The following is a 460287-nucleotide window of genomic DNA, read 5'->3' as shown; positions in this document are numbered from 1 at the left end:
GCGGTGAGCCGCGAAACAGGAAGATGAACCAGGCGGCAGGTTTGTGAAACAACGGGTTGGTGCTGGCCTTGCCGACCCCCAAAAGTGTTGCCAGCACAAAGCCGAAGCTCAGCGCGAACACCCCGAAATAGACGTTCCAGATCATGCCCGACCCGATGAGCGTGAATTGTTCGCATAGGGTAAACCCCTCGCGCGGGAGCAGGCGTTCGCCATAACCCAAGGACCGCAGGCCATAGTCCTGAATGGTTTGAATACAGGCGTTCACGCTGCTTTCCTTTGGGCTTCGCCGCCGGTGGTGGCCTGTCCGCGTGTGAGCCTGTTCATCAAACGGCCCAGCACGATTTCCGACACGCGCGTGAAGGCAAGGTAAAACACCAAGAGGACAAGGAAGTAATAGACCCGCCAGTCACCATGCGGATAATCGGTAAAGCGCGGTGTCTTGGCGCTGCCCAGATCCCGCGCCCAGTAAACGATGTCTTCGACGCCCAGAAGGAACAGCAATGGCGTGGCTTTGATCAAAACCATCCAGAGGTTCGACAGACCGGGCAGGGCATAGACCCACATTTGCGGCACGGTGATGCGCCAGAAGGTCTGGCGGTGTGACATGCCGTAGGCTTCGGCGGTTTCGATTTGCGCACGCGGGACCGCCCGCATGGCACCGAATAGGACGTTGGCGGCAAAGGCCCCGAACACGATGGCAAATGTCACCACGGCAAGGGAAAAACCGTATACTTCATGCACCCATTGCGGGGCGTTGCCCAAGGGCATTTTGGCCGCCTGACACACGATGAAATCGCTGCCTTGGCGCAGCGGTTCGTCCCAGTCGGGGCATTTCACCTTATGGCGCAGGTATTCAAGACCCTGATCCAACGCGATGACGAAAAACAGAAAAAATGCGATATCGGGCACGCCGCGTACCACGGCGATATACCCCTTGCCGAACCACCGCAGCGGGGCGATGCGCGCCCGTGCTGCCATCGCGCCGCCAAATCCGAAAGCCAGCGCCGTCGGGGCAGTGACGGCCAGCAGCAAGAGCACCGTGCCGAACGCGGAATAGAACGCCAGATGTTTGCCGGTGGTGAGATAACAGCTCAGCCATTTCAGCCCCTCCAAGGCGGGGGGATCAATACAATACTCAAACATAACGCAGGCTTTGCCGCGCAGGGTGGGGGATATGGCTGGGGATCAGGAACATAGGAAAAAGGGGCAGGCACAGGGCCCGCCCCAAGTCTGTCTTATTCAAAAACCTTGGCGTCTTCACCGAACCACTTGACGATGGCCGCGTTGATTGTGCCGTCTTCTTTCATGGACGTGATCGCCGCGTTGAACTTTTCTTTCAGCTCTGTGTCGCTTTCGCGCAGACCCATGCCAACGCCGCCACCCAAAGGCACGTCGTCGCCTGCAAAGACCAACTCGCCTCCGGAGGCTTCAACAGTTGGGACCAGCGCGTCCTTGTCGGCGAAAACAGCATCCGCTTCGCCGGACATCACAGCCGCAACTGTGTCGTCATAGGTGGCAAATTCCAGCAAAGTTGCACCGGATTCGGCAACGTAACCGGCTTGAATGGTGCTTGTCTGTGCTGCAATCACGCCGCCGCTCAGATCCGCATCTGCTGATTTCGCCATATAGGCGGAGGAGGCTGGCGGGATGTAGTTCTGTGTGAAATCAATGACTTCTTCACGCTCGTCGGTGATCGACATGCCTGCGATGATGGTGTCATAGTTGCCCGAAGTCAGGTTCGGGATGATGCTATCCCACTCGTTTGTGACCCACTCGCAGGTCAGCTCGGCGCGTTTGCACATCTCGTCGCCCATTTCACGCTCATAGCCGTCCACTTCGCCCGCATCGTTGAGGAAGTTATAGGGAGGGTAAGCGCCTTCCGTACCCATGCGAATGGTTTTCGCGTGGCCGTCGGCCATGGCAACACCTGCCGTCATGGCAAGGGCAACTGTGGAAAGGATGATCTTTTTCATGTGGTATACTCCCGTTTATGGTTTTTTGTTTACGTCGCTAGGGTTGCCGATAGGAACCCGCGCAAGCGTTCGGATTTGGGTGCGCTGAACAGGATGTCCGGCGGCCCTTGTTCTTCGATCAGACCCTGATGCAAGAAAATCACGTGATCGGACACATCAGCGGCCAGTTTCATATCGTGGGTCACAATGATCATGGTGCGCCCTTCGGCGGCCAGATCCTTGATTACCTTGACAACTTCCTGTTCCAGCTCGGGATCAAGGGCAGATGTCGGTTCGTCAAACAACAGCGCTTCGGGCTCCATGCACAGCGCGCGCGCGATGGCCGCGCGTTGCTGTTGGCCCCCTGACAATTGCGCCGGATAGACGTCGCATTTATCGCCGATACCCACCTTTTCGAGATACCCGCGGGCGGCTAGTTCAACTTCTGCACGGTCGCGGCGCAGCACCGTCAAAGGGGCCTCCATCACGTTTTGCAGAATGGTCATATGGGCCCACAGATTGAACTGCTGAAACACCATCGACAGGTTCGTGCGGATGCGCAGCACTTGCGCGGGATCAGAGGGGCGGCGGTCATGGCCGGTGCCCTTCCATGTCAAAGGTTCGCCTTTGAACAGGATGTCCCCTTGCTGGCTGTCTTCCAGCAGATTGCAGCAACGCAGCAGCGTGGATTTGCCGGATCCTGACGAGCCGATCAACGATATCACATGCCCGCGCGGTGCCGACAGGCTGACGCCTTTGAGCACTTCCAAGGTGCCATAAGCCTTATGCAGGCCGTCGATCTGGATCACGGGGGGTGGTGTGCTCACTCGGAGGTACTCTTGCTGATTCCAACCTGAATAAGGGGGTAAAACGCGTGGAATTGCAACGGATTCGGTCCCGTTGCAACGAAAGTGACCAAGGGTTAGGCAGCTTTGGCGGCGTTTAGCTGTCGCGTGCAACGCGTTGGCGCGCCATGTGGCTGTCAGTGTCGGTCACACCCAGCAGGCTGGCCACAAGACGCAGCAGCGCGTTTTCCTCGTCAGAACGTTTGCCATCGGCCAATACCACCTGCCAAAGCGCTTCGATCACCCCGACGCGTTCCTCGTAAGCAACGGCGTCCTTGATCGCGCGGGTGAAGCGGACCGTATCGGGGGCCTCGCGCTCCAGCGCTTCGCCCTCGCTGCGCAAATCGCGGGCCTGCGTCGCATCCAGACCATAACGCGCGGCGGCGATGTCTTCGATCCGGCGTGCCTCGGCAGCGGCATAGTCATTGTCGGAACGCGCGACGCGCACGAGCAATGCGGTCAGGGCCAGACGCGCATCGGCGTCGGCCAGCGGGGCGGGGTCGGGCTGTGTCAGCCGTTTTAGGAAATCACCAAACATGGCCTGCATATAGGTGCAGAAAAGTGAAAGGCCAAGTCAGAGTGCGCGTGTTGCTTTGGCGCGCAAATCCTCGATGTCGCTGTCGGTCAGGCCGAGTGCGATTTCGATCGCCATAAGCTGGATTTCTTCTTTTTCATGGCGGTGCCCGTCTGCCAAAGCCACCGACCACATGGCTTCGCCCAAGGCCAGCCGATGCGCGTAATCAATTTCTTCGCGCAGGATGCGGGCAAACTCGGGCGTTTCGGGGGCGTCGCGTTCCAACGCCTCGGCGGTCGCGCGCAGCTTGGCCGCTTCGATTGGACCGATTTCAAAAGTCCGCGCCAGAATACGGTCGATCTGACCGATTTCGGTTGCGCGGTAATTTCGGTCCGCAAAGGCCACGCGCACCAGCAATGCCCCAAGCGCCAACTGCGCATTGGGTTGCGGCAAAGGTTTCGGTTCCGGGGCACGGCGGGGGAAAAGACGTTCAAACATAAGAACAATCCTTAACTCATATCGGGCGGTTTTCCAAAGCGTAAACTGTCGAGTGCCAGCCCTTGCGGGTCAGTATTTGTGAGAACAAAACCCGCAATGTCCGCGTGCCCGTCTGATCGCAGAAATGCGACCGCGAATTCACCGGTGGGCTGGACCGGAACAGGGCCGATAAAGCTGCCGTCGCGGCGGTAAAAATGCACCAGCGCTGCGCCGTCTTCACCGCCGCGCAAATCAAAGGCGAGGGCGGATTGGTCCTGATCAAACAGCACCGCAATCGCGCCTTCGCCCTGCGCGTCGCGTTTGGGAAAACCGGCGCTGCCATACCCGTTCAGAACTGTGTTGCCGGAAAAATGGACCAAAGACAGGTTCTGTCCCGCGCGCCCTGCCATCATGGTCAGAGGGGCAAAGGCATCGCCGGACACTTCGTCATGCGGGCCGCGGGCACCCACGCTTTGCCCTGCGAAGTGTTCGCCAAAGGTGGCCCCTTGCAACGGGAGGACATCGTCAATGTTATGACCGGGGCCGGCACCGGCGCGTTCGCCCTCGAATGTGATGATTTTGGTCAGGCTCAGGCTGTCAGGATCAACAAGACAAACGGGCTGGCCGCAGGCAAATGCGGTGGCCGGTGAGAGAGCCAGAAAAAGGGCCGCCAATCGGAACATGGCGGCACCTTAGCACAGATTGGTCCACCGGTGGTGGATTTTGTGGCGCTTTAGTTCTCGTAGCCTTCGACGATCACCATGTTGCAGTCGGCGACTGGCAAGCGGATGTCTTTGGCCGCCTTGTACGCTTCGCTTTCATAACAGGCGATGGCATCGGCGTAGCTGGCGAATTCAATGGCGACCGTGCGGCTGCGCCATGTCCCTTCGGTCTGTACCTGTGTCCCGCCGCGCACCACAAAACGCGCACCATAGTCGGCCAAAGGCTTGGCATTTGCGGCGCGGTAGCTGTCATAGACCTCGGCATCTTTCACGTCCATCGTTGCGATCCAGTATCCCTTTGGCATGGCGGCCTCCCTTTAAGCGTGTTGAATTTCTGGCTGAGTTTGCCGGCTTCGACGTCCAGCCCGTAGGGCGCATTTAGCACAAACATCCCTGATCCCACCATCCCGTGGCCGGGGCGGGCAGGCGGAAACCGGACTTCGTGGCGCATCGCTTGCGGATGGCTGGCTTTGAGTGCGTCCAGCATCGGCAGATGCGCTTTGTTGGTCAGGATCGGATACCACAGGGCAATGATACCGACATTCCATGCGCGGGTGATCTTGGCGATATGGCGCGGGATTGTCAGGTAGTCGTCTTTGATTTCATAGCTGGGATCAATCAACATCAATCCGCGGCGCGGGGTGGGCGGGGTCAGGCCGTGGGCCATGTCAAACCCGTCGCGTAAATGGATTTTCGCGGGATAGGGCGACATCGCCAAGGTCAGTGCTGCGTGTTCCTGTGGGTGCAGTTCGGCCAGATGAATGCTGTCTGTCGGGCGCAGCAATGATGCGGCGATCAGCGGGGAGCCGGGGTAACTGTCGGGCCCGTCACTTGCCGTCACCTGCTGCAAAACGCGTGTAAAAGGGTGTTTGGGGCCGAACCAGTGGCGTGTCTTTTCGATGCCTTGCGCGGCTTCACCGGTTTTGCGCGCCGCCGCGTCGGTCAGATCGTAAATCGCCCGCCCACCGTGGGTTTCGATATAGGTAAGCGGTTTGTCCTTGCGCGTAAGATAGTCGAGCATCCACGCCAGCAGCCCGTGTTTATGAACGTCTGCCAGATTGCCGGCGTGATAGATGTGTTGGTATGATAGCATCCGTCACCTTTTGTCGCGCGCGCCGAAACTCTTGCAAGAGTTTCGGCATGAAAATTGATTTTTCTTCGCTCACACCAGCCGCGACATGTCCTTCGCGGCGCGGACGAAATCCTTGAACAGGGGGTGGGGGTCAAAGGGTTTCGATTTCAGTTCGGGGTGGAACTGAACACCGATAAACCACGGGTGATCCGGCCATTCGACGATTTCGGGCAGTTTGCCATCGGGGGACATGCCCGAAAACGCCAGACCGGCCTTTTCCAACTGGTCCTTATAGGCGATGTCGACCTCGTAGCGGTGGCGGTGGCGTTCGTCGATAGTGGTGGTGCCATAGGCTTCGGCAACGCGCGAACCGGGGGTCAGGGTTGCATCATACGCACCCAGACGCATGGTGCCGCCTTTGTCGTCACCGACCTTGCGCTCCACCTTGTGGTTACCCTGCACCCATTCCTTAAGGTGGTAAACCACGGGTTCGAAACGTTTTTTGCCCGCCTCGTGATCGAACTCTTCCGAGCCTGCGGTTTTGACACCGGCGACATTGCGCGCCGCCTCGATCACCGCCATTTGCATGCCCAGACAGATGCCAAGGTAGGGCACCTTGTGTTCGCGGGCATATTGCGCGGCCTTGATCTTGCCCTCGGTGCCACGTTCGCCAAAGCCGCCGGGCACCAGAATTGCGTGGAATCCCTCAAGGTGGCTGGCGACGTCTTCGCTGCTGTCAAAGATTTCCGCATCCACCCATTCGACCTTGACCTTGACGCGGTTGGCCATGCCACCGTGGGTCAGGGCTTCTGCGATGGATTTATAGGCATCCTCAAGCTGGGTGTATTTGCCAACGATCGCCACGCGCACTTCGCCCTCGGGGTTGTGCACACGGTCATAAACGTCATGCCAGACGTTCAGGTCGGGTTTTGGCGCGGGGGAGATGTCAAAGGCATCCAGCACCGCCTGATCCAGCCCCTGCGCGTGATAGGCCAAGGGGGCTTCGTAGATGGATTTCAGGTCATAGGCCGCGACCACATGTTCCTTGCGCACGTTGCAGAACAGAGCGATCTTCTCGCGCTCTTTCTCGGGGATCGGCTGTTCGGAGCGGCACACCAGAATGTCCGGCGCGATGCCAATGCTTTGCAATTCCTTGACGGAGTGCTGTGTCGGCTTGGTCTTCAATTCGCCCGAGGCCGCAAGGTAGGGCAGGAGGGTCAGATGCATGAAAATGCACTGGCCGCGCGGTTTGTCATGGGAAAACTGGCGGATCGCTTCAAAGAAGGGCAGCCCTTCGATGTCGCCCACGGTGCCGCCGATTTCACAGAGCATGAAATCAACCTCGTCATCACCAATCTTCAGGAAATCCTTAATTTCATTCGTAACATGCGGGACCACCTGAATGGTTTTCCCCAGATAGTCGCCGCGGCGTTCTTTCTCCAGCACGGTGGAATAGATCCGGCCGGAGGATACGGAATCGGTCATCCGTGCGGGGACGCCGGTGAAACGTTCGTAATGGCCCAGATCCAGATCGGTTTCGGCACCATCATCGGTGACAAAAACCTCGCCATGTTCAAACGGGCTCATCGTGCCGGGGTCGACGTTCAGGTAAGGATCAAGTTTGCGCAGCCGGACGGAAAAGCCGCGGGCCTGTAACAGGGCACCCAACGCGGCAGAGGCGAGACCCTTGCCAAGGGATGAAACCACACCGCCGGTGATGAAAATATAGCGTGCCATGTGCCCGAAGACCCCCGTGAATTTCTTAGATGTATGCGGAATCTCCGCAGGTGGCGTGCCCTAAAAGCCGCACCATCACGGGATTTAAGAATAGCAGGATTCGCCGCAGCAAAGCAAGGCCAGCCCGCAACATCCTGTTGCGAAATTTGGACTGGCCTCAAGGTTTAGATGTTTGTGGTTAGTCGGAAAGCGGTACCAAAGGCGCATCGCTGTCCGATGGGGGCAGCAACAGATCGCCCGACGGGATCGATGTGTCGTCCTGTGTCGCCGCCGGTGGTGTCACGCCCAAACGGTCGATGACCGACGCCCCGGAAGATTTCTGCGCCACGATGATCGTCAGCGTTATCGACGTCACCAGAAAGGCCGCACCCAAAATCCATGTCAGCTTGCCCAGTGCCGTTGCCGCCGAACGGCCCGGAACCGCACCGCCGCCACCGCCGCCCATGCCAAGGCCGCCGCCTTCGGAGCGTTGCATCAACACAACGGCGATCAGGCCGAGGGCCAGCAAAAGGTGGATGATCAGAACGACATTTTCCATGGGTAGGCTGCTTTCGATTGGCGTTTGCGGCTATCTATGCATGTTTGGCCTGCGGGGCAAGGGAGGAACGCGGCGATCCGTGCAAAAGCAAATGGACAAGGGGCGAAAGCTGGGGCAGGGTCGCGCCATGCCTCATGATCATGCTTCACACGATGACCCGCACGCGCTTTTGCCTTCCGACCCTGCATTGCGGGTCAAGGCGTTGGAAACCCTGTTGACCAAGAAAGGGTTGATCGACCCTGCCGCGCTGGATGAAATCATCGACACTTACGAAAACAAGATCGGCCCGCGCAATGGGGCACGGGTGGTCGCGCGGGCGTGGTCCAATCCGGCGTTTCACGACGCCTTGATGAAAGATGCCACATCGGTGGTGGCCGATCTTGGGTTTTATGGCCGTCAGGGGGAACATATGGTTGCGGTGGAAAACACCGATACCGTGCACAACATGGTCGTCTGCACCCTGTGCAGTTGTTATCCGTGGCCCTTGTTGGGCATTCCGCCGGGGTGGTATAAATCCGACGCCTACCGCGCCCGTGTGGTGCGCGAACCGCGCCAGGTTCTGGCGGAATTCGGGGTGGTTTTGCCGGATGATACGGCTGTGCGGGTCTGGGACAGCACCGCAGAAATGCGGTATCTGGTGATCCCGCAGCGCCCCGCCGGCACAGAGGGCATGGACGAGGAAGCCCTGATGGCACTGGTCAGCCGCGACAGCATGATTGGAACCGGATTGGCGGGTCAGCCGTGAGCCGCCTTCATGACATGGGGGGCCGATTTGGCGATGGCGCGGTTGAACCCGAAGCCGAGGACATCAAGTTTCACGCCGACTGGCACCCGCGCGCAATGGCCTTGACCGTCGCCACGGGGGCGGTGGGGGCGTTTAATCTGGACATGTCGCGCCATGCCCGCGAATCCCTCTCGCCCAAGGATTACATGCGGTTTTCCTATTACGAAAAATGGTTGGGCGGGCTGGCGAATGTCCTGACCCAGACCGGTGTCATCACCCGTGAAGAGCTTGCGGGATCGGTCGATCCTGCGCCCAGTCCCCTGTCACCGCGCAAGTTGACTGCGGATCGTGTGGCTGGCGTTTTGGCCAAGGGCGGCCCGGTAGAGCGCCCGTCAAATGTGGCACCGGCCTTTGTCGCTGGCGATACGGTGATTGCCCGCAAGTTCGCGGAGAATGCGGACGTCAGCGGCGGGCACACACGTTTGCCGTCTTATGCCGCCGGGGCACGGGGGCGGATTTTGCGCCTGCACGGCAGCCACGTTTTCCCTGACAGCAACGCGCATGGTGGCGGTGAAGCGCCCGAGCCGCTTTATGCGGTGGTGTTTGCGGCTGCGGAATTATGGGCCCATCCCGAACATCCCAATGACGAGGTTGTTGTGGATATGTGGCAAAGCTACCTGACGGCGGCTCCATGAAACCCGAACCGGTCTTTGAAGCGCCTTGGCATGCGCAGGTTTTTGCCCTGACCGTGCATTTGAACGAAGCAGGGCATTTTGAATGGGGCGCTTGGGCCGAACGGTTCGGCGCAACGTTGAAGCAACACGGGGTCGCGCGGGAGCTGAATGGCGGCGAGGATTATTTCGCGGCATGGCTGGAAACCCTCGAAGGGTTTTTGGCCGAAATTGGCATGGCGGCCCCTGCGGAGGTTGGTGTTCTGCGCGATGCGTGGGAAGCGGCCTACCTGAGCACACCGCATGGTGCGCCGGTAAAACTGGCCGACGCCTGACGCCGCTTTTGGCCAAAGGCCAAATCGCCCCGCCCGCCGTCCCGTTTTATATGCCCCTGTTCAGGCGTCGACATCATCCATATCGGCCTGACCGGACAGCGACCGGCGCACGTGGCTCCAGCTGAGCCCGATGCCGAGGACAAAGCTGAGTGCCAACAGCCCGAGCCAAAGGTTCAGACTGGGGTTATCCAGCCGCAGCACGCCGAAGTCATAAAGCACCCAAAGGCAGGCACCGACCACCGCCACAACCAGCACCATGCCCACCAGGCCGATCGACCGCAAAGTGGCGCGTAGATAGATGATATAGCCAATGCCAAGGATCAGCCCGACAAGCACGGCAATGGATAGGTTGGCACTGCCATAGCTGCGGACCCAAGTGACATAGTTGTATTCGGTCGGGTTGAAGGTGGCGGCCAGCAGAAGAAAGGCGCAAAGCCAGCGCAGGATAAAGCCCATGGGAGTGTCCTTGTTGCGGTTTTAAACTGCCTAGCGCGGCGGAGTGGGAAAAGTCCACTGTTGGCGCGTGTGCAGAGTGCGGACAGTATATAAAGCCAAAAAGAGGGGTAGGGGTGCGTTTTGCGGTTTCACGGGACGGTCGCGGCCGCTATGACGGGCGCGGATATCTGCAAAGGAAAAAGCATTATGGCCAATGTCGTTGTTGTCGGAGCCCAGTGGGGTGACGAGGGAAAAGGCAAAATCGTTGACTGGCTGTCGGAACGCGCCGATGTCATTGCGCGTTTTCAGGGCGGGCATAATGCGGGTCATACGCTGGTGATTGACGGCGAAGTGTTCAAGCTGGCTGCGCTGCCCTCTGGGATCGTGCGGGGCGGCAAACTGTCGGTGATCGGCAATGGTGTGGTGTTGGATCCTTGGCATCTGATGGGCGAAATCGAACAGATTCGCGGGCAGGGTGTGGTTGTGTCGCCTGAAACGCTGATGATTGCAGAAAACACGCCGTTGATCCTGCCGATCCATGGTGAACTTGACCGTGCGCGCGAGGCGCAAAATTCCGTTGCGAAAATCGGGACAACGGGGCGGGGCATCGGGCCTGCCTACGAGGATAAAGTCGGGCGCCGGTCGGTTCGTGTGGCGGATCTGGCGGATGATGCGACGCTGGAATTGCGCGTAGATCGCGCCTTGGTGCACCACGATGCGCTGCGCCGCGGTCTGGGGCTTGATCCGGTGGATCGTGACGCGCTGCTGGCAAGCCTGCGCGAGATTGCGCCGGCGATTCTTGAATATGCGGCTCCGGTCTGGAAGGTGCTGAACGAAAAGCGCAAAGCGGGCAAACGCATTTTGTTCGAAGGGGCGCAGGGGTCTTTGCTGGACATTGATTTCGGAACCTATCCCTTCGTGACCTCGTCCAACGTGATTGCGGGACAGGCGGCGACCGGTACGGGTGTTGGTCCGGGGACGATTGATTTCGTGCTTGGCATCGTCAAAGCCTATACCACACGGGTTGGCGAAGGACCGTTTCCGGCCGAGCTTGATGACGAAGACGGCCAGCGGTTGGGCGAGCGGGGGCATGAGTTTGGTACCAACACCGGACGCAAGCGCCGCTGTGGGTGGTTTGACGCCGTACTGGTGCGCCAGACCTGTGCGACCTCTGGCGTGAACGGGATTGCATTCACCAAGCTGGACGTCCTTGACGGGTTCGAGACCTTGAAAATCTGTACCGGTTATGAGTTGGATGGGCAGCACCTTGAGTATCTGCCGACGGCGGCGGATCAACAGGCGCGTTGCACGCCGATTTACGAGGAGATGCCGGGGTGGTCCCAATCTACCGAAGGGGCGCGCAGCTGGGCGGATTTGCCTGCGGAAGCCATTAAATATGTGCGCCGGGTGGAAGAGTTGATTGATTGCCCTGTGGCGCTACTTTCTACCTCACCGGAGCGCGAGGACACCATTTTGGTGACTGACCCCTTCGCGGATTGATTGGAGGCCCTGTGGCACTGAGTTACAAAGCACGCAGACGCTGGTCACTGGTGGTATTGCTGGTCGCAATGCCACTTTACATTGTGGTTGCGGTCAATGTCGTCGCGTTGTTCGAGCGGCCGTCCCTTCTGGTCGAGCTACTTGTTTACGTGGTGCTTGGCGTGGTTTGGGTCTTGCCGCTTAAAGGGATCTTTAAAGGGGTCGGGCAAGCGGATCCCGACGCGGAGAACTGATCAAATCAGAGCGTGCTGCCGGTCATGGCGCACCCGTGACATAAGAAAAGGGGCCGCTTGGTTTAAGCGACCCCCGTTACTCGTTAAATATCGATGACCGGCGTTAGCTGGCAGCCCGTTCGTCAGGGCGATAGCCGATTTCGTCAGAGACCGTAAAGCGACCCCCTTTGATTTTCTCGATCTTTCCTGCGCGCAGAAGCTGGCCGAAAGAGCGCAGCCCTTCTTCGCGGCTGAACCCGTCGGGTCCGCCCGCCTGACGTACTTTTGTCATCAGCTGGGGCCGCGAGAACTGGTCGCGCCCCTCGACAAAGGACATATAGGCCGCCGCCGCTTCCAAAAGCTGGGGCAGGGTGGTGGCACCCATGTCAGCCGCGAAATCGGTGAAGTTTTCGCCATCGGGGCCTGGCAGGGCCTCCTCGGCGGCGGCAGAGATGCGACGGGGGCGAACAGGACCCGCATTCGCAACCGGCTTTTGCACGTCGATGCGTTGCTCGGCGACCAGTTTCAGGGGCGCGGGGCGTGCATCGCCGGGGCGCTCGGTGCGCGCGGCGGTGCTGGTCGGCCGGCGCGGACGCACCACCTCGGCCAGATCTTCGCGGTAGGCACCGTCGCCTTCTTCGTCCTGACCCGAACCGCCCATGGCGACATCAGCCTTTTTCGCAGCAACGGCCGCCCGCAGGTGGGCAAAGGCGTCGCGACGGGTCGCGCTTTCGGGCTCATCCATCTGGTGATCGGTTTCAGCCAGCAGACGGTTCACGTCAGTTTCGGTGCTTTCGTCAATCGCCGGCAGGGTATGGCGGGCAACATCTGCGCGGCGCGCAGCGCGTGTCGGGGTGTCCGGGTCCTGAGGTGCGTCGGCGTTGTCTTCTTCCAGCTCGGCCAGTTCGCGGGCCAGATCTGCTTCGTCCTCTGGCGAAAGCGCGGAGCGCTTTTTGCCGCGCGAAGGCGCAATATCGTCAAGCTTCGGTGTCGTGAGGGGCTGGGCTTCGTCAGCCATTTCCGCCACATCTTCGATGGCATCTGCATCATCTGATGTATCGGTATCGTCACCGTATTCTTCCAGCTCACCCTTATCAATTGCGGCTTCAAGATCGGCACGCTTGACCTTGATCACGCGGGCACGTGGTGCAGATTTCCCAGGCTCGGCCGAGGCGTCTTCGACGTCGTCGCTGTGATCTTCGGCAAGGATCACCCGTGGCGTTTTGCGCAGTGCAGGCTTGGCCGCTTCGGAAGAGTCCGCCGTTTCATCAGCTAGCCCTGCTTCGTCTTCGAACAGGTTGCTGATGCTGTCTTCGACACGCGCTTCCTCGCTTGCACTTTCCACTTGTGCGAGCGGCACGTCTTGCAACACCTTGGACGCGTCTTTCGAGACGGGCGTGGGGGCCGCTGTGTCATGGGCAAGCATTTCAAGGCGGCCCAGAATTGCGGTGACGTCGTCGTCTTCGGACAGCTCTGCGCTATCCTCCTCGAAAACATCTGTGTCATCCGCCTCAAGCGCGTCTTCGATGTCGGTGCGGGCGTCTGCGATTACCGCATCGGCTGTATCGGCTGTTTCATCGGCCATATCAGCCGCAGTTTGCGCGTCTTCAATGTCCTCTTCTTCGGCCGCAAGCGCGTCTTCGAGGTCAGCGGCGGCGTCTGCGATCACTGCATCGGCTGTGACAGATGCCTCCTCGGACGTATCTGCTTCGGCATGTTCATCTTCAAGATAGTCGTCTTCGTCGTCGGCTTCTTCTTCATGCTGGGCAACAACGGCGCGGATGCGCTGCAATTTTGCGGCGATGCTGTCAGGTGCGGGGGCGGCGGGTTTCGCAACTTCAACGGGCGCGGTCACGGCTTCAACGGCGTCTTGATCCATGTCCGACGTGTCACCCAACGCATGGGAGCTGTCTGCAAAGAAAGCTTCGACATCGGCGTCGGCTTGGCCAGGTACGATGTCGTTCTCGTCTTCGACAAAGTCCTGCGCGGCGGTCTCTGGCTTGGCTGGGGCAACGGGGGCTGCAACCGCTGCGTCTTCTGCGGTGGCTTCGTGGGCGACCGGCGCTACCGCGGCCACTTCAGTGTCGGACGCATCAGCCGCGTCTTCGATCTCTTCGATGATGATGTCTTGGGGGGTGTCCAAGGCGGCCACATCAACCGTGCTGGCGGTTGTCGCAATTTCGACGCTCGGCTCTTCTACGGCGGGCGCTTGAACGGCGGGCGCTTCTGCTACCGGATCGGGCGTTGCGGCCACTGCGGCCGCGGCCAAGGGTACAGGATTGGTTTGTTGCTGGGCGCTTTGGTCTTCTATCGCGCTCAAAACGATCTTGCCGTCCTGTTCGCGGGCCTGAACCCGTCGCGACACTTCCTTTTGCGCAATCCGCGCAAGCATATCTGCATCGGGTTGGGGCGGTTCAGCGCCGAAATACCGGTCATCGGAGGCCAGATCTCTGAAATACTCTGCAATAGCCTTCATAGTGCCGAAGGAATCGTCAAATCCCTCCAGCGTGCACGAAAATGTGCCATAGGAGACCGTAAGAATTTTGTTATTATTCATCATCGGATGCTCGTCCTCTGCGGTTTTGTAATTTACCGTTTACCACGATATCCAAGACCAAAGCGGCCCGAATCTGTGCCCTGTACCGTATCATTTCGTGGCGAGAATGTGATGAGTTTCCGAAAAGGCGGGTAATTGCCCATTTTTGACCCCATTGTTTACAGTCCTGATCCTATCACCCTGGTGGGTGGGGGCGATGCTACGCCGCAGGACCTAGCAGAAGCGTTAACGCTGGCCCCTATTTGTGTTGCTGCAGATGGCGGCGCAGCGCTTGCGGTGCGATGTGGCGTCGACCCGGTGGCCCTGATCGGTGACTTTGATTCGATTGCAGAGGAGGATCTGGCGCGTATTCCCGCAGATCGGCAGCACCGGATCACCGAGCAGGACAGCACCGATTTTGACAAGGCGCTTTGCCGGATTGCCGCACCTGTTGTGCTGGGGGTGGGGTTTCTTGGCGGGCGGATGGATCATCAGCTGGCGGCGTTGCACACGCTGGCGATGCGCTGTGAACGGCCCTGCCTTTTGATGGGGCAAGAAGAGGTTATTTGTCTTGCACCGCCAGAGATCCATTTGCCCACGCAGGCGGGCGATGTTGTGTCGTTGTTCCCGCTTGCGCCGGTTTTGGGGCATAGCGACGGGTTACACTGGCCCATTCAAGGGTTGGCGTTTGATCCGGTGACGCGGATCGGGACGTCGAACAGGGCGACGGGGCCTGTCACCTTGCGGATGGATGCGCCTGCAATGCTACTGGTCCTGCCGCGCCGTATTATGCCGGCGCTTGTATCAGCTCTTGCGCTGCCATATTGCGCGCGATGGCCCGCTCGCGCAGGATGACATAAAGACCCGCGATGATCGTGATTGCGATGCCGATGCAAGCGAGCAGGTTCGGGAATTCGCCAAAGATCAACAGACCAAGCAGCGTTGCAAACGGGATTTCGAGGTATTGCATCGGGGCGAGGGTGGCGGATGGTGCAAAGCGCAGCGACCACGTCATCAGGAGATGTGCCGCCGTGCCCAGCACGCCCAAAGCCACCAGCATGGCCCATTGCTGCGAATCAGGCATCGCAAGCTCTAGGGCGGGCATCCCCCATTGATGGCCGAGTGCGAGCAGCGGCGTCATGATGAAAATCGCCATGATTCCGCTGACCGCTTGCAGGCTGATCGGGTCGGTTTGCTTGGCGATCTGGCGGGTGATCAGCATGAACAGCGAAAAGTTGGCTGCGACCAGCACCGGCAGAAACGCGGGCCAGCCGATGGTGACAAAGCTGGGTTGCACAACCAGCAACGTGCCGAAAAAGCCGACCGAACAGGCGATCATGCGGCGCGCACCCACTTCTTCGTTAAGGACAAATTTACCAAGGATCAGCATGAAGAAGGGCATGACGAACGCAATGGCGACAGCGTCTGCGAGCGGCAGATAGGTTAGCGCAGTAAACATAGTCGCAATGCCGAGGATGTGTAAGACAGTCCGCAAAAGCACCAGCCAGAATACCCGCCCTTGCATGCGCCAGATCCGGCCTGACCACCAAACCAACGGGACCAAGATTAGCGCCTGCAATGCAAAACGGATCATCACGACCTGTCCGATTGGCACACCCGTGCCAAGCGCTTTGGCGATGGCATCGGAAAGCGGCGCAAGCAGGCAAAACCCGAGCATTAATGTGATGCCGATGATGGGGCGGTCTTGTGTCATGCCGCGAACCTAGATAATTCAAAGCAGCAGCGCAACCGATGGTTGATTTGACCTTGAGATGATTGACCGCGACGGAGGTCGCCGATGGTATCAAGGAGAACCGGTTGCCGCCGACCCCTCATTTTTGGACCAGCGATCAGAACCGGCGGGCCGTAGCGCGCAGGTGCCGCTGTTGGGTAAATCGTTTCCAACCGCGGCAGAAGAAGCCGGTTTTAGATGAAACAGGCGACGTATCCGCGAGGCTGCGCGTTTAGCCGCTGGAGTAAACGCAAGCAATTCCTGATGACCGGTGGCGCATCGTGCGATGGTCAGATTAAGCCATACCCCTGATGTTGATCCGCACGATGCGCAGGCCAGTGTCGCGGTTCACGCGGCGGGCCTGCCCAGCTTTACCTGATTTCGCCCGCGTCCTTTGGCGGCGTAGAGGGCACAATCGGCTTCATCCAGCAATGTCATACCGTTTTTCTGGCAGTCTTGTTCGGGTTGGGCGTCACCACCGCCGATGGCCATGCCGATACTGATGGTGACTGTGATAGGGTCCGAACTACCCGGAACCACAAAGGATGTCGCGGAGATATCGCCGCAAATCCGCAAGGCGGCCTTTTGTGCTTCGGCCAGATTGGTAGCGGGCATGATCACCAGAAACTCCTCGCCACCGATGCGCGCGACCATATCTGAGCTCCGCAGCGAACTGCGCAACCGGTTGCTGACTTCAACCAGAACCGCATCGCCGGAACTATGGCCGTAGATGTCATTGATTCGTTTGAAATGGTCCAGATCGGCAAGCAAGACCGCGAAACTCCGCTCCGTTTTGCTGGCGTGTTGCGATATGCGTTCAAGGTGGGGCATGGCGTAGCGCCGGTTATATAGTCCGGTCAGCGGGTCAAAAACCGCCGCTTGCAATCCGGTGCGCACGCTGGCCCGCAATTGTTCGCCCATCCGTTTGCGCCGCATTACTGCTTTGATGCGCAGCGCCAGTTCGGCGGCATCAAAACCATGGGTCATCAGATCATCCGCACCCAGATCAAGGGCATGGGCGCCCAGTCCCGCGTCAGGGCGGGTTTGCAAGACAATAACGCCGGTGTGCCTCGCGCTGGCATTGGCCCGCAGGGTGGAGATCAGGCGCAAATCCTCCATCGCGGCGGTTGCATTTTCCGGCAGCACTAGAACGAAAACATCCGGTAAAGCATCAATGGTGATTTCGCTCATCAGGGTTGCCGAGCTGGAGAGGGTCAGCTTGGCGCGCAGCACCGGGCGCAGATGCATCGCGAATGTCTGCAATTGCGGGGTGTCGGTGCTGACCAGAACACAACGGCACTGGTCCTCAAAGCCCGTTTCGGGCTCCGCCAGCCCCAAAGCACGGCATGTATCCTCGCGCATACGCCATTCGGAAGTGGTGTTATGTGCGCGGATCAGGCTGCGCACCCGCCCCAACAAGAGCGTTTCATTGACGGGTTGGGGCAAGACATCATGCACGCCCGCTTCCAGCGCGGCCATGCGTTGTGCGACATCTTCGTGATGGCCAATGGCGATGACCGGTATGTGATCTGTCGCCACGCTGGTGGCCAGCACGCGGCGCAGCTCTGCGGCGTTTCCATCAGGCAGGGCAAATGCCGAAATCACAAGGTCATGCAGGTCGGCGCGCACCGCTTTGACCGCATCATCCATGGTGGCCGCAAAACTGACATCATAATAAGCCTTCTTAAGCTTGACCTTAAGCACAATGCGGTTCGTCGCGATCGCATCGACAATGAGGATTTTACCCTGCATGCATATCGCCTTCCCACGGAGAAAGAGTTTCACATTCCATGGCGCAGTCTTTGCGGTTATTGGTTAATAAAGCGTTTCCATAGCCTCTAAAAACGGGAAGACACGATGCAAAAGACGCAAGAATCCGCCGAGACCCTCGGGTTGCAAGTGTTGGGCTGGCTGGTCGCTGACGAAGACCTGATGCCGGTCTTTCAAGGCAGCACCGGTGTGTCTGAGGCCGACATCCGCGCCCGTGCAGCGGATCCGCAATTTCTGGGGGCCGTGTTGGATTTTCTAATGATGGACGACGCTTGGGTTATCCGTTTTTGTGATGCACATTCAGTGCCTTACGAGCGCATCATGCAGGCGCGTGCGGCACTGCCGGGCGGCGAACAGGTAAACTGGACATGACTGAAATCACCGGTATCGTTTTCGATAAGGACGGCACATTGTTCGACTTTGCCGCGACCTGGGAGGCTTGGGCCAGCGCTTTCGTGATGCGCATTGCAGGAGGGGATCCTGCCAAGGCAACCGAGATCGGCAGCGTCATCGGCTTTGATATGCAGCAGCGGACTTTCGCGCCGGACAGTCTGGTGATTGCCAGCACGGCAGGTGAGGTGGGCGCGGCGTTACATCCGTTTTGCCCGCATCTGTCGATAGAGGAACTGATGGTCGAGTTGAACGACGAAGCCGAAACCGCCCCGCAAGCCCAAGCGGTGCCTCTTGACCCGTTGTTGCGCGGCTTTCGCACGCAAGGCCTGCGCCTTGGCGTGGCGACAAATGACGCGGAGAAACCGGCACGTGCGCATCTTGAACAGGCGGGCATCAGCGGGTTGTTCGATTTTATCGCCGGATATGATTCGGGGTTTGGCGGCAAGCCTGCTCCGGGACAATTGCTGGCCTTTGCGGCCCAAACCGGCCTTGAGCCTGCGCAGATCCTGATGGTGGGCGACAGCACCCATGACCTTAAAGCGGGACGTGCGGCGGGGATGGTCCCTGTTGGTGTATTGACCGGCCTTGCCTCCAAGGACGATCTGGCCCCGTTTGCCGAAGTGGTCCTGCCCGATATCGGCCATTTGCCGGCGTGGCTTGCGGCACAAGCCTGACCAAGCGTCGCATAAAAACGACAGATCCCGTCGCGAATGGAAAGGCCGCCGCTTTGGCCTTGGGGCCTTCTGAAGGAAGTTTCAGGAGGACGCGACATGACCGATGGACCCAGTAAACGCAGAACGCGCGGCGGCGGGCGGGCAGGGGCCAAGGGCCGGCGCGGCACTGCGGTCATCGAACAGATGCCATGGAACCCGCCCGTCAACATCGACCGCCCTGTCGAGCCGCTTGGCCCTGAAGGCATCGAGGCGATCCATGATGGAGCGATGCGCATCCTTGAAGAGATCGGTATCGAATTCCTGAACCCCGAAGCGCTGGAAATTCTGCGCAAAGCAGGGTGCACCATCAACGGCGAAAACGTCCGGATGGGCCGCGATTTTGTGATGGAATGGATCGGTAAAGCACCTTCCGAATTCACGCTGACGCCGCGCAATCTGGACCGTAAGATCACCGTGGGCGGCAATAACCTTTTGTTTGGCAATGTGTCCTCGCCGCCGAATTACTGGGATATGGCGATTGGCAAAAAGGTGCCCGGCACGCGCGAGATGTGCCGCGACCTGCTGAAGTTGACGCAGTATTTCAACTGCATCCATTTTGCGGGCGGCTATCCGGTCGAGCCTGTGGATGTGCACGCCTCTGTGCGCCATCTGGATGTGCTTTATGACAAGTTGACCCTGACCGACAAAGTGATGCACGCCTATTCGTTGGGGAAGGAACGCGTCGAAGACGTGATGGAAATGGTACGCATTGCGGGCGGGCTGACCCATGAAGAGTTCGACGCAACGCCGCATATGTATACCAACATCAACTCTACCTCTCCGTTGAAACACGACTTTCCGATGATGGATGGCTGGATGCGCTTGGCGCGGCGCGGGCAGGGCTTGGTCGTGACGCCGTTTACGCTGGCAGGGGCAATGGCGCCTGTCACCATGTCGGGGGCCGTGGCGCAATCCCTAGCCGAGGCACTATGTGCCGTGGTGCTGGCACAGATCATTCGCCCCGGGTGTCCGGTGGCGATCGGGACCTTTACATCGAATGTGGACATGAAATCGGGCGCGCCTGCCTTCGGCACACCTGAATACATGCGCGCGACCCAGATGACGGGCCAAATGGCGCGGTTTTATGACCTGCCACTGCGCTCGTCTGGCGTTTGTGCGGCCAATGTGCCGGACGGGCAGGCCATGTGGGAAACTTCCAATTCGCTTTGGGCTGCGGTGCAATCTGGTACCAATATGGTCTATCACGCGGCGGGCTGGCTGGAAGGCGGGCTGATCGCCAGCCCCGAAAAATTCATTATGGACTGCGAGGTATTGCAGCAAATCCAGCGGTACATGCAGCCGGAAATCTGCGCCACGGGACCGGATGAGATCGCGCTCGACGCAATCAAATCTGTTGGCAATCAGGGACACTTCTTTGGCATCCAGCATACGCAGGACCGCTATACAGACGCGTTTTACCAGCCTTTTCTATCTGACTGGCGCAATTACGAAGGGTGGGAAGTCGCAGGCGGGATCTGGACGCAGGAACGGGCGCATCACATGTTCAAGGAGATCATCACCAGTTTCGAGGAGCCGGAAATGGACATCGCCATCCGTGACGAACTGGCTGATTTTGTTGCGCGTCGCAAAGCCGAAGGCGGGGCACCGACCGACTTTTAGGGCAGGCGGCGAGACGGCGGTAAAGTCGCTAAAATCAGGTATATTGGCGAGTTGTTAACTCCCATCACGCTAGAACCCCCGCGGGGTACTAGGGAGTGATCGCCATGCACGGGCTCGTCAATCGCAGCATTCAACATTACGTCAGCCATACTTATGGCAGGCCGGTCTGGGAACAGATCACCAGCAACGCCGGATTGGAGTTTTCCGATTTCGAGGGCATGTTGCGCTACACGCGGTCATATACTTCCGAGCTGCTGCAATCCGCCGAAGAAGTGCTGGGCCGTCCGCGCGGCGACATCATGGAAGATATCGGCGCCTTTCTGGTGTGCCATCCGGGTTTCGAAGCCGTGCGCCGACTGTTGCGCTTTGGCGGAGTGGATTTTGTTGATTTCATGCATTCGCTGGATGATCTGGATGAACGGGTGCGCCTTGCCGTATCGGACCTGATTCTGCCCAAAGTCGAATTGCAGGTCTGTGCAGATGGCCATTTCAGCCTGATTTGTGACGCGTCGGTGCAAGGGTATGGTCATGTTATGATGGGCGTTTTGCGTGCCATGGCGGATGATTACGGTGCGCTGGCTTTGCTGGAACACGCTAAGGGGCCGGCAGCAGGAACCGAAATGGTGTCCATCACCCTTGTTGAAAATGATTTTGCGGAAGGACGCGCCTTTAGCCTTGCGGCGGGTGCCCCGTGAGGCCAATCGAAGATTTCTCGGCGCTGGATGTCCTATGCCCGATGCACCTGATCCTTGGTTCAACGGGGCATATTCTGCATGCTGGGCCGACCCTGCGCAAGATGCGCGCGGGGCTTGGATTGACCGGCCAGCGTTTTCTCGAGGTCTTCGAAGTCAAACGCCCGCGTGCGCTGACCTCCATGGCGGACCTCGTGTCGCACGAGCCGCAAAAGCTGCGTCTGAAACTGCGCGCCCCTCCGCATACCGCGCTTAAAGGGGTCTTGGTGCCTGCGGTTGACGGTGGCGGGACGATGATCGTCAATCTGAGTTTCGGAATTTCTATTCTGGACGGGGTGCGCGATTTTGCCCTGACCAACGCCGATTTCGCGGCGACCGATCTTGCGATTGAAATGCTCTATCTGGTTGAGGCAAAGACCGCGGCGATGGAAGCGTCTTACAACCTGAACTCAAAATTGCAGGGTGCCAAGATTGCTGCCGAAGAACAGGCCTTTACCGATACGTTAACCGGTCTCAAAAACCGCCGTGCCCTTGATACCGTATTGACGCGTCTTCTGGGGGCCAGCAATTCTTTTGCCGTCATGCAGATCGATCTTGATTACTTCAAAACCGTCAATGACACGCTGGGCCATGCCGCAGGGGATCACGTATTGCAGCATGTGGCGCGCATCATGGTGGATGAAACCCGCAGTCATGATCTTGTTGCGCGGGTGGGGGGGGACGAATTCACCGTCGTCTTGCCCGATGTGCGCGACGAAAGCATCCTGCGCCGTGTCGGTCGGCGGATCATCGAACGCCTTGAGGTGCCTATCCCGTTCGAGGGCACAGATTGCAAAATATCTGCCAGCATCGGCACGGTGTGGATCCAGCCGTGCGACAGCCCCACCATGGAGGACCTATTGTCGAACGCCGATGTCGCTCTTTATGCCTCCAAACATGCAGGGCGCGCGACACAGACGCTCTATACGCCAGACTTGCGTAACGCGGCGAATGCGGTTGCGGTCCCCGCTGCACGCCGGCCAAGACCCGCCTGAAGACGCGACAACGTAGATGCAAGCAGCAGCCGAGGTCCTAAGGAAAGGAGCTATGCCCTTGGAGCGCCCCGAAGCATGGGGCCGAAATGTCGATCCTTGCGGGAAACAGGACCACGCAAGCGCTGAACTGTAGACCAGGCCAGCCGGCTGTCCTATCAGAGCTCTATGAAAAGCCCCGCCCATATCTTGCGCCGCTTGTGGCAGCGTCTGTCCGAACGCCGCCGCGTTGCACGTTTCAAAAAAGCGCTGCGCCATCTGCATGGGCCGAAGACACCGGAAATACCGGTGGATGAGGTGCTGGCCATCGTGTTGGTGCGTAACGGCAGCTATTACATGGACGCGTTTTTCGATTATTACCGCGCGCTGGGCATCAAGCATTTCGCCTTTATCGACAACGGATCGACCGATGACACCATCGCGCGGTTGCGCGCTGAATCGGGCGTGATCCTTGATCAATGTGCATTACCGCTTGCGAAATACGAGGATCTGATCCGCGCCTATCCGGCCCAGACTTATGGGCAGAACCGGTGGTGCCTTTACATCGATATGGACGAGATGTTCGATTTCGAAGGGCGGGCGCAGATCGGGCTGGCGGGGCTTATACGCTATCTTGAAGGGCAGGGTTCAACGGCTTTGGTCGCGCAGATGCTCGAGATGTTCCCGAAGGCGCCGCTCAGGGGGGTGGCCGATTTCAGCTATGCCAACGCGCTGGATGAATTCGCCTATTTTGACATCAGCCATCTGGACAGGTTTGACTATCACAGTACGGATATTCCCTTTTCCGCTCTGCTGACCGACAACACCATCCCCGATCCATCGCTGCAATTCATCTTTGGCGGGGTGCGTGGCAAGGTGTTTGGTGAAAACTGCTGCCTGACCAAACATCCGTTGGTCTTTAACGGACCAGAGGTCGCGCCGGGGGTGCATCCGCATCTGTCCAAGGGCGTGCGCTGTGCGGACATCACGGGCGTGATCAAGCACTATAAATTTGCCGGTGACACGGCCGCGCGGGATGCGGCGTCGCTTTTGTCGGGGGATCTGGCGCATGGCGAAGACGCGGCACGGGCGGCGGTATTGGCGCAAACCCCTGATGTCACGCTGTTTTCGCTGGAGGCGCGGCGGTGGAACCGTGTCGAGTTGTTGATCCGTGCGGGATTTGTGCTTGGCTCGGATCGTTATACCGCGTTTATCGAACAGGCCGAAACCGGCACCTAGCGTTGCCGCAACGCCTGCACCATCAATCCGGGCAATATGGCAAAACACTTGGCATATCGCGGGATCATGCGCATGGGGCTTTGCAGTGCCCGCCACAACCATTCCAGCGCCAGTGCCCGCATGATTTTAGGGGCCCGTACCTGATGACCCGACAGAAAATCCAACCCCGCGCCGATCGATGCAAACCCGACGGTTGGTGCCCGTTCGCGTCCCCGCGCGGCAAAAACTTCCTGTTTCGGGGCACCGAGGGCAATGAAACACAAGCCGGCACCGCTGGCCGTCAGGGCGTCGAAAATCGCGTTCGCTTGTGTCCCTGCCGGATCAAACCCGTAAGGGGGGGCATGTGTGTAGCTGATGCTAAGTCCCGCTACCCGTTCTTTCAGCGCCGCTGCCGCGCCTTCAAGGGCTGCGTCCGAACTGCCAACCAAGGCGATGGGCACCGACATTTCAGCGCAGAGCGCACAGAGCGGCAGGATCATATCCGACCCCGGCATCAGTTCCAGTTTGTGTTTCGCCATTGCGGCCAGCCAGACGACAGGCCGCCCGTCTGCGACCACTAGATCATGCGCGCGGTAAGCGGCAAGAAAATCGGCATCCACCGGCAGTTTGGTCAGATGATCAAGGTTAAGGGTGGCCAGCGCAAAACCGTCCCGCGCGCGCAGGCGGTTGCGCACGGCCTGAAACAATGCCGGTCTCGTCGGGGTATTGACCTCGACCTGATGGGGAATGCTGCCAAATTTCAAAACGCCAGGGGCCGTGTTGTTGTTGCCGATCGGCCGCAGCCTAACGGTGAATTTCCTAAATAGTAATTATAGTTCAATGTGTTAGTGCCCTGTTCCTGATGCGCGGCCAATTCTGTTCCTGAACCTAGCGGGATGACAGCCCCTGCGCCAAGTGCTAATTTGCAAGGCGCACAAGGAGCAATAGACACAACCGATCATGGGAAACGGACTTGCACATCTGATGCTGGCTGTATGGCCGGTGGTTTGCCTTGTGCTGTTTCGCACCCAAAAGGTTGAACGCGCGCTGATCTGGTCGATCCTAGGCGGTTATCTGTTTCTGCCGCCCCTGACGGAATATGACCTGCCGTTGGTGCCCAGCATGGACAAGGTGTCGATCCCGAATTTGTCGGTCTTGCTGATCATGGTCTTTGCGATGAAACACAAGGTGCAGCTCTGGCCCGAGTCCCGCGTGGCCTTGGTGCTGGTTGTGGGGCTGATCCTCTGTGCGGTGCCCACGGTGTTGACCAATACTGACCCGATCATTTTTGAGGTGCTCCGGGGCGCGGACCCGATTGTGTTTCAGGTCGACGCCTTGCCAGGGCAGTCGGTGCGCGACATCGGGTCGGTGCTGATTGCGCAGATCCTGACGGTCGTACCGTTTCTGTTGGCGCGCCAATTTTTGTCCTCGGATGATGCGTTGCGCGAAATCATGCTGGCGCTGATGGTGGGGACGTTGATTTATTCCATCCCGTCGCTGATCGAGATCCGGCTGAGCCCGCAGATGAACGTCTGGACCTACGGGTTTTTCCAACACTCCTTTGCCCAGACCATGCGCGCGGGCGGTTTCAGGCCAATCGTGTTCCTGCCGCACAGTCTGTGGCTGGCGCTGTTTGTCTGTATGGGGCTGTTGGCCGCCGCAGCCTTTGCGCGCAATGCGGCCGACCAACAGAAGCGTAATCTGTTGCTGGTGGTGGGATATATCGCGGTGCTGCTGGTCCTATGCAAAAGCCTTGCTTCCTTTGCCTATGGTCTGGTGCTGACGCCCCTGGTGCTTTTTGTACCGGTACGCTGGCAAATCAGGATTGCTGCACTTTTTGCTTTTGTAGCCGTGGCTTACCCGATGCTGCGCAATCTCCAACTGATCCCGCTTGATGCGATCCTCGCGCAGGCCGAGGCGATCAGCGCGGACCGTGCCCAATCGCTTGGCTACCGCTTTTTCAACGAAGAGCAATTGCTGGCACGTGCCGCTGAAAAACCGGCATTTGGCTGGGGCGGTTGGGGGCGCAGTCTGATCCGCGATCCTGAAACCGGTGTCATCACCTCGATCCCCGATGGCCGCTGGATCATTGTTTTTGGCACCTTCGGCTGGCTTGGGTATCTGTGTGAATTCGGTCTGCTGGCGCTGCCGTTGATCCTGATGTGGCTCTACGTGCGCAAAGATACCGATGCGGCACTGTCACCGTTCATTGCGCCGCTTTGTCTGATCCTTGGCATTACCATGATGGACATGCTGTTGAATGCGACGCTGACGCCTCTCACGTGGCTGACCGCCGGTGCGATTCTGGGGTACGTTGAAAAACGCAATCCGCAAGGCGCGCGCAAGCCAAGGTTTGCGCTGCGCGGGGCGGTGATGCAGGGTGACGCACCGATCAAGGGCAAACGCACCGTCATTTGATGCCGCTTTTTGGGTGGGCGCTGTCGGGCTGTTCTTTATGGCCGAAACAGGCCGGTTGCGACGGTCAAACCGTTTCATTGTTTCGCGCTTGGCGAAAATCGTCCTGTGATGCGCGAATTGTTGTGATATTCCCCTGCATATCAGCCCCTGAAATTGCTTAGGATACAGGCCAGACGGACCTGCTCGTGAAAAATGGCATAAAAATGCCCGAATTGCGCGATAAAGGATGCGGGTATTTCTTAGGTAACCCATGGGGCCCATGCTCGGATTTTGTCGGGAGCGGGGTAAATTGCGAACGATGAACAAATCAGTCAAAAGCACTTTTTCAGACGAAGACATTGCTATTGTTGGGCTTTCTGTCAACGTGCCCGGTGCTGCCGGTGTGGATGCGTATTGGGCGAACCTGCGTGACGGTGTGGAATCGATCCGCCGCCTGTCCGAACAGGAATTGCTGGACGCGGGCGAAAGCGCCCAAGCCATTGCGCGCAAGAATTACGTGCCCGCCGCCGCCGTGCTCGACGGCTTTGATACGTTCGATGCGGATTTCTTTGGCTTCTCCCCGAAAGACGCCGCCATTCTTGACCCCCAGCACCGCAAGTTTCTTGAGGTCGCATGGGAGGCGATGGAGCAGGCGGGTCATCCGCCGGAAACAATGGGCGGCCCGATTGGCGTCTACGCGGGCTGCGGTATGGGCAGTTACTTCTACTTCAACATCTGCTCGAACCCCGATCTGGTCGACGATGTTGGCATGTTTCTGCTGCGCCACACGGGCAACGACAAGGACTTCCTGTCAACGCGGGTCAGCCATGTGTTCGACCTAAAGGGGCCGTCAATCAACCTGCAAACGGCATGCTCGACCTCATTGGTGGCGATCCACTACGCCTGTCAGGCGCTGCGTGCAGGTGAAATTGACATGGCGCTGGCGGGTGGGGTGACCATCGAATTGCCGCATGGGCGCGGCTATGAGTTCAAGGAAAACGAAATCCTGTCACCGGACGGGCATTGCCACGCCTTTGACCACCGCGCGCAAGGTACGGTTTTCGGATCAGGGGCGGGGGCTGTCGCCTTGCGCCGTCTGTCGGATGCCATTGCGGACGGGGATCACATCTGGGCTGTGATCAAAGGCTCTGCCGTCAACAATGATGGCGCGGCGAAAGCGGGCTACCTCGCGCCCTCGGTTGACGGGCAGACGCAGGCCATCGCGGCCGCATTGGATGCGGCGGGTGTCGCGGCGCAAAGCATCGGCATGGTCGAATGCCACGGCACCGGCACCTATCTGGGCGACCCGATTGAGGTTGCCGCCTTGACCGAAGCCTACCGCGCGCAAACCGATGCCGTTGATTTCTGTCGCATCGGATCGGTGAAAACCAACATCGGCCACCTTGATACTGCTGCAGGTGTCGCGGGCCTCGCCAAGGCGACGCTTGCCCTGCACAACAAACAGATCCCGCCATCTTTGGGCTTTGAAGCCCCCAATCCGGCGATCCCTTTCGACGGCTCGCCATTTCGTGTGAACGCAGTCCTCAGCGACTGGGCCGCTGGTGAAACCCCGCGCCGCGCTGCGATCAACGCGCTGGGCGTGGGCGGCACCAATGCCCATATGATCCTTGAGGAAGCCCCCGCGCGCGCACCATCCGAAGAAAGCGATTGGCCGTTTCATGCGCTGGTGATTTCCGGCGCATCGAAAGCGGCGCTCGATGCCAACAGCGCGGCCCTTGCGGCGCATCTGCGCGATCACCCCGAACAGCCGCTTGCGGATGTGGCCCATACCCTGAAAAACGGCCGCCGCGCCTTTGAAAAACGCCGCGTGGTGGTGGCCGAAACCCATGACGAAGCTGCCGGGCTGATGGAAGGTACAGACACCCGCCGCGTATTTACCCATGATGCCTTGGGCGAAAACCCCGAGGTGGTCTTCATGTTCCCAGGTGGCGGGGCGCAGTATGCCGGCATGGCGCGGGATCTATATGAAACCGAGCCGGAATTTGTAGAATGGATGGACCGCGGTTTAGACCATCTGTCGCCGCAGCTGGACTATGATATCCGTGCACTTTGGCTGCCCGAGGCGGATCAGACTGATGAGGCCTCAGAGAGGCTGAAGAGGCCCTCCGTGCAGCTCCCCCTCATCGCCATCGTCGAATATGCGCTGGCAAAACTCTGGATGTCGTGGGGGGTACAACCCGCTGCGATGGTGGGCCATTCCATGGGTGAAAACGTCGCCGCCTGTCTTGCCGGTGTGATGACATTCGAAAACCTGATCGACCTTGTTCTGCTGCGCGGCCGCTTGTTTGACGAAGTGCCCGCCGGTGGCATGTTGTCGATCTCAGCTCCCCTGACGGCGATTGAACCGCTGTTGGGCGATGACCTTGATATCGCGTCGATCAACGCGCCCGAACTGATCGCGGTGTCCGGCCCGCAAGCCGCACTTGATGCGATGCAGGTCCGTCTGGACAAGGCCGAGATCGAATATCAGCGCATCGCCATCGATATCGCGGCGCATAGCCGGATGTTGGAACCGATCCTTGCCCGCTACCGCGCGTTTCTGGCCAGCATTGACCTGCAAGCGCCGAACATGCCCTTTGTCTCGAACCGCAGCGGTGCGCAGATCACCGCCGAGCAGGCGACCAGCCCCGATTACTGGGTCGCCCAGTTGCGCAATACCGTCAATTTTGTGGATTGCATCACGACCCTGAGTTCCCCGCGCAAACGTATCTATCTGGAAGTGGGTCCGGGCAAAGCCCTGTCCGCCCTTGCGCAAATGCACCCTGATGTCGCGCCCGCGCAAGTCTTGTCTACGCTGCGCCACCCAGATCAGGACATTGCGGACGACAAGTATTTTATCTCGGTCATTGGCCGCCTTTGGGCCTGCGGGCTGGAGGCTGACTGGTCCCAGATCTGGGGCGAGGCCAAGCGCAATCGTGTTATACTGCCCACCTATCAATTCCAGCGCGCCAAGTATTTTATCGAAGCTGGACAGGCAGCAGTTGCGCCTGCGGTTGCGCCGTTAACACGCAGCGATGCCATCGAAGATTGGGGATCCGTCCCCGCATGGCGCCCGCGTTTTGCCGATACGGATATGGATGTGACGTCCGATTTGGGTGACGTGCCCCTTACGTGGTTGATATTCGCGGATGGTTCAGGGCCCGCCGCCCCCGCCATTCAACGTCTGAAGGATGCCGGTCATAGGGTTATCTCGGTGCGGGCAGGGGATGCCTTTGCCCAAAGCGATGAGGCGACATATACCCTAGCCCCCGAGCAGGGCCGCCAAGGGTATGACCAGCTGGTCACGGACCTAAGGGAGCGCGATTTGCTGCCGGACCGGATCGGGCATTTCTGGCTGGCTGATGATCATCTGCCGTCCCGTGCAGGGTCGTCCGAATTTGACCGCAATCTGGAACAGGGGTTCTGGAGCCTGACATGGCTTGCGCAGGCCCTGTCCGAAGCGGGTCTTGATAAACCATTGCACCTGAGCGTCTTTACCGCCGGTGCCGCACAGGTGCGCGACGAGCCTGTGCCCCACCCGGAGGAGGCGCTGATCGCCGGTCCCGTTGGTGTCTTTGCACGCGAAATGCCGGATGTGACCTGTGCGCAAATTGATCTGGAACCGGTGGCGGACCATGTATCCCCGTCTAAAGGATGGTTCTCCAAACCTGTTGAAACCACCGCTGATGACACATTGACGGACCGTCTGCTGGAAGAGCTGATGGCACAGCCCGCCAATACCATTGCAGCCCTGCGCGGTGAAAAACGGTTCGAGCAAAGCTACCGCGACATTAAATTGCCCGCGGCGCAGGCACCTGCCTTTCGCGATGATGCAACCTATCTGATCACCGGCGGATTTGGCGGCATCGGGCTGACCTTGGCGGCGGATATTCTGGGCCAGCACAAAGCGCATGTCGTACTCTTGTCGCGTGATGGCATGCCGGACCGGCAGGCTTGGGACGGATACCTCAAAACACACGCCACGACCGACCGCACCGCGCGGCGGATGCATGCGGTGATGCGTCTGGAAGAGCTGGCCAAACCGTTGGGCGGCTCCATTGAGGTGGCGCAGGGCGATGTGGCCAACCTTGCCCAGATGCGCCGTGTGACGCAGGATTTGACCACGCGCCACGGCGGATTAACGGGGGTGATCCACGCCGCTGGTACACTGGATGATGCGCCGCTGCTGGCCAAATCAGACGCTGGTATTGACGCCGTGCTCTCGCCCAAGGTGCAGGGTCTGCGGGTGCTTGATCAACTGCTGCCCGACGGCACACTGGAGCTGATGGTGCTGTTTTCATCCACCTCGACCGCCACGCGGTCTGCCGGACAGACAGATTACGTTGCCGCCAACGCATGGTTGAACGCCTTTGCTGCTGCACGGCGGGGCGGCAAGACCCGCGTTGTCGCGATCAACTGGGGCATCTGGTCGGATGTCGGCATGGCGGCTAAAGCGCTGAATGGCGCGGCCAGCGATGTTTTACCACCGCGTCCATTGGATGCGGCCTTTCTTAAAACCGCGGGTGCAGATGCGGCGGGGGATGCGGTGTTTACCGCGCCTTTCACCACGGATGATTGGCTGCTCGACCAGCACCGCACCGCAGAGGGGCAAGCGATCCTGCCCGGCACCGGCTATATCGAACTGCTGGCCGAAACGGCGACGGCGCAGGGCATGAGTGCTTTCGACATTAAGGATCTGTATTTCCTGCGGGCCATGCCAGTCGAGGACGGCACCAGCCGCGAAATGCAGGTGAGTTTGCGCGCTGACGGCGAAGGATTTGCCGCCGAGATGCGCAGCGATTGCCGGATGCAAGGCAGGGAAGGCTGGCAGTTGCACGCGCAGGCCAGCGTGACACCTTTGACCCGGACAGCACCGGAGGCGGTCGACCTTGCTGCGCTGACGGCGCGGTGTGGTGATATTGCACGGGGCACTGATGAGGCCCGATTGAAATCACCCCAAGAGGCACATCTGAAATTCGGTCCCAACTGGCATGTTCTGTCGCAGACACATATGGGCACGGGCGAAGGTCTGGCGAAACTGGCCTTGCCAAAGTCCCTGCGTGACGCGGAAAACGCGACGGTGCTGCATCCGGGATTGATGGACCTTGCCACCGGCTGGGCCATCGGGCTGGTGCCGGGATACGGCGCAACCCACCTTTGGGTGCCGGTATCCTATGGATCTATCCGCGTATACGCACCGCTGCCTGCAGATGTGCACTCATGGGTGCGTCTGCGCGAAGGGCAGGGTGATTTTGCCCGTTTCGATGTGACGCTTTGTGATGATACGGGCCGCGTTCTGGTCGAGGTCAGCGATTTTGCGATGAAGCGGTTGGAAGGCGGGCTGACGGCCATGCCACTGACCGCAGCCGAGGTGCGCTTCGCAGATGACGATGCGAATGATGACAGCCGCAGCCCCGCCGAGGAACAACTGGCCTATCTGGTCTCGCAAGGCATCCGCGCCAGTGAAGGGCCCGAAGCCTTGCGCCGTGCGCTTGCGCTCGGCAAGCCGCACGTCATGGTATCCTCTCTGCCCCTGCAAGGGTTGATCGAGCGTGCCAATGCGCCGGCGTTTGAACAGACCACGACAGGACAAAGTTTTGAACGGCCCGATCTGGACGGGTCTTTTGTGGCCCCGCGCAACGGGATCGAGGAACGTCTGGCCGAGATCTGGTCGAACCTGCTGGGCGTCAGCCCGGTCGGCGTCGAGGACAGCTTTTTCGATCTCGGGGGGCATTCGCTGATCGCTGTGCGCCTGTTTGCGTCGGTGAAACGCGAATTCAAGGTGGAATTCCCGATTTCGGTTCTGTTCGAAGCGCCAACAATCGCCAAATGCGCCGCCCTGATCGCGGCAGAAACCGGTGATCTTGAGGAGGCTTCTGGCGAGGATGTCTCATCCGCCGCGCCGGAGAAGTACGAATTCCTTGTACCGCTGAACCAAAGCGACCAGCGAGATGCGCCAGCTTTGTTTATCGTTGCGGGCATGTTCGGCAACGTGTTGAACCTGCGCCACCTCGCGCTGCCTTTCGCGCCGGAACGGCGGGTGTTTGGTGTGCAAGCACGCGGGTTGATCGGAGACACGGAACCGCACCGCGATGTCGAGGCTGCGGCACGTGATTATCTGAACGAAATGCGGCGGATGCAGCCCGAAGGGCCCTATCTGATTGCGGGATATTCCGGCGGCGGCATCATGGCCTATGAGATGGCAAGACAGCTGCGCAGCGCGGGGCAGGACGTGGGTGTGGTCGCGATGTTTGATACCCCATTGCCTGTGCGTCCCTCACTAAGTCGACCGGATAAGGCGTTGATTAAGCTGGCTGAACTGAAATCCAAAGGACCGGCCTATCTGGTTGAATGGGCGCAGAACCGTTGGGCGTGGGAGACCCGTGACCGCAGCGGCGCTGCGGACACGGATGCGCCTGCGGGGGCTGAATTCAACAACCTGAAAATCCAGGATGCCTTTCTTGAAGCCGTGGGGAAATACCAGACCCCTGACTGGAATGGCCCACTGACCTTGTTCCGTCCGGCGCTTGATCTGCATTGGCCGGTGACGGGCGGCAGGTTTGTCAGCAAGGAACGCGAATATGTGTTCGAGGACAACGACTGGCGTCGATATGCGCCGCAGCTTGAGGTGATCGAGGTGCCGGGCGATCACGACAGTATGATGCTGGCCCCGAATGTCACCACTCTGGCGCAGGAGCTGCGCGAGGTGATTGCACGGGCATTGGATGACGGAACGGGCGATTGGCAACAGGCAACGGCGGCGCAGTGATGGCAGATGTAACTCCGAAAGTGCTGGCACCCCCGAGTGTGCTGGTGGTCTTGCTGAATTACCGGACCGCTGAGATGACCCTGCGCGCAGCCGAGGCCGCGCTTGCCGATATGCCTGAGGGCGCCGAGCTGGTGATCATCGACAATGCCTCCGGCGACGGTTCGGCTGGCGTGCTGGCCAATGCCATTGCGCAGCGCGGCTGGGATGCGCAAAACCGCGTGCGGTTGATCCTGTCGGATGTGAACGGCGGATTTGGTGCGGGCAACAATCTGGGTTTCAAGGCTGGCATGTCGGACGGTCGCCGCCCTGATTACTTCTATGTGCTGAACTCGGACGCCTTTCCCGATCAGGGCTGCTTGCCCGCGCTGATCAAACATCTGGAAACCACGCCCAAGGCCGGAATGGCCGGCAGCCATGTGCGCGGTGAGGATGGTCTTCCTCATACAACGGCCTTTCGCTTTCCCTCCATCGCGGGCGAATTCGAAGGGGCGGCGCGCACCGGCCCGTTTACCCGATTGCTGAAATCTTCTGTCGTCGCGCCAGATCTGCCGCAGACGCCAACACCGGTGGATTGGGTCGCGGGGGCCAGTGTATTGATGCGCGCCGCGATGCTGGATGACATCGGCATATTCGACGAAACATTCTTTCTCTACTTTGAGGAAACCGACCTGTGCAAACGGGCTGCTGTGGCGGGCTGGGAATGCTGGTATCTGCCGCAAGTCGGTGTGGTGCACATCGGATCTGTCTCGACTGGGATGAAAGAATGGCGGCGCATTCCCGACTACTGGTTCGCCTCGCGCCGGCACTATTTTGTAAAAAACCACTCCCGCACCTATGCGGCCGCGGCGCTTCTGGCCAAGCTTGCCGGTGGTGCCATTCATCATCTGCGCTGCAAATTATCCGGTGCAACGCCGCAAGACCCGCCCGGTTTCAACCGTGACCTGCTGCGCTTTGGTCTTGGCATGTCCCTGCGCCGCGACACCCCTTTACTCCGACGTTCCGTATCGAAGGAAAACCCATGACTGTCCCCGTCAATCCCCAAGCTTTTGACGCCATTTTGATGGGTGATGAATCCCTGACCATTGCCTGTGGAGATATGATGTTGGCAGGCGGGCATCGCCTGTCAGCGGTGATCACGCGCGATGCGACGGTGCGCGGCTGGGCCGAAGCCAAGGGGCTGTCGGTGTTCGATGAGGCAAAGGGTATCCTCGGGGCTGGCCTTGCGGCGGATTGGCTGCTGTCCATTGCCAACCTGCGAATGATTCCTGCGGATGTACTGGCGGTTCCTGCGAAGGGTGCGATAAATTTCCATGACGGTCCCTTGCCACGTTATGCGGGTCTGAATACGCCGGCGTGGGCGGTGATCAACGGCGAGACGTCACACGGTGTCAGCTGGCACATGATCGAAGGTGGCGTGGACGAGGGCGACCTTCTGGCGCAAAAGACCGTCGAGATTGCGGCAGATGAAACGGCCTTCAGTCTGAACTCCAAATGTTACGCCGCTGGCATGGAAAGCTTTGCCGCTGTCCTGTCGCAGCTTGAAACCGGAACTCTGGAACGCACGCCGCAAGACCTAAGCCAGCGTAGCTATTTCGCCCGTAATCAGCGACCCGATAACATGGGTGTGCTGGATTTCACGGCACCGGCGGCGCAGTTGGACGCGCTGGTGCGGGGGCTGGACTTTGGCGAGTATTGGAACCCGCTTGGCACAGCCAAGATTGCTATTGGTGACGCGTTTTACAGCATTGGCGGGCTTGACCTTGTCGACGGGGCAAGCGGTGCTGCCGGTACGGTTCTGGAAGTGTCCGACAAGGCGGTGAGTGTTGCAACAGCCACCACAGCCGTAAGATTGCGCGGGCTACGTCAATTAGACGGGGGCAAGATCGCCCCAGGCAGCCTGACTACTGTTGGCGACGTTCTTGGCCAACCAAACCTGCCTGATTTCGACGCCAAAGACGAAGCGTTCTGGCGCATGGCCTTGACAAAATCCGCTCCGGCGCAGGTGCCATTTATCGCGGCCCGGTCGGGTGAACCTGAACTGGCAATACGGCCATTGACGCTGCCAGCCGGTCTTTCCGCGGCGCAAGGGGTCACCGCCGGCGCTGTGGCCGTGTTGAACGGAGAGGAGGCGGCGCAGGGCGTTTTTGCCTTGAAGGTGAAGCCCGAACATCCGTTGGTCGCAGGCTGGGTGCCGCTGCATATTTCTGCGGGGGGTGAAGCCGCGGTGCAATCGGTGTCGGACGATGTGACCCGCCATCTGGACCGCGCGCAAACCTCCGCTGGCATGGCACAGGATTTGTTGGCCCGCGATCCGGTGAGTGCGGTAAACGGTCAGCCGCTGATCGGGTTCTCGCTGGAGGCAATACCGGTCGAAAACGCTGCGCTGACCCTGTGCCTTGACGGGGCAGTGGCGCAACTGACTTATGATAAAACGCGCCTTTCCGACGTAGCTGTCGATCTGATCTGCGCCCGTATCGAAGCGGCTGCCGCATCGTTTGCCGACGCGCAGACCTGCAATGACCTGCGCCGGATGCCCGTAAGCGAAGTGGCGCTGCTAGACGGCTGGAACGATACCGCGCGCGCCTATACCCCCACGACGATCCACGCCGCATTCGAAGCGCAGGTGGCACGGACGCCGGACAGCGAAGCGGTTGTTTTTGAAGGGGAAATGCTGTCATACGCCGCTTTGGATGCCCGCGCCAACAAACTGGCCCATGTTCTGCGCGCACAAGGCGCGCGCCGCGGTACACCGGTCGGTTTGTTCACCACTCGCAGCCTTGATCTGTTGATCGGGGCGCTAGGGATCCTCAAGGCGGGCGGAGCCTATGTGCCGCTTGATCCGGCATATCCGGCCGATCGCATTGCGCATTACATCAGTGACAGCGCCGCCCCGCTGATCGTGACGCAAAGCGGCTTGGCCGCGCAGCTGCCCGCGCATAACGCAAAAGTCATCGTGCTGGACAGTGATCCGCAGATTTCAGGCGCACCCGACACCGCGCCAGAGCCAACGGCGACGCCGGACGATCTGGCTTATCTGATCTATACTTCCGGCTCTACCGGCACGCCCAAAGGGGTGATGGTCAGCCATGGCAATGTCGCGAATTTCTTTGCCGGTATGGATGACCGCATCGACCATGACGCAGGCGCGGTCTGGCTTGCCGTTACCTCGCTCAGCTTTGATATTTCGGTGCTGGAACTGTTCTGGACCCTCGCACGCGGCTTTAAACTGGTGCTGGCAGGGGATGAATCGCGCACGATGGTGTCGAACGGACCTATTGCCGCATCCGATCGCAAGATTGATTTCAACCTGATGTATTGGGGCAATGACGACGGCGTCGGCCCCAAGAAATACGAATTGCTGCTGGAAGGCGCGAAATTTGCGGATGCCAACGGGTTTAACGCTGTCTGGACGCCCGAACGCCATTTCCACGCCTTTGGCGGACCTTATCCGAACCCGTCGGTCACCGGCGCAGCCGTCGCGGCAGTGACGCAAAACCTCGCCGTGCGGGCAGGGTCCTGCGTAGCCCCCTTGCACCATCCGGCGCGGATTGCCGAAGAATGGGCGGTGATCGACAATCTGACCAACGGACGTGTCGGCCTTGCCATCGCCAGCGGCTGGCAGCCCGATGATTTCGTGTTGCGCCCCGAAAACACGCCGCCCGCCAACAAGCCTGCGATGTATGCGGCGATCAAACAACTGCGCCAGATGTGGCGCGGCGAACCGGTGGAGTTTCCCAAACAGGACGGCAGCATGCATGCGGTTGTGACCCAACCGCGCCCTGTGTCGAAAGAACTGCCGGTCTGGGTGACCACCGCGGGAAACCCGCAAACGTGGAAAGAAGCGGGCGAGATTGGCGCGAATGTGCTGACACACTTGTTGGGTCAATCGGTTGAAGAAGTCGGCGGTAAGATCAAGCTTTACCATCAGGCCCTGCGTGATGCGGGCCATGATCCGGCTGATTTCACCGTGACCTTGATGCTGCACAGCTATCTGGCGGACACCCGTGAGGCGGCCGAAGAAGTCGCGCGCGGCCCGATGAAGGACTACCTGCGCTCCGCCGCCGCGCTGATCAAACAATACGCTTGGGCGTTTCCAGCGTTCAAACGGCCCGAAGGGACGTCCAACGCCTTTGATCTGGACCTTGAAGGGGTCAGTGACGAAGAACTTGATGCGATCCTTGAATTCGCTTTCCAACGCTATTTCAACGACAGCGGCATGTTTGGCACTGTGGCCGATGGTGTGGCACGGGTTGAACAGCTGAAAGCGATTGGCGTGGACGAAGTCGCCTGTCTGATCGATTACGGCATTGATCCGGCTCTGGTTATGGAAGGGCTGAAACCGCTGGCCGAAGTTTTGCAGCTGTCCAACCAGGGCACGGTTCTGGAAGCGGATGATTTCTCGCTTGCGGCACAGATCATTCGCCACGATGTGACCCACCTGCAATGCACCCCGTCGATGGCGCAGATGCTGGTGACCAATGACGGCGCGCGCGCCGCTTTGGGGCGGGTGCAACATCTGATGGTGGGGGGCGAAGCTTTGCCCGGATCATTGGTCGGCGCGCTGCAATCTGCCACGCGGGCCAGCCTGCAAAACATGTACGGCCCCACGGAAACGACGATCTGGTCCACCACGCAAATGGTTACGGATGCGGCGGATGCAACGGTCCCGATTGGTACGCCGATTGCCAACACGCAAACCTTCATCCTTGATGATAAGATGCGTCCGCAACCGATTGGTGTTGAAGGGGAATTGTGGATTGGAGGTGATGGTGTCACGGAGGGCTACTGGCAACGTCCCGAACTGAGCGACGAACGTTTTGTGGCGAACCCATTTGGCGCGGGCAAGCTGTATCGCACCGGCGATCTGGCGACATGGGATGCGCAAGGTGTCTTGCATTTCGCAGGCCGCGCCGATGCGCAGGTGAAGGTCCGCGGCCATCGGATCGAGCTGGGCGAGATCGAGGCGCGGCTGGCCGAATTGCCCGGCGTGAGCCAAGCAGTTGTCACCACGGTCGAGGCCTTTGGCAGCGCGCATCTGGTGGGTTACGTCACCGCGCAAACGCCGCTGGATCCTGACAAGACGAAGACGGCGCTTTCCGCTGTTCTGCCTGCCATCATGGTGCCGACATACTACGTCACGCTGGATGCCATGCCGCTGACGCCGAACAAGAAAATCGACCGCAAGGCGCTGCCCCTGCCGGAACGCCGTTTGAAACCGCGCGACGAAACCCCGCGCGCACCGGCCAACGCAACGCAAGGGATAATCAGCGAGGTCTGGTCAAAGCTGCTGGGCGTGAGCGACATTCGCGGCGAAGATAACTTTTTCGGGCTTGGCGGGCATTCCCTGCTGGCTGTGCAGGCGCACCGTGACATCAAGGCCGCGCTGAACAACGACAGCCTGTCGATCACGGACATCTTCCGCTTCCCCACGCTTGCCGGCCTTGCCGGTCATATCGACAAAGGCACCGGTGGCGCGACACCCGCGCCGGCCGCCCCTACGCAACCTGCCGCCACCGAGGCGATTTCGAAAAGACGCGCGATGCGGGCAGGGCGCAGCAAAGCCGGCGCATGACAGCGGTGCAGGCGATGGACAGGATGACCCGGACGCAAGCGGTGATTGCGGCACTGTTTGACGGGCCTGTTGCGGTGGGTGTCACCGATCCGCGCGTGCCTCAACCGCCAGCGATGGGCGATGAGGCGGCGCATCTGGCCCAGGCGATACCCGCCCGACGGCGGGAATTCGCCGCAGGGCGTGCCGCTGCACGGATCGCGATGGCGCAACTTGGGATGCCGCCGGTGCCGGTCCCTGCGTCCCCTGATCGCGCGCCGGTGTGGCCCAAAGGTATCTCGGGTAGTATTTCCCATACAACGTCCCTATGCGCCGCGGTGCTTCGAACCGACGGGCCATGTCTGGGCCTTGATATCGAAGAGAATACGCCGCTTTCACAGGATCTGTTGTCGACCATCTGTTCGGACGCTGAACAGGCCGGTATCGCAGGGCCGGACCAGCTTTGGCTGGCCAAGCTGGTCTTTTGCGCCAAGGAAGCGACCTATAAGGCGCAGTATCCGTTGACTAAAATGCTGTTCGGCTTTGATCACATCGACATCGCGCTGGACAGATCTGCGGGGCGGTTCACCGCGACCTTTTTGAAACCGGCGGGTGATTTTGTTGCGGGCGATATGCTGCTGGGGCGGTTTGATCAGATCGACGGCCACCTTGTCACGGCGGCATGGGCTGATAAATCTCCGGTTAAAGGAGCCTGAGCCCATGCCGTCATTGACCCGCCGTGCCGTCCTTGGCTTTTTGACGCTGGCGCTTGGCGTCGGGGCATACAGCTATGCGCGTCGCCAGCGCGGGGCAAAACGGGCCAAGGCGCTTTATGCGCGCGCCTTGCCTGCACCGTCGGGGCCGTTGCAGGTCTATCATCTGGGGCATTCACTGGTCGGGCGCGACATGCCTGCGATGCTGGCGCAGCTGGCGGGCAGCGGCCATGGGTATGACAGCCAACTCGGCTGGGGCACCTCGCTGATGCAGCACTGGGAACCGGATCAGCCGGTGAACGGGTTTGACGTTGAAAACGACCATCCAAGGTTTCGGGGCGCGCAAGAGGCGCTTGCGTCAGGGGATTATGACGCGGTGGTGCTTACCGAAATGGTCGAGATCAAGGACGCAATCCGCTATCATGACAGTGCGACCTATCTGGCGCATTGGGCGGGGCTGGCACGGGAGGGCAACCCGCAGGCGCGCATTTACCTTTACGAGACATGGCACCATACCAATGATCCGGCAGGCTGGCTGGCGCGGATTGACGATGATTTTTCAGAGCGTTGGCTCGAACGTGTCCTCTATCCGGCTTTGGGCAAAACCGATGCACCGATCTACCTGATCCCTGCCGGTCAGGTCATGGCGGCATGCGTCCGCGCGATCACGGCACAGGGCGGACTGGACGGGGTGACAGGCGTGGATGATCTGATGGCGCGGAACGCGGATGGCACGCCCGACACCATCCATTTCAACGATCTGGGGGCCTATCTGGTGGCGTTAACACATTACGCGGTGCTGTATCAGAGTTCGCCGCTGGGGCTGGCGCATCAATTGAACCGTGCGGATGGCACGCCGGCCGATGCGCCGTCTGCGGCGTTGGCTGCGTTGATGCAGCGCACGGTCTGGGATGTGGTTGGGCGGCACGCGCAAACGGGAGTAGCGGCATGAGCGGTCTGGCCACGCTCTTTTCGGTTCTGATGGTCGGCCACAGCCTGTTCGGCCAGACGGGGCCAAGCATGCTGGAACAGGCGCTACTGGCAGGCACAGGGGATGCTCGCGTTCAGGCGCAGATCATCAACGGGGCCCCGCTGCGCTATAACTGGGACAAATCCGACAGCGCCGAAGGGGTCGATGCGCGCGCCGTATTGCCCCTTGGCGGGACCACCCATTTAATCCTGACCGAAGCAGTGCCGCTGGAAAACCACACGCAATTCTCGGAAACGGATGTCTATGCGCAGGCCTTTGCCGGTTTGGCGACGGCGGCCAATCCGGATGCGCATATCTATGTGCAAGAGACGTGGCACAGTCTGAAAAGCGGCACCGGCCAAGTGGTGGAACATGACGCGAAGGCCGATATCACGTGGCGCACCCGCTTGGATCAGGATCTACCGGTCTGGGAAAACATCGTCGCACAGATCGCAGCGGGGATGCGCGAGGATCGCGGCACTGTTTCACTGATCCCCGCAGGACAGGCGATGGCGCGGCTGCATGACGAAATTGCCGCGGGGCAGGTCGACGGTGTGACAGACATCACCAGCTTTTTTGACGACGACATCCATCTGAATGACGCGGGGCATTACTTTGTCGCGATGGTGCAATATGCCACGCTGACGGGGCATCCACCGCTGGGCCTGCCGGTGGATTTCAAGGACAGGTTCGGCAATGCCTTCGACACACCGGACGAGGATCTGGCGCGCATTCTGCAACGGATTGCCTGGGACGCGGTGCAGGCCTATGGCAGCGCGCCCGTGACGCCGGTGCCTTTGGTCACCGCAGCGCGCGCCAGCATGGCCCCGGCTGCGCCAACCGGACCGCCCCAAGACCTTTCCCTGCCGCCGGAAGGGGCCGTGCAGGGCAGCACAGATGTGGCGATTGGGCTGGCCTCGGTGACGGATTGGAGCACGCAGGTGCCTTTTCTTGACCTGATGAAAACCGCGCGGCCCTGGATCGGGCATAAAGCGGGGCAGTGGGGCGGTATGGAGCGGGCGCAGCTGCGTTCGGAGGGGTTTCTGGACGCTGCGGGCTGGCCGCTGAAAATGCCGCGCAGTCTGGGCAGTATCGGCACGTTGATCCTGACCGATATGCCCGAAGCAGCGACATCGCTAAAGGGGCGGTACCGGCTGAAATTTGACGGCAAAGGGGTGATCGAGGTGTCGGGTCGCGCTGAAAAGGTGCGCTATGGCAAGAATGAGGTGACCTTTGATTATGCCCCTGGTCCGGGCAGCGTCGACATTCGCATCCAACGGATCAACACGACCAACCCGCCGCGCAACATCAGTGTGGTGCACATGGATCACGCCCGCCGTTTTGACCGTGGCGCAGTTTTCAATCCCGCATGGACCGCCCGCATCGGCCAGTTCCGCGCGCTGCGCTTCATGGACTGGGCAGAAACCAACAACAGCCAGCTGTCGGATTGGTCCGAGCGTCCGCAAGTGGGCGATGTCACCTATGCCGACGGGGTGCCAGTCGAAGTGATGATTGATCTGGCCAATGAGTTGGAAAACGACGCTTGGTTCAACATCCCGCATCTGGCGGACGATGCCTTTGTGCGGGCCTATGCAGAGATGGTGCGCGACAGGCTGGACCCTGCCTTGACTGCCTATGTCGAGTTCTCGAACGAGGTCTGGAACTGGCAGTTTTCCCAAGCGGTTTGGGCGGATGAGGTCGCTTTGGCGCGCTGGGGGCAAAAGGACAAGTGGATGCAGCTTTACGGGCTGCGCGCCGCCGAAGTGGCGCGGATCTGGTCGGATGTTTTTGCCGGCGAGGCTGAGGAACGGCTGGTCAATGTTATTTCGTCGCAGACCGGTTGGTTGGGGCTGGAAACCGAAGCATTCACCGCCCCGCTGGCCGTGGCCGAAGGCATGGAACGGCCGGTTGATGCCTTTGATGCCTATGCGGTCACGGGATATTTCGGTGGTGTGCTGGGGCTGGAGGATCGGCAGGAAATGGTGAAAACTTGGCTGGCTGAAAGTGCGGCCAAGGCACGTGGGAAGGGTGAAGCGCAGGGGCTGAAGGGCAAGGCGCTGGAAACCTATATTGCCGCGCACCGGTTTGACCACGCCACCGCATTGGCCGAACGCGAATTGACGGACGGCAGCGTCAGCGGCAATGCTGCGGATACCTTGCAGGACCTGATCGGGCGGGTGTGGCCGCATCACGCGCAGGTGGCCCGCGCGCAGGGTCTTGATCTGGTGATGTACGAGGGGGGCACCCATATTGTCGGAATTGGCGGATTGGTCGAGGATACGGCCTTGACCGCGTTCATGCACCACCTGAATTACTCTGCCGAAATGGGGCGTTTGTACGCGGTGTTACTGAACGGATGGAAAGCCGTTGGCGGGCAATTGTTCAATGCCTATTCGGATGTTTACGCGCCGACGAAATGGGGATCATGGGGGGCGCTGCGCCATCTGGATGACAGCAACCCGCGTTGGGATGCATTGGTGGATTTTCAATGAAAACCTCGGTTCTGATCCCCGCCCATAACGAAGCGGATTACCTGCCGGCCTGTCTGAACGCGCTGCTGGCCTCCGATCCTGTTGCAGGTGGCGTGCAGGTTGTGGTGATCGCCAATGGCTGCACCGATAACACTGCCGAGATTGCGCTCGGTTTCGCGTCGCAAGCAGAGGCTAAAGGCTGGCACTGGACGGTGCTGGATCTTGCGCAGGGCGGCAAGTTGAACGCTTGGAACAAAGGTGAGGACTCGGCAACGGGCGATGTGTTGATCTACCTTGATGCCGATGTGATCGTAACCCCGCAGGTGGTTGGACAGATCAGCGATGCCTTGGATGTAAAAGCACCGCGTTATGCCAGCGGGCGGGCGAATGTGACGCTGAGTGGTGACGATGCGCTGACGCGGCATTACACGCGGTTCTGGCTGACCACGCCGTTCATGGTGCACGGTGTGCCCGGTTTCGGTGTGTTTGCGATGAACCGGGCGGGCCGTGCGCGGTGGGGCGCGTGGCCTGATATTATTTCGGACGATACCTTTGCGCGGTTGAACTTTGCCCCTTCCGAACGGCTGAGCGTGCCCGCGCAATATGACTGGCCGATGATCGAGGGGTTCACCCGTCTGGTTCAGGTACGCCGCCGGCAGGACATCGGCGTGGCAGAGATTGAAACCGGCTATCCCGAGCTGATGGTCAATGATGACCCCCATGATCGCACTGTCCCGTTGTGGAAACGCGCGGTGAAGGATCCGGTGGCTTTCGTCGCTTTTGCAGCGGTGCGCCTTGCCATCCGTTTGCCGATCCTGCGCAGCACCAACCGATGGGCGCGGGGACGTTAAGAGCCGCTGATATGGGCGGCCAGTTTGGCGGCTTCGGTGGTGATGTCGTGGCGTTCCAGCACCCGTTGGCGGGCCTTGTCGCCCATGGTGGATAGCTTCTTTAGCGGTGTTTTGGCAAAGGTTTCTATCGCATCCGCCAAAGCGTCAACATCACCGGCCGGCACCAGCCAACCGTGTGTGCCATCCTGCACCAGTTCCGGCGTACCCGCGATATAGGTGGCGATGACAGGGCGGGCGGTGGCCATGGCTTCCATCACGACCATCGGCAGCCCTTCGGCAAAGCTGGGCATGACCAGCGCATGGGCGGCCGCGAGTTCGCGGTTCACGCCGGCCTCGTCAAGCCAGCCGGTCAGGGTGACGCGATCCTGCAACTTGTGCTCTGCGATCGACGCCTCGATCATCGCGCGCATTTCGCCATCGCCGATCAGGGTCAGGTGCACATCGCTTTGGACTTGGGCCAGCGCTTTGATCACCGCGAGCTGGCCCTTTTGTTCCACCAGCCGTCCGATAGCGACAATGCGGCGCGGGCCATCTGTCATCGGGGCAGGGTCTGCAAATTTCTGCGGTTCGATCCCGCAGTGCACCACTTTGATCTTGTCCCAATCCTGCGGCGCTGCCCAGCGGCACAGTTGCGAGCGGCCGAACTGGGTGATGGCGACGGTAAAATCCGAATGCGCAATTTTGGTGCCCAAGGACAGGGCACGGGGCGCGTCGTATTCCTCGGGGCCGTGTACGGTGAAACTGTATTTCGGGCCGTCCAGCAGGGCGCTGAACATCGCAACGGCAGCGGAATTGGTGCCGAAATGCGCATGGGCATGGGTGACGCCCTCGGCGCGACAGCGTTCCGCGACAAAGGCGGCTTCGGCGAGATAAATCAGATGGCGTAGCACCCCGACTTCGGACACACGGCCAATCGTGACCGCGGTCTTTACGGCTTGCCAGAACTGCGCCAAATCACGTTTCGCTGCGCGCCAGCTTGCGCCCAGCAGGTGTTTCTTGTCCTCGGAAAGCACATATTCGGTGCGCTCTGCTTCGTAGCGGTCCTGAGGATCAACCAGCGGGGTGTCGCCGGGCCGCATGGCCATGCGAAACACGTCATGGCCCGTGGCCTCCAGCGCGCGGATTTCACGGCGGATAAAGCTTTGCGAGGGTTGCGGATAAGTATTTAGAATATATGCGATTTTCACAGGGGTTTGCCGCCTATCTGTTTGCGGGATGGCGCGCCTGTCGGGCTGCACGCCCTTGCAAACCGGCCTCGCTGCGGTCCTGCCACAGCTTGGCGATGCCTTTGCGCTCTTTGGGGGAGCGCGTTTCAGGGATCGACACAACCGGCAGCAATCCGGTTTCGCGTTGCATCTGGCGGGCGGTGCGGATCACGGGGCGGCGCAGTTCCAGTAGGAAGGCCAGCATCAATCCAAGACCCGTTGCAGCCACAACGCCCAGCAGCATCCGCTTTTTGCGGCTCATGGAGATGGGTTGTTCCGGCACCCGCGCTTCTTCAAGTGTGGTGAACCGTTCGCCGCGGGCGGCGTTTTCAAGGGTAAAGCCGACCTCGGCCTCGCTGCGGCGTGTTGCGATGACTTCCAGCCGGTCCTGAAGCTGCGTTGTGCGGCGTTCGAATTCCGCCAGCGTGCGTTCCACTTCGGGGCGGGTTTCGATGCTGGCACTCAACGCGGCGCGGCGGTCGAGCAAAAGCTGGCGCTGGGTGCTCAAACTGGCGAGCAGACGGTCCAGTTCTTCCTCTTCGCGCTTGATCGTGGCCGCACGGGTATTGCCGCTGCGGTCCAGATTTTCGCGGGCCAGTTCGGCGGTGATGATTTCACGGTCGAGTGTCAGCAGCGCATCATTCAGGCTGCCCAATTCCGAACGGCTGAAATCCAGCGACCCTTCGACCGAGATGTCGTTGGCGCTGCGAAACTCGGCCAAACTGGCCTCCAGCGTTGCGATCTCGGCCAACAGGTTCTTTTCCTGCTCTTCGAAAAAGGCGAGGGTTTCGGTTGTCTGCATCTGGCGTTGTGACGTGGCAAGGGCGCGGGTCTGGTCGGCAAACAAATGGGCGATGGCCTGTGCGTTTTCGGCGCTGTCCATTTCGGCAGAGATTGTCAGGATCGAAATTGCACCGTCATCGGCAAACCCTTCGCGCACGGCCGCCACACCGGTGATGGTGATGGCCTGACGCAGCAAGGCGACCTTTTCGGTAATACCCGTTTCGGTGTCGCCACCATACAGGTTGAACTGATTGATAACCTTAACAAGATTGTCATGCGCCATCAGTTGCTGTTCGATCAGCTGCAACCGGCGTGCGGCAGAACTTTCAACGGTAGAGCGGGCCAATTCGTCCGAGATTTGCGGCTGCTCGATCTGGATCACTTCGGCAGACTGATACATGTGCGGCGTGGTCATGGCCCAGATAAGCGAGCCGAAACAGCCAGCGATGATCACAGCCGAAATCACACCGACGCGTCTGCGCAGCATGTCCAGAAAGTCGGCCAGTGTAAAAATCGGTCCCATCGGTCCTAACGTTTCCCAGTTCTTGGTCGCCGCCAATGTCTTTTACGATTGGGCGGTACGCCTAATATTCAGAACATTCTGTCCATAATAGGGCAAAAACAATCAGAAGATGAGGGGTAAAAAAGGCAGCCTTCAAAAGACTGCCTTTGGGGTGATGTCGCCAGAAAAAAGGGTGTGGCGTTAGCTGTAGCGCTGGATTGAATCCGCACGGGCGCGGTTCAGCACGACACCGAGCAGGGGCACCTGATCGTTCAACATGCGTTCGCATTCCATCAACTCGCGGGCCATCGTCTGGGTCCCATCCGACACCAGCAGCACACCATCAAGTTGCGGCAGATAGGCGGATACGTCGTCATGGGTCAGCATAGCAGGCATATCGTATAGGACGATCTCGGGCTGCAATGCGGCGCGCATCCGTTCCATTGTATGCGCCGTTTCGGGGGACTGTAGCGTTTCCGCCGCTTCGGGGTCCGCGCAGTTGTTCAGTCCCAAGGCCAGCGTTTCACTGACTTTGATCATGTGATCGCCGATCGGTGCATGGCCCATCAGAAAGTCCCGCATAGACCCGCGCGGCGTAATGTCGAAAGCCTTGGCAATGCCGGGGCGGCGCAGGTTGAAATCCATCAGGACGGTCCGCGACCCTTTAACCCGCGACAGGCTCAGCGCAAGGTTCATTGCGGTGAAGGTATTCCCGCACCCCGACGTGGGGGTGGTGATGCCGATGTTGGTCCAGCCGTGTTCCTGCGTGATCTGTCGCAATCTTGTGCGCAGCTGGTCAAAGGCGCGCACCGATGCGCTGTCACGGGAGGCGTCCACAACCGGCAACGCTGTATCATCCTTGCGGCTTGTGCCCGGTTCAATGTGATCCAGCTCATGCCAGCGCGGCAGGTTGGTGTCGGGCGCATAGCTTTTGGGCAGCGCCGGTTGGCGGATGTCGGAGGGCTGCGGCTTGACCCGTGCTGGCAGGACCCGTGCGGTGTCCTGCTGAACGATATCCTGCGCGTCCATCGCCTCGATCAGCGCGCGGCGCGGACGGATGCTGTGGCGCATGCCGGCTTTCGGCAAAACGACAGGGGTTTTGATCATTTCAGCCTGGAGGTCTTCAGCGGCATGTAAATCACGCATCGTAATCTCCTTCGGGGGTTTGGCCATAAGACCTGTCTACACCTTTTTGTGCCATCGCGAAAATCTGTCCCATACTTAGTGCCCCGTCGGACGCAAAACCACGCCGATGGTTTTGAAAAGGATGGTCAGGTCCATTTTAAGCGTCAGGGACCGCACATAGGCGCTGTCTACTTCATTGCGGTAGGTAAACCGTTCATTGTTGCGCGCGGACACTTGCCACAGGCCGGTGATGCCGGGTTTGACCGCGTTGTAATGTGCCGCATTGCCGTACATTTCCAGCTGTTCGGGCATCATCGGACGCGGACCCACAAGGCTCATGTCCCCGAACAGCACGTTAAACAGCTGTGGCAATTCATCCATGGATGTTTTGCGCAGCAGGTGACCTAAGGGTGTGATGCGCGGGTCATTGCGCAGCTTCTGGATCTCGTCCCATTCCCGGCGCATTTCGGGGTCTTTTGCCAAATACTCTTCCAGAACCTGTTCGGCGTTGGGCACCATTGTGCGCAGCTTCAGGATCGAAAACCGCTTGCCCCCGGCGCCCAGACGGTCCTGTGTATAGAACGGGCTGCCACCGCTGAACCACAGGGCCAGCGCGGCAAAACCGATGATCGGCAGTGAAAAGGGCAGGGTAAGCAGCACAAACAAAATGTCCAAAATGCGTTTGCCAATGTGGCGGTACAAATAGACCGGCCCGCTTTTGGCAGCCAATGCGGCATCCCAGACGCGGCTGTTTTGCGCCAGCGCAGAGTTGCCAAAGGAAGTTCCGTTTGCAAAAGGGAACAAACCGAATTCGGCAGAATTTGTTGCGTTATCTTTCATTCTAACCCCCCAGGGTCAAATACGTACTCAAAAAAATCCAAGCACCTTTTCAAGCGCCCGAATATCGCGCCGTTGCACTGTCGGGAAGGGGAAAGGTTGGCCGCAAACGCCATATCCATTTTTCCTCCACCGACAATCCCGTCCTGTTTTGCACACATCCGCACCCTGTTTAGGGCGCGGTTTTGCCAACTTTCGGTCAGGAACAAGCAGACGCAATATTCTCACCGCAGCTATAACTCATTTTCGCCGCATTTGATGAAAACCTAGGGAAACAGTCTGTTTCGGGCAGGTTTGGGGAACATTGAGCTGGTCTCAGAAGGATTGTCCACGAAACGGGTTCGGTTTTTACCGCGCTCTCCCGTCATGCGGGAAAATACAAGATTACTTTATGGCGATAAAGAGGCACATTCGGCGGAGGGCACCTGTAGAATCACTTTGAACAGGTTTTTTGACATACCGAATTTTCCGCGCGACAATTTTGAAATCCTGTCGTAAAGTTTTCCTGAATCGCCCTTCATACGCCTTCAGGAATTTGTTTAGCCAATGGTACCTGTCAAAATCAGAAACATGGAAGAATTCGCCTCCATCAGCGGATTGTCGCGGCCCACTGTGTCGAAGTATTTCCATGATCCGGGTTCGGTACGTGCCACCACACGGGCTCGGATCGAGGCGGCTTTGGAAAAGTATGACTACCGGCCGAATATTTTCGCAATGAACCAGAACCGCAAGCTGACCAAGAACGTCGGCATTATGGTGCCCTATCTGGCCGACCCGTTCTTTGCCGAGATTGCGCGCAACATCGAACAGCGCTGTATTGATGCAGGATACAGCCCCACTTTGTTCAGCTCGCACGGCAACCCGGATCTGGAAGTCGAGATACTGGAGAACCTGCGCGCGCTCAAACCGGCAGGGGCCTTGATTGCGCCCTTGGGCCGGATTTCTGACAGCGCGGCAGTGTCGTCGTTCTGTGACGAAGTGCCGACCGTTTTGTTTGACAGCAACCTGCCCGATATGGGGCTCGCCTTTATCGGGTCGGACAATCCGCAATTTTCGATGTTGATGGTGGAATACCTGTGTCGCACCGGCGAACCGCCTTGTTTCTTTGAAATGAAAGACCCAGCCAATCCCAATGCCAACAAGCGGCGGCAGGGATATCTGGATGCCATGACGCAACTGGGCTTTGAGCCGTCGATTGTGAAGGTTGAAGGGCAGGGATGGTCATTCGAAGAAATCGGCCGCGCGGGTGGTATCCGGACGCTCGAGGCGGGGGGCTTTGCGACGAATACGATACTGTGCAGCAATGACCGCCTTGCCATCGGATTGCTGACGGCCTGCTATGAAAAGGGGCTGCGCGTCGGGCGCGATGCGGGCAGTGATCTGCGCATTGCCGGTCAGGATGACCACCCGTTTTCGCGGTTTACCTGTCCGCCGCTCACGACGATTGCACAGGATTATGACGCAGTGTCGCGCCGCGCGGTGCAGACGTTGTTTGATGTGGTCGAATCGGGTGATCAGTCGCGCGCCCGTGAAACCGTGCTTTACGAAGGCAAACTGATCATGCGCCAGTCGGCATAACGCAGCCCTGTCTGTTTGTCCGCATGCGGAGCTTTTGATTTTCCTCAAAACTTTCCGCGCGTAAATTTTTATTTGACGGCGCGTTTTGTTTTCGATTAACCTTAGGGCACATAACATCTAACTTTAGGGAGGATTCGGATGTCTGTGAGAAACGCACTTGGTGCGGCGACGGCGGTTACGCTGATCACTGCAAGCGGCGCATTTGCCGAAACACTTACAATCGCAACTGTAAACAACGGTGACATGATCCGCATGCAGGGTCTGACCGCTGATTTCACCGAGAAAACGGGCCACGAAGTCGAGTGGGTCACTCTGGAAGAAAACGTGCTGCGCCAGCGTGTGACAACAGACATCACCACCAAAGGTGGGTCTTTCGATATCATGACAATCGGCATGTACGAAACACCGATCTGGGGCAAAAACGGCTGGTTGATCCCGCTGGATGACTTGTCCGCAGAATACAACGCCGCAGACATTCTGCCCGCGATGGCCGGTGGCCTGTCCTATGACGGCACGCTTTACGCCTCACCGTTCTACGGCGAAAGCTCCATGGTCATGTACCGCACGGACCTGATGGAAAAAGCCGGTCTGGAAATGCCGAAAGCGCCAACATGGGAATTCATTGCCGAGGCTGCCGCCGCAATGACCGACCGTGAGAACGAAATCAACGGCATCTGCCTGCGCGGCAAGGCCGGTTGGGGCGAGGGTGGTGCATTCATCACCGCGATGTCCAACTCTTTCGGTGCACGCTGGTTCGACATGGACTGGAACGCACAGTTTGACACAGAAGCATGGGCCAACACGGTCAACTTCTTCAAAGACACCATGGATGCATCCGGTCCTGCCGGTTACGCGACCAACGGTTTCAACGAAAACCTGTCACTGTTCAATCAGGGCAAATGCGGCATGTGGATCGACGCCACGGTTGCGGCATCTTTTGTAACGGGCAAAGATTCTACCGTTGCGGATCACGTTGGTTTCGCACTGGCACCTGACAACGGTTTGGGCAAACGCTCCAACTGGCTCTGGGCTTGGGCGCTGGCCATCCCAGCCGGCACACAAAAAGAGGCCGCTGCCAAAGAGTTCATCGAATGGGCAACAGGCACCGGATACATCGAACTGGTTGCGGCCAACGAAGGCTGGGCAAATGTTCCTCCAGGTGCGCGTACATCCCTGTACGAGAACCCTGAGTACCAGAAGGTGCCTTTCGCGCAGATGACATTGGACTCCATCCTGTCAGCTGATCCGAACAACTCTACCGTTGAAGAAAGCCCCTATGTTGGTGTGCAGTTCGCCGCGATCCCCGAGTTCGCCGGTATCGCCTCCGAAGTCAGCCAGGAGTTCTCTGCCGCGTATGCCGGTCAGCAGACTGTTGAGGAAGCTTTGGCCAAAGCACAGGCGTTGACCAACGACGCGATGGAAGCCGCAGGCTACAAGTAAGCGGCACTCTCGTACCCTGTAACGAGTTTCTAAAAGTACCGAAGGGCGGCGGCCGCGCGCTGCCGCCCTTCACACCCCTACCATTTCATTCATAATCCGAAATCTCAGACGGCCGATGCCATAGTGGCTGGCCTGTCCCCGGGAAAGGTGACTCCAAATGGCGACCAAAGCATCCAGATCAGCCGCACGCGTGATGATGGCCCCCGCAGTGATCCTGCTCTTGGGCTGGATGCTGGTGCCGCTCACCATGACACTCTGGTTCTCGTTCCGTAAGTATCTGCCACTGCGCGGTGGCGATCTGGGATGGGCCGGTTTTGACAACTACACCCGTTTCGTCGGCTCAAGCGCCTTCTGGCCCTCGGTGATGACAACCTTGCTGATCGTGGGCTCTGTTCTGATCATCACGGTCTGTCTTGGGATCTTGCTGGCGATGCTGCTGGACCAGCCGATGTGGGGGCAGGGGGTTGTGCGTATCCTTGTGATCGCCCCGTTCTTTGTCATGCCCACTGTTTCCGCGCTGGTCTGGAAGAACATCTTTATGGATCCCAACAACGGGCTGTTTGCGCATCTGTGGAAGTTCTTTGGCGCTGATCCGGTGTCGTGGATGTCCGAAGCGTCCATGCCCTCGATCATCCTGATCGTCAGCTGGCAATGGCTGCCCTTTGCCACACTGATCCTGCTGACCGCGATCCAGTCACTGGACAGCGAGCAGCTGGAAGCTGCCGAGATGGACGGCGCGCCACACCTCAAACGCTTCTGGTTCATCGTGCTGCCCCACCTCAGCCGCGCCATTACCATTGTTGTGCTGATCCAGACGATCTTTCTGCTGTCGATCTTTGCGGAAATCTTTGTGACCACCGGCGGGGCCTTTGGCACCAAGACGCTGACCTATCTGATCTTCCAGCGGGTGCTGGAAAGCCAGAACGTCGGCCTTGGGTCTGCGGGCGGTGTCTATGCCATCATCCTTGCCAACATCGTCGCCATCTTCCTGATGCGCATTGTGGGGAAGAACCTTGATAACTGATCTGACACACCCCGCATCCGCGTACTGCGGCATTGATTTGCCGCCCTGTGAAACGCCAACCGAGAGGACCGCATAATGGCACGTTCCGTCACTCCACAACGTAAGGCGATCAATACCGCCTTTGCTTGGGCCATCGGTCTGCTGATCTTTTTCCCGATCCTCTGGACCATCATCACCAGCTTCAAAACCGAAGCACAGGCGATTTCCGATCCACCGGTGTTTCTGGCCTTTGACTGGACGCTGGAAAACTACAGCGCCGTGTTGGAGCGGTCCAACTATGCGCGGTTCCTGTGGAACTCGATCATCATCGCCGGTGGGTCGACCCTCTTGGGCGTGATCATTGCGGTGCCTGCGGCGTGGTCGATGGCCTTCGTGCCCTCGCACCGCACCAAAGATATCCTGCTCTGGATGCTCTCCACCAAGATGTTGCCGGCGGTTGGGGTGCTCTACCCGATGTATCTGATCTTTATCAAATTCGGCCTTCTCGACAGCCGTACCGGCCTTGTCATCGTGTTGATGCTGATCAACCTGCCGATCATCGTCTGGATGCTCTATACCTACTTTAAGGAAATTCCCGGCGAGATCCTTGAGGCGGCGCGGATGGACGGGGCGACCCTCAAATCCGAGATCATCCACATCCTGACACCGATGGCCATTCCCGGCATTGCCTCCACCATGCTTCTGAACTTTATCCTCGCATGGAACGAAGCCTTCTGGACGCTCAACCTCACAGCGGCCAAGGCGGCACCGCTGACGGCGTTCATCGCCAGCTACTCCAGCCCTGAGGGGTTGTTTTACGCAAAACTCAGCGCGGCCAGCACCATGGCCATCGCACCGATCCTCATCCTTGGCTGGTTCAGCCAGAAACAACTTGTACGCGGCCTGACCTTTGGCGCGGTGAAATAAGGACTATCGATATGGGACGCATTACACTCGACAAAGTCACCAAATCTTTTGGCGAAACCGAAGTTATTCCGCCGCTGGATCTGACCATTGAAGACGGCGAATTCACCGTTTTCGTCGGCCCCTCGGGCTGTGGTAAATCCACGCTGCTGCGGCTGATTGCGGGGCTTGAAGACACCACCAGCGGGCAGATCCGCATCGACGGCAATGACGCGACGCAGCTGCCGCCTGCCAAACGCGGCCTTGCGATGGTGTTCCAGTCTTATGCGCTTTATCCGCATATGTCGGTGCGCAAGAACATCGCCTTTCCCCTGAAGATGGCGAAGATGGAGCAAAGCGAAATCGACCGGCGCGTCGACAACGCCGCCTCTGTGCTGAACCTTGCCGATTACATTGATCGCAAGCCGGGGCAATTGTCGGGCGGTCAGCGCCAGCGGGTCGCCATTGGCCGTGCGATTGTGCGCGAGCCTTCGGCCTTCCTGTTTGACGAACCGCTCTCAAATCTTGATGCCGCCCTGCGTGTCGGCATGCGGATGGAAATTTCCGAGCTGCACAAGAAACTTGCGACCACCATGATCTATGTGACCCATGATCAGGTCGAGGCGATGACCATGGCCGATAAAATCGTGGTGCTGCGGGCAGGCAATATTGAACAGGTCGGCTCTCCGCTCGAATTGTATCGTGAGCCGCGCAACCTGTTTGTTGCCGGTTTCATCGGTTCGCCCAAGATGAACCTGATCGAGGGCGCAGAGGCACAAAAATACGGCTGTCACACAATTGGTGTGCGCCCCGAACACATCGCCATCTCGGCGAATGAAGGACCGTGGAGCGGCACCGTCGGGGTCTCCGAACACCTTGGGTCGGATACATTCTTTCACATCCACGACACGGGATTGGCCGAAACAATCACCGTACGGGCCGATGGCGAGGTCGGGTTCAAATATGGCGACCGCGTTCACCTGACGCCGCGTGATGACGTGATCCACCGCTTTGGCGCTGACGGGCTGCGCATCGCATGAAGCGGCTGGACGGCAAGACGGCTCTGATCACCGGTGCCGCGCGCGGAATCGGGCTGAGCTTTGCCAAGGCCTATGTGGCGGAAGGCGCGCGCGTGGCGATCGGCGATATCAACATCGACCTTGCCCGCACCGCCGCTGCCGCGATTGGCGAAAACGCCATTGCCGTTGAAATGGATGTGAGCGATCAAAACAGCATCAATGACGCCGTGAACGCAACTGTCGGGGCATTCGGGCAGATCGACATCCTGATCAACAACGCTGCTCTCTTTTCGGCGGCACCGATCATCGAGATTGACCGCGCCGACTTCAGCCGGCTGTTCAACATCAACGTCGCAGGCACGTTGTTCACGATGCAGGCCGTTGCAAAACACATGATCGAGTGCGGCGTCAAAGGCAAAATCATCAACATGGCCAGTCAGGCAGGCCGGCGGGGCGAACCCTTGGTTGCGGTCTATTGTGCGACCAAAGCGGCGGTGATCAGCCTGACGCAATCGGCGGGGCTGGACCTGATCAGACACGGCATCAATGTCAACGCCATCGCACCGGGTGTGGTGGACGGTGAACATTGGGACGGGGTGGATGCGTTTTTTGCCAAACACGAAGGCAAGGCACCGGGCCAGAAGAAAGCCGAAGTCGCGGCCGCGGTGCCCTTCGGGCGCATGGGGCAGCCCGAGGATTTGACCGGTATGGCGGTGTTTCTGGCGAGTGAGGAGGCGGCCTATGTCGTCGCCCAATGTTATAATGTGGACGGCGGTCAATGGATGAGCTGAGCAGGGATAAACAGATGGCAGACGGTGGACAAAATCTTGGCCTGACGGCGCTTGGCGCTGCGACATTGGCGGACTTGCCAGAGGGCATCGCGCGCCCGACTTATGATCGCAGCGCACTGACGGCTGGGATCGTGCACATCGGTCTTGGCAATTTTCACCGTGCGCATCAGGCGTGGTATCTGCACCGTTTGATGCAGCAGGGCAAAGCGCTGGACTGGGCCATCATCGGGGCCGGTGTGCGCGCGGCGGACAGTGCGCAGCGCGAACGCCTGTTGGCGCAGGATTGCCTGACCACGCTGATCGAACTGGACCCTTCCGGTAAATCGGCGGAAGTGTCCGGCGCAATGATCGATTTTCTGCCGGTGCAGGAAGGCAATGCTGCATTGATTGCGCAAATGGCTGATCCGGCTATCCGCATTGTGTCGCTGACGGTCACCGAAGGCGGGTATTACATTGATCCGGCCACAGGCGGGTTTGATGCGCGCCACGAAGACATCCGGCATGACGCAGCACATCCCGCGACACCGCGCACCGCTTTTGGTGCCATGATCGCCGCGCTGCGTTTGCGTCGTGATGCTGGAACTGGACCCTTCACCGGACAAAGCTGTGACAACCTGCAAGGCAATGGCGACATCCTGCGCCAGACGCTGGTGTCGCTGGCGCGCCTGTCCGACCCAGATCTGGCGGATTGGATTGCGGCCAACTGCACGTTTCCCAACGCGATGGTCGACTGCATCGTGCCGGCTACCGGACCCTCAGAGATTGCTCTTGCCCGCAGCTTCGGGATCGACGACGCGGCCCCCGTGACCCACGAGAACTTTCGCCAATGGGTGATCGAAGATGCGTTCTGTGCAGGGCGCCCGCCGTGGGAAGAGGCCGGCGCGACGATCTCGAACGCGGTGCATGACTTCGAGGCGATGAAACTGCGTGTGCTGAATGGTGGACACCAGATCATCGCGGACCCCGCCGAAATTCTGGGGGTGGAGACGATTTCGGGAGCCATGGCCCATCCGTTGATCAGCGCCTTGTTGCACAAGGTTGTGCGCGACGAAATCGCGCCGCATGTGGCGGATGTGCCCGGCATGACGGCTTTGGCCTATCTTGACCTGATCGCCGGCCGTTTCGCCAATGCGGAGATCAAGGACACCACGCGCCGCGTGGCCTTTGACGGGTCAAGCCGCCACCCCGGCTTCCTGCTGCCCTCTGTCCGCGATGGGTTGGCGGCAGGCGCGCCTGTGACGGGGCTGGCCTTGGTTTCAGCCTTGTGGGCACGCTATTGCACGGGCCAGCGCGAGGATGGCAGCACGGTCGCACCGAACGATCCTGCGTGGGATGACCTGCAGCAGGTTGCGATAAAGGCAAAAGCGACCCCGCTGGCCTGGCTGGAAATGCGCCATATCTACGGCGAACTGGCGGATGCGGAACCCTTTGCCGACGCGTTTTGCGGATGGCTGGAAATGCTGCACAGCGAAGGCGTAGAGGCGGCATTGACCCGCTATGTGCAAGACTAGGACCAGATAGATGATCATTTGCTGCGGCGAAGCCTTGATGGATATGATCCCCGTCGCACAGCCGGACGGTCGGAACGCATTTGTGCCCCACACGGGCGGTGCGATCTTTAACACGGCCGTTGCGCTGGGACGTCTGGGCGTGCCTGCGGGGATGATCAGTGGCATTTCGCGGGATGCGTTCGGGGGGCAGCTGGCCGAAACGCTCGCTGCCAACAAGGTCAGCACAGATCTGCTTGTGCGCTCCGACCTTTTGACGACGCTTGCGATTGTGCATCTGGTGGAGGGCCACGCAACTTATGCGTTTTACGACGAAGGGTCTGCGGGGCGGATGATCACCGTCGCTGACATGCCCGTGCTTCCGGCTGACACCAGCGCCCTATATTTCGGGGGAATCAGCCTTGTCAGCCTGCCGGCTGCCGATGCTTACGCCGATCTTTGTGCGACAGCTGCGGGCAATTATCCGGTGATGATCGACCCCAACATCCGCCCGTCTTTTATCACCGATGCGCCTGCGTATCGTGCGCGTCTGGACCGGATGCTGGGGCAGGCCGATATCATCAAGGTTTCGGACGAAGATCTGGCGTGGATCACGGGCGGGGCCGGCTCGCTTGAGGATCAGGCGGCCCTGTTACAGGCCAAAGGTGCGCGCTTTGTGATCGTTACACGGGGCTCGGAAGGGGCGATGGCCCTGTGTGACGGTGAGGTGGCCCATGTGGCGGCAGAGCGGGCTACTGTGGTGGATACGGTCGGGGCGGGTGATACCTTTAATGCGGGCGTTCTGGGGCATCTGCATCGGGAGGGGCGATTGAGCAAAGCGGCGTTGCGCGACATGTCGGCACAGGATTTTGCGGGGGCCTTGGCCTTGGGCGCGCGGGTTGCTGCGGTGACGGTGTCGCGGGCAGGGGCAAACCCGCCTTGGGCGCATGAAATTTGACAGTGACGTTTGAGAATCCCCGCTGAAATGCAGGGATACGCGGCAGTCACAACGCACCAAATACGCGCAACAACTACCGCACCCTCCACAGGCGAAACACATGTGCTCCTCCGTAGAACCGCAAGGGCCTGACAAAAAGGCAATTGCGAATGTCAGCGAACCAAGTTCGCCCCAAAGCCGCTGGTGATCCGCAAGACTGCGGCCATCGGCCCCGGAATTCCTGACCACATCCTAAGATGCGGCCTGTACGGTGGGGACAACGCGACAATACACGCCATATCCATCGCAATCGCCACAATCCGGACAAGCTGCGCCCGTTTTGCGGAACCCGCGACCACCTGACAAAAAGGCGGTCACGCAAGGCAACGCGCTAATTTCGCGCCCGAACACAATGCCTTCCCACACTATAGTGGGCAGACGACCCTGAAGTTGCGGGTCTGGTTTTCCAGAAGATCAGGTGACCGGTAACAGGTCGTTCTTCCAGAACCGGGCCGTGCCATGACCCGACGAGCATTCCTTTTTACCGGCGCGACAGCGGTGCAAAAGCAACCAGCCGCAGGCGGTTAAATTCTTTATGAGGCAGGTCAATTTCAACCGGAATGGTCACAATCGAGGGCACAAAGCCCGTTCGACAGCGCCCGCTATGAAAACTGCAAAAAAACTTCGCAATTCTCGTGCCCGCAGGACCCATCGTATCAATAAAGTGATGCGTGCTGTGTGGCACCGGCCAATCTTACCCTGTTCTCCCCGTTTCAATGGTGTGGTCCGTTTGGACCGTGAAACAGATGTGCCATGACATGATGCGCGGTTCTGCGAACACGTTCACACAAGGTTAAGTATTTACTCTGGAGTATCGTTTTTAATGTCTTCGAGCGCCGCAGGATTGGTCACTTCGATCCGCCCGCGTGACAGTTTCACAAAACCTTCGCGTCGCCATTCTGACAGGATCTTTGACACGACTTCGCGGGTGACGCCGACGTAATCGGCCATCTGCGCTTGCGACATCGCGATTTTGCCGTCCTCGCCAGCCAGATACAGGACCTTGGCGGCCAGTCGGGGGGCAGGGGGCAGGAACACCTGTTCTTCCATCTGCTTGCTCATCCAGCGCATGCGTTTACCGGCAAGGCTCAGCAGCTCCGCTGCCAGATGTGGTTCTCTGGCGATTTCAGCGATCAGCGCGGCCTGACGGATATAGCGCAGCTTGCAGTTTTCGACGGCTTCGATCCGCGCGGTGCGCGGGCCGGGGTCAAACATCGCGATCTCGCCAAAGACGCTTTCAGGGCGCAGCAGGTTCAGGGCATGTTTGCGCCCACCTGCAGAATAAACGCTGACCTCAAGCAGCCCTTCGTCCAGAACATAGAGACGATCGTCGTGTTCGTCCTGTTCAAACAGGGTTTCGCCCGCCTTAAGTTTACGGGAAACAAAGGCTTTGTCGAACAGCCGGCGCAATTCTTGAGAGGTTTCCAGAAAGAAACTGGCCTGATCCACGACTGGGTTTACCTCCTACAAACGCCGCATACCCATACCAGCGATTGTATGGACAGTCTTTACCGGATTGACCTGCGGGCGCAGAAATCTGGCCTCGTTCAAAGGGTCATCACCGGCTTGCTTGTCAGGGTGTCACCTTTTGCGCTGGAACGCCGCACGCTCCGCAGAATTTGTAAAAGGAATTTTCACGCTGGCCGCAGTTGTCGCATGAGTTGTAAAGGCAGAACCCGCAGTGAACGCAAAAGTCGACGTTCGAGGCGGGCGTGCTGTCAGCTTTCCGCGAATTCTGCGCGCCAAATTGGCGATCGCAACTGGGGCAAACACCGTCCGAGATTTTCTTGATCGCGGTTTCATATTCGATCAGCTTGCGCTTTTCGGTTTCGGGGCGCTGTTCTTCGCTCTGCTTCTTCTGCAAATATCGCGCCATGCCTCTGGTCGCAAAATGCGCGAGAATCAAGGCTAACAGGATGCCGACGATATATCTGACATAGCCCCCGTAGGATGGCAGGTAGGGCACCAGTTCGACGAAAAACGCAAACAGGGCAAAGATGATGAACCCGCGATACACCGGCCAATAGCTTGACTGACGTTTCTTCATGGCCAGCCAGCCCGCAATCAACAACAAGGGCAGGGTCAGGACCAGCCGGAACAAAAAGACCTTTAGAACCTCACGTTTCTGCGCCTTTTGATAGGGGGCGTTTGCCGCCGTTAGAATCGCACTGCGCTCACCGCGCAAATCCTGCAATTCGCGTTTGGCCGCGATGACTTCCTGTTGCAGGTCCTCGACCAACCGTCCGGCGTTGCGCTCTTCCTGCTTGAGCAGTTCGATTGCCCTAACCCGTTCAACAACTTCGCTGTTCTGGTCGTCAGCACCTGTTGCAGAGCGGGTTTTTACCCAATTTTCAAAGCTTGCACGTTGATTCTGATAGTCCAGCGTCCACGAGCGAAGAACAAATCTCGCGTCTTCAATTTCATGGGTTTTATCAGCAAGCAGCCTTTCGGTTTGCACAATCGCTGTGTCTATCGCCGCCAGCTCGGTGGTATTGAGGAAATCGTTCTGCGCAATCCGTTTACCGGCTGTCGGCACATCGGACATGATCAACGCGCCCAGCTGGATCAGCAAGGTAGAGATCACAACTGACAACACCCACATTGCAAGGCCGTACCAGAACATGGGGCGACGAACGGCTTTCATATTTGATCCAATGCGTTTGACCCAAGGGGGGAGAATTGTCTGGCGTGATGGTACTTGAATCGGGAAGGACGTCGCAACCGATTACCGGACCTATTTGCGCAGGGCGCAACCGATGAAAAACGTTCTGAGAGGGAGGGGGATTAACAAGATGGCAGCCCGTAGGGGAGTCGAACCCCTCTTTTCAGGTTGAAAACCTGACGTCCTAACCGATAGACGAACGGGCCACTATCTTGTGAGCGCTTCACTAAGGTCTGTAGCGGCGACGCGCAAGAGAAAATTCGCCTCTGTTTGCGAAAAAATGCCTTACGCGGCGGCAGCGTCCTCAAGGCGCAGCTGAACAGACCGGCGACCGCGCCAGTCGTTGATGTCCAGACGGCCCGCAAGATGGAAGCGCGCACCGCCATGAGCCTCAAGCGCGGGGCCAAGGGCCGTATCGTAGGCCCCAAAAGCAATCGCATCGAGCTTGCCGCCCAACCCGTCGCCAAAACTGATCTTGAGGTGGTTGTCGCCGACCCGTTTGGCAAACAGAATCTGCATATCGGCAAAGACATAGCGCGGGGCAGGGGCGGCCGCACCGAAGGGGCCCGCCTGCTCGACCATTTCGGCCAGTTCCACCGTTGCCGCCGCGGGCATCAGCAGGCCGGTTACGTTCAGATCCGCAGGTCCGCCCAGATGGGCACCCTGTTTCGCCATCAGTTCGGACAGTCGCGCCATTGCCGCTTCGATCTTGTCCTCGGCAACGGTCAGCCCAGCGGCCATCTTGTGCCCGCCGCCCTTGATCAGCAAACCTTCGGCCGCCAACCGCTGGATCGGCGCACCAAGGTCGATTCCCGACACTGACCGCCCTGATCCTTTGCCGATGCCATCCTCGACGCCGATAACGATAGACGGCCGGTTTGACGCTTCTTTCAGGCGGGATGCGACAATCCCCACCACACCGGGATGCCAACCGGGACCGGAGGCCCAGGCCAGTGGCGCATCAAACCCGCGCTCTTCGGCCTGCGCCATCGCGGCGGCGCGCACGCTGGCTTCGACATCGCGCCGTTCTGTGTTCAATGTGTCCAACCTTTCGGCCAAGGCCGTGGTTTCATGCGGATCGTTGGAGGCCAAGAGCCGCGCCCCCAGATCAGCCTGTCCGATGCGCCCACCGGCGTTGATGCGCGGGCCCAGCAGGAACCCGAGGTGATAGGCCGTGGGCGCAGTTTCCATCCGCGCCACATCGGCCAGTGCCGTCAGCCCGACGCGTTCGCGCCGTGCCATCACGCGCAAGCCCTGGCGCACGAAGGCACGGTTCACACCGATCAACGGGGCCACGTCGGCCACTGTCGCCAAGGCAACCAGATCCAGCAGGGCCATCAGGTCCGGCCCCTTGCGTTTATCCGCGCGCAGTTGGCGGCCCGCCTCGACCAGCATCAGGAACACCACACCGGCGGCACACAGATGCCCGCAGGCCCCGTCTTCGTCCTGCCGGTTGGGGTTTACCACCGCCATCGCATCCGGCAAAACCTCACCGCCCAGATGGTGATCCAACACGATCACATCCGCGGCCTTTGCCGCTGCGATCGGGCCATGCGACAATGTTCCGCAATCCACGCAGACAATCAGGTCGTGATCGGCGGCCAAGGCGGCCATCGCTTCGTCATTGGGGCCATAGCCCTCGTCAATGCGGTCGGGCACGTAAAGCGTCGCACCACAGCCCATCTCGCGCAACCAAACCAGCAACAACGCCGCCGAGCTGCCGCCATCCACGTCATAATCCGCAAAAACCGCGATTTTCTGGCGTTTTGCGACAGCTTCCAAAAATCGCGTCGCGGCTTTTTCCATATCTTTCAGGCTGCGTGGGTCTGGCATCAGATCGCGCAGCGACGGGGCAAGAAACCCTTCGGCGTCCTCGGGCGCAACCCCGCGCCGCGCCAAGACCTGACACACCGCTTGGGGCAGGGCGGTGCGCTGCACCAGCAATTCCGCCGCCCGCTCCACTTCTACACCGGGGCCAACCCATGTCCGCCCCGTCAGGGATGCCTCAACGCCCAGAAAACTCATGCGCGTTCCCCATCTCTATCTTGCCAGTTAAACTCAATCGCGAACCATCACCCGAGTGCGGATCTCACGTTGCGAAACGCATCGCCTCGAAACATCCCGCACCACATCGCAATCCTTAGTCGTTTTCGACCGGCGTGCGATAATTGATCCGCCGCACCGATCCTGTCTTGGAGCGCATGATCAACGTCTCGGTCGTCATCCACCCCATTTCCCGCTTCACACCTGGCAGCAACGCACCATCAGTGACACCGGTGGCGGCAAAAATCACATCTTCGGTGACCATTTCATCGCGGGTGTAAATACGGTCGAAATCGGTGATCCCTGCCTTGCTGGCACGGGCTTTTTCGTCGTCATTGCGGAACACCAGACGGGTGTACATCTGTCCGCCCATGCATTTCAACGCCGCGGCTGCCAGCACGCCTTCGGGCGCACCACCGGATCCCATATACATGTCGATGCCGGTTTCGGGATCGGCACAATGCATCACACCGGCCACATCGCCGTCGGTGATCAGCCGGATCGCGGCGCCCTTGGCACGGACCTCTGCGATCATCTCTTCATGGCGCGGGCGTTCGAGAATACAGACGGTGATATCAGACGCGGCGCACCCTTTGGCGGCGGCCAGTGCTGCAACACGTTCTCCGGGCGACATATCAAGCGTAACAACGTCCACAGGATACCCCGGTCCGATGGCCAGCTTGTCCATGTAAGTGTCGGGCGCATGCAGCATCGAACCGCGTGGCCCCATCGCAATCACCGTCAGCGCGTTCGGCATGTCCTTGGCGGTCAGGGTCGTGCCTTCCAGCGGGTCCAGCGCAATGTCCACACCGGGGCCGTCGCCGGTGCCGACCTCTTCGCCGATGAACAGCATCGGGGCCTCGTCGCGTTCGCCTTCGCCAATGACCACAACACCGGCGATATCAAGCAGGTTCAACTGCTCGCGCATCGCATTCACCGCGGCCTGATCCGCGGCCTTTTCGTCGCCTTTGCCCACCAGCTTGGCAGAGGCAAGCGCGGCGGCTTCGGAAACACGGGCAAGGCCCAAAGATAACATGCGGTCTTGGAAATCAGCTTTGGATGTCATCGGAAATCTGTCCTTGATGGTGTTTAGTTGCTTCTCGTCTAGCGATAGGGGCGGTTTACGGCAAGCCTGTCAAATCCACGCGAGCGTCAGTTGGGCCAAAAACAGATAGCGGAGGCCCTTGGCCAACGTGACCAGAAAAACAAACGACAGCAGCGGTTCGCGCATGATACCGGCAACAACGGTGATCGGATCGCCAATGACCGGCAACCAGCTGCCCAGCAATGACCAGCGCCCGTAGCGTTGATACCAGCCTTGCGCTTGCGCCAGTTGCCTGTCCGACGCGGGAAACCAGCGCTTGTGCTTGAACCGCAGCAAAAACCGCCCGAGTGCCCAGTTGATCACAGAGCCCAACACATTACCAACCGTTGCCACAATCAACAGCAGGGCAACGGGATGATCCCCCTGCACGATAAGCGCGACCAACACAGCTTCTGATTGCATCGGCAACAGGGTCGCGGCCACTAGTGCCGAGGCGAAGAGGCCCGCGTAGGCAATCATCGGGCGCGCCTAGGCCTGCGGCCTCAGACCTCTTCGATGCGCAATGCGACCGGTGGGCCGGCCATCACGCCCGTATCGTCCATCGCGGCAAGGGCCGTTTCGATATCGGATTGAGTGGTCTTGTGGGTGACAATCAGCACCGGTGCAGAGCTGTTGTCATGGCCATACTGGCGCATGCGATCAATGCTGACGCCTGCTTCGCCCAGAACGGTGGCGATTTTGGCCAAGGCACCGGGTTTGTCGACCAATGCCAGACGCAGGTAATAGGGGGCGGGCAGCTTTGTCAGCGCAGCGGTGGAGTTCACAAGACCGACGGCAGGCTGGCCGAACACCGGTCCGCGCAAACCGCGTGCGATATCGCAGATATCGGCCATCACGGCGCTGGCTGTGGGGCCTTCGCCCGCACCGGCACCGCGCAAGACGATCTGACCAACGGCGTCGCCTTCGAGAACGACCATATTGGTGCCGCCATCCAGCTGCGCCAACGGCGAGCTGTCCGGCACAAGGCAGGGCTGCATACGCTGTTCCAGCCCGCGACCGGTCTTTTGCGCCACGCCCAACAGTTTGATCTTGTACCCCATGTCGGCAGCAGCGCGGATGTCTTCGATCGAGACACGTTCGATGCCTTCCAGCTGGATACCGTCAAAATCGACGCGGGTGCCAAAGGCAATTGCCGACAGAATCGCGAGTTTATGCGCCGCGTCGATCCCGCCCACGTCAAGCTGTGGATCGGCTTCGAGATAACCCAGACCATCCGCTTCGGCGAAAATCTCCTGATAGGTCGCGCCGGAGTTCTCCATCCGTGTCAGGATGTAATTGCACGATCCATTCATCACCCCCATCACGCGGGTGATCTCGTTTCCTGCAAGACCTTCCATCAACGTCTTGACCACCGGAATACCGCCCGCAACTGCCGCTTCATAGCGCAGGGCAAGACCCTTGGCTTCGGCCTGTTCCGCAAGTGCCTGGCCGTGGATCGCTAGCATTGCCTTATTTGCGGTCACAACGTGTTTGCCCGCTTTCAACGCCGCTTCGGTGGCATCTTTGGCGGGGCCGTCTTCGCCGCCCATCAATTCGACAAAGACATCCACGTCATCGCGGGTGGCCAACGCCACCGGATCGTCCTCCCATGCGTAGCTGTCCAGTGCCACGCCGCGGTCACGGCCCTTGGTACGGGCAGATACCGCCGAAATCGTGATCTTGCGCCCTGTGCGTGCCTCTAGCAGGGCAGCCTGCTGGCGAATAATGCGCACCACACCGACACCAACAGTGCCCAGACCAGCAATACCAAGGCGAAGGGGATCAGACATGCGACGAGTCCTTTTCAAAAGGGGGAGGAGGGATCAAACCTGTGTTGCGTGGCGATGTAGCTGTTTCGCGCGGGCCATGCAACGCGACAAACCTTAAGCGTGCCGTCCTGTTGCGGTGGGCTTGTTGAAGATCGCCCTATCGGCGCCCGCTTTCCAGCCGGCGTTTTTCCGCATCCGATAAAACGGCCCCGCGCATGGCATTCGCGCGCGCGCGCAGCCCCGCCAGACGGCTGTTAAGATTGCCTTCGGTCTGCACAGGATCGGTGGTGGTAGCGGCGGCGCGGGCCAAAAGCGGTTCGATCGGGACAAGTGCCGGATAGTCGGCGGCCTCAAGCGTGGCGCTTTGGGTGCGATCCAGTTCGGGAAACTGGGTGCAGCCGGTCAACAGGGCAGCGGTCAGGCAAAGAGGCAGGGCGCGTTTCATTCCCTGTTCTTGCACCAGTGTCGTTGACCGCGCAAGCGGGCTTTGCTTTTGAACGGATGTTCATTAATTTAGCCGCATGGCACGTACCACAGGATCACACGCCGGAATCACCGGCCCCAAAATTCGCCAGGCGGCGCTGCGTCTGTTTGCGCAACGCGGCTATGCGGCGGTGTCGATGCGCAGCATTGCGGCAGAGGTCGGCGTGCAGGCCGGTGCGCTTTATAATTATACGCCGGACAAGCAATCCTTGCTGGTCGACCTGATGCGTACCCATCTGGAAGGGCTGCTGGAAGCCGCCGTGCCCGTCGATGGTGGGCCACTTGCGCGATTGCAGCAGTTTGTCGCGTTTCACATCCGGTTTCACGCGGACCGGCCCGACGAGGTGTTCATCGCCTATATGGAGCTGCGCAACCTTGAGCCGGATAACTTTGCCGAGATCGAAGCCCTGCGCCGCCGCTATGAGGACCGTCTGGAACAGATTTTGCGCGACGGTGCAGAGGCCGGGGTGTTCGAGGTGGCGGACAGCAAGATCGTCACGCTGGCGATCATCGCCATGCTGACAGGTGTGAATACATGGTTCCGGCAGGGCGGGCGATTGTCACTGGAAGAAGTGGTGGCGCAATATTGGGACATGGTGCGTAAGGCGGTCGGGGCGTAACCGTCTGGCCTTGTCCTCCCCGGGGTGTGCGACTGACTCGGTTGCGGGTTTGGCCGTAGGGACAGCGGTATCAACAAACAAACAGCGGTATCGACAAACAGTTTGTAAAGCTGGGTGGCTGCGCGCCCAGTCTCTTCGCGCATGCAGCGGATTGGCGGGGATGCCATGGCGACCCGATAGAAAGCCCCGAAGATATGGCAAAGGGTGCGCATCGGGTCGCAGGCGAGCGCGACATGTCGTTCTTTGGACACGTTGATGGGGCGACCAGAATTTGGAGAACGATATGAAAGTTGGGTTTATCGGCCTGGGCAATGTAGGTGGCAAGCTGGCGGGGTCCTTGTTGCGCAATGGCGTCGATCTGGCGGTGTACGATTTGAACGCCGGATCAGTCGCGGATTTTGTGGCGCGGGGGGCGCGAGACGGCGGATCAGCCGCTGCGTTGATGCAAGACTGCGATGCGGTGATCACCTGTCTGCCTAGTCCTGCAGCCTGTGCGGCTGTGGTGGCGGAAATGTTGCCGCATGTGGGGGCTGGCAAAATCTGGATGGAGATGTCGACCACCGATGCCCAGCAAATCAAGGATCATGCGGCGGCGGTGATTGCGGCTGGTGGAGAGGCGGTAGATTGTCCGGTTTCGGGCGGGTGTCACCGCGCGGACACCGGCAATATTTCGATCTATGCGGGCTGCACGCGCGACACATTCGAGCGGGTGTTGCCCGTGCTGACCCATATGGGGCGACGTATTTTGCATGTGGGTGATGTGGGCGTTTCGAGCACGTTAAAAGTAATGACCAACTATCTGGCAACGATCAATCTTTTGTCCCTCTGCGAGGCGATGACGGTCATGAAGGCGGCCGGCATGGATTTGGGGGTAACCTATGAGGCGATTGCGGCATCGTCGGGCAATAGTTTTGTGCACGAAACTGAAAGCCAGTTGATCCTGTCGGGCGCACGGGACGTCAACTTTACGCTGGATCTGGTGCAGAAAGATGTGGGGCTTTTCCAGAAGTTAGCGGATGATCATGATGTGCCGCTTGAACTGTCGCCTTTGATGATTTCGATGCTGACGGACGGGCAGGCGCGCTATGGCGAAAAGGCACAATCGGACCGTATGATCGAGCGGTTGGAAAACGCTACGGGATTGAGCATTACGGCACCGGGATTTCCGAGCGAGCTGGTGGATGATGAACCCGAAGAGCGCGGGTACGAAGTGCCGGTGCGCGGACGCGCGTGATCCAAAGGACACGCTGATGCGCGACGACATGTTTGGCGTGCGGCGCGGGCGTTCTCGCAGAACGTGAGGTCGCGGGTGTTGGAAGGTTTGGCGGGTTTGCTGAGAGGTGCTTGAGGGATCAGTTTGATCCTCAAGTCACCTGTTCGAGGCTGGGTGCGATTCTGCGCGGCGTAAAGGACAAGCCAATCAAAGATTGGTGCCTGCGGCATCCTTGACCCCGCGCAGAATCACGATTTGTCAGGCGCTGGCGTCGACTTGAACATTGGTTTTTGGGGTATCGGCGTCCAGCAGCCCTGTACGAAACAGCATACCTGCGGCGGCACCACCTATCATCGGTGCGAGCATGAAGAGCCAGAGTTGCGCCAGCGCGGTGCCCCCTGAAAACAGGGCAGGACCGAAGGAGCGCGCGGGATTGACCGAAACGCCAGTGATATTGATGCCAACAATGTGGATCACAATGAGGGTCAGGCCAATACCAAGCCCGGCAATCGCGGAGGCCGCCCCCTTTCCGGTGGCGCCAAGGATAACCACCACAAACAGGAAGGTCGCGATGATTTCGAAGAGCAGCGCGGACATCATGTTGAATTCACCAAGGTACCCGGTACCCCAGCCATTGGCGCCATAGCCGCCTTCATAGCCGCCCAGCTTGCCTTGCATGATCAGTAAGATCGCCAATGCGCCAAGCGTTGCCCCGATGATCTGTGCCCCCCAGTAGCGGAGCATTTCGTCTTGTGGCATGCGGCCTGCGAGCATGGCACCCAGCGAAACAGCCGGGTTGATATGACACCCCGAAACCGCGCCTATTCCATACGCCATGCCGATCAGCGCGAGACCGAAGGCCATCGAGATGCCGACGAGGCCGGGGCCAAGGTCGGGGTTTGTTGTGGCCATCACAGCAGAGCCGCAGCCTAGAAATACGAGTGTGAAAGTGCCGATGAGTTCGGCTAATAGTTTGTTCATCAGTCTGTCCCTTTTGCTTTTTATGGGGACCGTTGTGCCGCGGGCGCAGCGGCAAGACATGGGGAAAATGTTGTCTCAAGTCACCGGCGGGGGCGATGCTCAGCAGTTGGGGACGTTGACGGCGAGGCCACCAAGTGAGGTTTCTTTGTATTTCTCGGACATGTCCGCGCCGGTCTGGCGCATGGTTTCGATACAGGCGTCGAGCGGGACAAGGTGTGTGCCATCCCCGCGCAGGGCGAGTGAGGCGGCGGACACGGCTTTGATGGTGCCAAGGCCGTTGCGTTCGATGCAGGGGACCTGCACCAGACCCTTGACCGGATCACAAGTCATGCCGAGGTGGTGTTCGAGTGCGATTTCAGCAGCGTTTTCAACCTGTTCCGGTGTGCCGCCCATCACGGCACAGAGCCCAGCGGCGGACATGGCCGCGGCAGAGCCGACTTCGGCCTGACAGCCCGCTTCGGCCCCTGAAATCGAGGCGTTGAATTTGACCAGTCCGCCGATGGCGGCGGCGGTCAGCAGGAAATCTTCGATATGGGTTTCGGAGGCCCCCGGCACATGGTCGAGGTAATAGCGGATGGTGGCGGGCAAGACCCCTGCGGCCCCGTTGGTCGGGGCGGTCACGACCTGTCCGCCGGCGGCGTTCTCTTCGTTCACTGCCATGGCGTAGGCGCTCATCCAGTCGTTGATGGTGTGTGGGGCAGGCTGGTTCAGCCCGCGCTCCGCCAACAAAGCGTCATGGATACCTTTCGCGCGGCGTTTCACGGCAAGACCGCCGGGAAGGGTGCCTTCGGTGCTCAGCCCCCGATCGATGCAGTCATTCATCACCTGCCACAAGCGTTTGGTACCGGTGCGCAGATGGATTTCGCCGTTGCGCGACACTTCGTTGGCACGTTTCATTTGGGCGATGGTTTTACCGGAGGTCTTGGACATCTCCAGCATTTCAGTGGCGGATTTGAAGGGGAAAGGGATCGGCGCGCCCTCGTCGGTGTCTTTGCCTGCGGCCAATTCGGCCTCCGTCATGACAAAGCCGCCCCCGATGGAATAATATGTTTCGCGCAGGGTCACGTCCCCTTGGCCGTCTGTGGCCATCAGCATCATACCGTTGGCATGGCCATCCAGTTTCGTGTCGTAGTCAAAAATCAGGTCGGTTTTGGGGTCGAAGGTAAGGGGGGGCAGGCCGTCGACGGTGATCTGGTGTTCGGTGGTGATGGCCTGCAGCGTGGCGTCGGCTTTATCCGCATCATAGCTTTCGGGCGTGAACCCCGCGAGGCCAAGAATCGTCGCGCGGTCGGTGGCATGACCCACACCGGTAAACGCCAGCGATCCGTGCAGGGAGGCGCGCAAACCTGCAAACTTGAACGGCGAGGCGCGCATCGCATCAAGGAAGCGTGCGGCGGCAACCATCGGGCCCATGGTGTGCGATGACGAAGGGCCGATGCCTACTTTGAACATGTCGAAGACGGAAAGGAACATCAGGTGGCGCTGCCTATCGGAGGGGTTGGAAGATGTGGATCGGTGAAAGGATGTGTGCCCAAGCCTTCGGTGATGTGCAAGCATTGCGTCAGCGGCAGGGTCTCAAGGCGCGCGCACAGACGGTGCAGGGCAGGATAGCTGGCAAGAGAAAACCACGTCTTGTCATGATCGGCAGGATAGAGCGCAGACCATCGCAACAACGCGGCGATATAGGGTTCCAGAACCGTAGGGCTGGTGCCGGCGAACAAGGCGGGATCGGCGGCCGCGGCCTGATCCAACGTGGTGAAACTTTGGTGCAGGGTTTGGCACAGGCCCCGGCGCAGGGCGGCCGTCTGCGCTGGCGCAATAAACTTCTCTGGGTAAAACATCATCCGCAACGCAGGGTGGATCGTGTTGGAGATAAAAAACAGCCACTTCAGAAAATCGGCGCGCGCCGGATCATCCGGCGCAGGACCAAGGCCGCCGTGGGTGTCTGCCAGCCACAACAGAATTGCGCCGGTTTCAAAGATCGGCCCATGCGGGGTTTCCAATACGGGGATCAATCCATTGGGATTAAGCGCACGGTAAGGGGCAGAGGTTTGCTCCCCTGTGCTGCGATCGACCAGCTGCACGGTATAGGGCAGGCCGCGCAGCTCGAGGGTTGCGCGGATGATCAGCGACGCGTTGTCAGGGGCGTAATGCAGAATATAGCTCATGTGGTGTTGGTAGGCGTTTCAATCCGAGGTGCCCCGATGAAAGCGACCTCTTGCAGTGCGTTTCGGAACGATACCGTTCATTCGCGCAATTAGCGCGCGCAGCAATTTGGCGGGCAGGCAAAAAAGCGGTATCGCACCCTCGCGCCCACAGGGGAATCTACCTATAAGGGCTGAAACACGATCTGCACTTCACCTGTATCGGAGCTGCCCATGGCCGGAGAACTGTCCCCCATCGACAAGGCGAAGTTTGTCGCCGCCAAACGTGCGGCGCAATTTGTCGAGGATGGCATGCGCGTGGGATTGGGCACCGGATCAACGGCGGCGTGGCTGGTGCGCTGTCTCGGCGAGATGGTGCGCGATGACGGGTTGCGGATCAAGGGGGTGCCGACATCCTCGCGTACAGCTGAACTGGCGCGCGGTGTCGGGATCGAAGTGATATCGCTGGACGAGGCCAAATGGCTGGACATGACCATTGACGGGGCGGATGAATTCGACGGCAGTTTAAACCTGATCAAGGGCGGCGGCGGTGCCCTGTTGCAGGAAAAAATCGTCGCAACTGCCAGTGACCAGATGGTGGTGATTGCCGATATCGGTAAAGAGGTTGAAAGCCTTGGTGCTTTCCCCTTGCCGGTCGAGGTGATCCCCTTTGGCTGGCAAACCACACAAGCGCTGATCGAAGAAACGCTGATCTCGATGGATGTTCTGGGGCGCACATCGACGCTGCGGATGAACGGCGACGTGCCCTATATCACGGATGAAGGGAACCACATTCTGGACCTGCATCTGAACCGCATTGGCAACGCGCGCCAACTGGCACTGGTGATCAACCAGATGCCGGGCGTGGTCGAAAACGGCTTGTTCATCGATATTTGTGACGCAGTTGTGATCGGCTATGGGGATGGCCGTGTGGAGGTGCGCGACATAAATGACGGAACAGTCGCCACCGAGCGGCTGGATTTTGTCGAGTCGGACAATCTTTTCTCCGACCTCTCTGATTAAGTTAAGGACCTATAGAATGGCTGACAGCTTTGATTTCGACCTCTTTGTAATCGGCGGGGGCTCTGGCGGGGTGCGTGCTGCACGTGTTGCAGCCGGTGAATATGGTGCAAAGGTGGGCCTTGCCGAAGGTGACCGTTATGGCGGGACCTGCGTTATTCGCGGCTGTGTGCCAAAGAAACTGATGGTTTTTGCGTCCGAGTATTCGAGCGTACCCGAAGAGGCCGCGGCCTACGGGTGGGACGATATGCATGCCGGGACGTTCAACTGGCACGGGTTCCGCGAACGGTTGAACGGGGAGCTGGACCGGCTTGAAGGGATCTACCGCAACCTGCTGTCGGGTGCGGATGTCGCAACATTCGACCAGCGCGCAAAGGTCAAGGATGCGCATACGGTGGAACTGGCGGACGGCACGACGAAATCGGCCAAGCATATTCTGGTCGCGACCGGTGGCTATCCTGTGCGGCCCGATATCCCCAATGCCGATCTGGGCATTGTGTCTGATGATATCTTCCAGCTGGAAAAACTGCCCAAGTCGATCCTGATCATTGGCGGTGGCTATATCGCTTGTGAATTCGCTTGCATCTTGAATGGCTTGGGCGTCGAGGTAACGCAGTATTACCGTGGCGCACAAATCCTGCGCGGCTTTGATGACGAGGCACGCGGTCTGGTTGCGGAAAGCATGAAAGAAAGCGGCGTTGATCTGCATGTCGGCAGCGACATCGTCGAGATGTGCCTTGCCAAAGACAAACACGATGGCCCGCAGCCGACGGCATCTGATGCGTCTATGGGCATGTCGGATAAAGAAGCCGAAGCGATGCGCACCGAGAAAGACGGTGCCGTGGCAGGGCAGCAGGGACCGATCTGGGTCAAGGCCAGCACCGGTACCGAAAAGGTTTTCGATATGGTTCTGTTTGCAACAGGCCGGATGCCATCAACCAATGACATGGGTCTGGAGGACGTGGGCGTCAAACTTGGCCGCAAGGGCGAAATCGAGGTTGATGAGTACAGCCAGACTGGCGTGCCGTCGATCTACGCCATCGGTGACGTCACCGACCGTGTAAACCTGACACCTGTAGCGATCCGAGAAGGCATGGCCTTTGTGCAGACGGTGTTCGGTTCTGATCCGACACCTGTCGATCACGACTTGATCCCCAGTGCGATCTTTACCCAACCAGAGATGGGTACAGTGGGACTGAGCGAAGAGCAGGCGCAGGATCAGGAAGAAATCGAGGTATACTGCACGTCGTTCAAACCGATGCAGACCTCGTTCGCGGGCAAGTCGAACCGTGTTATGATGAAGCTGATCGTGAGCAAGGAAAGCCGCGTCGTGCTGGGCTGTCACATCGTCGCACCCAACGCGGGTGAGTTGATCCAGATGGTCGGGATTGCGGTCAAGGCAAAGCTTACAAAAGAGCAGTTTGACGCCACCTGTGCGGTTCACCCGACCATGTCCGAGGAGCTGGTGACGATGCGTGCGCCATTGCGCACCGCCTGACGGGGTGCGATTGAACCGCGCAGCGAAAGCGCTGTGCTTGAAATTGGCGGTTTAACAACCACATCAAGACGTAATACGACGGTCGCAAAGGTGCGGCAGAATGAGGGGAAAGCGAATACATGGCTGGTAACAACGGCGGCCCTTGGGGCGGCGGCGGAAATTCAGGCGGCGGTGGACGGGGCGATGAACCCGAAAACCGTGGCATTAAAAACGGCGGCGGTGGCGGCGGGCGTGGCCCGGGCGATAACAAACCGCAGATCCCCGAGATCGACGAGCTGGTCAAAAAGGGTCAGGAACAATTGCGTGTCCTGATGGGCGGCGGCGGTGGTCGCGAGCGCTCCAATGGCACCGGCGGCGGTGGCAATGGCTCGGGTCCGGTTTTGACACGCGGCACAGTTGGTTTGGGCATTGTGGCGGCTGTTGTCGCCTGGAGCTTTGCCAGTTTTTATACCGTACGTCCCGAACAGCAGTCGATCGAGTTGTTTCTGGGTAAGTTTTCCGCAGTCGGCACCGAGGGTCTGAATTTTGCGCCTTGGCCGGTTGTGACGGCAGAAGTGTTTGACGTGACCACCAACCGCACCGAAGAACTGGGTGTGCGGCGCGGCGGCGGCGGCAATGACGGTTTGATGCTGACCACGGACGAGAACATCGTGGATATCGATTTCCAAGTGGTCTGGAACATCAAGAACCCGAAGGATTTCAAATTCTCACTGCGTGATCCGGAATCTTCGGTCCGTGCAATTTCTGAATCTGCGATGCGCGAAGTGATTGCGCAATCCGAACTGGCCCCGATCCTGAGCCGCGATCGTGGTGCGGTTGCCGACCAGGTCAAAGTGTTGATCCAGTCGACATTGGACAACCGCCAAACCGGCATCAACGTGCTGCGCGTCAACCTGAACAAGGTCGATCCGCCCAGCCAGAATGTCATCATCACCAACGCCGATGGCACAACCACCCAAGGGTCGGTTGTGGATGCCTTCCGCGACGTTCAGGCTGCTGAACAGGAACGCGACCGCGTCGAGCGGCAGGCGGATGCTTATGCCAACCGTAAAACGGCCGAAGCCCGCGGTGAATCAGCACAGCTTCTGGAAGCTGCCGAAGGGTATCGCGCGCGCGTCGTGAACGATGCTGTGGGTGAGGCCAGCCGTTTTGAGGCGGTTCTGACCGAATATGCGGCGGCACCGGATGTGACACGCAAACGTCTTTACATCGAAACAATGGAAAAGGTGCTGGGGGATGTCGACAAGATCATCCTTGAGAACAACACCGGCGGTTCCGGCGGGCAGGGCGTTGTGCCGTATCTGCCCTTGAACGAACTGCGCCGCAGCGGAGGATCAAACTAATGGGTCGTTTGGGTTTATTGCTGCCGGTTGTGGTGGTTGCAATTGTCGCGGTACTTTCCTCGATTTTTGTTGTGGACGAACGCGAAAAAGCATTGGTGCTGCGCTTTGGCCAGATCAAGCAGGTGGTGACGGAGCCGGGCATCGGTTTCAAAGTGCCGTTGCTGGACGAGGTGGTGCGGTTCGAGGACCGTATCTTGTCCTTGGAAACCGAGCTGATCGAAGTCACGCCAGCGGATGACCGGCGTCTTGAGATCGACGCTTTCGTCCTTTACCGGATTGATGACATCGAACAATATCGCAAGGCGATTGGTGCGGGCGGCGAACGTCAGGCGATCAACGACCTGAGCGGTATCATGGAATCGCAAATCCGTGCCGTGCTTGGTGCGCAAGGGGTGACGTCGAACACCATTCTGTCGCCAGAACGTTCGTCGCTGATGGAGCAGATCCGCGAGCGTGCAGACGCGCGTGCCGATGCGCTGGGCCTTGCGGTTGTGGATGTGCGCCTGCGTCAGACCAACCTGCCGGAACAGAACTTTGCCGCGACATTGCAGCGGATGATCGCCGAACGGGACCGTGAAGCCACGGACGAACGGGCACGCGGTCGCGAAGCGGCGCAGCGGGTCACTGCTTTGGCGGATCGTACCTATGAAGAGATCCTGTCGGAAGCCCGCCGTGACGCGCGCATCATCGAAGGTGAAGCGGATGCGGAGCGCAACAAGATCTTTGCCCAAGCTTACGGCAAGGATCAGGAGTTCTTTGAATTCTACCGCTCGCTGACTGCCTATGAGGAGGCGCTGAAAGGCAACAACTCGACCATGGTGTTGTCGCCGGACAGCGAGTTCTTCAACTACCTGCGTTCCGATCAGGGCAGCCGGTCGGTTGAGGGAGAGCGCAATTGAGCTTAATCCTTCTGGCCCTCGGGTTGGTAATGATTTTCGAGGGGCTGGTGTACGCACTGGCCCCTTCGCTTTTGGAGCGCATGTTGGAAGCGCTGCGCCAGATTCCCGAAGCGGCCGTGCGCCAGATTGGATTTCTGGTGATTGTTGGTGGCTTGATTTTTGTTTGGGTCGCGTTTCAAATCGGGGTGTGATCCAAAGGTGCAGGCACGCCTGCATGCTATTTATTTAGGGGCTCTGCCCCGTCATCAAAGATGACCCCCCGCAGCATTTAAGGCCAAAAAGAGGGGCGTGTTGCAGCGTCGCGCGAGATTGGGGCTGCGAGGGCTGTTGAATTCCCTGTGATAAGCCACATCTTTCATATTGCGGCAGGGGCAAGGGCGTTGCAGTCTGTTTGCAATAGATTTCCGGGCGCGCGCGCTCCAATAGATTACAGCAGGAGAACACGGATGCAATCACAGGCCAATTCGCGGCAGCGTAGCGATGCGCAGGTCAAGGTGCAGGCAAAGCGGATGCAAGAAGGGTTCGCATTCAAGGCGATGATGCTGACGGTGCTGGCTTTTGTATTGGTTCTGGCGCAGGCTTTGGTCGCGTTTGCCAAGCCGGAGAGCTTGGCACCTTTGGCAGAAAAGATCAGCCCGTCGGTGGTGAACATCACGACCTCGACTGTGGTTGAGGGGCGCACCGGCCCGCGCGGCATCGTGCCGGAAGGTTCTCCGTTTGAAGATTTCTTTCGCGAGTTTCAGGATCGTAACAATGGCGGCGACGGCGAGGGGCCAAAGCCGCGCCGGTCGTCTGCGTTGGGGTCAGGTTTTGTGATCTCCGAAGACGGTTATGTTGTGACCAACAATCATGTGATTGAAGGCGCGGACGAGATCACCATCGAGTTTTTCTCGGGGCGTGAGTTGAAGGCCAAGGTGATCGGCACGGATCCCAACACGGACATCGCGCTGCTGAAGGTCGAAGCAAGTGAACCGCTGCCCTTTGTCAGTTTCGGCGATAGCGATGCGGCGCGCGTGGGTGATTGGGTGATTGCCATGGGCAACCCGTTGGGACAGGGATTTTCGGTCTCTGCGGGCATCGTATCGGCGCGCAACCGCGCGCTGTCGGGCACCTATGACGACTACATCCAGACCGATGCTGCGATCAACCGGGGCAATTCGGGCGGGCCGTTGTTCAATATGGATGGTGGCGTGATTGGCGTGAACACGGCGATCCTGTCGCCGAACGGTGGCTCGATCGGTATCGGTTTTTCGATGGCGTCCAACGTGGTGACACGGGTGGTTGATCAGTTGAAAGAATTCGGCGAGACGCGGCGCGGCTGGTTGGGTGTGCGCATTCAGGATGTGACCGAAGATGTGGCGGATGCGATGGGGTTGGCCAAGGCGACCGGCGCCCTGATCACCGACGTGCCTGACGGCCCCGCTAAAGAAGCGGGATTGATGACCGGTGATGTGATCCTGTCCTTTGATGGTGTCGAGGTCGCTGATACGCGGGGGTTGGTCCGTCAGGTCGGTAACAGCGCAGTCGGGGCCGCCGTGCGGGTGACCGTGATGCGCGAGGGCAAGAGCCAGACGATCAAGGTTGTGTTGGGCCGGCGCGAGGATGCCAACGGCGAAACACCCGGTGCAGGTACCCCGGAAGCCGAGGCAGAGCCGGAGACCAAGGATCTGTTGGGGTTGACCCTGTCACCGTTGAACGATGCCATCCGCAAGGAGTTGGGCATCGAGGGCGACATGGCCGGTCTGGCCGTGACAGGCATTGATGAAACCTCGGAGGCCTTCGAAAAGGGACTGCGCACGGGGGACGTTATTACCGAAGCCGGCCAGCAGAAGGTTGCGGATATCGCGGATCTGGAAAAGCGGGTTGCAGCGGCAAAAGACGCGGGGCGCAAGTCCTTGTTGTTGCTGGTGCGGCGTGCGGGTGATCCACGGTTTGTGGCGCTGACCTTGGGCGACTGATCCCGAAGAAACCGGAATGAACAAAGGGCACCTTTGCGGGTGCCCTTTTGCGTTATTCGGCCGGTTCGCGGGGGACGGCGATCAGGCCCAAGGTGCGCGCAGTGCTTAGGGACAAGACGGCACTGTCAAGGCCTTCGGCGCGTTGAAACTGTTCGACGGCGGCGCGGGTCTTGGTGTCGAGTTTGCCGGTGATGGTCCCGCTATAGCCCCCGCGCGCCAACAGGGCGCGCTGCAATGATGAGACAAATTCGACATTCAACACATCGGGGCAGGGGGTTTCGAACCAGTTGTCGCGGCGCGGGGTGACGATGACCTGTCGTTCTTCGGTCCGGTAAACCGGCAGGCTGCCGATGGTGCCATCGGGGTTCACCGACGCCGGTTTGATCTGGACCTGTTCGGTGACACGCTCCACCACTGCGGGGCTGACAGTCTTGCCCCAACAGCTGCCCTCTGGCGCGTTGGCGGGACCGTTGCGCGTCGCCTCGAGCACACCAGGTTCGGGGGGCTCGGCCGCAGGCGCGGTGGCGACACTGTCACAGCCTGCAAGTGCCATGCAGGCCACAGCGGTCAGCGCAAGACGCCACGCGTTCGTGTTTCGCAAATTTGCCTGTCTCATCGCCCGCTGCCTTTGGGTCTGGTTTTGCGCGGACATTAACCTGTTTTTAGGGGGCTGCATAGATGGGGTAGGCGCAGGGGCGCAGGGGTGAAAAGGGGCTGGCAGAGCGCGACTGGCGCCGCTAGAAACAATCGAAACTTTAAAGACAGGAAAGCGGACATGGCGAAAATTACCTACGTAGAGCATGGCGGCAAAGAGCATGTGGTCGATGTGGCCAACGGGCTGACAGTCATGGAAGGCGCGCGCGACAATAACATTCCCGGTATCGAGGCAGATTGCGGCGGGGCCTGCGCCTGCTCGACGTGCCACGTCTATGTGGATGCGGCCTGGGTAGACAAGGTGCCGGCCAAGGACGACATGGAAGAGGACATGTTGGACTTCGCGTTCGAACCTGATGCGGCGACCTCGCGGTTGACCTGTCAGATCAAGGTGACCGATGAGCTGGACGGCCTGCGGGTTAAAATGCCGGCAAAGCAGATTTGATGCAGCTGTTGGGCGCTGTATTGGGCGCGCTTTGTGCGCTGCCGGCGGGTGCCCAACAGATTACCTCGGCGGCGTTCACGGATCCGACGCCGCGCTATGCCCACGGTATTCTGGGCGATGCAATCGAGTGGGGCAGCCTGCAAATGGACGTGGCAGGGCGGGGGCGCGTCAGCCTAAATCTGCCGCAGGATCATGTTTTCGAGGACGTCGCCCCGCGTCTGTGGGATGTCACCGGCGATGGCCAGCCGGAGGTGGTGGTGATCGAGACGGACATGGCGAACGGCGCTGCTCTTGCTGTCTACGGGGCGGAAGGAAAGATCGCTGAAACGCCGCATATCGGGCGCAGCAATCGTTGGTTGGCTCCCATTGGTGCTGCGGATCTGGACGGGGATGGCAAGATTGAGATCGCCTATATCGACCGGCCTCATCTTGCCAAAGTGCTGCGCGTCTGGCGGTTTGATCAGGGTGCGTTGACCCATGTGGCGGATGTGCCGGGCTATACCAATCACAAGATCGGCGAGAGTGACATTGCAGGCGGGATACGGCACTGCAACGGCGCGCCGGAAATGATTGTTGCTACGGCGGATTGGACGCGGCTGGCGGCGGTGCGTTTCGCGGCGCAAGGGTTCCGCGTCAGGGACATCGGGCCGCACAGGGGGCGCGCAAGCTTTGCTGCGGCGCTGACCTGCGACTAGAGCTGATTACCTTTAACGGCCATTCTTGCGCCGCACGTTGCGCAGGGAATGCCAGTTCAGCCCGTGCCGTATTTGCTGTTTAATCCAACGCCCGCCAGCCGATGTCACTGCGGTTGAACCCTTCGGGCCAGTCGATCCGGCTGACCATATCATAGGCGCGGTTGCGGGCTTCTTGCAGGCTGGCACCACGGGCTGTGACGTTCAATACGCGCCCGCCGGTGGCGGTGATGGCACCGTCCTTGGCCGTCGTGCCCGCATGGAACACCATATTGCTGCTGTCCTCGGACATTTCGTTCAGCCCTTTGATCACAGACCCTTTTTCATAGGCTGCGGGGTATCCCTTGGCCGCCATCACCACCGTGATGGCGTGATCGGCGGCCCAGTTCACCCGCATGTCCGACAAACGGCTTTCGGAGGCGGCATGGATCAGATCAAACGCCTGTGCGCCAAGTCGCATCATCAGGACCTGACATTCAGGGTCGCCAAAACGTGCGTTGTATTCCACCAGACGGGGCTGGCCGTCTTTAATCATCAGACCGGCATAAAGCACACCCTGATAGGGCATGCCGCGTTTTGCCATTTCGGCCATGGTGGGGCGGATGATTTCATCGAGCGCCTTTTGCGCAATTTCATCCGACAGCACAGGTGCCGGGGAATAGGCCCCCATGCCGCCGGTATTGGGACCCGTGTCGCCGTCGCCAACACGTTTGTGATCCTGTGCAGTGCCGATAGGCAGGACGTTTTCGCCGTCGCACAGGACAAAAAACGAGGCCTCTTCGCCTTCCATGAATTCTTCGATCACCACCTCGGCACCCGCATCGCCAAAGGCACCGTCGAACATTTCGTCCACCGCTGCGGCGGCTTCGGCGTCGGTCATGGCGATGATCACGCCCTTGCCCGCGGCCAGACCGTCTGCTTTGATCACCAAGGGGGCAGGCGTTTGGGTGACATAGGCGCTGGCGCTGGCGTGGTCGGTGAAATGTGCATAACCGGCGGTGGGCGCATTGCTGGCCGCGCAGATCTCTTTGGTAAAGGCTTTGGAGGCTTCCAACTGTGCCGCGGCCTTGGAGGGGCCGAACACCAGAAACCCCGCACCGCGCAGATCATCGGCCACACCCGCTGCAAGGGGCGCTTCGGGTCCGACGATGACAAAATCGATGCTGTTTTCTTCGCAAAAATTGATGACTTCGGGGCCATCCATGATGTCGATCTTGGCGCAATCGGCAATTTTCGCGATGCCTGCATTGCCCGGTGCGACAATCAGCTTGTCACATTTGGGGTTCTGCAAAGTCGCCCAAGCAAGGCTGTGTTCGCGTCCGCCGCTGCCTAAGATGAGGATATTCATGGGCGTGCTCCCTTGGCCTTTGATTGCGGGCGTTCTAAGCTGTGGGGCGGCGAGGGGCAAGGCAATCTAGGCCCTGCGCCGTTTGATAGAACCGACCCATATCGACAATGTCCCAGGCGCGGTGACGCTCGGGCAAGCTATCGAAGGGTCGGCGGAGAGGCGAGGCGATCTGATGGACATGTTTGACGATACACCAGAGGGCGTGGAGCCCGGGCAGAACAGCCCCGAGTTTTCGGTCACAGAACTGTCCGGCGCGATCAAGCGGGTGATCGAGGGCGAGTTTTCCCATGTGCGCATCAAGGGCGAGGTCGGGCGCGTCAGCCGACCGCGTTCGGGGCATATCTATCTGGATCTGAAAGACGACAAATCGGTAATCTCCGGTGTCATCTGGAAAGGCGTGTCGTCGCGGCTTGAGACCCAGCCCGAAGAGGGCATGGAGGTGATTGCCACGGGGCGGATAACGACCTTTGGCGGGCAGTCAAAGTATCAGATCGTGATTGAAGACATAAAACCGGCGGGCATGGGCGCGTTGATGGCGCTGCTTGAGAAACGCAAGAAACTGCTGGCGGCGGAAGGCTTGTTTGATCCGGCGCGCAAGCGGCCTCTTCCCTACCTGCCGGAGGTCATCGGGGTGGTGACCTCGCCCTCGGGGGCGGTGATCCGTGACATCCTGCACCGGTTGCGCGACCGGTTTCCGCGCAAGGTGCTGATCTGGCCGGTAGCGGTGCAAGGCGCAAAATGCGCGCCCGAAGTGGCCCGCGCGATTGACGGGTTCAACGCGATGACGCCCGGTGGGGCGCTGCCCCGTCCGGATTTGTTGATCGTGGCGCGGGGCGGCGGGTCGGTTGAGGATCTATGGGGATTTAACGAAGAAGTCGTCGCGCGAGCAGCGGCGGCAAGTGCGATTCCGCTGATTTCTGCGGTGGGGCATGAGACGGATACGACCCTGATTGACTTTGTCTCGGACATGCGCGCGCCAACGCCGACGGCGGCGGCTGAACTGGCGGTGCCCGTGCGTCACGAACTGGCGGCTTGGCTAGAGGGACAATCGGCGCGGATGGGGCAGTTGGTGAGCAATGGCCTGAGCGCGCGGGGACAACGCCTGCGCGATATGGCGCGGGCTTTGCCGCGTGCGGACACCTTGCTGGACGGGCCGCGTCAGCGGCTGGATCGTGCGGGCGAACAGCTGGGGCCGGCGTTGATTGCCGGTGTGCAGCGCCGTCGCGTGCGATTGGCTGATGCGTCGGGGTCTTTGCGGCCGGCAACGTTGCGCCAGCGGATCGCCAATGACCGGCGGCGGCTGGACGCCTTGTCGGTGCGGCTTGCGCCTGCGTTGGCCCGTGGTGTGGCCGCGAAACGCGACCGCTACGAAAGCCGCGCGCAGGGGTTTAGGCCGTCTGCTTTGGCGCGGGAGCGGTCGGCTAAGGCCGAGGCCTTTGGCAAATTGTCGGTGCGCCTGTCGGATGCCGGCACACGGCAAACGCGCGGATGGCGCGAGCGGCTCGCGGGGCTTGAGCGGTTGCGCGAAACGATGAGTTACAAGGCGACACTGGCGCGGGGGTATGCGGTGGTGCGCGGGGATGGCGCGGTGGTGACCGATACCAATTCGGCGAAACAGGCCGCGGCGTTGGAGATCGAATTTGCGGACGGGCGGATGAGTGTGGGTGGGAAGACGGCACCGCGCAAAAAGCCGGTTGAAACCCCGCCCGAGCAGGGGTCATTGTTGTAAGGATGTGGGTGCCGCAGCGGGCGGTGTCGGTTGATAGTGCGGACAGTATATAAGGCCAAAAAGAGGGGAGAGGCAGCGTTCAGGCGGTGATGTTAGACGCCGACTTTGGGGCCGAGGCAGAGCATTTTCTCAGCCCCTTCGTTTGCTTCATATAGTTCGGTGGTGTCGGGGCGGTTTTCGAACCTTGCGATCAGCCCGTTGGCCCCTTTGATAAAGCTCCAGCACTGCGGGTTCGGGTTGTTTTCGTAGACAAAGCAGATCAGCCCGTCCGCTTCGTACCATTCGCCTTCTTTGCAATCGCCATCCAGAAAAGACCACTCAACGCGGCGGTTTTCATGATATATTTCAGCGCCGTAGGCCTGACCTGTTTTGCCGTAGAACAGGGTTTTGCCTTTGGTATAGGCGTCAAATTCATCGGCCGTCATGGTCTGTTGTGCGGCAAGGGGGGCAGCACAGAGGGCGAGGAGAAGAGCGAGCGTTTTCATAGGGGGAGACTGGCAGAAATTGCAGCGCGCGGCCAGAGGCTCAGGCGGGATTTTGCCATTTTGCGAGTCGGCGGTCCATGACGCGCCGCCAGAGCGGTGGGAACAAGGCAAGGACGGCCATCACCGGCAGGGAGTGGGGTAGCATCGGCATGTGGTTGGGTTGGATGCGCAGAGCCGGAAACGCGCGGGCAGGGTGCATGTGGTGATCGGAATGTCGGGGTGCGTTCAGCATCATGGCGTTGGAGTACCATTTGGGGGCATTCCAGCTGTGCTGCGAGCCCATAGGTTCGGGTTTGCCGTTGGATTGGGGGGCGCGGCGCAAGCCGTAGTGCTGCACATAATCCGAGAGCAGCAGCTGTAGTTGGGCATATAGCGCGAGGCAGAGATAAAGGATGAGGCCTTTGAAACCGCCGATCAGCAAAGCGCAGATCAGCATCAATATGCCACCGGCGATATAGGCGACATAAGGGTGGGACAGCGGGGAGCGCGCTGGTGTGCGGCTGCGATGTCGGCTGTCTGCATGCCAGCCCGCGACAAATTCACCGCGCAGCGCGCGTAGGGCAAAGGCCCAGAACCCTTCGCCCGCGCGGGCGGAATTGGGATCGGCGTCTGTCGCGGCAAAAATGTGGTGGACGCGCAGATGGGCGGAAACATGATGCCCGTGCAGCAGCGAGATGTAGATTGCGATGCCGATGCGGCGGGGCAGGCGGGCGCTGGCGTGGATCAGCTCGTGCGCGTTCGAGTTGGAGACCTGTCCGAAATAGAGGCCGAGACCGGTGAAAATCAGCAGCTTGTCGATCAGGGTAAGGGCGGTATGTGCGCCCAAGGCCCAGACACCAAGGACCAAGAGCGGGAAATGCACCGCAGCGAGCACCAAGCTGAGGCGGCGGCCTGTTGAGGTCGTGTCGGGAAGCTGGCGCGTCAGCTTGTCCATGAAGAACACCAGCACGGTGATCGACATGAGGCCAAGCAGCGGGAAGGGCCCGCCAAACAGCGCAGCAAGTCCGAGCAGGGCGGCGGGGGTCAGGCTGGCGATGGCATACCAGAGCATCTGTGTCTTTCCTCAGATCAGGTCTGTTTCTTATAGGCGAAATCCGGCGCGTCAAAGGAGAAATCGGGCCTGTGCCGGGGGAGAATCTACGCGCAAAGCGTTAGGGAATTGTCGTTTTCGGATCGCGGCACAGGCAGGGTTTTTGATAGAAGGGCAGGAACATCGGATGAGAGGAACGCGACATGGCGCTGGATCAGCACGACAAAGCGGCGGGCAAAGGCCCTGAAAAGGGCGTTTGGAAGTCCGGCAAGGGCAAAGGGCGCCATCACACCAAGGGGCGCCAGCTGGTTGATGGTCCTTGGGAAGAGGTGCGTGCGCTTTTGGGCGAACAGCCGCGCCGCGCAGATTTGTTGATCGAGTTTCTGCATCTCATTCAGGACAAGTATGGTTGCCTTTCTGCGGCGCATTTGCGCGCATTGGCCGAAGAGATGCGCATGTCGATGGCCGAGGTTTATGAGGTTGCGACCTTTTATGCGCATTTCGATGTGGTCAAGGAGGGGGAGGCGCCACCGCCTGCCTTGACGATCCGTGTCTGTGATTCCCTTTCGTGTGAACTGGCGGGTGCGCAGGCGCTGAAGGCCGCGCTGGAGGATGGGCTGGATGCCAGTGAAGTGCGTGTGCTGCGCGCGCCCTGCATGGGGCGTTGTGATACCGCGCCGGTGCTGGAGCTGGGGCATCATCATATTGATCACGCGACCGTCGAGAAGGTCGAGGCTGCGATCAAAGCCGGCCATACCCATGCGCATATGCCGGAATACGAAGGCTTTGATGCCTATGCGGCGGCAGGCGGCTATGAAACGCTGAAAGAGCTGCGCAAGGATGGCGATTGGGAAGCCGTGCAGGACAAGGTGTTGTCATCTGGGCTGCGCGGGCTTGGCGGGGCGGGGTTCCCGTCGGGCAAGAAATGGGGATTTGTGCGGGCCAATGAGGGGCCGCGTTACATGGCCGTGAACGGCGACGAGGGCGAACCCGGCACGTTCAAGGATCGCCATTACCTCGAGCGTGTGCCGCATTTGTTTCTTGAGGGCATGTTGATCGCCGCTTGGGCAGTCGAGGCGGAAAAAGTGTTTATCTACATGCGCGATGAATATCCGGCGGTGCTGGAGATTTTGGCGCGCGAGATCAAGGCCTTGGAAAACGCGGGTATTGTCGAGGCGGGCTATATCGACCTGCGGCGCGGCGCGGGGGCCTATATCTGCGGTGAGGAATCCGCGATGATCGAAAGCATCGAGGGCAAGCGCGGCTTGCCGCGTCACCGACCGCCGTTTGTGGCGCAGGTCGGAATATTCGGACAGCCGACATTGGTGCATAACGTCGAAACCCTGCATTGGGTGACGCGCATTTGCCGCGAAGGGCCGGAGGTTCTGTCGGGGACAGAGCTGAACGGGCGCAAGGGCTTGCGGTCCTATTCTGTTTCGGGACGGGTGGCGCATCCGGGGGTGTATCTGCTGGCGGCGGGATCAACGATCACGGACGTCATTGCGGCGGCGGGTGGTATGGCCGAGGGGCAGGTGTTCAAGGCCTATCAACCGGGCGGGCCGTCCTCGGGGTTGTTGCCGGCAAGCATGGACGATGTGCCACTGGATTTCGATACCTTGCAACCGCATGGCACATTTATCGGGTCTGCGGCGGTTGTCATTCTGTCCGAGGATGATTCTGCACGCGCGGCTGCGCTGAATATGTTGCGGTTTTTCGAGGATGAAAGCTGTGGGCAGTGTACGCCCTGTCGGGTTGGCTGTGAAAAAGCGGTCAAGCTGATGCAGGCGGACAGCTGGGACACCGGATTGCTGGAAGAGCTGTCGAGCGCGATGGTCGATGCCTCGATCTGCGGGCTTGGGCAGGCGGCACCGAACCCGATCCGCATGGTCATGAAACATTTTGCGGACGAGATTTAGGGGGGCGCGATTCCTTTGAAAGATATCGGTCGGAATTTTTCAAAAATTCCGACCCCGCTGCAAAACCTCAGTTCTGCATCACACGACAGGAACAGCCGCTGCGGCGCATGGCGCTGCACAGCTGACGCGCACCGTTTTTGCTGTTGCGCCCGAACCGTGCGAAATAATAGCCCTTTTTGCGCGCCACTTTATGGGGCTTGTAAATCAGTTCCGCTTTCTCACGTCCCAGGACCCCCCGACAACGGGCGGTTTTTGACCGCGCTGCTGCTTGTGCTCCCTTTCTGGATTGGGCAAACCCGACTTGCACACCCCAAGGTTTGAAAGCGGGCGCTGGTGGCTTCGGCCTTGCCAAGGGGGTGATCCGGCGTTTCTGCGCCATTGCATAGCACGCCGGCAGAAAGCTTTGGGTTTTGGACAGCCGCATATCTTGGTCTTTGGGTTTACCATCGCGCCAGTCTTCGGCATTCAAACCTGTGATGACGGGCACGTAGTTCACGGTTTCCGGGGCCAGCCCTTTGCCTTTCAAGAACCCTTCGGCGCGCCGTTCGCCCCCGTTATAGCCAATCGCAGCCATACCCTCATTGCCGTATTTGCGCAGCATCTCGGCCAGATATTGCGCGGAGTGTTCGAGCGCGTCGGCCGGATTATAAGGGTCTTTCAATCCACGCAGTTTCGCGGTTGACGGGATGAACTGCGCAATCCCTCGTGCATTGGCATGGCTTAGGGCGTTGGGATCAAACCGGCTTTCCTGCCAGATCAGCCGCGCAAAGAAACCGCTGTCCAACCCGTGGCGTCGCGAGAATTCTCTGATCGCGTTGCAGGTATCATAAACGAAATGCGCCGGCCGGATGCAGTGCGCATGCCCCCATTTTTGCGAGGAACACATGCGACCGGGATCGGCGTGCGCCGCAGGGCCAAAACCCGTGATGAACAGGGCGGTGATAAGGGTCAGAGCATATCGCATGGGGTGTTGTTGCGGGGGTTGGGCACCTATGTCAATTGCGACAGGCGCACTTCCATCCCTCGGGCTGAGCGGGTAAGCCTGAACGAAACTGATGCGGAGACCCTCCTTGGCGTTTTTCAAGAAACTAAAAGACCGTTTGTTCAAATCCTCGTCCAAGATTGACGAGGGGCTTGAAGCGATTGTTGGTGATGGCGGCACTCAGGAGCAGGCCGAAGAGCTGGCACCGCAAGAGGCCGCAGCATCAATCGAGACCGAAGCGAAAGCAGCTGATGCGGCAGTGCAGGCCGAAAAGGAAGAGGCCGAGGCCGTTCTGATAGAGCAGGCGGCGCAAGCGGAAGCCGCCCGCGTGGCTGCCGAGGTAGAAGCGGCGCAGCGAGAGGCGCGGCTGGCGGCAGAGGAGTTGGCACAGGAGGAGGCGCGCGCGGCGGCACAAGCGGCAGCACGTGTTCAAGCGGCAGAGCTGGAGCGCGCCGCGCAGGCGCAGAAAATTCGCGAAGCCGCAGATGCAGCGGCCAAGCAGGCGGAAGAGGATGCCGCCGGTGAGGCAGAGGCGGCGCGTTTGCGCGAGGAAGAAGCCTTGGCCGAGGTCGCGCGACAGGCCGAAGAGCAGCGCCGCGCCGCGCAAGCGGCTCAAGAGGAAATTACCGCGCGCCAGCAAGAGGAAGCACGCAAGTCACAAGAGCAGTCCCGGCGCGAGGCGGCAGAGCAGGCGGCAGCGGAGCAGAAACAGCGCGCGGCTGAAGCAGAGGCAGCAGCGGAGCAGATACAGCGTGAGGCTGAAGCGGCGAAAGACGCGGCAGCGCAGGCCGCGCCGACACCACCCGAACCGTTGAAGACCACACTCACACCCGTAGCGCCTGATCTCGCCTCCGACCTGAGCGACACCGCATCCACCCCCGCTGACAAACGCGGACTGCTGGGGCGCCTTATGGGTCGCGCCGCTCCGAAAACGGTGGTGCGCCGCGTCTTGGATGACGACATGCTTGAGCAGCTCGAAGAGCTGTTGATCGCCGCCGACATGGGGGTGGACACCGCTCTGCGGGTCACGGCGAACATGGCCGAAGGGCGTTTCGGTAAAAAGCTGTCGGTGTCAGAGATCAAAGCCCTGATGGCAGATGAAATCGCGCGGATCATGGACCCCGTGGCGCGCCCCTTACCTCTCTATCCCAAGACGCCGCAGGTGGTTCTGGTCGTGGGTGTCAACGGATCGGGCAAAACGACAACGATCGGAAAGCTGGCCAGCCAGTTCAAGGCCGCGGGCAAATCCGTGGTGATTGCTGCCGGTGACACGTTTCGCGCCGCTGCGGTGGAACAATTGCAGGTCTGGGGCGAACGCGCAGGCGTGCCGGTGTTGACGGCGGCGCAGGGGTCGGACCCCGCCAGCCTTGCCTTTGATGCGATGGCACAGGCCGAAGCGGAAGGGGCCGATTTGTTGCTGATCGACACGGCAGGGCGGTTGCAAAACCGCAGCGATCTGATGGAAGAACTGGCCAAGATCGTGCGGGTTATTCGTAAGAAAGACGAAACCGCGCCGCATAACACCCTGTTGGTGCTGGATGCCACGACCGGTCAGAACGCGCTTAATCAGGTAAAGGTGTTTCAGGATATTTCGGATGTGTCCGGTTTGGTGATGACCAAGCTGGATGGCACGGCCAAAGGTGGCGTACTGGTGGCACTGGCAGATAAATTCGGCCTGCCGATCCATGCGATTGGTGTGGGCGAACAGATTGATGATCTGTCGCCGTTCGATCCTCAGGAATTTGCCGACGCGCTGGTCGGGTACGAGCGGTGAATGCACCCTGATGACCGACTGGCTGCTTTCCATTGAAGGGACCGAAACCGGTCATACTGTTGCGCTGTTCCTCGCCATCATGGCGGCGATCCTGCACGCCGTCTTTGGTGCGCTGCAAAAGGGGCGTCATGATCCGTGGCTGACGCGCGGCGCGATTGATTTTTCCTATTGCATCATGGCTGCGCCTTTTGCCCTGTTCGTTGTGCCCTGGCCCGAGCCTCACATGTGGGCGGTCTTTTTCGGGGCCTTCGTTATTCATATTATTTACAAGTGCTTGCAGGCTTGGGCCTATACCAAAGGGGCCTATACGGTGGTCTATCCGGTGGTGCGCGGCACGGGACCGCTGTTCGCTGTGATTGGTGCCTATCTGATCTTTGAGGAACGCTTTACCGGTACGCAATGGTTGGGGGTTGGCGTGTTGTTGGCGGGCATCTTCGGTCTTGCGCTTTATAACATGCGCAATCTGGTGGCCGAGCGGGATACGCTGAACGCGGCCCTCGGGATTGCGGTGCTGACAGGGCTGTTCGTCGCCCTTTACACCACGTTTGACGCCTACGGCATCCGCGCGACACAGAACCCTTTCACGTTCCTCGCATGGTTTTTCATGATTGACGGGCTGGTCATGCCGTTCATCGCGGTGCGCCGTTGGCGGCGGATGCCGGACGCACCGGCGCTTTGGCCGCTGATGACGCGCGGATTTGCCGGCGGTATCATCGCGTTCCTCAGCTTTGGCGCGATCATGATGGCGACGCGGCTGGATAAGGTCGGCGAAGCGGCTGTTTTGCGCGAAACATCAACGGTGTTTGCCGCCGTCATTGGGGTGGTGTTTTTGAAAGAAACCGTCGGCCCGCGCCGTGTCGCGCTGATGGCATTGATTGCGCTGGGCGCTGTGATAGTGGAGATGGGCGGATAAAGCGTATTGGAAAACCCCGCAAAACGGCGCATTGCGCCCTCGGCGCGGCGACACCGCTTGCGCGGCAACCGCGCTGCGGGTTTTCCGGAAACGTAAAAAGAGAGCAGTCATGAGTGAACCAAAGACGATTAATCCGATCCTGAAACAGGTGCTTGAGCTGGGCCCGCCCTTGCTGTTCTTTGTGATCTACCTGCGCATCCGCGACGATCTGTTCACCTTTGGCGGCACAGAATATAGCGGATTTATCGTTGCGACACTGGTGTTTGTGCCCATCCTGCTGGTGTCGATGGCAGTACTATGGATGCTGACAGGGCAACTTAGCCGGATGCAGATTTTCACAGCCTTTATGGTGATCTTCTTTGGCGGGTTGACGGCCTGGTTCAATGACGAACGGTTTTTCAAAATGAAAACCACGATTGTTTATGCGTTTTTTGCAGCGATCCTGTCGATCGGGCTGATCCGGGGGCAAAGCTATCTGGCCTATGTCATGTCGGAAATGATCCCGATGAAACATGAGGGCTGGATGCTGCTGACGCGCCGCTTGACGGTGTTCTTTATCGCTCTGGCCGTTGCGAACGAAGTGGTCTGGCGAACGATGTCGACAGATGCCTGGGTCAAGATCGAAACCTTCGGATTTCCACTGTTGATGTTCGTGTTTCTCTGGACGCAGATCGTCGCCCTTGAGCGCTTTACCGAAACAGACGAGGCGGAGTAGCCGGAAATTTTTAAAATTTCCGCCCGTTTTCTTTCAAAGAAAACATGCTGCGGTCTTGCGCGTTTCGCCTGTTCCTCAATCGGCACGCGCTTTTGGCATGGGGCGGCGAAATCGTACCGCTGTGTCAGGTCGCGGATTGACGAAACCGCGTGACAGGCGTAACTGAACGCTGTGGTGATTTGTTACCGGATTGCGGGCCACGTTAAACAATCTGCTAAAAGGTCAGGATGAAAGCCCCCTTTCGCTTGACCGCGTCTGGGGTTTTTTATTGCCCGCTTGGTCGGGACGGAAGGATAAGCACATGAGCGACGACACCCGAAATACATGGAACAAGGCCACCAAGGCCGTGCACGCCGGTACAAGACGCAGCCAGTACGGCGAGGTGTCCGAGGCGATCTTCATGACGCAGGGCTTTGTGTATGACACGGCCGAACAGGCAGAAGCGCGTTTTGAAAGCATCGGGCCGGATGAATTCATCTATGCGCGCTACGGCAACCCGACGGTGGCAATGTTCGAAGAACGCATTGCAGCGCTGGAAGGGGCCGAAGATGCCTTTGCCACGGCGTCCGGCATGGCGGCGGTTAACGGCGCTTTGATGTCGATCCTCAAGGCGGGCGATCATGTTGTGTCGGCGCGCGCATTGTTTGGATCGTGCCTGTACATTGCCGAGGAAATCCTGCCGCGTTTCGGCGTCGAGGTGACATTGGTCGACGGCGGCGATCTGGCCCAGTGGGAGGCGGCGATCCGCCCTGACACGCGGGCCGTGTTTTTTGAATCCCTGTCGAATCCGGCGTTGGAGCTGGTTGATATCAAAGCGGTAGCAGAACTGGCCCATGAAAACGGGGCACTGGTGGTCTGCGACAATGTTTTTGCCACACCGGTCTATTCGAATGCCATCGCGCAGGGCGTTGATCTGGTGATCTATTCTGCCACGAAACACATTGACGGACAGGGCCGCGCCCTTGGCGGGGTGATCCTGGGCAGCCGTGAATTAATCCGTAAAACGGTTGAACCTTTCATGAAGCACACGGGCGGCTCGATGAGCCCGTTTACCGCGTGGATCATGTTGAAGGGGCTGGAAACCATGGCGCTGCGGGTCAAGGCGCAGACCGCAGCAGCAGCACAGGTTGCGCAGGCGTTGCAGGGGCATGCGCAGCTGAGCAAGGTCATCTATCCCGGTCTGGACAGCCATCCACAGCACGCCTTGGCCATGTCGCAGATGGGGGCAGGGGGCACCATGCTTGCCATCGAAGTGAAAGGCGGCAAGGAAGCGTCCTACCGGTTCCTGAATGCCTGCAAGATCGGTATCATCTCCAACAACCTTGGGGATGCGAAAACCATCCTTACGCCGCCGGCCTTTACCACCCACCAGCGCTTGCCGCAGGATCAGAAGGACGCGTTGGGGATCACACCGGGTTTGGTGCGTATTTCGATTGGTCTGGAAGACCCTGATGATCTGATCGCAGATTTCATGGCGGCGCTTTCGCACTGATTATGTCGGTTTTACGGGGGCTTATCCCCCGTTGAACCGCCTATGTTACATCGGTGTTGGTAATCCTGGTACGACGTCCTAAGTATGGATGGTGTAGCGGCCAGAGGGGGCGAAGCCGATGAATGTCATAACGTCTGTTGAAAAGGCTCCCGAACGGGCGCAGGCAGAGCAGGCGCTTGCCACGCTCAAGGCATGGGCGACAAGCGCCACTGCGGCCGAGATCGACGCACTTGATCCCGCCGTCACCCGGCTGCTGTCGCAGACCGGTGCTTATCCCGAATTCAACCGGGTCTATCCTGATGATTTTGCCGTCGGTGATACCTATCACGCCAGCCTGCCGGATCTGCAAAACGGTCCCTCTAGTCTGATCCGCGGCGCAAAGCAGCAAATCCAGCATGTGGGCATATCGAACTTCCGTTTGCCCATCGGCTTCCACACCCGTGATAACGGCGATCTGACGCTGGAAACCTCGGTGACAGGATCGGTCAGCCTTGAGGCGGACAAGAAGGGCATCAATATGTCCCGCATCATGCGCAGCTTTTACAAACATGCTGAGCGCACGTTCAGCTTTGAAGTGATCGAAGCGGCGTTGGACGATTACAAGGCGGATCTGGAAAGCATGGATGCGCGCATTCAGATGCGGTTCAGTTTTCCGATGAGAATCGAAAGCCTGCGCTCCGGTCTGTCGGGCTATCAGTATTACGATGTCGCGCTGGAGTTGGTGGAAAAAGACGGGGTGCGGCGTAAAATGATCCACCTTGATTACGTCTATTCCAGCACCTGTCCCTGTTCGCTGGAGCTGTCCGAACATGCCCGCGCGACGCGGGGGCAGCTTGCCACGCCGCACTCGCAGCGCTCGGTTGCGCGGGTGTCTGCGGTGATCAATGAGGACGACAGTTGCCTGTGGTTCGAGGACCTGATCGATGCGTGCCGCCGCGCGGTGCCAACGGAAACCCAAGTGATGGTCAAACGCGAGGACGAACAAGCCTTTGCCGAACTTAACGCGGCCAATCCGATTTTTGTTGAAGATGCGGCGCGTCTGTTTTGCGAACAATTGCAGGCAGAGCCCCGCATCGGCGATTTTCGCGTGATCGCCAGCCATCAGGAAAGCCTGCACAGCCACGACGCGATCTCTGTCCTGACCGAAGGACCCACCTTCGAAATGCAAAGCATTGATCCCAAGCTGTTCAATACCCTGTTCCATGTCGGCTAGGGCATCCGTGTCCTGATCTTCCAAAGAATAAGGCTGATCGCGGTGTAATGCGACGTTTTGAGCCAACCGGAAAAATTTCAAACGGCGTGCCTTCGGGCGCGCCGTTTTGCTTTACGCTGCGTCGCGGCATGCGTTTCACAGGCAGCGGCTATGCAGTATTGTGTGTTTTCTGCGATGCAGCATGTCCCTATCTTGATGGATGAAAAGTAACACACAATAAAGAAGCACATATCATGGCTTACAACGACTTCGCGACCAACGCTGCTGATGCCTCCGCGATCCTGAGCAACGAGATCACAGCGACCCGCAACTTCTTTGCCCGCCTCGGGGCAAAATTCGAAGGTTTCATCAACACGCTCGCAATGGCCTCGACCGGCCAGCGCCGTGTGGATCAAGTTCACTATCTGCAGTCAAAATCAGACGCGCAGCTTGCCGAGATGGGCATCAAGCGCGACGAGATCGTCAACTACGTATTCCGCGATCTGTATTACCTCTGAAGCTGCGCCGCAGTTCAATCCGGTAAATGGTCCGTTCCTGCCCCTGATTTTCGGGGAAGGGCGGGCCATTTTCGTTTTTACAGATCGGTGATCGCTTGACACTTCACAGCCCCCGCGCCAACGCTGCGCCTATGTTGGATTTGCGCCCTGTTGGATATGTTGTCGGCTTGTTGGTGGCCGTGCTGGGTGTGGCCATGATCCTGCCAATGCTGGTGGATGTGGCCGAAGGGCGCGGACATTGGCGTGTCTTTGCTGAATCCGCACTGATCACCACGCTGGCCGGAGGCATGATTGCATTGGCCTGTGCCAACGGTGTGCGCGAAGGGTTAACCATTCAGCAAACCTTTCTGCTGACCACGGGCGTCTGGCTGATGTTGCCGCTGTTCGGGGCGCTTCCCTTTATGTTGGGGGCCACCGGTTCGGGGTTCACGGATGCGTTTTTCGAGGCGATGTCGGGGCTGACCACCACCGGTTCGACCGTGCTGAGCGGGCTTGAGACACTGCCCAAAGGTTTGCTGTTGTGGCGCGGTATTCTGCAATGGCTCGGGGGCGTCGGCATCATTGTTGTCGCGATGGTGTTCCTGCCCGAACTCAAAGTCGGCGGCATGCAGATCTTTAAGTCCGAAGGCTTTGACACCTTTGGGAAAATTCTGCCACGCGCCGGTCAGATTGCCACCCAGATTTCGGTCATCTACCTCTGGCTGACGCTTGCTTGTGTGCTGTGCTATGTAACAGTCGGCATGAGCATTTTTGACGCGACAGTGCATTCTTTGACGACCATCTCGACAGGCGGGTTTGCCAATTATGATGCGTCGTTCGGGGCGTTTTCGGGCAACGCGGAATATGTAGCATCGCTGTTTATGATCCTCGCGGCCTTGCCATTTGTACGCTACGTGCAATTGCTGAACGGCAATACAATGGCGCTGCACCGTGATCCGCAGGTGCGCGGCTTTATGATGACGTTGCTTGCGCTGGTCGGGGTGACGATCATCGTCCTGCATCAGGTTTTTCCGCATGCGTGGGAAAAAAACTTTCGCGAGGCGCTGTTCAACATCACGTCGATCATTTCGGGCACCGGATATGCCTCGGTCGATTATATGCAATGGGGCGGCTTTGCGGTTACCCTTTTCTTCTTTATCGGTCTGATTGGCGGTTGTGCGGGATCTACCGCCTGTTCAATCAAGATCTTCCGCTATCAGCTGTTGTTCGCCTCCATCCGCGCCCAGTTGCGCCGCATCCGTTCGCCCCACGGCATCTTTACCCCCCGATACGAAGGACGCCCCGTCGGCCCCGATGTGCTGTCCTCGGTGATGTCGTTTTTCATGTTCTTTATCGTGACGCTGGGGCTGGTGGCAGTGGCGCTTAGCCTGACGGGACTCGATTTCATCACATCCGTGTCTGGTGCGGCAGCAGCTTTGGCCAATATCGGGCCCGGCTTGGGGCCGATCATCGGGCCAGCCGGCAACTTTGCCAGCCTCAACGACACCGCCAAGTGGATCCTGACCGTCGCCATGCTGATTGGCCGGCTGGAACTGCTGGCCGTCTATGTCATTCTTACCGTTAAATTCTGGAGAGCCTAATGGCGGATCACACACTGGCCCATGATGCAAAACCACTGGGTGCGCAAATTTCACATATGTTGAAAGAACGCGGGGTGGATGTGATTTTCGGCATCCCCGGTGTGCACAATCAGGAAATGTACCGCGGCATCGAAGAGGCGGGCATCCAGCATGTGCTGGCCCGTCACGAACAGGGCGCGGGGTTCATGGCTGACGGCTATGCGCGCGCAACGGGCAAACCGGGGGTGGCCTATGTGATCACCGGACCGGGGTTGTGCAATGTGATGACGCCAATGGGGCAGGCCTATTCGGATTCCGTGCCGATGCTGGTGATCTCTTCGTGTCTGGACGAAGTCGCGGCGCGGCGTGGCCAATTGCACCAGATGAAAGACCAGCAGACGGCTGCCGCTACGGTCTGTGACTGGTCCGAGGTCGCGGTGGGGGCGGATGCCGCCTATGGGCTGGTTGATCGTGCTTTTGCCGAATTCACCGGCGCACGTCCGCGTTCGAAACATATTCAGGTGCCGATTGCACAGCTCGAAGGGTTGGCAAATCCGGCACCGGCAAAGCTGACCCCTGTCACACCGGCAGGGTACCGCGCCGCAGATGTGGCGCAACTGGTCAGCATGTTGGGGGATGCGCAAAAACCGCTGTTCGTCTTTGGCGGCGGTGCAGCACATGCGTCAGAAGCCGCGCGGCAGGTTGTGGCCGCTTGTGGTGCGGCCAGCATGTCGACCTATGCGGGGCGCGGTATCATCGCAGGTGATGCATCGCTGAATTTCGGTTCCTGTCTGGCACGGGGCGACAGTGCAAATGTTGTGGGGCAGGCCGATCTGGTCATCGCCATTGGCACCGAGCTGGCAGAGGTTGACCTTTGGCGCCCACATCTGGGGCATACTGGTGATCTGGTACGCATTGATCTTGATCCCGAAGTGCTGTCCGACCCCCAGCGCGCCAGCCATCCTATGCAAGCCGAGGCCGGTGCCTTTCTGACCGCATTGGCGGCGGCGCTGCCACAAGACGCAGGTCAAACAGAATGGCGCGCAGATGTGGTCGCGGCAACCCGCGCACGCTGGCGGTCCGAGACGGACGCAGAGCGCCCCGGCATCGTGCCGGTCTGCGATGCCCTGCGCGAGGTCACGCCACCCGATACGATGATCTATTCCGACATGACCCAATTCGCCTATGTCGCCAAGGAAGTCTGGGACATGGACCGGCCGGGGCATTGGCATCACCCCTATGGCTTTGGCACACTGGGCTATGCGACCCCTGCGGCCATTGGCGGGGCTGTGGCACGGCAGGGCAAACCGACGATGGCGATCATCGGGGATTACGGCTTTCACTACACCATGCAGGAACTGGGCGTGGCGGTGGAACTAGGGCTGAGCGTGCCGATCATCCTGTGGGACAATGGCAAGCTGGGCGAGATCGAGGACAGCATGGTGCGTGCGCAAATCGCGCCGAATGCGGTGGTGGCCCGCAACCCTGATTTTGTGAAGCTGGCCGAAGCGTTTGGCGCGCGGGCTGTGGCACCGGCAGACCTGTCGCAGATGCAAGACGCTGTGACCGAAGCTTTCGCGGCGGAGGGGCCGACCCTGATCTACCTGACGCCAGCGATTCTGGGGTAGGCGTTTACTTTAAAAGTCCGCGCCGCAAGCCACGTCCGTCTTTTAAGAACAGGACAGGGTAAGACTTTTGTAAAAGTCTTACCCTGTGCGTTACTCCCAGCAACTGACCAGCACGGTCATGCCTTGCGCGGCAAGCCGCAAATCGCGCGGTGCGACGCTGCCGGTGCGATCAGAGGCCGTCAGTTGCACGCCGGCCTGTGTCGCCAGTGTCGCAATGGAATCGCCGTCCAGCGCAAAGCTGACGTCTTCGGGCAGTTCCTGTGCCCCTGTGGGTTTGGGCAGTAACATCCCCACGACATTGCCGCTGGCATCAAACACTGGTCCGCCCGCATCACCGGCCTGTGCTTTGAGGGACAGGCGGTTGAGGTTTTCCTCACCTGCCAGTCCGCGCACATCGGCGACCTTGCCAAAGGTCAGGGTCGCGGCCGACAGAACGCCCTCGTAAGAGAAGCCCGCAACAGAGATTTCCGATTGCAGACGCGGCGTGCCGAGATCAAAGGCCGCAACCGCTAAAGGGGCAAGGGCGCTGCGGGGTTTCAGGATCGCAAGGCCGGTGTCGGCGTCCTGCGCCAGCACATCCGCATCGGTATCGCCGTCCACGGTCAACCGCCCACAGGACGCCACAGCCTCGGCGGTGGTGACCACGGTGCCGCTGCCATCGACGAAAAAGCCCGAGCGCGCCAGTTTGGCCTGACGGACCTGAAGGCCCGACACGAGATCAATCGCTTGCTCGGCATCGCCACCCGCTGCGGGGTCCAGCGCGCCGGGCAGGCGGGTAAAGCTTTTGACCAACTCGTCCATCACGCGGCTGCGCCGTGCTTCGTCATTTGCCGGCCAGATCAGGGTAAAGCCCTTGACCTGCCCGTCTTGCAAAGAGGCGCGGGTTTCGCTGATGATCCGGTCGTTTTCACCCACCAGTGTGAAGGAGGATTTGTTGCGTTCCCGCGGCCCGTTCAACGGTACAATCTCGAGCGTTTGCATAATATCGTAGAGGCCGAACAGCGTGTTCTGGTCACCGGCCTGCGAGATCAATAAGATACGTGCGCCGATATCGCCGGTGCTGTCGTACTGCGCAAAGGGCGCTTCGTATTTGGCAAAACCGACTTCTGCCGTTGGCATCACCATTTCGATTCCCGCCTGATCGTCACGCACCATTTGCAATCCCAGCCCGTCGAGGACTGCGTTATATTGCTTGAGCAAGGCGGCGCGTTGCTGGGTGGTCAAAACGCCAGTGACCTCGAAATTATTGGCCTCTTGCCACGCGGCCATCGAATTGCGGGTGCCGCGCCCGTAAGACCCGTCAATTGCCGCGTTGTAAAAGCCTGCCCATTGCAACGCAATTTGCAGATCCTTGCGGTCCTGCGCACTTAAGCTGCGTTCACTGCGCCGCGCTTGTGCAAGGGTCTCGTCCGTGGGTTCCAGTACAGGAACGTCAGGGACGGCAGGTTCTGGTGCGGTGTCAGCCGGTTCAGCGGGGGCGGTCGCAATATCGACAGCGCCGGGTGCGGCGATCACATCGCGGTTCAGAACATTTGCTCCGACTGGCCAGAATTGCTGGCGGAAGTTTTCGGAAAGCTGGATAAAGCTGTCGCGCGGCACGATGCGGCTGCGCACATATTGGCGCAAGACCTGTTCGGCATCTGCACGGCGGTAGGGGCCCACTGCAATTGCGTACCAGCCCCCGCCCAGCGAGAAGCCGTTCACATCTTCGACAAGGTCCGCATAATCGCGTGCGCGGGCTGTCGCCTCTGACAGTTGCGGCTGCGCTTCAATCTGGACCCAGACCACGTCATCCGGGGATTGTGCCCCTGCGGTTGACGCCGAAAGAACGGACAGGGTGAACACCGCAGCCAACAAAGCCGAAAAAATACGCGTCATAGGGGAAGTTTCTCACTTAAATCACGGGTTGCGGAGATTAAGCAGGAAACCGATGGAAATGCCATGGTGGCATGAGTGATTTTGCCACGCGATTTTGTAGGTGTGATGCAATTGACGCCCAAGGGCGTGGACCGTAGGTAGACGGCAAAGCCAATGAGAGGCAAATGAGATGTCCCAGACCCCCGAGAACACCCAAAGCCGCGCAAAACCGCAATCGTTTCAGGCGATCATACTGGCGTTGCAGAACTATTGGGCCTCCAAAGGCTGCGCTGTGTTGCAGCCCTATGACATGGAAGTCGGGGCAGGGACGTTCCACCCCGCAACCACGCTGCGCTCGCTTGGCACGCAACCTTGGGCCGCCGCCTACGTGCAGCCCTCGCGCCGTCCTACAGACGGGCGCTATGGGGAGAACCCCAACCGGTTGCAGCATTATTACCAGTATCAGGTCTTGATCAAACCCAGCCCGCCGAACCTGCAAGAACTGTATCTTGGCAGCCTTGAGGCCATCGGCATTAACATGGATCTGCACGACATCCGTTTTGTCGAGGACGATTGGGAAAGCCCGACACTCGGCGCGTGGGGCTTGGGCTGGGAAGTCTGGTGTGACGGTATGGAAGTCAGCCAGTTCACCTATTTCCAGCAGGTCGGCGGGCACGACTGCCATCCGGTCAGCGGCGAGTTGACCTATGGTCTGGAACGTCTGGCGATGTATGTGCTCGGTGTTGATCACGTGATGGACATGCCGTTCAACGATCCCGATGCGCTGATCCCGCTGACCTATGCCGACGTGTTCAAACAGACCGAAGAAGAATACGCGCGCTGGAATTTCGACACGGCCAACACCGAGGTACTGCTCCGCCAGTTTGAAGAGGCAGAGGCCCATTGCAAGGCCATCCTTGAAGAGCCTGCCCAGGACCCCAAGACCGGCAAGCGCATCATCATGGCGCATCCGGCCTATGACCAATGCATCAAGGCCAGCCATATGTTCAACCTGCTGGACGCGCGGGGCGTGATTTCCGTGACCGAACGCCAGGCCTATATCGGGCGGGTGCGCACCCTGTCCAAGATGTGCGCGGATGCCTTTGTACAGACCCGCGCGGGCGGCTGGTCCGAGGACGCAGCATGAACAGGGCCGCGTGCCAGTCATCGGCCAAACGTCCCGTAAGGGCGGGCCTGCAGTCATGAATGGCAAAATCGTAGGGGTCGTGATCTTGATATCAGCACTCATCGCCGGCGCGGGGCTGTATTACCTGCAAATCTACGGCTTTTACGAAGCCGTGGCCGAAGAAGAAGTCACCCTTGTGTCACTGAACACGGACGCGCCCGAACCGATCCTGTTCGACAGCTTCCAAGCGATCGACGCGGAAAGCTCGCCGATCCGCTATCGCGCCTGTTTCACCACCACGCAAAGCCTTGCCTTTCTGACCGAAAGCTATGTGTTGATCGACGGTGCCGAACCGCGCAATGCGCCCGACTGGTTTGACTGTTTCGATGCCGCCGCCATCGGGGCCGAAATCACCGCCGGCACCGCGCTGACATTTATGGGCGCGAAAAACGTCCATTACGGCGTCGACCGCATTGTTGCCATCACCGATGACGGGCGCGGATATGTCTGGCACGAGCTGAACGATTGTGGTGAAAAAGCCTATGACGGCACGGTGGTGGGCGAAGAATGCCCCGTTTTGCCAGAGGCAACCCAGTAAGCCGACGCAGCAAAGACATTGTGAAAGGGAACCAATTGCCCCTGTGCCGACTTAGATTGGCAAAGGGGCACAAATGGTATCCGCATCTCATGAAGCACTAAAATGGACGATGCGGGCGGGGTATGCCGCACGTGGCGTGATTTACGTCCTTGTTGGCAGTCTGGCGTTTTGGGCCGCTTTCAGCCCGTCCCAACCGGAAGGGACCAAGGACGCACTCTCCCAATTGCGGGCGGCCCCCCTTGGTATTGCGATGCTGTCCTTTATCGCCATCGGTCTTTTTGCATACATGATATGGCGCATCGTTGCGGGTATCGCGGATGTCGAAGAACACGGGCGCGGGGCCAAGGGCATCTTCGCCAGAGCGGGGCAAATCGTTACAGGGGTCATTCACGGCGGAATTGGCCTATGGGTCATGGCATTGGCCATTGGCAGTGCCCGCGACGGGCAAAACAGCCAAATCGCGTGGATTCAGGCCCTGCTGGATCTGCCCGGCGGGCGCCCGATTGTTGCAACCGGCGCGCTGGTTCTGGCGGGGGCAGGGGTGTATTATGTCAAGAAAGGTGCGTTTTCGGAATATCAGGATCACCTTGCCTCGGCCCATTTACTGTCGCGGATTGATCCGCTGTTGAAATACGGGCTGATCATTTATGGCGGATTGCTGGTGCTGGTGGCCGTCTCTTTCGGGTTTGCGGCGTGGAACGGCGAGGCCGCGCAGTCGGGCGGTCTGGGACAGGCCTTGCAAAGCCTGCGTGATCTGGCGTTTGGCCGCGTGCTGCTGGGGTTTGCGGGCCTTGGGCTTATTGCATTCGCGCTTTATAACCTTGCCGAAGCGGTCTGGCGGATCGTGCCAACCATTGACGGGCCGGATGTAGAAACCATGCGCCGCGCCGCGCAACGGTTGACCTAGGGCTGGACCCGCCCGCGCGGTATCGGTATCAGGCGGCAAACACTGCCGCATCATTTGCGTTTCATCCAAGGATACCTGCCGTGCCCGACCTGCTGATCGAACTCTTCTCCGAAGAAATCCCCGCCCGTATGCAAACGCGTGCTGCGCAGGATTTGCAAAAGCTGGTGACGAACGGTCTGGTCGATGCCGGATTGACCTATGCCTCCGCTGCCGCATTCAGCACGCCGCGCCGTCTGACCCTGACGCTTGAGGGGATGCTGGCCGAAAGCCCGTCCGTGGTCGAAGAGCGCAAAGGCCCCAAGGCCGACGCGCCGGAGAAAGCCATCGAGGGGTTTCTGCGCGGGGCAGGGGTGACGCGCGACCAGCTTGAGGAACGCGACACGCCCAAGGGCAAAATCCTGTTCGCCAAAATCGACAAACCGGGCCGTCCCGCGGCAAAGATCGTCGCGGAAGTGCTGGAACAGACGATCCGCAACTTCCCATGGCCCAAATCCATGCGCTGGGGCGCGGGTGCCTTGAAATGGGTGCGTCCGTTGCATTCGATCATCTGCATCCTTTCTGCCGAAGACGGTGCCGAAGTGGTGCCGATGGATGTGGACGGCATCACGTCCGGTGACACCACCTTTGGCCACCGCTTCCTTGCGCCCGACGCGATCAAGGTCACGTCTTTCGAAGACTACGAGGCCAAACTCGCGCGCGCCAATGTGGTGCTGCGCGCCGATGCACGGGCCGAAACAATCTGGAACGATGCGACGAATGTGGCTTTCGCCTCTGGCATGGAAGTGGTCGAGGACGCCGGTTTGCTGGCCGAAGTCGCAGGGCTGGTCGAATGGCCGGTCGTGTTGATGGGCAATATTGCCGACGATTTCCTTGGCCTGCCGCCCGAGGTGCTGCAAACCTCGATGAAAGAGCACCAGAAGTTTTTCTCCGTACGCAATCCAAAGACGGGGCGGATCGAGAAATTCATCACCGTTGCCAACCGCACCACGGCGGACAATGGCGCGACAATTCTGGCCGGCAATGAAAAGGTGCTGTCGGCGCGTTTGTCGGATGCCAAGTTTTTTTGGGAAAACGATCTGCGCGTCGCGCAATCGGACACCGGAATGGCCACGTGGGTCAAAGCGTTGGAGAACGTCACCTTCCACAACAAGCTGGGCACACAGGCCGAGCTGATCGAACGCATGGCCGTGCTGGCCCGCGAACTGGCCCCGATGGTGGGTGCCGATGCGGATGAGGCCGAAGCGGCGGCGCGTGTGGCCAAGGCCGATTTGTCGTCCGAAATGGTCTATGAATTCCCCGAATTGCAGGGCTTGATGGGGCGCTACTATGCCTCTGCGGCGGGCAAGTCCGATGCGGTTGCTGCGGCAGCGCAGGAACACTACGCCCCTTTGGGGCCGTCCGATGATGTGCCAACCGCGCCCGTGTCCGTGGCCGTGGCGCTGGCAGAGAAGATCGACAAACTGACCGGTTTCTGGGCGATCGACGAGAAGCCTACTGGGTCGAAGGATCCCTTTGCGCTGCGGCGGGCTGCTTTGGGGGTTATTCGTATCCTCATCGAGAACGATGTTTCCCTTCGAATTTCCGAGCCAGTACAGAGCGCCAATGATGCGGCCGATGTTGACGACCTTCTCGCATTTCTCCACGACCGCCTCAAAGTCTACCTCAAGGACCAAGGCGTCCGTCACGACATCATCGACGCCTGCATCGCGATGGAAGGTAACGACGACCTGACCCTCCTCGTCAAACGTGCCAAAGCGCTTTCCGAAACCCTCAAAACCGATGACGGCGAAAACCTGATCCAGGGTTTCAAACGCGCCAATAACATCCTCACTCAAGCGGAAGAGGCCGACGGCGTCGAATACTCCTACGGCGCGGATGTGAAGTTCAGCGAAACCGACGAAGAGCGCGCCTTGTTCAAGGCGCTTGATGAGGCCGAGGCGGTGATCACCCCTGCGATGGCGTCGCAAGATTTCACCACCGCCATGTCCGCAATGGCCACGCTGCGTGCGCCGGTCGATGCGTTCTTTGATGCGGTGCAGGTGAACAGCGACAACGGGGCCGTGCGGCGCAACCGTCTGAACCTGCTCAGCCGCATCCGCACGCTCTGTACCTCGGTTGCCGATTTGACAAAGGTGGATGGTTAACCACCTTTGTAACGCTGGAATGACAAAGGGCACCGCGCGCCCTTGTCAGACAGGCGATAAACCCTATGCTGCACCCGAAAGCCAAAGGTGCTGCAGTGCAGAATGATCCCGATACAACGCTGGTCACAGCGACCGGCCCGATCGCAAATGTGACCCACGGCGGGCGGGCGAAATGCTTGCAACGTCTGGTGCGGCTGGATTTGCCGGTGCCGCGCACGGTCGCCCTGTCCTTTGACGCAGTGCACAAGATTGCCAAGGGCGAAATGCCCGATGTGGCCAGCGTGGTCGCGGCCATGCCCGACGGGGCGCTGATGTGTGTGCGCCCGTCCAGTCAGGACCCCGATTGGGGCGGTCCGGGCGCTGTGCTTAACATCGGTATCAACGACACCCGTTTCGAAGAGCTGTGCGACAGCATCGGCGAAGAAGCCGCCGCGCGGCTTTATACGCGCTTTGTGCAAGGCTATTCGATCAATGTGGCCCGTCTGGACCCGGATATGTTTGACGATGTGTCGGGGCAGGGGCGCGCCGCGCTGACCCAGTCCTTGCGCGCCTATGAGATTGAAACAGAAGAGCAATTCCCCCAAGATCCCGAAGTGCAGCTGACCGGTGTATTGCGCTCCATGGCGCGGGCGTGGAACGGGACCTCGGCGCGGTTGTTGCGTCAGGCCAAGGGCGCGCCGGCGGATGCGGGTCTGGGGTTGGTCGTGCAGGAAATGGCCTTTGGTGTGGGCAACGGTCAATGTGGCTCCGGTGTGTTGCAACTGGTGGATTCCGATACGGGGTTGCGCCAGATCACCGGTCGCTATCTCAGCCAGTCGCAGGGGCGGGACGCCTTGGCCTCGGGCGCGGGCAGTCTTTATCTGACACGGGATGCGCGCGGTCCCTCCTTGGAGGAACTCGCCCCCGAGGCCTTTAAAGAACTGACCGAACATGCGGCCCTGATGCGCCGCAAGCTGCGGGCCGAAATGCAGGTCGAATTTGTGATCGAAGACGGCAAGCTGCATATTCTGGACGGTGTGGTTGTGGCCCGCTCCTCGCGGGCTTCGGTCAAGATTGCCGTGGCTTTGGCGGACGAGGGCATCATTCCGCGTGAAGAAGCCCTGATGCGGGTCGAGCCGCGCACCTTGACGGAATTGCTGCACCGCCAGATTGATCCGCGCTTTACCCGTGACGTGATCGGTCGGGGCATTGCCGCAAGCCCCGGTGCGGCGACAGGGCGGATCGTGTTTTCGGCGACCGAGGCACAGGCGCTGGCGGCACGTGGCGAGGCCTGTATCCTGATCCGGCGCGAGACATCCCCCGAGGACATTCGCGGCATGCATGCCGCAGCCGGCGTTCTGACCGAACGCGGCGGTGTGACCAGTCACGCGGCAGTCATCGGGCGTGGCCTTGGCTTGCCCTGCGTGGTGGGGGTATCGGATATCAAGTTCAATCTGATCAAAAAACAGATGACCACAAAAGATGGCCGCGTTTTTGGTGAAGGTGATGAGATCACCGTGGACGGGTCCAGCGGCGCTGTCCTTGCCGGCTCTGCCCAGATGATCGAAGCCGCGCTGGACGAAAATTTCACGCGATTGATGGGCTGGGCCGAAGATGTTGCAGACATTGGTGTGCGGGCCAATGCGGACACGCCGGCGGATGCGCAGACTGCGCGCAACTTCAACGCCCATGGTATCGGGCTATGCCGCACGGAACACATGTTCTTTGAACCTGGGCGTCTGACGGTGATGCGCGAAATGATCTTTGCCGAAACCGGCGAGGACCGGCGCGCGGTGCTGGAACGCCTGCTGCCGATGCAGCGCGATGATTTCAAAGAGCTGTTTCGCATCATGCAGGGGCAATCGGTCTGTATCCGCTTGTTTGACCCCCCGCTGCATGAATTCCTGCCGATGCATAAAGCGGGCCAGCGCGAATTGGCCGATGCGCTGAACCTGCCCTTGTCGGATGTGACACGTCGGATCGAAGCGATGTCGGAATATAACCCGATGTTGGGTCTGCGCGGCGTGCGCCTTGGGGTGACGGTGCCGGAAATCTACGAAATGCAGGCGCGCGCGATCTTTGAAGCAACCGTAGAGGTCAGCCGCGACGGCGATCCGGTCGTGCCCGAGATCATGATACCGCTGGTGTCGGCGCGCCGCGAGGTCGAGTTGGTTAAAACCGCCATCGACGCGGTTGCCGCAGCCGTGCGCACGGAACAGGACAGCAGTTTTGAATATCGTCTGGGCATCATGGTCGAAACCCCGCGTGCGGCTTTGATGGCGGGCGAAATTGCGCCGCATTGTGCCTTCCTTAGTTTTGGCACCAACGATTTGACGCAGATGACTTACGGCTTGTCGCGCGATGATGCGGGGCGGTTCATGTCGGACTACGTGCAGCAGGGGGTGTTCGCCGAAGACCCGTTTCACATGCTTGATACGCAGGGCGTCGGAGAGCTGCTGAAGCTGGGGGCGGAACGCGGGCGCGCAGCGCAACCGGGCATCACGATTTCGCTTTGTGGCGAGCATGGCGGCAACCCCGAATCAATCGCTTTTTGCCGCGATGCGGGGTTTGACTACGTTTCCTGTTCGCCATTTCGCGTTCCGGTTGCAAGATTGGCAGCGGCGCAGTTGGCGATCAAACACAAGATCGGGTAGGGAACCGGCGGGATTTCGCCACGGAGTGTGGCGCATAGCGGGTTTGCGTGCGCATCGGGGGCGCTGCGCTTTACCATTTTGGGATTTGTGCTAAGCGCAGACCCAATTGAAATGACCTATGAGATCCTTGATGTTTCCGATTCGCCACATGTTCATCGCCCTGATGTTGGGCACAATGACCCTTGTTCCTATGGGGGCAGATGCGTCATCCGACAAAGCCAAGGATCTGGCCCGCGTTGAACAAAAAGGTCTTAAATCGACCGGCGAAAACCGACTGAATGAATTGCTGGTACAACCGGCGGCTGCGAAGGGCAGTGTGAAATTCTCGCGCAGCTGGATCGATGCGCAGCCCAAAGCCACCGGTTCCGCCCAGTGGCGTTGTCTGGCCGAAGCACTGTATTTCGAGGCACGTGGCGAGACGGTCAAAGGCCAGTTTGCCGTGGCAGAGGTCATCTCGAACCGCGTCAAAAGTGCGCGTTTCCCCGGATCGCTTTGCGCGGTAATCAATCAGGGCACGGGCAAGAAATACCAGTGCCAATTCACCTATACCTGTGATGGCCATGCCGAAGTGATTGCCGAGCCGCAGGCCTTTGCCCGTGTGGGCAAAATTGCCCGGTTGATGATGGACGGCAAGGTGCCCGCCCTGACCGAAGGGGCCACGCATTACCACACCACAGCCGTAAACCCGCGGTGGGCGCGCGTCTATACCCGCACGGCCAAGATCGGGGTGCATCTGTTTTACCGTCACACATGGCGTACCGCATCCAACTGACGTTTTGCGGCCTTGGTCTGCCGGAAACCGGACTGTTCCTTTGACGACAGGATCGGTAGAGGGGTAAACAGTTCCATCACCAAGGGGTGCTCCTATGCCGAACGAAGTCCGACTGGCCTTTGCCCATCCGTCCGAACGCGCTGATGCGATGTCCGAAACGCTGCCCGAAGGCGACCCGCTTGACCGGATTTCCCTACGCGACCACACTGTAGAGGTCGAAATCGGTGCCTTTCAGGCGGAACGCGGTGTCACCCAGCGTATTTGTTTCAACGTAGTGGTCGAAGTGCGTCCCTTGACCGGCCCGATTGACGACGATGTTGATCGCATCCTGAGCTATGATCGCGTCACCGAGGCGATTGCGGCCGAGCTGGCGGTTGAACGCTTGGCGCTGCTGGAAACCTTGGCTGAACGGGTGGCGGAACGTATTCTGCTGGAACCGCAAGCGGTGCGGGCTTTTGTGCGGATCGAAAAGCTGGACCGCGGTCCGGGGGCCTTGGGTGTGGAAATTGTCCGCACACGGGCAGAAGAGGCCGCTGGCGAGTTGGTCGCAGAGGGCACGCCCCAACCGGAGCTGGTGTATCTCAGCAACGCAGCCATCACGTCGCCCCACCTTAAGGGCTGGCTGGATCAGTTGGAAAAACTGGGCCGCCCGCTGATCCTTTGTGTTGGTGCGGCCGAGGCCACTGCGCCCCAAGTCCCCCATAAAATGGCGCAGCGGCGCATTGATCTATTGGCGATTGAACAGAATGCGTGGGTTTTGGCGTCAAAGGATGACCGTTGTGTGGTGGTCGAAACCCGAACCGAGCTGGATTGGGCGATGAAAAACGGCCAGACCTGTGTGTGGGCCCCGTCCAAGATTGTGCTCGATGCGGTCGATACGCCGTCGGCGCAGCCGCGTGATGCCGTGGCTTTGGCAGCGTGGTTCGCGGCCAGCTTTGATGCACAGGAGATGCTGGTTGTCGGGGCAGATATGCCTGCCGACAGTTCGGTGCCTCTGCGCGCTATGGATGTTGAACAGGCGCAGCTGTGAGCGGTTCGTCTGATTATTTCCGCCCGCTTGTGCAAACCGGGCCGATCCGTCCGGCTGGGGCTGTGGCCTTGGCAGGCGGGTGGGGCTGGTTCACCCACCTAGAAGTTCTGGCCCGCGGGCGCATTCCAAAGGTGATCCCGCTGACCGAGGCCCCGTCTGAGGTCATCGACCGTCTGGCGGCCCCTCGCGCGGATATCGGCGGTCTCTCCATGTCGTCGCCACGTGTGATGGGGATTTTGAACGCGACACCTGACAGTTTTTCTGACGGCGGGCGGCATGCTGCGGCTGATGACGCGGTGCGCGCGGGGCAGGCGATGCGCGATGCCGGTGTTGATCTGCTGGATGTTGGCGGCGAATCCACCCGTCCGGGGGCCGAAACCGTGGCGATTGACGCCGAAATTGGCCGCGTTGTGCCAGTGATCAGCGGATTGCGCCGCGCGGGTGTGAAAACGCTGATTTCCGTAGATACCCGCAAAGCCGCCGTGGCGCAGGCGGCGCTGGAGGCGGGTGCAGGGCTGATCAACGATGTATCCGGTTTTACGTTCGACGCGGCATTGTCCCCGCTGGCCGCGCAACAGGACGTGCCGGTCTGTGTGATGCACGCGCTGGGGGATCCCGCGACAATGCAGGTTGATCCACAATATGATGATGTTTTGCTGGATGTTTACGATTTCCTTGACGTGCAGATCGACGCTTTGGTGCAAGGCGGGATCGCGCGGGGCAGGATCATCGCGGATCCGGGCATCGGCTTTGGAAAAACCCTTGAGCACAATCTGACGATCCTCGCGCGCCTCAGCCTGTTTCACAGCCTTGGCGTGCCTGTCCTGCTGGGGGCCTCGCGTAAACGGTTTGTTGGCACTATAGGTGGTGAAGCGAAAGCAGATGCGCGGATGGCGGGAAGTTTAGGGGTCGCATTGGCCGCGCTTTCCCATGGCACGCAAATTCTGCGGGTGCATGATGTGGCGGAGACGATTCAGGCAATAGCGCTTTGGCGATCCGCCATGGCAGGAAGACAGACATGAGCAAACTTTTTGGTACAGACGGCGTGCGTGGCACGGCCAATATTCACCCGATGACCCCCGAGATGGCGCTGCGCATCGGCGCGGCCGTGGGGCGGTATTTTCGCAATGACGGCTCTTCCGTGCACCGGGTGGTGATCGGCAAGGACACGCGCCTGTCGGGCTATATGTTTGAAAATGCGCTGACTGCCGGTCTGACCAGCACCGGCATGAATGTGTTGCTGCTCGGGCCGGTGCCGACCCCAGCGGTGGGCTTGCTAACGCGCTCGATGCGGGCGGATCTGGGGGTGATGATTTCCGCCAGCCATAATCCGGCGCATGACAACGGGATCAAGTTTTTCGGACCTGACGGGTTCAAATTGTCCGATAGCGTAGAAGCCGAGATCGAAGCGCTGGTTGCGTCTGGTGTTGATCCGGCCCCTGCTGCGGAAATCGGTCGTGCAAAGCGCATTGACGACGGGCGCTATCGTTATGTCGAGCGGGTCAAATCGACGTTCCCGCGCCGGATGCGTCTGGACGGGTTGAAGGTCGTGCTTGATTGCGCGAATGGCGCGGCGCACCGCGTGGCGCCGGATGCCCTATGGGAATTGGGCGCGGACGTGATCCCGATGGGGATTGCGCCAAACGGCAACAACATCAACGAGGGCTGTGGTTCAACCCATCCGCAGTCCGCTGCCGAAATGGTAGTGGCGCACGGGGCGGATGTGGGCATCTGTCTGGATGGCGATGCTGACCGCGTGATCCTAATCGACGAGAACGGTAAAGTCGGGGACGGCGATCAGTTTATGGCGTTGATGGCGGCGCGTTGGGCCGAAGAGGACCGGCTCAAGGGCGGTGCGCTGGTTGCTACGGTGATGAGCAACCTCGGGTTGGAGAATTTCCTGAACGGGCGCGGATTGCGTCTGGAACGTACCAATGTGGGCGACCGCTATGTGGTGGAACGGATGCGGCAGGGCGGCTTTAACCTTGGCGGTGAACAATCGGGCCATATCGTGATGACCGATCACGCCACAACCGGTGACGGGCTTATGGCGGGGTTGCAGTTTCTGGCGGAAATGGTGCGCGCGCAGAAACCGGCATCCACTCTGTTGAACCAATTCGAAAAAGTGCCGCAACTGCTGAAGAACGTGCGCTTTGATGCGGGGCAGCTGCCACTTGAAGATGCGCAGGTGCTTGCCGCGATCAAGCAGGCCGAGGCTGATTTGTCAGGGGGCGGGCGTCTGTTGATCCGCAAGTCCGGCACCGAACCTTTGGTGCGAGTAATGGCAGAACACGAGGACGCAAGCTTTATGGAGCAGGTCGTCGACAGTGTCGTGGCAGCGGTTGAACAGGCGGTGAATTAATCTGCCGGTTCAGGGGCGTGTGCCGAACAACCTGCGCAGCGCCCCGTACTGGCTGACCCCGACCCCTGCCAAAATCAGCCCCATCGCATAAAGCAGTGCGGGGGGCAGCGGTTCGGACAGGATCAACGCGCCCAGCACCACCGACCAGACCGGCACCTGATAGTTCACAAGGCTCATAAACACCGGGCCTGCGCTGCGCACCACCAAGACCCGCAGGAAGTTTGCAGCGGCCGTGGGGACAAGGCCCAGAAAGACCAGCACCAACAAAATGTCGGTTTCCGGCATTTCGGGTGCTCCTTCGATGACATAGGCAAGGGGGATGCTGAAACAGGCCCCGATCAGCAACAAGACCGTGGCAAGCCCGATGGCATCCACCTGCGGCAAGCGGCGCATCATGATCGAAGAGGCCGCGTAACAGGCCGACGCCGCGACACAGGCCATGCGCCCGGCGGTTTCCAGACGGGCCCCCGTCGTTTCAAAGGCCTGACCGCCAATCAACACCACCACCCCGCAGAACCCGATGAAAAACCCCAAGGCACGCCGCCATGTCATCCGTTCCCCCGGCACCAGAAAATGCGCCATCGGAAGAATGATCAGGGCTGTCGATGCCATGGAAACGCCGGCAAAGCCGGATGTCACATGTTGCTGGCCCCATGCAAGCAAGGCAAAGGGAATTGCACCACTGAACGCACCGACGGCGATCAGGATCAGTTTTTCCGATCCAATGGGCGCGGCTTGGAACAGGATAAAACCACGCCACCCCCAAATCGCGGTCATCACAAGCGCTGCAAAACCGATGCGGGCGGCGGCGATCCAGAAAGGGGTCATGCCGGTCAGCGCGATCTCCGTCACCATGAAGGTACCGCCCCAGACAAAGGCCAGAACGGCGATCATCAGCCAGCTTTTATAGGTAATCTCGGGAGATGCATTCATCCCACCGAACTAGGCGGCGCAGCGAGTAGGGTCAATGGCCGCTGGACCACAGGAGACACAGAGCCAGAAACGCAAAAGGCCCGCACTGCTGCGGGCCTTTCTTCTGTCTCAAGCGCAGGGCTTAGTTCTTGGCTTTATCGACCATCTTGCCGGCAGAGATCCAAGGCATCATGTCGCGCAGCTTGCCGCCGACAACTTCGATCTGGTGCTCGTCGTTTGCACGGCGCGAAGATTTGATCGTTGGCTGGCCAACCGCGTTTTCGAGCATGAAGTCGCGCACGAATTTGCCGGACTGGATGTCTGACAGAACCGCTTTCATGCGGGCCTTTGTTTCGTCGTAAGGCAGAATGCGCGGGCCGGAAACATACTGGCCATACTCGGCGGTGTTGGAGATGGAGTAATCCATGTTGGCGATACCGCCTTCATAAATCAGGTCCACGATCAGCTTGGTTTCGTGCAGGCATTCGAAATACGCCATTTCAGGTTCGTAACCCGCTTCGACCAGTGTCTCGAAACCCATGCGGATCAATTCAACGATACCGCCACACAGAACCGCCTGTTCGCCGAACAGGTCGGTTTCACATTCTTCGCGGAAGTCGGTTTCGATGATGCCGGAACGGCCGCCACCGATGGCGGAGCAATAGGACAGGCCGATTTCCAGCGCTTTACCGGACGCGTCGCGGTCAACCGCAACCAGGCAAGGCACGCCGCCGCCTTTGGTGTATTCGCCGCGCACCGTGTGGCCCGGACCTTTTGGTGCCATCATGATGACGTCGATGCCTTCTTTCGGCTCGATCAGGCCGAAGTGCACGTTCAGGCCGTGGGCAAATGCAATCGCAGCGCCTTCACGGATGTTGTCGTGGACGTATTTTTTGTACGTTTCGGCCTGCAATTCGTCGGGCATTGTGAACATGATCACGTCGGCCCAAGCAGCAGCTTCGGAGATTTCCATGACCTTCAGGCCTTCGCCTTCGGCTTTTGCCTTGGAGGCAGAGCCGTCGCGCAGGGCAACAACGAGGTTTTTCGCGCCGCTGTCGCGCAGGTTCAGGGCGTGGGCGTGACCTTGGGAACCGTACCCAAGGATGGCTACTTTTTTGTCCTTGATCAGGTTAACGTCGCAGTCACGGTCATAATAAACGCGCATGTTCTTTGTCCTTTGGATTGATGTGTTCTGGGGTGACCATAGCGGATCTGACGCGGTGAGGTAGGTCGGATTTGTGAGTTTATTTAACCGGATGAAGATGGTAATGCGCGTTTCGTGGTAAAAATGGAAAAATCATGCTTGATGATCTGGATCGACGGTTGTTGCGGTATTGGCAGGCGGAGCCGAGTCTGTCGCCCGGGGAGTTGGCGCAACGCTGTGGGATGACCGCGGGCAAGGCGGGGCGGCGGATTGCGCGGATGGAAGAAGAGGGCATCATTCAGGGTTTGGGCCGCGATGTGAACTGGAGCGCGCTTGGTTATGCGGTCGAGGTGTCGTTGCGGGTGACATTGGACAAGACGCAAGGCAATGCCTTTGATGTGTTCCTGGCAGAGGCGCGCCAAGTGCCCGAGGTGATCGAAATCCAGACTTTTCTGGGGCGGGTGGATGTGCGCCTGTCGGTGATCGCACGCGACATGGCGCATTACCAGCAAATCTACCGTGCCCGTATTCTGACCCTGCCGCATATCGCCGACATTGAGGCCTTGATGCATGTGGCGCGGATCAAGGCAGACGAGGTTTTGCCGATATGATTGAGCTTGATGACATTGACCGAAAACTGATCGCAAGTCTGGCGCGCAATGCCCGCCAGTCGGCCAGCGCTTTGGGCAAACGATACGGGTTGTCGCAACCGGCGACCTGGCGGCGGATCAAGCGATTGGAAGAGGCGGGCGTGCTGGGCGATCAGCGATTGCGGCTGGATGCGCAAATGCTGGGGTTCGGAGTGACGGTATTTCTGGGGATCAAACTGGCCCGCAAGGCACATGTGTCGCTAGAGGATTTCGAGCGCGCCGTGGCGGCGATCCCCGAAGTGCAGACGGTGGAGCATATTCTGGGGCTCTATGACTATCGCCTACGGGTGGTGGCGCGGGATTTACCCGACTTTGAACGGGTGTTGCGCCGCCGGATCATGACCTTGCCCGGTGCAGGCGAGGTGGAGGCGAATGTTTTGCTGAGCGAGGAACGGCTTGCGGGGCCGCTTTAGGAAACCTGTGTTTTCAAAGGAAACGCGAATGACCGGCGGGGCGAAAGGTGGGGGCCGATTTGCGTTGGCGCTAGGGGACGGGGCGGTATAGTCCGCAACAAACATCTGCATGAAGGAAAGAAAATGGCATTGCTTGATACTGTGGACCCGACGGGTCTTGAAGAATTTTCGGTTGTTTTCACCGACCGGTCGCTGAACCACATGAGCGGCAGCTTCCAGCAGGTGATGCGTGACATTTCCGAACTGCTGCGCGAGGTCTATAATGCGGATGCGGTCGCGCTTGTGCCCGGTGGCGGCACTTACGGGATGGAGGCGGTCGCGCGTCAGTTTGCGCGCGGTGCGGATGTTCTGGTCGTGCGCAACGGTTGGTTTTCCTATCGCTGGTCGCAGATCATCGAAACCGGCGGTCTGACGGCCAAAGCCACGGTGATGAAGGCGCGCCCGGAGGGCAATGCGCCGGTCAGCCCCTTTGCGCCGGCCCCGATCGAAGATGTTGTCGCAGCGATACAGGACGAAAAACCGCAGGTGGTCTTTGCCCCCCATGTGGAAACCAGCGCAGGTGTGATCCTGCCGGATGACTATATTGCGGCGATGGCACGCGCGGCGCATGAGGTTGGTGCGCTGATGGTGCTGGATTGCATCGCGTCGGGCTGTATCTGGGTCGATATGAAGGCGTTGGGCGTCGATGTGTTGATCTCCGCCCCGCAAAAGGGCTGGTCGGCGTCGCCTTCCGCGGGTCTGGTGATGATGTCGGCGCGGGCTGAGGCGCGGTTGGCCGAAACAACCTCTGACAGCTTTGCGATTGATCTGGGCAAATGGCGCGCGATCATGAAAGCCTATGAGGATGGCGGTCACGCCTATCACGCGACGATGCCAACGGATGCCTTGCGGGCGTTTCGCGATACGATTCTCGAGACCAAGGAATATGGCTTTGGCCGCTTGAAAGAGGCGCAGTGGGCCTTGGGCGACGGGGTGCGTAAGATGCTTGCGGATAAGGGCGTGACCTCGGTTGCCGCTGATGGGTTTGGCGCACCCGGTGTGGTGGTGGCCTATACCAGTGATCGCGACGTTCAGAACGGCAAGAAATTCGCCGCTGAGGGCATGCAGATCGCCGCCGGTGTGCCCTTGCAAGTGGGCGAGCCGGACGGCTTCAGCACCTTCCGTCTGGGGCTGTTCGGCCTCGACAAGCTTTATGATGTGGATGCCACGCTGGGCCGTTTGGGCGCGGTAATTGATAAGGTTTTGTAAATCAGGCGGGGCAGGGCGTTAACGGACGCCCAGCCCCATCTGCATCAGCAATTTGCGCACCGGTGCCATCGCATAAAGCGCATCCAGCCCTTTCGCGCGCAAATCCCGCGCCATCGGGTTGCTGGCTTGGGACACGCGGTTCAACAGGTCGATGCCGTTGATGCGCAGTTGTACATCGCGGTAACGCGCGCTGTGATAGGCGTCCAGCATGGCCGCATTGCCCAAGTCCTCGCGGTGCGTTTGTGCAAGCGCCAGCAGCGTAGCGAGGTCTTGGAGCGACATGTTCAGCCCCTGCGCCCCGATGGGGGGCAGCACATGGGCGGCTTCGGCAATCAGGGCAATGCGTTCACCGGACAGGCGGTCCGCGTGCTGGCTGATGATCGGCCAGACATTGCGCGGGCTGGCAAGGGTGAGCGGGCCAAGAATGTGACAGGACCGTTCCGACATTGCAGCTTCAAAGGCAGGGACGTCCATCGCGGCGCGTTCTTGGGTCTTGGGCCCATCATCCATCCAGACAATCGCCGATGACGGCACCCCGTCACGATCCGGCAGGGGGACCAGCGTGAAAGGCCCGCCGGTGCGGTGGATTTCGGTCGAGACATGCTCATGCGGAATGGGGTGGGTGACGGCAAAGGCCAGCGCCTTTTGCCCGTAGCGGCGCGTTGATACCTTTATTCCTGCGGCTGCGCGCATCGGGCTGTCACGGCCATCGGCGGCGATCACCAAGCGCGTGACAATGCGGCTGCCATCGGTCAGCCCCACTTTGGCACTGGCGGTGCGGGTGAACAGGGATGTCGTGCCGGTGCCGGCCCGGAAATCCACATTGCTCAGCAGTTTGATACGTTCCAGCAACTCTCGGCGCAGCAGCCAGTTGGGGAAGTTCCAGCCGAAAGGCTGTTCGGATATCTCTGATGCGTTGAAATCGCGGGTCACGCGCGGTTCGGGCACATCGCCGCCCGCGTCGATCACCCGCATGATCTGTAGCGGTGCGGCATGCTGGGCCAGTCTGTCCCAGACACCGGCGGTTTCCAGTACTGCGCGCGCCGGTTGCAGCATTGCGGTAGAGCGCATGTCCGCCCCCTCGGCGTCGCGCTCGGTGATGGGCGGGGCAGGATCGACACAGATGACATCAAAGCCGGCAGTGCCAAAGACAGCAGCAGCGGTCAGACCCGCGATGCCGCCCCCGGAAATCAGGATATCGCAATCATATTTCATGGCAGCAGTCTAACCTGTCAGGCGGCTAAGGAAGTGAGACAAATCGTCCGTGTGATATTCCACATGGCCCGCTTCGGCGTGATCGGGTGCAAGAGGGTCAGGGGCGACGTGAACGGTGCGCATGCCCATGGCAAAAGGAGCGGCAAGATTGCGCGGATCATCCTCGAACATGGCGGCGCGGGTGGGAATGACACCGTCGGTGGCGAAAACGCGGTCAAAGGCGGCGCGTTCCGGTTTGGGCAGGAAACCCGCATGTTCGACCCCGTAGATGGCATCGAACAACCCCGACAGCCCGCGCGCGTCCAGCACCCGTTCTGCATATGGGGCAGACCCGTTGGTATAGACAATCCGCCGCCCCGGCAGCGCGCGAATGCGGTCGGCGAGCAGGGGATCAGGGATCAAACTGTCCATCGGAATGTCATGTACATCGACCAGATAGGGTTCGGGATCGACGTCATGTTCGCGCATGAGGCCCGCCAAAGTCGTCCCGTGGGTGCGCCAGTAATGGACCCGCAGCCGGTCGGCCTCGGCTTTGTCGACCTTGAGAACGTCCATGACCCATGCGGTCATGCGCACTTCGATATGGTCAAACAGCCGCGCAGAAGGCGGATAGAGCGTATGATCAAGGTCAAAGACCCAAGTGTCGACATGTGTGAAAGCAGTGCGTGGCATGGGGCATCGTTAGGCTGTTCGCAAGGATCGTGCAAGGCAGGTGGTTGCGCAAATGGCCGCGCTCGGTAGGATGCGCCAATCTAAAAGGAATTTCGCAATGCCCGCGCCTAAACCCGGATCAACAGATGCCTATTCGCTGATACTGGATGCGATTGACGGCGGCACCTTTCGGCCCGGCGACCGGCTGGTGGAAAGCGAGCTGGCCGAAAGGTTCGCCGTGTCGCGCACACCGATCCGCGAGGCGTTGCAGCGTCTTGAAACGCAATCCCTGCTGGCACGCGAGGGGCGTAGCCTGATTGTGGCATCACTGGATCACAACCAGACGGCAGAACTTTATGCGGTGCGCGGCGAGCTGGAGGGGCTGGCGGCACGGTTGGCGGCACGCCACGCCACAACCGAAGAGGTGCGTGTGCTGCGCGAGATGGTCGAGGCGGATGACGCGTTGATTGACCAGCCGCAGGCCTTGTCCCGCAGCAACCGTCGGTTTCACAAGCAGGTGCATCTGGCCTCGCACAACCGGTATCTGGTGCAGCAGCTGGACCTTGTGTACCGCTCTATGGCGTTGATGGCGACCACATCGCTGGCGGCGGAGGGGCGCGGCGAGATCGCGCAGGCGGAACATGCGCGGATCGTGTCGATGATCGAGGCGCGCGACGAAGAGGGTGCAAGCGAAGCGTTACGGGCCCATATCTCGGTCGCTTTTGTGACCCGGTTGAAACAGGTCGCCGAAGGGTTGGAAGGCGAAGGTTAGGCGCGGGCGCGTTCGGGGATGTCGTCCGGTCTGTGCATCTGGTCATGCCGGCGAAATACCAGTTGCGGATAGGGGGCTGTCGGGATCACTTGCGGCGCAGCCTTGGGCAGTGCCGGTGCTTGCGGGGCTTGTAACGGGGTAACACCATGTTCGGTTTTATCCCAGAAAAACGGGCTGACCACAAATTCATGCAGGGCTTTGAACGCGGCCAAAGCGCCCAGTGGATAGTAGAACGGGGTCGTGAAGACCCACCACATCAGATGGCGATGCGTCTTGCCGTGAACCGCCACCAGTGACAGGCCAAGGTTCAGCGTCGCGGACAGGATGAACACCACCACCATAGACCAGAGCGCGCCACTGCCAAGGGTTTGCTCGACCGGATGGCGCGCGCCAAAAACCGCGAGCCAGAAGGACCAAAGCAGCGGCGCACAGGTGAATTGCGCGACCGTGGCCAGCAGCATCGTTTGCACACCCATAAAACGGACCCAGCCCAGATCCCGCAGCAACTGCACAGGGTCACGCATATGGACACACCATGTGATCAGAAACCCCTTGAGCCAGCGTGAGCGTTGCCGCACCCAGGGCCAAAGGCGGCAGTTTGCTTCTTCAAAGGTGACCGTGGGCAGCAGTTCCGTGACATAGCCCGCTCGCGCCAGACGCACGCCGAGATCCGCGTCTTCGGTGACATTATGCGCGTCCCAACCGGCCAGTTTTTCCAGGATTTTGCGGCGGAAAAACAGGGTGGTACCGCCCAGCGGAATGACGAGGCCCAAACGCGCCACACCAGGCAGCAACACCCGCCACCACGCGGCATATTCGATGGTGAAACACCGTGCCAGCCAGTTGGCGCGCGGGTTGTAGTAATCCAGTATCCCTTGCAAACAGGCGACGTTTTCAGGGGCTGTGTGAAAGCGGCTGACCACGCGTTCCAATTGGTCCGGTTCGGGGGCGTCTTCGGCATCCCAAACGCCGATGATGCTGCCCTTGCAGAAATCCAGCGCATAATTCAACGCCCGGGGTTTGGTGGTCAATCCACCGCGCGCAGGCACGCTGATCACGCTGATCCATGGCGGCAATGTGGTGCGGGCAAGGGTTTCCTTGGTCGTGGCGTCGCTTTCTTCCAGCACCAGCACCACGTCGAGCAGGGATTTGGGATAGGTCAGCTTGTTCAACCGCGTGACCAAAGCGCCAGCAATTTCTTTTTCTTTCAACAAGGGCACCATGATCGACACCCTTGGCAGGCGATAAGGCATGGCCCGTTGGGCAACAAAGGGCAAAGGAGCATCCGGGGTCTTGTGCGTGATCTGGGACCAGAGGGCAGAGGCCTTAAGCACCGTCGTCATCAATAGGGTAACAAAGGCAAACAGGGTGGCAAGGGTCAAGGTCAGCATCGGAGCAGCAAACAGCGCGATCATGGCAGGGGCGAGCAGGGCAAGCGCCCAGATTTGTCTGCTGCGCCCCGCCATTGTCCAATTGCGGCAACTGATCGCTGCAGGCACGCGGTTGGCGGCCATATGGGCAAGTTCGTCACCGTAGGTTCGGGTGATTGCATCCTGGATTTGCTGATCACTTGCGATCACCGGCAGGATGGCTGGCGCGCGATCCCCCAAGGCGCGGCGCAGGGTGGCAAAACGATGGGGTTGGCTGGTCGCGACAATCAGCGAACCGCCCATGTCCAGCCATGCAACCGCGCGGTATTCAAGACACAGGCTTGCCGGCAGGCGATGCCCTAGTCCGGGTTGCGGGGGATCATCGCGCAGGTCGATCAACTGGGTGTTATGCTGGTCTGCCAGCGCCTGTAGCACATCGAGCGGTTTGGCTAGGCCTTCGGCCATCAGGATTTCGCCTAAGGGCGCATCAATATGGTTTTGTAAATCGAGCGCATGTATCAGGTCGCTATCTTTAATCGCACCTGCTTCGATCAGATGCCGGCCAAGCGGCATTGACGGGCGGGCAGGCCGCGCCGCTTGCGGATCGTTCAGGTGTAGCCGCAGATTACTCATCAAAGACGCCTTACGCATTAAACATAAGGTGACGTTGGCAGGGGTTGGTTAACGCGGGGTTAATGGCACCCCTATAGCCGCTGTTTTATGCGGTTTCTGTTACGGATTTCTTATCCTGCATGGCCGCGGCGAAGCGTTCGAACAGGTAATAGCTGTCCTGCGGGCCGGGCGATGCCTCAGGGTGGTGCTGGACGGACCAGACGGGACGGCCTTCCATGCGGATGCCGCAGTTTGACCCGTCAAACAGCGAAACATGGGTTTCCACCACGCCCTTCGGCAGGGTTTGCGCATCGACTGCGAAACCGTGGTTCATCGACGTGATCTCGACCTTGCCGGTGTCATTGTCTTTGACGGGATGGTTCGCACCATGATGACCGTGGCTCATCTTGATGGTTTTGGCTCCAAGGGTCAGGGCCAGCATCTGGTGACCCAGACAAATGCCAAAGACCGGCAGTTCGGTTTTGTCCAGCACATCGCGGATCATCGGCACGGCATAGGCACCGGTTGCCGCGGGATCGCCCGGACCGTTGGACAGAAACACGCCATCGGGGTTGTGGGCCATGATATCGTCATAGGTTGCCGTCGCAGGCAGAACAGTAACGTCACAACCGGCAGAGGCAAGACAGCGTAGGATGTTGCGCTTGGCACCATAGTCGATGGCGACAACTTTGTGTTTCGGGTCAGTCTGTTGCGCATAGCCGTCCGGCCAGGCCCAACGCATTTCATCCCAGCGGTAAGATTGCGCGCAGGTGACTTCGCGTGCCAGATCCATGCCTTCCAGACCGGCGAATTCGCGCGCGGCATTCACCAAGGCTTCGATGTCGAAATTGCCGTCGGGGTCATGGGCCAGGGCAACGTGCGGCGCACCCTGCTGGCGGATCGCACGGGTCAACCGGCGTGTGTCGATGCCGCCGATGGCGATCCGACCGCGCGCGGCGAGCCATTCTGAGATGGGCTGTACATTGCGCCAGTTGGACGGGTCCGTCGGCATCCATTTGACGACCATGCCCGCCGCGACAGGATCAGCGGTTTCATCGTCTTGCGGGTTGGTGCCGGTATTGCCGATATGAGGGAAGGTGAAGGTCACGATCTGGCCCGCATAAGAAGGGTCGGTCATGATTTCCTGATAGCCGGTCATCGCGGTGTTGAAACAAAGCTCTGCGACGGTCTGGCCGGTGGCCCCGAACCCCATCCCGAAAAACAGCGATCCGTCAGCAAGGGCTAGGCAGGCGGTAGGGCGCATGGGCAGTCTCCGGGGCATGAATGTATCGGGTAAACGATGCCGTAGATACTGGTCCGCTGGGGCAGGGTCAAGGATCAGCGGTAAATAAGATATCGCGTGATTTCAGGGCCTTAACCTCGGGGCAATGGCATTGCTTCGCAGGGATTGTTTAGCTATGGTCGCAATCTTGAGAATTCCATAGAACAAGGCGGCATATCAATGGTTCTGCGCACCCGCATCACGGATGCTTTGAAACAGGCAATGAGAGACAAGGACGCAGCACGGCTGTCCACCTTGCGCCTGATCAATGCGGCGATCAAAGACAAAGACATCGCCGCCCGTGCGACCGGCACTGACGAAGGTGTGCCTGATAGCGAAGTGCTTGCGATCCTTGGGAAAATGGCAAAGCAGCGGCTTGAATCCGCCCGCGCCTACGAAGAAGGCGGACGCCTTGATCTGGCCGAGCGGGAGCGCTCGGAGATTGTGATCATCGAAGAATACCTGCCGCGCCAGTTGAACGAAGAAGAAACGGCCGCGGCTGTCGAGGCGGCGATTAGCGAGATCGGCGCGGAGAGCATCCGCGACATGGGCAAGGTGATTGGCGCGTTGAAGGGCAAATATACCGGCCAGATGGATTTCGGCAAAGTCGGCCCAATGGTAAAAGATCGCCTAAGCTAAACAGCCGGTGGCTGTTTTCGCACTGCGATATTTACAAAGTTATTAGAGATAGAGGCCCCGAACGTGTTGCGCGTTCTTTGGGGCCTTTTTCTTTTTACGGCCCTCATTATGTCAATATACATCAAATACTTGTGCGCCGTACCTCATGTTTTGCATAAGCTGCGCTTAACCTTGTGTTAAACGTCATCCCCCGTGCACCCCCTGTACACCTTTGATGCACCATGCGGCGCCTCATTGGCGCAGGCTGCGCTGTAGGTCGTCGTAAAGGGCGATGCGTTCTTCCTCGCTGAGGAAGGTGCCGATTTCGACCTCGCGTCCTTCGCCGCGCAGGGTGATATACTGCGGCACCGGACCGTCGGTTGCGTATTTGTTGATCGTTACCCAATAGCGGTTGCACTGCCATTCCTTGACCTCGCCCTTGGGGGTGGTGTGGACCAGCCGTGCGGTTTCGGGATCAAGGGTCAGCAGTTCTTCGATCTGGCGTGACCTGTGGTTGGATTGCAGCGCGAAATAGATGCCTGCCACCGCCAGCAGAACAAAGGGCAGCAAGCCCCACAGCAGGGTTGTACCCAAAAGCGCCAGGGTCGGGATCAGAATCATCACGAAGGTGGCGAGGATGAAACCGGCAAATCCACGGGGCGACAGGGACTGGTGCGGCCACAGGCGCATCTGCTGGTGGGACGTGTCGGGCGGGGTGATCCATTTATAGGGCATCGCGTTTCTCTTGATCGTGTGGATCAAAGGTAGCAGCGCGAAGGGCAGAGGCAATGCGACAGGTTGGACAGGGTCAGCTGTATTCGATCAAATCCCAGCGATTGCCGAAAGCATCGGCAAAAACGGCGACTGTGCCATAGGGTTCATGGCGTGGATCTTCCTCGAACTGGACACCTGCGGCGCTCAGGCGGGCGTGATCGGCTGCAAAGTCGTCGGATTCCAGAAACAGCCAGACGCGGCCCGCACCCTGATTGCCAATGGCGGCTGTTTGTTCGGGCGATGCTGCACGTGCGAGGATAAAGCCGGTTTGCGCCCCTTTGGACGGGGCGATGCGGACCCAGCGTTTGTCGCCTTGGTCGATATCCAGTTCCAGCACAAAGCCCATCGTCCCGCAATAATAGGCGATGGCGGCGTCATAATCGGGCACGATGAGGGTGAGGGCGGAAAGTTTCATAAGGGCAGAATGACATGAAGGGGCGGCGGTGACGAGGGCGAAGAGGGGAATATTGATCTTTGGGGTGCGTGGCTTTGCGAAAGGGTGCCTTGAGCCACAAAAGGGCGGATCAGTTGGAAGCGGTTTGCCCCAGCGGGCTGTCCAGCGTGGGCGGTGAGACATCCAGCACACCCAGCGCGTCGAACCCGCCCAGAATGGAATCAACGGCGATCGTCGCAAGGACGATGCCCATGACCCGACTGATCACACTGACGCCCGTGTTGCCGATGACCTTGTAGACGACGTTGGCCGCCAGCAGGATGGCCAGCGTCAGCAAAAGGACAACGACCAGCATGGCGGCGGTAACCGCCTGTTCGCCGAGGGTTTCAGTGTGGTTGTCTGTCAGTACCACGATGGCCAGCATGGCCCCCGGCGACGCGATAGAGGGCATGGCAAGGGGAAAAACCGCGCCGGCAAGGTGGTCGCGTTCTGCCTCCTCGATCTCGCGGGCGGGTTTGGAATCGCCAAAGATCATCGTCATGGCGAACAGGAACAGCACGATGCCACCCGCAATCTGGAACGATCCCAGCCGCAACCCGAGGGTTTCGAGCAGATATTGACCGCCAACCAGGAAGACCAGCAGCACCAGCGTTGAGATGGCGACGGCACGGATAGCAAAATTGCGGTGCAGCCGTGCGGGCACGCTTTGCACCGCGAACAGATAGACCGGCACAGTTCCGACGGGGTCAATGACCACCAGAAGGGTCACAAATTCGCGGATAAGCGAGGTCCAGTCGAAGATCACGTAAGGAATCCTGTTTCAGTGTTGGCGGCAGCGCGGGTTCGCGCCTGCCTATAGGATTTACTCCAATTCCACCAGCAGATCCTTGGCGTCGATCTGCCCCGCTCGCGGTTACATGCACGGCTATTACGATGGCGTCACGTTCGGCATGGATGCCGGTTTCCATCTTCATGGCTTCGATGGTCAGCAGTAGATCGCCGGCGTGGACCTGTTGGCCAACAACGGCACCGACAGAGGCGACGACACCGGGCATGGGGGCGCCGATGTGGTTCTCATTCGCGGGATCGGCTTTGGGGCGTTGCTGTGTGGTGGCTTTGACCAGGCGGTTGGGCACGCGGATCACACGCGGCTGGCCGTTGAGTTCGAAGAACACTTTGACTTCGCCGTCTTCGCTGGTCTCGCCAATGGCTTGAAGGCGGATTTCCAGTGTCTTGCCTGGGTCGCTTTGGTGAAAAAGTTTTCGCTAAGGCGCGAAATATTGAGCTTTCTTTAAGGCTGCTGTGGTCTGAAGCGTTTCAGTCCAAGGAGAGGTCCCACCGATGTCGATGCAGAAGATTCAGATATCGGCGCTGAAATCGACCGTGAAGATACCCAGTGTCGTCAGTATCTTGATCGTTGATGACGAACGCTTTGACCGCGCGCGATTGCGGCGCATCTGCGACAATCTGGATTTTGAGGCGATCATCACCGAAGCGGACACGCTGGAAGCGATGGGAACGGCGCTGCAAAATGATCGGTTTGATCTGATTTTTTTGGATTTTAACATGCCTGATGGCGATGGTTTGATGGCGTTGGATGCGATTGCCAACGATGAGCGACACCGCTCTGTCGCTGTGATCATGGTGACAGGGGATGATGACGTCGACGTGGCGATTGCCGCGATGAAGAACGGCTGCAGCGATTTTGTGAAAAAGGACACCGTGTCACCCGAGGCGATCCGGCGGGCAACGTTGAATGCGCTGCAAAAGGCGGCATTGAACCGCGGACTGGAGATCGAGACAAGCCTGCGGACCAACATCGAAACGGTTCTAAACCAGTTCACGCGGCAATGCGCGGAAGAGTTCAATCCGCTGCTGTTCAACATGATGCGACAGGTGCGCGGGCTGCATTCAGTGCGGCTGGACGAGACGAAATATGCCATCGCCGTCGGCAAGATCGAGCGGGCCTGCGAGCGGATGTTCGATTTCGTCAAGGATATCGAGGATCAAGAGCGCAAGGATGAGGTGCTGCTGACTGTGGGCGATTTCGCGCTGGAGCGGGTCGATCCAGCACAGATGGCCGAGCGGAAGTCGCAAAAGGCAAGGTTGTTCAGGCGCAAGGGGGGGTGACCCCCCCTCACGTCGCGCATCGTGGTGGTATGGGTTTACTCCAATTCCACCAGCAGATCCTTGGCGTCGATCTGCCCGCCTGCTGTCACATGCACGGCTTTTACGATGGCGTCACGTTCGGCATGGATGCCGGTTTCCATCTTCATGGCTTCGATGGTCAGCAGTAGATCGCCGGCGTGGACCTGTTGGCCAACAACGGCACCGACAGAGGCGACGACACCGGGCATGGGGGCGCCGATGTGGTTCTCATTCGCGGGGTCGGCTTTGGGGCGTTGCTGTGTGGTGGCTTTGACCAGACGGTTGGGCACGCGGATCACACGCGGCTGGCCGTTGAGCTCGAAGAATACTTTGACCTCGCCGTCTTCGCTGGTCTCGCCAATGGCTTGCAGGCGGATTTCCAGTGTCTTGCCTGGGTCGATTTCGGCGGAGATTTCCTCGGAAGGGTCCATGCCGTAGAAGAAGGTTTGCGTGGGCAGGGTACGCACGGGGCCGTATTGGCGGTGGCGGCCCATGTAATCAAGGAAGACCTTGGGGTACATCAGGTATCCGGCGAGATCCTCGTCGTCGATTTCAAGCCCGTCGAGCTGTTTGGACAGGTCCGCGCGGGTTGCTTCAAGGTCGACGGGTTTAAGGTGCTTGCCCGGGCGTTCGAGGTTGGGTTTTTCGCCTTTGAGCGCCTTGTTCATGATGGTTTTGGGGAACCCGCCGTGGGGTTGGCCCAGATTGCCGCGCATCATGTCGATGACGGAATCAGGAAAGGCGACATCGGTTTCGGGGTCTTCGACTTGGGCGCGGGTCAGCCCCTGGGAGACCATCATCAGGGCCATGTCGCCGACAACCTTGGAGGAGGGGGTGACTTTGACGATATCGCCGAACATCTGGTTCACGTCTGCATAGGTGCGCGCAACCTCGGGCCAACGGTCGTCAAGGCCAAGCGAGGACGCCTGCGCCTTGAGGTTGGTGAACTGGCCGCCGGGCATTTCGTGCAGGTACACTTCGGAACTGGGGGCCTGCATGCCGGATTCAAAAGCGCCGTACTGGTGGCGCACGTCCTCCCAATAATCCGAGATTTCGCGGATCGCATCCATCGACAAGCCGGTGTCGCGGTCGGTGTGTTGCAGCGCGGAAACGACGGAGCCGAGGGTGGCTTGGGACGTGTTGCCCGAAAACGCATCCATCGCGCAATCAACCGCATCTACGCCCGCTTCGGAGGCGGCGAGGATGGTGGCGGTTGCGATGCCTGCGGTGTCGTGGGTGTGGAAGTGGATCGGCAGGCCGACCTCTGATTTCAACGCTTTGACCAACACGCGGGCTTGGGCGGGTTTGAGCAATCCGGCCATGTCTTTGAGGCCAAGAATATGCGCACCAGCGGCTTTGAGTTCCTTGCCCATGGCGACATAGTATTTCAGGTCGTATTTCGCGCGATCAGGGTCGAAGATATCGCCAGTGTAGCAGATCGTGCCTTCGCAGACCTTGTTCGCGTCGATCACGGCGTCCATGGCCACGCGCATGTTTTCCACCCAGTTGAGGCTGTCGAACACACGGAAGACATCGACACCGGATTCTGCGGCCTGTTTGACAAAGAACTGCACTACGTTGTCGGGATAGTTGGTGTAGCCGACACCGTTGGAGGCGCGCAGCAGCATTTGGGTCATCACATTTGGCATGGCTTCGCGCAGGTCGCGCAGGCGCTGCCACGGGCATTCCTGCAAGAAACGGTAGGCAACGTCAAAAGTGGCCCCACCCCAGCATTCAACGGAGAAGAGCGACGGCAGGTTTGCCGCATAGGCCGGTGCGACCTTGATCATGTCATGTGAACGCATGCGGGTGGCGAGCAGACTTTGATGCCCGTCGCGCATGGTGGTGTCGGTGATCAGCAGTTGTTGCTGTTTGCCCATCCAGTCGGCGACGGCGGCCGGGCCTTTTTGCTCCAGTAGGTTGCGGGTGCCCATTTGCGGTTCGGCGCGATTGGCCGGTGGTTTGGGCTGGCGGGTGCTGGGGGACAGGCGCGGGAACCCTTTGGTTTCGGGGTGCCCGTTGACCGAGATATCGGCGATGTAGTTCAACACCTTGGTCGCGCGGTCGCGGCGTTTGGTAAAGGTGAAAAGATCCGGCGTCTCGTCGATGAATTTGGTGTGATAGGTGTTGTCGAGGAAGGTGGGGTGTTTCAGCAGGTTCTCGACAAAGGCGATGTTGGTGGCGACACCGCGGATGCGGAATTCACGCAGGGCGCGGTCCATGCGGGCGATGGCCGCTTCGGGTGTTTGCGCCTTGGCGGTGACCTTCATCAAGAGGGAGTCGTAGTAGCGCGTGATCACGCCGCCGGAATAGGCGGTGCCGCCGTCCAGACGGATGCCCATGCCGGTCGCCTCGCGGAACGCTGTAATGCGGCCGTAATCTGGGATGAAATTGTTCAGTGGATCTTCGGTCGTGATGCGGGTTTGCAAGGCGTGGCCGGTGAGGTGAATGTCGTCCTGTGACGCCTTGCCGGTGGCCTGTGCAATGGTTTTGCCCTCGGCGATCAGGATTTGTGCCTGCACGATGTCGATGCCGGTGACTTCTTCGGTGACGGTATGTTCAACCTGCACACGCGGGTTCACTTCGATGAAGTAGAACTTGCCGTCGGCCATATCCATCAGGAATTCGACAGTACCGGCGCATTCATACCCGACATGGGCACAGATCTTGCGGCCCAGTTCGCAGATTTCGGCGCGTTGATCATCGGTCAGGTAAGGGGCAGGGGCACGTTCGACCACTTTCTGGTTGCGCCGCTGGACGGAGCAGTCGCGTTCAAACAGGTGGTAGATTTCGCCGTGTTTGTCGCCCAGAATTTGCACTTCGACGTGGCGGGCCTTGAGGATCATTTTCTCAAGGTAGCCTTCGCCGTTGCCGAATGCGGCTTCGGCTTCGCGCCGGCCTTCGAGGACTTTTTCTTCGAGTTCGCTTTCGTCGTAGATCGGCCGCATGCCACGGCCGCCACCGCCCCATGACGCCTTGAGCATGAAGGGATAGCCGACTTCTTTGGCTTCTTTGCGGATGGCGTTCATGTCGTCGCCCAAGACTTCGGTGGCGGGGATGACGGGTACGCCAGCCTCAACCGCGACGCGGCGCGCGGAGGCCTTGTCGCCAAGGGCGCGCATGGTTTCGGCACGAGGGCCGATGAAGGTGATGCCGTTTTTCTCGCAGGCGTCGACGAAGTCAGGGTTTTCCGACAAGAGACCGTAGCCCGGGTGGATGGCATCCGCGCCGGAGGCTTTCGCGACGCGGATCATTTCGTCGATCGCAAGGTAGGCGGCAACGGGGCCGAGCCCTTCGCCGATGCGGTAAGCTTCGTCCGCTTTAAAGCGGTGCAGGCCGAGTTTGTCTTCTTCGGCGTAAACGGCAACCGTTTTTTTACCCATCTCGTTGGCGGCCCGCATGATGCGGATGGCGATTTCACCGCGGTTGGCGATGAGGATCTTCGAGAAATCGGGCATGGGCAATTGGTCCTTTGATTGTCGAATTTGGCGCACTCTAGCCGTGCTGCGGTGCAGCGCAATAGGGAGATCCGCGAAAGGCGCAACAATTCTGTAACATTTCGGACTGAATCAGGGGCTGGCGGTACAAAGCGCGGCAGGTCACGGGGTGGGCAATCCTGACGCTAGCGCAGCAGGTAAGCGGCGCGCAGCAGTATTTAAGGCCAAAAAGAGGAGGGGAACATGTGGCGAACACGGGTTTTCCTTTTTCGCGGAATTGGGTAGGTTAGCGGGATGAGCAGTTTTGATGAGATGGACGCCTTTGAAGGCGCATCGCTGTCCGCGCGCGCCATGGCCGCGCGGCCTCAGCCCTATTTGGATGGATTGAACCCTGCGCAGCGCGCGGCGGTCGAGCAGATGGACGGACCTGTCCTGATGCTGGCGGGGGCGGGCACCGGCAAGACCAAGGCACTGACGGCGCGGATCGTGCATTTGATGAATACCGGACGGGCGCGGCCGAACGAGATTCTGGCAGTGACCTTTACCAACAAGGCGGCGCGGGAGATGAAGACCCGCGTTGGCGGCATGTTGGGGCAGAGCATCGAGAGCATGCCGTGGCTGGGGACGTTTCACGCGATCTGTGTGAAACTGTTGCGCCGTCATGCGGAACTGGTGGGGTTGAAGAGCAATTTCACCATTCTGGACACGGACGATCAGTTGCGGTTGCTCAAGCAGTTGATCCGCGCCGAGGGCATTGACGACAAGCGGTGGCCGGCACGGATGTTGGCGGGGATCATTGACGGCTGGAAAAACCGTGCGTTGACGCCGGACAAGGTGCCAGCGGCGGATGCGGCGGCCTATAACCATCGCGGGGCGGAGATTTACGCGGCCTATCAGGCGCGGCTGATCGAGCTGAACGCGACGGATTTCGGTGACTTGCTGTTGCATATGGTCACGATTTTCCAGACCCACGGTGACGTGCTGGAACAGTATCAGCGCTGGTTCAAATACATTCTTGTGGACGAGTATCAGGATACCAACGTGGCGCAGTACTTGTGGCTGCGCCTGCTGGCGCAGGGGCATAAGAACATCTGCTGTGTGGGTGATGATGATCAGTCAATCTATGGCTGGCGCGGGGCCGAGGTGGGCAATATCCTTCGCTTCGAGACGGATTTCCCCGGTGCCCATGTGGTCAAGCTGGAACAGAATTACCGCTCAACGCCGCATATTCTGGCAGCGGCGTCCGGTGTGATTGCGGGCAATCAGGGGCGGTTGGGCAAGACCCTGTGGACGGATCGCGAGGACGGCGAGAAGGTGCGCCTGATCGGCCATTGGGACGGCGAGGAAGAGGCGCGCTGGATCGGCGACGAGATCGAGGCGATGCAACGCGGGACGCGCGGGATGGAGGCGGTAAGCCTTGATCATATGGCGATTCTGGTGCGCGCAAGCCACCAGATGCGCGCATTCGAGGACCGGTTTTTGACGATTGGCTTACCGTACCGTGTGATTGGCGGGCCGCGGTTTTACGAGCGCTTGGAGATCCGCGATGCGATGGCGTATTTCCGCGTCGTGACCAGCCCTGATGATGATCTGGCGTTCGAGCGGATTGTGAACACGCCCAAGCGCGGGCTTGGCGATAAGGCGCAGCAGAAAATCCAGATGACGGCGCGCGAAAACGGCGTGAACCTTGTTGAGGGCGCGCGGATCTTGCTGGCGAATGGCGGGCTTGGCGGTAAGGGCGGGGCGCAGCTGCGGCTGTTGATCGACGGGATCGAACGCTGGAACAGCAAGCTGCGCGGGCCGGTGATGCCGGTGCAGGTGGACAACGAGGTGCTGGACAACGAGAGCGGTCCGGCACGGGTGGAATACGGCCCGCCCGAAATGAGCCATGTGGAGCTTGCCGAGATCATTCTGGACGAATCCGGCTATACCGGCATGTGGCAGAATGACAAAACACCCGAAGCACCGGGGCGGCTTGAGAACCTCAAAGAGCTGGTGAAGGCCTTGGAGCAATTCGAGAACCTGCAAGGCTTTCTGGAACACGTCAGCCTGATCATGGACAACGAAAGCGACGAGGGCGGCGCGAAAGTGTCGATCATGACCCTGCATGCGTCGAAAGGGCTGGAGTTTCCGGCGGTGTTTTTACCCGGCTGGGAAGACGGGTTGTTCCCGTCGCAACGCTCGATGGATGAGAGCGGGATCAAAGGGTTAGAGGAAGAGCGCCGGCTGGCCTATGTGGGAATCACACGGGCAGAGGCGCTGTGCACGATCAGTTTTGCGGCGAACCGGCGGGTGTTCGGGCAGTGGCAAAGCGCGATGCCGTCACGGTTCGTTGACGAATTGCCCGAGGAGCATGTGGAGGTGCTGACCCCGCCCGGATTATATGGCGGCGGTTTTGGGGCAGCGATGCCGACCAGCAACCTGCATGAAGCGGCGGCAGAGGCGAATGTTTACAATTCGCCCGGATGGCGGCGGTTGCAATCGCGCGCGGGCGAACGCGGGGTGTCGCAACCGTCAGAGGCCAAGAATGCGACGATTGATATGCAGGCCGTCAGCAGCTTCAGTATGGGGGAACGGGTGTTCCACCAGAAATTCGGCTATGGCGCGGTTGTGGGAATCGAAGGCGACAAGCTGGAGATTGAATTTGAAAAAGCGGGAACAAAGAAAGTTGTCTCCCGCTTTGTCACTGGATGTGACGACGTGCCGTTTTAATCCGCGTTTGGGGTATGGGTGTCGATCACGCGACATTTGTCGGTTTGGGGGCGACCCGTTTGTGATGGGCAAGGGTGGTTGCGCGGGCCTGTTCTGCGCTGCTCTGATCGACGGACAATCGAATGGACTGCGGGCCGGTTGAATTGTGGGCCCCCTGAAAAAGAAGCAGCCGCACCTTGGGAGGAAGGTGCGGCTGTTCTGGTTAGGCCCGAAATCTGATGGGAGGATCATGCTTCGGGTCTTGTCACGCGGCGGGGCTGCAACGTCAGGGAGGAGATGTTGCTGCGGCCGGCGTGACCTGCAGCACCACGGGGAGGCGTGGCGCGGCAGGATCTCTTAGCGCTGTGCAGTCTGCGCTGATTCCCGTGCAATCTGGTGCAGGTTCGAGCGGTGCAGACCCAGATCGGCGAGTTCACGGTTGCTGAGCGCGCTCAGCTCGTTGAAGGTCTCGCGGTACAGGCGGTGCTGTTTGTAGCTGGCGACCATGTTCTGAAATGCTGCGGTTGCACGCATGCCAAAAGATGTGCCGGTTGCGGATGATGATGTCAAATATGCCATTCGGGCGCCTCGTCTAAATTTGTAAATCGTTACGTTTCGTTGAGGGGTACATAGACCCTATCTGGCCCCGCGCAACGGACATGGCGACAATGCCGCTATGCGGTTTCTGCATAGGGGACGTCGGGTCAATACACTGTAATAGATAAAGAAACAGTTCACCTGCATGAAGCGGCAGGTGGGGTGCAGCGGTGATTTGGATAAAAAAACGGCGACGATATCTGGGAGGAGATACCGCCGCCTAAAATACAGACTTGTTCGGGAGGAGGATGAACGCGTCTGGTCTTTCTGGTGAAGGACTTGCGTCGCTTCGATGTACCTACAATCGCCTTTTTGCTGCGCTTGCACAATGGATTTCTTTGCAATGCTGCCATGCAGCAAGAACATGGTTCCGCTGGACGATCCTTGGGCGGCGCGCCTAATAAGTGGGCAATTGGCCGCGCCCCCTTGTGTCCTGTGCGTAAAATGCGATGTCACGTGCAAGCAAGTACTTTAAAGGAGCCGCGCCATGTCTGATCCCACCCCTGTCACCAAAGCAGATGTCGAAGCCGCGCTTGAGCGGGTGGGTTTGCCCGACGGGCGCAGTTTGTTGGCCCATGATCTGGTGCGCGCCCTGAACGTCGAGGGGGGAATCGTGCGGTTTGTGATCGAAGCCCCGAATGCGGATGTGGCGCGGCAAATGGGCCCGCTGCGCGATGCGGCTGAAAAAGTGGTATCGGAGCTGCCCGGTGTGACGCAGGCGACTGTAGCACTGACCGCGCATGGGCCAGCGGCGAAACCTGCCGCGCCGCCCAGCCTCAAGATCGGGGGGCACCCCAAGCCGCAGGAAGGGCCAAGCAAGCCGTCAGGCGTAAAGCGCATTCTGGCGATCGGCTCCGGCAAAGGCGGCGTGGGGAAATCCACCGTCAGTACGAACCTTGCCGTGGCGCTGGCCAAGGCGGGGCGCAAGGTGGGGCTGCTGGATGCGGATATTTACGGGCCGAGCATTCCGCGCATGATGGGGGTGAACAAGAAGCCGGCCAGCCCCGATGGCAAGACGATCATCCCGTTGCACGCCCATGGGGTCACCTTGATGTCGATCGGGTTTATGATGGAAGAGGGCAAGGCGGTTGTATGGCGTGGCCCGATGTTGATGGGCGCTTTGCAGCAGATGCTGGGTCAGGTGGAATGGGGCGAGCTGGACGTGTTGTTGGTTGATCTGCCGCCGGGCACGGGGGATGTGCAGTTGACCCTGTGCACCAAGTCCGAGTTGAGCGGCGCGATTGTGGTCAGCACGCCGCAGGATGTGGCGCTGATTGATGCGCGCAAGGCGCTGGATATGTTCGCGACATTGAAGACGCCGGTTCTGGGGTTGATCGAGAACATGTCGATGTTTGTCTGCCCTGATTGCGGTGCGGAGCACGAGATCTTTGGCAGTGGCGGTGTGGCGGCGGAAGCGGCCAAGATGGATGTGCCCTTGCTGGGCGCGCTGCCAATTGATCTGGAGACACGGCTTGCAGGGGATGCGGGCACGCCGGTTGCTGCGGGGGAGGGTGTGATGGCCAAAGCCTATGCGCAGATCGCGGACGGGTTGATCCGCGGCGGGATGGCCTAAGCGCCACCGGCTGCGGTGGCGTCTCTTTGACAGCGCTGTGTGGTTACTGGCCCAACGATCGGCCTTCGACCAGGTAACCATATAGCGTTGTCAGCACAGAGACAAAAACCAGCCCTTCCAAAACGTAGACTAGCGTATGGATCAGCATCGAAAAGCTGCCGATGTCGGGCAGCAGCAGGCCCGTAACTGTATAGACACACATGTTAAGGCCGGACAGCAGCAGGGCTACACCCCAAAGCGCGGATGCGGCGGGCTTGGTGATGTTCCAGCTTTTGCGCATGCGCATCGGGCGGCCAATGGCCGCGGAAGGCAGGACAAGGCTGAGCCGCATGGCGATCCAGAGAAAGATGATGCCGCCGATCAGGCCTAAAAGCGTGGCCAGCGGACCGGTGGGATTGTTCAGGATCGCGACACCACCTGCCACGCCAATCAGAACGGACACGGGAATGGCCGCAAGCAGCTGGGCAAACCCCACAAGAATTGCACGCCAGATATAACCAAAGAAGATGCGGCTGTCGGGATGCAGGTGTTCGGGGCGTTCTGCCCCGTTAAGCAAAACGTGTCGATGCCACAGGATTGCCATCAGCGCGTAGCCCATCAAGCCAATCGCGCCGAACACCAGAAAGCCGAGCGCGGTTTGCGGGGCAGGCGGCACGGCCGTGTCGGGTGATGTCTGCATCAGCGTGATCATGTCCGGCGCGAATATAGCGATGGCCAGACTGCATCCCATCACCACAATCAATGCGGGCAGGATCACGCGCAGGGTCGTTGTGGTTTCAAAGATGAGCATACGCAGGGCGTGGGCCAAAATTGCCAATGCAGTGTTCACTATCTTCTCCGTCGAAATCTGGGGCTGTTGTGGCGTCTTGGGGGTAAAGAAGCAAGCTCTGGCGGTTTTTGCCGCCGTTTGCTGCGGTGCGGGGCGATTTTAGGGAAATCATGGGAACGTGCACGGGAATGCATGGGAAATGGTACGATAGGGGGCGGATCGGCCATGGGACGGGTGCGATTTTCGAATCACTTTTGCGGGATTTCGGTTGAATCTTGGGGTGAAATACAGATTGACTTGAGAACAAGATAAGAACATAGCCTGTGGATAAGTCTGTGTGTGAAGTTTTTTGGGAATTGATGGGACGTTGTGGGGCGTCTTTTGGCGCTACTATATCTTGTGCCTGACGTGAATTGAGTGACAATTTAAGCTAATTTTGAGCCAGCTCGCGCTACAATATCTTGTTTTCAAAGCCTGTGTAGAACAAGATATTGGGGGTAATTCCCAAACTTTTTGTAGACGCCCATGAATTCCCACGGTATCCCTATTACATCGGATGAGAACGGGACTACGGGGCACCAAACGACCCCAAACAAAAACAAAACCTAGCAGGTTTCATACAGGCACCTCGCTTTCATCAGACCAAGAGATCCGGCGCGCGAGCGAGCAGACATCCCCCCAGGTGGCGCGCGCAGTCGGACTTCCCCGCAAAGCGGGACAGGAACGGCGGGTTGATCAGTGGCAGCAGATCAGACCCGCCGTTTCCACATCTAACACCCTGTTTTCCGGTGGGACGGACAACAAGACGCAAGGTTGCGAGTAGGACGTAAGTACAGTGAGCCGCAGGTTCAGAGGCGAAAGCCACCACAAGGTCGATGCGAAGGGGCGGGTTTCAATTCCAGCCTCTTTTCGGCGTGTGCTGGAGGCTGGCGATCCGAACTGGAAGTCGGGTGAAAACCCCGAGTTGGTCATTGTCTATGGTGATCACCGCCGCAATTACCTTGAATGTTATACAATGAACGCGATTGACGAGGTGGACGCCAAGATCGACGCCTTGCCGCGTGGCAGTATGGAGCGCAAGATGTTGCAGCGCCTGTTCCACGGTCAGTCGTTCCCGACAAATGTAGATGAAACCGGCCGTTTGGTTCTGCCCGCCAAGCTGCGCAACAAGATCGACCTTGAGAACGAGGCGTTTTTCATTGCTGCCGGTGATACCTTCCAGATTTGGAAGACCGAGACATATGACACTGTCGAGCGCGCCAAAGAAGAAGAATGGCTGGACGATTTGCCAGAAGACTTTGATCCGATGGCGTTCCTCGACGGTCCTTCGGGGGAATAGAGATAATGGCTGCTGCGGCCTCTTCGGATACACCTTCTGCCCCCCACACCCCGGTTCTGTTGCGCCCCATTCTGGAGGCGGTCGCACCTGTTGAGGGTGTCTGGCTGGACGGGACGTTTGGTGCGGGTGGCTATACGCGCGGGTTTCTGGAAGCGGGGGCGCGCAAGGTGATCGCAGTCGACCGCGACCCACTGGCATTCGAGATGGCAGCCGAATGGGCCGGAGAATACGGTGACCGGCTGGTAATGCAGCGCGGTGTGTTTTCCAAGATGGACGAATATGCGTCCGATCTGGATGGTGTGGTGCTGGACCTTGGGGTGTCCTCGATGCAACTGGATCTGGCGGAGCGCGGGTTTTCCTTTATGCGCGACGGACCGTTGGACATGCGGATGTCGCAGGACGGCCCCTCCGCCGCCGATATCGTGAATGAGGCCGATGAAGAGGTCATCGCCAACATTCTGTTTCAGTTTGGTGAGGAACGTGCGAGCCGCCGGATTGCAGCGGCAATCGTACGGGCGCGCAATGAGGCCCCCATTGTATCGACACTGAAGCTGGCCAAGCTGGTCGAGGGGTGTTTGCCGCGCGCCAAGCCCGGGCAGAGCCATCCGGCGACGCGCAGTTTTCAGGGCCTGCGGATTGCGGTTAACAATGAATATGGTGAACTGTTTCAGGGGCTTATGGCGGCGGAGCGGGCGTTGAAGCCCGGCGGTCAGCTGGCCGTTGTGACCTTTCATTCGGTCGAGGATCGCATGGTGAAACGGTTCCTGACAGCGCGGTCGGGCGGCGGGGGTAATGCGAACCGGTTCGCCCCTGAAATGGCGCAGGACGCGCCCCAATTCACCGTCAAGAAGCGCAAGGCCATCGGGCCGGATGCGCAGGAACTGGAAGAGAACCCGCGCTCGCGCTCGGCCAAGCTGCGGGTGGCCATCAGAACAGATGCGCCAAGCGGTGCATTAGATGCAAAATCCATCGGGATGCCGATGGTCAAAGGATTTTAACGATGCGGGCAGTGCTTCATATCCTGACGACAATTGCGGTGATTGCTTTGGCCTTCTGGGCCTACCGCGAGAATTACGCGACCCAGCAGGCCCTAAGCGAGGCGGACAGGCTGCACGCCAATATCCGTGCGGCCCATGCCCGTCTGGCGGTGCTCAAGGCGGAGTGGGCGTATCAGAACCGCCCCGACCGGCTGCGCGATCTGGCGGAGATCAATTTTGAACGTTTGGGCCTGTTGCCACTACATCCTGATCAGTTCGGGCAGGTGGACGAGGTGCCTTATCCGCCCGCCCCCCTGCTGCCGATCACCAACCCCGTAGATGTTTCCAGCGCAGCCGCTGATGACGAGGACCCGCTATGATCCGCACGCCCCTGCGCCCGCTGGCGCGTATTCTGGATGCCCGCCAAAAGGGCGAAAATCCCGACGCCATCGAGAATGAAAACAAACGTATCCGCCACGAGCAGATGCGCGACGGTGCGCGGTTGCGGGCCGAGGGGCGCCTGTTGGTGTTGGGCGTATTTTTCTTTTGCGCCTTCGGGGTCGTCGGTGCCCGTATGGGGATGCTCGCCAGCACTGATCCGGTCGAGCCACGCGCCCATGCCCCCGGTGCGGTGATTTCGGCCAGCCGTGCGGATATTGTCGACCGGCACGGCAATCTATTGGCGACGAATTTCGACACCCATGCGCTTTATGCCCAGCCCAAACATATGGTTGATCCGGTGATGGCCGCCAAAGGGTTGGTCAAGGTTTTCCCAGATCTGGATGAAGAGCGGCTGATCAAGGATTTCACCGGCAAGCGTAAGTTCCTGTGGATCAAAAAGAAAATCAGCCCGGAGCAAAAGCAGGCGGTGCATGACATCGGTGATCCTGGTCTGTTGTTCGCGCCGCGCGACATGCGCCTGTACCCCAACGGATCGCTTGCGGCGCATATCATGGGCGGCGCGTCTTATGGCAAGGAAGGCGTGCATGCTGCCGAGGTGATCGGCGTGGCGGGCGTCGAGAAATATTTCGACGATTATCTGCGCGATCCGGTGAACGCGGGCAAGCCGTTGGAGTTGTCGCTGGACCTTACGGTACAGGCTGCCTCGGAGCGGATCCTGTGGGGCGGGATGAAGTTGATGAACGCCAAGGGCGCGACAAGCGTGTTGATGGACGTGAAGACCGGCGAAGTGATTTCTATGGTGTCGCTGCCGACGTTTGACCCCAACAACCGGCCCCGGCCGGCGGTGGAGGGGGATGCCTCTGACAGCCCGCTGTTCAACCGCGCGGTGCAGGGTGTGTACGAACTGGGATCGGTGTTCAAGATTTTCGCCGCGACCCAAGCGATTGAGCTGGGTCTGGTGAATGCGCAAACGGTGATCGAAACCAAGGGACCGCTGAAGGTTGGCGGTTTTCGGATCGGCGAGTTTCAGGGCAAAAACTACGGTGCTTTGTCGGTGACGGATATCATTGTGAAGTCGTCGAACCGCGGCACGGGCCGGATGGCGTTGCAGATCGGGGCAAAGCGCCAGCAGGAGTTTCTGAAAAACCTCGGCTTTTTCGAAGCGACACCGTTCGAAATCGTCGAAGCCGCCGGCGGCAAGCCGTTGTTGCCGAAGAAGTGGACGGATTTGTCATCGGTTACAATCTCTTACGGTCACGGATTGTCGACCTCGCCCATGCATCTGGCGGCAGGATATGCCGCGATTGCGAATGGCGGCTACAAGGTGCGCCCGACATTGATCAAGCAGACCAATCCCCAGCAAGGGCCGCGCGTGATGTCCGAACGGGCCGCACGGGACGGGCGGATGATGTTGCGTCAGGTGGTGGCGAAAGGCACAGCAAGTTTCGCACGGGTGCCGGGGTACTTCATCGGCGGCAAAACCGGCACGGCGGACAAGCCCAAGCCACGCGGCGGGTATTACAAGAAAAAGACGCTGGCGACCTTTGCCTCGATCTTTCCGGCGCATGATCCGAAATATGTGCTGATTGTAACGCTGGACGAGCCTTCGGAAAACTCTGGTGACAAGCCACGCCGCACCGCCGGTTGGACGGCTGTTCCAGTCGCGGCCGAGATGATCCGGCGCGTCGCACCCCTGCTGGGGCTGCGCCCCGCTGTTGAACCTGTGAAACCCTCTATGGTAACGCTGACCAGCAGCAATAACTGATAGAAGATTTCCCCATGAGCCCATCAAGTGTTTCGCTTTCTTCCCTTGGGCTTACGGCACGGGGCGGCGCGAATCCCGATATTGCCGGACTGGCGGTCGACAGCCGTTTGGTGCGCGAGGGGTTCTTGTTCGCTGCCTTGCCGGGCAGTCGTGTGCACGGAGCCGAGTTTATTCAATATGCGGTGCGCATGGGCGCGGCGGCGGTTCTGACGGACGCCGAGGGCGCTGTGATCGCGGCAGATGTGATGGCAGAGGCTGGCGTGGCAGTGATTGTTACGGACGCCCCGCGCGAGGTCTTGTCGCGCACAGCGGCATTGTGGTTCGGCGCGCAGCCCGCGACGATGGTGGCGGTGACGGGGACCAATGGGAAAACATCCGTGTCGACTTTTGTCCGCCAGATCTGGATCGAGATGGGGTTGAGCGCCGTCAACCTTGGCACCACCGGTGTCGAGGGGGCATGGACCGCGCCGCTGGCCCATACCACGCCGGAACCGATTACCTTGCACAGGGCATTGGCCGATGCGGCGGCGAACGGGATTACGCATGGCGCGATGGAGGCCTCAAGCCACGGTCTGGACCAGCGCCGGTTGGACGGGGTGACGTTGAAGGCGGCGGGATTTACCAATTTCACGCAGGACCATCTGGATTACCACGAGACATTTGAGGCTTATTTCGACGCCAAGGCGGGGCTATTCGCCCGCGTGTTGCCAGAAGATGGCACGGCGGTGGTCAACATTGACGACCCCAAGGGCGTTGAAATGGCGGCAATTGCGCGGGCACGCGGGTGTGCGGTGATCACGGTGGGGCGTGATGGCGGTGATTTGCAGCTAACTGGCCAGCGGTTTGACGCGACGGGGCAGGATTTGCGGTTTTCCTGGTGCGGTAAGGACTATCAAAAACGGCTGGAGTTGATCGGCGGGTTTCAGGCGGAAAACGTTTTGCTGGCCTGCGGGCTGGTGATTGCCTGCGGGGCGGATGCGGCGGATGTATTTGACACGCTGCCCCACCTCACGACCGTGCGCGGGCGGATGCAGCTGGCGGCCACGCGCGACAACGGGGCGGCGGTGTTTGTGGATTACGCCCATACGCCCGATGCGATTGCGACCGCGCTTAAGGCGATGCGCCCGCATGTGATGGGCCGGCTGGTGGCGATTGTCGGGGCGGGTGGGGATCGCGATGCGACCAAGCGGCCCTTGATGGGGGCGGCGGCGGCTGAACATGCCGATTTGGTGATTGTGACTGATGATAACCCGCGTTCGGAAGATCCGGCGGTGATCCGCTCAGCGGTGTTGTTGGGGGCACCGGATGCGACCGAGGTGGGGGATCGCGCCGAAGCGATCCTGCGCGGGGTGGATGCGATTGGACCCGGTGACGCCTTGTTGGTGGCGGGCAAGGGGCATGAAACGGGGCAGACCGTCGGTGATGATGTGCTGCCCTTTGATGATGTGGAACAGGCGAGTGTGGCTGTGGCAGCACTTGACGGGAGGCTGACATGACACTTTGGACCAGCGCAGAGGCGGCAGCAGCCACCGGAGGTCGCGCAGTTGGCACGTGGGCCTGTGACGGGGTGTCGATTGACACACGCACGATTGCGCAGGGCGATTTGTTTGTGGCGCTCAAGGACGTGCGCGACGGGCATGAATTTGTCGCGCAGGCGTTGGAAAAAGGGGCGGGGGCGGCTTTGGTTGCCCGCGTGCCCGAGGGCGTGGCCGAAGATGCGCCCTTGTTGATTGTCGAGGATGTGCTGGCAGGGCTTGAAGCCTTGGGCGTTGCGGCGCGGGCGCGCACAGGTGCGAAAGTGGCGGCGGTCACCGGGTCGGTTGGCAAAACCTCGACCAAGGAAATGCTGCTGGCGATGTTGGGCGATCAGGGGCGCACCCATGCCTCTGTGGCGAGTTATAACAACCATTGGGGCGTGCCGCTGACGCTGGCGCGGATGCCGCAGGACACTGAATATGCGATCATCGAGATCGGCATGAACCACCCCGGTGAAATTGCCCCGCTGGCCAAAATGGCACGCCCCGATGTGGCGATGGTGACCACGGTTGCGGCCGCGCATCTGGAAGCGTTCGAGAACGTCGCGCAGATTGCTGTGGAAAAGGCGGCGATTTTCGAAGGGGTGCCGGTGGGCGGTGTGGCCGTGATCAACGCCGATATTGAACATGCCGCGATCCTGATGGCCAAGGCGGTGGATTGCAAACTGCGCGAGATCGAATTTGGCGAACACGGGTTCCAGTTCAAGCTGAAAGACGTCTCCGTGCAGGCGGATGCCACGGTGGTGCAGGCGGATGCCGATGGCACGCCCTTGCTGTTCAAGATCGCGACGCCGGGCCGGCATTTTGCGATGAACGGGCTGGGGGCGCTGGCGGTGGTGCAGGCGCTGGGGGCCGATCTGGCGCTGGCGGCGCAGTCGCTGTGGCGCTGGACGCCGTTTCAGGGGCGCGGCGTGCGCGAGATGATTACGCTCGATCCCGTGGAAAACCATCTGACGCTGTCACTGATTGATGACAGCTATAATGCGAACCCGACCTCGATGGCGGCCTCGCTTGAGGTGCTGGCCGCCAGTGCGGTGACCCATGACATCGGGCGCGTCAGCAAGGGACGCCGGATCGCATTTCTGGGCGATATGAAAGAGTTGGGCGAGGACGCTGTGGCACTGCACGCGGGACTGGCCCATCTGGAGGCGACCAAAGAGTTGGACGTGGTGCATTGTATCGGACCGTTGATGCGTTCGCTTTACGAACTATTGCCGGAGCACCAGCGCGGCGACTGGACCGAAACATCGGCAGAGATGTTAACGGGATTGCGCCAAAAGCTGGACAGCGGTGACGTGGTGTTGGCAAAGGGGTCTTTGTCGATGAAACTGGGCGCGATTGTTGACGCCATCCGCAAAATGGGCCATCGGGTAGATGGTGTGTAAAGTGGACTTGTTCCCACAATATGATGATAAGGTGCGCGTTGAATGCTGTATTGGTTGACCCTGCTGTCGGATGGCGGCGATTTCTTTAACCTGTTTCGCTACATCACCTTCCGCGCCGGTGGCGCCTTTATCACAGCGCTGGTTTTCGGGTTTATCTTTGGACGTCCGTTGATTGCCGTGCTGCGCCGCACGCAGGGCAAAGGCCAGCCGATCCGCGAAGACGGGCCGGAGGGGCATTTCGTCAAGGCGGGCACGCCGACCATGGGCGGGCTGCTGATTGTGGGGGCCTTGTTGACTTCGACCTTGCTGTGGGCGCGGCTGGACAATCCGTTTGTCTGGCTGGTGCTGTTTGTCACCATGAGTTTTGCGGCCATCGGGTTTGCCGATGATTATGCCAAGGTCAGCAAGCAGAACACGGCCGGTGTGTCGTCCAAGATACGGATTTTGCTGGGTTTATTGATTTCGATCATCGCAGGTTTCTGGGCCAGCATGTATCACCCCGAAGGTTTGCAGTATCAACTGGCGGTGCCGGTATTCAAAGACACGCTGATCAATATGGGATATTTTTTCGTCCCGTTCGCGGTGATCGTGATCGTCGGGGCTGCCAATGCGGTGAACCTGACGGATGGTCTGGACGGGCTGGCGATTATGCCGGTGATGATCGCTGCGGCGACCTTGGGTGTGATTGCCTATGTCGTGGGGCGCGTCGATTTTACCGAGGATCTGGGGCTGCATTACGTCCCCGGCACGGGCGAAATGCTGGTCTTTACCATGGGGTTGATCGGCGGCGGATTGGGGTTCTTGTGGTATAACGCCCCGCCTGCTGCGGTTTTCATGGGCGATACCGGATCTCTGGCTTTGGGCGGCGCTTTGGGATCGATTGCGGTGGCGGCAAAGCACGAGATTGTTTTCGCGGTTGTCGGCGGTGTGTTCGTGGCCGAAGCCATGTCGGTGATGATTCAGGTGTTGTATTTCAAACGTACCGGCAAGCGGGTGTTTTTGATGGCGCCGATCCATCATCACTATGAAAAAAAGGGTTGGGCCGAGCCGCAGATCGTGATCCGGTTCTGGATCATCTCTTTGATTTTGGCGATGATCGGGTTGGCGACGCTGAAGGTGCGGTAAGTGGGCACTGGCGTCTGCTGTCGCGCACCGGAATGGTTCGCGCGGGTGCTTTTGAATTTAAGGGCAAGACGAAGACGGGCAGGCTGCGACCGGCGCGTTCTTAGAAAATTGACCAGTTCATTTGGCGGGCAAGGGTGGCGAGGGCTTCGGTGCCTTTGTGGCTGTTGCCATAGCGGTTGAGGCCAGGGGACCAGACGGCGATGGAGGCCTGGCCGGGGACAATCGCCAGAATGCCGCCGCCGACGCCGGATTTGCCCGGAATGCCGACACGATAGGCGAAATCGCCTGATCCATCATAATGGCCACAGGTCAGCATCAGCGCATTCAGGCGGCGTACACGGGCGGTCGAGATCAATTTGGGCATATCGGGTGCCCCCATCAGGAAGCGGCCGGCATGGGCCAGCTGGCTGGTGGTCATTTCCAGCGCGCAGTGGTGGAAATAGGTCCCAAGGGTCATTTCCGGAGGGTTTTTGAGGTTGTCGAACGAGGCCAGAAAATGCGCTAGCGCGAAATTGCGGTGGCCGTGTTGGGTCTCGGAGGCCGCGACGGCGTCGTTGATGTGGATATCGTCGCTGCCGGCGGCCGTGCGCACGAACTGCACAATTTCAGCCAAAGCGTCGCGGGGCGCCCGACCGGCAAGCACTTCGTCCGTGGTGACAATGGCACCGGCGTTGATGAAGGGATTGCGCGGGCGGCCCTGTTCGCGTTCCAGCTGGACGATGGAGTTAAAGGCGCTGCCGGAGGGTTCTCGGCCTACGCGGTGCCAGAGTTGGTCTCCCGAGCGGCCAAGAGCGATGGCGAGGGTGAACACCTTGGTGATGGATTGCACGGAAAAGCGGGTATTGGCATCACCGGCGCTGTGCACGGTGCCGTCTGCCGTGATCACCGTGATGGCAAATTGTTCGGGGTTGATGCGGGCCAGTTCGGGAATGTAATTGGCGGGGGTGCCCCAGTTGTCATCGGCGCGCACGGTTGCGTTCAGCTTTTGCAATAGGGCTGTGAGATCGGTGATGATGCAGGCTCCGGCTTGTGAACGATGCAGGATCGCATCATGGTGCAGCGATAAGGCTAACAGGGGTAAGACAATGATTCCAGTGCAAGGATTGGCAGGCAGCCGTGTGGCGGTTCTGGGGCTGGGGCGGTCGGGCCTGTCGGCGGCACTTGCGCTGCGCGCAGGGGGGGCGACACCGGTCTGTTGGGACGACAACCCGCAAGCCCGCGCCGCGGCGGAGGCCGAGGGGCTGGCGTGCACCCCGTTCAAGTCGGCGCAGGCTTTTGAAGGGATCGCACGTCTGGTCGTGTCGCCCGGTATTCCACATCTCTACCCCGCGCCAAATCCGGTTGTGGCGTTTGCGCTGGAGGCCGGTGTGCCTGTGGACAATGACATCGGGTTGTTTTTTCAAAGCTTTGCGACCCGCGAGTGGGACAATTTCGAGACCATGCCGCGCGTTGTGGCGGTGACCGGATCAAACGGCAAATCGACGACTTCGGCGCTGATCCATCACATTCTTGAACATGTGCAGCGGCCCTGCCAGTTGGCAGGCAATATCGGGCGCGGGGTGCTGGATCTGGAGCCTGCGGTAGACGGGGAGGTCGTGGTGCTGGAACTGTCGTCCTATCAGACGGATCTGGCGCGCAACCTGACGCCGGATGTGGCGGTGTTTACCAACCTCAGTCCTGATCATCTGGACCGGCATCACGGGATGGGCGGGTATTTCGCAGCCAAACGCCGGCTGTTTGCCGAAGGCGGGCCGGACCGCGCGGTGATTGGTGTGGACGAAGACGAGGGGCGGTTTCTGGCGGGGCAGCTGTCACAGGGGCCGACGGATGACCGGGTGATCCGCGTGTCGGTAGAACGCAAATTGACGGGGCCGGGGTGGCAGGTGTTTGCGCGCAAAGGGTTTCTGGCGGAGAACCGCAAGGGCAAACAGGTGGCCTCGATCGATTTGCGCGATGTGGCAGGCCTGCCGGGGGCGCATAACCATCAGAACGCCTGCGCGGCCTATGCGGCGTGCCGGACCTTGGGGTTGGCCCCCAAGGTGATTGAACTGGCGTTTCATTCTTTCGGCGGCTTGCCGCATCGCAGTCAGACCATTGCCGAGGCGAACGGCGTGCGCTTTGTGAATGACAGCAAGGCGACGAATGTGGATTCAGCCGCCAAGGCGTTGATGGCGTTCAAGAATATCCGTTGGATTTGTGGCGGGCTTGAGAAGGAAGGCGGGCTGGAAGGCTTGGCAGAGGCCAGCGCATCGGTGCGCAAGGCCTATGTGATCGGGCGCGAGGCGGCAGGGTTTGCGATGCAGCTGAATGTCGAGGCGGAGGTCTGCGGCAGTATGGAGGTCGCGGTCGCACGGGCGGTAGCGGAGGCTGAGGAAGGCGACGTGGTGTTGCTGGCACCCGCGGCGGCGAGTTTTGATCAATACGACAGTTTCGAGCGGCGCGGCGAGGATTTCATCGCGCAGGTGCGGGCAGTTATTGAGCGCTAAGCGCGCGGGCGGCGGCCATGCCTGAGGACCAAGCCCATTGAAAGTTGAACCCGCCGAGCCAGCCGGTGACGTCGACGGCTTCACCGATAAAATAGAGGCCGTCCACATCTTTGGACATCATGGTTTTTGACGACAGGGCATTGGTGTCGATGCCGCCAAGGGTGACTTCGGCGGTGCGGTACCCTTCGGTGCCGGCGGGGGTGATCTGCCACGCGGCGAGGGTGTCGGTAAGATCGGTCAGCCGCGCGTCGGACCAATCGGCAAGATTGCCGGACAGGTCGAATGCGCCCGCAAGGTGATCAACCAAACGGGACGGCAGGTGGTGGGCCAGTTCCGTGGTAAAATTCTTGCGCCCCGAGGTCTGTCGTTGGTTGCGCAGTTTTTCCAGCAGGTCATTGGCGGGGATAAGGTTGAGGGTGATCGCTTCGCCCTCGTGCCAGTAGGAGGACGCTTGCAACACTGCGGGGCCGGAAAGGCCGCGATGGGTGAACAACAGCGCCTCTTCAAAGGTTGTGCCACCAGCGGTCACTTTGGACGGGGTGGCGGTGCCGGAGATGTCGGCGAAACGCCCGCCCTCGAAGGTGAAGGGCACAAGGCCTGCGCGCGTATCGGTCACTGGGATGTCGAACTGACGCGCAACATCATAGGCGAAACCGGTGGCCCCCATCTTGGGGATGGATTTGCCGCCGGTGGCAATGATCAGGTTTGTTGCTTTGATTTTTGTTTGTTTGTCAGCATCTTGCAGGGTCATGGCGAAGTGATTGTTTAACTTCTGAATGCCGCTGACACTCGTGTTCAGGCGCAGCGCGACGCCTGCGTCATCCATCAGGGTACGCAGCATGGCGACGATCTCTTTTGCGGAGGTGTCGCAGAACAATTGGCCCAGCGTCTTTTCATGCCATGCGATGCCGTGGGCGTCGACCAAGGCGATGAAATCCCATTGGGTATAGCGGGCCAGAGCGGATTTCGCGAAATGCGGATTGCCGGACAGAAAATTTTCAGGACCGCAGTACATGTTGGTAAAGTTGCAGCGCCCGCCGCCGGAGATGCGGATTTTTTCGCCCGCCGCCTTGGCGTGATCCACGACCAACACGCGCCCGCCTGCATGGGCGGCGCACATCATGCCTGCGGCCCCTGCGCCGATTATGACCGTATCAAATTCCATGCCTGTCGCTTTTCATGCAACGGCGGGGTGGTCAAGTTGGTGTGATCGGGGTTGCCGGGGAGCGGGGCCGCAGCCACCTGTGACACCAACGCAATCAAACCGAAAGGAACGGATCATGACAGGATTAACCGCAGGAAGCATTTTCCCCAAGCAAGAGGTCGCCAAGCTGGGCGGTGGAACGGTAAATTTGGGCACGCCCGAGGGAGGGCATGATTGGCAACTGGTCGTCGTTTATCGCGGTTTGCATTGCCCGATTTGCAAAACCTATCTGGCGACGCTCGACGGATTGGTCAGTGATTTCAACGAACTGGGCGTCGACGTTGTCGCGGTCTCTGGCGATCCCGAAGACAAGGCACAGGCGATGGCGGATGAAAAGGAGCTGTCAGTGAAATTGGGCTACGGGCTGAGCGTGGCACAGATGCAGGCGCTGGGGCTTTATGTCTCGGACCCGCGCAGCACGCAGGAAACCGACCGGCCCTTTGCCGAACCGGGGTTGTTTGTGATCAACGACAAGGGTGAAATCCAGATTCTGGATATTTCGAATGCGCCCTTTGCGCGTCCCGATCCCGAAAGCATCAAAAACGGTATCAAGTTCATCCGCGCCAACGATTATCCCATTCGCGGGACGCATAAGGCGGCCTGATCCGCAAAGAAGCTTCCGCCGCAAGCATCGGTTTGCGGCGGAAAACCCCTAGCCTGTAAGGGCAAACCTGTTTATACTGATCCGATAGACCCCAAAAATGGGGCTGGTCCTTCGGGGCATATGAGGCAGTGTAAGGCAGACAGTCATGACAGCGATGGCGCATGGAACCGTTCGTGTAATCGACGGTGAACCCATTCTTCCAAAATGGTGGCGAACCGTAGACCGTTGGGCATTGTCCTGCGTGTTGATGCTGTTCGCGGTCGGGCTTTTGCTGGGATTGGCGGCGTCGGTGCCGCTGGCCGAGCGCAACGGGTTCCAGCCGTTTCATTACGTGCAGCGGCAGGCGGTGTTTGGCAGTCTGGCAATTTTGGCGATGTTGTTAACGTCGATGATGTCGCCCTTGGTTGTGCGGCGTTTGGCGGTAATCGGGTTTCTGGTGGCCTTTGTGGCCTTGGCGCTGTTGCCGTTTTTCGGAACGGATTTTGGCAAGGGGGCAACGCGGTGGTATTCACTGGGGTTTGCGTCGTTCCAGCCGTCCGAGTTTTTAAAGCCCGGGTTTGTGGTTGCCGCGGCATGGATGATGGCGGCCTCGCTTGAGATTAACGGCCCTCCGGGCAAGGTCTGGTCCTTTGCCCTGTGCATCGCGATTGTGCTGATGCTGGCCTTGCAGCCGGATTTCGGACAGGCCTGTCTGGTGTTGTTCGGCTGGGGTGTGATGTATTTCGTGGCCGGTGCACCGATGATTTTGCTGGTCGGCATGGCGGCGATGGTTGTGATCGCGGGGACTGTGGCCTATGCGAACTCGGAACACTTTGCGCGCCGGATTGACGGGTTTCTAAGCCCTGATGTCGATCCCACAACGCAGCTGGGTTATGCTACGAACGCCATCCGCGAGGGCGGCTTGTTTGGTGTGGGCGTGGGGGAAGGCGAGGTAAAATGGTCGCTGCCCGATGCCCATACGGATTTTATCATCGCGGTTGCTGCCGAAGAATACGGGTTGGTTTTGGTCATGTGTATCATTGCGCTTTATACCGGTGTGGTCGTGCGCTCCCTGCTGCGGCTGGTGCGTGAACGTGATCCGTTTATCCGGCTGGCGGGTACGGGATTGGCCTGTATGTTTGGCGTTCAGGCGATGATCAACATGGGCGTGGCGGTGCGGTTGTTGCCAGCAAAGGGCATGACCTTGCCGTTTGTCAGCTATGGCGGGTCATCGGTGATTGCGAGTGGCATTGCCGTCGGCATGTTGCTGGCGTTTACCCGCACGCGCCCACAGGGCGAGATTTCGGACATTCTGGGACGGGGACGCATGCGATGAAGGCGCCTTTGCTGATCATCGCGGCAGGTGGCACCGGCGGACATATGTTCCCGGCGCAGTCATTGGCCGAAGTGATGTTGGCGCGGGGCTGGCGGGTGCGCCTGTCCACGGATGCGCGCGGCGCGCGCTATGTGGGCGGTTTCCCCGAAGCGGTCGAGATCGTGCAAGTCAGTTCAGCCACTTTTGCGCGCGGTGGCGTGGTGGCCAAAGCGATGGTGCCGTTCCGCATTTTAGCGGGAACATTGGGGGCGGCGTGGCGGATGCTGCGCGACCGGCCCAGTGTTGTCGTGGGCTTTGGTGGCTACCCGTCGATCCCCGCGCTGGGGGCGGCGACATTGCTGCGCCTGCCAAGGATGATCCATGAACAAAACGGCGTTTTGGGCCGCGTGAACGAGCTGTTTGCCAGGCGGGTCGATACGGTGGCCTGCGGCACATGGCCGACCGAATTGCCCGAAGGTGTCGAGGGTGTGCATGTAGGCAATCCCGTGCGCAGCTCTGTGCTGGAACGCGCGGGTGCGGGGTATATTCCGCCCGGTGATTACCCGATGGAGCTGCTGGTGATGGGCGGTTCACAGGGGGCACGTATCCTTAGCGAAGTGGTGCCGCCCGCGATTGCGGCCTTGCCGATGGACATGTTGAAAAACATCCGCGTGAGCCATCAGGCCCGCGATGAAGATGGTGAACGGGTGACCGAGTTTTACCGCGAAAACGGGATTGCGGCCGATGTGCAGCCGTTCTTTGACGATGTGCCGCGGCGCATGTCGGAAGCGCAGCTGGTGATCACGCGGGCTGGTGCGTCGACGGTGGCGGATATGTCGGTGATCGGGCGGCCCTCGGTTCTGGTGCCCTTGGCCGCAGCGATCCGTGACGAGCAAACCGCCAACGGACGCGGGTTGGTTGATGCGGGCGCGGCTGTGATGCTGACCGAGCAAGAGGCGACCCCCGAAACACTGACCGAACAGATAGAAACCATTCTCAGCATGCCGCAAATCGCTTTGCAGATGGCAAACGCAGCCTTGTCGGTAGGCAAGCCGGAAGCCGCAGAGGCGCTGGCCGCCTTGGTTGAGACCCTCGCAGATCAAGGAAGAAAAACATGAACGCAGCTGCCGCAACCAAATTGCCTACCGATGTGGGACCGATCCATTTTGTGGGCATTGGCGGCATCGGAATGTCGGGCATCGCCGAGGTTTTGTTGAACCATGGCTATCGCGTGCAAGGCTCTGATTTGAAGGCATCCAAGATCACCGACCGGTTGAAAGGTCTGGGGGCGACGATTTTCGAGGGGCAGAAGGCGGAGAACATCGAGGGCGCGGAGGTTATTGTGATCTCATCCGCGATCAAACCGGGCAATGCGGAACTGGACGCTGCGCGTCTGGCCGGTCTGCCGATTGTGCGCCGTGCGGAAATGCTGGCCGAGTTGATGCGACTGAAATCCAACATTGCGATTGCGGGGACGCACGGCAAAACCACAACGACCACAATGGTGGCGGAGTTGCTGGTGGCGGGTGGCATTGACCCGACTGTTGTGAATGGCGGGATCATTCATGCCTATGGGTCGAACGCCCGTATGGGGCAGGGCGAATGGATGGTGGTTGAGGCGGACGAGAGCGACGGCACTTTCAACCGGTTGCCCGCGACAATTGCGATTGTAACGAACATCGACCCCGAACACATGGAACATTGGGGTGATTTCGACACGCTGCGTCAGGGGTTTCTTGATTTCGTGTCCAACATTCCGTTTTACGGGCTGGCCATCTGCTGCACCGATCATGACGAGGTGCAAAAACTGGTGGGCAAGATCACGGATCGCCGGGTCCTGACCTATGGGTTCAACGCGCAGGCTGATGTGCGGGCGAAAAATCTGCACTACAAGGCCGGCGTGGCCCATTTCGATATTCACTTGCAGGCCGAGGATATGGTGATCGAAGGCTGTGCCTTGCCGATGCCGGGGGATCACAACGTGTCGAACGCTTTGGCGGCAGTGGCAGTTTCGCGCCATCTGGGCATGAAGCTGGAAGAAATCCGCGAAGCCTTGGCTGCCTTTGGCGGCGTTAACCGGCGCTTTACGAAAGTAGGCGAAGTTGACGGGGTGACGATCATTGATGATTACGGCCACCATCCGGTGGAAATCGCCGCCGTGTTGAAAGCCGCGCGTCAGGCGACAGAGGGGCGCGTTATTGCTGTGCATCAGCCGCACCGTTACTCGCGATTGAACCACCATTTCGATGAATTCTGTGCCTGTTTCAATGATGCGGATGTAGTGGGCATTGCCGAGGTATTTTCGGCTGGGGAAGACCCGATTGAAGGTGCGTCGCGCGATGATCTGGTGGCGGGTTTGATCCGCCACGGGCACCGCCATGCGCGCAGTGTACAGGATCAGGACGATCTGGCGCGACTGGTGAAAGAACAGGCGGGACCGGGGGATATGGTGGTCTGTCTGGGGGCTGGTACCATCAGCGCCTGGGCCAACGAACTGCCTGAAAAGCTTGCGGCCCTGAAAGGGGCGGTGGCGTGACGGCGCGCCGGAAAGAGGTCGCCCCATGACATTGATGTTAATCTGTATCCTATGGGTGTTTGCGTCCGCAGGGGTCGCGATGCTGCCGATGCGCCAGCAATATATTCCCGGCATTGCCTTGCTGATTGCGGCGCCGGTGTTGATCTTTTTCATCGGCCAGCAGGTCGGCTGGTTTATGGCGCTGCTCGCGATTGCGGCCTTTGTGTCGATGTTCCGCAATCCGTTGAAATTTATCGTCGCGAAACTGCGCGGCCAGAACCCGCAGGTGCCGCAATGACCCTGTCGCTGACCCTTGCCTGTTTCTGGGCGCTGCTGGCGAATGTGCTGGCGATGACCCCCAGCCGCGACAACCACTGGCGCAACGCCTATGTCCTGATTGCCGCCGGCATTCCCCTGCTTGGGTTTATCACCGTGCAACACGGGCCGTGGGTTGGTTTGCTGGTGCTGGCCGCGGGTTGTTCGATCCTGCGCTGGCCGGTGATCTATTTCGGCCGCTGGCTGCGCAGCAAGGCGGGCGGTTACAAAGGGCCGGCGGAATGAACGGCATGCTCGGGACGTTGATCGGGCTGCTTGCGCTCTGGATGGCGGCCTGTTGTTTTTGCGGTTTTAAACGGCGGTTTGTAGCCTTTCTGGCAGTGCTGCTGATCGGGCTGGGGGCCAACCTATGCTGGATGGTGTTCGGACTGGACGCGCATGTTTTCGAGGTGAATGTGCTGATTGCGCAAACCTCGGCAGTGATCTACGCGGTTTGTGCCTTTGCGATCGGCTTGTTCCTAAGCCGTATCCGTCGCAAATGGATGGAAAGCCGCGTTGAGGGATCCTGAAACATGACTGAAGCCAAACTGCCGACACCGCGCGGGAAACTGACGCCGCAGCGCAATCTGAACGATTTGACGTGGTTACGTGTGGGCGGTCCGGCGGATTATCTGCTGCAACCGGCGGATCTGGAGGACTTGCGCGACTTCTTGCGCGATTTGCCCGAAAATGTGGCAATTTTCCCCATGGGGGTGGGCAGCAACCTGATTGTGCGCGACGGCGGATTGCGCGCTGTGGTGGTGCGGTTGGGGCGCGGATTTAACGGGATCGAAATTGACGCAGAACATGTGATCGCAGGGGCGGCGGCGCTCGATGCGCATGTGGCACGCCGCGCAGCGGATGCGGGGCTGGATCTGACGTTTTTGCGCACCATTCCGGGCAGTATTGGCGGCGCGGTGCGGATGAACGCGGGCTGTTACGGCAGCTATACAGCGGATCATCTGGTCTCTGTGCAGGCGGTGTTGCGCGATGGCACAGTGGTGACGCTGACGCCTGAGGATTTGAATTTACGCTATCGTCAGAGTGACTTGGCCGAGGGGGCGGTGATCGTGTCCGCGACCTTTGCTCCACCCAGGGGCGATCCCGCGGCGTTGCATGCGCGCATGGAAGAACAGCTGCGCAAGCGCGACGAAACCCAACCGACCAAAGACCGCAGTGCCGGCAGCACCTTTCGCAATCCGGCGGGGTTTTCCTCGACCGGTAAAGCGGATGATGTGCATGATCTCAAGGCGTGGAAAGTCATTGATGATGCGGGCATGCGCGGGGCAATCCTGGGCGGTGCGCAGATGTCGCCAAAACACTCCAATTTTCTGATAAACACGGGCGGAGCCACTGCCGCAGACCTTGAAAACCTCGGCGAGGAGGTGCGAAAAAAGGTTTACGATACCAGCGGGATAAGTCTAGTATGGGAAATTATGCGAATTGGTGAAGTTAAGGGCCCTTCAGAGGTCGATCCAGACGCATAAGATCAAGCCGGAAACCGGCAAATACAAAGAATAAGGGCCGCAAAAGGTCCGTGTAAAAGGCAGCTAAAGTGGGTCAGTCGAGCAGACAAACCCCGACAGTGGCGGTAGTGATGGGTGGCCCCTCGGCAGAGCGCGAGGTGTCGTTGAGTTCAGGCAAAGCCTGTGCAGCCGCATTGCGGGAACATGGCGGGTATACCGTGATCGAGGTCGATGCCGGCCGCGATCTGAGTGCCGTTTTAACAGAGATAAAGCCGGACGCGGTCCTGAACTGTCTGCATGGACGTTGGGGCGAGGATGGTTCGGTGCAGGGTCTGCTTGAATGGCTGGGCATTCCCTATACGCATTCAGGCATTTTGGCGTCCGCACTGGCGATGGACAAACAGCGCAGCAAGGATGTGTTCCGCGCCCATGGGTTGCCCGTGGTCGAAAGCGTCCTTGCGGCAGCAGCAGATGTGCGGGCAGGGCATGTGATGGCACCGCCCTATGTGGTGAAACCCAACAACGAAGGATCCTCTGTAGGGGTCTATCTGGTGCAGGAGGCGGCCAACGGCCCGCCGCAGCTGGACGCGGACATGCCCGACGAAGTGATGGTGGAAGCCTTTGCACCCGGCCGCGAGATGACAACCACCGTGATGGGCGACCGCGCGTTGACGGTGACGGATATCATCACCACCGGCTGGTATGATTATGACGCAAAATACAAGGAAGGCGGGTCAAGCCACGTTGTGCCGGCCGACATTCCGCAAGAGATTTTCGATCTGTGTATGGAATACGCGCTGAAAGCCCACCATGCTTTGGGCTGTCGCGGCATCAGCCGCACGGATTTTCGCTGGGATGAAAGCCGCGGTGCTGCGGGCCTGATCCTGCTTGAGACAAACACCCAACCCGGCATGACGGCCACTTCATTGACACCCGAGCAGGGGCAGGCGGTTGGAATCTCTTTCCCCGATCTCTGTGCATGGATGGTGGAGGACGCGTCATGTGGCCGCTGAACACCGTTAAGAAAACCCAACGCGCCGATCCCGCCCCCTCACGGTGGGCGTGGCGGATGCAGCGCTTGATGTTGACGCCGGGTTTCCGGCTGGCGTTGCGCGCCGGTGTGCCGTTTTGCCTGACCTTGATGGCGGGGACGATCTATCTGGCGGATGAGGGGCGACGCGGGGCGATTGCCCAAGCCGTTGCGGATGCCCGCGCAAGTATCGAAGAGCGCCCCGAATTCATGGTCAAGCTGATGGCGATTGACGGGGCCGAAGGCGCTTTGGCCGCAGAAATCCGCGCCAGCATGCCGCTGGAATTTCCGCAAAGTTCGTTTGATCTGGACTTGCCTGTCTTGCGCAGCCGGATCACCGAATTGCCGGGCGTGCGCACGGCCAATGTGCGTATCAAGCCGGGCGGCATTTTGCACATCGACGTGACGCCTCGCGTGCCTGTTGCTGTTTGGCGCAATGACGACGGTTTGGCATTGGTCGATGAAGCGGGCGCGCATGTCAGCACGGTGAACGCCCGCGCGGATCATCCCTCCCTGCCGTTGATTGCCGGTGAGGGGGCACAGATGCATGTGCCACAAGCCTTGACGCTGCTGCGTGCGGCATCGGCGCTGGGGGAACGGGTGCGCGGCGTGGTGCGCATGGGCGAGCGGCGCTGGGATGTGGTCTTGGACCGCGACCAGCGGATTATGCTGCCCGAAGTCAATCCACTGCCCGCGCTTGAGCGGGTGATTGCGCTGGAGCGCGCCCAAGAGGTGCTGACGCGTGATGTGGCGATGGTAGATATGCGGCAGAGGCAGCGTCCGACGATAAGGATGAACCCGGATGCAAACGAGGCCTGGTGGCAGGCCAAAACAAAATAGCGGTTCGTGAAAGAACCGGGGCAGTGAAGGCAGTGTGATGATGAACGATCTATACGAAAGCCAGCGATCCATGCGCCACATGCGCAAGATTGCCATGCAGCGTGGTGTTGTGGCTATTCTGGACGTGGGCAGTTCCAAGATTGCCTGCCTGGTGTTGCGCTTTGACGGTGGCGATACGCTGAGCGACGAAGGCACCATCGGGTCTTTGGCGGGCCAATCCGGGTTTCGGGTGATCGGGGCGGCGACGACACGTTCGCGCGGCGTCAAGTTCGGCGAGATCGAGGCGATGAATGAAACCGAACGCGCGATCCGTACCGCCTTGCAGGCGGCGCAAAAGATGGCAGGCATCCGTGTGGATCATGTGATTGCCTGTTTCTCGGGGGCAGAGCCGCGCAGCTACGGGTTGGACGCGCAGATTGATCTGGACGGCGAAACCGTTACCGAAGACGATGTTGCCCGCGTTCTGGCCGAATGTGATGTGCCTGAATACGGCGAGGGGCGCGAGGTGCTGCACGCCCAACCGGTAAACTTTGCGCTGGATCACCGGTCGGGGTTGAGCGATCCGCGCGGTCAGCTGGGGCAGATGCTGTCGGTGGATATGCATATGCTGACGGTCGACGCCGCGGCGGTCCAGCATCTGGCGCATTGCATCAAACGCTGTGATCTGGAGCTGGCGGGCATCGCGTCGTCTTCCTATGCCTCCGGCATTTCGTCGCTGGTCGAGGACGAGCAAGAGTTGGGTGCCGCCTGTATCGATATGGGTGGCGGGTCGACCGGGGTGTCGATCTTTATCAAGAAGCATATGATTTACGCCGATACGGTCCGCATGGGCGGGGATCACGTGACACAGGACATTTCGCTGGGCTTGCAAGTGCCGACAGCGAATGCCGAACGGATCAAGACGTTCTATGGCGGGGTGCATGCCACCGGCATGGACGACCGTGAAATGATCGAGATCGGTGGAGATACAGGCGATTATGAGCACGACCGCCGCACGGCGTCGCGCGCCGAGCTGATCGGCATTATGCGCCCCCGCGTCGAGGAGATCCTCGAAGAGGTGCGCGTGCGTCTGGATGCCGCGGGTTTCGACCATTTGCCCAGCCAGCAAATCGTGCTGACCGGCGGTGGCAGCCAGATCCCCGGACTTGACGGGTTGGCGAGCAAGATTTTGGGCCAGCAGGTGCGTCTGGGCCGTCCGCTGCGCGTTCATGGGTTGCCGCAGGCCGCAACGGGGCCAAGCTTTGCCTCGGCAGTCGGGTTGTCGCTGTTTGCCGCACATCCGCAGGATGAATGGTGGGACTTTGACATTCCGGCGGACAAATACCCGTCACGCTCGCTGAAGCGCGCCGTGAAGTGGTTCAAGGACAACTGGTAATCGGTCAGAGCCCGGCAGTGCCCGCCCCCCGTGAAACACGGGGGCGGGCTTGGGGCGTAGCGCTTAGATGCGCATGCGCGGCACGTCGTTTGGATCAAGACGCAATTCGATCAGGAAAGGCCCCTTGCGGGTCTTTAATGCGGCGAGCGCGGTTTCAAGTTCGGCTTCGGAGTGCACTTCGACCCCGTCACCACCCAGTGATTTCGCGATGCCCGCGAAGGACGGCCAGTTGAATTCGGTCAGGCCGGGGTCCATTTTGCGATCAATGAACTGGATATGTTCCGCGCCATAGGCGGAATCATTGGCAACGATCACGATCAGATCCAGGCCAAGGCGCACAGCCGTGTTGAATTCGTTGATCCCGCCCATCATGAAACCGCCATCGCCGGTGAACAGCACCACAGGACGGTCAGGTGCGGCCAGACCGGCACCAACGGCTTCTTGCAGGCCCAGCCCGATGGCCCCGAAATTCACCGTACTGACAAAGCTTGTCGGGTCAGGGGCAGAGATGCGGCACCAGACTTCGGTCATGAAACGCCCGCCATCGGTGACCAGCACGCGATCTAGGGGCAGGGCGGTTTCCAGCCGTTCGAGGGCGTGCACAAAGTTGATGAACCCGTCACCGGATTTCGGGGCCGCCGCCGGATGGGTGGTCAATGTTGCGATGTCCAGTTCGCGGGTGAACCCGCTTGCGGGCACTTCGGCTTCGTCCAGCCAATAAAGGATCGTTTCCGCTGTCAGCCCTGCATCCGCCACAAGCGCTGCGTCAGGATGCAGCCCGCCGCCGATGGCTTCGGGTTCAACGTCGATCTGGATGATGCGTTTGTCCTTCATCAACTTGCCGCGGTCGGTGGTGAAATCATGCAAGGCTGTGCCAAAACAGATGATGCAATCGGCACGCGCGATCAGATCATAGGCGGCGGGCGTGGAAAGCGTGCCGAAAATGTCGATGTTATAGGGGTGGCCGGTGAACAGCCCCTTGGCCTTGAGCGTGGTGGCCAGCGGCGCTTCGAGGCGGTCGGCCAGCTTGATCAGCTGTTCGCGCGCGCCGACGGCACCCGCACCGGCAAGGATCAGCGGCTGGCGGGCCGCGGCGATCATGCCGATGGCATTGTCCAGGATATCACCCTGCGCGACGCCCCCCGGCGCGGTGAAGACATCCAGCACCTGCATGTCATGCGCCACTTCCTGCAACATGAATTCGACGGGCATGTTCAGGACAACGGGGCGGCGTTCCACCTGTGCGCGGTAAAAGGCGCGGGCGACGTCCTTGCCCACGGTCGCAGGGCTGCGCAACTGTTCGAACCCTGCGCCCGTCGCCTTGGCCAGTTCACGCTGGTCGATGCTTTGCAAGTGGCGCGGGTTGTCGACGGGGGTGTCCCCCGCAAGGATCACAAGCGGGATATGGGCGCGGGCCGCTTCGGTCAGAGCGGTCATGCAATTGGTCAGGGCTGGGCCATGGGTCACGGTTGCCACGCCGACGCGGCCAGAGACATGGGCAAAAGCCAGCGCCATCAGAACCGAGCTGCCCTCATGGGCGGCGGGTACGAAACGCCCCCCGCAGTCGCGCACAAAGCTGTCGACCATAAACAAGTTCGCATCCCCCATCAGCCCGAACATGGTTTCGACTCCGTGTTCACGGGTGGCGCGGGCGAGAGATTGGTAAACGTAAAGGGTCTGGCTCATGGGGATCACTCTTTTGACTGTTTCATACGGAATACCAGAGTGGCCATGCGCGATTTTCGCAATTAAGCCGTCATCGGATGAAATCATGCGAAGAGGGCGCGGTATTCTGAGGGTTAATGCGGGAAATATGCATCTTGTGCGCCTTGGGCGCAGGCAGCCGTGTTGCGGCAGTGGGGATCGGGCGTAACACACATAGAATGCCACAGCTGTAGGCGCGTGATTTTTTCGACCAATTGCGCGTGACAAGCTTTCTGCGAGCCTGTATCAACAACGCAATCGCCAAGGCCAAGATAAGGCCGCAAAACACAGGCGAGCGCGGGTCGAGCAGGACCACGTACATTATAGTTGAGTCGTTTTCGCGCCCTTGGTCCGGCGTGGGTTTCCGGCTGGCTAGTGGTTGGTTGGCGCTTGACCGCAAGATTTGCCCAAATCGGCGAAATCTTGCGTGAAAATATGTATTTTATGGCTGTATTTTGTGTTGAAATCGCGGTTTTTGCGTGACCTTGGCGATGACTAAGGCTAATGTTGTATGAATCTATGCAGAAAAGGGCCCGTGGGACGTGGGCTAAATCAACAGGCGGACAGCACATGACACTCAACCTTTCGATGCCCGGTCAAGAAGACCTCAAACCTCGTATCACCGTTTTCGGTGTCGGGGGTGCCGGTGGTAACGCGGTCAACAACATGATCGAAAAAGAGTTGGACGGTGTTGATTTCGTTGTGGCCAACACCGATGCACAGGCATTGCAGCAAGCCAAGTCGGAAAACCGCGTTCAGCTGGGTATTAAAGTGACCGAAGGTCTGGGCGCGGGCGCACGGGCAAGTGTCGGTGCCGCAGCCGCCGAAGAGTCCATTGAACAGATCGTGGACCATCTGGCGGGCGCGCACATGTGCTTTATTACTGCCGGTATGGGCGGTGGTACAGGGACCGGTGCTGCGCCAATCATCGCGCAGGCCGCCCGCGAATTGGGTGTTCTGACCGTTGGTGTTGTCACCAAGCCGTTTCAGTTTGAAGGTGCCAAGCGCATGCGTCAGGCCGAGGACGGTGTTGAGGCACTGCAAAAGGTTGTCGACACGCTGATCATCATTCCAAACCAGAACCTGTTCCGTCTGGCCAATGAAAAAACCACATTCACCGAAGCTTTCAGCCTTGCAGATGACGTTCTGTACCAAGGTGTGAAAGGTGTGACAGACCTGATGGTCCGTCCGGGCCTGATCAACCTCGACTTTGCTGATGTTCGCGCCGTGATGGACGAAATGGGCAAGGCGATGATGGGGACTGGCGAAGCCGAGGGCGAAGATCGCGCCATTCAGGCCGCCGAGAAGGCCATCGCGAACCCGCTGCTGGACGAAATCAGCCTGCGCGGCGCGAAGGGCGTATTGATCAACATCACCGGTGGTGCGGATCTGACCCTGTTCGAACTCGACGAAGCAGCCAACCGTATTCGCGAAGAAGTCGATCCAGAGGCGAACATCATTGTTGGTTCGACTATGGACGACAAACTGGGCGGCTTGATGCGGGTTTCCGTTGTGGCCACAGGTATTGATGCCACGGATGTGAACACCGAAATGCCGGTACCGCGTCGCTCCATGAGCCAGCCGTTGCGCCAGCAGACCGTTGCGGAAGAAGCCATCGAAGCGGCACCTGCCGCTGTTGTGGCCACCGCAGCCGTAAGCGAGCAGGTTGAAGAGCAGACCCCGCTGTTTGAAGATATGGACGTGCAGCGCACTGCCGCTCAAGAGCAGGCCGATGACCTTTTTGAAGAAGAAGCCGGCGCTGACGATCTGCCGCCACCTGCGTATCAGCCACAGGTTGCCGCCTTTGAGCCACGCAACGAGGAAGAGCTGGAAGCGCAGCCCGAAGCCTATGTTGCACCGCGCGCACCGGCACCGGGTACACCGTCGCCCGAAGCGCTGGCGCGTTTGCGTGCCGCCGCACAAAAGGCCAACCCCGAGCAACAGCAGCAGCGTCCAGCGGCAGCTGCACCAGCAGGCGGTCAGGCCGGCGGCGAAAAACCACGCTTCGGCATCAACTCCTTGATCAACCGGATGACCGGTCATGCAGAAGGCGAGGCGGCACCGCGTCCAACCCGCCAGCAGCCGCCCGTACAGCAGCAGCAGCCCCGTGTTGCCGCCGCGCCGCAGCCCGTTCAGGAGCAGGATGCGGATCAGGAACGGATCGAAATTCCTGCATTCCTGCGCCGTCAGGCGAATTAATCGCCCTTTATATGTGAGATTTGGGTCGCCTTCGGGCGGCCCTTTTTCGTTTTAGACTAGTAGGTTAGGGCGCAACAGGCGCTATTGCGCCCATTTGTTTCACCCATGTTTCAGTCCGTTACAAAGATTGAGTTGAGCATTTAGCCCCTGCGGCCTATCTGCATTAACAAGTTAAAAACCGATCTATGACCCGAGAGCGAGACCGCGTGCAAACAACCATCAAATCAGCGATCAGTTTTACTGGTAAGGGCCTGCATTCCGGTGCGCCCGCGACCGTGACGATCCGTCCTGCGGGTGTGCATCACGGTATCTGGTTTTCGCGTACCGATGTTTCTGTCGGCGACCGTCTGATTCCTGCGCGTTGGGATGCGGTGAACCGGTCGCCGTTGTGCACCAAACTTGAGAATGCGACAGGTCTGTCGATTTCCACAGTCGAACATTTGATGGCGGCGCTTGCCGGTTGCGGCATCCATAACGCCCTGATCGAAATCGACGGCCCTGAAGTGCCGATCCTTGACGGATCTGCGATCCCCTTTGTGCGCGGTTTTATGCAGCGCGGCATTCGCGTCTTGTCGGCCCCCGTCATGGCGTTTGAGGTTTTGCAGACCGTCAGCGTAACCGAGGGCGATGCGACTGCAACGCTTTCCCCTTCGGACACATTGCGCATTGATTTCGAAATTGATTTTGCGGACGCCGCGATCGGCAAGCAGCAGAAGTCACTGGTGATGAACAACGGTTCTTTCGCCCGCGAGCTCTGTGACAGCCGCACCTTCTGTCGTCAGGCCGATGTGGTGGCAATGCAGGCCAATGGTTTGGCGCTTGGCGGCAACTCCGGTGAAAATGCGGTAGTGTTTGATGGCGATCAGGTGGTCAGCCCGGGCGGCTTGCGCCATGCGGACGAACCTGTGCGGCACAAGATGCTTGATGCGTTGGGTGATCTGGCTTTGGCCGGTGCGCCGCTTTTGGGGCATTACACTGGCGTGCGGGCGGGGCATTCGCTGACCAACACCCTGTTGCGCAAGCTGTTTGCCACCCCCGGCGCGGTGCGCATGGTGGAATGTGACGCGGCCATGGCGCAGCGCTTGCCGGGTTATGGTCTGGTCTGGGATGAAATCCCGCAGGTTGCCTGAACCCGCTGATGCGGTGTTGCGGCTCTTGAAACTCCTTATTTGCACATGTATTTCTGATCCATTGGCGCAGCTGCGCGCAAGGATCCGTGCGAATTGTGAATGTCGGCCCCAGTTGGGGTGCAATCGGCATTTTGCATTGCAGATTAATGTGCTAGCAAGTGGTCAATAACGGTTGAAAAGACCATGGGTGTGAAGATGCAAGAGGTTCAGGCATGAGCAGGACGGGATCCACCACAAAGGTGATCGGTGCAATGCTTATTGCGGCCAGTCTCACAGCATGTGGCGGCAGCCGGAATGCCGGTCTGGTGGGCGGTAGTTTCCTTAATCCACAGGAAATCCCGCTTGAGACCTATTCAGCCGAACAGATTTTCGAACGCGGTGAATATGAACTGAACCGCAATCAGGCGGGCGAGGCGGCGTTCTATTTCTCCGAGATTGAACGGCTCTACCCCTATTCCGACTGGGCGCGGCGGGCGTTGATTATGCAGGCGTTTTCCTATCATCGCGATCAGGACTATCCTAACAGCCGGTCCGCAGCGCAGCGGTTCATTGATTTCTACCCCGCTGATGATGACGCGGCCTATGCGCAGTATTTGCTGGCGCTCAGCTATTATGATCAGATTGACGAAGTGGGTCGCGATCAGGGGCTGACGTTCCAAGCGCTGCAATCCCTGCGCACCGTGATTGAGGAATATCCCGACAGCGAATATGCCAAATCCGCGATCCTGAAGTTCGATCTGGCCTTTGACCATCTGGCCGGTAAAGAGATGGAAATCGGGCGCTATTACCTGAAGCGGGATCATTACACGGCGGCGATCAACCGTTTCCGTGTTGTGGTGGAGGATTTCCAGACCACCACCCACACCGCAGAGGCATTGCACCGCTTGGTCGAATCCTATCTGTCGCTGGGGCTGACCGAAGAGGCGCAGACCGCAGGGGCCGTTCTGGGACATAACTTCCAGTCGTCCGAATGGTATGAGGACAGCTATAAATTGCTGACGGGCCGTGGCCTTGAGCCGGCGTTCTTTAAGGACAATTGGCTGGCTGCTCTTTACCGCCAGACGATTAAAGGCGAGTGGTTGTAGGAACGGTGGGTTTTACCCACCCTACGGGATAAGCACATGCTGCGCGGACTTGATATTTCCGACATGCTGATCATCGACCGGTTGGAGCTGAGCTTTCAACCGGGGTTGAACGTATTGACCGGTGAAACCGGCGCGGGCAAGTCTATCTTGCTGGATTCACTGGGTTTTGTTCTGGGCTGGCGCGGGCGCGCCGATCTGGTGCGTCAGGGTGCTGCGCAGGGTGAAGTGACCGCGTGGTTTGATTTGCCCGCAGGCCATCCGGCGCATGCGGTATTGCAAGAGGCCGGTTTGCCTGATGGCGAGGAGTTGATCCTACGCCGGATCAACACGGCGGAAGGGCGCAAGACCGCGTGGGTTAATGACCGGCGGTGTTCGGGCGAGGTGCTGCGGGCGTTGTCGGAAACGCTGGTGGAATTGCACGGGCAGCACGATGATCGCGGATTGCTGAACCCGCGCGGACATCGTGCCATTCTTGATGAATTTGCCGGCACGGGCACTGTGCGTGACAAGGTGCGCAAAGCCTGGGGGGCCCTGGGCGCGGCCCGCAAAGCGGCGGCTGAGGCCGCGGCGGAGCGCGAGGCGATCAAGGCCGAGGAAGAATTCCTGCGTCACGCAGTGGCCGAACTCGACAAACTGAACCCGCAAGAGGGTGAAGAAGCGGCGTTGGACGTGGCGCGGCGCAAGATGCAGGGCGCGGAAAAGATCCGTGCGGATGTGGTCAACGCCTATGAAATGATGGGCCAAGGCGGGGCAGAACGCCATCTGGGCGACGCGATGCGCTGGCTGGACGGGGCCGCAACGCGCGCCGAAGGGGCGCTTGAGGCACCGATGGCGGCGTTGGGCCGCGCGATGGTCGAGCTGGACGAGGCGATGTCGGGCGTTGCGGATGCTATGGACCAGATGTCGTTCAACCCGCTGGAACTGGAAGAGACCGAAGAACGCCTGTTCGCGATCCGCGCGATGGCACGCAAACACGACATTGCGCCGGACGAACTCGCGGGTTTTGCCGGCACCTTGCGCGGCAAGCTTGAGGCGCTTGATGCGGGCGAGGCCGCGAAGGCAGGGTTCGACAAGGCGGTCAGTGACGCAGAAGCGGCATATGATAAGGCTGCCAGCGCCCTGACCGCGGCGCGGCGCAAGGCGGCAGGCAAGCTTGACAAGGCGGTTTCGGCTGAACTGGCCCCGCTCAAGATGGAGCGCGCAGTTTTCGAAACACAAATCACGGATGAACCCGAAGGGCCGGAAGGGCGCGATGCGGTGGGGTTCACTGTGGCCACGAATCCCGGTGCACCGGCGGGACCGCTGGGCAAGATCGCCTCGGGGGGGGAACTCAGCCGGTTCTTGTTGGCGCTTAAGGTGTGTCTGACGCAGGGCCAAAGCGGTCTGACGATGATTTTCGACGAAATTGACCGTGGCGTGGGCGGGGCGACTGCCGATGCTGTTGGGCGGCGCTTGTCTGCGCTGGCGGGCGAAGGACAGGTTCTGGTGGTCACCCACAGCCCGCAGGTGGCGGCCCTTGGCGCGCATCACTGGCGGGTGGAAAAAGCGGTTGCCAAAGGGGTGACCACGTCGAATGTGGTGCCGCTGTCGCCGCCCGAACGGGTGGACGAGGTCGCCCGGATGCTGGCCGGTGACACGATCACCGATGCCGCCCGCGCGGCAGCAGAGGCGTTGCTGGCAGGCTGATGGCGCAGGGGGCACGCATAAGATGAGCGAGCCCGGCTTTATCGCGCAGCAGTTCGGCATGGCAGCAACGTCGTGCAAGCTGGGCTGGCAGGTGATCCGCCATCGGGGCCCGGGCAAAATCACCTTCTGGTTCATCGCTTTGTTGATCGGGATTGCCGCAGGCTTTGCCGCCTTGTTGTTTCGCAAGGGCATCAATCTGTTGCAATCGACATGGTACGGGACCGAGGACGTCAAGAACCTGCACACCTTCATCAGCGGGCTGGAGTGGTATTGGGTGGTGCTGATCCCCACCATTGGCGGTTTGGTTGTCGGATTGATCCTGCACCATTTCACCCATGATGCGCGGGCGCGGTCGGTCGGGGATGTGATCCTTGGCGCGGCAATGCATGACGGGCGGGTCGAAACCAAGGCGGGGGTCGCGTCGGCCTTTGCGTCCTTGATCACGCTGTCGACGGGCGGATCGTCGGGGCGCGAAGGACCGGTGGTGCATATCGTCGGCGTCATTTCCACATGGGTCAGCGAGAAGATCAACGCGGATGGCATCACGGGGCGCGATTTGTTGGGCTGTGCTGTGGCGGCGGGGGTTTCGGCCTCTTTCAACGCGCCGATCGCGGGGGCCTTGTTCGCGCTTGAGGTAGTGTTGCGCCATTTCGCCGTGCATGCCTTTGCGCCGATTGTCATCGCGTCAGTTGCGGGGACGGTGATCAACCGGATCGAATTTGGCGGGGTGACGGAATTTGTCCTGCCGACTTATGGCGATTTGCAGTTCTATGTTGAATTGCCTGCCTTTTTGTTGCTGGGCCTGACCTGCGGTTTGGTCGCGGTGGCGTTGATGCGCAGCATCTTCTGGGCCGAGGATCTGGGTAATGTCTTGCAGGCCCGCACTGGATGGCCGCGCTGGTTGCGTCCGGCGGTGGCGGGCGCATTGCTGGGGGTGATCGCCCTGTGGTTCCCGCATATCATCGGGGTCGGATATGAAACCATGTCGCTGGCCTTGATGGGCGAGCTGACGTTTAACGAGGTCATTGTTTTTGCGGTGCTCAAGGTCACAGCCGTTGCGATCACGCTTGGCGGGCGCATGGGGGGCGGGGTGTTTTCACCGTCCTTGATGATCGGTGCACTGACAGGGCTTGGCTTTGGTCTGGTGGCAACGGGAGTGTTTCCCGATGTGTCCGGATCTTCGTCCCTTTATGCGCTGGCAGGCATGGGTGCGGTTGCGGCGGCGGTATTGGGGGCCCCGATATCGACCACCCTGATTGTCTTCGAAATGACAGGGGATTGGCAGACCGGTCTGGCGGTGATGGTCGCGGTCAGCATGTCGACAGCATTGGCCAGCCGCATTGTCGATCGCAGTTTCTTCCTCACCCAGATGGAGCGGCGCGGCATTCATCTGGCGGCGGGTCCGCAGGCCTATTTGCTGGCGATGTTTATGGTTGCGCGGATCATGCGCCGGCCCGACGATCCGAATGCCGCCGATGAAGCGGCCTGTTGGGAATTGATCAACGCGGGCACCTATATCGACGGGGCAGCCACGCTTGAGGCGGCCATGCCGATGTTTGAAACCAGCGGCGCACGGTTTTTGCCGGTGGTGACCTTGTCTGTGGGGGCCCCGCCCGAACTGTTGGGGGCTTTGTTCCATGTGGATGCGTTGAAGGCCTATAACCGCGCTTTGGCAGCGACTGCGGCCGAAGAACATTCTTAATTTTTAGTTAAGTATTTCAGATCATTATAGATTAAGTCGTCGCGTTCCTGAGCGGGGTCCACATCTATATGTGTGGTCACGTTCAGGTGCGCAGCGGCGTCACGGTATCCTGTTCGCAGGGTGCTGTATTGATCCAAATCCAATTTCAGGAGCCCAGCTGCCATGCTCGCTTATGTTTTACTGCCTATGATCGGTATCGGACTTCTCGCGTCCCTTGCATCCCTTGCGGATGTCGGGATCGACGATGACGCCAATATTGCAAACCCGCCGACACCTGATCCTGACGGGGTCGACGGGACGGCGGCAAACGACGCCCTGACCGGAACGGGTGGTACTGACCTGCTGAGCGGGTTGGACGGCGACGATGAATTGCGCGGGTATGGCGGTGATGACACGCTGATCGGTGGCGGCGGCGATGATCTGGCCGTTGGCGGGGACGGGGACGACCAGCTTTTCGGGCGGACCGGCGATGACACCCTTTGGGGGCGCGATGGGGACGACCGGTTGAACGGCAGCTTTGGCGATGATGTGTTGCGCGGGGACAATGGCGATGACGTATTGCGCGGCGGCAATGGGGATGATGCGCTGCTGGGCGGGCCCGGTGATGATGCGTTGATCGGCAATCTGGGCAATGATCTGATCGAGACCGGCAACGGCGCGGACACGGTCTTTGGCGGTAATGGCAACGACCTGATCACAGGGTACCGTTTGCCGGTGGATGACGGGTTTCTGGCGGGAGAGGACGATCTGTTGCCGGATGAATTGAACGGGGGCAGCGGCGACGACACGATTACCGGCAATGACGGGGATACAGTATCGGGCGGATTGGGCGCGGATTTGATCCGCACCATCGGTTATGATCAGGAAGAGGGCGGTGGCGTTATTGTCACCGACTTCAACCCTGCAGAGGACATGCTGTTGTTGGCGGCCAGCGCCGGGCCTGACCTGTCACTGGAGGCGGACACAGACCGGATTTCGGTTGAACAGGACGCCAACGGGGAGGACAGCAACGTCTTTTTCAACGATCAGCTTGTGGCCGTGCTGGAGGGCACCGATGCGGCAGCGCTGGCGGCGGATACCTCATGGTTGGCCAACATCACGGCAGATCCGGCATCGACGACAACCACTACGACGTCCAGCACGACGGCGGGCACTACGGGTGCTGATACGATTTTGGGCAGTGGTGCCGCTGATTCCATCACTGGCGATGCGGGGGACGACGAGATTCGCGGTTTCGGTGCCGATGACACAATCCGTGGTGGCACCGGCGACGACTTTTTGGTCGGCGGCGCGGGGGAGGATGCCCTTGGCGGCGAGATCGGCAATGACACGCTTTGGGGTATGCTTGGCGATGATGTGATGGATGGCGGCAACGGCGATGACCTTTTGCGCGGGGATCCGGGGGATGATTTCATCAATGGCGGGCGCGGCAGTGACGGGCTGTTTGCCGGTGACGGGGATGATACGCTGAACGGTGGCAATGATGCCGATATACTGGAAACCGGTGATGGCGCGGATGTCGCCAACGGCGATGACGGCAATGACCAAATTTACGGCTATGAACGCCCCGGTACCGCGACCACCACCTTGGGCGCAAATGACAGCGCTGCGGATACCCTGAACGGCGGCAACGGCAATGACATCATCGCAGCCAATGACGGCGATGTCGTCACCGGCGGCAGTGGCGCTGACAGGATTGGCGTCGTTGGTTTTGATCTGGCCGATCAGGATGCGGTTATCGTGACCGATTTCGATCCGGCTGTTGATGCACTGGAACTCGTGGGCGGGGACGGCAGCACGCCGGCATTGTTGAGCGGCAGCGATATCGTGGTGCGCGCCGCGATCAATGGCATCGATACCGAGGTGGTCTATCGCGGCGATATTGTCGCAGTTTTACAAAACAGCAGCGCTGCGGCACTTGCGGCGGATCAATCGTGGATCATCAACCCATCCCCGATAAGCTCCGTCGTTTGATCGCGAATTCGGGGAGGATTGCAACGGGCGTCGCAGATTTGCGGCGCTCAAATCTGTTCGACGGCAATCTCGTCCATGTTGTAAAAGGCAAGATACCCTTTGATACCGGCCACGGCCTCATGCGGGTTTTCATAGGACCAGACCGCGTTTTTCAACGTCCGGCTTTTGGTCACAACCGAATAATAGCTGGCGTCACCTTTGTGCGGGCAATGGCTTGTCTCGTCGCTGGCATCCAGAAAGGCCATGGCGATGTCACCGCGTGGGAAATAGATCACCGGCGGGTAGTCACCTTCGGTCAGCTCAAGCGCTTCGGTGGTTTCGCCCAAAACCGCACCGCCCGCGCGCACGGTCCACGTGCCGGACGCCCTGTTGATCTTAATGTGACTAGCCATGCAATTTCCCCCTCAAACACGCAGCGCCGCCCCTTAAAGCGGGGCAGTCGCGCTATCCAACCATAGTTTTGTAACAGGCGATACCCGTGGGCCGATCTTTTCAGCCACCTGCGCGTGATAGTCGTTGAGCCAGGACAGTGACGCTGCGTCCAACAGGCTGACATCAATCAACCGCCGGTCGATAGGCGCAAATGACAGGGTCTCCCAGTTCAGCATCGCGCGGTGATCATCGCCGCCGCTCAGAGCAGGGGCCTCGCGCACCACCAGCAGGTTTTCGATGCGAATGCCAAAGGCCCCTTCGCGGTAATACCCCGGTTCGTTGCTGAGAATCATGCCCGGTTGCAACGGCACCTGACTGACGCGGCTCAGCCGTTGCGGGCCCTCATGAACGCTAAGGTACGCGCCGACGCCATGCCCCAGACCGTGATCGAAATCCTGCCCTGCCAGCCACAGTGGCATGCGCCCGACCGCTTCGATGTGGCAACCTGCAAGCCCGACGGGCCAGCGCAGGCGGCTCATTGCGATCATACCGGCCAGCACGCGGGTAAAGGCCGCGCGGGCCTCGAGCGGTGGGGTGCCGATGGCCACGGTGCGGGTAATGTCCGTGGTGCCATCCAGATACTGTCCACCGGAATCCAACACGATCAGATGCCCGTCTTGCAGTTCGCTGTCGGTTTCTTCGGTGACGCGGTAATGCATGATTGCGCCGTTCGGGCCGGTGCCGGCGATGGTCTCGAAACTGATGTCTTGCAAGGCGTTGTCCTTGCGCCGCGCGGCCTCAAGCCGGCTGACCACCTGCGTTTCTGTAATCGTGCCGGCGGGTTGTTGATCGAGCCATGCCAGCAATTCACACAGGGCCGCCCCATCGCGCAAATGCGCCTGCGCAGATCCGTTGATTTCTGCAGCATTCTTGCAGGCCTTGGGCAGGGCGCAAGGATCGCTGCCCCAAACGGCCACATCGCCCAAGGTGTCGGCAACGATCACCGGAACCGATTGTTTGTCCAGCCGTACAGGGCCGCCTAGTGTTTGCAAAAGGTCCAGAAACTGTTCGGGCGCATGACAGCGGACGTCATCGCCCAAATGGGTGCGCAGGTCGTCGAGCTTGCTGAGGGCCATGAACAGATCAACCGTGGCGTCGTCATGCAACACAGCAAACCCGTGCGCCACGGGATTGCGCGCAATATCCGCCCCCCGGATGTTCAACAACCAGTTGTGACTGTCAGGCAGGGTAATGACGGCGGCTTTCTGGTGCGCCTCGCGCAGGCTTTGCGCCAGACGTTGGCGTTTTTCGACATGAGTTTCCCCTGCAAATTCAATCGGGTGCGCCTTGGCGGGAAACATCGGCGGGGCTGGCTGATCGACCCAAATCCGGTCCACAAGATTGACGCAGGGGCGCAGGATAATGCCGGTACCCTTCAGCGTGTCCTCGGCTTGCGCGATTTGCTCGGGCGTATGCAGCCACGCATCAAACCCGACAGTCCCGCCTGCGGGCAACTGTTCCTTTAACCAGTTGCCAAGCGAGACTTCCGGCCAGGGCACCGGCGTATAATCTGCTGCAACCTGCGCCTTGACCTGCGTGCGATAACGCCCGTCGATGAATACGCCGGCAATATCGTGCAGCACGCAACAAAAACCCGCCGATCCGGTGAACCCCGTCAACCACGCCAAGCGGTCGTCATGCGCAGCAACATATTCCCCCTGATGGGCATCGGCGCGCGGCACCAGAAAGCCGTCCAGCCCCTCGACCGTGAGTTCAGCGCGTAGCGCACGCAATCGGGGCGGCCCCTGTTCCGGCCTCGCAGTGACCTCGAAACTCTGGAACATCCGCCCCTCCTTCATCTTGCTTTTAAACTCAATTCCGCGCTTTTAACCGGCGCGGCGCATGCCCATGACGCGCGCCCGTGCTCTTGGATCACTGTCAAACAGCGCCGCCAGTTGCTCGGTCATGGCACCCGCCAGTTGATCGACATCGGTGATGGTCACCGCGCGGTCGTAATAGCGCGTCACATCATGGCCGATACCAATCGCGAGCAATTCAACGGCTTTGCGTTTCTCGACCATGGCAATGACATCACGCAGGTGTTTTTCCAGATAGTTGGCGGGGTTCACAGACAGCGTGCTGTCATCCACCGGTGCGCCGTCTGAAATCACCATCAGGATTTTACGCGCCTCGTGACGCGCCATCATCCGGCGGTGAGCCCATTCCAGAGCCTCACCGTCGATGTTTTCCTTCAGCAGGCCTTCTTTCATCATCAGACCCAGATTATCGCGGGTCCGACGCCACGGGGCATCGGCAGATTTATAGATGATGTGGCGCAGGTCGTTCAAACGGCCCGGTTGTACGGGGCGGCCATCGTTCAGCCATGCCTCGCGGGCTTGGCCGCCTTTCCACGCGCGTGTGGTAAAGCCAAGGATCTCTACCTTGACGTTACACCGTTCGAGCGTGCGCGCCAGAACGTCCGCGCAGATCGCGGCGATGGAAATCGGACGACCCCGCATCGAACCGGAGTTATCAAGCAGAAGCGTCACGCAGGTGTCGCGAAATTCGGTGTCTTTTTCTTGTTTGAAAGACAAGGGCGTTGTCGGGTTTGCCACCACACGCGCCAGACGGCCCGCATCCAGCGTACCTTCCTCCAGATCAAATTCCCAAGACCGGTTTTGCTGTGCCTGAAGGCGGCGTTGCAGCTTGTTGGCAAGGCGCGACACTGCGCCTTTCAACGGCTCCAACTGCTGATCGAGATAGGCGCGCAGGCGCTCCAGTTCGACAGCATCGGCCAGATCTTCGGCACCGATGACTTCGTCATGGCTGTCGAGATAGACCAGATAATTCGGGTCCGCGTCGGACACAGGTTGCGGGGCGGGGGGCTCCATCGGGGCGTCGCCCTCGGGCATTTCGGCCTCTTCACCCATTTCCTGATCAGCCATATCATCCATCGAAACCTGCGCTTCGGAACTGTCCTGCTGTTCTTCTTGGGACTGTTCGGCGCTGCCTTCGGCCTCGTCTTCGTCCTGATCATCCTGACCGGTGCTGTCCGGATCTTGTTCTTCTTCCGCGCCTTCTTCGGCTTCGTCCTCGTTGTCTTCGTCCAGCATGTCAGGGTCATCGCCCAGCTGGTCGGCATAGCCCAGATCGCTGATCATCTTGCGGGCGAATTTGGCGAATTCTGACTGGTCTTCCAGAATGTCGTTCAGGTTTTCCAATGTGCCGCCGGCCTGCTCTTCGATGAACGGGCGCCACAGCTCCATGGCATTTTCGGCGCCCGCAGGCAGGTCGCGTCCAGTGGCCAGATGGCGCACAAGGTATCCGGCAGCCGTGGCCAACGGGACATCGCTGGCCTGTTTGACCTGATCATACCCTTTGCGCAGGGCCTCGTGTTTGATTTTGACGTCGATGTTGCCCGCTGTGCCGGGCATGTCGCGCGCGCCCATCGCCTCGCAGCGGGCGGTTTCCATCGCCTCGTACAGATCTCGCGCCATTTCGCCTTGCGGGGCGTAACGCGCGTGGGTCTGGCCGTTGTGATAGCGCCGGTTCAGGGCAAGGGCGTCGGCTGTGCCCCGAGCGAGCAGGACTTCCTCGCGGGTCATACGGCGCGACACCTGCGGCAGGCGCATGGTTTCGCCGGAAAGCCCCGAGGGATCGACCGAATAGGTGACGCTGAGTTCGGGATCGTTCGCCATAACCTTGGACGCTTCGGCCAAGGCTTTTTTGAAGGCATCTGCGGGATTGTCGGTTGGTTTGCTCATGCGGATGTCCTTCGCCAAATTCCCTTATGGTTTCGCAGGTTTTGGCGGGGGGGTCAAAGGGGGGAAGCCGCGATTAATCCAAGAATTAGGGAACCTATTCACGGATGTACGCGTTGTTTTCCCGAACGCTCCAACGGTTGACAGCATCAGGTTGCAGCTTTGAGAGGGCAGAATTGAAGGAATATACAATGACACACTTTAAAAACGCCGCCACAATCGTAACCATCTCTTTGTTGTCCGCCGTGCCTGTTGCGGGTTTTGCGACCGAAACCGGTTCACCACAGCAGTCCGTTGAAGCGGACCCGAACGAGGAAGTTTCTTCTAAAAAGGTCACCGGTGAATCGATGGAAGACACAGCCAAAGCGGACCAAGGCGAAAACGCATATGACGACGCTGAAGTCGTTGAAGACGTGGACGGCTCGCTTGAAGAAGACGACGCAAAGTCCGACAGCTAAGCCGCAAGGCCAAGCGTAAAAAAAGCCCCGTTCGCGATGCGAGCGGGGCTTTTTCTATTCGAAATAGGGAAGAGCGTGCTTAGCCTAGGCTGACGCTCGCCGCAGATTCCGGCAATTCCTCGTCAAACAGACGCTGATAGAATTCTGCAACGGTCTGGCGCTCCAGCTCGTCACATTTGTTCAGGAAGGACAGGCGGAAGGCATAGCCGACATTGCGGAAGATTTCGGCGTTCTGGGCCCAAGCAATAACAGTACGTGGTGACATCACAGTGGAAAGTTCACCGTTCATAAACGCCGTGCGCGTCAGGTCCGCGACTGTGACCATCTGTTTGACAGTTTTGCGGCCCTCGGCAGTATTGTAATGCGGGTTCTTGGACAGAACGATCGCAGTTTCCGCGTCAATCGACAGATAGTTCAGCGTGGCGACCAGTGACCAGCGGTCCATCTGACCTTGGTTGATCTGCTGTGTCCCGTGATAGAGGCCGGTTGTGTCGCCCAAGCCCACTGTATTCGCGGTGGCGAAGATGCGGAAATGGGGGTGCGGTTCGATCACTTTGTTCTGGTCAAGAAGTGTCAGCTTGCCGTCGACTTCCAGCACACGCTGGATCACGAACATCACGTCCGCGCGGCCCGCATCATATTCATCGAATACAATCGCAGTCGGGTTGCGCAGGGCCCAAGGCAGAATGCCTTCCTGGAATTCAGTAACCTGCACGCCGTCTTTCAGTTTGATGGCATCCTTACCAATCAGGTCGATCCGGCTGATGTGGCTGTCAAGGTTAACGCGCACACAAGGCCAGTTCAAACGGCTTGCCACCTGTTCGATGTGGGTCGATTTACCGGTGCCGTGATAGCCCTGAACCATAACGCGGCGGTTGTGGCCAAAACCGGCAAGGATCGCCAGTGTCGTGTCGGGATCGAACTTATAGGTGCTGTCCAGCTCTGGCACGCGGTCGGTGCGGTCGGCAAAGCCTTTGACAACCATGTCCGTATCAATGCCAAAAACGTCACGGACGCTGATGTCTTTGTTTGGTTTCGCGTCGAGATCCAGCGTGCCGTCGGCCATGAGGTCGTCCTTTCATCGGTTCTCCCGCGGGGGGAGATTTGTTCGGGCAATTGGTGCAACATATCGGGGATAGCCGCAAGGGTTGGCCTAAGGGTTTATTCCCCGTTCAGGCCAGTTTGTTTTATGAACGTCACGACATAGCCGCCTGTGCACAGCCGCAGGCCGCTTTGACGGGGCGATCCGCGCGGGCATCCGCCAGATCCAAGCGCAGTTTAAGATGGGCGGTTTCCGCTGTTTTCCCTTGCGCCACCAGACAGTCGTATAGCCCGCGCAAAGCCCAGACGTTATCGGGATGCTGGCAGGCGCGGGGCAATCCGGCGGCAAGGCCGAGGTCTTGACGAAACACCTCTTCGGCTTGATCGAAATGGCCCTGTTCAGACAACAATGCGCCAAGCGCATGGCGGGTGGGCTGCATCCAGCCCCAAGGTTCGTCGTAGGGCAGGGCATCATCCAGCGCGACCGCATCGCGCAGGCGTTTGAAGGCGATTTCATACTCACCCTTACGATAGGCAAGTTCCCCGTCCAGCATGGCGGTGGCGATTTCAAGCAGGTCGATGGCGCGCACATTGTGCAACAGGCGGGTGTCTGGCACGCGGGCCTTCGCGGCAGTGAAAACCGCGTGCTGCGCTTCGGCTTCGGGAACGCGACCAAGGGCGGACAGGGCCAGCGCCTTGGCGTATTCGATCATCGCGACCTTGGTGCAGCGGGTTTCAACGTCTGCGGGCAGGGGCAGTTTCAGGATGTCTTCCCACATGCCAAAACGGATCAGCACATGGGGTTCCATACTAAGATAGGCCTCAAAGAAATCGGCCATCGGCGGCGATTTGATGTCCAGCAGCGCATCTGGCGTGGTGGCGTCCATGCCGCGCACGGCACGCATCGCGGGTTCATATTGCCCCAAGAACAAGGCACCGTAGATCACGAAATGATAGTTGTGTTGCCGGTAACCGGTGTAGATGTTGAATGCGCCCTCGGCTTCGTAATACTTCAGGTCTGCCTCAATCGCCTTTTCGTTCCAGCGCACGACGTTTTCATAATGGCCACAAAGCACATCAATATGGCTGGGCATGTGCACGATATGGCCCGCGTCAGGTACCAGCGTGCGCAGCACATCACTGGCCTTAAGCGCCTGTTCGGGGAAGGGCGACATTTCCATCAGATGCACATAGAGGTGCAGCACACCGGGATGGGCCATGCCGCCCGGCAAGGTCATCTGGCGTTCAAGAACCGCGCGCGCCTCAATCGTGGCGGCACCTTTGGCCACCGCACCGGTGGGCAGGTCCCACATGTTCCACGGTGTGAGGTTCATCAAAGCATCAACATGGATCGCGGCGATGTCGGCGTCATCGGGGAATTCGGCCTGAACCTCGCGCATTGCGTCGGCAAAGGCGTGATCCCACGGGGCCATATCGTCAACGGGCGTGCGTTGCGGATAACGGTGGATCAATGTGTTGATCAGGGCCTTTTCCGGCGGGCTCATATGCGCGATATGTACCAAGGCTTTGCGCGTGGCGCTATATGCCTCCGCCAGCGCATCGGCCAAGCCTTTGGAATCGTACAACTCCCACGGCATGTTGTAATTGGGACCGGCGGCATAGGCATGGCCCCAATAGGCCATGGCGCAAGTCGGATCCGCCTCTGCGGCGCGTTTGAAACAGGCAATCGCTTCTTTGTGGTTAAAGCCGTAAATCCAGTTCAATCCGCGATCAAACCACAGCTGCGCCTCGGCGCTTTTGGTGGTTATCTGGCGCGAATATGCGCCCAAATCATAAGGGTAGTCCATCCTGGCCTCCTTGCCCTGGCGCTCAGAGGCCAAGCGGTTAATCCTTGAAGCTGCGGCTGCCCTTGATTTGGTCCCATGCCCACATCACTTGCTGCAACTGGTCTTCTTGCGAACGGTCACCGCCGTTCATATCAGGGTGCAGCACCTTGATCAGCACCTTATAGGCTTTGCGGATTTCCGGCTTGGTCATGTTGTCCTTGACCTCCAGAATTTCGACCGCGCGGCGCTCGGTGGGGGGCAGGCGGCGGCCCGATTGCGCGCCTTTGCCGGGGTTCTGCGTGGCGTTCTTGCCCAGCACCTGATGCGGGTCCTCGATGCCCAATCGCGCCCATGCACGGGCCTCGGGATCGCCAAGAGGCTTCGTCTTGCGCTCCCAGACTTTATCCTCGGATTGTTGGGCGTTCAATTCGGCCTCCGTCGTGCCGTCAAAGAAGTTCCACTTGAGGTTATATTCGCGCACGTGCTGCTGGCAGAACCAGAAATAATCATCCAGCACGTCTGGCGCTTTGGGCGCGCGGAACTTGCCGGCTTCGTCACAACCGTCATGGTCGCAGATGCGCACCGATGTCTCGGACGCGCCGGACATGCCGCGCCGGCCACGCGGGTTCTTCTTTTTTGACGACGACACGGACATGTCGAAACCAAAGGGATCAGATTTGCTCATGTCTTGGACCTTTCCGACTCAGGCTGGTCAGTCTAGAGGCTGTGGGGCGATATTGAAGGGGGCAAAGCGAAAAAATATGTCGAAAACGCAAGAGATTGAAGCGCGGTTGCAAGCGGCACTGTCGCCGCGGGAGTTGGATGTGGTGGATGACAGTGAAAGTCATCGCGGACATGCAGGATTTCAAGAGGGCGGCGAGAGTCATTTCAATGTTCGTATTCGGGCAGAGGCGTTTAACGGGTTGTCCCGGATCGCCCGTCACCGTGCCGTACACGGGGCAATCGGGCCGGAACTGATGGGGCGTATTCATGCATTGGCACTTGATCTAGACGTTTAAGAGTGCCGTTTAACCATCTGTTTTAGAAGTCTTTCGCGAAGCGGCGAGTGTTTCAAGCGTCGAGCCGATGCCCTCGACATCTTTGGTGTCTTCGACGCCGTTGTCCCAGGCGGATGTCTTTTCGGCGGTGTCGGTTTTTTCGGATTCGGCTGCGTCGTTTTGCGCGTCCTTGGCTGTTTCACCCCCGGCATCGGCATCTGCGGGGGGCGTCTCTTTTTGCGCGACTTCCGCTTCACGGGCCGCGGCGTCGGACGGTGGGGGCAGCAGTTCGGGGGCAAATGCCTCCGTGTCGGTTTCGCGCAGGCGGCGGAATACCAACACATTGCGCCACTCGGTGGTGGTCGATGTCAGGCCCGCGCGTTCGATGCTGGGCAGCGTTTCAGCGCGCTGGTATTCCCAGCCATATCCCGCCAATCCATTCATCAATTCCTGCAGCGCATGGGAAAACCGCGCCTCGGCCCCTTTGACGCCTTTGGCTTTCAGGCCCTTTTGCGGGGCGGGCACAACTTTGTATTCAAAACGGGGCATGGGATGTCTCTGATTTGGGTCAAAGCGGTGTAGCCCATGGGATCGGGAAAGGGAACGGGCCACAGATGGAAAGCGCTCATTTCGGCGCGTGATTTCGCGGGCGGCTGCGCTAGTTCGCCTTGCGCGTCAGCGAGATTTTGCGGCCAATGCGCGCGGGGTCGATCGGGGTTGTTTGCGCGGCTTTATAGGCGGCCATTTTGTCCTGAATTGCCTGCGGCATCGGGGCAACTTTAGGCCCGGATTGATCAACATGCAGGGTCAACCCCTCGGCCGTGGCGGCAAGCCAGCCGTCCTTGTGGTAAAGCTCGCTATAGCTGTGAAACCGCTTTTCGTCGAAATCGACCAGATGGAAGGTGGCGTAAACCTCGTTGCCTTCGTGAAGTTCGCGCAGATAACAGACATGGAATTCAGCGACATATGTCGTGCAGCCGGTTGATTTTACATAGTCATAGCCAAACCCGATCTGCGGGTAGAGTTCATCAACACCTTGATCGAACAACACGTTGTAATACGCCATGTTGAGGTGACCGTTGAAATCAATCCATTCGGGTTTCACCGTCATCAGGCTGGAGCGGAAGGGTTGGGTCATCGGTTTGGCTTTCCGTAGGGCGGGATTGATCCCGCCTTTCTAATTTCGCGACACGTGGCGGGGTGAACTCCGCCTTACTTCAGCTTGGCCGCGACGATCTGGTTTACCGCTTTCGGGTTTGCCTTGCCGCCCGTGGCTTTCATCACCTGACCGACAAACCAGCCCGCCAGTTTCGGGTTGGCCTGCGCTTTCGCCACCTGATCGGGGTTAGCCGCAATGATCTCGTCCACCGCCGCTTCGATGGCACCGGTGTCGGTGACCTGCTTCATGCCCTCGGTTTCGACGATCTCTGCGGGGTTACGGCCTGTGGTATAACTGATTTCGAAAACGTCTTTGGCAATCTTGCCCGAAATGGCATCAGAGCTGATCAAATCAACGATTTCACCCAACTGCGCAGGGGTGACGGGGCTGTCGGAGATGTCCTTTTCGTCCTTCTTCAGACGGCCAAACAATTCGTTAATCACCCAGTTCGCGGCCATTTTGCCGTCGCGCCCCTGCGCCACAGCTTCGAAATATCCGGCGCTGTCCAGATCCGCCGTCAGAACCGATGCGTCATAATCCGACAGTCCGAAGTCGTTGATAAAGCGCGCTTTCTTGGCGTCGGGCAATTCGGGCAGATTGGCGGCGATATCGTCCACCCACGCCTGTTCAATCTCAAGCGGGAGAAGGTCGGGATCGGGGAAATACCGGTAATCATGCGCTTCTTCTTTCGAGCGCATGGAGCGGGTTTCCTGTTTGTCAGGGTCGAACAGGCGGGTTTCCTGCGTGACTTCACCGCCGGCCTCGACAATGGCGATCTGGCGCTTGGCTTCGACGTCAATGGCCTGCTGGATAAAGCGCATGGAGTTCATGTTCTTGATCTCGCACCGCGTTCCGAGGTGGGAAAAGTCCTGTGTTTCCTGATATTTCTCGTACTGGCCCACACGACAGATCGACACGTTCACATCCGCGCGCATCGCGCCGGACTGCATGTCGCCATTGCAAGTGCCGAGATAACGCAGAATCTGGCGCAATTTGGCAAGGTATGCGGCCGCTTCTTCGGGGCCACGAATGTCGGGGCGGCTGACGATTTCCATCAGGCAGACACCGGTACGGTTCAGGTCAACGAAAGACATGTTCGGGTCCATATCGTGAATGGATTTGCCCGCGTCCTGTTCCATGTGGATGCGTTCAACGCGCACCAGACGGGCGGTGCCATCGCCTAGTTCCACCAGCACTTCGCCTTCGCCGACGATGGGTTCGTAGAGTTGCGAAATCTGATAGCCTTGGGGCAAGTCGGGGTAGAAGTAGTTCTTGCGGTCAAAAGCGGATTTGAGATTGATTTCTGCCTTCAGGCCCAAGCCCGTGCGCACCGCCTGTTCGATGCAATATTCGTTGATGACAGGCAGCATACCCGGCATGGCAGCATCTACGAAGGCCACATTGCTGTTGGGTTCCGCGCCGAATTGCGTCGAGGCACCGGAAAAGAGTTTCGAGTTCGAAGAGACCTGCGCATGGACCTCCATACCGATGACAAGTTCCCAGTCGTGTTTTGCGCCTGCAATCACGCGGGGTTTCGGGGTGTCGTATGTCAGATCAAGCATGGGTGGCCTCGTGTGCGCTGGTGTTGTTCCGGTCTTAGGACAGGCGGCGGGGTGCTGCAAGAGCAGGGGCGCGATATCGCAAGGCGCGCAGGCGGGCATGAGGGGTTTTCAGGCGCTGTCGACGGTTTAAGGCGCGTCAAAGGCCGCCATCATGCTGTTACGCAGGCGGGCAACGTCATCATCCACAGGCGCGTCGAGATCGCAGATGAACGGGTCAAGCACTTCGATGTGGATGGTGCCGCTGGCAGGGACATGCGCACCGCGCGGCAAAAGACGGTCACTGTCGTGGATCACAATCGGGGTGATCGTACGGCCGGTCTGGCGCGCGACCAGCACGGCACCTGCTTTGAATTCCCCCAAGGACTGGGTTTTGGTGCGGGTGCCTTCGGGAAACAGCACCACAGAGCGGCGTGGCGGCATCGCGTGTACGGCCGCAGTCAGGGTTTCCATTGCGACAGATCCGCTGGCGCGTTCAATCGGTACCAGACCAGCCCCGTCGAAACCGGTGCGCAACAGCTTGCTTTTCCAGAACTCGCTTTTGGCGGCGAAGGTGAACCATTTTGCATCGGGTACCACATGCATCAGGGCAAACCCGTCCAGATGGCTGCGGTGGTTGATCACGATGATGCTGCCGGTATCGCTGGCCAGCGCGGCCCGATCTGCCACAGTCATGTCCGCGCGTATGCTAAGCAACCACAAAAGCCGCGAACAGGAGCGTTTGACCAGTCGCCAATACCAGCCGCGAAACCCTTTGCGCCCGGCGCAGAGCAGTGGAACAAACGCGATGATCAGGAAATAGAATGGCCCGAGCAGGACCAGAACCGTGCGTTTCAGCAGGCGGACGAGGAAGGGATCAATCGGGGTTGGCGCGTTGGGTCGGTTTTGCATGGCATCCACTAAATCGCTGCCCAAAGCGGGGCAACAGGGGGCCATGAACGTCGCAAAGGTCGTCCCACGGGCTGCGTCATGACTTGCGCGAAACCGGGATCAGCGGCGGGCGCTGGTATGTCTCTAATGTGTCAAATGACGTAGGACTGCAATATGAAACCTGACGCTAAGGCACGCGCTGCGTTTCGAAAGGTCAGGCTTCCATGGCGACGGGACCGGTTTCGGTAAAGACGATCCGCTTGCCCGAAGCAATTTCCGAGCTGAACAGCGACGAGATCAACCGCACCGCGTCATCGCGCCCCGAAGCGGCAAAGCGGCCCGGCGAGTGGATGCGCAGGTTGTTGTCAAAACCGCGCGCCGCATGGGCCCAGATCATCGGGTGCAGTTCGGTCAAATGTTCACGGACAATCCATTGTGAACACTCGGAAATCTGGGCGCGGATCAGGTCGGCCTGATCATTGCCCGAAAAGCTTTGGCCGATGGAGTTGGCACAATAGGCGGCCAGCAGATTGGCCGTGTAGGCGTCCGGTTTGCGGGTCAGAATATCGCGCAGACCTTCGATAAAGAAATCCAGATCAAGGTTGGCACAGGCCTGATCATCACAGGAAATCGCGTCAAACTGCACCCAGGTATAGCCACCGGCACCCCAGGTTTTTTCTGTGCGGGCCGCAGTGCGGCGGGCTTCCAACTCCAGCTCGGGGTATGAACCGTACCAGCGTGGCAACAGGTGGTTGCCCATCGCCCGCATCGGGCGGGGGTTCGCGGGGTTAAGGTCAATCAGCGCTTCGTAGCTGTCGGCGACCTGGCGTTTGTTCTTTTCGATGCCGCCCAAAAGCGCACAGCCGGTCGCGGCCAGCAAGGGCGAGTTCAGCGACTGCGGGCAGAACTCTGCCATGATGTCGGCGGCACGGTCGAAATGCGCGGTAAAGGCTGCGCGGTTGCGGGCGGGCACTTCGATGTCCCAGCCATTGCCGCGCCATGCCCAAGCGATATCCATATGCGCCTGCGCCACAATACAGGCCATCACATAACAATTGGGGTGGTCGACCAGCTCATGTTCCAGCGCTTCGATACCGGCAAGGATGGGTGCGCCCTTCGGCGGTTTGCCGTCCATCAGCACATGTTCGGCCGCGTGCACCACATCCGCACGTGCCCCGAAGGACAGCAAATCGGCAATTGGCATGGTGCCGGGGGTCATGTGACGGCGGGCATCCGCGATCTTGATCGCTTCGATCAGATCGGACCAGCGTTCCTGACGCACCAGAAACTGGGCGGAGGCGAGATGTTTGTCGCGAAATGAATCTTCGGCAGTGGGATCAGGGCAAGGGATGTGCAGCACTTCTTCAACAGGCACGGGCATCACTGTGCGCGGAACGCGCCGCTTGATCGCCGTTGGCGGCACAGGGGTGACTGGCGCCGGAACCTCTTTCGGGCTCAGGATACCGGCCAGAGGGGGCATGTGCTTTTGAAAGAAGGCGCTGAGAGGTCTCATCAAATGTGATCCAGTAACACGTTTTCGTTGCGTTCAAACTGCTGGACCATTGGGGCGTAACCGTGGCGGGGGTGCGATTAATTCGCGGTTATTGTCCCGCTAATATGGGGATTTTGGGGCAGGTGCCGGGGGAATGAATGCGCGGATTGTCCAGTGAATGGCGACGATTCGCTTGACTAAGGGCGCTTTGTTGCGACGTTTTTGCGCCAAAAGCCCGTGTGCTTGCCATTGGCGGGATTTGCTTTGCATAGTGGCGCGATGAAAAATCTGGGCTTTGTTCTAACACTTGCGCTTCTGGGAGGGGGTGCCCCGGTGGCCGGCGAACCTGCGGTGCGTCCGCAAGCCCGTGTTGCCGCCGAACCTATGCGCCCTGTTGCGGCGTCGCTGGCGGCCCCTGCGGGACAGACAAGCACAGACGCGCAACAAAACGGCGGGTCACAAGGGGCTGCATCCAACGGCATATCCAACAGCTTTCAGACGGATTTACGCCCGCCCGCGCGCAGAGGGCAGATCCCGCGCACCCGTTGGCAACATATGGGCGGTCATCAGCTTTGGACCCGCGCGGCCCTGTCCGCGTTAAAAGAGCACGGCAAGCCGCTGGTCGATCTGGTGCCCGCCGACATCGAAAACTGGTGCCCGAAATACCCGCAGGCAAGCGAAGCGGAACGCCGCGCATTCTGGGTCGGGTTCATGTCGGCGCTGGCCAAGCACGAAAGCACCTACAAACCCTGGGCTGTGGGGGGGGGCGGGCTGTGGTACGGTCTGTTGCAAATCCTGCCGGCCACGGCGCGGGGGTATAAATGCAATGTCGGCAGCGGTGCAGCGCTTAAGAACGGGGCGGCAAACCTGAGCTGTGCGGTGCGTATTATGGCGCATACAGTGCCGCGTGACGGTGTGATCCACGGTTATAAGAACCGTAAGGGCCAAGGCGTCACAGCGGATTGGGGGCCGATGCATTCAGCACCTAAACGACGCGATATGGCGAATTGGCTCAAGCGGCAGAACTATTGCAAGCCGGTCAATGCCACGCGGCCACGGTCGCGACCCTGAGTTACTGAAACAGCTGGAAGTGAAAGCGTTTGGTTGCAAGGCCGCGCGCATGCAGGGCTTGCTCAAAAGCCTCATGGGGCGGTGTTGCCTCGAACGGGAGCCGTAGTTTCGCGCCGGTTTTCAGCACAAGGGTCGCCCGCACAGAGAAATCGAGCCGCGTATCGAGGCGCACGTGGTCGATTTCATCAAAGGCGACGGCACCCCTCCGCTTACCGCTGAACCACAGGATATTGCCGTCTTCCAGCGTCAAACCACTGAGCGGATTTGTGTAGTGGTCCCACATGGCGGGCAGGGTGCACAGCCCGACCAATGCGACCAGCCAAGGGGCCATATCAAGCAGCGCCCAAGCGCTGACGGTCGCGGTCCAGATGGCAAGCACAACCACGGCAGTGGTGGGGCTGCGGCCTTGACGGGTGTAAGTATAGGCAGCGCTCACCGTCCGCCAGTGACGTTCAGGGTTGATCCGGTGATGTAGGATGCCTCGTCCGACAGCAGGAACAGCACCGCTTTGGCGACTTCTTCGGCTGATCCGGTGCGCGCCATCGGCACCATATGCGCCAACCGTGCGGCGCGGTCGGGGTCGCCGCCCTTGGCGTGGATTTCTGTGTCGATCAGCCCCGGTGCCACGGCCATCACGCGGATGCCCTTTGCTGCGACTTCGTCTGACAGTCCTTTGGTGAAGATGTCCATGGCGGCCTTGGAAGAGGCGTAATCAACATATTGGTTGGCCGAGCCAAGGCGGGCAGCGGCGGAGGTGATGTTGACGATAACCCCTTTCCCTGCCGCTTCCATCCGCACAACAGCGCCCTGTGCGACCTCGACAGCGCCGATCACATTGACGTCGAACATCTGGCGCAGGCGGGCATGGGACATTTGGGTAACGCGTGCGGCCTGATCGACAATGCCTGCGTTATTGACCAGCGCATCAAGGCGGCCGAATTGCGCGTCGACGGTTGCATACATTGCCTCGATCGCGGCGGGGTCGGCCACATCGCATTGAATGACATGCGTTTTCGCACCGGCTTCACCGGCTGCGGCGGCGACAGCCTTGGCTCCGGCGGGATCGGAGTTGTAGGTGAGCGCCACGTCATAGCCGCGCTGGGCGGCAAGCACGGCACAGGCGGCACCAATGCCCGCAGAGGCACCGGTGATCAGGCAAACGGGTCTGGCCATCCTTACGCTCCTTTAATGCGGGTCAGCATTTCGGTGGTGTCACGGCTAAGGTTCGGCGTGGCGAGGATGCGGGTGATCTCGGCCAGCATTTTGGCCTGCCGGTCACTGTCATAGCGTTTCCACGTCTGGAAGGCAGAGCACATACGTGCCGTGGTTTGCGGGTTCAGCGGATCAAGGGTGATCAGCCAGTCGGCAAGCAGCGTGTAGGCGTCACCGGAAGCGTGGTGAAAGCCCGCGTGATGCATCACAAGCGCGCCGAAGACTGCGCGGAAACGGTTGGGGTTGGTGTGGGTAAAGGCGGGGTGTTCGGTCAGACGGCGCGCCGTGGCGGCGGCGTCCTCGGGCTTCGCCTTGGAGACCTGAAGACCGAACCACTTGTCCATCACCAGGCGGTCATCCTGCCATTGCTTTTCAAAAGCTTGCAGCTTTTCATCGCCTTTGCCCGCACCTACGAGCAGGGCCAGCGCCACAAGCTGTTGGTTCATATTGTCGGCGCTGTCATATTGTACAGCCGCCTGTGCACCGTCATCACGCCGCGTGATCATCGCCAGCATGGCATTGCCAAGCACGCGCTGCCCTGCCTGATCGGCGTTCGGCTGATAGGCTTCGGTTACGGTATTGGCCGCATAGATGTCGGCGGCGACGTCAGCAAAGGCGTCGGCGCGCGCTTCGGCCATCGCCTCGCGTGCGGAATAGATCGCCGCGGGGTCGGGCGTGGTGCCAGCCTCATGCAGGACGGTGGCAAGTTCTGCTTCTGACGGCATGTCCAGCATCAGCGCACGGGTCGCGGGATCAAGCGTGGTGTCGGTGGCGACCTTGTGAATGCCCGCAAGATAGGCAGATTCGGGGTCTGCGCCTTCTGTAATCATGGCAAGCAGTGATTTGCGCGCCAGCATGCGCCCCTGTTCCCAACGGTTGAAGGGATCGGTGTCATGGGCCAGCAGATGGGCGCGGTCCGCATCGCTTAAGTCATGGGTCAGCACCACAGGTGCGGAAAAGCCGCGCAAAATGGACGGAACGGGTTCATCTTCCAGCCCTGTGAAACGGAAACTTTGGGTGGCTTTGGTCATTTCCAGCACGCGGGTTTCCAGCGCCTCGGTCCCGTCAGGATAGATCAGGCCAACAGCAATCGGGATCACCTGCGGCTGCGGATCAGGTGTCGCCGCGCTGGGCGGCGTGTGTTGCGTAAAGGTCAGGGTCAGCGTGTCCAGCTCGAAGCTATGTTCGACCGACAGGCGCGGGGTGCCCGCCTGTGAGTACCAGCGCTTGAACTGTGCAAGGTCGCGGCCGGTGCTGTCCTCGAACACCTTCAGCCAGTCCTCGATGGTTGCTGCATCGCCATCATGGCGTGTGAAATAGAGGTCGAGTGCTTTGTAGTAGGCTTCGTCCCCGACAAGGGTTTTCAGCATCCCGATGACCTCGGCACCCTTTTCGTAGACCGTTGCAGTATAGAAGTTGTTGATTTCCTGAAAGCTCTCGGGCCGGACAGGGTGGGCCAGCGGGCCTTGGTCCTCGGCAAACTGGCGACCGCGCAGGTCGATGACATCAGAGATACGTTTGACGGGGGCCGAGCGCATATCGGAGGTGAACTGGCTGTCGCGGTAAACGGTCAGCCCTTCCTTGAGGCACAGCTGGAACCAGTCGCGGCAGGTGATGCGGTTGCCGGTCCAGTTGTGGAAATACTCGTGCGCGATGATTGCTTCGATCCGTTCAAAGTTCAGATCGGTGGATGTTTCCGGCGATGCAAGAACGGCAGAGGAGTTGAAAATATTCAGGCCCTTGTTTTCCATTGCGCCCATGTTGAAATCGTCTACGGCGACGATGTTGAACAGATCCAGATCGTATTCACGGCCATAGACGTCTTCGTCCCATTTCATCGAAGCCTTGAGCGCCTGCATGCCAAAGGCGCATTTGCCTTCGTCACCGGGACGCACATAAAGGTTCAGATCGACGTGGCGGCCAGACATGGTGGTGAAGCTGTCGGAATGGGCAACCAGATCACCCGCGACCAATGCGAAAAGATACGCAGGTTTGGGCCATGGATCATGCCATTTGGCGAGATGGTTTTCAGTGACGACCGGATTGCCATTTGAAAGCAACACAGGATGCGGGCCCTCAACCGTTACGGTAAAGACGCTCATGACATCAGGACGGTCAGGGTAGAATGTGATCTTGCGAAACCCTTCGGCCTCACATTGAGTGCAATACATGCCGTTTGACATATATAGCCCCTCAAGGGCGGTGTTGTTCGCGGGGTCGATTTCGACCTCGGATTCCCAAGTGAACGGTCCGCCCGGCACCGCACAGGTCAACCCTTCGCTCGTCAAGTCAGGTACTACCGCCGTGCCGTCAATCTGCGCCGAGATCAGTTTGATCTGTTCGCCGTGCAGGAACATGGTTTTCTGGGTCTCGCCGGTAAAAGCCGGATTTGGCGCGAAACGGATCACGCTGCGCACGCGGGTCGTATGCGGGTCGAGGGTAAAGTGCAAATCGACGCTGTCGACGGTCCACGGATAGGGCGTGTAATCGGACAGGAAAATGGTCTTGGGGGCAGCGTCGCGCATGGGGGACCTCAATAAACTTGGGAACGATTGGTTCACGCGCAAGTTAGTCATTCAACAGCCGACCCTCAACGGGTCAATTGAAGCAATGCAAAAGGAGATGACTATGTCAGCCCCCGACACAAATATCGAAAAGCAGGAAGAGAACCACAAGGCGTCATTGTTCGGTGTAAAAGGTGCAATCGGATTTGGTGCGTTGATGCTGGTCCTTGTGATCGGTTTCACGATGGCCAATTCTGACGATCCCGACGGCGATCTTGGCCTGAACCCTGAAAACGGCGCTGCAGCAGAGACTGCGGTCACCGGCACGGCATCTGACTAAGGCAGGTGTCGCGCAGGCGAAGCGCTGAAACAGCGAGATGACGTATTCGGGCTGCATGGGGGAACCTATGCGGCCTTTGGTGTGGCTGCAGGGACGGTGCAGGGCGATATGCCAAAGATGCAGAAGAAAGTCGATTTACCGCAGAAAACCTGCCTGACTTGCGGGCGGCCGTTTACGTGGCGGCGCAAATGGGCAGGGGTTTGGGATGCGGTTAAATACTGCTCGCAGAGATGTAAAAAGTCTCGCCCGAAATCGCCATCTTAGCTTTGGTAAGATTATTTTACCGCACCGCCTTGTGCGAGGTTCCCTTAGGCCTTATGAGTTTCCGAAAGGAAACACGCGGCAGGAGGAACGGCGATGCAACGGATTGAAAAGCAGGGATTGCAAGTAGACGCGGCATTGGTGTCGTTTGTGGAAAATCAGGCATTGCCGGACACGGGTGTGTCGGCGGATGCTTTTTGGTCCGGTTTTTCAGCGCTGGTGCATGATTTGGGGCCAAAGAACCGCGCTTTGTTAGAGAAACGTACGCAAATCCAAGGTCAGATTGACGATTGGCACAAGGCGCGCGCCGGCCAGCCCCATGATGCAGAAACCTATACCGCTTTCCTGCGCGACATCGGTTATCTGGTGCCCGAAGGCCCTGATTTTGCGATTGAAACAACAGGCGTCGATCCTGAAATTGCCGCTGTACCGGGGCCGCAACTGGTGGTGCCAATCACCAATGCCCGTTTTGCGTTGAACGCGGCGAACGCCCGTTGGGGCAGTCTTTATGATGCATATTACGGCACAGATGCGCTGGGCGATCTGCCTGCGGGCGGTGGATACGATACTGCGCGGGGCGCACGTGTGGTCGCGGCGGCCAAGGCGTTTCTGGACGAGGCTGTGCCGTTGGCATCAGGCAGCCATGCCGATCTGACCGGCTACCGCGTAATGGATGGCGCGGTGCACGGGGTCGCGGGCGATGGTACCGTGACGCTGGCCGATAGTGCACAGCTTGCGGGATATGACGGGGCGGCAGACGCGCCGACTGCCATCGTGTTCAAAAAGAACGGATTGCACATCATTGTGCAGATCGACGCCAGCCACGCGATTGGCAAGGATGATCCGGCGCATGTTTCCGATGTCGTACTTGAATCCGCCCTTTCGACGATTATGGATTGCGAAGACAGCGTCGCGGCGGTGGACGCCGAGGACAAGGTTGTCGCCTATACCAACTGGCTGGGCCTGATGAAGGGGGACCTGTCGGAGACTTTTGAAAAAGGCGGTCAAAGCCTGACGCGGGTGATGAACCCTGACCGTGAGTATACGGCAGCGGATGGCAGCAAGCTGACGTTGAAGGGCCGTGCGTTGATGTTGATCCGCAATGTCGGACATTTGATGACCAATCCTGCGGTGCTGGACCGAGACGGTGCGGAAGTGGGCGAGGGGTTGATGGATGCGATGATCACGGCGCTGATTGCCATGCATGATCTCGCGCGGGATGGTGGCAATTCAATTGCCGGTTCGGTCTATGTTGTGAAACCCAAGATGCACGGCCCCGAAGAGGTCGCCTTTGCCGATGAGATTTTCACACGGGTGGAAACTGCGCTGGGCTTGTCGGCGAATACGGTCAAAATGGGCATCATGGACGAGGAGCGCCGCACGTCGGTGAACCTCAAGGAATGTATCCGCGCTGCGAAGTCGCGGGTCGCCTTCATCAACACAGGGTTTCTGGACCGCACGGGCGATGAAATCCACACCTCGATGGAAGCGGGGCCAATGGTGCCCAAAGGCGACATGAAGAATGCGGCATGGATTGCATCTTACGAGGATCGTAACGTGGACATCGGGCTGGCCTGTGGCTTGCAAGGGCGGGCACAGATCGGCAAGGGCATGTGGGCCATGCCCGACCGCATGGCGGATATGATGGTTGCCAAAATCGGTCATCCGCAGTCGGGCGCGAATTGTGCCTGGGTGCCATCGCCCACGGCGGCGACCCTGCATGCGATGCACTATCATAAAGTCGATGTGCTGGCGCGTCAGGACGCGCTGAAAGCAGGCGGGCCGCGGGGCACGCTGGAGGATCTGTTGACGATTCCGGTCCTGTCGGGCCGCAACCTGTCCGAGGATGAAATCACCCGCGAGATCGAAAACAACGCGCAAGGCATCCTTGGCTATGTCGTGCGCTGGGTGGATCAGGGGGTGGGCTGTTCCAAGGTGCCCGACATCAACGATGTGGGCCTGATGGAAGACCGCGCCACCTGCCGGATCTCGGCGCAAGGGCTGGCCAACTGGCTGCATCACGGCGTCGTAAATGCCGATCAGGTGACGGCTGCGTTGCACAAAATGGCGCAGGTGGTTGACCGCCAGAACGCCGGCGATCCGCTGTATACACCGATGGCACCGTCCTTTGACGGCATCGCGTTTCAGGCGGCCTGCGATCTGGTGTTCAAGGGACGTGTGCAGCCCTCGGGCTACACCGAACCTGTGTTGCATGCGCGCCGGCTGGAGTTGAAGGCGGCGGGTTGAACCGGCGAATACCGGTGCGCTTTGGCACGGACCAACACCCAAAATATCGAAAGCTAAAGAGGTAACGAAGTTGGCAATTTCATTGCGCAAAGCGCGTACGATCATTCGCAAATCATTGGAAAAGGGCCGCGATATGGGGCTGAAACCCCTGTCTGTTGTGGTGCTGGACGCGGGCGGCCATGTGCAGGCGTTCGAACGCGAAACCGGCGCGGCACCGGGCCGGTTTGCGATTGCCCATGGCAAAGCGTACGGCGCGGTGATGCTGGGCATGGCGGGCACGGCGCAGATGAAACGGGCCGAGGATCAGGCCTATTTCATGGCAGCGGTGAACGGCGTGTACGGGGGACAGGTCATCCCCGTGCCGGGCGGCGTGCTGTTGCGCGACAAAAAGGGCGCGGTGATTGGCGCGGTTGGCGTGACCGGCGACACTTCTGACAACGACGCTGTTGCGGCGATGGCGGGGATCGACGCCGCCGGTTTGATTGGCGAAATCTGATCCATTGCCGGATAATTGCGCACTGCCGTCCCGTGTGGGCGGTGGTGACGCAGCGGCCGCCCGAGTTCGCTTGAGAGATTGCCCGCGCTGTCCTATATAGGGGCAAACGTAGGCAAAATTTGGTGACTTATGGCCCGACCCGTTGTTGGTATTATCGGCAATTCCTATCTTTTGAATGACCAGTATCCGGTGCACGCAGGCGGGCAGATGAATTCGGATGCGATTGCGGAAGTCTCCGGTTGTATGCCGTTGATCATCCCGTCGGACCCGCGCCACGTGAGCGTCGAGGAACTTTTGGCCACTTGTGACGGGTTCCTGTTCACCGGCGGGCGTCCCAATGTACATCCCGAAGAATACGGCGAGGCGGAGACGCTGGCGCATGGTGATTTTGATCGGGCCCGCGATGCGATTGCCCTGCCGCTGATCCGCGCGTGTGTGGACCGCGGACAGCCGTTTTTCGGTGTCTGCCGCGGCTTTCAGGAGGTGAACGTGGCGATGGGCGGTTCGCTGTATCCTGAAATTCGTGAATTGCCCGGACGGATGAACCACCGGATGCCGCCGGACGGCACGATCGAGGAAAAATTCGAACTGCGCCACGATGTAACCTTTACCGAAGGCGGTGTGTTTCACGGGCTGATGGGCAGTGTGAAGGTGCGGACCAACACGCTGCACGGGCAGGGGATCAAGGACGCGGGCGCGCGGATTGTGATTGACGGCTACGCCGACGATGGCACGCCCGAGGCGATCTATGTGCAAGGTGCGACAGGTTTCACTTTGGCGGTGCAATGGCATCCGGAGTGGAACGCGGATGCGGATCCTGTGTCACATGCGCTGTTTTCCGGCTTTGGCGATGCGGTGCGCGACTGGGCTGCACGGGGCGATGTGCCGACACTCAAGGCCGTGTAAACGCGCATCGGCCACCCTGCATTTGCGGCCACGGCTATAGCGTTGCGTCCACCACATGCGGTGCGACAGGTTTCTCGACTGCACTTTTAGAGGTGTGGCCCGTGGCGGTCGCGGTGTCCTGACGAAAGTGGTCTTTTGAGCGCTTGTTCCCGTCACGCAAATCACGGTGAAGCGACGTATGTGCCCAATCCTGCGGGCGTGCGCAAAGCCCCGCGTGAACGGGACTAAGGTGGATTAAATCCCGATGGCGCGCGAAATCGCCCGCGTCACGGATCGCATGTTCCCAATATCGCCGTTGCCAGATGCCCTTTTCGCCCCGCTTGATCTGGGCAAGGCTGCGGTGCGCAGGCATCGGACAGGCGCGCGAAAACCGCGATTTCAGCAGGGCGATGCGGCTGGCATAAGCGTCATCCTGCGCCGGCAGCGTCCACAACATATGCAATGTTGCGGGCAGTACTGCGATGGCGTCGATGTGAAACGGGTAGCGCTGCAGCGTTTCGCGCATCGCGCAACGCAACAAATCGATCTTGCGCAACAGCAGATCGTCCTGCCGGTCGGCAAGTCGCAGCGTGAAGAAATAGGTGGCACCGGTGGTGCCTTGGCGGACATGAGAGGACATGCAGAAGGCTAGGCTTGGCATGGTTAATTTTGCGTAAATACCTCGGCGGCGGGGGGGCAGACATTGTAGAACTGTCGGCTGCTTGCGGCCCTTAACCGGGCCCATCTTTCATCTTATGCGGTGGGGCGGTTCTTTAGGCTGGCGTCTGCTTTCGCGTGGCGCGGTATTTCACGGCGGTGATTCCCTGCGCTGCGTTCCTTTTTGGGGATGCTTTATTGCGTCATTTGCGCAACCACAGAAATAAAATTGCGCCACGGATTTGCCGTTAGCACGCATAATTCGCCACGCCCGCGGCAAAACTTCGCAGCGTTAAATACCTTTTGGCCTTGCCACGCTTGTAGGCGCGGCCTCATCGCGCTATTTGCTGCGGGTGCAAAAATGTGGCCCGGAGGGTGCGCCAAAGGGTGCGATTGCCAGCCGCGACCAAACATGGGGGAAGACTGAGTGAAGATCGGAACGCCGAAGGAAATTTTTCAGGGAGAGAACCGCGTCGCGATGACGCCGGATTCTGCGCTACAGCTGCAGAAACTGGGACATGAATGTCTGGTCGAGACAGGCGCGGGCGCCGCGGCCGGTTTTGCCGATGCGGATTATACGGCCGCAGGCGTTGAGGTGGTAAAAACCGCCGCCGCTTTGTGGAAGGCCGCCGATGTGGTCGCCAAGGTGCGCGCACCCGATACTGCCGAAATGAAACGTCTGCGCGATGGCCAGACGCTGATCTCGTTCTTCAGCCCCGTGGCCGATGAAGCAAACATGAAAAAGGCGGCCGATAAGGGTGCTACCGTGGTTGCGATGGAAATGATCCCGCGTATTTCACGGGCGCAAAAGATGGACGCGCTGTCCTCGATGGCAAACATCGCCGGTTATCGTGCGGTGATCGAGGCAGGTAACAACTTTGGTCGTTTCTTTACCGGTCAGATCACGGCGGCGGGCAAGGTGCCCCCGGCGAAGGTTCTGATTGTCGGTGCCGGTGTGGCCGGATTGGCCGCCATCGGCACGTCGACCTCGCTTGGCGCGATTACCTATGCGTTTGACGTGCGCCCCGAAGTGGCGGAGCAGGTTGAATCAATGGGCGCCGAGTTTGTTTACCTCGATTTCGAGGAAGAACAGCAGGACGGTGCGGCGACTGGCGGTTACGCTTCTGTGTCGTCGCCGGAATTCCGCGAAGCGCAGCTGGCCAAGTTCCGCGAGATGGCCCCCGAGGTGGACATCGTCATTACGACGGCCTTGATCCCCAACCGCGAAGCGCCTGAAATCTGGACCGCCGACATGGTTGCGGCGATGAAGCCGGGGTCGGTGATCGTCGATCTGGCGGCAGAAAAGGGCGGCAACTGTAAACAGACCGTCATGGACGAAAAGATCGTGACCGAGAATGGCGTCACCATCATCGGCTACACGGATTTCCCCAGCCGGATGGCGACGCAAGCCTCGACGCTTTATGCGACCAACATCCGCCATCTGATGACCGACCTCACGCCGGAAAAAGACGGTGTGATCAACCACAACATGGAAGATGACGTCATCCGTGGTGCGACAATTGCGCATGGCAAAGAGGTCACTTTCCCACCCCCCCCACCAAAGGTGGCAGCAATTGCAGCACAGGCGAAAAAGCCCGCGCCCAAGGAGCTGACGCGCGAAGAGAAAGCGGCCAACGAGATCGCAGCTTTCAAGCAGCAGACCAAAAATCAGGTCACGCTGCTGGCTGTGGGCGGTGCCCTGCTGTTGGCCGTGGGTCTTGTTGCACCGGCCAGCTTCATGCAGCACTTTATCGTGTTCGTTCTGGCGGTGTTCGTCGGCTTTCAGGTCATCTGGGGCGTGGCGCACAGCCTGCACACACCGCTCATGGCTGTGACCAACGCCATTTCTTCGATCATCATTCTGGGAGCGCTGATGCAGATCGGATCCAGCTCCTTCCTTGTGATCTTACTTGCTGCCCTGTCGGTCTTTATGTGTGGGATCAACATATTCGGTGGCTTCCTCGTGACACGGCGTATGCTCGCCATGTTCCAGAAATCTTAAGGGGCTGATGTAATGGATTTCGGTTTTACAACAGCAGCTTATGTGGTTGCAGCAATCTTGTTCATCCTGTCGTTGGGTGGGCTTTCGGGTCAGGAAAGCGCGAAACGCGCGGTCTGGTATGGCATTGTCGGTATGGCACTGGCCGTCGCGGCAACGCTGATCGGGCCGGGGTCGGGATACTGGCTGTTGTCGCTGGCCCTGATCGCGGGCGGCGGTGCCATCGGTTATCAGCTGGCAACACGGGTACAGATGACGCAGATGCCCGAACTTGTGGCGGCGATGCACAGCCTTGTGGGTCTGGCCGCGGTTTTTGTCGGGTTTATCGCGCATTTCGAAATTGGCCGTGTGGCAGACTATGTTGCTGGGGGCGGTGATGTTTACGCGCTTGGCACCTTTGCAGGGCTGATCGCCAAGAAAACAGCCGTAGAGATCAACATCCTGCGGGTTGAAGTCTTTCTTGGCATCTTCATCGGCGCGGTGACCTTTACCGGTTCCGTGATTGCCTATGGCAAATTGGCCGGCAAGGTGGATTCAGCTGCCAAGAAGCTGCCCGGTGGGCATGTCTTGAACGCAGGTGCGGCGGGCCTCTCGCTGCTCTGCCTGATCTGGTATTTCAACACCGGTGGGTTCTTCCCACTGTTCGTGATGACGCTGGCGGCCCTGTTCATCGGGTATCACCTGATCACCGGTATTGGTGGCGCGGACATGCCCGTGGTTGTGTCGATGCTGAACAGCTATTCCGGCTGGGCCGCGGCGGCGATTGGTTTCAGCCTTGGCAACGATTTGTTGATCGTGGTGGGGGCGCTGGTCGGTTCCTCCGGTGCGATCCTGTCCTACATCATGTGTAAGGCGATGAACCGGTCGTTTGTATCTGTGATCCTGGGCGGCTTTGGTGGCCCAGCGGGCGAACAGATGGCTGTCGAGGGTGAGCAGATCGCGATTGAAGCGGACGGTGTTGCCACGGCTTTGAACGAAGCTGACTCAGTGATCATCATTCCGGGCTACGGCATGGCGGTTGCGCAGGCGCAGGGCGCAGTAAGCGAACTGGTCAAGAAGCTGCGGGCACAGGGCAAGAACGTGCGTTTCGCCATTCACCCTGTTGCGGGGCGTTTGCCGGGGCACATGAACGTGCTGCTGGCCGAGGCCAAGGTGCCCTATGACATCGTAATGGAGATGGACGAGATCAACGATGATTTCCCGGACACGGACGTCGCGATTGTCATCGGCTCCAACGACATCGTGAACCCAGCGGCGCAGGATGATCCGAACAGCCCGATTGCCGGCATGCCGGTTTTGGAATGCTGGAAGGCCAAGACTGTTTTCGTATCCAAACGCGGGCAGGGGACAGGCTACTCCGGTATCGAAAACCCGCTGTTCTTTAAGGACAATACGCGGATGTTCTATGGCGATGCGAAGGCGTCTTTGGACAAGCTTTTGCCGATGATCGATTAATCGTTTTCTTACAAAGAAAACGGCCGGAAACTTTGAAAGTTTCCGATGCTTGATTGAAACGCCCTGCCAGAAATGGTGGGGCGTTTTGTTGTGCTGGAGCGGTATGTTTAGCGGCGTTACTCAAGAGAGATGAACTGTACCGGCGACGGGAACCAGTGGCGCAATTTTTGGTCGTTGTGCTCCGCAAAAATTAGGGAAGCATCGCGCAAGATACAGTTTCTAACTGGCGCGGGGGCAGCCTTTGGTGAGCGTAGATGTATACCATTGTATCCCGTTAACGCATTGAAAATTATAAATAATTGAAATTTTCGTGCTGGCGTTCTATGACGTTGGGAAAGCTTGTGCAGGAACCCGCCATGGCCCCGATCAAAGACTACCCGCAACGCTATGCTCTCAGCGGTGAGTTGCATGCGCGCCCCTTTCCCTCGCTCAAAGCGCCGTCCACTGCGGTGTTCCTTGCGATCAAACAACCCGAAGACGCGGCAAGCCGTGACAAGGCGCAAGACGTCAGCCACCTCAATGCGCTGCTGGATCACTATGGCGCACCACGGCCTGACCCGCAGGCGACGCACTACTATGGTGAAATGGGGAAATACTGGCTCAAGTGGGAGCAGCACACCGAGATGGTGACCTATACGGTATTCATGGACGCCTTGGGTGCGCGCGCGTTTGATCCTGATGAATTCGATGTCTTTCCAGATTACTGGCTGGAGGAAGCACCGGGCGGGCGCATTACCTCCGCTCTGTTGCGCCTGATGCCAATGCCGGAAGCGCCGGAGCAGATCACCGCCTTGTTAGGCGACTGGTTTGTGCCTGAAAGCCTTGCGGTGGCATCGGTGCTGGAAGGGGCGGCGGTGGTGGCCTCTGATTTTCGCATTGATCCGGCGGGGCATTTGCGGATCGCGGTCTTTACCGATCAATCAACCGGTGACCGGCGGCAGGGCCGCATCGTGCAACGCCTGTTCGAGATCGAAACTTACAAGGCCGCATCCATGTTGGGCTTTTCAATGGTGCGTTGGCTGGCCCCGCAGTTGAACGCGCTGGATATGAAGCTGACCGACCTCATGGCGCAGATGCGTGGCCCTTCCGCGCGGGCAGAGGATACGTTGCATGCGCTGTTGGATATCTCGGTCGAGCTGGAAACGCTGGCGGTGAAAACCGCTTTCCGGTTTGGCGCGACGGGGGCGTATCGCACGATTGTCGGACAAAGGATCGCCGTGCTGCGCGAGGAAAGGTTTATGGGCCGTCAGGGGTTTGCCGAATTCATGCTGCGCCGCTACGACCCTGCGATGCGCACAGTGCAATCGACAGAGGACCGGCTGAAGGCGATGTCGGAACGTGCGATCCGCGCGGCCGAGTTGCTGCGCACGCGGGTCGATGTGGAACGCTCCGCCCAGAATCAGGACATCCTTGCCAGCATGGATCGGCGGGCGGATTTGCAGCTGCGCTTGCAAAAGACCGTCGAGGGGCTTTCGGTGGTGGCGATCAGCTATTACGCGGTCTCGCTCGTGGGATATCTGATGTACCCGCTAGCGGGTGCCCTCGGGCTGTCCAAGGGCACCTTGCTGGCGCTGGTTACGCTGCCTGTTGTGGGCGCCGTGTGGCTGATGGTGCGGCGGTTGAAGCGTCACCTTGGCTAAGGACAAACTGCGCCGCTTTTGCGCCCGCAGCGATCATGGCAATGGCGAAAAGCGCGGCAACCGACAGGGTCGGTACGCCGGACAACCCCGCGCCAAGGGTACAGCCACCGGCCAGAACACCGCCGACGCCCATCATGGAAGCACCCAGAATGTAGCGACCTGTCTGGCGCGGGTTTTCAAAGCTCTGCCACTGAAAGCCGCCAAAGATCAGGCTGGCCGCCAAGGCGCCCAAGATTACGCCTCCAATCAGGCCGGTGCCAAAGCCCGGTGCAATCGACGTGCTGGCGATGCTCCAGAACAAGGTGTCCGCTGCGGGCGAGGTGAAGGACAGGCTTTCCATGCCAATCGGGTCAAAGTCGTCAAACAGCACAAAGCCGGTGCCAACCCAGGCGGCAGGTACCAATAGGCCGATCAGCGCGGCCAGGATCAGCATACCGCCCCCGTTGCCGGAGCGCAGGGCAATAGCGAGCGCTGCGACCGCCAGTATCGCCGTCCAGAGCCACATGCCGCCGGGGAGGGCGGCCAGCGTGATGTAATCCCCCATATCCACGGTCATAGCGCCAAGGGAAGTGCGCAGCGGCGCAAGCACGCCTTTCAGGGTCATATGCGCCACCAAGGCAAAGACCAGCAACACAACGGCGGCGCGCAGGTTGCCAGATCCGCTCAGCACGGTCAGGCGGGACACACAGCCGCGGGTCAGCACCATGCCGGCACCGAACAGCAGCCCGCCGATGGCGATGGCGAGCACGGGCATGTCGGAAATCATGAAACGGTGATCATCAAACGTGATCCAACCGGCGGCCACGGCAGCTTGTGTGCCGACAAGTGCAACAGCCAGTGCGGTGAACCAGACACCCGCAGCGGCGCGGCGGTCTTCACCGACAAGAGCGCGGCGGAAGCAGAATTTGGTGATCTGGGCCAGCACGCCAAAGAGAACGCCGATGATCAGTGCAAAATAGACAGAGGCCTGCGGCGCGGTCAGTGTCTCGAATTCGAATGTTTCAAACATGGCAGGACTCCTTGGGAACGTTTGTTCCATCTGGAGCGGCATCCCTTCGGGATCAAGCCCGTCGCATATACGCGCGTGAAAAGTGGCCGGAACAAAGTTCTGCGCCGGCGGGATTTTTTGGAATGGGCGTTCCCTTGAGGGCGTAGTGGCGAAACGCGAAGGGGCACTTGCGTGCCCCTTGCTGTGTTCCGGTTCTTATTTGGCTTACCTTGCGGCACGCATCTGCGCGTCAGCGCCCGCGAATGCGCGGATCCAGCGCGTCGCGCAACCCGTCGCCAAGGTAGTTCACACTCAGCACGGTCAGCGAAATTGCGATACCGGGTAAAAGGACGCGTTCGGGATAGTCCTGCATCCGCTGGACCGCATCCGCCAGCAACTTGCCCCATGTGGGGAAATCCGACGGGAAACCGACGCCCAGAAAGCTGAGTGCGCTCTCGGTAATGATCGCTGTGGCAAGGCCAAGGGTGGCCGATACCATGATGGGCGAGATCACGTTGGGCAACAGGTGACGGCGGATGATCTTGCCTGACGTGGTCCCGATGGAGCGGGCCGCGAGGATGAATTCGCGTTCCTTGAGTGCCAGAATATCGCCCCGCACAATCCGCGCGGTTTGCATCCATGAGGTCAGGCCGATGATGCCGACGATCAGGATGAACATGCCGCCCTCAGGGCCGAAGCTGGAGTTCAGGGGCTGGCGGAACAGGGTCACAGCCAACAGCGTCAGCGGCAGGATGGGCAAGGACAGCGCCAGATCGGTAAAGCGCATCAGCCAGAAATCCAGCCGTTTGAAATAGCCCGACAGCACACCGATTGCTGTGCCGATGATCAGCGCCAGCGCCATGGCCAGCCAGCCCACCGCCATCGATACACGGCCGCCCGCAATCATTTGGGACAGGATATCGCGGCCCAACTGGTCCGTGCCGAACGGATGGGCCCAACCGGCCTTGGCATCGCTATCCCAGAGCAGGGTATAGACCGGCCGCCAGTTCTTGTTGCGGATGTCCAGCGTCTTAGGATCGAGATCCCAAAGCCACGGGCCAAAGATCACACCCAGCGTAATGAAGATCAGAAACCCGCCGCCAAACACCGCGCCTTTGTGTTTGCGAAACTGGTCCCAGATGTCTTTCCACTGACTGCGCGGCGGCTTTTGCGGCTCTTTGTCCGTAAGCGCACCAAAGGTTTCGATGTCGGCCTCTATCGGGCTGGCGGGGATGGCTTGCTCAGTCATAACGGATCCTTGGGTCGAGCAGTCCGTAGAGGACATCTGCAATCAGGTTAAACAGAACGATGAGGATGGCGAAGATGAAGGTCAGCGTCATCACCATTGGCAAATCGTTGGCGAAGAGGGCGGTCAGCAGCAGCTGGCCGATGCCATTCACCTTAAAGACGTTTTCGGTAATGATCGCCCCGCCAAAGATCGCGGGCATGCCCAGAGCGATGATGGTGACTACCGGGATCATGGAGTTGCGCAGCACGTGGACCATGACGACAACGCCCTCGCGCAGGCCTTTGGCGCGGGCCGTGCGGACGTAATCCTGATTAAGGTTGTCCAGCATCGCGCCGCGCATGTAGCGGCTGATCTGGGCTGTGGTTTGCAGCGCCAGTACCATCACCGGCATGATCATCTGGAAGATCTGCACCTTAAAGCTGGCCCAGTCGGTGACTACATGGGTGGTGTCATAGATCGAAGGTAACCAGCCAAGGTAGACCGAAAAGATCACGATCAGCAGCGGGCCGGTAAAGAACGGAGGGATCGAAAATCCGATCATAGTGATGAAGGTACCGGCCTGATCGAAAACCGAATAATGCTTGTAGGCCGAATAGATGCCGATCGGGATCGCGATGACGATGCCGACAACATAAGACAAACCAACCACCCAGAGCGTCTGCGGCATGCGCTGGACCACGATGTCCATCACCGGCGAACGGGTCTGCCACGAGATCACGCGCAACTCGCCTTGGTAAAAGGCGGTATCGGGCAACCATCCCAGCAAAAAGCTGGTGTTGGTCAGGTAATCGATAAAGATTTTGGGTTCGATCCAGAAGAACTGGATCAGCCATTTATAGTACTGCACGTACCACGGGGCACCAAGGCCAAGGGCTTCGCGCATTTTCTGTTTTACGTCGGGCGGCACCGTCAGGGGTACCTGGGCCATCGGATCACCGGGGGCAAGCTGGAGCAAGCCGAAGATGATAAAACTGATGAACAAAAGCGTTGGGATCGAAAGGATCAACCGTCGGAACGTGAAGGTCAGCATAGGGAACAGGCGCCTTTGTTTAGCAGTCTGTGAGGGATATGTACGTGTAAGGCGGGGAAAACCCCGCCTTACGGTATTGACGCGCGCGGGGAAACCCCCGCCGCAGCCTTACTTCATGCGATACCAATCGGCCACATTCCACAGTTCGCTGTCCCATACGTTCAACGCAACACCGCCAAGGCTGTTGGAGTGCGCAGAAACGCGGGCACGGTTCACCAGTGGCACGATTGTCATCGTGTCTTTGGTGATCATGTCGTTCAGCTTGCGACCGATTTCGCCGCGCTTGTCGAGATCACCGGTCTTTGCCAGTTCGTCGAGCAGGGCGTCATAGGCCGGATCACAGAAGCGGTTGATGTTCTCACCCTGCCACTGCGACGACGGCTTTGGTTCGTTGCCACAACGGTAGGCCGACAGGTACGCCTGCGGGTCTGTGCCGTTGAAGGTGTTCGCGTACATTTCCACGTCCGCATAGAACTTCTGGAACGTGTCAGGCGAACCCGGGTCACCACCAAAGAATACGGAACCGTCAAGGTTGCGCAATTCGGTTTCAACACCGATCTGGCTCCACCAGTCTTTGATCAACGCCTGGAAGTCCTGACGCACAGCGTTGGTAGATGTCTGGTACAGGATCGCCAGCTTTACGCCGTCCTTGTCACGCACACCGTCGCCATCGCTGTCGGTCCAGCCCGCTTCGTCGAGCAGGGCCTTCGCACCGTCGATGTCCTGCGTCAGACACTCTGTGTTGTCAGAGTTATAGAGAGCAGGGGCAGGGACGAGGTTACAGGTTGGTGTACCGGCCTTGCCATAGCCCACTTCGGTCAGCAGTTCGCGATCGATGGCCATCGACAGCGCCTTGCGGACTTTAAAGTCGGACAGGAACGGATGTGGTTCCGCAACGGTTGCACGTGTTTCTGGTGGCAGATCCGGTGACGGGTTGGTCAGGTTCATTTCCAGACGTTCAACCAGCGGGCCGAAACCGGCGATGGCTTTGCCTTTGCCGGCTTCTTCCATCTTGGCAATAACATCGGGTGCCAGTTGCAGGTTCCAGGCGTAATCGTATTCGCCCGTTTCCAGAACCGCACGACCCGCGGCTGCGGCGTCGCCACCGCCCTTGAGGGTCAGCGTTGCAAAGGCAGGCTTGCCTTCGACACGGTAGTTCTCGTTGGCTTCCATCGTGATCACGTCATTGGGACGGAATTCTACAACCTTGAACGGACCTGTGCCGATGGGGTTAAAGTTGGCTTCTGTACATTCGGGCGCTTTGGCACCGAGACAGTCCGCGAATTGCGCCGCCTGAATGATCGGGCTTTCGCCACCGACAAATGGGCCATACGGGTTTGGCTGCGGGTTCTCGAAAGTGACCTTGACGGTCAGCTCGTCGATGGCCTCTACGCTTTCGACACCCTGAAACTTGGCACCCTGTGCGCAACCGCCTTCGGGGTGCATGCAGTATTCGGCCGTGAATTTCACGTCCGCAGAGGTGAAGGGCGTACCATCGGACCATTTCAGGCCGGGTGTGATGTTCCATGTGATCGACTTGAGGTCTTCGGACACGCCGCCATTGGCAACGGTGGGAACCTCGGTCACCAGAAACGGAACCATTTCACCGGTTTCTGTGTAGCGGGCCAGTGGTTCGACAACCAAGGAACCGGCTTCGACGTCTTTTGTGCCGCCTGACAGGAACGGGTTAAGAATTGAAGGGGCCTGCCAATACAGGATTTTCACATCCCCGTCGCGGCCGCGTTCACCGGAATGACCGTCGGCAAAAGCAACCGGTGCAAAAGCAGTGGTTGCGATAGCCCCCATTAAAAGGGTTCTAAGTTTCATATATACTCTCCTTGTCGTACACGTTTTAGCTGTGCCGTGTTTTGGGGCAGGATGGTCCCGCCCGGTTTTATCGCCCGGGGATACATTAAGAGTGGCGCATAACCCTACGTAACCGAAGGCTTATGTTCGATACTCTGCCACGCACCCCCAGAGCGCATGGCCGCAATCACAACATGTTTCACGAGAATTGCAAGCTTTCTCATCGCTTGGACACAAAATAGGTCCGAATTTGACCCACTTCGTTTGACCTGCCCAAGTATTCACCTTAGCGTCTCTTGAAGACGCGCTGCCGAAACGCGTCATTGGATCATCAGGGGACATCATGCTCGATCAGACAAACACGGGGCCTATTGCGCAAATTCAGGGCCTTAGGGTCGAATTTCAGACCAAAGACGGCCCTGTTGTCGGGGTGGAGGATGTCAGTTTCGACATCAATCCGGGCGAAACCGTTTGTGTAGTCGGCGAATCCGGTTCCGGTAAATCGGTTTCATCCCTGTCGCTGATGCGGCTGGTGGAATACGGCGGTGGCGAGATTGCCGGCGGACGCCTTTTGTTTGATCGCGATGGCAAGGACCAGATCGATCTGGCCCAGACAAGCGGCCCCGACATGCGCCGGATCAGGGGCAACGAGATCGGGATGATCTTTCAGGAGCCGATGACGGCGCTGAATCCGGTGTTCACGGTGGGCCGCCAGCTGACCGAGGGTTTGCGCCTGCACAAGGGCATGAGCAAACGGCAGGCAGAGAGCCGCGCGCTTGAGTTGATGAATCAGGTGCGCATCCCCGAACCCGAGCGCCGCCTGAAGCAGTATCCCCATGAATTGTCCGGCGGTATGCGCCAGCGCGTGGTGATCGCGATGGCTTTGGCTTGTGAGCCGAAGCTGCTGATCGCGGATGAACCGACGACGGCGCTGGATGTGACGATTCAGGCTGAAATTCTGGCGCTGATGGACCGGTTGAAGCGTGAAACCGGCACGGCGGTCATGTTCATCACCCACGATATGGCGGTGGTGGCCCAGATGGCCGACCGCGTCGTCGTGATGTTTCGCGGCAATAAGGTCGAAGAGGGCACGGTCGAGGAAATCTTCGAGAACCCGCAGCACGCTTACACCAAAGCCTTGCTGGCCGCGGTGCCCAAGCTGGGCGAGATGACAGGCAAAGCTTTCCCCGAACCGATGAAGCTTTTGGGGTCCGAAGATAAACCGATTGTCCCGATTGAAGGCAGCGAAGAGGTGTTGCTGACGGTCAAGAACCTCACGACCCGCTTTCCGGTCAAGGGCGGGTTCTTTCGCCGAACGGTCGCCAATGTGCACGCGGTGGAGGATTTGTCGTTCACCATCAACAAGGGCCAGACGCTGAGCCTTGTGGGCGAATCAGGCTGTGGCAAATCCACGGCGGGGCGTTCGATATTGCGGCTGGTTGAGCCGCTGACCGGCGAGATCAACGTGGGCGGCAAAGATATAATGGCGCTGAACCAGCGTGACCTGCGCACTGCGCGGCTTGATATGCAGATGATTTTTCAGGATCCGTTCGCATCGCTGAACCCGCAGATGCCCTTGGCCGAACAGGTGGCCGAACCGATCCATAATTTTGGCACGCTCAAAGGCAAGGCCATCGACGAACGTGTGGAGATGCTGTTTGACCGTGTGGAATTGCCCCGCAGCTTCATGCGCCGTTTCCCACATGAATTGTCCGGCGGCCAGCGCCAGCGGGTGGCCATTGCGCGCGCCCTTGCACTGAACCCCAAGCTGATCATCGCGGACGAGGCGGTATCGGCGCTGGATGTGTCGGTGCAGGCGCAGGTGCTAAACCTGATGATGGAATTACAGGCAGAGCTGGACCTGAGCTTTTTGTTCATCAGCCATGACATGGCGGTGGTCGAACGCGTCAGCCATTATGTCGGCGTGATGTATCTGGGCCGCATCGTCGAAATCGGCACACGCCAGCAGGTCTTTGAAAACCCGCTGCATGCCTATACCCAAGCCTTGATGAAAGCGGTGCCAATTGCTGATCCGCGCAAGCGCAAGGACGAGAAGGATCTGAACTTCAAGCCGATCCCGTCGCCGATCCATCCTGCCGGTTATGACGCCAAGCCGTCAGAGTACGTCGAGGTAAACCCCGGCCACCACCTGTTGATCACTGATTGCGGATATTAAGAAATGACAGACCGTTTGACCCCACTGGAACTGATGACCAAGCTCATCAGCTTTCCCACTGTTTCGCGTGATAGCAATATTCCTTTGATTGACTGGGTGGCTGAGTACCTTGCCAGCCACGGGATTGAGTCGCACCGCTATATTGACCCCGATCAGCCCAAACATGCGCTTTTCGCCCATGTCGGCCCATGGGAAGAGGGCGCAGTTGTGTTGTCCGGTCATACGGATGTGGTGCCGGTCGACGGGCAACCCTGGGACACTGATCCGTTCACGGTGGTCGAGAAAGACGGCAAATATTACGGCCGCGGCACCTGCGACATGAAGGGGTTCGATGCGCTGGCCATCTGGGCCTTGGTCGAAGGGAAATATGCAGGGCTGAAACGCCCCTTGCAGATCGCGCTCAGCTTTGACGAAGAAATCGGCTGCACCGGTGCGCCGCCGATGATCAAGGCGATGCAGCCCGTGCTGCCCAAAGGGTCGGCGGCGATCATTGGAGAGCCATCGACGATGCAGGCGGTCACGGGCCACAAGGGCGGCACGGGGTTTGATACCCATGTCGTGGGTTTCGAAGTGCATTCATCGCTGCTGCACACGGGCGTCAATGCGATCATGGCGGGTGCCAAGCTGATCGAATGGGCAAACGAGATGAACACGGCCAATATGGCGGCCAAACCGACTGATCTGGCCGCGATGTTCGATCCGCCTTTCACCACCTGCCACGTCGGTATGATTTCGGGCGGTACGGCGCATAACATCACGGCCAAGGATTGCCATTTCGCGATGGATTTCCGTGTGGTGCCCGGCGAAGACAAGGATTACTGGGCGACGGCCTACCTCAAGAAAGTGCGCGAGGTCGAAGCGCAAATGCAGGCGGTCGTGCCCGAAACCGAGATCAGGATCAGCGAACGCTTTGACGTGCCGGCCCTACAACCGGAGCAGGACGGCGAGGCCGAAACGCTTGTGCGCCAGATCACCGGTGACAATGCCAGCCACAAGGTCAGCTATGGCACTGAAGCCGGGCAGTTTCAGGACGCCGGATATTCTGCGGTGATTTGTGGGCCGGGTGACATCGCACAGGCGCATCAGCCAAACGAATTCATCGAAGTGGCACAGTTTAACGCGGGCCATGATTTCATGCGCAAGCTGCTGGTGCGTCTGGGTTCATAAAACGGCGCGGCCTCTTGCGGGGCTGTCGCGGGGCCCGGACGGCGCGTTTGAGGGATAACAATGCAGGCTTTTCCAATTTCAGACACCAGCCCCGTGCAGTTTGCGGGGCCACTGCCCGCTGCGACCGATGTGGTGGTGATCGGCGGTGGCGTCATCGGGATCTGCACAGCGCTTTATCTGGCACAGGCAGGGCAATCGGTTGTGCTGCTGGAAAAAGGGCGCATCGCAGGCGAGCAATCGTCGCGCAATTGGGGATGGATCCGCCAGCAGGGGCGTGACCCCGACGAATTGCCGATCATGATCGAAGCGCTTGGGCGCTGGAAAGAACTCGCCGCGCAAACCGGTGTCGATTTCGGGTTACGCCAAGGCGGCGTGACCTATTTCGCGCAGACCTCCAAACAGCTGGCCGGTTTCGAGCGATGGACCGCCCATGCGCGCGGCTTAGGTGTCGATACGAAGATTCTCAACGGGTCGGAAACCGCGTCGATGTTCCCGCAGATGAGCGCACGGATGCGCGGCGCCATGGTGACACCATCGGATATGCGCGCCGAGCCGTGGACGGCTGTTCCCGCATTGGCGGGGATCGCCAGAGCCGCCGGCGTCCGGATCATTGAAAACTGCGCTGTGCGGATGCTGGATGTGCAGGCGGGCAATGTGGCAGGGGTGGTGACCGAGCGCGGCCTGATTAAATCACCTTCGGTTGTGTTGGCGGGGGGCGCGTGGTCCTCGTTGTTCCTGCGCAACCACGGCGTTGATATCCCGCTGCTTTCAGTGCGTGAAAGCGTGGCGGCGACCCATGTATTGCCGGATGTCCACAGCGGTGCCGCCGCGGACAACCGCGTTGCGTTCCGCCGCCGGATGGATGGCGGCTATACTTTGGCACCCGCAGGGGTGGCCGAGTTGTTCATCGGGCCCGATGCCTTTCGCGCCTTTCGCAAATATCTGCCGCAGCTGCGCCAAACCCCCTTTGGCCAGACCTACCGCCCCACCTCGCCCAAGGGGTTTCCCGATGCTTGGGGCACGCCGCGCCGGTGGGCGGGCGACGAGGTCACACCGTTTGAGCGGATGCGTATCCTTGATCCGGCCCCCGATATGAAGCAGTTGCGCCGCCTTGTACGCAACTTTCAGGAACGATTCCCCAGTTTGCCGCAGGTGCGGTTGAAATCCGCCTGGGCAGGCATGATTGACACGATGCCTGATCAGGTGCCGATCGTGGATCACTGTGCTGCAATTCCGGGTTTGGTTATTGGCACCGGCATGGCGGGGCACGGTTTTGGCATCGGGCCGGGGATGGGTCGGGTGCTGGCCGCTCTGGTCATGGGGGATGCTTTGGGGCATGATCTGAAACGGTTCCGCGCAGACAGGTTTTCAGATGGAAGCGCAATAGATTTAGGGCCACCTTTCTGAATTTCTCCAGCAGGATATCCAAAATGCCGATCAAGAACCGCTTTGCCGAGACACACGCAGAAATCACCGCATGGCGGCGGCATTTACACCAATATCCCGAAATCCAATTCGACGTGCATGAGACCGCGAAATTCGTCGAGGAAAAGCTGCGCAGCTTCGGCATCACCGACATCACCACTGGCATCGGGCAGACCGGTGTGGTTGCGGTGATTGAGGGGCGGCAGACGGCGTCAGGACGCACTGTGGGCCTGAGGGCGGATATGGATGCGCTGCCGATCCATGAGGCGACTGGCCTGCCACATGCGTCGAAAATCGCGGGCAAGATGCATGCCTGCGGGCACGACGGGCATACGGCGATGTTGCTGGGGGCGGCGCAATATCTGGCCGAGACCCGCAATTTCGATGGCCGCTGTGTGCTGATTTTCCAGCCCGCCGAAGAAGGCGGCGGCGGCGGCAATGAAATGGTCAAGGACGGGCTGATGGAGCGCTGGTCGATCGACGAGGTTTACGGCATGCACAATATGCCGGGTTATCCGGTGGGAAAGTTTGCAATCCGCAAGGGGGCTTTGTTGGCGGCTGCCGATCAGTTCGACATCGTGATTGACGGGCAGGGCGGCCATGCGGCGGCCCCGCATGAGGCGGTTGATACCAATCTGGCTGCGGCCCATGTGGTTGTGGCGCTGCAATCCATCGCGGCGCGCAATGTGGATCCGGTGAAACAGGTGGTTGTGTCGGTCTGTACCCTGCGCAGCGACACGGACAGCCACAATGTGCTGCCCCAGACGGTCAAACTGCGCGGCACGGTGCGCACGCTGGATGAGGATGTGCGCGATCTGGCCGAAGCGCGCCTGCACGATATTGTGACCCATACCGCAGCGGCGCATCAGTGCCGCGCCGAGATCGACTATGAACGCGGCTATCCGGTCACGGTGAACCACGACGCCGAAACCGATTTCGCCGCGGATGTTGCCGAAACTGTAACCCCCGACGTCTGGCGCGACACGCCACCGATTATGGCGGGCGAGGATTTTTCTTACATGCTGAACGCGCGGCCCGGTGCCTATATGATGATCGGCAACGGGGTCGAGGGCGCAACGGTGCATCACCCGATGTATGATTTCAACGACGAGGCGATACCGGCAGGCTGTTCGTGGTTTGCCGAAGTGGTTGAGACGCGACTGAAGGCAAGTTAGGCGGCACGCAAGGTTTAGAGCTGGGACAGGCTTTGCGCGATTTCATCCGCAATGAGGCGCGCGTCAATGTCGCCGCGCTCTGACGATACGCGCAAGCCCATCAGGTCCGATTGATACCGGCGCGCCAATGCCGTCGGGTCGCGTTCGGCGCTGATCTCACCCTTGGCTTGTGCTTGCGCAAAGACATCGGCAAACAGCCCTTCCATAGTTTTAAGGTGGGTGGTCGCGCGCGCCGCAAGCGGATGGTCGCGGGGCTTTAACTCCAGAACCGTTTTCGCCAGCATGCAGGCTTGAGCCGGGGCGGAGTCGCGCGAAATCACCAATTTGGGATAGTCTTGCAGGGCGCGCAGCGCGCCTTCGGCTTCGACCAGCGTTGTCAGACGCGCGGCCCCATCAGCGGCATAAGTATCCATCGCTAATTCATACAGCGCATCCTTTGACCCGAAAGCGGCATAAAAGCTGCCGGGTTTCATCTTTAATTCGTTTTCGAGATCTTTCAGCGATGTACCGGCCCAGCCCTGTCGCCAGAACAAATCGCGCGCGCGCGCAATCAGGGCAGTACGGTCATAGTTGGGTTTGCGGGGCACAGGATCACCTATTCTTGAACGATTACTCAATTATATACTTGAGTGACCGCTCAAGAAAGCCTAAATGCGTTTTAGCAATACAAATCTAAAGGAACTTGCCATGACTGATTTCCCTTCACACGATCTCGATACTGCCCCCGAAGCGTCAAAGCCGCTGCTGGAAGCATCGCAAAAGGCGTTCGGCCGTCTGCCCGGCCTGCACAAGGTTCTGGCCGAAAGCCCGCAGGCTTATGAGGGCTATCAGGTGCTGCACAAGCTGTTCACCGAGACAGATTTCGACGCGGACGAGCTGACCGTTGTTTGGCAGGCAATCAATGTCGAAAACGAATGCCACTACTGCGTGCCGGCGCACACAGGGATCGCCAAGATGATGAAAGTCTCCGATGATCTTTCCGACGCGCTGCGCAACGAAACGCCTTTGGGCTCGGACAAACTGGAAGCCTTGCGCAGCTTTACCGTGCAGATGGTGCGCCAGCGCGGCAATGTGACAGATGCGCAAATGAAGGCCTTCTTTGACGCCGGTTACGGTCACCGTGCGGTTCTGGACGTGATCCTTGGTATGGCGCAGAAAACCATGTCGAACTACACCAACCACGTCGCGCAAACACCTGTCGACGAAGTGTTCCAGCCACTGGCGTGGACACGCAGCGAAAAGCCGCTGGAGGTCTAAGGACAACCGCCGACGGCGCGCGTTTGCACGGCGTCGGTGTTGCCCGTCCTGTCGGTGGACCGGATGATCTGAACGAAAGAAAAAGGGGCACAACCGCTGCCCCTTTTGTCTTGCGGGGGAAAGGCATAGAACCCTGTCATATCGTATTTTTTCGGAAGGAAACCCGATGCCGGTCAAAAACCGTTTTGCCGAACTTCATGACAACATCACTGCATGGCGCCGTGATCTGCACGAACACCCTGAAATCCTGTTCGAAACCCACCGCACCTCTGCCACAGTGGCCGAAAAACTGCGCAGTTTCGGGTGTGACGAAGTGGTCGAAGGCATCGGGCGCACCGGTGTTGTCGGCGTGATCAAGGGCAAAACACAGACCTCGGGCAAGGTCATCGGGTTGCGCGCGGATATGGATGCGCTGCCGATCCATGAACAAACCGGCGTTGAATATGCCTCCAAGACGCCAAATGCGATGCATGCTTGCGGGCATGACGGGCACACAGCAATGTTGCTGGGCGCAGCGCAGTATCTGGCCGAAACCCGTAATTTCGATGGCACCTGCGTGGTGATTTTCCAGCCCGCCGAAGAAGGCGGCGGCGGTGGTAAGGAAATGTGCGACGACGGGATGATGGAGCGTTGGGGCATTCAGGAAGTCTATGGCATGCACAACTGGCCCGGTATGCCGACCGGTTCCTTCGGCATCCGCACAGGTCCGTTTTTTGCCGCGACCGACCTGTTAGAGATCGAAGTCGAAGGTCTTGGCGGGCATGCGGCCAAGCCGAACGAAACCATTGATACCACCGTGGTCACCGCGCATATCATCACCGCGCTGCAAACCATCGTCAGCCGCAATGCCGATCCGATCGGCAATATCGTGGTGTCGATCACATCAATCGAATCTTCGTCAAAAGCCTTCAACGTGATCCCGCAGCGTGTGAACCTGCTGGGCACGGTGCGCACGCTTTCGAATGAATTGCGCGATCTGGCCGAAAAGCGGGTTGTCGAAATCTGCGAAGGTGTCGCGGCCAGTTTCGGGGCCGTGGCGCGGGTGAAATACGTGCGCAACTATCCGGTGATGGTGAACCATCCCGAGCAGACCGAGTTCGCCGCGGATGTGGCACGGCAGGTCGCGGGTGAGTGCGGCGAGGCTCCCTTGGTCATGGGCGGCGAAGATTTTGCCTTCATGCTCGAAGCGCGTCCCGGTGCATATATCCTGATGGGCAACGGGGACGGCGCGGCGGTGCATCACCCGATGTATAATTTCAACGACGAAGCGATCCCCGCAGGGTGCAGCTGGTGGGCAGGCATTGTCGAACAGCGCATGCCAGCGGCGTAATCTAGAAGTTCGGGGTGGGGGACCCTCCACCCCGAAACGCGCGCAGGTTTAGGTCGGTTTTGCTGAGGGGGATGCGTCGCCGGTCTAACCGTCAGACAGCAGGCGACGATAGAGCGCGATGAGCTGCGCCGCCTCGCGTTCGATGGAAAAGTGCTGCGCCACATGCGGGCGCACATTCTGTCCCCAGTCATCTATCGGAAACGGCGGTGCAAAGGCGTCGTGGATCGCGGTTGATAAAGCCGCGGGGTCTTCGGGCGCGACCAAGGTACCGGTGCCCTGCACAATAATCTGTTCAAATGCGCCGACACGGGTGGCGACAACCGGCACGCCGCAGGCCATGGCCTCAATCGGGGTCAGGCCGAACCCCTCCCAGCGTTGTGGCGCGACATAGAGATCAAGGATGCGGTACCAATCGGCCATTTCCTCGACCGGGACTTCGGGCAGGAAATGGAAATTGCCAACAAGGCCCTGTTTTTCAATGCCGTCTTTAATCTCCTGTAAGAATGCGCGGTCCTTTGGCACGGCGCGCCCCATGATCAGGGCATGAGCTTGCGGGTTGCGTGTGATGACGTCCGCCATGGCAGTGCAAAAAACATCCGTGCCTTTCGACGCGCGAATACGTCCGTAACACCCGACGAGCTGCGCGTTTACAGGCAACCCGAGTTTTTCACGCAAGGCGGCCTTGTCCTGCGCAGGTGCAAAACCGTCCAGATCAATCCCGTGCATGATGACCTGCGCGGGGTTCTCAAGATAGGCCGCCCCCCGTTCGGAGGTCGCCACCACCGCGTCCATCCGCCGGATCAGCCAACGGGTCAGTCCGCTTTGTTTGCGTTGCGACGCCGAGGTAAAGACCAGCTTCAGCCGTTTGCCCAGCAGGTATTTCAACGCCAGCCCGCCGATCATCTCGACGTTGCGCCGCGCATGCCAGACGCGCGGACCATCGGGGCCAGAACGCGGCATAGTGATCAGCGACGCCAGCGGGATTTGCGGCACATGGGCGGGGATCACGGGGCCGGTTGCAGCAATGGTGATGTCACGCGACTGGACGGGCACAAGGCGCACAACTGTGGATGTCACACCGGAGAGGCGTTTCTTGAAATTCGGGGCGATCACTTGGACTTTTGCAATGTCGACGTGGCTCATGAGGTCAGCTCCAGCGCGGTGATCAGGCGGGTGGCGATGCCGTCCAGCAGGTCGGTTTGCCCGTCGATGAAATCGCGTGCGGCGGTGCAGGACTTGGCGCGCGCCGCATCATCGCGCAGCAGGTGATCCACCTTTGCCGCCAGATCCGCACCATCCGCCACAAAGCGGGCCGCGCCAAGCGTTTCCATCTCGGCGTAGGTTTCTGCAAAGGCTGCAACATGGGGGCCCGACAGCACGCAAGCCCCTGATTGCGCCACTTCAAACGGATTATGCCCGCCAATGGGTTTCAGCGAACCGCCCAGGAAAACGATGTCTGCCAGATCATACCACAACCCCAGTTCGCCCATGGTATCCGCCAGAAACACCTGTCCGCCCGGCATGTCACCACGGGTGCGCCGCGTCAGGCTAAGCCCTGCGCCCGCGATCAGGTTCATCACATCATTGCCTCGTTCGGGATGGCGCGGCGCGAGGATCAGACACAGGTCGGGGTGCGTTTCCAGCAAGGTTTTATGCGCGGCCAGCACAGCCTGTTCTTCGCCCTCATGGGTGGAGGATGCGACCCAGACGGGGCGGTGACCGATTGCAGCGCGGGCCTCGAACAATGCATCTTCGTCAACCGGCAGGGGGCCTGCCATGGATTTCAGATTGATGCCACGCGCCACCCGTTCTGCGGGGGCATGCATGTTGACCATGCCTTGAGCCATCTTGTCGTTCTGCGTCAGGATCAGTGAAAACACGTCCAGCAGATAGGCCGCAAGTTTCGGACGTTTGCGCCAGCTTTCCATGGATCGTTCCGACAGGCGGGCGTTGACCATGGCCAGCTTGGCCCCTGTGGCATGGGTCCGGCGCAACATTTGCGGCCAGATCTCGCTTTCGACAAACACGGCTGCATCGGGGTGCCAGTGTTTCAGGAAACGGCGCAGGGGGCCGGGGGCGTCAAACGGGGCGAACTGATGCACGCAGCGCGGCGGCAGGCGGCTTGCCAACAGCTTGGCAGAGGTCGCAGTGCCGGACGTGATCAGAAACTGCGCTTGCGGCAGGTGCACGCCCATACGCGCGATCAGCGCCAGCACAGACAGGCTTTCCCCAACCGATGCTGCATGAAACCATACCAGCGGCACGCCGTCTTCGCGCGGTTCGGTGGCGTGGCCGATTTTCTCATGCGCCCGCACAACGCTGACGCCAGCACGGCGCAGCTTTTTGGACTCAACAAAGGTTGCGAAAGGCACCAACACCATGCTGGCCGCGACCCATGCGCGATAAAGGAAGGGCGCGGACATGGTGGGGGTCAGCCGCCGGTGTGGCTCATGTGGCGCGGCATCTGGCCGTCCAGACGCTGGCGGGAATAATCGAAATCATGGCCTTTGGGTTTGTGACTGATGGCGTCGCGAATGGCCATTTCCAGCACGCGGGTATCGTCGGGGCTGGCGCGCAGGGGCGCACGCAGGTCGGCCATGTCTTCCTGACCCAGACACATGTACAATTCGCCCGTGCAGGTCAGGCGCACGCGATTGCAGCTTTCGCAGAAATTATGGGACAGCGGTGTGATAAAGCCGATTTTCTGACCGGTTTCCTCAAGGCGCACATAGCGGGCAGGTCCGCCGGTGCGTTCGGCCAGATCGGTGACGGTGTAATGGTCGGCATAGCGGGCGCGCACATCGTCCAGCGACCAATATTGGCCCAGCCGGTCCTCGTTGCCCAGATCGCCCATTGGCATGACTTCGATCCAGGTCAGATCCATGCCCAGATCGGCGCACCATTTCGTAATTTCGGGCAGTTCGCTTTCGTTGAAATCTTTCAGGGCGACCGCATTGATTTTGACCTTCAAACCGGCCTTCAATGCGGCATCAACACCGCGCAATACTTGGGGCAGGCGGCCCCAGCGGGTGATCTCGGCAAACTTGCCTTCGTCGATGGTATCAAGCGAGATGTTCACGCGGCGCACGCCGGCGGCGTAAAGATCGTCGGCGAACCGCTCAAGCTGGCTGCCGTTGGTGGTCAGCGTCAGCTCTTTCAACGCGCCGCTTTCCAGATGGCGGGTCATGGAATTGAAAAACGTCATGATCCCCTTGCGCACCAAAGGTTCGCCACCGGTGATGCGCAATTTCTCGACACCCAGACCAACAAACGTGGTGCACATGGCGTCCAGTTCTTCCAGTGTCAGCAATTCCTTTTTCGGCAGGAAAGTCATGTTCTCGGACATGCAATAGACACAGCGGAAATCACAACGGTCGGTGACCGAAACGCGCAAATAGGTGATGGCGCGGGCGAAGGGATCAATCAAAGGGGCGTTCATGGGGTAATAGGTAGTGATCCACCGGCGGCTGGGCAAGCGGCATTTGGATGATTGAAGTGACAGAACAGGAAAGCTAGGGTCGAGGAATTGCAAAACTAGGGATTAGAAAATGAAACACTTGATGATGATCACCACGCTGGCGGCGTTGCTGGCCGGCTGTACACCGCCGGAAGCTGAAGCCCCCGTTGAAGAACCTGAACAAGAGATTATACCGTTAAGCATCGCACTGCCGACCTGAAGGTCGCGGTTCAAACAGACAAAAGCGGCATGGGAGATCAGGCTGGATATGAAGAAAATTGTGGTATCCGTCGTTCTTGTGGCGCTTTTATCGGGCTGTTCGACAGTCGGGGGTTTCCTGCGCAAGGATCCTGCACCTGTGGTAGAGGCTGACGCAGCTCTGCCGCCCGCCGCCGAAGTGGAAACGGCAGCACTTGCCCCTGCGACTGCTGCGCCACCGCCGCCAACAGCAGCGCGCACAGCCGAAGCACTGGATACCACTACGCCCGAACAACGCGCCGCAGCCGTGGCTCCCGCGCAGAGCCCCAGCAAGAATTTGGGCAAAACGGTTGTGTCCTTGGGCAGTCCAACAGAGCCCGGATTGTGGGTAAAGACACCCTTGGTCAAAACCGAATCCCAAGGGCGGGTCACCAACCTTGCCAATGGCAAATCGTCGCTGGTGACCTTGCTGCCGCTCGACGGCCCCGCGACCGCTGGCAGCCGGATGTCGCTGCCCGCCTTGCGGTTGATCGGTGCCTCATTGACGGATTTGACCGAAGTCGAGGTGGCCTTGGAAGGGTAACGCCCTGATCAGCCAGCCTTTTTCAAAAACCGCAGGGCTTCTTTTACCGCAAAGGGTTTCATTTTGTCGCCATGGGCGTCGATGAACCCTGTCGTGCGGGCCGCGTCATGTTTGGACAATTCGCGCAGCCACCAGCCAATGGCTTTCTGAATGAACCACTGGTGATCGGTGCTCAGGCTTGCGGCCCAGCCAAGAATGCGATCACGCGCCTCAAGCTCGGCGGGTTTGGGGTGGTTCTGTTTGGTCCAGGGCAGGGTGCTGACAAAAGCCGCGCGCCGCGTCCACATATGATCCGAAGCGATCCATGTTTCGACCGTGTCGAGCCGCGAAGGATCGGCAACCAGCCGTTTTTGACCTGCCATGCAGGCGTGATCGGCAATGGCCCAGCTGTCAAAATCCGGCGTCCATGACGCGATTAATTCCCAAGCGGGCGTATCCTCGGGGCGAATGCGGGCTTGGGTCAGCAGTTTGGCGGCGGCGACCCGTGCCTCGTAAATGTCGGTTTGCCACAGGGCGTCGGCAAGGGTGACGCGGTCCGGTGTTTCCAACTCGCTGCGCCACTCTTTGGTCAGGGCGTCGATCTGTGGATTGGCGAGGCCCAGATAGGTACGATCAACCTTGTGATATTTGCGCATTTCAAGGGCGCGGGCAGGGTCGGTGAGGGCGGTCAGCTGTTCAAGATAGGGTTCATGCATCGTCAGTGTCCAATATATGCGTAGGCAAACCGTCGATGGTGGTTTGGTTACGTTCTTTCCAGTAGGTCGCGATGCCGTCGGGACCTTTGTCTTCGGTCCAATCCTTCAACACATCACGCGGCCCTTGGTGATCAAAGAAAGGCACGGCATAGCCGCAAGAGGTTTGCATCATCTCGACCGTCATATCATAGATCTGGCGCGCGCCTTCGGTCGCGGGGAATGCGCCGTTCAACGTGGCAAACTCCGCATCGCGCGGGTGCAGGGTACGCGCGGTGCCATAGGCGCGCATGATCATCGGGCGTTTTTCGAAACCGCACCACATCAATGTCATGCGGTTGTGCAGCGCCAGATGGGCAGCGGTTTCGTTGCCCGACCCTGTCCAGTTGCGCCAGATGATCCGGTTTGGCCCCATGACGCGCAGGCTGTCCATGCCCTTGGGCGAGACATTGACCCGCCCGGCATCCGCCGCTGTGCCACAAAAGAAAATGTGTTGGGCCTGAATAAACTGGCGGTGATCGTCAGTGATCCGGTCGAATTGTTTGGCCACTATTCCACCGTAACAGATTTGGCGAGGTTGCGGGGCTGATCCACATCCGTGCCTTTCGCGACGGCCGTATGATAGGCCAGTAATTGGGCGGGGATGGCGTAAAGGATTGGGCCCAAAGCTTCGGAAATGCGCGGCATTTCAATGGTGGCCCAGACGCCTTCGCTGGCATCGGCAAGACCGTCGCTGTCCGAGATCAGGATCACCTTGCCTTGGCGCGCCATGACTTCCTGCATGTTGCTGACGGTCTTGTCGAACAGCGTGTCATGCGGGGCCAGAACCACCACCGGCATGTTTTCGTCGATCAACGCGATGGGGCCGTGTTTGAGTTCGCCTGATGCATAAGCTTCGGCGTGTATGTAGCTGATTTCTTTTAGTTTAAGGGCAGCTTCATGCGCCATCGGGAACATTCGTCCACGGCCTAGAAACAGCACGTCTTGCGCGTGTGACAGCTTTTGCGCCGCATCACGGATTTCGTCATTCTTCTCAAGGGCGGCATTGATCACCGACGGCAGGCCGCGCAGGGCGCTGACGTGATCGGCCAGGGCTTCGTCGGTCAAAACGCCGCGCTGGTGCGCGGCTTTCAGCGCCAGCAGGAATAGAACGGTCAGTTGGCAGGTAAAGGCCTTGGTCGAGGCCACACCAACTTCGATCCCCGCGTAGATGGGCAGGGCCAGATCGCTTTCGCGTGCGATAGAAGATTCCGGTACGTTCACCACCGACAGGATGGTTTGCGCGCGGCCCGCGCAATAGCGCAGGGCGGCCAGCGTGTCGGCAGTTTCCCCTGACTGGCTCACGAACACAGCTAATGTGCGGTCCGGGATCGGTGGTTCGCGATAGCGGAACTCAGACGCGACATCGACTTCGACAGGGATGCGGGCGATCTGTTCAAACCAGTATTTCGCCGTCAGACAGGCGTAAGAGGCCGTGCCGCAGGCAACCATGGTTATGCGGTCGATCTGGGTGAAATCAATGCCGGCATCCGGCAACAGGATGTCGCCCGCGTCCGACAGGTAATGCGACAGGGCCTGACCGATCACGCCGGGCTGTTCGGCAATTTCTTTGGCCATAAAGTGCTTGTGGCCTGCCTTGTCGATGCGGGTGGCGTCGATCTGGATCTGCTTGATGGCGCGGTTGGCAAGGCTGCCGTTGGCGTCGGTGATTTCGACAGAGCTGCGGGTGATGACGGCAATATCGCCCTCTTCCAGATAGGAAATGCGGTCGGTCATCGGCGACAGGGCAATTGCGTCACTGCCGACGAACATCTCGCCGGTGCCATACCCGATGGCAAGCGGCGACCCTTTGCGTGCCGCGATCATAAGATCGTCATGCCCGTCGAACAGGAAGGCCAGCGCAAATGCACCCTCCAGACGGGACAGGGTTTTCTTTGCCGCCTCGACCGCAGACATGCCGGTGGTCATATAGTGGTGGGTAAGCAGCGCGACCGTTTCCGTGTCGGTTTCAGTGACAAACTCGACCCCTGATGCCGCCAGTTCGGTGCGCAATTCGCGAAAGTTCTCGATGATGCCATTGTGCACTACCGCGACCTTACCCGCCTGATGCGGATGGGCGTTGGTGACGTTCGGTGCGCCGTGCGTGGCCCAGCGGGTGTGCCCGATGCCGGATTTGCCCGCCAGCGGTTCATGCACCAGAAGATCGGACAGGTTCACCAGCTTGCCAACGGCGCGGCGGCGGGCAAGCTGGCCCTCGTTGATGGTCGCGATTCCGGCGCTGTCATAGCCGCGATATTCGAGGCGTTTTAGCGCTTCAACAAGGATGGGGGCAACTTCGTGGCTGCCAAGGACACCTACAATACCACACATTTTCAGCTGCCTCTCTGCTGTTTGGCCTTTTTGGCCTTTAACATATCGAACAATTTGCGCGCCATGCCCGGTTTTTCGACCTGCGGTGCGCGGGCCAGTGCCAAGGCGTCCGGTTCTACATCCGACGTGATCACGGAGCCGCTGCCGGTCATGGCACCCGACCCGATGGATACAGGGGCCACCAGCATGGTGTTGGACCCGATAAAGGCGCGCGCGCCTACATGGGTATGATGTTTCATCACCCCGTCATAATTGCAGGTGATCGTGCCGGCACCGATGTTGGCTTGCGCGCCAATGGTGGCATCGCCGATATAGCTCAGGTGGTTGACCTTGGCCCCTTCGGCGATCTGTGCATTCTTGATCTCGACGAAATTGCCGACCTTGACGTGTTCGGCCAGTTCAGCACCGGGGCGCAGGCGCGCATAGGGGCCAACGACAGAGCCGCGCGAGACGTGGCATCCTTCAAGATGCGAAAAGGCGCGAATGGTTGCGCCGGATTCAACTGTCACGCCGGGGCCGAACACTACATTGGGTTCGATCAATGTGTCGCGGCCAATTACCGTGTCACGGGCAAGGAGTACCGTGTCGGGCGCTGTCAGGGTTACGCCGTCTTCCAGCAAACCGGCGCGGGCGCGGGTCTGGAAATCACCTTCGGCGCGGGCGAGTTCGGCGCGCGAATTAATGCCCACGGTTTCCCATTCGTCACAGGTGACGGCGGTGGCGGACAAGCCGCGCCCCCGGGCAAGGCCGACGATATCGGTAAGATAGTATTCTTCGGAGGCGTTTTTGTTGTCCACCGCGTCGATCAGATCGAACAGCAGATCGGCGTTACAGGCCACAACACCGGAATTGCACAGGGTTATGGTGCGCTCATCTTCCGAGGCATCTTTGAATTCGACGATCCGGTCCAACTGCTGTCCGTCCATCACCAACCGGCCATAGCGCGCAGGATCGGCGGCTTCGAACCCCAAAACGACGACGTCGTTCTGTTTCAATGCCGCTTGCATATCTTCAAGGGTTTGCGGGCGGATAAACGGCGTATCGCCGTATAGCACCAGCGCCATCCCATCAAATCCGGCCAGCGCGTCGCGGGCTTGGGCCACGGCATGGGCAGTGCCCAGTTGTTCGGTCTGTTCGACCACTTTGATCGTCGCATCGTGGCTCAGCGTCGCGGTGCGTACCTGTTCGACCCCGTGACCCGCAACCACAACAGTACGCTGAGGCGCAAGCATGGTGCCCGCCTCAAGCGCGTGGACCAACATCGGTTCCCCTGCAATGGGGTGCAGGACCTTGGGCAGGTCCGAATTCATCCGTGTGCCTTTGCCAGCGGCAAGCACGATCAAGGCGGTTTTCATTATATTACTCGTCTATTCGTTAATTGGCCCCTCTTTACGCGGTTGGCGCAAAGGCGCAAGACTGGCGGGGATCAAACATAGTTGCGTGTTGCAACATCGGCGGGCGGTGATCCGCGCATGGAGGCGGTTGAGTGAAGACAGTTGTATTCGATTTGGACGGCACGTTGGCGGACACCAGTGGTGATTTGATCGCGGCGGCCAATGCGTGTTTTCGCGAAATGGGTGCGGGCGATCTGCTCGATGTTGCGAGCGATGCGGGCACGGCCTTGCGCGGGGGGCGGGCGATGCTGCGCTTGGGGATGCAGCGGTTGGGCCGTGCTGGCGACGAGGCGACGATCGACGCTTATTATCCCAAGCTGCTCGCGGCCTACGCGCGTGACATCGACACGCATACGGTCCTTTACGACGGCGCCATGGCGGCGGTTGAGCGGTTAAAGAGTGCGGGGTATTTCGTGGCCATCTGCACGAACAAGCCCGAGGGCTTGGCCGATACATTGCTGACACGGCTGGGGGTGCGCGGGGCGTTTGACGCCATGCTCGGGGCTGACACGCTGGCGGTGCGCAAACCCGACCCCGAACACTTGTTTGAAACGGCGCGGCGTGCAGGTGGCGATCCTGCGCAATGCGTTTTGATCGGCGATTCCGACACGGACCGCAAGACGGCGCGGGCGGCAGGCGTGCCTTGTGTTCTGGTGACCTTTGGTCCGTCCGGTGATGACATGCTGGCGCTAGCGCCCGAGGCGTTGCTGGAGCACTATGATGATCTGGACCGTATCGTTGTGGATTTGATTGGAGCCGCTGCATGAGCGAGGTTTTCAAGGGTAGCTTTACCCAGCAAGAGCCGATCCCCGAAGAGGGGATCGAGGCGGCTGTGGCGGTCATGCGCTCGGGCCGGTTGCACCGGTATAACACGGCGGCGGAAGAGTTGGCCGAAACGGCTTTGCTGGAACAGGAATTTGCCGCACAGGTTGGTGCGAAATTCTGTTTGGCGGTGGCGTCGGGTGGATATGCGATGGCGACAGCCTTGCGCGCGGTCGGGGTGAAACCCGGCGACAAGGTGCTGACCAATGCCTTTACGCTGGCACCTGTGCCGGGGTCGATTGCGGCGGTTGGTGCGGTGCCGGTCTTTGTCGGGGTTACAGATCAGCTGGTCATTGATCTGGACGATCTGGCAGCCAAGGCGGGGCAGGCGGATGTGCTTTTGCTCAGCCACATGCGCGGGCATCTTGCGGATATGGACGCGTTAATGGCGATTTGTGACGGCGCTGGTGTGACGGTGATCGAGGACTGCGCCCATACGATGGGGGCCTCGTGGAATGGGGTGGCGTCGGGCACACAGGGCAAAGTGGGGTGCTATTCCTGCCAGACCTATAAGCATGTGAATTCCGGTGAGGGCGGATTGTTCGTCACGGATGATGCTGAGGTCGCAGCGCGCGCGGTGATCCTTTCGGGATCCTATATGATGTACGAAAAACATCTGGCAGGGCCACCGGCCGAAGCATTTGCGCAAATCCGCTATGAAATGCCGAACATCTCCGGCCGTATGGACAATTTGCGGGCGGCGATTTTGCGGCCCCAACTGCGCAAGCTGGATCAACAGCGTGACCGATGGAACGAACGTTACTACGCGGTTGAAGCGGGGCTGCGCGACACCCCAGGTCTGACGGTGATCGAACGGCCGGCGGCCGAGGTGATCGTCGGCTCCTCCATCCAGTTCCTTTTGCAGGGCTGGTCAAGTGAGGCGGTTGAGGACGTGCTGGCGCGCTGTCTGGCGCGGGGGGTGGAGTTGAAGTGGTTCGGCGGGGCGGAACCAGTCGGTTTTACCAGCCGCTATGACAGCTGGCGCTATGTCGACGCACCGCGGATGCCGAAAAGCGATGCAGTATTGGCGGGCATTGTGGACATGCGGGTGCCGCTGACATTTTCACTGGAAGATTGCCAACTGATTGCGCGGATCATCAAGGCGGAAGTCAGCGCAGTGTATCAAAGCGCCTGAACAGCAACGCCTCCGACACTGTCGGAGGCGTTGCTGTTGTATTTAGAACGTGATCACAGCGTGCTCACCGACATCGGGCGTGCTTTCGGTCAATTGTGCTTTTGCGATCTCGTAAAGGAATTTGAGGCTACCGCCGGTCAGCCATACCTCCGCCTCTAACGGATCAAAGCGCAGCAGTTGGATGTCGGGATCCTGCTTGCCGCCTTCGAACCATGCTTCGGCAACCTTGTTCCAGATGTCGTCCAGTTTTGCCGGATCATTCGAGACGCTCAGCGTGCCTTCCACGCGGGCATGTAGGGACTCGTCCGTGCTGCTGACGATGAATGTGCCCGGTGTGCCGGCACCGGCAGCTTTGGACAGGTCGGTTTGCTTGGCCGTGATGAACCACAGCGTCGCACTCGGGTCATCATCGTCGAAATAGTGGCTCATCGGGACAGCGCGGGCCGAACCGGCGGACAACATTCCAACGCGGGTGCCTTCCAAACGGTCGAGGAATTCTTTTTTGATATGATCACTCATGATGCGTGTACCTTTGTATTGTCTGTGTTCACCGTCTCAACAGGACAAGGGCCGCTCCGGTTCCATTGCGCGGCGCGAAAACGTAAATATTGCGACGAGCTTGGCCGACACGGTTGACGGGTGGGCAGGGGATGCGTAAGGATATGAACAAGTGTTCATTAAAACGGTTTTTGGGGAGAGAGCCATGTTCACCGCAAGCATGAAATTCAATTTGGGCGAAGACGTCGACGCGATGCGCGAAATGGTGCACCGTTGGGCGCAGGAACGCGTCAAGCCGATGGCGGCGGAGATCGACCAGAAAAACGACTTTCCCCCAGAGTTATGGACCGAAATGGGCGAATTGGGCCTGCTGGGCATGACGGTGCCGGAAGAATTCGGCGGCTCTGGCATGAGCTATCTCGCGCATACGGTTGCGGTAGAGGAAATCGCACGGGCTTCGGCCTCGGTTTCCTTGTCCTACGGAGCGCATTCGAACCTTTGCGTGAACCAGATCAAACTGAACGGGACGGATGAACAGCGCCGTCAATTCCTGCCCAAACTGTGTTCCGGCGAACACGTGGGCGCTCTGGCGATGTCGGAGCCTTCGGCGGGCAGTGACGTGGTGTCGATGAAACTGCGGGCGGAAAAGCGCAATGATCACTACCGCTTGAGCGGCAATAAATACTGGATCACCAACGGGCCGGATGCACAGACGCTGGTGGTCTATGCCAAAACCGACCCCGATGCGGGGTCCAAGGGGATCACGGCCTTTCTGATCGATAAGGACATGAAGGGGTTCAGCACCAGTCCCCATTTCGACAAGTTGGGTATGCGCGGATCAAACACCGCCGAGCTGATCTTTGATGATGTCGAAGTGCCGTTCGAGAATGTCTTGGGCGAAGAGGGGCGCGGCGTGCGAGTGCTGATGTCAGGGCTTGATTATGAACGTGTGGTGCTGGCCGGTATCGGCCTTGGCATTATGGCCAACTGTCTGGACGAGATCATGCCCTATATGGCGGAACGCAAGCAGTTCGGTCAGCCCATCGGGAATTTCCAGCTGATGCAGGGCAAGATGGCCGATATGTATACAGCGATGAATTCGGCGCGTGCCTATGTTTACGAGGTCGCCAAGGCTTGTGATCGTGGCGATGTGACCCGTCAGGACGCAGCTGCGTGCTGCCTGTATGCCTCGGAGCAGGCGATGGTGCAGGCGCATCAGGCGGTACAGGCCATGGGCGGCGCAGGATATCTCAGCGACAACCCTGTGGGCCGTATTTTCCGCGACGCCAAGCTGATGGAGATCGGCGCAGGCACATCGGAAATCCGCCGCATGCTGGTCGGACGTGAAATGATGGCGGCGATGGGATAAACCATGCAGTTGCCGGGGCTCTGTGCAGATGGCAGTTGGGACATTCCGGCGCGGCTGAACATGGCCGCGCAGTGTTTGGCGCAGCCATTAGCGCAAACCGCGATCATTGATCTAACGGGTGAGGGCCGGCGTGACGTTAGTTACGGTGAGCTGGCGCAGATGGTGGATGGTCTGGCGCGCGCATTGCTGACGCGTGTGGAAGCGGGCGAGCGTGTCGGGGTGTTGCTGTCGCAATCACCGTGGTGCGCTGCGGCGCATCTGGCGATCTGGAAAATCGGTGCAATTTCAGTGCCTTTGTTCAAGCTCTTCAAGCGCGACGCGCTATCATCGCGGGTGTCGGATGCCGGTTGCGCGTTGGTTTTAACGGACGCGGAGGGCGCGGGTTTGCTAGGGGACCTTGCAGAGCCTTGGCTGGTTGACGGGGTCGGCGTGCAAGGCGCTGAGGTTCCTGTCGCGGATACCGGACCGGACGATCCTGCCGTCCTGATTTATACCTCTGGCACCACCGGCCGCCCGAAAGGCGCGTTGCATGGCCACCGGGTGTTGACAGGTCATCTGCCCGGTGTGTCGTTGAGCCATGATTACTTGGGCCAGCAGGGGGATTGCCTGTGGACGCCTGCGGATTGGGCGTGGATTGGCGGGCTGTTTGATGTGGCGATGCCGGCGCTGGCCCTGGGCGTGCCTGTGGTCGCGGCGCGGATGCCAAAGTTTACGCCGGAGGGATGCTGTGATGTGATCAAACGCGGCGGCGTGCGCAATGTGTTCTTCCCGCCCACGGCCCTGCGGATGTTAAAGGCGGCAGATGTCACAGTGGGCGGGTTGCGCTCTGTTGCCAGCGGGGGTGAGCCTTTGGGGGCGGAGATGCTTGGCTGGGGGCGGCAGGCCTTTGGGTTGGAAATCAATGAATTCTACGGCCAGACCGAGTGTAACATGATCGTTTCTTCCTGCGGTGCTGCGTTCAAGGCGCGTGCAGGCGCGATCGGCAAACCGGTTGCGGGCCATCGTCTGGCCGTGCTTGATGCGCAGGGGCAGGAAAGTGACGGCGAGGGGGACATTGCAGTGCAGCGCGGCTCGGCCTCCATGATGTTGCGCTACTGGAACCGGCCTGACGCAACCGCAGAGAAGTATCGCGGCGACTGGATGCTGACCGGTGACCGCGGCATCTGGGAAGGCGACTATCTGCGCTTTGTCGGGCGCGAGGATGACGTGATTACATCAGCTGGATACCGAATTGGTCCGGCCGAGATTGAGGATTGTTTGCTGACGCACGAGGGGGTTGCAACCTGCGGTGTTGTCGGCAAACCCGACACGCTGCGCACAGAGGTGGTCAAAGCCTATGTGGTGCGCAAAGCGGGGTCGGATGTGACGGCGGATGCGCTTCAGGCATGGGTTAAGGAACGGCTGGCAAGCTATTCATACCCAAGAGAAATTGAGTTTCTGGATGCGTTGCCGATGACGGTAACAGGCAAAGTGATCCGTAAAGAATTGAAGCGCCGCGCGGCGCTGGAATTGGAGAAGGTAACATGAAGTTAACATCACAGGCATTGCCTTCGTCGGAAGCCTACAAAGCGAATGAGGCGGCGCATCTGGATGCGCTTGCGGTTGTGCAGGAAGCAGCGGAAGCTGCCGCTTTAGGCGGTGGCGAGAAGTCCCGCGCGCGCCATGAAAGCCGTGGCAAGATGCTACCGCGTGAGCGGGTTGCGAACCTGCTTGATCCCGGATCACCGTTTCTGGAAGTCGGTGCCACCGCAGCGCACGGCTTGTACGACAACGCCGCCCCCTGCGCTGGCGTCATCGCCGGGATCGGACGCGTGCAGGGACAGGAAGTCATGGTCGTGTGCAACGATGCTACGGTGAAGGGCGGCACCTATTTCCCGATGACGGTGAAAAAGCACCTGCGCGCCCAAGAGATTGCCGAAGCCAATCATCTGCCATGCGTCTATCTGGTAGACTCTGGCGGTGCGAACCTGCCGCAGCAGGACGAGGTGTTTCCTGATCGCGACCACTTTGGCGCGATTTTCTATAATCAGGCGCGGATGAGCGCCAAAGGCATTCCGCAAATCGCGGTGGTTATGGGATCATGCACTGCAGGCGGCGCTTATGTACCGGCGATGTCGGACGTGACGATCATCGTAAAAGAGCAGGGCACGATTTTCCTTGCGGGTCCCCCGCTCGTCAAAGCGGCGACGGGCGAGGTTGTGTCAGCCGAGGATCTGGGCGGCGGCGATGTGCACGCACGGTTGAGCGGCGTTGCGGATTATCTGGCCGAGGATGACGGCCACGCGCTTGCACTGGCACGGCGGGCCGTGGGTCAATTGAACCGCGCAAAGCCGGCGACGGTGCAGTGGGAAACACCCGAAGAACCTGCCTATGATCCCGCTGAATTGCTGGGCGTTGTGCCAGCGGATTTGCGCACGCCTTATGATATACGCGAGGTGATCGCGCGTTTGGTCGACGGCTCGCGGTTTGACGAATTCAAGGCGCGGTTTGGTGAGACTTTGGTGACGGGCTTTGCCCATGTGAAGGGCTGTCCGGTCGGCATCATCGGCAACAACGGCGTGCTATTTTCAGAAGCCGCCCAGAAGGGTGCGCATTTTGTCGAGCTTTGTTCGCAGCGCAATATCCCCTTGGTGTTCTTGCAAAATATCACCGGCTTTATGGTGGGCCGGAAGTACGAAAACGAAGGGATCGCGCGGCACGGGGCCAAGATGGTGACGGCTGTGGCCTCTACCAACGTGCCGAAAATCACCATGCTGGTGGGTGGCTCTTTCGGGGCAGGTAACTACGGCATGGCGGGGCGGGCCTACCGTCCAAGGTTCTTGTGGACATGGCCCAACAGCCGGATTTCCGTGATGGGCGGGCCACAGGCGGCGGGCGTTCTGGCGACGGTCAAGCGTGATGCAATCGAACGGGCGGGCGATACCTGGTCCGCAGAAGAAGAAGCGAAATTCAAGCAGCCGACGATCGATATGTTCGAGGAGCAGTCGCATCCGCTTTATGCCAGTGCAAGGCTTTGGGATGACGGGATCATTGATCCGCGCAAAAGCCGTGATGTGCTGAGCCTGAGCCTGTCTGCATCTTTGAACGCGCCGATTGAAGAAACGAAGTTTGGCGTGTTCCGCATGTGATGGCTTTGGGCTGATGGCGGGATATTTCGGAGGCTCTGCCTGCGGACCTAAGGAGCTTAGGGGCAAGATGAAATTGAAAGATGAGAGGTTTGGGTGTCCATGTTTGATACAATCCTGATTGCGAACCGGGGCGAGATTGCCTGTCGGGTCATGGAAACGGCGCAAGGCTTGGGCGTGCGTTGTGTGGCGGTCTATTCGGATGCGGATGCAGGGGCCAAGCATGTGGCGATGGCCGATGCGGCAATTCACATCGGCGGGTCCGCTCCGAGCGAGAGTTACCTGCGCGGGGATGTGATTATTCAAGCGGCACTTGAGAGTGGCGCGCAGGCCATTCATCCGGGCTACGGCTTCCTGTCGGAGAACCCTGATTTCGTCGAAGCGGTCGAGGCGGCGGGACTGGTGTTTATCGGTCCGTCTGCATCGGCCATCCGCGCCATGGGCCTGAAAGACGCAGCCAAAGCGCTGATGATAAAGGCGGGTGTGCCGGTTGTGCCGGGCTATCACGGCGCGGATCAGGATGATGCGCTTTTGGCGGAAGAAGCGGGCAAGATCGGCTATCCGGTATTGATCAAGGCGGTTGCAGGGGGCGGCGGCAAGGGGATGCGCCTTGTTGAGGAGGCCAAAGGGTTTCAGGCGGCGCTCGATTCGGCACGGTCCGAGGCGAAAACGGCGTTCGGGAATGCAGATGTGCTGGTCGAGAAATTCGTGGCCAAACCGCGCCACATCGAAGTGCAGGTCTTTGGCGATGGCTCCAAAGCCGTGCATTTGTTTGAACGTGATTGTTCGTTGCAACGCCGTCATCAAAAGGTGATCGAAGAAGCTCCAGCCCCCGGCATGACACAAAAGATGCGGGATGCGATGGGGGATGCAGCAGTGAAGGCCGCGGAAGCGATCGGCTATGCCGGGGCTGGCACGGTTGAATTTATCGTGGATGGATCGGACGGGCTAAGCGCGGACGGGTTCTTTTTCATGGAAATGAACACGCGCTTGCAGGTTGAACACCCTGTCACAGAACTGATCACCGGCGTTGATCTGGTAGAATGGCAGCTGCGTGTGGCGGCGGGAGAGGCTTTGCCCGCAGCGCAAGAGGATCTATCCATCAATGGTCATGCGTTCGAGGCGCGGCTTTATGCCGAAGATGTGCCTGCAGGCTTCCTCCCTGCGACGGGAACGCTGACGCATCTGGCGTTTACGCCGCAAACGCGTGCGGATTCGGGGGTGCGGGCAGGCGATACCATCAGCCCGTTTTACGACCCGATGATCGCCAAGGTGATCGTCCATGGCCCCACGCGGGATGTGGCGTTGGCCAGATTGCGCGCGGCCCTAAGCGGGTGTCAGGTGGGTGGCACGGTCACGAACCTTGCTTTTCTTGGCGCGCTTGCCGGGCACGAAGGGTTCGGTAAGGGCGATGTGGATACAGGCCTGATTGCCCGCGATATCGATGCGTTGACCTCTGTGCCAGCGGTCGAGCCGCGGCATGTGGCGCTGGCGGGCATGGCGGCGCTTGGCGTGCTGGAGGTGAAAGCCGACACTGGCTTTACCCTGTGGCGGGCGCTGCGGCGGTCGGTCACGCTGGCTTGGGGCGGCGAAGAACATCTGTTGAAGGTGCGCATCATGGGACAGGACCAGCAGGTCTGGAGCATCGGCGAGACGGAAGTTGTGGCCACGCGGCGCGGCGCGCAATGGATCATCGACGGGCAATCGGCGGCGGATGTCGCGGTCGCGGGCGGCGTTGTTACGGTGTTCGAGGGCTACGGTATGGCCTTTGACGTCATTGATCCGCTGGCCCGCGCAAGCGGCGCGCAGGGTGACGGTAATCTGGTCGAGGCCCCGATGCCCGGTCTTGTGCGCACGGTGGATGCCAAAGTCGGCCAAGCGGTGGCAAAAGGGGACCGGCTGGCCGTGCTGGAAGCGATGAAGATGGAGCATGCGTTGTTGGCTGCGCGGGACGGGGTCGTGGCAGAGGTGCTGGCCACCGAGGGCGATCAGGTAGAGGCGGGGGCAGCCCTTGTCCGCCTTGAAGCGGAAGCGGAGGAAGCGGCATGATTACATTGCATCATTGCCCGCAAACGCGCTCCATGCGGACCCTTTGGTTGCTCAACGAGTTGGACGTTGAATTTCAGGTCCGCGTCTATGCCTTTGACCGCTCACTGCGTGATCCGGCTTATCTGAGCCTGTCGCCCGCAGGCCGCGTCCCTGCGTTGGAGATCGACGGAGAGCGCATGTTCGAGACAGGTGCCATCACCGAATATCTGTGCGAGCGTTTCTCACCGGACCGGATGGGGCGGTCTGTGACCAGCATGGACCGGATGGCGTGGCTTGTCTGGGTGCATTTTGCGGAAACCATCAGCCAGCATACAGCGGCATTGACCCAACAGCATGTGGCCCTGCGCGAGGATTCGATGCGCAGTCCGATTGTGATGAAGCTTGAGGCGGCGCGGGTCGCCAAATGCTATGACGCGCTTGAGGCGCGGTTGAGCACGCCGGTAGAAAACCGCGACTATCTGCTGACCAGCGGATTTTCGGCGGCGGATATTTCCTGCGGGCAGGCCGTGTACATGTCGCGGTTCTTTGTAACGCTCGATAACCACCCTGCGGTGGCGGAATGGTATGAGCGGATTACGGAGCGGCAGAGCTTTAAGGATGCCCTGCCGATCGGAGACGGGATCTACGAAAAGGATTTTTACGAACCTTGGCCTTTGGACTGAGGCGCGGATCGTGCAAGGGTGATTTCAGACAGCTCAATAGGGGGAATGTGCGATGTCTTTGGGACCATGTGAGATTTTCGAAGTGGGGCCGCGCGACGGGCTGCAGAATGAAGCGCGGGAAATTCCTGTGGCTGAAAAGGTCGCCTTGATCGACAAACTGTCGCAGGCGGGGTTCCGGCGGATTGAATGCGCCAGCTTCGTCAGCCCCAAATGGGTGCCCCAGATGGCAGGCTCGGGCGAGGTGATGGCCGCGATCAAACGGGTTGACGGGGTGCGCTATGCGGCGCTGACACCGAACATGAAGGGCTACGAGGCTGCGCTTGAGGCGCAGGTTGACGAGATTGCGGTTTTTGGATCGGCATCCGAAGGGTTCAGTCAGAAAAACATCAACGCAAGCATTGCGGAAAGTCTGGAGCGTTTCGCACCTGTGCTTGAGGATGCGCGCCACCGCGATATTCCGGTACGCGGGTATGTCTCCTGTGTGGTGGAGTGTCCCTATGACGGGGCGGTGGCCCCTGCGGCGGTGGCCGAAGTGGCGGATAAGTTGTTCGCAATGGGATGTTACGAAATTTCGCTGGGCGACACCATCGGGGCAGGGACACCGGATAGCATCGCACGGATGCTGCTGGCGGTGCGCGATGTGGTGCCGGCAGGGCGGCTTGCGGGCCATTATCACGACACACACGGTCGCGCGATGGCCAACATCGATGCGTCCTTGTCGCTGGGGTTGCGGGTATTTGATGCGGCCGTTGGCGGGTTGGGCGGATGCCCCTATGCGCCGGGTGCTGCGGGGAATGTCGCGACAGAGGCGGTGAATGCGCATCTGACGGCTTTGGGATATGAAACAGGTTTGGATCAGGCCGTGTTGGAAAAGGCCGCAGAAATGGCGCGGGCAATGCGAGGCGAATGATGTTCGAGACGATCAAGATCGAAACCGATGCGCGCGGTGTGGCCACGCTGACCCTGGCGCGGGAAGACAAGCACAACGCCATGTCGGCGCAGATGCTGGCTGAGCTGACGCAGGCCGCAGCAGATCTCGGGGCAGATGAGCGGGTGCGTGTTGTGGTGCTGACCGGTGCGGGCAAGTCGTTCTGCGCGGGCGGTGATCTGGGCTGGATGCGCGATCAGCGCGATATGGATGCGGACACGCGCAGCAAAGAAACGGGCAAGCTCGCGACGATGCTTGGGGCGCTCAATACATTGCCGAAACCGCTTATCGGTAAGGTGCAGGGCAATGCCTTTGGCGGGGGCGTCGGTATGGCGTCGGTCTGTGACGTGGCGATCGGTGTCGACAGCCTCAAGATGGGATTGACCGAAACACGGCTGGGGATCATTCCGGCGACCATCGGGCCTTACGTCATCGCGCGTATGGGCGAGGGGAGTGCGCGGCGTGTCTTTATGTCGGGGCGGTTGTTTGGGGCGTTCGAGGCGGTGGAGCTGGGCTTGCTGGCGCGCGCTGTTCCGGCGGATGATCTGGACGCTGCGGTGGAGGCCGAAGTCGTGCCTTATCTGAGTTGCGCGCCGGGGGCAGTGGCTGCGGCAAAAAAGCTGGCGCTTGATCTGGGCGGTGCTGCGACGGACGAAGCTGTGGCGATGTCGATCGCGGCGCTTTCTGCGCGCTGGGAGACAGAAGAGGCGGCCGAGGGAATCGGTGCGTTTTTTGACAAGCGTAAGGCGGCTTGGATGGTTTGAGAATAAGCGGTGATGTGCCACTTATGAAGTTTCCCGGAGACCAATTGCAAAAATATTGGGAAAAATAAAATTGAGGAGCGACGGAAAAACCAGCGTCATCCGTTTAACGGTTGTAACGCTACATCGATTATCATCCCGACAAAATGGAAACCCGATGAAACACTTTTCCCTGCTCCCCATGGTTCTTTGCCTTGCTTCGCCGCTTTACGCTGATGCGGGCGGTGACAGGCTGCACCAGATTGCGCATTTCTTTGAAGATGCAAACGTCCTCAACGGACCGACTTTGGTGCCATGTACCTTGTCGCGGGGCACAGAGACGGAGTGTTTTTCCATCACCGTCAAAGCAGAGCCAAAAGACTATACGCCCGGCCCTTGGTGTCCGACGTCGGTGACAGATGGCGCTGAGAAAGGCGGTATCTGGCTCAAAGACGGTGAGGTTCTGGATGTCGACGGTGCCTTTATCACCAACCTGCCCACGCTGTTCGACGATGAGGATTGGCAGCTTTTTGATCCGGCAACGGGTGACGTGCGCGTGACAGACACCAAAGCGGCCTGCGAAGCTGCTGCACGGCCGGATGTTGATCCCGAATACAACAACTACTGTGTGCAATGCTTGCCTGAATATATGGCCGAGGATGCCTCCATGACCTACGTGATTCCGCTTGAGCCTCAGGATTCGTGGCTGACCAATAGCGCACGATCCGGTTCGGGGATTGCGCGCAACGGGATCAGATTGGACGGACCTGCGCCGGTTGATGCGATTCTGGATGCGCATACCATTGCGCCCTTCGACGATTGCGGAGGCCATGTGAACACACATGTGGGATATCACTACCACGCGGTGACCGATTGTCTGGGCGGCGCTGTGGCAGACGGCGAGGATGCCGTGCATATCGGGATTGCGATGGACGGCTATGACATCCTTTCCCATACGCTGGTGGACGGGACGACCCCGACCGATCTGGATAAGTGCAACGGGCACGTATCGGAAGGTGTCGGATATCACTACCATGCAGGGGCCCCGGGCTCGAACGCGATTCTTGCCTGCCTGAAGGCGGAAACAGGCTGTTCATCGGAAAATCCCGATGCGGTTTGTGACGCGACTGCAAGGGCACCGCGCCCCTGATTGCTCGGGGCATCTGTTCCGCCCTTTGGCGGACAGATGCGACCCATTTCCTCACCCTGATCCCGTTGACCCTTGCCGCAGCACGGGGTAGACCCGATTTCAAGTCTGTTGCCAGCTGCTCGAATGCCTCAAGAGTGGCCTAGCCCCAAAAGGAGCCTCCCTTGGACGATATGCTGCGGGAATACCTGCCTATCCTTGTTTTTCTGGCTGTTGCCATCGGTTTGGGCCTTGTCCTGATCCTTGCTGCCGTGGTTTTGGCGGTGCGCAATCCAGACCCTGAAAAAGTGTCTGCTTACGAATGCGGATTTAACGCATTTGACGATGCGCGGATGAAATTCGATGTGCGCTTCTACTTGGTGTCAATTCTATTCATTATTTTCGACCTCGAAATCGCCTTCCTTTTCCCTTGGGCTGTCGCGTTTAAAGACATCTCTATGGTCGGGTTCTGGTCGATGATGGTGTTCCTTGGCGTGCTGACCGCAGGCTTTGCATACGAGTGGAAGAAGGGGGCGCTGGAATGGCAGTAACGGACGCAGGATTGGCGGGCGGCTATAAGGCCGGCGTCGATAAGGATCACGCCACGCAAGAGCTGAACGCAGCCTTGCAGGACAAGGGTTTTCTGGTCACGTCTTCGGCGGATGTCATCAACTGGGCGCGCACCGGTTCACTGCACTGGATGACCTTCGGGTTGGCCTGCTGTGCGGTCGAAATGATGCACACCTCCATGCCGCGCTATGACCTTGAACGTTTCGGGACGGCGCCACGTGCTTCCCCGCGCCAGTCGGACCTGATGATCGTGGCCGGCACGCTGACCAATAAAATGGCACCGGCCCTGCGCAAGGTTTACGACCAGATGCCCGAACCGCGCTATGTGATTTCTATGGGGTCCTGCGCGAATGGCGGCGGATATTATCACTATTCCTACAGCGTCGTACGGGGCTGTGACCGGATCGTACCGGTTGACATCTACGTGCCCGGCTGCCCGCCCACGGCAGAGGCGTTGTTGTATGGCATCCTGCAATTGCAGAAGAAGATGCGCCGGACAGGGACGATCGTACGATGAGTGACGCGCTGAACGAACTGGGTGCCTATATCGAGGCGAAACGCCCCGATTGTGTGCTGTCATGGGATGTGACCAAGGGCGAGCTGAACGTGAACGTCACGCTGGGCAACATCACCGGTCTGGTGGATTTCCTGAAGGGCGATCCGACCTGCCGTTTCTCTACCCTCGTGGACATCACGGCGGTGGATTACACCGGGCGGGCGAAACGCTTTGACGTGGTGTATCACCTGCTGAGCATGTACCAGAACCACCGCATCCGCTTGCGGGTTGCGGTGCGCGAAAAGGATATGGTGCCCTCGCTCGTCGATGTGCATCCGTCGGCCAACTGGTTCGAACGCGAGATTTTCGACATGTTCGGCATCCTGTTTTCAGGGCATCCCGATCTGCGCCGCATCCTGACCGATTATGGTTTCCGCGGCTTCCCATTGCGCAAGGATTTCCCGACGACGGGCTATACCGAAGTGCGCTATGACGAGGCACAAAAACGCGTGGTTTATGAACCGGTATCGCTGGTGCAGGAATACCGCCAGTTCGACTTTATGTCACCGTGGGAGGGTGCGGAATACATCCTGCCGGGCGATGACAAAGCAGAAGGTGCCAAGTAATGGGCGGCATTTGGTGGCTTGTAATGTCCGCGCTGACAGCGATCCCCATGCTGAAACTGTTGCCGCATTTCGGTATCAACAAATACTGGGCAGCGGTCTGTCTGATCCCACTCGGCCCTGTGGCCTTGCTGTGGTGGATGGGCATGAAGCTGCAAGAATTGGAGAAGCTGTGATTGATCTTCTTGAAGAGATGATAGCCAAGCTGTTCGGTCAGCGTCAGGCGCAGCCCGTGCGTGTGCGTGCGGATGAAGAGCGGCCGATTGACAAGCAGTTGAAGGGGCGGAAATGATGGACGGCGATATTCGCACAAACACCTATAGCGACGGGTCGACCGATGCTGTCACAGGTGAACAGAAGATCCGCAACTTCAACATCAACTTTGGCCCGCAACACCCTGCGGCGCATGGTGTTTTGCGTCTGGTGCTTGAGCTCGACGGCGAGATCGTAGAGCGCTGCGACCCGCATATCGGTCTGCTGCACCGTGGCACTGAAAAGCTGATGGAAAGCCGGACCTACCTGCAAAACCTGCCGTATTTCGATCGGCTGGATTATGTGGCCCCGATGAATCAGGAGCACGCCTGGTGTCTGGCCATTGAAAAATTGACCGACACGGTTGTGCCACGTCGCGCCAGCCTGATCCGCGTGTTGTTCTGCGAAATCGGCCGTGTTCTTAACCACTTGCTGAACGTCACAACACAGGCGCTCGACGTTGGCGCGCTGACCCCACCGCTTTGGGGCTTTGAAGAGCGCGAGCAACTGATGGTGTTCTACGAACGCGTCTGCGGTGCCCGTCTGCACGCAGCCTATTTCCGCCCCGGCGGGGTGCATCAGGATCTGCCAGCGGGTTTGCTGGACGATATTCAGGCGTGGTCCGAACAGTTCATGACCAAATTCATGGTCGACATCGACGAACTGCTGACCGAGAACCGGATTTTCAAACAGCGCAACGTCGACATCGGCATCGTCAGCGAAGAAGACATACTGAACTACGGGTTCTCCGGTGTGATGGTGCGCGGTTCCGGCCTTGCGTGGGATCTGCGCCGCGCGCAACCCTATGAATGTTATGACGAATTCGAATTTGAAATTCCGGTTGGCAAAAACGGCGACTGTTTTGACCGCTACCTCTGCCGCATGGAAGAGATGCGCCAGTCGGTGCATATCATCCAGCAGGCGATCGTGAAGCTGAACGCGCCCGAAGGGCAGGGTGACGTGCTGGCGCGTGGCAAGATCACACCGCCGTCACGCACCGCGATGAAGACCGACATGGAAAGCCTGATCCACCACTTCAAGCTGTACACCGAAGGGTTCCACGTCCCCGAGGGCGAAGTTTATTGCGCCGTTGAGGCCCCCAAAGGCGAGTTCGGCGTTTACCTTGTGGCGGATGGCAGCAACAAGCCTTACCGCTGTAAAATCCGCGCGCCGGGGTTCCTGCATTTGCAGGCGATGGATCACGTGAGCAAAGGCCACCAACTGGCTGATGTTGCTGCGATTATCGGCACGATGGACGTGGTCTTTGGAGAGATTGACAGGTAATGCGGCCACTGCTGCATTTCCTTTTTGAAAATACCGGGCGGTGCGCCGCCATCAGATACGAAGGCTAGGATTCATGCTCCGCCGACTACACCCAGACCAACCGCAGGCATTCGCCTTTACCCCCGCCAATCAGGCATGGGCCGAAGCGCAGATCACCAAATACCCCGAGGGCCGTCAGGCTTCGGCGATCATCCCGCTGTTGTGGCGCGCGCAGGAGCAGGAGGGATGGTTGACCCGTCCGGCGATCGAACATGTGTCCGAAATGCTGGGTCTGGCCTATATCCGTGGTCTTGAGGTCGCGACATTCTACTTTATGTTCCAGCTGCAACCGGTTGGTTCTGTTGCACATATCCAGATTTGTGGCACCACCACATGCATGATCTGCGGTGCCGAAGATCTGGTTGCGGTCTGCCGTGAGAAAATCGCGGATCAGGCCCATGCGCTGTCCGCCGACGGCAAGTTTTCATGGGAAGAAGTCGAATGTCTCGGGGCCTGTGCCAACGCGCCCATGGCGCAGATCGGCAAGGATTATTACGAGGATCTGACAGCCGACAAACTGCGTGCGTTGCTGGATGATCTGGCGGCTGGCAAAGTGCCGACACCGGGCCCGCAAAACAGTCGCTACGCGGCGGAACCTGCGTCGGGTTTGACCAGCCTCAAGGAATACGAGAGCGGCAAGGTTGCTTACAACGCATCTGCCCAGCTGGCGGTGGACATCGGCGACACGGTCAAGCGGATCGACGGGACGGAAGTGCCCTTGCTGACCCCTTGGCAGGGCAAACCGGCAAATGCACCGGCCAAACCCGCAGCGAAAAAGGCCGCAGCCAAGCCGGCGGCAGGCAAACCGGCAGATAAAACCGGCGTGACCAAGCAACAGGCCGTTGCGACGTCCAAGGCGAAACCGGTGTCCAAAGCGGACCCCGAGACAAGCGGCAAGACAGCTGCGCCCAAAGCCGAAGCGGCAAGCGGCGTGGGCAAGAAACCCAGAATGATGAAAGCACCGCGTAAAGCGGGGCCGGATGATCTCAAACTGATCAAGGGTGTCGGCCCAAAGCTGGAAGCCATGCTGCACGACATGGGCATTTTCCATTTTGACCAGATCTCCAAATGGGGCGCGGCGGAAGTGGCTTGGGCCGATGAGAACCTGAAAGGGTTCAAGGGCCGCGTGACGCGGGACACTTGGGTGGATCAGGCTCAGAAACTGGCGGCTGGCGAGGAAACAGCCTTTTCCGCCAAGGCCCGAACGGATGGGCGTTATGACGGCGAGGCGTAAGATCACGCCGTCACCATAGGGGATGTAAAAGACGATGACACAGACACAAAAACGTTCTGAATGTAAAACGATGTGTTGGATTATCGCGGCCATTGCTGGCCTCGTACTGATGCTTCTACTGTACAAATTGATCGGCTTGGGCGGCTTTTTGTCGTTTGTTCTGGGGCTCATCGGCGGCCTGCTTCTGGCATATTTCCTGCCACGCTACATTTGCACCGGGGATCAGGCGGCAGGTGCCGGCAATTCGGATGCGGGTACGTCGCATCATGGGGCTACTGGTGCGGGTTCAACTGCTGCCGCGCCTGCCAGCGCCGCGACGACAAGTGCAGATGCACGGACGACCTCGTCTGAAAACACAGCACCAGCGGTGGCACCTGCGGGCGTCGTAAGCACGGATCCCGTCACGGCAAGCGCACCGGCGTCCAACATGGCGGCCGCGCCTTTGATGTCGGCAGAGATCAAGCCGTCAACGCCGCTGGCCGGAGAGGCCGAGCTGGCATCGCGCAAGGGCACGTGGAAATACGAAGCACCAGCCGCCGAAGAAACGCCGGTGGTTAAGAAAACGGCAACCAAGAAGACGACACCCAAGACGACGGCGAAAAAGCCGGCTGAGCCAAAGACCACCAAGGCTGATGCGCCCGCGACTAAAGCGGCAAAGAAGCCGACCGCGAAGAAAGCCGCTGCAACGCCAGCCGCAGCAAAGACTCCGGCGAAAGCCAAGGCCACGGCCAAGGCCCCCGCGAAGGGTGACCCGAAAGCGCCCGCCAAGGCCGCATCAACCAAGGCTCCAGCAAAAGGCGCGGTGAAAGCACCCGTCAAAGCGGCCCCGAAACGGGCCCCTGTGGCGGCGGATGGCAAGCCGTTGGTCTATGATGCGGCACCGGCAGAGGGCAGCGACGATCTGAAACTGATCAGCGGCGTGGGGCCCAAGCTTGAGCAAACGCTGAATGACTTGGGGATTTACCGCTTTGATCAGGTAGCGGGCTGGCGCAAGAAAGAAGTCGCATGGGTGGATGCCCGTCTGCGTTTCAAGGGCCGGATCGAACGGGACGACTGGATGTCACAGGCCAAGATTTTGGCCAAAGGCGGCGAGACCGAATTCTCCCGCAAACGCAAGAAATAAGCGGTGCCGCGCATGGGTGAGCAAAACGACAAAGCACTTGCAAAGAAGGGCCAGACCGTCGGTCTGGTCATTGCAATTACAATGGTGCTTTGGCTGACCGCAAACCTTGCCGGCCCTCAGTTGGGGTTACCGGGCCGGTATGCGCTGCTGATAGATTTCGCGGCGCTGGCTGCATTGTTCTGGTCAATGGTATTGATCTGGCAGATGTGGCAGGCGCGGCAGGCCGACAAACAAGACTAACCACCTTCAGGTGGCGTAAGAGATTAACCAGCCTTCAAGGGCTGAAATGGAAGAGTAGGGCAGAGCAATGCTTGCAGATCAGGACCGCATTTTTACCAACATCTACGGCATGCATGACCGCACGCTGAAGGGCGCGCAGCAGCGTGGCCATTGGGATGGTACGGCGGACATCATCAAAAAGGGCGCGCCGTGGATCGTGGACCAGATGAAAGCATCGGGTCTGCGCGGGCGGGGCGGTGCGGGTTTCCCGACTGGTCTGAAATGGTCCTTCATGCCCAAGGAAAGCGATGGTCGCCCGTCCTATCTGGTCATCAACGCGGATGAATCCGAACCAGGCACATGTAAAGACCGCGAGATCATGCGCCACGATCCGCATACGCTGATCGAGGGTTGCTTGATCGCGTCTTTCGCGATGAACGCGCATGCCTGCTATATCTACATCCGTGGCGAATACATCCGCGAACGCGAGGCGTTGCAGGCGGCGATTGACGAAGCCTATGACGCGGGTCTCGTGGGCAAGAACGCCTGCAAATCCGGTTGGGATTTCGATATTTATCTGGCGCATGGTGCCGGTGCCTATATCTGTGGTGAGGAAACAGCGCTGCTTGAAAGCCTTGAGGGCAAAAAGGGCATGCCACGTATGAAGCCGCCGTTCCCTGCGGGCGCGGGTCTTTATGGCTGTCCGACAACAGTGAACAACGTTGAATCGATTGCTGTTGTGCCAACGATCCTGCGCCGTGGGCCGGAGTGGTTCGCAGGCTTTGGTCGTCCAAACAACGCAGGCACGAAGCTGTTTGCGATCAGCGGTCACGTCAACAACCCTTGTGTGGTCGAAGAAGCGATGTCGATTACCTTTGAAGAGCTGATCGAAACACATTGCGGCGGTATCCGGGGCGGATGGGATAATCTCAAGGCGGTGATCCCCGGTGGGTCATCCGTGCCGATGATCCCCGGCAAGGACATGAAAGACGCGATCATGGATTTCGATTATCTGCGCGAGCAGCGGTCGGGTCTGGGCACGGCGGCGGTGATCGTGATGGACAATTCGACGGATGTGATCAAAGCGATCTGGCGTCTGGCGAAGTTCTACAAGCACGAGTCCTGCGGCCAGTGTACGCCTTGCCGTGAAGGCACAGGTTGGATGATGCGGGTCATGGACCGTCTGGTGACAGGCGATGCGCAGCCCGAAGAGATCGACATGCTGCTGGATGTGACCAAACAGGTCGAGGGGCATACAATCTGCGCGCTGGGTGACGCGGCGGCTTGGCCGATCCAAGGGTTGATCCGTCACTTCCGTGACGAGATCGAGGACCGGATCAAGCACAAGCGGACGGGCCGTGTTTCTGCCGTGGCGGCTGAATAATGGAATATTTTGACGCCTACAGCCACGCCATCGCATCTCTTGCCCTTTGGTCGGTGATCTGTCTCGTACTCGGTGCAGTGTCGACGCGGGGGCGCACGGCGGAAAACCGGTGTGCTTGTGGTCAGCCCAAGCGAGATTATTCCGATGTGGTCTACCGGCGGGGGCGTGCCTTCGCCAATGCGATCGAAATGAACGGGCCTTTTATCGCGGCTACCGTGGCTGGCATTCTGGCGGGGGCCGCGCCATTTTGGATGAACCTTCTCGCCTCGATCTTTATCGTGTCGCGCATTGTGATGGCTGTTGTGCATATCAAAACCGAAAACCAGCCAATACGCTCGATTGCTTGGGCAATTGGCATGTTCTGCGTGTTTATCATGGCGTTGATGGCGGCGTGGGGCGCAATTTTCTGATCCGATGCAACAGCCCGCAGGCCACCATCTGGCTGAACTTAACCTTGGCATCCTGAAATATGACTGGGATGATCCACGGGTGCAGGATTTTGTGAACGGGCTGGATCTGGTGAACGGGGCGGCGAAACGCTCAAAAGGTTTTGTCTGGATGATGGACCCGGACGAGATGGCATTCGAACAGACCAGCGATCAGGGCAATATGGGGGCCAACCCGCGCATGGCCAGCACGCTGAGTGTCTGGGAGGATGTCGCCAGTCTTGAGCACTTTGTCTGGAACACAGTGCATAAGAAGTTCTACGATCGCAAAGCGGAATGGTACGATATGGGCGCGGTGTTGCGCTTTGCCATGTGGTGGGTGCCTGTCGGGCATCGTCCCACGATGGGGGAGGCGATGGCCCGGTTCCGGCATTTGGAAAAACACGGGACAAGCGTTCAGGCTTTCGGGTGGGACGCGGTGAAAGAGGGGCAGCTTTGGAAAACCAAGGCCTGCGAATAGGGATATGGGATTTTTCAAAAACATCTGGGACGGATTGCTGAGCCTGTTGGCGGCGATTGCGACATTTGTGGTCTTCGGGTTGCCGATCTGGGCGACGCATCGGGCGATCACCTATGGGATTGTGCCGGCGTGGGTCTATCTGGCGGTGGTTGGATTGGTCTTTATCGGTGGCAATCTGGGGCTGGCGTTTTTGCGCAAGGCGCTGGATGGCGTGGCCCCGCTGCGAGATAGGAAAAGACGATAAACACCTTGTATCTGCCTGAGGCGACAATGCACCAGACCCACGGCTGTCGCGATACAAAGGTTGCCTGAGCCGCGAATATAGCAAATATGGGGGTCATAAGGGGAAAACCCCATAGGACAGAGCAGGAGACCCGCCCATGAAAAAGTTCCGATTTCCAGAAGACGGTGACGTCGCCGCTGATATTCGCGAACGCTATGGTTTTGACGGGGACTTGCTGGACATCTATGCGGGAAACGAAGGGGTAAAGGTCCACAAGTGGCACCATTATTTGCCGCTTTATGACAGGTATTTCAGCCAGTATCGCGGCACGCCGGTAAAGTTCCTTGAGATCGGGGTGAACAATGGCGGATCGTTGCAGATGTGGCGGCGCTATCTGGGCAAAGACGCGGTGCTTTGTGGGATCGATATTAATCCGGACTGTGCGCAGTACGACGGTCAGTCGGGCATGGTACGGATCGGATCGCAGGACGATCCCGATTTTCTGGCCGAGGTTGTCAAGGAAATGGGCGGCGTCGACGTGGTGCTGGATGATGGCAGCCACCGCATGCCGCATATCGAAACATCGCTGCGGGTGTTATTCCCGCTGCTGACAGAGGGTGGCACCTATATGATCGAAGATCTGCACACCTCTTATTATCCCCGTTTCGGGGGAGGGCATGATGCGCCGACGAATTTCTTTAACACCGTGCGCCATATGATTGACGATATGCACAACTGGTATCACAGCAAAAAGAAACTCGCGGTGCCGGAGTTGGCAAAGGAATTCAGCGGTCTCCACATTCACGATTCGATTGTGGTAATCGACAAGGCGGCGGTGCAGCGGCCAACCCATTCCAGAGTTCAGAATTAAAGAAGGGCGTAGATATGAAAATGCGTTGTTTAACCATTGCCCTGATGCTGGGGCTTGTGGCGGGTTGTACCGATAGCAAGAACCGCATTGCCTTTGACGGTCAATATTTCCGCGTGAAAGTGGCGAAAGTCGACGGGCAGCGGGACGTCTTTACTGTGCGCATCCGCGATGTGGCGCGTTCGCTTGACGGCGCGCGCGCGGCAGGTCTGCATGCGGGAACGGCCTATTGTGTTGAAAATTACGGAAATTCCAAAATTGCGTGGTCTGTCGGGCCAGATACTCCGCCTGAACAGTTGCAGATTACCGATAATACGCTGGTCTTTCAGGGGGTTTGCCCTCAGCTTTGAAATGGGTGATAAGGGCGGCGCGGATGACGGGCACAGGGCCTGTTATTGCATATCAAACAGACCAAAACCTATGTGGGACACGGGCAAATCCGCCCGAACCACATGAGGAAGCGATAGATGAGAATTCTGGTTGCAGCATTTTTGAGCATGAGCCTGACAGCGGCCCCTGCGTTGGCCAAGCCCCCTTTGCGGGACGTGGCGGCCATCGACAATGCACTGTTTGATCTGGGGATTGCCGACCGCATCCGTAAAAATTGTCCCGTTATTAGTGCACGCATGTTCAAAGCGATCGGATATGTGCGCAATTTGGAGAAAAAAGCCCGCGACATGGGCTATACTCAGGTCGAGATTGACGCCTATACGGACAGTGATGTCGAAAAGGACCGGTTGCGGGCAAAAGCAGCTATATTTTTCCGCGCACGGGGGGTCGATACTTCCGACCCGCAAAGCTATTGTGCGCTAGGACTGCAAGAGATTCAAAAATCGAGCCGTATCGGTTCGTTACTAAGAGCAAAGTGAACCTATGAGCGACCTGCGCAAGATCATCATCGACGGTAAAGAAGTTGAAACTGAGGGGGCGATGACGCTCATTCAGGCATGTGAGCAGGCGGGGGTCGAAATCCCGCGGTTTTGTTACCATGAACGTCTGTCGATTGCGGGCAACTGCCGCATGTGTCTGGTCGAAGTTGTTGGCGGCCCGCCAAAGCCTGCAGCAAGCTGCGCGATGCAGGTGCGCGATCTGCGCCCCGGTCCCGAAGGCCAGCCACCGGTTGTGAAAACCAATTCGCCTATGGTGAAAAAGGCGCGTGAAGGCGTGATGGAATTCCTGCTGATCAACCACCCGCTGGATTGCCCGATCTGCGATCAGGGCGGCGAGTGTGATTTGCAGGATCAGGCGATGGCTTACGGCGTCGACTTCAGCCGTTACCGCGAACCAAAGCGGGCGACTGAAGATCTGGATCTGGGTCCATTGGTCGAAACCCACATGACGCGCTGCATTTCCTGCACCCGTTGCGTCCGTTTCACCACCGAAGTGGCCGGAATCCACAAGATGGGCCAGACCGGCCGCGGCGAGGATGCCGAGATTACGTCCTACCTGGGCGAAACGCTTGATTCGAATTTGCAGGGCAACATCATTGACCTGTGCCCCGTTGGCGCGTTGGTCTCCAAGCCTTACGCCTTTACGGCGCGGCCATGGGAGCTGACCAAGACCGAATCTATCGACGTGATGGATGCGCTGGGGTCCAACATCCGTGTGGACACCAAGGGCCGCGAAGTGATGCGAATTTTGCCGCGCAACCATGACGGCGTGAACGAGGAATGGATTTCCGACAAGACACGTTTTGTCTGGGATGGTCTGCGCCGCCAGCGTCTGGATACACCGTACATCCGCGAAAACGGCAAGCTGCGCAAAGCCGAATGGCCCGAAGCATTGGCCGCAGCGGCAGCCGCGATGCAGGGCAAGAAAGTTGCCGGCTTGGTCGGTGATCTGGCGTCTGTTGAGGCGGCCTATGCGTTGAAAACGCTGATCGAAGGGCAGGGCGGTTCTGTTGAATGCCGCACCGATGGTGCGAAACTGCCAGCCGGTAATCGGTCGGGCTATGTCGGCACGGCAACGGTTGAAGATCTGGACGATGCGCAAGCAATCATGCTGATTGGCGCGAATCCTGCGGTTGAAGCACCGGTGCTGAACGCACGCATCCGCAAGGCATGGACCAAAGGCTGCGGCATCGGGGTCATCGGGCCAAAGGTCGATCTGACCTATGACACCATGCACATCAGCGATGATCCGGCCATGATGACGGAATTGATGACGCGTGATCATTCCGACGTTGCTGAAAAGCCGTCGGTAATTATCGTGGGACAAGCGGCCCTGTGTCGCGAAGACGGCGCGGCCATTCTTGCCGAAGCAATGGCGTTGGCCGAATCGACCCGGTCCACGTTCATGGTGTTGCACACCGCAGCAGGCCGCGTTGGCGCGATGGACATTGGCGCGACCAGTGAAAACGGGATTGCGGATGTGCTTGGCGCGGACGTGATTTACAACCTTGGCGCGGATGAAGGCGACATTCCTGCGGGTCCGTTTGTAATTTACCAAGGCTCGCACGGCGATCGCGGTGCCCATCGCGCGGATATCATCCTGCCCGGTGCTGCCTATACCGAAGAAGCCGGCCTGTTTGTGAATACCGAAGGGCGCCCACAACTCGCGGCACGCGCAAGTTTTGCCCCCGGTCAGGCCAAGGAAAACTGGGCGATCCTGCGGGCCTTGTCTGCAGAATTGGACGCAACCCTGCCGTTTGATTCCCTTGCGGCTTTGCGCAAGGCATTGGTCAAAGACGTGCCGCATCTGGGCGACATCGATCAGGTGGCGCAAAACGAATGGCAGCCGCTGGCGCGTGGCACAGTCGGTTCCGCGCCCTTTGTGCCGGCAATTGCGGACTTCTATCTTTCCAACCCGATTGCACGGGCCAGCCAGCTGATGGCGGAACTGTCGGCGAATGCCGCCGCCCGCGCCGCGGCCCCAATGGCGGCCGAGTGAGAACGGTGGTCGCCTTTGCCCTCACCGGTGCGGCAATGACCCTGGGGGCGTGTGAACCGCAGGCCCCTTTGGCGTCGGATTTTATCCCTGAATACAAAGGGGTAGAAACCGCATTGCTGGATGGCGATCTGGTGCAGTTCAACGTGGCCATGACCAAAGCGCAAAGTGGTCAGGACGTCGCGGATTACGCAGAATGTGCGGCCGCGCAATATACGCTTATTCGTGGTTACGGATTCGCAAGACATGTGCGCACAAATGTGGCCCAAGAGGCTGGCCTTTGGCGGGGCGATGCTGTTTATACGATCTCGCCAAGCCTGCCACGTGGCATAAAGACAATCGATGCCGAAGTGACCGTTGCACATTGCGTCGAAAAAGGCATTCCGAGGGTATGAGACACAATGGTTGAATTCTTTACACAAACCGGCCTCGGCATGGGGCTTTTACTGGTGGGGCAGGTGCTCTTGCTGGTTGTGCCTTTGCTGTTGGCGCTGGCGTTTTTGATGTATGCGGACCGCAAGATCTGGGCTGCCGTCATGATGCGCCGTGGCCCCAACGTGGTGGGTGTCTTCGGCTTGCTGCAATCCTTTGCGGATTTCCTGAAATACATCGTGAAAGAGGTTGTCGTGCCTGCCGGTGCAGACCGCGCGGTGTTCTTCCTTGCCCCGATGATTTCATTCGTCATGGCAATGATCGCTTGGGCGGTAATCCCGTTTAACGAAAACTGGATCTTGGCCGATATCAACGTGGCGATCCTTTATGTCTTCGCGATTTCCTCGCTTGAAGTTTACGGGGTGATCATGGGCGGTTGGGCGTCCAACTCGAAATACCCGTTCCTTGGATCGCTGCGCTCTGCCGCGCAGATGATTTCCTATGAGGTCTCCATCGGCCTGATCATCATCGGTGTGATCATTTCCACCGGTTCGATGAACTTTGGCGCGATTGTTGCGGCGCAAGAGGGCGGTGGCGGTCTGTTGCACTGGTACTTCCTGCCGCATTTCCCAATGCTGATCCTGTTCTTTATCAGCGCCTTGGCCGAAACAAACCGCCCGCCGTTCGATTTGCCGGAAGCTGAATCCGAACTGGTTGCAGGCTATCAGGTTGAATACTCGTCAACCCCGTTCCTGTTGTTCATGATCGGTGAACTGGTCGCGGTTGTGCTGATGTGTGCGCTGGTGTCGCTTCTGTTCCTTGGCGGTTGGTTGTCACCGGTGGCGTTCCTGCCCGATGGCTTCTTCTGGATGTTCATCAAGATGCTGGGCGTGTTCTTTGTCTTCTCGATGGTCAAGGCGATCACGCCACGCTACCGCTACGACCAGTTGATGCGTCTGGGCTGGAAAGTCTTCCTGCCATTCTCATTGTTCTGGGTGGTGTTTGTGGCCTTTGCGGCGAAATTCGAATGGTTCTGGGGCATCTACGCCCGCTGGCCGATGTGAGGGTGATATGAGTCAAACCGATTTTTCCCGCAAGGCCGGATATTTCCTGCTGACCGACTATGTCAAAGGCTTCATGCTGGGCATGCGCTATTTCTTTGCGCCCAAGGTCACGCTGAACTACCCGCATGAAAAGGGGCCGCTTTCGCCCCGTTTCCGTGGCGAACATGCGTTGCGTCGTTATCCCAACGGGGAAGAGCGCTGCATCGCCTGTAAACTGTGCGAAGCGGTTTGCCCCGCGCAGGCCATCACCATCGACGCGGAACCGCGCGATGACGGGTCGCGCCGCACCACGCGCTATGACATCGATATGACCAAATGCATCTACTGTGGTTTCTGTCAGGAAGCCTGTCCTGTGGATGCGATTGTCGAGGGGCCGAATTTCGAGTTCTCCACCGAGACGCGTGAAGAGCTTTATTACGACAAAGACAAGCTTTTGGACAACGGTGCCCGCTGGGAAGCCGAGATTGCCCGTAACCTTGAAATGGATGCGCCTTACCGATGAGCCTGGATGCGCCACAAACTGACAGCTACGAACGGGGCAAAGCGCTTTCCGAACAGGTGAATCCTGGGATGGAAGATGCTTTGCGTGCGCGCTACGACGCGCTGGTCCCGGGGCTGGCACATACGGTTGTGGATGTGGCCTATGGCCAGTTTTACGCGCGCGGCACGGTGGATGAAAAGACGCGGCTTTTGGCAACAATCGCTGCCTTGACCGCGATGGGCGGGCAGACCAAGCCGCAGCTCAAGGTGAATATCGCCAGTGCACGTGCCGTCGGGGCCAGCCGCGAAGAAATCAGCGAGATTATTTTCCAGATGACGCTGTACGGCGGATTTCCGGCAATGATCAACGCGCTGAATGCCGCTTTGGAGGTTTTTGAAGCCGAGGAAAGCGCATGAGTGATCAGAACAATCCTTTTGAGGCGATGATGAAGCAGGCGCAGGAAATGGCGAAAGCCATGCCGGCGATGGATGCGTTTTCGCCCAAGGTATTCGAAGCGATGATGGGCACGATGCCGAAAGACATGATGGAAATGATGTTTGGCAACGGTCTGAATGCCGGGGGGCTGGACGCGCGGACGCGTCTGTTGCTGACCCTTGCGGGGCTAACGATGCAGGGGGCGCAGAATGATATTGCGATCCGGCAAACCGTACGCCATGCGATTGAAGCGGGCGCAACACGCCAGCATGTGACCGAAACCATCGCGCAGATGTCTGTCTTTGCCGGCTTGCCTGCAATGACCCGCGCGACAGAGCTGGCCAATCAGGCCATGGACGAGAAAGAGAACGACATGAAGGGCGATGACATGAAGGGCGGCGAAGCATGATTGTTTTTGCATTTTACCTGTTTTCGATATGCGTGGTCACCGGCGGGCTTTTCACCGTGATCAGCCGCAATCCGGTGCATTCCGTGCTCTGGTTGATCCTGTCCTTCCTGTCATCGGCGGGGCTGTTTGTGTTGCTGGGCGCGGAATTTGTCGCGATGTTGCTGATCATCGTCTACGTCGGCGCGGTTGCGGTGTTGTTCCTGTTTGTGGTGATGATGCTGGACGTCGATTTCGCCGAACTAAAGGCAGAGATGGCCAAATATATGCCGCTGGCCTTGCTGATCGGCATGATCATTCTGATGCAATTCGTGATGGCCTTTGGCGCATGGGAAACCAATGCCGCGGCGGAAGGGCTGCGCACGCAGGTGACAGACGTGGATGTGCAAAACACCGCAGCTTTGGGTCTGATCCTCTATGATGAATACTTCCTGATCTTCCAACTGGCAGGCATGATCCTGTTGGTTGCGATGATCGGTGCGATTGTTCTGACGCTGCGCCATCGCGTGGATGTCAAACGTCAGGACGTCGTTGCGCAGATGATGCGCGATCCGGCCAAGACGATGGAATTGAAAGACGTGAAATCGGGGCAGGGGCTGTGAACCGGCTCCCGTCAATGAAGGGACAATACCGTGTCTAGAAATACAATCGTTGTACTCGTAGTGGTGCTTGTCATCCTGCTGGGTGGATACGGGTTCATGGGCTAAGCAGCCATTGGTGGCTATGTGTCACCAGACTAAGACGAAATGCCTGACAACAGGGCGACAACCGAGGGACGACATGATCGGACTTGAACATTACCTGACAGTGGCGGCGACGCTATTTGTTATCGGCATCTTCGGGCTATTCCTGAACCGCAAAAATGTCATCATTCTGTTGATGAGCATCGAATTGATGCTCTTGGCGGTGAATATCAATCTGGTTGCCTTCTCCAGTTACCTTGGGGATCTGGTCGGACAGGTCTTTACCCTGTTTGTGCTGACCGTCGCGGCGGCAGAGGCCGCGATCGGTCTTGCCATCCTCGTTTGTTTCTTCCGCAACCGTGGCACGATTGCGGTTGAAGATGTCAACGTGATGAAGGGCTAACCAAATGGAAACCATCATCCTTTTCGCCCCGCTTGTAGGTGCCATCATTGCCGGTTTCGGCTGGAAGATCATCGGCGAAGCGGCCGCACAGTGGCTGACCACCGGTCTGTTGTTTCTGGCGGCGGCCCTGTCATGGGTCGTTTTCCTGACGCTGGACGGTCCGACCGAACACATCCAGATCCTGCGCTTTATCGAAAGTGGCACGCTCAGCACCGATTGGGCCATCCGCATGGACCGGTTGACCGCGATTATGTTGATCGTTGTCACCAGCGTGTCCGCCCTCGTGCACCTCTATTCCTTCGGCTACATGGCGCATGACGACAACTTTAACGGCGAGGGCGAAAACTATCGCGCCCGTTTCTTTGCCTATCTGTCGTTCTTTACCTTTGCGATGTTGATGCTGGTGACCTCCGACAACCTGATCCAGATGTTTTTTGGCTGGGAAGGTGTGGGTGTCGCGTCTTATCTGCTGATCGGTTTTTACTACAAAAAGCCAAGCGCCAATGCCGCGGCGATCAAGGCGTTTGTGGTCAACAGGGTCGGTGACTTCGGGTTCGCACTGGGGATCATGGCGTTGTACTTTATGACGGACAGCATCCGCTTTGACGATATCTTTGCGGCGGCACCGGATCTTGCCGAACAGACCATCAGCTTTCTATGGAGCGAATGGAACGCGGCCAACCTGATCGCCTTCCTGTTGTTCGTCGGGGCAATGGGTAAATCGGCGCAGCTGTTTCTGCACACATGGTTGCCGGACGCGATGGAAGGGCCGACACCTGTTTCGGCGCTGATCCACGCGGCGACCATGGTGACCGCGGGTGTTTTCCTTGTGTGTCGCATGTCGCCGTTGATGGAGTTCGCGCCAGAGGCAATGATGTTTGTGACCGTTATCGGCGCAACAACGGCGTTTTTCGCCGCCACGGTGGGGTTGGTTCAGACCGATATCAAACGCGTGATTGCCTATTCAACCTGTTCGCAGCTCGGCTACATGTTCGTGGCTGCCGGTGTTGGCATGTATTCGGCTGCAATGTTCCACCTTTTCACGCACGCGTTCTTTAAAGCGATGTTGTTCTTGGGCGCGGGGTCGGTGATCCATGCGATGCACCACGAACAGGACATGCGCAACTATGGCGGTCTGCGTAAAAAGATCCCCTTCACATTTGCGGCGATGATGATCGGCACATTGGCGATCACCGGTGTTGGCATTCCGCTGACCCACTTCGGTTTTGCCGGCTTCCTGTCCAAGGATGCGATCATCGAAAGCGCTTGGGCCGGTGGCTCCATGTACGGCTTCTGGCTGTTGGTGGCGGCGGCGGCGATGACCAGTTTCTACAGCTGGCGTCTGATTTTCCTCACCTTTTATGGCACAGCGCGGGGCGACAAGCACACACATGAACACGCGCATGAAAGCCCGATGGTCATGCTGGTGCCTTTGGGCGTGCTGGCCTTGGGCGCGATCTTTGCCGGTATGATCTGGTTCAAACCGTTCTTTGGCGATCACAAATATGTCGCTGACTTCTACAATATCCCGTTGGTGGAAATGGCCGAAGGGTCGGACACGCACACCAGCGGTGCCGAGGACAATCACGGCGACGCCGATCACGGCAGCGAAGAGGGCCATCACGCGGCCTTTGGCGGCGCGCCGGGCGAGGGGGCTTTGTTCTTTGGTCCTGACAACCACGTGCTGGCGGATGCGCATTCTGCGCCCAAATGGGTCAAGGTCGCGCCGTTCATTGCGATGTTGTTCGGCCTGATCATGGCGCTGTGGTTCTACATCTGGAACCCGAGCCTGCCCAAACGTCTGGCTGAAAACCAGCAGCCGCTTTACCAGTTCTTCCTGAACAAATGGTACTTTGACGAAATTTACGATTTTGTCTTTGTCAAACCCGCCAAGGCGATTGGCCGGTTCTTCTGGAAGCGCGGCGACGGCAATGTTATCGACGGCACGCTGAATGGCATTGCCATGGGCATTGTCCCGTTTTTCACACGGCTCGCCGGTAAGGCGCAGTCTGGTTATATCTTCACCTATGCTTTCGCCATGGTGATCGGCATCGCGGTGCTGGTGACATGGATGACGATGTCCGGAGGGGCGCACTAATGGATACCCACCTGCTTTCCATTATCACGTTTTTGCCGGCTCTGGCGGCTGCGATTCTGGCGGTTTTCCTGCGCGGCGATGATGCGGATGCACAGCGCAACGCCAAATGGCTGGCGCTGATCACCACAACGGCGACCTTTGTGATTTCGCTGTTTGTGCTGTTCGAGTTCGATCCGCAGGACACCGGTTTCCAGTTTGTGACCGAAGCCGAATGGCTGCTTGGCTTGAAATACCGCCTTGGCGTTGACGGCATTTCGGTGCTGTTTGTGATGCTGACCACCTTTATGATGCCGCTGGTGATTGCGGCGTCGTGGAATGTGGACAAACGCGTCAAGGAATACATGATCGCATTCCTGCTGCTGGAAACGCTGATGCTGGGCGTGTTCATGGCGCTGGACCTGATCCTGTTCTACCTCTTTTTCGAGGCGGGTTTGATCCCGATGTTCCTGATCATCGGCATCTGGGGCGGGGCGAACCGCATTTATGCCAGCTTCAAGTTCTTCCTTTATACCTTCCTCGGCTCCGTGCTGATGCTGGTGGCAATGGTTGCGATGTTCTCGGATGCGGGCACGACTTGTATCGGGGGCTGTGACATCAGCCTGCTGAACCACCAGTTCGGCTCCGAAAGCTTCTCTGTCCTGGGCATCCAGATTGTCGGCGGCATGCAGACGCTGATGTTCCTTGCCTTCTTTGCCAGCTTCGCGGTGAAAATGCCGATGTGGCCTGTGCACACTTGGTTGCCAGATGCGCACGTTCAGGCCCCGACTGCGGGTTCCGTGGTGCTGGCCGCGATCCTGTTGAAAATGGGCGGCTACGGTTTCTTGCGTTTCTCGCTGCCGATGTTCCCGGTCGGATCCGACGTGATGGCACCGCTGGTCTTGTGGATGTCCGCGATTGCGATTGTCTACACGTCGCTGGTGGCGCTTGTTCAGGAAGACATGAAAAAGCTGATCGCCTATTCATCCGTCGCCCACATGGGTTTCGTGACCATGGGTATTTTTGCAGCGAACCAGCAGGGCATTGATGGTGCGATCTTCCAGATGATCAGCCACGGCTTTATCTCGGGCGCGCTGTTCCTTGCGGTTGGCGTGATCTACGACCGCATGCACACCCGCGAGATCGACGCCTACGGCGGCTTGGTCAACCGGATGCCGGTCTATGCGCTGATTTTCCTGTTCTTCACCATGGCCAACGTCGGCTTGCCCGGCACTTCCGGCTTCGTCGGCGAATTCCTGACCTTGGTTGCTGCATTCCAGGTGAACACATGGGTTGCGGCCGTGGCCACAACCGGCGTGATCTTTTCAGCGGCCTATGCGCTGTGGCTGTACCGCCGCGTGGTGATGGGTGAGCTGATCAAGGAAAGCCTGAAGGGCATCAAGGACATGAGCGCGCGCGAAAAATGGATCGTTGCGCCACTTGTTGCGATGACCCTGATCTTGGGCGTCTACCCGGCGCTTGTGCTCGATATGATCGGACCGTCCGTGACGGCATTGGTCGAAAACTACGCAAGCGCGGTAGAGGCGGCTGATACCACCGTCCAATCCGCCGCTGCTTCACACTAAGGATAGATGCGATGATTACCGCAGACCTGAACGTCATTCTGCCCGAAATCCTGCTGTCTGCCTTTGCGCTGGCGGGGCTTCTTGTCGCTGTCTACACCACCAAGGATAAGGTCGGCGGTTTGCTGGTCTGGATCACGGCGGCGGTGTTTGTCCTGTTGGCCGCATGGATCGGCACCACGGGCGAGGGGACGCGCGTCGCGTTCAACGGCATGTTCATCGAGGACGGCTTTGCACGGTTTGCCAAGGTCACGATCCTGCTGTCTGCCGCTGCTGTGCTGGTCATGTCCGAAAGCTACATGCGCACACGTGGTTTGCTGCGCTTTGAATATCCCATTCTTGTGGCGCTCAGCGCTGTGGGCATGATGATGATGGTCAGCGCTGGTGATTTGATGGCGCTTTACATGGGGCTGGAACTGCAATCGCTCGCGCTTTATGTGGTGGCCTCCCTGCGCCGCGACTCTGTACGTTCGACAGAGGCGGGGTTGAAGTATTTCGTGCTCGGTGCCTTGTCTTCCGGTTTGCTGCTGTACGGTGCATCATTGGTATACGGCTACGCCGGCACGACATTGTTCTCTGGCATCATCACGACCGCGCAGGCGGGGAACACCTCGGTTGGCATGCTGTTCGGGATCGTCTTCCTGATCTCGGGGCTGGCGTTCAAGGTTTCCGCCGTGCCGTTCCACATGTGGACACCTGACGTTTATGAGGGCTCGCCCACTCCGGTCACCGCCTTCTTTGCCACGGCCCCAAAGGTTGCGGCGATGGCATTGTTCGCGCGTGTGATGCATGACGCCTTTGGCAACGCGGTCAGCGACTGGAGCCAGATCGTTGCTCTGCTTTCGCTTTTGTCGATGTTTCTGGGTGCTGTTGCCGCCATTGGCCAGACCAATATCAAACGTCTGATGGCGTTTTCCTCAATTGCGCATATGGGCTACGCCCTGATGGGGCTTGCGGCGGGGACTGCGTTCGGCGTGCAGGCGATGCTGGTCTACATGGCCATCTATGTGACGATGAACGTCGGCACCTTTGCCTTCATCCTGATGATGCAGAAGGACGGCGCGCCCGTCACCGATATCGCATCGCTGAACATGTATGCCAAAGCCCATCCGGGCCGCGCGCTGTCGATGTTGGTTCTGTTGTTCTCGCTGGCCGGTGTGCCGCCGATGCTGGGCTTCTTTGGTAAGCTCTATGTGTTGCGCGCCGCTTATGATGCGGGTCTGGCATGGCTGGCGATTGCCGGTGTGATCGCGTCGGTGATCGGGGCCTATTATTACCTGCGCATCGTGTTCTTCATGTACTTTGGCGAGGAGCGCTCGGAGCAGCTGGACACCTCGTCCGGTCGCATTCTGCCGGTGTTCCTGTCGGTTTCCGCGCTGATCATGATCTTCGGAATCATCAATATGTTCGGTGTCGAAACCGCGGCACTGTCTGCTGCTGCTGCCTTGGTGAATTGAGCGGGCTGCGGGTGCAGTCCCCTCTTTCAGGTTTCTCTAGAATGAGATCGGCATGAGCGGCTGGCCCGCAGGCTATGCGCGCCACGTGCTGGATGTGGTGGATAGCACCTTGGCGGAGGCGGCGCGGATGCTGCCCTCGCTCACCGGTCCGACATGGATCCTTGCGCTGGAACAGACGGCGGCACGCGGGCGCAGGGGGCGGTCATGGGCCACACCGCGCGGCAATTTTGCAGGCACGCTGATCATGCGGCGCACCGAAGAACCGGGGATCGCGGCTTTGCGTTCTTTCGTGGCCGCACTTGCGCTGCACCGCGCCTTTGTTGCCGTGACGGGCCAACCTCGTGCCTTTGCGTTGAAGTGGCCCAACGATGTTTTGCTGAATGGCGGCAAAGTTGCGGGCATCCTGTTGGAAAGCACAGGCGCGCATCTGGTCATCGGTATCGGTGTCAACCTTGCCCACGCGCCCGGCGCGGATGCGCTAGAGGCGGGGGCCCTGAAACCGATGAGCCTTGCCCGCGACCTTGATATCGATGTGGACCCCGAGATCTTTCTTGAGGCGCTGGCCGCTGAATATGCGCTACTTGAGACCCAATTCACGACCCATGGGTTTGCCCCCATCCGCCGTGCATGGCTGGATCATGCCGCGAAACTGGGCGAGGTGATTACCGCCCGCACCATGCGCGATGAAACTGTCGGCACCTTTGAAGGCATCGACGAAAGCGGCAACCTGATCTTGCAAACATCCCAAGGCCGCGCATCGATTGCCGCTGCGGATGTGTTTTTCTAAACGGAGGTTTCCGATGCTTTTGGCGATTGATTGCGGCAACACCAATACAGTCTTTTCGATCTATGACGGGGATGACTTCATTGCCACCTGGCGCACGGCGACCGAATGGCAGCGGACGGCGGACCAGTATTATGTCTGGCTGACCTCACTGATGCGATTTGAAAAGATCGAGGCGGACATCACAGATGTGATCATCTCGTCGACTGTGCCGCGTGTGGTTTTCAACCTGCGCGTCTTTGCCGATCGCTATTTCGATACGCGGCCCATGGTTGTGGGCAAGGCCGGCTGTGCCTTGCCGGTGGATGTGCGCGTTGATGCGGGCACCGCTGTGGGGCCGGACCGTTTGGTGAATACGGTGGCGGGGCATGATCTGTTTGGCGGCGATCTGATTGTGGTGGATTTTGGCACCGCGACGACCTTTGATGTGGTGGCTGCGGACGGGGCTTATGTGGGCGGCGTAATTGCGCCCGGTGTGAACCTGTCGCTGGAAGCGCTGCACAATGCCGCCGCCGCTTTGCCCCATGTGGACATCAGCCAACCCGAACATGTGGTGGGCACCAACACTGTTGCCTGTATGCAATCAGGTGTTTTCTGGGGTTACGTCGGACTGGTTCGTGAGATATGTGCGCGGATAAAGGCGGAACGCGGGCGCGACATGCGCGTGATTTCGACCGGTGGTCTGGCCCCGCTGTTTCAGCAGGCGGTAGACCTTTTTGATGAATTCCGTGATGACCTCACAATGCACGGCTTGACCGTGATTTATAAATATAACAAGGATTTAGCTGACTAATGAGCAGTGAAAGATTGATCTATCTGCCCCTCGGTGGGGCAGGTGAAATAGGCATGAACGCCTATGTGTACGGCTACGGCAAACCCGGCAAGGAACGTTTGATCGTTGTCGATTTGGGTGTGGCCTTCCCTGATATGGACGGCAGCCCGGGTGTCGATTTGATTATTGCGGACATCGCGTGGCTGCGCGAACGCAAGGATCGCATCGAAGCGGTGTTTGTCACCCACGCCCATGAGGACCACGTGGGCGGCATCGCCCACACCTACGGACAGCTGCAAGCGCCGATCTATGCGCGCAAGTTCACGGCCAATATCGCCGCACGCAAGATGGACGAACACGGCCATCCGGCCGATGCGATCCATGTGACCTCCGCATGGCCACAGCAGGTTAGCGTGGGTCCGTTTACAGTTGGGTTCCTGCCGATTTCGCACTCGATCCCCGAAAGCTCTGCTTTGGTGATCGATACGCCTGAAGGGCGCGTGATCCATTCAGGCGATTTCAAAATCGACCTGACGCCGGGTGTTGGCGAAGCCTTTGATCCCGAACTGTGGGCAGAGGTCTGCAAGGATGGCGTCAAGGCGTTGGTCTGTGACAGTACAAACGTATTCTCGCGCGAGGCCGGGCGTTCAGAAGCGACAGTTGGCCCCGCAATCGAAGAACTGGTCAGCAGCGCCGAAGGCATGGTTGTTGCGACGACGTTCGCCTCTAACGTGGCGCGGGTGAAAACGCTGGCGGTTGCCGCGGACAAGGCGGGGCGCTCTGTCGTACTGTTGGGCCGCGCGATGAAACGCATGGTCGAAGCCTCGCTTGAAACCGGCGTGATGAAGGACTTTCCGCCTGTTGTCAGCCCAGAAGACGCGCGCGGTATTCCACGTGAGAACCTTATGCTGCTGGTCACCGGATCACAGGGCGAGCGCCGCGCAGCAAGTGCGCAGCTGGCGCGTGGTAAGTTTCAGGGGATCGAGATGAAGGAAGGGGACACGTTCCTGTTCTCCTCCAAAACCATCCCCGGCAATGAAAAAGGCGTGATCCGCATCATCAACCAGTTCTCCGAGCGCGGTGTGGATGTGGTGGATGACTCCTCCGGTGGTCATTACCACGTGTCGGGCCACGCCAACCGGCCTGACCTTGAAACGCTGCACGATGTGGTTAAACCGCAAGTCTTGATCCCGATGCACGGCGAACACCGCCACCTGCGCGAACATGTCAAGATTGCGGATGCCAAGGGCATGAAGGGCGTCATGGCTGTGAACGGCATGATGATCGACCTGTCCGGCAACACACCAAAAGTCGCGGAATATGTCGAAACCGGCCGCACCTACATCGATGGTTCGGTGCAGATCGGCGCGTTGGACGGAGTTGTGCGTGACCGGATCCGCATGGCGCTGAACGGTCATGTGACCGTGACTGTGATCCTGGATGACGAGGATGAACCGCTTGGCGATCCATGGGTCGATGCCATGGGCCTGCCCGAAACAGGCAAATCCGGTGCGTCGTTGGTGGATGTCCTGGAAGAAGACCTGAGCCAGTTTCTGGGCCGCTCCAAGGCAGCGACCCTGCGCGACGACACCAAGCTGAATGACGGCTTGAAACGTGTGGTGCGCCAGTCGGCCAATGACGAGATCGGCAAGAAGCCCGAAGTGACAGTGGTGGTCAGCCGTTTGAGCTGACACCGCCCTACTTTTGCAGAATCAGAAACGGCCCCGCAATGTCATGCGGGGCCGTTTTCGATTCAGGGGAAGGACCTGGCTTGTTAGCTGTCGGGGCGGTCGGCAAAGCTCAATTCGATGAACTCCGGCGTGTGATCGCCAAGACCGACAACCCTGTTGCCGCCACGGTCGTTATTATTATTGTTGTTGCGCCCGCCGCGATTGTCATTGCGGCTGCGACTGTTGTTGTTGCGGTTGTTGTCTTTTCTGCCGTCCTGAGAACCGCCGCGGCTGTTATTGCTGCGCTGCTCAGCTGCTTTAGGCTCTTGCTTGGCCTCTGCTGGGGCAGGCTGCGCCTGTGTTTCGGCCTTATCTGCCTGCGGTGCTGTTGCGTCCTGTTGCGGCGCATTTTCGGCCTTGGGCGCGTCAGACTTACGGCTGCGCGAGCGTGTGCGCTTTGGCTTTTCGGACTTTGGCGCGTCTTCTGTGGTTGTTTCGGCTTCCTTTGCAGGGGCCTTCGCGCCGCCAAGCGGGTTTTCCAGACGCGGAATTTCGTGCTGAACCAGACGTTCTACATCGGCAAGGTTCTTTTCATCGCGCGGCACACAGATCATGATCGCTGTGCCATCACGGCCCGCGCGACCGGTGCGCCCGATACGGTGCACATAGTCTTCTGCATGGCTGGGCACGTCAAAGTTATAGACGTGGCTGACCGATGGCACATCCAGCCCGCGCGCCGCCACATCGGAGGCCACAAGAAAGCGCAGCGCGCCTTCGCGGAAACCGTCGAGGGTTTTGGTACGCTGGCTTTGATCCAGATCCCCGTGGATAGGGGCCGCGTCATAGCCATATTTTTTCAATGACTTGGCAACGACATCTACATCCATCTTGCGGTTGCAAAAGATAATGGCGTTTGTGCATTTGTCGCCTTCGGCGTCGATCAATGCGCGCAGCACCTTGCGCTTTTCGGACCCTTCACGGTCCTTGCGTGATGCTTTGAACTCAAGCACGCCTTGGGTGATGTTCTTGTTTGTCGTCGCCTGACGCGCCACTTCGATGCGTTCAGGGTTGCTGAGGAATGTATTCGTGATCCGCTCGATCTCGGGGGCCATGGTGGCTGAAAAGAACAACGTCTGGCGCGTGAACGGCGTCAGCCCGAAGATGCGTTCGATGTCGGGGATGAACCCCATGTCGAGCATCCGGTCCGCTTCGTCCACCACCATGATTTTCACGTCATTCAGGATCAGCTTGCCGCGTTCGAAATGATCCAGCAAACGACCCGGCGTGGCGATCAGAACGTCGACACCTTTGTCGATCGCCATGTCCTGTTCCTTGAACGACACACCACCGATCAGCAGGGCCTTGGTCAGTTTGACGTTCTTGGCATAGGTATCAAAGTTTTCGGCAACCTGTGCGGCCAGTTCACGCGTCGGGCACAGTACCAATGAACGCGGCATGCGTGCGCGGGCGCGGCCACGGGCCAGCATGGTGATCATTGGCAGGGTGAAACTGGCGGTCTTGCCGGTGCCGGTCTGGGCGATCCCAAGAACATCGCGTCCTTCAAGGGCAGGGGGGATAGCACCCGCCTGAATTGGGGTGGGGCTTTCGTAGCCGGCCTCTTCAATGGCTTTAAGCACTTTGGGGCTGAGCTTTAGATCAGAAAATTTTGTCATATGTGTCCGGTTTTGGCGGACGCTCATTTCGGCCCGCTGCATCAGTCATATCGGCCCGCTTGGCCCAAAAGGCGGCACCTGCCGCGACATGTTGCGCACCGATAACAACTTGGGCGGTGTAGGTCAAATAGAACGCAAATTGACGCCGTTTTTGGGCCGCTAGCTGGGGAAATGCTTGGAAATTGTGGTATTTAGGTCAAGTTTCGCCCGTTTCAGCAGGCCATGCGCCGACAAGCGGTCCCGCAAGGCGGGCGTATCTGCGCAAACTTCGTCAAAAAATGCGCGGAGCCCTGCGGTGCCGCTGTCCGCTTCGATCATCGCAAAGAGCTCGTGCATAGACAGCCCGCCTTTGTCGCGGGTACGGTTGGGGGCGAGGTCGGGGCGGTACGATCCCTTTTCCAACCGGTAGCGGAAAGCAGCGTACCAGCTTTCCCAAGATGTGGCGTGGCAATGGGCAAGATCGATGCCTTGGGTGGATTCGGGACCTTTCAGCATCTCGTCGTGCTGGAATGCGTTGTGGATTTGCACGCGCACCCCGTCCAACCCGCTGCGCACAAAGCACTTTCCCGCCAGATGGCTTAAAAACCCGCCTTTGATATAGGTGCCATAAGTTGGATATAGATCAGCAACGATCCTGTTCCGGTCAGGCCCGTTGGGGATAAAAGCTTTGAACGCGGTGCCGTCACCGGCAAGCTGTTCCATTGGGCGGATGCGTGCGGTTTTTTCGTCGGCGGGTAAAGCTGCCAGAACGTCCCCGATGTGGCGGTCTGCGACCAGAAATTCGTCGACATCCATATGGATCAACCAGTCGACTTCGGCACGACGGCGATAGGCGTGGGTTGCGTTATGTGTCTGACGCACCTGATGCTTTTTCGGTCGTTTGCCTTTCCACCATTCCGCGTCACACAGGGTGGGGCGGATTTTCGGATGGGCCTTCAGCGCGTCAAATGCGGCGTGATTGTCATCATCCAGATAGATGTAGATGCGGTGGGCCCCCGCCTCCAGATGGTAGGCGGCAAACCCCAGAATGTCGCGGACCGGCGCGAGGATCGTGGCGCTGATCCCCCAAGTCGCTGTCACACCATCATTTCCTTGGTCGAGGTCAGGCGCACATCGGGATAGTCTCGTTCGACCCGATCAATGTCCCACTGTAGGCGGGTCAGGTAAACAATGTCGCCGTCATGGTCGTGGGCGATATGTTGCGGGTTGGCTTGGGTGAATTTGTCCACCGCAGGCTTGTCCCCGTTCACCCAGCGCGCAGAGGTGAATTGTGATTGTTCAAACCGTACGGGCAAGCCATATTCCAGCTCGATCCGGCTGGCGAGAACCTCGAACTGCAACTGGCCTACCACCCCCACGACAAAGCCGGAGCCGATGGAGGGTTTAAAGACTTTCGCGGCACCTTCTTCGGCAAATTGCATCAGGGCTTTTTCCAGATGCTTCGACTTTAACGGGTCGCCCGCACGCACGCCTTGGAGGAGTTCGGGCGCAAAGGACGGGATACCTGTAACGCGCAAAGCTTCCCCTTCGGTTAACGTGTCACCGATGCGCAATTGGCCGTGGTTGGGAATGCCGATAATGTCGCCGGCCCATGCTTCTTCGGCCAGTTCGCGGTCCGAGGCAAGGAACATCACCGGATTGGTGATCGCCATCGGTTTCTTGGTGCGCACATGGGTCATTTTCATGCCGCGCTGAAAGTGGCCCGAGGCAAGGCGCACAAACGCAACGCGGTCGCGGTGTTTAGGGTCCATATTCGCCTGAACCTTGAAAACAAAGCCGGAAACCTTGTTTTCTTCCGGCAGGATCTGGCGTGGCTCGGCCTTCTGGATCTGCGGCTCGGGCCCGAATTTGGCGATGCCTTCCATCAGTTCCTTCACCCCGAAGGAGTTGATCGCAGAGCCGAACCAGATCGGGGTCAGCGACCCTTCGGCCATCAACTCCGCGTCCAGCGGCGGCATCAGCTCGCGCACCATTTCAAGATCTTCGCGGAGCTTTTCAAGCAGTGCAGCCGGCACATGTTCGGCCAGCTTGGGGTCATCCAGCCCGTTGATTTCGATAGATTCGGATACTTTGTTGCGATCCGCGCGGTCCATCAATTCCAACCGGTCGCGCAGGATATCGTAACACCCGATAAAATCGCGGCCCACGCCGATGGGCCAGCTGGCGGGGGTGACGTCAATGGCAAGGTTCTGCTGGATTTCGTCGATAATTTCGAAAACGTCGCGGCTTTCACGGTCCATCTTGTTACAAAACGTCAGGATCGGCAGATCGCGCATGCGGCAGACTTCGAACAGTTTCTGCGTCTGGCTTTCAACGCCTTTGGCCCCGTCGATCACCATCACCGCAGCATCGACCGCAGTCAGCGTGCGGTAAGTGTCTTCGGAAAAGTCGGAGTGGCCGGGCGTGTCGACCAGATTGAAACGGAACACGTTGTCTTTGCTGGTGAAATCGAACGACATGGCAGAGGCCGAAACCGAAATGCCGCGGTCCTTTTCCATCGCCATAAAGTCGGAGCGCGTGCGGCGGGCTTCGCCTTTGGCGCGGACCTGACCGGCCATCTGGATCGCCCCGCCGAACAGCAGGAACTTTTCCGTCAGCGTGGTTTTACCTGCGTCAGGGTGACTGATAATGGCAAAGGTCCGCCGGCGCGCGATCTCTGGCGGCAGCTCGGGGCGGTTTGTGGTGGTGTCCAGCATCTGATGTCACGGTCCTGATGTAATTCGAGTGAAGTCACCCATGACCAGTGAACAAAGGGGTATTTGTCCGCACGGGTACACCGGCGGTACTCATACCTTAGATACGCGTGGTGGCAAGGGTTGGGGGCGCTCGGCACGGTCCGTTGGGTGGCCAAACGGGCTGCGCGCGCGGTAAATGAAAACGGGGGCAGGGCGGCACCGGCCCCCGTTTCTCGTCTTACGCCTCGACGGTAAAGGTGATGCCGGCGCTTTTTTGCAGCCTGTCGACGATCGCCTGTCCGAACACAGGGGCAGAAGTCAGCACGCCACCGGGTGCATCAGCGACCTCGTTCAGCAGACACATGGCCGCTTCGGTCAACATCTTCGAGGTGGAGCCATAGCCCGGATCGCGGTCCCCTTTGACGCCCACGATGATGCGCTCGCCGCCCGCAGACGTGCCGGTAAACATCAGATCATAGCTACCGTTTTCGCGCTCTTCTTTGGACGGGCCTTCGCCCGGTTTGACCCCGCTGTCGGCCATCGGGTCAGACTTGGCGATGCCGTTTGCAATCGCTTCGCCTTTTTCGCCTTTGCCGGTGAACATCATTTCTTCATATGTAAAATCTGTGCCATAGGGGTGCCCCATCAACAGGTTGGAACGGTGCACGTTTTTGGTGTTGATGCTCGCCATGACAAACGGCGCCACCCAGATCCCGAAATCCGCGTCTTCGTAAGGTTTGTTGCCGTAGGGCTGTTTGGGGCCTTCGAAACCGGGCGTCAGCGCAAAGGACGACACCAGCTTTTTCATCACATCGGGATCGCCCATGGCAAGTTTCATGGTTTCCTTGCCCGACGCTGCGGTGCCGCCTGAAAAAGTACCCTTCATGCCGCGCACGCGGCCTTTGACGTCTTTCAACGGCGCGCCGAAACGTTTCATCGCTTCTTGTTGCAGGAACCAGACGCCCATGTCGAAGGGGATGGAATCAAAGCCGCAGGAATGCACGATGCGGGCACCGGTCTCTTTGGCTTTCGCGTCGTATTTTTCGATCATGTCCCACATGAAAGGCGGCTCGCCGGACAGGTCGACATAATCCGTACCTGAAGCCGCGCAGGCCGCAACCAGCGGTTCGCCATACAGCAGGTAAGGGCCGACCGTGGTGATCACACATTTCGTGCGCGCAACCATCGCGTCAAGGCTGGCAGGGTCTGACGCATCGGCCTCGACCAGCGGGGTATCTGCGGGCAGGCCCATTTCGTCGCGCACCTGCGCCAGTTTCGCGCCACTACGCCCCGCCATCGCCCATGCGAGATCAGGATAGGTGTTGTGGATGTATTCAGCGACCAGACGGCCGGTAAATCCGGTCGCGCCGTAGATGATGATGTCGAAGTCGGCCATGGTTCTCTCCCGTTTTGTGACGGGAGTATTGCGAGCAGTTGCTTTGAAAAGCCAGACCCGCAGAAAGGGGACGCTGCGTCGGAAACCGGCAGGGCACGGTTTAGCGTGTCGACGCCTTGCGCAGCAATTCGGCCATATCAGGCCGGTCGAGCATCGCCTCGCTCACGTCAAGCCCTGCATGCGGCAGGTCGGAGTGGCCCGGAATGACGTCACCAAGGCTGGCGGATAATTCATCCGGCAACACAGGTTTGGTGCGTGTGTCGATCAACATGGTCTCGGCGGCGATGCCTTCGGCATAGACGATCTGGTGGCTGTCAAACAGCAATTGGAAATAATCGACAAAACCGCCGTCCATCACCGTGACAGATGACCCGTTCACCAGATGACGCGCCTTGACCAGAATTTCCGCACGCCCTGCGCCCACCTCATCACTGCGTTGATAGATGAACAGGCGGTGATCGGGGCTGACGATCAGGTCGTGTTCGTTGTTCAAAGTGCCGGCCTGTATCTTGATCGGGGCGAAATCACCAACGGCGCGCACGGTGGTCTGCCCGATCCAACGTACGGCCTGCACGCCGTCATCGCGCGTCAAAATGCGGTCCCCGATGTTCAGGTTTTCGATCAGGCGCTGTTCACCGGACGACAGGGTGATATGGGTGCCGCGTGTAAACGATACGCAGGCGACTTGCGCGAATTTCTGGCGCGCGGTGTCGGTATCAATACCGACAAGCCGGTATTCAACGCCGCTGCGCAGCGCTGTCAGAGGCACCAGATAGATCTGCGCGGCATTGCCGTCGCTGTCGACTTCGACCATCAGCAGCGCGTCATGCATGCCACCATCATCGGACATGAAGCTGAGCGCGCTGTCGAGCACCAGCGTCGCGCGCGCTGTGCCGGTTTCGCTGTCCGGGGAAATGCGAAAATGGGTGTCCTGACCGGCCAGCACGCCCAGTCGCAGCGGGGCTGTGCCAAAAGGCAGTTCATAGATGTCATCAAGGATAAGTTCACTGGCGAAGGACAAAGCATCGCCCATGTTCGCCCCGTCCGAGGCCACGAAATCCTCTGCGCGGTAGACCGGCAGAACTTGCGCGGGGGCGGGTCTTGAACGGGCCATCGTGATCCTAAATCTTTGACGGGATGCGCGTGCCCTAGGCTAGGATTGTGACAGGGGTGGGTCAAGCCTGCGGTGTTTTGCTGGCGGCTGTCGATCAGCATGATAGGTCTGTGGAAATCATAACGGAGGAATCGCGAAATGGATTTAGGGATCAAAGGCAAAACCGCACTGGTATGTGCATCATCCAAAGGGCTGGGGCTGGGCTGTGCCGAAGCGCTGGCAGAGGCTGGTGTCAATCTGGTGATGAACGCCCGCGGCGCAGAGGCGCTTGAGGCGTCAGCCGAGCGCTTGCGCAGCACCTATGGTGTAAACGTCACAACGGTAGCGGCGGATGTCGCGACCGACGAAGGTCAGGCCGCGGTGATCGCGGCAGCGGCGGATGTGGATATTCTGGTCAACAATGCGGGCGGCCCCCCTCCGGGCATGTGGTCCGACTGGGACCGCGAAGATTTCATCAAGGCATTGGACGCCAATATGCTGGCCCCGATTGCCCTGATCAAAGCGTTGGTGCCTGGCATGATGGACCGTGGCTGGGGCCGCGTCGTAAACATCACGTCGCAATCCGTGCGCGCGCCGATTGGCGTGCTGGGCCTGAGCAATTCGGCTCGCACCGGTTTGACCGGCTATGTCGCGGGCACCTCGCGTCAGGTTGCGGGATCCGGTGTCACAATCAACAACCTGTTGCCGGGTATTCACGCCACGGACCGCGCTGATGCGTTGGACGGGGCGGTGGTTAAATCGCGCAACATCTCGCTTGAGGATGCGCGTAGTGAACGCGCCGCAACCATTCCGGCGGGCCGTTACGGCACCCGTCAGGAATTCGGCGCGGCCTGTGCCTTCCTCTGTTCGACCCACGCGGGGTTCATCGTGGGGCAAAACCTGTTGCTGGATGGCGGTGCAACCAACATCACGATGTAATCGGGATGGCTGGGAATGCAGGCGAGAATACGACCGAAAAATTCTCGCTAAAGGACCATCTGTTCAATGCCGACTCTATCGGTGATCTGGCAGCAGAAATTGCTGCCGGATTGCCGGATTTTGATGCCGCGCGCTTTCAGGCCGACGTGTTGTCGGGCTTTGGCGAACGCGAGTTGATGGAGCGTCTGGAATGGATGGCCGACTGCCTTGAAAGTCAGCTGGCACCGGATTTCCCGACAATGGCAGACCAGTTGCAGGCCGCGATGCCCGCGCCCCTTGATCCGGCCTTGCGCGATGATGATTTCGGCCGTTTCATCCATGCTTTGCCGGGTATTCTGGCGGTGCGTCACGGGCTTGAGACCCACCGCGATCGCGCACTTGATCTGCTTTATGAAGCGACCAAGCGCTTTTCGATGGAGTTCTATATCCGTCCCTTCCTGAACCGTTGGCCCGAGGAAACCTTGGGCCGTCTGGACAGTTGGGCGCGCGACGATAACTACCACGTGCGCCGTCTGGTATCCGAGGGCACACGTCCGCGCCTGCCTTGGGCCAAGTCGGTCACGCTTGAGACCGCCCAGCGGGTGCCATTTCTGGAACATCTGCACGCGGATGATACGCGCTATGTCACGCGATCCGTTGCGAACCATTTGAATGATATCGCGAAAACAGAGCCTGATGTGGTGATCGGACTGCTACAGGATTGGGCGCGCGCGGGCCGGCAAGATGCAAAAGAACTGGCGTGGATGACTCGCCACGCGCTGCGGGTTCTGGTGAAACAAGGGCACGCAGGGGCGTTAGCGCTGTTAGGTTATCGCGGTGATGTGCCGGTACGCGCTGCGCTGACACTGGGGGCTGATCGCTATGCCATTGGCGAGCGGGTGGCGATCAGCTGTGAGTTGTCAGCAGATCAGGACCTGCCGGTGATGGTGGATTACCGTATCCGCTTTGCGCGGGGCGGGGGCAAAACGGCCGAGAAGGTGTTCAAACTCAAGGTGGCAGAGATCAAAGCAGGCCGACCGCTGAGCCTGTCAAAGGCCCACTTCCTCAAGGGCGAGGCCACGACTTTTACACTTTATCCGGGGCCGCATGAGGTGGTTTTACAGGTCAACGGACAGGATCTGGCCCGCGCGACATTCGACTTGACCGCCTCGAGCTGATCACATTTGCGGGACCAGGGCGATCATCAGTGGTCGCTTTGCCCGTTGACGGCTAAAGCTGGGCGGTCACCCGTTATCACAAGGCAAGCCCATGCAAACCACTGTTCTTATTGTACTCTTCGCCGCAATTTTGCTGGCCAGTCTGTTGGCCGCGCCAAGACGCGCGTCGGTTGACGGTTTTTTCGGTGGGCTTGGCGTCAGGGGCCGTGCACCGGGCCTGTGGGTTCTGGTGCTGTCACAGGTCACCACGTGGATTTTTGCACGCTCGCTTATGAACGCCGCCATTCTGGGGTATTATTACGGGATCGCGGGCACCCTGGCCTATGCGGCCTATTACGGATCTTTCCTGAGCGGCGGTTTCATCGTGGCGCGCCTGCGGGCGGGCGGGGCGCGGTCGATGCAGGACTGGCTAGCGGCGCGGTTCGGGCCGGTTGGCACGGGCTGTTACAATCTGGTGATCGCGCTGCGGCTTTTGTCCGAGGTGTTTGCCAATCTGCTGGTAGTCGGGCTGATCTTTAATGCCGTGCTGGCGGGCAGCGGCACAGGGGCGATCCTGATCGTTGCAGCACTTGGACTGGCCTATTCCGCATGGGGGGGCTTGTCGGCTGCGTTGCGTACGGATGTTGTGCAAATGCTGGTGTTCCTTGTGGTCTTTGGTTTGGCCTTCATGGCCTTGATCACCAGCCCCGGTTTCGATCTGGGGGCGGTAGTGACCGCCTCTGGCGCGTCGGGCGCCTATAACGGCTGGGTTCTCTTGGTGGTCGCCGCGTTGCAGGTGTTTTCCTATCCCGCCCATGATCCGGTGATGATGGATCGCGGATTTATCGCCGATGAGGTCACCACCAAAGCGTCGTTCCTGCATGCTTTCTGGATCTCGACCCTGTGCATCATCGGTTTCGGGTTTTTCGGCATTCAGGCCAGCCTGACCGGTGCCGCCTATGAGGGCGAGCTGATCGGGACATGGGCCGCAATGTTCCCGCCTTGGGTCTTTGTTGCTCTCATGGTGTCGCTTCTGGTGTCTGCGCTCAGCACGCTGGATTCGGCGCTTGCCTCTGCGGCGCGGCTGGTGGTCGAGGAGCTGCGCCTTGCGCCGCGCACATTGACTGGCGGGCGGGTTGTGATGCTGGGTTTCATGGTCGCCGGCACGGCGCTGACCCTTTGGGGCAATGCGACGCTGTTTGATGCGGTTGCGGTCACTGGCACAGCGTCCATGTTCCTGACGCCGGTTTTGATTGTCGGGCTGGTGATGCGGCGCGAGGTGGCGCTATGGGGCTATCTGGTGGCCTTTGGTGCGGCAGCCTTGGGTGCATTTGCGTATTTCGCGCGCAGCTGGGAGATGTTTGCGGCCGTACTGCCCGAGGGGCACAAATACGAACAGCTGCTGGTGATTTGTCTGGTCGTTTTGGGCGTCGGGTTTGCAGGGGTGCTTGCGGCGATGCGGCGGGGCTGATAGCAGTTTTTCCGAGTAATTCTATCGGATATCCATGATCTTATCTCCTGAAATGGCCGAGCCGTCGCTTGTGCCGCGCCTTGAAATCAAGGACCTGCGCCGCTCCTTTGCGGGGCGCACCGTTGTCGACGGCGTGTCCTTGCAAATCATGCCGGGGCAGGTGACCTGCTTGTTGGGCCCGTCGGGCTGCGGCAAATCGACGACCTTGCGGATGATCGCAGGCGTTGAAATGCAAGACAGCGGCACGATCCATGTGGATGGCAAGCTGATTTGTGACACGGTGTTCCGCATTCCGCCCGAACGCCGCGAAATCGGTCTGATGTTTCAGGACTTTGCCCTGTTTCCGCATCTGTCGGTGGCGGATAACGTCGCCTTCGGGCTGCAAGGCACCAAGGCCGAAAAACGCGCGCGTGTCGAGGAATTGCTGGCACGGGTAGATCTTTTGCGGTTCATCGACGGTTATCCGCACCAGCTGTCGGGGGGCGAACAACAGCGCGTCGCGCTGGCCCGTGCGCTGGCCCCGAAGCCGCGGATCATGTTGATGGATGAACCGTTTTCGGGGCTGGACAACCGGCTGCGCGACGGCATCCGCGACGAGACCCTGAGCATCCTGAAAGAAGAAGATACCGCCGTTTTGCTGGTCACCCATGAACCGGATGAAGCCATGCGCATGGCGGATGAGATCGCATTGATGCGCGATGGCAGGATCGTGCAGCAGGGTGCGCCCTACAACGTCTATACCCGCCCCCTCGACCGCGCGGCGGTTGCGTTTTTCTCGGATGCGAATGTGGTTGAGGCAACGGTTGACGGGGCGCTGGCACAGACGGCCTTCGGGCGGTTTCTGGCCCCCGGCGTTGCGGACGGCACGCGGGTACAAATCGTGTTCCGCCCCCAACATGTGCGCATCGATTTCGACCGCGCCGGCAAGGGGCCTAACCCGACCGCCAAGGAAGGCACGCCCGCGCGCGCCGTGGTCAGCCGCGCGCGGTTTATGGGGTCGGAAAGTCTGGTCGAGTTTGTGATGGATCATGATGGATCGACCCTGCGGGCGACGGTGCCAAACGTGTTTTTGCCGCAACCGGGTGCGGTGATGTGGCTGACGATCCCGCGTGACCGGTGTTTTGTATTTCCGTTTGATTGAGAGGAGAACGTGATGGCCGAAACGTTACTGGTGGAATTCGGGATGGGATCGTCGCTGCGGCGCGGCGATTACACCCAAGCGGCCGAACGCGCGGTGCGCGACGCGCTGTGGCACAATTCGATCAATCTGGCGGAACTGTTCGGATTTGATAAAAGTGCGATGCGGATCACGCTGGATGTGGGGGTGCAACAGCCGGATCGTGTGGATGTCGAGGTGTTGAAAGCAGTGTTTCCTTACGGGAATGTGACGGTGAATGTCTCGAAAGGCGGGTTGGATGTCGCGCGACCTGTGGAGCAGGAAGGCGGCGGGCATCCCACCGTGATGGCCAATGTCGCGCTGTCTGTGGGCTTTGATATGGAGCGCGCAAATGGGTGATTTGACAAACATGCACCGCGTCATCATCGAAATGGGTATGGGCAACGACCTGCACGGGATGGATTACACCAAGGCGGCGGGCCGGGCGATTGACGACGCGCTGCGCCACTCATCTCTGCCGCTTTTCGCCGTGACGGGCGTTGCGCATGAAGAGATGCAGGTGCAGGTGACAATCGGTGTGCAGGAACCGGACAAACTGGATCTGGCGGCGCTGACGGCAAAACTGCCCCGTGGCAAGGCCGAGGTACGCGCCGTGCAGGGCGGGCTGAACGTGCCGGCGGGGGGCGAAACGATTGTAGTCGCGCAGGCGTCGGTCGAGGCGTTTCTGCCGCTGCAATCCGGCTGGCAACTGAAAGCTTAAGGCACGTAATCTGCCAATGTCTTGCCCGGTTCATCGACAAAGAGGTCGGGCAGGGCTTCGGCGCTTTCGATCAGATCAAGGCGGAAGACGCGGAACCCGTTTCGTAATTCGCACCACGACGTCAGGGTCCAGACGCGGCCCCAGTATTCCATATGCAGCGGACGGATCACGCGGCTGGTGACGGCATTTTCGCGTGAGGTATAGGTCAGGCGGACCTTTTGGCGGGCTTTGATCGCGGAGCGCAGCAGCGGCATATGCGTGAGGTTGCGGGTCGGATCGGCAAAAGGGTAGACGGCGAATTTCCAGGCCTCTGCCTCCGCGATGGTTTGTGCGGGCAGCACCGCGTCAATCTTGTCTGCCAGTGTTTCAGCAGCAGTTTTCAACGCGTCATCCGCGGCTTGCCCCACGATCGCCAGCCCGAGGTTCAGTGCTTCCAACTCGGATGCGGTGAGGGTCAAGGGCGGCAGGCTGATGGCTTGGGTGATCATATAGCCCACGCCGCGCTCGCCCTCGATCGGCACACCCGACGCGCTTAGCGTGTCCATGTCGCGGTAGATGGTGCGGGTCGATACCTCCAGCCGTTCGGCAATGTCCTGCGCGCGGTAGAGTTTACCGTCGCGCAGGATCTGGATGATGTCAAAAAGTCGATCTGTGCGGCGCATGTTACTCCTGTTGATAGGCAATCGGCGCATGGCGCATAGAGACATGTGCGGGGTCAATCATCTGCATCATCGGGGCGGCAAGGGGATCGGCCATCATCGCCTCTGCGGTGGATGTGGCCGCCGCCATTGTGGTCCATGTGATATGATCGGTCCACGTTCCCGCATCATCGCAAGACAGGGTGCGGCTCAGGACGGTGCCGCTGGCCTTGAGCATTGGTTCAATCGCGCGGGCCGCAGTGATGAACGCAGCCGGATCGGTACCTTCGATCAGACGGAACGTCACGATTTCGGCGACGGTCGCGATTGTGGCGCCTGTGGTGTTGGGGGCGGTGGTGATTTGGGTCTGGGACATGAGAATCTCCTTTGGTCATGTGTGAGACCCGTCTAGGGGATGCCAACTGACATAAACCTGTCAGTTGGATGCGGCAAGGGTGGATTATTTTTGTGCAGGCAAGTGAAACAAGCCTGCGAAATGCCTTTGCCGCTTTGCCTTGAGCGGTGCGCTGCGTAAAACAGGGACTGAATTGACAGATCGGGTGCGGCGAAACTGTGCGCACCGTTATGGGAGAAACGACATGTTGAATAATATTGGTTTGCCGGGCCTTTTGCTGATCGCGGTTGTGGTCTTGGTGCTGTTCGGGCGCGGCAAGATTTCCAGCCTGATGGGCGAAGTCGGCAAAGGCATCACCAGCTTTAAAAAGGGCATCAACGAAGGCGAAAAAGAACTGGCCGACGATACCAACACCGTCGAGACCGAAGTTGTCGCCGAAAACGATACGACCAAAGACAAGGTTTAATCCATGTTCGATCTGGGCTGGACCGAACTGCTGGTCATCGGGATCGTGGCGCTGATTGTGGTCGGCCCCAAGGATCTGCCGATCCTGTTTCGCAAGGTCGGGCAGTTTGTGGGCAAGGCCAAGGGAATGGCGCGCGAGTTCTCTTCTGCGATGAACGATGCGGCGGATGACAGCGGCATGCGCGAAATGTCCACATCGATCAATAAATCGCTCAAGGCGGCGACCAATCCGGTGGGCACGGCGATGGACGGGGTGAAAACCGCGGCCAAATCCCTGACCGATCTCGACCCTGAAAGCGAAACCGGCAAGCTGTCGGCGGAACGTGCGGCGAACGCCAAGAAAATTCAGGCAGCAGGTGCGCGGGCAGCGGCCGAACGCAAACAGCGCGAGGCGGCCGAAGCGATGGCCAAAGCCGAAGAGCTTGAGGCAGCAGCAACGCCCCCTGCGGCGGAAAAAGAGTAATACATGAGCGCGACAGACGATATTGACGACAGCGCAGCGCCGCTGATCGAGCATCTGGCAGAGCTGCGCACGCGGCTGATCCATTCGGTGATTGCCTTTATCATCGGGATGATCATCTGTTTCACGGTCTGGAACCCGATTTTCAACTTTCTGACCAATCCTTTGTGTTCGGCCATGGCCGAGCGGGGGCAGGAAGATTGCGGGCTGATCCTGATCAAGCTGCAAGAAGGTTTTTTCGTCGCCATCTCGATCTCGCTTTTGGGCGGGCTGGTCTTGGGCTTTCCCTACATCAGCTATCAGATGTGGCGGTTTGTGGCACCGGGCCTCTACAAGAACGAAAAGGGCGCGTTCCTGCCGTTCCTGATTGCCTCTCCGATCATGTTCTTTATCGGCGCGTCGTTTGCGTTTTACGTGGTGACCCCGCTGGCGTTTGATTTCTTTCTCGGGTTCCAACAGGGATCACTGACCGGTGACGGGTCCGAAGCGGTGGCAAACGGTGTGGCCGGCATCGCGTTTCAGGGGTCGGCACAGGAATATCTGAGCCTGACCATCAAGTTTATCGTGGCCTTTGGCCTGTGTTTCCAACTGCCTGTGCTGTTGACCCTGATGGGCAAGGCAGGTCTGGTCAGCGCCGAGGGTCTGGGCAATGTGCGCAAATATGCGGTTGTGGCCATTCTGGTGCTGGCGGCATTGGTGACGCCACCGGACGTGATCACACAGGTGATCCTGTTTGTGGTGGTGTACGGGCTTTATGAACTATCCATCCAGCTTGTGAAACGGGTCGAGAAAAAGCGCGAAGCCAAGCTGCGGGCAGAAGGTTTTTATGACGAAGACGAAGACCTGCTGGCCGAGTTTGACGACGAAGAAGACGATCTGAAGTAAGGGGCGGATCTATGCCAAACACGATGATAGATGACCCCATGGACCGGATTGCCGAAGCGCTTGAGCGGATGGCACCGGCCCCTTTGGCGGCCCCTGACTTTGACGCGGCCACGGCTTTTGTCTGGCACACGGAACCGGACCGTCTGGAGCCTGTGGCAAAGGTCAGCCGTGTGGATCTGCCCTTGCTGTTGGGCGTGGACCGCGCACGCGATACCTTGTTGCAGAACACACGTCAGTTTGCCGCTGGTTTGCCTGCCAATAACGCACTCCTCTGGGGTGCGCGCGGAATGGGGAAATCCAGCCTTGTCAAGGCAATACACGGCGATGTTGCGGCAACACATGAAGCGCTGCGGATCGTTGAGTTACAGCGCGAGGACCTGCCGTCGGTGGGGCGTTTGCTGAACCTTCTGCGCGGTGCGTCGCAGCGGTTTATCCTGTTCTGTGATGATCTGAGCTTCGGCAATGACGACGCGCATTACAAATCGCTCAAGGCGGTGCTGGATGGCGGGATCGAAGGACGTCCCGAGAATGTCGTGCTTTATGCTACGTCGAACCGGCGTCATCTGATGCCGCGCGACATGATTGAAAACGAACGTGGATCAGCGATCAATCCGGCTGAGGCGGTTGAAGAAAAAGTGTCTTTGTCAGACCGCTTCGGGCTTTGGTTGGGGTTCCATCCCTGCGATCAGGAACAGTATCTGGCAATGATCCGGGGCTATTGCGATGCCCATGGGGTGCAGATTGATGACGCGACATTGCGCGCCGAAGCCATCGAATGGCAGGCAACACGCGGGTCGCGCTCGGGCCGCGTGGCATGGCAGTATTTTGTCGATCTTGCGGGCCGAAAGGGCGTGACGCTGACGACATCCTAGGGACGGGTACCGCGGCCTTTCACGTTCAGGCGTGATGCGGCAGGCAGGCGGCTTCGAATGCGCGAATGCAGGGGGCCGCTTTAGGACCGTAGTTGCTGATGTCCGGGACGATTTCGATGATCTCGTCGCGGGCGGCCTCGTTTACAGTCTGCAGGGTCATATCACCGGGATACAGGCTTTCGCTCCAGATCGCTTCGGAGCAGACCAGTTGATGGGCCTCGAACAGGATGTGGTAGTAAGTCACCATGCCACCGGTCTTACGATACACACCATCATGGCCCAGCAGGTCAATCGCACGTACCAGCACCTCGTCCTGACCGAAGAACAGGTCGGCGCGCCAATCATCCAGCAAGATCGCGTGCTGGGGAGAGACAACCAGATCACGATCATTGCCCAACGTGCCTTTGGTGATGACGATGGGGGCAAGGTCACCCGTCGCAGGTACAGTGGTCCGCCCGATCCACGTAACGGGTTGGAGGCCCCCGTCACGGGTTTGCACAAGATCTCCCGCTTGCAGATCCTGCACTTGCACCCGACCGTTTTCGGCAGCAATCAGGGTGCCCTGTGCAAAGCAAACGACACTGCCGCCAAGTTCCGCATGGGAGATGTAATCGTCGTTGTCGACAATGCCACCGATGCTCAGATTGGTGTCGGCGGGAGGCATGCCGTCAGGGAAAATCAGGTAAAACCCGTCTTCGCCGGCGTCTGTCAGGTCATTGTCATTGTTAAGATCGACGTCGATGACGGTCACGCGCCATGTCGACGCGCCGTCGGTGACGGTAAAGGTGTAATCATAGATGATCTGGCGATCGACGCCGTCGATTTCTGCCGTCTGTTGCCACGCGCCACCGATGCGTTCATTGGCGCTGACAACTTCGTTGTTCGGGTCGCCGTTAAAAACACTGGCACCGGTGTTTTCATCAACCACGAAATAGGTGTCAGGCCCAGTATAGCTCCATGTGCCGCCGGAGGGGGGGCCATAGGCATAGTCGTGCGCCGCCCCGTTTACGGTGCTCTGGGTGCCGAAAATCGTATTTGTGTAGCCGAAATGTTCGGGCATCGTTCAATCCAATCGCGTCAAAAGCGTTGGATTGTTTCTATTTGCGCAACTGGGCGGAAGCGGGGCATTGCCGTGCAGTTTGAGGCAAACTCGCGGCAATTTAGAGGTAATTTATCCTTAAACCGCCCCGCGACGGGGCGGTCGCTGACCTGATCAGTTCAGGAAAGGGGCCGGATCAACCGAGTCGAACCCCTGGCGGACTTCAAAATGCACATAGGCGTCGTCGCCACTGCGCAGTTTGGCAATCTGCTGGCCCCGACCAACGCTGTCGCCTTTGGCGACAGTGACATCCGTGACGTTTGCATAGACCGTCAACAGGTTGCCAACATGGCGCACGACCACAATCGGAATGCCATCGGCGCTTTTGGTGATGGCAGCAACAGTACCACTGTCCGCGGCTTTGACAGGCGTGCCAGCGGCGGCCTTGATGTTGATGCCCTCGTTGCGGCCCTTGGCATAGCCACGGATGATGCTGCCTGTGACAGGGGTGGTCATCTTGGTCGCTTTTGCAGGTTTTGTGGTTTTGCCAATGTCTGCCACCGGTTTGGTCGGAGCGCTCGCGGCTGGGGCCGGCGAAGGTTTTGCGGTGTCATCCTGCGGCAGAGGTTTCGCAGCCGACGGTGGTGTGGGCGTCGGTGTACCGGTGCCCGGTGCGGTCGTCGGCGCAGCACTTGGGGCGGGGGTCGCTTTGCGCGCTGGCGGATTTTGCTTGGCGACAGGGATCAACAGGAACTGACCCTCGCGCACGGCAAAATCTGCCCCGAGCCCGTTCCACTCGGACAGCGCCTTGACCGGCACGTTGTAGAGGCGCGCCACGGTGTAAGCGGTTTCGCCCCGTTCGACCTTGTGGCGCACGGGTTCCTGACCGGTTTGCGCCTGCGGTGCGGAGGTCGCGGGGGGCAGCGCGGCGGTCTGCACGCCGGGTGTCGCAGGCGCACGTTCGATGGCACCGCCGGCCAAAGCATTAATGTCAACAGGCTGGATCGGACCGCTGGCTGCCGCACCGGTTGCGGGGGAGGGCTCGGCCACGCGGGCGGGCAGGGCGATGATTTCGTCCTTGCGCAGCCGGTCGTCGACATTAATGCCGTTAAAGCGGGCAAGGGTTGCCGGATCCGCGTTCACGCGTTTGGCCACATCGGCCAGCGTGTCACCGCGACGGGCAACAGCGACCTGATAATTGGGATAGGAAATCACGCCACGATCATCTGGACGGGGCCGGTTGGCCAAGGGGCCGGTGGCCGCGTCGGCGGTCGAAAAGCCGCCACCAATTCCGCGCAGATCGAAATCCAGCGGCTGATCACCGCAAGCGGTCAGTAGGGTGGCACTGGCCGTCGCCAGCAAGCTCAGCCGTACCTTACGGCGCATATGGGAAGGGCGCATCTGCTTGTCCTCTTAACACTCGGTCCTCCGTGTTTCCGGAGGTTTCCATTACATTACTCTATTAACCGTCTTTGCCCAAGCCCTCGAGCAATGGAACAAAGCGCACGGAACGCATTTCGTCATATTCAAGCCCATCTGCGGTTTTTCGCACACGGATGAGGTGTTGCACGGCGTCCGATTGCCCCACAGGCAGAACCATGATGCCGCCCACTTTAAGCTGTGCGAGCAGGGGGCCCGGCGGATCTTCGGCAGCAGCGGTGACAATGATCCGGTCAAAGGGGGCCTGTTCGGCCAGCCCGAAACTGCCATCGGCGGTGATGGCGGTGATGTTGACCAGATCAAGGTCCTGAAAAATTGCGCGCGCTTCATGCACCAGACGGCGGTGCCGGTCGATGGTATAGACACGCCGCGCCAGCTTGCTGAGGATCGCGGCCTGATAGCCGGAACCGGTGCCGATTTCGAGCACCTTGTCGCGCGGGCTGATTTCCAGCGCTTGCGTCATCAATCCCACCACCGACGGCTGGCTGATCGTCTGGCCACAGGCGATGGGCAGGGGCATGTCCTCATAGGCGCGTTGCGAAAACAGCCCCTTGATAAAGGGGCCACGGTCCACGCTTTCCATCGCCTCGAGCACACGGTTGTCCGTCACCCCCTTGGAGCGCAGCGCATATAGAAACTGCATTTTGCGCTCGGCGACGGAATGGGCTTCGTCTTCGTCAGTCATGAATTGATGCCTGCAAGGCTGTCCATCATGTTATGGGCGGTCAGATCTGCCCGCATCGGCGTGACAGAGACATATCCCTCAAGGTTATAAGCCGCATCCGAGCCTGCGGCAGTTTTGACCTGTTGGTCGCCCCCCTTGATCCATGAGAACCGCCGGCCGGAGGGTGCTGTATGCGGTTCGGTACCGAAGACCACGCCGGGTCGCCGCCCTTGGGTGGCAAGGCGCGTGCCTTTGACATCTTTGGCAGCGACGGGTGGGAAATTCACATTGTAAAACAGCGGGTAATCAACATCTTCGTCCGGCGTGTTGCGCAAGATACGGCGCAGAACGGCGGCCCCGTGTTTCAACGCTGCCTCGAAGGGATCCTCCAGTTCGCGGTTGTCCGGGCCGAAATATTGCGACAGGGCAATCGCGGGCAAGCCTTGCAGCGCGGCTTCCATCGCGCCGCCAATAGTGCCGGAATAAAGCGTGTTTTCCGCCGAATTATTCCCGCGGTTCACGCCGGAAAGTACCAGATCTGGCGGACAGTCTTTCATCACGTCATGCACCGCGACCAGCACACAATCGGCGGGCGATCCTTCGGCGGCATAGCGGCGTTCGCCCAGTTGCGTCATCATTGTGGGGTGCACATAGTTGATGCAATGGCCAACGCCGGATTGCTCGAACGCCGGCGCGACTGTCCAGACTTCGCCCTTGGGACCGGCCAGATCGGTCGCGATGGCGTGCAGCGTTTCAAGCCCGGGTGCCGTGATCCCGTCGTCATTGGTGATGAGAATGCGCATGTTTTGCCCCTTTTGGCCTTGATAGGTGAGGGGGCAGAGCGCGGCAAGCACGGGCTTGGCGTCAAAGGGTCAAAGTTGCGCCAAAACCGCAGCAGCTTGGGTGTGAATGTCGCTCAGGCCCTCGCGCGGCTCTCCGGGAAAAAATCGTGCACGGGTCGCGGTGGGCATGGGGTCGGGTGTCAGGATACTGATTTTAGGGCCGATGTTGGTGGTTTCAGCAGCCCATGCACGGGCGAGCGCGATCTGCGCGGATTTCGTCGCTGCATAGGCGCCGAAGAATTTGTGACCCTCGCGCGGGTCGTCGAAAAACACCGCTTGGCCGGTTTGTCCCAGCAGGGGGGCCACATAGGTGATCAGCGTCGATGTGGCGGTGACATTGCCAGCAACGGATTTTGCCATGTCCTTGGCGTCGATATGATCCGCAGGGGCAAGGGGGGCTGCGTGAATGGCGCAGTGCAGCCACAGATCGAGGCTGCCCCAACGGTCGTGAATACCGCGACAGAGCACCGCCATGGCATCGGCATTGGTCACATCCATCGGGGCCAGCGTCGCGGCACCGCCCTTGGCCTGAATGCGATCATCCAGTTCCTCAAGCGCGCCGGTTGTGCGCCCGACGGCGATAACGTGATGGGTGGAGGCCAGCGCCTCGGCAAGGGCTGCGCCCAACCCGCGCGAAGCGCCGGTGATCAATGCGGTTTTGGTCATGAGGTCTGCTTGTGTCTGATGGTTGCTCGGCGGCAGATTACTCTGCCGCCGGTTTCATTTCAAAACCCTGATCCATCTGGTCGGCAGGGGTGACGGGATATTCGCCGGAGAAACAGGCATCACAATACTGCGGACATTTCTTGTTGCGCCCTTCGGCCTCGCCGACAGCACGATAAAGGCCGTCCAGAGAAATGAACTTGAGGCTGTCCACGTTCAGATGATCGCGCATTTCCTCTTCGGACATGGTGGCGGCGAGCAGCTTGTCGCGTTGCGGTGTGTCCACGCCATAAAAACACGGCCATGCCGTAGGCGGTGAAGCGATGCGGAAATGCACCTCCTTGGCACCGGCGTCCAGAATCATTTCCTTGATCTTGCGGCTGGTGGTGCCGCGCACGACGCTGTCGTCGACCAGAATGACCCGCTTGCCCTTGATCAGCGCCCGATTGACGTTGAGCTTCAGACGTACACCCATGTTGCGGATCTGTTCCGTGGGTTCGATAAAGGTCCGGCCCATATACTGGTTTCGAATGATGCCCATCGCATAGGGAATGCCGGATTCCAGCGAGAACCCGATGGCCGCCGGTGTGCCGGAATCAGGCACGGGGCAGACCAGATCAGCGTCGACGGGGCTTTCCTTGGCCAGTTCACGGCCAATTGCCTCGCGGGTTTCATAAACGGAGCGACCGCCCAGAATACTGTCAGGGCGGCTGAAATAGACATGTTCAAAGATACAGAACCGTGGTTCCTGACGGCGGAAAGGGAAATGGGATTCAATGCCCTTGGGCGTGATCACCACCATTTCGCCGGGTTCGATTTCGCGCACGAATTCGGCACCGATGATGTCAAGCGCACAGGTTTCCGAGCTGAGCGCCCAGCCGTCGCCGACCTTGCCCAGAACCAGCGGGCGCACGCCCAATGGGTCGCGCACACCGATCAGCTTGGTGCGGGTCATGGCGACAACGGAAAACGCCCCTTCGACACGGCGCAAGGCATCTTCCATGCGCTCTGGGATGGTGCGTTGCAGCGAACGGGCCATCAGGTGGATGATGCATTCGCTGTCGCTGGAGGACTGGAAAATGCTGCCGCGCTCGATCAGCTCGCGGCGCAGGGAATTTGCGTTGGTAATGTTGCCGTTGTGGGCAATCGCCGCGCCCCCCATAGCGAATTCGCCAAAAAACGGCTGAACGTCACGGATCGCTGTTGGCCCTTTTGAGCCGGAGGTGGAGTAGCGCACATGGCCGATGGCCAATTCACCGGGCAAGGTCTCCATCACCTTTTGAGAGGTGAAATTATCGCGCACATAGCCAAATCGGCGGGCGGATTGAAAACCTGCTTCGGGATCATGACTGACGATACCGCCTGCTTCCTGACCGCGATGTTGCAAGGCATGCAGGCCAAGCGCGACAAAATTGGAGGCATCAGCCACACCAACCACGCCAAAAACGCCGCATTCTTCTTTGAGCTTATCCTCGTCCCCGGCATCGCGCAGGTAGGACGTATCAAAGGGATGGGCGGGGGGCATGATTTTGCGGGAAATTTTGGGCACGGGTGGGGCAGCTCCGAATCCAGTTGGGGATGGAACTCTATGTAGGAGGATTAATGCGCAGTGTCACCCCGAAGCGGGGCATATGGATCGATTGTTTTTAATTGTCTGATTTTGGCAAAACGCAATGGCACTTTTGTCAGGCGCTGTGGCGGTGCCCGCTATTTCCAGTGCGGGGCTGTTCCGCCCCGGGTCGCGCCTGGTCGTCGGCCTTCAGCGACCCGCCCACGTATCGGCCAGGCAAGGTAAACCTGACGATTGCCCCGGTGCCATTGGGCAGGTTTTGCGCCACCAACGTGCCGCCACGGGCGGAAATAAGCCGCTTGACTGCAAACAAGCCATACCCGCTTTCGGCGCGAAAGCGGCTGTGGTTCATGACACTTAGGGCATCGGAAGAGAACCCGTTGCCGTCGTCGGTCAACACTACTTCGATCATGCCAGCCGGCCCTTCGCGCACATCAATCCTGATGTTAAGCCGTGCGCGGTTGCCATGTTTCAACGTATTTTCGATCATATTGCACAGGGCGATTTGCAGCACAGTGCGATCAGCACGAAGCGTTGCCGAAGCAGTTGTAACGTTATGTAGTTTGTTCGGATCAAGCGTGTCACAAATATCAAAGCAAAGGGCAGGGAAACTAAATACGGTTTCGGTATTGCCGACCGCGGCGATTTCGACATGCTGCAAGACATCGGTCACCAAATTCATGGTTTTAGCCGCGATCTTGTTCAGCGCGTCCAACAATTCGAGATTGCTGGCGGTCCGGTCTGTGATGTCTTCGCGCAGCAGGTCCGCGATCGCTGAGATTTGGCGCATCGGTGCGCGTAAGTCATGGGCGGCCAACGCTACAAACTGTTCCATTTCAGCCGCCAGCGTGTCGAATTGAACTTTCGCTTCCACAGCGTTTCTCTCTACCGACAGGTCAGTGGAACAGCCTACCAACCGTGTTACTTTGCCGGTTTCATCAATGTCCGGGTATAGGGTCGTGCGAATATTACGGGTGATCCCGCCGACCGGCAGGTCAAGTTGATAGGACATTGCAATGCCCGTATCGCGCGCTGCGCAGTGGTGCGCATAGGCCGTTCGCCCGTATGCTTGGGCGTAGACCTCTTGCGCGGTCTTGCCTAGATAATCCGACAGGGGACGCCCGGACTTTTTAAGCCCGTATTTGTTAAAGGCGGCGTACACAGGTGCGCCGTCCTTGTTAAACTCAAGAACGAAAACGGGCGCTGCGACCAGGTCGAATTCGCTATATGGGTGCTGGGAAGTCACAAAGGCTCCTTGTCGGTGACCTGACTTCTAGTTCAGCTTAGTTAACGAGATGTTACCGGTGGCGCTTGATTTTTGTGCAAAAGGGCATTTCTACCCCTGCGGCCTTACTCGCCGCAGGCACCCACAAGTGCTTCGTAACGGGTGGTGATCCAGCCAAGCGCGGCCTCGGGGTTCTGTTCTTCGATCTGGCCGGTAAAGCGCGAGAACACCACGGCAGAACGGCTTTCATCCACGATGGTGAATTGCTGTCCGGTAATCACGGTTTCATAGACGAAAAAGGCAATGGCGACGAGCAGAATGCCGCGCGCCACACCAAAAATGAACCCCAGCCCCTGATCCAGCCCGCCAAAAACAGAGCGCTGTACAAGCGATGAAAACAAGGGTGTGAACAGTGACACCACGATCAGCGCGATGGCAAAAACCACAGCAAAGGCCCCGATGATCGACAATTCGCAGCTGTCCGCCAGAAACTCACCGATGACAGGGATCTCGCGCACCAGCGGCTCGACGCGCGGGGCAAACAGGAAGGCAAGGATCGCCGCGGCAATCCAGCCGACAATCGCCATGCCTTCGCGCACAAGGCCACGCCCGTAGGCCAGCAGGGCGGAAAGGATGATGACAAGCGCCACCACGCCGTCAATAATCGTAAAACCTTCCATCGTCGTCCTGCCCTTTACCCGAGTGGCGCGTTAACCCGCACCGAAAATTTCACCAACAAAGCCGGTCAGATCGCTCATTGTATTCAGCGATATGCCGGATGCGGCTGCGGTTTTGCCACCTGCAGGCGCGATAGCGCTGGTAAAACCAAGTTTTTGCGCTTCTTTCAACCTATTTTCGGTCTGGGTGGCCGGTCTTAGGGCTCCAGACAGGCTGATTTCACCAAAAACAACGGTCTCTGCGGGCAGGGCGGTGTCTTCGCGCGCACTTAACAGGGCCGCGGCAACGGCCAGATCGGCAGCGGGTTCAGAGATTTTCATGCCGCCCGCCACGTTGAGATAAACGTCAAGCCCGGCGAAAGGGATGCCGCAGCGCGCTTCGAGCACGGCGAGGATCATTGCAAGGCGGCCCGAATCCCAGCCGACAACCGTGCGCCGTGCTTGGGAATGCGGTGAGGGGGCCACGAGGGCCTGTAGTTCGACAAGCACAGGGCGCGTGCCTTCGATGCCGGCAAATACCACTGATCCGGCAGCGGGCTGGCCGCGTTCGGACAAGAACAGCGCGGAGGGGTTGGTCACTTCGGCCAGCCCCTTACCGGTCATTTCAAACACGCCGATTTCATCTGCAGGGCCGAAACGGTTCTTCACGCTGCGCAGGATGCGGAACTGATGGCCGCGCTCGCCTTCGAAATAGAGCACGGTGTCGACCATATGTTCGACAACCCGCGGCCCCGCGATGGCGCCTTCCTTGGTGACGTGACCAACAAGGATCACCGAGGTGCCGGTGCGCTTTGCAAAAGCGGTCAATTCGTGGCTCGCCGCGCGGACTTGCGACACCGAGCCGGGGGCGGATTCGACGTTATCGGCCCACATGGTCTGGATCGAATCGATGATCGCCAGCTGTGGGCGCTCCTTGTCGAGCGTGGTCAGAATGTCGCGCAGGTTGGTTTCGGCGGCCAGTTGCACCGGCGCGTCCGACAGACCAAGTCGCTGGGCGCGCATGCGCACCTGTGCCGAGGCCTCTTCGCCCGAAACATAAATCGTTTTCAGACCGGCCTTTGCGAAATGCGCAGCCGCTTGCAGCAGCAATGTGGATTTCCCGATACCCGGATCCCCGCCGACAAGGATTGCCGACGCAGGAACAAGTCCGCCGCCCAACACGCGGTCAAGTTCAGTGATACCGGAGTGGCTGCGCGGGGGCGGGGCTTCTTCGGTGGAAAGATCGGTCAGCTGGACCGACGATCCCCGTCGTGCGCCCAGTGATTTGCTGGGCGGACCGGCGGAAATGCCTTTGTCTTCCTGAATGGTGTTCCAATCGCCACAGCCGTCACAACGGCCGGACCATTTGTTGAAACTGGCACCACAGGCGGTGCAGGAGAATGATTTTACGGGTTTTGCCATGCGCGTGTTGTGGCGCAGCAGACAGGGGGCGTCAAAGGGAAAAACGGGGCGCGCGGGGACGCTTTCTTTGAAAGAAAGCGGTCGGAAACTTTGAAAGTTTCCGCTCTCTTACTCTGCCGCCTTAGGCTGCATCCCGACGACGGTATTATCCAGCGCGGTTTGATCTGATTTCAGACGGCTTTCCAGCCCCAGCTCCGGCAGGATTTCCTGCATTTCGGCGCGCAACCTGTCCAGCTGCGCCACGGCGACGCTTTCCTCCAGTTCAACCTCATGCACCCAGTGTTTCAGGTCGGTGGTGATTGCTTTGGCCTGATCCAGACGGCTGTTGAACAAGGCAATCTCTTGCTGGCGCTCCTTCAGGAAACTGCGGGCGCGGGCGATTTTCTCATCCGAATAAACCTCTGCCAGTTCACGGCTTAGGTGGCTCATCTGGGCCGCAACTTCGAGCAGGGCGGGCTCGAGCGTGCTTAGATCGGGGTGGTCGCGCAGGTAGGCCAGCCGTTCGCGCACCGCATCAAATTCCGAGCTTAACCGGAAAGTTTCGGCGCGATCAGCGGCATGCACGGCAGCATATGCGCGGGCGACGTCCTCCATCCCGATGGAAAAGTTACGATGCGAATTTTCCAAAGTCATGATGCGCCGGTTGGACGGCAAAAAGAAACACAGGCCAACCGCCAATACGGTAAGACCGATCTGCGCATACATGCCGGCATTTTCGATGGTCTGGCCCTGATAGTTCAACGATATTTCGATCCATGACCAAATTCCAAAAGCGGCCATAACACTTGCCACGAGCAGCGCCAAAGCGCCAAGCGCAAAAACAGTCAGCGCAAGACGCTGCATGATAAACTGGATAAAATACGCAAGGGCGCGAACAGTAGACAAAGACATTCCCCCAGGAAGTATCTGTCGGCAAGTTTATGCCGAACGTCCAAACTATGCATGGAAAAAGTCGGAAAAGCGGCGCAAATCGGGAAAGTTCGCTACAAATACAACAGTTCTGCCTCAGGTTGTTTCCTGTTCGCGATCAATTGCTGAGGCGCGCAGCGATTGTTGCGTTTTCCAGCTGACCCAGAGCGAGGCAAGAATGCAGCCTGTGAAAAGATAAAGACCCCAAGCAACCTCGATCCGGCCCAGACCGATGCCTTTTGCTAAGGTGATATAGAGAGCGATTAAAAAGACATCTGCCATCGCCAGTTTGCCTAATATCTGCAAGACCGGCAGTACTTGGGGTTTCAGCAGATCGAAATGCACCAATGCCATGGCGATGGTTTTGAGGTAGGGCGCAAACAGGGCGAAAACAGTGACGACCAAGGCCAGAAAGATGTCCGAAGCCCAAAGCGATTGTATCCCCGTCAGGACCGAAATTTCGCTCAGCGAAAACAGCGGCAACACCCCCGCCCGCATCAAAGGGGCCCACCACGCCAGCGGGTAAAGCGCCAGCAGGCTGAGGTTCAGCGCGGCAAGGGCCCAGCCGCTCCACTTCACGTCAGATACACCCGATCATAGCGTGCACCCAGCGAGGTCAGGATTTCATAGCCGATGGTGCCAGCGAAACCCGCCACCGTATCGACAGACTGGTGCAGGCCGATCAGTTGCAAATGCTCTGGCACATCCGCCAAACGGCTGATGTCGACCGTGATCATATCCATCGACACGCGCCCGATAACCGGCACCGGCTGGCCGTCATAGGTAAGGGTTGCGCCGTCGCCCATCGCGCGGATCAGACCATCGGCATATCCGGCGGCAATCGTTGCCACGCGGGTTTCGGATTTGGCGACAAAGGCGTTGGCATAGCCGACGCTTTCCCCCGCCGTCACATCGCGGATCTGGATCACGGGAATGTCCAGACTAACCACCGGTGTGGCATCCACAAAAGGCAATCCGCCATACAGGCCCACGCCCGGGCGGGTGATATCGAAATGGTACTTTTCGCCCAGAAGGATCCCGCCCGTTGCAGACAAAGACCGTGGAATATCAACTCCCTGTGTCATCTCGTTAAAGCAGTCGAGCTGCATTTGGTTCATCACGTGATCGGGCGTATCCGCGCAGGCAAGATGCGACATGATCAGCACCGGCTTTTGGGCAATGGCAATGTCGCGCACGGCAGACCATTCGGCAGGTTCCATGCCCAACCGGTTCATGCCGGTGTCCAGCTGAATGCCAAAGGGATGGCCGGGTAGGGACTCTACATGGATCAGCAATTGATCAACGGAGTTGATCATCGGCGTCAGTGTTGCGGTGCGGATCATATCGGCATCCCCTGCCATATGGCCGGAAAAGACACAGATTTCGGGGCCGGACCCCAGAACACGGCGCAAGGCGACGCCTTCCTCGGCCGCTGCCACAAAGAACCGGCGCGCGCCGGCTTTGGCCAGTGCGGGGCCGACTTTGGTAATGCCCAACCCGTAGGCGTCGGCCTTGATCACAGCGGCGGTTTCGCTGGTGCTCAGCTTGTCGAGCGCCTGCCAGTTGGCAGTGATCGCAGGCAGGTCGATGGTCAGCGTGGCGGTGGTCATGGTGGCAAGTCCTGTAGCAGATCCGAAACGGGCAGGGCGCAGGCCAAACCCGACTTGTCAGAGGCTTATCCAAATCCCGCCAAAGGGACAAGCAGACCACAGCCAGTGCCGATTGCACCGGTATCGTGATGTAACGTCACCGAATTCCATCTTGCCCTTAAGGGAGGCTCGGGCAAAGCTTGCCTAAACTGGAGGAGGAAACACCAATGAAATCGACAATGAAAACGGCACCGCTTGCGGTCGCCCTTGGTCTCGCGGCGTCGGCCGGTCTGGCCGAAAACCGCATTGATACCCAATTGCCGACAGCGCCCGAACTGGCCGCCTATGGGGAACTGCCCGTTGGTGTGCGCCAGCTTGAGATGGTGAACCCCGGTCAGATCAACATTCTGGCGATCGATCCGGCCGCAGATAAACCGGCGACACTGCCCACCTATGACCGCCCGTTAACGGTGGAAATGTGGTATCCGGCGGCGGCAGATGCCAGTGGCGAAACATCATTCAAGGCTTTCCTGCGGGATGGCAGCACCGAAGTCACCCTGACAGGGCGCGCCATGCGGGACGCGGCACCGGCCGAAGCGGCGGGGTATCCACTGGTTTTGATCAGCCACGGCTATCCCGGCAACCGCTTTTTGCTGTCCCATCTGGCAGAAAACATCGCGTCAAAAGGGTATGTCGTCGCATCGATCGACCACACGGACAGCACCTACCGCACACAGGCGGCCTTTGGATCTACCTTGGTCAACCGATCGCTGGATCAGCTTTTCGTGCTTGAGGAAATGGCCAAAATGGCAGCCGAAGGCGGCGATTTCGCAGGGCTGTACGATGCGGATAACACCGGTTTGATTGGCTATTCCATGGGCGGTTACGGCGCGATCATCACGGCAGGGGGCGGTGTCACCGAGGCTTCCGTAGCCTATCCGTGGGGCGGGCCACATGGCACTTTGGGCATCCATCAGGCTGGCAGCGAAACTCACAAGGCGCTGCCTGATCCTCGGATCAAAACTGCCGTGGCCTTTGGCCCTTGGGGCATGAACACGGGGTTCTGGGATGCTGAGGGGCTTTCCGGTATCGGCATTCCGATGCTCTTTATCGCAGGCTCGCAAGACACTGTTTCCCTCTATGAAAAGGGGGTACGCGCGATTTGGGAAAACGCATCGGCCTTGCCCCATGCGTTGCTGACCTATGAAAACGGCGGCCATAACACCGCAGCACCGATGCCAGCACCCGCCGAAAGCTTTTACTTCAACGAAGACAAGGGGTTCGACATCTCGTCACACTATACCGATCCGGTTTGGGATACGGTGCGCATGAACAACATTGCGCAGCATTTTGTCACGGCCTGGCTGGATCGGGAGCTGAAGGCGGACGCCGATAATGCGGCGTATCTTGAGCTGATCGAGAATTCCAACGACGGCGTCTGGTCTATGAACGAAGACGGCACACCAAAAGAAGACCACACCGCGTGGAAAGGTTTTGCCGACGGCACGGCCAAAGGTCTGCGCTATGAGGTTAAGTCGGTGGACTGAATTCAACAGGCTGCGCGGTTAACTTTGAAGTAAGGTGAGCCGCGCGGTGCAAAACCATGGGAAATCGTGGTTTTTTAAAAGTAAACGTCTGCCTTTTCGGGGCAGACGTTTCTTTTTGGCCTGTGGAGGAAATTAACCCTTGGTTAAAATTCCTCTTCGCCGCCCCCCTGTTGCCACGGCTTGGCAAGGTTCCCAAAGCGGGTGAACCGCCCTTCGAAACTCAGCTCGACCGTGCCAATGGGACCGTGCCGCTGCTTGCCGATGACAACCTCGGCGCGCCCATGCAGGCGTTCCATCTCTTCTTGCCAACGGGCCATCGCTTCAAGGTCGTGATCGCCGGGTTTTTCACGTTCTTTATAATATTCCTCACGGAACACGAACATCACCACATCCGCGTCCTGTTCGATCGACCCCGATTCGCGCAAATCCGACAGCTGCGGGCGTTTGTCTTCGCGGTTTTCCACCTGACGCGACAGCTGCGACAGGGCGATCACCGGAATATCGAGTTCCTTGGCAATCGCCTTGAGACCCATGGTGATCTCGGAAATCTCGTTCACGCGGTTGTCGGATTTACCGGTGCCGCGCACCAACTGCAAATAGTCAACGATCAACACGTCCAGGCCGTGCGTCCGTTTCAGACGCCGCGCACGGGCGGCAAGCTGGCTGATTGGCAAGGCTGGCGTGTCGTCAATGTAAAGCGGGCAGGCCTCAAGAGATTTCGCGGCATCGACAAAGCGGCGGAATTCGGTTTCCGACATGTCGCCGGACCGGATCTGGTGTGACGGAATTTCTGCGGCTTCCGACAGGATCCGCGCAGCAAGCTGTTCGGCGCTCATTTCCAGCGAATAAAACCCGACAACCCCGCCATCGACGGCCCCTTCGGATCCATCGGCAAGACGGCCGCGTTTGTAAGCTTTGGCGACGTTAAAGGCAATGTTGGTCGCGAGCGAGGTTTTCCCCATCGACGGACGACCGGCAAGGATCAACAAGTCGGAGCGGTGCAAACCGCCAAGCTTGCCGTCCATGTCAATCAGGCCGGTGGACACGCCGGACAGGCCGCCGTCCCGCTGATAGGCGGTATTGGCGACATTAACAGCGTCTGTTACCGCCTTGAGAAAGCTTTGAAATCCGGTTTCAGCGTTGCCTTGTTCCGCCATCTTGTAGAGCTCTTGTTCAGCTTCGACAATTTGTTCACGCGGTTCGGAAGACACATCAACCTGCGCCGCCTTGGCAGAAATATCGCGGCCCAGCTGGATCAGATCGCGGCGCACGGCCAGATCATAAATCATCTGGGCGTAATCGCGCGCGGCAAAAGCGGAAATGGCGGCACCGGCGAGGCGGGCAAGATAGGCGGGACCACCCAGTTCTTTCAGGCCTTCGTCTTCTTCCATGAATGCCTTGAGGGTCACGGGCGAGGCGAGGTTGTTCTTGGCAATCCGCTGCGAGGCGATGTCAAAGATGCGCGCGTGCACGGGATCGTAGAAGTGCTTGGGGCCGATGATCGCGGCGATGCGGTCGTAGATGTCGTTATTGGTCAGAATTGCGCCCAGAAGCTGTTGTTCGGCCTCGATGGAATGCGGCATCGTTTCCGGTGCCTGCACAGCAATATCGTTCGCGTTCAGTGACGTGATTTCGTTCATTATCTCACCCGATTTTTCCCACGGCTCGGTTTAGAGGCTGGGATGGCGTGGCGCAAATTGTATGTTTTGTGGATAAGCCGCAAAACAGGCGACAGCTACAACATATTGCCTGATTGCGGCCCTTTGCGTCAACATCGGGTGTTCATAAAGGTTTATTTTTTATGAAGCTCCTGCCATTCCTTCGGGGCATTCAGGAAGGCTTCGACCTCTTGCAGGGTAGCGGCATCAAAGGCGTTCTGCGCTTTGGCTTCGGCAAGAACATCCCACCAGGTGCACAGCGAATGCAGGTTAACACCGTGATCGCCCAGCGTCTTTTCGGTCTGGGGAAAAATGCCGTAGTAAAAGATCACGGCCGTGTGGGCGCAGGTGGCACCGGTTTCACGGATCGCATCGACAAAGCTGAGTTTCGAGCCGCCATCGGTGGTCAGATCCTCAACCAGCAGCACGCGCTGGCCTTCGGTCATGTCCCCCTCGATACGGGCATTTTTGCCGTAGCCTTTGGGTTTTTTACGCACATAAGTCATGGGCAAGGCCATGCGTTCCGCGACGAGGGCTGCAAAGGGGATGCCCGCGGTTTCGCCACCGGCGATGTTGTCAAAGGCTTCGAAACCGGCGTTGCGCATCACCGTTACAGTCAGAAAATCCATCAAGGTGCTGCGGATGCGCGGATAGCTGATCAGCTTGCGGCAATCGACGTAGGTCGGGCTGGGCAAGCCGGAAGAGAGGGTGAACGGGTCTTTGGAGTTAAAGTTAACTGCTTTGATCTCCAGCAACATGCGGGCGGTGAGGCGGGCCATTTCGGCGGCGTCAGGATAGCTGGAAGGGATCATGCGGTATCTCCGGGTGGTGAAGGCTTTTGCAAAAGCCTTTGGCCGTTTTCTTATCAGAAAGCAGCGCGGTTACGAAATTGACCAGTTCAGGGGCATATCGGGGTCAAAGACGGTAACTGGACCGTCAGGCGTCTCGATATGTGTCGGATAATCAGGGGCTTGCCGCGTCAGGGTGATGGTTTCTTCATTCACCGGCAGCCCGTAATAGGCGGGACCGTTGCGGCTGGCGAAGGATTCAAGCTGCGCCAGCGCGCCGTCCTGCTCAAACACTTCGGCGAGGATCGACATGGTGTTTGTCGCGGTAAAACACCCCGCACATCCGCAGGGCAGCAGTTTGTTGGCGTCGGTGTGTGGCGCTGAATCTGTCCCGAGAAAGAACCGCACATCACCCGATGTGGCCGCGGCGCGCAGCGCAAGGCGGTGGGTTTCGCGTTTGGCGACCGGCAGGCAATAGTAATGCGGCTTGATCCCCCCGGCGAGGATATGATTGCGGTTGATCACCAGATGATGCGTGGTGATGGTCGCGGCCAGGTTTTCCGGTTGGGATTTCACATATTCGACCGCATCCGATGTGGTGATATGTTCCATGATCACGCGCAATTGGGGATGCTTGCGACGGATCGGGTCCAGCACACGGTCGATGAACACGGCCTCGCGGTCAAAGATGTCGACATCGGCGTCGGTGACTTCGCCGTGGGTACACAGGGGCAGACCAATCTCTGCCATTTTTTCAAGCACTTGCGCAACTTTGTCAAAGTTGGCCACACCGCTGGCGGAATTGGTTGTCGCGCCCGCGGGATAGAGTTTCACCGCATGGATCAGACCGGCGGCATGGGCCGCAGCGACATCCGCAGGATCGGTGTTTTCGGTCAGATAGAGGGTCATCAGCGGGGTAAAACCACTGCCCTCGGGCAGGGCCGCGACAATCCGGTCCCGGTAGGCCGTGGCATCTGCCATGGTGACCACGGGGGGGACCAGATTGGGCATGATGATCGCACGGGCGAAATGGGCGGAGGTATGGGGCAAAACGGCGCGCAGCATATCGCCGTCGCGCAGGTGCAGGTGCCAGTCGTCAGGACGGCGGATCGTCAATGTTTTTGTCATGGGTGCGGCGGTAGCACAGCCACCCGCGCAGGACTAGTCCTGATCTGTCGCGTCTTGTTGATCTTGCGCGCGGGCGTTCTGAATTCTGCGCAGGGTGATTGCAAAACGCGGGGCGCGCATGCGGCTGGCCACATTGGAACACAGGGCCTCTGCAAGGCCTGTACGGCCTTCGGCCTCGAAACTGTCCAGCAGGTTGCGCAGATAAGGGCGGTAGTCACGCCGCGCGCGGTAAAGTTCGGCAAAGAAGCGCGGGGTTAGCTGATCGGTGGCCACGGCTTGCAGCAAGGGCGCCCAGGTGCCCATTTCCAACAGATCGGTTTGCAGCGCATCGCCCATAAAACGCATACGGTATTTGTCTACATTGGGGCGGGTAAACAGGGCCGCATGCATGGCGTCGAGCTTTTCGCGTGGATCATAGATGACATACCCCTTTTCTGCCGCATCCAGCATTTCGGGCGCATAGCCATAGCGCGTGGTAAAATCCTGTATCCGCATGTCGGTAAAGCGGTCGTCCCATTCGGTCAGGCGTGGATCAAGCGTGGCTTGGGGCTGGATTGCCAGCACCCGCGCGCCGGGTGCCGATACTGAAAAGGCCGCAGCCGCATAGGCGCAAGGACCAGCGCCGTAGAAAACCACATTGTCGAACTCGTCAAAGAAACCATCGTCGATCAGCCGGTCAAAATAGCCATAGACCGCCTTGTCGCGGAACCATGTATCGCCGTTGGAGGCCAGACACAGATGCGACCAGCCATGATCACGCAGCATTTCCCAGCCCAGCGGTTGTCCCATATCGGAAAGCGCATGCATGCCTTGCAGGGTTTCGAAGGTGACCAGCAGGGTATTGCCCTTTTCGACAAAGATCGCGTGGTGACGCCGGCCAAGACTTTCGAGATAGCCGTCTTCATCGACAATCTCTTCGACAAGTCTCAACCATTCCCGCCGTGGCAGGTCCAGCAAGGATGTCTCTAGCGTTGGCGTTTCATCTGTCATGGCCGCGTCCTCAAATCCACGTATCGCTTGTTAAGATGTGCGATTTGCAGGCAGGACTACCAGCGTATTGCGGCAGAAATTAGGTAAATACACGCCTAAACGGTGCTATTCGCCCTTGTTTTTCTGGGCAAGCTGCGCGTGATGGATCAGAAATTGCGCAGCTTTTGCCGTCAGGGGCTGTGTCGGAGGGGTCATCAGCAATCGCCCGAAAAGGGCACGAAAGGGTTCTTGTTGCAGCAGCTGTATGAAGCGATCCTTGCGCCATTTCACGGCCTGCGCGTGCAACGCCGCGAGGGGCGCATCCGACATAAGCGCGTTCAGTTCCGCCGCGCGTTGCGGGGCAAGCGCCTGAATGCTGGTATCGGTGTCGGTGTTGAAATTGCGCTCGACAAAATAATCAAGGCCCAGCAGATCATCGGAATGAACAGCCCGTCCGCGATCCGCCTTCAGGACGTAGGATTCCAGCGCGCCCAGTGGATAGTGATTGAGCTGCACCAGTCCGTAATTGTCCCGCCCGTAAGGCGAAAAGATGCCTTTGGTTTTGAAACTATCGGGCAGGGTGCGGCCGGTGCCGTCGACCCACTGCGCTTTCGCCAACCTTGAGCGGTCGGGATCACGAGGCCGGTGAACGCCCGGTTTTTTATACGTCCCGTCGTTGCGATACAGCGTTTTGAACATTGCGGCGCGCCACGGCCAATGCATCACCACAGGTGCGCATTTTGTGAAGGTATCAAGAACGGGGCTGTCATGATAATGCGCCTGTCCCGATGTGCCGAACAGCCGCCACGTCAAGGTGATGGCGCTGGCATCGGGCAGGGCGGCGTGCAGGGCGCCCAGCGTATGATCGCCGGTGTGGATGTTCACAAACTCGTCCACATCCAGCGGCAAGATCCAGTCGGCCTGTTTCACCTGGGCCATTTTCGCCGCTGCTTTCAGGGCGGTGAACTGGATGCCACCCTTGTCATAGGGACCGGTGTTGCGCACATGGGTCAGCAGACCCATCTGCGCCAACCTGTCCAGCATCAGATCGGTGCCATCGCTGCAATCGTTTGAAAAGACAAGGAAGTCGTCAATCCCTGTGGCGCGGTGATGGGCCAGCCATTCAAGCAGAAAGGCCGCCTCGTTGCGTACACAGAGGATGGCGAGATAGGTCATCTACCAGCGGTCGCGAAAGGCAATTACCTTGCCCTCTGAACCGCGGTGGTAATAGGTCAGCCCCGCATCCATGAAAGCGCGGAACACTTTTTGAATGCCTTCGGGCCCGATCCACTGCGGGTGGGTTTCAATGATGGCGGCGCGCAGGCCGGTCAGGTCAATGGAGGGGATCAGATCGGCTTCGGCCCCTTCGATGTCGCAGATCAGCACGTTTGCGCCAATGTCCTTAAAGGTGGTTTTTGCGTCCAGCACGTCAACCTTGACGGCGGGTGGGTCGACTTCGCCTTCCAGAATTTCCATCGACGACCCCAGCATCGGGTCGCGGACGTAGAAATCGACCTTGCCTTTGCGGGGGCCGAGAATCGCGTTGGTAACATGGGCATTGGTGACGCCGTTTGCCGCGTGAACGGACTTCATATAGGGGATCAGATTGGCGTTGGCTTCGAATACATGCACGGATTTGATCTTGCGTTTCGTGGCAACCAGCGTTGACATATAGCCGATGCCGCCGCCCAGTTCGACAACCACGTCGCCTTCGCGCACAACACGCAGCGCGGCTTCGCTCTCTTTGCGTTCATAAACACCGCGCCTCAGCATGCGGCGAATTTTGCCTTGCATGATCTCGGGGTGGCGGGGAAACTTCATGCCGCGTGACATTATGAATTCATCGGCCGGTTTTGCGTCAGCGTTCATGTCAGCTCTCCATATCCAGAGACAGGGCATAGGCCACGCGCTCTGTTTCATCCAGTTTTACGGCCAGCGCCTGATTGTAAAGCTCAGCAAACTCCGGCTTTTCGTGCAGTTCCTGCGCCTTCGCCTTGTGCCATGCCAGCCCGTCCTGATGCGCCTTCTTCAACTTGGGGTCTTGCATCAACCGGTCATATTCGGCCTGCAGGCGGGGAATGTTGCGTTTGATGGTGACATCGCGGAAATCGGACCAGTCCATGCGGATCCAGTAGTTGATCCCGATAGAGCGGTCCACATGCAGCGCCCGTCCGCGCTGGCGTTTGATCAGAAAGCTTTCGGCGCTGCGCAGGGCGTAATGGTTCAGTTGCAACAGGTCGTAGCCGACGTTTTTCTTGGAGGACCGCCACCCGTTGTGAGCGGCATCGCGGGTCATGTCCTGACCTGATCCGTTCACCCATTTCACTTTGTTCTCAAACCCTTCGTCCAATTTATTAGGACGGTGGCATGAAATCTTGGCGTAAGCCCCGATGTTGCGGAACATGGTCTTGAACCCCCAAACGGTATGGGGTTTGGGGCAGTATTTCGGGGCGCAGGTGTCAAACTGGTCGATCACAAATTCATCGTTCAGGCGGGTCACGCCGTTATGCCCGAACAACCGCCATGTCATCGCAATATTGGTGGCGTCGGGCACCGCGGCAAAGAGATCCTCCAGCGTGCCATTGCCGCAGCGCACGTTCATGAATTCGTCCACATCGATATGGGCGATCCATTCTGCGTTGGTGATCAACGGCTCTTTCAACGATTTGTTCAGCGCGTGCTGCTGGGGGGAATTGCCCTTCCAGTTGTCGTTGTTGCGATGTTCCAGAACGCCCATTTCCATCAGACGGCCCAGCACCTCATCGGTGCCATCAGTGCAATCATTGGTGTAGATTAGAAAATTGTCGACGCCCATCGCGCGGTGATAGGCCACCCATTCCACGATATAGGGCGCTTCGTTTTTCATACAGCCGACAACGACATTGCCAGTGCCGCCGTTTTTCAACTTGCGTGGCGCAATCGCGGTATAGGCGGCGGCAAGGTCTTCTTCGTTTACCGCACCAAGATTGTTGTGGGGTTTGAACTGGGTCGACATGACCATTTGGTGGTTCACCTTGACGCGGTTCAACAAGCGCTTGTTGGCCTGCCGTTCCGCCTTGTCGGTGCTGTCATCCGCCAGAATGTCCTCGAATTTCTCGGCAGCTTGCCGTGCCGCATCGACTTCGGCACGTTTTTCTGCGCCCGAGGTGGAGGCCTTGCGCAAGGCATGGGCAAAGGCCGCCAGATACTGGCTCGCGCGAAAGCCCATCGTCGGTGCGGCTTCTGTCCAGCTGGCAAGGGGCGCATCCGGGCGCAGGGCCGGTTTGAGATCGGGAAACCGTTTCGCCAGTTTCGCATTGTCGGCCTTGAAACGGGCGGACACAGCGGCAAGGCTGCCCGCTTCGATCGGGGTGCCGCCGGTGCGCACGTTCTTGTGCACCTGAGTCCAGGTGTCGCGCGGGATGATCATGTCGCGCACTTTGCTATAGCGGATCAGAACGTCGTTCATCTGCCGCATTCGGGCCAGCGACGGCGCGGGCTCGGGCTGAAACAGCCGGCCGGCTTCGGCTTTGCCAAAGGTGTTTTTGACATTCAGGGCTTCGCAAAGCGCATCCATGCCAGCATCTGAATTCAACGCGACAAGATCAAGAGGATGCAGGCTGACATTGCCGTTCCCGAAAGATGTTTCCCAGAGGTCCAACAGCCCCTTGAAATCCAGCCAGAAGGGTGGGGCGTGGATGTCATCAAAAAGGCCGATGTAAGGATCGGTCTTACCCCGCATCGCGAGCGCGCCGGCCCACCAATCGTTCTGTCCGGCCAGCGCGATTTCCTGATCAAGGGACGTGTGTCGTCCCTCAAGCACCGCATAGGTGTAATGCTGCACCAACAGGCGGGCCTGCTCTTCGACATGGGCAACGATGCGGATTTTCCTGAAATAGGGCGACAAAAGCCCGTGAAGCCGTTCGATTTCGCTGGGGGCAAACAACAGGTTGCCCAGTTGGGCGGAGGCCAGCACAACATGCGCGTCCTCAAGCGCGGGCAATTCCTTTTCGAACAATGTGGTGAATTCTGCGGTGAGTGTTTGCTGCACCAGCGGGTTGTCCAGCCCGCGCCGGTAACGCAGCACACCAACCTCATCCGCCTCAGCGCAGGCCGCATAAAGACGCACATGGTTCCAGTCAGGCGCGACAATGCCCTTTTTCGCCAACGGTCCGGCCTTTTGTTTAAGCAGACTGCGAAACCGCATCGCCGCTTTTTCGGTCGGTCCGATCAACAGGGTCAGGTCAGGTTTCGACATGATCATCGCTTTCCATATCGGACGGGTCTGTCTGGCGGATGTTCATGTTCGCCTTGCCCCACCATGGCAATTCCAGCCTCAGGAAGCGGCTGATCTGGTGGTGGACGTTTTTCTCTTCCAGCTCATAGGCCAGAAAATTCGGCGAGCGGCGAAAGAAGCGGGCACAGAAATCGTAATGCCCGTTCACCCAGCGCGTCAGGTTCTCGACGTTACCACCGTAAGGGCGCGGCAAGCCGGGCACATCGTTGCGGGGCAGGCGCACCTGACCCAGATTGTTCCAGCCCATCATGCTTTTGGCAACCGCTTCAGGATCACGCATCGACAAGAGGAACTTGGCCCCCGGATGGTGTTTCAGAATGGCCCCCAACATGCCGCTGTCGGTTTGCGGCCACATGTTGATTTTGCCGTTGATGGCGCTCATTTCCGTGATGGCGTGAAATTCGTCGAACCGCGCCAGCGGGTCACCGCTGCCAAAATAATCCTCGTACATCAGTGGCGCAATCAGCTGGTCTTTTAGGTCTTCGCGAAAGGTCTGCGCCTCGCGGATGCGCCAGTCAATGACGTTCAACCCTGCCCGCCGCAGGGCCATGGCAAGGGTCGTCGTCCCCGATTTGGGCAGGCTTAAACTGATGATCGGATTGGGGATCATGCGCCTGCCAGTTCCTTGAGGATCGCCGTTTCGGCATCACTAAAGGGGGCCGCATTGCGCAGTTGTTCGCGCATCTGCTGATAGCTTTCTTGTGCCAGCAGGGCGTCGCGCTTGGCCTTGTGCAGGGCCACGGCCTCTGCATGCAGATCGGCCACGCCGTCCAGCGCCATCAGGCGCGCCATCTCGGCCTGCAAGGGGGCCTCGTAGCGCAGGATGCTATCGTCATGGTAGGCCGGATCATTGCGTTCACGCCAATAGCTGTCGTCAAACGCGCGGTGTTCGCGGTTCACGTCACCACGGTCGTTCTTGACCAGATAACTGTCGAGCGAGCGCAGCGCATAATGGTTCAATGTCGCAAAGCGACGGGCGTCGCGCGCGGGAAAGGCGCGGATGCGGCGTTTGCCGGCGGCCTTGCGAAACGGCGGGGGCACCTGGCGTCCTGATCCGTCGGTCCATTTGGGCTTGGCCTTTTCGTCATCATGAAACGGGCGGTGGGCCCCGAAATATTCGGTGGGGAAATCGCGGCGCACCAGTGATTTGACTTCAATCGCCGTATCCGCACCCCAGATGTCGGGATTATGGCTGTGTTGGAATTGAGTGATTACGGGCGTGTCTACGAATTCTTCGATGCCGTTGTTTGCCATAAACTGAAAGGTGACCGAGATCGCTTGCGGATTGCCGCAGGCGTCGATCAGCGCGGGCAGGGTGTGATCCCCGACGTGGATGTTCAGAAACTCGTCGACATCCGCGATCCACACCCAATCGGCGTGTTTGACCAAAGGGTGGCGGCGCGACGCCTTAAGCGCCTGCATCTGGTAATTGCGATTGGTTGCGGGGTTGGGCAGATGGGCGACCACCCCGTGTTCTTGCAGCCTGTCCAGCAAGCGATCCGTCGCATCCGAGCAATCGTTTGAATAAAACAGGAAATCCGTGACGCCGATGATCCGGTTGAAAGCGATCCATTCCAACAGGAAAGGCCCTTCGTTTTTGACACAGGTGACGGCCGTGATGCGCATATCTGCCATCACCCAAACACGCGTGGGAAAATAATACTCGTTCTCATGTCCGCCTCTGGGGTCGGGAATACACTGCCCCGAAACCTCTCGTTCTTTGCGAGGACTATGCCAGCCTGACCGAATCACGTCAATCTGCGAAGCACAGGCGGGGGGCTGCGTGACAAATAGGACCATCTGGCACCTTGACCCCGGCCCGTGCAGATGCACCTTGGGCGTAGCGGGGAGAATAAGATGACTGACATAACGAGCATCGACGCGGTGCAAAAGATGCTGGGCGATCAGGGGTATATCTGCGGGCGAGATCTGGGCACGGTGGTGTTTTTAAGCTTGCGGTTGGGGCGGCCCTTGTTCCTTGAAGGGGAGGCCGGTGTTGGCAAGACCGAGATCGCCAAGGCGCTGGCCGCCGGGCTGAACCGCAAATTGATCCGGCTGCAATGTTATGAAGGGCTCGATGCCTCCTCTGCCGTTTATGAGTGGAACTTCCCTGCGCAAATGGTCGCGATCCGCGCGGCAGAGGCCGCAGGCGCGGCTGATAGCGCAGCGCTGACGGCGGATTTGTTCAGCGATAAATACCTGATCGAACGCCCGCTGCTTGAGGCGATGCGCCCTGATGACAACGGCGCCCCGATCCTGCTGATCGACGAATTGGACCGCACGGACGCCCCCTTTGAGGCGTTTCTATTGGAAGCCCTTAGCGATTTTCAGGTGACGATCCCCGAAATGGGCACGATCAAAGCGCCCGAGGCCCCGATCGTGATCCTGACCTCGAACCGCACCCGCGAAGTGCATGATGCGCTGAAACGCCGCTGCCTGTATCACTGGGTCGATTATCCCGATTTTGATCGCGAAATGGACATCCTGAACGCCCGCGCACCCGAAGCTGCCGAAAACCTCAGCCGCGAAGTGGTCGCCTTTGTGCAGCAATTGCGCACCGAGGACCTGTTTAAGAAACCCGGCGTGGCCGAAACTATCGATTGGGCCAAATGCCTGCTGGCGCTTGATGTGATCACCCTCAGCCCCGAGGTCATCGCCGACACGCTGGGTGCCATCCTCAAATACCAAGATGACATCGCCAAACTGCACGGCTCTGAAGCCAAGCGTATCCTCGATCAGGCCCGCGCAAGCCTAGAGCCCGCATGATCCTCTTTTGGGCTCTAAATACTGCGGAGGTTTGGAGGTGGAACCTCCAATCAACCATTCATGGTTGAACACATTCCTCTCGACCTGCCGGATGATCCGAAACTGGCGGGCAACATCACACATTTCGCGCGTGCCCTGCGCCGTGCCGGCCTGCCCATCGGACCGGGGCGGGTGATTGACGCGATCCGCGCGGTCGAAGCGGCAGGTTTTTCCGATAAACGCGACTTTTACTGGACGCTGCACGCCTGTTTTGTGAACCGGCCCGAACACCGCACCGTTTTTGCCCAGCTGTTCCGGCTGTACTGGCGTGACCCGCGATATCTTGAACATATGATGGCAGCGATGTTGCCGGCCATCCGTGGGGTACAAGAGGACCGCCCCGCGCAGGCGGCAGAGAAACGCGCGGCCGAGGCCTTGTTGGACGGGGCAGAGGCCCCGCCACAGGACGAGGAAGAGGCCCCGCCCGAAGAAGATGCGTTGATCGAGGTTGATGCAAGTTTAACCATGTCGTCCTCCGAACGGTTACGGTCGCTGGATTTCGAGCAAATGTCACTGGCGGAAATGGCCGAAGCCAAGCGGATGCTGGCGCGGCTGAGCTTGCCGGTGAAGCCCTTGCCGTCGCGGCGCGCGATGGTGTCACCTACCGGCCGGATTGATGCGGCAAAGTCCATGCGCGCGGCCCTGCGGCGGGGCGGGGAAATGCAGCAGCTGGCATTCAAGAAACCGCGCCCGCGCTATCCGAACCTTGTGGTGCTTTGTGATATTTCAGGCTCGATGAGCCAATACAGTCGTGTGATTTTGCATTTCCTGCATGCGGTCAGCAACGCCAAAGGCGCAGGCTGGGCGCAAGTGCATGCCTTTACCTTTGGCACAAGGCTGACCAACATCACCCGCCATCTGGCGACCCGTGATGTGGATGCAGCATTGGCAGCCGCAGGGGCAGAGGCGCAGGATTGGGAAGGTGGGACGCGGATCGGCGCGTCGATTGAGGCCTTTAACCGCGACTGGTCGCGCCGGGTGATGGGGCAGGGCGCGGTCGTGCTGTTGATCACGGACGGGCTGGACCGCGATGCCCCGGACGATCTGGCACGGCAGATGCAGCGGCTGCATCTTTCCGCACGGCGCGTGATCTGGTTGAACCCTCTGCTCCGTTGGGACGGTTTCGCACCCAAGGCGGCTGGAATCCGTGCGATGTTGCCTCACGTGGACAGCTTTCGCGCCGGTCACTCGATTGCATCGCTCGAAGAGCTCGCACAGGTGATTTCCCGCCCAGACGATGTGGGCGAGAAAGCGCGGCTTTTGGCAGCGGTGGATGCGCCTTAGGCGAAAGTGCCCTCAAAGGTGGCGCGGAACACGGCGGAGAGTTCGCCCAGCGGGGCGGAGACACCACCCATCGTGACGTCGCTGCCGCCGAATTTGCCAACAGTTTCCAGCGTCAGGCCAGCTGCCGTTGCTGCGATCATCAGCGCTTCGGCCTGATCGAAGTTGCAGGCGATTAGATAGCGGGCCTGATCCTCACCAAACAGGGTTGGCGTGTCCGCTGCATCCAGTGTGATGCCGACACCGGCCCCTTCGGCCAGTTCGAATGCGGCCAGCGCGAGGCCGCCATCGCTGAGGTCTGTACAGGCCTTGATCAGTGTACGGTTGGCGCGGATGAAATCACCGTGGGCCTTTTCCGCGGCCAAATCGACGCGGGGCGCATCCCCTTCAATGCGACCGAATACAGTGGCCAGCAGGGCGGATTGGCCAAGGTGGCCGGTGGTGTCGCCCAAGACCAGCGCCACATGCCCGTCGCGCACATCACAGCCGATGATGTCGTCAGGATGGTCGATCAGCCCTACGGCGCCGATGGTCGGTGTCGGCAGGATGCCGGTTCCGTCCGTTTCATTGTAAAGCGACACGTTGCCCGACACGATGGGCATGTCGAGAGCGGAAACCGCTTCGCCGATGCCTTTGATGGCGCCCACGAACTGGCCCATGATTTCGGGCTTTTCGGGATTGCCGAAGTTCATATTGTCTGTTGTGGCCAAAGGTTTGGCCCCGACAGCGGTCAGGTTGCGATAGCTTTCCGCGACCGCTTGTTTGCCGCCTTCGACCGGGTTTGCTTTGACATAGCGCGGGGTTACGTCAGAGGTGAAAGCGATGGATTTATCGGTGCCATGCACACGGATGATGCCCGCGCCGATACCCGGTGTGCGGGCGGAATCGCCCATGACCATCGTGTCATATTGTTCAAACACCCAGTTTTTCGCGGCGTAGTTCACATCGGAAATCAGCGCCTTCAGACCGTCAATCGGATCGACGCCCGGCACATCGGCCAGCGGTTCGGCGGCGGGTGTCTCGACCCATGGACGGTCGTATTCCGGCGCGGTAGAGGCCAGTTTGCTGAGCGGCAGGTCGGCTTTCAGCTCACCGTTGAGCATGATGAGGAAGCGGTCTTCGGCCAATGTCTCGCCGACGATGGCGAAATCGAGGTCCCATTTGTCGAACACGGCTTTGGCTTCGGCCTCGAGTTCGGGTTTGAGAACCATCAACATGCGTTCCTGGGATTCAGAAAGCATCATTTCGTATGCGCTCATGTTCAGCTCGCGGGTCGGCACCTTTTCAAGGTCCAGACGCACGCCCAAGCCGCCCTTGTCGCCCATTTCCACAGCAGAGCAGGTCAGGCCGGCGGCCCCCATGTCCTGAATGGAGATCACGGCACCGGTGGCCATCAGCTCTAGCGTGGCTTCCATCAGGCGTTTTTCGGTGAAGGGGTCGCCGACTTGGACCGTCGGGCGTTTCTCTTCGATGGTATCGTCGAACTCGGCAGAGGCCATCGTCGCGCCGCCCACACCGTCACGGCCGGTCTTGGCCCCAAGGTAGACGACGGGCATGCCAACGCCGGAAGCGGCAGAATAGAAAATCTTGTCGGTATCGGCGAGGCCTGCGGCGAAAGCATTGACCAGACAATTGCCATCATAAGCCGTGTCAAAGCGCACTTCGCCGCCAACGGTCGGCACGCCGAAACAGTTGCCATAACCACCGACACCGGCGACCACACCATGCACCAGCTGGCGGGTTTTGGGGTGATCGGGGCGGCCAAAGCTGAGGGAATTCATTGCGGCAATGGGACGTGCACCCATGGTGAACACATCGCGCAGGATGCCGCCGACGCCTGTCGCAGCCCCTTGGTAGGGTTCGATATAGCTGGGGTGGTTGTGCGATTCCATCTTGAAGACCAGCGCCTGACCGTCGCCGATATCAACGATGCCTGCGTTTTCGCCAGGGCCACAGATGACCTGCGGACCTTCTGTAGGCAGGGTGCGCAACCATTTCTTGGAAGACTTGTAAGAGCAATGTTCGTTCCACATCGCTGAAAAGATGCCCATTTCCGTGTAGTTCGGATCGCGGCCAAGGATAGTCTTCACTTCCGCAAATTCCTCGGGGGTAAACCCGTGGGCGGCGATCAGTTCATCGGTGATGGCAGGTTCTTGCATGCGGTTTGTCCCCTTGGCGCTGATGCTGCGTTTCTTAGTGCAAGCGCGCACAAGGGGGAAGGGGGCAGCCGGAACCAGACGCAAAAAGACCGCACCCCGTAAAGGATGCGGTCCACGGCAGGGGGGGGCTGCCGGTCGTTCTGGGGTGAGATTACATCACGATGACGGTGGTGCGTGTCTCATCATCTGCTTTGGAGCCGTCCTGCGCTTGCAGGTACAGGTTGTCCTCGGACGTATCGATGAAAATCTTGCCTTCCTTCAGCACGATGCTTTCGGGCAGCAGCGTGATCACCAAGAGTTCGGCGTCGATTTTTGTGTCATCGTTCAGTTCAACCTCAAGGTTGGGGTTGCCTTGCGCGTCAATTGTCACGTCTTCGATCATGCCCAGCACTTTGCCTTCGTTCGTCATGAAGTCCGCGCCGATTGAAGCGTTCAATGCGTCGTACTGTTCTTGTGACATTGCCATGCGTGTTGCGTCATACTCGGATTCGCCAATGCCGAAACGCTTGGTCACCAAATCGCTGGTGTTTTCGGTGGAGCCAACGGTGTTGTCCTGACCGCCTTCGGTCACTGCCGGCGAGTTGCCTTGCAGGTCGCTGACAGAGTTTTCTGCAGCGAATGCAAATGATGTTGCAACCAGAGTTGCGATGGCTGTTGTGGCAGCAAGAATTGAGCGTGTCATTTCGTTTTCCTTCGATATCTGTTTACGTGTCCGCATCCTCTGCGGTCTTGCCGTAACAACAGGGGAAGTGGTGAGAAAGTTCCGATAAACTTTGGTCTTCTTTTGCAAATTTGTTTTTAAGCCTTTGCTATTGTTGTGGAAATTTAGGTGTGTTTCTCGGACGCGCAATTGCGGGATGCTGGGGGGGATCGCGCTGGTCGATGGTTTCGGGGGCATTTGTGGCCGATTGCATGATGGATGGTTGCCAAAGACAGATGGGGTGTCACAGCTTGGCCGCAGGACACGCAGACTGATCGGGACGTACCTGCATTCGGGCGAGCATTGAGCCCAGCACATATCTCGTCTTTTCGTTGCGGTTCTGCCGATTGCATCACGCTGGCGAAAAGGCAGATGCGAAAAGGCAAAAAAAAGGCCGAGCGCGAAGCTCGGCCAAGTCCAACAGGGAGGTATAAAGCAACAACCTTGCGGCTATCAAACTTTATAAAGCTGAATTAAGAGGCGCAGTGCCTCCAATCAAGTCACGAATGGATGTTTTTTGGCATATCCGCTATGTGCTGCGCGCATAACTTGGCGAAGTTACTGATCTTTCAGTCGCTTGCGGTAGCTGATGATCTCGTCCTGAACAAAATCTTTAAACGCAGACACCCGTTTGGACTGCCGCAATTCTTCCGGATAGGCGAGGAAAACGGGGACATCTGCCGATTGTGTGTCGGGAAGAACCTGCACGAGATCTGGAAAATCCTCTGTCAGGTAGTTGGGCAGCACGCCGATTCCCAGATCATGTAGCACACCCTGCAACACGCCGAAGTAGTTGTTCACCGTTAACAGCGAGCGCACGTCATGCATCATCAACTGCTGGATCAGGAGCACACCTGCGCCGACTTGATCACTTTCGGTGTTTTGGCAGACCAAACGGTGGTCGGACACGTCTTCGATCCGCTGGGGGGTGCCATTGGCCGCCAAATACGCAGGAGAGGCGTAAAGGCGCATGTTGATCATCATCAGTTTCTTGCGGATCAAATCTGCCTGCGACGGTTCCTTCATGCGGATCGCAACGTCGGCTTCGCGCATGGGCAGGTCCAGAACGCGCTCTTCCAGCATCAAATCGACCTTGAGGTCGGGAAATTTCTCGTAAAGCTTCGGCAGGCGCGGGGCCAGCCAGAGCGTGCCGAAACCGGTGGTGGTGGTGACCCGCAACTCGCCAAAGACTTCTTCTTCGCTGTCGCGAATGCGGGCAGAGGCGGTATCAAGGCGTTTGGTCATCGCGGCCGTGGCGTCAAAAAGCAGTTCGCCCTGTTCGGTCAGGATCAATCCGCGGGCGTGACGGTGGAACAGGTTGGTGTTCAACTGCTCCTCAAGGCCGCGGATCTGGCGCGATACGGCCGACTGTGACAAATTCAGCTTGTCCCCCGCGTGAGTCAGTGACCCCGCATCCGCGACAGCGTGAAATATTCTAAGCTTGTCCCAATCCATGTGACCCGTTTCCTTACTGGCATTCCATTCCCGATGCCCCGAATGGACACTCACTATCTTATATTGGTTAATCAAGAATAGGGGGCAGGGGGAAATAATGCGGGGGTGGCGCAGAAAAGACTGTATACAGGTCAGCATTTGTGACCTATAATTGCGCACATAATGCTAGTTTGACGGAACGTAGGGAGGCCGCCATGACCAGTCCAAAGATTTCACTTAATGACCGTTTCGATCTGGAAAGATCACCCGTGTTGCTGAATGGCACGCAGGCTTTGGTGCGTTTGATGGTGATGCAGGCGGCGCGTGACCGTGCCGCCGGGTTGAACACGGCTGGGCTGGTCACAGGGTATCGCGGATCGCCGTTGGGAGCGGTGGATTTGCAGATGGCCAAAGCCGAGAAGGTTCTGAGCGAACACAAGGTAACGTTTCAGGCGGGCCTGAACGAGGATCTGGCAGCGACAGCCCTTTGGGGCGCGCAGCAAGCCGAAGTGCGCGGGGAAGGTAAATACGACGGTGTGTTCGGCCTGTGGTACGGCAAGGGGCCGGGGGTTGACCGGTCGGGCGATGTGATGCGCCACGCTAATATGGCGGGTACGTCGCAACATGGCGGTGTGCTGATGGCGATGGGGGATGATCACACGGGTGAATCCTCGACCGTGTTGCACCAGTCGGAATTTGCCATGGTCGACAGCTATATGCCGGTGGTCAGCCCCGCCGGTGTGCAAGAGATTATGGATTACGGGCTATACGGTTGGGCGCTGTCGCGGTTTGCCGGTGTCTGGGTGGGGCTCAAGACCATGAAAGATACGATCGAGGTGACCTCGGTTGTCGATGGTGATCCCAACCGGATGTCTTTCGTCACGCCCGACTTTGCAATGCCGGACGGGGGGCTGAACATCCGCCTCGTTGACGAACGGATCGCGCAGGAAGAACGGCTGATTGATTACAAACGCTACGCCGCCGAAGCCTTCAGCCATGCCAACAAGATGGACAAGCGCGTCTGGGGCAAGAAGGGGGCCAAGATCGGTCTCGTTGCTGCGGGCAAGAACTGGCTTGATCTGACACATGCGCTGTCATTGCTGAACATTGATGAAAACGAAGCCGAACGGTTGGGGGTCACCACCTATAAGGTCGGACAGACATGGCCGCTGGACATGCGCGGTTTTCATGACTGGGCTGAAGACCTTGATCTGATTGTTGTGGTTGAGGAAAAGCGCAAGCTGATCGAAGTGCAGATCAAAGAGGCGTTGTTTGATGATGACATGCGCCACCGCGTTTACGGCGGACGCAAGAACGGCGAAGAGTTCTTTTCTGCGCGCTGGGCATTGGACCCCGTGGAGATTGCCGAAAAGCTGGGCGCGGTGCTGATCGAAGAGGGGCGCGAGACCGACGGGATCAAGGCGGGGCTCGCCCGTCTGGACGAAGCGCGGCGGGGTGACAACGCCGAAGAGATCGCCGCGCGACTGCCGTACTTCTGCTCAGGCTGTCCGCATAACTCTTCCACCAAAGTGCCCGAAGGCTCGCGTGCTTACGCAGGCATCGGGTGTCACTTCATGGCGCAGTGGATGGACCGTGAAACCCTTGGATTCACCCATATGGGAGGCGAGGGGGCAAACTGGATCGGTGAGGCACCTTTTTCGAACCGTGCCCATGTGTTCCAGAACCTTGGCGATGGCACCTACAACCACTCCGGTGTGCAGGCGATCCGCGCGGCCATCGCGGCGGGCACGACCATCACATATAAAATTCTTTATAATGACGCGGTTGCGATGACCGGCGGTCAGCACAATGAGGGCGATCTGGACGCGCCGCGCATTGTGGCAGAGCTGAAGGCGATGGGCATCAAACACCTTGCCGTGGTCTATGACGAGAAAGAAGATGTTGAGGCCGCAGCCTTTAAAGGTGTGCCAATGCACGAACGCGCCATGCTCGATACGGTCCAAAAGGATTTCGCCACCAAGGAGGGCGTGAGCGCCATCGTCTACGTGCAGACTTGTGCTGCCGAGAAACGCCGCCGGCGCAAGCGCGGGCTGTTTCCCGACCCTGACAAGCGGTTGTTCATCAACACGGATGTTTGCGAAGGCTGCGGCGATTGCGGTGTGCAATCCAACTGCGTGTCTATTGTACCTGCCGAAACCGAACTAGGCCGCAAGCGCGCGATTGACCAGTCTTCCTGCAACAAGGATTTCTCCTGTATCAACGGGTTCTGCCCGTCCTTTGTGACGCTCGAAGGGGCGAAGGTCCGCAAAGAGGCGACGACCGAGATTAAGATTCCTGATTTGCCAATGCCGGACCTGCCGATAATTGAGGGCACGCACAACGTGGTGATCACGGGTGTCGGTGGTACGGGTGTGGTGACCATCGGTGCCTTGCTGGCACAGGCCGCGCAGTTGGACGGAAAAGGTGCGGGCATGATGGAGATGGCCGGCCTCGCCCAAAAGGGCGGTGCGGTGCATATCCATTGTCGTCTGGCGAATGATCCCAGCGATATCTCGGCCATTCGCGTGGCCACCGGCGAAGCGCATGCGCTGATTGGTGGCGATCTGGTCGTGTCCGCGGGATCAAAAACACTGGGCCTGACGCAGAGCGGGCGCACCGGTGCCGTGGTCAATTCGCACCAGATTATCACCGGCGATTTCACCCGCGATACCGAATTCCAGATGCCCTATGACCGGCTGACCCTGTCACTTGAGGCGCGGTTGAAAGATGCGGTGACGATGTTCGATGCTTCTGATTTGGCCAAAGCCGCATTGGGCGATTCGATCTTTTCCAACATGATGGTATTGGGCGGGGCGTGGCAAAAGGGCCTGTTGCCGTTGACCCTTGAGGCGATGCAGGAAGCCATCCGCCTGAACGGTGCGGCGGTTGATCGCAACTTGCGCGCCTTTGAAATCGGGCGCTGGGCGGCTTTGTATCCTGAAGATGCGCAGCGTGTTTCGAACCCCAAAGTTGTGGCGCTGCCCAAAACGCTGGAGGAACGGATCGCCTTCCGCATGGATCACCTGACGCAGTATCAGGGCAAACGCCTGGCCAGCCGCTATGCCAAGCTGGTGAACGGGATCGCGGATGATGCGGTCAAGGCGGCAGTGGCCGAAGGGTATCACAAGCTGTTGTCTTACAAGGACGAATACGAAGTGGCCCGCCTGTTGCTCAGCAGCCGCGAAAAGGCGCAGGCCGAGTTTGAGGGGGATTTCAAAATGTCCTTCAACCTTGCCCCGCCGCTGTTGTCGAAACCCGGCCCCAACGGACGCCCGATGAAACGTGAATTCGGCCCGTGGCTGGAAACACCCCTGCGTGTCATGGTCCGGATGAAAGGGCTGCGTGGCACACCGCTGGACGTGTTCGGATATACCGCTGAGCGCAAGATGGAGCGGGCGTTGATCAAGCAATACGAACGCGACATGGCCGAGGTACTTGGGCAACTGACCGAACAGACCCGCGATGCGATTGTGGCCTTGGCCGAATTGCCGAAGCAGATCAAAGGGTTCGGTCCGGTGAAACAGGCCGCGGAAACCAAGGCCGCGAAACGGCGCGAAGAATTGCTGAGCGTGATCCGCGCAGGCGGCCCGTCCTTGGCAAAAGCAGCGGAGTAAATCTGCACAAGGGGGGTCATTCAGGCGTTACATATGTGCTCTACGTGATGGGAAACTGTCACGCGGAGCAGATATGGTTCAGACCCTTCGTTCAGGCGCAGCTGACCTCAGCTATGCCTCAAGCGCCGAAAGCAGATCAGGTAAGGCCCTGATCCGCTTGATGGAAAACACCACCGGACGGTTGCAGCTTATCAAGCGGGCAAAGGGGTACGAACAGGACCTGCTGTCCGGCAACAGCTTTTTTGACGTGATGGTGCGGCGCTACGGGCTAAGCCTTGATGTGGTGGGCGGGTCGTTGGATTTGATCCCGCGTGACGGACCGGTGATTTTCATTGCCAACCATCCATACGGCATTCTTGACGGGTTGATGTTGGGCCATCTGATGGAGCGCACCCGTGGTGATTTCAGAATTATGGCCAATGCGGTGTTCAACCGCGCGACCGATCTGAACCGGCATTTGCTGCCGATCAGTTTCGACGCGGACAAGGCGGCGCTGGCGCTGAACCTTGCCACACGGCGCAAGGCGCTGGAGTATCTCGCGCAGGACGGGGCCGTTGGTGTGTTCCCCGGTGGCACCGTCAGTACCGCCGCCAAGCCGTTTTCGCGGCCCATGGACCCGTGCTGGCGCAGCTTCACCGCGCGCATGATCGCCAAATCACGCGCCACCGTTGTGCCGATCTATTTTGACGGCCACACCAGCCGTCTGTTTCAGATTGCCAGCCACCTTCACGCGAACCTGCGTATGGGATTGCTGATCAAGGAGTTTCGCAAGCGCGTGGACACGCCGGTACGCGTGGTCATTGGCCAGCCGCTGGGGCGCGATGTTTTGGACCCGATTGCCGCAGATGCAAAAGCCATGATGGATTTCCTGCGCAAAGCCACTTATGAGTTGTCGCCAGAGCCGCTGGTCACAACCGAGCTTGGCTTTGAATTCGAGGAACATCATCGTGCCTGAAAGGGCTGGGGCAATATGGCAATTGGTATTTTCGACAGTGGTTTGGGCGGGTTAACCGTATTGCAAGCCGTGCAGGAGCGGCTGCCGGAGACGGAGTTTGTTTATCTCGCGGACAGTGCCCATGCGCCTTACGGGGTGCGCACGGCGCAAGATATCTATGATTTGACCACTGCCGCCACCCAGCGCTTGTTTGATGCGGGCTGTGATCTGGTGATCCTTGCGTGCAACACGGCATCTGCTGCGGCGCTGCGGCGGATGCAGGAATCATGGGTGCCTGCCGACAAGCGGGTATTGGGTGTTTTTGTGCCCCTCATCGAAGCGCTGACCGAACGCCAATGGGGCGATAATTCGCCGCCCCGCGAGGTCGAGGTGAAACATGTGGCCCTGTTTGCCACGCCTGCCACCGTGTCCAGCCGTGCGTTCCAGCGTGAACTGGCGTTTCGCGCAATTGGCGTCGACGTCGAAGCGCAGGCCTGCGGCGGCGTTGTCGATGCGATCGAGGATGGCGATTTCATTCTGGCGGAAGCCCTGGTGCGAAGTCATGTTGACGCGCTTAAACGTAAAATGCCCGAACCTCATGCTGCCATTCTGGGCTGTACCCACTACCCGCTGATGCAGGAAACCTTTCAGTCCGCTTTGGGCGAGGGGGTGAACGTCTATAGTCAGGCGAACCTCGTCGCCGAAAGCCTTGCGGATTACCTTGACCGGCACCCTGACAAGGTCGGCACCGGCAAGGCGGCGTTTCTGACAACGGGGGATCCGGCGAAAGTGTCCTCCCGCGCGACCCAGTTTTTGCGACGATCAATCAGCTTCACTGCCGCTTGAATTTCGCTTAAACGACACCCCAACAAGGGACTGACAACATGTACAATATCGCCATTCTGGGTGCTTCCGGTTACACGGGCGCTGAACTGATCCGGTTGATCTCCGGCCATTCCTCCATGCAAATCAAGGCGTTGGGGGGTAACTCCAAGGCCGGCCAATCCATGGCCGAGGTCTTCCCGCATTTGCGTCATCTGGACCTGCCGGCGCTTGTAACCATCGACGACATCGATTTTTCCCAGATCGACCTGTGTTTTTGCGCTTTGCCGCATGAGACCTCGCAGGAAGTGATTGCCAAACTGCCCGCAGATTTGAAAATTGTCGATCTGTCCGCCGATTTCCGGCTGCGCGATCCCGAGGCCTATAAAAAGTGGTACGGCAACGACCATGCGGCCCTCGATCAGCAGAGCGAGGCGGTTTACGGGCTGACCGAGTTTTACCGCGAAGAGATCAAAGCCGCGCGTCTGGTTGCGGGCACGGGCTGTAATGCGGCGACGGGGCAGTTTGCCCTGCGTCCGTTGATTGCTGCCGGTCTGATTGATCTGGACGACATTATCATGGATCTGAAATGCGCCGTGTCGGGTGCGGGGCGGTCCTTGAAAGAAAACCTGCTGCATGCTGAATTGTCGGAAGGCTATCACGCTTATGCCATTGGCGGCACGCATCGGCATCTAGGCGAATTCGATCAGGAGTTTTCTGCCGTGGCAGGGCGTCCGGTCAAGGTGCAGTTCACGCCTCATCTGGTGCCTGCAAACCGCGGCATTCTGGCGACGTGTTATGTCAAGGGTGACGCGCTGGCGATCCACGGAGAGCTGGAAAAAGTCTATGCAGATGAACCGTTTATCGAGGTCTTGCCCCTGGGCGAGGCCCCTAGCACGCGCCACATCCGAGGGTCGAATTTCTGTCATGTCGGGGTGGTGCAGGACCGCATCGAAGGCCGCGCTATTGTCGTGGCGGCGTTGGACAACCTGACAAAAGGTAGCAGCGGGCAGGCGTTGCAGAATGCCAACTTGATGTTAGATATAGCGGAGACCGAGGGGCTCATGATGGCCCCGCTTTTTCCGTGAGTGGCATGAAAAGCCTTAAAAAACAACGTCGTATTCAAGTGATCGCCTTGGCAGTTGTCGCCCTGATCGGCTCAACCGCTTTGATCGGGTATGCGATGCGCGACGGCATCAACTTTTTCCGCGCGCCGTCACAGGTGATGGCAGAACCACCTGCCGCGTCCGAAGTGTTCCGCATTGGCGGGCTGGTCGAAGACGGCACCTTGGTGCGCGGGGAGAGCGAAACGGTCAGCTTTAACGTGACAGATGGCGGCGCAACGGTGCCGGTGACCTACCGCGGCGTATTGCCTGATCTTTTCGAGGAAGGTCAGGGCATGGTCGGCACGGGGCGCTACATCAACGGCGTGTTCGAAGCGACTGAAATTCTTGCCAAACATGACGAAACCTACATGCCCAAAGAGGTCGTGGATGCCCTGAAGGAACAGGGTGTCTATGTAGAGCCTGACAGCTGACACCGTACGCTGCCCCTTCGGTTCATTAACCATTCTCTGACCTTCTGACCGCGAAACGTGGTGAGGAGTGCAAAATGGTATCTGTCCGCGAGATTGCAGAGGAAATCGTGGCCCGCGAGGGCGGATATGTGAATGACCCCGATGATCCGGGCGGAGCGACAAGTTTTGGCGTGACGATCCATACGATGCGCCGTTTGGGGGTTGATCTGAACCGCGATGGCCAAGTCGACCTGCACGACGTCAAAGCGTTAAGCCGCAGGCAGGCTGTTGATATCTTTATCAAACATTACTTTGAAAAACCGCTGATCGGCGCGTTGCCGGCCGCTTTGCAGCCTTCGGTTTTCGATATGTATGTTAACGCCGGATCGAATGCGATCCGCATCCTGCAGCAGCTGTTGCGCGCCATGGGGATCAATGTGACGGCTGACGGGGTACTGGGGCCGCAAACGCTTGGGGCGGCGCGTCAGGCCATGGCGGCGGCACCGGATCATTTGGTCGATGCCTACGGGATCGCGCGGCGCAATTATTATTTCCGGCTGGCGGATCGACGGGCGGCAAGCCGGAAATATGCGCGCACGCGGGCAGGCGGCAAAGGCGGATGGATCAAACGGGCCGAAGAGTTCATCGCGCCGGCCTATCACCTCAGCACCGCAGAATTTCAGGAAAGGGTATCGGCATGGGATTGATCGAACGGGTTTTGACGGTTGTTTTCGGCGGGCAAAGCAATGTGGTGCGCGATACGGTCGAGGTGTTTCGCGAAAACGCCGAAGCAGGGGCGCAACGCAGCGCCGGTGTTCAGGGGCAGGCGATGACGCAATATGGCGCAGAGTTTCTGATGCCACGGCGCGGCGGGTTTGATCGCTTCATGGACGGGTTGAACCGCCTGCCACGGCCGGCGCTGGCCCTCGGGACGTTGGGCCTTTTCGTGTCGGCGATGGTCGAACCCTTGTGGTTTGCCGAAAGGATGCAGGGGATTGCACTGGTGCCGGAACCGCTGTGGTGGCTGTTGGGGGTGATTGTGTCGTTCTACTTTGGGGCCCGACATCAGGTCAAAGCACAGGATTTCCAGCGCGAAATTGTCAGCACTGTGTCCCGTGTGCCGGAGGTTTTGCGCAATATCGGCGAAATTCGCGCTTTGCGCTCCGACAGCGTTGCGGTGGCCGACACCGCACCGGATGCGGCCCTTTTGGCCCGCACCACAGAGCCGACAGGCAACGCTGCCCTTGATGCATGGCGGCAATCACGCCGCTGACTGCGACGCTTTGGCGCCTGCGCACGTTGAATTGACGTAGCAGCGGGCGCGAATGCCGCCTATATTCGGCGCATGATTACAGAACTCGGACATTTCGCCCTGATCCTCGCCGCTCTTGTGGCCATCGTGCAAACCGTGGTGCCCCTGATCGGCGCACATAAACGCTGGGCAGGGTGGATGGCCGTTGCAGAACCCGCAGCGGGGGCGCAATTTGCGCTGACGGCCTTGTCCTTCGGGGCATTGATGTGGGCCTTTATCGTGTCCGACTTTTCGCTCAAACTGGTCTGGGCGAACAGCCATTCGGCCAAGCCGATGCTTTATAAAATCAGCGGGACATGGGGCAATCACGAGGGCTCGATGCTGCTGTGGGTGCTGATTGTCACCCTGTTTGGCGCAATGGCCGCGTGGTTCGGCGGCAACTTGCCACCCACATTGAAAGCGCGGGTGCTAAGCGTGCAGGGCGCCATTGCGGTGGCGTTTTTCGGGTTCATCCTGTTCACGTCCAACCCGTTTTTGCGGCTGGAAACACCGCCCTTTGACGGGCAGGATCTGAACCCGCTGTTGCAAGACCCCGGTTTGGCGTTCCACCCACCGTTTCTATATCTTGGCTATGTCGGACTAAGCATGACGTTCAGCTTTGCGGTTGCGGCCCTGATGGAGGGGCGCGTCGATGCGGCGTGGGGCCGTTGGGTGCGTCCGTGGACCTTGGCCGCTTGGGTCTTCCTGACCATCGGTATCGCGCTCGGGTCGTGGTGGGCGTATTACGAGCTTGGCTGGGGCGGTTTCTGGTTCTGGGACCCAGTCGAAAACGCTTCCTTCATGCCGTGGCTTCTGGCAGCCGCCTTGCTACATTCCGCCATCGTCGTCGAAAAGCGCGAAGCGTTGAAAAGCTGGACGATCCTGCTGGCGATCCTTGCGTTCGGCTTTTCCCTGATCGGGACATTTATCGTGCGCTCGGGATTGCTGACATCTGTTCATGCCTTTGCGAATGACCCCGAGCGCGGGATCTGGATTTTGATGATCATGGGCTTTTTCATGGGGGGTGCATTGGTGTTGTTCACCCTGCGCGCTGGCGCGATGGAGGCCAAGGGCGTCTTTGCCCTGGCAAGCCGTGAATCCGCGCTGGTGGTGAACAACCTTTTGCTGGCAGTGGCCTGTTTTGTAGTCTTTGTCGGCACTATGTGGCCACTGGTTGCCGAGATGTTTTTTGACCGCAAGCTCAGCGTGGGACCGCCGTTTTTCAACGCGGCCTTCACACCGTTCATGGTTGCGTTAGGGCTGATCCTGCCGGTCGGGTCGGTGATGCCGTGGAAACGCGCCACGCTTGCCAAGGCGATTAAACCGCTGCGCTATGTGTTCTTGCTGGCGCTTGCGGTGGGCGGATTGACCTATGCAATGCAAACCGGTCGCAGCATGATCGGCCCTGTGGGGCTGTTTTTGGGCGCATGGTTGGTGATGAGCGTTATTGTCGAATTGCTACAGCGCACGGGGCGGGGAACGAACCGCCTGCGGCGTCTGGCGCGGCTGCCGCGTGCGGATTGGGGCAAGGCGACGGCCCATGCGGGGCTGGGCATCACTATGGCTGGCGTCGCCGGTCTGACCGCCTGGACGCAGGATGATATTCGCGCGGTGCAGCTGAACGAACCGTGGAGCGTGGGCAAATACGAATTGACCCTGACCGATGTGCAGGAAATTCGCGGTCCGAACTATCTGTCGACGATGGGTGTGTTGCGCTTGTCACAAGGGGATGATTTTATTGCCGAATTGCGCCCGGAAAAGCGCTTTTATCCCGTAGCGCAGATGCCGACAACGGAAGCTGGGATTGATTACGACCTGATCCGCGACGTCTATGTTGTGATTGGGGATCAACAGAACAACGGTGGCTGGACGGTGCGGACATATATCAAACCGCTGACCAACTGGATCTGGATCGGTGCCGCGCTGATGGCGCTTGGCGGCTTGTTAAGCCTGAGCGACAGGCGGTTCCGAGTGGCGGCAGGGGCGACCAACCGGAAACCACAAACACCGGTGCCCGCGGAATGAAACATTTTGCTCTGATCCTGATGTTGATTGCCACACCGCTTTGGGCGGTCGAACCGGACGAAATTCTGGACGATCCGGCGCTGGAACAGCGCGCGCGTGAATTGTCCAAGGGGCTGCGCTGTCTGGTGTGCCAGAACGAAAGCATCGACGAAAGCAACGCAACACTGGCGCGCGATTTGCGTCTGCTGGTGCGCGAACGTCTGGTTGCAGGAGACAGCGACGCGGCGGCGGTGGACTATATCGTGGCGCGCTACGGGGAGTTTGTGTTGTTGAATCCACCTGTAACCGGTGCCAACTGGTTGTTGTGGGGGGCAGGGCCGTTGATGCTGCTGCTGGCAGGGGGTGTCGGCTTTGCCTACCTGCGGGGGCGCTCGCCTGCGCGGGCGCGCAACGAACACCCCCTCAGCGAAGCGGAACAGGCGCGGCTGGACGATATTCTAGGGCGCTAACGCGGAAATCCGGAGATGACGTCCGGTTTTACTGGCCCCTTTGACTTGCTTTGGTATCACTATGTCAAATTGCCCAATGAAGGACGCTTTGATTATGGACTACCAGACCATCACCTATTCCGTTGAGAATGACATCGCGACACTTACCCTGTCACGCGCCGACAAGATGAATGCTTTGACGACACAGATGCGGGCTGAAATCACCCATGCGGCCACGCAGGCGGGCAAGGATGCGCGGGTGTTGGTGTTGACCGGTGCAGGAAACGCGTTTTGTTCGGGGCAGGATCTTGGCAACCGCACGGCCGGAACCTCGGTCGATATGGAACGGTCCTTGCGCGATGAATATGCGCCAATGCTGCGGGCCATTGTAAACTGCCCCATCCCAACCATCGCGGCTGTGAATGGCCCTGCTGCGGGGGCCGGTGCCAGCCTTGCACTGGCAGCGGATGTGGTGATCGCGACGGAATCGGCGTATTTTCTGCAGGCGTTTACCCGTATTGGCCTGATCCCTGATGCCGGCGGCACCTATGTTCTGCCGCGCACCATGGGCACAGCCAAAGCGATGGGCGCTGCCTTGTTTGCCGATAAGATCAGCGCGCGTCAGGCGGATGACTGGGGCATGATCTGGGAAGCGGTGGCGGATGCGGATTTTGACGCCAACTGGCGCGGTAAAGCGGCGCATCTGGCGTCTGGCCCGACCACGGCCTATGCACAGGTCAAGAATGTGATCCGCGGCTCATGGGATAACACGCTTGAAGAGCAGCTGACGCTAGAGGCCCAATCGCAGGGCACATGCGGCAAATCCAGAGATTTTCAGGAAGGCGTTCTGGCCTTCACCGAAAAACGCCCCGCGCAGTTCGAAGGGCGCTGAAGGAGAGGGGCCTCGACCTTCGGGTCGGGGCCTTTTGTTCTCGGTTAAACGGACCGTTCGACCAGCAGAACATCTTCGGGTGAAACCGCCGGACCGGTCGCACGCGCGATTACCGCCACTGCAACCCCGTCTGCCAATACTGTATGCACCGAACCTGAAACCTGTCGAATTGTGATCTCTGGCGGGGTTTCGCCCTTGTTATAGACCACGGCGACCTGATCGCAGTCGTGCATAATATCGGGCACGAACGCCCCCTGTGGTGCGGCCTGACTGGCCTGTGCATCTGGCATCAATCCGGCCGCACGTTCCCAGCGCAAGGTCCCGTCGTCGCGGTCACGGTTCATGTGCGGTGGCCCCGATCAATGCTGCGTTTGATCCGTGCTTGTACCTGCGCCGCACTGTGCTCTGCGTAGGCGCGAAACCCGACATTCGCGATGATCAGGCTGGATAAAATAACGGTAAACGCAACAAACATGAGGCTTCCTTTGATCTGTTAAAGGCAAGCTAACGGGTTTGGACGGAATGCGTCAATGTTGTGGCAGTGATTGTAAGGCGGCGCGAAACAATGCCTTCATTGTGCCTCATTTCCGCCAGCTCCGTTTCGATACGGGCAATCGCACCTGAAACAATTTCACGGTTTTCCGTTTATTTCAGCACATATCGCGCGGTTTTCATAAAATTGATTCGGCGTGAAATAGGGCAGCCTTGCCACATTTTCGAAAGCGCGATTGCATTTGTTGCCAGCGCATCAACAACGCGGGATGTGAAAACGCCCCGCACAGGGCGGGGCGTTTTCAGTATTAATAGGGCGCCCTAGCGGGCAGGCGATCAGCGGTTTTCGATGTCCACATAGTCGCGGGCCGTTTCGCCCAGATACAACTGGCGCGGACGGCCGATTTTGTTCTGTGGATCGGCAATCATTTCTTTCCACTGCGAAATCCAGCCCACGGTGCGCGACAGCGCAAAGATCGGTGTGAACATCGAGGTCGGGAAACCCATGGCTTCCAGAATAACGCCTGAATAGAAGTCGACGTTCGGGAACAGTTTCTTCTCTGCGAAATACGGATCGGCAAGTGCTGCTTTTTCCAGCTCTTTGGCGACCTGCAAAACAGGGTTGTTTTCAACACCCAGAAGCTCCAGTACCTCGTCGGCACTTTCCTTCATTACTGTCGCACGCGGATCGTGGTTCTTGTAAACACGGTGTCCAAAGCCCATCAGGCGGAACGGATCGTTCTTGTCTTTCGCACGGGCGATGAATTCAGGAATGCGGTCCGGTGTGCCGATTTCCTTGAGCATTTCAAGGCAAGCCTGGTTCGCACCGCCATGCGCCGGACCCCAAAGGCAGGCAATACCGGCTGCGATACACGCGAAGGGGTTCGCACCCGAAGAGGACGCGAGACGCACGGTCGAAGTGGAGGCGTTCTGCTCGTGATCCGCATGCAGGGTAAAGATGCGGTCCATCGCGCGGCTTAGGATCGGGTTAACGACATAATCTTCGGCAGGGACGGCGAAACACATGCGCAGGAAGTTTGACGCATAGTCCAGATCGTTGCGCGGATATTCGAACGGCTGGCCGATGGTGTATTTATACGCCATCGCGGCAATCGTTGGCATCTTGGCGATCAGACGGATCGTTGCGACCTCGCGCTGGTGGGCATCGGTGATGTCGGTCGAATCGTGATAGAATGCAGACATCGCGCCCACAACACCCACCATAATCGCCATCGGATGCGCATCGCGGCGGAAACCGCGGAAGAAGTTCATCATCTGCTCGTGCAACATGGTGTGGTTGGTCACAAGGCTTTCGAACTCTTCCAGTTTCGTGGGGGAGGGCAGCTCACCGTAAAGCAGCAGATAGCACACTTCGAGGTAGTGCGATTTGCTGGCCAGCTGATCAATCGGATAGCCACGGTGCAACAGCACCCCTTCTTCGCCATCAATAAAGGTGATCGTGCTGTCGCAGGCTGATGTCGACGTAAAGCCGGGGTCATAGGTAAAGACATCGGCCTGGGCATAAAGCTTGCGGATGTCGATCACATCGGGGCCGGCGGTCGGCGAGAAAATGGGAAGATCGTAGCTCTTGCCATCAATGGTCAGCGTTGCGGATTTGGTGCTCTCGGTCATGCGGTCCCTTTCGTCCGGTTGGCAGCAAGGCATTCTACCTGCTGTCTGGGGCTCGGCCCGTCATATCGGGGCCGTACCATCTGTTATCTTGTGCGATGTTGAGAAGTGGTTAACCGCTTCTCAACCAGCCGCGTCGCTCAGGCGGGCGAGGGTTTCATCGCGCCCCAACACAAGCATCATGTCATAAACAGATGGGGTTACTGCGCGCCCTGCAAGTGCCGCCCTAAGGGGCCCCGCGAGTTTTCCGAATTTGGTGTCTTTCGCGGCCGCAAAGCCGTTCATCACCTCTTCCAGCGTTTCTTTGTCCCAGCTAGCATTTTGCAACTGCGGCGTCAATTCGTTCAGCATACCACGGGATACATTGTCGAGATTCTTTGCCGCCTTTTCATCCGACACGATCGGGCGGGATGTCAGGACAAAATGCGCCTTTTCAAGGAGTTCCGGCAAAGTTTTGGCCCGTTCTTTGAGGCAATAGAGGGCGCTTTGCAGCCCGTCACTTTGTTGTGCCGTCAGGGCAGGCAGGTTTGCGGCCTGTAAAAAGGCTTCACATTCTTGCCGCAACGCAGCGTCACTTGTCACCGCGATATGTTGACCGCAGATATTTTCAAGCTTTTTCAGATCAAACTGGGCCGGGCTTTTGCGGATGCCGTTCAGATCGAACCATTCCAGCGCCTGCGCGTCGGTGAAAAATTCGTCGTCCCCGTGGCTCCATCCCAGACGGGCCAGATAATTGCGCATGCCGGCCGCCGGATATCCCATCACCTGATATTCCTGCGCGCCCAAGGCACCGTGTCGCTTTGACAGCTTTTTGCCATCGTCACCGTGGATCAGCGGGATATGCGCCCAAACCGGCACGTCCCATCCCATCGCATCGTATATCATCATCTGTCGCGCCGCATTGTTCAGGTGGTCATCCCCACGCACCACATGGGTCACGCCCATGTCATGGTCGTCGACCACGACGGCCAACATATAGACCGGTGTGCCATCCGAGCGTAACAGAACCATGTCATCCAGCGTGTTGTTCTGGATCGTCACATCGCCCTGAACTTCGTCGCGGATCACGGTGGTGCCATCCTGAGGGGCCTTGATACGCACCACGTAGGGCGCGTCGGGATGGGTAGAGGCATCCGCATCGCGCCACGGCGAATGATAAAGCGTGCTCTTGCCCTCGGCTTTGGCGGCGTCACGATAGGCACTGATTTCTTCCTGCGTTGCAAAACACTTATAGGCTTTGCCTTGTGCCAGAAGCTCAAGCGCGACTTCGGCGTGACGCCCGGCATTGTCGAACTGGCTGACGATCTCGCCGTCATGATCCAATCCCAGCCATGCCATGCCTTGCAGGATGGCGGCTGTCGCTTCGGGGGTGGAGCGGGCGCGGTCTGTGTCTTCGATGCGCAACAGGAACTTCCCGCCCCGACCACGGGCGTACAGCCAGTTGAACAAAGCGGTGCGCGCCCCGCCGATGTGCAGGAAACCGGTAGGGGAAGGGGCGAAACGGGTGACAACTTGGCCAGAGGCGGGCGAGGACATAGCGGCTCTTTCTTAACAGGATTTAATCGGAACAAGGTCACGTTTACGTTTCGCTAACCATCGCCCCGCTAGTGTTGTGGCCTGTCTATCCAGTGCGGTGAACGGGAGCAAGCATGGGCCGCATCCTGCGCGTCATTCAGAAGGTATGGATCACTGGTGAAGCGGTCCTACTCGCGCAGCGTGGCAATATGCTGGGCTGGGTGCCGGTCTGTCTTGCCGTCGGCATCGGTTGTTATTTCACGCTTACGTGGGAACCTGCATGGCCGGTTTTCGTCTGGCTGGCGCTGGCTGGCTTGGCGCTATTATTGATCGCGCGTCAGTTGCCCGAAGCTGTTTCGCCTTTTGCCGTTGGCATCAGCCTGTGTTTGATCGGGTTCATTCTGGCCGGTGTGCGTGCCCATGCTGTGGCAGGGCCGGTGTTGGGGTGGCGCTATTACGGGGCGGTTGAAGGGCGCATTGTGGCGATGGACCGCAGCCAGTCGGACGCATTGCGGCTGACGCTGGATCAGGTGCGACTGGATCGGGTGCCGCCCGACCGAACGCCGCAGCGCGTGCGGATTTCCCTGCATGGCAAAGGGCCGGCAGGGATCACACCGGAACCGGGGCTGCGGGTGATGACCACCGCACATCTGTCTCCGCCTTCAGGGCCGGTCGAACCGGGAGGATTCGATTTTCAACGCCACGCGTGGTTTGCGCGACTGGGGGCTGTGGGGTATTCCCGCGTGCCCCTGATGGGGGCGGCAGCGGCCCGTGACGGGCACGCAGGGTTGACGGTTTTTCGCATCCGCATGGCGGCATCGGCCCATATTCAAAAGCGTCTGTTGGGGGATACCGGCGGGTTCGCAGCAGCCATCACCACAGGGGACCGCAGCGCCATCGGTCAGGATGCATTACACGCCTTGCGCGTCAGTAACCTTGCCCATCTGCTGGCGATTTCAGGATTGCATATGGGGTTATTGACGGCTTTCGTTCTAGCTGGTTTGCGTCTTGCACTTGCGTCGCATCCGGCCATTGCCCTGCGCTGGCCGACCAAGGCGATCGCCGCCGTCGGCGCGTTGGTCGCTGCGGCAGGGTATCTGGCATTGTCGGGCGGCAATGTCGCGACACAACGCGCCTTCATCATGGTTGCGGTGGCCTTGGCTGCTTTGACCATCGGGCGGCGGGCGTTTTCGCTGCGTGCTGTGGCGGTGGCCGCGATTATCATTCTTGTGCTGCGCCCCGAAGCCTTGATGGGGCCGGGGTTCCAGATGTCATTTGCTGCCACGACGGCCTTGGTCGCGGTGTTTGGCTGGCTGCGTGACATCGATCGCAACTGGTTGCCGCGGTGGGCCAAACCCGTGTTCGCCACGGTGGTTTCCTCTGCGGTTGCAGGTTTTGCAACGGCCCCGATTGCGGCGGCGCATTTCAACGCGATTGCGCATTACGGGTTGATCGCAAATCTGGCCTCGGTGCCGTTGATGGGGCTGTTGGTCATACCGGCGGCGGTGGTGGCGTTGGTGCTGGCCCCCTTGGGGTTGGACTGGATCGCGCTTTGGGTGATGGGTCTGGGGTTGGACTGGATCCTTGGCGTCGCACATGCGGTTGCAGCACTGGAAAACGCCCGCGGCCATGTCGTCAGTCCGGGCGCATGGGTTTTACCGCTGATCTCCTTGGGGTTTCTGTTCCTTATCCTGTGGCAGGGGCGTTTGCGGTGGGGCGGGCTGCCAGTCATGGCGCTGGGGTTCGCCCTATGGCAGGGGGCGGCGCGGCCTGAACTGTTGATCGCCGACACCGGCACCTTGGTGGGCATAATGACGCCGGAGGGCCGCGCCCTGAGCAAGCCCAAAGGCGCAGGTTTTGTCGCGCGAAACTGGTTGGAGAACGACGGGACTGGTGCCTCGCAAGAGGCAGCGGCAAAGCTTTGGCAGGATGGCGATATTGTGCATCTGTCCGGTAAACGGGCGCTGGCGGGGTTTAAGGGCTGCACCGCGGGGCAAATCATCGTTGCCTCAAGCACGGCGGACAGCCTGTCAGGTCAGCCCTGCATGGTTTTTGATCCGGACCGTTTAAAAACGACAGGGGCGGTAGCAATGCACAGATCAGGGCAGGGGTGGCAGATCACAACCGCGCGTGACATCGCCGGTGAGCGGCTTTGGACCAACTGGCCCAAAGCGGCCCCGCAAGATCAATACGTGCGGATCAGCCCGACCAAACGGCCCTGAACCTTGACCAGATGCGACGGGAATACACGTGTTTCATAAGCCGGATTGGCGGCTTCCAACGCGATCGACGCGCCTTTGCGGCGAAAGGTTTTAAGCGTGGCTTCGTGATCTTCGACCAAGGCGACCACAATATCACCGTCATCTGCTGTGGATGTCTCGCGGATCACCACAACGTCACCGTCGTTGATGCCGGCGTCGATCATCGAATCACCTTTGACTTCCAGCGCGTAATGCTCGCCCGATCCGGCCAGCATGCCGGAGGGCACAGTTACCGAGTGGGTCATGTGGTTGATGGCCTCGATGGGCACGCCGGCGGCGATCTGCCCCATGACCGGTACGGTCATCGCTTCGGCTACTGCTACCGGAAGGGCACCGGTTGGCGGCGCGGTATCGGGGCGGTCGCCCTCAATAACGCGCGGGGTGAAACCGGGGTTGGGCGCCCCGCCAAGGCTTTCGGGGAGCTTCACAACTTCGATGGCGCGCGCACGGTGGGCCAAGCGGCGGATGAAACCGCGTTCTTCAAGGGCTGTGATCAAGCGGTGGATGCCGGATTTAGACCGCAGATCCAGCGCCAGTTTCATCTCGTCAAAACTGGGCGGCACGCCGTCACGTTGCACCCGCTTGTGAATAAAGGCCAAAAGATCGAGTTGTTTTTTGGTCAGCATCGGTCGCCCCTGTTTGACAAATGGTTTTCATTTGTTCTAGGGATGTTCCTGTTTTGTGTCAACGCTTGTTGTTCAAAGCGGCCTAAAGCGGGGTATAGCTGACCATTTCGCCCGCCGTTCGGGCCGGATCATTTACCGGACGCACCAACAATACATCCGCCACCGCCAGAACGCTGAGCAGGGAACTGTCCTGTCGCGTGTCGGGGTGCAATTTGCCGTCAATCAACCGTGCCCGCATGTAATGGGCACGCGGGCCATTGGCGGGCATGTCGACGGCCAGCGGGCCACTCAGCAACGGGGCTATGTCCGCGTCAAGCCCCAGCATTTTGCGCAGCAGCGGGACCACAAATACCGCACCGCATACCATGGCTGACACCGGATTGCCGGGCAGGCCGATCATTGCCATCTTACCCAACCGGCCCGCCATCAACGGCTTGCCGGGGCGCATGGCGACTTTGTAAAAACTTTGCTCCATGCCCAGCTCGGCGGCAACAGGGGCGACCAGATCATGATCGCCGACCGAGGCCCCCCCGATCGTGACGATCAGGTCGGCCCCTTGCGCCAGTGTGAACGCCTGTTTGAGCGATCCTGCGGTGTCGCGCGCAATCGGCAAGACGCGGGTTTCAGCGCCCAAATCGTCCAGCATGGCCGCCAGACCGAAACTGTTGGAGGCGACGATTTGATCCGCTTGCGGAGTTTCCCCGGGCTGTACCAATTCGTCCCCTGTCGCTAGGATCGCAACAACCGGTTTGCGGGTAACCGGCACGCTAGCGATGTTCATCGCAGCCAGCAGCGCGATATCGGCAGGGCGCAATAACTGGGGCGCGCTCACAGTCTGACCAAGTTTGAAATCGCCACCGGCAGGGCGGATGTTGTCCTTGTCTCCAATATTATGGCCAAGCGTGATCAGATCACCGCGACGGGTCACGTCTTCCTGAATGACCACGAAATCCGCGCCCTCGGGCACGGGAGCACCGGTAAAGATGCGCACCGCCTGACCGGCTTTTACGATGCCGTCAAACCGGTGGCCTGCAGCTGCTTCACCGATAACCTTGAACAGGGCGTCGGGTTCGACTTCGTCGCGGCGCAGGGCGTAACCGTCCATAGAAGAGGCGGCGAAGGGTGGCTGCGTGCGCGTGGCGACAACATCTTGCGCCAACACGCGACCGGCGGCATGGCGCAGGGGCACGTATTCAACCGCAAGCGGGCTGGCGAGCGCCAGCACCGCGGCGCGGGCCTCTTCAACGGAAATCATGTGGCCTCGAAACGGCCCGATTTGCCGCCGTCCTTCAGAACGACGCGCAAGCCGCTGATCTCCATGGTTTTGTCAACGGCTTTGGACATGTCATAGACGGTGAGGGCGGTGACAGAGGCGGCGGTCAATGCCTCCATCTCGACGCCGGTTTGGCCGGTGGTCTTTACAGTGGCCGTGATACGGATGCCGGGCAGGCTGGCGTCCGGTTCTAGATCAACACTGACCTTGGTAATGGGCAGGGGGTGACAAAGCGGGATCAAATCGGATGTCCGTTTGGCAGCCATGATACCGGCCAGCCGTGCAACGCCCAGCACATCACCCTTTTTGGCGCGTCCTTCGGTAATGATATCAAAGGTTTCGCGGTTCATCTTGATGTGGTTTTCAGCCACCGCAATGCGCGACGTCACAGCCTTTTCCGACACATCGACCATATGCGCATCGCCCTTGGCATCGAAATGCGTGAGCGCCATCACATGCCCCCGGAAGTCAGCGGGTTGGCCAGCAGGTTACGGGTGGCCGTGGCCACATCTTCCTGCCGCATCAGGCTTTCGCCGATCAGAAAACTGCGCGCGCCGTATTGTGCCATATCGGCAAGGTCCTGCGGGGTGTTCAGGCCGGATTCGCTCACGATCATGCGATCCGCCGGTACCAGTTTGGACAGGGTGCGGGTCCCGTCGAGTGAGGTTTCGAAAGTCTTGAGATTGCGGTTATTGACCCCGATCATCACGCTTTTCAGACGGGTGGCGCGTTCCAGTTCTTCGGCGTCATGCACCTCGATCAGGGCGTCCATGCCCCATTGGGTCGCGCTGTCCTCAAGTTCGGCCGCCTGTGCATCGGACACCGACGCCATGATGATCAGAATGCAATCCGCCCCCAGCGCGCGCGCCTCGGCCACCTGATAGGTGTCATACATGAAATCCTTGCGCAGCACCGGCAGGTCGCAGGCCGCGCGGGCCGCAACAAGATAGTCCTTTGCGCCCTGAAAGCTGGGCGTGTCCGTTAAAACCGACAGGCAGGTTGCCCCGCCCGTTGCATAGGCCTGCGCCAGACTGGCGGGGTCGAAATCTTCGCGGATCAATCCCTTGGACGGGCTTGCCTTTTTGATCTCTGCGATCAGGCCGTAGCCCTCGCGGGTCGCAGCGTGCAGCGCATCGGCAAAGGGGCGCACGGGGCTAGCGGCATGGGCGTCGGCCTCCACTTCGGCCAGCGGTTTTGCGGCCTTGTCTGCGGCCACTTCTTCAAGCTTGTAGGCTTTGATCTTGTCTAGGATGGTATCGGTCATCGTTCCTCCGGGTTGCCCCAGTTTATGGCGTCCAGACCCTGTGTCTGCAACCATGCATTGGTCCGACTAAAGGGGCGGGAGCCGAAAAAGCCGCGATAAACCGACAGCGGCGAGGGGTGGGCGGTTTCTATCTTGAGATTCCGGCTGGCATCGACCTGTTTCGCGGCCTTTTGCGCTGGTCCTCCCCACAGCAGATAGGCGCGCGGGGCCTGCGCAAGATGGGAAAGCACGTCTTGAACCAGATCGCCCCAGCCGAGTTTCGCGTGCCCCTTGGCCGCCCCCTGCGGCACTGTCAGCGCCGTGTTCAGCAACAACACCCCCTGATCGGCAAGGTCGCCCAGATCGGTTCGGGTGCGCTGCACCCCCAGATCGCTTTCGATTTCTTTGAAAATATTGCCCAGACTGTCCAGCCGCCCGCCAAAATCCTGCGGGATCGAAAAGGCCAGCCCGTCCGCTTTGCCCGCCGTGTGATACGGGTCCTGGCCGATGATCACCACGCGGGTGTCCTTTGGCTGGGTGCGTTCGAGCGCATGAAACACACGGTCAGTAGGCGGAAAGATCGGGCGGGTTTCCTGTGCCAGTGCGGCTTCGATCTTTGCCAGCCTGTCGTGGAAAAAAGGCAGCGTCGCCCAACCGCCCAGACGCGACAGATCGAAGGAAGTCATTTCTGGTGGGAAACGGCTGCGACGCGAGAAATCTTTTCCTTCGCTGCACCGGAATCGATGCTGGTTTTCGCCATTTCAACGCCCGCTTTCAGATCGGCAGCGGCATCCGCCACAACAAGGGCAGCGGCGGCGTTCAACAGGACCGCATCGCGGTAGGCTGATACCTTGCCGTCCAGCAGCGCCTTGAAATCACGCGCGTTTTCTTCGGGCGTGCCGCCGATGATATCCTCGAACGGATGCACGGGCAGGCCGGCATCTTCGGGGTGGACTTCGAAATCGGTGACCGCGCCATCGGCCAGGCCGGACACCCAGCTGACACCGGTGATGGTCAATTCATCGGTGCCATCCGAGCCATGCACCAACCATGCTTTTTCGGACCCGAGCGCTTGCAGGGTCTCGGCCATAGGGCGGATCAGATCACGGCGATAGGCACCGGTCAGCTGGCGTTTAACGGATGCCGGATTGGTCAGCGGCCCCAGAATGTTGAAAATCGTCCGCGTGCCCAGCTCCGAACGGGTGGGCATCACATGGGCAATCGCGGGGTGATGCATCGGGGCCATCATGAACCCGATACCGGCCTCGGCCAGTTCGCGTTCAACCACCGCGGCGTTGACCATGACGTTCAGGCCCATCTGTGTCAGCGCATCGGCCGCGCCGGATTTCGAGCTGAGGTTGCGGTTGCCGTGTTTGGCCACGACCACGCCTGCGCCCGCCACGACAAAGGCTGTCGCGGTAGAGATGTTCAATGTGCCCTTGCCGTCACCGCCGGTGCCGACAATGTCCATTGCGCCTTCGGGGGCTTTTACCGCGTGGCATTTGGCCCGCATCACCGATGCGGCGGCGGCGTATTCATCCACGGTTTCGCCGCGCGTGCGCAGCGCCATCAGGAAACCGCCGATCTGGCTGGGTGTTGCTTCGCCGTCAAACAGGATTTCGAACGCTTCTGCCGCCTGCGCGCGGGTCAATGGACCATTGGCGGCGGCGTCAATCAGCGGCTTTAGCGCTTCACTCATGCGGGTACCTGCATCGTATTCAGAAAGTTTTGCAACAGCGCGTGGCCATGCTCGGAGCGGATCGATTCGGGGTGGAACTGCACGCCGTGCATCGGCAGTTCGCGGTGTTGCAGCCCCATGATGGTGCCGTCCTCAAGTTCCGCCGTGACGCGCAGCGCGTCGGGCAGGGTGTCGGGATCGACCACCAGCGAATGATAGCGCGTCGCCTCAAAGGGGGTGGGCAGCCCCGCAAACAATCCGGTGCCATCGTGGTGCATCCGGCCCATCTTGCCGTGCACAATGTCATCCGCGCGCACGACCTTGCCGCCAAAGGCCTGACCCAATGTCTGATGTCCCAGACAAACGCCCATCAGCGGAATGCGGTTTTCAGCAGCGGCTTTGGTCAGTTCAAGACAAATGCCGGCCTGATCAGGGTCACAGGGGCCGGGGGACAGCAGGATACCGGCAGGGCGCATCGCCAGCGCATCGGCGGTGCTTAGCTTATCATTACGGTGCACTTGCACATCCGCGCCCAAAGACCCCAGATAGTGTACAAGGTTATACGTAAAGCTGTCGTAGTTATCGATGAGCAGCAACAATGGGCAATTCTTTGCGTTTGGAGTGGTCCTTTGGGCTAGAGATATACCGGCCCATCGGAGTATATACGGTGCATAGATGTTCAGGCTTGTCCCGCGCCGTCAAGAGCGTGTGCAGGCTAATTCGGACCGGTAAGCCGTAGACCGGCGGAGCAGGAGTAAGTAAATGGCACAGGGATTTCTGGGTGGTGCGCTTTTGGGCGGGGTTGTCAGCCTTGGTGCGGCAGGTGTGGCATCGGTGATTGCACCACTGAACGTGCCGGTGCAGACGGCGTCGCCACAGATCAGTGACACTGCGCCCGATGCCGGTGTAACACCCGAAGCAGTTGCCGCCATCGCGCGTGAACAAGGTGTAAGCACGCCCACCGCTGTGACGCAGGACAAACCGATAGGCGGGCAAAGCGCGCCCCGCACAACAGCGCCTGAAGCAGATTCGTTGACTGATCTTAGTGTGACGAGCGCACCTGCGGCCAAGGCACCTGTGACCGGCGATGCCACCGAACTCGCAGCACCTGCCGATATTGCGCAGGCCGGTGGCGTTGACCTGTCACAGGAAGATCCGGTTTTACCCAATCCGCAAGCTCTGGCCCCGATGATGCCGGAAGGGTCGGACGCTGTTGCCATCGACACAACGCCTGCGGCGCGGCCGGTGCCAAAGGTCACGGAAATCGCCCCCGTTTCGGAAGAAATGGCAGATGAGATCGTGGCGGATGCGCTGGCCAAGGCAATGAACCCTGACTCGCAAGAGGACGCGGGCCAAAGCGGGGCGCAAGAGGCCACCGATCAAGCGGATGTCGATGTGGCTGGTGCGGATGTGTCCGAAGCGGAGACGCCTGTAGAGGGTGCCGATGAAACGGATGTAACCGAAGAGGCCGCAGCACCTGAAACTGAAGCCCCGGAGGCCGAAGCCACGCCTGAAATCGTGCAGACCGAGATTGCACCCGTCGATCCGCCCGCCGCAGTTGTGCCGGAAGGGCGCGACACCGAAGAAAACGAGGCTGACACCTCGCAGGTTGCGATGTTGGCACCATCGGCACGTCCGCAAATCGGAACTCCGGCGATTTCCCTGACCGACCGCGACAACGGTGTCGTCGTTAATCGTCTGGGCAACTCCGGCGCTGGAACGGCGATCGACAAGATTGAAAAGGTCACGATCATTACCGACGGCCCGTCGGGGGGCGATCTGCGCCCGATTACGCAATACGCACAGCCCTTTGCAAACGCCGAAAACAAGCCGCTGATGAGCATCATATTGATTGATGACGGCAGCAATCCGACCTCGGGCGCACCGGGCATCGCTGCTTTGCGCAGCTTTCCCTACACATTAAGCTTTGCGGTCGACAGCGCCTTGCCGGATGCGGCCGAACGGGTCGCCCTGTACCGTGAAGAAGGATTCGAGGTTCTGGCGATGGTCGATCTGCCACAGGGGGCGCTGGCCTCTGATGTGGAAACCACGTTGGGCGTGACCCTGTCGCAAATGCGTGAAGTTGTCGGGGTGCTTGAGGGGACGCGTGAGGGGGTGCAGTCCACCCGCGAAGTGGCGGATCAGGTCACAGCGATCCTTGCGCAATCGGGGCACGGGTTGGTGACGCAGGACAAAGGGTTGAACACAATGCCCAAGCTGGCGCGCAAAGATGGCGTGCCTGCTGATCCGGTGTTTCGCGATTTTGACAGTGCGGGACAAACGGCCACGGTTATCCGGCGTTTTCTGGATCAGGCGGCGTTCAAAGCCGGACAGGAAGGCGCGGTGGTCATGCTAGGACGTCTGCGCCCGGACACGATTTCGGCGCTGTTGCTCTGGGGTTTGCAGGACCGCGCGGGCAAGGTGGCTTTGGCCCCGATTTCGGCTGTATTGACCCGCGAGGACAGATAGGGGCGACAGCCCCGATCGCCCCGATCAGATGATCTCGTCTTCGTCGAACAGCGGATCGGTTTCCAGCTGCGTGGACAGATCGTCCACGGTGTCCTCGGATGCTTTCGGGCTGAGTTGCGCCAGATGGAACACCGCATCGCCTTCGTTCACCACCGGCAGGATGGCGCGGCCAATCAGGATGCCCGGGCTGGGCGCGACCAGATCGGTTTCCACGGTGCCGAAAGGGTCTGACACGGTCGCCAGCACATCGCCTTTGGCCACGGTTTCACCTTCGGCGCGGAAAGTGCGCAGCAAACCACCGGCAGGGGCGCGCAACCAAGTCGAGGCACCACAGATATAGGGCGCCACTTTGGCTTTCGCGATGCCCTTTGCCGGCAACATGCCCTTGGCGCGCATGACCCGCAGAATCCCCGCAACACCGGCCCGCACGGCCATCTCGTCAAAACGCAGGCCTTCACCAGCTTCATAAAGCAGGATTGGCGTGCCGTGTTTTGCCGCCACCGCCCGCAAAGACCCGTCGCGCAGCGGCGAGGTCAGAACCACAGGGGCGCCAAAATCAATTGCCATCTGGTGGGTAAAGGGATCGTTTGGCGAAATGCGCACCTGTGGCAGGTTGGTGCGGTGGATCGCGGCGGAATGTAGATCGATGCCGAAATCACAGCGCTGCACGACCTCGTTCAGGAATATATGTGCCAGACGGGATCCCAGTGACCCCGATGGATGGCCCGGAAAACAGCGGTTCAGGTCGCGCCGGTCGGGCAGGTACCGCGAGCGTGACAGGAACCCGAAAGAATTGACCACCGGCACGGCGAGCAGCGTGCCCCGCAGCGCCGCCAGTTGCGGGGCGCGCAGCAGGCGGCGCACGATTTCTACGCCGATGACCTCGTCCCCGTGGACCGCGGCGGTGACGCAGATGGTGGGCCCTGCGCGTTTACCGTGGTGAACCTGCACATGCAGACCTACTGGCGTGTGATCAGGCAGGATCGACACAGGCAAGGTGACAGTCTGCGCGGTGCCCGCGTCAATCGTAACGCCGGCAATCTCGAAAGGGGCGTTCGGCATCCGGCCTAGTTCCGTCCTGTGCCGTCAAAGCGGGTTGCATCGGCCGCCGCGCGCCGGATCGCGCCGGATTTATGGATGGTTTCCATAAATTCAGCTTCGGCGTCACTGTCATAGACTACACCGCCACCGGCCTGAATATAAAGGGTTTCGTCCTTGATCACAGCGGTGCGCAGGGCAATGCACATGTCCATGTCGCCACCGGCGCTGAAATAGCCGACACCGCCGCCATAGACGCCGCGCTTTTCCGGTTCCAACTCGTCGATGATTTCCATCGCGCGCACTTTAGGGGCACCAGATACTGTCCCCGCCGGCATGCCCGCGAAAAACGCATCCAGCGCATCACAGCCGTCTTTCAATTCGCCCACTACGTTGGAAACGATGTGCATCACGTGGGAATAGCGTTCGACGATGAATTCTTCGGTCGGGCGTACGGTGCCGATCTTGGCAACGCGCCCCACGTCGTTGCGACCCAGATCGAGCAGCATCAGATGTTCGGCCAGTTCTTTTTCATCCGCCAGCAGGTCCGCTTCCAGATCGCGGTCTTCTTCCGGTGTGGCACCGCGCGGGCGGGTGCCGGCGATGGGGCGAATGGTTACTTCGTTGCCAAACACGCGCACAAGGATTTCGGGGCTGGCCCCGACCACATGAAAGCCGCCGAAGTTGAAATAGAACATAAAGGGCGAGGGGTTCGTCCGCCGTAAACTGCGATACAGCGAGAAAGGCGGATGAGCGAAACCCTGCGCCCAGCGTTGGCTTGGCACCACCTGAAAAATGTCACCGGCAACGATATACTCGCGCGCTTTTTCGACAGCGGATTTGTATCCTTCACGGGTAAAGTTGCTCACGGGTTCGCCAGCTTCCACAGCTTCGCCCAGATTGCGGCTGGCACCGGGCATGGCACGTTCCAGATCGCGCACCGCATCCATCACACGTTCTGCGGCTTGTGCATAAGCGGCGCGGGCGGATTGGCCATCCGACACCCAAGCAGGCGATACAATCGTGACCTCACCTTTGACACCATCCAGAACGGCAATCACTGAGGGGCGCAGCATCATGGCATCAGGCAGGCCCAGTGGATCGGGGTTCACGTCCGGCAGATGCTCCACCAACCGGATCATGTCATACCCAAGATAGCCGAACAGGCCTGCGGCCGCTTGCGGCAGATCTTCGGGCAGGTCGATTTTGGATTCGGCGATCAGGTCGCGCAGCACGTCCAGCGGATTGCCTGCTGCATCCTCAAAGGCATCCGCGTCATACCGCGCGGCGCGGTTGATGGCCGATGTTTCACCGCGACAGCGCCAGATCAGATCGGGTTTCATGCCGATGATGGAATAGCGTCCGCGCACTTCGCCACCGGTCACTGATTCCAGCACAAAGGCGTTTTCGGCAGCACCCGTCAGCTTGATCATCAGGGAAACCGGCGTGTCCAGATCAGCCGCCAGACGGGTATAGACAATCTGGTTGCGGCCTGCAGCGTGGCCCGCCGCGAAGGCGTCAAAACCGGGGGTCAAAGCCATGGCGGTTACGGAAAGTTAACGTGGACAGCTTGCAAGGCGCGCTGGTCCACTTGGGGTTCGGCGCGGCGCACCACGTCATCTGCATAAATCGTGAACAGGTCCTGGGCCAACGCCTGATCCATCTGCGCGCGAAGCTGGCTGAGAAGCGCGATGTTCTCGGCTTCGTCGGCGGCTGGATTGATGGCATCCAGACGGACAATCACCACAGATTCGTCACCGGGCAGGACCCGGATTTCGCCGATTTCCATCTCGAAAACAGTACTCATAAAGCCGTTAGGCGTGTTGGTGATGAACGCGTTGCGCCGCTGGCCGGTCTCGATCAGCGCGTCAAGGCCTGCCGCTTCAAAGCCGACCGCGCCGCCGAGGGTGGGCACAAGCGCTTCGGCCTGCGTGCTGAGCGCTGTCACGATCCGGTCTGCCCGCAGAGCGGCACGGACGTCTTGCAGCGCATCCTCGAACGGGTTGACCCGCGCGGGCAGCTCTTCATCAAGTCGCATGGCAAAGATGCTGCCATCCTCGAGTTGCTGGATTTTTGGGAAATCGCCGCTGTTAAGCTCCCGCGCTGCTTCGCGGAAATCGGTGTAGGCGGCGATATCGTCGCTGGCCTCGGGGTGCCATGCAATGCTGCCCAGCTCCATCTTGGTTTCATCTGCCAGCTGCTCAAGCGTGGCACCACCGGCAAGCTGGTCGTCGATGTCTTGCGCACGCACTTCTACCGCACGCACCGCGCGCGCCAGCGCCAGTTCTTGCTGCAGCTCCGCGCGGGCGTCTTCAAAACTGGTGGCCTGCGCGGGCAAAATACCGTTCACGCGAAACAGGGCAGGGCCAAGCGGGCTGGCCTCGGGGCCGACGATCTCGCCGACGGCGGCGTTAAAGACGGCTTCGCCTGCAGCGTCCAGCTCAAGGCGGCTGACATCGCCAAGGTCGATATCGGCCAGTGTCAGCCCGCGTTCTTCGACCAGATTGCGAAACTGCGTGCCGCCCACTTCAAGGGCTGCCGCGGCCTGATCGGCGCTTTCCTGATCTGCAAAGACCAAACGTTCGATCAGGCGGCGTTCCGGTTGGTTATAGACATCTGCGCGTGCATCGTATTCGGCGCGCAGTTCTTCTTCGGGCACTTCGACCTCGTCGATCATCGCATCCGGCGTCAGCAGGGCATAGGTGATCATCTTGGTGTCAGGCAGCATGAATTTATCAGTGTTCTCTTCGTAATAGCTGCGCAGCTCTGCATCCGTCGGGACGGGCAGCGGGGCATCTAGGCTGTCTTCGTCCAAAAGGCTCCATGTGAAATCGCGCTGTTCGCCGACATAGTTCACAAGGGTCTCGGCGTAGGCGGCAGGCATTTTGACACCGCCCAGAACCGCGCCTTGCAGCAGGGTGCGCGCGGCTTCCTCGCGTAGGGAGGTTTCGAATTCGGCTTCGGACACACCGCCCTGTTGCAGGGCAAAACGGTACCCTTCGCGGTCGAATTCGCCGTTCACGCCCTGAAAAGAGCTGATTTGAAGGATTTCTTCACGCAGGGCTTCATCGCCGATGGAAAGGCCCAGTTCGCTGTTTTCGTGATCCAGCGCGCGGTTGCGCACAAGACGTTGCAGCACGGCGCGGTCAAGACCGATTTCCTGTGCGCGGGCGAAGGGCAGGGGCTGACCGGTTTGCTGGGAAATGGCCTGCATTTCGTTTTGCAACTGGCGGGCATAGCTGTCGACGGGGATGGATTTGCTGCCCACCGTGCCGATGCTGCGTATATTCCCGCTGAGGTTGGCCGCGCCAAAGCCGCCCAAGCCGATAAACAACAGACCCAAAAGGATCCACATGGCGATTTTGCCGATGCCGCTGCGTTGTGCCATTGGGGGGTCGTCCTTATTTCCGCTTTAGATCAGATGTCTAAGCGCTGTGTGCGTGGGGGGCAAGGGGGCGTTGACCCACCTGCTACGGGGCTTGCAGTGCTGCGAGCCGGTCGAACAGAACGCTGATGCCGGCCGCGTCGAGGTTGGCAAAGGCGATGCGCAATTGAGTGTCCCCGTCGCGCGTACCTTCGGGATAGAACATGGTGCCGGGCAGACAGAGGACCGAAGCTGATTTCACCAATGCCGGCGCAAGTTGGGCCGAGGACTGGGCGAAAGGGTGGTGCATATATGCAAAATAGCCACCAAGGCCGAGAAGCCGCCATCCTTTTGCGGTGAGCTTGGGCAGATTTTCGGTGATTGCGGCGCGACGCGCGAGGATTTCCTCGCGTTCGCCGGCCAGCCATTGTTTCAAGTTTTGCATGCCCCAGAGCGCGGCATGCTGGCCCATCTGACCGGGGCAAATGGCGACGGTGTCGAGGAATTTTTCGACTTCGGACAGGCGCTCTTCACTGGCGATCATCGCACCGACGCGGTGTCCCGTCAGGCGATACGCCTTGGAGAAAGAATAGAGGTGGATCAGCGTGTCTTGCCAGTCGGGGTCTTGAAACAGGGCATGCGGTGGACCGGAGCGGCTGTCGAAATCGCGGTAGGTTTCGTCAACGATCAGTGCGATGCCGTGTTGGCGGGCCAGATCAAAGAAGGCTTGCAACAGATCGGCGGGATATTCCACGCCGGTGGGATTATTCGGTGTGACAAGCGCAATGGCGCGGGTTTTGTCGGTGATCAGCGCGGCCGCCTGCGCGGGGTCGGGCAGCATATCGGCACCGGCGGGCAGGGCGACGCTGCGCACACCTGACATATCGAGCCACATCTTATGGTTGAAGTACCAAGGGGTGGGCAGAATGACTTCGTCGCCATCGGTACAAAGAGTTGCAATGGCCGCGGCAAAGGCCTGATTGCAGCCCGCGGTGATGCAGGTCTGCGCGGCAGAGATCTTGCCCGCGTAATGGCTGGCGGTCTGGCGGGCGAGTTCGCTGCGCAGTTCGGGCAGGCCCAGAACCGGCCCGTAAAGGTGTGCGTCGTCATTGTTCAGCGCCGCATCCGCCATCGCCTGCCGCAATTCTTGCGGGGGGGGGTCAACAGGGGCGGCTTGGGACACGTTTATCAGCGGGCGGTCGTCTGGATGCGTGATGCCGTCAAGCCAGCGGCGGGCTTCCATGACGGGGGGCGGGAATGTGGCGGCGGTACGGGATATGATCATCGGGCGGTTTCCGGTCGAGAGTGCGGACAGTATATAAGGCCAAAAAGAGGGGGCAGATGGATTAGTCTTTGCCTCTGTAGGGTTCGACATACTGTAGGGCCATGTCCCAGGGGAAAAAGATCCACGTGTCCTGACTGACGCCGGTGATAAAGGTGTCGACCTGTGGTTCGCCTTCGGGTTTGGCATAAACTGTCGCGAAATGGGCCTTCGGGTAGAGTTTGCGCACCAGTTCGAGGGTTTTGCCGCTGTCGACCAGATCGTCGACGATCAGGATGCCGGTGCCATCGCCCATGATTTCGGGATCGGGAGATTTCAGGACTTTGGCTTCGCGTCGGTCATCTGCCTTGCCGCCGCCCGAATGGTAGGAGACCACCGAGATGGTATCAACGGTGCGGATGTCGAGTTCGCGGGCCACGATCATTGCGGGGGCCATGCCACCGCGCGTAATCGCAACCACGGCTTTCCATGCGCCTGCGTCAGGGCCTTTGCCGTCAAGGCGCCACGCTAGGGCGCGGCTGTCGCGGTGGATTTGGTCCCATGAGATGTGGAAGCCTTTTTCGTGGGGCAGGCGCGTGTCGGACATGGGATTACCTTTGCAGCAGAAGTTTGAGGCCAAGCCCGCCAAGAAGCAGGGCGGCGATGCGATCAAGTAGGGGTTTCGTGCGCACATAGCGCGCGCGGGCAGCAGGCGCGCTGAGAATGAAGGCGCAAGCGGTGTAGAACAGGATTTCGAGCGTAAGATGGTTCGCGGTGATCAGGGCGATTTGCGCGGCGGAGAGGTCTGGCGGAAAGATCACCACCAGTACAGCGGCGGCAAAGAGCACCGATTTGGGATTGCCGAGGTTCACAAGCAGCCCGTCAAGAAAGGCGCGTCCCTGCGGTTTGGTCGCTGTACCGACAGGCTTGGCCGCGCCGCGCCATGTCATAACCGCGAGGTAGATCAGATAAGCGGCACCACCGGTTTTCAGCACGGCAAAGGCCCATGGGAACAAGGCAAACAGTGCATCCATGCCCAGAAGGGCCGCCAATGTCCAAAGGCTGGCCATCACCCCGAGGCCAAGGCCCGTTGCAATACCTGCCGCGCGCCCGTTTGACACGGTACTGCGCACGGCCATCAGAAAAGCGGCACCGGGGCTGAGAATGGAAACGATCAGCACGGCATTGAAGGCCGCAAGATCTGCAAGGGTCAGTGTCATTCCTTGGCCATATCGGGCGCGTCGACCGCTTTCATGCCAACCACATGATAGCCGGCATCCACATGCAGGTTTTCGCCCGTTGTGCCGCTGCCCAGATCGGACAACAGGTAAAGCGCGGATTTACCGACCTCTTCGATGGTCACGTTCCGGCGCAGGGGCGAGTTGTATTCGTTCCACTTCATAATGTAGCGGAAATCGCCAATGCCGGAGGCGGCGAGCGTCTTGATCGGACCTGCCGAAATGGCGTTGACGCGGATGCCGTCCTTGCCCAGATCTTCGGCAAGGTATTTGACCGAGGCCTCGAGTGCGGCCTTGGCAACGCCCATGACATTATAATGCGGCATGACTTTTTCGGCACCATAATAGGTGAGCGTGACAGCAGAGCCGCCGGCGTTCATCATTTTCTCGGCCCGTTGCATCACGGCGGTGAAGGAATAGACAGAGATGTCCATCGACATGGCGAAATTGCTGCGGCTGGTGTCGACGTAACGGCCGCGAAGTTCGTTTTTATCCGAGAAACCAATGGCGTGTACGACAAAGTCAATGTTGTCCCAGCGCTCTTTCAAACTATCGAATAGCGCATCAATCGAGGCTTCGTCGCCCACATCACAGGGCAGGACGATATCGCTGCCCAGCTGGGCGGCCAAGGGCACGACGCGTTTTTTCAGCGCATCACCCTGAAAGGAAAACGCCAGTTCCGCGCCGGCATCGGCAAGTTGCTTTGCGACGCCCCATGCAATGGATTTGTCGTTTGCAAGGCCCATGATCAGCCCCCGCTTGCCTTGCATCAGATCGTTCGCCATGCCGTGCCCAATTCTATTAACATTTCTACCCATTCGTTTAGGCCATTGCGCGCATGCCATCAAGAGAGCTGGACATATGCGGTTCTTGCTTTACTCAAGTGCCGGTGAAGGGCACCCGTTTCAAACGGGTAAAATAGCTTTCGGTTGTTGTGACATCGCAATTCCTGTAACGTTCAACGATACCTTTGGAATTTCTGCAGGACCTCCTGCGGGCAATAGGGCAAGAGTGCAGTATGTCTGGTAGAAGTGGTAAATTCGCGGGCGAAGACCCGTTCGAGATTGTCCGGTCCTGGCTGGCCGAGGCGGAGACATCGGAACCTAACGATCCCAATGCCATTGCCCTGTCGACCGTTGATGCCAATGGCATGCCCAATGTGCGCATGGTATTGTTGAAAGACGTCGAACAGGACGCCTTTGTTTTTTATACAAATTACGAAAGCCAGAAGGCGCAGGAACTGGATCACGCGGGCAAGGCGGCGTTTGTCTTGCACTGGAAATCGCTGCGCCGTCAAATTCGGGTGCGCGGCATCATCAGTCGCGAAGACGGGCCAAAAGCGGATGCTTATTATGCGTCGCGCGGGCTGCAAAGCCGTCTGGGGGCTTGGGCGTCACAACAATCGCGGCCTTTGAAAAGCCGCGCGGCGCTGATCGCCGAGGTTGCGAAAGTGACCGCGACCAAAGGGATCAATCCGGCCAGACCGCCATTTTGGGGCGGCTTCAGGCTTGCGCCGGTGGAGATCGAATTTTGGGCGGATGGGGATCACAGGTTGCATGACCGCTTCCAGTGGCGCAGAACCACACCCGATGACGCATGGGAGATTGAACGACTAAATCCTTAGAACGGCTACTCATTTTAGATGTGAATACCGCTGCCTGACCGTTTAAGGGCGAGGGGGCACAAGTTTATAAAGCGACGAATTTAATAGGTGCAGTGTGAAAGCAGAGATTATGGCAAGCGAAGACAGCAGACCGGCCGCGTTGGCGGAGCCGGATGCTGTTTCGGGCATTGTAAAGTGGTTTGATCCGGTCAAGGGTTTTGGCTTTGTCGTGGCTGAGACGGGCGGGCCGGATATTTTGCTGCATGTGAATGTGCTGCGAAACTTCGGGCAAAGCTCCATTGCGGATGGCACTGGCATCGAGCTGTTGGTGCAAAAGACCGATCGCGGCGTGCAGGCGACCGAGATCACGGCGATTCACCCCAGTGACATCCAGCAGAACGCCGTGCTTTCCGATATCGTGGGGCTGGACAATGACGCCCTGATGGCGGCCCCGATTGAACCGGCACGGGTCAAATGGTTCGACAAGGCCAAAGGGTTCGGCTTTGCCAATGTATTTGGCAAACCGGATGACGTATTTGTGCACATCGAGATATTGCGCCAGTCCGGTCTGTCTGATTTGCAACCGGGCGAAGCATTGGCCGTCAGGGTCATTCAGGGCAAACGGGGCCATATGGCCGGTGAGGTACAGGCGTGGGAAACGGTTCTAAACTCCGCAGATCCGCAGCAGTAATTTTAGGGTTGGGGCTGTCCCTTGTTGGAGGGATGGTCGCGGCCGAAGAATGTCGCAGCGATTCTGTATTGCTGAAGGGCGACTGGGGCAGCGCGCGATTCTCTGTCGAGGTTGCCGATGATCCGGCAGAGCAGGCGCAGGGGCTTATGCATCGTACTTCGATGCCGATGGGTGCCGGCATGTATTTCGTTAATGAACGTCCCCGCAGCACAAGTTTCTGGATGCGCAACACGCTGATTCCTTTGGACATGCTGTTTATTGATGCGCAGGGCGTGGTGAAACACATTCATCACAATGCCATCCCGCTGGATGAAACGCCGATACCGGGCGGCGATAACATTCTGACAGTGCTCGAGATCAACGGCGGCTTGGCGGCGCGACTTGGCATTAAAGTGGGTAGTTTAGTACGCCATCCGGCACATCAATCCTATGCGCCCGCCTGGCCGTGCTAAGTTTTCCTGCACGCAATGTGATTTAGGGCAGATCAGGGCTTTTCATTCGTCTGAACCTTGGCTAAAGAAGCCGCAGTCGGAGCGTGGCGCAGCCTGGTAGCGCACCTGTTTTGGGTACAGGGGGTCGGAGGTTCGAATCCTCTCGCTCCGACCACTTTCACCAGCCTTTGAATAAGTGATTTCCCTTCGGGGAAATATCGTGCGGGTCCGGGGGACCCTGTGCGGTGGGCCGCGCTGGTCTGTCCCGCCGTTAAAGCGCATCGGTCATATGTCCCCTTAACATGCGGTTAACACATCATATGGTGGTTCGCGGGTCGTGCCCCCGCTTTGGGTAGTGTGAATTTTGTGCGCTCTGGCCCGATTCGTAGGCAAGGGCGGCCTGTTATGTTGCAAATTTATGAATTCCCCAACCGGCGGCCAAAATAATTTTCGGGTCCGAACGCCGTTGATTTATCCCCCGCTGTTGTGTGGATAACTTCATGCATGACGTGAGCGAACCGCGCTAAACCTGTTGTTGCTTTAGGGTTTTTCAAACGTGCCGCGCGTAAAACTCTTGCCCGTCGATTGTGGATATTAACCAAGTGAATCGGCGCATTGTGTGTGGCGCAAATTTCGCTCCGCCGGTCAACTGAAACAAAACCGAAAATTGAAAATAAACGCGTTGACCGAACAGGGGTCGATACGTCAGGTTGTGGAGGTCGGAGATGACGCCACAACATATGGTGGTTAACGCTGAAGAGGCGCATCGAGACACGAGCGCAGGGAAACGACAGCAAAACGCGTCACAATTCTGCATGTCCCGGGCCGCATAGAGTGGCCTGGCGCATAAAATTCGTGCCTGAACCGGCGGTGAACGGGATTTGGGGGCATGCTCTGACGGGCACAGCTCTTGGTATAAATTGTTAAGACAGAGGCAGCGATTATGAAAATCGAACGTAAATTCACCAAGGCAGGCACAGACGCATACGCAGAGCTTGATTTCATTACGACCGTATCGGAAATCCGCAATCCGGACGGTTCTATTGTATTCAAGCTTGATGACGTCGAAGTACCCGCGAGCTGGAGCCAGGTTGCCAGCGATGTGATTGCGCAGAAGTATTTTCGTAAAGCCGGCGTGCCCTCTGCCGTCACCAAAGTGAAAGAAAAAGGCGTGCCTGCGTTCTTGTGGCGTTCGGTGCCTGCCGAGGGCGCGACGATGGGCGGCGAAACGTCATCCAAGCAGGTGTTTGACCGTCTGGCCGGCGCTTGGGCCTATTGGGGGTGGAAAGGTGGCTATTTCTCCACCGAAGCCGACGCGCAGGCCTATTATGACGAAATGCGCCACATGCTGGCCAGCCAGCGCGCCGCGCCGAATTCGCCGCAGTGGTTCAATACCGGTCTGCACTGGGCTTACGGCATCGACGGTCCGGCACAGGGCCACTATTACGTTGATTACAAAACCGAAAAACTGACCCGTTCCAAATCTTCCTATGAGCATCCACAGCCGCACGCCTGTTTCATCCAGTCGGTAGGTGACGATCTGGTCGGCGACGGCGGCATCATGGACCTGTGGGTGCGTGAAGCGCGTCTGTTCAAATACGGTTCCGGCACCGGCACCAACTTTTCCTCCCTGCGTGCAGCGGGCGAAAGCCTGTCAGGCGGCGGTAAATCCTCCGGTCTGATGGGTTTCCTGAAAATCGGTGACCGTGCAGCGGGCGCGATCAAATCCGGCGGTACCACCCGCCGCGCGGCCAAGATGGTCATCGTCGATGCGGACCACCCCGATATCGAAGATTTCATTAACTGGAAGGTGCTGGAAGAGCAGAAAGTGGCGTCCATCGTTGCCGGCTCAAAGATGCACGAGCAAAAGCTCAACCTGATATTTGAAGCCATCAAAGGCTGGGACGGTGCAGAGGCAGACGCTTATGATCCTGCCAAGAACGATCAGTTGAAAGCGGCGGTGCGCGAGGCAAAAAAGGTCGCGATCCCCGAAACTTACGTAAAGCGCGTGCTGGATTATGCCAAGCAGGGCCACACCAGCATCGAATTCCCGACATATGACACGGATTGGGATTCAGAGGCTTATAACTCCGTCTCCGGCCAGAACTCCAACAACTCCATCCGCGTGACAAACGGCTTCCTCACGGCTGTTGAAAAAGATGCTGACTGGGAACTGATCGACCGTGTGACAGGTCGCGTCAGCAAAACAATCCGTGCCCGTGATCTGTGGGCGCAGGTCGGCCACGCCGCATGGGCCTGTGCCGATCCGGGCATCCAGTACCACGACACCGTCAACGACTGGCACACATGCCCCGAAGATGGCGCGATCCGTGGCTCAAACCCTTGTTCCGAATATATGTTCCTTGACGACACGGCTTGTAACCTCGCGTCCATGAACCTGCTGACCTTCCTTGAGGACGGCACGTTCAACGTCGAAGACTACATGCACGCCAGCCGCCTTTGGACCGTAACGCTGGAAATCTCCGTGATGATGGCGCAGTTCCCGTCCAAGGAAATCGCACAGCGTTCGTACGACTTCCGCACCTTGGGTCTGGGTTATGCAAATATCGGCGGTCTGCTGATGAACATGGGCTACTCTTATGACAGCGACGAGGGCCGCGCACTTTGCGGGGCGCTGACAGCGATCATGACAGGCGTTGCCTATGCCACATCCGCTGAAATCGCCGGCGAGCTGGGCGCTTTCCCGGGCTACAAAAAGAACGCCGATCACATGCTGCGTGTCATGCGCAACCACCGCAACGCGGCTTACGGCAACGAAAACGGCTATGAAGAGCTGGCGATCAAGCCTGTGGCGCTGGATCACGATAACTGCCCGCAGCCGGGTCTGGTTGACGTGGCCATGTCCTGCTGGGACGAGGCGCTGAAGCTGGGTGAGGTACATGGTTACCGCAACGCCCAGACATCTGTCATCGCGCCGACGGGTACGATCGGTCTGGTTATGGACTGTGACACCACAGGCATCGAACCCGACTTCGCACTGGTGAAGTTCAAGAAACTTGCGGGCGGTGGTTACTTTAAGATCATCAACCAATCCGTTCCGGCAGCACTGGAAAAGCTCGGTTACGGCTCCGCCCAGATCGAAGAGATCGTCGGCTACGCGGTGGGCCACGGCACCATCGGCAACGCACCGGGCATCAACCACACCACGCTGATGGGCCACGGTTTTGGTCCGAACGAGCTGGCCAAGGTAGACGCCGCACTGGCGCAGGCGTTCGACATCCGCTTTGTGTTCAACCAGTGGACGCTGGGTGAGGAATTCTGCACCGGAGTTCTGGGCATCCCGGCCGAAAAGCTGAACGATCCGACATTCGATCTGCTGAAGTCTCTGGGCTTCTCCAAGGCAGACATTGACGCGGCCAACGACCACGTTTGCGGCACCATGACCCTCGAAGGGGCACCGCACCTGAAAGAAGAGCACTACAGCATCTTCGATTGTGCGAACCCCTGCGGCAAGAAGGGCAAGCGTTACCTGTCGGTCAACAGCCACATCTACATGATGGCGGCGGCGCAAAGCTTCATCTCCGGCGCGATCTCCAAGACGATCAACATGCCGAACGACGCAACCATCGAAGACTGCCAGAAAGCATACGAGCTTTCATGGTCACTGGGCATCAAGGCCAACGCGCTTTACCGTGACGGCTCCAAACTAAGCCAGCCATTGGCGGCCTCTCTGGTCGAAGACGATGATGAAGCAGCAGAAGTGCTCGAATCCGGCTCCATGCAGGAAAAAGCAACGGTGCTGGCCGAAAAGATCGTCGAAAAGATTGTGATCAAGGAAGTCATCAACCGCAGCCGCGAAAAGATGCCTCAGCGCCGCAAGGGCTATACGCAAAAGGCAAATGTTGGCGGTCACAAGGTGTACCTGCGCACCGGTGAATACGAAGACGGCAAGCTCGGTGAAATCTTCATCGACATGCACAAGGAAGGGGCGGGTTTCCGCGCCATGATGAACAACTTCGCCATCGCGGTGTCTGTTGGCCTTCAGTACGGCGTGCCGCTTGAGGAATTCGTCGATGCCTTCACCTTCACCAAGTTCGAGCCGGCAGGCATGGTGCAAGGTAACGACAGCATCAAGAACGCAACCTCGATCCTCGACTATATCTTCCGCGAGTTGGCGGTTTCCTACCTCGACCGCACCGATCTGGCACATGTGAAACCCGAAGGGGCCACATTCGACGATCTGGGCAAGGGCGAAGAAGAAGAGCACGTTGGCAACCTGTCCGAAATCTCAGAGACTGCCGCGTCGCGCTCTCTCGAGGTTCTCAAGCAGATCAGCTCCACGGGCTACCTGCGTAACCGCCCCCCACAGGAGCTTGTTTTGTTGCAAGGGGGTGTGGACGGGGTCACGTTGGCACCGGAAATCGCCAAAGGCGCGGTTGCAGTCGCCATGTCGACCAGCACCTCCGTCGCCTCGGGCACGGTTTCCTCAGGTGCTGTGTCGCTGGACGCCCGCACCAAAGCCAAGATGCAAGGCTATGAAGGCGAAGCTTGCGCCGAATGCGGCAACTACACGCTGGTGCGCAACGGCACCTGCATGAAGTGCAACACCTGCGGCGGGACGTCCGGGTGTAGCTGATGAAATTGGAGCGCTGAAAGGCGCTCCATAAGGGACGGGGTGGGGTCTCGCGCATTGCTTTGCAATACGCTGCCACCCATTCCACGCCCCGGCCCAGCCGGGACGCATTACACGGAGCGGATGCGTTCGCTCTGGACGACGTTCAGGCCGCAGGCAAAACAAACACCGAGCGGTTAACAAATTGAGCTTGAACGGCGAAACTCAGGGAGGACTTCGGTTCTCCCTTTCTTCTTTTTACAAGGATAAGAGCTGACTCCACCTTTGAGAAGACCAAATGTTCTGTCAGAGGAGTGTGCGTTTTCTACGAAAACACCCACGTGAACGGCGAAACGAGGGAGAGCTCCGTCTCTCCCTTTCTTCTTTCCACACAACGTCAAACGCAACCGGCGCAGCGGCGGCGCAACGCTTCCCTCGGATCCTCCTCTTTTTGGCCTTAAATCCTGCGGGGAGTCGCGCTTGCGCGGCGGGGCAGAGCCCCTTCTTTTTCAGACAGGCAAGTGAATTTTGAACCGCTCGCGGATCGCCTGATCGATGGCCGGGTCAAACCGTGCCCGCGGGCGTTGCGCCAATATCGCCTCTTTGCGCAGTGTCGCATTGGCGACCAGTTCCGGCTTGCCCAGTTCATCCCATTCTTTCGGAGATGACCGGTTTCCCAGCGATGGATAGACGTGATCCAGTTCCATCCGGCTCAGGGTTTGTTCGGTCCCCAGATAATGCCCCGGTCCATCCAGACAGACCGCGCGCATCTGATCCAGAGCCAGCGTTTCCTCGTTTACCTCGATGCCGCGCACGCAGCGTAGGGCCTGACCGATAATATCATCCCCCAAAATCAGCGATTCGTGGCAAAACCCCAGTAACGATGCATGCATACCCGCCGCCTCGTAAATCATATTGCACCCCGACAGGCCGGCCATGACGTTGGAACACATCTGCTCCCATCCGGCTTGCATATCGGGCATTTTAGCGTCGGCAATACCGCCAGCGGCACCACCGGGCAGGGCGTAAAACCCGTGCATCTGTGCGCAGCCGGCCGTCAACAGTGCCTGTTCGCCGGAGCCGCCCGTCATCGCGCCCGAGCGCAGATCAAGCCCGAAGGGCCATGTGCCGAAGATGGCCGGGTGCCCCGGCTTGACCGCGTTCACATAGACCAGTCCGGCCAGACATTCCGCCACCGCCTGCGTGATCGCGCCTGCGATGGTGGACGGTGCTGTGGCACCGGCCATGCCCGCGGACAGCAGCAGCACCGGCATGCCCCCTTCGATACAAGCCTCCATCACCTGACAGGACTCGGTGGCGAATTTCATCGGCGGGACCACAAAACAGTTCGAGTTCGACATGAAGGGACGCGCGCGCCATTTGTCCTCGCCGCCGGCAATCAGGTGTAGCATCTCAAGTGCGCCCTTGACGTAAGACGGATCGGTAAAGGAGGTGCCGATATGTTTCATCGTGCCTGAACAGCAGCCGTAGACCGTATTCATGTCCATTTCGTAATTGTCTGTAATGTCGCGGCAAACCATCGGGCGCTGTAAAAAGTGAATGTTATCAAGCGTATCCGTGATCCGCGCTGCATCGTGCAAATCCTGCAAACCACATTCGCGGTAGCTGTTGGTCGCCACATCGACCAGATGCACCGCCGCACCTGCGGTGCCGTAATGCACACGGTTGCCGGACAGTTCCAGATCATGGGCAGGGTCGCGCGCGCACAGGGTGATCGACCGGTTCGCCTTTGCCAGAGTGTCCTCGACCAGAGCGCGGGGAAAACGGATGCGCCCATCCGTGCCCTCAACCGCACCGGCACCGGTCAGATAGGCAACACCGGAAGGCGGCGCGTCTGCCAGCCCGATGGTTTCAAGGGCCTCAAGCGCAGCGTTATGGATGGCTTGCATGTCGGCTTGGCTCAGCGGTTTGTACTGGCCGCCCTCCATACCGGGGCGGACGGGGCGCAGGTGCGCGGCGAGGGGTTGGGAACGGGCAGCACGGCGGGCAGCGCGGCCACCGCTGCGAAGGGGAGTTTGATCGGTCATAAGGGGTATCCGGTTGATAAAAGGAACAGGGCAGGGGCGGTCAACCGTCCCGCGGCGCCCCCCGTGCCGCACGCCCGCGCACCGCACCGATGGTGCGGCAGACCCGAGTGATGATACAAACGTCCATGCGCATGTGCCGGCCCCTTTGGGGACCAGCTTGTGCAGTCAAAACCGGTATTTCTGTCCTATTTACGCCGTGACTGTCTGTTTGCGACCCGTGCAGGTGCAGCATGATTTGCGCCGCAAACAGTGGTTCTTAATGCCGTCAGGCGTCGTTCTGGCAGCTCTGCGCAAAGCTGCACAGGGTCTTGAGTGCCGCTTCAAAAGCAATGTCTTCAATGGTCATGGCCACCCGCACATGACCCGCCGCCGCCGTGCCAAAGCTTTCGCCCGGCATCACGGCAATCTGGTGGGCCTCCAGCAGGGCAAAGGCGAAGGCTTCGCCCGTCATGCCGGTGCTGCGCACGTCCAGCATCAGATACATCGCCCCCTGCGCGGGCACCAAGCTGACGGCGTTCTGGCCGGCAAGAACCTTATGCGCAATATCGCGACGGCGGCGGAAGGGGGCTGCGATTTCGACCTCGAACTCTTCACCAAGCTGTAGCGCGAAAAGCGCCGCGTCCTGAATGAAACCGGGCACGCCATAGGTGGTATGCGTGGCGAGATTGATCAGATGGTCGATGATGTCACGTGGTCCGACCACCCAGCCGATACGCGAACCGGTCATCGCGTGAGATTTCGACATTGAGCCAACAACCAGTGTGCGCTCGGCCATGCCATCCAGCGCGCGCGGGCTGATGTGTTCGCCCTCCCAGACCTGCGTGTCATACACTTCGTCCGAGATCAGCCAGAGGTCTTCTTCACGACAGACCTGTGCAATGCCGTCCAGTGTGGCGCGCGAATACACCACACCGGTGGGGTTGTTCGGCGTGTTGATCAGCAGTGACTTGGCCCCCTTGGCGTGTGCCGCAATGTCGCTCGCACGGGGTTGAAACGCATCTTCGGCATGGGTCTGGATGCACAGGGGCGTCGCACCCGCGCCGCGAATGGTGCCGGGGTAGGTGGCATAGAACGGATCAAGATAAAGTGCGGTATCGCCCGCGTCACAAGTGGCAATATGCGCGGCAAACAGCGCGGATTGCCCGCCCGGTGTGATCATCACATTTTCGGATGTTGTCGGGACGCCGGTGCGCTCCTGCACGCGCTGCGCAACTTCGCGGCGCAGTGCAGCCACACCGGGGATAGAGGCGTAGCCGGTGTGCCCTGCCAGTGCGGCGCGGTGCATGTCTTGCAGGATCGGGGCAGCGGTGCGGATGTCATGTTCACCAATTGTCAGCTCGGTCACCGGCGTGCCCGCGTCAATCATCTCGCGCGCTTTGTTGAACACGTCCCAGCCGTCTGAACCGCCGCCGAGAATCCCTGATATCCGCTGTGATGCCTGCATGATGCGCCCTTTCTGTTTCTGGGCGCAGGGGCGCAGAGGCCATCTGATTTGTCAATCAACTGTTGACCGCAAGACGGCCCATCGGCTAACCCTTTTGACATGAATATGATGACCTGCATTATTTGCTGCACCATTACCTGCTGAGATTATTCTCGCGGGTTGTTATCATGTCGTTTCGTTTTCTTAAGATATGTGGCAAGCCCGCGTGACCGCTGCGCGAGGAAGACGCTATGAGCACGACAAACGGGACCGGTACGATCAAGACCGAGATCAAACTGTATAACACGAAAACCCGCCGAAAGGAGGTTTTCGAGCCGATCAAGGCGGATGATGTGCGCATGTATGTCTGCGGGCCGACGGTTTATGACCGTGCCCACCTTGGCAATGCGCGCCCCGTGATTGTGTTTGACGTGCTGAACCGCCTGCTGCGCCATGTTTATGGCGATGATCACGTCACCTATGTGCGCAATTTCACCGACGTGGATGACCGCATCAACGAAACCGCGCAAAAGCGCAGGGCGGCGGGTGCGGACGGCACATTGGAAGAGCTGATCGCAGAGCGTGCGGATGAAACCATTGATTGGTATCATCAGGACATGGATGCCTTGGGGGCCTTGCGCCCTGATCATGAACCGCGCGCGACCGCGTTCATCGGCCAGATGATCGCAATGATCGAGGGCCTGATTGCATCGGGCCATGCCTATGCCGCCGAAGGCCATGCACTGTTCGCGGTGGAGAGTTACAAGGAATATGGCGCACTGTCGGGCCGTTCGGTCGATGACATGATTGCCGGTGCGCGGGTTGAGGTTGCACCCTATAAACGCAATCCGATGGATTTCGTGCTGTGGAAACCCTCGCCCGATGATCTGCCCGGATGGGAGTCGCCTTGGGGACGCGGGCGGCCCGGTTGGCACATCGAATGCTCTGCCATGGCGCATGAGCTGCTGGGCGAAAGTTTTGACATCCACGGCGGCGGCAATGATTTGCAGTTTCCCCACCACGAGAACGAGATTGCCCAGTCAAAATGCGCCGGTCACGGGTTCGCGAACGTCTGGATGCACAACGAAATGTTGCAGGTCGAGGGCAAGAAGATGTCCAAGTCCTTGGGCAACTTCTTTACCGTACGCGATTTGCTGGAACAGGGCGTGCCGGGGGAGGTGATCCGTTTTGTGATGCTGAGCACGCATTACCGTAAGCCGATGGACTGGACGGATAAGAAACGGGCCGAGGCGGAGAAGACGCTGCGCAAGTGGTATACGCAGGTGGCAGGCTTGGACACCGGAACGGCCCCCGATGCGGTGCTGGCGCTGCTAGGGGATGACCTGAACACCCATGGCGTGCTGACAGAATGCCACCGGTTAAGTACCCAGAACGATACCGCAGGCCTACGCGCGGCCTTGTCGTTGCTGGGTTTGCTGGATCAGAAGATCCCCGATTGGGCCGTCGAGCAGGCCTTTGACCTCTTGGACGTCGAAGCTTTCCTGAGTGATGCGCGCACTACGGCGATGGAAACCAAGGACTTTTCCGAAGTGGACCGGATCAAATCGGCCCTGATTGCTGTAGGCATCGAAGTGCAGATGAGTAAGGATGGCGTGAAGCTGACCGCACCTGCAGGATTTGACCGTGCGGCGCTGGAGGGGGTGTTGTGAGCGGTTTGGCGGGTAGGGCGGGGTTGACCCCGCCGCGCGGGTCAACCCCGCCCTACGGAGTCTGAGAGATTGGTCTTGGGGCGGCGAAATGCGCGAAGGCATTTGGGGATCACACGGCTGGGGTAACAACCAATGAAACAACGCCTCTCCCTCTATGACACCACCCTGCGCGACGGGCAGCAAACCCAAGGCGTGCAATTCTCAACCGACGAAAAACACCAGATCGCCCATGCGCTCGATGCCCTTGGCTTGGATTATATCGAGGGCGGCTGGCCCGGTGCCAATCCCACCGACAACGCCTTTTTCGACACTGCCCCGCAAACCCGTGCCAAGCTGACCGCCTTTGGCATGACCAAACGCCCCGGTATTTCAGCGCAGAATGACGATGTGCTGGCCGCCGTGCTGAACGCGGGTACGAAATCGGTCTGCATCGTCGGCAAGACCCATGAATTCCACGTCACCAAAGCCCTTGGCATCACGCTGGAGGAAAACCTAGTCCTGCTGCGCGATAGCGTCGCGCATCTGGTTGCCTCGGGGCGCGAAGCGCTGTTTGATGCGGAACACTTTTTCGACGGGTATAAGTCTAATCCAGATTACGCGCTGGAATGCCTGAAAACCGTCCATGATGCCGGTGCCCGCTGGATCGTGCTTTGCGATACCAATGGCGGCACGCTGCCGGCGGAGATCGGCAAGATCACCTCCGAAGTGATTGCGGCGGGCATCCCCGGTGATCACCTTGGCATTCATACCCATGACGACACGGAAAATGCCGTGGCTTGCACGCTGGCCGCAGTCGACGCAGGCGCGCGCCAGATTCAAGGGACGTTGAACGGGCTTGGCGAACGTTGTGGCAATGCCAATCTCACGGCGATCATTCCGATCCTGCTGCTGAAAGAACCCTATGCGAGCCTCTATGAAACGGGGATTCCTGAAAAGGCGCTGAAGGGGCTGACGCGCACCAGCCGGATGTTGGATGAAATCCTGAACCGTGTGCCACGCAAACAGGCGGGTTTTGTCGGGGCGTCGGCCTTTGCCCATAAGGCGGGGCTGCATGCCAGCGCCATCGCCAAAGATCCCACCACTTATGAACATATCGACCCTGCGCTGGTCGGCAATGCGCGGATCATCCCGATGTCCAATCAGGCGGGTCAATCCAACCTGCGCAAACGCCTGACCGCGGCGGGGCTGGATGTGGCCAAGGGCGATCCGGCATTGGGGCGCATTCTTGAAGAGGTCAAGGCGCGAGAATCCGAGGGCTATGCCTATGACACCGCACAGGCCAGTTTCGAATTGCTGGCGCGCGGCGTTCTGGGGCAACTGCCCGAACTGTTCGAGGTGAAAAGATACCGTGTCACTGTCGAGCGGCGCAAAAACAAATACGACAAGATGGTCAGCCTGTCCGAAGCGGTTGTGGTGGTCAAAGTCGACGGCGAGAAACGCCAGTCCGTCAGCGAAAGCATGGACGAGGCGGGCAGCGACCGTGGCCCTGTTAACGCGCTGGCCAAGGCCTTGGCCAAGGATCTCGGGCAGTATTCTGCCTTGATCGAAGACATGCGGTTGGTCGATTTCAAGGTGCGTATCACCCAAGGCGGTACCGAAGCGGTGACCCGTGTGACCATCGACAGCGAGGACGGACAGGGGCAGCGTTGGTCCACGGTCGGCGTCAGTGCGAACATAATAGACGCGAGTTTCGAAGCTTTGCTCGACGCGATCCGCTGGAAATTGATCCGCGATATGAAAGAGCCCGAAGGATGATCCGCAAGGTGCTGACTTTTCTCGTTTCGTCGCTTGTGATCACCTTGGGCATCGCGCTTGTTCTGATCCTGTCGCAACGCCCTGCCGCTTTGCCGCCCGGTGAGGGGCTCGATTTCACCAACACGCTTGCGGCAGCGGGGCCGGCACCGCAGCCCTTGACCCAAGTGACGATGCGCGACGGTTACCCGTTGCAGGTGCGCCGTTATGCGGGGCAGGCGGCGGATGCGCCATTGCTGGTGTTGGTCCACGGGTCCGGCTGGCACGGGTTGCAATTTGATGCATTGGCGCGCGATCTGGCGGCATCGGCTGATGTTGTCGTTCCCGACTTGCGCGGCCATGGCACAACACCCGGACGGCGCGGCGATATCAATTACATCAACCAGTTCGAAGACGATCTGGCCGATCTGATCACGGCCACGGCGAAACCGGATCAAAAGGTCGTGCTGGCGGGGCATTCATCGGGGGGCGGATTGGCAATCAGGTTTGCCGGTGGGGCGCATGGTACGATGTTGGATGGCGCCGTGCTGATGGCACCTTTTCTCAAACATAACGCCCCGACCATGCGCCCGAACGCGGGCGGCTGGGCGCATCCGCTGCTGCGCCGGATCATCGGGCTTAGCATGTTGAACACATTTCGCATCACTGCGCTGAACCACCTGACAATCATGCAGTTCCGCATGCCGCAAGTCGTGCTTGACGGCCCCTTGGGCGACACGGCGACAACGGCCTATTCTTACCGGTTGAACACCGGCTTTGCGCCGCGCGGCGACTATTTGAAAGATGTCGCGGCCCTGCCACGTTTCACCCTGATTGCAGGCACCTCCGACGAGGCATTTGATGCCGCGCAATATGAACCTACCTTGTCTGCTGTCACGGACAAAGGGCGATATGTCCTTGTCGATGGCGTGGGCCACCTCGACATCGTGGACGCGCCAGAAACACGCCAAGCGATAGAAAGCCTGATCAATGACCTCTGACGCCATGGATGCCTTTTTCAAACTGCACAGCGATCTGCCCCGTGAAGGACCGGGGGAGCCTGCGGATATTGCATGGGCCACTGCGCTGGCAGGGATCAAACCCGCCGCACAGATGGCAGATGTGGCGTGTGGACCGGGGGCGGATATCGGCCCCTTGCTGACAGCCGCACCGCAGGGGCATGTGACCGCTCTCGACAAGACCGCGCAATTCGTTGATGCGGCGCGCAAAGATTGGCACGGTGACGGGCAGGTGACGGTGCTTAAGGCCGATATGGCTGCGATCATGAACAGCTATGATTTGATCTGGTGTGCCGGTGCCGTCTATTTTCTTGGGGTGACACAGGCGCTGAGCGCTTGGCGCAAATCCTTGAAACCGGATGGGGTGATCGCGTTTTCCGAAGCCTGCTGGTTCACCGATACCCCGTCTGATCAGGCCAGGGCGCTGTGGGACAAGGAATATCCAGCCATGACGGATGAGGCGGGTATCACCGCACAGATTGCGGCGGCGGGGTATGAGGTTTTGGGCACAAGACGTCTGGGTGATGCCGCATGGGAGGCTTATTTCACGCCGCTTGAAGCGCGTGTGCAGATGTTGCGCCCCACGGCGGACGCAGCCCTGCGCGCTGTCTTGGACGAGACAGAAGCGGAAATCGCCTGCTGGCGGGCACACCGCACCGAATTCGGGTATGTGTTGAGCGTTGTGCGCCCCCTATGAGTTTTGACGCCGATCTGACAGCCTGCGCCACCTTGGTCGAACGGGCGGACCCGTGGCGGTTTCGCGCGGTGATGGCTGCCCCTCTGGCCGCGCGCCGACAGCTGTTTGCGCTTTATGCCTTCAACGTCGAAGTGGCCCGCGCCCCTTGGGTGACGCAGGAACCGATGATTGCCGAAATGCGTCTTCAATGGTGGCGCGATGTCTGTGAACAGATTGCCAAGGGCGAGGTGGTGCGCCGCCATGAGGTGGCAACACCGCTGGCATCTGTCCTGACCCCGCCTCGGGCGCAGCTATTGGATGAACTGGTCGCTGCAAGGCGCTGGGACATCTACAAGGACGCCTTTGAGGATGCTGCGCATTTTGCCCGCTATATTGACCAGACTGCCGGACATCTGGCGTGGGTCGCTGCGAGCACGCTGGGGCAGGCGGATGAACAGGTGGTACGTGATGCCGCCTTTGCTGCCGGTATTGCTGCGTGGTTGCGCGCCATTCCCGAACTTGAGGCGCGCGGCCGCATTCCGCTGCTTGACGGCACCAACGAGGGTGTTGTGACCTTGGCCAAGGATGCGTTGGCGCGGCTTGCCAAGGCGCGTGCGCGGCGTTCAACGATCAGCCGCGCGGCGCGCCCTGCGCTTATGCATGTGGGGCCCGCGGCGGCTATCCTGTCCGCGGCGGTCAAAGATCCCGGCGCGGTGATAGAGGGGCAACTGCCCGATCCCGTTGACGGGGACCGCTTTGGCCTTGCTTTCCGCGCGATCACCGGGCGCTGGTAGGCGATTACGCGTCTTTCGGACGCATCACCAACCAGATCAGCGACCCGCCCGCCAAAGCCAGAAACGGGATCATCGCCATGTTCACAGCGGCCCAGCCTGTCGCGGCATCCCCGCCGGAACAGTTCATCAATCCGCCCGACGCCAGCGAGGCAAAGGTCACGCCGCCAAAGACCAATAGATCGTTCAACCCCTGCATGCGCCCGCGTTCATGCGGTTCATGCGCACCGGCCAGCATCGTTGTCGCCCCGATAAAGCCGAAGTTCCAGCCAAGGCCCAGCAGGATCAGTGCGATATAAAAGTTGCCCAGCTCGACCCCCTGAAGGGCCACAACCCCAGCAACTGCGAGGATTGCCATGCCCACGCCGACGATCTTTTCCACGCCGAAACGGGCGATCAGGTGGCCGGTGAAAAACGATGGCGCGAACATCGCCAGCACGTGGCCGGTCACGATATTGGACGCATCCGCCACCTGAAACCCGCAGCCCACAACCGCCAGCGGCGTGGAGGTCATCACCAGATTCATCAGCGCATAAGCCACCATGCCACAGATCACGGCAACGGCGATGCGCGGGGTGGTCAACAGCTGCCATAGGCTGCGCCCTTTTGGGGCATCCACAGATGGCACTGGCGGTTTCGGGATATCCAGCAGGAAGAACAGGCCCATGCCGATCACATTAAGGGCCATCGCTGCCAGATAGACCGGAAAAAACCGCATCACGGTGGCATCCGCGCCGGAGGACAGGATCGACACCAGCTGCGGTCCGATGATTGCCGAAATCAGCCCGCCTGCCATGACATAGGAAATCGCTTTGGGTCGGAAAGCTTCGGAGGCAGTGTCGGTCGCGGCGAAGCGGAAGAAGCCTTGCGATGACATATAGATGCCGGTCAGATAGCTGCCGATCAGGAAGACCCAGAAGTTGCTGATGCTCAGGGCATAAGCGCAGATAACCGCGCCGATCAATCCGCCCAGAGCCCCCACCAAAAAACCCGCGCGCCGCCCGTGTTTTTGCATCAGGGGCGACAGCCAGGGTGCGGTGGTCATCGACCCGAACACGATCATCGATATCGGCAAGGTGGCAAGGCAGACATTTGGCGAAAGCTGTTGTCCTGCCAAACCGCCAATCACAAAAATCATCGTGATCTGGCTGCCCAGAAAAGCTTGGGCCGCGACCAGAACAGCCACGTTGCGCTTGGCGCGGGTGTCATCAATCATTTGAAAAATCCTTTGTTGCGGGATGGGTAAACCTCAGTTTCGGGAGGGGCAACCCCTGCGCGCTCTTGTGCCTGCGCGCGGCTGGCCTAAAGTCGCGGGAATGGAGCCGACGGGTCATATACTTTTGCTGGCGGGCAGTGCAGAGGCACGGCAGATCGCTGTGGCGTTGCAGGAGCAGGGCCAAACGGTGCGTGCGGTGATGTCCGAACCACCGCGCGGGGCGGACCCGATGCCGGTCCGCTATGAGGTTTGCGCAGACGCGACCGAGGGCAGGATTGCCCAAGCCGCCCACGGCGCGCGTGCGATTATCGACGCAAGTCACGGGTTTGACGGTCATATGACACGGGTAGGGTACGGGGCGGCCAAGGCCTGCGGGTTGCCGTTTGTCACCCTGTCGCGCCCTGTTTGGGACACGCGGGAAGACCCGTTGTGGCAAAGGGCCACAGATATCGCATCCGCCATGCCGCTCATCACCCCGAAGGAGCGGGTGTTCTCGGCCACGGGCTGGGCCAGCCTGCCGGAATACGCGTCGTTTCGGGGGGCCTGTCTGATGGTGCGCCAGACCACGGTGCATCAGCGCGCTATGCCCTTTGATTTCGTGGAACCGGTGTTCGGTACAGCACCATTTTCCGTGGCGGATGAAATAGCGTTGTTCAAGGAACGCCGCGTCGATGTGTTGATCGCGCGCAACCTGGGCGGTGTACCCAGCCGCCCCAAACTGGAGGCAGCCAAAGCCCTGCGTTTGCGGGTGATCCTGATAGATCGGCCTGCCTTGCCCAAAGGGGTGTTCGTGGTCGATCAGGTCGCGCAGGTAATGACATGGGTGGCAGAGCTGTGAGTGATTTGGGTCGGATCATCCAAACTGATGCGGATGTGGCCGAGGGGGCTGCGTGGTTGGCACAAAAGGATGCGCGGTTTGCGCAGGCTCTGGTGCAGACCGGCCCGCTGCCGCTGCGGTTGAAACCGGACGGGTTTCGCGGATTGCTCGAAATCATCGTCAGCCAACAGGTCAGCGTCGCATCGGCAAACGCAATACGGGCGCGGATGCAGGCGGCAGGGCTGACCACGCAAGCGGCTGTGCTGGGCGCGGGCGAAGAGGGGCTGCGCCATGCGGGGCTCAGTCGTCCAAAGATACGGTATGCGTTGATTCTCGCAACGAGTGATCTGGATTACGCGTCGCTGCATGACCTTGACGACAGTGACGCCATGGCCCGGTTGACCGCGATCACCGGCATCGGCCCCTGGAGCGCGCAAATCTATGTGATGTTCTGCATGGGACGGGCGGATGTCTTTCCGCCGGGGGATCTGGCCTTGCAGGTGGCGGCGCAGAACCTTTTCGATCTGCCCGCGCGCCCCGGCGCGCAGGAACTTGCAGAACTGGCGCAGGCATGGACGCCGTGGCGGTCGGTTGCGGCCCGCGCGCTCTTTGCCTACTACCATATCTTGAAAAACAGGGAAGGTTTGGGATGACACGGGTATTGAACGCCGTACGGCGCGAGGCAAAATCAGGGGAAACACGGTCGGTCGTGGTCTTTCTGCATGGCTACGGGGCGAATGGGCCAGACCTTTTGGGCCTTGCCGACCCCTTGGGCGAACATCTGCCCGACACTTTGTTCGTTGCGCCGAATGCACCGGAAAACGTGGCAGGCATGCCTAACGGGTTTCAGTGGTTTCCGATCCCTTGGATCGACGGGTCTTCCGAAGAAGAATCGATGCGCGGCATGGACAGCGCCGTCGAGGATCTAAACGCCTTTCTTGATGCGTTGATGGTGGATGAGGACGTGCTGCCCGAACAGGTCGTCTTGTTCGGCTTCTCCCAAGGCACGATGATGGCCCTGCATGTGGCGCCGCGCCGCGAAGACGCGGTTGCCGGCGTTGTGGCGTTTTCCGGCCGGCTGTTGTCACCGGATCTTCTGGCGGATGAGGCTGTGGTCAAACCGCCGGTCCTTCTGGTGCATGGCGATCAGGACGATGTTGTACCGCCGCAGTCCTTGCCCGAAGCCGCCGAAGCACTTGAGGCTGCCGGTTGGAAAGATGTCTACGCCCATATCATGAACGGCACCGCCCACGGCATTGCGCCGGATGGGCTGAGCGTGGCGCTGGCGTTTATGCGCGACAAACTGGGGCTGTAAAAACGGTCATATCACTGTGACAATCCGCACCTAATGTCGTTCCCGACATCTAGTGGAATTCTATGGCTTGCCAGAGAAAAACCACGAGATATAGTCGGATCAAACGGCAGAGGGTGCTTCCACGATGGATGGCGATTTCAGGACCGAATTTACCAGACACCCGGCGGGGCTGAAACACAGGCCCGCCTTGGTGTTGAATGCGGATTATCGACCGCTCAGCTATTATCCCTTGTCGCTATGGTCGTGGCAGGATGCGATCAAGGCGAAGTGGCTAGACCGCGTGGATATCGTTGCTGAATATGACGACTGCGTGAAAAGCCCGACCATGACGCTGAAAATTCCGTCAGTTGTTGTGTTGAAAGATTTTGTAAAACCTCAAAAGCGCGTGGCCTTCACGCGCTTTAATTTATTCTTGAGGGACGAATTCCGCTGCCAATATTGCGGTGCGCGCGGTGATCTGACCTTTGATCATGTGGTGCCACGGGCCGCGGGCGGGGTCACGTCATGGCAGAATGTGGTGGCGGCCTGTAGCCCGTGCAATCTGAGTAAGGGATCGAAACCCTTGCACCGCACCGGCTTGCATCTGCGCAAACCCCCGCGCCAACCCGCTGCAGAAGAGCTGCGCAATATGGGGCGCAAATTCCCGCCAAACCTGCTGCATGAAAGCTGGATGGATTTTCTGTACTGGGATGCAGAGCTGGAAGCCTGAGGTTTCTGCTTTCGTGCGAGCGCTCCTCCGACCCAAACGGGCCGGGAGATGTCAGTCATCGCCTTGTGCCGCGGATGACAGCATTTCGCGCTGCGCGCAAAGTCGCCCAATCGCATCAAGCAAGACTTGCTTGGAGAATGGTTTTGTCAGGCGGATATGTTCGGCGGTCATGTCACCTTGCGGTGTCGGGTGGTCCGGCGTGTAGCCGGACATCAGGATCACCGGCAAATCAGGGTCCCGTTCTCTGAGTTTCAGGGCCAGCGCAGCCCCTTGCAATTCTCCCGGCATCACCATGTCGGTGATCAACGCGTCAATGTCCGGCGTTGCATGATAGGTTTGAACAGCTTCGTCGCCACTTGCGGCCGTTGTGACCCGATAGCCGGCAGCTTCGAGGTTTGCTTGCAGCACATTGCGCACGGCGGTTTCGTCTTCGACCAGCAGGAAGTGACTGCATCCTACGGGGCTTTGAGCGCTGCTTTGAGCAGGGGGCGCGTCGTTCGGGTTTTCCACGGGCGTGACAGCAGGGAAGAAAAGTTTGAAACGGGTCCCCTTACCGGTTTCTGTTTCGACCTGAAGGTTGCCGCCGGATTGGGTGACAAACCCGTCCACCATCGCCAGCCCCATGCCGGATCCTTTTCCGGGTCCCTTTGTGGTGAAGAACGGATCAAACACATTGCCCAGAATGCCCTCGGCGATGCCCGTACCGTTGTCACCGATTGCCAGCATCACATAGCGGCCCGACGCGATCTCCTGCTTGCGACTATCGAGGGCAGTTTCCTCGATCCGGACATTTGAGGTTTCGATGCTCAGTTTTCCTTGTGCGTCCATCGCGTCACTGGCGTTAAGCAACAGGTTCAGAATTGCGTTTTCCAGCGTTGGACCGTCAAGCCGGACCTGCCAAAGCCCCGCCGCCAGCGAAAGGTTGACCTCGATCGATTCCGGCAAACCGCGCCGCATCCAGTCTTTCGCGTGGCGTACGACCGCGTTCAAATCAATGATCTCCGGTTCCAGCGGCGCTTTGCGGGCAAAGGCAAGCATGGAGCGCGTCAGATCGGCACCGCGCCGTGTGGCTTGCAGACTGGCATCAATCATCCGTATCAATTCCGGATCGGTGAGATCATCGCGCACCATTTCAAGGTTGCCCATAATCACGGCCAGCAGGTTGTTGAAATCATGCGCAATGCCGCCCGACAGCTTGCCGATGGCTTCCAGTTTGCGCACCTGATCAAGGCGGGCCTCCAGATCGATCCGTTCAGAAATATCGGTGGTGACACCGTTAAACCGAACGACCTTGCCGGTTTCATCCAGAACCGATTGACCAAAAGCCAGAAACCACAGGTATTCACCGCTTTTGGTCCTGAAACGATGCTCGCTCAGATAGCCTTTGGAGGGGTTTTCAAGATGGGCGTGCAGTTTCGCGAGGTACTTTTCGACATCGTCAGGATGCAGAAGGTTCACCGTTGACCCCTGCATTGCCTCCCTTAGCTCCTGCGGCGTATATCCCAGACTGGTCGCGTAACCCGGCGACATATAAAGTTTATCGGTAGTGAGGTCCCAGTCCCAAATAGAGGACCGGCTGGTCGCAAGGGAAAGCCGTTCCTCGCTCAGGGCAAGCGCTTGGAACAATTTGTCTTTCTTGTCCGCTTCGGCTTTGGCGCGATTGCGTTCTGTGACCAGCAGATATTCGATTACGCCACCCAACAGCCCCGCCGCGAGTCCGACGATAAACGGCAGCGGATACGCGAGCGGTGAATCGATCTTTCCGTGTTGTAAAAATACGGCGAGCTGAAGGGCAAGGACGCCGACCAATACGAACCCCATCAACCTGAACAGGGACATGTCCTTGAACATGCGAAAGTGGCGGCGCAAATCTGGCCTGTTCATCGAAGCTATCCTTTGTTGCCTTGCCTGATAAGCGGGCGAAAGCGGGACATTTTTCGGAATTAGGATTGGCGGTCGAATGTCCCCTGCGTCATGTAACTACAGGGGCATAGCGGTCGCTGTCTACAGACGCGGTCCCATGCCGATGCTGCGATTTGGTTCTGGGCGCGTGACCCGCCAAGCGACGCAGCTCAGGGCGGGTCGCGATGTCTTGTCAGTTCAAAAGTCCAGCTCAACCCACACCGGCACGTGGTCCGACGGCTTTTCGCCGGCGCGCACGTCCTTGTCGATCTGGCAATCGCGCAACATATCAGCGCAGGCAGGGCTAAGCAGGAAGTGATCGATGCGGATGCCGTTGTTGCGGTTCCATGCGCCGGCTTGGTAATCCCAAAAACTGTAATGGCCGGGGCCGGTGGTGCGGGCGCGAAACGCTTCGGTCAGGCCAAGGTTCAGTAATCGACGCCATGCAGCACGGGATTCGGGACGAAACAGCGCGTCCTCGCGCCAGGTTTCGGGTTTTGCCGCATCTTCGGCCTGCGGAATGATGTTGTAATCGCCCGCCATCAGAAAGGGCATTTCTTCGGCCAGCAACACACGCGCGCGCGCCTCAAGGCGATCCATCCACGCCAGCTTATAGTCGAATTTGGGGCCGGGGGCGGGATTGCCGTTGGGAAGATACAGGCCACAAATGCGCACTGCGTCTTTTTCGCCAATCACTGTTGCCTCGATCCAGCGGGCCTGTTCATCGCTGTCATCCCCGGGCAAGCCGCGCGTGACGTCCTCGAGCGGCAGCTTCGACAGGATCGCAACGCCGTTGAACGATTTCTGCCCGTGTGTGTGCACATTGTAACCGCGCTGTTCAAAAACCTCGGCGGGAAAGGCTGCGTCGACGGATTTGATTTCCTGCAACAGCACCACATCGGGCGCCGCTGTGTCGAGCCAGGCGGGCAGGGCGTCAATGCGGGCTTTGATGCCGTTGATGTTGAAGGTTGCAATCTTCATTTTTTCCTACCCCGTGAGGTTGTTTTCGCAGGCCAAATTTTTTCGTTTCGGCATCCGCAGGACTTACCCATAGGATGATTCTGTTACCTGAAATTCAATCAGAGATTGAAGTTGCGGTTGTTCTGCCGAAGAAACCGGATGCGAGCCTGTGTGTTGGTAACTCTTTTGTGGCCTGTGGAAAAGACGCGAATCTCTGCCTGTTCGGCAGGGCTGCGCCTTTTCCTTCATGTGGGCGGGTCTGTGGACAAATTGGACGGGCAAAACTTTCGGTTGGCAACTCTCCTTTAGCGAGTAGTTGTAATATTGTTAACAGCCAATAATTGCGAAACCTCAAACAAAAGGACTTTACTCATGACAGCACTTGCCCTTTCTAGCGTCACCTCCAAGCCTTCGACCGCTGCTGAAAACAGCATCGACAACGGTACAAACAACAGTCGTTTTAATGCCGGTTCAACAGCACCGGCCGGCGATATGATGGCGGGGGACGGCGTCGAGATGTTCACATGCAGCATTCTCGGCTCTGGCTCAAGCATCGTCGATGGCGACCAGACCCACATGTTTACCTGTAGTATCTAGCCTGTTTCGCGGTACCAAACGGGTCCGGTGAAACCGCCGGGCCTGCAATTCCGGCCCTTAAGCATCAGGTACACCATGAGCAATGTCATCACATTCAGGCCCGCGCGCCGACGTAGTCGGACACAGAACCTTCGCGCCTTGATGGCGGGGCTTGCACAGGGGCGCCGTGCACAGGGCGACGTGTATTGGCTGAAAGAAAACGCCGAGGTACTGGGCATGCTGACGGCGACGAAGGCCGCGATGTCTGCGGGTGACCTTGCCCCTTATGCGGAATTTTACGACACGCTTGAGAATAAGCTACAATTCTTCCCACAGTACTACCGGTTTTTCCTGTCGATTTGTCTGGATCTTGAGGATCTGGGAATGGATGGACACAAGGGTAAGGCCCTGTGCCAATGGGTGGCTGATGCAGGATTGGTCAGGGCCGAGCTATCGGATTTGCAACGTGCCGAGGCGCACCGTTTATTGGCCAGACGCGGGGTCTGCGACCCCCGTGCGGCAGAGGTGGTGAAGGGCCGGTTGCGCCGTTTTGCAGAGCGGGCGGGCACCTTTGCGCTGCCGAACAAAAAGGCCGCTTACGAACTGACACATATCGTTTTTTACCTGTCGGATTACGGCAAACAGGACGCGCAGTTAAGCGCAGGTATTTTAACGAGTCTGCATTTCGCAGGTGTGCTGGCTTATTTGGATCAAAATCATGATCTACTGGCCGAAGTCTGCACCGCACTCCAACTCACAGGAGATACGCCAAGCCCGATCTGGACGCAGGCTGTTGCCGACGCTCATGCGCTTATTTTGCCGGTCAGTGGGGTGCCTGAATACCCCCGTCACGATGCATTTCACAGCTATCTGGTGACCGGCTGGGCACAAGCCATACAGGGTTACACGAGCTTTGAGGCGCAAGTGCCTGAAGGAGCGTTATATTTTGAATCCAAAGTGCCGCAAGGCGGCGCGCTTCGGTCTTTGTCCCTATGCCTTTACGATCTTGGCCCAAAACGCAGCGAAAGCTGGCCCAACATGCGCGCGCAATTCATGCCTTGGCTCGATCGCCAAAGCCAGCATGTGCTTGAACAGGCCGAAGCATCGACCCCGCATTTCGCAGCGTTCTTTGAAAGCTTCGCGCGGGCCAACAATGGACATGTGGCCAAGGCGGGATAATTTACATCGAAAAGGATGTGCCGCAGCCGCAGGATGATGTGGCATTCGGGTTGTCGATCACGAACCGTGCGCCGATCAACTCTTCGGAAAAATCAATCACCGCATTGGCGAGGAAGGGCAGGGAAATACTGTCGACGACGACCTTCTGACCGTCGCCTTCCAACACCAGATCATCATCCTTCGGTTCATCCAGCGCGATTTCATACTGAAACCCCGAACAACCGCCGCCATCCACGGCGACGCGCAGCGCCTTGCCATCACCGGCGGCACCAATCTCGGAAAGGCGTTCAAAGGCGCGGGGGGTCACTTTGGGGGGCAGGTTCATGGGGGCACTCCGGTGGGGCGGTTTTCATCGCTGGTTTTACCTAATATAGAAAGCCCAAGGACAGGCCACAAGGACCAGCCGCCATGCGCGCACCATATGCCTCTGATCCCGTACACGCCCGGGGACGGCGGGTGCGCGAAGAGGAAAGCACTTTTCGCTCCTGCTATCAGCGGGACCGCGACCGGATCATTCATGCCAGCGCTTTTCGCAGGCTCAAACACAAAACGCAGGTTTTTGTGGAGCATGAGGGCGATTATTACCGCACGCGACTGACCCATTCGATCGAGGTGGCGCAGGTGGCGCGTACGATTTCCGGCGCTTTGGGGCTGAACGGGGAGCTGACGGAAGCGGTGGCGCTGGCGCATGACCTGGGCCACACGCCCTTTGGCCACACAGGCGAGGATGCGCTGCACGCGGCGATGGCCCCTTACGGCGGCTTTGATCACAACGCGCAGGCGATCAAGATCGTGACGTCGTTGGAACGCCACTATGCGGAGTTCGACGGATTGAACCTGACATGGGACACGCTGGAAGGGATCGCCAAACATAACGGGCCGGTGACCGGTGATTTGCCCTATGCTCTGGCGGAATATGACGCGCTGCATGATCTTGAACTGCACACCCACGCCAGCGCCGAAGCGCAGGTCGCGGCCTTGTCCGACGACATCGCCTATAACAACCACGATCTGCACGACGGGCTGCGCGCAGGTCTGTTCACGGATGAGGAAATCATCGCGCTGCCCTTGGTCGGCGCGGCCTTTGCAGAGGTGGATTTGAGGTATCCAGATACCGATGGCTATCGGCGCAGACACGAAGCCTTGCGGCGGGTGTTCGGTGTGATGGTGGCGGATGTGATTGATACCTCTCGCGCTAACCTGGAGGGCAGCGGCGCAACTTCTGCGCATGATATCAGGCGCTTGGGGCGCACAGTTATCATGTTCTCACAACAAATGTGGCGGGATTTGCAGGAAATCCGCGCCTTTCTGTTCAGCCGAATGTATCGTGCGCCCTCCGTTATGGTAAAACGGACCGAGGTTACAAAGATCGTCGAGGACCTGTTCCCGATGTTCCTTGAAAACCCCACGCTTTTGCCGCGCCATTGGGCCAGACAGATCGAAGAGGCGGCGCAAGATCAGACCACGCTCGCGCGGATGGTTTGTGACTACATTGCCGGAATGACCGACCGATATGCCTATGCAGAACACGCGCGCTTGACCAAAGATGCAACGCGTTAGGGCTTGAGTGCGCAAATTGAGGTGATAGAGACACAAGCGAATAAGGAACTGACTATGAATATCTTTGCCGAAATCCGCGATCTTGTCACAACCACCTTGGACCAAATGGTGTCCGCCGGAACATTGCCGGAGGGGTTGAATTTCGATCCCATCACAGCCGAGCCCCCGCGCGATCCGGCGCATGGCGATATGGCGACCAATGCCGCAATGGTACTGGCCAAGCCCGCGGGCATGAAGCCACGCGATATTGCCGAAATGCTGGCAAGCAAGCTGGCCGAAGATCCGCGCATCACATCGGCCGAAATCGCAGGGCCGGGTTTTTTGAACCTGCGTCTTGCACCAAGCAACTGGCAAGCGATTGCAAAAACGGTACTGAGCGAAGGCACAGCATTTGGTCGTGGCTCCTTGGGGCAGGGCAAAAAGGTTAACGTCGAATATGTCTCGGCCAACCCGACGGGGCCGTTACATGTGGGACATACGCGCGGCGCGGTGTTCGGGGATGCGCTGGCGTCGTTGCTGGATTTCGCCGGCTTTGACGTGACGCGTGAATATTACATTAACGACGGCGGCGCACAGGTCGACGTTTTGGCGCGCTCTGTCTATCTGCGTTATCAAGAAGCGCACGGGCAAAAGGTTGCATTTCCCGACGGGACTTATCCGGGCGACTATCTGATCGAAGTCGGCGAGGCGCTGAAAGCCAAGGTGGGGGATGCCTATCTGGATAAGGGCGAACAGGTGTGGATCAGTGATATCCGCGAATTTGCCACTGAAAAGATGATGGACCTTATCCGCAGCGATCTCAAAGCTTTGGGTGTCGAGATGGATGTGTTCTATTCCGAAAAGTCGCTTTATGGCACAGGCCGGATCGAAGCTGCGCTGGAAGACCTTAAGAACAAGGGCCTGATCTATGAAGGCGTGCTTGAGCCGCCAAAGGGCAAGAAGCCCGAAGATTGGGAACCGCGCGAGCAGACGCTGTTCAAATCGACAGAGCATGGCGATGATGTGGATCGTCCGGTGATGAAGTCCGATGGCGGCTGGACTTATTTCGCGCCGGACATTGCGTATCACTACGACAAGGTGCAGCGCGGCTTTGACTTGTTGATCGACGTCTTTGGCGCGGACCACGGTGGCTATGTCAAACGGATGAAGGCGGCTGTGTCGGCGTTGTCGGGGGGCACTGTGCCGCTGGACATCAAGCTGACGCAGCTGGTCAAGCTGTTCAAGAACGGTGAGCCTTTCAAGATGTCCAAACGGGCAGGGACGTTCGTGACCCTGCGCGATGTGGTCGATCAGGTTGGCCCCGATGTGACACGCTTTGTGATGCTGACCCGCAAGAACGACGCGATGCTGGACTTCGATTTCGACAAGGTGCTGGAGCAAAGCCGCGAGAACCCTGTGTTCTACGTGCAATACGCCCATGCGCGGGTGGCATCCGTGCTGCGCAAGGCGGCAGAGGCGGGCATCGCAACCGATGATGCGACACTTGCAGCGGCGGACCTGAGCCTGCTGGATCACGAGAGCGAGTTGGGTGTGCTGCGCAAGCTGGCCGAGTGGCCACGACTGGTTGAAACAGCCGCGCGCACAAACGAACCCCACCGCGTTGCGTTTTACCTGTATGAACTGGCGGCCGATCTGCACGGGCATTGGAACAAGGGCAACGAGGTGACGTCCTTGCGCTTTATTCAGGATGATCCGGCAACCTCTCAGGCAAAAATTGCCCTTGCACGGTCCACGGCGATTGTAATTGCGGCAGGGCTTGGTATTCTTGGTGTCACACCGGCAGAAGAGATGCGTTAAGACAGATCGCGCCGACACACAGGTAACCCCAAAACTGGACCCATCGGGCAATGTATCCGCTGGGCGATGAGGCAAAGATGGCAGATTACACGTCTTCCCCCATGGCGGGGGAATACTATGACGATTCACTTTCCGTAGCCGGATCAACTGGACCGTCCAACAGTTTGACAACACTTACAAATGTGGCAGGGGCGGTGGTGTCCTTTGCGCTTATCGTGGGCATCGGGGTATGGGGCTACAAGCTGCTGGTCCGTGATGTAAGCGGCATTCCCGTGGTCCGCGCGGCCAGCGGCGAAATGCGCATCCGTCCCGATGAACCGGGTGGTGAAAAGGCCAGCCATCAGGGTCTGTCTGTGAATGCGGTTGCGGCGGTCGGCACGGCGGCAAAACCGGCGGACCGGCTGATCCTTGCGCCTAAACCGATTGACTTGACGGCGGAAGATCAGGTGATGCCGGCCTCGATGGTGACATCAGGGCCACAGGCGGCGCAGGTCGCCAATCTGCCCGAAGATGCCACCGTTCTGGATGCAAACGAGGTGACGGCCGCCCTTGAAAGCGGCAATGTTGATGATCTGGTGGCGCAATTGACCGCCGGCGTCGCGCCGATCAGCGATCTGGGTAATTCGACCGAAGAGACGCTTGCGTCCGTCAACAGTTCGATCGTTGAGGAAGTAGTCGCCGCCGAAGAACAGGTTGCGGCCCTTGTGGCGGGACCGGGTCTGCGCCAGTCCAAACGTCCTAAAAAACGCCCCGCTGTGCGTGCCTCTGTCACGCCTGCCGCGGTGGTGTCATCGGGCAGCACCTCTAACGAGGTCAAGGCATCCAGTTTGCCTGCTGGTACGCGGCTTGCACAGCTTGGTGCGTTTGACAGTCCCGAAGTGGCCCGCGAGCAATGGGACCAGTTGAGCCGTCGTTTCGACGTCTATCTGTCGGGCAAAACCCGCATTGTACAGAAAGCCACCAGCGGTGGTCGGGTGTTCTATCGCCTGCGCGCAATGGGCTTTGAGGATATCGCGGATGCCCGCCGGTTCTGTTCGGCACTGGTTGCGGAAAACGCCGATTGCATTCCGGTCGTGACCCGCTGATGACTTTTGGCGCGACGATCATCGATGCGGATGGTTTGCGCCTGACGGCAGACGAAAAAACGCTGTTTCGCGACGCCGACCCCTTCGGGTTTATCCTGTTTGCCCGCAACATCGACACGCCCGATCAGGTCCGTGCGCTTTGCGACGAGATGCGCGAGGCGGTCGGGCGCGAGGCGCTTATCACCATAGATCAGGAAGGCGGGCGGGTGCAGCGGATGCGTGCGCCTTATTGGCGCGAATGGATGCCGCCGCTTGAACTGGTCGCTTTGGCGGGGGTGCAAGCACCACGGGCGATGTATCTGATGTACCGGATCATCGCAGCAGAGTTGCGCAGCGTCGGGATTGATAGCAATTGCGCACCCATGGTCGATGTCGCGGGGGCGGCGACCCATGCTTTCCTGCGCAACCGGTGCTACAGCAGCGATCCCGTGCGCGTGGCGCAACTGGGGCGCGCCGCTGCGGATGGCATGTTGTCGGGCGGGGTTCTGCCGGTGCTGAAACACATGCCCGGCCATGGCCGTGCGACCATGGACAGCCATTTTGATCTGCCAACAGTTTCTGCACCATTGGATGATTTATTTCAGACCGATTTCGTACCTTTCAAAGCGTTGAACCACTTGCCCATGGGGATGACCGCGCATCTGGTTTACGAGGCGCTTGATGACACACCGGCAACCTTATCGCCCAAGGTGATGCAACTGATCCGTAATGATCTTGATTTTGACAACTTGATCATGACCGACGACATTTCGATGAAAGCCCTGTCCGGCACGCCCTCTGAAAACGCGGCCGCCGCGATCAAAGCGGGTTGTGATGTTGTGCTTTATTGCAACGCGTCGCTGGAAGACAGGCGTGCGGTAACGCAAGCGGCAGGGCGCATGACACCAACGGCGCAGATCCGCGCCGAACGCGCCCTTGCTATGCGCACCCAACCTGACGCCGTTGACATTCCGGCCCTTGAGCGCGAGTTTGAAGCGCTTTTGGGCGGGGCGGTGCATGGCTGAAACTCTATTCCAGGAAGACAAGGTATCGGTCGCCGAAAGGATGGCTGCCGAGGCGTTGATCATCGACGTGGACGGCTTTGAAGGGCCGCTTGACCTGTTGCTGACGCTAAGCCGTACGCAGAAGGTCGATTTGCGCAAAGTGTCGGTGTTGCAACTGGCACGGCAGTATCTGGCTTTTGTGGAAAAGGCCAAGGCGCTGCGGCTTGAACTTGCCGCGGATTATCTGGTGATGGCGGCGTGGCTGGCGTTTTTGAAATCCCGCCTTCTGTTACCCCCTGACCCCACCGAGGAGGGCCCGTCGGGCGAAGAGCTGGCCGCACATCTGGCGTTCCAGCTTGAGCGGTTGCAAGCGATGCGCGATGCGGCGGCGCGGCTGATGGCGCGGGACCAGTTGGGGCGTGATTTCTTTGCCCGGGGGCAGACGCATGAAGTCGAACGGGTGCGCAAGGTCACCTATACCGCCACCCTTCTGGACCTGATGCAAGGCTATGCGCGGATCAGGACCAAGGACGAATTCCGTCCCTTTGTGATGGACCGTGACGCGGTTTTCACCATGGAACAGGCCTTGGAGCGGATGCGCGGATTGATCGGCTATGCGGGCGACTGGGGCGATCTGATGAGCTATCTGCCCGAGGGCTGGGAAAGCGACCCGGTCAAGCGCCGCTCTGCGACCGCGGCTACATTTGCGGCCTCCCTGGAGCTGGTAAAGGAGGGCCATCTGGAGATCCGGCAAAACGAAAGTTTTGCGCCGATCCAGTTGCGAAAAAGGGATACGCCGCGTGGCTGAAGAGATTGAAACACCGGAAGAAAGCCTGTTCGAAGCGCCCCCCATGGCCGAACAGGAACGCATGATCGAAGCCGTGCTTTTTGCCACCTCGGAACCGATTACCCTGCGTGATCTGGCGGCACGGATGCCGCATGGCTGTGATCCGGCCGAAGCGATGGTGTATCTGCGCAAACGCTACGAGGGGCGCGGGGTTCAAGTTGTGCGTGTCGGGGATGGATATGCGATGCGCACGGCGGCGGATCTGGGTTTTTTGATGCAACACGAAACCGTCGAAATCCGCAAACTCAGCCGCGCCGCGATCGAAACGCTGGCGATTATTGCCTATCACCAGCCGGTCACCCGTGCCGAGATCGAGGAAATCCGTGGCGTTTCCGTATCGCGCGGGACGGTGGACCAGCTGCTTGAAATGGAGTGGATCCGTTTCGGGCGGCGCAAGATGACGCCGGGCCGGCCGGTGACATTTGTTGTGACGCAAGGGTTCCTGGACCACTTTGGCCTTGAGAACGCGCGCGACCTGCCGGGGTTGAAAGAACTGCGTTCCGCCGGATTACTGGAAAGCCGCGCGCCATTGGGCGACGCGCCGGTGCCGGGGGATGGCGGAATTGACGAAGAAACCAACGAGGGCCAGTCCGAACTGTTCGAGGATTAATTCCGCCGGTTTGCAAGAAGGGCCTGAAAATCGCCGCAATCCTTGCTATATAGAGGATTGAGGCAAAGCGAGGAGCAGTCAATGAACCAGATCATCAACATGATCATCCGTCAGGTGATGCACCAATTGGTCCGTCGCGGTGTCAGTGCGGGCTTTGACAAGGCCAGCGAGATAGGCCAGCGCCGCAAGGGCCAAGGGCGCAACGCCCAGCAATTGCCGCCCGATGCGCTGGATGACTATGGCAACCCGATCGCACCACAGCTGACCCCCGAAGAGCGCCGCCAGCAACGCCACGCCCGCCAACAGGCGCGGCAGGCGAAACAGGCGATGAAGGTCATGCGACGGGTGAAATAACCCCTGATGTCGCAGGGATTTCCTGCGTTTATGCTTTGAAGTGTTTTGACAGTTTCAGGCCTTGGCCCTGATAGTTTGACGCCAGTTCTGCGCCGTAGAGCTGTGTAGGTGCTTCGCACATGCGTTCATAGACTAAGCGGCCCACAACCTGACCGTGCTCCAGCACGAAGGGGGCCTCGTGACAGCGCACTTCCAGCACGCCGCGTGATCCGGCACCGCCTGCGTCTGCATAGCCGAAACCGGGGTCGAAAAAGCCCGCATAGTGGACACGAAATTCACCAACCATTGCCAGATAGGGGGCCATTTCGGCCGCGTAGTCCGGCGGAATTGTCACCGCCTCGCGGCTGACAAGGATATAAAACGCGCCGGGATCAAGAATGATCTGGCCGTTGCTGCTGTGAACTTCTTCCCAATATTCTGCCGGTTCGTAATAGCCGATATTGTCCAGATCAATCACGCCCGTATGCGGTTTGGCGCGGTAACCGACCAGCGTCGTTTCGGGAAGTTTCAGATCAACGGAAAACCCCAGCCCTTCGTCAATCACCGCATCGCCATCGACCAACGGGGTCACGTCGTGCAGGGCGCGCAGCGCATCGTCGTTCAACACGGCATCGCCGCGCCCGAAACGGATCTGGTTCAACCGCATGCCGGGGCGCACCAGTACAGAAAACGAGCGTGGACAGATTTCAGCGTAAAGCGGGCCCGCGTAGCCCGGTGCAATGCGGTCAAATTCGGTGCCGCCGTCGGTGATGGTACGGGTCAACAGGTCAAGACGGCCGGTCGAGCTTTTGGCGTTGGCGACGGCTGACAGATCGGCGGGCAGGTCCAGACGTTCCATCAGGGGCACAACATAAACGCAGCCTTTCTCAAGCACCGCCCCGTCGTTCAGATCGACGCGGTGCATTTCGAATTCTTCAAGCCGGTCAGATACTTTCGCGCCATGCCCCGCCAGAAACGACGCGCGCACGCGATAGGCCACATCGCCAAGGCGCAGATCAAGGCTGGCAGGTTGGATCTGTTCCGACGTGATCGCGGGGCGGGCGGTAATTTCGCCGGCGTCGATCATCGTCTGGATCAGCTGATTGGGGATCACACCCTGCATGACGTCATTCATTTCGGGGATCCCTTGTTAAAACTCAAACGCCCGCACACCCAAGGGGCTGCGAGCGTTTGATGTATGTCGGTTGGTCGGGCTAGCAGGACTCGAACCTGCGACCTTCCGTCCCCCAGACGGACGCGCTACCAGACTGCGCCATAGCCCGACATGGGGGTGTTCATAGCTGATCTTTGAAGCCGCGCAAGAGAGAATTGGCACAAAGCGCATCGGATCAGTCGTTTGATGGCGAGGCTGCACCTGTCTGTCGTGCACCGGGTCGCGTTGCAGCCATGGAATCGCGCAGAACCGTCAGCTTTTCAAGCAAGGGCGCAATTTTGCGGGCCTGCGTCGTGTTCAACTGCTTGCAGGTAAAGGCCGCACTTAAAACTGCGGGCGCGGCGCTGATTTCATGTTCCGGCGTGAACGCCGGCATGTCGATGACGCGCGGTTTGGGTGCTGCGGGGTGCGGGGCTTGCGCGGGTTCGGGCCCCGCGTCGGCGTCCGGCGCGTCTTGGACTGTTACAGAATCGTCTGTAGCACCGTCTACCGGCATGTTGTCGGAAACGTCGGGTTGATCCGCGTCCGCCACCGACCGGCGCAAAAAGGCGGGCAGGGCGGCGGTGTCATCATCTGCGGGCGCAGATTCTTCCTGCTCGGGATCATCCGTCGCGGTTTCGTCCTCATCCGCTTCAACCACATCCTGCGATGGCTGGGATGTTTCTTCCGATGTCGCGTCTACGGGGGCCGGTGATTCTTCCGCGGCACCTTCGGTAGATTCTGCCGTTTCGGGCTGGTCTTCCAGTTCGTCCGCCACAAGGGGCACTTTTTCGAAAACCGGTTCGGGGCGTGCCATCGGGGCAGGTTCGACAATGGTGATATGTTCGTTCACCTGCGCGGGTTCGACGCTTTCGGCCTCTTCGGCTGCCTCTTCAGGCTGGTCGGCGGACGCGGGTGCCGAGGTCTGCGCTGGTTCGGGGGCCGCGCCGTCCTGTGGGGCGGATTGGGCAGGGAGTTCCGTTTGTGCCTCCGCACTTTCTTCCTGTGAGACATGCGCTGCCGCGTCAGCAGGCGATGCATCTTTTGCATCTTCAGCAGTGAGCGATTCTGGCACGTCAGCAACGGTTTCGGGCTGCACGTCAGCCGCTGGACCCGCTTCTTCATCGGTTTGAGATGGTGCCGCTGCATTGTCCACAGCAGGCGCGGCTTCGCCTTCGGCCCGTGCTGTCTGAGGGGCCTCATCTTTTACGGTTTCGACCGCAGCTGCATCGGCTGATGACGCATCATCAGGCGTGGCGGTGTCCTCGACAGGTGCCGTTTCAACGACAGGGTCCGCAGCGGGCGCGACGGTTTCCGCTGTGTCCTCAACGGGCTGGGTTTTCTTGTCGAAATTCAGCACGACGCCGGTTTCTTCCTGTGCCTCTTCGGGCACATCGATAAAGGGCGTGGGCGGGGATTCGTCGAGCAGCGATTGGGTCAACTCGTCCAGCGGTTGTGACAGGGCCGCGACATGGTTCATGCCTTCTTCGCGCAGGATTTTCTGGACGCCTTTGATCGTCAGGCCGTCCTCGTGCAGCAATTGTTTGATCCCACCCAACAACAACATATCGTTGGGGCGATAATAGCGCCGTCCGCCGGCGCGTTTTACCGGACGCACCTGTGTGAATTTGCTTTCCCAAAAGCGCAGCACATGGGCTTGAATGCCCAGCCAGTCAGCGACTTCGGAAATGGTGCGAAAGGCATCCGCAGACTTGGCCATCAGATCAGGACTTGTTGCCGTCCGCGACGCGGTCTTTCATCAGGTGCGACGGACGGAACGTCAGCACACGGCGCGGGTTGATCGGCACTTCTTCGCCGGTCTTGGGGTTGCGGCCGACGCGGGCAGTTTTATCCCGCACAGAGAAGGTGCCAAACGATGATATCTTGACCTGATCGCCACTGACCAGCGCGTCCGACATGTGATCTAGAACAGATTCGACCAGTTGCGCGCTTTCATTGCGCGACAGACCCACTTCGCGGAAGACCGCTTCGCTCAGGTCCATACGCGTCAAGGTTTTATTCGTCATCCAACTTCCCCCGGGTTTTTCCCACCATAACGGCGGGCAAATTTAAGAGTCAATATCAATGACTTGGGCAGGCGTCTTTATGCGAATATGCAAAGGCGTGCTGCACAGGTTACCAGCGCAGAACAACCGCCCCCCAGGCCAGCCCGCCGCCGATTGCTTCGGTAACGATCATATCGCCGGCTTTGATCTGTCCACGCTCACGCCCCACAGACAGGGCCAGCGGGATTGATGCGGCAGAGGTATTGCCGTGATCCTGCACTGTGACCACAACGTTTTCCATCGGCAGGCCCAGCTTTTTGGCAGTGCCCTGAATGATGCGGATGTTGGCCTGATGGGGCACGATCCAGTCTACATCCTGCGGGGCGATGCCCGCGCGTTCCATCGCGGTGGTGGCGGTCGCGGCCAGCTTGCCAACAGCATGGCGGAACACTTGATTGCCCTGCATGCGCAGATAGCCGGTGGTGCCGGTGCTGACACCGCCGTCCACATACAGCAGTTCGCGGTGGCGCCCGTCCGAATTCAGATCGGTGGCAAGGATGCCGCGATCGGAGGCATCGCCGGTGCCGTCTTGTGCTTCCAGCAGAACCGCACCAGCCCCGTCGCCGAACAGCACACAGGTGCTGCGGTCGGTCCAATCCATGATCTTGCTGAATGTTTCGGCCCCGATGACCATCACCCGTTTGGCCTGACCCGAGACGATCAGCGCATTCGCATTGCTGAGGGCAAAGACAAATCCGGCGCAAACTGCTTGTACATCAAAGGCATATCCGCGGGTCATGCCCAGTTGGTCCTGCACCATGGTAGCGGCAGAAGGAAAGGTGAAATCAGCAGTCGAGGTGGCCAGCACGATGGCGTCCACGTCATCGGCTTCCAGCCCGGCATCTTTCAACGCGGCTTTTGCAGCGGCGGTGGCCATGGACGAGGTTGTCTCGCCTTCGGATGCGAAATGGCGCCGTTCGATGCCCGAACGCGAGCGGATCCATTCGTCATTGGTGTCGAGCGTCGCCTCGAATTCGGCGTTCTCTACCACGCGGGAGGGCAGGTAGTGCCCGCAACCGATCACAACAGCGCGTGTGGTCATTCAGGGGTCTCCTCGACCGGTAGGGTGGCTGCGATGCGCGCGGCCAGCTTGTCGTTGAACTGGTTCTGCGCAAGCTGCGCGGCCAGTTTGATTGCCGCAGAAACACCTGTTGCATCTGCCGAGCCGTGGGATTTCACAACCGTGCCGTTCAACCCGAGAAACACACCGCCATTGACGCGGCGCGGGTCGATTTTGCGCTGAAGCCGCCTGAGCGAGGTATAGGCCAGCAGCGAGGCCAATTTGGACAGGACCGAATATTTGAAGGCTTCGCGCAGGCGCAGGCCGACCAGTTTCGCCGTGCCTTCGCCGGTTTTGATCGCAACATTGCCGGTGAAGCCGTCGGTCACGATCACATCTGCCCGATCCCCCGAAATATCGCCGCCTTCGACGAATCCGACGAAATCGAAACCGACTTCGACTTCCTGGGCGCGAATCAGATCGTAGGCTTCTTTCAGCTCCGAGCGGCCTTTGTGTTCTTCGGTGCCGACGTTCAACAGACCCACCCGCGGTTTTGGCAGGTCCATGCCGTTGCGGGCATAGGATGCGCCCATCAGCGCAAAGCGTAAGAGGTCTTCGGCATCGGCGCGGATATCTGCGCCAACATCCAGCATCACGTTAAACCCCTGCTTGTTGGCAGAAGGGTAAAGAACAGCAATTGCCGGACGGTTGACCCCGGGCAGCTTGCGCAGCCGGATCGTCGAGATCGCCATCAGGGCGCCGGTGTTGCCGCATGACACGGCGACAGCGGATTCGCCGGAGCGCACGGATTCGACCGTGGCCCACATCGACGTGTCCTTGCCGGTGCGCACCACATGGCTGGGTTTGTCATCCATGCTGACCACGCCGGCAGCATGGCGCACGTCACAGCGTCCCGAAAGGTGGGGATCACGATCCACCAAGGGGCCAAGCAGTGCCTTATCCCCATGAAGAATAAAGGCAATATCGGGATTGATCTTTGCAGACAAAGAACACCCGGCAACAACTGCTGCCGGGCCTTCGTCACCCCCCATGGCATCCACGGATATAAGGGTGCGCCCCTCAAAAAGGGCCCCATCTGACGGGGCAGGGGCGGTCGCGTCAATATGATCGGTCGGTGCCGTCATGGATGCGCGTGCTCCCTTATGATCTGAATGAACGATAGCCCAGCTTAGGCTGCGTCGTCTTCCAGGTCGACTTCTTCTGTCAGTACAACGATTTCTTTTTCGTCATAGTGACCGCAAGACGCACAAACGTGGTGTGGGCGCTTGAGCTCACCACAGTTGGAGCATTCGTCTGGGTTCGCTGCGGTAAGCGAATCATGTGCACGACGGTTGTTGCGGCGTGACTTGGAAACTTTATTCTGCTGGACAGCCATGACTGGTGCCTTTGTCATTCGGGGGGCGGGGTCACATTACGCTGACCAAGCCCCGTGTTTCTATTTACCCCGGATCGGGCGTGTCGCCGCTTTAGGCAAAGCTGCGGGTGATGTCCAACCTTAATTAGGAATACGAAAGGCCTAATTGGGGTGAGGGCGGCAAAATACTGCTAAAACGCGCAGGCGCAAGCGGATATTCTCAGCGCAGGGAGGATCGGTTAATGGCCGCCTTTTTCCAGTTTGCTTTTCAGATCGGCAAGACCCGCAAAGGGGCGCGCATCTTCATCGGTCATCGGGGCCTCGCCGGGTTTGGTATAGACCAGCTGTCCCAGTTCTGCGTCGTCCTTGCGCGGATAATCAGGCGCGGCCAGCGCCAGTGCTTCGCGCATTACCACACCAGGATCAATCCAGCTGCCCAAGGGTTCGGAGGTGTCATCATCGGGCATTTCGACTTCCGGTTCGTCAGGATAGGCGAAGGTGCTGATAAAGTTGCGTGTTACATCAACGTCGATCCGTGTCATCACCGGCTCAAGCGTGACAACACAAGGCTGCACAACGGTCGCGCCCAAACGTCCTTCTAACGTCCAGTCGCTGCCGGCAAGCGGTTTGATGCGCCCGCTAAAGGATAGTTTGCGCAGTGAGGAAAAGCCGAGTTCTTCGGCAATGACTTTTAATTCGTCGCCGTCGGGACGCAGGGAAAAGCTGTTTTCGGCAGTCTGAGACAGCTCTGCTACGCGCAATGCGGTGTCGCTGGGAGGGAGGTGCGCCATATCTGGTCTACTTTCGTTTCTTGAACACAAGGTGCAGCATGGTGTATGCGGAATAAAAGCCGGAACTTCCATGGCCAAGAGGGCAGACAATATGCGTATCACTCGCCGAACGGGCCGTCACGCCCTTCATGCAGCGGTTTTTGCCTTGGTCATTGGCGTTGCAGGCTGTTCGCCGCAGTTCAACAACTATGGCTATGTTCCCCCCGAAGAGGATCTTGCCCTGATCGAAGTGGGCAATGACACCCGCGAAAGCGTGGCTGACAAGGTCGGCGTGCCGACATCGTCGGGTGTGTTGAACACGTCGGGCTATTATTATGTGCGGATGCGCACGCGCACGATCGGGCCGTTGGCACCGCAGGAAATCGACCGGCAGGTTGTCGCCATCAGTTTCAGCGATGCGGGCGTGGTGCAGAATGTCGAACGTTTCGGGCTGGAACGCGGGCAGGTAGTGCCCTTGTCGCGCCGTGTGACCTCATCGCCCGTCAGCGACAACAGTTTCCTGCGTCAATTGCTGGGCAATATCGGACGGTTTAACCCGACAGCCTTCGGGAGCTAGAAACGCATGAACGGCGTCCCCTTGTTGCGCCTATCGGCGCTGCAGGCCGGGAAACAGCCGTGATTGAGACGCTTTCAAAGGGAAAATACGTGGCCCGCCCCGCGATTTCGCCGGCGGACATGGCGGCCATGCGCACCTTGCGGCATCGGTGTTTCGGGCCTGCTGCGGCGCAGGAAGGCGATGTATTCGATGCCCGATCTACCCATATTCTGGTTGAGGATCGCGCAGCTGGCACGCTGGTGTGCTGTTACCGCCTGATGTTGCTTGACGGCGGCAGCCTGAACCAAAGCTATGCGGCGCAGTTTTACGGGCTTGGTACGCTTGCGGTCTTTAAGGGCCGAATGCTGGAACTGGGGCGATTCTGCGTCGCCCCTGATCGCCCGGACCCCGATATTCTGCGCATCGCATGGGCGGTGATGACCGATTTTGTGGACCGTGAACAAGTGCAACTGCTGTTTGGCTGTGCGTCATTCGCAGGCATCGACACCTCGGTTCATCTTGACGCTTTCGCGCTGTTGCGCGCGCGCCATCTGGCACCGGAGCGTTGGTCGCCGCAGGTGACGGCCCCTGAGGTCTTTAGGTATGCGGCAAGGTTGCGGCGTAAACCCGATCTGCGCAAGGGCTGGGCGGGGATGCCGCCCCTATTGCGGACCTATCTGATGATGGGGGGCTGGGTCAGTGATCATGCGGTGGTGGATCATGCGATGAACACGCTGCATGTGTTTACCGGACTTGAGATCGCAGCGATTCCTGATACGCGCAAAAGTCTGTTGCGGGCGTTGGTTTGAGTTAATTGGCAAGATGAAGCGCAGGGTCCGTTGACCTTTGCACAGGGCGCGTTTAGCTGCACAGCATGGCACGTGCACCTCTTTTACAACTCAACGACATCTCGCTCACCTTTGGGGGTGATCCGGTGTTTGAAGGCCTGTCTTTGGTCGTACAGGCTGGCGACCGCGTCGCGCTTGTTGGGCGCAACGGGTCGGGGAAATCCACGCTGATGAAGGTGATGGCCGGTCTGGTCGAAGCCGACAGCGGTGATGTGATCGCAGGGCCGGGCGTTTCTGTCGGCTATATGGAACAGGACCCCGATCTGAGCGGCTATGAAACTTTGGGCGATTTTGCGTCAGCAACGCTTGAGCTGTCGGAAATGTACAAGGTTGAACGCGCGGGCGAAGGGTTGAAGTTTGATCCCGAACGCCCCGTGGCGACTGCGAGTGGCGGCGAACGGCGGCGCGCGGCATTGGCGCGTTTGATGGCGGAAGAGCCGGAATTGATGTTGCTGGACGAGCCGACAAACCATCTGGACATTGAAGCGATCCGCTGGCTTGAGGACGAGCTTAAAGGCACACGCACAGCCTTTGTGATTATCAGTCACGACCGCGCGTTTTTGCGTGAATTGACCCGCGCAACTCTTTGGATTGATCGCGGTTCTGTCAAACGGCAGGAAAAAGGCTTCGCAGCCTTCGAGGCGTGGCGCGATCAGGTCTGGGAAGAAGAAGACACCCAGCGCCACAAATTGAACCGCAAGATCAAGGCAGAGGCGCGGTGGGCCGTTGAGGGCATCTCGGCGCGGCGCAAGCGTAATCAGGGGCGCGTTCGGGCGTTGCAGGATTTACGGGCCGAACGTTCCGCACAAATCAACCGCCAAGGTGCCGCCGCGATGGCGCTTGAGGCGGGGCCAAAATCCGGTCGCAAGGTGATGGAAGCGGTCAACATCACCAAGCGCTTTGGCGATAAGACCATTGTGCGCGATTTTTCCCTGAAGGTGCAGCGCGGGGATCGCATTGCGCTGGTCGGGCCGAATGGTGTTGGCAAAACGACATTGTTGAACATGCTGATCGGCAAGGAAACCCCCGACGAGGGCGAGGTAACTCTGGGTACGAACCTCGCGTTGGCGCTGTTCGATCAGGCGCGCGCACAGCTCGACGGGGATATGACCCTCTGGGAATCACTGACCGGTGATCCGGATATGCGGGTGTCGGGCAAGGCGGATCAGGTTCTGGTGCGCGGTAACCCCAAGCATGTTGTCGGGTACTTAAAGGAATTCCTGTTCGACGAAGGGCAGGCGCGCGCGCCGGTGCGGTCCTTGTCAGGGGGCGAAAAGGCACGTTTGTTGCTGGCCAAGATCATGGCGCGGGAAAGCAACCTGTTGGTCCTCGATGAACCGACAAACGATCTGGATGTGGAAACGCTGGATCTGTTGCAGGAGTTATTGGGCCAATATGACGGCACGGTGATTCTGGTCAGCCACGACCGTGATTTTCTGGACCGTGTGGCGGCCACGACCATTGCCATGGAAGGCGACGGGCGCGCGACAGTTTATGCCGGTGGTTGGTCCGATTATCTGACGCAGCGCGGACAGGATGATTTCGCGACCAGCGTAACAGAGACCAAAAAACCTGCCGTGGCCAAGGCAGAGCCCAAAAAAGCTGAGAAAACCGGTCTGAGCTTTACCGAAAAGCACCGGCTGGAGGCTTTGCCCGCAGAGATTGCGCGGCTGGAGGCGGAGATTGCCAAGGTTGAGGGTTTGTTAGCCGATCCTGATCTGTTCACCCGCGAACCGGTGAAGTTCAAAAAGGCGATGGAAGCGCTTGTCGCACGTCAGGAAAAACTGGCCGCGTCGGAAGAGGAATGGCTAGATCTGGAAGACCGCGCAGCCGGTTAGCCCCGCGCGAAGGGCCGCCAGTAAAGATGGGTGCCGCCCGTGGCATGCCGTGTGGCCCCGCAGCGCAGTTTAAACCGGTCCAAGGCCGGCGTCTCATCGGAGAGCACCCCAAGGTCAAGTTGCGCGGCCCCCCGTTTCGCAAAGTAACAGCAGGCCCGCCACAAAAGCAGGTTATGCGCTGACAGGGCTTTGCCTGTGTCGGTGATGTAGCCAAGGTGGTAGGTCGCGCACGCTCCATGGGTCAGAAACAGCATATGGGCCACCACACGCCCCTTGTGATGGGCGCGAAACACGTGGGTTTGACGTGGGGCGGCAGCGGCGAAACTCGCAGTTAAGGGCGGTGGCCAGTTCGCATATCCGCGCTGTTGTGCCTGGCGCACCTCTTGGCGCAGGATCTCTGTATCAGGGTCGGCGGGCAAAGGTTTGCGGGTGATCTTTAACCCGGCCTTTTCGCCCCGTTTCAACTGGTTGCGCCATTTTGGATGGAGTGCTGCGCGCCTGTCCTCGTCGCTGCCCGACAGGTCCAGAACTGCCCTATCACCCCCTTTGCGTAACCGCAGGCTACGCGGCATGGGGCAGGGGGTTTGTGGCGACAGGATCAGGGGCGTGCGGTGCAATCCGATCGCCCGAAGCTGCGCGGCCAGATCATGCGGTGGCGCGGCACGGGGCAGCATCAACAATCTGACGCCGGCAATGCGGCGATGCAGCAGCATCAGGCCGTCTGGCAGAAACATCGGCCTTTGCCCGCACAGATGCAGCGCATGTGCAAATGCGGGGTCTTGCATCAACGGGGTCAGGACAGGGCGGGCTTCATCGAACATGGGTCCGATGAAGCCGGTGTTTTGGTTAAAACCGCGTTAAACGCTTAGCCGATTTGCACGAGGGCGTGGCGTTTTTTACCCGCGCTCAGCTTGATCGGTGTGGCTAGGGCTGCAGCATCCACCATCAAGCCGGCATCGGTCAGGGCGGCGTCGTTGATTTTGGCCCCGTTTTCGGAAATCAGGCGTTTGGCTTCTTTGCCTGATCCGGCAAGGCCGGATTTGACCAGCAGTTGCACGATGGAAATGCCGTCACCGATATCGGCTGTCGACAGGGTAAGTGTCGGAAGATCATCGCCAACGCCGCCCTTTTCAAAAACTTCCCGCGCGGTGGCTTCTGCGGCGGCCGCAGCTTCCGCGCCGTGCAGCAATTTGGTGACCTCATTGGCTAGAATGATTTTGGCCGCGTTGATTTCGGACCCTTCAAGGGCGCCCAGACGGTTGCATTCGTCGACGGGCAACTCTGTGAACAGCTTGAGGAACTTGCCGGTATCCGCATCTGTCGTGTTGCGCCAGAACTGCCAGAATTCATAAGGGGACAACATGTCGCCATTCAACCAGATGGCCCCGCCTTGCGACTTGCCCATCTTACGCCCGTCCGACGTGGTCAGCAGGGGTGTGGTCAGCCCGTAAATCTCGTTATCAAGCACGCGGCGCGTCAGGTCGATCCCGTTGACGATATTGCCCCACTGATCCGACCCGCCCATCTGCAACAGACAGCCGTAGCGCCGGTTCAGCTCCAGAAAATCATAGGCTTGTAGAATCATGTAGTTGAATTCGAGGAAGGACAGCGATTGTTCGCGATCCAGCCGCGATTTGACGCTTTCAAAGCTGAGCATGCGGTTCACACTGAAATGCCGCCCGATGTCGCGCAGGAAATCAAGGTAGTTCAGACCGTCCAGCCATTCCGCGTTATTCAACATCAAGGCATCGGTCGCGCCGTCGCCGTATTGCAGGTATTTCGCAAAGACCTGCTGCATGCCTGAAATGTTCGCACCGATCTGGTCGGGGCCAAGCAGGGGACGTTCATCGCTGCGAAAAGACGGATCGCCCACTTTGGTGGTGCCGCCGCCCATCAGGGTGATCGGTTTATGGCCGCACTTTTGCAACCAGCGCAGCACCATGATGTTCATCAAGTGACCGACGTGCAGCGATTTGGCCGTCGCATCATAGCCGATATAGGCGGGCACAACACCCGCGGCAAAGGCATCGTCCAGACCTTGATAGTCGGTACAATCAGCGAGAAAACCGCGCTCCATCATCACTGCAATGAAATCCGATTTGGGATGGTAGGTCATGGTGTCTTGCCTCACGCTTGGTTTGCGGGGCATCTATAGGCGCAAGGGTCGCCAAGGGAAAGGCCCGAGGTATGGGGCAGGGTATGAGCAGGGCAATCAGCAAAGACGGACCGGTGCGGGCATTGGGGGCGATGTCGGGGACATCGCTCGACGGTGTGGATGCGGCGGTTCTGGTGACAGACGGGCACGACATTGTGGAATTCGGGCCAACCGCCTATCGCGGCTACGCGGCTGATGAACGCAGCACGATCGCTGCGGGCTTTGGTCAGTGGCAGGGCGCGGCGGTTCAGGCGGCGGCAGAGGTGGTGGAGCGCGCACATGTGGCCTTGCTAGATCCGATGGAGCGCGTTGATATCATTGGATTTCACGGCCAGACCCTGTCGCATGCGCCAAGACAGCAGGGCACCTTGCAGGTCGGGGATGGTGCGGCATTGGCGCAGCGTTTGGGCTGTCCTGTGGTCTGGGATTTTCGCAGTGCGGATGTCGAACTCGGCGGGGAGGGTGCGCCACTCGCCCCGTTTTTCCACCACGCTTGTGCGCGCTTTGCCGGATTAACCGAACCTGTCGGCTTTCTGAATTTGGGCGGGGTGGGGAATCTCACCTGGGTGGATCCGTCGGTAGCACGGCCCCAAGATGCCGGGGCTTTGCTGGCGTTTGATACCGGACCCGCTAATGCGCCAATCAACGATCTGATGCAAAGCCGTCTTGGCATGGCCTTTGACGAAGGGGGGAAACTGGCGGCAAAAGGCACAGTGGAGCAGGGGGCATTGGAGCTGTTTCTGGCAGAGCCGTATTTTGCCCGTATTCCACCCAAGTCACTGGATCGCAATGATTTTGCCGAGATGGTGGCCTTGGTTGTTGAGTTGTCTGATGCGGACGCTGCTGCCACGCTGACCGCGATGTGCGCGGCTGGTGTGGCAGAGGCGATGCAGCATTGTCCAAGCCTACCGTCACGGGTGCTGGTGACGGGGGGCGGGCGTAACAACCCGGTATTGATGCAGATGCTGGCGGTTAGTCTGGATTGCCCTGTGATGGCCATCGAAGAAATCGGGCTGGACGGCGACATGCTTGAGGCACAGGCCTTTGCCTATCTGGCGGTGCGGGTGGCACGGGGGCTGGCGACCTCTTGCGCCACGACAACGGGCGTGCGAGCAGCTGTGGGCGGCGGGACCGTCAGTCTGCCAGACGGTTAGGTCGCGCCGCGTTGAACGCAAGCCGTATAGAGGGCGGGCAAGGCAGGGCTGAGTTTATTGGCAAGATGAAGCCCATGGGACGGTGGCCCCGTCAGGTGTGGGTTCAGAGGGCGCGGGAGTAAAACAGCAGTTCGGGCAGCACATCATTAGGAATGGGTTGGTAGGGACCGCAAGGGGTGAAGCCCAAGCGCAGGTACAGCCGTTGTGCGGCGTGCAGGCTTTTGGAGGTGTCGAGCACGATGCGGGTAAATCCGTCCGCCTTGGCTTGGGTGATCAACGCATTGCAGATCAACGCGGCCACACCTTTGCCGCGCGCGGCATCATTCACAAAGACCCGCTTTACCTCCGACGTGTCATCATCCAGCGCATGGGTCATGCCACAGCCCAAAGCGGTGCCGTCGGCGTCACGCGCCAGCAGCACAATGCCCGTAGGGCGGGCGTGCAGCTCGGGCAATTGGGCCATTAACGTGGTGTATTTCGGGACGGGGTAAAACGTCTCGGTGATTTCTTTGTCGATGGCTGAATTGGACAATAGGAAATCGCGGTACGCCCAGCAAAGGTCACGCACGGCGTCCAGATCTGCGGGGCTTGTCGCTTGGGTTAGGATGATATCAGACATAGGGTGAGGGTGCAGCGCGAGGCCGCACCCCTTTCCGTAATTATTTCAGGATGCTGCGACCGGCAAATTCTGCCGTTTCGCCCAGCATTTCCTCGATGCGGATCAGCTGGTTGTATTTCGCCAATCTGTCGGAGCGTGCCAGCGAGCCGGTTTTGATCTGGCCGCAGTTTGTAGCCACGGCAAGATCGGCAATCGTGGCATCTTCGGTTTCGCCGGAGCGGTGGGACATCACATTGGTGAACCCTGCACGGTGCGCCATATCAACGGCTTTGAGCGTTTCAGTCAGCGTGCCGATCTGGTTGACCTTGACCAGCATGGAGTTGGCCGACCCTTTGGCGATGCCATCGGCCAGACGCGCCGGGTTGGTCACGAACAGATCGTCGCCGACCAGCTGGACCTTGTCGCCCAATTTGTCGGTCAGTGCTTTCCAGCCGTCCCAGTCATCTTCGGACATGCCGTCTTCGATAGAGATGATGGGGTAATCTGCTACCAGCGCGGCAAGGTAATCTACATTCTCTGCGCTGCTCAGGCTCTTGTTTTCACCGGATAATTCATATTTTCCGTTCTTGTAGTATTCTGTCGCCGCGCAGTCGAGGGCCAGATACATATCCTCGCCCGGCTTATAACCCGCCTTTTCTATGGATTTTAGAATAAAATCAAGGGCATCGCGGGTGGAGCTGATGTTCGGAGCGAAGCCGCCCTCATCACCGATACCTGTGGACAAGCCTGCCGCTGAAAGTTCGCCTTTCAACGTGTGGAACACCTCGGCCCCCATGCGCACGGCGTCGCGGATGTTGTCCGCGGCGACCGGCATGATCATGAATTCCTGAATGTCGATCGGGTTGTCGGCATGTTCGCCACCGTTGATGATGTTCATCATCGGCACCGGCAGGACACGCGCGGACGTGCCGCCGACATAGCGAAACAGCGGCTGGGTGCAGAAATCTGCTGCCGCCTTGGCCGCCGCCAGGGACACACCAAGGATCGCGTTCGCACCCAGACGGGATTTGTTTTCCGTGCCGTCGAGTTCGATCATGATCTCGTCCAGCTCGACCTGTTCGGTGGCATCAAGCCCCACCAGCGCATCGCCGATTTCGCCGTTCACAGCCGCGCAGGCTTCCAACACGCCTTTGCCCATGTAGCGGGATTTATCGCCATCGCGCCGCTCTACCGCTTCATAGGCACCCGTGGACGCGCCAGAGGGGACAGCCGCGCGGCCCATTGTGCCATCTTCAAGGATCACGTCGACTTCGACGGTTGGATTGCCCCGGCTGTCAAGGATTTCGCGGGCGTGAATATCGACGATGGTGCTCATTGATTTGTCCTTTGATGGCTGTTGGGGGTTCTTACCCCGACAAGCGGCATTGGGAAAGGACTTTGCTTTTGGCTTTAGCTGCGTTGTGCCACGCGACGTTCGCGCCAGACGGTGTAAATGCCGGACGCCACGATGATCGTCGCGCCGATCAGGGTCAGCGCGTCAGGGGATTCGTTGAACACGCTCACGCCGATGACCAGCGCAAACACCAGACGGGAATAGCGGAAGGGCGTCACGAAGCTAACTTCGCCGACCCGCATCGCGGCAACAATCGCATAATAGGCGAACAGTCCGATGGTCAGGGCCGAAAGGAAATACACCCATTGCGTACCAGCGAAGCGGACAAACGGCGTTCCTGTGGCCAGCATTAATCCCAGACCCGCAGGGACCAGCACAAGAAACCCAAGGAAGCTGAGTTGCATTGTCGAAATCGTCGATGGGGTGCGCCGCGTTGCCAGATCGCGCAGCGCCAGCATAAAGACGGCAACAACCGCGAGCAAAGAAAGGACTTCAAAGCTGTCCATGCCGGGGCGGATGATCAACAGCACCCCGAAAAGGCCAACACAGATCGCGCTCCAGCGCCGCCAGCCAACGGGTTCATTCAAAAACAGGGCTGCTCCCAATGTCACCACCAGTGGCGTGGCCTGCAAAATCGCAGAAGCACTCGAAATCGGTGTCAGGGAAAGGGCCGAGACAAAGGCAATCGTGCCGATCATTTCGCCGAGGGCCCGCAGGCCAATCGGGGCCGAAATCATATCGCGCGAAAACAGCGGCTTGCGCTGTATCACCACGATGGTGCCAAAGACCGTCGCGCCGCCAAGGCCCAGCATCACCAGAATTTGCCCGACACTTGCGGCGTCCGAAAGCAGTTTGATGAACATGTCTTCGCCAGCAAACCCCAGCATCGACAGCACCATCAGCACTGCGCCGCGTATATTGTCCATCGGGTTTCCTTGCGTGTTGCGAAACGTCACTCTGTCGAGAACTCAGATGACGGGTTTGGCGGGCAGGGGCAAGGTCTTAGCTGTCGGGCTTGTTAATGGGCACGCCATAAAGTTCAAGCCGGTGACCGCGCAGCTCATAACCGAGCTTCTGTGCGATCCGTTCTTGCAGCGCTTCGATTTCGGCATCGACAAATTCGATCACAGCACCAGAGTTAAGATCAATCAGATGATCGTGATGGTCGCGTTCGGCATCTTCATAGCGCGCGCGCCCGTCCCCGAATTCCAATTTGTCGAGAATGCCGGCCTCCTCGAACAGTTTGACGGTGCGATAGACCGTTGCAATGGAAATGGCCGCGTCGCGGTTTGACGCGCGGGTATACAGTTCCTCGACGTCGGGGTGATCGGCGCTGTCTTCGATGACCTGCGCGATGATGCGGCGCTGGCCCGTCATGCGCAGGCCCATGCCTTCGCAGCGTGTGATGATGGATTTACCCATAGTACCGGCCCTTGGATCGTGAGGTGGGGGTCGTGTAGCGCCCTTTTTCTTGTGGTGCCAGTGTTTCGCGGTCACGGCGGTCCGGTCTTTTGCGGATATTGGCCAGTTTTCGACCATTTGGCGGGGCTGGTTGACTTATGCGGCGCAGTACCCCATGTGAAGACCAAGCGAAGCCTTCTGCCGCGTGAGCAGTGCCAGACCCGTAACTGTGGTCCGGCTGACCAAGGCCGCCGATGTTCCCAAAATCACGCGTGGGGCGAAACGCGACGGACAGGTTCAGGCAATTGGCCTCTGCCTGTGATCCGGTTTCGCGTGATCCCATGGGGTGCCTTTGGTGCCCGACACAAAAGCGTGCGGGATACTTCGTGCGCAGAAAGACAATAAATGAGCGATTTCGACATGATGGACCTGCCACCGGTATTGGTGGCGCGCCTGAAGAAGATGGGTTTGAAAAACCCGACACCGATCCAGAAACAAGCGATCCCCCACGCGCTGAACGGACGCGATGTGATGGGGCTTGCCCAGACAGGAACCGGTAAAACCGCCGCCTTTGGCGTGCCGCTGATTGCGCAGATGCTGGCCGAACCCAAACGTCCCTCACAAAAATCGGTGCGTGCGCTGATCCTTGCGCCGACCCGCGAACTGGCCCAGCAGATCATGCAAAACCTTGCCGGCTTTTGTGAAGGCACCCAGTTGCGCGCGCAGATGGTTGTCGGCGGGCAAAGCATCAAGCCGCAGATCAACCGTCTTGACCGCGGCGTTGATATTCTGGTGGCAACACCGGGCCGGCTGCTGGACCTGATGGACCGCCGCGCCGTGCGTCTGGATGAAACCAGCTTTCTTGTGCTGGATGAAGCCGACCAGATGCTGGACATGGGGTTCATCCATGATTTGCGCAAAATCTCGTCTGTAATGCCGAAAGAGCGCCAGACCATGCTGTTCTCGGCGACGATGCCCAAGCTGATGAACGAGATTGCCAATACATACCTGCGCAACCCGATCCGCATCGAAGTGTCGCCTCCGGGCAAGGCAGCGGACAAGATTACACAGGAAGTGCATTTTATCGCGAAGGCTGAAAAGCAGTCCCTGTTGGTCGAACTGATGGCCAAGCATAAGGGCGAGCGGGCGCTGGTTTTCGGTCGCACCAAACACGGCTCGGAAAAGCTGATGAAGAACCTTGTGAAAGCAGGGTTTGATGCCGCATCCATCCACGGCAACAAATCCCAAGGTCAGCGCGATCGGGCGATTGCCGGTTTCAAATCCGGTCAGATCACCGTGCTGGTGGCCACGGACGTGGCGGCGCGCGGGCTTGATATTCCTGATGTGAAGCACGTTTATAACTACGACCTGCCGAATGTGCCTGACAATTATGTCCACCGGATTGGCCGTACCGCGCGTGCGGGCAAGGACGGGGCCGCAATCGCATTCTGCGCGCCTGATGAAATGGGCGAATTGATCGCGATCCAGAAGGTTATGAAAATCCGTATCCCTGTGGCCTCGGGCCGTCCGTGGGAAGGGGCGGAGATCGAAGAAAAGCCCAAGCAGTCGCGCGGTCGTGGCCGGGGGCGCTCCGGCGGCGGTGGCGGTGGTCGCCCGCAAGGTGGCGGCGGTGGCGGGCAGGGCGCTGGCAAGCCCGGCGGCGGCAACCGCAGACGGCGCGGCGGCGGTGGCGGTAAAGCCGGCGGCCAACAGGCGGCGTAATGCGCAAGGCGGCTTTGGTCGTTCTTTATCTAACGGTGGTGGCGCTGGTAACGGTGCCCCCGCTTTTCGCAGGTTTTCTTACCACGATGTGTATGAACCCGACGGGGGGCGCATGTCGCACAGTAACCGCGAAAGACTGGTTTGCCGGCGAACTGGCTGGCATCTGGATGCCACCCTTTGGCGTCGCCATCGCGTTGATCTTGGTGATCCGTTGGCTGCACCGTAAAGCGTAGATCTGACGCCACGCGTGAACCGCGTGGCGTCAGGCCGTTTTGTAAAACCTAAATCAGGTATCAGGTATAAAGTGACGGCATCCCCATTTGCGCGTGGATCTCGTTCACCTGCGCGGGTTTCATGCCATAACCTTGTGCCAGATCGTGCAGGTATTGCGCCTCTTTCTGGGTATCCAGATCGATCCCCAACAGGGACATCGCATAAATCTGCCCTTCCATGCCGCTAGGTGTTTCACGCACCAATGCGGCCACGTCGACGGGCGCTTGCAATTGGGCCTGCACAAACGCCGCTTCTTCGGCGTCAACATCACCCAACTGGTCCAGCAGTTTGGCCTTTTCCGCGTCATCAAAGGTGCCGTCGGATTTGGCGGCTTGGATCATCGCGGCCAGCATGAGACCGGCAGCGGCTTCCTGTTCTTGGGATGGTTCGATTTCAGGTTCGGGTGTCGCGTCAAATTGTGAATTCAGCACCGCGCCAAAGTCGTGATCATTGGTTTCGGGGCGCTTTTGCACAGCCGCGCCGGCACCGGCCAACAACCCGCCAGCTCCGGCTGCACCGGCCAGACCGCCCAGCAATCCGCCTAAACCGTCGCCAGATGCGCCACCGCCCAAAAGACCACCCAGACCGCCCGACGATGCGCTGCCACCGCTGCCGCCCAACTGGTTCAACAAGCCGCCAAGCCCGCCGGACATGCCGCCCCCCGCTGCGCCGCCGCCGCCCATAAGACCGCCCAACATATCCTGAAGCCCGCCGCCGGAGGCCGACGCAGAACCGCCGCCCGTCAAACCGCCCAGCAAGCCACCAAGACCGCCTGCACCTGCCGTACTTGCACCGCTGTTCTTTTTCATCATCGCACTGGCCCCTTTTGCCATGGCCACACCAACAGCGACTTTCGCCAAGGTTTTCATCAAGCTCATCTGGTTTCCCCTTCATTGAGTGCACTTAGTTTGACATGTTTTTCCTTCGCCACGAGGGGAAAATATGCGGCTTTCACTCATCGGCGGATGTTTTCGCATTGACGCGCGGTCTACCAGTCGCGCTAGTGGAGCGATGGAACGCAAGGATCATATGGACGCCATCGGTGCTGCGGCACTGATCGCATTTGCGCTGCATCTGGCGTTCAATCAGGTCGTGATCAAAGTGACTGCGGGTGGGTTCGGGCCGGTGTTTCAGGCGGGGCTGCGCTCTGTCGGGGCGGTACTGGTGCTCTATCTTTGGATGCGCCTGCGCGGTGTCAGCTTTAGCGTGCCGCGCGCGGCGTGGGCCGGCGGGATCGTTTCGGGCCTGTTTTTTGCGCTTGAATTCATGTGCCTTTTTACCGCGCTGGATACCACCACCGTCAGCCGTGCCTCGGTGATATTTTATTCGATGCCGGTCTGGCTGACCTTGATCGCCCATGTGTTTTTCCCCGGTGAACGTCTGACCCCGGCGAAAATAGCGGGACTGTTGTTGGCGATGGCAGGGGTGGCGATTGCGCTGGCCGATCGCGGGGGCGGCAGCGTCAGTTGGGCTGGTGATTTGCTGGCGCTGACGGGTGCGCTTTGTTGGGCCGGAATTGTGGTTTGCGTGCGCATCACACCGCTGTCCGAGGTGCCGCCTGCGCAACAGCTGATGTTTCAGGTTTTGGTGTCTGCCCCGATCTTGTTGCTGCTGGCACCGTTTCTCGGCCCCTTGCTGCGCGATGTCCAACCCATCCACATCGCCGGTTTGCTGTTCCAGATTGTCGCCATCGCCAGCCTCGGATTTTTGGCGTGGTTCTGGTTGATGACGATCTATCCGGCGTCCTCGGTCGCATCCTTCAGCTTTCTGTCACCGGTGTTTTCGGTGATTCTTGGCTGGTTGCTGTTGTCCGAAGACGTCGCGCCCTCCGTCTGGGCCGCCTTGGTGCTGGTGGCCAGCGGCATTTATTTAATTAACCGCAAGCCACGCAGCCCGGCTTAGGTGCCGCAAAAAGTTGCCGGCACGATTTCCTGTTCGGACGGCGGGCGCGACAGGTCCGCATCGGTCTCGACATAGGGGGTCGCAAGCGCCGTCATGAGCCGTTCAAACGGGGCCATGTCGCCCGCAACGGCGGCTTCGATCATCTGTTCAATGCGGTGGTTGCGCGGGATGATCGCAGGGTTCGCCGTCTGCATAATGGCTTGCGGGTCGGGTTCGTCTTTGATCCGGTCCTGCCATTTGGCGCGCCAGTTTTCAAAGGCTTCGCGATTGGTAAACTGGTCTTGGGCCGTGTCGGTCCCTAATGCGCGGAAACTGTTGGTGAAATCGGCATCATCGTTTTGCATCAATCCCATCAGATCTTCGATCAAGGCCGTGTCGTCAGATCGCGGTGTGGAAATGCCGATTTTTGCCGCAAACCGCTTCAGCCAGTTTTCCTCGAGCAGATGCGGCATGGCATGCACGATCTCGGTCGCTTCCGCGACGGCGGCATCTTTGTCGTCGGAGGCTTGCACAAGGCTGGTGGCAAGTTGCGCCATATTCCAGACGGCGATGCCGGGCTGCGCGCCAAAGGCATAGCGCCCTTGGGTGTCGATGGAACTGAAGACACGGTTCTGGTGAAAGGTGTCCATAAAGGCGCAGGGGCCGTAATCAATGGTTTCGCCGCTGATCGCGCAATTGTCGGTGTTCATCACGCCGTGGATGAACCCGAGTGACATCCAATGGGTCACCAGATCGGCCTGCGCTGCACAGACCGCGCGCAGCAGGTCCATCGGGCCGGTCGCTTGCGGGTAGTGTCGCTGGATGGCGTAATCAATCAGGATGCGCAGATTTTCGACTTCGCCGCGATGGGCAAAGACCTGAAACGTACCGACGCGCAGATGGCTTTGCGCCACGCGGGTCAGGATCGCACCGGGCAGGGCCCCTTGTTCCCGCCAGATCTGATCGCCGGTGGACACGGCCGCAAGGGCGCGGGTCGTGGGCACGCCAAGGGCGTTCATGGCTTCGGACACCACATATTCGCGCAGTACCGGCCCCAGCCATGCGCGGCCGTCGCCCATGCGGGAATAAGGGGTCGGTCCCGATCCTTTCAGCTGGATATCTCGGCGGATGCCGTCGGTGCCAATGACTTCACCCAACAGGATCGCGCGGCCATCACCAAGTTGCGGATTATAGTTGCCAAACTGGTGTCCGGCATAAAGCTGCGCGAGCGGAGCGGCCCCTTGGGGTACATCGTTACCCCCAAAGGTCGTTGCGATGTCGGCAGGCCCCCCTTGTTCAATGTTCAGCAGTGCGGCAAGATTTTCATTAAACGCCAAGAGTTTGGGGGCGGAAACTGACGTGGGTTCAAGTCGCGAATAGAAATCATCGGGCAAGTTGGCATAGCTGTTGTCAAATGGGATGCGCATGGGCTCAAAGCTTTCTCGACATGAACATGTAATTCTCGCGCGGTGCAAATCCGGCGCGTTTGTATAGCTTAATCGCGGCGGTGTTTTCGCGGTCCACTTCAAGATGAACCGCACGCAACCCGCCCTCGGCCAAGGCGCGTGGCAGGGCGATCAGGCTTTCGGTCGCAATCCCGCGCCCGCGCACGCCGGGCCGTACATAAAGTTCGTCCAGGATCGCGTCCAAGCCGCCAAATTCAACGGACCAGCCGAAACAGATCACCAGATAACCGATGGGCGCACGGGCGGGACCGATCAGATAAATCGCACCATAGGGCGAGCCGTCCAGCAGCGGGCCAAGAGCCGCGCGGCGGGCCTCGTCCGTTTGGGTGATGCCTCCCTCTTCATGGAAAGCAGCGCAAAGCGTGACCAGCTTGTCCAGATGCTCCGGTTTGGCAAGGGTAAGGGCGGCGCTCACAGCCGCGCCAATCGTTCGGTGAGCAGAGCGAAAAAGCCGTCCGCATCCAGATCGCCGATGAACAATGCGTTGGGTTCGCGGTCGGTAACACCCCACCAATCGGCCACGGTCATGCCCATGGTCAGTTCGGATTGGGTTTCGATTTCCACATTGACGTGACGCCCAGAAAACAGTTCGGGTTTGATTAAATAGGCGGTGACACAGGGATCATGCAGCGGTGCCCCTTCGGAGCCGTATTTTTCCTTGTCGAACCGTTCGAAAAAATCAGTCATCTGCGCCACAGCGATGCCGACAGGCGTGTCCAATGCCCGAAACGCGTCATTGCGCGGTTTTGTCACCAGCGCCTTGTGCGTAACATCAAGCGGCATGACTACAATAGGTACGCCAGATTTGAATACAATATCAGCGGCTTGCGGGTCGACATAAATGTTGAACTCTGCCGTGGGTGTAATGTTACCCCCCTCGAAATAGCCGCCGCCCATCAAAACAATCTCGGCGACGCGATCGACGACGTCAGGGGCTTTTTCAAAGGCTGTCGCAATATTGGTCAGCGGCCCCAAGGGGCATAGCGTAATTTGCCCCACCTCATGTGCGCGCAGCTGTTCGATAATGAAATCAACGCCATGCCCCTCGCTAAGCGGCATCACAGGGTCAGGCAGATCAGGGCCATCAAGTCCGGTTTTGCCGTGCACATGTTCCGCAGTGACCAATGCGCGCCCCATTGGGCGGTCGCACCCTGCATAAACCTTTACATCCGCTTTACCTGCTAACTCACAGACAATGCGTGCATTTTTCGATGTCAGGTCAAGCGGCACATTGCCTGCAACACAGGTGATGCCCAGCACCTCGAGGTCTTCGGGGCTGGCGAATGCCAAGAGGATCGCAACCGCGTCGTCCTGTCCGGGGTCTGTGTCTATGATGATTTTGCGTGGCTGCATGGGTATTTGTCCTTCTTTGCGTGTCAGATAGGCGCTTTGGCGATTTAGCGAAAGGGCGCTTAATCTTTGGCGGCTGCTGCCCGCTCATCCGCTTTGACAGCTTCCCAAAGCGCATCCATTTCGGCCAGATCGCTTTGGTCCGGCGTTTTACCGCGCTGCGCCAGTTTCGCCTCCACGCCCGCAAAACGGCGGGTAAATTTGGCATTGGCGGCACGCAGGGCTTCTTCGGGCTCCAGCCCCAGATGGCGGCCCAGATTGGCCATGACAAACATCAAATCGCCGAATTCCTCTGCGACTTCGGATTGGGTCAGCGTGTCGCGCGCTTCGACCAGTTCGGCGGCTTCTTCGGTGATTTTGGCGATCACATCATCAACCGTGGGCCAGTCAAACCCCACCCGCGCGGCCCGTTTTTGCAGTTTATGCGCACGCAGCAAGGCGGGCAGTCCAATTGCGACCCCCTCAAGCGCGCCTTGTTGCGCTTTGTCCTTGCGCTCGGCGGCTTTGATCGCCTCCCAATCGGCGGTCTGTTGGGCGGCGGATTTATCGCGGCTTTCGTCACCAAAGACATGCGGATGGCGCGCCACCATCTTGTCCGAGATATTGCGCACCACCGACGCAAAGGTGAAGTGTCCCGCTTCCTCTGCCATGGCGGTGTGATAGACCGATTGAAGCAACAGATCGCCTAGTTCCCCCTCCAATTCAGGCCAATCCTTGCGTTCGATGGCATCCGCGACTTCGTAAGCTTCTTCAATGGTATAGGGGGCGATGCTGTCAAAATCCTGCTCGATATCCCACGGGCACCCCGTGTCGGGATCGCGCAGACAGCGCATGATTTCCAACAGCCGTTCGATGCCGCCGTCAGGGTCGTTGATAAGGTCATGATTTTGGTCGCGGGCCATTGCAGCTTTGTCCTGTCTGGTGTCAGATGCACCCTGATCAACCTCGCCAAAGGAGTCCAGCCCATGCCTGTAGTCAACCGCATTGCCGATTTCAGCGCTGATATGACAGCCTGGCGCCAACATCTGCATACCATTCCCGAGCTTGGGTTGGAGTGTCATCAGACCGCGGCATTTGTCGCCGAACGCCTGCGTGAATTTGGCGTGGACGAATTGCACGAAGGTATCGCCAAAACGGGGATTGTTGCGATCATCAACGGGCAGGGCGCGGGGCCGACCATTGGTCTGCGCGCGGACATGGACGCCTTGCCGATCCATGAGGAAACTGGCGTGGCTTATGCCAGCACCCATGCAGGCAAGATGCACGCCTGTGGTCATGACGGGCACACGGCGATGTTGCTGGGGGCCGCGAAGTATCTGGCCGAGACACGCAATTTTGCGGGGCGCGTAGCGTTATTGTTCCAGCCGGCGGAGGAAATCATTGGGGGGGGCGAGATCATGGTGCAGGAAGGTGTGATGGACCGCTTCGAGATTGCACAGGTCTATGCGCTTCACAACGCGCCGGGGTTGGAATTCGGGCGGTTCCATACCACGCCGGGACCGATCATGGCGGCGGCGGATACGTTTACAATCAACTTGACCGGCAAGGGCGGACATGGTGCGCGGCCCCATGAATGTGTTGACCCCGTAGTGGCGGCCTGTGCGATTGTGCAATCTTTACAGACAATTGTCAGCCGCAATACCGACCCTGCGGCGCAGTTGGTGATCTCGACCACGCAGATCCATACTGGCACAACCGACAATGTGATCCCCGAAGAGGTCTATATCAACGGCACGGTGCGCACCTTTGACAAAGAGGTGCAGGCCATGGTGGTGCGCAGGATGCAGGCCATCGTGGACGGGCATGCCGCAAGTTACGATTTGCAGGCCGAACTAGATTTCGAATTCGGCTACCCGCCGACGGTCAATGATGCCGCCAAAACCGATTTCGCGGTTGCTGTTGCGGGCGATGTGGCCGGCGACGCGGGCGTCGAGGCAGATTTCGCACCCGTCATGGGGGCCGAGGATTTTTCGTTCATGCTGGAAGCCCGCCCCGGTGCCTATCTGATGTTGGGACAGGGCGAGGGCGCAGGCGTGCATCACGCGAAATACAATTTCAATGACGAGATCGCGCCGATCGGTGCCTCGTTTTTCGCGCGTTTGGTAGAACGGGCGCAGCCTGTCACAGGAGCATAGGATGGCGTTAGAAGATGCAGCAAGTCAGGTCGATCAGGCGTTTACGCGCGATGATCTGAAAGGTGCGAGTTTCGAAAATGCTTTTGGCGGGGCCACATCGTTTCTGCGGCGTAAATACACCAAGGATCTGACCGGTGTTGATATTGCCGTGACGGGGGTGCCGTTTGATCAGGCGGTGACGAACCGGCCCGGTACGCGCCTTGGACCACGGGCCATCCGCGAGGCCAGCGCGCTGCAACCCTACGATCCGCCCTATGGCTGGAACTTTGACGTACTCAGCGAATTTGCCATCGCGGATTATGGGGATCTGGCGTTTGATTACGGGCATACGTCGAAATTTCCTGCCGCATTGACCGCCCATATCAAGGGGATACTGGATGCTGGCGCGGCAAGTGTGGCTTTGGGCGGCGATCACTACATCAGCTTTCCCATCCTCAAGGCCTATGCGGAAAAATACGGTCCGATCAGTCTGTTACATTTTGATGCGCATTCCGACACTTGGCCGGATGACGATATGGACCGGATTGATCACGGCACCATGTTCTACAAAGCAGTAAAATCAGGGATTGTGGACCCCGAAACCTCTGTGCAGGTCGGGATCAGAACCACAAACCCCGATAATCTGGGCGTGGCGACGATTGATGCGCGCGAAGTGCATGAGCGTGGACCGCAAGCAGCGGTCATGCGGATCAAGGAAATACTGGGCAACCGGCCCTGTTATCTGACATTCGACATCGACGCGCTTGATCCGGCGTTTGCGCCCGGTACCGGCACACCGGTCTGGGGCGGTCTGACCAGCGCACAGGCGGCGATCATGCTGCGGGATCTGGCAGGGATCAATATCGTGGGCGGTGACATCGTCGAGGTATCACCGCCGTTTGACACCACAGGGGCCACGGCGATTGCGGGGGCGCATGTCGCGACCGAAATCCTGTGCCTGCTCGGATACAGGATGCGTGCGAAATGAGTGAGAAAAACCAACCCATCAGCGGCAACGATCTGGCGCGGTTTTCCGGCCCGAACACGTTCATGCGCCTGCCTGCGGTGAATGACCTGAAAGGGCTGGATGTGGCCGTTTTGGGCATTCCGCTGGACATTGGCACCTCGTGGCGATCGGGCACGCGGTTCGGTCCCAAAGAAGTGCGCGCGCAATCCGCGATGCTGCGGCCTTATAATCTGGGCACGGGGGCGGCCCCATTTGACAGTTTGCAGGTGGCGGACATCGGTGATCTGGCGATCAATACGTTTTCGCTCAGCGATAGTTTGCGCATCATTGAAGAAAGCTACGACAGCATCCTGATGTCGGATGCCATGCCCTTGGCGATCGGGGGAGATCACTCGATCACCCTGCCGGTCCTGCGCGCCATGGCCAAACGGCACGGGCCCGTGGCCTTGGTCCATGTAGACGCCCATGCCGACGTGAATGACGAGATGTTCGGTGAACGTGAATGTCACGGCACGGTATTCCGTCGGGCACATGAAGAAGGGCTGATAATCCCCTCAAAAACCTATCAAATCGGCTTGCGCGGTACCGGATACTCGGCAGAGGATTTCAAAGAAGCCGCCGGTTGGGGGTTCCAGCAGTTTCTGGCGCAGGAACTTTGGGGCCGCAGCCTTGCCAGTCTGGGCTCTGAAATCCGGCGCGATGTCGGCGATGCGCCAGTCTATATCACCTATGACATCGACAGCCTTGATCCGGCTTATGCTCCCGGCACGGGGACGCCGGAAATCGGCGGGCTGACCACACCGCAAGCCATGGAGTTGATCCGTGCCTTGCGCGGTTTGAACGTGGTCGGTGGTGATCTGGTTGAAGTTTCGCCGCCCTATGATACCTCGGGCAATACCGCGCTGACCGGCGCGAATATTCTGTACGAGATGTTATGTGTCTTGCCGGGCGTGACATACCGCTAAGGCAAAACCGTGTAAGGTTTAAAGGAAATGCGCCGCATGTTATTCTGGATCGTGATCATCGTTATTGTCGTGCCGCTGGCCTACATCCGGCTGGCCCCGAGCGATCCGGCGCGGTTCCACCGTCAGGCGAAACCGGTTGATACTGCCACCGAGCTGCGCACGGGCGGCTATGTCTGGCGCAAGGTTATGGAGGAGGACGGTCAGGACGCATTGCGCAGCTTGGCCGATGCCGCCGCCGCAACGCCGCGTACACAGCTGCTTGCGGGATCGGTGGAAGAGGGGCAGATCACCTATGTCACCCGTACGAAATGGATGGGATTTCCCGACTACACCACCTTTGGCATATACGAAACGCCGAAAGGGGAACGTTACCTCGAAGCCTTCGGGCGGGCCCGTTTCGGTCGTTCAGATCTTGGGGTTAACGCCAAGCGGATTAAGGGCTGGCTTGCTGCGCTCAAGTGACGAAGACAGACACCCTTCCTGCACTTCGCGCCACATCGGCACGTTCAGCGACATCTGGCATTGCGCCATAAACATCCGCCCGTCGACTTGCAGGCAAATCGTTTCGCCGAGCTCGACACGGTTATGGCTGCGGTCGGTGCAGTAACAATCCACCGTTTTTCCATTAGGGTAAGTCGCATCAGCAAAAGCTGCCGTGGCGGCGGGCAGGGCCATGAGGCCCGCAAGGAGGCAAAGGCGTTTCATGTGCTCACCATAGCACGATGCAGCTCTTGACCAAAGCACTTCTATCAGCGACAGCATGCCAGCATGATACCATTGGACCGGCTTGAACAAATCTCCCAGCGTTTCCAGTTTCTGGAGGCATCGATGTCGTCTGGCTCTGACGGCGCGGATTTTGCCGCCTTGGCCAAGGAATACGCCGATCTACGCCCTGTCATCGACCAGATCGATGCTTACATGCAGCTGCTGCGCGATCTGGACGAGGCACAGGTGATGCTGGCCGATCCCGAAATGGCAGAACTGGCGCAGGAAGAAATGCCGCGTATCAAGGCGGCCTTGCCCGAGGCAGAAGCGGCTTTGCAGGTGGCCTTGCTGCCCAAGGATGCGGCGGATGCGAAACCGGCGATGCTCGAGATCAGACCGGGGACGGGCGGGGATGAGGCGGCCTTGTTTGCCGCGGACCTGTTACGGATGTACCAGCGCTACGCCGAAAGCCGCGGTTGGGGTTTCGATCTGATCGAAGAACAGATGACCGAACTGGGCGGCGTCAAGGAAGTCGTGGCGCATATCACTGGCCAGAACGTCTTTGCCCGGTTGAAATATGAAAGCGGTGTGCACCGTGTCCAGCGGGTGCCGACCACCGAATCGGGGGGGCGTATCCATACCTCGGCGGCAACTGTGGCGGTTTTACCCGAAGCCGAAGACGTGGACATAGAGATAAACGCCAATGACATCCGCATTGATACAATGCGCTCGTCAGGTGCAGGCGGTCAGCATGTGAACACCACCGATTCTGCGGTGCGCATCACCCATATTCCGACAGGCATTGTGGTGACGTCCTCGGAAAAGTCCCAACACCGCAACCGCGATAAAGCGATGCAGGTGCTTAAGGCGCGGCTTTACGACATGGAGCGGAACCGGATGGACAGCGAACGCTCGGCCGATCGTGCATCGCAGGTCGGCTCGGGGGACCGCTCGGAACGGATCAGAACCTATAACTTCCCGCAGGGGCGGATGACGGACCACCGGATCAACCTGACCCTTTATCGTCTTGATGCGGTGATGCAGGGCGATCTGGACGAAATCGTTGACGCGCTTACCGCAGACGCACAGGCGCGCCTGATGGCCGAGATGAACGGGTGAGCACAGCGGCACAGGCCATGGCGACCGCCGCTGCGCGTCTGCGTGCGGCGGGCGTGCCGGACCCCGCGCGCGACGCGCGCCTGCTGCTGGCGCATGCGGCGAGCGTGGATGCCGCGCGGGTGACACTGATCGCGCCCGAAGAGATTGCACCGGAAATTGCCGAACGATTCGAACAACTTGTCGCTCTGCGCGCAGTGCGTGTGCCGGTGTCTCAACTGGTGGGATCGCGCGCCTTTTACGGGCGGGATTTCAGGATCAGCCGCGAAGTGCTGGACCCGCGCCCCGAAACCGAAACGCTGGTTGATCTGGCGCTTGCTGCCCCGTTTGACAGGGTGTTGGACCTTGGCACGGGATCGGGATGTATCCTTGTGACGCTGCTGGCAGAGCGCATGCAGGCAACCGGTGTAGGGGCGGATCTATCCGAAACCGCCTGTCTGCAGGCCAGCGCAAACGCCGTGCTGCATGGTGTCGCGGAGCGCGCTGCAATCATCCAGTCGGACTGGTTCGATGCGGTCGAGGGGCGCTTTGACCTGATCGTTTCCAATCCGCCCTATCTGGCTGCCACCGAAATGGCCGATGTTGCCCCTGAATTGCGCGATCACGAACCGCAGATGGCGCTGACAGACGGGCTGGATGGCTTGTCGGTTTACCGGATCATCGCTGAGACTGCCCAATCCTATCTGACCGCCGAGGGGCGGGTGATGGTGGAAATCGGCTGGCAACAGGGGGCGGCGGTCTGTGACATTTTCAGCCGTGCAGGCTGGGCCAGTGTCGAATTGGCACATGATCTGGACGCACGGCCCCGTGTGGTTTGCGCAGCGCAACCGGCGTAAATCTGCACTTTTGCACAAATTTAGCGGTTTTGCCCTTGCCGTAAGGGCCTTGGCGTGGTTATTCAAGGATGTTGCAGCGGTGGATGCCTTTGGCGGTCCCGCGCGGTTTTTAACCCAACATTTTCTCGACCGATCATGCCCGCGCCTTGCGCAATCGGTTACCAATAGCGAAACAGCACCAAAGGCTGATATTCCTTCATGAAATCCACAAGATCCCGGGGCCGGTCCAAGAACAACCGCAACCGCAGCAATAACAACAATCAGGGCGGCAATGTCGTCAACCGCGTCTTCGACAGCTCCGGCCCTGAAGGCAAGGTGCGCGGCACGCCCAGTCAGGTGATTGAGAAATACAATCAACTGGCCCGCGATGCGCAGCTGTCCAATGACCGGGTTGCAGCCGAGAACTTTCAACAACATGCGGAACATTATTTGCGGATGTTGTCAGTCGCGCAGCGCGAAATGGACGAGCGGCGCGAAGAACAAGAGCGCCAGAACCGCGAACGTCAGGCGGAACGCGACCGCGAACGTGCCGAGCGTCAGGAGCGCGAAGGCAATCAGGGTGGCAATCAAGGCCAGGGTGGGCAGCCACAACAAGGCGGGCAACCCCAGCAGGCCGGCAATGAGCAACGTGCGCAAGCCGCCCCAGTCACAGACCAGCCAGTGGTCGAGGCGGACGCGGATGGCGACAGCGGTCTGGTGGAAACGCCCGAAAGCAAGCCAAAGCCAAAGCGCGCGCCAAGACGCAAACCCAAGCCCAAGCCGGAAGCAAAAGCCGAGCCCAAGCCCGAGAATGCAGGCGACAGCGGCGATCAGCCAGAGGCAGCAGAATAATACGAAAACCCCGCCATCGCGCGGGGTTTTTTGTTTCTTGGTGCATTTGTCGGGGGCGGGGCGATTGGATCCCGCTTTGGTCAAGTTCAGACCTTAGTCGACGGGCGGTGCGGCCAGTGACCCCTCGGTGCGGTGGACATAGTGAATACGGCCCTTGTCGCGCAGCACCTGCGCACGGGGCAGCCAATCATAGCGGCGGTCCTGCGCTACCGGTGCCCAGAACAATTTCCCGCCATGGCGCCAGGGATCAACCACCACCCCGTCGTGCAGCGCGGCCCCTGTCGGGATAAGGACGGCGGTGCTGTGGTCGATCAGAAGCAGGCTGTCGGAGTTAGCGATCGCGCGGGTGACGTCCAGTGTCCTGAACTCTTCAGCAAGCAGGCGTGCCTGCATATCCTCAGCCCAGTGATAACACAGGCCGCGTGGTTTGGTGCCCGCGTTTACCTTGCTGTTATGGATCAACGGGTGGTCGGTGATTTGATAGGTTTGCGCGAGGGCAAAGGCCGTCTGATAGGAAATCCGCGCCGCCCTGTCAGCTTCGCGCGGGTCTACGGCCGGCGACATCTGGCGCAGGCTTTGTGCAAGCGCTGCGATCTGTGCTGCGCTGCCCCTTTCGGGACCCGTCGCGGTGCAGGCAGTGAGGGTCAGGGCCATGACCAGCGCCGCCAGAGCTCTCACTTTTTAGCAACTTCGCGGGCAAGGGCGCAGAACGCCTCAAGCGAAACCTGCTCTGCGCGTTCGGTGGGTTTGATCCCAGCCGCCTGCAACCGGTCTTCGATGTCCGGTGCGACGCCTTTCAGCGAGGCGCGCAACATTTTGCGCCGTTGGTTAAAGCCGGCGGCAACGACACGGTTCAGGATCTTCGGATCGGCAGGAAAACGCGGTTCGGCCAAAGCGCTCAGGTGCACCACGGCGGATGACACCTTTGGCGGCGGGGTGAATGCTTCGGGTGGCAGGTGAAGGACGATGCGCGCATCCGCCCGCCACTGGGCCAGCAGGGCCAGCCGGCCGTAGGCCTTCGATCCCGGGGCGGCGACGATACGTTCCGCAACTTCGCGCTGGAACATCAGGGTCAGGCTTTGCCAGAACGGCGGCCACTGCGCCGGTGTCAGCCACCGCACCAGCAGTTCGGTGCCGACGTTATACGGCAGGTTTGCCGCGACCCGAATGGGCGGGGTGAGATGTTTCAGCGGGTCGATCTCAAGCGCGTCGCCTTCGATCACCGTCAGCTGGCCATCATAAGCCGCACCGATTTCCGCCAGTGCAGGCAGGCAGCGCGGGTCTTTTTCAATCGCCAGGACATGGCGCGCCCCTTCAGCCAGCAGACCACGGGTCAGCCCGCCAGGGCCGGGACCGATTTCAAGCACGTCGCAACCGGTCAGATCGCCAGCCTGACGGGCAATTTTTGCGGTCAGGTTCAGGTCGAGCAAGAAGTTCTGGCCCAGCGACTTGCGCGCCGACAACCCGTGGGTGGCGATCACATCCCGCAGGGGCGGCAAGCTGTCGATGGTGGTCATGCGGAATGTCCCATGCGGTGCGCCATGCGGATCGCTTCGATCATGCTGGTCGGATTTGCAATGCCTTTGCCAGCAATGTCGAAGGCGGTGCCGTGATCGGGCGAAGTGCGGATGAAAGGCAGTCCCAGCGTGACGTTCACGCCCTTGTCGAAATCCAGTGTCTTGATCGGGATCAGCGCCTGATCGTGATACATGCAGATCGCCGCGTCATATCGCGTGCGTGCGGCGGCGTGAAACATCGTGTCGGCGGGCAAGGGGCCACTCAGGGTATAGCCTTCGCCTTGCATCTGTGTGACCAGATCAGTGATCCAGTCGCGTTCCTGCGTGCCCATCGTGCCGCCTTCGCCCGCGTGGGGGTTCAGGCCGGCGATGGCAAGGCGCGGTGCCGCAATGCCGAACAGATCCCGCAGACCCGCATGGGTGATTTCAATGACATGGCGCAGGGATTTCGGGGTCAGCTGCAACGGCACCTGTTCCAGCGCGATGTGGATCGTGGCAGGTACCACGCGCAATTGATCAGAGGCCAGCATCATCACGACATCTTCGACACCGGCCAAGGCGGCAAGATATTCAGTATGGCCGGGGTGGGCAAAATTTGCGCCGTCCTTCAGCGCCTTTTTGTGGATCGGTGCGGTGCACACCGCCAGGGCTGTGCCCTCCTGAACCAGCGCCACACCGCGGGCGATCATGTTGATCACATGGGCCGCATGGGCAGGATCGGCCACACCGGCACGGCACGGCGCGCCAAAGTCCTGCGCCAGAACGGGCAGGGCATCCGGGCTTGGGCCAACCGCTTCGCTAGGGTCCGCTACGACGCGGTGCGGCGTGCCTTCGGGCAGATGGCGCGGGTCGCCTAGCCATAGCATCGGCACTTCATGGGCCAAAACGGCCCAAGCGGCGGCGGCGACTTCCGGTCCGATGCCGGCGGGTTCACCGCAAGAGATCGCGACCGGCAGGGCAGGCCGGCTCATTGCATAACGATACGCGCATCGGCGCGCAGCTGGTCCATATAAAGGTTCGCAAACCCCTGCAATTTACGTTGGCGCAGGGCGCTGATCACGTCGTCGCGGGTGGCTTCGGCGTTGGTCGCGGCAGTGCGGTTACACAGCATCAGAAACACCAATGTATTCCCGTCCGCCCGCGTCAAGGCTGTGGAAACCTCGCCACGGTCGAGCTTGGCGAGCTCAAAGGCGATGTCTTGCGGAATATCTGCGGGGGCTTTGGCACCGCGATCCAGCACCTCTTCTGGCTGGCCCTTGGCAACGGCGTAAAGATCGTCACAGGTGTCGACCTCGTCGCGCAGGCGGGCGGCTTGCGCCAATGTGGCCTCGGAACGGCCACCGGCCATGTAATAGGCCGCGTATTCGATTTCGGAATAGGTCTTGGCCGGTTTGCCGCTTTCTTCGATGCCGCGCAGCTGGAACAGGGCCACCGCATTCGGGATCGGCAGCGGAGCCGTTACTTCGCCGGGGGCAAGCGCCAGCAAAAGCGGGTGCAGCGTGGGGGGCAGTTGCTCAAGCGGGGTCCATGGCATACGCCCGCCGCGCCCGCGTGACGCGGTGGCGGAATATTGCGCGGCGTAGCGGGAAAACTCGCCCTCGGATTGGGACTGGGCGATGCGTTCGGCCAAGGCCATCACCTGTGCGGCGCGCTGCGGCGGGGCGGGGATGATGATTTCGGAAAGCAATACCCGCAAGCCCGATCCGGTGGAACGGGTGTTGCCAAGGGCGCGGTTGATCTCATCCTCGGAAACGCTGGCCTGTCGGGAATACCGTGCACGCACCAGTTCGCGCCAGCCCAGTGAGTTGGCAACGAAATCGCGTAGCGTTTCACGCGACACACCGGATTGTTCCAGCGCTTTGGTGAACTCGGGCAGTGTCAGATTGGCACGGGATGCAAATTCGCTTAGCCCCTCGTTAAGTCCTTCGTCGGTAAGGGAAATCCCGGCCTGCGCCACGGCCACGGCCCGCAGCCGGTCGTCGATCAACCCTTGCAGGGCTGTGTCGCGATCCGACCCGGGGGCGTTGAGCAATTGCAGGAAACGCTGGCGCTGCTGCACCTCGAATTCGGTGACCACCGTGTCATTGATACGGGCGGCGGGGGCGAACAGGTTCTGCGCCTCTGCGCTCTGGCCCCCAAGGACAATCGCGCTTGCAAGGGCAAGGCCCCTAACCACTGCTGAGAATTTCATCTGGATCACCTTTGACATGAGCGACTATATTTTTGATTGCCCGACGTGGCTGAAAAGCCCCTTAGGCCGACGTTAAACCCCAAACTGGTCGTAGGCTCAACCGCCGTTGATGAAGAATAGCTGCGCGCGACCGAGAGATCGACGCCGACACATTCGTTGTTGTAGCTGATGCCAAGGCCGGCAGTGGCTGCGCGGTCGTCGGCGACGTTGAAACGCCAGTCCGCTTTGACTTCCCAATTGGCGTTAATCTCGTACCGTCCGGCCAGCAGGATTTCCGAAACGGCCTCGTCGCGGTCTTCTGCGGCGTCCTCGTCCAGCCAGACATAGCTTCCGGCAAGGGAGCCGCGGCTGAAACCCCAGTTGCCGCGCAGCTCGGCCTTGGCAAAGTTGAACTTCCTGTCAAACAGGCTGCGGCCCGACAGGGACAGGCCGTTCGGGGTGACGATCTGGGCGGCAAACAGGATGTTGGACGACACGCCGCCCAGACCCGTGGTGACGGAAAAATCAGGATCGCTGTCGCTGCGAAACACCTGACCGAGTGAAATGTGACTGTCCCAGCCTTGCGGGTTTATGCGCGACCAGTTCAGACCGACAGCCGCCACTGTGCCGCGTTCGCGCCGGTCGGGGCGGGGAAAGCGGGACAGGGACAACAGATTGCCTTCGTCAAACTCCACTTGGGTGCTTTCGTCATTGGGCACGTCCAGACGGCGTCCGCGTGTCCAGCCGATTTGCGCCACAGGTTCAAGCAGTTGGGTCGCGCCTGCGGCCTCGCGGCGCAGCATGGGATAGCGCAACGCCAAAGCGGCGGTAGGCACGATGTCAGAATGGTTTTGCGCATAAGACGCATCTTGGGTGATATCAAAAAAGTTAAAGCTGATGCCGGTCTGCAGATCCGCCACCAAACCGCTGCTATAGGTAAAGCGGCGGCGCCAATCGGCCTGACCGTGCAGCCGCGCCACATCGCGCCCGTCGGTCACCAGATCGGCGTCCGGTCCGTCTGTGTCGCTATCCGAATTGCGCCGGTGGGCGTGGGCTTGCAGGCGTAGGCGCAACTCGCCGCCGATTGCCTGCGGAAAGATGCGGCGTTCATATTCGCCGTCCAGCACCACGGTGGGCAGGTTGTCGTTGATGTCATCGGCCCGCAGGCTTTCAAAGTTGTAAAAGCTGGCACGGATGAATTCGTCGCGCCGGGCGCGGCTTGCGGTAATCTGGCTTTCCAGCCGGTCTTCGACGAAATAGCCATATTCATTCAGATAGGCGCGGTCGGTCGTGGTTTCGATGTTGAACGTCAGCTTGAAATCGCGCGCCAGATCGAAACTCCCGCTCCCGAACAGGTACCCACGCCGCTTGCCGGGCTGTTGATCATCGCGGGTATAGGCCCCGTTGAAGCTGATGCGCCCTTGGCGAAACGCTTGCCGATAGCGGAATTCAAGGGTGCGCGTCACGCTTGAGATATAGGGCGTCAGGGTCAGGTCGCGGTGATCGCCCAGCTTGATGAAATAGGGGATTTTCAGGCCTGTGCCCAGTTGCGAGGTCGTGCGGCTCGACGGCACGAGGAAACCCGTCGCCCGTTCCAGATCGGGGCCGGGCAGACGCAGACGCGGCACGTAAAAAACCGGCACATTCAGGATGCGAAACTGCGCCTCGTCAAAGTAAAGCTGGTCTTCGAGCTGGTCATGGATCACCCGTTTTGCGCGGATCTGCCAAAGCGGTGCACTGCCATCGTCACAAACCTTGCAGGAGGTCACGGAGACTTTGGAAAGCTGGCTGTAGCGGCCCTCGACAAGGTCCACCTGTGCAGCGGCCAATTGCAGTTGCTGGTTCAGGATCATGCGCGCGCCTGTCAGAATGCCGTTGCGCATGTCGGCCTCCAATTGACCGGCATCGGCAAAAATCAGCGTCTCGCCGTTGTCTGTCAGGGTAATCGGGCCCTGAATGACCAAACTGCCATCGGTCTGGTTGTAGCGCACGGATTTAGCCTGCAAGCGCGTGCCGTCCTGAAACGCCTCGACATTGCCTTGGGCGACCAGCGTGCGATCGCTTTCGATAAACACTTCATCAGCGACCAGAATTGCCGCGCCTTGCGGGGTGTCCTGTGCGAGCAGCGCTGCGGGCAAAAGCAGGGCAAGGGCGATTAAAAGGGGGCGCAACATCACCCGTCCTCCACATGTAAAAGCAGGCCAAGCGCCAGCAGGACCGAAGCCACAGGCGGTGCCCAAGCGGCCAGCAACACAGGGATCTGGCCGTTTTCCCCTAGTATCTGCGCAAAGCTGCGGATGAAGTACAGGCCGAACCCTAGCAGGACCGCCGTCAGCACGGCAACGCCCGTGCCACCAAAACGCGTGTGGCGCATGGTAAAGGCGCTGGCGACCAGCACCATCGCCATCAAGAAAAGGGGGCGTGCAAATTCGGTCTGAAGCCAGACCTGATGGCGTCGCGCCGAAAAACCGGCCTGTTCCAATTGGCGGATAAAGGTCGGCAGATCGTAAATCGACACGGCGGCGGGTTTGCCGATGCTCTCGCGGATGCGTTCCAGCGTCAAAGACGAAGGGATTTGCAGTTCATCAAAGAACTGGGCGTTGGCTTCGGCGTTCACGCCTGGGGTCAGCGGCCATGACTTGGCTTCGTTCAGCGTCCATTCCCCGTCTTTCAGGGCGGCACTTGCGGCCTCGATCCGGCGCACGGGCCCGTTTTCGATGTCGTAAGAAATGAACGTCACATCATAGAGCACAGAGGCATCCGCATTAGAACGCCACGCCCGGATGACAGTTTGCCCGTCGACATTGCCCTGACGCAGCCACAAGCCTTCGTCGCTGATGGAAAGGGCAGAAGGCCCACCCGCACGGTAGCTTTCGGAAAGCTGCAAATAACGGTTGCCGGTTGCCGCAACAATGGGGTTCAGCATCCCCACGGCCATGATCCCGATCATCAAGGCCACGAACACCGGCGCAATGAGCGCGCGCAGGGCAGAGCGACCCGCCGCGCGCGTCACCACCATTTCGGACGAGCGCGCCAGCGAGATAAACAGCGTGATCGTCGCGAGGATGACGATCAGCGGCAAGATCAGGTTGATGGTTTGCGGGGCGTTCAGAAACGTCAGACCCAAGATCCGCTGCCAGCCCAGATCAAGCCCGCTGAACTTGCGCGCCTGTTCGACGCCGTCGACCAGCATCACCAGCGCAAACAGCACCGTGGTGATCAGCAGGAAGGTAATCGCGAAACGACGGGCGAAATATACATGCAGGATCATGGTGTTGACCGCCTCCGTCGCAGGCTGTGCAGCCATCCGGCATGCGCCACATGCCACAGCATGCCGCTGACCAGCAGCGCGCCGATCAGGGACGGTAGATAAAGCAGCGGCCAGCGGCTGGCATCTTCGCGCACCGTATCAACCAGTGATCCGCGAATGCCGTCAATGGCGATCAGCAGGGCAAAGGCAATCGCGATTTCGCGCCAGACCCCGAACCGCGAAAATCCACCCGTCAGCAAAGTGGCATAGCCGACAAGCGCCGCGACGATGCAAAACAGGGATTGCGCAAACCGCGCGTGCAATTCTTCGGCTATGACGCCTTTTGCATCACCGGTCAGGGCCGACACCGAATCCCAATCCATCATCAGGCGCGGTGAAACCAGATTGGGCACTGATTGCGACCCCACTGTGCTTTGGTTCACAAGGCTGGATATATCAAACGAGAAGTCGCGGAATTTGGCCGTTGCCAGCCGCGTATCGACCTTGTTCAGCCGCTGCGCCAGCCCGTCCACCATGATCAGGGTTGTGCCCTCGCCGTTGCGCACCAGATAGGCTTCGGCGGCAGTATAGATCACACCTTCGGCGGGATCGCGCCGGTCTGACAGAAATACATCGCGCAGCACGCCGCTGCTGTCGATCAAACGGGTGTAGAAGGTGACGTTCTGCGTGGGGTGCAGGAATTGCCCCTCGCGCAGCAGGCTGGCGGTGATGTTCTGCGAAATCTCGTTTTCACGCTGGCTCAGTTCGGCCTGCGCCATAGGTACCAGAAAATGGCTGAGCACGCTCATCATACCGGCGACGCAAAGCCCGTAGATGAAGACGGGGCGCGCCAGCCGCCAGGGGCTGGAACCGGTGGATTGCAGTACCGTCAATTCGGATTCCGAAGACATCCGGTTGGTCACATAAACCGCACCTGCAAAGGTGGCGATGGGCAGGACCGTGGTGATCAACTTGGGCAGGCCAAGGGCCGTGAACTCTAGGAAAACAAGCGCCGATTGCCCGTCGCCGATCAGCCGGTCAAACAATACAACCGCGCGGTTGATCCAGAACAGCGCAACCAGAACAAGGGCGAAAAAGCCAAAGAGCAGCAAAAGCTGTGACAGCATATAGCGGTCTAGTCGTGCCACGCGCGCCCCCCAAAGGTTCCATTGGCCCCAAACCCGCCGGTTTGGTCTGTTTAGCCGCAATCTTTAAAGCAAAATATGGGCGGGGAAAACTGCTAACTGGTCATGGGTGGCCCTTCACGCTAGGTCTTGTGGAAATTCGCAAACAAAGGCCCAATCATGACCCCACTTACCCCAATCACCTTCGCCGCTACTGATATCGACCAGATTGCTACGCAGGAAGGCCGCGTTGCCATTTTTGTGGCACCCGAAGGGCCATTGGATGCGGGGGCACGGCGGGTGAACAAGCTGACACGCGGCGCGGTGCAGCGGTTGATGGATGGGCCGAAATTCGCCAAGTCCAAAGCCGGCGATGCCTTTTCGTTGGAATTTCCCGTGGGCATGGCGGCCGAAGCGGTCGATATTGTGCATCTGCCACGGCGCACCGACGTGCACGAGGCCCGCAAGGCCGGCGCGGCACTGGCCAAGCGGCGCGGGCAGGCGGATCTGCTGATGATCGCGGCCAACATGAAATATGTCGCCGAGGTTTGTTTTGGTCTGGCGATGCGGGATTACGGCTTTGACGATCATAAAACCGACGCCAAGGAGCGTGGCGGTGCGGTGGTTGCAATGTGCAGCAAACCCGATGAGGCCGAGGTGGCAGCAGGGCCCTTGATGGCGGTTGCCGAGGGCGCGTTTATGACCCGTGACCTGACCAATGCACCAGCCAATGTCCTGACGACAACCGAGTTCGCGGACCAGTTGGCGGGCATGGAAAAACTGGGTCTCAAGGTTGAGGTACTGGATGAAGAACAGCTTGCAAAGCTTGGAATGCGCACGCTTTTGTGTGTGGGGCAGGGGTCCGACAGCCCGTCCAAGGTTGTTGTCATGCAATGGCTCGGCGGCGCTGAGGGCGATGCTCCGCTGGCGCTTGTCGGTAAGGGCGTGGTGTTTGACACGGGCGGTATCAGCCTGAAGCCCGGGGCCGGCATGGAGGATATGACCATGGACATGGGCGGCGCGGGTGTTGTCGCTGGTGTGATGCGCGCACTGGCGCTGCGCGGGGCCAAGGCAAATGTTGTCGGGCTGGTGGGCTTGGTCGAAAACATGCCGTCGGGTAACGCGGTGCGCCCCGGTGACGTGATTACGTCGATGAAGGGGGATACAGTCGAGGTGATCAACACCGATGCCGAAGGCCGTTTGGTGCTTTGTGATGTGATGTGGTACGCGCAGGAGCGGTTTGAACCAGCTGCGATGATTGATCTGGCGACCCTGACCGGCGCGATTATTGTGGGCCTTGGCCACGAAAACGCCGGTGTGTTTTCCAACGATGATCCGCTGTGCAATGCTTTCCTGAAGGCGGCTGAGGTCGAAGGGGAAGGCGCGTGGCGCATGCCGATGGGGGCAGGCTATGACGCGCTGCTGAAAAGCCGGATTGCAGATATGAAAAACATCGGCGGTCGGGCCGCGGGATCGGTCACGGCGGCGCAGTTCCTCAAACGGTTTGTTAAGGACGAGACGCCATGGATCCACCTTGATATTGCCGGTGTGGCATCGGTCAAGTCCGAGACCGTATTGGCACCGGCGGGGGCGACCGGTTGGGGCGTGGCGGCGCTGAACCGGCTGGTGCGCGACCGGTTCGAAAAGGGATAGAGGCGATGGGGGCTGCTTACTTTTACCACCTGACGCGGCGGCCTTTGGTCGAAACCCTGCGGATGTTGCTTGGCAAATCGCTGGAGAACGACTGGACCGTCGCGGTGCGCGGCACGGATAAGCAGGCCTTGGCGGATCTTGATCGGGTTCTGTGGTTGGGGCCGGAAGAGGACTTTCTGCCCCATGCCATGGCGGGGGGCGACGATGATGCCCTGCAACCGGTCCTGCTGACCACGCAGAACACCGCGGCCAATGCGCCCGATTGCGTGATGTCGGTGCACGGCGCGCCGGTCACGGCCGAAGAAGTCGCAGCGTTGCAGCGGGTTTGCGTGCTGTTCGACGGCGACGACGAATCCGCGTTGAACGTGGCGCGTGGCCAGTGGAAAACGCTGAAAGACGCAGGCGCGTCGGCCCAATATTGGTCAGAGGAATCAGGACGTTGGGAGAAGAAGGCGCAGACTTGAAGGGGGCTGGATTAGCGGGGCTTTGCCCCACCGGCGGTGCGCGGAACAATCCGACCTTTCAAATCCGCGTCGGTTTCGGCGGGGCCGCTGTTACGGCGTTTGAGACCCGCCGTTATTGCCCATTGGATGTACCCAGATCTCGGCCTGCGGTTCGTGGGGGGCACGCGTCCCATCCGTGACAGCGCCAAGCCGCTTTGCCACCGCCTGCGATCGGGTATTGTTGAAATCGATGTAGCTGTAGAGCTTGTCCAATCCCAAATCGTCGCGCGCCCAGTGTCTGACGACGCGGGCGGCTTCGGTGGCGTAGCCTTTGCCCTCTGCGCCCTCGAACAGATGCCATGCCAGTTCAATGTCGGGCCAGTTCGAATGCTTGAGCAACCCGACACGACCGACCGGATCCCCCGTGTGCTGTTCCACCACGGTGAAAAAGCCGAAACCATGCCATTGCCAATGGCCGACGCCGGTCAAAAATCCGAACCACGCCTGTTCCGGCGTAACGGTTTCTCCTTGGGCTTGCATGGAGGGTGCGCTGGTCATGAAACGGGTGAGCGCAGCAAGATCATCCCGTTCGGGGCCGCGCAGGACCAACCGTTCGCTGCGCAATTGCGGGGCTGTGGAGAGGGGTGTCATGCGTCGCCTTTGGGGTCAGTTACAGAAAAGAGGCAAAGTCAGGCACCACTATAAGGCAGACGCGACCGAAAGAAAGGCCGCGGGCGATCCTACCGCGTCAGGATCAATTCGCCACCGGCGATTTCGATCCGGCCCCAGCGTTGCAGATAGCCCATGCCCAGCAGGCTTTGTTCCATCTGCCCTTCATTCACCACGGCCGCCACATCACGGTCGACGATTTCGCCCAATTGGACCTGTTCGAGACGCACAAAGGCGGTGCGCACCTCGCCGTTGGCCGTATTGGCGCGGCCCAGATAGGCGAGCGTTTCGGGATCAAGGCCGGCACGTTTGGCATCCGCCTGCGTTAGCACCATGTCGGTGGCACCGGTGTCCACGACAAAGCGCACGGCGGCGTCATTGACCTGTGCTGTCAGGTAATAATGCCCGTCACGGGCGCGCGGTACCACGATCTGGTCACTGCCAGCGACGCTGAATTGGGGGGTGCGGGCGTCGCGGCTGATGTCTTGCCACAAGCCAACGGCGGCGGCACCGCCGATAAAGATCATCGCCCAGACTGCGCCGTATTGCAGGGTCTTGTTCAGCCCGTCACGCGATTGCATGAAAAACCAGCCCGCCACCATCACCAGTAGGACGACCAGATAGATCAGATTTCCTGTGTCGAAATTTCCCATGATGCTCCCTTTGTCCCACTGTCCGTCACATATAGGAACGCGCGGTGCCGAAGTCAGCCCGTAGCGGGACCGAAACCAAACGCCGCAAGGCCGTCGAGCACGAATTGCACGGCCAGTGCGGCCAGCAACATGCCCAAAATACGGGTGATCACGTCAATGCCCTTTTTGCCGATGATCCGGTCCAGATAGCTGCTGGCCATAAGCGTCAGACCCAAGGCGATCAGGGTCAGGGCGGTGATGCCAAGCACGGTGATCAGTCCCTCACCTCCCGGTTTTTCGCCGATCAAAAGGATGATGGAGGCGATGGAGCCGGGGCCGGCGATCAGCGGAATCGCAAGCGGGAAGACGGAAGGATCGTCGATTTCCTCGCCTTCGGTGCGGTCCTCGCGGCGTTTGGTGCGCCGTTCGAACAACATGTCGAGGGCGGTCAGGAACAGCAGGATGCCGCCCGCGATGCGGAAGGCAGGCATGGAGATGCCGGCAAAGCCAAGCACGGCCTCACCGAAAAAGGCAAAGAGAACAAGGACAAGACCAGCCACGAGACAGGCGTGAAGCGCAACTTTCCTGCGCTCTGCCGGTGTCATGCCCGAAGTCAGGGCCAGAAACAGCGGAGCGATGCCAATGGGGTCGATCACCACGAACATCGTGACGAGGGCGGTAATCATATAGGCCGTGTCGAGGGTCATGTTAGCGTCGATCCCGTTGCGATCCAGTTGTGGGCTGCGCCCATTCTTTTGTTTTAAGGGGCTCTGCCCCATCGGTCAAAGACCGATTCCCCGCAGCATTTAAGGCCAAAAAGAGGAGGTTCAGGCGGAGGCCTTTTCGAGTTTCTCTTCGGCTTGCATCCAGAGGGTTTCGGCGCGCGAGAGGGCGTCCATGACTTCGGCGTATTTTTTGTTCCAGACTTCGAGTTCGCCGATCTTGCTGCTTTCGTAGAGTGCCGGATCGGCGAGTTTTTTGGCCAGTTTGTCGCGCATTTCGTTGATTTTGGTAACGCGGGCCTCGGCTTTGCGCACTTCGGAGCGCAGGGCGAGGATGTCTTCGCGGCTGGCGCGTTTCTCTTTCGGTTTTTCTTTGACCTTGGTGTTTTTGCTGACCGGTTTCGTCGGGGTCAGCAGCAGTTTACGGTAGGATTCAAGATCGTCTTCATAAGGGACCACGGTGCCGTTCGACACCAGCCAAAGGCGGTCGGCGACCATCGACAGCAGGTGCATGTCGTGACTGACAAGAATCACGGCACCCGAGTAATGGGTTAGCGCCTCGACCAGCGCTTCGCGGGATTCGATATCAAGGTGGTTGGTCGGTTCATCGAGGATCAGCAGGTGTGGCGCGTCCAATGTGGCGAGCAGCAAGGACAGGCGCGCCTTTTGACCGCCCGACAGGCGACCCACTTCGGTTTCGGCCTGATCGGGGCCAAGGCCGAAACCCGCCATCTGGGCGCGTAGTTTCGAGTGCAGCACACCGGGGCGAGCCGAGATCAGATGTTGCAGCGGCGTTTCATTGACGTGCAGTTCGTCGACCTGATGCTGGGCAAAGAAGCCGATGCGCAATTTATTGGCGTTGATCGCCTTGCCATCCATCAGAACAAGCCGGTCGGACAGCAGTTTTGACAGTGTCGATTTGCCCTGGCCGTTGCGCCCCAAAAGGGCGATCCGGTCGTCCTGATCAATGCGCAGGTTCAGGCGCGACAGAACCGGATTGCCTTCGGAATACCCCACAGAGCCGTTTTCGATCGAGATGATCGGTGGCGAGAGTTCTTCGGGTTTGGGGAAGGTGAACACACGTTTCGCCGCCTGTTCAGGCGTTGAAATCATGTCCATCTTTTCGATCATCTTCAGGCGGGATTGCGCCTGTTTCGCTTTTGAGGCCTTGGCTTTGAACCGGTCCACAAAAGATTGCATGTGGTCGCGGCGTTGCTGTTGTTTCTTGGCCATGGCCGCCTGCACCGCGCGTTGTTCGGCGCGTTGGCGGGCGAATTGATCATAGGGGCCTTGGTAAAACGTCAGTTTGCGGTCTTCGAGGTGCAGGATGCCGTTCACCGCGCGGTTCAAAAGGCCGCGGTCGTGGCTGATGATGATGACCGTATGGGGGTATTTGGCGAGGTAGGCCTCGAGCCAGAGCGCCCCTTCGAGGTCAAGGTAGTTGGTCGGTTCGTCAAGCAGCAGCAGGTCGGGCTGGGCGAACAGCACACCGGCCAGCGCCACGCGCATGCGCCAGCCGCCCGAAAAGGCAGAACAGGGCATCAGCTGGTCTTCGGGTTCGAACCCCAGACCTTTGAGGATTGAGGCGGCGCGGCCTTCGGCGGACCACGCATCAATGTCCGACAGGCGCGCCTGAATATCGGCGATGCGACCGGGGTCGGTGGCGGATTCGGATTCGATCATCAAGGCGGCGCGTTCGGTATCAGCCTGCAACACGGTATCAAGCAGCGATGTCTCGGAGGAGGGCACTTCCTGTGCCACGCCGCCGATCTTGGCGCGCGAGGGCAGGGTGATTTCCCCCGCATCAAGGCCCAGTTCACCGCGAATGATCTTGAACAGGGTGGTTTTACCCGCACCGTTGCGCCCGACAAGGCCCACTTTGTGACCTTCGGGAATGACAGCGGAGGCTTCCTCGAACAGAGGGCGACCTTCGACGGAATAGTTGATTTCTGAGATGCGTAACATGGGCGGGGTGTGCCGCAATGCGAGGGCAGCGTCAATCGCGGGTTTTCATGGGCCAAACCTCATGTTAGGGAGCGGCCAAATTAACCCCCGTAGGAGCAAGCCACATGGCCCTAGAGCGTACATTCTCGATCATCAAACCAGATGCAACCAAGCGCAACCTGACCGGCGCAATCGTCAAGAAATTCGAAGACGCAGGTCTGCGCGTTGTCGCATCCAAGCGTATCCACCTGACAATGGCACAGGCGGGCGAGTTCTATAAAGTCCACGCCGAGCGTCCGTTTTACGGCGAACTGTGCGAATTCATGGCATCCGCGCCAATCGTTGCACAGGTTCTGGAAGGCGAAAACGCCATCGCGAAAAACCGCGAAGTTATGGGCGCAACCAACCCAGCAGACGCAGCCGCCGGCACAATCCGCGCCGAATTCGCTGAAAGCGTTGGCGAAAACTCCGTTCACGGTTCTGACGCACCAGAAACCGCTGCCGAAGAAATCGCGTATTTCTTCTCCGGTCTGGAGTTGGTGGGCTAAGCCTGCCGATCTAAAAGCGAAAAATTTGAAAGGGGCCGCAGCGATGCGGCCTTTTTTATTGGGAGACTTACGGCGTGATCAGGGTTTGCGCACGCCGATATCATCCAGCAACTGGTCGAGCGCATTTTGTGCACTTGGCTTGTTGACCGCTTTCAAGGTGTCGAACCTTTTGCGCAGGGCGGCTTTTTCGTCGCCCTTACAATCGTTCCAGGGACGGCCCTGAAGCGCCATCACCAACACGTAATAACCGATGAAATGTGGTTTTGTGCCTGTGCGCAGGATTTTGGCATAGGCCGCGTCGGGCCCCAAGGCGCGAAGCGTTTCGGCATCTTTGATACCGGCTGCCGTGCAACTGGCCTCGAAAGCGGGGCCAAGGTTGCGGATGGTGGAAACAGGTGTCGACATGCAGGCAAACCTATCGTGGTTCGTGCCGCGGTGTCACCCGTCAAACGCTGGCGTCAAAGGCTGGCGTAATCCGTGAAAACCGGCTTCGGGTTTGGCTTTGGCGGGCTGGCTTGCGCCCCTGAAACAGGTTTCGGGGCGGGGGGGGCAGGTGTTTTTGTGGTGTCTAGGCGTGCCATCGGGCTGCTCCTGAGTTGCGGCCGGATGGGTGAAAGACCAGCCAATACAGCCAAGCTGCCTGAAAAGCTGGGCCCCAAAGGGGCGGAAATGTGGCAAAACTTTGTCGCGGATTTTAGCTAAGTGTTATGAAGTTGGCGGCGGAGAGATCTTGTAAGTTGTGATTTGCTGCCAGACCTCATCAGGGCGCAGCGTGATCTGCGGGAAATGCGGCTGGTGCGGGGCGTCCGGCCAGCATTGCGGTTCAAGGGCAATCCCGCCGTAGGGACGCAAGTCTTTGGCCTCGTGCAAGACACCCTTGCGATCGGGCAGAAATGCGCCGCCATAGACCTGCAAACCGGCAGCTGTCGTCGCGACATCAAGGCGGGTGCCGTCGCGGCCGGTCAGCGTGGCGCAGGGGGCAGGGTCGGCAGTGACGGGCAGGGATAGACAGAAATTCACATCAAGGGCAGGGGACAGCGGGATGCGTTTGGCTTCCGTGAAATCGAACAGCGTGTCCGATGTTGGCGCGATATGCCCTGTGGGCAGGCTGTGTGCGTCGGTTGGCAGATAGTGGTCGGCGGCCAGCTGGAGCTGGTGGTCAGCGATGTCCATGCCGCCCAAGTTCCAATACGGATGATGGGCAAGGTTCATCGGCGTGGGCCGGTCGGTGGTGGCCGTCATTTCCAGCCTCAGAATAGGGCCTTCAAGGCTGTATTGCGCTGTGATCCGGCGCAGCCCCGGCAGCCCGTGATCCCCGTCAGCCAGTGTAACCGCCAGTTTCAGCAGGCTGCTGCTATGTTCAATCACGTCCCACGTTAGCGTGTGCAAACCGGCAGGTCCCGAGTGTAAGGACGTGCGCCCCGCCTCGTTCAGCGGCATTTGATAGGGAGTTGCATCGATCTCGATCTTACCCCCTGTGATGCGGTTCGCAACGGGGCCGACGATCGCACCGGCACAGACCGGAATTCTCTGATGATCTTGCGCATCGCGAAAGCCCAAAACAAGCGGGCGGTTTTGCTGTCGCAACCGGATGTCGTTGAGCGTGGCCCCCCGAGGCAGAATCGTAACCGTAAGGTCGTCGGATGAAATGTTCAATGTCATACCAGCAAGCTGGCCTGCATCGGCGCGGGGTTCAAGCGGCATCCAGCAGATCCCACAGCAGATTACCGCGATTTCTCGCCCAACCAAGACTTGCTCTGCTCCGTCACATCTGAGAAAGGCTGACCCTGACCCGATCAGGGGGGGCACGCGCGCCGCCTGTGCCATTTGACCCTATTGGAGCGCTTCCATGAGCATTGCTTACCTCGTCACCCATTCCGGTGGCTTTCACGCCGATGAACTTTTGTCTTCCGCCATCCTGACCCGGCTTTTCCCTGACGCAGAGCTGCGCCGCACGCGGGATCGCCAATGGCTGACACCTGCACCTGACAAGATCATTTATGATGTGGGCGGTGCCTATGACAGCGAAGCGCAAATATTTGATCACCACCAGCGGCCCAGCCCTTTGCGTGAAGACGGGCAACCCTACAGCTCTTTCGGGTTGATCTGGGCGCAATACGGGCGCGATTATCTGGCTGCTTTGTCGGTGCCTGCGCAGGATATTGATGCGATCCATACCAAGTTTGATTCGAAATTTGTCCTGCCGATCGACCTTCTGGACAATGGCGCGATTGAACCCTCCGTGGCGGGGCCCTTGTCCGGGCTGACCCTGCCTGCGCTCCTGGGCAGCCTCAAGCCTGTGTTTGACGACACATCACCCACGGCGGATGACGATGCGTTCGTTGCCGCCTTGCCGATCGTCAGCACCTTTATCGAAGCGCAGATCCGCAACATGACCGCAAAGGCCCGCGCGCAGAGCATCGTTCTGGATGCCATCGCTGCGGCGGGTAGCTCTGCCATTCTGGAATTGCCAATGGGCATGCCCTATGCAGCTGCGCTGGATCAGGCAGGGGCAGATCACATCCTGTTCGTCGTTTGCCCGCGCGGCGAGGAGTGGACGATTGGCGGTATCAAGCTGTCCAAGGACACGTTTGAGCAACGCGCTGATCTGCCTGCCGCTTGGGCCGGCCTGACCAATGAAGCATTGGAAGACGCCAGCGGCGTGAAGGGCGCGAAATTCTGCCACAACGCACGGTTCATCGCTGTGGCCGACTCGCGCGATGCGATCATGCAGATGGCTGCGATTGCGGTTGAAATGGCCTAAGCAAAAGGGCACCTGTCCCAGTGCCGTTTGCAGTTGGGGGGCGTCCGATTTTTTTGCCCGTTTGAAATCCGACTGAACCGATGCGCGGTTTTGTGTCGGCTACAGTGTGTCTGTTAAGAATAGGCACTCCGATGGATGGTGCTGGTGCACCGTGCCGTCAGGATGATCCATAACCCGTGGTATCGGCTGCCAACGCGTGTGGCCGGCGACCTCGTGAAGCTATCGGACGCCGTTCGTTCTTCGACGTTTGTTCATCGGGTTTGAGACCTGCAATATCTGAAAAGCAAAAAAGCCACTAAGCTATTGAGCTCAGTGGCTTTTTATGGCTCCGACGGTAGGGATCGAACCTACGACCAATTGATTAACAGTCAACTGCTCTACCGCTGAGCTACGTCGGAACGGTAAGGGCGTAATAGCCAAAGTGTTTTGCGGCGTCCAGAGGGTTTTGGTACGAATGTCAGATATTTTTTGCCTTACCTTACGGCGAGCTGGAATTCGGCCTCTGCATGCAGCGGACCGAGCGGGGAAACGCGGGATTTTCCCGTGAGATCAACAAGGTGGGCAAGAACATTGCGGGTTGCGGCCCCTAGCAGCGCGGGGGGCGTTCCCGCGTAGACCTGCTCGGCGATGGTGCGGGCAGTGGCGGGGGCTGACTCCAGCGCCCGCAAAATGGCGGCCTCGCGCGACATGCGGTGGCTGATCAGCCAATCCAGACGTGCGGCAGGGTCGGTGACGGGGGCCCCGTGGCCGGGGTAGAAAACACGCCAGTCGCGCGCGGCCAGTTTCGCGCAGGAGGCCATGAAATCCGTCAGGTCACCGTCCGGTGGCGAAACCAGCGACGACGCCCAGCCCATGACGTGATCTGCCGTAAAACAGGCGTCTTTCCATGCAAGCGACAGGTGGTTGCCAATATGACCGGGCGTGTGGAGCGCTTCGAGCTGCCATCCGTCGCCCTGCAAAACCGCGCCATCGGCAAGCAGGTTGTCAGGGGTGAAATCGCCGTCGATGCCTTCGCCGCCACCGATCAGGCCGCCGGTTGCAAGTGTTTGCATCACAGCGGAACGTCCCGCGGTGGCATCCCCGAAAGCATAGATGGGCGCACCGCAGGCATCTGCCAGCGGACGCGCAAGGGGGGAGTGATCAAGATGGGTGTGGGTCACGATGATATGGGTAATCTTCTGATCCGGCCCCACCGCATCGAGAATCGCCTGTAGGTGAGCCGCGCCCTCGGGACCGGGGTCGATCACCGCAAGGCCGCGCGTGCCAAGCAGATAGGTGTTCGTGCCACGGTAGGTCATTGGCGACGGATTCGGCGCGACGATTCTGCGCAAACCGGCTTCCAGATCTTCGGCAATGCCAATGGCGGGGTCAAAGTCGTCAGGGGGCAGCATGGTTTGGCCTTTCACTAGGGGGGCGTGGTGGCTAAGCTCTACCTCATGTCCTTCCTCTGGCTCAAACACTATATGCCGCGCGGCATTTACGGGCGGGCCGCGCTGATCCTGCTGTTGCCGGTTGTGATCATCCAGCTGGTTGTCACCGTGCTGTTTGCGCAGCGCCATTTTGAGGGCGTGACCCATCAGATGACCGATACGGTGCTGCGTGAACTGGCGCTGGTGCTTGAAGTAGTCGAGGACGCACCAAATCGCGCGGGCGTACCCGCCGCAGTCGCGGCGCAGTTGGGGGCGCTGGCCATTGATGTGACACCGGTGGAGAAGGCGGACCTGCCAGCGGGCAACCGGATGCGGTGGTATGATTATTCGGGGCGGGTCAGTGCCAGACGTCTAGCGGATCATCTGGCGGGGTTTCAGGCGCTGGATCTGAACAACAGCAACCTCGTTCGGGTATTTGTGCAGACGGAAAAAGGACCGCTGGAAATCTCCTTTGACCGGCGTCGGATTTCAGCAAGCAATCCACACCAGCTGTTTGTTTACACCATTTTCTTCGGCTTCCTGATGACTTTCATCGCCTTTGTTTATCTGCGTAACCAGTTGCGGCCGATCAAACGTCTGGCTCAGGTGGCTGAATCTTTCGGGCGGGGCCGGCATGAACCCTATTCACCGTCAGGTGCGGTCGAGGTGCGCAGCGCCGGCAATGCCTTTATTGACATGCGCAACCGGATCGAGCGTCACATTGAACAGCGCACCTTGATGTTGTCGGGGGTCAGCCATGATCTGCGGACGCCGCTCACACGGATGCGGCTTAGCCTGTCGATGCTTGAGGACGACGAGGCCGACCCCTTGATGCAGGACGTGGATGACATGCAGCGCATGCTGGATGAATTCCTGAATTTTGCCAAAGGGGCGGCCGAGGGTACGCCGGAGGACGTGACACCCTATGACCTTGTCAACGAGATCGTGACCGAAGCGCAACGCGGTGGACGTGACGTTGTCCTGCTTGACCGTGAAGGGGACGGCAGGGGCACGGTTAAATTGCGGGTGGTGGCGATACGGCGGGCGATTGACAACCTGATCTCCAATGCGGTGCGGTACGGCGCGCGGGCGGAGGTGTCTGTGATGCTGACCGATAAAACGCTGCGCTTCAGGGTCGAGGATGACGGGCCGGGCATCCCCGAAGACCGGCGCGCCGAAGCCACGCGCGCCTTTACCCGTCTTGATCCGTCGCGCAATCAGGATCTGGGCGGCGGTGTTGGTCTGGGTCTGGCGATTGCGACCGATATTGCGCGTGCGCATGGCGGGGTGCTGCGTCTGGGCGAATCGCGCCGCATGGGCGGGTTGCGGGCCGACATCGTGATCGCGCGCTAGGATGCGCCTGTATTGAAAGACCGCAGCGACCCTGCGGAAGGATTGCAGTGCTCAGGTGAACCCGTCACCTTGCGCGCAACAACGACAGGAGCATCCCGTGACCCCATTCGACATGATCAAATCCCACCTCGACACTGCTGTGCCATTTGCCAACCACGTCGGCGTTAAACTGCTCGAGATCGCGGATGGGACGGCCAGCGCGGAACTGGACCAGCGCGACGAAGTGTCCAACCACATCCAGTCGATGCACGCAGGCGCGATGTTCACGCTGGGCGAGGCGGCATCCGGTGCAGCGATGGCGGGGGCGCTGGCTCCGGTCATCCTGAACATGCGCCCTGTTGCAGCTGTTGCCAGTATCGCGTTCAAAAAGGTGGCCAAGGGCAAGCTGACAGCGCACGCCAAAACGTCGCGGGACGGTGCGGCTTTGATGGCAGCAATCAGCGCGGAGGGTAAAGTCGCATTTGACGTGCAGGTAGATATCCGTGATTCGTCCGGTGATACGGTCGTTGAAATGACGGTGAACTGGTACGTCAGTGCCAATCGATAGCTGCACCCCGTTAGGGCAGCGGCGAACTGGCGGTGAAATGGTAGGCCCGGCAGGACTTGAACCCGCAACCAAAGCGTTATGAGCGCTCTGCTCTAACCAGTTGAGCTACAGGCCCGCCATGGCGCTGGGGGTATTCTGCGGTAATGGTTTCGTCAAGGCTTGGCACGTGTTTTTGCGCCGTAACCGTCGGGGCGGCGCAATTTGAGGGTGGCAATGTGGTTTTGCCTGACCCTGCCATCGAACCCACCTCAAACGGGTGATCCCGCCGAAAATATTGGCACTTTTCCCTTGATTTGCCTACTTTATCTTGACCAATCGCCCGGGACCCTACACTACAGGTTGTGTATTTGTGAGTGCTGCTGATTAAAAACAAAAGAACTGAAGATTTTAGTGGGGGGACTAAAGAAGAATGTCATTTCTCAAGGAGAATATTGTCTGGATCGCGCCGACAGCCGCGATTGTGTTGGTCGCAACGGGGTTTCTGGACCGCGAAAACGGTTTTTCGTTTTTCGGATCAGACCGACAGCAGACCGAAATCACAGACGCGCAGTTTGAACAACAACGGCTTGCGGAGTTCAACGCTTCGGTGGTCGCTGCATTGGCCAACCCGATCGATACGACGGCGGCTGCCACCGACGTCGATCCTGCCACAGCGGATACCGCTTCGGTTGATGTGACGCGAAACGCACCCGTTGATCTGCTAGAGGTCGCACCGGCACCGCAGGTTGCGCCTGCCGCTCAGGTTGCGCCGTTTGACAGCGATAGTGCGGCAGATTTCTTTGCTTCAGCGCAGGCGAATCTGGCGGTGGCGAACAATTGCGAACAGGAACTGGGTGAATTGGCCGCTTCCGCCCGGATATATTTCCCGACGGGTGGCCTGTCCGCCGAGGAAGCAGGCCTGTCTGCCGCCCGTTTGCTTGGCATGGTCCTGAAAGACTGCCCCGGATTCGGCGTGCAGGTCGAAGGCCATTCCGATCCGTCAGGGGATTCGCGTTCAAATCAGGTGCTCAGCAAGCAGCGCGCGGAAGCGGTGATCAACCGTCTGGCCGCCTCTGGCATCGACACCGCCGGTTTTGCGGCAGTCGGGTTTGGCGATACGCGCCCCTCCAATGTCAGGGGCGAGAAAACGGCCGCCTATTACGACCGTCGTGTCGAGTTTTCGATTGTTCAGTCGGCACAGAAAGCCAGCGTGAACTTTTCCGCCAAGCCGTGGCAGGAACCTGTCGCGGCGGATTGCGTGGCGGAGCTGGCAACCAAAGCGGCGTTGGCGCGCCAGTACTACGCACCGGGGTCGATCATTGCACCTGCGGGTGAAATGGGCGCGGTGATCGCACTTGCTACTGAAGTGGCTCAATGTGACGGCGCTTGGCTGCGCATTGTCGGGCAACACTCTGATCGTGCGGGCAATCGCGAAAATGTTTCTACGGGTCGTCTGCGGGCCTTGGCGATGCGCAATGCCTTGTTGTCGGCGGGCTACACGCAAGGCCGGATTTTGGTCGGCGCGCCCTCTTACGCGGTCAACGTAGACGGCGAACCGGGGCTGCCGCAGTCGCGTGTGGATTTTCAGGTGGTTTCCGACTGAACCGGCGCACATTCGGGCAAAGCATTTGAACGGGGGGCCATGTGCCCTCCGTTTTTCGTTCTCGCGCGCATTTGTCGGCACCCGCGTGGTTGCTTGGCTGGGGTTGATAGGGTATCGCGGCGTCATTGTCTGAACACTGGGGATCACGCATGACAAAGAACGGGTTGACCTACGCTGATGCAGGCGTCGATATCGACGCAGGAAACGCGCTTGTTGAGCGGATCAAACCGGCGGCAAAACGTACCGCGCGGCCCGGCACCATGTCCGGTTTAGGCGGGTTCGGCGCGCTGTTTGATCTGAAGGCTGCGGGGTTTGTCGACCCAGTGCTGGTCGCCGCCACAGACGGTGTGGGCACCAAGCTGCGCATCGCGATTGACACCGGCAATGTCGACGGGATTGGCATTGATCTGGTGGCGATGTGCGTCAACGATCTGGTCTGCCAAGGGGCTGAACCATTGTTTTTCCTCGACTATTTCGCAACCGGCAAGCTGGAGCTGGATCAGGCGACGCGCATCATCGAAGGCATCGCCGAGGGCTGCGCCCTGTCCGGTTGCGCGCTGATCGGCGGCGAAACCGCCGAGATGCCGGGGATGTATCATGCCGGTGATTTCGATCTGGCGGGCTTTTCTGTTGGTGCAATGGAGCGGGGCACGGAGTTGCCGCGCGATGTCTCTGAGGGGGATGTTTTGTTGGGCTTGCCCAGCGATGGTGTGCATTCCAACGGGTATTCACTGGTGCGCCGGATTGTCGAAACCTCCGGTCTGGCGTGGGAAGATGCCTGTCCGTGGGGCGAGGGCACGCTGGGTGCGGCGCTGCTGACGCCGACAAAACTATACGTCAAAGGTGCGGTTGCGGCCTTGCGGGGCGATTGCGTCGCGGCATTGGCCCATATCACCGGCGGGGGGCTTACCGAAAACCTGCCACGGGTTCTGCCCGAAGGTCTGGGGGCCGAGATTGACCTGACCGCATGGGATTTACCGCCGGTCTTTAAATGGTTGGCAGCCACGGGCGGCATGGCCGAGGCCGAACTGCTTAAAACCTTTAACTCCGGTGTTGGCATGATCTCCGTTGTTGCCGCCGATCAGGTCGACGCGGCAAAGGCGGCATTTGCAACAGACGGTCATCATGCCTTTGAAATGGGTCGGATCACTGCAGGGGCAGGGGTCACCTATAAGGGCAGTCTGCTTTGACCACACGGGTTGCGATTTTCCTGTCCGGTGGCGGGTCCAACATGCGGGCGCTGGTCGAAGATATGACAGCGCCGGACGCACCTCCGTCACAAGACCACCCCGCGCGGCCCTGTGTTGTGTTTTCAAATCAGGTTGATGCCGGCGGGATCGCATGGGCAAAAGCGCGCGGCATTCCCACAGAAGTGGTGGATCACCGTCCCTTTGCGGGGGATCGCACAGCGTTTGAGCAAGCGATCAGCGCCGTCTTGGCCCCGCATGCGCCTGACATGATCTGTCTGGCCGGTTTCATGCGTAAACTGACGGGGGGGTTTACGGACCAATGGGCGGGCCGGATGATCAATATCCATCCGTCGTTACTGCCTAAATACAAAGGCTTGCACACGCACCAACGCGCGTTGGATGCAGGCGATGCGCGCCACGGCTGTACGGTCCATGAGGTCACAGCGGCGCTGGATGACGGGCCGATCCTTGGGCAGGCCAGCTTGGAGATCGCCGCCGAAGACACCGCTGAAACGCTGGCGGCGCGGGTGCTCACGCTGGAACACCAGCTTTATCCTGCCGTATTGCGCCGCTTTGCTGCAGGCAACCGCAAGCCGTTGTTGTTGCAAGGCTGACTGGTCAATCATTTTCCTGTGATGTAGCTATTCAGGATAGACAGGACAGACTTTTCTTCGCGAAGTGAGACCATGAAAACAATAACAACAACCGCCGACCTCGCTGAATTTTGCGCGCAGGCCGCACAGCACCCCTATGTCACTGTAGATACAGAGTTTTTGCGCGAGCGGACCTATTACTCCAAGCTTTGTCTGGTGCAACTGGCGATGCCGGGAACTGACGATTCCGGCGCGGTTTTGCTGGATCCCTTGTCTGACGGTATTTCACTTGAACCGCTTTATGATCTGTTTCGCGACACATCTGTGGTCAAGGTATTTCACGCGGCACGTCAGGATCTGGAAATTTTCTTTGTCGATGCGCAGGTCTTTCCTGAACCGCTGTTTGACACACAGGTCGCGGCCATGGTGTGCGGCTTTGGCGAACAGGTGGGGTATGAAACACTGGTGCGCAAGATTTGCCATGAGGGCGTAGACAAGTCATCGCGGTTCACCGATTGGTCGCGCCGCCCCTTGTCTGAAGCGCAAAAGAAATACGCGCTGGCCGACGTGACGCATCTGCGCCAGATTTACGAGTTTCTGGCCGAAAAGCTGGAAGAAAGCGGGCGGGCGCGTTGGGTCAAGGAAGAGCTGACCATCCTGACCTCGCCCGACACCTATATCACAGCGCCGCAAGATGCATGGAAACGGGTCAAGACGCGGACGAATTCGCCGAAATTCCTTGGCATTGTGCGCGAACTGGCGGCCTTTCGCGAGGATTACGCGCAGAAACGCAATGTGCCGCGCAACCGTGTGTATAAGGACGATGCGCTGGTTGAACTGGCCAGTCTGAAACCCACCAACCACGAAGAACTAAGCCGTGCGCGGTTGCTGTTGCGCGAAGCCCGGAAGGGCGACATCGCCGAAGGTATTCTGGCCGGGATCGCCAAGGGCGTAAAAGCAAAGCCTGAAGACCTGCCAAAACCCGACCGCAGCCGCGAAAAACTGCAGGTCAACCCTGCGTTGGCTGACCTGTTGCGGGTATTGCTGAAGGCGAAAACCGAACAGGCCGGCGTTGCGGCGAAACTGATCGCACCGGCGTCTGATCTGGATGCGATCGCGGGGGGCATGCGCAATGTGCCGGCCTTGAAGGGCTGGCGGCTTGAGGTGTTTGGCACCGATGCGTTGCGCCTGTGCGAGGGCAAGATTGCGCTGACGGCGAACGGCAACGATGTGCAAGTGGTCGAGGTTTAAGACCTAAGCCCAATATTTTGATAAACAAGGAAAATACGATGTCCGAGATCACGCGCTATCATTCCAACCAACGTATGAGCCAGATTGTGACCCATGGCGATACGATCTATCTGGCCGGTCAGGTCGGCACTGCTGGTGCCTCTGTTGCGCAGCAAACGCAGGATTGTCTGGATCAGATTGACGCGCTGCTGGCCGAAGTCGGATCAGACAAGACGCGCATCCTGCAATCCGTCATCTGGCTGCACAGCATGGATGATTTTGCCGAGATGAATGGCGTTTGGGACGCTTGGGTGCCAGAAGGCCATGCGCCCGCACGTGCTTGCGGCGAGGCCAAATTGGCCAAGCCGGAATTCACTGTTGAAATCATCGTGACAGCGGCGAAGTAACCGCGCTTAGCGTCTGGCGACCTGCGCGTTGAGTTGACCCTCAACGCGGATGCGCCGCACACCTGCCAACTGCTGGTCGGTTACGTGACGCGCTGCAATCACTTCGCGTGTCGGTTTGGTCCCGATGGCCGTCGCGGCCGTCGGACGCACCCCTTCAAGCCGGTAGGTCAATACACCGTCTACCGGCAACTCTTCCTCGTTTTCAGGCGTCAACTGCACCGCATAAATGCCTTGGCGGGCGGCCAGACCTGTGGCGCGGATAACCGCACCGCCGGGGACACGTTCGATCGTCAGATTGGTGACCTGTTCAAAGGGACGCCCGTTATAAACCGCATCAGCCGCACGTCTATTGGCAAACAATCCGCCGCTTCTGGGAATTAGCGGGTTCGTATTAACGACCTGTGCCACCGGTTCCGATCGCGACTGGCCGAACCAGTTCAGCGGGTTCACGCGGCTTTCGCTGAGCGTGGTGCAGGCACCCAAGCCAAGGGTCGTTGCGAGGAGGAGTGGAATTGTCTTGCGCATGGGGGCCGCCTTGGAAAATCTGCTCGGGATTTGAGTACCCTATCATGTGGGCCTTGGGAAGGGGGCTGGACCTTTGCCGGTTGCGCTCCTAGGTCTGGGGCAAGTCGAAAGAGGTGTACAGATGGCCAATGCCGCGTTTGAAGAGCTTGTCGAGGATTTTGAATTTCTGGACGATTGGGAAGACCGTTACCGCCATGTGATTGATCAGGGCAAGGCGATGGAGGCGCTTGAAGAGGCGTTGCGCGTCCCTGCGACCAAGGTGGACGGCTGCGCCTCGCAGGTCTGGCTGCATGCCCAAGTCGAAGACAGCAAGCTGCATTTCGACGGTGCGTCCGATGCGATGATCGTGTCGGGGCTGATCGCGGTGCTGCGGATTCTCTATAACGGGCTGACCCCCGCAGAAGTGCTGGCGGTCGATGCGCGCGCCGAAATGGGGCGTTTGGGCTTGAACGATCACCTTTCTGCCCAGCGTTCCAACGGGTTGCGCGCGATGATTGAACGGGTGCGGGAGACCGCAGCCGCGACCTAATCCGCCACCTGAAGAACGCGGTCCAGATGCGCCGACAGTTTGGCCGGATCGACATAGACGTCTGCACGGTTCTGTTGGTCGCGTTTTTGCACAAAGCGCGCATAATCCACTGGGGCTGCATCTGGCGACAGGGCAGCGACAAGGGGGCGATAGCTCAGGCCAAAATACGCGGCGGCATACCAGAACGCGCGCGTGGCATAGGTGGCGGGCAGGATTTCAATCACCGGCGTGCCGGTTTGGCAGAAAATCACATTCGCCAGTCCCGCGCCGTGCACACCGACCACCGCTTGCGCATTGGCAAAGGCACTGCGTTGTTCGGCGAATGACAGATCTTCAAGCCGCAGCGCCTCAAACCCGCGCGCTTGCAGCACGGCCCAAATTGCGTCTGCATTGATCAAACGGCGTGTCGCCGCAGCGCTGCGGTCAATATAAATCCGTCTGGTCGGTGTTTTGGGGGCAAGGGACGCCGTGTTCAGGGCGGCGACAGGACGGGCAAAGTGGCGGTAACACTGATGGGCGGGATGTGCGGTGCGCACCGAATTCGAACTGATCACAAGTTCGGGCATGCGCAGGGTTATTTCGGGGCCGGTAAAACCGCTGTGACTGACAAGCGAAATCCCCAAAGTCTCCATGATTTCAGCGGTATAGCTGGTGTCCGTTGTCATCAGAAACTGCGACAGATCAGGGGCTCCCTCGCGCAGCTCAAAGATGCGCGGCAGTTTGTCGAACCACAGATGGCAAACGTTGAATTTGGAGAACCGGTCGTCGATGAAACCGACCGGCTGGTGCAGGTTGTGAATACCGCTGCGCAAACGAAAGGGCGTCGTGCCGAAGGACAACTCGGGCAGGTGGTTGCCTTCCTCATCGAAGATGTAGAACCCCGAAAGCCGGCCGCGGGTGCGATCAATACTGAGTGTGGCATTGGGGATGCGATACAAGCGGCGCGCCGGCTGCGGGGGCTGATCCGGTATGGTGTCGTGGAACATGTAATAGGCCCCGACGTCCGGTGGCAGGGGCGGTTGGAAGGGCGGCCAATCCGAAAGGCTTTGAACTTGGTAGGGCTGTGCGGATGCCGTTGAGAGCCTGGCATAATTTGTATCCCCCGCCGATTGTGGTTGTGCCGCTTGGCCGGTCGGCACGTGTTCCAGACGGTGTTTGTGGCGCAGACCAACAAGCCAAGGGCGTGCGCCGTAGCGTTCAATCGCCCGATCCAGCCGCTGTGCTGCCGCCTCGAAATAGCCTTTGGCGATCAGTGTTTCCGCGTCCTCAACCGTGTGTCGTATCGGGTCCATGCTAACAGACTACGCCAATTAGGCGATCAATCAACTCTGAATGTCACCTTGGGTTGTGCTCAGGTCTGCCAGCGCCGTGTGCAGATCGCCGTAACCGGTAAACCGACGCTCGAACGGCAGGCCAAGCCGCGCGGCGCATGCCTGTGCTTTGGCAGTCAGCGCTGGGTCATCCGTTTGGGCCTGATAGATCAGCTTTTCATAGTTGCCAAAGTACATATCGCGCAGATCGGGATGGCGGTCCAACCCCATGGGCTTCCAGATGAAGGCATCAAACTGGCGCACCAGAAAATCGGTCAGATAAAAGCTGGTGAACTCGCGATCCGCCTTTTCGGCAAAAGCGTCATTGCCCTCGAAAAAGCTGTAGCAATGCGGTCCGGCAACCATTTGCACGCCCATTTCATCGCAAGCGGCCTGTAACAGACCACCGGTTCCGCAATCGGCATAGACCACAAAAATCTCTGAATAGGCGTTACGGTGTTTGTTGACGCTGTCGCGCACGGCTTGAGTGATTTTCTCAGGGTAAAGATGATATTTGGCGGGCAGGCAGGTCAGATCCAGATGATCCCAACCATTCGCCGCTTTCAGGTCGATGATTTCGCGCGCTAGAGCGCCGCAGGCGATCAGCAGGATGCGCCCCTTGGCGATGTCGAGCGGCAGGCCTTCTTCGGTCAATTGGGCGTCTGTGGGGATCATCGGCGCAGGGTCCTGTAGGCAAGGGCGGCGATCAAAAAGGCGGGGATCGCCGCGACCAACAGGGCAGGCCGGCCAAGGCTCACCAGCCAGACAGTGACGGCTGCCGCGACAAGAGCGCTGACAAATATCAGGGCGAATAGGCGAAAGGGCAATGTGGTCTCCTCTTCGCAATCAACCTAGGGGCAGCAAGGGGAACAAAGAAGGCCCCGCGTTTCAGCGAGGCCCGTAAATGCGTTATCGCAGCATGATCAGGCCGATTGGGTCTGATTGTGTTTGCGGGCCACCCATTCTTTCGCGGTTTCCACCGCAACGGCCGCGTCGCGACAGTAGGCGTCGGCGCCTATGGCTTTGCCGAACTCTTCGTTCAAGGGCGCGCCGCCAACCAGCACGATAAAATCATCGCGGATGCCCTGTTCGACCATCGTGTCGATCACAACCTTCATATAAGGCATGGTTGTGGTCAAAAGCGCGGACATGCCAAGGATATCAGCGTCTTCGGCCTCGAGCGCTGACAGATAGTTTTCGACGGGGTTGTTAATGCCCAGATCGACAACTTCAAATCCTGCACCTTCCATCATCATTCCGACAAGGTTCTTGCCGATGTCGTGAATGTCGCCTTTGACGGTGCCGATCACCATCTTGCCCACACGGGGCGCACCGGTTTCGGCCAGCAGAGGTTTCAGGATGGCCATGCCACCCTTCATCGCGTTGGCGGCCAGCAACACCTCTGGCACAAACAGGATACCATCGCGGAAATCGGCCCCCACAATGGTCATGCCGCCCACCAGCGCTTTTGTCAGCACATCATAGGGGGCCCATTTGCGTTCCAGCAGAATGTTCACGCCTTCTTCGATCTCTTCCTTGAGGCCGTCATAAAGGTCGTCGAACATCTGTTGAACAAGTTCTTCGTCGTCGAGTTCGGACAGGATGATTTCGTCTTCTTCGGACATTGGCATTTCCTCTATGCGTATCGTGCTGGCGCATGGCCCATGTTTCTTATTGTCACGAAACACACCAAATTGACACGCAAATAGCGACATCGGGCGGGGTATGTGCGACGCATTCTTCTCACGTTGATCATGAATTTTGTGCATATGGACAGGGGGATAGACGGGCAGGTGCCGTTTTCCCTTTCGGTCGTTCTTTGTTTGTTCTATTTTGGGATATGGATCGTGAAGAAAACATGTACCGCATAAAAGGACGCGCGGCGGTCAGTAATGACGCCGGTCGTTTTGAACGTCATGCCCGCGAGGCCGTGGATGACGGTTGGCAGCGCGATGACGACCTGCCGGTTTTGCGCACGCAGACGCGGATCGAAACACCGCGGTCTGTCATCACCTATAACCGCTCGCCGGACCTGCCGTTTGACCGGTCAATCAACCCTTACCGCGGCTGCGAACATGGCTGTGTTTACTGTTTTGCGCGGCCCTCACATGCCTATCTGGGGCTGTCACCGGGGCTTGATTTCGAAACACAACTGATTGCACGGCCCGACGCCCCGGCGGTGTTGCAGCGCGAATTGGCGGCGAAACGCTACAAGGTGGCACCGATCGCCATCGGGACGAACACCGATCCTTATCAGCCGATTGAAAAACAACATGGAATCATGCGCGACTGCCTGAAGGTGCTGTCAGATGCGGCCCATCCGGTGGCCATTGTCACCAAGGGCAGCTTGATCGAACGCGACATTGATATTCTGGCCCCGATGGCACAGCGCGGTCTGGTGCGTGTCGGCATTTCGGTCACGTCGCTGGATGCAAAGCTGTCGCGATTGATGGAACCGCGCGCGCCCGCGCCGGCGCGTCGTTTGGTGATGATCCGGCGGCTGGCGGAGGCGGGGATACCCGTGCGGATCATGGCGTCTCCGATGATTCCGGCCCTGACCGATCCCGAGCTTGAGGCGATATTGGCCGCTGGCAAAGATGCAGGTGCTCGCACCGCGAGCTGGATCATGTTGCGCCTGCCACAAGAGGTGTCGCCATTGGTGCAGGAATGGCTGGCACTGCATTATCCTGACCGCGCCGCACGGATCATGAGCCGGCTGCGCGAAATGCACGGGGGCAAGGAATATGACGCCACGTGGCACCGCCGGATGCGCGGCGAGGGACCTTATGCGGATATGGTGGCCCAGCGGTTTGCTTTGGCGATCAAACGCTTGGGCCTGAAATCGAATGCGCCACCGATGCGCTGCGATCTGTTTCGTGCGCCGGTTCTGCCGGGGGCGCAATTGTCGTTGCTGTAGCGGGACGACTTGGGGCTTCTTTGTCCCTAAAGGGAATTGCAGCAAAGAAACACGTGATGTCGTCCCGCTGGGATAGGGCTAAGCGCCTTCGCGCGCGATGGCTTCGACCTTACCCAGCCACTTATTCGCCTTTTCGGGGGTGGCATTGCCCGCCGGTGCGAAATGACTGATTTTGACCGGTTTAAAGCCGACAAACCGGAATATCTGCCCCTTGATCTGGCGCAACAGTGCGTTTCGGTAGAACAGGGAAAAGAAAATACCGGGCGTGTCGGAAAGAACAATCGCCCTTGCGCTGCGCCCTTTCAGCATGGGTTGCGGCATCCCGAGTGTCCGTTTTCTGGTGTCAAAGGCCCATCCCGGCAGAAAGACCCGATCGATCAGCCCTTTAAGCTTGGCCGGCAGGCCGCCCCACCACATCGGCGTGGTCAACACCACATGCTCGGCCCATTCGATGTCGGCCTGAACGGCCTCAAGGCAAGGCTCCAAGGGTTTGTGCTGCGCATACCCCGCGAACCCGTAATCCATATCAAAATCAATATCATGCAGATGGGTGATGCGGACCTCATGTCCGGCCTTTTGGGCGGCCGCAGCATAAGTTTGCGCCATGGTTTTGGTAAGGGACGTGGCGGCGGGATGGCCGTTTAAGACAAATATACGTTTGCTGGTCATGGGTTTTCCTAACGATTTCAAATTTATTGACCGCGGTCATATTTGAGTGACTCGCCCCGGTCAATCATAAATTGACCGTGGTCATTAATTTCTGTAGGAACGCCCCATGAGCAAACCCGTCCAAAAACGAAGTCAGGCCACACGCGCCAAGCTGATCGAAGCCGCAGAAAAGGCGATTGCGTCAAAAGGTTATGGCGCGATGCGCGTGGAGGATGTGGTTCACGAAGCAGGCGTCGCAAAAGGCACTTTTTTTGCGCATTTTCAGGACAAAGACGTTCTGATGGATCTTCTGATCGGTCAGGAGATCGAAACCTACCTTGATGCTTTTGAGGAAATGGCACCGCCGGACAGTGTGGATGAACTCGTGAAACGGCTGATGCCGCTGATGAATTTCATGAGCAGCGAGAGATATGTTTTTGATGTGATCCTGCGCCACTCGGGTGCGGCCGCGAAAGAGGAGATCGGCCCGATTGCCCGGACCTTCGAGCATCAGGTTGTGATTTTTATCCGTTGGTTGACGGAAAAACCGTTTCGCAAGGATGTCTCGCCACTTATTCTTGCAGAAGGCATTCAGGCCTTTGCTGTTCAGTGCATTGGCCTGCAATTTTGTGCAATCAATCGCGAAGAGCCGATGCACAGCAGGCTAACACAATACCTGAACGCATGGTTGTCGCCTTAATATCGGGCGGCGGCGTGCACCGCCCGATATAAATGATTTGGCAGGGGCCGCAGCTTATCCGCGACGCCGTCCTTTGCGCGGCGCGCGCACGGGGCCTTCGCCATCTGTGCCATCGCTAGCCGATGAAAAATCGCCCAAGGCGGCAACGATTTCGGCAAGCTCGGGCGCGCTGCCTTTCGATGTTGTATCAAGGGCTTCACGCATGGCCGAAAGGTGGTTCGGCATGGTCCCGCAGCAGCCGCCGATGATGGACGCACCGCAGTTGCGGGCCATCACAGCATATTGTGCCATTAATTCGGGTGTGCCGTCATAGTGAATATGACCATCGACGTATTTCGGGATTCCTGCATTGCCTTTGGCAACGATAGGCCGTGTGCTGCCTTTGCCCGCGAAACCCAAAACCGTGCGCAACAGGTCGGATGCGCCCGTGCCGCAGTTGGCCCCATACGCCAGCGGCGCATTATCCAACCCTTCGACCATGTCCACCATGCCTTCGGAGGTCAGCCCCATCATGGTACGCCCTGCGGTGTCGAAACTCATGGTGCCAACCCACGGAAGCCCCGCCAATGCAAAGCCTTCGGCGGCGGCGGCGTATTCTTCGGCGGCGCTGATGGTTTCCAGCCAACCGATATCGGCACCCCCCGCCTTAAGCCCGTCTGCGGTTTCGTGAAACATCTCGACAGCAACCGAGTGGCTCAATGTGCCGACCGGCTCCATAATTTCGCCCGTTGGTCCAACGGAACCCGCAACAATCACTTTGCGGCCAGCGGTATCCGCGATCTCGCGCCCGATTTCAGCCGCAACACGGCTTAGTTCGTGGGCACGTTTTGCCGCGTTATGCAGTTTCAACCGCGAGGCGTTCGCCCCGAAACTATTGGTCAGAAACAAATCACTGCCCGCATCTACAGCCCCTTTATACAGGGTGCGGATCTTTGCAGGTTCGTCCGTGTTCCAGAACTCCGGTGGCTCACCGGACATCAGCCCCATGTTGAACAGGTTCGTGCCTGTTGCGCCATCGGCCAGAAGTGTGCCTTTTTCGGCCAGAAGATCGGTGAATGCATTGCTCATGGGGTACGCCTGTCTTTAGGAATTAGGCTCCCCCTTCCACGGCGGGCATTCCAAGGCAACCTCATATTCTTCATGTTGTTTATGAGCAGGGCCGAAAGTCGGCAACGGGCGGGGGTGGTGCACCTCGCTGGCGATGTCGGCAAGGGCAAGGACCAGCGATCCTGCTGACGGGGCCGCTGCGTATTTCGGAACATAGACAGGGGCAAAACCTGCCTTGAACTGGCGCAGTCCTGGATTGGAAAAGGACCGGCGAAACGGCCCGCTGTATTTCGACCACGCCGGCATATAGGGCACGGCGGCAAGGCTGAGCGCCGGTTTGCCCTCAGTGCGGGCGGCATCAATGGCGGTTTTCACAAGCAGATGCATGGTGCCTTGTGGTACATCGGGCAAATGGCGCATCAGATCCAGACAAGGCGCGGAGGGGTCGCTGTGAAAGCTGGCATAGGCGATCAACTGCCCGTCCAGATGCGCCAGATAGACGTCTTGCACCGCCAGATAATCAGGGCAGAAACGGCCCATTGTGCCGCCACGTGCGGGACCTTGGGCGGTTTGCCATAAGGTGTCGATTGCGGCCATCGCTTGTAAGGGCAGGGTGCCGGATGGGGCACGTGTCACCGTGACGCCGGCCTTTTGCGCCTTGCGTAATTTGCGACGCAGGCTGCGTTTGTCGGGGTGGTTCAGGTCAAAGGCAGGCAGGTTGATCACACAGTCCTGCGCAACCTGCACCACGCACCATCCGCTTTTGCGGGCGGCAACGGCGGTGCGGGCACCGCACTTATATACGCAGGGGCTTAGGGCGTGACTTGCGGCTTGGCCCTTTAGATCCGCCAGTGAAGCCTGCGGGCGTCCGCTTGCGGGATCAAACAGCAGGGTTGCGGTTTGTTGCGTGAACCACAGCGCATAAGACCCCGTGCGGTGATGTCGGATGATACCGCCATTCTGCGCCAATACGCCAAGCTCTGCCAATTGCTGACCCTTTGGAACGGGTGGGGCGGGGATCACCGGCGGGGCATGTTTTGTGCAAAAGACGAACAGAACCGCCAGCATAGCGGGAATGGCATAATAGAGCGCGCGAAAGACCAAGACCGCGGTGATCAGATCGGCGGGTGCGACGTGCGGCAGCAAGGAAATCAAGGTTAGTTCGAAGGGGCCCACACCCCCCGGCGCACCTGACAGCATGGCAGCGGCAAGGGCCAGCAGGAACACCGGCAAAAAGGCGGCGAACCCCAGATCCGGCGCAGGGATCAGGATGTAAAAGGCAAGGGCGGCTGCCAGCACGTCCAGACCCGCCCAGCCCAGAATGGCGTGCACCGCTTGCAGGCTGGGAATGCGCATGTGGTGTCTGATGCGCGCGCAAACCGGCGCAAAGCTGAGTGTGATCAGGGTCAAGGGGAGGCCGGCTGCGATAACAACAGCAGGCAAGAACGCCCAAGAGGGCGCAGGCAGGATCAAACAGGCGAGGGCCGCCAGAAACGCCAGTGCGCTCATGAAAGTGACAGAGACAAAGACCGACAGGCGCATTGCGGACTTCAGCCCGAAGTGGGGCAGCATGCGCCAGCGCACGGCGGCCCCTGTGAAGACGCCGAACCCGACGGTTTGCGCGATGGCAATGGCGCACAGACCGCTTTGACGCGCCAGTGCCGGATCAACGCGGGTGCGGAAATGGCGATGTGCCAAACCGTCATAGCGTGCCACCGCCCATAGGCTGATGCCGCAAAGCGTAGCGGCCAGCAGAAAAAGTCCTGGCGGCAAGGCAGCAATCGTTTCTGGCAGGCTGGACAAGAGGGGCGGATCAAGCACATCCGCCAACATCCACAGGCTGACACCCATGATCAGGAATGGCGCAGATATCCGCCCGACTGCGGTCCAAGACGCAGCCCTAAACTGTCGCTTCATACCCGATCTTCCCCAAGCTTGTCCCCCACAGGCAGGATAGCGGGGGCGGGCCGTCCAATTCGTTAACGCTTGGGGCGCGCGCGGGCGAAATGCGGTTTCTATTCGAGGAGAAACCGCATCAATTTGTCAGGATCAGTCGGCTTCCTGCGCGATTTGCGCTTTGGCTTGCGCCATCAGTTCGGCCATCTTGGCGCGCAGGGTGGCTTCGTCCGTTTTGTCACCCAGATCACCGGATACCTTGCGATAGACATCTTCGTGACCGGCCTCTTCAAAATCGGATTTCACAACCTCACGCGCATAATCCGCTGCGGCCTCGCCGGTTTTGCCCAGCAGCTCTGCCGCCCAAAGGCCCAACAGCCTGTTGCGCCGTGCATCGGCCTTGAACTGCATTTCTGCGTCATGGGCAAACTTGTTTTCAAAAGCGTTTTCGCGGTCTTTGAGAGATGGCATCAAATGCACTCCTGTTTGCGGTTAAGGTGAATAACAGATGTGTACCCCGGTGGTTTTTAACAAGATGTTTGCGATTGCTTGCAGCAGAGGGGGGCATAGATTAAGAGGGCGATAACAGGCGCCGGAGAGTCCCTCCGACCCGTATCCCGAAAGGACGCCCATGGCCCGGCGCACAAAGATCTACGAAGGCAAAGCAAAAATCCTGTATGAAGGCCCAGAGCCCGGGACAATTGTCCAATATTTCAAGGATGATGCCACCGCGTTCAACGCCGAGAAGAAGGACGTGATCGAAGGCAAGGGGGTGCTGAACAACCTCCTGTCCGAGTATTTCATGAAGGGTCTGAATCAGATCGGCGTGCCGACGCATTTCATGAAACGTTTGAACATGCGCGAACAGCTGGTGCGTCAGGTCGAGATTGTGCCGCTTGAGATCATCGTGCGCAATTATGCGGCCGGAACAATGTCCAAACGTCTTGGCATCGAAGAGGGCACACAGCTGCCGCGCCCCATCGTTGAATATTGCTATAAAGACGACAAGCTGGGCGATCCTTTGGTCACCGAAGAACATATCGCGGCCTTTGGTTGGGCCAGCCAGCAAGACATGGAAGACATCCTGAGCCTTGCGTTGCGGGTGAATGATTTCATGTCGGGTGTCATGTTCGGCGTCGGCATCAAACTGGTGGATTTCAAGATCGAAGTCGGTCGGGTCTATGATGGCGATTTCCAGCGGTTGATCATTGCAGATGAAATCAGCCCCGATTCCTGCCGTTTGTGGGACATCGAAACAGGTCAGAAGCTGGACAAGGACGTGTTCCGCCGCGATCTGGGGTCATTGACGGATGCCTACACGGAAGTGGCCAAGCGGTTGGGCGTCATGCCCAAATCCTCGACGCCGATGACCAAACCGACACTTATTAATTGATACCGGAACATCCCGTGGCGGACCGCGGGATTGAGTTTAGTAGCAAGATGAAGCTGGGGGACGCGCTATGAAAGCACGGGTGCATGTGATGTTGAAGAATGGTGTGTTGGACCCGCAGGGCGAAGCGGTGCGCCACGCGCTCGGGGCCATCGGGTTTGATGGCGTGAACGGTGTGCGTCAGGGCAAAGTGATCGAACTGGATCTGGCTGAAGGATCGACCGAAGCTGATGTGAACGCGATGTGCGAAAAGCTGCTCGCGAACACGGTGATCGAAAGCTACTCGGTGGAGATGTCCTGATGCGTGCCGCAGTTGTTGTGTTTCCGGGGTCCAATTGCGACCGCGATCTGGCGGTGGCTTTCGAGGCCGCAGGATGTCAGGTTGATATGGTGTGGCACAAGGACAGCGAGTTGCCGCAAGGCGTTGATATCGTGGGTGTTCCGGGTGGATTTTCCTACGGCGATTATCTGCGTTGCGGCGCAATTGCCGCGCAGTCGCCGATTGTGAAGTCGGTAAAGGCACACGCGGAACGCGGCGGCTATGTCATGGGCATTTGCAACGGGTTTCAGGTGTTGACGGAAACCGGTCTGTTGCCCGGCGCGTTGCTGCGCAATGCGGGGCTGAAGTATATTTGCAAAACCGTGGGTTTGCGGGTCGAGACCGCGCAAAGCGCTTATACCGAAGGGTATTCGGTTGGGGATGTCATAGATATTCCGATTGCGCACCACGACGGTAACTATTTTGCCGATGCCGACACGATTGCGCGTCTACAGGGCGAGGACCGCGTGGCCTTTACCTACACGGACAACCCGAACGGGGCGCAGGCGGATATTGCCGGCATTCTGTCGCAGAACCGGCGCGTGTTGGGGATGATGCCACACCCCGAACGGGCGGCAGACGCGGGCCATGGCGGCACCGACGGACAGGCGCTCTTTCGCGCATTGGCAGGGGCGCTGAGCACCGCGTGACTTGAGTGCGTCGCGCGCCCTGAGTAGGGTGGCGGCATGAGCGAGACCTCCTCCATAAGCAAACCGGCGTTGACCATATCGTGGCGCGTGCGTCTGGCGATCGGGATGATCCTTGTGCTGGCGGTGGTGGTGATTTCGGTCACCAACAACCTGCTGACCAACCGGTTCACCGAAAGCACACGGAACCGCGCCGAGCTGCGGATCGCGCTTTATAGCGGCAACCTGATGGCCGAGTTGCGCCAGAACGCGATTGTGCCGCAGCTGTTGGCGCGCGATCCCTCGTTGATCATTGCTTTGCAGGAGGCGGATTATTCCCTGTCGACCCAGCGCTTGATTTCCTTTGTCGAAGAGATCGGTGCCGCGTCTTTGATGTTATACGATATCGACGGGCGCACTGTGGCAGCAACGGATCGTAACCGTTTGCAATCGCTGCACAAATCAGCGCCCTATTTCGTGGATGCAATCCGCGCGAATGTCACGATTTTCAGCGTGATCAAGCTGGAAGGGGGCGGGTACAAATTTGTGTATTCCCGCCGCATTCAGGCGGGCGGCGACACCTTGGGCGTGATTGCGGTCGAGGTGGATCTGCAAAAGTTCGAACGTGCCTGGGCCGGTATTTCCGATGCGGTGATCGTGATGGACAGCGCAGGAGAGATCATTCTGGGCACGTCACCACGCTGGCGCGGGTTAAGCGAGGCTGAAGCCCTTGTTAATACCTCGCCTCAATCCGCGATCGAACGCGCGATCAAGGCCACGGCCGATTGGACCGCGCTGCCGGCCGACGCCTATTTGCAGGGCGAAGCGGTGATGCGTCTGGAACACCGGATCGCCTTTCGTGGTTGGCGTATGATCAGTTTTACCACCTATGAGAGTGTGCGCGAACGGGTGAATGCCGTTCTGGCGTTGGAAGTCATGGGGTTTGCGATTCTGCTGGCTTTGGCGTTTTATTTTCTCAGCCGGCGCACGGCGGGGCGATTGGCGATCTTCCAGCGCGAGTCGGCCAAACTTCGCGCATTGAACGTGGCCTTGCAGCGGGAAATCGCTGAGCGCAAAAGGGTTCAGGAAACGCTGGCGGTGGCAGAACAGACGCTGGAGCAATCCAGCAAACTGGCGGCATTGGGCGAAATGTCGGCGGCGGTCAGCCACGAATTGAACCAGCCTTTGGCCGCGATGAAGACCTATCTGGCGGGGGCGCGATTATTGCTGCGCCGCAACCGGCCTGACGAGGCGCTGTCGTCGTTCGGACGCATTGACGATTTGATCGAACGGATGGGCGCGATTACGCGCCAGTTGAAATCCTATGCCCGTAAGGGACAGGAGGCGTTTTCCCCTGTAGATATGGGTGCGGCCCTCGCGTCCTCGATGTCCATGATGGAACCGCAGCTGCGCCAGCGGCAGGTTGAAATCGTGCGCATTCTACCCGATGAACCGGTGATCGTGATGGGCGACCGGATGCGGATCGAACAGGTTTTGGTGAACCTGTTTCGCAATGCTCTGGACGCCACCAAATCCGAACGGAACCCGCAGGTTGAGATCATCCTGTCAGCCGGTGAAACGGCGACTTTGACGGTACGCGACAACGGTCCCGGCATTGCTGATCTCGACGCGCTGTTCGAACCGTTTTACACCACCAAGCAACCGGGGGACGGTGTCGGCTTGGGGCTTGCCATCTCCTCGGGCATCGTCAACGACCTTGGCGGACGGCTTACAGCGCGCAACGGACAGGCGGGCGGGGCGGTCTTTGAGATGCAATTGCCCATCATGGGCGAAAAGAACAAAGTAGAAGCAGCGGAGTAAACTATGGCTCAGGCGATGAAGATTGCGATTGTCGATGACGAACAGGACATGCGTCAGTCGATCAGCCAGTGGTTGGCCTTGTCGGGGTATGACACTGAAACGTTCGGATCAGCCGAAGATGCGTTGAAAACGCTGGGGCCGGAATATCCGGGCATCGTGATTTCCGACATCAAGATGCCGGGGATGGACGGCATGCAGTTTTTGAAAAAGCTGATGGGCAGCGACAGTGCCTTGCCCGTGATCATGATCACGGGGCACGGCGATGTGCCGATGGCGGTTGAAGCGATGCGCGTGGGGGCGTTTGATTTTCTGGAAAAACCGTTCAATCCCGACCGGATGAGCGAGCTGGCGAAAAAGGCCACCAATGCGCGGCGTCTGGTGATGGACAACCGCGCCTTGCGGCGTGAATTGTCAGACGGCGGGCAGTTGATGAAAAAGCTGATCGGCCAGTCGCCGGTCATGGAACGTCTGCGCGAAGATATCCTGGATCTGGGGCAGGCGGACGGTCACGTGCTGATCGACGGCGAAACCGGCACGGGTAAAACACTGGTGGCGCATGCGCTGCATGCTGTCGGGTCGCGCGCGGGCAAGAAGTTCGTGCTGGTCTCTTGCGGGGCGTTGGAAGAGGACATGCTGAGCAAGCGCTTGTTCGGCCCGATGTTGCCGGAAGATGCGCAGTTGCCGGCCATCGAAGAGGCGCGGGGCGGAACGCTGGTTCTGGAAGATGTCGAAGCTTTGTCAGAGACATTGCAAGCGCGTTTGTTGAGCGTGATCAACGAACAGGGCACCCCGGCGGAAACGCGGATTGTCGCGATCTCGAACTTGCAAGAGGCGGGGCGTACCTCGGAAGATGTGTTGCGCAATGATCTGTTTTACCGTCTGGCGGCTTTGCGTATCACTGTGCCGCCGCTGCGGCAGCGCGGCGAGGATATTCTGACGCTGTTCACCCGTCTGAGCGAACAGTTCTCTGAGGAATACGGCTGTGACACACCGCAGGTCAGCGCACAGGAAGCGGCGCAATTGTTGCAGGCCCCGTGGCCGGGCAACGTGCGCCAGTTGATCAATGTCGCGGAACGCGCGGTTTTGCAGTCGCGCCGCGGCTCGGGCACGATTGCATCGCTGTTGATGTCGGATCACGAGGAAATGCAGCCGGTGATGACGACCGAAGGCAAGCCGCTGAAGGAATATGTTGAAGCCTTCGAGCGGATGCTGATCGACAACACAATGCGCCGTCACAAAGGGTCGATTTCATCGGTGATGGATGAACTGTGCCTGCCGCGCCGTACCTTGAACGAAAAAATGGCAAAGTACGGGCTGCAACGGTCGGATTACCTGTAGCCACCGGCTAAACGCGTGCCGGAACGGTTGGCCAAAGGTCAGCCGTTCTGGCGCTCGACGATTTCGATGGCTTTGCCGTTTTCGTCGGTCACACAGGTCCACATTTTGGCACCGGGCACATCAACGATAAAGCGGTTCAGTTCGATTACGGGAATTGTGGTGTTGATCGCCACATTCGCAGCACCGGTTTCGCCTGCCACAGCCGCAACACAGCTTTTCTGACCCCGCAGTTCGGCCAAGGCGACAGGATCATTGGCCACGGCCAATTCATCACAAGCGACAAGCCCCAAAAGGGAAAAGCCAAGTACGGAGCGGGTCAGAATATGCATGGAAAGTCCTTCGGGTCTTTAAAATGGTGCAACGTGGATGGATGCACCAGCCCAAGCCGGCGCACTTATGCGCGGCCAGATGAGCCTGAACGGGCAGATTTTGTCAAGCAACCCCCGTCCGATTTGCGGTTTTGAGCAGGTGAAAGAACATTGCCCATTGTGTTCTGCAGGCCAATCCCCTTATCTAAGTGTAACAAGGATATGTCGCGCAATGGCGTCACAGGTCCTTGGCTAAGAGTTTCGCTGCTTGTGGCAGCCCCTTGCTGGGCACGCAAACAGACCGATTGGGCCGGAAACGGCCAGAGAACCACTGACGTTGGACGGGCAAGCCCATGACGATGTTCAGTATATAATGGATGCGGCGGGCCGGACCGGCATGATCGCATCGGAGAAGAACCGCGATGACGCGCGCAGGAACGACGAGCAGGAACGGACTGGCCTTTTCAGGCCCCGTTTCGCTGTACAGTGTACTGGCGCCGTCACCCATCGCCCTGACAAGTCACACCGCAACGTCACAAGCTCCCCCGGGGGCTGGTCTGGCGCATGTGCTGTGCATAGTGAAAACATGCCTAAGAAAATGCTTATCGATGCCACCCACGCGGAAGAAACCCGCGTTGTTGTGGTTGATGGAAACAAGGTCGAGGAATTTGACTTTGAATCCGAAAACAAACGCCAGCTAGCTGGCAACATTTATCTGGCCAAAGTGACGCGCGTAGAGCCGTCGCTACAGGCCGCTTTCGTGGACTATGGCGGCAATCGCCACGGTTTTCTTGCTTTCTCGGAAATCCATCCCGATTATTACCAGATCCCTGTGGCCGACCGTCAGGCGCTGCTGGAAGAAGAGCGCGCCTATGCCGAAGCGCAGGCAGCCAAGGATGACGACGAGCCCAAGCCAAAGCGCCGGTCGCGTTCGCGCAGCCGCTCCAAGCCCAAGGCCGAGGATGCTGTGTCGGCGGACGCCAAGACCTCGACCGAGATCGAGGGCATGGAAACCGTTGATCTGAGTGACGACGATGATGTCGAAGTGGACGCAAACGAGGCGTCTTCGCCGATGGAACGGGTGCCGGAAACGCCGGTAGGAACCCCCGAAGTCACCGCTGAGGATGACGCAGAGGGCGAAACGCCTGCTGGCGAAACGACATCGGACGACAGCGCAGCTGAAGACAGCGCAACCGACGGCGACAGTGACGCCGACGGCGAGGATGAAGCCAAAGCAGCAGATGCCACGTCCAAGGACGAAAGCATCGAATCCGTTGCCGATGAGGATGACAGCGAAGACATCCGGCCGGTGCGCAAGCCACGGCCGCGCCGCTACAAGATTCAAGAAGTCATCAAGATGCGCCAGATCCTGCTGGTGCAGGTCGTTAAGGAAGAGCGCGGCAACAAGGGCGCTGCCCTCACAACCTACCTGAGCCTTGCCGGCCGGTACTGCGTTTTGATGCCCAACACCGCACGGGGCGGTGGCATCAGCCGCAAGATCACCAACGCCGTTGACCGCAAAAAGCTGAAAGAGATTGCCAACGAAATCACTGTGCCTTTGGGCGCGGGGCTGATCGTGCGGACCGCCGGTGCCAAGCGCACCCGCGCCGAGATCAAGCGCGACTATGAATATCTGCAGCGCCTGTGGGAGCAAATCCGCGAGCTGACGTTGAAATCCATCGCGCCCGCCAAGATCTACGAAGAGGGCGACCTGATCAAACGCTCGATCCGTGATTTGTATAACCGCGATATCGACGAGGTGTTTGTCGAGGGCGAGCGCGGCTACCGCATCGCCAAGGACTTCATGAAAATGATCATGCCGTCGCACGCGAAAAACGTGAAACGCTATGAGGAAAACCTGCCGCTGTTTGCGCGCTACAAGGTCGAAGACTACCTTGCCGGCATGTTCAACCCGACGGTTCAGCTGCCCTCGGGCGGGTATATCGTGATCGGCGTGACCGAAGCGCTGGTGGCGATTGACGTCAACTCTGGCCGCGCGACCAAAGAAGGGTCCATCGAACAGACCGCGACAAAAACAAACCTTGAGGCAGCCGCCGAAGTGGCACGCCAGCTGCGTTTGCGTGACCTTGCGGGCCTGATCGTCATCGACTTCATCGACATGGACGAACGCCGTAACAACACGGCTGTCGAAAAGATGATGAAGGACAAGCTCAAGACCGACCGCGCGCGCATTCAGGTGGGCCGGATTTCGGGTTTTGGCCTGATGGAAATGTCGCGCCAGCGTCTGCGTCCCGGCATGATCGAAGCCACGACACAGCCTTGTGTGGCCTGTCACGGTACCGGTTTGATCCGGTCGGACGACAACCTTGCCCTGTCGATCATTCGCCACATGGAAGAAGAGGGCACCCGTCGCCGCACCCGCGAAGTGTTGATCAAGGCCCCTGTGGGCATTGCAAATTTCCTGATGAACTCCAAACGCGAACATGTCGCGCAGATCGAGGCGCGTTATGGCATGGCCGTGCGCATCGAAGGGGACCCGCATCTGGTCAGCCCGAATTTCTCGATGGAGAAGTTCAAAACCGCAACCCGTAATGTGCCGGTCGCCGGTGCGCATGTGGTGTCGGTTGATACATCCCTGATGGATCAGATTGACGAGGCCGAAGCCGAAGCCGCAGAGGCCGCCGAAGCCTTGGCCGCTGCAGAAGAGGCCGAAGACACGCAAGAGAAATCCCAGAACTCCGGTCGCGACAACAATGGTGAACAGCAGCTGGATGCCGATGGCAAACCCAAGCGCAAGCGCCGTCGCCGTCGCAGCCGCGGGGGCCGTGGCAAGAACAACGGCGAAAACCGTTCGGATGACGCGGATCAGAATGGCGGACAGAACGACGCCGCACCAGCTGACGCTGCCAATGTTGATGCCGCACAAGCCGATGCAGCGCAGGCCGATGCGCCACAAGCCGACGCACCAGCACAAGCGAACGCCAATGAAGCCGTCGAGGATAAGCCTAAAAAGCCGACCTCGCGCAGCCGCACCCGCAAGCCCAAGGCGGAGCCCAAAGCCGACGTAGAAACGGTTGCGGAAGCTGTAGCAGATGCGGATGCTTCTGCGTCCGAGCCTGTAGCGGAAGCTGTGGAAGCCACGGAAAAGCCCAAACCCAAACCGCGCAAGCGTACGACTGCGGCCTCTAAAAAGGCGAAAGCCGCAGAGGAAGCTTCTGGCGAAGAAACGCCAGCTGAAGAGAAGGCCGAGCCGGTTAAGGAAGCAAAGCCGAGGAAACCGCGCGCCAGCCGTGCGAAACCAAAGCCGAAGGTTGAGGAAAAAGCTGAAACGGTTGCCCCCGCTGTGCCTGCGGAAGAACCGGCAACACCGGCAGCTGTAGAGCCTGCGCCGGTTGCGGCAGAGCCGGTGCCGGTTGCATCCGCGCCAGTGCCTGAACCGGTTGCTGCGACACCTGATCCCGAGCCGGTAGTGGAAGAACCGAAGAAGCCCAAGAAAAAGGGCTGGTGGTCATTGGGCCGCTAAGCTTTCCCGCGTATTAAAACGATAAAGGCAGGCCCATGTGGCCTGCCTTTATGGTTTGTGTCTGGTTATGGTTTTTGTTTGGAAGACGGGGCCGTTAACCGGCTTTGCGCACCAGATAGACCTGCACCGCACCCTCCTCGCGCGTTTCAACCAGCAGATGGCCGGATTCGGCGCAGAAATGGGGCACGTCGATGATGGCTGCGGGGTCATCCGCGCGCATTGTAATCTGTGCGCCGGGCTTCAACGCTGCCAATCGTTTGCGCAGTTTCAACACGGGGAGGGGGCACAGCAGGCCCGTGGCATCAAGGTCATGTGTTTCCATGCCCCGCGCAGTACGCCAGATGTTACACCGCGTCCACAGTCTTGTGACCATTGGCCGCGTGACGCCGCCCTGCATCCCCGCTAAGGGTGAGGGCATGTTTGGTATTGAACTCATTGATGCGGGCCTGCTGCCTGCTATGTTGATCGCCCTGATCGCGGGTGTTGTCAGCTTTCTCAGCCCCTGTGTTTTGCCCATCGTGCCGCCCTATCTGGCCTATATGAGCGGGGTTTCCCTGAATGATATGTCCACGCAGGACGCGGGCCGGCGCAAGGCGGTGATCGCCGCGTTGTTCTTTGTCATGGGGCTCAGCACGGTGTTCTTGATCCTTGGGTTTACGGCTTCGGCCTTCGGGGCGTTTTTCCTGCAAAATCAGGTGCTCTTTGCACAAGTGTCCGGTGTGGTGATCATTGTTTTCGGCCTGCATTTCCTTGGGCTGTTCCGCATCCCTTTCCTTGATCAAGAGGCCCGTCTGGATGCCGGTGACAAAGGTGGTTCCAGCTTTGGCGCTTATGTGCTTGGGCTTGCCTTTGCCTTTGGCTGGACGCCCTGCATTGGTCCGCAACTGGGGGCGATCCTGTCCTTGGCCGCTTCCGAGGCATCTTTGGCCAAAGGGACATTGTTGCTTGGCGTTTATGCCGCGGGTCTTGGTATTCCATTCCTGCTGGCCGCAATGTTCATTACCCGCGCCATGGGGGTGATGAACCGCCTGAAACGCCACATGAAAACCATTGAACGGGTGATGGGGGGGTTGCTGGTGGTCGTCGGGATCATGATGGTGACCGGTGCCTTTACCACCTTGGCCTTCTGGTTGCTTGATACCTTTCCGGCGCTTGGATTGTTGGGGTAATTCGGCACCGTCAAAGCCTTACCCTTGTCCAAATTCGCGGCTAGGGTATGGGCAAAGAGGGCGCTATGGGCAAGACATCAACAGATCGCGTGAAACAGCGCCGGGTGTTTTACATCCCGGGCTATGATCCGATTCACCCGCGCCGCTACCGCGAGTTGTACCGCAGCGAAAGCGCAGCGCAGGCGGCTATTTCTGGTTATGAGATCGGGTTAACGGCAAAACCGGCTGGCGAAAACTACGGCTGGTCTGTGGATGCGGTTATCGATGCGGCACCGGTGCATTGCGATGTCGAAGTCCTTGTCTGGTCCGACATCGTGCGCGACAGCATGAGCACGTCTATCCCTGCGACCTACCTACAGCTGCTCCGCACGGCTTGGATCTATATCGGGTCCGGTGCCCTGTGGCGGTTGATGAAGCTGCGCAAAGGGCCAGTGATCGCGGCGCTTTATCCGGTGGGGATGTTGCTTTTGCAGCTGGCGCTGGCTGTGATGTTGGGCTGGGCCATCGGGCAACTGGCGGGATATATTACAGCGCTGGCTGTGGGGTTGGTGACAGGGCCAGAGGATGCCGCCCTAGGCGGGACCGCAGTGGCAGCTTCCGTTGGATTGATCAGCGGTGTCGCCCTGCTGCGCTGGTTCAAAAAGCTGGACGGCAAGTTTTACGCCTATTACCTGATGCATGATTACTCTTATTCAGCCTCGTCCAAAGGGGCCAATCCGCCAGAGTTGGACGCGCGGATTGCGGTATTCACCGAGACCATCGCAACCGCCCTGCAAAGCGACGCGGACGAAGTTCTGGTCGTTGGCCATTCTTCCGGCGCGCATCTGGGGGTGTCGATTCTTGCGGACCTGATCCGTCAGGGCAGGGTGCCTGCTAGCGGTCCATCGCTGTCTTTTCTGTCTTTGGGACAGGTCGTACCGATGGTGTCTTTCCTGTCTGATGCTCATCGCTTGCGCGCTGATCTGCGTTATCTTTCTGCACGGGATGAAGTGACATGGGTGGATGTGACCGCCCCCGGGGACGGGTGTTCATTTGCTCTTTGTGATCCGGTTTCCGTCTCCGGTGTTGCTCCGACGGACAAGAAATGGCCATTGGTGTTTTCAGCGGCTTTCACCCAGACGCTTAGCCCGAAGCGTTGGAAAGAACTGCGTTGGCGGTTTTTCCGGCTGCATTTTCAATATCTTTGCGCTTTTGACCGGCCCAAGGATTACGACTATTTTCAGATCACAGCCGGTCCTATGACGCTGGCGGATCGCTATGCAGATCGTCCGCCGAGCAAATCGCGCATCGACCGCGCGGTCAGCAAATACACGTCGATTGCCGCATGAGTTTGCCACCCAAACCGCCCAGCCGACCGCGCAAAGTGTCGCTTTGGCGATATGCCAAACTGTTTCGCGCCGACATTCTGTCCGCCCAGCCTGCGCGCCTTTATCGGGCGTGGATGGCGGAATTCAAAACGCCGTTTTTCCGCAGCTATCTGATCAACCAGCCGGCATTGATCAAAACAGTTCTGAAAGATCGCCCCGATGATTTCCCCAAGTCACAAAGGGTCAGTGAAGGGCTGCGCCCGCTGCTGGGCACGGGCGTGTTTGTGAGCAATGGCGAAACCTGGAAACGCCAGCGCCGTATCATTGATCCCGCATTCGAGGGCGGGCGTCTGCGGGAGGTATTTCCCGCCATGTGGGCGGCGGCCGAAGCCGCAGCGGCACGGATCGAACCGCGCGTTGGCGAGGATTTGGAGATTGAGGCAGTGACCAGTCATGTGGCCGCCGATGTGATTTGTCGCACGCTGTTTTCCATCCCCATAGAACATCACATCGCGCGGGCGGTGTTTGATGAATTCCGCGTCTATCAGCGCTCGCAGCCCCTGCTGAACCTCGCTGCCTTCATTCCGCTGCCGCGCTGGATGCCACGGTTTTTCCGCCGTGGAACCAAAGCAAGCGCCGATAAAATCCGCGCTTTGATCACCGAACTGACCCATCAACGCACGCAAGATATAACAGCGGGCACCGCGCCCGACGATCTGGCCTCCAAGATCATGACCACGGCAGATCCGGTCACAGGGGCCTGTTTTGACGAAAGCGAAATGGTTGATCAGGTCGCAATCTTTTTTCTGGCGGGGCATGAAACCAGCGCTTCGGCCCTGGCTTGGGCCCTGTATTTGCTCGCGACCCATCCTGAATGGCAGGACCGTGTCGCGGCGGAAGCGCAGGCGCTGGAAAATTGCGATTTCAATGTGATGTCTAAGCTGCGGCTCAGCCGAGATGTTTTTCGCGAAACGCTGCGCCTTTATCCGCCGGTGCCGATGATGGTGCGCGAGGCATCTTGCCCCGAACGGTTTCGGGACCGCGATGTGGGGAAGGGATCGCAAATTGTGCTCAGCCCGTGGCATCTGCACCGCCACGAACGGCTGTGGGACAATCCTGACGGCTTTGATCCGGCGCGATGGCAGACCGAAAATGGCAAGCAATGCAGCCGCGAGGCCTATATTCCCTTCTCGGCTGGTGCGCGGGTGTGCACGGGGGCCGGGTTCGCTATGGTCGAGGGGCCCTTGATTCTGTCGCGCATTTTGCGGGATTTCCGCGTGGTTGCTGACCCTGCGCGTGTGCCGGTGCCCTTGGCGCATCTGACCGTGCGGTCGGACAAGGGCATCTGGTTGCGGCTGGAACGGCGGTAGGTTCTATCATCCGTCGCCGGTTTGGATTAGACACGCCTGAAAGCGGAATCAAAATCACGGGGATCACCAGCCATGGCACTTAACGCAGCACAAAAAGCGCAGATGGAAAGCGGCAAGGGTTTTATTGCAGCGCTCGACCAGTCCGGCGGGTCCACCCCCAAGGCGCTGAGCCTTTATGGCGTTGAGCCAAGCGATTACAACGGTGACGCAGAGATGTTTCAAGCGATGCACGACATGCGTGCGCGTATCATTCTGGCGGATGCGTTTACCTCTGAAAAAGTGATCGGTGCGATCCTGTTCGAACGCACCATGGACGGGGAAATCAACGGCAAGCCGGTGGCGCAATTGCTATGGGAAGATCGCGGTGTTGTGCCGTTTCTCAAAATTGACAAAGGTTTGGAAGACGAAGCCAATGGTGTGCAGGTGCTGAAACCTATGCCCGAGCTGGACGGATTGCTGTCGCGCGCCGCGCAGGCGGGCATTTTCGGCACCAAGGAACGTTCGGTTATCCACGCGGCTGACGAGGCGGGGATCGAAGCGGTCGTGGCCCAACAGTTCGACGTGGCGCGGCAGGTTTGCGCCGCCGGACTTGTGCCGATCATCGAGCCTGAGGTGAACATCCAGTCGCAGACCAAGGCAGAAGCAGAAGAGATGCTGGCCAGCGCCCTGATGCGTCACGTCGAGACATTGACGGCGGACGAAATTGTCATGCTCAAACTGACCTTGCCGGAAAAGGCAGGCATTTATGACGCGCTGGCGGATCATGCCAATGTGCTGCGGGTCGTGGCGTTGTCGGGGGGCTATTCAACGGACGAGGCCTGCGCACGATTGGGGCGGAACACCAAGATGATCGCCAGCTTTTCACGCGCCTTGACCGAAGGGTTGAACGTGAAAATGACGGATGACGGTTTCAACGCGGCCTTGGGCGCGAATATCGGCAAGATTTTCGACGCATCGGTCGCCTAACAAAACGGAAACTTTCAAAGTTTCCGACCGTTTTCTTTGAAAGAAAACGATCACAGGATTGCGCGGACAGGTTCGTGATTACAGAAAATCACGATCTGTCCGGCATTCTCGATGGCGCGAAAACCTCGCCTGCGCAGCGCGCCCTTGAATTCTTTCATGCCAAGATTGCGTTCGATGTCGCGCTTTTTTTGTCGAACGACACTGCCGGTCGCAGCCGCGCGCGCGCTGAAAAGGTCAATTATCCATTCTTGGGTGGTCAGAGGTGAGGACAGGCAGTGCATCCTCGCCCCTATTCGCCGTTTGGTAAACGATCCTTTAACGCGCGGAGCACAAACAGCCGGATGGCAGAGGCAAGCCCCATTTCCATGCCGCGCGCTTCGTCGATTTGCGCCACCAGCGCATTGATCGGCATGTCCATTTCGTCAGCCAGATCGCGAAACTCGTTCCAGAATTCATCCTCAAGCGACACCGACGTGCGATGTCCCTTAAGGGTGACGGAATGTTTGACAGGGCGCCCGCTCATGTTTCGCGTTTATGCCCGTCCAGAAGGCGCGCGTCTTTTTCGGCGCGCGCCTTCAGTTCGTCTTTTGTCGCCTTGGTCTGTCCAAATCGCACAGCATTTTCATCCGCGCGGGCCTTGCGGGAGGCGCGGGTGCGCTCCTTTCGGGCTTTGTTCAGGTTGATCGGCGTGCTCATGAAACGATCCTATTTGGGGCCGATCATGTCTTCGGGCCGCACCACACGGTCAAAGGTTTCCGCGTCGACAAATCCCAGCGCGATTGCTTCTTCTTTCAGGGTTGTGCCGTTCTTATGCGCGGTCTTGGCGACCTTGGTGGCGTTGTCATAGCCGATTGTCGGGGCCAGTGCTGTCACCAGCATCAGGCTTTCTTTCATCAGCTTTTCGATCCGCGGCTCATTGGCCAGCGTGCCGACGACCATGTTGTCGGTGAAACTGCCCGCAGCATCGCCAAGCAGTTGCATGGATTGCAACACGTTGTAGCTCATCATCGGGTTGTAGACGTTCAGCTCAAAGTGACCTTGCGATCCGGCAAAACCGACGGCGGCGTCATTGCCCATGACGTGGGCACATACCATCGTCAGCGCTTCGGCCTGCGTCGGGTTCACCTTGCCCGGCATGATCGAGCTGCCCGGCTCGTTCTCCGGCAGGATCAATTCGCCCAGACCAGAGCGCGGTCCGGACCCCAGAAGGCGCATGTCGTTGGCAATCTTGAACATGGATGCCGCAACAGTCTTCAGCGCGCCCGAGAACATGACCATCGCGTCATGGGCGGCCAATGCTTCGAACTTGTTGGGGGCGGTGACAAAGGGCAGGTCGGTGATTGCCGCGATCTCGGCTGCGACTTTCTCGGCAAAGCCCTTGCGGGTGTTCAGGCCGGTGCCCACGGCTGTGCCGCCTTGGGCCAGCTCGTAAATATCGGGCAGGCAAGCTTCGACACGCGCAATGCCTTTGGCCATCTGGTGGGCATAGCCGCCAAACTCCTGACCCAGTGTCAGCGGTGTCGCATCCTGCGTATGGGTGCGGCCAATCTTGATGATGTCTTTGAATTCATCCGATTTGGCTACCAATGCATCGTGCAGCTTGCGCAGGCCGGGCAGCAGCGTGTCGCGCGCGACCATGCCGATGGCCACGTGCATGGCCGTCGGGAAAGTATCGTTCGAAGACTGGCCCATATTGCAATGGTCGTTGGGGTGGACAGGCGATTTCGATCCCATCACACCGCCCAAGATCTCGATCGCGCGGTTCGAAATCACCTCGTTCGAGTTCATATTGGACTGGGTACCGGACCCTGTCTGCCAGACGACCAATGGAAAGTTGTCATCGAATTTGCCGTCGATCACTTCCTGCGCGGCTTCTTTGATTGCGGGGGCCAGTTCAGCATCCAGATCACCGAAACCAAGGTTTACTTCGGCGCAGGCCTTTTTGATCACGCCCAAGGCGCGGATGATCGCAACGGGCTGACGTTCCCAACCGATGGGGAAATTGATGATCGAGCGCTGGGTCTGTGCGCCCCAATATTTGTCGGAAGGAACTTCCAACGGGCCAAAACTATCGGTTTCTGTACGGGTATCCGCCATGCTGGGGCTCCTGATCTTGCCTTTTTACGTTCCCGGTGGGGTGTAACGCCGACCTTGGGTCAGCGCAATCGGGCGACAGCAGGAAAGCCTGTCCATTTATAGAAAGAGCCCGCTATTTGCGGAAAGAATCAAGTGAGACGATTTCAGCGTCCTTGCTTTTCGCCTCTTTCGGAGTGTCCGGGACATCCGGCTGTGGCTCTAGCTCCAGATCCTGCGTTTCGGATTTATCCGCATCTTCGTTCTCTTGCTGCTCGAAGCGCAGTCCAAATTCGACGGAGGGGTCCACGAATGTGCGGATGGCATCATAAGGGATATAAAGCGGCTCTGGCGCATCGCCGAAGTTCAGGGTGATCGAAAACCCTTCTTCGGTGACGTCCAGCCCGTCATACCAATGCTGCATCACCACTGTCATTTCACCGGGATAGCGATCGGACAACCAGTCGGCCAGTTCGGCGTCGGGGTGGGATGTATCGAAGGTGATAAAAAAATGATGCTCGCCGGGCAAACCACGGTCTGCCACGTCCAACAACACTTTGCGGATCAGGCCCCGCATCGCGTCATGCATCAGGTTGCCATAGTCAATCTCGCGGCTCATTGGTTCCTCGAAGCGTCCCTTAGTTACCGGTACCATACTTCTTTTGCGAGCAAGGGAAAGGGGGGTCTGGCGTCAAACCGCAGCAATGACCAAAGCACTTGCCGCGCAAACGAACATCGCCGTGACAAAACCGCGATGCAGGGCCAGCATCAAGATGCCCGCCAAAAGCGTCAAGGCAGCGGCGGCAGGGTTAAAACTGTGCAGCTCGGGCAGGGGCATGGCGGCGAGGGCTTCGGGCTGGACGCGATCAAACAGCACATGCAGTGCGAACCACAGCGAAAGATTGGCGATAACCCCGACCACGGCTGCGGTAATCGCCTGCAAAGCGCCGGCAAGGCGGGGCTGCGCCGAGATGCGTTCGAGATAAGGGCCGGCGAGGAATATCCATAAAAAGCAAGGGGTAAAGGTGACCCAAAGTGCAAGGACTCCGGCGGCGATCGCGCCTGATATGCCGGTTTGCGCAAATCCTGCCAGAAGGGCCACAAATTCGGTGACCAGTATCAGCGGCCCCGGTGTGGTTTCAGCGAGGCCCAATGCATCGATCATCTGGGCGGTGGTGATCCAGCCGAAATCCTGCACCACGGTCTGGGTCATATAGGCCAGCACAGCGTAAGCGCCGCCAAATGTCACCACCGCAAGCTTTGAAAAGAACAGACCCAGCTGCAATAGAAACGCCTGATCCAATGCCCAAAGCACGGCCAGCGGCGTGACCCACAATACGCCCCAAAGCGCCAGTGTTCTCAGGCTGCGGGCTGCGCGGGGCGGCGAAGGGTCCATATCCCCGACAGGTCCGGTATGCGCAAACATCCCCCATAAGCCGGCCGCCAGAATGATCAGGGGAAAGGGCAGCCCCAGCACAAACAACGCCAGAAAGGATAAACCTGCCAGTGCCCAGCCCTGTTTGCCGTGCAGGGCCTTGCCTGCGACTTTCCGCAGCGCCTGAAACACCACGATGATCACAGCTGCCTTGATCCCCAGAAACGCGGCCTGCACCAGCGGCAACCCGCCGTAATAAGCGTATCCCAGCGCCAGAACCGCGATGAGCAATGCACCGGGGACAACGAACAAAAGCCCCGCCAGAATACCACCGGCTGTCCCACGCAAGCGCCAGCCGGCATAGGTTGCCAGCTGCATGGCTTCGGGGCCGGGCAAGAGCATGCACAAGGAGAGGGCGCGCAAATAGGCCGGCTCGGACAGCCAGTCGCGCGTTTCTACCAATTCGCGGTGCATCAGCGCGATTTGCGCCGCCGGACCGCCAAAGGACAACAGCCCGATCCGGCCAACGACACGGGTCATCTGTGACCAGCTTGGTGTGCTCATGCTTTACCACCCGGCCAGTCATGGCCTTCCCCTTGCCCGTCGCGCGCCCAGCGATAGAGCGCGTCATATAATGCCATGCCCGCGCCAAGCTGCGCCAGATCATCCTTGTACTGGCGCGACAGGCCAACAGAAAGCGCCAGCAGACCGGCCGCTTGGGGGGCGGCGTCATGGGTATTGGTGTCCGCCGCGCGCACAATGGTGGCAAGCCGGTCCAACGGCGCAGTGTGCAATGCGAATTCGTCCAGCATGGTGTCAAAGGTGCATCTGTCGTCGCGGTGGGACCAGAACGTCTCTTCGACATCAAAGGGCGTCGCGCCAAAGCGGTCGGCCACGCCCATCACTTCGGCGGGGGAGACAAACAGGACCTCGGCCTCCGGGTCGACAAACCGGCGGATCAGCCAAGGGCAGGCGATGCGGTCAATCTTGGGCCGGTGGCGGGTCACCCAAAGGGTGCGGCCCGCGACTTTCGCAGGCAAAGCGCTTGCAGGAATGCGCGGTGCTTGCGGATGGTCGCGCCATGCGTAATTCCCGCCGCCAAGGTATTCGGATTTTAACCCCCGATTGCGCAGCATCGCGCTAAACCCTTGCGACAGTTTGATGCCCTGCTGGCAGGTGACAATGCTGGGTCGCCCGGCAAGTTTTGCGACCAGACCGTCGATATCCGTGTGCGGATGGCGAAAGAAACCGGGGATCAGGAAAGGATCATCGGCAAAATCGGGGTCAATCGAAATATCGACCAGAACAGGCGCATCGGGTAGCCCGATCAGGCGCAGCAACTGGGATACGGTGATTTCATTCGGGGCAGCCATGGCATGCATCCTTTTGATGGAGACATGCGAACCTCTGGCCAAAGCCTCACGGGGCGTTCGCGGTAAAACCCCATGCCAACAACCTGCCGGTGCAGGGGCAGATAGTCAAGTATGCTTAATACAGGCGCACAGCACGGACGGCGATATCCGCTTCAAATTCCCGCCCGATGGCAAGGATTCCGATGCGGCGCAGGCGGGAGGGGTCAAATGGGATGTCCGTGCGGTGCGGTGTGATGTCCGCGAAGGGAATGCGCAGGATTTGCCATTCCGGTTTCGTCATGAAGTCGGTGCGATAGGAATGCCACGGTTTATCAAGCTCGTCCGTGCGCAGCCGCAGATCATAGGCTTCATTGCGGCCGTAGACCTCGAACGCGATGCCGCTAAACGCCGTGGCGTCCAGAGCCGCGCCGTTCCCTGCGACGTCAAAAGCCATCTGTACAAAGCCGCCGTTGTTCTCAAGCGACACCTTGCCCGTGAGCCGTGTCGCACTGCGCCCGTCGATTACGACGGTTTCAATGCGGCCGGTGGACACGCCGCCCATCACGGTGTCTGTGACGCATTCCCAATCGGGGGTCAGCTTCATCTCGGTGTCCTTTGGCTGGGCCGGTGTCGCATCAGATGCGCAGCAGCGGGGCGATTGACAGGGTCAGCCAAATAGATAGCACGCACCGGATGTCTGCCAAGTCAAAGCGAAATGTAAGGGGGGAAAGTGCAGGTTTCTGTTGCCAGCTACCTGTGGATATTCAGGGAAAAGGTGTCGGATTCTGTTGCCAGGCTCCGACAGGCCCCGCCTTAGGTCGCTAAACCCAAGGAGTTAAGTTTCAATAGCTGAAACTGCTTACGCAGCCATCGCCATTGGAGCACGATTGTCATTTGCAATTGTACAGTTTGGGCCGATACGGTGGCACCCAGCCGAAACAAAGCTAACTTCTTTAGGCGTTCGTCGATCCTATTTCGACCCCATGATCCCCAAATGAAGGATGTTTGGTGGAGTCGCCGGGTACCGCCCCCGGGTCCGATCCGATTATTACAAGCGCGTTTATGTCCATAGTCCCGAAGGACAAGTTAGATATAGGGCAGGCTGTGCGCCTTATCAATGGGGGAGGATCAGAGTTTTTCGCGCGACTTTGCGCGTTTCGCCATGACATCATGGCCCAGATGCAGGGTATAGCTTTCCAGATCGCACAGGGCGGTGTCGGCGGCCTTGGCATCGCGGGCCTCAAGCGCATCCGCGACGCGCGTGTGCAGCGCGACGATTTCCACCCGCGACCGGGCCGTAAAAGTGATCATGTTCATTAAGGGCTGCATGGCTTCGACCGCACCGGCAAGTTGATAGGACATCACAGGATTGCCCGCGCCATCCACAAGTGCGCGGTGAAAAGCTACGTCCGATGCACAAAAGGCTTCGTCGGTCAGGCCCGGTTGGGACTGGCGGTGACACTCGGCGCGCATGGTTGCAAGGTGATCGGCGCTGCGGCGTAGGGCCGACAAGGGCGCACAGGCGCGTTCCAGCGCATAGCGGGCCTCGCAAGCAGTTTCAAAGCTGACCGCGTTCATCGACAACAAGAGGGTCGAGGTGGTGATCTGCTGGGTGTAGGCTTCCTCAAAGCTGATCCTGTTGACAAACGCACCGCCCGTCGCCCCGCGTTGCGTGCGGATAAGCGATTGTGCTGCAAGCCTTTTTAACGCCTCGCGCACCGTCGGTCGGGACACATTGAACTGCTCGGAAAGTTCTGCTTCCGAAGGTAGGCGTTGATCGACAATCAAATCCCCCGACACAATCGCGTCGCGAATGGCGCTGGCGATCTGGGCCGACAGGTCAGCGGGATTTTGCGGATCTATTTTCATATGTCTTACATTTATTGTTTGCGGGGTTTTTAATTGTCTGACATTAAAAAGGCAAGGAGACGAGTCGAGGGGGGATCCATGACAGCCGCGCTACGCACATCACTTTGGCTGGGCTTTTTTGCGCTGATCCTTGCGTCGTGGGCGTTGATGTATCTGATGGCGATGGACATGGACGTCGACCTGCTGGGCCGCCCCGGCGAGATGGGCGAGCGGATGCGGATGATGGATCCGCGCATGCCTATGTATATGCCGATGGCCAATTTCGGACCACTGTTCGTCATGTGGGGCGCGATGATGGCGGCGATGATGTTGCCGACCATGGTGCCGACCTTGCGCGCATATGAGGACCTGATGGTCAGCGCAAATGGCACGCGGGCAGGGTGGCTGGGCGTGATCCTTGGATATTTCGCGGTCTGGCTGGTCTTTGCGGCGCTGATCGCGGCGGTTCAACTGGCGCTGCTGTTCGGCGGTGTGGTTGATATGCTGGGCATTGCCAAATCGCGTTGGTTTGCGGCCGGATTGCTGCTGGCGGTAGGGCTGTTCCAGTTCACCCGCACCAAAGAAATTTGCCACGGCGTGTGCCACTCGCCAGCGATATATTTTCTGGGCCATTGGCGCACGGGTTTTGGCGGCGGGTTACGCATGGGGCTGGGCCTTGGCGTATTTTGCGTCGGCTGCTGCTGGGGCTTCATGGCGCTGGGGTTCGCGGGCGGCGTGATGAACCTTGCTTGGATGGGCATCGCGACCCTGTTCATGGTGGTGGAAAAGCTGCCGCAAATCGGACATTATATTACGAAACCAATGGGTTTTGCCTTGATCCTCGGCGCTGTTGCCGTGGCAGCATGGCCCCAGATTCAAACCGTAACCGGAGGATAATATGGCTGTTAAGAAAAGACCTGATGCGGACCGTTTGCCGATCTCGCAGCGTATTGATCAACGCATGCCCAACCCCGGACGGCGCGACAGCAACCCGACCGATTGGGCGATCAAGGGCGAATTGTTTCTGAACTGTTCGTGCGAAATGTTCTGCCCCTGCGTGGTATCGCTGGGCGCGCATCCGCCCACCGAAGGCCACTGCCACGCGTGGATGGCGATTGCCATTGACGAGGGCCATTACGAGGGCGAGGACCTGAGTGGCCTCAACGTGGGTTTGCTAGTCGACATTCCGGGCCGCATGGGCGAGGGTAACTGGAAGGTTGCCGCCTATGTAGATGAACGCGCCAGCGGCAAGGCTTATAACGGTATCTTGCAGATTTTCAGTGGCGCGGCAGGCGGTACAACCGGGCTGTTCACAATGCTGGTTTCCGAAATCATCGGCGCGGAGCGTGCACCGGTTGAGATCATCCGTGATGGCACCAAACGTTCGATCCAGATTGGCCGAAAAATTCAGGGCGAGATCGAAATGCTGGCGGGTAAATCGCCTGACCATCCGGTGATGATTTCGAATTCGAAGTACTGGATGGGGCCCGACATCATTGCCGCAACGGGTCTGAAAAGCCGGGTGCGTGACTATGGCCGTGTCTGGGACTTTGGCGGTAAATCGGCCGAGATTTGTCCGATCGACTGGAAAGGCCCACGTCCATGATCGACAAGAGCTATGTTCTGATGATGGCGCGCTATAATGCGTGGCAAAACAATCAGATCATGGATTTTGTTAATGTGATGGATGAAGATGAGCTGTTGCACGACCACAAAGCGTTCTTTGGCTCGATCATGGGAACCCTGAACCATTTGTTGTGGGGGGATACCCTTTGGATGAGCCGGTTTTGCAGCGATGTCGACGCGCCTGATGTGCCCGGCTCGCAAAGCACAACCTGCACGGAGTCTTTGGGCGAATGGCAGGCGGAGCGGTTCCGTATGGACGGTCGGATGCGCATTTGGGCGCAGACCTTGTCCAACATAGATCTGGCTGGCGATTTGGTGTGGACCTACACCGCGACAGGACAGGACATACGGCAGGCCAAAGCGCTTTGCGTGACCCATATGTTCAACCACCAGACCCATCACCGCGGTCAGGTGCATGCCATGCTCACGGCATCGGGGCGCAAAGCACCGACAAGTGATCTTTGCTTCATGCCGGAGGACGCGTGATGGCGCTGATTTCCCCGTCACGACGGTTGCGGCGTACGCCTTTTTCCGAGGGCGTCGAAGCCGCAGGCGTCAAAGCCTATACCATCTATAACCACATGCTACTGCCCACCGTTTTTCGCAGTGTCGAGGAAGATTACCACCATCTGAAAGAAGCGGTTCAGGTTTGGGACGTTTCCTGTGAACGGCAGGTCGAGTTGCGCGGGCCGGACGCGGCGCGCTTGATGCAGATGCTGACACCGCGCGATTTGCGCGGGATGCTGGCGGGGCGGTGTTTTTATGTGCCGATCGTGGATGAAACCGGCGGAATGCTGAACGATCCCGTGGCGGTCAAGCTGGCAGAGGACCGCTGGTGGATTTCGATCGCCGACAGTGATCTGCTGTATTGGGTCAAGGGCATCGCCAACGGATATCGGCTGGATGTTCTGGTGGATGAACCTGACGTCAGCCCGCTGGCCGTGCAAGGGCCAAAGGCGGATGAGCTGATGGCGCGGGTCTTTGGCGATGCGGTACGCGATATCCGTTTTTTCCGCTTTGGCTGGTTTGAATTTCAGGGCCGGTCGCTGGTGGTGGCGCGCTCTGGCTATTCCAAACAGGGCGGGTTCGAGATTTATGTCGAAGGGTCGGATATCGGCATGCCGCTGTGGCATGCCTTGATGGAAGCGGGGCGCGATCTGGACGTGCATGCGGGCTGTCCCAACGGGATCGAGCGGGTCGAGGGCGGTTTGCTGTCCTACGGCAACGACATGAACGACGACAACACGCCACATGAATGTGGTTTGGGACGGTTTTGCGACACGCAAACGGCGATTGGCTGTATGGGGCGGGATGCCCTGTTGCGCGTCGCCAAGGAAGGACCAATCCAGCAAATCCGCGCGATCGAGATTGCGGGCGACAAGGTGCCTGGATGTGATCGGGTCTGGCCCGTGATGGCCGGGGACAAACGTGTGGGCCAGGTGACCTCGGCTGCGTGGTCGCCGGATTTCAAAACAAATGTTGCGATTGGCATGGTGCGGATGACCCACTGGGATGACCGCACTGCGGTGCAAGTTGCGACGCCCGAGGGGCGGCGTGATGCTGTGGTTTATGAAAAATTCTGGGTTTAACGCGCGATTGAAAGCTTGCGCACTGCGGTGGCTCTGCCGCCGCAGCACCGGAGTTTAGAAGCAAGATGAAATTGGGCCGAGCGCCCTTCAAAAGGAGAAGACGATGTTTAATGCGCTGGTTGTGAATAAGGATGATGAGGGAAAGACCTCTGCTGCGGTTACGGAAATGTCGCTGGATCAGCTTCCGGCGGGGGATGTGACCGTTGCTGTCGAATACTCCACGGTGAACTATAAAGACGGATTGTGCATCGGGCCGGGGGGCGGCTTGGTGCGCAATTACCCGCATATTCCGGGCATTGATTTCGCCGGTACAGTCGAGGCATCCGATGATCCGCGGTACAAGGCGGGCGATAAGGTTGTGCTGACCGGCTGGCGCGTGGGCGAAGCGCATTGGGGCGGGTATTCCCAAAAAGCGCGGGTCAAGGCCGACTGGCTGGTGCCGCTGCCGGCGGGGCTGGATACGCGTCAGGCGATGGCGGTCGGCACGGCGGGCTTTACCGCGATGCTATCGGTGATGGCGCTGGAAGATCACGGCATCAAAAGCGGTCCGGTGCTGGTGACCGGTGCCGCGGGTGGTGTCGGGTCGGTGGCGACGGCAATTCTGGCGCATCTTGGCCATGAGGTCGCTGGTGTGACAGGGCGCCCCGAGACGGCGGATTATTTGAAATCGCTCGGGGCCAGCCAGATTGTCGCGCGCGAAGAGCTTAACGAAACTGTGAAACGTCCGCTGGAAGGCGAGACATGGGGCGGTTGTGTGGATGCGGTTGGCGGCGAAATGCTGGCGCGGGTATTGGGCCAGATGCAATATGGCGCGAGCGTTGCGGCGGTTGGTCTGGCCGGTGGCGCGGGTCTGCCTGCAACAGTGATCCCGTTTCTGCTGCGCGGTGTGAACCTGCTGGGGATCGACAGTGTGATGCAGCCTTATGACAACCGGTTGCGCGCTTGGGAGCGGATCGCAAAGGACCTGCCTATGGACAAGCTGGAGGCCATGGTGCGCCCTGCGACCCTGTCCGATCTGCCCGGTCTTGGGGCTGATATCCTCAAGGGGCAGGTACAGGGACGTGTTGTCGTTGATGTGAACGCATGAGGGTAACGCCCTGCGACGTGCCAAAGGGCGCGTTGATGTGCGTCTATGTGGCGCGCACAGGGGCTTACACCGACTGCTTTGAGGTCAATCATGCGGCGAAGGTGGATTTATCCGCCTTCGTCACGGCCTTTTACACCACGTGGCTGTTCCGGATGGAGCGGGCGGTGTTGCGCGTCGTGTTGCGCAAGCCGATCCGCGACAGTGATGTTGCGGCGCTTGCGCAGGGGCGCAGCGATGCGTTTGCGGCATGGACCGTCGAAGCGCGCGGCGATGGGGAAATCCTGTTATGCGATATTGCGGGGGCAACGCGGTCCTATCTTGCGGTTGAACCGCAGGAGGACGGCACAACGCGGCTGCTGTTCGGGTCCGCCGTTGTCGGGCGTGGCACCGGGAAAATGCCCTTGGTGATCCGCCTGACAACTCCCTTGCATCGCTTCTATTCCAAAGCCTTGTTGCGACTGGCCGCAGGCAAGCTTGAGGTCGCGGCCGCGAGCGCCTAGAACATCAGTCAACAAGGGAGCACCGCATGTCCGACACCTATGACGACCAGAATATCTTTGCCAAAATCCTGCGCGGGGAAATCCCCAGTTTCAAGGTCTACGAAGACGATGAAACCTTGTGTTTCATGGATATTATGCCGCGAACGGAGGGGCATTGTCTGGTGATCCCCAAGACCCCTTGCCGCAATATTCTGGACGCCACGCCCGCGCAATTGGCCGCCTGTATGAAAACGGTCAATAAGGTCGCGAATGCGGCGAAAACCGCCTTTGCGGCGGATGGTGTTACCTTGTTCCAATTCAGCGAAGCGGCGGGCGGTCAGGAGGTGTTTCACTTGCATTTTCACATTCACCCGCGTCATGACGGGGTTGCGATCCGCCCGCCCGGTACGATGGGCGATATGGATGTGATCAAAGCGAATGCCGCGCGGATCACGGCGGCGCTTTCCGCCTAAGCGGCTGAAAAAATTACGTTTCTGGACGAATTCCAAGCGCGATTCCTTGCGCGTTTTGTTGCGTTGTTTGGGCTTTCCACGGCGTTAAACCCGTAAAACGAGAAACTGCTTTGCTTCTGGTGGGGGGCATGATCTGCTTAGGGCAGATGCAGCAGAGACATCGATAAACTTCTATATATAAAAAGGATATCTCTATGACAGATACCTCGAACGATCAGGGGATACCCGCGCCAGAGGGCGCTGCGGATATCATTGATACCAGTTACGAAATCGGACAGGACAACGTCGACGGCTCCTTCGGGTCGTTGGGTTTTGACATCCACAATCCGGTTTTTGCTATTTCGGCGGCGGCAATTGTCGCCTTCGTTTTCTATACGCTGGCTTTGCCTGAGCAGGCGGCAAGCGTGTTTTCAGCGATGTTTTCCTTTACCACCACGAACTTTGACTGGTTCCTGATCGGCGCGGCCGATCTGGTGGTGATTTTTACGCTTTTGTTGATTGTCACGCCTTTCGGGTCCGTGCGTCTGGGCGGAGCGGATGCGGCACCGGATTACACCTATCTGGGGTGGTTCGCGATGCTGTTTGCCGCCGGCATGGGCATCGGTCTGATGTTTTACGGCGTTTCCGAACCGCTGACCCATTTTTCGACCGCTTTCGGTGAAACGACCGCCGGTGAAAACGGTTTGCGCACGGATTGGGCACCTTTGGGCGCTGCAACGGGCGATGAGCCGGGGTCTGTGCGCCTTGGCATGGCGGCGACGATTTACCATTGGGGTCTGCACCCTTGGGCGATCTATGCCACGGTGGCGCTGGCGCTGGCCTTGTTTACCTATAACAAGGGTCTGCCGCTGACGATCCGCTCTGCGTTTTATCCGCTGCTCGGGGAACGTATCTGGGGCTGGCCCGGTCACGTGATCGACATCATCGCGGTCTTTGCCACGCTGTTCGGTCTGGCGACATCGCTGGGATTCGGCGCGACACAGGCGAATGCCGGTTTGAACGAATTGTTCGGCGTACCGATTGGCAAAACCACCGAAGTTGTGCTGATTTCGGTCATCACTGCCGTGGCTTTGATCTCTGTGATGCGCGGCCTTGATGGTGGCGTTAAGGTCCTTTCGGAAATCAATATGGGGCTTGCGGGTGTGCTGGCGCTGTTCACATTGATCGTTGGACCGACGGCGTTTCTCTTCGCCTTCTTCTGGGACAGCTTGAAAGCCTACGTCGAATATCTGCCGGCTCTGGCGAACCCGTTCGGGCGCGAGGACGTGAACTTTTCCCAAGGCTGGACGGCGTTTTACTGGGCGTGGTGGATCAGCTGGTCGCCTTTCGTTGGTATGTTCATTGCCCGTGTCAGCCGTGGCCGCACGGTGCGTGAATTCGTCATCTGTGTACTGTTGATCCCGTCTATGGTCTGCATCATTTGGATGTCGATCTTTGGCGGCACGGCGATCCATCAGGTGCTTGCGGACGGGTTTACCGGTGCGCAGGATGCGGGCCTGCCGTTGCAATTGTTCAAAATGCTGGGTGAATTGCCATTGGCCTCGGTCACATCCTTTATCGGGATCGTGCTGGTCATTGTGTTCTTTGTCACTTCATCGGATTCCGGCAGCCTTGTGATTGATACCATCACGGCGGGCGGCAAGATCGACGCGCCCCTGCCGCAGCGGGTGTTCTGGTGCATTTTTGAAGGGGCCGTGGCGATTGCCCTGTTGCTGGGCGGTGGTCTGGCGGCGTTGCAATCCATGGTGATCTCGACCGGATTGTTGTTCACGGTGGTGTTGTTGCTCATGTGCTATTGCATCTTCCGCGGCCTGCAAAGCGAGCGTGCCGAAACCAAATAGCCCTGCGTGATCATTTGACCCAAGGAAAGCCCCGGTGCCACCGCGCATCGGGGCTTTTGCATTTGACCTGCCGCACTTTTCGAGTGACCGTGCAGGCATGACAAAACATATACTTGATACCGCATGGGTCCGCGCCCAGTTTCCCGCCTTCGCCGAGCCTTCCTTGCAGGGGCAGGCGTTTTTTGAAAACGCCGGTGGCTCTTATACCTGCCAGCCGGTGATCGACCGGTTGTTTCGATTTTACACCCAGCGCAAGGTGCAACCCTATGCGGATTACGAGGCAAGCCGCCTCGGGGGCGCGGAAATGGACGAGGCGCGCGCACGCATGGCCGCGATCCTCGGGGTGGCCACGGACGAGTTGAGCTTTGGGCCATCTACTACGCAAAACACCTATGTTCTGGCGCAGGCCTTTGGCCAGATGTTGCAACAGGGTGAAGCCATCGTCGTGACCAATCAGGATCATGAGGCCAACACCGGCCCCTGGCGGCGATTGGCTGAACGCGGCATTGAAATCCGCGAATGGTGCGTTGATCCGGAAACGGGGGCGTTGAACCCTGACGATCTGGAAAACCTGCTGGATGAAAACGTGCGCCTTGTGTGTTTCCCGCATTGTTCTAACGTGGTCGGACAGATCAATCCGGTTGTTGAAATCACGGCGCTTGCGCATGCTGCCGGGGCATTTGTTTGTGTGGACGGCGTATCTTACGCGCCGCACGGTTTTGCCGATGTCGGGGCGCTGGGGCCTGATATCTATCTGTTTTCGGCTTATAAGACCTTTGGCCCGCATCAGGGCTTAATGGTGATCCGCCGCCCCTTGGGCGAGCTTTTGCCCAATCAAGGCCATGTGTTTAACGGCGACAGCCTGTACAAACGGTTTACGCCTGCCGGACCGGATCATGCGCAGGTTGCGGCCTGTGCGGGCATGGCCGATTACATCGATGCCGTCTATGCGCACCACTTTGACGCAGAGGTGTCACCGGCTGCGCGCGGCACGGCGGTGCATGATCTGATGCGCGCCCATGAAACCACGCTGCTGCAACCGTTGCTTGACGCTGTGGCGACGCGCAATTCGGTGCGCCTGATTGGACCGTCTGATGCTGCGGGGCGCGCGCCCACTGTGGCCCTTGCGTTGAACCGCCCCGGTGAAGAGGTCGCCGCAGAACTGGCGCAGCACGGGATCATGGCGGGGGGCGGTGATTTTTATGCAGGTCGGGCGCTGTCGGCCATGGGGGTTGATATGGACAAAGGCGTTTTGCGCCTGAGTTTCACGCATTACACCAGTGAATCCGAAATAGATCAGTTATTGTCTGCGTTGGACGCTGTTTTGTGAAACCATTCTCTTGACTAAAACGTGCCTGAGCTAACTCCTTTAGGAACAAGGGCAAAGTAGCGCGGACATGACAGACAAGACACCCATACTGATGTGGTTTCGCCGCGATCTGCGGCTCAGCGACCACGCGGCATTGACAGCGGCATGCGAAAGCGGACGACCCGTGATCCCCGTTTTTATCCACGACCCATTGGTCGCGGAGCTGGGGGCGGCGCCGAAATGGCGTCTGGGTCTTGGGATTGGCGCATTGGCGGACAGTTTAAACGGAGGCGAAAGCCGGTTGATCCTGCGGCGTGGCGAGGATGCCCTTACCGTCTTGCAAGAGCTTGTCACCCAGACGGGGGCCCGCAGTGTGTACTGGACGCGGCTGTACGATCCGGCCAGCGTGTCACGTGACAAGAAGATCAAGGAAACGCTTAAAGATCAGGGCATTGAGGCGCGTTCTTTCGGCGGGAGCCTGATGTTCGAACCCTGGAGTGTCGAGACCAAGACCGGCGGCTACTACAAGGTCTACACGCCGTTCTGGAACAGCGTCAAAACAACGGGCGTTGACACACCGCGGCCGGCACCCAAAGTCATTCCCGCGCCGCAAGACTGGCCAGAGAGTGACAAACTGGACGACTGGAATATGGGCGCTGCGATGAACCGCGGTGCCGACGTCGTCCGCCCCTTTGTGCAACTTGGGGAACAGGCCGCACAGGACCGTTTGGCCGGTTTCATCGCGGATATCGTGGCGGGTTACAAAGACACACGTGATCTGCCGGGGGTGGATGGCACGTCGAACCTGTCTGAAAATCTGGCGCTTGGCGAAATCAGCCCCCATCAATGTTGGCAGGCAGGTGAACGCGCGCTGGAAGAAGGTAAACAAGGCGCTGAGACTTTTCTGAAAGAACTGGTCTGGCGCGAATTTGCCTATCATCTGATGCACCACACACCGCATATGCTGGACAGCAACTGGCGCGAGGAATGGGAAGCTTTCCCATGGCGGACCGATCCTGATAGCGACGAAGTTATTGCGTGGAAACAAAGCCGTACCGGCATTCCTTTTGTCGACGCTGCCATGCGCGAACTATATGTGACTGGCCGGATGCACAATCGCGGACGGATGATCGTCGCCAGCTATCTGACCAAACACCTGATGACCGATTGGCGGATCGGGCAGGCATGGTTTGAGGAAACCTTGATTGACTGGGATCCCGCCAGCAATGCCATGGGGTGGCAATGGACAGCAGGGTCGGGACCGGATGCGTCACCCTATTTTCGCGTGTTCAACCCCGAAACCCAGCTAGATAAATTCGACCGCGACCGCGCTTATGTCTCGCGCTGGATCGCAGAAGAGCGCGGGAAACCACACAGCGACGCGCTTGCATTTTTCGACGCGATACCGCGCAGCTGGAAATTATCGCCCGACTGCGTGTATCCTGACCCTGTCGTGACCCCAGCCGACGGGCGCAAACGCGCCTTGGATGCCTATGAAAACAGGGGCTTTTGATCGTGATGGCTGAACAAATACAAGGGGGAAAACCCCGCACCATACCACAGGGAGTGGACATGATTTTAACCAGTACAGACGGGCAGACAAATCTGCCGCGTTATTTTTCCCGCGTTTTCGGCATGGCGCAGTCAATGCGCAACGGGCGCGTGGATTTTGTGCTGCCCGATGGCCGCATTTTCCGCGCGGAAGGAGCTAACCCGGGGTTTGTGGCAGAATT

434 protein-coding genes, 5 tRNA genes, 1 other RNA gene, 1 pseudogene and 1 riboswitch (2 of these 442 only partly in view) are annotated in these 460287 nt (G+C 59.3%); of the genes and pseudogenes, 247 read left to right on the top strand and 194 right to left on the bottom strand.

What is annotated here, in order from left to right:
- The 11 genes from Z947_RS0115955 to secG all read right to left on the bottom strand — a co-directional run.
- On the bottom strand, nt 1–265 hold the start of the coding sequence (locus tag Z947_RS0115955; protein WP_025045288.1) for an ABC transporter permease. The gene continues 545 nt to the left of window position 1, outside the view; the window shows 265 of its 810 coding nt (coding positions 1–265); it begins with the start codon at nt 263–265; its stop codon lies off the left edge, out of view.
- Nucleotides 262–1143: an ABC transporter permease gene (locus tag Z947_RS0115950; RefSeq protein ID WP_025045287.1), complete on the bottom strand. Its 882-nt coding sequence runs from the start codon at nt 1141–1143 to the stop codon at nt 262–264. The genes Z947_RS0115955 and Z947_RS0115950 overlap by 4 nt, the downstream gene beginning before the upstream one ends.
- 92 nt (nt 1144–1235) lie before the next feature.
- Complete coding sequence (locus Z947_RS0115945; RefSeq protein ID WP_025045286.1) at nt 1236–1973, bottom strand: transporter substrate-binding domain-containing protein; 738 nt, start codon at nt 1971–1973, stop codon at nt 1236–1238.
- A gap of 29 nt (nt 1974–2002) precedes the next feature.
- On the bottom strand, nt 2003–2779 hold the full coding sequence (locus tag Z947_RS0115940) for an ABC transporter ATP-binding protein (RefSeq protein ID WP_025045285.1): 777 nt from the start codon (nt 2777–2779) through the stop codon (nt 2003–2005).
- A 115-nt stretch (nt 2780–2894) separates the two neighbouring features.
- Entirely contained in the window at nt 2895–3335 is a 441-nt protein-coding gene (locus Z947_RS0115935; protein WP_025045284.1) for a tellurite resistance TerB family protein, read from the bottom strand.
- Nucleotides 3336–3371: 36 nt separating this feature from the next.
- A complete protein-coding gene (locus Z947_RS0115930; protein WP_025045283.1) occupies nt 3372–3809 on the bottom strand; it encodes a tellurite resistance TerB family protein in 438 nt (145 codons plus the stop codon).
- 11 nt (nt 3810–3820) lie between these two features.
- Nucleotides 3821–4471, bottom strand: a complete 651-nt coding sequence (locus tag Z947_RS0115925; protein ID WP_025045282.1) for a hypothetical protein — start codon at nt 4469–4471, stop codon at nt 3821–3823.
- A gap of 50 nt (nt 4472–4521) precedes the next feature.
- Nucleotides 4522–4815, bottom strand: coding sequence for a DUF1330 domain-containing protein (locus Z947_RS0115920; RefSeq protein WP_025045281.1), 294 nt, complete (start codon nt 4813–4815; stop codon nt 4522–4524).
- The gene (rlmJ, locus tag Z947_RS0115915; RefSeq protein WP_025045280.1) at nt 4779–5603 is read right to left on the bottom strand and encodes a 23S rRNA (adenine(2030)-N(6))-methyltransferase RlmJ; all 825 of its coding nucleotides are present in this window, start codon (nt 5601–5603) and stop codon (nt 4779–4781) included. The genes Z947_RS0115920 and rlmJ overlap by 37 nt, the downstream gene beginning before the upstream one ends.
- A gap of 69 nt (nt 5604–5672) precedes the next feature.
- Nucleotides 5673–7319: a CTP synthase gene (locus tag Z947_RS0115910; protein ID WP_025045279.1), complete on the bottom strand. Its 1647-nt coding sequence runs from the start codon at nt 7317–7319 to the stop codon at nt 5673–5675.
- A 178-nt stretch (nt 7320–7497) separates the two neighbouring features.
- Complete coding sequence (gene secG / locus Z947_RS0115905) at nt 7498–7857, bottom strand: preprotein translocase subunit SecG (protein ID WP_025045278.1); 360 nt, start codon at nt 7855–7857, stop codon at nt 7498–7500.
- A gap of 127 nt (nt 7858–7984) precedes the next feature.
- Here secG and nthA point away from each other — a divergent pair, with 127 nt between their 5' ends.
- Genes nthA through Z947_RS0115890 form a run of 3 tightly spaced genes read left to right on the top strand, consistent with a single transcriptional unit; the run spans nt 7985 to nt 9587 of the window.
- Complete coding sequence (gene nthA / locus Z947_RS0115900) at nt 7985–8602, top strand: nitrile hydratase subunit alpha (protein WP_025045277.1); 618 nt, start codon at nt 7985–7987, stop codon at nt 8600–8602.
- A complete protein-coding gene (gene nthB, locus Z947_RS0115895) occupies nt 8599–9276 on the top strand; it encodes a nitrile hydratase subunit beta (protein WP_025045276.1) in 678 nt (225 codons plus the stop codon). Before nthA ends, nthB begins: the two co-directional genes overlap by 4 nt.
- Nucleotides 9273–9587, top strand: coding sequence for a nitrile hydratase accessory protein (locus Z947_RS0115890; RefSeq protein WP_037938970.1), 315 nt, complete (start codon nt 9273–9275; stop codon nt 9585–9587). Before nthB ends, Z947_RS0115890 begins: the two co-directional genes overlap by 4 nt.
- A 60-nt stretch (nt 9588–9647) precedes the next feature.
- On the opposite strand, the gene Z947_RS0115885 is transcribed toward Z947_RS0115890, so the two are convergent.
- The gene (locus Z947_RS0115885; protein ID WP_025045274.1) at nt 9648–10043 is read right to left on the bottom strand and encodes a DUF6524 family protein; all 396 of its coding nucleotides are present in this window, start codon (nt 10041–10043) and stop codon (nt 9648–9650) included.
- A 186-nt stretch (nt 10044–10229) separates the two neighbouring features.
- Here Z947_RS0115885 and Z947_RS0115880 point away from each other — a divergent pair, with 186 nt between their 5' ends.
- Both Z947_RS0115880 and Z947_RS0115875 read left to right on the top strand, forming a co-directional pair.
- Nucleotides 10230–11522 (top strand): adenylosuccinate synthase, encoded by a 1293-nt coding sequence (locus Z947_RS0115880; protein ID WP_025045273.1) that lies wholly within the window; start codon nt 10230–10232, stop codon nt 11520–11522.
- Nucleotides 11523–11533: 11 nt separating this feature from the next.
- Nucleotides 11534–11755 (top strand): DUF2842 domain-containing protein, encoded by a 222-nt coding sequence (locus Z947_RS0115875; RefSeq protein ID WP_025045272.1) that lies wholly within the window; start codon nt 11534–11536, stop codon nt 11753–11755.
- A 103-nt stretch (nt 11756–11858) separates the two neighbouring features.
- Here the strand turns inward: Z947_RS0115875 and Z947_RS0115870 are convergent, their stop codons facing one another.
- Entirely contained in the window at nt 11859–14291 is a 2433-nt protein-coding gene (locus Z947_RS0115870) for a hypothetical protein (RefSeq protein ID WP_240477542.1), read from the bottom strand.
- Nucleotides 14292–14426: 135 nt separating this feature from the next.
- Between Z947_RS0115870 and Z947_RS0115865 the strand changes: the two genes are divergently transcribed.
- Nucleotides 14427–15125, top strand: coding sequence for a thiamine diphosphokinase (locus Z947_RS0115865; RefSeq protein ID WP_211100863.1), 699 nt, complete (start codon nt 14427–14429; stop codon nt 15123–15125).
- Here the strand turns inward: Z947_RS0115865 and Z947_RS0115860 are convergent.
- Nucleotides 15058–15984, bottom strand: a complete 927-nt coding sequence (locus tag Z947_RS0115860; protein WP_025045269.1) for a DMT family transporter — start codon at nt 15982–15984, stop codon at nt 15058–15060. The two genes, Z947_RS0115865 and Z947_RS0115860, sit on opposite strands and share 68 nt — an antisense overlap.
- Nucleotides 15985–16350: 366 nt before the next feature.
- The gene (locus Z947_RS0115850; protein WP_025045268.1) at nt 16351–17754 is read right to left on the bottom strand and encodes a diguanylate cyclase; all 1404 of its coding nucleotides are present in this window, start codon (nt 17752–17754) and stop codon (nt 16351–16353) included.
- A 105-nt stretch (nt 17755–17859) separates the two neighbouring features.
- Between Z947_RS0115850 and Z947_RS0115845 the strand changes: the two genes are divergently transcribed.
- The 6 genes from Z947_RS0115845 to Z947_RS0115820 all read left to right on the top strand — a co-directional run bounded on the left by Z947_RS0115845 (nt 17860) and on the right by Z947_RS0115820 (nt 23439).
- Nucleotides 17860–18144 carry a DUF3572 domain-containing protein gene (locus Z947_RS0115845; protein ID WP_025045267.1) on the top strand — a complete coding sequence of 95 codons (285 nt, stop codon included), beginning with the start codon at nt 17860–17862 and terminating at the stop codon, nt 18142–18144.
- On the top strand, nt 18141–18839 hold the full coding sequence (locus Z947_RS0115840; RefSeq protein WP_025045266.1) for an HAD family hydrolase: 699 nt from the start codon (nt 18141–18143) through the stop codon (nt 18837–18839). Before Z947_RS0115845 ends, Z947_RS0115840 begins: the two co-directional genes overlap by 4 nt.
- A 96-nt stretch (nt 18840–18935) precedes the next feature.
- Entirely contained in the window at nt 18936–20498 is a 1563-nt protein-coding gene (locus Z947_RS0115835; RefSeq protein WP_025045265.1) for a trimethylamine methyltransferase family protein, read from the top strand.
- A gap of 104 nt (nt 20499–20602) precedes the next feature.
- Nucleotides 20603–21193 carry a heme NO-binding domain-containing protein gene (locus tag Z947_RS0115830; RefSeq protein ID WP_025045264.1) on the top strand — a complete coding sequence of 197 codons (591 nt, stop codon included), beginning with the start codon at nt 20603–20605 and terminating at the stop codon, nt 21191–21193.
- The gene (locus Z947_RS0115825) at nt 21190–22224 is read left to right on the top strand and encodes a GGDEF domain-containing protein (RefSeq protein ID WP_025045263.1); all 1035 of its coding nucleotides are present in this window, start codon (nt 21190–21192) and stop codon (nt 22222–22224) included. The genes Z947_RS0115830 and Z947_RS0115825 overlap by 4 nt, the downstream gene beginning before the upstream one ends.
- A gap of 165 nt (nt 22225–22389) precedes the next feature.
- Nucleotides 22390–23439: a glycosyltransferase family 2 protein gene (locus Z947_RS0115820; protein WP_025045262.1), complete on the top strand. Its 1050-nt coding sequence runs from the start codon at nt 22390–22392 to the stop codon at nt 23437–23439.
- On the opposite strand, the gene Z947_RS0115815 is transcribed toward Z947_RS0115820, so the two are convergent.
- The gene (locus Z947_RS0115815; RefSeq protein ID WP_025045261.1) at nt 23436–24182 is read right to left on the bottom strand and encodes a WecB/TagA/CpsF family glycosyltransferase; all 747 of its coding nucleotides are present in this window, start codon (nt 24180–24182) and stop codon (nt 23436–23438) included. The genes Z947_RS0115820 and Z947_RS0115815 overlap by 4 nt on opposite strands.
- A 196-nt stretch (nt 24183–24378) precedes the next feature.
- On the opposite strand from Z947_RS0115815, the gene Z947_RS0115810 reads away from it, so the two are divergent.
- The 8 genes from Z947_RS0115810 (at nt 24379) to Z947_RS0115770 (ending at nt 43137) form a co-directional block, all read left to right on the top strand.
- Complete coding sequence (locus tag Z947_RS0115810) at nt 24379–25836, top strand: membrane protein (RefSeq protein ID WP_025045260.1); 1458 nt, start codon at nt 24379–24381, stop codon at nt 25834–25836.
- Nucleotides 25837–26134: 298 nt separating this feature from the next.
- Nucleotides 26135–32584, top strand: coding sequence for a type I polyketide synthase (locus Z947_RS0115800; RefSeq protein WP_025045259.1), 6450 nt, complete (start codon nt 26135–26137; stop codon nt 32582–32584).
- A complete protein-coding gene (locus tag Z947_RS0115795; protein ID WP_081781222.1) occupies nt 32584–33606 on the top strand; it encodes a glycosyltransferase family 2 protein in 1023 nt (340 codons plus the stop codon). Before Z947_RS0115800 ends, Z947_RS0115795 begins: the two co-directional genes overlap by 1 nt.
- Complete coding sequence (locus Z947_RS0115790) at nt 33603–38156, top strand: MupA/Atu3671 family FMN-dependent luciferase-like monooxygenase (RefSeq protein ID WP_025045257.1); 4554 nt, start codon at nt 33603–33605, stop codon at nt 38154–38156. Before Z947_RS0115795 ends, Z947_RS0115790 begins: the two co-directional genes overlap by 4 nt.
- Nucleotides 38157–38179: 23 nt before the next feature.
- Nucleotides 38180–38848 carry a 4'-phosphopantetheinyl transferase family protein gene (locus tag Z947_RS0115785; RefSeq protein WP_240477541.1) on the top strand — a complete coding sequence of 223 codons (669 nt, stop codon included), beginning with the start codon at nt 38180–38182 and terminating at the stop codon, nt 38846–38848.
- A 4-nt stretch (nt 38849–38852) separates the two neighbouring features.
- Nucleotides 38853–39797 (top strand): hypothetical protein, encoded by a 945-nt coding sequence (locus Z947_RS0115780; protein WP_025045255.1) that lies wholly within the window; start codon nt 38853–38855, stop codon nt 39795–39797.
- Nucleotides 39794–42307 carry a hypothetical protein gene (locus Z947_RS0115775; RefSeq protein ID WP_025045254.1) on the top strand — a complete coding sequence of 838 codons (2514 nt, stop codon included), beginning with the start codon at nt 39794–39796 and terminating at the stop codon, nt 42305–42307. The genes Z947_RS0115780 and Z947_RS0115775 overlap by 4 nt, the downstream gene beginning before the upstream one ends.
- Nucleotides 42304–43137: a glycosyltransferase family 2 protein gene (locus Z947_RS0115770; RefSeq protein WP_025045253.1), complete on the top strand. Its 834-nt coding sequence runs from the start codon at nt 42304–42306 to the stop codon at nt 43135–43137. The genes Z947_RS0115775 and Z947_RS0115770 overlap by 4 nt, the downstream gene beginning before the upstream one ends.
- On the opposite strand, the gene Z947_RS0115765 is transcribed toward Z947_RS0115770, so the two are convergent.
- The 4 genes from Z947_RS0115765 to Z947_RS21165 all read right to left on the bottom strand — a co-directional run bounded on the left by Z947_RS0115765 (nt 43134) and on the right by Z947_RS21165 (nt 47592).
- On the bottom strand, nt 43134–44324 hold the full coding sequence (locus tag Z947_RS0115765; RefSeq protein WP_025045252.1) for a glycosyltransferase family 4 protein: 1191 nt from the start codon (nt 44322–44324) through the stop codon (nt 43134–43136). The genes Z947_RS0115770 and Z947_RS0115765 overlap by 4 nt on opposite strands.
- Nucleotides 44325–44337: 13 nt before the next feature.
- Nucleotides 44338–45648 carry a GumC family protein gene (locus Z947_RS0115760; protein WP_025045251.1) on the bottom strand — a complete coding sequence of 437 codons (1311 nt, stop codon included), beginning with the start codon at nt 45646–45648 and terminating at the stop codon, nt 44338–44340.
- A gap of 180 nt (nt 45649–45828) precedes the next feature.
- Nucleotides 45829–46773 carry a CpsD/CapB family tyrosine-protein kinase gene (locus Z947_RS21170; protein WP_156026662.1) on the bottom strand — a complete coding sequence of 315 codons (945 nt, stop codon included), beginning with the start codon at nt 46771–46773 and terminating at the stop codon, nt 45829–45831.
- Between the two features lie 75 nt (nt 46774–46848).
- Complete coding sequence (locus tag Z947_RS21165) at nt 46849–47592, bottom strand: sugar transferase (protein WP_025045249.1); 744 nt, start codon at nt 47590–47592, stop codon at nt 46849–46851.
- Between the two features lie 543 nt (nt 47593–48135).
- On the opposite strand from Z947_RS21165, the gene Z947_RS0115740 reads away from it, so the two are divergent.
- The 8 genes from Z947_RS0115740 to Z947_RS0115705 all read left to right on the top strand — a co-directional run bounded on the left by Z947_RS0115740 (nt 48136) and on the right by Z947_RS0115705 (nt 56768).
- Entirely contained in the window at nt 48136–49167 is a 1032-nt protein-coding gene (locus Z947_RS0115740; RefSeq protein ID WP_025045248.1) for a LacI family DNA-binding transcriptional regulator, read from the top strand.
- A 138-nt stretch (nt 49168–49305) separates the two neighbouring features.
- Nucleotides 49306–50607: an ABC transporter substrate-binding protein gene (locus Z947_RS0115735; RefSeq protein WP_025045247.1), complete on the top strand. Its 1302-nt coding sequence runs from the start codon at nt 49306–49308 to the stop codon at nt 50605–50607.
- A 157-nt stretch (nt 50608–50764) separates the two neighbouring features.
- Nucleotides 50765–51631 (top strand): carbohydrate ABC transporter permease, encoded by an 867-nt coding sequence (locus tag Z947_RS0115730; protein WP_025045246.1) that lies wholly within the window; start codon nt 50765–50767, stop codon nt 51629–51631.
- Between the two features lie 75 nt (nt 51632–51706).
- Entirely contained in the window at nt 51707–52537 is an 831-nt protein-coding gene (locus Z947_RS0115725; protein ID WP_025045245.1) for a carbohydrate ABC transporter permease, read from the top strand.
- Nucleotides 52538–52548: 11 nt separating this feature from the next.
- Nucleotides 52549–53553, top strand: a complete 1005-nt coding sequence (locus Z947_RS0115720) for an ABC transporter ATP-binding protein (protein ID WP_025045244.1) — start codon at nt 52549–52551, stop codon at nt 53551–53553.
- Nucleotides 53550–54323 (top strand): L-iditol 2-dehydrogenase, encoded by a 774-nt coding sequence (locus Z947_RS0115715; RefSeq protein WP_025045243.1) that lies wholly within the window; start codon nt 53550–53552, stop codon nt 54321–54323. The genes Z947_RS0115720 and Z947_RS0115715 overlap by 4 nt, the downstream gene beginning before the upstream one ends.
- A gap of 14 nt (nt 54324–54337) precedes the next feature.
- Nucleotides 54338–55834: a mannitol dehydrogenase family protein gene (locus Z947_RS0115710; protein ID WP_052880625.1), complete on the top strand. Its 1497-nt coding sequence runs from the start codon at nt 54338–54340 to the stop codon at nt 55832–55834.
- A gap of 10 nt (nt 55835–55844) precedes the next feature.
- Nucleotides 55845–56768, top strand: a complete 924-nt coding sequence (locus Z947_RS0115705) for a carbohydrate kinase family protein (protein ID WP_025045241.1) — start codon at nt 55845–55847, stop codon at nt 56766–56768.
- A gap of 840 nt (nt 56769–57608) precedes the next feature.
- Here the strand turns inward: Z947_RS0115705 and Z947_RS0115695 are convergent.
- The 8 genes from Z947_RS0115695 to Z947_RS0115660 all read right to left on the bottom strand — a co-directional run bounded on the left by Z947_RS0115695 (nt 57609) and on the right by Z947_RS0115660 (nt 64810).
- Nucleotides 57609–58256, bottom strand: a complete 648-nt coding sequence (locus Z947_RS0115695; protein ID WP_025045240.1) for a Crp/Fnr family transcriptional regulator — start codon at nt 58254–58256, stop codon at nt 57609–57611.
- A gap of 124 nt (nt 58257–58380) precedes the next feature.
- Nucleotides 58381–59451 (bottom strand): zinc ribbon domain-containing protein, encoded by a 1071-nt coding sequence (locus tag Z947_RS0115690; RefSeq protein WP_025045239.1) that lies wholly within the window; start codon nt 59449–59451, stop codon nt 58381–58383.
- Nucleotides 59452–59600: 149 nt separating this feature from the next.
- Nucleotides 59601–59675: transfer RNA gene (locus Z947_RS0115685), tRNA-Glu, on the bottom strand.
- Between the two features lie 79 nt (nt 59676–59754).
- A complete protein-coding gene (gene recJ / locus Z947_RS0115680; protein ID WP_025045238.1) occupies nt 59755–61494 on the bottom strand; it encodes a single-stranded-DNA-specific exonuclease RecJ in 1740 nt (579 codons plus the stop codon).
- Between the two features lie 115 nt (nt 61495–61609).
- The gene (gene glpX / locus Z947_RS0115675) at nt 61610–62578 is read right to left on the bottom strand and encodes a class II fructose-bisphosphatase (RefSeq protein WP_025045237.1); all 969 of its coding nucleotides are present in this window, start codon (nt 62576–62578) and stop codon (nt 61610–61612) included.
- A gap of 69 nt (nt 62579–62647) precedes the next feature.
- Nucleotides 62648–63076 carry a YqaA family protein gene (locus Z947_RS0115670; RefSeq protein WP_025045236.1) on the bottom strand — a complete coding sequence of 143 codons (429 nt, stop codon included), beginning with the start codon at nt 63074–63076 and terminating at the stop codon, nt 62648–62650.
- Between the two features lie 23 nt (nt 63077–63099).
- On the bottom strand, nt 63100–64386 hold the full coding sequence (locus tag Z947_RS0115665) for a homoserine dehydrogenase (RefSeq protein WP_025045235.1): 1287 nt from the start codon (nt 64384–64386) through the stop codon (nt 63100–63102).
- Nucleotides 64387–64522: 136 nt separating this feature from the next.
- Nucleotides 64523–64810: a putative periplasmic lipoprotein gene (locus Z947_RS0115660; protein ID WP_025045234.1), complete on the bottom strand. Its 288-nt coding sequence runs from the start codon at nt 64808–64810 to the stop codon at nt 64523–64525.
- Between the two features lie 76 nt (nt 64811–64886).
- Here Z947_RS0115660 and Z947_RS0115655 point away from each other — a divergent pair, with 76 nt between their 5' ends.
- Both Z947_RS0115655 and Z947_RS0115650 read left to right on the top strand, forming a co-directional pair.
- Nucleotides 64887–65468, top strand: a complete 582-nt coding sequence (locus Z947_RS0115655) for a TetR/AcrR family transcriptional regulator (protein ID WP_025045233.1) — start codon at nt 64887–64889, stop codon at nt 65466–65468.
- A gap of 283 nt (nt 65469–65751) precedes the next feature.
- Entirely contained in the window at nt 65752–66702 is a 951-nt protein-coding gene (locus Z947_RS0115650) for an NAD(P)-dependent oxidoreductase (RefSeq protein ID WP_025045232.1), read from the top strand.
- Nucleotides 66703–66939: 237 nt separating this feature from the next.
- Here the strand turns inward: Z947_RS0115650 and Z947_RS0115645 are convergent, their stop codons facing one another.
- From Z947_RS0115645 to Z947_RS0115635, 3 genes are all read right to left on the bottom strand, one after another.
- Nucleotides 66940–67665: an aquaporin gene (locus Z947_RS0115645; RefSeq protein WP_338057844.1), complete on the bottom strand. Its 726-nt coding sequence runs from the start codon at nt 67663–67665 to the stop codon at nt 66940–66942.
- 96 nt (nt 67666–67761) lie between these two features.
- The gene (locus Z947_RS0115640) at nt 67762–69135 is read right to left on the bottom strand and encodes an L-serine ammonia-lyase (protein ID WP_025045230.1); all 1374 of its coding nucleotides are present in this window, start codon (nt 69133–69135) and stop codon (nt 67762–67764) included.
- Entirely contained in the window at nt 69135–69830 is a 696-nt protein-coding gene (locus Z947_RS0115635) for a glutathione S-transferase family protein (protein WP_025045229.1), read from the bottom strand. Before Z947_RS0115635 ends, Z947_RS0115640 begins: the two co-directional genes overlap by 1 nt.
- A 210-nt stretch (nt 69831–70040) precedes the next feature.
- Between Z947_RS0115635 and rpiA the strand changes: the two genes are divergently transcribed.
- From rpiA to Z947_RS0115605, 6 genes are all read left to right on the top strand, one after another.
- The gene (rpiA, locus tag Z947_RS0115630) at nt 70041–70829 is read left to right on the top strand and encodes a ribose-5-phosphate isomerase RpiA (RefSeq protein WP_025045228.1); all 789 of its coding nucleotides are present in this window, start codon (nt 70041–70043) and stop codon (nt 70827–70829) included.
- 16 nt (nt 70830–70845) lie between these two features.
- Nucleotides 70846–72324 (top strand): FAD-dependent oxidoreductase, encoded by a 1479-nt coding sequence (locus Z947_RS0115625; protein ID WP_025045227.1) that lies wholly within the window; start codon nt 70846–70848, stop codon nt 72322–72324.
- 119 nt (nt 72325–72443) lie between these two features.
- Nucleotides 72444–73667, top strand: coding sequence for an FtsH protease activity modulator HflK (hflK, locus tag Z947_RS0115620; protein ID WP_025045226.1), 1224 nt, complete (start codon nt 72444–72446; stop codon nt 73665–73667).
- Nucleotides 73667–74566 carry a protease modulator HflC gene (hflC, locus tag Z947_RS0115615; RefSeq protein ID WP_025045225.1) on the top strand — a complete coding sequence of 300 codons (900 nt, stop codon included), beginning with the start codon at nt 73667–73669 and terminating at the stop codon, nt 74564–74566. Before hflK ends, hflC begins: the two co-directional genes overlap by 1 nt.
- Entirely contained in the window at nt 74563–74757 is a 195-nt protein-coding gene (locus Z947_RS0115610; protein ID WP_025045224.1) for a DUF2065 domain-containing protein, read from the top strand. Before hflC ends, Z947_RS0115610 begins: the two co-directional genes overlap by 4 nt.
- A gap of 255 nt (nt 74758–75012) precedes the next feature.
- Nucleotides 75013–76524, top strand: a complete 1512-nt coding sequence (locus Z947_RS0115605; RefSeq protein ID WP_025045223.1) for a DegQ family serine endoprotease — start codon at nt 75013–75015, stop codon at nt 76522–76524.
- Nucleotides 76525–76576: 52 nt separating this feature from the next.
- Here Z947_RS0115605 and Z947_RS0115600 read toward each other — a convergent pair whose 3' ends face one another.
- Nucleotides 76577–77140: a peptidoglycan-binding domain-containing protein gene (locus tag Z947_RS0115600; protein WP_025045222.1), complete on the bottom strand. Its 564-nt coding sequence runs from the start codon at nt 77138–77140 to the stop codon at nt 76577–76579.
- A 159-nt stretch (nt 77141–77299) separates the two neighbouring features.
- On the opposite strand from Z947_RS0115600, the gene Z947_RS0115595 reads away from it, so the two are divergent.
- Nucleotides 77300–77623 carry a 2Fe-2S iron-sulfur cluster-binding protein gene (locus Z947_RS0115595; protein WP_025045221.1) on the top strand — a complete coding sequence of 108 codons (324 nt, stop codon included), beginning with the start codon at nt 77300–77302 and terminating at the stop codon, nt 77621–77623.
- A complete protein-coding gene (locus Z947_RS0115590; protein ID WP_025045220.1) occupies nt 77623–78318 on the top strand; it encodes an FG-GAP repeat domain-containing protein in 696 nt (231 codons plus the stop codon). Before Z947_RS0115595 ends, Z947_RS0115590 begins: the two co-directional genes overlap by 1 nt.
- Before the next feature lie 79 nt (nt 78319–78397).
- Here Z947_RS0115590 and purD read toward each other — a convergent pair whose 3' ends face one another.
- Nucleotides 78398–79663 carry a phosphoribosylamine--glycine ligase gene (gene purD, locus Z947_RS0115585; RefSeq protein ID WP_025045219.1) on the bottom strand — a complete coding sequence of 422 codons (1266 nt, stop codon included), beginning with the start codon at nt 79661–79663 and terminating at the stop codon, nt 78398–78400.
- A gap of 172 nt (nt 79664–79835) precedes the next feature.
- On the opposite strand from purD, the gene xseA reads away from it, so the two are divergent.
- Nucleotides 79836–81392: an exodeoxyribonuclease VII large subunit gene (gene xseA, locus Z947_RS0115580; RefSeq protein ID WP_025045218.1), complete on the top strand. Its 1557-nt coding sequence runs from the start codon at nt 79836–79838 to the stop codon at nt 81390–81392.
- A 92-nt stretch (nt 81393–81484) separates the two neighbouring features.
- On the opposite strand, the gene Z947_RS0115575 is transcribed toward xseA, so the two are convergent.
- Both Z947_RS0115575 and Z947_RS0115570 read right to left on the bottom strand, forming a co-directional pair.
- On the bottom strand, nt 81485–81877 hold the full coding sequence (locus Z947_RS0115575) for a hypothetical protein (protein ID WP_025045217.1): 393 nt from the start codon (nt 81875–81877) through the stop codon (nt 81485–81487).
- 40 nt (nt 81878–81917) lie between these two features.
- Nucleotides 81918–82928 carry an alkane 1-monooxygenase gene (locus Z947_RS0115570; protein WP_025045216.1) on the bottom strand — a complete coding sequence of 337 codons (1011 nt, stop codon included), beginning with the start codon at nt 82926–82928 and terminating at the stop codon, nt 81918–81920.
- A 182-nt stretch (nt 82929–83110) separates the two neighbouring features.
- On the opposite strand from Z947_RS0115570, the gene Z947_RS0115565 reads away from it, so the two are divergent.
- Nucleotides 83111–84823, top strand: a complete 1713-nt coding sequence (locus Z947_RS0115565) for an NAD(P)H-dependent oxidoreductase subunit E (protein WP_025045215.1) — start codon at nt 83111–83113, stop codon at nt 84821–84823.
- 67 nt (nt 84824–84890) lie between these two features.
- On the opposite strand, the gene Z947_RS0115560 is transcribed toward Z947_RS0115565, so the two are convergent.
- Complete coding sequence (locus Z947_RS0115560; protein ID WP_025045214.1) at nt 84891–85787, bottom strand: lytic transglycosylase domain-containing protein; 897 nt, start codon at nt 85785–85787, stop codon at nt 84891–84893.
- 346 nt (nt 85788–86133) lie between these two features.
- Between Z947_RS0115560 and ftsY the strand changes: the two genes are divergently transcribed.
- From ftsY to Z947_RS0115520, 8 genes are all read left to right on the top strand, one after another.
- On the top strand, nt 86134–87579 hold the full coding sequence (gene ftsY, locus Z947_RS0115555) for a signal recognition particle-docking protein FtsY (RefSeq protein WP_476726700.1): 1446 nt from the start codon (nt 86134–86136) through the stop codon (nt 87577–87579).
- Between the two features lie 10 nt (nt 87580–87589).
- A complete protein-coding gene (locus tag Z947_RS0115550; protein WP_025045212.1) occupies nt 87590–88492 on the top strand; it encodes a DMT family transporter in 903 nt (300 codons plus the stop codon).
- A 109-nt stretch (nt 88493–88601) separates the two neighbouring features.
- Complete coding sequence (locus Z947_RS0115545; RefSeq protein ID WP_025045211.1) at nt 88602–89207, top strand: inner membrane-spanning protein YciB; 606 nt, start codon at nt 88602–88604, stop codon at nt 89205–89207.
- A 161-nt stretch (nt 89208–89368) separates the two neighbouring features.
- Nucleotides 89369–89445: riboswitch (SAM riboswitch) on the top strand.
- A gap of 63 nt (nt 89446–89508) precedes the next feature.
- Entirely contained in the window at nt 89509–90699 is a 1191-nt protein-coding gene (metZ, locus tag Z947_RS0115540; RefSeq protein WP_025045210.1) for an O-succinylhomoserine sulfhydrylase, read from the top strand.
- A 118-nt stretch (nt 90700–90817) separates the two neighbouring features.
- Nucleotides 90818–91912 (top strand): GTP cyclohydrolase FolE2, encoded by a 1095-nt coding sequence (folE2, locus tag Z947_RS0115535; RefSeq protein WP_025045209.1) that lies wholly within the window; start codon nt 90818–90820, stop codon nt 91910–91912.
- Nucleotides 91913–92145: 233 nt separating this feature from the next.
- Nucleotides 92146–92409 carry a hypothetical protein gene (locus Z947_RS0115530; protein WP_025045208.1) on the top strand — a complete coding sequence of 88 codons (264 nt, stop codon included), beginning with the start codon at nt 92146–92148 and terminating at the stop codon, nt 92407–92409.
- A 131-nt stretch (nt 92410–92540) separates the two neighbouring features.
- A complete protein-coding gene (locus Z947_RS0115525; RefSeq protein WP_025045207.1) occupies nt 92541–93989 on the top strand; it encodes a TrkH family potassium uptake protein in 1449 nt (482 codons plus the stop codon).
- A gap of 56 nt (nt 93990–94045) precedes the next feature.
- Complete coding sequence (locus tag Z947_RS0115520) at nt 94046–95596, top strand: thiamine pyrophosphate-binding protein (protein WP_025045206.1); 1551 nt, start codon at nt 94046–94048, stop codon at nt 95594–95596.
- A 90-nt stretch (nt 95597–95686) separates the two neighbouring features.
- Here the strand turns inward: Z947_RS0115520 and Z947_RS0115515 are convergent, their stop codons facing one another.
- A complete protein-coding gene (locus Z947_RS0115515) occupies nt 95687–97474 on the bottom strand; it encodes a serine protease (RefSeq protein WP_025045205.1) in 1788 nt (595 codons plus the stop codon).
- 169 nt (nt 97475–97643) lie between these two features.
- Between Z947_RS0115515 and Z947_RS0115510 the strand changes: the two genes are divergently transcribed.
- The 9 genes from Z947_RS0115510 (at nt 97644) to glmM (ending at nt 109025) form a co-directional block, all read left to right on the top strand.
- Nucleotides 97644–98600 carry a glycine--tRNA ligase subunit alpha gene (locus Z947_RS0115510; RefSeq protein WP_025045204.1) on the top strand — a complete coding sequence of 319 codons (957 nt, stop codon included), beginning with the start codon at nt 97644–97646 and terminating at the stop codon, nt 98598–98600.
- A 55-nt stretch (nt 98601–98655) separates the two neighbouring features.
- Nucleotides 98656–99177, top strand: coding sequence for a DUF6446 family protein (locus tag Z947_RS0115505; protein WP_025045203.1), 522 nt, complete (start codon nt 98656–98658; stop codon nt 99175–99177).
- Nucleotides 99178–99250: 73 nt separating this feature from the next.
- Nucleotides 99251–100084, top strand: a complete 834-nt coding sequence (locus tag Z947_RS0115500) for a DUF1206 domain-containing protein (RefSeq protein ID WP_240477540.1) — start codon at nt 99251–99253, stop codon at nt 100082–100084.
- Nucleotides 100085–100164: 80 nt separating this feature from the next.
- Entirely contained in the window at nt 100165–102228 is a 2064-nt protein-coding gene (gene glyS / locus Z947_RS0115495; RefSeq protein ID WP_025045201.1) for a glycine--tRNA ligase subunit beta, read from the top strand.
- Between the two features lie 65 nt (nt 102229–102293).
- Complete coding sequence (locus tag Z947_RS0115490) at nt 102294–104861, top strand: putative PEP-binding protein (RefSeq protein WP_025045200.1); 2568 nt, start codon at nt 102294–102296, stop codon at nt 104859–104861.
- Between the two features lie 130 nt (nt 104862–104991).
- The gene (locus Z947_RS0115485; RefSeq protein WP_052880624.1) at nt 104992–105633 is read left to right on the top strand and encodes a cell wall hydrolase; all 642 of its coding nucleotides are present in this window, start codon (nt 104992–104994) and stop codon (nt 105631–105633) included.
- Nucleotides 105634–105727: 94 nt separating this feature from the next.
- Nucleotides 105728–106663, top strand: coding sequence for a dihydroneopterin aldolase (locus Z947_RS0115480; protein WP_025045198.1), 936 nt, complete (start codon nt 105728–105730; stop codon nt 106661–106663).
- Nucleotides 106660–107685 (top strand): dihydropteroate synthase, encoded by a 1026-nt coding sequence (gene folP, locus Z947_RS0115475; protein WP_025045197.1) that lies wholly within the window; start codon nt 106660–106662, stop codon nt 107683–107685. The genes Z947_RS0115480 and folP overlap by 4 nt, the downstream gene beginning before the upstream one ends.
- Nucleotides 107682–109025 carry a phosphoglucosamine mutase gene (glmM, locus tag Z947_RS0115470; RefSeq protein ID WP_025045196.1) on the top strand — a complete coding sequence of 448 codons (1344 nt, stop codon included), beginning with the start codon at nt 107682–107684 and terminating at the stop codon, nt 109023–109025. The genes folP and glmM overlap by 4 nt, the downstream gene beginning before the upstream one ends.
- A 9-nt stretch (nt 109026–109034) precedes the next feature.
- Here glmM and Z947_RS0115465 read toward each other — a convergent pair whose 3' ends face one another.
- Both Z947_RS0115465 and ilvC read right to left on the bottom strand, forming a co-directional pair.
- Nucleotides 109035–109958 (bottom strand): DMT family transporter, encoded by a 924-nt coding sequence (locus Z947_RS0115465; protein WP_025045195.1) that lies wholly within the window; start codon nt 109956–109958, stop codon nt 109035–109037.
- Nucleotides 109959–110079: 121 nt separating this feature from the next.
- On the bottom strand, nt 110080–111102 hold the full coding sequence (gene ilvC / locus Z947_RS0115460; RefSeq protein ID WP_025045194.1) for a ketol-acid reductoisomerase: 1023 nt from the start codon (nt 111100–111102) through the stop codon (nt 110080–110082).
- A gap of 134 nt (nt 111103–111236) precedes the next feature.
- On the opposite strand from ilvC, the gene Z947_RS0115455 reads away from it, so the two are divergent.
- The 3 genes from Z947_RS0115455 to Z947_RS0115445 all read left to right on the top strand — a co-directional run bounded on the left by Z947_RS0115455 (nt 111237) and on the right by Z947_RS0115445 (nt 113392).
- Nucleotides 111237–111692 (top strand): Lrp/AsnC family transcriptional regulator, encoded by a 456-nt coding sequence (locus tag Z947_RS0115455; protein WP_025045193.1) that lies wholly within the window; start codon nt 111237–111239, stop codon nt 111690–111692.
- Complete coding sequence (locus tag Z947_RS0115450) at nt 111689–112144, top strand: Lrp/AsnC family transcriptional regulator (protein ID WP_025045192.1); 456 nt, start codon at nt 111689–111691, stop codon at nt 112142–112144. The genes Z947_RS0115455 and Z947_RS0115450 overlap by 4 nt, the downstream gene beginning before the upstream one ends.
- Before the next feature lie 123 nt (nt 112145–112267).
- Entirely contained in the window at nt 112268–113392 is a 1125-nt protein-coding gene (locus tag Z947_RS0115445; RefSeq protein WP_025045191.1) for an aminotransferase class V-fold PLP-dependent enzyme, read from the top strand.
- An 18-nt stretch (nt 113393–113410) separates the two neighbouring features.
- Here Z947_RS0115445 and Z947_RS0115440 read toward each other — a convergent pair whose 3' ends face one another.
- Together Z947_RS0115440 and Z947_RS0115435 are read right to left on the bottom strand one after the other, a co-directional pair.
- Nucleotides 113411–114607 carry a UbiH/UbiF family hydroxylase gene (locus Z947_RS0115440; RefSeq protein ID WP_025045190.1) on the bottom strand — a complete coding sequence of 399 codons (1197 nt, stop codon included), beginning with the start codon at nt 114605–114607 and terminating at the stop codon, nt 113411–113413.
- 9 nt (nt 114608–114616) lie between these two features.
- Nucleotides 114617–115279 carry a pyrimidine 5'-nucleotidase gene (locus Z947_RS0115435; RefSeq protein ID WP_025045189.1) on the bottom strand — a complete coding sequence of 221 codons (663 nt, stop codon included), beginning with the start codon at nt 115277–115279 and terminating at the stop codon, nt 114617–114619.
- Between the two features lie 97 nt (nt 115280–115376).
- Here Z947_RS0115435 and Z947_RS0115430 point away from each other — a divergent pair, with 97 nt between their 5' ends.
- Nucleotides 115377–116030 carry a GntR family transcriptional regulator gene (locus Z947_RS0115430; RefSeq protein ID WP_025045188.1) on the top strand — a complete coding sequence of 218 codons (654 nt, stop codon included), beginning with the start codon at nt 115377–115379 and terminating at the stop codon, nt 116028–116030.
- Here Z947_RS0115430 and Z947_RS0115425 read toward each other — a convergent pair.
- Together Z947_RS0115425 and carA are read right to left on the bottom strand one after the other, a co-directional pair.
- On the bottom strand, nt 116027–118033 hold the full coding sequence (locus tag Z947_RS0115425; protein WP_025045187.1) for a glycosyltransferase: 2007 nt from the start codon (nt 118031–118033) through the stop codon (nt 116027–116029). The genes Z947_RS0115430 and Z947_RS0115425 overlap by 4 nt on opposite strands.
- Nucleotides 118034–118118: 85 nt before the next feature.
- The gene (gene carA / locus Z947_RS0115420; RefSeq protein WP_240477539.1) at nt 118119–119276 is read right to left on the bottom strand and encodes a glutamine-hydrolyzing carbamoyl-phosphate synthase small subunit; all 1158 of its coding nucleotides are present in this window, start codon (nt 119274–119276) and stop codon (nt 118119–118121) included.
- A 198-nt stretch (nt 119277–119474) separates the two neighbouring features.
- Between carA and Z947_RS0115415 the strand changes: the two genes are divergently transcribed.
- The gene (locus Z947_RS0115415) at nt 119475–119933 is read left to right on the top strand and encodes a GatB/YqeY domain-containing protein (protein ID WP_025045185.1); all 459 of its coding nucleotides are present in this window, start codon (nt 119475–119477) and stop codon (nt 119931–119933) included.
- A gap of 231 nt (nt 119934–120164) precedes the next feature.
- On the opposite strand, the gene Z947_RS0115410 is transcribed toward Z947_RS0115415, so the two are convergent.
- From Z947_RS0115410 to Z947_RS21925, 4 genes and pseudogenes are all read right to left on the bottom strand, one after another.
- Nucleotides 120165–120647: a DUF2244 domain-containing protein gene (locus tag Z947_RS0115410; protein WP_025045184.1), complete on the bottom strand. Its 483-nt coding sequence runs from the start codon at nt 120645–120647 to the stop codon at nt 120165–120167.
- Nucleotides 120648–120720: 73 nt separating this feature from the next.
- Nucleotides 120721–121101, bottom strand: coding sequence for a VOC family protein (locus tag Z947_RS0115405; protein WP_025045183.1), 381 nt, complete (start codon nt 121099–121101; stop codon nt 120721–120723).
- A 109-nt stretch (nt 121102–121210) separates the two neighbouring features.
- A complete protein-coding gene (locus Z947_RS0115400) occupies nt 121211–121882 on the bottom strand; it encodes a MarC family protein (RefSeq protein ID WP_025045182.1) in 672 nt (223 codons plus the stop codon).
- 60 nt (nt 121883–121942) lie between these two features.
- Nucleotides 121943–122324 (bottom strand): annotated as a pseudogene (locus Z947_RS21925) (biotin/lipoyl-containing protein); the annotation flags it as partial.
- A gap of 97 nt (nt 122325–122421) precedes the next feature.
- On the opposite strand from Z947_RS21925, the gene Z947_RS0115390 reads away from it, so the two are divergent.
- Nucleotides 122422–123210, top strand: a complete 789-nt coding sequence (locus Z947_RS0115390; protein ID WP_025045180.1) for a response regulator — start codon at nt 122422–122424, stop codon at nt 123208–123210.
- Between the two features lie 35 nt (nt 123211–123245).
- On the opposite strand, the gene Z947_RS0115385 is transcribed toward Z947_RS0115390, so the two are convergent.
- Nucleotides 123246–126686, bottom strand: coding sequence for a pyruvate carboxylase (locus Z947_RS0115385; protein WP_025045179.1), 3441 nt, complete (start codon nt 126684–126686; stop codon nt 123246–123248).
- A gap of 273 nt (nt 126687–126959) precedes the next feature.
- Between Z947_RS0115385 and Z947_RS0115380 the strand changes: the two genes are divergently transcribed.
- Complete coding sequence (locus Z947_RS0115380) at nt 126960–129377, top strand: ATP-dependent helicase (protein WP_025045178.1); 2418 nt, start codon at nt 126960–126962, stop codon at nt 129375–129377.
- 336 nt (nt 129378–129713) lie between these two features.
- Here Z947_RS0115380 and Z947_RS0115375 read toward each other — a convergent pair whose 3' ends face one another.
- The gene (locus tag Z947_RS0115375) at nt 129714–129935 is read right to left on the bottom strand and encodes a DUF1127 domain-containing protein (RefSeq protein WP_025045177.1); all 222 of its coding nucleotides are present in this window, start codon (nt 129933–129935) and stop codon (nt 129714–129716) included.
- Between the two features lie 505 nt (nt 129936–130440).
- Here Z947_RS0115375 and Z947_RS0115370 point away from each other — a divergent pair.
- Nucleotides 130441–131526 carry an Mrp/NBP35 family ATP-binding protein gene (locus tag Z947_RS0115370; RefSeq protein ID WP_025045176.1) on the top strand — a complete coding sequence of 362 codons (1086 nt, stop codon included), beginning with the start codon at nt 130441–130443 and terminating at the stop codon, nt 131524–131526.
- Nucleotides 131527–131569: 43 nt separating this feature from the next.
- Here Z947_RS0115370 and Z947_RS0115365 read toward each other — a convergent pair whose 3' ends face one another.
- Nucleotides 131570–132355, bottom strand: a complete 786-nt coding sequence (locus Z947_RS0115365; RefSeq protein WP_025045175.1) for a hypothetical protein — start codon at nt 132353–132355, stop codon at nt 131570–131572.
- A 775-nt stretch (nt 132356–133130) separates the two neighbouring features.
- Here Z947_RS0115365 and mraZ point away from each other — a divergent pair.
- Genes mraZ through mraY form a run of 7 tightly spaced genes read left to right on the top strand, consistent with a single transcriptional unit; the run spans nt 133131 to nt 140823 of the window.
- Nucleotides 133131–133634 carry a division/cell wall cluster transcriptional repressor MraZ gene (gene mraZ, locus Z947_RS0115360; RefSeq protein ID WP_025045174.1) on the top strand — a complete coding sequence of 168 codons (504 nt, stop codon included), beginning with the start codon at nt 133131–133133 and terminating at the stop codon, nt 133632–133634.
- A 5-nt stretch (nt 133635–133639) separates the two neighbouring features.
- Nucleotides 133640–134632: a 16S rRNA (cytosine(1402)-N(4))-methyltransferase RsmH gene (rsmH, locus tag Z947_RS0115355; RefSeq protein WP_025045173.1), complete on the top strand. Its 993-nt coding sequence runs from the start codon at nt 133640–133642 to the stop codon at nt 134630–134632.
- 2 nt (nt 134633–134634) lie between these two features.
- On the top strand, nt 134635–134991 hold the full coding sequence (ftsL, locus tag Z947_RS0115350; protein ID WP_025045172.1) for a cell division protein FtsL: 357 nt from the start codon (nt 134635–134637) through the stop codon (nt 134989–134991).
- Nucleotides 134988–136778: a peptidoglycan D,D-transpeptidase FtsI family protein gene (locus Z947_RS0115345; RefSeq protein ID WP_025045171.1), complete on the top strand. Its 1791-nt coding sequence runs from the start codon at nt 134988–134990 to the stop codon at nt 136776–136778. The genes ftsL and Z947_RS0115345 overlap by 4 nt, the downstream gene beginning before the upstream one ends.
- A 14-nt stretch (nt 136779–136792) precedes the next feature.
- Nucleotides 136793–138274, top strand: a complete 1482-nt coding sequence (locus tag Z947_RS0115340) for a UDP-N-acetylmuramoyl-L-alanyl-D-glutamate--2,6-diaminopimelate ligase (RefSeq protein WP_025045170.1) — start codon at nt 136793–136795, stop codon at nt 138272–138274.
- Nucleotides 138271–139698: a UDP-N-acetylmuramoyl-tripeptide--D-alanyl-D-alanine ligase gene (locus tag Z947_RS0115335; protein ID WP_025045169.1), complete on the top strand. Its 1428-nt coding sequence runs from the start codon at nt 138271–138273 to the stop codon at nt 139696–139698. The genes Z947_RS0115340 and Z947_RS0115335 overlap by 4 nt, the downstream gene beginning before the upstream one ends.
- A 42-nt stretch (nt 139699–139740) precedes the next feature.
- Complete coding sequence (gene mraY / locus Z947_RS0115330; protein WP_025045168.1) at nt 139741–140823, top strand: phospho-N-acetylmuramoyl-pentapeptide-transferase; 1083 nt, start codon at nt 139741–139743, stop codon at nt 140821–140823.
- A 100-nt stretch (nt 140824–140923) separates the two neighbouring features.
- Here mraY and Z947_RS0115325 read toward each other — a convergent pair whose 3' ends face one another.
- Nucleotides 140924–141835, bottom strand: a complete 912-nt coding sequence (locus Z947_RS0115325) for a glutaminase (protein ID WP_081781219.1) — start codon at nt 141833–141835, stop codon at nt 140924–140926.
- 73 nt (nt 141836–141908) lie between these two features.
- On the opposite strand from Z947_RS0115325, the gene murD reads away from it, so the two are divergent.
- Nucleotides 141909–143309, top strand: a complete 1401-nt coding sequence (murD, locus tag Z947_RS0115320; RefSeq protein WP_025045167.1) for a UDP-N-acetylmuramoyl-L-alanine--D-glutamate ligase — start codon at nt 141909–141911, stop codon at nt 143307–143309.
- Here the strand turns inward: murD and Z947_RS0115315 are convergent.
- Entirely contained in the window at nt 143296–144474 is a 1179-nt protein-coding gene (locus tag Z947_RS0115315) for a BaiN/RdsA family NAD(P)/FAD-dependent oxidoreductase (RefSeq protein ID WP_025045166.1), read from the bottom strand. The genes murD and Z947_RS0115315 overlap by 14 nt on opposite strands.
- A 115-nt stretch (nt 144475–144589) precedes the next feature.
- Between Z947_RS0115315 and Z947_RS0115310 the strand changes: the two genes are divergently transcribed.
- The 11 genes from Z947_RS0115310 to ftsA all read left to right on the top strand — a co-directional run bounded on the left by Z947_RS0115310 (nt 144590) and on the right by ftsA (nt 153952).
- Nucleotides 144590–145117: a redoxin domain-containing protein gene (locus Z947_RS0115310; RefSeq protein ID WP_025045165.1), complete on the top strand. Its 528-nt coding sequence runs from the start codon at nt 144590–144592 to the stop codon at nt 145115–145117.
- Nucleotides 145118–145262: 145 nt separating this feature from the next.
- Nucleotides 145263–146432: a putative lipid II flippase FtsW gene (gene ftsW, locus Z947_RS0115305; protein ID WP_025045164.1), complete on the top strand. Its 1170-nt coding sequence runs from the start codon at nt 145263–145265 to the stop codon at nt 146430–146432.
- A complete protein-coding gene (locus tag Z947_RS0115300) occupies nt 146429–147529 on the top strand; it encodes a UDP-N-acetylglucosamine--N-acetylmuramyl-(pentapeptide) pyrophosphoryl-undecaprenol N-acetylglucosamine transferase (protein ID WP_025045163.1) in 1101 nt (366 codons plus the stop codon). The genes ftsW and Z947_RS0115300 overlap by 4 nt, the downstream gene beginning before the upstream one ends.
- The gene (gene murC, locus Z947_RS0115295) at nt 147526–148947 is read left to right on the top strand and encodes a UDP-N-acetylmuramate--L-alanine ligase (protein ID WP_025045162.1); all 1422 of its coding nucleotides are present in this window, start codon (nt 147526–147528) and stop codon (nt 148945–148947) included. Before Z947_RS0115300 ends, murC begins: the two co-directional genes overlap by 4 nt.
- Nucleotides 148948–148972: 25 nt before the next feature.
- Entirely contained in the window at nt 148973–149224 is a 252-nt protein-coding gene (locus Z947_RS0115290; protein ID WP_025045161.1) for a DUF2484 family protein, read from the top strand.
- A complete protein-coding gene (locus Z947_RS0115285) occupies nt 149221–149487 on the top strand; it encodes a DUF2484 family protein (protein ID WP_025045160.1) in 267 nt (88 codons plus the stop codon). The genes Z947_RS0115290 and Z947_RS0115285 overlap by 4 nt, the downstream gene beginning before the upstream one ends.
- Nucleotides 149484–149771, top strand: a complete 288-nt coding sequence (locus Z947_RS0115280; protein WP_025045159.1) for a hypothetical protein — start codon at nt 149484–149486, stop codon at nt 149769–149771. The genes Z947_RS0115285 and Z947_RS0115280 overlap by 4 nt, the downstream gene beginning before the upstream one ends.
- A gap of 3 nt (nt 149772–149774) precedes the next feature.
- A complete protein-coding gene (gene murB / locus Z947_RS0115275; RefSeq protein ID WP_025045158.1) occupies nt 149775–150728 on the top strand; it encodes a UDP-N-acetylmuramate dehydrogenase in 954 nt (317 codons plus the stop codon).
- A 110-nt stretch (nt 150729–150838) separates the two neighbouring features.
- A complete protein-coding gene (locus Z947_RS0115270) occupies nt 150839–151720 on the top strand; it encodes a D-alanine--D-alanine ligase (RefSeq protein WP_025045157.1) in 882 nt (293 codons plus the stop codon).
- Nucleotides 151708–152577, top strand: a complete 870-nt coding sequence (locus tag Z947_RS0115265) for a cell division protein FtsQ/DivIB (RefSeq protein ID WP_025045156.1) — start codon at nt 151708–151710, stop codon at nt 152575–152577. Before Z947_RS0115270 ends, Z947_RS0115265 begins: the two co-directional genes overlap by 13 nt.
- Nucleotides 152578–152617: 40 nt before the next feature.
- Nucleotides 152618–153952 carry a cell division protein FtsA gene (ftsA, locus tag Z947_RS0115260; RefSeq protein ID WP_025045155.1) on the top strand — a complete coding sequence of 445 codons (1335 nt, stop codon included), beginning with the start codon at nt 152618–152620 and terminating at the stop codon, nt 153950–153952.
- 63 nt (nt 153953–154015) lie between these two features.
- Here ftsA and Z947_RS0115255 read toward each other — a convergent pair whose 3' ends face one another.
- On the bottom strand, nt 154016–155638 hold the full coding sequence (locus tag Z947_RS0115255; protein ID WP_025045154.1) for a thiamine pyrophosphate-binding protein: 1623 nt from the start codon (nt 155636–155638) through the stop codon (nt 154016–154018).
- Nucleotides 155639–156226: 588 nt separating this feature from the next.
- Here Z947_RS0115255 and ftsZ point away from each other — a divergent pair.
- The 6 genes from ftsZ (at nt 156227) to Z947_RS0115210 (ending at nt 165432) form a co-directional block, all read left to right on the top strand.
- On the top strand, nt 156227–157855 hold the full coding sequence (ftsZ, locus tag Z947_RS0115240) for a cell division protein FtsZ (RefSeq protein WP_025045152.1): 1629 nt from the start codon (nt 156227–156229) through the stop codon (nt 157853–157855).
- 206 nt (nt 157856–158061) lie between these two features.
- On the top strand, nt 158062–158985 hold the full coding sequence (gene lpxC / locus Z947_RS0115235) for a UDP-3-O-acyl-N-acetylglucosamine deacetylase (protein ID WP_025045151.1): 924 nt from the start codon (nt 158062–158064) through the stop codon (nt 158983–158985).
- A gap of 212 nt (nt 158986–159197) precedes the next feature.
- On the top strand, nt 159198–160070 hold the full coding sequence (locus Z947_RS0115230) for an outer membrane protein assembly factor BamD (RefSeq protein WP_025045150.1): 873 nt from the start codon (nt 159198–159200) through the stop codon (nt 160068–160070).
- A 36-nt stretch (nt 160071–160106) separates the two neighbouring features.
- Entirely contained in the window at nt 160107–161756 is a 1650-nt protein-coding gene (gene recN, locus Z947_RS0115225) for a DNA repair protein RecN (RefSeq protein WP_025045149.1), read from the top strand.
- Nucleotides 161757–161778: 22 nt separating this feature from the next.
- Complete coding sequence (locus Z947_RS0115220; protein ID WP_025045148.1) at nt 161779–163458, top strand: chloride channel protein; 1680 nt, start codon at nt 161779–161781, stop codon at nt 163456–163458.
- Nucleotides 163459–163620: 162 nt separating this feature from the next.
- Nucleotides 163621–165432 (top strand): calcium-binding protein, encoded by a 1812-nt coding sequence (locus Z947_RS0115210; protein WP_025045147.1) that lies wholly within the window; start codon nt 163621–163623, stop codon nt 165430–165432.
- Between the two features lie 47 nt (nt 165433–165479).
- Here the strand turns inward: Z947_RS0115210 and Z947_RS0115205 are convergent, their stop codons facing one another.
- The 3 genes from Z947_RS0115205 to cobT are packed head-to-tail and all read right to left on the bottom strand — an operon-like array spanning nt 165480 to nt 169568.
- The gene (locus Z947_RS0115205; protein ID WP_025045146.1) at nt 165480–165824 is read right to left on the bottom strand and encodes a DUF427 domain-containing protein; all 345 of its coding nucleotides are present in this window, start codon (nt 165822–165824) and stop codon (nt 165480–165482) included.
- A 33-nt stretch (nt 165825–165857) separates the two neighbouring features.
- Nucleotides 165858–167648 carry an aminopeptidase P family protein gene (locus tag Z947_RS0115200; RefSeq protein WP_025045145.1) on the bottom strand — a complete coding sequence of 597 codons (1791 nt, stop codon included), beginning with the start codon at nt 167646–167648 and terminating at the stop codon, nt 165858–165860.
- Nucleotides 167649–167690: 42 nt separating this feature from the next.
- Complete coding sequence (gene cobT / locus Z947_RS0115195) at nt 167691–169568, bottom strand: cobaltochelatase subunit CobT (protein ID WP_025045144.1); 1878 nt, start codon at nt 169566–169568, stop codon at nt 167691–167693.
- A gap of 188 nt (nt 169569–169756) precedes the next feature.
- Here cobT and Z947_RS0115185 point away from each other — a divergent pair, with 188 nt between their 5' ends.
- Nucleotides 169757–170023, top strand: coding sequence for a hypothetical protein (locus Z947_RS0115185; RefSeq protein WP_025045143.1), 267 nt, complete (start codon nt 169757–169759; stop codon nt 170021–170023).
- A 79-nt stretch (nt 170024–170102) separates the two neighbouring features.
- On the opposite strand, the gene cobS is transcribed toward Z947_RS0115185, so the two are convergent.
- The 3 genes from cobS to Z947_RS0115170 all read right to left on the bottom strand — a co-directional run bounded on the left by cobS (nt 170103) and on the right by Z947_RS0115170 (nt 173536).
- The gene (gene cobS, locus Z947_RS0115180; protein WP_025045142.1) at nt 170103–171089 is read right to left on the bottom strand and encodes a cobaltochelatase subunit CobS; all 987 of its coding nucleotides are present in this window, start codon (nt 171087–171089) and stop codon (nt 170103–170105) included.
- A 130-nt stretch (nt 171090–171219) separates the two neighbouring features.
- Nucleotides 171220–172872 carry a tetratricopeptide repeat protein gene (locus tag Z947_RS0115175; protein ID WP_025045141.1) on the bottom strand — a complete coding sequence of 551 codons (1653 nt, stop codon included), beginning with the start codon at nt 172870–172872 and terminating at the stop codon, nt 171220–171222.
- A 37-nt stretch (nt 172873–172909) separates the two neighbouring features.
- Nucleotides 172910–173536 (bottom strand): DnaJ domain-containing protein, encoded by a 627-nt coding sequence (locus Z947_RS0115170; RefSeq protein WP_025045140.1) that lies wholly within the window; start codon nt 173534–173536, stop codon nt 172910–172912.
- A 76-nt stretch (nt 173537–173612) separates the two neighbouring features.
- Here Z947_RS0115170 and Z947_RS0115165 point away from each other — a divergent pair, with 76 nt between their 5' ends.
- Entirely contained in the window at nt 173613–173870 is a 258-nt protein-coding gene (locus tag Z947_RS0115165) for a BolA family protein (RefSeq protein ID WP_025045139.1), read from the top strand.
- Nucleotides 173871–173879: 9 nt separating this feature from the next.
- Here Z947_RS0115165 and Z947_RS21920 read toward each other — a convergent pair whose 3' ends face one another.
- The 5 genes from Z947_RS21920 to Z947_RS0115140 form a co-directional block, all read right to left on the bottom strand.
- A complete protein-coding gene (locus tag Z947_RS21920; RefSeq protein ID WP_025045138.1) occupies nt 173880–174398 on the bottom strand; it encodes a hypothetical protein in 519 nt (172 codons plus the stop codon).
- A 109-nt stretch (nt 174399–174507) separates the two neighbouring features.
- On the bottom strand, nt 174508–174987 hold the full coding sequence (locus tag Z947_RS0115155) for a thioesterase family protein (protein WP_025045137.1): 480 nt from the start codon (nt 174985–174987) through the stop codon (nt 174508–174510).
- 74 nt (nt 174988–175061) lie between these two features.
- Complete coding sequence (gene gatB / locus Z947_RS0115150; protein WP_025045136.1) at nt 175062–176570, bottom strand: Asp-tRNA(Asn)/Glu-tRNA(Gln) amidotransferase subunit GatB; 1509 nt, start codon at nt 176568–176570, stop codon at nt 175062–175064.
- A 126-nt stretch (nt 176571–176696) separates the two neighbouring features.
- Nucleotides 176697–177458 (bottom strand): lysophospholipid acyltransferase family protein, encoded by a 762-nt coding sequence (locus Z947_RS21575; RefSeq protein WP_025045135.1) that lies wholly within the window; start codon nt 177456–177458, stop codon nt 176697–176699.
- Nucleotides 177459–177651: 193 nt separating this feature from the next.
- Nucleotides 177652–178950 (bottom strand): hypothetical protein, encoded by a 1299-nt coding sequence (locus Z947_RS0115140; RefSeq protein WP_211100865.1) that lies wholly within the window; start codon nt 178948–178950, stop codon nt 177652–177654.
- Between the two features lie 312 nt (nt 178951–179262).
- Between Z947_RS0115140 and Z947_RS0115135 the strand changes: the two genes are divergently transcribed.
- Nucleotides 179263–180000 carry a transglycosylase SLT domain-containing protein gene (locus tag Z947_RS0115135; RefSeq protein ID WP_240477538.1) on the top strand — a complete coding sequence of 246 codons (738 nt, stop codon included), beginning with the start codon at nt 179263–179265 and terminating at the stop codon, nt 179998–180000.
- A 1-nt stretch (nt 180001) separates the two neighbouring features.
- On the opposite strand, the gene Z947_RS0115130 is transcribed toward Z947_RS0115135, so the two are convergent.
- From Z947_RS0115130 to pepN, 3 genes are read right to left on the bottom strand one after another with little or no spacing between them, the layout of a single operon-like run.
- Nucleotides 180002–180436: a hypothetical protein gene (locus tag Z947_RS0115130; protein ID WP_025045132.1), complete on the bottom strand. Its 435-nt coding sequence runs from the start codon at nt 180434–180436 to the stop codon at nt 180002–180004.
- On the bottom strand, nt 180433–181173 hold the full coding sequence (locus Z947_RS0115125) for an SDR family oxidoreductase (RefSeq protein WP_025045131.1): 741 nt from the start codon (nt 181171–181173) through the stop codon (nt 180433–180435). Before Z947_RS0115125 ends, Z947_RS0115130 begins: the two co-directional genes overlap by 4 nt.
- 2 nt (nt 181174–181175) lie before the next feature.
- Nucleotides 181176–183737 (bottom strand): aminopeptidase N, encoded by a 2562-nt coding sequence (gene pepN / locus Z947_RS0115120; protein WP_025045130.1) that lies wholly within the window; start codon nt 183735–183737, stop codon nt 181176–181178.
- Between the two features lie 103 nt (nt 183738–183840).
- Here pepN and Z947_RS0115115 point away from each other — a divergent pair, with 103 nt between their 5' ends.
- The 5 genes from Z947_RS0115115 to Z947_RS0115100 all read left to right on the top strand — a co-directional run bounded on the left by Z947_RS0115115 (nt 183841) and on the right by Z947_RS0115100 (nt 187966).
- Nucleotides 183841–184056, top strand: a complete 216-nt coding sequence (locus tag Z947_RS0115115) for a hypothetical protein (protein ID WP_138058611.1) — start codon at nt 183841–183843, stop codon at nt 184054–184056.
- A 108-nt stretch (nt 184057–184164) separates the two neighbouring features.
- A complete protein-coding gene (locus Z947_RS22550) occupies nt 184165–184320 on the top strand; it encodes a DUF2256 domain-containing protein (RefSeq protein ID WP_081781159.1) in 156 nt (51 codons plus the stop codon).
- A gap of 93 nt (nt 184321–184413) precedes the next feature.
- Nucleotides 184414–186564, top strand: a complete 2151-nt coding sequence (locus Z947_RS0115110; protein ID WP_025045128.1) for a malate synthase G — start codon at nt 184414–184416, stop codon at nt 186562–186564.
- A gap of 70 nt (nt 186565–186634) precedes the next feature.
- Entirely contained in the window at nt 186635–187060 is a 426-nt protein-coding gene (locus tag Z947_RS0115105; RefSeq protein WP_025045127.1) for a GlcG/HbpS family heme-binding protein, read from the top strand.
- A gap of 129 nt (nt 187061–187189) precedes the next feature.
- A complete protein-coding gene (locus tag Z947_RS0115100; RefSeq protein ID WP_025045126.1) occupies nt 187190–187966 on the top strand; it encodes a gamma-glutamyl-gamma-aminobutyrate hydrolase family protein in 777 nt (258 codons plus the stop codon).
- A 34-nt stretch (nt 187967–188000) separates the two neighbouring features.
- On the opposite strand, the gene Z947_RS21155 is transcribed toward Z947_RS0115100, so the two are convergent.
- On the bottom strand, nt 188001–188585 hold the full coding sequence (locus tag Z947_RS21155; RefSeq protein WP_025045125.1) for an REP-associated tyrosine transposase: 585 nt from the start codon (nt 188583–188585) through the stop codon (nt 188001–188003).
- 444 nt (nt 188586–189029) lie between these two features.
- Between Z947_RS21155 and Z947_RS0115090 the strand changes: the two genes are divergently transcribed.
- The 3 genes from Z947_RS0115090 to Z947_RS0115080 all read left to right on the top strand — a co-directional run bounded on the left by Z947_RS0115090 (nt 189030) and on the right by Z947_RS0115080 (nt 193696).
- Nucleotides 189030–190604, top strand: coding sequence for a Re/Si-specific NAD(P)(+) transhydrogenase subunit alpha (locus Z947_RS0115090; protein ID WP_025045124.1), 1575 nt, complete (start codon nt 189030–189032; stop codon nt 190602–190604).
- Between the two features lie 12 nt (nt 190605–190616).
- Nucleotides 190617–192056: an NAD(P)(+) transhydrogenase (Re/Si-specific) subunit beta gene (locus Z947_RS0115085; protein ID WP_025045123.1), complete on the top strand. Its 1440-nt coding sequence runs from the start codon at nt 190617–190619 to the stop codon at nt 192054–192056.
- Nucleotides 192057–192412: 356 nt separating this feature from the next.
- Entirely contained in the window at nt 192413–193696 is a 1284-nt protein-coding gene (locus tag Z947_RS0115080; RefSeq protein ID WP_025045122.1) for a DUF3422 family protein, read from the top strand.
- Here Z947_RS0115080 and Z947_RS0115075 read toward each other — a convergent pair.
- The 4 genes from Z947_RS0115075 to Z947_RS0115060 all read right to left on the bottom strand — a co-directional run bounded on the left by Z947_RS0115075 (nt 193632) and on the right by Z947_RS0115060 (nt 198790).
- The gene (locus Z947_RS0115075) at nt 193632–194705 is read right to left on the bottom strand and encodes a YeeE/YedE family protein (protein ID WP_025045121.1); all 1074 of its coding nucleotides are present in this window, start codon (nt 194703–194705) and stop codon (nt 193632–193634) included. The two genes, Z947_RS0115080 and Z947_RS0115075, sit on opposite strands and share 65 nt — an antisense overlap.
- 229 nt (nt 194706–194934) lie before the next feature.
- The gene (locus Z947_RS0115070; RefSeq protein WP_025045120.1) at nt 194935–195933 is read right to left on the bottom strand and encodes an ABC transporter permease; all 999 of its coding nucleotides are present in this window, start codon (nt 195931–195933) and stop codon (nt 194935–194937) included.
- Nucleotides 195926–196963, bottom strand: coding sequence for an ABC transporter permease (locus Z947_RS0115065; RefSeq protein ID WP_025045119.1), 1038 nt, complete (start codon nt 196961–196963; stop codon nt 195926–195928). The genes Z947_RS0115070 and Z947_RS0115065 overlap by 8 nt, the downstream gene beginning before the upstream one ends.
- Before the next feature lie 108 nt (nt 196964–197071).
- On the bottom strand, nt 197072–198790 hold the full coding sequence (locus Z947_RS0115060; RefSeq protein WP_025045118.1) for a peptide ABC transporter substrate-binding protein: 1719 nt from the start codon (nt 198788–198790) through the stop codon (nt 197072–197074).
- Nucleotides 198791–199112: 322 nt separating this feature from the next.
- On the opposite strand from Z947_RS0115060, the gene Z947_RS0115055 reads away from it, so the two are divergent.
- From Z947_RS0115055 to Z947_RS0115040, 4 genes are read left to right on the top strand one after another with little or no spacing between them, the layout of a single operon-like run.
- Complete coding sequence (locus Z947_RS0115055; protein WP_025045117.1) at nt 199113–200945, top strand: ABC transporter ATP-binding protein; 1833 nt, start codon at nt 199113–199115, stop codon at nt 200943–200945.
- A 3-nt stretch (nt 200946–200948) separates the two neighbouring features.
- A complete protein-coding gene (gene argE, locus Z947_RS0115050; RefSeq protein WP_025045116.1) occupies nt 200949–202112 on the top strand; it encodes an acetylornithine deacetylase in 1164 nt (387 codons plus the stop codon).
- A gap of 60 nt (nt 202113–202172) precedes the next feature.
- Entirely contained in the window at nt 202173–203519 is a 1347-nt protein-coding gene (locus Z947_RS0115045) for an NAD(P)/FAD-dependent oxidoreductase (RefSeq protein WP_025045115.1), read from the top strand.
- Nucleotides 203520–203542: 23 nt separating this feature from the next.
- Nucleotides 203543–204712: a M20 aminoacylase family protein gene (locus Z947_RS0115040; RefSeq protein WP_025045114.1), complete on the top strand. Its 1170-nt coding sequence runs from the start codon at nt 203543–203545 to the stop codon at nt 204710–204712.
- A 14-nt stretch (nt 204713–204726) separates the two neighbouring features.
- Here Z947_RS0115040 and Z947_RS0115035 read toward each other — a convergent pair whose 3' ends face one another.
- Nucleotides 204727–205299, bottom strand: a complete 573-nt coding sequence (locus tag Z947_RS0115035; RefSeq protein ID WP_025045113.1) for a TetR/AcrR family transcriptional regulator — start codon at nt 205297–205299, stop codon at nt 204727–204729.
- Between the two features lie 100 nt (nt 205300–205399).
- On the opposite strand from Z947_RS0115035, the gene Z947_RS0115030 reads away from it, so the two are divergent.
- A complete protein-coding gene (locus Z947_RS0115030) occupies nt 205400–205969 on the top strand; it encodes a carboxymuconolactone decarboxylase family protein (protein WP_025045112.1) in 570 nt (189 codons plus the stop codon).
- A gap of 166 nt (nt 205970–206135) precedes the next feature.
- Nucleotides 206136–207299, top strand: coding sequence for a M20 aminoacylase family protein (locus Z947_RS0115020; RefSeq protein ID WP_025045111.1), 1164 nt, complete (start codon nt 206136–206138; stop codon nt 207297–207299).
- Between the two features lie 84 nt (nt 207300–207383).
- Here Z947_RS0115020 and Z947_RS0115015 read toward each other — a convergent pair whose 3' ends face one another.
- Genes Z947_RS0115015 through moaA form a run of 3 tightly spaced genes read right to left on the bottom strand, consistent with a single transcriptional unit; the run spans nt 207384 to nt 210738 of the window.
- Nucleotides 207384–208442: a glycosyltransferase family 4 protein gene (locus Z947_RS0115015; RefSeq protein ID WP_025045110.1), complete on the bottom strand. Its 1059-nt coding sequence runs from the start codon at nt 208440–208442 to the stop codon at nt 207384–207386.
- Entirely contained in the window at nt 208439–209722 is a 1284-nt protein-coding gene (locus Z947_RS0115010) for a 3-deoxy-D-manno-octulosonic acid transferase (RefSeq protein WP_025045109.1), read from the bottom strand. The genes Z947_RS0115015 and Z947_RS0115010 overlap by 4 nt, the downstream gene beginning before the upstream one ends.
- Nucleotides 209723–209730: 8 nt before the next feature.
- Nucleotides 209731–210738 (bottom strand): GTP 3',8-cyclase MoaA, encoded by a 1008-nt coding sequence (gene moaA, locus Z947_RS0115005; protein ID WP_025045108.1) that lies wholly within the window; start codon nt 210736–210738, stop codon nt 209731–209733.
- Nucleotides 210739–210847: 109 nt separating this feature from the next.
- Here moaA and Z947_RS22480 point away from each other — a divergent pair, with 109 nt between their 5' ends.
- Nucleotides 210848–210976: a hypothetical protein gene (locus Z947_RS22480; protein WP_276202376.1), complete on the top strand. Its 129-nt coding sequence runs from the start codon at nt 210848–210850 to the stop codon at nt 210974–210976.
- A gap of 48 nt (nt 210977–211024) precedes the next feature.
- Entirely contained in the window at nt 211025–211537 is a 513-nt protein-coding gene (locus Z947_RS0114995) for a hypothetical protein (protein WP_025045107.1), read from the top strand.
- Nucleotides 211538–211545: 8 nt separating this feature from the next.
- Here the strand turns inward: Z947_RS0114995 and Z947_RS0114990 are convergent, their stop codons facing one another.
- From Z947_RS0114990 to glmU, 4 genes are read right to left on the bottom strand one after another with little or no spacing between them, the layout of a single operon-like run.
- Nucleotides 211546–212232 (bottom strand): DNA alkylation repair protein, encoded by a 687-nt coding sequence (locus Z947_RS0114990; protein ID WP_025045106.1) that lies wholly within the window; start codon nt 212230–212232, stop codon nt 211546–211548.
- Nucleotides 212225–212779, bottom strand: coding sequence for a pyridoxamine 5'-phosphate oxidase family protein (locus tag Z947_RS0114985; RefSeq protein WP_025045105.1), 555 nt, complete (start codon nt 212777–212779; stop codon nt 212225–212227). Before Z947_RS0114985 ends, Z947_RS0114990 begins: the two co-directional genes overlap by 8 nt.
- A complete protein-coding gene (gene glmS / locus Z947_RS0114980; protein ID WP_025045104.1) occupies nt 212779–214599 on the bottom strand; it encodes a glutamine--fructose-6-phosphate transaminase (isomerizing) in 1821 nt (606 codons plus the stop codon). The genes Z947_RS0114985 and glmS overlap by 1 nt, the downstream gene beginning before the upstream one ends.
- Nucleotides 214600–214601: 2 nt before the next feature.
- Complete coding sequence (glmU, locus tag Z947_RS0114975) at nt 214602–215954, bottom strand: bifunctional UDP-N-acetylglucosamine diphosphorylase/glucosamine-1-phosphate N-acetyltransferase GlmU (protein WP_025045103.1); 1353 nt, start codon at nt 215952–215954, stop codon at nt 214602–214604.
- Between the two features lie 131 nt (nt 215955–216085).
- Between glmU and Z947_RS0114970 the strand changes: the two genes are divergently transcribed.
- Together Z947_RS0114970 and Z947_RS0114965 are read left to right on the top strand one after the other, a co-directional pair.
- Entirely contained in the window at nt 216086–216760 is a 675-nt protein-coding gene (locus tag Z947_RS0114970) for an HAD-IA family hydrolase (RefSeq protein ID WP_025045102.1), read from the top strand.
- Nucleotides 216757–217950: a DegT/DnrJ/EryC1/StrS family aminotransferase gene (locus Z947_RS0114965; protein ID WP_025045101.1), complete on the top strand. Its 1194-nt coding sequence runs from the start codon at nt 216757–216759 to the stop codon at nt 217948–217950. The genes Z947_RS0114970 and Z947_RS0114965 overlap by 4 nt, the downstream gene beginning before the upstream one ends.
- Nucleotides 217951–217992: 42 nt before the next feature.
- Here the strand turns inward: Z947_RS0114965 and Z947_RS0114960 are convergent, their stop codons facing one another.
- Nucleotides 217993–218469, bottom strand: a complete 477-nt coding sequence (locus Z947_RS0114960; protein ID WP_025045100.1) for a pyridoxamine 5'-phosphate oxidase family protein — start codon at nt 218467–218469, stop codon at nt 217993–217995.
- Between the two features lie 184 nt (nt 218470–218653).
- On the opposite strand from Z947_RS0114960, the gene Z947_RS0114955 reads away from it, so the two are divergent.
- From Z947_RS0114955 to Z947_RS0114770, 37 genes are all read left to right on the top strand, one after another.
- Nucleotides 218654–219817, top strand: a complete 1164-nt coding sequence (locus Z947_RS0114955) for an isovaleryl-CoA dehydrogenase (RefSeq protein WP_037938966.1) — start codon at nt 218654–218656, stop codon at nt 219815–219817.
- A gap of 3 nt (nt 219818–219820) precedes the next feature.
- On the top strand, nt 219821–221344 hold the full coding sequence (locus Z947_RS0114950; protein ID WP_025045098.1) for an AMP-binding protein: 1524 nt from the start codon (nt 219821–219823) through the stop codon (nt 221342–221344).
- Nucleotides 221341–222945, top strand: a complete 1605-nt coding sequence (locus Z947_RS0114945) for a carboxyl transferase domain-containing protein (protein WP_025045097.1) — start codon at nt 221341–221343, stop codon at nt 222943–222945. The genes Z947_RS0114950 and Z947_RS0114945 overlap by 4 nt, the downstream gene beginning before the upstream one ends.
- A 99-nt stretch (nt 222946–223044) precedes the next feature.
- Nucleotides 223045–224991, top strand: coding sequence for an acetyl/propionyl/methylcrotonyl-CoA carboxylase subunit alpha (locus Z947_RS0114940; protein ID WP_025045096.1), 1947 nt, complete (start codon nt 223045–223047; stop codon nt 224989–224991).
- Nucleotides 224988–225653 (top strand): glutathione S-transferase family protein, encoded by a 666-nt coding sequence (locus Z947_RS0114935; RefSeq protein ID WP_025045095.1) that lies wholly within the window; start codon nt 224988–224990, stop codon nt 225651–225653. Before Z947_RS0114940 ends, Z947_RS0114935 begins: the two co-directional genes overlap by 4 nt.
- Nucleotides 225654–225705: 52 nt before the next feature.
- Nucleotides 225706–226563, top strand: a complete 858-nt coding sequence (locus Z947_RS0114930; RefSeq protein ID WP_025045094.1) for a hydroxymethylglutaryl-CoA lyase — start codon at nt 225706–225708, stop codon at nt 226561–226563.
- Nucleotides 226563–227345: a crotonase/enoyl-CoA hydratase family protein gene (locus Z947_RS0114925; RefSeq protein ID WP_025045093.1), complete on the top strand. Its 783-nt coding sequence runs from the start codon at nt 226563–226565 to the stop codon at nt 227343–227345. The genes Z947_RS0114930 and Z947_RS0114925 overlap by 1 nt, the downstream gene beginning before the upstream one ends.
- 154 nt (nt 227346–227499) lie before the next feature.
- Complete coding sequence (locus tag Z947_RS0114920) at nt 227500–228471, top strand: YHYH protein (RefSeq protein ID WP_025045092.1); 972 nt, start codon at nt 227500–227502, stop codon at nt 228469–228471.
- A gap of 161 nt (nt 228472–228632) precedes the next feature.
- On the top strand, nt 228633–228998 hold the full coding sequence (locus Z947_RS0114915; protein WP_025045091.1) for an NADH-quinone oxidoreductase subunit A: 366 nt from the start codon (nt 228633–228635) through the stop codon (nt 228996–228998).
- The gene (locus Z947_RS0114910) at nt 228989–229534 is read left to right on the top strand and encodes a NuoB/complex I 20 kDa subunit family protein (protein WP_025045090.1); all 546 of its coding nucleotides are present in this window, start codon (nt 228989–228991) and stop codon (nt 229532–229534) included. Before Z947_RS0114915 ends, Z947_RS0114910 begins: the two co-directional genes overlap by 10 nt.
- Nucleotides 229531–230139 carry an NADH-quinone oxidoreductase subunit C gene (locus Z947_RS0114905; protein WP_025045089.1) on the top strand — a complete coding sequence of 203 codons (609 nt, stop codon included), beginning with the start codon at nt 229531–229533 and terminating at the stop codon, nt 230137–230139. Before Z947_RS0114910 ends, Z947_RS0114905 begins: the two co-directional genes overlap by 4 nt.
- A gap of 23 nt (nt 230140–230162) precedes the next feature.
- Nucleotides 230163–230312, top strand: a complete 150-nt coding sequence (locus tag Z947_RS22185; protein WP_162171854.1) for a hypothetical protein — start codon at nt 230163–230165, stop codon at nt 230310–230312.
- A gap of 112 nt (nt 230313–230424) precedes the next feature.
- Nucleotides 230425–231672, top strand: coding sequence for an NADH-quinone oxidoreductase subunit D (locus Z947_RS0114890; protein WP_025045087.1), 1248 nt, complete (start codon nt 230425–230427; stop codon nt 231670–231672).
- A 73-nt stretch (nt 231673–231745) separates the two neighbouring features.
- Nucleotides 231746–232945: an NADH-quinone oxidoreductase subunit E gene (locus Z947_RS0114885; protein WP_025045086.1), complete on the top strand. Its 1200-nt coding sequence runs from the start codon at nt 231746–231748 to the stop codon at nt 232943–232945.
- A 34-nt stretch (nt 232946–232979) separates the two neighbouring features.
- A complete protein-coding gene (locus Z947_RS22390) occupies nt 232980–234068 on the top strand; it encodes a hypothetical protein (RefSeq protein WP_025045085.1) in 1089 nt (362 codons plus the stop codon).
- Nucleotides 234069–234080: 12 nt separating this feature from the next.
- Nucleotides 234081–234308, top strand: coding sequence for a DUF5337 domain-containing protein (locus Z947_RS0114875; RefSeq protein ID WP_025045084.1), 228 nt, complete (start codon nt 234081–234083; stop codon nt 234306–234308).
- A gap of 67 nt (nt 234309–234375) precedes the next feature.
- On the top strand, nt 234376–235671 hold the full coding sequence (gene nuoF, locus Z947_RS0114870; protein ID WP_025045083.1) for an NADH-quinone oxidoreductase subunit NuoF: 1296 nt from the start codon (nt 234376–234378) through the stop codon (nt 235669–235671).
- Nucleotides 235671–236081, top strand: a complete 411-nt coding sequence (locus tag Z947_RS0114865) for an MAPEG family protein (RefSeq protein ID WP_025045082.1) — start codon at nt 235671–235673, stop codon at nt 236079–236081. The genes nuoF and Z947_RS0114865 overlap by 1 nt, the downstream gene beginning before the upstream one ends.
- A gap of 4 nt (nt 236082–236085) precedes the next feature.
- Nucleotides 236086–236577, top strand: coding sequence for a DUF3291 domain-containing protein (locus tag Z947_RS0114860; protein WP_025045081.1), 492 nt, complete (start codon nt 236086–236088; stop codon nt 236575–236577).
- Nucleotides 236578–236581: 4 nt separating this feature from the next.
- The gene (locus Z947_RS0114855) at nt 236582–236821 is read left to right on the top strand and encodes a hypothetical protein (protein WP_025045080.1); all 240 of its coding nucleotides are present in this window, start codon (nt 236582–236584) and stop codon (nt 236819–236821) included.
- 136 nt (nt 236822–236957) lie between these two features.
- Entirely contained in the window at nt 236958–237671 is a 714-nt protein-coding gene (locus tag Z947_RS0114850; protein WP_025045079.1) for a class I SAM-dependent methyltransferase, read from the top strand.
- Between the two features lie 14 nt (nt 237672–237685).
- Nucleotides 237686–238018, top strand: a complete 333-nt coding sequence (locus tag Z947_RS0114845) for a hypothetical protein (RefSeq protein ID WP_025045078.1) — start codon at nt 237686–237688, stop codon at nt 238016–238018.
- A 117-nt stretch (nt 238019–238135) separates the two neighbouring features.
- Nucleotides 238136–238537 carry a DUF5333 domain-containing protein gene (locus Z947_RS0114840; RefSeq protein ID WP_025045077.1) on the top strand — a complete coding sequence of 134 codons (402 nt, stop codon included), beginning with the start codon at nt 238136–238138 and terminating at the stop codon, nt 238535–238537.
- 4 nt (nt 238538–238541) lie between these two features.
- Nucleotides 238542–240557, top strand: a complete 2016-nt coding sequence (gene nuoG / locus Z947_RS0114835) for an NADH-quinone oxidoreductase subunit NuoG (protein WP_025045076.1) — start codon at nt 238542–238544, stop codon at nt 240555–240557.
- Nucleotides 240558–240592: 35 nt separating this feature from the next.
- Nucleotides 240593–240949, top strand: a complete 357-nt coding sequence (locus tag Z947_RS0114830; protein ID WP_037939594.1) for a hypothetical protein — start codon at nt 240593–240595, stop codon at nt 240947–240949.
- Between the two features lie 6 nt (nt 240950–240955).
- Nucleotides 240956–241990, top strand: coding sequence for an NADH-quinone oxidoreductase subunit NuoH (nuoH, locus tag Z947_RS21145; protein WP_037938963.1), 1035 nt, complete (start codon nt 240956–240958; stop codon nt 241988–241990).
- Nucleotides 241991–241997: 7 nt separating this feature from the next.
- Nucleotides 241998–242492 (top strand): NADH-quinone oxidoreductase subunit NuoI, encoded by a 495-nt coding sequence (gene nuoI / locus Z947_RS0114820; protein WP_025045074.1) that lies wholly within the window; start codon nt 241998–242000, stop codon nt 242490–242492.
- Nucleotides 242489–242887 carry a carboxymuconolactone decarboxylase family protein gene (locus Z947_RS0114815; RefSeq protein ID WP_025045073.1) on the top strand — a complete coding sequence of 133 codons (399 nt, stop codon included), beginning with the start codon at nt 242489–242491 and terminating at the stop codon, nt 242885–242887. Before nuoI ends, Z947_RS0114815 begins: the two co-directional genes overlap by 4 nt.
- The gene (locus Z947_RS0114810) at nt 242884–243315 is read left to right on the top strand and encodes a carboxymuconolactone decarboxylase family protein (protein ID WP_025045072.1); all 432 of its coding nucleotides are present in this window, start codon (nt 242884–242886) and stop codon (nt 243313–243315) included. Before Z947_RS0114815 ends, Z947_RS0114810 begins: the two co-directional genes overlap by 4 nt.
- The gene (locus Z947_RS0114805; RefSeq protein ID WP_025045071.1) at nt 243312–243914 is read left to right on the top strand and encodes an NADH-quinone oxidoreductase subunit J; all 603 of its coding nucleotides are present in this window, start codon (nt 243312–243314) and stop codon (nt 243912–243914) included. The genes Z947_RS0114810 and Z947_RS0114805 overlap by 4 nt, the downstream gene beginning before the upstream one ends.
- Before the next feature lie 178 nt (nt 243915–244092).
- Nucleotides 244093–244398, top strand: a complete 306-nt coding sequence (gene nuoK / locus Z947_RS0114800; protein WP_025045070.1) for an NADH-quinone oxidoreductase subunit NuoK — start codon at nt 244093–244095, stop codon at nt 244396–244398.
- 4 nt (nt 244399–244402) lie between these two features.
- Nucleotides 244403–246496 carry an NADH-quinone oxidoreductase subunit L gene (gene nuoL / locus Z947_RS0114795; RefSeq protein WP_025045069.1) on the top strand — a complete coding sequence of 698 codons (2094 nt, stop codon included), beginning with the start codon at nt 244403–244405 and terminating at the stop codon, nt 246494–246496.
- Complete coding sequence (locus Z947_RS0114790) at nt 246496–248058, top strand: NADH-quinone oxidoreductase subunit M (protein ID WP_025045068.1); 1563 nt, start codon at nt 246496–246498, stop codon at nt 248056–248058. Before nuoL ends, Z947_RS0114790 begins: the two co-directional genes overlap by 1 nt.
- 11 nt (nt 248059–248069) lie before the next feature.
- Nucleotides 248070–249512 carry an NADH-quinone oxidoreductase subunit NuoN gene (gene nuoN, locus Z947_RS0114785; protein ID WP_025045067.1) on the top strand — a complete coding sequence of 481 codons (1443 nt, stop codon included), beginning with the start codon at nt 248070–248072 and terminating at the stop codon, nt 249510–249512.
- A gap of 52 nt (nt 249513–249564) precedes the next feature.
- Nucleotides 249565–250299: a biotin--[acetyl-CoA-carboxylase] ligase gene (locus Z947_RS0114780; protein WP_025045066.1), complete on the top strand. Its 735-nt coding sequence runs from the start codon at nt 249565–249567 to the stop codon at nt 250297–250299.
- A gap of 13 nt (nt 250300–250312) precedes the next feature.
- Nucleotides 250313–251089: a type III pantothenate kinase gene (locus tag Z947_RS0114775; protein ID WP_025045065.1), complete on the top strand. Its 777-nt coding sequence runs from the start codon at nt 250313–250315 to the stop codon at nt 251087–251089.
- Nucleotides 251089–252759 (top strand): ribonuclease J, encoded by a 1671-nt coding sequence (locus Z947_RS0114770; protein ID WP_025045064.1) that lies wholly within the window; start codon nt 251089–251091, stop codon nt 252757–252759. Before Z947_RS0114775 ends, Z947_RS0114770 begins: the two co-directional genes overlap by 1 nt.
- Nucleotides 252760–252842: 83 nt before the next feature.
- On the opposite strand, the gene Z947_RS0114765 is transcribed toward Z947_RS0114770, so the two are convergent.
- From Z947_RS0114765 to Z947_RS0114745, 5 genes are all read right to left on the bottom strand, one after another.
- A complete protein-coding gene (locus tag Z947_RS0114765) occupies nt 252843–254411 on the bottom strand; it encodes a DEAD/DEAH box helicase (RefSeq protein ID WP_025045063.1) in 1569 nt (522 codons plus the stop codon).
- A 159-nt stretch (nt 254412–254570) separates the two neighbouring features.
- Nucleotides 254571–255491 carry a glycosyltransferase family 2 protein gene (locus tag Z947_RS0114760; protein WP_025045062.1) on the bottom strand — a complete coding sequence of 307 codons (921 nt, stop codon included), beginning with the start codon at nt 255489–255491 and terminating at the stop codon, nt 254571–254573.
- The gene (locus Z947_RS0114755) at nt 255488–257107 is read right to left on the bottom strand and encodes a peptide chain release factor 3 (protein ID WP_025045061.1); all 1620 of its coding nucleotides are present in this window, start codon (nt 257105–257107) and stop codon (nt 255488–255490) included. Before Z947_RS0114755 ends, Z947_RS0114760 begins: the two co-directional genes overlap by 4 nt.
- Before the next feature lie 217 nt (nt 257108–257324).
- On the bottom strand, nt 257325–258482 hold the full coding sequence (locus Z947_RS0114750; RefSeq protein ID WP_025045060.1) for a saccharopine dehydrogenase family protein: 1158 nt from the start codon (nt 258480–258482) through the stop codon (nt 257325–257327).
- A 100-nt stretch (nt 258483–258582) separates the two neighbouring features.
- Nucleotides 258583–259596: a Hint domain-containing protein gene (locus Z947_RS0114745; RefSeq protein ID WP_025045059.1), complete on the bottom strand. Its 1014-nt coding sequence runs from the start codon at nt 259594–259596 to the stop codon at nt 258583–258585.
- 138 nt (nt 259597–259734) lie between these two features.
- On the opposite strand from Z947_RS0114745, the gene Z947_RS0114740 reads away from it, so the two are divergent.
- The 6 genes from Z947_RS0114740 to Z947_RS0114715 all read left to right on the top strand — a co-directional run bounded on the left by Z947_RS0114740 (nt 259735) and on the right by Z947_RS0114715 (nt 264998).
- Nucleotides 259735–260514, top strand: coding sequence for an SDR family oxidoreductase (locus Z947_RS0114740; RefSeq protein ID WP_025045058.1), 780 nt, complete (start codon nt 259735–259737; stop codon nt 260512–260514).
- A 5-nt stretch (nt 260515–260519) separates the two neighbouring features.
- Complete coding sequence (locus Z947_RS0114735; RefSeq protein WP_025045057.1) at nt 260520–261671, top strand: hypothetical protein; 1152 nt, start codon at nt 260520–260522, stop codon at nt 261669–261671.
- Nucleotides 261672–261762: 91 nt separating this feature from the next.
- On the top strand, nt 261763–263121 hold the full coding sequence (locus Z947_RS0114730; protein WP_025045056.1) for an SLC5/6 family protein: 1359 nt from the start codon (nt 261763–261765) through the stop codon (nt 263119–263121).
- Between the two features lie 34 nt (nt 263122–263155).
- A complete protein-coding gene (locus tag Z947_RS0114725; protein WP_037938959.1) occupies nt 263156–264262 on the top strand; it encodes an ABC transporter ATP-binding protein in 1107 nt (368 codons plus the stop codon).
- Between the two features lie 12 nt (nt 264263–264274).
- Nucleotides 264275–264637 carry a Lin0512 family protein gene (locus Z947_RS0114720; protein WP_025045054.1) on the top strand — a complete coding sequence of 121 codons (363 nt, stop codon included), beginning with the start codon at nt 264275–264277 and terminating at the stop codon, nt 264635–264637.
- Nucleotides 264630–264998 (top strand): Lin0512 family protein, encoded by a 369-nt coding sequence (locus tag Z947_RS0114715; protein WP_240477537.1) that lies wholly within the window; start codon nt 264630–264632, stop codon nt 264996–264998. Before Z947_RS0114720 ends, Z947_RS0114715 begins: the two co-directional genes overlap by 8 nt.
- Here Z947_RS0114715 and Z947_RS0114710 read toward each other — a convergent pair.
- Nucleotides 264995–265660: a helix-turn-helix transcriptional regulator gene (locus Z947_RS0114710; protein ID WP_025045052.1), complete on the bottom strand. Its 666-nt coding sequence runs from the start codon at nt 265658–265660 to the stop codon at nt 264995–264997. The two genes, Z947_RS0114715 and Z947_RS0114710, sit on opposite strands and share 4 nt — an antisense overlap.
- A 1-nt stretch (nt 265661) precedes the next feature.
- Nucleotides 265662–266012, bottom strand: coding sequence for a hypothetical protein (locus tag Z947_RS0114705; RefSeq protein WP_025045051.1), 351 nt, complete (start codon nt 266010–266012; stop codon nt 265662–265664).
- Nucleotides 266013–266235: 223 nt separating this feature from the next.
- On the opposite strand from Z947_RS0114705, the gene tatA reads away from it, so the two are divergent.
- The 4 genes from tatA to Z947_RS0114685 are packed head-to-tail and all read left to right on the top strand — an operon-like array spanning nt 266236 to nt 268673.
- Nucleotides 266236–266457 (top strand): twin-arginine translocase TatA/TatE family subunit, encoded by a 222-nt coding sequence (gene tatA, locus Z947_RS0114700; protein WP_025045050.1) that lies wholly within the window; start codon nt 266236–266238, stop codon nt 266455–266457.
- Nucleotides 266458–266460: 3 nt separating this feature from the next.
- Nucleotides 266461–266919, top strand: a complete 459-nt coding sequence (gene tatB, locus Z947_RS0114695; protein WP_025045049.1) for a Sec-independent protein translocase protein TatB — start codon at nt 266461–266463, stop codon at nt 266917–266919.
- A gap of 3 nt (nt 266920–266922) precedes the next feature.
- On the top strand, nt 266923–267801 hold the full coding sequence (gene tatC / locus Z947_RS0114690) for a twin-arginine translocase subunit TatC (RefSeq protein ID WP_025045048.1): 879 nt from the start codon (nt 266923–266925) through the stop codon (nt 267799–267801).
- 23 nt (nt 267802–267824) lie between these two features.
- Nucleotides 267825–268673, top strand: a complete 849-nt coding sequence (locus Z947_RS0114685; RefSeq protein ID WP_025045047.1) for an ATP-binding protein — start codon at nt 267825–267827, stop codon at nt 268671–268673.
- A 25-nt stretch (nt 268674–268698) separates the two neighbouring features.
- Here Z947_RS0114685 and Z947_RS0114680 read toward each other — a convergent pair whose 3' ends face one another.
- From Z947_RS0114680 to alr, 12 genes are all read right to left on the bottom strand, one after another.
- Nucleotides 268699–269733, bottom strand: a complete 1035-nt coding sequence (locus tag Z947_RS0114680) for a Hint domain-containing protein (RefSeq protein ID WP_025045046.1) — start codon at nt 269731–269733, stop codon at nt 268699–268701.
- A gap of 153 nt (nt 269734–269886) precedes the next feature.
- Nucleotides 269887–271113: a peptidoglycan DD-metalloendopeptidase family protein gene (locus Z947_RS0114675; RefSeq protein WP_025045045.1), complete on the bottom strand. Its 1227-nt coding sequence runs from the start codon at nt 271111–271113 to the stop codon at nt 269887–269889.
- Nucleotides 271114–271174: 61 nt separating this feature from the next.
- Complete coding sequence (locus Z947_RS0114670) at nt 271175–271837, bottom strand: protein-L-isoaspartate(D-aspartate) O-methyltransferase (protein ID WP_025045044.1); 663 nt, start codon at nt 271835–271837, stop codon at nt 271175–271177.
- The gene (gene surE / locus Z947_RS0114665) at nt 271834–272619 is read right to left on the bottom strand and encodes a 5'/3'-nucleotidase SurE (RefSeq protein WP_025045043.1); all 786 of its coding nucleotides are present in this window, start codon (nt 272617–272619) and stop codon (nt 271834–271836) included. Before surE ends, Z947_RS0114670 begins: the two co-directional genes overlap by 4 nt.
- A 69-nt stretch (nt 272620–272688) precedes the next feature.
- Nucleotides 272689–273324: an SDR family NAD(P)-dependent oxidoreductase gene (locus Z947_RS0114660; RefSeq protein ID WP_025045042.1), complete on the bottom strand. Its 636-nt coding sequence runs from the start codon at nt 273322–273324 to the stop codon at nt 272689–272691.
- A 37-nt stretch (nt 273325–273361) separates the two neighbouring features.
- Nucleotides 273362–274846: an amidophosphoribosyltransferase gene (gene purF, locus Z947_RS0114655; RefSeq protein ID WP_025045041.1), complete on the bottom strand. Its 1485-nt coding sequence runs from the start codon at nt 274844–274846 to the stop codon at nt 273362–273364.
- A gap of 160 nt (nt 274847–275006) precedes the next feature.
- On the bottom strand, nt 275007–276137 hold the full coding sequence (locus tag Z947_RS0114650; protein ID WP_025045040.1) for a PAS domain-containing sensor histidine kinase: 1131 nt from the start codon (nt 276135–276137) through the stop codon (nt 275007–275009).
- A gap of 104 nt (nt 276138–276241) precedes the next feature.
- Nucleotides 276242–276796 carry a CvpA family protein gene (locus tag Z947_RS0114645; protein ID WP_025045039.1) on the bottom strand — a complete coding sequence of 185 codons (555 nt, stop codon included), beginning with the start codon at nt 276794–276796 and terminating at the stop codon, nt 276242–276244.
- Between the two features lie 30 nt (nt 276797–276826).
- Entirely contained in the window at nt 276827–278194 is a 1368-nt protein-coding gene (gene radA / locus Z947_RS0114640; protein ID WP_025045038.1) for a DNA repair protein RadA, read from the bottom strand.
- Nucleotides 278195–278302: 108 nt separating this feature from the next.
- Nucleotides 278303–279085, bottom strand: a complete 783-nt coding sequence (locus Z947_RS0114635; protein ID WP_037938955.1) for a hypothetical protein — start codon at nt 279083–279085, stop codon at nt 278303–278305.
- Nucleotides 279086–279199: 114 nt separating this feature from the next.
- Nucleotides 279200–279682: a paraquat-inducible protein A gene (locus tag Z947_RS0114630; protein WP_025045036.1), complete on the bottom strand. Its 483-nt coding sequence runs from the start codon at nt 279680–279682 to the stop codon at nt 279200–279202.
- On the bottom strand, nt 279679–280713 hold the full coding sequence (alr, locus tag Z947_RS0114625; RefSeq protein WP_025045035.1) for an alanine racemase: 1035 nt from the start codon (nt 280711–280713) through the stop codon (nt 279679–279681). The genes Z947_RS0114630 and alr overlap by 4 nt, the downstream gene beginning before the upstream one ends.
- A gap of 218 nt (nt 280714–280931) precedes the next feature.
- Here alr and Z947_RS0114620 point away from each other — a divergent pair, with 218 nt between their 5' ends.
- Nucleotides 280932–282239 carry an alpha/beta hydrolase family protein gene (locus Z947_RS0114620; RefSeq protein WP_025045034.1) on the top strand — a complete coding sequence of 436 codons (1308 nt, stop codon included), beginning with the start codon at nt 280932–280934 and terminating at the stop codon, nt 282237–282239.
- A gap of 143 nt (nt 282240–282382) precedes the next feature.
- On the opposite strand, the gene Z947_RS0114615 is transcribed toward Z947_RS0114620, so the two are convergent.
- The 9 genes from Z947_RS0114615 to Z947_RS0114575 form a co-directional block, all read right to left on the bottom strand.
- Nucleotides 282383–283879 (bottom strand): replicative DNA helicase, encoded by a 1497-nt coding sequence (locus tag Z947_RS0114615; RefSeq protein WP_025045033.1) that lies wholly within the window; start codon nt 283877–283879, stop codon nt 282383–282385.
- Between the two features lie 152 nt (nt 283880–284031).
- Entirely contained in the window at nt 284032–284709 is a 678-nt protein-coding gene (locus Z947_RS0114610) for an orotate phosphoribosyltransferase (protein ID WP_025045032.1), read from the bottom strand.
- 69 nt (nt 284710–284778) lie between these two features.
- Complete coding sequence (pyrC, locus tag Z947_RS0114605) at nt 284779–285813, bottom strand: dihydroorotase (RefSeq protein WP_025045031.1); 1035 nt, start codon at nt 285811–285813, stop codon at nt 284779–284781.
- A 33-nt stretch (nt 285814–285846) separates the two neighbouring features.
- Nucleotides 285847–286803, bottom strand: a complete 957-nt coding sequence (locus Z947_RS0114600; RefSeq protein WP_025045030.1) for a hypothetical protein — start codon at nt 286801–286803, stop codon at nt 285847–285849.
- Nucleotides 286804–286908: 105 nt separating this feature from the next.
- The gene (locus Z947_RS0114595; RefSeq protein WP_025045029.1) at nt 286909–287958 is read right to left on the bottom strand and encodes a glycosyltransferase family 2 protein; all 1050 of its coding nucleotides are present in this window, start codon (nt 287956–287958) and stop codon (nt 286909–286911) included.
- On the bottom strand, nt 287959–288651 hold the full coding sequence (locus Z947_RS0114590) for an FkbM family methyltransferase (protein WP_025045028.1): 693 nt from the start codon (nt 288649–288651) through the stop codon (nt 287959–287961). It abuts the gene before it with no gap.
- Nucleotide 288652: 1 nt separating this feature from the next.
- Complete coding sequence (locus Z947_RS0114585; RefSeq protein ID WP_037938949.1) at nt 288653–291019, bottom strand: glycosyltransferase family 2 protein; 2367 nt, start codon at nt 291017–291019, stop codon at nt 288653–288655.
- Nucleotides 291006–291668: a sulfotransferase gene (locus Z947_RS0114580; RefSeq protein ID WP_025045026.1), complete on the bottom strand. Its 663-nt coding sequence runs from the start codon at nt 291666–291668 to the stop codon at nt 291006–291008. Before Z947_RS0114580 ends, Z947_RS0114585 begins: the two co-directional genes overlap by 14 nt.
- A complete protein-coding gene (locus Z947_RS0114575) occupies nt 291665–292684 on the bottom strand; it encodes a glycosyltransferase family 2 protein (protein ID WP_025045025.1) in 1020 nt (339 codons plus the stop codon). The genes Z947_RS0114580 and Z947_RS0114575 overlap by 4 nt, the downstream gene beginning before the upstream one ends.
- 231 nt (nt 292685–292915) lie before the next feature.
- Between Z947_RS0114575 and Z947_RS0114570 the strand changes: the two genes are divergently transcribed.
- Together Z947_RS0114570 and Z947_RS0114565 are read left to right on the top strand one after the other, a co-directional pair.
- Nucleotides 292916–293824 carry an AAA family ATPase gene (locus Z947_RS0114570; protein WP_025045024.1) on the top strand — a complete coding sequence of 303 codons (909 nt, stop codon included), beginning with the start codon at nt 292916–292918 and terminating at the stop codon, nt 293822–293824.
- Nucleotides 293825–293884: 60 nt separating this feature from the next.
- Entirely contained in the window at nt 293885–295147 is a 1263-nt protein-coding gene (locus Z947_RS0114565) for a vWA domain-containing protein (protein ID WP_025045023.1), read from the top strand.
- On the opposite strand, the gene purL is transcribed toward Z947_RS0114565, so the two are convergent.
- The 3 genes from purL to Z947_RS21140 form a co-directional block, all read right to left on the bottom strand.
- Nucleotides 295144–297303, bottom strand: a complete 2160-nt coding sequence (purL, locus tag Z947_RS0114560; protein ID WP_025045022.1) for a phosphoribosylformylglycinamidine synthase subunit PurL — start codon at nt 297301–297303, stop codon at nt 295144–295146. The genes Z947_RS0114565 and purL overlap by 4 nt on opposite strands.
- Before the next feature lie 151 nt (nt 297304–297454).
- Nucleotides 297455–297985, bottom strand: coding sequence for a PRC-barrel domain-containing protein (locus Z947_RS0114555; RefSeq protein WP_025045021.1), 531 nt, complete (start codon nt 297983–297985; stop codon nt 297455–297457).
- 576 nt (nt 297986–298561) lie between these two features.
- Nucleotides 298562–299458 carry a LysR family transcriptional regulator gene (locus tag Z947_RS21140; RefSeq protein ID WP_037938947.1) on the bottom strand — a complete coding sequence of 299 codons (897 nt, stop codon included), beginning with the start codon at nt 299456–299458 and terminating at the stop codon, nt 298562–298564.
- A 194-nt stretch (nt 299459–299652) separates the two neighbouring features.
- Between Z947_RS21140 and Z947_RS0114545 the strand changes: the two genes are divergently transcribed.
- From Z947_RS0114545 to Z947_RS0114500, 10 genes are all read left to right on the top strand, one after another.
- On the top strand, nt 299653–303051 hold the full coding sequence (locus Z947_RS0114545; RefSeq protein ID WP_025045020.1) for an indolepyruvate ferredoxin oxidoreductase family protein: 3399 nt from the start codon (nt 299653–299655) through the stop codon (nt 303049–303051).
- Between the two features lie 73 nt (nt 303052–303124).
- Nucleotides 303125–304006 (top strand): lysophospholipid acyltransferase family protein, encoded by an 882-nt coding sequence (locus Z947_RS0114540; protein WP_025045019.1) that lies wholly within the window; start codon nt 303125–303127, stop codon nt 304004–304006.
- 15 nt (nt 304007–304021) lie between these two features.
- Nucleotides 304022–304831 carry a glutamate racemase gene (gene murI / locus Z947_RS0114535; RefSeq protein ID WP_025045018.1) on the top strand — a complete coding sequence of 270 codons (810 nt, stop codon included), beginning with the start codon at nt 304022–304024 and terminating at the stop codon, nt 304829–304831.
- 38 nt (nt 304832–304869) lie between these two features.
- Entirely contained in the window at nt 304870–305895 is a 1026-nt protein-coding gene (gene argC, locus Z947_RS0114530; protein WP_025045017.1) for an N-acetyl-gamma-glutamyl-phosphate reductase, read from the top strand.
- A 5-nt stretch (nt 305896–305900) separates the two neighbouring features.
- On the top strand, nt 305901–306344 hold the full coding sequence (gene ccmE / locus Z947_RS0114525) for a cytochrome c maturation protein CcmE (RefSeq protein ID WP_025045016.1): 444 nt from the start codon (nt 305901–305903) through the stop codon (nt 306342–306344).
- A 74-nt stretch (nt 306345–306418) separates the two neighbouring features.
- A complete protein-coding gene (locus Z947_RS0114520; protein WP_025045015.1) occupies nt 306419–307030 on the top strand; it encodes a holin-associated N-acetylmuramidase in 612 nt (203 codons plus the stop codon).
- Complete coding sequence (locus Z947_RS0114515; RefSeq protein WP_025045014.1) at nt 307021–307596, top strand: holin family protein; 576 nt, start codon at nt 307021–307023, stop codon at nt 307594–307596. Before Z947_RS0114520 ends, Z947_RS0114515 begins: the two co-directional genes overlap by 10 nt.
- 72 nt (nt 307597–307668) lie before the next feature.
- Entirely contained in the window at nt 307669–309639 is a 1971-nt protein-coding gene (locus Z947_RS0114510) for a heme lyase CcmF/NrfE family subunit (RefSeq protein ID WP_025045013.1), read from the top strand.
- A complete protein-coding gene (locus tag Z947_RS0114505; protein ID WP_025045012.1) occupies nt 309636–310088 on the top strand; it encodes a cytochrome c-type biogenesis protein in 453 nt (150 codons plus the stop codon). Before Z947_RS0114510 ends, Z947_RS0114505 begins: the two co-directional genes overlap by 4 nt.
- Nucleotides 310089–310182: 94 nt before the next feature.
- Entirely contained in the window at nt 310183–310959 is a 777-nt protein-coding gene (locus tag Z947_RS0114500) for an enoyl-CoA hydratase-related protein (protein WP_025045011.1), read from the top strand.
- Between the two features lie 44 nt (nt 310960–311003).
- Here Z947_RS0114500 and Z947_RS0114495 read toward each other — a convergent pair whose 3' ends face one another.
- The 4 genes from Z947_RS0114495 to gltX all read right to left on the bottom strand — a co-directional run bounded on the left by Z947_RS0114495 (nt 311004) and on the right by gltX (nt 314616).
- Nucleotides 311004–311303, bottom strand: a complete 300-nt coding sequence (locus tag Z947_RS0114495) for a hypothetical protein (RefSeq protein ID WP_025045010.1) — start codon at nt 311301–311303, stop codon at nt 311004–311006.
- Nucleotides 311300–311434, bottom strand: a complete 135-nt coding sequence (locus tag Z947_RS22475) for a hypothetical protein (protein WP_276202375.1) — start codon at nt 311432–311434, stop codon at nt 311300–311302. The genes Z947_RS0114495 and Z947_RS22475 overlap by 4 nt, the downstream gene beginning before the upstream one ends.
- 353 nt (nt 311435–311787) lie before the next feature.
- Entirely contained in the window at nt 311788–313083 is a 1296-nt protein-coding gene (gene gltA, locus Z947_RS0114480; RefSeq protein ID WP_025045009.1) for a citrate synthase, read from the bottom strand.
- Between the two features lie 120 nt (nt 313084–313203).
- Nucleotides 313204–314616, bottom strand: a complete 1413-nt coding sequence (gltX, locus tag Z947_RS0114475; protein ID WP_025045008.1) for a glutamate--tRNA ligase — start codon at nt 314614–314616, stop codon at nt 313204–313206.
- A gap of 113 nt (nt 314617–314729) precedes the next feature.
- Between gltX and Z947_RS0114470 the strand changes: the two genes are divergently transcribed.
- On the top strand, nt 314730–316817 hold the full coding sequence (locus Z947_RS0114470; RefSeq protein ID WP_052880621.1) for a ComEC/Rec2 family competence protein: 2088 nt from the start codon (nt 314730–314732) through the stop codon (nt 316815–316817).
- Here the strand turns inward: Z947_RS0114470 and lexA are convergent.
- From lexA to Z947_RS0114435, 7 genes are all read right to left on the bottom strand, one after another.
- Nucleotides 316781–317482 (bottom strand): transcriptional repressor LexA, encoded by a 702-nt coding sequence (gene lexA / locus Z947_RS0114465; protein ID WP_025045006.1) that lies wholly within the window; start codon nt 317480–317482, stop codon nt 316781–316783. The two genes, Z947_RS0114470 and lexA, sit on opposite strands and share 37 nt — an antisense overlap.
- A gap of 82 nt (nt 317483–317564) precedes the next feature.
- Nucleotides 317565–318737: a molybdopterin molybdotransferase MoeA gene (locus Z947_RS0114460; protein WP_025045005.1), complete on the bottom strand. Its 1173-nt coding sequence runs from the start codon at nt 318735–318737 to the stop codon at nt 317565–317567.
- Nucleotides 318734–319207 (bottom strand): cyclic pyranopterin monophosphate synthase MoaC, encoded by a 474-nt coding sequence (gene moaC, locus Z947_RS0114455; RefSeq protein WP_025045004.1) that lies wholly within the window; start codon nt 319205–319207, stop codon nt 318734–318736. Before moaC ends, Z947_RS0114460 begins: the two co-directional genes overlap by 4 nt.
- The gene (trpC, locus tag Z947_RS0114450) at nt 319207–320019 is read right to left on the bottom strand and encodes an indole-3-glycerol phosphate synthase TrpC (protein ID WP_025045003.1); all 813 of its coding nucleotides are present in this window, start codon (nt 320017–320019) and stop codon (nt 319207–319209) included. The genes moaC and trpC overlap by 1 nt, the downstream gene beginning before the upstream one ends.
- Nucleotides 320016–320684: a uracil-DNA glycosylase gene (locus Z947_RS0114445; RefSeq protein WP_025045002.1), complete on the bottom strand. Its 669-nt coding sequence runs from the start codon at nt 320682–320684 to the stop codon at nt 320016–320018. Before Z947_RS0114445 ends, trpC begins: the two co-directional genes overlap by 4 nt.
- Nucleotides 320681–321697, bottom strand: coding sequence for an anthranilate phosphoribosyltransferase (gene trpD / locus Z947_RS0114440; RefSeq protein ID WP_025045001.1), 1017 nt, complete (start codon nt 321695–321697; stop codon nt 320681–320683). The genes Z947_RS0114445 and trpD overlap by 4 nt, the downstream gene beginning before the upstream one ends.
- On the bottom strand, nt 321694–322275 hold the full coding sequence (locus tag Z947_RS0114435; RefSeq protein WP_025045000.1) for an anthranilate synthase component II: 582 nt from the start codon (nt 322273–322275) through the stop codon (nt 321694–321696). Before Z947_RS0114435 ends, trpD begins: the two co-directional genes overlap by 4 nt.
- Before the next feature lie 163 nt (nt 322276–322438).
- Between Z947_RS0114435 and Z947_RS0114430 the strand changes: the two genes are divergently transcribed.
- The gene (locus tag Z947_RS0114430; RefSeq protein WP_025044999.1) at nt 322439–324145 is read left to right on the top strand and encodes a divergent polysaccharide deacetylase family protein; all 1707 of its coding nucleotides are present in this window, start codon (nt 322439–322441) and stop codon (nt 324143–324145) included.
- Between the two features lie 24 nt (nt 324146–324169).
- Here Z947_RS0114430 and Z947_RS0114425 read toward each other — a convergent pair whose 3' ends face one another.
- From Z947_RS0114425 to fabI, 7 genes are all read right to left on the bottom strand, one after another.
- Nucleotides 324170–325207 carry a succinylglutamate desuccinylase/aspartoacylase family protein gene (locus tag Z947_RS0114425; protein WP_025044998.1) on the bottom strand — a complete coding sequence of 346 codons (1038 nt, stop codon included), beginning with the start codon at nt 325205–325207 and terminating at the stop codon, nt 324170–324172.
- Between the two features lie 5 nt (nt 325208–325212).
- The gene (trpE, locus tag Z947_RS0114420; RefSeq protein ID WP_025044997.1) at nt 325213–326724 is read right to left on the bottom strand and encodes an anthranilate synthase component I; all 1512 of its coding nucleotides are present in this window, start codon (nt 326722–326724) and stop codon (nt 325213–325215) included.
- Between the two features lie 5 nt (nt 326725–326729).
- Complete coding sequence (locus tag Z947_RS0114415; protein ID WP_025044996.1) at nt 326730–328571, bottom strand: peptidyl-prolyl cis-trans isomerase; 1842 nt, start codon at nt 328569–328571, stop codon at nt 326730–326732.
- Between the two features lie 82 nt (nt 328572–328653).
- Entirely contained in the window at nt 328654–329832 is a 1179-nt protein-coding gene (locus Z947_RS0114410; protein ID WP_025044995.1) for an aminotransferase, read from the bottom strand.
- Between the two features lie 61 nt (nt 329833–329893).
- Entirely contained in the window at nt 329894–330415 is a 522-nt protein-coding gene (gene gpt / locus Z947_RS0114405) for a xanthine phosphoribosyltransferase (RefSeq protein ID WP_025044994.1), read from the bottom strand.
- 4 nt (nt 330416–330419) lie between these two features.
- Nucleotides 330420–331028: a LysE family translocator gene (locus Z947_RS0114400; protein ID WP_338057826.1), complete on the bottom strand. Its 609-nt coding sequence runs from the start codon at nt 331026–331028 to the stop codon at nt 330420–330422.
- The gene (gene fabI, locus Z947_RS0114395) at nt 331025–331831 is read right to left on the bottom strand and encodes an enoyl-ACP reductase FabI (RefSeq protein WP_025044992.1); all 807 of its coding nucleotides are present in this window, start codon (nt 331829–331831) and stop codon (nt 331025–331027) included. The genes Z947_RS0114400 and fabI overlap by 4 nt, the downstream gene beginning before the upstream one ends.
- Nucleotides 331832–332064: 233 nt before the next feature.
- On the opposite strand from fabI, the gene pdxH reads away from it, so the two are divergent.
- The 5 genes from pdxH to Z947_RS0114370 all read left to right on the top strand — a co-directional run bounded on the left by pdxH (nt 332065) and on the right by Z947_RS0114370 (nt 338368).
- Entirely contained in the window at nt 332065–332670 is a 606-nt protein-coding gene (gene pdxH / locus Z947_RS0114390; RefSeq protein ID WP_025044991.1) for a pyridoxamine 5'-phosphate oxidase, read from the top strand.
- A gap of 109 nt (nt 332671–332779) precedes the next feature.
- Nucleotides 332780–333340: a cold-shock protein gene (locus Z947_RS0114385; RefSeq protein ID WP_025044990.1), complete on the top strand. Its 561-nt coding sequence runs from the start codon at nt 332780–332782 to the stop codon at nt 333338–333340.
- Between the two features lie 32 nt (nt 333341–333372).
- Entirely contained in the window at nt 333373–333792 is a 420-nt protein-coding gene (locus Z947_RS0114380; protein WP_025044989.1) for a DUF192 domain-containing protein, read from the top strand.
- A 77-nt stretch (nt 333793–333869) separates the two neighbouring features.
- Nucleotides 333870–333946, top strand: a tRNA-Pro gene (locus Z947_RS0114375).
- A gap of 768 nt (nt 333947–334714) precedes the next feature.
- Nucleotides 334715–338368, top strand: a complete 3654-nt coding sequence (locus Z947_RS0114370) for a vitamin B12-dependent ribonucleotide reductase (RefSeq protein WP_025044988.1) — start codon at nt 334715–334717, stop codon at nt 338366–338368.
- 485 nt (nt 338369–338853) lie between these two features.
- Here Z947_RS0114370 and Z947_RS0114365 read toward each other — a convergent pair whose 3' ends face one another.
- Nucleotides 338854–340392 (bottom strand): trimethylamine methyltransferase family protein, encoded by a 1539-nt coding sequence (locus Z947_RS0114365; RefSeq protein ID WP_025044987.1) that lies wholly within the window; start codon nt 340390–340392, stop codon nt 338854–338856.
- 265 nt (nt 340393–340657) lie between these two features.
- Complete coding sequence (locus tag Z947_RS0114355; RefSeq protein WP_025044986.1) at nt 340658–341836, bottom strand: pyridoxal phosphate-dependent aminotransferase; 1179 nt, start codon at nt 341834–341836, stop codon at nt 340658–340660.
- A 230-nt stretch (nt 341837–342066) separates the two neighbouring features.
- Here Z947_RS0114355 and cysS point away from each other — a divergent pair, with 230 nt between their 5' ends.
- From cysS to Z947_RS0114330, 5 genes are all read left to right on the top strand, one after another.
- Nucleotides 342067–343485 (top strand): cysteine--tRNA ligase, encoded by a 1419-nt coding sequence (cysS, locus tag Z947_RS0114350; RefSeq protein ID WP_025044985.1) that lies wholly within the window; start codon nt 342067–342069, stop codon nt 343483–343485.
- A 132-nt stretch (nt 343486–343617) separates the two neighbouring features.
- Nucleotides 343618–345240: a citramalate synthase gene (cimA, locus tag Z947_RS0114345; RefSeq protein ID WP_025044984.1), complete on the top strand. Its 1623-nt coding sequence runs from the start codon at nt 343618–343620 to the stop codon at nt 345238–345240.
- Entirely contained in the window at nt 345237–346217 is a 981-nt protein-coding gene (locus Z947_RS0114340) for an alpha/beta hydrolase (RefSeq protein WP_025044983.1), read from the top strand. The genes cimA and Z947_RS0114340 overlap by 4 nt, the downstream gene beginning before the upstream one ends.
- Nucleotides 346207–346932 (top strand): class I SAM-dependent methyltransferase, encoded by a 726-nt coding sequence (locus Z947_RS0114335; RefSeq protein WP_025044982.1) that lies wholly within the window; start codon nt 346207–346209, stop codon nt 346930–346932. Before Z947_RS0114340 ends, Z947_RS0114335 begins: the two co-directional genes overlap by 11 nt.
- Nucleotides 346929–347705 carry a squalene/phytoene synthase family protein gene (locus tag Z947_RS0114330; protein ID WP_025044981.1) on the top strand — a complete coding sequence of 259 codons (777 nt, stop codon included), beginning with the start codon at nt 346929–346931 and terminating at the stop codon, nt 347703–347705. Before Z947_RS0114335 ends, Z947_RS0114330 begins: the two co-directional genes overlap by 4 nt.
- Before the next feature lie 4 nt (nt 347706–347709).
- Here the strand turns inward: Z947_RS0114330 and Z947_RS0114325 are convergent, their stop codons facing one another.
- Complete coding sequence (locus Z947_RS0114325; protein WP_025044980.1) at nt 347710–348918, bottom strand: MFS transporter; 1209 nt, start codon at nt 348916–348918, stop codon at nt 347710–347712.
- Nucleotides 348919–349018: 100 nt separating this feature from the next.
- Here Z947_RS0114325 and Z947_RS0114320 point away from each other — a divergent pair, with 100 nt between their 5' ends.
- The 4 genes from Z947_RS0114320 to Z947_RS0114305 all read left to right on the top strand — a co-directional run bounded on the left by Z947_RS0114320 (nt 349019) and on the right by Z947_RS0114305 (nt 351759).
- Nucleotides 349019–349756 (top strand): precorrin-6A/cobalt-precorrin-6A reductase, encoded by a 738-nt coding sequence (locus Z947_RS0114320; protein WP_025044979.1) that lies wholly within the window; start codon nt 349019–349021, stop codon nt 349754–349756.
- Nucleotides 349738–350388: a DNA-3-methyladenine glycosylase family protein gene (locus Z947_RS0114315; RefSeq protein WP_037938942.1), complete on the top strand. Its 651-nt coding sequence runs from the start codon at nt 349738–349740 to the stop codon at nt 350386–350388. Before Z947_RS0114320 ends, Z947_RS0114315 begins: the two co-directional genes overlap by 19 nt.
- The gene (locus Z947_RS0114310; RefSeq protein ID WP_025044977.1) at nt 350385–351050 is read left to right on the top strand and encodes an alpha/beta hydrolase; all 666 of its coding nucleotides are present in this window, start codon (nt 350385–350387) and stop codon (nt 351048–351050) included. Before Z947_RS0114315 ends, Z947_RS0114310 begins: the two co-directional genes overlap by 4 nt.
- 124 nt (nt 351051–351174) lie before the next feature.
- Nucleotides 351175–351759 carry an HNH endonuclease gene (locus Z947_RS0114305; protein WP_025044976.1) on the top strand — a complete coding sequence of 195 codons (585 nt, stop codon included), beginning with the start codon at nt 351175–351177 and terminating at the stop codon, nt 351757–351759.
- 51 nt (nt 351760–351810) lie between these two features.
- Here the strand turns inward: Z947_RS0114305 and Z947_RS0114300 are convergent, their stop codons facing one another.
- Complete coding sequence (locus Z947_RS0114300; RefSeq protein WP_025044975.1) at nt 351811–353643, bottom strand: PAS domain-containing hybrid sensor histidine kinase/response regulator; 1833 nt, start codon at nt 353641–353643, stop codon at nt 351811–351813.
- 216 nt (nt 353644–353859) lie between these two features.
- Nucleotides 353860–354642, bottom strand: a complete 783-nt coding sequence (xth, locus tag Z947_RS0114295; RefSeq protein WP_025044974.1) for an exodeoxyribonuclease III — start codon at nt 354640–354642, stop codon at nt 353860–353862.
- A gap of 351 nt (nt 354643–354993) precedes the next feature.
- Here xth and Z947_RS0114290 point away from each other — a divergent pair, with 351 nt between their 5' ends.
- Both Z947_RS0114290 and Z947_RS0114285 read left to right on the top strand, forming a co-directional pair.
- Entirely contained in the window at nt 354994–355218 is a 225-nt protein-coding gene (locus Z947_RS0114290; RefSeq protein WP_025044973.1) for a DUF6749 family protein, read from the top strand.
- A 75-nt stretch (nt 355219–355293) separates the two neighbouring features.
- Entirely contained in the window at nt 355294–356376 is a 1083-nt protein-coding gene (locus Z947_RS0114285; RefSeq protein ID WP_025044972.1) for a DUF6902 family protein, read from the top strand.
- 1 nt (nt 356377) lies between these two features.
- On the opposite strand, the gene Z947_RS0114280 is transcribed toward Z947_RS0114285, so the two are convergent.
- Nucleotides 356378–356701, bottom strand: coding sequence for a HesB/IscA family protein (locus tag Z947_RS0114280; RefSeq protein WP_025044971.1), 324 nt, complete (start codon nt 356699–356701; stop codon nt 356378–356380).
- Nucleotides 356702–356784: 83 nt separating this feature from the next.
- Here Z947_RS0114280 and Z947_RS0114275 point away from each other — a divergent pair, with 83 nt between their 5' ends.
- The 7 genes from Z947_RS0114275 (at nt 356785) to Z947_RS0114245 (ending at nt 363612) form a co-directional block, all read left to right on the top strand.
- Nucleotides 356785–357936: a deoxyguanosinetriphosphate triphosphohydrolase gene (locus tag Z947_RS0114275; RefSeq protein WP_025044970.1), complete on the top strand. Its 1152-nt coding sequence runs from the start codon at nt 356785–356787 to the stop codon at nt 357934–357936.
- Between the two features lie 54 nt (nt 357937–357990).
- The gene (gene argS / locus Z947_RS0114270; RefSeq protein WP_025044969.1) at nt 357991–359733 is read left to right on the top strand and encodes an arginine--tRNA ligase; all 1743 of its coding nucleotides are present in this window, start codon (nt 357991–357993) and stop codon (nt 359731–359733) included.
- Nucleotides 359734–359810: 77 nt separating this feature from the next.
- Entirely contained in the window at nt 359811–360818 is a 1008-nt protein-coding gene (locus Z947_RS0114265; protein ID WP_081781214.1) for an SPOR domain-containing protein, read from the top strand.
- Complete coding sequence (gene nagZ, locus Z947_RS0114260) at nt 360818–361822, top strand: beta-N-acetylhexosaminidase (protein ID WP_025044967.1); 1005 nt, start codon at nt 360818–360820, stop codon at nt 361820–361822. The genes Z947_RS0114265 and nagZ overlap by 1 nt, the downstream gene beginning before the upstream one ends.
- Nucleotides 361815–362609, top strand: a complete 795-nt coding sequence (locus tag Z947_RS0114255; RefSeq protein WP_025044966.1) for a segregation and condensation protein A — start codon at nt 361815–361817, stop codon at nt 362607–362609. The genes nagZ and Z947_RS0114255 overlap by 8 nt, the downstream gene beginning before the upstream one ends.
- A complete protein-coding gene (gene scpB / locus Z947_RS0114250; protein ID WP_025044965.1) occupies nt 362602–363258 on the top strand; it encodes an SMC-Scp complex subunit ScpB in 657 nt (218 codons plus the stop codon). Before Z947_RS0114255 ends, scpB begins: the two co-directional genes overlap by 8 nt.
- 81 nt (nt 363259–363339) lie before the next feature.
- Nucleotides 363340–363612, top strand: coding sequence for a hypothetical protein (locus Z947_RS0114245; RefSeq protein WP_025044964.1), 273 nt, complete (start codon nt 363340–363342; stop codon nt 363610–363612).
- Between the two features lie 28 nt (nt 363613–363640).
- On the opposite strand, the gene Z947_RS0114240 is transcribed toward Z947_RS0114245, so the two are convergent.
- The 8 genes from Z947_RS0114240 to Z947_RS0114205 all read right to left on the bottom strand — a co-directional run bounded on the left by Z947_RS0114240 (nt 363641) and on the right by Z947_RS0114205 (nt 369976).
- Nucleotides 363641–364714, bottom strand: coding sequence for a 2'-deoxycytidine 5'-triphosphate deaminase (locus Z947_RS0114240; protein WP_025044963.1), 1074 nt, complete (start codon nt 364712–364714; stop codon nt 363641–363643).
- 83 nt (nt 364715–364797) lie between these two features.
- Nucleotides 364798–364874: transfer RNA gene (locus tag Z947_RS0114235), tRNA-Pro, on the bottom strand.
- Between the two features lie 66 nt (nt 364875–364940).
- Nucleotides 364941–366464, bottom strand: coding sequence for a MerR family transcriptional regulator (locus tag Z947_RS22385; RefSeq protein WP_025044962.1), 1524 nt, complete (start codon nt 366462–366464; stop codon nt 364941–364943).
- 4 nt (nt 366465–366468) lie between these two features.
- Nucleotides 366469–366771, bottom strand: coding sequence for an integration host factor subunit alpha (gene ihfA / locus Z947_RS0114225; protein WP_025044961.1), 303 nt, complete (start codon nt 366769–366771; stop codon nt 366469–366471).
- A gap of 109 nt (nt 366772–366880) precedes the next feature.
- Entirely contained in the window at nt 366881–367852 is a 972-nt protein-coding gene (locus Z947_RS0114220) for a beta-ketoacyl-ACP synthase III (protein WP_025044960.1), read from the bottom strand.
- Nucleotides 367849–368955: a phosphate acyltransferase PlsX gene (gene plsX, locus Z947_RS0114215; RefSeq protein WP_081781156.1), complete on the bottom strand. Its 1107-nt coding sequence runs from the start codon at nt 368953–368955 to the stop codon at nt 367849–367851. Before plsX ends, Z947_RS0114220 begins: the two co-directional genes overlap by 4 nt.
- Before the next feature lie 44 nt (nt 368956–368999).
- Entirely contained in the window at nt 369000–369206 is a 207-nt protein-coding gene (rpmF, locus tag Z947_RS0114210) for a 50S ribosomal protein L32 (protein WP_025044958.1), read from the bottom strand.
- Between the two features lie 218 nt (nt 369207–369424).
- A complete protein-coding gene (locus tag Z947_RS0114205; RefSeq protein ID WP_025044957.1) occupies nt 369425–369976 on the bottom strand; it encodes a YceD family protein in 552 nt (183 codons plus the stop codon).
- Nucleotides 369977–370067: 91 nt separating this feature from the next.
- Here Z947_RS0114205 and Z947_RS0114200 point away from each other — a divergent pair, with 91 nt between their 5' ends.
- From Z947_RS0114200 to Z947_RS0114190, 3 genes are all read left to right on the top strand, one after another.
- Nucleotides 370068–370532 (top strand): outer membrane protein assembly factor BamE, encoded by a 465-nt coding sequence (locus Z947_RS0114200; protein ID WP_025044956.1) that lies wholly within the window; start codon nt 370068–370070, stop codon nt 370530–370532.
- Nucleotides 370533–370594: 62 nt separating this feature from the next.
- Nucleotides 370595–371320: a GNAT family N-acetyltransferase gene (locus Z947_RS0114195; protein ID WP_037939567.1), complete on the top strand. Its 726-nt coding sequence runs from the start codon at nt 370595–370597 to the stop codon at nt 371318–371320.
- Between the two features lie 65 nt (nt 371321–371385).
- On the top strand, nt 371386–373197 hold the full coding sequence (locus tag Z947_RS0114190) for an ABC-F family ATP-binding cassette domain-containing protein (protein ID WP_025044954.1): 1812 nt from the start codon (nt 371386–371388) through the stop codon (nt 373195–373197).
- Here the strand turns inward: Z947_RS0114190 and Z947_RS0114185 are convergent.
- Both Z947_RS0114185 and tyrS read right to left on the bottom strand, forming a co-directional pair.
- A complete protein-coding gene (locus tag Z947_RS0114185; protein WP_025044953.1) occupies nt 373194–374018 on the bottom strand; it encodes a GNAT family N-acetyltransferase in 825 nt (274 codons plus the stop codon). The two genes, Z947_RS0114190 and Z947_RS0114185, sit on opposite strands and share 4 nt — an antisense overlap.
- Before the next feature lie 44 nt (nt 374019–374062).
- Complete coding sequence (gene tyrS / locus Z947_RS0114180) at nt 374063–375313, bottom strand: tyrosine--tRNA ligase (protein WP_025044952.1); 1251 nt, start codon at nt 375311–375313, stop codon at nt 374063–374065.
- Nucleotides 375314–375396: 83 nt separating this feature from the next.
- On the opposite strand from tyrS, the gene Z947_RS0114175 reads away from it, so the two are divergent.
- A complete protein-coding gene (locus Z947_RS0114175; RefSeq protein ID WP_025044951.1) occupies nt 375397–376506 on the top strand; it encodes an anhydro-N-acetylmuramic acid kinase in 1110 nt (369 codons plus the stop codon).
- A gap of 103 nt (nt 376507–376609) precedes the next feature.
- On the opposite strand, the gene Z947_RS0114170 is transcribed toward Z947_RS0114175, so the two are convergent.
- From Z947_RS0114170 to Z947_RS0114150, 5 genes are all read right to left on the bottom strand, one after another.
- Nucleotides 376610–377125 carry a GNAT family N-acetyltransferase gene (locus Z947_RS0114170; protein WP_025044950.1) on the bottom strand — a complete coding sequence of 172 codons (516 nt, stop codon included), beginning with the start codon at nt 377123–377125 and terminating at the stop codon, nt 376610–376612.
- Between the two features lie 40 nt (nt 377126–377165).
- Entirely contained in the window at nt 377166–378440 is a 1275-nt protein-coding gene (gene eno, locus Z947_RS0114165) for a phosphopyruvate hydratase (RefSeq protein ID WP_025044949.1), read from the bottom strand.
- Nucleotides 378441–378514: 74 nt separating this feature from the next.
- The gene (locus Z947_RS0114160) at nt 378515–379384 is read right to left on the bottom strand and encodes a DMT family transporter (RefSeq protein ID WP_025044948.1); all 870 of its coding nucleotides are present in this window, start codon (nt 379382–379384) and stop codon (nt 378515–378517) included.
- Between the two features lie 76 nt (nt 379385–379460).
- Nucleotides 379461–379880: a Fur family transcriptional regulator gene (locus Z947_RS0114155; protein ID WP_025044947.1), complete on the bottom strand. Its 420-nt coding sequence runs from the start codon at nt 379878–379880 to the stop codon at nt 379461–379463.
- Nucleotides 379873–380202 (bottom strand): hypothetical protein, encoded by a 330-nt coding sequence (locus Z947_RS0114150; protein ID WP_025044946.1) that lies wholly within the window; start codon nt 380200–380202, stop codon nt 379873–379875. The genes Z947_RS0114155 and Z947_RS0114150 overlap by 8 nt, the downstream gene beginning before the upstream one ends.
- Nucleotides 380203–380264: 62 nt before the next feature.
- On the opposite strand from Z947_RS0114150, the gene Z947_RS0114145 reads away from it, so the two are divergent.
- Together Z947_RS0114145 and Z947_RS0114140 are read left to right on the top strand one after the other, a co-directional pair.
- Nucleotides 380265–381581: a DEAD/DEAH box helicase gene (locus tag Z947_RS0114145; protein ID WP_025044945.1), complete on the top strand. Its 1317-nt coding sequence runs from the start codon at nt 380265–380267 to the stop codon at nt 381579–381581.
- Nucleotides 381581–381814 (top strand): hypothetical protein, encoded by a 234-nt coding sequence (locus tag Z947_RS0114140; RefSeq protein ID WP_025044944.1) that lies wholly within the window; start codon nt 381581–381583, stop codon nt 381812–381814. Before Z947_RS0114145 ends, Z947_RS0114140 begins: the two co-directional genes overlap by 1 nt.
- Before the next feature lie 60 nt (nt 381815–381874).
- Here the strand turns inward: Z947_RS0114140 and Z947_RS0114135 are convergent, their stop codons facing one another.
- A complete protein-coding gene (locus tag Z947_RS0114135) occupies nt 381875–382732 on the bottom strand; it encodes a DUF533 domain-containing protein (protein WP_025044943.1) in 858 nt (285 codons plus the stop codon).
- A gap of 133 nt (nt 382733–382865) precedes the next feature.
- On the opposite strand from Z947_RS0114135, the gene Z947_RS0114130 reads away from it, so the two are divergent.
- Nucleotides 382866–383756 carry a DMT family transporter gene (locus tag Z947_RS0114130; protein ID WP_025044942.1) on the top strand — a complete coding sequence of 297 codons (891 nt, stop codon included), beginning with the start codon at nt 382866–382868 and terminating at the stop codon, nt 383754–383756.
- Here the strand turns inward: Z947_RS0114130 and Z947_RS0114125 are convergent.
- Genes Z947_RS0114125 through mazG form a run of 4 tightly spaced genes read right to left on the bottom strand, consistent with a single transcriptional unit; the run spans nt 383753 to nt 387453 of the window.
- Nucleotides 383753–385162 carry a protein adenylyltransferase SelO gene (locus Z947_RS0114125; RefSeq protein WP_025044941.1) on the bottom strand — a complete coding sequence of 470 codons (1410 nt, stop codon included), beginning with the start codon at nt 385160–385162 and terminating at the stop codon, nt 383753–383755. The genes Z947_RS0114130 and Z947_RS0114125 overlap by 4 nt on opposite strands.
- A 4-nt stretch (nt 385163–385166) precedes the next feature.
- On the bottom strand, nt 385167–385616 hold the full coding sequence (locus Z947_RS0114120) for a GNAT family N-acetyltransferase (RefSeq protein ID WP_025044940.1): 450 nt from the start codon (nt 385614–385616) through the stop codon (nt 385167–385169).
- A complete protein-coding gene (locus tag Z947_RS0114115) occupies nt 385613–386554 on the bottom strand; it encodes a nucleoside hydrolase (protein ID WP_025044939.1) in 942 nt (313 codons plus the stop codon). Before Z947_RS0114115 ends, Z947_RS0114120 begins: the two co-directional genes overlap by 4 nt.
- 59 nt (nt 386555–386613) lie before the next feature.
- The gene (mazG, locus tag Z947_RS0114110; RefSeq protein ID WP_025044938.1) at nt 386614–387453 is read right to left on the bottom strand and encodes a nucleoside triphosphate pyrophosphohydrolase; all 840 of its coding nucleotides are present in this window, start codon (nt 387451–387453) and stop codon (nt 386614–386616) included.
- A gap of 63 nt (nt 387454–387516) precedes the next feature.
- Here mazG and Z947_RS0114105 point away from each other — a divergent pair, with 63 nt between their 5' ends.
- The 4 genes from Z947_RS0114105 to Z947_RS0114090 are packed head-to-tail and all read left to right on the top strand — an operon-like array spanning nt 387517 to nt 391059.
- A complete protein-coding gene (locus Z947_RS0114105) occupies nt 387517–388686 on the top strand; it encodes a M20 aminoacylase family protein (RefSeq protein WP_025044937.1) in 1170 nt (389 codons plus the stop codon).
- 1 nt (nt 388687) lies between these two features.
- A complete protein-coding gene (speB, locus tag Z947_RS0114100) occupies nt 388688–389653 on the top strand; it encodes an agmatinase (RefSeq protein WP_025044936.1) in 966 nt (321 codons plus the stop codon).
- A complete protein-coding gene (gene speB, locus Z947_RS0114095) occupies nt 389650–390597 on the top strand; it encodes an agmatinase (protein ID WP_025044935.1) in 948 nt (315 codons plus the stop codon). Before speB (Z947_RS0114100) ends, speB (Z947_RS0114095) begins: the two co-directional genes overlap by 4 nt.
- Before the next feature lie 36 nt (nt 390598–390633).
- Nucleotides 390634–391059 (top strand): DUF1499 domain-containing protein, encoded by a 426-nt coding sequence (locus tag Z947_RS0114090; RefSeq protein WP_240477536.1) that lies wholly within the window; start codon nt 390634–390636, stop codon nt 391057–391059.
- Here the strand turns inward: Z947_RS0114090 and Z947_RS21900 are convergent.
- Nucleotides 391003–391302: a hypothetical protein gene (locus tag Z947_RS21900; RefSeq protein WP_081781155.1), complete on the bottom strand. Its 300-nt coding sequence runs from the start codon at nt 391300–391302 to the stop codon at nt 391003–391005. The two genes, Z947_RS0114090 and Z947_RS21900, sit on opposite strands and share 57 nt — an antisense overlap.
- A gap of 63 nt (nt 391303–391365) precedes the next feature.
- Between Z947_RS21900 and prfA the strand changes: the two genes are divergently transcribed.
- The 3 genes from prfA to Z947_RS0114070 all read left to right on the top strand — a co-directional run bounded on the left by prfA (nt 391366) and on the right by Z947_RS0114070 (nt 394085).
- Entirely contained in the window at nt 391366–392421 is a 1056-nt protein-coding gene (gene prfA / locus Z947_RS0114085; protein ID WP_025044933.1) for a peptide chain release factor 1, read from the top strand.
- Between the two features lie 17 nt (nt 392422–392438).
- Nucleotides 392439–393254, top strand: a complete 816-nt coding sequence (gene prmC, locus Z947_RS0114080) for a peptide chain release factor N(5)-glutamine methyltransferase (protein ID WP_025044932.1) — start codon at nt 392439–392441, stop codon at nt 393252–393254.
- A gap of 198 nt (nt 393255–393452) precedes the next feature.
- The gene (locus tag Z947_RS0114070; protein ID WP_025044930.1) at nt 393453–394085 is read left to right on the top strand and encodes a DUF4167 domain-containing protein; all 633 of its coding nucleotides are present in this window, start codon (nt 393453–393455) and stop codon (nt 394083–394085) included.
- 93 nt (nt 394086–394178) lie between these two features.
- On the opposite strand, the gene Z947_RS0114065 is transcribed toward Z947_RS0114070, so the two are convergent.
- Genes Z947_RS0114065 through lptF form a run of 7 tightly spaced genes read right to left on the bottom strand, consistent with a single transcriptional unit; the run spans nt 394179 to nt 402170 of the window.
- The gene (locus Z947_RS0114065) at nt 394179–394739 is read right to left on the bottom strand and encodes a hypothetical protein (RefSeq protein WP_052880620.1); all 561 of its coding nucleotides are present in this window, start codon (nt 394737–394739) and stop codon (nt 394179–394181) included.
- Nucleotides 394740–394759: 20 nt separating this feature from the next.
- Nucleotides 394760–395602 carry a 16S rRNA (adenine(1518)-N(6)/adenine(1519)-N(6))-dimethyltransferase RsmA gene (gene rsmA / locus Z947_RS0114060; protein ID WP_025044928.1) on the bottom strand — a complete coding sequence of 281 codons (843 nt, stop codon included), beginning with the start codon at nt 395600–395602 and terminating at the stop codon, nt 394760–394762.
- Entirely contained in the window at nt 395599–396573 is a 975-nt protein-coding gene (gene pdxA / locus Z947_RS0114055; protein ID WP_025044927.1) for a 4-hydroxythreonine-4-phosphate dehydrogenase PdxA, read from the bottom strand. The genes rsmA and pdxA overlap by 4 nt, the downstream gene beginning before the upstream one ends.
- The gene (locus Z947_RS0114050; protein WP_025044926.1) at nt 396570–397793 is read right to left on the bottom strand and encodes a peptidylprolyl isomerase; all 1224 of its coding nucleotides are present in this window, start codon (nt 397791–397793) and stop codon (nt 396570–396572) included. Before Z947_RS0114050 ends, pdxA begins: the two co-directional genes overlap by 4 nt.
- 5 nt (nt 397794–397798) lie before the next feature.
- Nucleotides 397799–399946: an LPS-assembly protein LptD gene (locus Z947_RS0114045; protein WP_037938937.1), complete on the bottom strand. Its 2148-nt coding sequence runs from the start codon at nt 399944–399946 to the stop codon at nt 397799–397801.
- A complete protein-coding gene (lptG, locus tag Z947_RS0114040; protein WP_025044924.1) occupies nt 399946–401043 on the bottom strand; it encodes an LPS export ABC transporter permease LptG in 1098 nt (365 codons plus the stop codon). Before lptG ends, Z947_RS0114045 begins: the two co-directional genes overlap by 1 nt.
- On the bottom strand, nt 401040–402170 hold the full coding sequence (lptF, locus tag Z947_RS0114035) for an LPS export ABC transporter permease LptF (RefSeq protein WP_025044923.1): 1131 nt from the start codon (nt 402168–402170) through the stop codon (nt 401040–401042). The genes lptG and lptF overlap by 4 nt, the downstream gene beginning before the upstream one ends.
- Nucleotides 402171–402326: 156 nt before the next feature.
- On the opposite strand from lptF, the gene Z947_RS0114030 reads away from it, so the two are divergent.
- Both Z947_RS0114030 and Z947_RS0114025 read left to right on the top strand, forming a co-directional pair.
- Nucleotides 402327–403799 carry a leucyl aminopeptidase gene (locus Z947_RS0114030; protein ID WP_025044922.1) on the top strand — a complete coding sequence of 491 codons (1473 nt, stop codon included), beginning with the start codon at nt 402327–402329 and terminating at the stop codon, nt 403797–403799.
- Nucleotides 403800–403804: 5 nt separating this feature from the next.
- Entirely contained in the window at nt 403805–404263 is a 459-nt protein-coding gene (locus Z947_RS0114025) for a DNA polymerase III subunit chi (protein WP_025044921.1), read from the top strand.
- Between the two features lie 90 nt (nt 404264–404353).
- Here the strand turns inward: Z947_RS0114025 and Z947_RS0114020 are convergent, their stop codons facing one another.
- The 4 genes from Z947_RS0114020 to Z947_RS0114005 all read right to left on the bottom strand — a co-directional run bounded on the left by Z947_RS0114020 (nt 404354) and on the right by Z947_RS0114005 (nt 408230).
- On the bottom strand, nt 404354–404893 hold the full coding sequence (locus tag Z947_RS0114020; RefSeq protein WP_025044920.1) for a GNAT family N-acetyltransferase: 540 nt from the start codon (nt 404891–404893) through the stop codon (nt 404354–404356).
- Nucleotides 404894–404982: 89 nt separating this feature from the next.
- Nucleotides 404983–405564 (bottom strand): retropepsin-like aspartic protease family protein, encoded by a 582-nt coding sequence (locus tag Z947_RS0114015; protein WP_025044919.1) that lies wholly within the window; start codon nt 405562–405564, stop codon nt 404983–404985.
- Nucleotides 405565–405617: 53 nt separating this feature from the next.
- Nucleotides 405618–406250 (bottom strand): MarC family protein, encoded by a 633-nt coding sequence (locus Z947_RS0114010; protein ID WP_025044918.1) that lies wholly within the window; start codon nt 406248–406250, stop codon nt 405618–405620.
- 120 nt (nt 406251–406370) lie between these two features.
- The gene (locus Z947_RS0114005) at nt 406371–408230 is read right to left on the bottom strand and encodes an ABC-F family ATP-binding cassette domain-containing protein (RefSeq protein ID WP_025044917.1); all 1860 of its coding nucleotides are present in this window, start codon (nt 408228–408230) and stop codon (nt 406371–406373) included.
- 104 nt (nt 408231–408334) lie between these two features.
- Here Z947_RS0114005 and ndk point away from each other — a divergent pair, with 104 nt between their 5' ends.
- Nucleotides 408335–408757, top strand: a complete 423-nt coding sequence (gene ndk / locus Z947_RS0114000; protein ID WP_025044916.1) for a nucleoside-diphosphate kinase — start codon at nt 408335–408337, stop codon at nt 408755–408757.
- Between the two features lie 78 nt (nt 408758–408835).
- On the opposite strand, the gene Z947_RS0113995 is transcribed toward ndk, so the two are convergent.
- Nucleotides 408836–409162, bottom strand: coding sequence for a TfoX/Sxy family protein (locus tag Z947_RS0113995; protein WP_025044915.1), 327 nt, complete (start codon nt 409160–409162; stop codon nt 408836–408838).
- 72 nt (nt 409163–409234) lie between these two features.
- Between Z947_RS0113995 and Z947_RS22180 the strand changes: the two genes are divergently transcribed.
- The gene (locus tag Z947_RS22180; RefSeq protein ID WP_025044914.1) at nt 409235–409459 is read left to right on the top strand and encodes a hypothetical protein; all 225 of its coding nucleotides are present in this window, start codon (nt 409235–409237) and stop codon (nt 409457–409459) included.
- Between the two features lie 3 nt (nt 409460–409462).
- On the opposite strand, the gene Z947_RS0113985 is transcribed toward Z947_RS22180, so the two are convergent.
- Complete coding sequence (locus Z947_RS0113985) at nt 409463–410461, bottom strand: aldose epimerase family protein (protein ID WP_162171875.1); 999 nt, start codon at nt 410459–410461, stop codon at nt 409463–409465.
- A gap of 145 nt (nt 410462–410606) precedes the next feature.
- Here Z947_RS0113985 and Z947_RS0113980 point away from each other — a divergent pair, with 145 nt between their 5' ends.
- The gene (locus Z947_RS0113980) at nt 410607–411521 is read left to right on the top strand and encodes an MYG1 family protein (protein ID WP_025044912.1); all 915 of its coding nucleotides are present in this window, start codon (nt 410607–410609) and stop codon (nt 411519–411521) included.
- A gap of 323 nt (nt 411522–411844) precedes the next feature.
- On the opposite strand, the gene Z947_RS0113975 is transcribed toward Z947_RS0113980, so the two are convergent.
- A tRNA-Asn gene (locus Z947_RS0113975) sits at nt 411845–411919 on the bottom strand.
- A gap of 75 nt (nt 411920–411994) precedes the next feature.
- Complete coding sequence (locus Z947_RS0113970) at nt 411995–412912, bottom strand: MBL fold metallo-hydrolase (protein ID WP_025044911.1); 918 nt, start codon at nt 412910–412912, stop codon at nt 411995–411997.
- A gap of 45 nt (nt 412913–412957) precedes the next feature.
- On the opposite strand from Z947_RS0113970, the gene Z947_RS0113965 reads away from it, so the two are divergent.
- Both Z947_RS0113965 and Z947_RS0113960 read left to right on the top strand, forming a co-directional pair.
- Nucleotides 412958–414283 carry an ATP-binding protein gene (locus Z947_RS0113965; RefSeq protein WP_025044910.1) on the top strand — a complete coding sequence of 442 codons (1326 nt, stop codon included), beginning with the start codon at nt 412958–412960 and terminating at the stop codon, nt 414281–414283.
- 97 nt (nt 414284–414380) lie between these two features.
- A complete protein-coding gene (locus Z947_RS0113960) occupies nt 414381–414830 on the top strand; it encodes a DUF4442 domain-containing protein (protein ID WP_025044909.1) in 450 nt (149 codons plus the stop codon).
- Nucleotides 414831–414868: 38 nt separating this feature from the next.
- Here Z947_RS0113960 and Z947_RS0113955 read toward each other — a convergent pair.
- Nucleotides 414869–414945, bottom strand: a tRNA-Ile gene (locus Z947_RS0113955).
- Between the two features lie 294 nt (nt 414946–415239).
- Between Z947_RS0113955 and Z947_RS0113950 the strand changes: the two genes are divergently transcribed.
- The 5 genes from Z947_RS0113950 to Z947_RS0113930 all read left to right on the top strand — a co-directional run bounded on the left by Z947_RS0113950 (nt 415240) and on the right by Z947_RS0113930 (nt 419832).
- Nucleotides 415240–416412 (top strand): OmpA family protein, encoded by a 1173-nt coding sequence (locus Z947_RS0113950; RefSeq protein WP_025044908.1) that lies wholly within the window; start codon nt 415240–415242, stop codon nt 416410–416412.
- A gap of 149 nt (nt 416413–416561) precedes the next feature.
- The gene (gene purM / locus Z947_RS0113945; RefSeq protein WP_025044907.1) at nt 416562–417602 is read left to right on the top strand and encodes a phosphoribosylformylglycinamidine cyclo-ligase; all 1041 of its coding nucleotides are present in this window, start codon (nt 416562–416564) and stop codon (nt 417600–417602) included.
- Complete coding sequence (gene purN / locus Z947_RS0113940) at nt 417599–418216, top strand: phosphoribosylglycinamide formyltransferase (protein WP_025044906.1); 618 nt, start codon at nt 417599–417601, stop codon at nt 418214–418216. Before purM ends, purN begins: the two co-directional genes overlap by 4 nt.
- A 72-nt stretch (nt 418217–418288) precedes the next feature.
- The gene (rnd, locus tag Z947_RS0113935; protein WP_025044905.1) at nt 418289–419446 is read left to right on the top strand and encodes a ribonuclease D; all 1158 of its coding nucleotides are present in this window, start codon (nt 418289–418291) and stop codon (nt 419444–419446) included.
- A gap of 38 nt (nt 419447–419484) precedes the next feature.
- A complete protein-coding gene (locus Z947_RS0113930) occupies nt 419485–419832 on the top strand; it encodes a RidA family protein (RefSeq protein WP_025044904.1) in 348 nt (115 codons plus the stop codon).
- 6 nt (nt 419833–419838) lie between these two features.
- Here the strand turns inward: Z947_RS0113930 and Z947_RS0113925 are convergent, their stop codons facing one another.
- The gene (locus Z947_RS0113925) at nt 419839–420357 is read right to left on the bottom strand and encodes a hypothetical protein (protein WP_025044903.1); all 519 of its coding nucleotides are present in this window, start codon (nt 420355–420357) and stop codon (nt 419839–419841) included.
- A gap of 121 nt (nt 420358–420478) precedes the next feature.
- Between Z947_RS0113925 and Z947_RS0113920 the strand changes: the two genes are divergently transcribed.
- Nucleotides 420479–420886 carry a SufE family protein gene (locus Z947_RS0113920; protein ID WP_025044902.1) on the top strand — a complete coding sequence of 136 codons (408 nt, stop codon included), beginning with the start codon at nt 420479–420481 and terminating at the stop codon, nt 420884–420886.
- On the opposite strand, the gene Z947_RS0113915 is transcribed toward Z947_RS0113920, so the two are convergent.
- The 4 genes from Z947_RS0113915 to Z947_RS0113900 all read right to left on the bottom strand — a co-directional run bounded on the left by Z947_RS0113915 (nt 420883) and on the right by Z947_RS0113900 (nt 423821).
- Nucleotides 420883–422178 (bottom strand): glycosyltransferase family 61 protein, encoded by a 1296-nt coding sequence (locus Z947_RS0113915; protein ID WP_025044901.1) that lies wholly within the window; start codon nt 422176–422178, stop codon nt 420883–420885. The two genes, Z947_RS0113920 and Z947_RS0113915, sit on opposite strands and share 4 nt — an antisense overlap.
- A 30-nt stretch (nt 422179–422208) precedes the next feature.
- Complete coding sequence (locus Z947_RS0113910; protein ID WP_025044900.1) at nt 422209–422871, bottom strand: DUF1638 domain-containing protein; 663 nt, start codon at nt 422869–422871, stop codon at nt 422209–422211.
- Nucleotides 422868–423023: a hypothetical protein gene (locus Z947_RS22120; RefSeq protein ID WP_156026661.1), complete on the bottom strand. Its 156-nt coding sequence runs from the start codon at nt 423021–423023 to the stop codon at nt 422868–422870. The genes Z947_RS0113910 and Z947_RS22120 overlap by 4 nt, the downstream gene beginning before the upstream one ends.
- Before the next feature lie 96 nt (nt 423024–423119).
- A complete protein-coding gene (locus Z947_RS0113900) occupies nt 423120–423821 on the bottom strand; it encodes a corrinoid protein (RefSeq protein WP_025044899.1) in 702 nt (233 codons plus the stop codon).
- 215 nt (nt 423822–424036) lie between these two features.
- On the opposite strand from Z947_RS0113900, the gene Z947_RS0113895 reads away from it, so the two are divergent.
- On the top strand, nt 424037–425113 hold the full coding sequence (locus Z947_RS0113895; protein ID WP_025044898.1) for a PA0069 family radical SAM protein: 1077 nt from the start codon (nt 424037–424039) through the stop codon (nt 425111–425113).
- Between the two features lie 78 nt (nt 425114–425191).
- On the opposite strand, the gene Z947_RS0113890 is transcribed toward Z947_RS0113895, so the two are convergent.
- On the bottom strand, nt 425192–425782 hold the full coding sequence (locus tag Z947_RS0113890) for an NAD(P)H-dependent oxidoreductase (RefSeq protein WP_025044897.1): 591 nt from the start codon (nt 425780–425782) through the stop codon (nt 425192–425194).
- Nucleotides 425783–425888: 106 nt separating this feature from the next.
- Between Z947_RS0113890 and Z947_RS0113885 the strand changes: the two genes are divergently transcribed.
- The gene (locus Z947_RS0113885; RefSeq protein WP_025044896.1) at nt 425889–426461 is read left to right on the top strand and encodes a TetR/AcrR family transcriptional regulator; all 573 of its coding nucleotides are present in this window, start codon (nt 425889–425891) and stop codon (nt 426459–426461) included.
- Between the two features lie 54 nt (nt 426462–426515).
- On the opposite strand, the gene bmt is transcribed toward Z947_RS0113885, so the two are convergent.
- The 3 genes from bmt to Z947_RS0113870 form a co-directional block, all read right to left on the bottom strand.
- On the bottom strand, nt 426516–427529 hold the full coding sequence (bmt, locus tag Z947_RS0113880; RefSeq protein ID WP_025044895.1) for a betaine--homocysteine S-methyltransferase: 1014 nt from the start codon (nt 427527–427529) through the stop codon (nt 426516–426518).
- Nucleotides 427530–427544: 15 nt separating this feature from the next.
- Entirely contained in the window at nt 427545–429425 is a 1881-nt protein-coding gene (locus tag Z947_RS0113875; protein WP_081781154.1) for a phosphatidylglycerol lysyltransferase domain-containing protein, read from the bottom strand.
- Between the two features lie 132 nt (nt 429426–429557).
- Nucleotides 429558–429875, bottom strand: a complete 318-nt coding sequence (locus Z947_RS0113870) for a DUF1476 domain-containing protein (protein WP_025044893.1) — start codon at nt 429873–429875, stop codon at nt 429558–429560.
- Nucleotides 429876–430035: 160 nt separating this feature from the next.
- On the opposite strand from Z947_RS0113870, the gene purC reads away from it, so the two are divergent.
- From purC to purQ, 3 genes are all read left to right on the top strand, one after another.
- Entirely contained in the window at nt 430036–430797 is a 762-nt protein-coding gene (purC, locus tag Z947_RS0113865) for a phosphoribosylaminoimidazolesuccinocarboxamide synthase (RefSeq protein ID WP_025044892.1), read from the top strand.
- 67 nt (nt 430798–430864) lie between these two features.
- Nucleotides 430865–431095: a phosphoribosylformylglycinamidine synthase subunit PurS gene (purS, locus tag Z947_RS0113860; protein WP_025044891.1), complete on the top strand. Its 231-nt coding sequence runs from the start codon at nt 430865–430867 to the stop codon at nt 431093–431095.
- Nucleotides 431095–431763 (top strand): phosphoribosylformylglycinamidine synthase subunit PurQ, encoded by a 669-nt coding sequence (gene purQ / locus Z947_RS0113855; RefSeq protein WP_025044890.1) that lies wholly within the window; start codon nt 431095–431097, stop codon nt 431761–431763. Before purS ends, purQ begins: the two co-directional genes overlap by 1 nt.
- A gap of 687 nt (nt 431764–432450) precedes the next feature.
- On the opposite strand, the gene Z947_RS22545 is transcribed toward purQ, so the two are convergent.
- Nucleotides 432451–432909 (bottom strand): tyrosinase family protein, encoded by a 459-nt coding sequence (locus Z947_RS22545; RefSeq protein WP_420804512.1) that lies wholly within the window; start codon nt 432907–432909, stop codon nt 432451–432453.
- On the opposite strand from Z947_RS22545, the gene Z947_RS22540 reads away from it, so the two are divergent.
- Nucleotides 432889–433560: a sensor histidine kinase gene (locus tag Z947_RS22540; protein ID WP_412556189.1), complete on the top strand. Its 672-nt coding sequence runs from the start codon at nt 432889–432891 to the stop codon at nt 433558–433560. The genes Z947_RS22545 and Z947_RS22540 overlap by 21 nt on opposite strands.
- A gap of 3 nt (nt 433561–433563) precedes the next feature.
- A complete protein-coding gene (locus tag Z947_RS0113845; RefSeq protein WP_025044888.1) occupies nt 433564–434898 on the top strand; it encodes a sigma-54-dependent transcriptional regulator in 1335 nt (444 codons plus the stop codon).
- Between the two features lie 38 nt (nt 434899–434936).
- Here the strand turns inward: Z947_RS0113845 and Z947_RS0113840 are convergent, their stop codons facing one another.
- The gene (locus tag Z947_RS0113840) at nt 434937–435227 is read right to left on the bottom strand and encodes a hypothetical protein (protein ID WP_025044887.1); all 291 of its coding nucleotides are present in this window, start codon (nt 435225–435227) and stop codon (nt 434937–434939) included.
- A 565-nt stretch (nt 435228–435792) separates the two neighbouring features.
- On the opposite strand from Z947_RS0113840, the gene Z947_RS0113835 reads away from it, so the two are divergent.
- Complete coding sequence (locus Z947_RS0113835) at nt 435793–438690, top strand: Rne/Rng family ribonuclease (RefSeq protein WP_025044886.1); 2898 nt, start codon at nt 435793–435795, stop codon at nt 438688–438690.
- A 94-nt stretch (nt 438691–438784) separates the two neighbouring features.
- On the opposite strand, the gene Z947_RS0113830 is transcribed toward Z947_RS0113835, so the two are convergent.
- Nucleotides 438785–439012, bottom strand: coding sequence for a sulfurtransferase TusA family protein (locus Z947_RS0113830; protein ID WP_025044885.1), 228 nt, complete (start codon nt 439010–439012; stop codon nt 438785–438787).
- Nucleotides 439013–439106: 94 nt separating this feature from the next.
- On the opposite strand from Z947_RS0113830, the gene Z947_RS0113825 reads away from it, so the two are divergent.
- The 5 genes from Z947_RS0113825 to Z947_RS22115 all read left to right on the top strand — a co-directional run bounded on the left by Z947_RS0113825 (nt 439107) and on the right by Z947_RS22115 (nt 443768).
- Nucleotides 439107–439859, top strand: a complete 753-nt coding sequence (locus Z947_RS0113825) for a cytochrome c biogenesis CcdA family protein (protein ID WP_025044884.1) — start codon at nt 439107–439109, stop codon at nt 439857–439859.
- Between the two features lie 65 nt (nt 439860–439924).
- Entirely contained in the window at nt 439925–441187 is a 1263-nt protein-coding gene (locus tag Z947_RS0113820) for a hypothetical protein (protein WP_025044883.1), read from the top strand.
- Nucleotides 441184–442536, top strand: a complete 1353-nt coding sequence (locus tag Z947_RS0113815) for a cytochrome P450 (RefSeq protein WP_025044882.1) — start codon at nt 441184–441186, stop codon at nt 442534–442536. The genes Z947_RS0113820 and Z947_RS0113815 overlap by 4 nt, the downstream gene beginning before the upstream one ends.
- 72 nt (nt 442537–442608) lie before the next feature.
- A complete protein-coding gene (locus Z947_RS0113810) occupies nt 442609–443502 on the top strand; it encodes a fructose bisphosphate aldolase (protein ID WP_025044881.1) in 894 nt (297 codons plus the stop codon).
- 74 nt (nt 443503–443576) lie between these two features.
- Complete coding sequence (locus tag Z947_RS22115) at nt 443577–443768, top strand: hypothetical protein (protein WP_156026660.1); 192 nt, start codon at nt 443577–443579, stop codon at nt 443766–443768.
- Between the two features lie 23 nt (nt 443769–443791).
- On the opposite strand, the gene Z947_RS0113800 is transcribed toward Z947_RS22115, so the two are convergent.
- The 9 genes from Z947_RS0113800 to Z947_RS0113765 all read right to left on the bottom strand — a co-directional run bounded on the left by Z947_RS0113800 (nt 443792) and on the right by Z947_RS0113765 (nt 450171).
- On the bottom strand, nt 443792–444025 hold the full coding sequence (locus tag Z947_RS0113800; protein ID WP_025044879.1) for a ribbon-helix-helix domain-containing protein: 234 nt from the start codon (nt 444023–444025) through the stop codon (nt 443792–443794).
- A complete protein-coding gene (locus tag Z947_RS0113795) occupies nt 444022–444198 on the bottom strand; it encodes a DUF4169 family protein (protein WP_025044878.1) in 177 nt (58 codons plus the stop codon). The genes Z947_RS0113800 and Z947_RS0113795 overlap by 4 nt, the downstream gene beginning before the upstream one ends.
- A 9-nt stretch (nt 444199–444207) precedes the next feature.
- Complete coding sequence (gene fumC, locus Z947_RS0113790) at nt 444208–445599, bottom strand: class II fumarate hydratase (protein ID WP_025044877.1); 1392 nt, start codon at nt 445597–445599, stop codon at nt 444208–444210.
- Between the two features lie 112 nt (nt 445600–445711).
- Complete coding sequence (locus tag Z947_RS0113785) at nt 445712–446194, bottom strand: SspB family protein (RefSeq protein ID WP_025044876.1); 483 nt, start codon at nt 446192–446194, stop codon at nt 445712–445714.
- Nucleotides 446195–446266: 72 nt separating this feature from the next.
- The gene (gene chrA / locus Z947_RS0113780) at nt 446267–447514 is read right to left on the bottom strand and encodes a chromate efflux transporter (RefSeq protein ID WP_025044875.1); all 1248 of its coding nucleotides are present in this window, start codon (nt 447512–447514) and stop codon (nt 446267–446269) included.
- A complete protein-coding gene (locus tag Z947_RS0113775) occupies nt 447511–448323 on the bottom strand; it encodes a chromate resistance protein ChrB domain-containing protein (protein WP_025044874.1) in 813 nt (270 codons plus the stop codon). Before Z947_RS0113775 ends, chrA begins: the two co-directional genes overlap by 4 nt.
- A 115-nt stretch (nt 448324–448438) precedes the next feature.
- Complete coding sequence (locus tag Z947_RS0113770; protein WP_025044873.1) at nt 448439–448906, bottom strand: CIA30 family protein; 468 nt, start codon at nt 448904–448906, stop codon at nt 448439–448441.
- A 170-nt stretch (nt 448907–449076) separates the two neighbouring features.
- Nucleotides 449077–449424, bottom strand: a transfer-messenger RNA (tmRNA) gene (ssrA, locus tag Z947_RS21895).
- Between the two features lie 6 nt (nt 449425–449430).
- A complete protein-coding gene (locus Z947_RS0113765) occupies nt 449431–450171 on the bottom strand; it encodes a FadR/GntR family transcriptional regulator (protein ID WP_025044872.1) in 741 nt (246 codons plus the stop codon).
- A 78-nt stretch (nt 450172–450249) separates the two neighbouring features.
- On the opposite strand from Z947_RS0113765, the gene Z947_RS0113760 reads away from it, so the two are divergent.
- From Z947_RS0113760 to Z947_RS0113710, 11 genes are all read left to right on the top strand, one after another.
- Nucleotides 450250–451047 (top strand): DUF2182 domain-containing protein, encoded by a 798-nt coding sequence (locus tag Z947_RS0113760; RefSeq protein WP_025044871.1) that lies wholly within the window; start codon nt 450250–450252, stop codon nt 451045–451047.
- 1 nt (nt 451048) lies between these two features.
- The gene (locus Z947_RS0113755) at nt 451049–451756 is read left to right on the top strand and encodes a DUF1326 domain-containing protein (RefSeq protein WP_025044870.1); all 708 of its coding nucleotides are present in this window, start codon (nt 451049–451051) and stop codon (nt 451754–451756) included.
- Complete coding sequence (locus Z947_RS0113750; protein ID WP_025044869.1) at nt 451753–452262, top strand: DinB family protein; 510 nt, start codon at nt 451753–451755, stop codon at nt 452260–452262. The genes Z947_RS0113755 and Z947_RS0113750 overlap by 4 nt, the downstream gene beginning before the upstream one ends.
- Nucleotides 452262–453365 (top strand): dimethylsulfoniopropionate demethylase, encoded by a 1104-nt coding sequence (locus tag Z947_RS0113745; RefSeq protein ID WP_025044868.1) that lies wholly within the window; start codon nt 452262–452264, stop codon nt 453363–453365. Before Z947_RS0113750 ends, Z947_RS0113745 begins: the two co-directional genes overlap by 1 nt.
- Before the next feature lie 103 nt (nt 453366–453468).
- A complete protein-coding gene (gene acuI / locus Z947_RS0113740; protein WP_025044867.1) occupies nt 453469–454452 on the top strand; it encodes an acryloyl-CoA reductase in 984 nt (327 codons plus the stop codon).
- Nucleotides 454449–454952, top strand: a complete 504-nt coding sequence (locus Z947_RS0113735; protein WP_037938934.1) for a hypothetical protein — start codon at nt 454449–454451, stop codon at nt 454950–454952. The genes acuI and Z947_RS0113735 overlap by 4 nt, the downstream gene beginning before the upstream one ends.
- Before the next feature lie 26 nt (nt 454953–454978).
- Nucleotides 454979–455404: an HIT family protein gene (locus tag Z947_RS0113730; RefSeq protein WP_025044865.1), complete on the top strand. Its 426-nt coding sequence runs from the start codon at nt 454979–454981 to the stop codon at nt 455402–455404.
- A 194-nt stretch (nt 455405–455598) separates the two neighbouring features.
- Complete coding sequence (locus Z947_RS0113725) at nt 455599–457245, top strand: BCCT family transporter (protein ID WP_025044864.1); 1647 nt, start codon at nt 455599–455601, stop codon at nt 457243–457245.
- Between the two features lie 97 nt (nt 457246–457342).
- The gene (locus Z947_RS0113720; protein WP_037939556.1) at nt 457343–458575 is read left to right on the top strand and encodes an aminotransferase class V-fold PLP-dependent enzyme; all 1233 of its coding nucleotides are present in this window, start codon (nt 457343–457345) and stop codon (nt 458573–458575) included.
- 67 nt (nt 458576–458642) lie between these two features.
- Nucleotides 458643–460067 (top strand): cryptochrome/photolyase family protein, encoded by a 1425-nt coding sequence (locus tag Z947_RS0113715; protein ID WP_025044862.1) that lies wholly within the window; start codon nt 458643–458645, stop codon nt 460065–460067.
- Between the two features lie 59 nt (nt 460068–460126).
- Nucleotides 460127–460287 carry the 5' end (the start) of an SAM-dependent methyltransferase gene (locus Z947_RS0113710; protein ID WP_025044861.1) on the top strand. The gene runs 1051 nt beyond the window's last position, so the window shows 161 of its 1212 coding nt (coding positions 1–161); its start codon is at nt 460127–460129; its stop codon lies beyond the right edge, outside the window.

The organism is Sulfitobacter geojensis (assembly GCF_000622325.1).
GTDB classification, from domain to species: domain Bacteria; phylum Pseudomonadota; class Alphaproteobacteria; order Rhodobacterales; family Rhodobacteraceae; genus Sulfitobacter; species Sulfitobacter geojensis.
This window is presented reverse-complemented; position numbering and strand designations above follow the sequence as displayed.

Coding starts and splice junctions, on each gene's coding strand:
- Z947_RS0115950 (WP_025045287.1), bottom strand. CDS start 1,143: ATGTTTGAGTATTGTATTGATCCCCCCGCCTTGGAGGGGCTGAAATGG.
- Z947_RS0115945 (WP_025045286.1), bottom strand. CDS start 1,973: ATGAAAAAGATCATCCTTTCCACAGTTGCCCTTGCCATGACGGCAGGT.
- Z947_RS0115935 (WP_025045284.1), bottom strand. CDS start 3,335: ATGTTTGGTGATTTCCTAAAACGGCTGACACAGCCCGACCCCGCCCCG.
- Z947_RS0115930 (WP_025045283.1), bottom strand. CDS start 3,809: ATGTTTGAACGTCTTTTCCCCCGCCGTGCCCCGGAACCGAAACCTTTG.
- Z947_RS0115925 (WP_025045282.1), bottom strand. CDS start 4,471: ATGTTCCGATTGGCGGCCCTTTTTCTGGCTCTCTCACCGGCCACCGCA.
- Z947_RS0115920 (WP_025045281.1), bottom strand. CDS start 4,815: ATGCCAAAGGGATACTGGATCGCAACGATGGACGTGAAAGATGCCGAG.
- rlmJ (WP_025045280.1), bottom strand. CDS start 5,603: ATGCTATCATACCAACACATCTATCACGCCGGCAATCTGGCAGACGTT.
- Z947_RS0115910 (WP_025045279.1), bottom strand. CDS start 7,319: ATGGCACGCTATATTTTCATCACCGGCGGTGTGGTTTCATCCCTTGGC.
- secG (WP_025045278.1), bottom strand. CDS start 7,857: ATGGAAAATGTCGTTCTGATCATCCACCTTTTGCTGGCCCTCGGCCTG.
- nthA (WP_025045277.1), top strand. CDS start 7,985: ATGCCTCATGATCATGCTTCACACGATGACCCGCACGCGCTTTTGCCT.
- Z947_RS0115890 (WP_037938970.1), top strand. CDS start 9,273: ATGAAACCCGAACCGGTCTTTGAAGCGCCTTGGCATGCGCAGGTTTTT.
- Z947_RS0115885 (WP_025045274.1), bottom strand. CDS start 10,043: ATGGGCTTTATCCTGCGCTGGCTTTGCGCCTTTCTTCTGCTGGCCGCC.
- Z947_RS0115880 (WP_025045273.1), top strand. CDS start 10,230: ATGGCCAATGTCGTTGTTGTCGGAGCCCAGTGGGGTGACGAGGGAAAA.
- Z947_RS0115870 (WP_240477542.1), bottom strand. CDS start 14,291: ATGAATAATAACAAAATTCTTACGGTCTCCTATGGCACATTTTCGTGC.
- Z947_RS0115860 (WP_025045269.1), bottom strand. CDS start 15,984: ATGACACAAGACCGCCCCATCATCGGCATCACATTAATGCTCGGGTTT.
- Z947_RS0115850 (WP_025045268.1), bottom strand. CDS start 17,754: ATGCAGGGTAAAATCCTCATTGTCGATGCGATCGCGACGAACCGCATT.
- Z947_RS0115845 (WP_025045267.1), top strand. CDS start 17,860: ATGCAAAAGACGCAAGAATCCGCCGAGACCCTCGGGTTGCAAGTGTTG.
- Z947_RS0115840 (WP_025045266.1), top strand. CDS start 18,141: ATGACTGAAATCACCGGTATCGTTTTCGATAAGGACGGCACATTGTTC.
- Z947_RS0115835 (WP_025045265.1), top strand. CDS start 18,936: ATGACCGATGGACCCAGTAAACGCAGAACGCGCGGCGGCGGGCGGGCA.
- Z947_RS0115830 (WP_025045264.1), top strand. CDS start 20,603: ATGCACGGGCTCGTCAATCGCAGCATTCAACATTACGTCAGCCATACT.
- Z947_RS0115820 (WP_025045262.1), top strand. CDS start 22,390: ATGAAAAGCCCCGCCCATATCTTGCGCCGCTTGTGGCAGCGTCTGTCC.
- Z947_RS0115810 (WP_025045260.1), top strand. CDS start 24,379: ATGGGAAACGGACTTGCACATCTGATGCTGGCTGTATGGCCGGTGGTT.
- Z947_RS0115800 (WP_025045259.1), top strand. CDS start 26,135: ATGAACAAATCAGTCAAAAGCACTTTTTCAGACGAAGACATTGCTATT.
- Z947_RS0115795 (WP_081781222.1), top strand. CDS start 32,584: ATGGCAGATGTAACTCCGAAAGTGCTGGCACCCCCGAGTGTGCTGGTG.
- Z947_RS0115790 (WP_025045257.1), top strand. CDS start 33,603: ATGACTGTCCCCGTCAATCCCCAAGCTTTTGACGCCATTTTGATGGGT.
- Z947_RS0115785 (WP_240477541.1), top strand. CDS start 38,180: ATGACCCGGACGCAAGCGGTGATTGCGGCACTGTTTGACGGGCCTGTT.
- Z947_RS0115780 (WP_025045255.1), top strand. CDS start 38,853: ATGCCGTCATTGACCCGCCGTGCCGTCCTTGGCTTTTTGACGCTGGCG.
- Z947_RS0115775 (WP_025045254.1), top strand. CDS start 39,794: ATGAGCGGTCTGGCCACGCTCTTTTCGGTTCTGATGGTCGGCCACAGC.
- Z947_RS0115770 (WP_025045253.1), top strand. CDS start 42,304: ATGAAAACCTCGGTTCTGATCCCCGCCCATAACGAAGCGGATTACCTG.
- Z947_RS0115760 (WP_025045251.1), bottom strand. CDS start 45,648: ATGGGACCGATTTTTACACTGGCCGACTTTCTGGACATGCTGCGCAGA.
- Z947_RS21170 (WP_156026662.1), bottom strand. CDS start 46,773: ATGCGTGATTTACATGCCGCTGAAGACCTCCAGGCTGAAATGATCAAA.
- Z947_RS21165 (WP_025045249.1), bottom strand. CDS start 47,592: ATGAAAGATAACGCAACAAATTCTGCCGAATTCGGTTTGTTCCCTTTT.
- Z947_RS0115740 (WP_025045248.1), top strand. CDS start 48,136: ATGGTACCTGTCAAAATCAGAAACATGGAAGAATTCGCCTCCATCAGC.
- Z947_RS0115735 (WP_025045247.1), top strand. CDS start 49,306: ATGTCTGTGAGAAACGCACTTGGTGCGGCGACGGCGGTTACGCTGATC.
- Z947_RS0115730 (WP_025045246.1), top strand. CDS start 50,765: ATGGCGACCAAAGCATCCAGATCAGCCGCACGCGTGATGATGGCCCCC.
- Z947_RS0115725 (WP_025045245.1), top strand. CDS start 51,707: ATGGCACGTTCCGTCACTCCACAACGTAAGGCGATCAATACCGCCTTT.
- Z947_RS0115720 (WP_025045244.1), top strand. CDS start 52,549: ATGGGACGCATTACACTCGACAAAGTCACCAAATCTTTTGGCGAAACC.
- Z947_RS0115715 (WP_025045243.1), top strand. CDS start 53,550: ATGAAGCGGCTGGACGGCAAGACGGCTCTGATCACCGGTGCCGCGCGC.
- Z947_RS0115710 (WP_052880625.1), top strand. CDS start 54,338: ATGGCAGACGGTGGACAAAATCTTGGCCTGACGGCGCTTGGCGCTGCG.
- Z947_RS0115705 (WP_025045241.1), top strand. CDS start 55,845: ATGATCATTTGCTGCGGCGAAGCCTTGATGGATATGATCCCCGTCGCA.
- Z947_RS0115690 (WP_025045239.1), bottom strand. CDS start 59,451: ATGAAAGCCGTTCGTCGCCCCATGTTCTGGTACGGCCTTGCAATGTGG.
- recJ (WP_025045238.1), bottom strand. CDS start 61,494: ATGAGTTTTCTGGGCGTTGAGGCATCCCTGACGGGGCGGACATGGGTT.
- glpX (WP_025045237.1), bottom strand. CDS start 62,578: ATGACATCCAAAGCTGATTTCCAAGACCGCATGTTATCTTTGGGCCTT.
- Z947_RS0115670 (WP_025045236.1), bottom strand. CDS start 63,076: ATGATTGCCTACGCGGGCCTCTTCGCCTCGGCACTAGTGGCCGCGACC.
- Z947_RS0115665 (WP_025045235.1), bottom strand. CDS start 64,386: ATGTCTGATCCCCTTCGCCTTGGTATTGCTGGTCTGGGCACTGTTGGT.
- Z947_RS0115660 (WP_025045234.1), bottom strand. CDS start 64,810: ATGAAACGCGCCCTGCCTCTTTGCCTGACCGCTGCCCTGTTGACCGGC.
- Z947_RS0115655 (WP_025045233.1), top strand. CDS start 64,887: ATGGCACGTACCACAGGATCACACGCCGGAATCACCGGCCCCAAAATT.
- Z947_RS0115650 (WP_025045232.1), top strand. CDS start 65,752: ATGAAAGTTGGGTTTATCGGCCTGGGCAATGTAGGTGGCAAGCTGGCG.
- Z947_RS0115640 (WP_025045230.1), bottom strand. CDS start 69,135: ATGTTCCTTTCCGTCTTCGACATGTTCAAAGTAGGCATCGGCCCTTCG.
- Z947_RS0115635 (WP_025045229.1), bottom strand. CDS start 69,830: ATGAGCTATATTCTGCATTACGCCCCTGACAACGCGTCGCTGATCATC.
- rpiA (WP_025045228.1), top strand. CDS start 70,041: ATGGCCGGAGAACTGTCCCCCATCGACAAGGCGAAGTTTGTCGCCGCC.
- Z947_RS0115625 (WP_025045227.1), top strand. CDS start 70,846: ATGGCTGACAGCTTTGATTTCGACCTCTTTGTAATCGGCGGGGGCTCT.
- hflK (WP_025045226.1), top strand. CDS start 72,444: ATGGCTGGTAACAACGGCGGCCCTTGGGGCGGCGGCGGAAATTCAGGC.
- hflC (WP_025045225.1), top strand. CDS start 73,667: ATGGGTCGTTTGGGTTTATTGCTGCCGGTTGTGGTGGTTGCAATTGTC.
- Z947_RS0115605 (WP_025045223.1), top strand. CDS start 75,013: ATGCAATCACAGGCCAATTCGCGGCAGCGTAGCGATGCGCAGGTCAAG.
- Z947_RS0115600 (WP_025045222.1), bottom strand. CDS start 77,140: ATGAGACAGGCAAATTTGCGAAACACGAACGCGTGGCGTCTTGCGCTG.
- Z947_RS0115595 (WP_025045221.1), top strand. CDS start 77,300: ATGGCGAAAATTACCTACGTAGAGCATGGCGGCAAAGAGCATGTGGTC.
- Z947_RS0115590 (WP_025045220.1), top strand. CDS start 77,623: ATGCAGCTGTTGGGCGCTGTATTGGGCGCGCTTTGTGCGCTGCCGGCG.
- purD (WP_025045219.1), bottom strand. CDS start 79,663: ATGAATATCCTCATCTTAGGCAGCGGCGGACGCGAACACAGCCTTGCT.
- xseA (WP_025045218.1), top strand. CDS start 79,836: ATGGACATGTTTGACGATACACCAGAGGGCGTGGAGCCCGGGCAGAAC.
- Z947_RS0115575 (WP_025045217.1), bottom strand. CDS start 81,877: ATGAAAACGCTCGCTCTTCTCCTCGCCCTCTGTGCTGCCCCCCTTGCC.
- Z947_RS0115570 (WP_025045216.1), bottom strand. CDS start 82,928: ATGCTCTGGTATGCCATCGCCAGCCTGACCCCCGCCGCCCTGCTCGGA.
- Z947_RS0115565 (WP_025045215.1), top strand. CDS start 83,111: ATGGCGCTGGATCAGCACGACAAAGCGGCGGGCAAAGGCCCTGAAAAG.
- Z947_RS0115560 (WP_025045214.1), bottom strand. CDS start 85,787: ATGCGATATGCTCTGACCCTTATCACCGCCCTGTTCATCACGGGTTTT.
- Z947_RS0115550 (WP_025045212.1), top strand. CDS start 87,590: ATGACCGACTGGCTGCTTTCCATTGAAGGGACCGAAACCGGTCATACT.
- Z947_RS0115545 (WP_025045211.1), top strand. CDS start 88,602: ATGAGTGAACCAAAGACGATTAATCCGATCCTGAAACAGGTGCTTGAG.
- metZ (WP_025045210.1), top strand. CDS start 89,509: ATGAGCGACGACACCCGAAATACATGGAACAAGGCCACCAAGGCCGTG.
- folE2 (WP_025045209.1), top strand. CDS start 90,818: ATGAATGTCATAACGTCTGTTGAAAAGGCTCCCGAACGGGCGCAGGCA.
- Z947_RS0115530 (WP_025045208.1), top strand. CDS start 92,146: ATGGCTTACAACGACTTCGCGACCAACGCTGCTGATGCCTCCGCGATC.
- Z947_RS0115525 (WP_025045207.1), top strand. CDS start 92,541: ATGTTGGATTTGCGCCCTGTTGGATATGTTGTCGGCTTGTTGGTGGCC.
- Z947_RS0115520 (WP_025045206.1), top strand. CDS start 94,046: ATGTTGAAAGAACGCGGGGTGGATGTGATTTTCGGCATCCCCGGTGTG.
- Z947_RS0115515 (WP_025045205.1), bottom strand. CDS start 97,474: ATGACGCGTATTTTTTCGGCTTTGTTGGCTGCGGTGTTCACCCTGTCC.
- Z947_RS0115510 (WP_025045204.1), top strand. CDS start 97,644: ATGTCCCAGACCCCCGAGAACACCCAAAGCCGCGCAAAACCGCAATCG.
- Z947_RS0115505 (WP_025045203.1), top strand. CDS start 98,656: ATGAATGGCAAAATCGTAGGGGTCGTGATCTTGATATCAGCACTCATC.
- Z947_RS0115500 (WP_240477540.1), top strand. CDS start 99,251: ATGGTATCCGCATCTCATGAAGCACTAAAATGGACGATGCGGGCGGGG.
- Z947_RS0115490 (WP_025045200.1), top strand. CDS start 102,294: ATGCTGCACCCGAAAGCCAAAGGTGCTGCAGTGCAGAATGATCCCGAT.
- Z947_RS0115485 (WP_052880624.1), top strand. CDS start 104,992: ATGTTTCCGATTCGCCACATGTTCATCGCCCTGATGTTGGGCACAATG.
- Z947_RS0115480 (WP_025045198.1), top strand. CDS start 105,728: ATGCCGAACGAAGTCCGACTGGCCTTTGCCCATCCGTCCGAACGCGCT.
- glmM (WP_025045196.1), top strand. CDS start 107,682: ATGAGCAAACTTTTTGGTACAGACGGCGTGCGTGGCACGGCCAATATT.
- Z947_RS0115465 (WP_025045195.1), bottom strand. CDS start 109,958: ATGAATGCATCTCCCGAGATTACCTATAAAAGCTGGCTGATGATCGCC.
- ilvC (WP_025045194.1), bottom strand. CDS start 111,102: ATGCGCGTTTATTATGACCGTGACTGCGACGTTAACCTGATCAAGGAC.
- Z947_RS0115455 (WP_025045193.1), top strand. CDS start 111,237: ATGCTTGATGATCTGGATCGACGGTTGTTGCGGTATTGGCAGGCGGAG.
- Z947_RS0115450 (WP_025045192.1), top strand. CDS start 111,689: ATGATTGAGCTTGATGACATTGACCGAAAACTGATCGCAAGTCTGGCG.
- Z947_RS0115445 (WP_025045191.1), top strand. CDS start 112,268: ATGGCATTGCTTGATACTGTGGACCCGACGGGTCTTGAAGAATTTTCG.
- Z947_RS0115440 (WP_025045190.1), bottom strand. CDS start 114,607: ATGAAATATGATTGCGATATCCTGATTTCCGGGGGCGGCATCGCGGGT.
- Z947_RS0115435 (WP_025045189.1), bottom strand. CDS start 115,279: ATGCCACGCACTGCTTTCACACATGTCGACACTTGGGTCTTTGACCTT.
- Z947_RS0115430 (WP_025045188.1), top strand. CDS start 115,377: ATGCCCGCGCCTAAACCCGGATCAACAGATGCCTATTCGCTGATACTG.
- Z947_RS0115425 (WP_025045187.1), bottom strand. CDS start 118,033: ATGAGTAATCTGCGGCTACACCTGAACGATCCGCAAGCGGCGCGGCCT.
- carA (WP_240477539.1), bottom strand. CDS start 119,276: ATGCGCCCTACCGCCTGCCTAGCCCTTGCTGACGGATCGCTGTTTTTC.
- Z947_RS0115415 (WP_025045185.1), top strand. CDS start 119,475: ATGGTTCTGCGCACCCGCATCACGGATGCTTTGAAACAGGCAATGAGA.
- Z947_RS0115410 (WP_025045184.1), bottom strand. CDS start 120,647: ATGCCCTATAAATGGATCACCCCGCCCGACACGTCCCACCAGCAGATG.
- Z947_RS0115405 (WP_025045183.1), bottom strand. CDS start 121,101: ATGAAACTTTCCGCCCTCACCCTCATCGTGCCCGATTATGACGCCGCC.
- Z947_RS0115390 (WP_025045180.1), top strand. CDS start 122,422: ATGTCGATGCAGAAGATTCAGATATCGGCGCTGAAATCGACCGTGAAG.
- Z947_RS0115385 (WP_025045179.1), bottom strand. CDS start 126,686: ATGCCCGATTTCTCGAAGATCCTCATCGCCAACCGCGGTGAAATCGCC.
- Z947_RS0115380 (WP_025045178.1), top strand. CDS start 126,960: ATGAGCAGTTTTGATGAGATGGACGCCTTTGAAGGCGCATCGCTGTCC.
- Z947_RS0115375 (WP_025045177.1), bottom strand. CDS start 129,935: ATGGCATATTTGACATCATCATCCGCAACCGGCACATCTTTTGGCATG.
- Z947_RS0115370 (WP_025045176.1), top strand. CDS start 130,441: ATGTCTGATCCCACCCCTGTCACCAAAGCAGATGTCGAAGCCGCGCTT.
- rsmH (WP_025045173.1), top strand. CDS start 133,640: ATGGCTGCTGCGGCCTCTTCGGATACACCTTCTGCCCCCCACACCCCG.
- ftsL (WP_025045172.1), top strand. CDS start 134,635: ATGCGGGCAGTGCTTCATATCCTGACGACAATTGCGGTGATTGCTTTG.
- Z947_RS0115345 (WP_025045171.1), top strand. CDS start 134,988: ATGATCCGCACGCCCCTGCGCCCGCTGGCGCGTATTCTGGATGCCCGC.
- Z947_RS0115340 (WP_025045170.1), top strand. CDS start 136,793: ATGAGCCCATCAAGTGTTTCGCTTTCTTCCCTTGGGCTTACGGCACGG.
- Z947_RS0115335 (WP_025045169.1), top strand. CDS start 138,271: ATGACACTTTGGACCAGCGCAGAGGCGGCAGCAGCCACCGGAGGTCGC.
- mraY (WP_025045168.1), top strand. CDS start 139,741: ATGCTGTATTGGTTGACCCTGCTGTCGGATGGCGGCGATTTCTTTAAC.
- murD (WP_025045167.1), top strand. CDS start 141,909: ATGATTCCAGTGCAAGGATTGGCAGGCAGCCGTGTGGCGGTTCTGGGG.
- Z947_RS0115315 (WP_025045166.1), bottom strand. CDS start 144,474: ATGGAATTTGATACGGTCATAATCGGCGCAGGGGCCGCAGGCATGATG.
- Z947_RS0115310 (WP_025045165.1), top strand. CDS start 144,590: ATGACAGGATTAACCGCAGGAAGCATTTTCCCCAAGCAAGAGGTCGCC.
- ftsW (WP_025045164.1), top strand. CDS start 145,263: ATGACAGCGATGGCGCATGGAACCGTTCGTGTAATCGACGGTGAACCC.
- Z947_RS0115300 (WP_025045163.1), top strand. CDS start 146,429: ATGAAGGCGCCTTTGCTGATCATCGCGGCAGGTGGCACCGGCGGACAT.
- murC (WP_025045162.1), top strand. CDS start 147,526: ATGAACGCAGCTGCCGCAACCAAATTGCCTACCGATGTGGGACCGATC.
- Z947_RS0115290 (WP_025045161.1), top strand. CDS start 148,973: ATGACATTGATGTTAATCTGTATCCTATGGGTGTTTGCGTCCGCAGGG.
- Z947_RS0115285 (WP_025045160.1), top strand. CDS start 149,221: ATGACCCTGTCGCTGACCCTTGCCTGTTTCTGGGCGCTGCTGGCGAAT.
- Z947_RS0115280 (WP_025045159.1), top strand. CDS start 149,484: ATGAACGGCATGCTCGGGACGTTGATCGGGCTGCTTGCGCTCTGGATG.
- murB (WP_025045158.1), top strand. CDS start 149,775: ATGACTGAAGCCAAACTGCCGACACCGCGCGGGAAACTGACGCCGCAG.
- Z947_RS0115270 (WP_025045157.1), top strand. CDS start 150,839: ATGGGTGGCCCCTCGGCAGAGCGCGAGGTGTCGTTGAGTTCAGGCAAA.
- Z947_RS0115265 (WP_025045156.1), top strand. CDS start 151,708: ATGTGGCCGCTGAACACCGTTAAGAAAACCCAACGCGCCGATCCCGCC.
- ftsA (WP_025045155.1), top strand. CDS start 152,618: ATGAACGATCTATACGAAAGCCAGCGATCCATGCGCCACATGCGCAAG.
- Z947_RS0115255 (WP_025045154.1), bottom strand. CDS start 155,638: ATGAGCCAGACCCTTTACGTTTACCAATCTCTCGCCCGCGCCACCCGT.
- ftsZ (WP_025045152.1), top strand. CDS start 156,227: ATGACACTCAACCTTTCGATGCCCGGTCAAGAAGACCTCAAACCTCGT.
- Z947_RS0115230 (WP_025045150.1), top strand. CDS start 159,198: ATGAGCAGGACGGGATCCACCACAAAGGTGATCGGTGCAATGCTTATT.
- recN (WP_025045149.1), top strand. CDS start 160,107: ATGCTGCGCGGACTTGATATTTCCGACATGCTGATCATCGACCGGTTG.
- Z947_RS0115220 (WP_025045148.1), top strand. CDS start 161,779: ATGAGCGAGCCCGGCTTTATCGCGCAGCAGTTCGGCATGGCAGCAACG.
- Z947_RS0115210 (WP_025045147.1), top strand. CDS start 163,621: ATGCTCGCTTATGTTTTACTGCCTATGATCGGTATCGGACTTCTCGCG.
- Z947_RS0115205 (WP_025045146.1), bottom strand. CDS start 165,824: ATGGCTAGTCACATTAAGATCAACAGGGCGTCCGGCACGTGGACCGTG.
- Z947_RS0115200 (WP_025045145.1), bottom strand. CDS start 167,648: ATGTTCCAGAGTTTCGAGGTCACTGCGAGGCCGGAACAGGGGCCGCCC.
- cobT (WP_025045144.1), bottom strand. CDS start 169,568: ATGAGCAAACCAACCGACAATCCCGCAGATGCCTTCAAAAAAGCCTTG.
- Z947_RS0115185 (WP_025045143.1), top strand. CDS start 169,757: ATGACACACTTTAAAAACGCCGCCACAATCGTAACCATCTCTTTGTTG.
- cobS (WP_025045142.1), bottom strand. CDS start 171,089: ATGGCCGACGGCACGCTGGATCTCGACGCGAAACCAAACAAAGACATC.
- Z947_RS0115175 (WP_025045141.1), bottom strand. CDS start 172,872: ATGGACTACCCTTATGATTTGGGCGCATATTCGCGCCAGATAACCACC.
- Z947_RS0115170 (WP_025045140.1), bottom strand. CDS start 173,536: ATGAGCAAATCTGATCCCTTTGGTTTCGACATGTCCGTGTCGTCGTCA.
- Z947_RS0115165 (WP_025045139.1), top strand. CDS start 173,613: ATGTCGAAAACGCAAGAGATTGAAGCGCGGTTGCAAGCGGCACTGTCG.
- Z947_RS21920 (WP_025045138.1), bottom strand. CDS start 174,398: ATGCCCCGTTTTGAATACAAAGTTGTGCCCGCCCCGCAAAAGGGCCTG.
- Z947_RS0115155 (WP_025045137.1), bottom strand. CDS start 174,987: ATGACCCAACCCTTCCGCTCCAGCCTGATGACGGTGAAACCCGAATGG.
- gatB (WP_025045136.1), bottom strand. CDS start 176,570: ATGCTTGATCTGACATACGACACCCCGAAACCCCGCGTGATTGCAGGC.
- Z947_RS21575 (WP_025045135.1), bottom strand. CDS start 177,458: ATGCAAAACCGACCCAACGCGCCAACCCCGATTGATCCCTTCCTCGTC.
- Z947_RS0115140 (WP_211100865.1), bottom strand. CDS start 178,950: ATGAGACCTCTCAGCGCCTTCTTTCAAAAGCACATGCCCCCTCTGGCC.
- Z947_RS0115125 (WP_025045131.1), bottom strand. CDS start 181,173: ATGGCCAGACCCGTTTGCCTGATCACCGGTGCCTCTGCGGGCATTGGT.
- pepN (WP_025045130.1), bottom strand. CDS start 183,737: ATGCGCGACGCTGCCCCCAAGACCATTTTCCTGTCCGATTACACGCCC.
- Z947_RS0115115 (WP_138058611.1), top strand. CDS start 183,841: ATGTCAGCCCCCGACACAAATATCGAAAAGCAGGAAGAGAACCACAAG.
- Z947_RS22550 (WP_081781159.1), top strand. CDS start 184,165: ATGCCAAAGATGCAGAAGAAAGTCGATTTACCGCAGAAAACCTGCCTG.
- Z947_RS0115110 (WP_025045128.1), top strand. CDS start 184,414: ATGCAACGGATTGAAAAGCAGGGATTGCAAGTAGACGCGGCATTGGTG.
- Z947_RS0115100 (WP_025045126.1), top strand. CDS start 187,190: ATGGCCCGACCCGTTGTTGGTATTATCGGCAATTCCTATCTTTTGAAT.
- Z947_RS21155 (WP_025045125.1), bottom strand. CDS start 188,585: ATGTCCTCTCATGTCCGCCAAGGCACCACCGGTGCCACCTATTTCTTC.
- Z947_RS0115085 (WP_025045123.1), top strand. CDS start 190,617: ATGGATTTCGGTTTTACAACAGCAGCTTATGTGGTTGCAGCAATCTTG.
- Z947_RS0115080 (WP_025045122.1), top strand. CDS start 192,413: ATGGCCCCGATCAAAGACTACCCGCAACGCTATGCTCTCAGCGGTGAG.
- Z947_RS0115075 (WP_025045121.1), bottom strand. CDS start 194,705: ATGTTTGAAACATTCGAATTCGAGACACTGACCGCGCCGCAGGCCTCT.
- Z947_RS0115070 (WP_025045120.1), bottom strand. CDS start 195,933: ATGACTGAGCAAGCCATCCCCGCCAGCCCGATAGAGGCCGACATCGAA.
- Z947_RS0115065 (WP_025045119.1), bottom strand. CDS start 196,963: ATGCTGACCTTCACGTTCCGACGGTTGATCCTTTCGATCCCAACGCTT.
- Z947_RS0115060 (WP_025045118.1), bottom strand. CDS start 198,790: ATGAAACTTAGAACCCTTTTAATGGGGGCTATCGCAACCACTGCTTTT.
- Z947_RS0115055 (WP_025045117.1), top strand. CDS start 199,113: ATGCTCGATCAGACAAACACGGGGCCTATTGCGCAAATTCAGGGCCTT.
- argE (WP_025045116.1), top strand. CDS start 200,949: ATGACAGACCGTTTGACCCCACTGGAACTGATGACCAAGCTCATCAGC.
- Z947_RS0115045 (WP_025045115.1), top strand. CDS start 202,173: ATGCAGGCTTTTCCAATTTCAGACACCAGCCCCGTGCAGTTTGCGGGG.
- Z947_RS0115040 (WP_025045114.1), top strand. CDS start 203,543: ATGCCGATCAAGAACCGCTTTGCCGAGACACACGCAGAAATCACCGCA.
- Z947_RS0115030 (WP_025045112.1), top strand. CDS start 205,400: ATGACTGATTTCCCTTCACACGATCTCGATACTGCCCCCGAAGCGTCA.
- Z947_RS0115020 (WP_025045111.1), top strand. CDS start 206,136: ATGCCGGTCAAAAACCGTTTTGCCGAACTTCATGACAACATCACTGCA.
- Z947_RS0115015 (WP_025045110.1), bottom strand. CDS start 208,442: ATGAGCCACGTCGACATTGCAAAAGTCCAAGTGATCGCCCCGAATTTC.
- Z947_RS0115010 (WP_025045109.1), bottom strand. CDS start 209,722: ATGTCCGCGCCCTTCCTTTATCGCGCATGGGTCGCGGCCAGCATGGTG.
- moaA (WP_025045108.1), bottom strand. CDS start 210,738: ATGAACGCCCCTTTGATTGATCCCTTCGCCCGCGCCATCACCTATTTG.
- Z947_RS22480 (WP_276202376.1), top strand. CDS start 210,848: ATGAAACACTTGATGATGATCACCACGCTGGCGGCGTTGCTGGCCGGC.
- Z947_RS0114995 (WP_025045107.1), top strand. CDS start 211,025: ATGAAGAAAATTGTGGTATCCGTCGTTCTTGTGGCGCTTTTATCGGGC.
- Z947_RS0114990 (WP_025045106.1), bottom strand. CDS start 212,232: ATGCATGAACCCTATCTTGAACAGCTGACCGCCCTCACCGACCCTGCC.
- glmS (WP_025045104.1), bottom strand. CDS start 214,599: ATGTGTGGTATTGTAGGTGTCCTTGGCAGCCACGAAGTTGCCCCCATC.
- glmU (WP_025045103.1), bottom strand. CDS start 215,954: ATGAAAACCGCCTTGATCGTGCTTGCCGCTGGCAAAGGCACACGGATG.
- Z947_RS0114965 (WP_025045101.1), top strand. CDS start 216,757: ATGAGCGAGGTTTTCAAGGGTAGCTTTACCCAGCAAGAGCCGATCCCC.
- Z947_RS0114960 (WP_025045100.1), bottom strand. CDS start 218,469: ATGAGTGATCATATCAAAAAAGAATTCCTCGACCGTTTGGAAGGCACC.
- Z947_RS0114955 (WP_037938966.1), top strand. CDS start 218,654: ATGTTCACCGCAAGCATGAAATTCAATTTGGGCGAAGACGTCGACGCG.
- Z947_RS0114950 (WP_025045098.1), top strand. CDS start 219,821: ATGCAGTTGCCGGGGCTCTGTGCAGATGGCAGTTGGGACATTCCGGCG.
- Z947_RS0114945 (WP_025045097.1), top strand. CDS start 221,341: ATGAAGTTAACATCACAGGCATTGCCTTCGTCGGAAGCCTACAAAGCG.
- Z947_RS0114940 (WP_025045096.1), top strand. CDS start 223,045: ATGTTTGATACAATCCTGATTGCGAACCGGGGCGAGATTGCCTGTCGG.
- Z947_RS0114935 (WP_025045095.1), top strand. CDS start 224,988: ATGATTACATTGCATCATTGCCCGCAAACGCGCTCCATGCGGACCCTT.
- Z947_RS0114930 (WP_025045094.1), top strand. CDS start 225,706: ATGTCTTTGGGACCATGTGAGATTTTCGAAGTGGGGCCGCGCGACGGG.
- Z947_RS0114925 (WP_025045093.1), top strand. CDS start 226,563: ATGTTCGAGACGATCAAGATCGAAACCGATGCGCGCGGTGTGGCCACG.
- Z947_RS0114920 (WP_025045092.1), top strand. CDS start 227,500: ATGAAACACTTTTCCCTGCTCCCCATGGTTCTTTGCCTTGCTTCGCCG.
- Z947_RS0114910 (WP_025045090.1), top strand. CDS start 228,989: ATGGCAGTAACGGACGCAGGATTGGCGGGCGGCTATAAGGCCGGCGTC.
- Z947_RS0114905 (WP_025045089.1), top strand. CDS start 229,531: ATGAGTGACGCGCTGAACGAACTGGGTGCCTATATCGAGGCGAAACGC.
- Z947_RS22185 (WP_162171854.1), top strand. CDS start 230,163: ATGTCCGCGCTGACAGCGATCCCCATGCTGAAACTGTTGCCGCATTTC.
- Z947_RS0114890 (WP_025045087.1), top strand. CDS start 230,425: ATGATGGACGGCGATATTCGCACAAACACCTATAGCGACGGGTCGACC.
- Z947_RS0114885 (WP_025045086.1), top strand. CDS start 231,746: ATGCTCCGCCGACTACACCCAGACCAACCGCAGGCATTCGCCTTTACC.
- Z947_RS22390 (WP_025045085.1), top strand. CDS start 232,980: ATGACACAGACACAAAAACGTTCTGAATGTAAAACGATGTGTTGGATT.
- Z947_RS0114875 (WP_025045084.1), top strand. CDS start 234,081: ATGGGTGAGCAAAACGACAAAGCACTTGCAAAGAAGGGCCAGACCGTC.
- nuoF (WP_025045083.1), top strand. CDS start 234,376: ATGCTTGCAGATCAGGACCGCATTTTTACCAACATCTACGGCATGCAT.
- Z947_RS0114865 (WP_025045082.1), top strand. CDS start 235,671: ATGGAATATTTTGACGCCTACAGCCACGCCATCGCATCTCTTGCCCTT.
- Z947_RS0114860 (WP_025045081.1), top strand. CDS start 236,086: ATGCAACAGCCCGCAGGCCACCATCTGGCTGAACTTAACCTTGGCATC.
- Z947_RS0114855 (WP_025045080.1), top strand. CDS start 236,582: ATGGGATTTTTCAAAAACATCTGGGACGGATTGCTGAGCCTGTTGGCG.
- Z947_RS0114850 (WP_025045079.1), top strand. CDS start 236,958: ATGAAAAAGTTCCGATTTCCAGAAGACGGTGACGTCGCCGCTGATATT.
- Z947_RS0114845 (WP_025045078.1), top strand. CDS start 237,686: ATGAAAATGCGTTGTTTAACCATTGCCCTGATGCTGGGGCTTGTGGCG.
- Z947_RS0114840 (WP_025045077.1), top strand. CDS start 238,136: ATGAGAATTCTGGTTGCAGCATTTTTGAGCATGAGCCTGACAGCGGCC.
- nuoG (WP_025045076.1), top strand. CDS start 238,542: ATGAGCGACCTGCGCAAGATCATCATCGACGGTAAAGAAGTTGAAACT.
- Z947_RS0114830 (WP_037939594.1), top strand. CDS start 240,593: ATGACCCTGGGGGCGTGTGAACCGCAGGCCCCTTTGGCGTCGGATTTT.
- nuoH (WP_037938963.1), top strand. CDS start 240,956: ATGGTTGAATTCTTTACACAAACCGGCCTCGGCATGGGGCTTTTACTG.
- nuoI (WP_025045074.1), top strand. CDS start 241,998: ATGAGTCAAACCGATTTTTCCCGCAAGGCCGGATATTTCCTGCTGACC.
- Z947_RS0114815 (WP_025045073.1), top strand. CDS start 242,489: ATGAGCCTGGATGCGCCACAAACTGACAGCTACGAACGGGGCAAAGCG.
- Z947_RS0114810 (WP_025045072.1), top strand. CDS start 242,884: ATGAGTGATCAGAACAATCCTTTTGAGGCGATGATGAAGCAGGCGCAG.
- Z947_RS0114805 (WP_025045071.1), top strand. CDS start 243,312: ATGATTGTTTTTGCATTTTACCTGTTTTCGATATGCGTGGTCACCGGC.
- nuoK (WP_025045070.1), top strand. CDS start 244,093: ATGATCGGACTTGAACATTACCTGACAGTGGCGGCGACGCTATTTGTT.
- nuoL (WP_025045069.1), top strand. CDS start 244,403: ATGGAAACCATCATCCTTTTCGCCCCGCTTGTAGGTGCCATCATTGCC.
- Z947_RS0114790 (WP_025045068.1), top strand. CDS start 246,496: ATGGATACCCACCTGCTTTCCATTATCACGTTTTTGCCGGCTCTGGCG.
- nuoN (WP_025045067.1), top strand. CDS start 248,070: ATGATTACCGCAGACCTGAACGTCATTCTGCCCGAAATCCTGCTGTCT.
- Z947_RS0114780 (WP_025045066.1), top strand. CDS start 249,565: ATGAGCGGCTGGCCCGCAGGCTATGCGCGCCACGTGCTGGATGTGGTG.
- Z947_RS0114775 (WP_025045065.1), top strand. CDS start 250,313: ATGCTTTTGGCGATTGATTGCGGCAACACCAATACAGTCTTTTCGATC.
- Z947_RS0114770 (WP_025045064.1), top strand. CDS start 251,089: ATGAGCAGTGAAAGATTGATCTATCTGCCCCTCGGTGGGGCAGGTGAA.
- Z947_RS0114765 (WP_025045063.1), bottom strand. CDS start 254,411: ATGACAAAATTTTCTGATCTAAAGCTCAGCCCCAAAGTGCTTAAAGCC.
- Z947_RS0114755 (WP_025045061.1), bottom strand. CDS start 257,107: ATGCTGGACACCACCACAAACCGCCCCGAGCTGCCGCCAGAGATCGCG.
- Z947_RS0114750 (WP_025045060.1), bottom strand. CDS start 258,482: ATGGCCGACTTCGACATCATCATCTACGGCGCGACCGGATTTACCGGC.
- Z947_RS0114745 (WP_025045059.1), bottom strand. CDS start 259,596: ATGGCCCGTTCAAGACCCGCCCCCGCGCAAGTTCTGCCGGTCTACCGC.
- Z947_RS0114740 (WP_025045058.1), top strand. CDS start 259,735: ATGGATTTAGGGATCAAAGGCAAAACCGCACTGGTATGTGCATCATCC.
- Z947_RS0114735 (WP_025045057.1), top strand. CDS start 260,520: ATGGCTGGGAATGCAGGCGAGAATACGACCGAAAAATTCTCGCTAAAG.
- Z947_RS0114730 (WP_025045056.1), top strand. CDS start 261,763: ATGCAAACCACTGTTCTTATTGTACTCTTCGCCGCAATTTTGCTGGCC.
- Z947_RS0114725 (WP_037938959.1), top strand. CDS start 263,156: ATGATCTTATCTCCTGAAATGGCCGAGCCGTCGCTTGTGCCGCGCCTT.
- Z947_RS0114720 (WP_025045054.1), top strand. CDS start 264,275: ATGGCCGAAACGTTACTGGTGGAATTCGGGATGGGATCGTCGCTGCGG.
- Z947_RS0114715 (WP_240477537.1), top strand. CDS start 264,630: ATGGGTGATTTGACAAACATGCACCGCGTCATCATCGAAATGGGTATG.
- Z947_RS0114710 (WP_025045052.1), bottom strand. CDS start 265,660: ATGCGCCGCACAGATCGACTTTTTGACATCATCCAGATCCTGCGCGAC.
- Z947_RS0114705 (WP_025045051.1), bottom strand. CDS start 266,012: ATGTCCCAGACCCAAATCACCACCGCCCCCAACACCACAGGCGCCACA.
- tatA (WP_025045050.1), top strand. CDS start 266,236: ATGTTGAATAATATTGGTTTGCCGGGCCTTTTGCTGATCGCGGTTGTG.
- tatB (WP_025045049.1), top strand. CDS start 266,461: ATGTTCGATCTGGGCTGGACCGAACTGCTGGTCATCGGGATCGTGGCG.
- tatC (WP_025045048.1), top strand. CDS start 266,923: ATGAGCGCGACAGACGATATTGACGACAGCGCAGCGCCGCTGATCGAG.
- Z947_RS0114685 (WP_025045047.1), top strand. CDS start 267,825: ATGATAGATGACCCCATGGACCGGATTGCCGAAGCGCTTGAGCGGATG.
- Z947_RS0114680 (WP_025045046.1), bottom strand. CDS start 269,733: ATGCCCGAACATTTCGGCTACACAAATACGATTTTCGGCACCCAGAGC.
- Z947_RS0114675 (WP_025045045.1), bottom strand. CDS start 271,113: ATGCGCCCTTCCCATATGCGCCGTAAGGTACGGCTGAGCTTGCTGGCG.
- Z947_RS0114670 (WP_025045044.1), bottom strand. CDS start 271,837: ATGACTGACGAAGACGAAGCCCATTCCGTCGCCGAGCGCAAAATGCAG.
- surE (WP_025045043.1), bottom strand. CDS start 272,619: ATGCGCATTCTCATCACCAATGACGACGGGATCACGGCACCCGGGCTT.
- Z947_RS0114660 (WP_025045042.1), bottom strand. CDS start 273,324: ATGACCAAAACCGCATTGATCACCGGCGCTTCGCGCGGGTTGGGCGCA.
- purF (WP_025045041.1), bottom strand. CDS start 274,846: ATGCCCCCCGCCCATCCCTTTGATACGTCCTACCTGCGCGATGCCGGG.
- Z947_RS0114645 (WP_025045039.1), bottom strand. CDS start 276,796: ATGGAAGGTTTTACGATTATTGACGGCGTGGTGGCGCTTGTCATCATC.
- radA (WP_025045038.1), bottom strand. CDS start 278,194: ATGGCAAAACCCGTAAAATCATTCTCCTGCACCGCCTGTGGTGCCAGT.
- Z947_RS0114635 (WP_037938955.1), bottom strand. CDS start 279,085: ATGTCTTTGTCTACTGTTCGCGCCCTTGCGTATTTTATCCAGTTTATC.
- alr (WP_025045035.1), bottom strand. CDS start 280,713: ATGACCACCGCCACGCTGACCATCGACCTGCCTGCGATCACTGCCAAC.
- Z947_RS0114620 (WP_025045034.1), top strand. CDS start 280,932: ATGAAAACGGCACCGCTTGCGGTCGCCCTTGGTCTCGCGGCGTCGGCC.
- Z947_RS0114615 (WP_025045033.1), bottom strand. CDS start 283,879: ATGAACGAAATCACGTCACTGAACGCGAACGATATTGCTGTGCAGGCA.
- Z947_RS0114610 (WP_025045032.1), bottom strand. CDS start 284,709: ATGATCCCTTCCAGCTATCCTGACGCCGCCGAAATGGCCCGCCTCACC.
- pyrC (WP_025045031.1), bottom strand. CDS start 285,813: ATGACAAAAACATTGACGATCCGCCGTCCTGACGACTGGCACCTGCAC.
- Z947_RS0114600 (WP_025045030.1), bottom strand. CDS start 286,803: ATGACAGATGAAACGCCAACGCTAGAGACATCCTTGCTGGACCTGCCA.
- Z947_RS0114595 (WP_025045029.1), bottom strand. CDS start 287,958: ATGACCTATCTCGCCATCCTCTGTGTACGCAACGAGGCGGCCTTTCTG.
- Z947_RS0114590 (WP_025045028.1), bottom strand. CDS start 288,651: ATGAACGCTGACGCAAAACCGGCCGATGAATTCATAATGTCACGCGGC.
- Z947_RS0114585 (WP_037938949.1), bottom strand. CDS start 291,019: ATGTCGAAACCTGACCTGACCCTGTTGATCGGACCGACCGAAAAAGCG.
- Z947_RS0114580 (WP_025045026.1), bottom strand. CDS start 291,668: ATGATCCCCAATCCGATCATCAGTTTAAGCCTGCCCAAATCGGGGACG.
- Z947_RS0114575 (WP_025045025.1), bottom strand. CDS start 292,684: ATGCGCATCACGGCCGTCACCTGTGTCAAAAACGAAGGGCCTTTCCTG.
- Z947_RS0114570 (WP_025045024.1), top strand. CDS start 292,916: ATGACTGACATAACGAGCATCGACGCGGTGCAAAAGATGCTGGGCGAT.
- Z947_RS0114565 (WP_025045023.1), top strand. CDS start 293,885: ATGGTTGAACACATTCCTCTCGACCTGCCGGATGATCCGAAACTGGCG.
- purL (WP_025045022.1), bottom strand. CDS start 297,303: ATGCAAGAACCTGCCATCACCGATGAACTGATCGCCGCCCACGGGTTT.
- Z947_RS0114555 (WP_025045021.1), bottom strand. CDS start 297,985: ATGACACGCTCAATTCTTGCTGCCACAACAGCCATCGCAACTCTGGTT.
- Z947_RS21140 (WP_037938947.1), bottom strand. CDS start 299,458: ATGGATTGGGACAAGCTTAGAATATTTCACGCTGTCGCGGATGCGGGG.
- Z947_RS0114545 (WP_025045020.1), top strand. CDS start 299,653: ATGACCAGTCCAAAGATTTCACTTAATGACCGTTTCGATCTGGAAAGA.
- Z947_RS0114540 (WP_025045019.1), top strand. CDS start 303,125: ATGGTTCAGACCCTTCGTTCAGGCGCAGCTGACCTCAGCTATGCCTCA.
- murI (WP_025045018.1), top strand. CDS start 304,022: ATGGCAATTGGTATTTTCGACAGTGGTTTGGGCGGGTTAACCGTATTG.
- argC (WP_025045017.1), top strand. CDS start 304,870: ATGTACAATATCGCCATTCTGGGTGCTTCCGGTTACACGGGCGCTGAA.
- ccmE (WP_025045016.1), top strand. CDS start 305,901: ATGAAAAGCCTTAAAAAACAACGTCGTATTCAAGTGATCGCCTTGGCA.
- Z947_RS0114520 (WP_025045015.1), top strand. CDS start 306,419: ATGGTATCTGTCCGCGAGATTGCAGAGGAAATCGTGGCCCGCGAGGGC.
- Z947_RS0114515 (WP_025045014.1), top strand. CDS start 307,021: ATGGGATTGATCGAACGGGTTTTGACGGTTGTTTTCGGCGGGCAAAGC.
- Z947_RS0114510 (WP_025045013.1), top strand. CDS start 307,669: ATGATTACAGAACTCGGACATTTCGCCCTGATCCTCGCCGCTCTTGTG.
- Z947_RS0114505 (WP_025045012.1), top strand. CDS start 309,636: ATGAAACATTTTGCTCTGATCCTGATGTTGATTGCCACACCGCTTTGG.
- Z947_RS0114500 (WP_025045011.1), top strand. CDS start 310,183: ATGGACTACCAGACCATCACCTATTCCGTTGAGAATGACATCGCGACA.
- Z947_RS0114495 (WP_025045010.1), bottom strand. CDS start 311,303: ATGAACCGTGACCGCGACGACGGGACCTTGCGCTGGGAACGTGCGGCC.
- Z947_RS22475 (WP_276202375.1), bottom strand. CDS start 311,434: ATGTTTGTTGCGTTTACCGTTATTTTATCCAGCCTGATCATCGCGAAT.
- gltA (WP_025045009.1), bottom strand. CDS start 313,083: ATGACCGAGAGCACCAAATCCGCAACGCTGACCATTGATGGCAAGAGC.
- gltX (WP_025045008.1), bottom strand. CDS start 314,616: ATGTCCTCGCCCGCCTCTGGCCAAGTTGTCACCCGTTTCGCCCCTTCC.
- Z947_RS0114470 (WP_052880621.1), top strand. CDS start 314,730: ATGGGCCGCATCCTGCGCGTCATTCAGAAGGTATGGATCACTGGTGAA.
- lexA (WP_025045006.1), bottom strand. CDS start 317,482: ATGCTGACCAAAAAACAACTCGATCTTTTGGCCTTTATTCACAAGCGG.
- Z947_RS0114460 (WP_025045005.1), bottom strand. CDS start 318,737: ATGATTTCCGTTGAAGAGGCCCGCGCCGCGGTGCTGGCGCTCGCCAGC.
- moaC (WP_025045004.1), bottom strand. CDS start 319,207: ATGGCGCTCACGCATTTCGATGCCAAGGGCGATGCGCATATGGTCGAT.
- trpC (WP_025045003.1), bottom strand. CDS start 320,019: ATGACCGATACCATCCTAGACAAGATCAAAGCCTACAAGCTTGAAGAA.
- Z947_RS0114445 (WP_025045002.1), bottom strand. CDS start 320,684: ATGACTTCCTTCGATCTGTCGCGTCTGGGCGGTTGGGCGACGCTGCCT.
- trpD (WP_025045001.1), bottom strand. CDS start 321,697: ATGAGTGAAGCGCTAAAGCCGCTGATTGACGCCGCCGCCAATGGTCCA.
- Z947_RS0114430 (WP_025044999.1), top strand. CDS start 322,439: ATGGCACAGGGATTTCTGGGTGGTGCGCTTTTGGGCGGGGTTGTCAGC.
- Z947_RS0114425 (WP_025044998.1), bottom strand. CDS start 325,207: ATGCCGAACGCCCCTTTCGAGATTGCCGGCGTTACGATTGACGCGGGC.
- trpE (WP_025044997.1), bottom strand. CDS start 326,724: ATGGCTTTGACCCCCGGTTTTGACGCCTTCGCGGCGGGCCACGCTGCA.
- Z947_RS0114415 (WP_025044996.1), bottom strand. CDS start 328,571: ATGGCACAACGCAGCGGCATCGGCAAAATCGCCATGTGGATCCTTTTG.
- Z947_RS0114410 (WP_025044995.1), bottom strand. CDS start 329,832: ATGATCATATCCCGTACCGCCGCCACATTCCCGCCCCCCGTCATGGAA.
- gpt (WP_025044994.1), bottom strand. CDS start 330,415: ATGTCCGACACGCGCCTGCCCCACGAAAAAGGCTTCCACATCTCATGG.
- Z947_RS0114400 (WP_338057826.1), bottom strand. CDS start 331,028: ATGACACTGACCCTTGCAGATCTTGCGGCCTTCAATGCCGTGCTGATC.
- fabI (WP_025044992.1), bottom strand. CDS start 331,831: ATGGCGAACGATCTGATGCAAGGCAAGCGGGGGCTGATCATGGGCCTT.
- pdxH (WP_025044991.1), top strand. CDS start 332,065: ATGTCTGGTAGAAGTGGTAAATTCGCGGGCGAAGACCCGTTCGAGATT.
- Z947_RS0114385 (WP_025044990.1), top strand. CDS start 332,780: ATGGCAAGCGAAGACAGCAGACCGGCCGCGTTGGCGGAGCCGGATGCT.
- Z947_RS0114380 (WP_025044989.1), top strand. CDS start 333,373: ATGGTCGCGGCCGAAGAATGTCGCAGCGATTCTGTATTGCTGAAGGGC.
- Z947_RS0114370 (WP_025044988.1), top strand. CDS start 334,715: ATGAAAATCGAACGTAAATTCACCAAGGCAGGCACAGACGCATACGCA.
- Z947_RS0114365 (WP_025044987.1), bottom strand. CDS start 340,392: ATGACCGATCAAACTCCCCTTCGCAGCGGTGGCCGCGCTGCCCGCCGT.
- Z947_RS0114355 (WP_025044986.1), bottom strand. CDS start 341,836: ATGCAGGCATCACAGCGGATATCAGGGATTCTCGGCGGCGGTTCAGAC.
- cysS (WP_025044985.1), top strand. CDS start 342,067: ATGAGCACGACAAACGGGACCGGTACGATCAAGACCGAGATCAAACTG.
- cimA (WP_025044984.1), top strand. CDS start 343,618: ATGAAACAACGCCTCTCCCTCTATGACACCACCCTGCGCGACGGGCAG.
- Z947_RS0114340 (WP_025044983.1), top strand. CDS start 345,237: ATGATCCGCAAGGTGCTGACTTTTCTCGTTTCGTCGCTTGTGATCACC.
- Z947_RS0114335 (WP_025044982.1), top strand. CDS start 346,207: ATGACCTCTGACGCCATGGATGCCTTTTTCAAACTGCACAGCGATCTG.
- Z947_RS0114330 (WP_025044981.1), top strand. CDS start 346,929: ATGAGTTTTGACGCCGATCTGACAGCCTGCGCCACCTTGGTCGAACGG.
- Z947_RS0114325 (WP_025044980.1), bottom strand. CDS start 348,918: ATGATTGATGACACCCGCGCCAAGCGCAACGTGGCTGTTCTGGTCGCG.
- Z947_RS0114320 (WP_025044979.1), top strand. CDS start 349,019: ATGGAGCCGACGGGTCATATACTTTTGCTGGCGGGCAGTGCAGAGGCA.
- Z947_RS0114315 (WP_037938942.1), top strand. CDS start 349,738: ATGGGTGGCAGAGCTGTGAGTGATTTGGGTCGGATCATCCAAACTGAT.
- Z947_RS0114310 (WP_025044977.1), top strand. CDS start 350,385: ATGACACGGGTATTGAACGCCGTACGGCGCGAGGCAAAATCAGGGGAA.
- Z947_RS0114305 (WP_025044976.1), top strand. CDS start 351,175: ATGGATGGCGATTTCAGGACCGAATTTACCAGACACCCGGCGGGGCTG.
- Z947_RS0114300 (WP_025044975.1), bottom strand. CDS start 353,643: ATGAACAGGCCAGATTTGCGCCGCCACTTTCGCATGTTCAAGGACATG.
- xth (WP_025044974.1), bottom strand. CDS start 354,642: ATGAAGATTGCAACCTTCAACATCAACGGCATCAAAGCCCGCATTGAC.
- Z947_RS0114290 (WP_025044973.1), top strand. CDS start 354,994: ATGACAGCACTTGCCCTTTCTAGCGTCACCTCCAAGCCTTCGACCGCT.
- Z947_RS0114285 (WP_025044972.1), top strand. CDS start 355,294: ATGAGCAATGTCATCACATTCAGGCCCGCGCGCCGACGTAGTCGGACA.
- Z947_RS0114280 (WP_025044971.1), bottom strand. CDS start 356,701: ATGAACCTGCCCCCCAAAGTGACCCCCCGCGCCTTTGAACGCCTTTCC.
- Z947_RS0114275 (WP_025044970.1), top strand. CDS start 356,785: ATGCGCGCACCATATGCCTCTGATCCCGTACACGCCCGGGGACGGCGG.
- argS (WP_025044969.1), top strand. CDS start 357,991: ATGAATATCTTTGCCGAAATCCGCGATCTTGTCACAACCACCTTGGAC.
- Z947_RS0114265 (WP_081781214.1), top strand. CDS start 359,811: ATGGCAGATTACACGTCTTCCCCCATGGCGGGGGAATACTATGACGAT.
- nagZ (WP_025044967.1), top strand. CDS start 360,818: ATGACTTTTGGCGCGACGATCATCGATGCGGATGGTTTGCGCCTGACG.
- Z947_RS0114255 (WP_025044966.1), top strand. CDS start 361,815: ATGGCTGAAACTCTATTCCAGGAAGACAAGGTATCGGTCGCCGAAAGG.
- Z947_RS0114245 (WP_025044964.1), top strand. CDS start 363,340: ATGAACCAGATCATCAACATGATCATCCGTCAGGTGATGCACCAATTG.
- Z947_RS0114240 (WP_025044963.1), bottom strand. CDS start 364,714: ATGCAGGGTGTGATCCCCAATCAGCTGATCCAGACGATGATCGACGCC.
- Z947_RS22385 (WP_025044962.1), bottom strand. CDS start 366,464: ATGGCCAAGTCTGCGGATGCCTTTCGCACCATTTCCGAAGTCGCTGAC.
- ihfA (WP_025044961.1), bottom strand. CDS start 366,771: ATGACGAATAAAACCTTGACGCGTATGGACCTGAGCGAAGCGGTCTTC.
- Z947_RS0114220 (WP_025044960.1), bottom strand. CDS start 367,852: ATGACCACACGCGCTGTTGTGATCGGTTGCGGGCACTACCTGCCCTCC.
- plsX (WP_081781156.1), bottom strand. CDS start 368,955: ATGACGGCACCGACCGATCATATTGACGCGACCGCCCCTGCCCCGTCA.
- rpmF (WP_025044958.1), bottom strand. CDS start 369,206: ATGGCTGTCCAGCAGAATAAAGTTTCCAAGTCACGCCGCAACAACCGT.
- Z947_RS0114205 (WP_025044957.1), bottom strand. CDS start 369,976: ATGGCGCACCTCCCTCCCAGCGACACCGCATTGCGCGTAGCAGAGCTG.
- Z947_RS0114200 (WP_025044956.1), top strand. CDS start 370,068: ATGCGTATCACTCGCCGAACGGGCCGTCACGCCCTTCATGCAGCGGTT.
- Z947_RS0114190 (WP_025044954.1), top strand. CDS start 371,386: ATGGCACGTGCACCTCTTTTACAACTCAACGACATCTCGCTCACCTTT.
- Z947_RS0114185 (WP_025044953.1), bottom strand. CDS start 374,018: ATGTTCGATGAAGCCCGCCCTGTCCTGACCCCGTTGATGCAAGACCCC.
- tyrS (WP_025044952.1), bottom strand. CDS start 375,313: ATGACCTACCATCCCAAATCGGATTTCATTGCAGTGATGATGGAGCGC.
- Z947_RS0114175 (WP_025044951.1), top strand. CDS start 375,397: ATGAGCAGGGCAATCAGCAAAGACGGACCGGTGCGGGCATTGGGGGCG.
- Z947_RS0114170 (WP_025044950.1), bottom strand. CDS start 377,125: ATGTCTGATATCATCCTAACCCAAGCGACAAGCCCCGCAGATCTGGAC.
- eno (WP_025044949.1), bottom strand. CDS start 378,440: ATGAGCACCATCGTCGATATTCACGCCCGCGAAATCCTTGACAGCCGG.
- Z947_RS0114160 (WP_025044948.1), bottom strand. CDS start 379,384: ATGGACAATATACGCGGCGCAGTGCTGATGGTGCTGTCGATGCTGGGG.
- Z947_RS0114155 (WP_025044947.1), bottom strand. CDS start 379,880: ATGGGTAAATCCATCATCACACGCTGCGAAGGCATGGGCCTGCGCATG.
- Z947_RS0114150 (WP_025044946.1), bottom strand. CDS start 380,202: ATGGGATCACGCGAAACCGGATCACAGGCAGAGGCCAATTGCCTGAAC.
- Z947_RS0114145 (WP_025044945.1), top strand. CDS start 380,265: ATGAGCGATTTCGACATGATGGACCTGCCACCGGTATTGGTGGCGCGC.
- Z947_RS0114140 (WP_025044944.1), top strand. CDS start 381,581: ATGCGCAAGGCGGCTTTGGTCGTTCTTTATCTAACGGTGGTGGCGCTG.
- Z947_RS0114135 (WP_025044943.1), bottom strand. CDS start 382,732: ATGAGCTTGATGAAAACCTTGGCGAAAGTCGCTGTTGGTGTGGCCATG.
- Z947_RS0114130 (WP_025044942.1), top strand. CDS start 382,866: ATGGAACGCAAGGATCATATGGACGCCATCGGTGCTGCGGCACTGATC.
- Z947_RS0114125 (WP_025044941.1), bottom strand. CDS start 385,162: ATGCGCATCCCATTTGACAACAGCTATGCCAACTTGCCCGATGATTTC.
- Z947_RS0114115 (WP_025044939.1), bottom strand. CDS start 386,554: ATGCAGCCACGCAAAATCATCATAGACACAGACCCCGGACAGGACGAC.
- mazG (WP_025044938.1), bottom strand. CDS start 387,453: ATGGCCCGCGACCAAAATCATGACCTTATCAACGACCCTGACGGCGGC.
- Z947_RS0114105 (WP_025044937.1), top strand. CDS start 387,517: ATGCCTGTAGTCAACCGCATTGCCGATTTCAGCGCTGATATGACAGCC.
- speB (WP_025044936.1), top strand. CDS start 388,688: ATGGCGTTAGAAGATGCAGCAAGTCAGGTCGATCAGGCGTTTACGCGC.
- speB (WP_025044935.1), top strand. CDS start 389,650: ATGAGTGAGAAAAACCAACCCATCAGCGGCAACGATCTGGCGCGGTTT.
- Z947_RS0114090 (WP_240477536.1), top strand. CDS start 390,634: ATGTTATTCTGGATCGTGATCATCGTTATTGTCGTGCCGCTGGCCTAC.
- Z947_RS21900 (WP_081781155.1), bottom strand. CDS start 391,302: ATGAAACGCCTTTGCCTCCTTGCGGGCCTCATGGCCCTGCCCGCCGCC.
- prfA (WP_025044933.1), top strand. CDS start 391,366: ATGATACCATTGGACCGGCTTGAACAAATCTCCCAGCGTTTCCAGTTT.
- prmC (WP_025044932.1), top strand. CDS start 392,439: ATGGCGACCGCCGCTGCGCGTCTGCGTGCGGCGGGCGTGCCGGACCCC.
- Z947_RS0114070 (WP_025044930.1), top strand. CDS start 393,453: ATGAAATCCACAAGATCCCGGGGCCGGTCCAAGAACAACCGCAACCGC.
- Z947_RS0114065 (WP_052880620.1), bottom strand. CDS start 394,739: ATGGCCCTGACCCTCACTGCCTGCACCGCGACGGGTCCCGAAAGGGGC.
- rsmA (WP_025044928.1), bottom strand. CDS start 395,602: ATGACCACCATCGACAGCTTGCCGCCCCTGCGGGATGTGATCGCCACC.
- pdxA (WP_025044927.1), bottom strand. CDS start 396,573: ATGAGCCGGCCTGCCCTGCCGGTCGCGATCTCTTGCGGTGAACCCGCC.
- Z947_RS0114050 (WP_025044926.1), bottom strand. CDS start 397,793: ATGAAATTCTCAGCAGTGGTTAGGGGCCTTGCCCTTGCAAGCGCGATT.
- Z947_RS0114045 (WP_037938937.1), bottom strand. CDS start 399,946: ATGTTGCGCCCCCTTTTAATCGCCCTTGCCCTGCTTTTGCCCGCAGCG.
- lptG (WP_025044924.1), bottom strand. CDS start 401,043: ATGATCCTGCATGTATATTTCGCCCGTCGTTTCGCGATTACCTTCCTG.
- Z947_RS0114030 (WP_025044922.1), top strand. CDS start 402,327: ATGACCCCACTTACCCCAATCACCTTCGCCGCTACTGATATCGACCAG.
- Z947_RS0114025 (WP_025044921.1), top strand. CDS start 403,805: ATGGGGGCTGCTTACTTTTACCACCTGACGCGGCGGCCTTTGGTCGAA.
- Z947_RS0114020 (WP_025044920.1), bottom strand. CDS start 404,893: ATGACACCCCTCTCCACAGCCCCGCAATTGCGCAGCGAACGGTTGGTC.
- Z947_RS0114015 (WP_025044919.1), bottom strand. CDS start 405,564: ATGGGAAATTTCGACACAGGAAATCTGATCTATCTGGTCGTCCTACTG.
- Z947_RS0114010 (WP_025044918.1), bottom strand. CDS start 406,250: ATGACCCTCGACACGGCCTATATGATTACCGCCCTCGTCACGATGTTC.
- Z947_RS0114005 (WP_025044917.1), bottom strand. CDS start 408,230: ATGTTACGCATCTCAGAAATCAACTATTCCGTCGAAGGTCGCCCTCTG.
- ndk (WP_025044916.1), top strand. CDS start 408,335: ATGGCCCTAGAGCGTACATTCTCGATCATCAAACCAGATGCAACCAAG.
- Z947_RS0113995 (WP_025044915.1), bottom strand. CDS start 409,162: ATGTCGACACCTGTTTCCACCATCCGCAACCTTGGCCCCGCTTTCGAG.
- Z947_RS0113985 (WP_162171875.1), bottom strand. CDS start 410,461: ATGCCGCTTGAACCCCGCGCCGATGCAGGCCAGCTTGCTGGTATGACA.
- Z947_RS0113980 (WP_025044912.1), top strand. CDS start 410,607: ATGAGCATTGCTTACCTCGTCACCCATTCCGGTGGCTTTCACGCCGAT.
- Z947_RS0113970 (WP_025044911.1), bottom strand. CDS start 412,912: ATGCTGCCCCCTGACGACTTTGACCCCGCCATTGGCATTGCCGAAGAT.
- Z947_RS0113965 (WP_025044910.1), top strand. CDS start 412,958: ATGTCCTTCCTCTGGCTCAAACACTATATGCCGCGCGGCATTTACGGG.
- Z947_RS0113950 (WP_025044908.1), top strand. CDS start 415,240: ATGTCATTTCTCAAGGAGAATATTGTCTGGATCGCGCCGACAGCCGCG.
- purM (WP_025044907.1), top strand. CDS start 416,562: ATGACAAAGAACGGGTTGACCTACGCTGATGCAGGCGTCGATATCGAC.
- rnd (WP_025044905.1), top strand. CDS start 418,289: ATGAAAACAATAACAACAACCGCCGACCTCGCTGAATTTTGCGCGCAG.
- Z947_RS0113930 (WP_025044904.1), top strand. CDS start 419,485: ATGTCCGAGATCACGCGCTATCATTCCAACCAACGTATGAGCCAGATT.
- Z947_RS0113925 (WP_025044903.1), bottom strand. CDS start 420,357: ATGCGCAAGACAATTCCACTCCTCCTCGCAACGACCCTTGGCTTGGGT.
- Z947_RS0113920 (WP_025044902.1), top strand. CDS start 420,479: ATGGCCAATGCCGCGTTTGAAGAGCTTGTCGAGGATTTTGAATTTCTG.
- Z947_RS0113915 (WP_025044901.1), bottom strand. CDS start 422,178: ATGGACCCGATACGACACACGGTTGAGGACGCGGAAACACTGATCGCC.
- Z947_RS0113910 (WP_025044900.1), bottom strand. CDS start 422,871: ATGATCCCCACAGACGCCCAATTGACCGAAGAAGGCCTGCCGCTCGAC.
- Z947_RS0113900 (WP_025044899.1), bottom strand. CDS start 423,821: ATGTCCGAAGAAGACGAAATCATCCTGTCCGAACTCGACGACGAAGAA.
- Z947_RS0113895 (WP_025044898.1), top strand. CDS start 424,037: ATGGATCGTGAAGAAAACATGTACCGCATAAAAGGACGCGCGGCGGTC.
- Z947_RS0113890 (WP_025044897.1), bottom strand. CDS start 425,782: ATGACCAGCAAACGTATATTTGTCTTAAACGGCCATCCCGCCGCCACG.
- Z947_RS0113885 (WP_025044896.1), top strand. CDS start 425,889: ATGAGCAAACCCGTCCAAAAACGAAGTCAGGCCACACGCGCCAAGCTG.
- bmt (WP_025044895.1), bottom strand. CDS start 427,529: ATGAGCAATGCATTCACCGATCTTCTGGCCGAAAAAGGCACACTTCTG.
- Z947_RS0113875 (WP_081781154.1), bottom strand. CDS start 429,425: ATGAAGCGACAGTTTAGGGCTGCGTCTTGGACCGCAGTCGGGCGGATA.
- Z947_RS0113870 (WP_025044893.1), bottom strand. CDS start 429,875: ATGCCATCTCTCAAAGACCGCGAAAACGCTTTTGAAAACAAGTTTGCC.
- purC (WP_025044892.1), top strand. CDS start 430,036: ATGGCCCGGCGCACAAAGATCTACGAAGGCAAAGCAAAAATCCTGTAT.
- purS (WP_025044891.1), top strand. CDS start 430,865: ATGAAAGCACGGGTGCATGTGATGTTGAAGAATGGTGTGTTGGACCCG.
- purQ (WP_025044890.1), top strand. CDS start 431,095: ATGCGTGCCGCAGTTGTTGTGTTTCCGGGGTCCAATTGCGACCGCGAT.
- Z947_RS22540 (WP_412556189.1), top strand. CDS start 432,889: ATGTCGGCGGCGGTCAGCCACGAATTGAACCAGCCTTTGGCCGCGATG.
- Z947_RS0113845 (WP_025044888.1), top strand. CDS start 433,564: ATGGCTCAGGCGATGAAGATTGCGATTGTCGATGACGAACAGGACATG.
- Z947_RS0113840 (WP_025044887.1), bottom strand. CDS start 435,227: ATGCATATTCTGACCCGCTCCGTACTTGGCTTTTCCCTTTTGGGGCTT.
- Z947_RS0113835 (WP_025044886.1), top strand. CDS start 435,793: ATGCCTAAGAAAATGCTTATCGATGCCACCCACGCGGAAGAAACCCGC.
- Z947_RS0113830 (WP_025044885.1), bottom strand. CDS start 439,012: ATGGAAACACATGACCTTGATGCCACGGGCCTGCTGTGCCCCCTCCCC.
- Z947_RS0113825 (WP_025044884.1), top strand. CDS start 439,107: ATGTTTGGTATTGAACTCATTGATGCGGGCCTGCTGCCTGCTATGTTG.
- Z947_RS0113820 (WP_025044883.1), top strand. CDS start 439,925: ATGGGCAAGACATCAACAGATCGCGTGAAACAGCGCCGGGTGTTTTAC.
- Z947_RS0113815 (WP_025044882.1), top strand. CDS start 441,184: ATGAGTTTGCCACCCAAACCGCCCAGCCGACCGCGCAAAGTGTCGCTT.
- Z947_RS0113810 (WP_025044881.1), top strand. CDS start 442,609: ATGGCACTTAACGCAGCACAAAAAGCGCAGATGGAAAGCGGCAAGGGT.
- Z947_RS0113800 (WP_025044879.1), bottom strand. CDS start 444,025: ATGAGCGGGCGCCCTGTCAAACATTCCGTCACCCTTAAGGGACATCGC.
- Z947_RS0113795 (WP_025044878.1), bottom strand. CDS start 444,198: ATGAGCACGCCGATCAACCTGAACAAAGCCCGAAAGGAGCGCACCCGC.
- fumC (WP_025044877.1), bottom strand. CDS start 445,599: ATGGCGGATACCCGTACAGAAACCGATAGTTTTGGCCCGTTGGAAGTT.
- Z947_RS0113785 (WP_025044876.1), bottom strand. CDS start 446,194: ATGAGCCGCGAGATTGACTATGGCAACCTGATGCATGACGCGATGCGG.
- chrA (WP_025044875.1), bottom strand. CDS start 447,514: ATGAGCACACCAAGCTGGTCACAGATGACCCGTGTCGTTGGCCGGATC.
- Z947_RS0113775 (WP_025044874.1), bottom strand. CDS start 448,323: ATGGCTGCCCCGAATGAAATCACCGTATCCCAGTTGCTGCGCCTGATC.
- Z947_RS0113770 (WP_025044873.1), bottom strand. CDS start 448,906: ATGAAGCTGACCCCCGATTGGGAATGCGTCACAGACACCGTGATGGGC.
- Z947_RS0113765 (WP_025044872.1), bottom strand. CDS start 450,171: ATGAAAATAGATCCGCAAAATCCCGCTGACCTGTCGGCCCAGATCGCC.
- Z947_RS0113760 (WP_025044871.1), top strand. CDS start 450,250: ATGACAGCCGCGCTACGCACATCACTTTGGCTGGGCTTTTTTGCGCTG.
- Z947_RS0113755 (WP_025044870.1), top strand. CDS start 451,049: ATGGCTGTTAAGAAAAGACCTGATGCGGACCGTTTGCCGATCTCGCAG.
- Z947_RS0113750 (WP_025044869.1), top strand. CDS start 451,753: ATGATCGACAAGAGCTATGTTCTGATGATGGCGCGCTATAATGCGTGG.
- Z947_RS0113745 (WP_025044868.1), top strand. CDS start 452,262: ATGGCGCTGATTTCCCCGTCACGACGGTTGCGGCGTACGCCTTTTTCC.
- acuI (WP_025044867.1), top strand. CDS start 453,469: ATGTTTAATGCGCTGGTTGTGAATAAGGATGATGAGGGAAAGACCTCT.
- Z947_RS0113735 (WP_037938934.1), top strand. CDS start 454,449: ATGAGGGTAACGCCCTGCGACGTGCCAAAGGGCGCGTTGATGTGCGTC.
- Z947_RS0113730 (WP_025044865.1), top strand. CDS start 454,979: ATGTCCGACACCTATGACGACCAGAATATCTTTGCCAAAATCCTGCGC.
- Z947_RS0113725 (WP_025044864.1), top strand. CDS start 455,599: ATGACAGATACCTCGAACGATCAGGGGATACCCGCGCCAGAGGGCGCT.
- Z947_RS0113720 (WP_037939556.1), top strand. CDS start 457,343: ATGACAAAACATATACTTGATACCGCATGGGTCCGCGCCCAGTTTCCC.
- Z947_RS0113715 (WP_025044862.1), top strand. CDS start 458,643: ATGACAGACAAGACACCCATACTGATGTGGTTTCGCCGCGATCTGCGG.